A 396,327-nucleotide genomic window follows, 5' to 3' on the forward strand; every position below is an offset into this window, starting at 1 on the left:
GAATTACCGATGACTGATGCTTTTGTACCTGATTTACTATCTCACGATTATGATTATCAAAAAGAAATTTATGCACAAGTAAGAGAGTGGGCATATAAATCCATTGAATTATTAGAAAGAGCAGATGATCACGTGTATGCTGATAAAATTAGTTCTAATGACTTTATATATGAAGGAAATAAAGACAAGTGGATCAAATTTGCATATGCAGTTATTGTTCGTAATTTATCTTCTTTAACCAATAAAACGGATTTTACTAGTACCTATGCTCAAGAATTGATAGATGCAGCAAGCAAATCTTTTCAAAGTCCTGATGATGATGCTACGGTATCCATTGCAGGAGGATCACAATCTGCACCGTTCAGTTCATTTAATAATTTTTGGGGAACTGCCAGAGGTAATTTACTTGACAACTACTTTCAACATGAATATGCAGTACAAGTATTTACAGGTACAGTACCGGATTATGACGAAGCAACAGGAGATAAAACAAACCTTGAATTTGCTAACGAATATTACCCTTACGCACTTGCTGAAAATCAGATTATCACTGACACTTTAGTAAACGAACCAGGACATTTTGACCCAAGGGCTACCGTTAAGTTATCTACAACGAGCAATACGAACTATGAAAACTTAAGTAATGCAGACAGTGTAAAAACGTATCAGTATTTCGGTGGAACGTTTACATCAGCAAGTGGTCCAATTGGTACGGCTCCTTCAGTTTATGGAAGAATTGCAAACTCAGCTTATGAAGGTGCAGAACATGATGGAACTGGTCGTTGGTTATTTAGAGATGACGCACCATACGTTATGACAACCTATGCTGAAATTCAGTTTTGTTTAGCAGAAGCCTATTGGAAAACAAACCAGACAACGCTAGCATTTGATGCTTTTAAAAGAGGTGTTAGTGCTGACATGCAAACATCTGCAAGATATATTAAAACAGGAAGTTCTGGAAGTCCTACTGGAGGAGATAAAATTACTTCAGCTTTATTTAACACATTGGCAGACGAGTATCTAGAAGGTCCATTTGTAGCAGGATTAACAGACTTTTCATTATCTCATATTATGATGCAGAAATGGGTATCTTTATATCCATGGGGAGCAGCAGAAGCTTGGGTAGATATGCGTAAATATCACTTTGACGTAGATTATACAGGTGAATATCCTAGTGAAGGAAATGGATGGACTCAAACCACAGTAGAACAAAAATGGGATACGAACCCATCTAAAGTATATAAAGGTCTCTATTTATCACCGGCTCAAGTTCAAGGACGAAAAGGAACTTACAATATAAACAACGAAGGTTCTCCAAGTTATAGAATAAGACCACGTTTTAATTCTGAATATATGTGGAATCTTAAATCATTAGAGATACTTACACCGATATCTGGAACGGCTCCTAACTATCATACATCAATTCCTTGGTTTGCTTACCCTGGTGAGCTACCTCAATAATGACTTATGGTAACACAAGAAATATACAAAACAAGAAATATACAAATATGAAAAATATAACTAAAATAGGATTATTTCTCCTTTGCACTTTTTTAGTTGCAAGTTGTGAGAAAAATGAGATAGAATATATGGCTGAGGATGTTAGTGTAACTACCGCACAATTCCAAATATTTTATATGATTCCAATAAGCACTGGATCTTCAAATTATATAAATAAAATAGAATTGAATGGTGAGCTATTATCAACTGACGCTTCTCCATTAAAAATAAATAGCTACCTTCCTACAAGTGTAGGTAAATATTATACCACCCAAGCTGGAGCGTCAAAACTGACTTTCTATAAAGGCTCTGATTTAGATCTAGTTTATGATGTAACTGTAGATTTACCGGCAGGAAAATCTACTGTAATCATTCATAGCTTTGATGAAGCTCCACTGATTATAGATGCTGAGGTGCCATATCCTACTTATACCACCGACGGAACTGGTGATTATACAAATATTAGGTTTTATAACCTAATGTATGAGTCTGAAGGAGTTCCTACTGATTTAACTCTCCAATATCAATTTCAATATATAGTTGATAATGAGACAGGTGATAGAAGTGACTGGGCAAATTTAGGAGAACCAGTAGCCTTTGGAGAAGCTACTTCATGGAGTAGAGCAGATGTAAATAAAAGAATAGAAATATCTTCTGGTTATGGTTATATCTATTATCGTCTTAGAGTAATAGGAGATGATGGATCAGATCAAGGTAACCTAATTCTTAAAAATGCTTATGGAAACATGGTTGAATATAGCGATTACTGGACTGGATATATTGGTTATGCAAGACACCATATGTTCAATGGGTATCGTAATGATTCACCATCGTATCGTGCACGTGTAAGACAGATAACTGCATTATAATTAGCAATTAAATCCAAGAGAAAAGCCAACTAATTAATTTTAGTTGGCTTTCTTTTTTATAAATATTTTAAAACTTTGTTTGTTTAGAAAAACTGATTTAAATCAACTAATTCTCAAAATATTGTATCTCCGTAGTAACCTCTGCAAACTGTCTAAACATCTCCATCACACCACAATACCTATCTACTGATAAATTAACAGACTTTTCAATTTTATCTTTTTTAAAATCTGAACCATAGAAATTATAAACTACATGAACTTTCTTAAAAAATTTAGGGTGTTCTTCAGTTAATTCAGCCGTAATATCAATAGTAAATTCATCAACTTCAGCTCTCATTTTCTTTAATAGCGAAACAACATCCAATCCAGAACACCCAGCCAACGCGGAAAGCATTAGTGCCTTTGGTCTATACCCTTCACCTTTTCCACCATCATCAGGACCGGCATCAATCATTAAATTTATTCCACTAGGGTTAGTAGATTCAAATTTCATATCTCCTTTCCAAGTAGTCTTTACTGTATTTGTCATTGTTTTTTATTTAAAATTTGTATTAATCTTTTTAAATCTTCTTCTGTATGATTCGCCGTGATTACAATTCTATTCATCATGTTTTTATAAGTAGGATATTTAAAATTTGTAATAATAATACCCTCAGTAAATAGCTTGTTATAAACACCCTCATCTTCACTGTAAATAACAGGATAATTTTTATTGAATTTTATACCGTCCTTAACCTCTAATTTATCAGCAATAAAATTTAAATTCTTGGCTAATCTCTTCTTTTGAGTCTCATAAATAGTCTCAGCCTTACAATATGCTTCTAAATATGCAGGATTTGCAGCTGAAGAAGACACAAACATTGATTCGTTTCTTAACTTATTGATAAATTCTCTATTCCCAGCAATAACACCACCAGATAAACTTAAGGCTTTTCCTAAAGACGAAACCATAATTTTACTTTCAACATTTGAATGTTTTATCCTGCCAAAAACTCCGCTACCATTCTCACCCAAAACGCCTAAACTATGTGATTCATCAATTACTAATGTAATTTTTTTAGAAGTTGATATGTTATCCAAAAAAGCAAAAGATACAGGGGCTACTTCTAGACCTAATATAGCATCAACCGTAATTACAATTTCTTCATCCGTAGCTTCAAGCAGTCGCGGATGTAACTTGTCATCAATAAACAAAGGCAAGCTACCGTCTGCTAAAATTGCAGGATGTGTTTTCGGGTAATGAAAAAATATAGGATTTGATTTCTTCAAAAAATCAATAACCAATCTACCTGCTAGTGTTCCAGAAGAAACTGTTAATACGTCTTCTGCCCCTATTTGTTGAGCAAAATATTTTTCAAACTGATTATATATTGAAAGTTTAATATTTGAATTACGTGAACTACCATAAAAGGTTCCCCATTTTTTAATAGAGTCCGTAAGTATGCCAACAAACTCAGGGTGTATTGCTAAGCCCAAATATCCAGTTCCGCCGAAATATAGGTATTCATTACCTTCAACAGTAATGGTTCTATCCGGAAAATCATCTACAATCATTAGGCAATTAATTTAACTCCGGTACCATTCAACTCACTATATATAATAACTCCATCAGTAATGGTAATACCATCGGCAATATCATTTGAAAGTAAGATAGCTCCATCCATATCAACAAAATCCAATAAAGGTAATAAATGAGCAATAGCAGATATACCAACAGAAGATTCCGTCATACAACCTACCATCGTTTTCATTCCCAATTTTCTAGCCTTTTCTAACATTCGTTTTCCAGAAGTTAACCCACCACATTTGGTCAATTTTACATTAACACCATGAAAGTGATTGTGGCATTTCATTACATCTTCCTCTACCATACAACTTTCGTCTGCGATTATTGGTAAAACTGATTTTAAGAATAATGTTTTATGTCCACCCCAATCATCTGCTTTTAAAGGCTGCTCTATAAACTCTACTCCTAATTCTTTTAATACAACTGCATTTTTCAGTGTTTCATCAACCGACCAACCACAATTGGCATCTACTCTAAATACAGCATCGGTATGTTTTCTCAATTCTTTTATTATGGCAATATCTTCTTTTGTACCCAACTTAATTTTATACAAAGGCCAAGGTTTTTCCTTTAGTTTAGAAACCATTTTTTCAATGGTATCAATACCAATAGTATAATCAGTGATTGGGTTCTTATTAATATCGAGCCCCCAATATTCATATAGTTTTACTCCCTTTTTTCTTGCATACAAATCATTGTAAGCCAAATCTAATGCACAGAGAGCAAACATATTATCCTTTAATTTAGGATACATTATTTGCCAAAACGATGAAGGTTCCAACGTTGCATTCGCTTTAATTAAGGACTCCAATGCAGTTAAATCAGCAGACATTTTTTCAATAGTAGCTCCGTAATATGGGTTCGCTGTGGCTTCTCCATAACCAGAAAATTCTCCATCTTTTAATTCAACGACAAGGCTTTCTTGAACGTCTCTCGCTTCTCTTGAAATTCGAAATGTATGTTCTAGTTTTAACTCGTAAGGTCTAAGTATTAGTTGCATAAAATTATATTTAATGAAAATTAAAAATAAGGGTATTTATCCAAATAACAATAAAACAATTATTAAAATGAATAGATATTTTTTTTGATATTTAGAACATAATTTCATCAATTAAAACCATCTGTAAATAATAATCAACGAAGCTAAATAGGAATTTTTAAATACTGATATTCTAAAAAAAATTAGTTCCGTTATCGGGTTTACTTTTTCTACTTTGAGATTTAGTTGTAATTTGGTACCTCTAAATTTTAGAGTTTTTAATCTAAAATCTCAAGTCTAACATATCAAATCAAAATTATATGCCTTTAGTTACTCCATTATCATCAGAACACGATATAGAAACCAAGAAATTAGCTGAATTTTTTAATGAGACCTTAGGGTTTTGTCCCAATTCAGTTTTAACGATGCAACGCAGACCTGCAATTAGTAAAGCATTTATCAATTTAAACAAAGCGGTAATGGCAAATGAAGGCAGGGTAACCTCAGCCTTAAAACGAATGATTGCTTGGGTAAGTAGTAATTCTACAGGGTGTCGTTACTGCCAAGCACATGCCATAAGAGCCGCAGAACGTTATGGAGCAGAACAAGAACAATTAGATAATATTTGGGAATACAGAACACATCCTGCATTTAATGAAGCTGAACGTGCTGCACTTGATTTTTCATTGGCAGCAAGTCAAGTACCAAACGATGTAGACGAACAAATTAAAAAAAGGTTATATGAACATTGGGACGAGGGCGAAATTGTAGAAATGTTAGGTGTAATTTCTCTATTTGGATACTTAAACAGATGGAACGACTCCATGGGTACTTCTATAGAAGAAGGTGCCGTTGAAAGTGGTAACCAATATTTAGGGAAACATGGTTGGGAAAAAGGAAAACATATTTAATAAATTTTAAACCTCTTGATTCTTAAAGGTTAGATAATAAAAACTTTTATAAAAAACAATACCTATGCATTGGACATTAAAGCCTTTACCAACTTTAGATAAAGTGAGTAGCTTAGCAAAAAAGTTGTCTATTGACACTAATTTGGCTACGCTTTTAGTGCAACGCAACATTGAAACATACGAGGAAGCAAAATCATTTTTTAGACCGGATTTATCAAAGTTACATGACCCCTTTTTAATGCAAGACATGCAAAAAGCAGTTGAACGCATTGAAAAAGCAATTGCTAATGATGAAAATATTTTGGTCTTTGGTGATTATGACGTTGATGGCACAACGGCAGTCTCTTTAATGTCTTCTTATTTAAAAACCTATTACCCAAATATTGCTACTTACATTCCGGATAGATACCAAGAAGGTTATGGTATTTCTTATAAAGGTATCGACTTTGCTGAAGACAATAACTTTTCATTAATTATTGCATTAGATTGTGGTGTAAAAGCAATTGATAAAGTTGATTATGCCAACAATAAAAATATTGATTTTATTATTTGCGATCACCATAGGCCTGGTAACGAACTTCCTAAAGCAGCAGCCGTTTTAGACCCCAAAAGAGAAGATTGCAATTATCCATTTGATGAATTATGTGGTTGCGGTGTCGGCTTTAAATTAGTGCAAGCGTTGGCGTCTCGAAGAAATCAAACTATTGACGATTTAATGCCGTATTTAGATTTGCTAGCAACTGCTATTGCCGCAGATATTGTACCCATGAATGGTGAAAATAGAATTCTTGCCTATTTTGGATTGGAACGAATTAACACCAACCCTAGAAGTGGAATTAGAGCCATGACACATCAGTTAAAAAAAGAGGTGTTAACCATTACCGATGTTGTTTTTGTGATTGCTCCAAGAATAAATGCAGCAGGTAGAATGAAGCATGGAAATTATGCTGTTGAATTGTTATGTGAAGAAGATTTTCAAACAGCCCAAACCATGGCGGCTGGTATTGAAGTTTTTAATAACGACCGTCGCGATCTTGATAAATTAATTACCATTGAAGCCCTGCAACAAATTGAAGAAAATAATGAAACTGAAGATTTTTCTTCAGTAGTTTACCAAGAAGATTGGCATAAAGGGGTCATTGGTATTGTTGCTTCTCGTTTAATTGAAAAATATTATCGCCCTACCCTAGTCTTTACTAAAAGTGGTGATAAATTAGCGGCTTCCGCCCGTTCTGTAAGTGGATTTGATGTGTACAATGCCCTAGAAGCCTGCTCGGAATATATTGAGCAATTTGGAGGTCATAAATATGCTGCAGGACTTACCTTATCACAAGAAAATTATAAAAATTTTAAAGATAAGTTCGAAGAAGTAGTAAAAAATAGTATTCCTCCAGAACTATTGCAACCAGAAATTAAAATTGATTTAGAGTTAGAATTATCAGCAGTAACTCCAAAATTTTATAGAATTCTACAACAATTTGCTCCCTGTGGCCCTCTAAATATGAGTCCTGTTTTTATGAGTAAAAATGTAAAAGACACAGGTTATTCTAGAAAAGTTGGTGCAGATGAAGATCACTTAAAATTGAGTATTGTTTCGGAAGACGGAACAAAATTTAACGGTATTGGTTTTAATTTAGGTAAAAAACATGCTGAAATCTCAAATGGACAACCTTTTGATATTGTTTATACTATTGATGAAAACACATGGAACGGCAATACTTCATTGCAGTTGATAGTGAAGGATGTGAGGGTTACAGAATAATTAGTTACGTAGCTAACAATTGTCCCATTGACCATTCGTGAGATACAAAATATTTTTTTAACTAAAATGCCAAGTTTAGCTTAAGCTATAAAGGCGATGTAAAAGATACTAAACTTTAGAACATATGATTTCCGTAACAATTGTCCCCTTCAGGATTATTGAAATGAAAATATATTTTCATTGAAGATACCGAGCAAAGCTCATTAGGGGTGCAAACCACAAATATGAGAAACAAAATAATTCCATATAACTCAGAACTAAAAGAACTCGCTCGTCAACTAAGAAAAAATAGTACATTGCCAGAAGTATTATTATGGCAAAAAATAAAGAAAAAATCACTTGGAGTACAGTTTCATAGACAAGTTCCGATGCTAAATTACATCGTTGATTTTTATTGCCATGAAATTGGTTTAGCCATAGAAATTGATGGTAAAAGTCACGATTTTAATTTTGAAAATGATGCTGATAGACAGGCTAAAATTGAAGCCTATGGAGTACAATTTTTGAGATTTTCTAATGATGATATATTAAACAATATGTTTAGTGTGTCATTGATTATTGAAAATAAAGTGAAGGAACTTCTTGAATAAAACACCCCTAAAGTCCCCTCAAGGGGACAATCATTTTCATTTAACACTTTAGGTTAAAAACAAACTAACTAGTCAATTAAAAAAGAATGTGACTTGAGTAATTAAAGCTAAATCCTTTAGTTACACAAGATGTCCCTTTGAGGATTATTGAAATGAAAATATATTTTCATTTAGAATACCGAGCAAAGCTCATTAGGGGTGTAAACCACAAATATGAGAAACAAAATAATTCCATATAACTCAGAACTAAAAGAACTCGCTCGTCAACTAAGAAAAAATAGTACATTGCCAGAAGTATTATTATGGCAAAAAATAAAGAAAAAATCACTTGGAGTACAGTTTCATAGACAAGTTCCGATGCTAAATTACATCGTTGATTTTTATTGCCATGAAATTGGTTTAGCCATAGAAATTGATGGTAAAAGTCACGATTTTAATTTTGAAAATGATGCTGATAGACAGGCTAAAATTGAAGCCTATGGAGTACAATTTTTGAGATTTTCTAATGATGATATATTAAACAATATGTTTAGTGTGTCATTAATTATTGAAAATAAAGTGAAGCAACTTCTTGAATAAAACACCCCTAAGGTCCCCTCAAGGGGACAATCCTTCTATTTAACGCTTAAGGGCTAAAAAAACTTACTAGTCAACTAAGAAAGAAGGCTTCATACGTTATTAATGCAAAGCCCTTTCCGTGAACAAAATGCTCCCTCAAGGGGACAATCATTTCCATTTAACACTAAAGGACTAAAAAAACTTACTAGTCAACTAAGAAAGAACGCTACTTACGTTATTAAAGCTAAATCCTTTCGGTACACAAAATGTCCCCTTGAGGATTATTGAAATGAAAATATGTTTTCATTGAAGATACCGAGCAAAACTCATTAGGAGTGTAAAACAAAATATATTTTATTAAGAAACTAACATGCAAAGCTCATTTAGTAGTGTTCTCTAAAAACTCTTCAACCCAGCAATAGTTTCTGTCGGATTTTCACTTTTAAACACAAAACTACCGGCAACCAATACATCTGCACCAGCGGCTACCAATTTTGGAGCATTTTTATCGTTTACACCACCGTCAATTTCTATCAATGCTTTTGAGCCTGATTTTTCAATTAAATCTTTCAATTGAATTACTTTTTTATAGGTATTTTCTATGAATAATTGTCCACCAAAACCAGGGTTTACACTCATTAACAGTACCAAATCTAAATCAATAATAATATCTTCTAATACTCTAATTGGTGTGTGTGGATTCAGCACAACTCCTGCTTGCATCCCTTCTGCCTTTATAGCTTGAATGGTTCTGTGCAGGTGATTACAAACTTCGTAATGTACCGTTATAATATCTGCTCCTGCCTCTTTAAAATCTTTGATATAACGATCAGGATCTACAATCATTAAATGTACATCCATAGGTTTTTTAGCATGCTTTTTGATCGCTTTTATTACGGGAATACCAAAAGAGATATTGGGTACAAACATACCATCCATAACATCAATATGAAACCAATCGGCCTCACTGTTGTTAATCATTTCTACATCACGTTGTAGGTTGGCAAAATCAGCAGCTAAAATGGAAGGTGCAATTAAATGACTCATGTTTTTCTGTTTTTTACAAAAGTAGTGAAATTGTTACTAGTGGTGAACGCGTAACGGTTAGTTTTTTTTACATCATTAATGACGAATTCTCAGCGTATAAAACAAAAAAAAACGCTTAACTAAATGTTAAGCGTTTCCAAAATATTGTTAGTAAAACGTAAACCTATCCTAAGTAAGTTCTTAAAATCTTACTTCTTGAAGTATGCTTTAATCTTCTAATTGCTTTTTCTTTAATTTGACGAACTCTTTCACGAGTTAAGTCGAAAGTTTCACCAATTTCTTCTAAAGTCATTGGTTGAGCTTCACCTAATCCAAAATACAAAGCAACAACATCTGCTTCTCTTGGAGTTAAGGTTTCTAAAGCACGTTCAATCTCAACTTTTAAAGACTCGTGTAATAAGCTTTTATCAGGATTTGGAGACTCACCAGAACGCAATACATCATATAAATTTGAATCTTCACCTTGAATTAAAGGAGCATCCATAGATACGTGACGACCTGCATTTTTTAACGACTCTTTTACGTCATTAATGGTCATGTCTAACTCTTTTGCAATTTCTTCTGCAGAAGGTGGTCTTTCATTATCTTGTTCTAAACGGGCATAAGTTTTATTAATTTTATTAATAGAACCAATTTTGTTTAAAGGTAAACGTACAATTCTTGATTGCTCAGCTAATGCTTGCAAAATAGATTGTCTAATCCACCATACCGCGTAAGAAATAAACTTAAAACCTCTAGTTTCATCAAAACGTTTAGCAGCTTTTATCAAACCTAAGTTACCTTCATTAATTAAATCTGGTAAGGTTAAGCCTTGATTTTGATACTGCTTGGCAACAGACACTACGAAACGTAAGTTAGCTTTTGTCAAACGCTCTAAAGCCACTTGATCTCCAGCTTTAATACGCTGAGCTAATTCCACTTCCATATCAGCAGTAATTAAATCAACTTTACCTATTTCTTGTAAATATTTGTCTAATGATGCTGTTTCGCGGTTAGTTACCTGTTTTGTTATTTTAAGTTGTCTCATGTAATTTCTGCTGTTTTATTAATATTAAATTTTGTTGTGTACTATATATACGTTACTAGTTACCGAAATGTTACAATTATTTCATTTTAAATTAAAAAAAGATGAATTTGATGTTAACAATCTGCTTAATTAGAACACTTATAGACGTTAAATTCCTATAAATATTATAAATTAGACGATAATAATCTGTTAAAACTATCCATCGGAGAGTCATTTTCAAACAACACTAATGACATTTTTTACAACTATAGTAAGAGTTACACGAGGTATTTACCACAAATAAATCACCAAAAAAAATTTCATCTTTGAAAAGTATTAAATGATGGATAACATATCTGTAAAACAAAAAACCTGTCAATAAAAATATTGACAGGTTTTTAATTTATAAAAATTAGAAGAAATTAATCTCTTCTTGGTTTTCTATCATCACGACGGTTATCACGTCCACGATTGTCTCTTCCTTTATTTTCTCTTGGTGGTCTTTCAACAAAACCTTCTGGTTTTGGTAAAATAGCTTTACGAGAAACTTTTTCCTTACGTGTTCTTGAATCAACACCGAAATATTTTACATCAAAAACGTCTCCCATATTAACGACATCGCTAACATTTTCTGTACGTTCCCAAGCTAATTCACTTACATGTAATAATACTTCGTTACCTGGAGCATCCATATATTCTACAACAGCACCAAAATCTAACATTTTGATAACTTTTACTTCGTATACGCTACCAACCTCAGGTTTGAACAAAATTGCATCAATTTTTGCCATTACAGCATCAATACCTTTTTTACCAACACCTAAAATTTCAACAATTCCTTCTTCAGTTACTGGATCTTCGTTAATAACGATAGTAGTCTCAGTTTCTTTTTGCATTTCTTGAATTACTTTTCCACCAGGACCAATTAAGGCACCGATAAACTCATTAGGAACGCGTCTTGTTACCATTGTAGGAGCATGCTCTTTAACATCAACATTTGGTGTTGCAATAGTATCTGTTAATTTCTCTAAGATATGTAAACGACCATTACGAGCTTGTTTTAGTGCATTTACTAAAATCTCATAAGACAATCCTTTTACTTTTATATCCATTTGACAAGCGGTAATTCCGTCTGCCGTACCTGTTACTTTAAAGTCCATATCACCTAAATGATCTTCATCACCTAAGATATCAGATAAAACTGCATATTTCCCAGATTCTGCATCAGAAATTAATCCCATAGCAATACCAGAAACAGGTTTTGTCATTTGAACACCAGCATCCATAAGAGCCATTGTACCAGAACAAACTGTTGCCATAGAAGAAGAACCGTTAGATTCTAATACTTCTGAAACAATTCTTACAGTATAAGGACAGTCAGCAGGTATCATTCCTTTTAATGCACGTTGAGCTAAATTACCATGTCCTACCTCTCTACGAGATGTTCCACGGATAGGTCTAGCTTCTCCTGTACAAAAAGGAGGAAAATTATAGTGTAAATAGAAATTTTCTTCACCCTCATGAGAAGGCATATCAATTTTATTTGCATCTCTAGAAGTTCCTAAAGTTACGGTTGCTAAAGCTTGCGTTTCACCTCTTGTGAAAATTGCAGAACCATGAACAGATGGTAAATAATCAACTTCACACCAGATAGGTCTGATTTCGTCTGTTTTACGACCATCCAAACGTAAACCTTCATTTAAGGTAAGGTCACGAATAGCAGCCTTTTCAGCAGCACGATAATATTTAGAAACTAAACCACCAAAATCTGCTAATTCTTCTTCAGAAAAAGTTGCTTTTATTTCTTCTTTTATTTCAGAAAAAGCCGCACTTCTTTCATGCTTTGCAGATCCTGCTTTTGCAATGGCATATACTTTATCGTATGCCATGTCATAAACTTTTTTCGCTAAATCTTCGTCTGATCTTTCTTCAGGATATTCACGAACTTCTTTCTTACCGAAAGCTTCAGCTAATCTTAATTGAGCAGCACACTGTACTTTAATTGCTTCATGTGCGAACTTGATAGCTTCAGTCATTTCTTCTTCAGAAATTTCATCCATTTCACCTTCAACCATCATTACAGAATCAGCAGAAGCACCAATCATCATATCGATGTCAGATTCTGCCAACTGAGCTCTAGTTGGGTTAATTACAAACTCACCATTAACACGACCTACTCTGGCTTCAGAGATAGCACATTCAAATGGGAAATCTGATAATTGGATAGCTGCAGATGCTGCTAATCCTGCCATTGCATCTGGCATAACATCATCATCATGAGACATTAACTGAATCATAACTTGAGTTTCAGAGTGATAGTCTTTAGGGAATAACGGACGTAAAACTCTGTCCACTAAACGCATTGTTAATACTTCACCATCACTTGGTCTTGCTTCTCTTTTAAAGAAACCTCCTGGATAACGTCCAGCAGCTGCAAATTTTTCACGATAATCTACCGTTAATGGTAGAAAATCAAGATCTTTTTGTTCGTAGTTAGAAACAACTGTACATAATAACATACATTTTCCTGATTGAACTACAACAGAACCATGAGCCTGTTTGGCTAACTTTCCTGTTTCTATAGAAATGGTTCTTCCATCTCCTAAATCGATAATTTCGGTAAAAACCTTAGGTATCATAAATAAATTTTTTAACCCATCTATTGACAGGTGTAATTAAACAATTGGTTACCGTCAGGCTGGACGGTCAGGTTGTGTGTTGTGTGTTAACCAATGAAAAGAAGTAAGCTTTTTTTATCCTGAAATCCCCGAATTCATCGGGGCAGGATTAATAAAAAAGAGGCATAAAGCCTCTTTTTGTTATTTTCTAATATTTAATTCTTTAATTAATTCACGATATTTTACAATATCCGTTTTAATTAAATAATCAAGTAAATTTCTACGTTTTCCTACTAGTTTCACTAGTGAACGTTCTGTATTATAATCTTTACGATTGTTTTTTAAATGATCTGACAAATGGTTTATTCTGTAAGTAAATAAGGCTATTTGACCTTCAGACGAACCTGTGTCTTTTTCAGATTTTCCGTGTTTTTTGAAAATCTCTGCTTTTTTTTCTGCTGCTAAATACATGCTAACATTAAGTTTTTTTAATTAATAATTTTTATGTATCGAATTATTTCGAGCCGCAAATATAAAACTATTATTTCGATTAGCAATAGTTAGTATTAAGTATTGAACACAATGTCTCAGATTAAAAGGGATGATGTATACCATTATTAGATACAAAAAATTGATTTTTAGCTATCAGATTTCTGAAAGAACTATCATTTTAATCTTCACCATAAATTAGTTTTAAAAAATCTTCTTTTCGAATATCGCCAAAATATTCATTGATATCAATGCTTTTTAATGCCATTGAAATATCTTCTTTTTCATAACGGATTCCTTTTAATAAATTTTCAAGATTTGCAACTGGTTCTTTACCAAAAAAATCTCCATAAATTACAACGTCTTTTATAAGTCCCTTTTCTACAAATATCCGCAGATCAATTTCACCAACCGGAAAACGATTGGTTCGTTGTATGTTAAATTTTGGTGACCGACCATAATTCCAATCCCAATTATCATACTTTTCTGCCTTAAGGTCATGTACTTTTTTCCATTCTTCAGGCGTTAAATAATAACTTTCAAAAGGTTCACTTTCTTCATAAAGTCCTTCCAATAATAATTTTCTAAATTGTTCGATTTTCATCGGGTTATTCAAAAACTCTGAAATATTAGCTACACGACTTCGAACAGATTTGTGACCTTTCGATTCAATTTTGCTCATTTTAACATTTAATGCATGCACCACTTCGGCTAAATCGGTGTCAAAAAGTAAAGTACCATGACTTATCATTCGCTTACCAGTAGAAAATTGAGCAGTACCAGAAATCTTCTTCTCCTCTACTTGAATATCATTTCTACCTTTTAGTTCGGCATTAAGACCTAATTGCTCTAACACTTTTATAACCGGAGCTGTAAACTTCTTGAAATTATTTAAACTTTTATTGTCGTGATTCGTAATAAAACTGAAATTAAGATTTCCAAAATCATGATATACCGCACCACCACCAGAAACTCGGCGAACTACATGAATGTTGTTTTCTGTAACGTATTGCTGGTTTATCTCTTCTAACGTATTTTGGTTCCGGCCAATTATTATAGAAGATTCATTGATGTAGAATAACAAGTAATCTTGGTCACTACTAAAGTTTCTCAACGCATATTCTTCAAGAGCAAGATTTAAGCGTGGGTCAGTAAATCCTTCGTTTTCTATAAAAATCATTTCCTAATTATTTGGGTGCAAATATAACAATGAAAAACCAACATTTTAAACCTTTTGTTCATCCTGTTGTCATAGTACCATAACTTATAAAAATAATTATGATGAAAAAACCAACATTTAAATTAGGATTAATGTCCTTATTATTGTCAGCAATGTTTTTTGTTGCTTGCGATAAAAACGAAACTATGCAAGAAGATTTACCTGCCGTATCCATTGATTTAAAAACAGCAGAAACCGAAACGGTTATGGATGAAGCTTCTGATGAAACAAGTGTAATTATTGAAGAAGCTTATCAAACGGTAGAATCTCCTAATACCAAGAGCAATGCATTAGAGCGATATTTACCCGATTGTGTTACAATTACCAAGGTAATTTCTGAAAACAAAAAATCAGTAACCGTTGATTTTGGTGAGGGCTGCGAATTACGTAATGGGAATTTTGTGAGTGGTGTAATTATTATGGAATATGAAAAGAACACCGAAGTAGCAACAAAAACTATATCTTACTCATTTAGTAATTTTTATTTTAACAGAAAACATATAGAAGGGCAAGGTTCTATTTTAAGAGAACGTTCAAATTCAAATGGAAACTTGCAATCCACTAAAACATTTAATATTACTGCAACTTGGCCAGACAATACTTTTGCTAATAAGGAAGGCACTAAGGTAAGAGAAATGATAGAGGGACATGATACAAAAACTTGGGGTGATAATGTATTTTTAATTTCGGGTAATTGGAAATTTACCAAAAAGAATGGCACTATACTTTCAGCCACGGTTATTAATCCATTAAGAAGGGAACTTGCCTGTAAATTTTTAGTAAGTGGAGTTATTGAATTAATTAAAAATGATAATAACGCTTTGTTAGATTATGGAGACGGTAGCTGTGATGATTTAGCTACAATAAACATAAATGACAATGGTTACAGAGAAATTCACCTGAGTAATTTATAACTTTGTAAACAATACATAAGCAACAAGACCTCACAGGCTTTCTACTTTGCTAAAGCATCAGCAGATTAGTGATACCGTTAGGTCTTATTTTTTAGTTTGTTTTTGAGCCTTTTCCTTAACTGCAGACTCTGTTCTAATCGGCAAATTCTGAATCAAATCAATATATAGATTAATTTGTTTTTTTAAGTCTTTTCGCTCTATTATTTTGTCTAAAAAACCATGTTCTAGTACAAATTCTGAACGTTGAAAACCTTCAGGTAAATCTTTACCTGTAGTATCTTTTACAACACGTGGTCCAGCAAAAGCAACAAGTGCATTTGGCTCAGCAAAATTTACATCACCTAACATGGCATATGATGCCGTTGTGCCTCCTGTTGTTGGGTCTGTACATAATGAAATATATGGAACACCTACCTCAGCTAACTGAGCTAATTTTGCAGATGTTTTCACTAATTGCATTAAAGAATAAGAAGCTTCTTGCATTCTTGCTCCTCCTGATTTCGAAATTATTAATAACGGAATTTTATTTTTAATTGAATAGTCTATTGCTCTAGCTATTTTTTCACCCACAACACTACCCATTGAACCTCCAATAAAAGAAAAATCCATGGCAGCAATGACCAATTCTTTACCAAAAGATTCACCAACTGCGGTTCTAATGGCATCTTTTAATTTTGTTTTTTCCTCTGCTTCTTTTAATCGATCTGTATATTTTTTTGTATCCGTAAAAGTTAAAGGATCTTTAGATGTTATTTTAGCATTAAGCTCCGTAAATTTATTTTCATCAAACAAAATTTCAAAGTACTCATTACTTCCAATTCTCACATGGTAACCATCTTCTGGACTCACATAAAAATTCTCTTTCAACTCCTCAGTATCAACAATTTTACCACTAGGTGTTTTGTACCAAAGTCCTTTTGGTACATCTTTTTTATCTTCAGTAGCAGTTTGAATTCCTTTATCTTTTCTTTTAAACCAAGACGACATATTATATAAATTTATTAAGATGCAAGTTACTAAAAAATAAGAAAGCCCAACAAAAATTAAATTTTATTGGGCTTTTTAGTTAAAAAGGTTTTTTACAATGTGTCAACATTGTTTAAATCTTCAAAGGCTTTTTTAAGTCTAGTCACAAAAGTGTCTTCACCTTTACGCAACCATACCCTTGGATCATAATATTTTTTATTGGGAGATTCAGGACCGTCTGGGCTACCAATTTGAGCTTTCAAATAATCAGCTTTTTCAATCATATAATCACGAATACCTGACATAAATGCATATTGCATATCCGTATCAATATTCATTTTTATAACTCCATAACCAATTGCTTCTCTAATTTCTTCAACAGTAGAACCTGACCCTCCATGAAAAACAAAATCAATATGATTATGCTCAACACCATATTTTTTGGTAACATATTCTTGTGAATTTCTTAGAATTTTTGGAGTTAACTTTACGTTACCTGGTTTATAAACACCATGAACATTACCAAATGCGGCAGCTATAGTAAATTTATCACTTATTTTTGAAAGTTCTTCATATGCATAAGCAACTTCTTCAGGTTGTGTATATAGTTTTGATTCATCAACATCACTATTGTCAACACCATCTTCTTCACCACCTGTAATACCTAATTCAATTTCCAACGTCATTCCCATTTTACTCATACGAGTCAAATAGGTTTTACAAATCTCTATATTTTCCTCAATTGGCTCTTCTGAAAGGTCAATCATATGACTACTATACAAAGGCTTGCCTGTTTCTTTGAAATGTAGTTCACTAGCATCTAATAAACCATCAATCCAAGGTAACAATTTTTTTGCACAATGGTCAGTATGTAAAATTACCGGCACACCATAAGCTTCTGCCAATATATGAATATGCTTAGCTCCTGCAATAGCACCTAAAACAGCTGCTTTCTGATTTTCATTACTAAGTCCTTTTCCTGCATTAAATTGAGCACCTCCATTAGAAAACTGGATAATAACTGGAGCATTTAAATCTCTAGCTGTTTCTAGCACACCATTAATAGTGTCTGATCCAATTACGTTAACCGCTGGTAATGCAAATCCTTTTTCCTTTGCATATTTGAAAATCTCTTGTACTTGGTCGCCTGTAGCAACACCTGGTTTTATATTGTGAGCCATAATTTATTGATTATAATTGAAATGTAAATTTACAAAAATTAAATAGGATGAACACAGGTGTATCTGTAAAAATACGAAAACGTTGTATTTTATATAATTTGTTATTTTACTTCGTAAAAGCACCTGAGACGAACTGAGTTTTCTGTTTTAAAATGGGTAATTAATACCAATATTATATACAGCATTACCAAAGTTGTAATTCTTGAACCATTTATTAGAAGAGCCAAGATAAGGTTCATAGGTTTTAAACCCGGCATCTAAACGAAACACTAAAAAACTAAAATCGTATCTAATACCAAACCCAGAACCTACCGCAATATCTTTTAGAGACGAAAGTCCATTAAACTTGGCTTTACTATCAGTTATGGATGAGTTGGTTATATCCCAAATATTACCAGCATCAATAAAAAGTGCACTATAAATATTGTTTACAACCTGAAAACGATATTCTAAATTTGAGGTAAGTTTTAAACTTCCCACATTAAATTCTAACCCATTGGTTTCTGAACCTGGCCCTAATTTAAAAGTATTCCATGCTCTAATATCATTAGAACCACCCGCTCTATAGCTTCTACTAAATGGTATGGATTCAGAACTACCCATAGGAAAAGCAGCCCCTATAAATGTTCTATGAACTAACGATGCCTTTGAATTAATACCCCAATATTTTTTATATTCAACTTCGGTTTTTATATACTGTGCTACCTCTAAACCAAAAAGTTCTTTTTTATTACTAGTAGAAGATTTATTTACAAACATTGATGTAATATTACCTGATGATACTAACTTAGCAGTGAAACCTGAAAAACTATTATCAGTAAAACCATCCCTATTGCTATAATTATAAGTGTATGACATAACTGGAACCAGTACATCTTCAGTTAAAATACTTCTTCGTTCTTCTACATCTTCTGCATTTTCATATTCGGTAGGGTTTGAAACGGAAAATCCTTCATCAGCATCAAGTATATATTCCAAATAATTTGAAGAGTTTAAATCGCCATCATCATCATATAAATTTTCTCCACCAACAGTTATATAGGTTTCATCAGGAACTATCACTTCTGCAATATTATCTAACTTATAAGCTTCAGACTTATAAATAGTAAAATATTTATCAGTTCTCAAATTTTTAATATACTGCATGTTTAGCAGTTCAAACTTATGGTCAGTAGTTTTAGAACTTTTCCAAGTATAATTTAAACCCCCAGTAATGTTTTGCCTATCTAAACCTATATTTCGTTGAAGAGCAATACTTAATTCAACATTGGTTTTAGGTGTCATTCTTTTTGGAATGATACCTTTAGTATTTATTGGGAATAGTATTCTTGGAAATTTTAAAGTTGCACTTGAACCAATTTCCCATGCATTAAAAAAACGATCACTATCTGCAATTTCAGCTGCTACATTTAAAAAAGAGCCTTGAAATGACACTTCTAATACTTCAGCTCCTCTAAATACATTTCTGTTTGACCAAGATACTTTACCCAATATACCAAATGGCTTAATGTTAGAGGTAATATACTCATTATCAATTCCAAAAGAGAATTTTTTTAGTGGTGTTAAATATATATTTGAAGTAAGTGAACCGTCTTCGTTTTCTTCATATTTAATATCTAATGAAGGTTTAAAATTCTGTAAATCTCTTAAATAGGCTCTAGTTAATTGCTGTTCTGTATCTCTATATATACTATCTTTTTGAATAATAATAGCATTTGCCAAATATTTAGGGTTGTACGCTAATTTATTGGTTGACTTAAAATTATACCCCTTATAAGATACAGAATCTTGAATCGGTTTGTTTTTATCAACAAAAGAAAAATCAGTATAAACATTTACCGTACTTACTTTTCTAATCTTAAAAGGCTCTGTATAAACACTATCATTTTTTTCAATGACCCTGTCATTTATCTCTAAGGTCACACTCGTTCTGTAAGGCGATAAACCCAACGTATCTATCCAATACTCCATGTTGTTTTTTCCAAAATAATAAACACCAGAATTTCTAAATATTTCAATTAGACGGTCTTCCTCATTTTCAAACTTGGTATAATCTATCTGATCTCCAACCTTAACCAAAGACTTGCCTCTATACAGTTTATATAGCGAATCAAGAACGGGTGAGCTAATATCAGTTGCTATACTATCAATAAAATAAGGGTTATTTTTAGTAACCAAATAATCAACAGTAATTTTTTTATTGTCTTTTTTTATTTGTTTAAAACTGGCTTCAGCATCAAAATAGCCCTTACTTTGATAATACTTAGTCAAAGAACTTACCGATTTTCTAATTTTTGTGCTGTCAGAAATTACAGGAGCATTGCCATTTTTCAAAAACCAAGCATTTATTCCATTATAGGCATTTTCCATTGCCTTTACTTGTTTTTGAGAAAAGACATTGACTAATTTTCGTTCTTTATTTGGGTTTTTATCTAACCACTCTTGAAACTTTATTTCATAATTTGGTTTTGCAAAATTATAAATATGCAGAGAAATAGGAATTCCGAGTATCTTTGTATTAGGAGTTTGTCTAAGGTAACTAATAACATCAGGGTTGCCAATTTTTTTATCATCTACCACAATAGTGTTTTTTGATAGCAGATATTTATCCTGAGGAACCCTTTTGGTTGCAGTACAAGAAATAATTACAACAGTTAATATTATAAATACTATTATTTTAGCAAAATAGTTATACAACGCAATTTTCGATTTAAAGGGAATATTTATTAAAACACCAAAAATACTACTATTTAGATGTTAAGCAAAAATGAACATAAATTAATAACGAGTTTACAACAAAAAAAGTACCGAATTCAACATCAATTGTTTGTTGCTGAGGGCGTAAAGGTTGTAAACGAATTTTTAAACTCTAATCTTCAACTCCATAAGTTATTTTGTACTGAGGATTATTCCCATTCCATATCAAAATATGAGCCAGAAATAATTACAGACAAAGAATTATTGAAATTAAGTAAATTATCTACACCAAATAAGGTTATTGCTATATTTAAAATTCCTGTAGCTAATGCCATAAAGACAGAAGGATTAACTGTTGCTTTAGATGCTATTAACGATCCGGGAAATTTAGGAACCATTATCCGCTTGTGCGACTGGTTTGGTGTATCTCAACTAATATGTTCTTCAGACACGGTTGATTGTTACAATAGCAAAGTGGTACAGGCGACCATGGGATCATTAACCAGACTGTCAATTATTTACACTGATTTAAACACATATTTAAAAAATGCCAGTAGCCCCATTTATGGTGCCGTAATGGATGGCAAAAATGTATACAATACTGATTTAGAAAAAAATGGAATTTTAGTAATGGGTAATGAATCGCAAGGAATTTCAACGGAAATTGAACATTTATTGAGTCAAAAAATAACAATTCCAAAGTTTAGTAAAAACAATACTCCTGAAAGTTTAAATGTAGCAACCGCAACTGCTATTTTATTGAATGAGTTTAGAAGATAAAGTAACTATTCAAAAGTTAGGTTTAAGAAAACCCCTCTTGTTCCATAATAGTCTATGGGTAAAGTCCATGGGCTACTTGGATTGTTATCTCGAACTAATTCATTATTCATTGCAAAAATGCCCCTAATAGATGGTGAAAACTTAAAGTGTGGTAAATAGAAATCTACTCCTAAACCAACCTCGTACATAAAGTTATTGGATTTCATTCTAAACTCACCTTCAAAATTATCATCTGAATTTTTCTGATTACTAGAAAAATTATAATCATAAGACACGCCCCCAATTACAAAAGCACGCATATTATCTAAACGATCTGTTCTAAATTGAAGTAATAAAGGAATTCTAAAATAAGTAGCTGGCACTTCTCTCACCCTATCTTTTTCTGTATCTGGAATGGTTGGGTTAGAAAACGTCAACACTTTAGAGTTACTAGACAAACCAGGCTCAAGTCTTATATTTAGGTTATCACTAATATTATAACCTAAAACCAGACCAATATTAAAACCATACTTTTCTTCAACATCTACAAACGAGTTTGCTAGCTCATAACTAACCTTAAAGCCTTTTTTATTGATTCCTAAATAATATCCGTAATGGATTTTTTTCTTATCCTTATTAGGAAGGTTTATTACTTTATCTTTTTGAGCAAATGAATTGCCAATAAAAATTAGTACACTAACTATACATAAAAATGATCTATTCATTCTTTTAATATTTTCATTTTGAAGAATGTGTTATCACACAAACTTCACATTTACAATATATTACAACAAAACGCTGCTTCCAATTTATTTCGTTGCGGTATAAATGGAGGCAGATCCAAAAGTTAGGGGTTTGTTAGTTGCATTATTAAACCCATTTTTCTCTAAAATATTGTTGAACTTTTTGCCATAAGGAAAAACTGCAGCAGATTCTGGCAAATATGTATATGCTCTTTTATCCTTAGACCCTAATTTACCTATGGTTGGGATAATATATTTCGAATAAAAATTAAATAGCTGTTTTACAGGAAATTTTTCAGGTTGTGAAGTTTCTAATACCACAAAAATTCCGTCAGGTTTTAAAACGCGATGAATTTCTTGCAAACCTTTATCTAAATTTTCAAAATTTCGAACGCCAAAACCAACTGTAATAGCATCAAAACTATTATCATCAAAAGGTAAATTTTCAGAATCACCGATAATCATTTCAATTAATCCGTCAAGGTTTTTCTCTTTAACTTTTTTGATACCAACATCTAACATACCTTTTGAAATATCTAAACCGATAATCTTCTCTGGCTTTAATTTTGACAACATTATAGCAAAATCACCAGTTCCGGTAGCAATATCAAGTATGGTTTTTGGATTTTTCTCACCTACAATTTGCACTACTCTTTTACGCCATTTTATATCAATACCAAATGTCATAATTCTGTTTATGAAGTCGTAATTACCAGAAACATTGTCAAACATTTCTGCAACTTGTTCTTTTTTACTTAATTCAGAATCTTTATATGGCGTAACTCTATTAGTCATATTGTAATTTTTGCCCTCCTTTGTTAAACTTTGGAGTATGAAGGTGCAAAGATAATGATTCAAGGCAAACTAACGAACTAATTAATTTTATAAAAACACTTAATAACTCGCTTTAAATAATATAATTAGCTAAACACTTGACAAAGGGTATGCGGATATTGTATATTTGCATTCGTTTTTTTTAACACATTAAAAACCCTCGTATAACATATGAAATTATCACATTTTAAATTTGAACTTCCAGAAGAGTTATTAGCTAGCTATCCTTCAGAGCAAAGAGATGAAGCAAGACTAATGGTCTTAGATAGAAAAACACAAACAATTGAGCATAAATCATTTAAAGACCTTATAAATTATTTTGATGAAGGTGATGTTATGGTTTTCAATAACACAAAGGTTTTTCCGGCAAGATTGTATGGTAACAAAGAAAAAACTGGAGCTAGAATTGAAGTATTTTTATTACGAGAATTAAATGCAGAAAGTAGATTGTGGGATGTTTTAGTTGATCCTGCAAGAAAAATAAGAATAGGAAACAAATTGTTTTTTGGAGACAATGACGATTTAGTGGCTGAGGTTATTGACAATACTACTTCTAGAGGAAGAACATTACGTTTCTTATTTGATGGATCTTATGAAGCGTTTAGAAAAAAACTACAAGAATTAGGAGAAACTCCATTACCAAAATATATTGAAAGAGATGTTGAGCCTTTGGATGATGAGAGATATCAAACAATATATGCGAAACATGAAGGGGCTGTTGCTGCACCAACTGCAGGTCTTCACTTTTCTAGACATCTTTTAAAAAGACTTGAAATTAAAGGTATAGACTTAGCTGAAGTTACATTACATGTTGGTTTAGGTACTTTTAACCCCGTTGAAGTAGAAGATTTATCAAAACATAAAATGGATTCTGAGGAAATTGATATTCCTGAAAATACAGCGAAAATGATTAATAATGCCATTGACACTAAAAAAAGAGTGGTAGCTATTGGCACAACAGTTATGAGAACTTTAGAAAGTTCTGTTTCTGCTGACCATCATTTAAAATCATATAACGGATGGACTAATAAGTTTATTTTCCCTCCTTACGAGTTTAGTATTGCAGATGCAATGGTTACTAATTTTCATACCCCAAAGTCTACTTTAATGATGATGGCAGCAGCTTTTGCTGGACATGATTTTCTAAAAGAAGCCTACGCATTAGCTATTAAAGAAAAATATAATTTTTATTCTTATGGTGATGCCATGTTAATAATATAATTAGATTATTACACATTAAACAGCAAAGCCTTATATTAGAATAATATGAGGCTTTTTTTTATACCTTTACGGAAATTGTTATATATGCAAAAAGTTCTACTTTCACTATTATTATGTATATCAGCACTTGTATCAGCACAGGTTACCAATGAAGGCGAACCTGTTAGCTGGAGTTTGACGAATACAAAAACAGCTTCTAAATCGATAATGCTACCAAAATTAGATCTAAATCAACTTAGAACTGAAGACCTTAAGAGCGATAAAATAAAAACAAAACCATACAGAATCGGCGTTTCTAATGAAGTTAATTATGGATTAAAAAGTGGGGGTATTTGGACAGATTTACCGAACGGAGACCGTATTTGGCAAATTTCATTTGCTTCACCTGAAGCATTGCATTTAAGTGTTAATTTTAATAGTTTTTATTTACCAGAAGGCAGTACTATTTATTTATATAACAAAGAGAGGTCAGACCTAATTGGTGCCATAACTTCTAGTGCAAATAATAATAAAAATGAACTGGGTACTTGGTTTGTAAAAGGAGATCATATATTCGTAGAATATTACGAACCTGAAGAAGTAAAAGGGCAAGGCAAATTAAATATTGGCTCAGTAATACATGGTTATAGGTTGGCTGACGAGGTTCAAACTGGTTATGAAAATAAATCAATCTTAAAAATTAACAGTTCTGGAGACTGTAATCTTGACGTTAATTGTACTATTGGATCAGATTTTGAAGCTTATAAAGACGAATTAAAAAAATCAGTTGCGTTTTTAAATATGGGCGATGGCTATATTTGCTCAGGTAGTTTAATAAACAATGCGGCTTTAGATAAAAAACCTTACTTTTTGTCGGCGGAACATTGTTTAGAAAGAGAGACTGATGAGACCGCAGCAAATCCTGCACTATTTTCAATGCGTTTTAATTGGATAAGCCCTAATCCTGTTTGTGCAGCTATTACCAATAGCACAGAAACTACAGATGAGTTCACTATGATGGGCTCAACATTACGTGCACAATATGCTGATTCTGACATGCTTTTATTAGAATTAAATAATCCTATTCCAACAGATTGGGATGTTACTTTTGCAGGATGGGATAGAACCGACATTAATCCTACTTTTGAAGTTGGCATTCATCATCCTGAAGGTGATATTATGAAAATATCTAGAGATGATACCGGTGCTGTAAAAGCAACTTCTGATGGTAAAGATCTATGGTTAATTGGTGGCTTAAATGATGGGATTGGTTCTGGCGATGGCTGGGAGCTAGGGGTAACCGAAGGTGGCTCGTCGGGTTCTCCACTATTTAATCAAAACGGACATATTATCGGACAATTATATGGCGGTAATGCAGTTTGCACGGGTACTTCCGATAACGATGATTTTGATTTATATGGACGCTTAGCTATTTCATGGAATGGCGGTTCTACGGCAGCAACACGATTAAAAGATTGGCTAGACCCTCAATCAAATAATGCAACTACCCTAAACAGTTTTTCAAATACATTAGCAGTAATAGATGATGATTTTAGTAATAATATTACATTATACCCAAATCCGTCAAGCGGAATTTTCAAAGTAAAGATTCACGAATTAACAGGTAACCTAACTTATGAAGTTTATAATTTATTAGGTCAAACTTTGGTTATGAATACACCTATTACAAATAATACTATAAACTTGAATAACTTTTCTAATAATATCTATTTTATCAGAATAACAGAAACAGAAACCAATAATACCTTAGTTAAAAAGGTTGTTTTAAGTAAATAATGAAGAAAAAACAAGACATAAGAGCCTTAACCAAAGAACAACTTAGAGACTTCTTTGCCGAAAATAACGACAAAGCTTTTCGTGGTAATCAGGTATACGAATGGTTATGGCATAAAGCATCGCACTCTTTTGATGACATGACGAATTTATCAAAAGAAACAAGAACAATGTTACAGGATAATTTTGTTATCAATCATATTGAAGTTGATCAGATGCAACGATCTAACGATGGCACAATAAAAAACGCTATAAAGTTGCATGATAATATGATTGTAGAATCTGTTTTAATTCCTACCGACACCAGAACCACAGCTTGTGTTTCTAGTCAAGTAGGTTGCAGTTTAGATTGTAATTTTTGTGCTACAGCTCGCTTAAAACGTATGCGGAATCTAAATCCTGATGAAATTTACGATCAAGTGGTTGCTATTGATAAACAAAGTAGATTATACCACAAACATAAATTATCAAACATTGTATTTATGGGTATGGGTGAACCCCTTTTAAACTATAAAAATGTATTAGCTTCAATAGAAAAAATAACATCTGATGAAGGCTTAGGCATGTCACCAAAACGCATTACCCTATCCACTGTTGGAATACCAAAAATGATAAAAAAATTGGCAGATGATGAAGTGAAATTTAATTTGGCAGTTTCCTTACATTCTGCTATAGATGAGATTCGCTCTAAAATGATGCCCATTAACGAAAAAAGTAACTTAGCCGAATTATTAGAATCACTTCAATACTGGTATGCTAAAACCAATCAGAAAATTACCTTTGAATATGTAATTTGGAAAGGAATAAATGACACCCAAAACGATGTCAACGCCTTAGTAGATTACTGTAAGAAAGTACCTTCTAAAGTAAATTTAATAGAATATAACGCCATTGACGATGGTGAGTTTCAACAAGCCTCTGTTGCTGCTACCGACATGTATGTTAGAACTTTAGAAGCTAACCGAATTGTGGTTAACGTACGTCGAAGTCGTGGTAAAGATATTGATGCTGCCTGTGGGCAACTCGCCAATAAAAGCTAAAAAAAGCCTTAAATTTTTAAATTTAAGGCTTTTATATACTTATTTATTATCCTAAAATAACAACGATACTCCAACCAAAAAATTGGTAGTTGCTTGGGGATAATAACCTTGAATTTCTTTTGAAGACCCTGGTGTGCTCCAGAAATCTAAATAGGTATATCCATTAGATTCGTACTTTTCATTAAAAACATTATTAACCAATCCAGATAAAACTATAGATTTAAAAATCTTTTTTGGTTTGATTTCATAAGTAATATTAAAATCGTTTACAAAATAACTGTCTAATTTTGAAGCTTCCGTATCCGTATTACTTAGATACTGCTCCCCGACATACTTCGTTAAAAAGATAAAATTTAAATTTTCTATGGGTTCATAATTAAGCATATTACTAACCACTGTATTTGGCGAAAATGAAATATTCGTTGAGCCTATATTATTTACAATACCATCTCTTTCTAGCATAAAATCTTTAATTTTATTCGTACTAAAAGCAACAGTTGGTATCACAGAAAATTTATTGGTTACTTTAATATTAGCATCAATCTCTAGTCCTGCTCTAAAACTATTTGGTACGTTAGCTCTTTTATAATCTCCAACATCATCGATATCTCCTGTAAGAACTAATTGATTTTTATAATCCATATAGTAAGCATTGATATTTATGTTTGCCTTTTCTGAAGCATATCTCCAACCTAATTCAAAGTCACTTAATCTTTCTGATTCCGGTTTAGTCTCCGCTTTAAAATCATCTCTATTCGGTTCTCTATTGGCTACTGCGAAAGATCCATAAATACTACTGTTATCATTTATCAAGTATGTTAAACCCATTTTAGGATTAAAAAATGAAAAATTTTCATCAACAAGTAAAGGAACTTGATCGGATGTAACTCCTGTTGTTTTATAATCTACTAATCTTAGTTGAAGGTCTCCATAAGCTTGTAGCTTTTCACTAATTTTAAAAGTTGCTTTAGAGAAAAAAGACACATCTTCCTTTTTACCATTTCCATCATAATAATGATCTCCAAGGGAAGTTCCTCCAGAATTTTGAGCCCAGATAACTTCACCATAGTGATCAGAATCATAACTACTATAAGAACCTCCAAAAATTAAATTTAACGAGTCATCTTTATAATCAACATTTAAATTAGCAACATAAAAATCTGGTGTTAACCACCTTCTTCGTATTAAATCTGTTGAATTGATAGTTTCACCTCCTAATTCAATTGGTGTGAAATTATAATCTTCAAAATCTTCGCCATCCTTAAACTGCTCAAAATAACCTCTTCCTTTGGTATAATTCAATCCTAAATTTGTTGACCATCGATTAGAATACCTTTGATTCCAATGCAATTGATAATGGTCTTGTTTAAAATTATCTACTTCATTATCATATGTATAATAATTAAAAGTTCTATCGGTTTTTAATGTTTCCGAATCTACACCATACCAAGATTGGTAAGTCACTTCATTACCCCCAAAAGCTAAGGCTTTTATTAGTGTATTATCATCTTTGTAGGCTGCCTGTAAAAAATAAGATTTCAAATTAGACGAGGCTCTATCTACATATCCATCAGAAGTAATTTTTGAGAGTCTACCAGCTATTTCAATATGGTTATTTAACAACCCAGTGCTAAACTTCACACTATTCTTATAGGTATTAAAACTTCCAAGAGAAGATGATATTTGCCCATAAGCATTATCTGCAACAGCGTCAGTCAACAAATTTAAACTAGCACCAAATGCACCAGACCCATTTACTGAGGTACCTACACCACGTTGTAATTGCAAATTTTCTACAGAAGAAGCAATATCTGGCATATTTACCCAAAAAGTTCCCTGAGATTCAGCGTCATTATAAGGAATACCGTTAATGGTTACATTTACTCTAGTACCATCACTACCCCTTACGCGTATACCAGTATATCCAACTCCAGCTCCAGCATCTGATGTAGTAACCACTGAAGGCAAATAGTTCATTAAAATGGGAATGTCTTGCCCTAAATTCCGTTTACTTAACTCTACTTTATCAATGTTGGAATGGGTAATAGGCGAAGTGGCGTTTACACGCACAGCTTTAACAATAACTTCGTCTAGTTTTTCTACTCTGACAGAATCTTTTTGTTTTTCTTGTGAAAATAATTGTGTGGATAGCAGGAGTCCCGCTATAGATAATGGTAATTTAAAATAATGAAATTTCATCCGATATAAAATTATCGAATAAAAAGAGGTAATTATTCTTTGTTTAAAAAATTGAACTTACTGAAGCCATAACTTCATATGAACAATAAAAAGTACAAATGACTTTTAATTGTCAACTTCCCTAAACAGCATTATCTGTTCTAGGTTCAATGGGTATAATCTCAGCCGATATTAGGCACCCCTTTATTGAGACGATGCAAATGTAAAGTAGAATTATCAATTACTAACAATCATTTATATTTATTTTTTAAAATAATTAATATAAATTGCTTAAAATGAAGAAATGTAAGTTCAATAATATTTATATTGAAAATATAATAAATAGATAATGATTATCTTAAAAAATATAACTATCGATAAAAAGAGCATCCATACACCAAACATTTATTAACAACACTTTATAAACAGTTGAAAAGTTAATGTTTTCTTAAAGTTGCAATTGTTTTAAAAACATTATTTTTGCACGGTAAAATTTAAAACTAATTCAATTTACGCACATGAAAAAAATTACTCAATTATGTTTGATGTTATTGTTTTTTGTAATGTCATCAGCAATTTATGCACAAACCATTACAGGTACTGTTCAAGATGAATCAGGGCCTTTACCTGGAGCCAATATTTTGGAAAAAGGAACTACTAATGGTACTACAACAGATTTTGACGGAAAATTTTCGTTAAATGTTAAAGGAGGTTCAGGATCAATTGTACTTTCTTTTGTTGGTTTCTCAAATAAAACAGTAAAATTTATTGTTGCATCAGGTGAAACTAAAGATTTAGGAACAATTACATTAGCTTCAGACAATGCATTAGAAGAAGTAATACTTGTAGGGGTTGCTGATATTGCTAAAGAAAGACAAACGCCTGTTGCGGTTTCTACAATCAGAGCATTGGAGATTCAAGAATCTTTAGGAACCAAAGAATTTCCAGAAATATTAAGTTCAACACCTTCAGTTTATGCTACAAAACAAGGTGGAGGTTATGGAGATTCAAGAATCAACATTCGTGGTTTTGATCAACGAAATACAGCAGTTATGGTTAATGGTATGCCAGTTAACGATATGGAAAATGGTTGGGTATATTGGTCTAACTGGGCTGGTTTATCAGACGTTACTTCTGCAATGCAAGTTCAACGAGGTTTAGGTTCATCAAAATTGGCTATTTCGTCAGTTGGTGGTACAATAAACATTTTAACAAGAGCTTCAGACAAATCAGCAGGAGGTTCTGTAACGGGATCATTTGGTCATGACAACTCAATAAACACCATGGTATCTTACAACACTGGAAGATTAGATAGTGGATTGTCTGTTTCGGCTTTAGTAGGAAGAAAAACAGGTGATGGTTATGTTGATGGAACTGAATATGAAGGATACAATTACTATTTAGCATTAGGTTACAAACCTAATGAGAATAATGACTTTCAGTTAACTATTACTGGAGCTCCTCAACAGCACTTTCAAAGAAGTTATGCAGAACCATTAAGTGTTTATCAAAAATACGGAAAATATGGTGAGCCAAATATAAAATACAATAGTGGATGGGGTTACAGAAACGGAGAAACTGAAACTTTCGCAGGTAATTTCTATCATAAACCTGTAGTTTCTTTAAACTGGGATTTAAAATTATCAGAAGCTTCTAAAATTTCTACTGTATTATATGCTAGTTTAGCACGTGGTGGTTCTATTGGGGCTATAGGTAGAATAAACGGAAATGCCTCTTACGCAGACAGAATAGATGATGCAAATGGTCAAATTAGATTTGATGATATTATTGCTTGGAACTCTGGTCAAGATGTACCTGATTTTGCAAATGCAGCTTATGGAGACCCAATTAGTCGTACTCCTATTGATGGTGCATTTACAAACACTGGAGATAACGGACACCCTTCTAGTGTAGGAGGTGAAGGAAAATATGGAAGTGATAATGGTATCTCTCAAAGATCATCAATGAACTCTCATAACTGGTTCGGAGTTATATCTAATTACAATACTAAATTAAATGAAAATTTAACATTGGATTTTGGTGTTGATCTTAGAACATATAAAGGAATTCATTACAGAAGATTAGTAGATAATTTAGGGTCAGCTGGTTATGTAGATTATGATAACGCAAATTTCCCTAATGGTGTAGCAATTACTGAAACATATGCTCCAACAATTGCCAATTTATGGAATGTTTTCGCAAATCCAGAAGATGAACAACAAATAGATTACTATAATGATGGTAAAGTAAATTGGGGAGGTGTATTTAGTCAATTAGAATATACCAATGGTACTATTTCTGCATTTGTTCAGGCTGCTGTTTCAAGTCAATCATTTAAAAGAATTGATTATTTTACATATACAGATGACGATCCTGCACAAGAATCTGACTGGGAAACAATCTTAGGTGGAAATATAAAAGGTGGTATCAACTGGAATATTAATGAGCAACATAATATCTTTGCTAATGCGGGCTATTATTCGAAACAACCGAACTTTGATGCTATTTTTCCTGATTATAATAATGATGTAAACGAAGATTACGAAAATGAACAAGTTATTGGTCTTGAAGTTGGATACGGTTTCCGTTCAGAAAATTATTCTTTAAATCTAAATTTATACAGAACATCATGGGCTGATAGATTTGAATCAACTTCTGAAAATTTTGATGTAAACAATACCCCAAATGATGATAGAGATGATGTAAGAGGTAATGCAAATATCAATGGTGTTGAACAAGTACACATGGGTATTGAATTAGAAGCTAAAGCTAGATTTGGTAAATTAGATATTCAAGTAATGACTTCAATAGGTGACTGGCAGTATAATGGTACAGCTTCAGGTAAAGCTTATGATGAGGATCAAAATTACTTAGGTGACGTTGATTTGTATTTAGATGGTGTTAAAGTTGGAGATGCTGCTCAATTTACTGCTAGATTAGGCTTAAGATATGAAATCATAGAGGGTTTAAAATTTGATATATCTCAATCATATAACGATAAATTATATGCAGATTTTAGTGCTACCGATTTTGCTAGTGAAGGAAACAGTGCTTTGAAATTACCAAGCTATTCTTTAGTTGATGCTGGTATGTCTTACAACTGGAAATTCAATAATGATAAAAATTCATTGAATTTCAGAGTAAATGTAAACAACTTAGGAGATAGAGTTTATATTTCTGAGTCTGACACCAATTATCAAGTACGTTCTGGAGATCCTACTTGGAAAGGTATTAGTACTGGAAACAGAGTTTATTTTGGATGGGGAAGAACTTGGAATGCTTCTGTAAGGTTCAATTTCTAATTCGACCTTCTTCAAAAATCATAAAATTGAAAAACCCTGCATTTTGCAGGGTTTTTTATGCTTAATATTTATTACTTTTGTTTAAAATCAAATACCAAACGACATGATGAAAATGACACATTCCTATTGGGCTTATTTAGTACTAGCCTTATTAATAATAGCAACCATAAATGCTATCATAGGTTTCACCCAAAACAAGGAGTTTAAAGACAAAGATTTACGTATTTCTTTGTTTACTTTAATAGTTACACATATTCAATTACTAATTGGCTTAGGATGGTATTTTATGTCTCCATCTTACAAAGCTATAAAAGAAGTTGGCATGAGTGAAGCAATGGGCAACCCTGGATTACGTTTATTAAGTGTAGAGCATCCTTTAATGATGATAATAGGTATTGTCTTTATCACAATAGGCTGGTCTAAACATAAAAAACAAGCTTCTGATAAAGGTAAGTTTAAAACAATCGCTATTTTTTACGGATTGGGATTACTATTTATATTGAGTAGAATTCCTTGGGGTCAGTGGTTCTCGCAGATATAAGGTTTGAGAGAAAAATTATTTATTTTTTAATCAATTCTAAACGCATCCCTATCTTCTAAAAACTTGAATTTATCTCTAGTTCTAACGAGTTCTTTTTTTGAAAGTGTAATTACTTCTATGGTGTTTTCATAGGGTTGTATTTTAGAAATTTGCACTCCTAATGCGTCAAAAGCAATGGAGTTACCTGTGTACTCATAGTTGTTATTATCAGTTCCAATTCTATTAACACCAACACAATAACTCATGTTTTCTATAGCTCGTGCTTTCAGCAAAGTATGCCATGCTTCAATTCTAGGTTTTGGCCAATTGGCAACATAAAACAACAAGTCATAATTTTCTGTATTTCTAGACCAAACAGGAAAGCGAAGATCGTAACACACCATCGGACAAATCTTCCATCCTTTATAGTCTACTATTAATTTTTCAGAACCTGCAGTGTATAGTTTGTTCTCACCTGCCAACGTAAACGTATGCCTTTTGTCATATGTTTTTAGTTCTCCATTAGGATAAACAAATAACAACCGATTATAATATTTTTGGTTTTCTTCAATAACAATACTCCCTGAAATTGCGGCATTCTTTTTTTTAGCTAACTCTGTTAGCCATTCTATCGTTTTACCAGTCATGGTTTCCGATACCTTTTTTGGCTGCATTGTAAAGCCTGAAGTAAACATTTCTGGCAGAATAATTAAATCTACCTCTTCAGAAATATTTCGAATTTGTCTCGTTAAATCTAGCCTGTTTTGCTCTCGGTTTTCCCAAGCCAAATCTGTTTGAACAATGGTAATCTTAAGCTCGTTAGTCATAAGTTAAAAAATACACTGCGTAAAATTCACATGAAAATTACGCAGTAATTTATTTATAATTTAAGAGATTTACATCTTTCTTAATTTCTTCTCCGCTTTTTCAAGATTCTCTTTTTGTTTATCTAATTTTTTAAGCCATTTCTCTTCATCTTGTGGTGATAATTTACCCTCCGTTTTTAGCTTCTCATATTTGGCAGTATCTTTTTTCAGCTTTTTTTGACTTTTTTCTAAATTACTCTGTGCTTTTTCTCTTTTTTGAACTGCTTTTTCAGCTTTCTTTTTCTTCTTTTCAGCCTTTTTCTTGTCTTTTTCTGCTTCTTTTTGCTTTTTCTCCGCTTTTTCCTTCTCTTTTTCAGCTTTTTCCAATTCAACCTTATGCTTTAATGCATCTTTAATGGCTGTTTGTTCAGATACCGTTAAATTAGGTGTTACATCAACACCGTCTAAAAAGATTAAATCTTTCTTAATTTTATATTCTTTTCCTTGATATTCAACTTTTTGAGCAGATACTAGGGTAATCATTAATAATAATGAAAATGTAATCAGAAGTTTAATATGTTTCATAATTGTATGTTTTTAAATTTTTTGTTTACACAAAGTTACTCAAAATAGTGAAGTGCTATATTTATATTTTAGTTAAAATATATGTCGCTTTTTTTAATGTTTCATTCTTTTTTGCAAAGCAAAATCGAATCATTTTTTGATCCATATTATCTGAATTAAAAACAGAAACAGGTATTGCAGCTATTTTATATTCTATAGCCAATCTTTTTACAAAATCGACATCGCCTTCATCACTTATAGCACTATAATCTAACAGTTGGAAATAGGTACCTTTAGAGGGGGTAAATTTAAACCTAGAATCTTTGATCTTATTTAAAAACAGATCGCGTTTGTCTTGATAAAACTGACTTAGATTTTTAAAATGACTTTCCACCTTCAAATATTCTGCAAAAGCTATTTGCATGGGATGATTCGCACAAAAAACATTGAACTGATGTACTTTTCTAAACTCGTTCATCAAATTAGCAGGAGCCGCACAATAACCCATTTTCCAACCCGTATTATGAAATGTTTTACCAAACGATCCTACTACAAAAGTTCGTTCTTTTAAATACGAATATTTACAAGCACTATGATGTTTCAAATTGTCAAAAATAATATGCTCGTAAACCTCATCACTTAAAACAATAATATTGGTGTCTTTTACTAACTTTTCAAGTGCCAACATATCCATATTACTCCATAGAAATCCACTTGGATTATGCGGAGTGTTAATAATTATCATTTTGGTCTTCGAAGTAATTTTTTCCTTTACCTCTTGCCAATTAATTTTATAAGTTGGAGCTTTTAATTGCACATAAATGGGTTTACCATTATGTAACTCAATTGCCGGTTCGTAACAATCATAGGCTGGTTTAAAGATGATAACTTCGTCATCTTTACGAATAAAGGATGCTATAATTGTAAAAATAGCTTGTGTAGCACCTACAGTTACCGTAATTTCAGTGTCTGGATGGTATTTTACTCCGTATAACCCATCAATTTTGTTAGCAATTTGCTCTCTAAGTGTTAAAACACCAGCCATTGGTGCATATTGATTGTAACCCGAGTGCATTGCTTTGGTAACTAAATCTATTAGTTTTGAATCTGTATCAAAATCAGGAAAACCCTGTGAAAGATTTATAGCATTATGTTCTTTTGCCAAGGTATTCATTATCGTAAATATGGTCGTTTTTACACTTGGCAGCTTAGAGTTAATTTGCATATTACATTTTAAGGCATAATATAGTAAATTCATTAATTAATGAACTGACTTTTTTTTATCTTTGATTGAATTTAAAACAATGGCAATGAAATTTTTTAAAATACTAGTATTTTTAATATCAGTACAACTTTCTGCTCAACAAGGTGGTATGTGGATTCCTTCTTTACTTGAAGGTATGAATGAACAGGAAATGCAAGCACTTGGTAGTAAACTATCAGCAAAGGATATTTATGATGTTAATAATTCAAGTTTAAAAGACGCCATTGGTCATTTTAATGGTGGCTGTACGAGTGAAGTTATTTCACCACAAGGATTATTATTAACCAATCACCATTGTGGATTTAGTCAAATACAGTCACATTCTTCCTTAGAAAATGATTATTTAAAGGATGGTTTTTGGGCTATGAACATGTCAGAAGAATTACCTAATAAAGGCCTTTATGTTGAGTTTATTGTTCGTATTGAAGATGTAACCAATGCCATATTAAATGGTGTAACGGATGTTATGTCTGAAAAAGAAAAGCAATCCTTAACAGATAAAAACAGTAACGCCGTCCAAAAAAAGGCAAAAAAGGAAGCTTGGCAAGACACAAAAGTAAAATCGTTTTTTCAAGGAAATCAGTATTTTCTTTTTGTAACGGAACGTTTTGAGGATATAAGATTAGTTGGTGCACCACCAACAAGTATTGGTAAATTTGGTTCAGATACTGACAATTGGGTTTGGCCAAGACATACCGGAGATTTCTCTATATTTAGAATTTATGCAGATAAAAATAATCGTCCAGCTTCCTATTCTAAAGATAATGTTCCTTATAAATCAAAGCACTTTTTGCCTATTTCACTTGATGGTGTTGCCGAAGGTGATTTTACAATGGTTTTTGGTTTCCCTGGAAGTACAGATGAATACTTACCGGCGGTTGCCATTGCACAAACTGTAGAAAAAATAAATCCTAGTAATATTGCCATACGCGAGGCTGCCTTAAAGGTTATTGATGCAGCAATGAAAAGTGACGATAAAATCAGGATTCAATACGCTTCTAAACAAGCAAGAATTGCCAATTCATGGAAAAAATGGATAGGTGAAAATCTAGGTCTTAAAAAAAGTAATGCAGTTGCAAAAAGACAAAATTTTGAATTTGAATTTACCAAAGCAGTAAAAGCAAAAAAACTTGAAAGTAAGTATGGAAATTTATTGTCAAAATTTGAAAAATTATATGCCGAAATTGAACCGTATGCAATTAAACGTTCAAATTTTTCAGAAGCATTTATTCGCAACAATGAATTGATGCAAATGATGTTTAGGTTAACACAGCTTGAAGCCGCTGCAAATCAGAACAAAAAAGGTTTTGAAAAGGTTAGAACTTCAATGATATCTAGAGTAAAAAGTATTCACAAAAATTATAATGTTGATGTTGATAAGGGCGTTTTTGAAGCCATTATGCCTTTATATACTGATGACGTTGATGCTTCCATTTATGATAATACCAATTTTACCAATTTAGATAAAGCACTAGAAGCTTTAGAAGGAAGTGCTGATGAAGTGGTAAAAAAACTGAATACTGATGCAGCTTATCAATATGCAAAGCCTTTTATTGTTGAATTTTACTCGAAAATTGAACCAGAGTATCAACGTATTAATACTGAAATAAACGCTTATCAGAAAGAATATATGCAAGCCCAAATGGAAGTTTTACCAAATGAAAGGTATTTTCCAGATGCAAATAGTACATTGCGAGTTACTTATGGACAAGTAAAAGGATATGAACCTAGAGATGCTGTTTATTACGAACCTGTTACTTATCTAGATGGTGTTATTGAAAAGTATGTTCCTGGTGATTATGAGTTTGATGTTCCTCAAAAATTGCAAGAATTATATAAAAATAAAGATTATGGTCAGTATGCCGATGATAATGGTAAAGTTCCCATTTGCTTTTTAGGTACGAACCACACTACGGGTGGTAATTCCGGTAGCCCAGCGATTGATGCTGAAGGAAACTTAGTAGGCTTAAATTTTGATCGTGTTTGGGAAGGCACTATGAGTGATTATTATTATGACCCTGAAATTTGTAGAAACATTATGGTAGACCTCCGTTACGTCCTTTTTATAGTGGATAAATATGCTGGAGCAAAACATTTAATTAATGAAATGAAGTTAGTACACCCTAAACAAAAATAAATAACCCTGTTACAATTTTAATGTTTATCAAACCCCAAAAGAAACCGCTAACAAAAGCAACTAAGGTACTTGTACTCATATTGTTTTTGGTTATAAGCAATTCTTTTGCTCAAAACACAACGATACCAGATCGCAATTTTGAACAAGCTTTAATAGACTTAGGTTTTGATACAGGTATTATAGATGGGTCTGTACCCACAGACAATATAAAAACTATTACCTCATTAAATGTTTCAAATAAAAATATTTCTGATCTTACAGGTATTCAAGATTTTGTAGCCCTTATTAATCTTTCATGTGCATCTAACAATTTAACAAATTTAGATCTCAGTGAAAATACCAAATTGACAAAGTTAATTTGTTCTAGTAATCAATTAGTAGACATAAACATAAATAAAAATGTACTTCTAAATTGGTTGGATTGTTCTAAGAATAATATATCTCATTTAGATCTAAGACAAAACACAGCGTTAGTAACATTTTATTGCTACCAGAACCAGCTTTTGAATTTAAACATAAGTCAAAATGTGCTTTTGACCAATTTACAGTGTTACAGAAATCAATTGCAGGGTTTAGATATAACTCAAAATACAGCATTAACTTTTCTTTTCTGTGCTTTTAATAACCTTACCAGCTTAGATGTAAGTAAGAATGTTGCTTTGAAAAACCTATACTGTTACAGCAATCAACTCACTGAATTAGATGTTAGCCAAAATAAGGAGCTTATACTTTTAGATTGTTTTGGAAATCAACTTACAAATTTAGATGTAAGTCAAAACACTAATTTGGTGCAATTATACTGTTACAACAATGAAATTAAAAGTTTAGATCTCAGCCAAAATACAGTGTTAAGAATGTTTAATTGTTCAAATAATCAGTTATCAAGTTTAAATATTAAAAGTGGAGCGAATGCAAACATAAACCGCTTCTTTGCTCAGAATAATTCTGATTTAGAATGTATAACTGTAGATGACTCAAGCTATTCTACTTTAAATTGGTTAAATGTTGATACTCAAGTTACGTTTAGTTTAAATTGTAATCCGCTGAGTACAACTGATTTTGACCTCGATAAATTTAGAATATATCCAAACCCTGTTCAAAGTGAACTTAATGTCTCTATTTCTGATTACGCAAATTACACATTAGTTAACTCCAATGGACAAATTATTTTAAAAGGTGTTTTAGCCATTGGAGATAACAAGATAAACGTAACTAATATTACGAGTGGGCTATACTTTCTTATGATTAAAACGATAACAGGAGCTATTACTTCCAAGAAAGTAATAAAGTATTGATTTACTCTAACCTTTCATCCAAATCTTCAAAAACAGAAATTATTACTTGGACAGCCTTTGAATAAAATTCAGGATGAATATTTACAAATTCATCTGTTTCTTTGTGATAATCTTTATGGTCTTCTACTCCAAAATATAAAAACGGAATTTCTTTTTTATGAAACGATCCATGGTCAGATGAATTTGTCCAATTTTGAGCAGTGTCAGAACCATCATGACCAATTAATAATTTAAAACCTTCTGGAAGTTGAGCTTCTGTAATTGCCGGTTTTAGATTTTCATAAAACCGTGTTCCAACTACATAAAGTTCATTTTTAGTACTTCTACTGATCATATCCATATTAAGGTTTACCAATATATTTTCTTTTCCAATTATCGGATGATCAACATAGTATTTTGATCCTTGAAGTCCCATTTCTTCAGCGTCAAAAGCGGCTAAAATAATAGAATGATTGGGTGGGTTTTTCTTAAAACATTCCGCAAAACTAAATAACGCACTGGTTCCCGAAGCATCATCATCAGCTCCATTAAAAACAACACCATCTCTAATTCCTAAATGATCGTAATGTGCAGAAATAACAATGTATTTATCAGGATTTTTAACACCCTTAATTAAACCTAAGACATTTACACCATTATTCCTTATGCTATCTCTTCTACCCATAAAAGAAAATGATTGATTGTAGGTTTTTGACAAAGGCAATACACCTAGTTGCTTAAATTTGGAAGTAATATAATTTCTTGCCTTTAAAGAGCCTTCTGAACCAGTTTTGCGACCTTCATAAGCATCCGAGGACAATACTTCAATATGATGCAACAAGGAATCTTTAGAAAATCCAATTGATGATACTGAATTATCTACAGCACTATCAGATGTATTAGATTGTGATTTGCAACCTAACCATATGAATGAAAACACTAATACATAAAAAAAGCTTCGTAAGTTCATAAGATTGAATTTTTTAAGTTCTTAGCTCAAAAATAAGGAATATTTATCTCTATACTACAATATGATTGCGATGGCTCTCTGTTTTAAACTTAAAAATATAAACTCAATTGATGCTGGCACTATTTTCTAAAGATAATTCTTTAAGACATTCAACTTTGCAAGTGCAATTTTTTTATTTATTCTACCTAAATAGATTAAAATTATTTACTTCAGAACCATAGTTTCTTTAGAAAATTGTTTAAGGCTAAAGAATACTGCCATTACTGCCAAGAGTATTAGTGAACCAACTACTACCAAATACTGAGATAATTGAATAGTGCCTGCTATAATTTCCTTAGTGGCTAAAGCAATGTTTAAAATAGGTATCCATGCGGTTTGCCAAGTGAGTTCTACTCCAGGCATTAAAGCAATCATAGCGGGTATAATAATGACAAAGGTCAAAGGTGTAACGTAACTTTGTGCTTCTTTAAAACTACTTGCTCTAACCACAATAGCAGACAATAAGCCTGCAAAAAAGATACTTAAAGGAATCAACATTGCAAATAGCATCAAAATAAATTTAAGACCTAAAAGGTCATTAATCACATTTAAAAAATCTTGCGGTATATCATCAATAAATTTTAAACTTAAAAACATACCAGCAATAGCCATAATAGCGGCAGCAATGCCGACCAAAGCAATGGTAATGGTTTTCCCTATAAGTATTTTAAACCGTGAAGCAGGTACCGTTAATAAGGTTTCCAACGTACCACGTTCTTTTTCACCCGTAATTAAATCTAAGGCAGGATACATACAACCTGTAAAACAAAGGATAATAAAAATATAGGGGATAAAACCTCCTATCATTTTTCCAATTTGCTCTTTTGATGAAGCAATATCAATTTTTACAACAGAGAGTGGTTCTAATGTTTCAGATGAAATGTTTAATTGTTTAATTCTATCATTCATAACGACAGCCTTATAATTATCAAGTTTTTCCCTAATTCTTTTTTCCACCAATAAATTGGTTGACTTATAATATAGTTTTAAACCACCTGAGCTTAATGTTGAAATTTTCTCGTTAAAATCAGTATCAAATTCTAATAAGGCATCAATACTTCCATTTTCAATTGAATCGTTAACTCCAGCCAAAACAACATTATCTACCACTAAAAATGTACTATCATTAAATTGTGAAACTATATTCTCTGGTGCACCTATCAAAGCTACTTTGAGTTGTTTGCTTTGCTCTTTATCCATTAAATTTTTTTGCAATTTTGTAACTCCTAATATAATCAAGGGCATTGCTAATGCGGGCAATAGAATGGCAGAAATTAATGTTTTTCTATCTCTTAATGTATCTGTAAGCTCTTTTTTTATAACCGTAAATATAGTTTTCATAGGTTTAGTTGTTTTGGTTTACAATGTTTATAAAAGCTTCAGTTAATGATTTACCTTCAGATTGTTTTCTATAAGCATCCATTGTATCATTATAAATTAGATTTCCTTTAGCAATAATGGCAAGGTCATCACATAGGAGATCTACTTCACTCATGATATGAGAAGAGAAAATAACCGTTTTTCCATCTTTTTTACATTGTCTGATGAGTTCAATAATACTATTGGCAGTAATTACATCTAATCCAGAGGTAGGTTCATCAAAAATAACTACACTAGGGTCATGAATCATACTTCTTGCTATAGAAACTTTTTGTTTCATACCCGTGGAGAGTTGACCAATACGTTTTTTAGAAAATTCATTAATGTTTAATTGTTCAAATAGATTTTCTTTACGTTCATTAAATAAAGAACGTTCCATACCGTGTAAATCTGCAAAATATTTTACAATTTCACCTGGTGTCAATCGATCATAAAGGTTTGTAGAACCTGTTAAAAAACCTATTTTTCTTCTAACTTCTTGTGGATTGTCAATAACACTGACGCCATCTACCTTAATATCACCAGACGATGGTTTTAAAATAGTAGAAACCATTCTTAACAAACTTGTTTTACCAGCACCATTTGGACCTAGCAATGAAAATACACGGCCTGGTTTACAAATAAAACTCACATTATTGACGGCAGCAACTGAAGTGCTATTGGTTTGTAATTCTTTGCGTTGCTTTTTACTTAAAGCATATTGCTTTGTAATATTCTCGACGTTAATCATGAGGTTATTTGTTAATTTAGTTACTTAGTTAGTAGTAAAAATTTAGTATTTGTTACAAAATAGTAAGATTTGTAATTTACCTTATTTCGGTAAAAAGAAAATCCCAAAAACCTTGATTGGAATTTGGGATTTATTCATTTATTTTTAAATTTAAAATATTAACCTTTCATACTAGCAGATAAATATTCTCTATTCATTCTTGCAATATTTTCTAATGAAATTCCTTTGGGGCATTCAACTTCGCATGCTCCTGTGTTTGTACAATTTCCGAAGCCTTCTTCATCCATTTGTTTTACCATGTTTAGTACACGCTCTGTAGCTTCTACTTTACCTTGTGGTAATAATGCAAACTGAGATACTTTTGCACCAACAAATAACATCGCACTAGAATTTTTACAACTAGCTACACATGCTCCGCAACCAATACAAGCTGCAGCATCCATTGCTTTATCAGCGTCATGTTTAGAAATCGGTATTCCATTTGCATCTTGAGTGTTTCCAGAAGTATTAACTGAAATATAACCACCAGCTTGCTGAATACGTTCAAAAGCTGTTCTATCTACTACTAAATCTTTTATAACAGGAAAAGCTTTTGCCCTCCATGGCTCAATTGTTATTGTTTCACCATCATGAAACATACGCATATGCAACTGACAAGTAGTAATTCCTCTATCTGGCCCATGAGCCTCTCCATTTATGTGTAAAGAACACATACCGCAAATACCCTCTCTACAATCGTGGTCAAAAGCTACTGGCTCCTCGTTTTTAGCAACCAGTTGCTCATTTAACACATCCATCATTTCTAAAAACGACATATGTTCTGAGATGTCAGTTACTTTATATTCGACCATTTGACCCTTGGTTTTTGAGTCTTTTTGTCTCCAGATTTTTAACGTTAAATTCATAATGTATCTTATTTGTATGACCTCGTCTTCAGTTCAATATCTTTAAACTCTAATTCTTCTTTATGTAAAATTGCTTCACTTGGCTTACCTGTATATTCCCAAGCAGCTACATAAGCATAGTTTTTATCATCACGTAAAGCTTCACCATCTTCAGTAACATATTCTTCACGGAAATGTCCACCACAGGATTCATTTCTATTCAAAGCATCCTTAGCAAATAACTCTCCTAATTCTAAGAAATCAGCTACTCTTCCTGCTTTTTCTAATTCTTGATTAAATTCTTCATTCTTACCTGTAACTTTTACATTTTTCCAGAAATCTTCTCTAATATCTTGAATTTCTTTGATGGCTTCTTTTAAATGTTTTTCATTACGTGCCATTCCCACTTTGTTCCACATTACCAATCCTAATTTTTTGTGGTAATAATCAACGGAATGTGTTCCTTCATTATTAATAAAGAATTCTATTTTATCTTTTACTTCTTTTTCAGCAGCTTCAAATTCTGGAGATTCTGTAGAAATTTCTCCAGTACGAATATCATCAGATAAGTAATCTCCAATTGTATATGGCAATACAAAATATCCATCAGCCAACCCTTGCATTAAAGCAGAGGCTCCCAATCTATTTGCACCATGGTCAGAGAAATTTGCCTCACCAATACAGTACAATCCTGGTACAGTAGTCATTAAATTATAATCAACCCATACACCACCCATTGTATAGTGTGTTGCTGGATAAATCATCATTGGTGTTTCATACGGATTTTCAGCGATGATTTTTTCATACATCTGGAATAAATTTCCGTACTTTTCTTCAATAATGCCCTGTCCTAATTTTATAATTTCTTCTTTCGAAGGATTTTTAATTCCATGAATTTTAGCTTGTTCTTTTCCATAACGTTGAAAAGCAGCGGCAAAATCTAAATACACAGCTTCACCTGTTGCATTTACACCATAACCAGCATCGCAACGCTCTTTAGCAGCTCTAGAAGCCACATCACGCGGTACTAAGTTACCAAACGCCGGATATCTTCTTTCTAAATAATAATCTCTATTTTCTTCTGCAATCTCAGTAGGTTTTAATTTACCTTGTTGAATTGCTTTTGCATCTTCTAATCTTGCAGGAACCCAAATTCTACCATCATTACGTAATGATTCTGACATCAACGTTAATTTAGATTGATAATCTCCAGAACGTGGAATACATGTTGGGTGAATTTGTGTAAAACAAGGATTTGCAAAATAGGCCCCTTTTTTATGTATTTTCCAAGCTGCAGTAGCATTAGAACCCATTGCATTGGTAGATAAGAAATAAACGTTTCCGTAACCACCTGTTGCAATAACAACAGCATGAGCAGAATGACGCTCTATTTCACCAGTAATTAAATCGCGAGCAATAATACCTCTTGCTTTACCATCTACTTTTACAACGTCTAACATTTCGTGACGATTGAACATTTCAATCTTACCACGAGCAATTTGACGATTCATTGCAGAATAACAACCTAACAAAAGTTGTTGTCCTGTTTGTCCTTTCGCATAAAAAGTTCTTGAAACTAATACACCACCAAATGAACGGTTGTCTAACAACCCACCATAATCACGAGCAAAAGGAACCCCTTGTGCTACACATTGATCAATAATATTTCCAGAAACCTCAGCCAAACGATAAACGTTAGCTTCACGAGAACGGTAATCTCCACCTTTTACGGTGTCATAAAAAAGACGATAATCAGAATCACCATCGCCCATATAATTTTTTGATGCATTGATACCACCTTGAGCTGCAATTGAGTGAGCTCTACGAGGTGAATCTTGATAGCAAAATGCTTTTACATTATAACCTAATTCAGCCAAAGATGCAGCGGCAGAGCCACCAGCAAGACCTGTACCTACTACAATAATATCTATATTTCTTTTGTTTGCAGGATTTACTAAATCAATATGGTTTTTATACTCTGTCCATTTATCTTTTATTGGACCTTTTGGTACTTTTGAATTGAAAGTCGTCATAATATAGTATAAGATTAATGGTTAAAGTGATGATATAAGGTTACAAAAATAAATCCGGCGGGTATAATAATAGAATACCATTTACCCAACGCTTTTACAAAACTGGAGTATTTATTATTAAAACCCATTGATTGAAAGGCCGATTGAAATCCGTGTAACAAATGCAAGGCTAGTAGCACAAATGCCACAGAATAGGCAGCAACACGCCAAATTGGCACAAACTTATGTTGTAATTCTTCGTAATACCTTGTTGCGTCTGCTGGCAAACCCTCAATGTATTTATAATTCATTTCTGGCAGCCAAAAATCGATAAAATGTATTACTAAAAATGCTAAGATTGCAAGTCCACTATAGATCATATTTCTACTCATCCAAGTAGAGTTTGCAGCACCTTTAAAATTGACATACTTAACGTCTCTTGCACCTTTATTTCTAATCTCTAAAACAAAGCCCATTACAAAATGAAAAATCACCCCGATAATTAAAACGGGTTGCAATCCAAATTGTATTAACGGATTTGTACCCATAAAATGGGACAACTGATTAAATACATCCTCACTAAAAACGGAGGTTAAATTTACAGTTAAATGAATAATTAGGAAAATAATTAGAAAGAGTGCAGATAATGCCATTGCAAACTTTCGTGCTATTGAAGAAGATAAAAATCCACTCATATTGGTTTGGTTTTTTAATAAGTAACAAAGATAATATTTACATTTTGTCTGTAACATTAGTTACTGTCTTTTTTTCTTATTTAGAATGATTATAAAAACATTACATTTATAAGTTTAAAATCAATACTTCAAAACAACTTTAAATATATGTATACCAAAAACATACAATTCACAAACAAACAAGGCTTAATACTCGATGGAAATATCGATTTCCCTATTGATAAGAAACCTTTAAGTTATGCTCTATTCGCTCACTTTTTCACAGGGAGTCAGAATTTTACAGCGGTACGAAATATTTCTAGAGCTTTGACACATAATAGAATTGCAGTAATGCGATTTGACTTTTCGGGATTGGGTAAAAGCGAGGGTAAATTTGAAGATTCTAATTTTTCAACCAACATTGATGATCTTATTTCAGCAGCTACTTATTTAAAAGAAAATTATGATTCACCGAAGATAATTGTGGGCCATTCTTTAGGAGGAGCAGCAGCGATTTTTGCTGCCGATAAAATAGAATCAATTCAAGCTATAGTCACTATTGGAGCTCCTTCAAACCCATCGCATGTAGAACATTTATTTGAAGATCATCTAGAAAACATTCATTTGGATGGTGAAGCAACTTTTGAAATTTCAGGAAGACCTTTTACAATAAAAAAGCACTTTTTAGAAGACTTGAATTCTAAAAATATGACCAAGTTGTTAAACAACTCCAGAAAACCCATATTGGTGTTACATTCACCACAAGATAAAATTGTTGAAATTTCCAATGCTAAAGAAATATACAAAGCCGCACATCATCCCAAAAGCTTTATTTCTCTAGATGGTGCCAATCATTTATTAACGAATAAGGCAGATTCCTTTTATGTCGCTGAGGTATTATCAAGTTGGGCCAAGCGTTATGTATTGACGACTAAAGAGCCCGAACTAAGTACAGACAAACAAACAGTTGTTAGAATAGGTAAAACCAAATATAGTACAGAAATTGTAGCAAGAAATCATTCTATATTAGCTGATGAACCTAAGAAATTTGGAGGTAAAGACTCAGGCTTAACGCCTTATGAATTATTACTAGCAAGTTTAGGTTCTTGCACCGCAATCACCTTAAGAATGTATGCCGATAGAAAAAAAATGGAATTAGATGAAGTTTTAGTCCATTTAGAACATTTTAAACAGCACGCAGAAGATTGTATTTCTTGTGACGAAGAACCAGCAAAAATTGATAAATTTGTACGAACTATAGAATTAATCGGCGATCTTACTTTCGATGAACGCAAGCGATTAATTCAAATTGCCAATAGATGTCCTGTACATCGTACCTTAGAAAATAAAATTGAAATTGAAACCATTTTACGTTAAACCCAATTCATGAACATTTTTATCCTTTCTGTTGGTGAAAACATTTATTCCACACAAAGATTAGTGCAGGAAGCTAAAAAATTGAAGCATAACGTTAGGGTAATTAATCATGCTGAATGCTCCGTAAAATTAGGTATAGGGAAGCCGCAAATAATTTTTGAAGGTAAAAATATTCTGGATATACCTGATGTAATCATCCCCAGAATAGGAGCAACAGTAAGCAGACACGGAGCGGCAATTGTTAAAGAATTTGAAATGAATGGCGTATTTAGCACGGCTCGCTCATTAGGGATTTTAAGAGCACAAAATAAGGTCCGCACATTACAAATTATGAATCGAAAAAACATTCCCATTCCACAAACAGTTTTTTCCATAAATCATAAAAACATAAATGAGCAAATTGAATTATTAGGCGGCCCTCCGGTAATTATTAAGTTACAAGAAGGTACTCAAGGTATGGGTGTTATTATTGCTGAATCTAAGAAATCAGCAAAATCAATAATGGACACTTTTTACACTATGAATGCCAGTTTTTTATTGCAAGAATATATAGAGGAATCTAACGGAGAAGATATTAGAATAATTGTTGTAGGCAATAAAATTGTAGCCTCAATGAAAAGAAAAGGTGCCATTGGTGAGTTCAGGTCTAATATACACAGAGGAGGCACTGGTGAAATTGCCAATTTAACAGAAATAGAAAAAAATATAGCCTTACGAGCTACTAAATATTTAAGTTTACCTGTAGCAGGTGTAGACATTATTAGATCAAAAAAAGGCCCATTATTATTAGAAGTAAATGCATCACCGGGGCTACAAGGCGTAGAAGCATACACCCAAATAAACGTAGCATACCACATAATAAAATTTTCAGAAGATTATGTTCGAGAAAAAATTCAAAAACGAAACCATAGAAATTAGAGGTAAAAAAGTTGGATTAGGAGAAAGTGTATTGATCAAATTCTCTATTGACAGATTGCCTACCGGTACACTAATTGAAATTCCTGTATATGTGTTTAACGGAAAAAAAGAAGGCCCAACCATTTTACTTCAAGGCGGTTTACACGGAGATGAGACCAACAGTATTGAGATCATTAGAAGAATGCTTGAAAATAAGTACTTTAATTTAGAAAGAGGTTGTGTTATTGTAGTCCCTTTACTTAGTGTTTTTGGATTTTTACATTTCTCTAGGGATGTACATGGTAAAGATGTTAATAGAAGTTTTCCGGGAACGAAAACAGGTTCATTAGCTAGTAGAATTGCCTATTTCCATTTAAGGGAAATTGCCAATAATGTAGATTATGCCATAGATTTTCATACAGGAGGAGCCCAACGAAGCAATTATCCTCAAATTAGATATACAGAATCATCAGAAGAGAGCAAAAAATTAGCAGAAATATTTAGTCCCCCATTTCTTTTTCCATCGGCAATGATAAATAAATCATTTAGAAAAGAAGCTCTAAAACTAGGCATACCTATTATTGTTTATGAAGGTGGCGAGTCGTTAAGATTCGACGAAAATTCCATAAAAGAAGGTATGGCTGGCACATTAAGGATTTTAAAACATTTAAAGATGATTAAAACGAATCCAATGGCAAGTCGCAAAGCTAAAATGAGCATCCCTATAACTAAAAGACGATGGGTTAGAGCAAGAATAGCGGGTTTATTCAACGCTTTTGTCCATAATGGGGATAAAGTTGAGAAGGGTCAAATAATTGGAGACATTACAGATACTTATGGAGAAACTTCTGTAAAAATAAAAGCTCCATTAACTGGTTATATTATAGCTATAAATTATTTTCCTATTATTAACCGAGGAGATGCCATTTTTCATATTGGACGCGAATAATCCGTATATTTACCTTTTTTAAATTAATGTCAGACGAAAACAAACATAGCTTAGAGCCAAATAACTGGGTAAAGGAATATTCGGACTACTTATACAATTACACGATAACCCGAATAGACAATCACGAACAAGCGAAAGATATTGTTCAAGAAACCTTTTTTTCAGCCTTAAAAGCAGCCAAAAACTATAGAGGTCAAGCTTCAGAACGCACATGGTTAATTGCAATATTAAAACGTAAAATAATAGACCATTACCGTAAAATAAACTCACGAAAAGGCAAAGCTGAAATAAAAGTTAATTTTCATGAAGATGGAGATAAAAAAGGAAGTTGGTTAGAAGAACGTGTTCCACAATTATGGGATAATGAAGCTGAAAAACAAATTGAAAACACAGAACTTAAAAGCGTGTTAGATAATTGTATTAATAACCTACCTGATAAATACAGATTGGTTTTTAATTTAAAAAATGTTGAGCATTATGAAACTGAAGAAATTTGTAATGAGTTAGATATTACCGCGTCTAATCTTTGGGTTATCATACATAGAGCTAGACATCAACTAAGAAAGTGTATGGAAGATAACTGGTTTGCAAAATAGTATTTTATGAGTAAGAAAATTTTTATTAGCTGTGATGAGGCTACCACAATTTGTAATAAAAGCCAATATAAGGAAGCTTCTTTTTTGGAGATAGTAAAATTAAAAATACATCTCTTTAGTTGTAAAATATGTGGAGCATATTCTAAACAAAACGCCACTTTAACCAAAGTTTGTAGTAAGCATTTACACAAAACCGAGGGTGAACGTAAACTTTGTAAAGAAGAAAAGGAAGCTCTTCAAAATGAAGTAGTAAAAAAAATAAATTCGAATACATAATATTCCAACACTAGCTTTTGATAGTTTTATTTAATATTTTAGTAAAAGATGGATATTATACCACAAAAAATAGACGACTACGTAGTAGAACATTCAGAAAATGAGCCTCAATTATTAAAACAACTTAATAGAGAAACTTGGCAAACCGTTTTGAACCCAAGAATGTTAAGTGGGGCATTTCAAGGTCGCGTATTGTCAATGTTATCAAAACTGACACAACCCAAGTCAATTTTAGAAATCGGTACATATACAGGTTATTCAGCGTTATGCTTGGCAGAAGGCCTTTCACAAGATGGTATTTTACATACCATAGATCATAATGAAGAACTGGCTTCTCTACAAGAAAAATATTTTAATAAGTCTTTATATAAACATCAAATAAAACAATACATTGGAAATGCAATAGATATCATTCCAACAATTAATGAGAAATTTGATTTGGTATTTATTGATGCTGATAAAAGCAACTACATCAATTATTATAACTTAGTAATTGACAAAATGAATAAAGGTGGCATAATTTTGTCAGATAATGTCTTATGGAGTGGTAAGGTGGTTGAGAAATTAAACCCTAAAGACCAAGATACAAAAGCATTGCTTACCTATAACAAACTACTTAAAGAAGATCTTAGAATTGAGACCGTTTTATTACCTATTAGAGATGGCCTAACTATAAGTAGAATAAAATAACAATTCTTTAACTAAAGATTGACACTTTATTAACTTGTAATCTGGTCAAGTATGTATAACTTTAGAGTACTTCTAATTACTCTAACTATGAACACACAAGCACTACCTTCAAAAAAAGCCAGTTTTCAACAATGGCACAAAGAAACCATTAGATGGGTGAAAGAATTTGATTTATATATTTATGAATTAAATGAATTAAAAAAACGCGTGGATTCTAAAAAAGTTAAAGACCACATCGATGTTCAAGTACAAAAAAATATAGTTTTAATCACTAAAACTACTCAAGACAGGTTATTGAAAGATGTACTAGATGGATTGCAAAAACACAAAGCACATTTTACTAATTTATTGCAGTCTGAAAATCAAATGGAGATTCAAAATTATAAAGAAGCACATCTTTCTTTAACCAAAAGAATTAGACAACTTCGAGGAAAATTAGGATCTTTAAAAACGCGTATCTCTGATTTTTTAAATTCAGAATCTAGAATTCAACGACATGGATACAGCTACTAAAGTACCAATATTAATAAGCTTATACTTTTTTTAAAAAGTATAAGCTTATTTTGTAAAACAAGAGCCCAATAGTAATACCTAATAACATACCCATAAAGATATCAATGGGAAAATGAACACCAATGTATATTCTACTGTACGCAAATAACAGTGGCCAAACTAGCAGTAAAAAGGGATATTTATAGTACTTTCTTAACGTTATTATCATAAAAGTAGTTACCGCAAAAGATGTTGTTGAGTGACCTGAGACGAAACTATAACCTCTCGGTTTCTTTAAAATTCTAATAAGCTCATTAACTGTGGGGTCATTATTAGGTCGTAACCTAGCTACATTATTTTTTATAAGATTTACAAACTGATCAGAAAATGTCACTAATGCTGCTACGACTAAGACAAGTATAAGTCCCTTTTTCCAGCCATAGGCTTTAAAAATAAAATAGAACAGTAGTAAAAATAAAGGAATCCAACTGAATTGGTTGGTAATAAACATCCAAAAAGAATCCCAGGGCTCAGAACCCCAATTGTTTAGATATACAATTAATTCTTTATCGTATTCAAGAATTTGGTCTAATAAATCCAAATTATAAGTTGCGTTTTATAGGTCCAGTTACGTCGTCTATATTATCCTTAATATTATCCTTAATAGATTTCATATCATTCTTAAGACCCTTAGCTAAATTGGTATCTATACCTTGTTTTTCAGCCGTTTCAGTAATCTCTCTTTTAATATCATTGGTAGCGTCTTTTAACTGACGCATGCCTTTCCCTAATCCTTGGGCAATACCCGGAATTTTATCGGCACCAAAAAGCATCAATACAATAACGACCACTACAAAAATTTCGCCCCCACTTATAAATAAAAAATACATAATTTTAATTTATTAATACAAAGATAATAGAAATTAGCAGAATAGTTAATCTAATTCTCTTTTAGCTGTACGAATTTTAATTACGTCTATTAATCGTTTCAATTTTTCCAGTTCTTCAACACTATTAAATCCTGAAATTTCAAGCACACCATGCGGTATGGCTCCATGAACTATCGGAGTCATATACAAAACATTATTAATTATTATGGCCAATGGTTTACCAATATTATTTTCAGTTAAAATTAAAAACTGGTCTTTACCAGTTCCATCAAGCTCAATAGTTAACGATGGCCTTCCGCTAATATCAAAAGAATTCTTTACTTTTTTAAACCTATGAATTCCTACAAAACCACTGGTATCAACTTTAAACGTTTTTGTACTATCACTTTTTAAAATAAACTCTTTTCCAAGAGTTGAAGTTTGGTAAATACCATTAAACCTTACAACTTTAGAACCATTGTTATTTTCTTGAGCATAAGAGTTAAAACACAAAAGGAAGAAAATGACATTCAATATGATTATTTTAAGTCTCATAAAATTATATTAGCAAGTTCAAAGATAGCGGAATTTCCAACGCCCAAATTATAATATTTATATTAGCATACTTATCCAAAATCAAGTAAATATGAATTTCAGAAAAGCAACGAAAAATGACGTTCCATTCATTGTAAAGATGATTGCTAGTGATACCCTTGGAAAGTTAAGAGAGGATTATAAAGAACCTCTTCCTGAGAAATATTTCAACGCTTTTAAAGCTATTAATGAAGATCCAAATCAGGAATTAATTGTTGTTGAAACTAATACTACTGAAATTATTGGCACTTTACAAATGAGTTTTATTCAGTACTTAACCTATCAAGGTGGCGTTAGAGCACAAATTGAAGCTGTACGAATAAGAGAAGATTTTAGAGGTAAGGGTGTTGGAAAACTTGTATTTGATTGGGCAATTGAAAGAGCCAAGCAACGGAATGCTCATTTACTGCAACTTACAACAGATAAAAAACGACCAGATGCTATAAAATTTTATAAAAAGCTAGGGTTTGTAAATAGCCATGAGGGCATGAAATTCCATTTGTAATCCACATATTAAGAAAAGTAGTTGCGTAAAGCTAATTTCATTCAGCACCGTTCTTATTTGAATCTAGCCTGTATTTATCTAATTCGTTATGTATTTTATCTTTCCATTTGTTCAGTACTTGTGCCTTGAAAAATATTTCTGATTCTGATAAAATCTCAGAACCAATTATAAGAACAGTTTCAAATAGCATCTGGTTAACAAGAATTTTTGCTTTTAAACTAACTGTATTACTTAAATCTTTTATTTCTTGAATTGACATTGAAGCATTAATTTGTTCCAGTAAATGGCAACGATAGAGCTCATAAATATCAAAAGCTAAGTTGATACGATCTATATCAGGTGCATATCTAGTCGCTAAGAAAAATGAAGATTCTCTATCAAATAAAGTTTTAAGGGTGTATATGAATTTATCATCACTATTTTCAAAGAAATTTAAAGCATAAGAAAAATTTAAATTAACTCCAGGTCCATTTGCTAAATCACCAAATGTAAGTTTTCTTTCATTACTCCACAATAAGGATGATCTTGTTATGTAGACTGCTGCCTTTAATGGTATTTCACTTTCAATATAACTATGTAAATAATTTCTTTCTTTAAAGAAATCTACAATTTCAATATTTTCCTCACTCTTAGGATAAGGATAGTTTTCATTCCATATTTTATTAGAAATTGGTAAAGCTAAAAGCTTTTCATAATCATTTGTGAATTTAATTGTATTGGTGAAATAAGGCTTAGTAAACTGATCATCATAATCATATAAATAAAGTATAGCCGTAGTTTTTATATTTTTCTTAGTCTTTCCAGAATGATATCCAGAATAATAATTAAGATCAAACTCAATATTAAAATATTGAATTCTATTAAAATCAATAGGATTAAATATTACATTAAGATTTAATTTATTGATAGAAGATGAGTCGTTTTTAACGATTGGCATTAATTTAAACCGATTTGGATGCTCAATGAAAATTTCAATTTTTTTAAGAATTAATTCCTCTTTTTGAAAAAGTAATTCGCCAGAAAAAACTTCTTTATTTTCATCTTTAGGTAAAAATGAAATTGCTACATCATGATCATTGCCCTTTGTTATAAGCTTTAAATTATAATATTTTTTTATTTCAGAAAGTGACATATTCCCAGGGTATTGAGGTAACATATGGTTTATATTTCCAAATAAACTAAAATTTCGAAGTAGGTAAACATAATTCAAACTGTAAAAAGGAAATAATTTATTTTGTCCGAACCTACCTGTTTTTAAATCTAATCGAGAAATACCCTTAGATAATTGTTGGCTACTATTGTATAACCCATCGAAATGTTCTAATGGAACATCTCCCGTTTTAGAGCTTAAATTAAAATAAGCCTTATTATTAATTACATCATTTTTACGACGATACTTTTTGATTAATTTATAAAGTAATTTATAAAGATCCTCTTTGCTTGCATTGAGTACAACTTCCTTTAGATTTGTTGAAGATTCTTCTAGGTAAAGTATACTATTTAAACTAAAAAAGTCTTTAGAAACCTTTTTTGATTGGTAACCAAGATATCTAATTTCAAGTAATTCAATATCTCTATTTGTACTTATTTGAAATTTCCCATCCTCATTACATGTTGCATATACCCCTGTATTCGTAAATATTACTACTGCATATGGCAACGGAGTCTTAGTCACTTTGTCAAAAACATAGCCTTCTATAGTAGTGGTAGTAGTTTGACCTGAACAAAATATAGAAGAAATTGTTAAAATAAGAACCAACAAAGACTTAGTTATTATAGAAATTTTCATTCGAAAATATAATTTTTAAAAACGTAATAATGTCCTATTTTTTAATCAACATTCGCTTAATCTCATTCAATTTCATTAAGGCTTCAATCGGTGTTAACGTATCAATATTTGTAGCTAATATCTCTTCTTTTATATCTTCCAACAGAGGATCGTCTAACTGAAAAAAGCTAAGTTGTACATCTTCTTCGGTTGCTTGTTTGAGCTTGTCTTTAATTTCATCTGAAGAGTGACTCGCTTCCAACTTTTTCAGCATTTTATTGGCTCTGTGAATTACCGAAGCTGGCATACCTGCTAATTTAGCTACATGTATTCCGAAACTATGTTCACTACCACCTGGCACCAATTTTCTAAGAAAAATAACATTGTCTTTCAATTCTTTTATAGAAACATTGAAGTTTTTGACCCGATCAAAAGTTTCGGTCATGTCATTTAATTCATGATAATGTGTGGCAAATAATGTTTTAGCCTTTGAAGGATGTTCATGTAAATATTCAGCAATTGCCCAGGCAATTGAAATTCCGTCATACGTACTTGTTCCACGACCAATTTCATCTAATAATACCAAACTACGTTCAGATATATTATTTAAAATATTAGCAGTTTCGTTCATTTCTACCATAAAAGTAGATTCTCCCATAGATATATTATCACTTGCCCCTACTCTAGTAAATATTTTATCAACCACACCAATTCTGGCTTGTTGTGCAGGCACATAACTACCCATCTGTGCCAACAAAACAATTAAAGCGGTTTGACGTAAAATAGCTGACTTACCACTCATATTAGGACCCGTAATCATAATAATTTGCTGCTGACCTCTATTCAGTACTACATCATTAGCAATATATTCTTCGCCAATAGGTAATTGTTTTTCTATTACAGGATGGCGGCCATTTTTGATCTCTAAATCAGTACTTTCATCCAATTGCGGACGCACATAATTATGGTCTTTTGCCGTTTGCGTAAATGAGCATAAGCAATCTAATTTAGCCACCCGTTGAGCATTTTCTTGAACTTGCAAAATATGCACCGTCATAAACTTTAATAAATCAGCAAAAATTTGCTGCTCTAACACTGCAATTTTTTCTTCAGCTCCTAAAATTTTGGTTTCGTATTCTTTTAGCTCTTCAGTAATATAACGTTCGGCATTTACTAACGTTTGCTTTCTAACCCACTCTTCAGGAACCTTGTCTCTATGAGAGTTTCTGACCTCGATATAATATCCAAATACATTATTAAAAGAAATTTTTAAACTAGGTATTTTGGTGCGTTCAGATTCTCGTGCTAGCATAGCATCCAAATAATCTTTAGCATTTGTAGAAATACCTCTTAAATCATCTAATTCTTTGGAGACATTATTCGCAATTGTGTTTCCTTTATTGATATTTACCGGAGCATTCTCATTTATAGTTATTGCTATTTTCTCAATTAAATCAGTACAATTATGTAGTTGTTTCCCTAATTGTTGCAATGACTTATTATCACTTTTTTCAGCATTTATTTTTATAGGTAAAATAGCTTTTAAAGAGTCTTTTAACAACACTACTTCTCGTGGATTTATCTTCCCCGTAGCTACTTTAGAAATCAGTCTTTCAATATCACTAATTTGCTTTATTTGATACGTAATTCCATTATAAAAATCATCATTATCAATCAGATATTTCACAATTTCGTGCCGTTGCTGAATTTGTTTCAAATTCTTTAGAGGCAATGCCAACCAGCGTTTTAGCAGTCTTCCACCCATTGGTGAAATAGTTCTGTCGATAACATCTAATAGTGTTACTGCTTCTGGTTGATTGGAATAATACAATTCTAAATTACGAACCGTAAAGCGATCCATCCAAACATAATGATCTTCTTCCACACGATGAATGGTAGAAATATGTTCTAATTTTTTATGTTGCGTTTCTGACAGGTAATATAAAATTGCACCCGCAGAAACAATACCGTGTTGTAAATCGTCAATACCAAAACCTTTAAGTGATTTTATCTTAAAATGTTCTGTGAGTTGTTCATTGGCATAATCTTCTTGAAAAATCCAATCATCTAAATAGAACGTATAATAACGCTCTCCAAAAGCTTCTTTAAACTTGTTTTTGAACTGCTTTTGGACTAAAACCTCACTTGGACCAAAATTCTGAAGCAGTTTATCAATATATTCTTCATTACCCTCTGCCACTAAAAATTCGCCTGTAGAAATATCTAAAAATGATATCCCCAACTTTCTTTTACCAAAATGAATGGCTGCTAAAAAGTTATTGGTTTTAGATTGTAATACCTCATCATTTAAAGCAACCCCAGGCGTTACTAATTCCGTTACCCCACGTTTTACAATGGTTTTAGTCATTTTAGGATCTTCCAACTGATCGCAAATAGCAACTCGCATTCCCGCTTTTACCAATTTGGGCAAATACGTATTTAAGGAATGATGTGGAAACCCTGCCAAGGCAGTTTCGCTTTCGCTACCTGCACCCCGTTTGGTTAAAACGATTCCTAATACACCAGCTGCTTTAACAGCATCTTCACCGAAAGTTTCGTAAAAATCGCCCACTCTAAATAATAACATCGCATCAGGATATTTTACCTTGATGGCATTATATTGCTTCATTAATGGGGTGACTTTTTTTGTTTTAGCCAAGATTCTGGAGATTAAATGATAAGACGCGAAGTTACATTTTTTTAGAGTGAGTTTAAAATGAAGCTGTATCAATTATTCACAATCGTCATATTTATTATTTACTTTTGGACAATTAATACGGGCAACTGAAAACAATAAACTGAAAATTGAACCATGAGGAAATTAAAAAACAGCGAGCTAGATCGATTAAACACCAACGAATTCAAAGAGGCCTCTAAGACACCATTAATTGTTATACTTGATAACATCAGGAGTTTAAATAATATTGGCTCGGTGTTTAGAACGTCTGATGCCTTTCTTGTTGAAAAAATTTACCTCTGCGGTATTACCGCACAACCACCACATAAAGATATTCATAAAACGGCTTTGGGAGCGACAGATACTGTTGATTGGGAGCATGCAGAAGATACGTTGACGCTTATTGAAAAATTAAAAAGCGAAAACGTTGAAATTGCATCTATTGAACAAGCCGAAAACAGTATTGAACTTCAAAATTTTACACCTGTAAAAGGAAAGAAATTAGCTGTAATTTTAGGTAACGAAGTTAAAGGCGTACAACAAACTGTTGTCTCCGCATCAGACTACTGTCTTGAAATTCCACAATATGGCACCAAACATTCCTTAAATATTTCGGTAACTTGTGGAGTCGTTTTATGGGATTTATTCAATAAAATAGAAAAGAGATCATAGTCATTATATATTTTCTTAAACCTCTTTTCTAAAATCTGTTACTATTTTATTTCCATTCAAAATCCCCGTTTTCAATAGACCAATCGTTTCCGAAAAAACCTGCACATTTTACAGCATCAATACCCTCATTGAGCACTTGACTATCAAAAAGTAGAACATCAGGAAAGGTTGTTCCATTCACCATATAATGATTGGCGTAAGTCGCTTTCATACCTTCATCTCCTGTGGCAGTAACTACACCAACACTTGCAGAATTACTATCTTTTCTTGCTGTAGTAAAGTACATTCCCCATTGGTTTCCTATCAGTTTTTTTCCTCCAAAATCAACTTCATTATTTTTAACTTGAATCGGACTGTCTTTTAACAGTAATTTCCACGCTACATTAGTGTCTTTATTCCCATAAATGATAACATTTCTATCAGCATATTTTTTTAAAGAAAAATCAGTGTCTTTTATCATTTCTACATTTCCGTTTGCACGATAATAAAAAGTTTCAGCATCAAAAAGAGCTTTGTGGTAATTCCATTCATTTTCAGAAGCATCTCCTTTTGTACCGTATACGAAAACCACATTATTTCTAAAAGCATCTTTAAACCCTCCATTTCTATGTGGTCCTTTTTCGCTTAAAGAAGGTACCATAGTTGTTTTCCAATTACCGTTCTCTTTTTTAAAGTAATTCTTATTTTTAGCAGTAATTTCTAATGCTTCACCATCAAGCGTTAGTGTATTTATTGTGTCAGATAATGTTGACAAATCAACTTCCAAAAGGGCAACATTATTAGTATTGATATTAAAATCCTTTTCCTTTGACATATCAAAAGAACTAACTTCAAATGGTTTTTCTTGTTGATAGATTGTTATAAAATTAGCCGTTGCAGAAACTCCTGGTGATCCTGTATAAAATTCTAACTTTTTCACATCTTCATCCTTTTTAATAGTCCGTTGTTTGAAAAAATCAAAAATTGGAGCCCAATCTACACTGTGATTTCCATACCAATGGGTACCATCAGGATATTCATAATACGTAAAATCATTATGAAATTTACCCAAACGCTCTCGCATTTGTCTTGCAATAATTGTTGGCACTACATTATCCTTTTCGCCATGTAATATGTAAACACCACTTTGTAAATAATTACGTTCCAATTTTAGAGTTCTACTTGGAGTACCCGCTCTTTCTATAATATTTTCTAAAGGCGTATTTATAGATTGTAACTTCATACGCTCTACAGTTTTTGGTGATAGTCCAACACGCTCCAATTGTTCAGGTGTCATTTCTAACATTCGTTTTGTAAAACCATCACGATAGGCCAATAAATCAGGATAACCTGCACATGGAGCAATAGCAGCAAATTTATCAGGATAGGTCGCTCCTAAATACCAAGTACCATGTCCACCCATTGAATGACCCGTTAAATAAATTTTACTGTCATCTGGATTATAAATAGTTGTTGCATCTGCTAAAACTTCCAAAGCATCTAATCTCCCCCAATCTTCCCAGGCAAAGCCAAATGGACGACGATTAGTAGGGGCTACTAAATTTCCCCAATCTTTTTGTTGATACGCGTTCGCCTGATTTACGGCTTCCACAGACGCACCATGTACCGATAAAAATAACGCCTGTGAAGCGTCTCTAGTTGTGGATGGAGCCACACTATAATATTGCACACTACCATCTATTTTACTGATAAAGGTCTTTTTATGATGTTTGTATTTTGATTTTATTTGAAGTTTAACTGCTTGTTGATCAAGGGCAAGACCTTTACTATTTTTCAACTGCAATTGCATTTCAATGCCTTCTTTGGAAACCTCAAGTGGTGACGAAGCAAAAGTAAAGGGCACTTTCTGCACTGATAATGGCGGAATAGTAGTAATACTAGTTTCTAAGTTCTTTTGACCCAATTTGGCATCAATGGTTGCTTTTTTTATCCAATTTTCAGTAGCATTTATAACCCTAATAGCTCCTTTATATTCCATATCCTCTTCAGACTGAACATCAGGTAACGTCATATCTCTTGTCGTAAATTGCACCCCGGTACTAGGAGTTATTAACCTTGCCCTTATTCTTGGAAAACGCCCCACTTTCAACACAAAAACATTCTCTCCTTTTTTTAATTTTATAGGGATAAGGCTATAACCAAAATCATAATGGTCACCTTCATGCGGAAAACCATTAACTAAAGCCAATGAATGACCAGAAGCTTCAAAAAGTACTATTTTTTCAGCATTCGATCTATAAGATAAATACACATAAGACGATCGTAAACTACGATCAGAAAAACTACTTGAACTATCAACTTTAATTGCTTTCCACTGTAACTGTTCGCCTAGATAATCAATATCAAAAGCAGCCTCTTTTTTAGCTCTATACTCGGTATTACTTAGAAACCGTTCAAAAACAGGATCATTAGGAAAAGAGGAAGATTCGAACCCAAAACGTGGCATTTGTAGTGCCAATCCTGTTTTAAAAACATGTAACACCTTGCCTTCGCTAACTTCATTGACTTTTTCTTTACCAAAGTACTCCACTATGTTACCCGTTTTTTGGGCGTTAGAAATACTTAATGTAAAAGCTAAAACTAATGTAACAACCAATTTTATTTGTGTAAATATTTTCATTTATTCTAGAATTAAATTTAACACCTCGAAATTATTAATAATTATAATTTTGCCGTAATTTTTTAGACCAAGAGCAAGTTCTCTATGTCGAAAGAATATTTTACTATATCTACTCTAAATAATCTCAGAAATTCTTTAAACCCAATAGTAAATCATTAAATTTGCACTTCAATTTTTTTACAATGTATAGAAGTCATAATTGTGGTGAATTAACATCATCAAATATTAATAATGAAGTTACCCTTTCTGGATGGGTTCAAAAAGTACGTGATAAAGGATTTATGATTTGGGTAGATTTACGTGATAGATATGGAATTACCCAACTTATTTTTGATGAAGAACGTACTTCAAAAGCAATTTTAGATCAAGCTCAAAAATTAGGGCGAGAATTTGTAATCCAAGTAAAAGGGAACGTAATTGAACGAGCTTCTAAAAATCCAAATATTCCAACAGGTGAAATTGAAATACTAGTTTCTGAATTAACGGTGCTAAATGAAGCATTATTACCTCCATTTACTATTGAAGACAAAACGGATGGTGGTGAAGAATTGAGAATGAAATATCGCTACTTAGATATTCGAAGAAATCCTGTAAAAGAAAAATTAATTTTTCGTGCTAAAGTGGCTCATGAAGTTAGAAATTACTTATCAAAACAAGATTTTATTGAGGTAGAAACTCCCTATTTAATAAAATCGACACCAGAAGGTGCACGTGATTTTGTTGTGCCTTCTAGAATGAATGAAGGTCAATTTTATGCTTTACCTCAAAGTCCACAAACCTTTAAGCAATTATTAATGGTAGGTGGCTTAGATAAGTATTTCCAGATTGTAAAATGCTTTCGCGATGAAGATTTACGTGCAGATAGACAGCCTGAATTTACACAGATTGACTGTGAAATGGCTTTTGTTGAACAAGAAGACATTTTAAACGCTTTTGAAGGACTAACTCGTCATTTATTAAAAGAAATTAATAATGTTGATGTAGAAAAATTTCCTAGAATGACGTTTGATGATGCCATGAAAAAATATGGTAACGACAAACCTGATATCCGTTTTGGAATGGAGTTTGGTGAACTGAATGAAGTGGCTCAACATAAAGAATTTAACGTTTTTAATCAAGCAGAATTAGTAGTTGCCATTGCAGTACCTGGAGGAAATAGTTACACGAGAAAAGAAATTGATAAACTAACAGACTGGGTTAAACGCCCACAAGTTGGTGCATTAGGAATGGTATATGTACGCTGTAATGAAGATGGCACTTTTAAATCATCTGTTGACAAATTTTACGACCAAGATGATTTGGCCAAATGGGCGGAAGTTACTGGAGCGAAAGCTGGCGATTTAATTTGTGTACTATCAGGACAAACAAACAAGGTAAGAGCACAACTGAGTGCTTTACGAATGGAATTGGCTGAGCGTTTAGGCTTGCGTAACCCAAAACAATTTGCACCATTATGGGTAGTTGATTTTCCTTTATTAGAATGGGATGAAGAAACAAAACGTTTCCATGCTATGCACCACCCGTTTACATCACCAAAACCTGAAGATATTAAATTGTTAGATTCTGATCCTGCAAAAGTTAGAGCTAATGCTTACGATTTGGTTTTAAATGGTAATGAAATTGGAGGTGGATCTATAAGAATACATGATAAAACAACACAATCTTTAATGTTTGACCATTTAGGGTTTACCAAAGAGGAAGCAAAAGCTCAGTTTGGTTTCTTAATGAATGCTTTTGAATATGGTGCACCACCACATGGTGGTATTGCCTTTGGCTTAGACAGACTGGTTGCTATTTTAGGCGGACAAGAAACCATTCGTGATTTTATTGCGTTCCCTAAAAATAACTCAGGTAGAGATGTAATGATTGATGCTCCGGCACCAATTGATGAATCTCAATTAAAAGAGCTTAATTTGAAATTAAGATAGCTCTATCATAAACTAAAAAATGTCAAGCCCATTAAAAATAGTATTACGTAAATTCTTAATTTGGAGATACAAACACATCCCCGAAAAACAGTTTATATATATACTAAGTGCAGTCATTGGTTTATTGGCAGGTCTCGTTGCCGTAACCATTAAGAATTTAGTACATTTAATTCAGAATTTACTAGAAGGACAGTTTATAAAAGATTTACATCAGGCCTTTTATTTTATATTTCCATTAATTGGCTTACTACTTGTTCTAATTATAAAAAGAAAGCTAATTAAAAAAAAGATAGGGCATGGAATTCCATCCACCCTATTTGCAATTTCAAAACAAAAAGGGTTGATGCCAAGCCATCAAATGTGGGCCTCTTTAATTTTGGCTCCATTAACGGTTGGTTTTGGTGGTTCTGTGGGTTTAGAAGGCCCAACAGTAGCAACTTCTGCCGCTATAGGCTCTAATACAGCAAGATTATTTCATTTAAATCAAACAACAAGAACATTGTTAATTGGAGCTGCTGCTGCTGGAGCTATGGCTTCAATATTTAAAGCTCCTATTACCGCCATTGTATTTGCTGTAGAAATATTTAGTTTAGAATTAACTATGGCATCTATGATACCGCTCTTGATAGCTTCAATTTGTGCGGTATTAACTTCTTATTTCTTTTTTGGAAATGATGTATTGTTACATTTTACTTTACAAGAATCTTTTAGTTTTAAGGATGTATTATTCTATATATTATTAGGTGTAATCTCTGCATCGGTTTCTGTTTATTTTAGTAAAATTTATTTCAGACTGAATACTTTTTTTAGATCGATAACCAATTTGTATAAGAGATTAATAGTTGGTGGAGTTTTATTAGGAGTTATCATTTATTTTGTACCTCCACTTTTTGGTGAAGGCTATGAAACCATCAACAACATTCTAAGAGGAGACATAGATCCTGTTTTAGTTAATAATATATTTCATACAGCCACAGATAGTACGTGGATTATCATAACACTGCTAATTGGTTTGGTTATTTTTAAGGTGGTTGCCACTTCTTTCACTTTTGGAGCTGGTGGAGTGGGCGGTATTTTTGGTCCAACACTTTTTACAGGTAGCGTTACGGGTTATGTATTTGCCCTTATAATCAATCATACTAATTTGTTTGTACACCAGTTATCATTAACTAATTTTGCTATGGTCGGTATGGCTGGATTAATGGCTGGTATTTTGCACGCCCCATTGACAGCGATTTTCTTAATTGCAGAAATCACTGGTGGATACGAATTATTTGTACCATTAATGATTGTTTCGTCTATATCTTATATTATTGCTAAAAAATATGTTCCACATAATATTTACCATAAACAATTGGCAGAAAGAGGTCAATTAATTACGCACGATAAAGATAAAAATGTTTTAATGATGTTAGATTTGGATAAAATTATTGAAACAAATTTTATTCTTCTTTATCCTCAAATGACGTTAAGAGAAGTAGTAACTAAAGCCGTTGCGAAGTCATCGAGAAATCACTTTCCTGTTGTAGATGAAGACAATCAGTTCTTAGGAATTTTAACCTTAAACGATATTAGAAGTATCATGTTTGATAGTAAACTATATGACACCGTTACCGTTGAGAGTTTAATGCGTAGTGCTCCAGATATTATCTATTATGAAAAGCATACTACAGAAGATATTTTAAATAAATTTAAATCTTCAGGTGCTTGGAATTTAGTGGTTATCAAAGAAGGTAAATACTTTGGCTTTATTTCTAAATCAAGATTATTGACTGCTTATAGACAGACTTTAATAAATGTAACTTCAATATAAAAAATAATCCCTTTGAGTAAATGATCTACTTAAAGGGATTTAATTATTATAATAAAAAGGAATTAAATTAATTCTTTACCAAAGGTTTTTCAGTCCTAATTTTTAGATCGGCAGCTATATTTAAAGCTTCTTCTATATAAATATCTTTACTTAAGTTCTTGTGCCAAACCTCACGTTTCTTAGCCAAAAGAGAATCTTGTTTAAACAACTCTAATTCATAGGGCAGTGAAGTAAAACTCAGGTTATTTTTATATTCATAAAGACTTTTAAATCGATTACCTTCCTCTTCTCTATTTTTTAAATCTTCATTATATTTTTTATAACTCAAATAAACTTTAGTATCGTCTTGACCTTCTTTTAACCATTTTGCATTACTATCAATCAATTTAAACTGTTCATTTTCAGCAACACGTTTTTTACTATTATTTATTACATCATCAAAATTTGAATAGCCATTCCATACTTTATAGTCGGCACTTGCAATTTTATCCCATTTCAATGAGGTTGCTTCATCTCTTTCTCCAATTTTTAAATATGCATATCTATCTGGTAAAGCAACATCAGAAACCACACCTTTAAGCTGTGTAGAGCCTCCATTTATTCTATAAAATTTTTGAATAGTCAATTTTAAAGCTCCTAAATCTTTAGGATAATCAAAGTATCTGTTAAGTGCCATATAATTTTGTACAGTACCTTTTCCATAACTTTGCTTACTACCAATAATTACTGCTCTATTATAATCTTGCATTGCAGCTGCAAAAATTTCTGAAGCAGATGCTGATAATTCATTTACAATAATTACCAATGGTTTATTCCATTGAATTTTATAATCTTCATCCGAACGAATTTTTGGTTCGCCGTCTTTATATTTTACTTGAACAATAGGTCCTTCTTCAATAAATAACCCTGCAATATCAATTGCTGTATCTAAAGAGCCACCGCCATTATTCCGTAAATCAATTACTAAAGCTTCAACATTCTCTTTATTTAATCTTTCTACCTCAAGTGCCATATCTGTAGCTGAGTTTCTAAAATTTCTTTCGCTAAAATCTATATAGAATTTTGGCAAATCAATAACTCCAAGTTTTCTATTGCCCATTTCTACAACACTCGTTTTGGCAAAAGTTTCTTCAAGTTCAATAACATCTCTTATTATAGGGATAATCTTAACGGAACCATCCAGCTTTTTAACAGTAAGCCTCACTTCAGTACCTTTTTTACCCTTAATAAATTCTATTGCATCATCTAAACGCATTCCAACAATATCTAATGGCTCGCCATCAGCTTGTGCTACTTTAGTAATTATATCACCAACTTCTAAATTTCCATCTCTCCAAGCGGGTCCTCCAGAAACAAGTTCATCGACACGGGTATACTCACCTTTTCGTTGCAATCTAGCACCAATCCCTTCAATTTTACCTGACATTTCACTATCAAATTTCTTTTTGGTTCTAGGAGCAAAATAGGTTGTATGCGGGTCAAATTCTGTAGAAATACTATTAATAAAAATAGAATACCAATCTTCATCATCCTCTTCATCTTTATATTCAAAAAACTCTTCCATGCTTTTCAACGTAGCTTCTCTAGCCTCAACTTCTAGCTCCTCAAAAGTTTTTACTTCAGTTTTAGGATCTTCTTTTTGCTTATCTTCTTGTGCTTCAATTTTACTGTGTAAACGAGATAACGTTGTTAACTTAAATTGCTTTTGCCAATTGATAATTAATTCTACCTCATTTTTTGGAAAAGCTTTATTTTCATAATCAACATCAAAAACTTCATCCTTGTTAAAGTCAAACGGATGTTTTAAAATTTCCTTATAAAACCCTTTTGCTTCTTGAACGCGTTGTAAATATTTTGAAGTTACAATCCGATAAAAGGATAGGTCTTCTTTTTTTATTTGATCATCTAACTGAAGTTTATATTTTTCAAATATTTTAAGGTCTTCTTGCGTAAAAAATCGCTTTGCAGGATCTAACCCTTCAATAAAGTTATTATAAACAGCAGTTGAAAATTCATCATTTATTTCATGTGGCTGATAATGACCTTGCGTTAATGCCGATCTTATCAGTCCCAACAATATTTTTTCTTTTTCAGGATCTGGGTTTTGCTTCATATTAAAGCTTAACAATACGCCAGCCAATAAAATTATTGGGAGTATAATTTTATAATTCGATTTCATAAAGTTTATTATTTTTTTCATTCAGTATATTCAACTAATCTACTAAAATAGTGCCAATAATTTAATTTTTAAAGGATTTAACAGATTTTTTGCATTTGATCTTTCTCGATTTAGAGTCAAACTACTTCAAAACGTTTAAATTTAAATTCTGTTATAAAATAAATGTTAAACAATTCGTAAAGCTATTAATCAACCGATTAAATGCTATTTATTGATTAAAAATTGCTGATTTTTCATCGCTTTTTAACAATTTTAGGAACCTAATTGTACTGTGCAACTCATAATAGTAATCAATTGAGCGAAAAATGAATAACTTTTACTTTAATGCAAAATATTTAACCCCGTCCATAATAAAAAAATGGTAGTTTTGTAAAAAAGAGAATAATACATATTTATGAGTGAAAGACCTTTAATTTTAATTTGTAATGATGACGGTATTACAGCACCAGGTATAAGAACCTTAATTTCTGTAATGAACGAAATTGGCGATGTAGTTGTTGTGGCACCTAATAACCCACAAAGTGGTATGGGGCATGCTATCACAGTAAACACTACCTTAAGATGTAACCCTATTACTATTGATGACGGACCACAATTAGAGTACAGTTGTTCTGGTACACCTGCCGACTGTGTTAAAATGGCAGTCAATGAAATATTGAATAAAAAGCCTGACATCTGTGTTTCTGGAATTAACCACGGCTCTAACGCTTCTTTAAATGTAATTTACTCTGGTACCATGAGTGCTGCAGTAGAAGCGGGTATAGAAGGTATTCCGGCTGTTGGGTTCTCTTTAATGGATTATAATTGGGATGCTGATTTTGACGCATGTAGAACCTATGTCAAAACAATTGTAAAAAATATCTTGAAAAATGGTTTACCAGAAGGTGTTGTGCTTAATGTAAACATACCTGATTTAAAAAAAGATGAAATTAAAGGAATCAAAGTATGCAGACAAGCACACGGAAATTGGGAAGAAGTTTTCGATAAGCGTGTTAGCCCTCAAGGGGAAGATTACTATTGGTTAGCCGGAAAATTTGTAAACCTAGATAAAGGAGAAGATACTGATATGTGGGCATTAGAAAATGGTTATGTTTCTATGGTGCCTGTTCAGTTTGACATGACAGCACATCATTATATCAAAAATTTGAACACATGGGATCTGTAAAAAAAGAAATATTTATTGGAATCTTAATTGGTTTGGCCGCTACAGCTGGAGGCTTTTATTTATATGTAGAATATGCCCTAGAAGGCACATTTGAAGAATCACTTGCTGTATTAAAAGAAAATAGTCTTTATGGACAAGTACTGAGTATTGCAGCTATACCAAATCTTATTGCCTTTTTTATATTTATAAAAAAACGGCAAGATTATAGAGCTAGAGGTGTATTAATTGCAACGTTAATGGTAGCATTACTAATATTGGCAGCTCAGTTTGTTTAGTTCTCGATACACCACGCAAAAAGCGTGGCACTCGAACTGACAAAGTTTTACTATGCTTTTGTCTTCTATTCATTACAATTTTCGCAATAGGTTTTTCTCAAATATTCATCTTCTAAAAGTTGAAATGTTACTCCACCATCATTAATAGAATTAAATATTTTACAAAATCTTTTTTGATTCATATTTATGGCGTTTAACATGATAGTTCGATAATTAGATGATGCTGTTAGTTCTGGTTTTATCAACGTTAAGTTTAAATAATAAAATAACAAATCTTCATCAACGGTAACACTTCTCACTTTTTCATCTAACAAATCAACCGCTTTATCATGATTTGAATAATAAGTTAAAAACTGGGCAAGACTCAAGTAATCATAATTTGAAAGTGGAAACTTCTTATAATTTTTCTCAATATAGGCAACTGATTTATCTTTATTCGTATAATCTCTTTTTTGCATGAATTGCTCACTTTTAATGATATGAAAATTGACCATCATTCTGTCAATTAAAATTTGTTTAATACCATAGCTTTTTAGTTGGTAAATTTCTTTTTTAAATTTTTCTTCATCAACAGGTTGGGCGTTATAACGGAACATAACCATTTTCAACGCTGCAAGATTATATTTGACTTCCTTATCTTTTGGAACCAACTTTTCAAGTTTTAACAATTCGTTATAGGCAATTAAGACATAACTTTGATTTAACAAAAACTTGTTCACACTATTTTTATTTATAAAGCGGACATATTTTTTTTGCTGAGGCACATTCATTTTATTAAGAATATCAGGCGAAGATTGACTTTCCTTTAATTTCTCAAATATTGAATTTTGAATGTCATTGGCTATTTCAACATCATTAGCTGCTAAAACTTTATTAAACAAGGATATTAGCTCTTCTGTTGACTTATCTTTATATAAGTCTTTCTTTTCCAACTCCAATGTTATAACTGCTTTCCTGTGATTTTTTAAATACGGCTCTAATTCCTGAGCAAGATTGCCCACCAATTTACTTTTTATAGCAACCTTACTTAAGGTTTTTAAATTCGCATGTTTTGTATCAGAAATATCATTTAAAAAATCTACCCAATTTTCAGACGAGTTAACCTCAGTTGTTATGGTAGGTTCTTGAAAAGTTTGTAAGGCATCTGCAATACTTTTAGCCCGTTGTTCTTGTAATTCTATATTCCTTTCTAAACTTCCTTCTACTGATGAGTACGCTCTTATATTTATTGTTTTAATATTAAATTCTGTCAATCGCAAAGAATCATACATAGGTTTTATATCTTCTTTTGAATAGGTAGCTTTATTTTTTTCAAAAGGAATTTCAAACTTGAAGCTCTTATATTTTACTACAAATTTTTCTTCGTTAGTAGGTTTTATTCTTTTAGTTTGATAGGTTAACGAATCTAAATACATGCCCATGTCCAATAAATCCCAAGGGTATCGTTCAATTTCATAAACACGTTGGTATCTACATAAATTTTTATTGTTTAAAAAAAGGATATTAAACTCTAATTCTTCAGATACCAGAGCCTCCGGCAAGGTACCCACCAATACTCTAAATGTTCCTTTTCCAAACGGTTTTAATCCCTGTTTTAGTTTTTGCATATAGACAGGCTTCAATAGCATCCCTTTAATTTGAGTATCTACCGTAGTTGCTTCAGTACAATCATAAAGGCTTTTGGGTACTACATCTATGGCAATACCATCGCCCACTTTTTTAAAAAGTTGAAGAAAAAACTTTTTGTCGTTAATTTGAAAATAGAGGTTGTTTTTTTCTTGTTGTACTGAAAAACCAACTTCTTTAGGCTTTTGATTAAAAAGCTGATTATAATATTGGCATTTTTGGTCTCTGTCAGCTTGTGGAAAAACAATGTCGTATGTGTTTTGACTAAAAACTGTTGTACAGAAAAGAGATAAAAGGGTTAGGTTTAAGAAATGTTTTTTCATGGATTGTTTAGCGTTTTACTGAGTAGGTAATTGTAAAGTTAAGAAAAAAACCAAACTATTCAGAATAGTTTGGTTTTTAATTAAATTCCAACTTATTTAAATTTAAGAAAGTGAAATCCCAATACTTTTGAATATTACCCACTTCCCATTAATCTTTTTAAATAAAATCAAACTTTCAGTTGAGTTTAATTCATTACGAGTATCTCTAAAAAATAAGATTGCTTTATTTTTTTCTCTATTAAATAAAACCTTACTAAACTGTAAAATACCTCCCGAATCAAATTGGTTTTTCTGTTTTTCAAAAGTTTTGTCCAAATCCTTGAATGATATAAGTTCATATTCTTTGTTTGAATAAGTATTTACATCGTACGGCAAATAATCTACAATTTCACTCATAGAGTCGGAATTAAATTTAAAATCTTCTGGTAGTCTATTCTCAAACTCAGAAAAATCAATATTTATATGGTCTTTTTGAACATATAACTTTAAAGGACTCAACGTGTCAGGACGCTTAATTGGAAACTGGATTTTAATGCCTTTTTGAGATTCTTCAAAAGTTGGAGGTTTCATATATCTAAAATCAACTATTGAACCTGTTAAAATTTCCATATAGGTATCCTTAAATAAAGAATTTTGTTCTTTTCCATTTGAACAGCTCATAGAAGATAAAATAAGAACAAAAATTATTATTCTCTTAGTCACAAGGGTTTGTATGTGTATCATTTTTAACTATTTTAGATAAATTAGCGAACCTTAAATCTTCTTCTGGAGTAAAATAATCCATCAACACACCGTAATCGTGTAGTCCAGTCCATGCCCAATATTTATAATTGTCTAACGGATGTGTGTTTTCGTCAAATTCTCTTAGTCCAGAAGCAATTGGATTTACATAGAATTTTGCCATAAGATGATGTTCGGCAGAAGTTGCTGTTCTACCAATATCAATAGGGGTTTTTTCGAAAAGATCCCACAGTTGAAGCAGCCAAGTGTAACGTTCTTTAGGTAATGGGTTTGGCCCGGCATTATTCGTAAGTTTGATTCTATGCAATTCTGCATGTATAGTTTCATGTAGAATAAAACTAGCTAAATAAAGTGATGTATCATTAATTTCTGCCAAATTAAATACAATGTCAATTATCCCGTCTGGCCCAGGGAATCCTGTTCTTGCAGGTGCATTATCTTTTGGAATGTTTTTAGCAGTAAATCTTATTCTGTACTCACTTTTATTCTCAGTAAATGCTTCAGAAGTTTTCTTAAACAAATTATTTCCAGAACTTATAAGGGCTTTTAAAACACAATCAGCAGGTGTTCCAATAAAAGATTTATCCTTAATTATTTCATTTTCAAAATCAACTTCTCCTTCATTCATTAAAGCATCAATAGCAGCATTGGCAAAATTTTTAGCTTCCTCACTCACTATATAATTACTCGCATTTGCACTCAAATAATCTAACATACTTTGAGAAATTGATTGTTTTGAATGTAGCCAATTTATTTGAGCCGTGGTTAACCCAGTTAATATGTTTTCAACTGCATCTGCTGCTGTGTCATCTTCAGAGACAGTTGGAGCTGTTATAACAACTTCATCATCGCCTACAGTTACACCACCGCTATTACTATTTCCATCAGGCACAAAGCCGGTGTCGTTTCCACCAACACTAGTTTCAGTGCATTCCATGTCGCTGCTTTTAATATATATTCTACCATCACCTGGTATATGACAAGCAGGACCTGCCACATGATCATCGAGATGATTACACCATACCTCCTGATAATTAAAAGTGCAATCAACAACGTTAAGCTGCTTTAAGTTAATAATAGAAGAAACATCGTACTTAATTTCTTTTATATAACGTTTACCTTCAAAGGAGATAGAATTATGATCTTTAAATATATTTACCTCAACATCAGGCACATATTTAATAATATAAGTTTTAATACTGTCGGTTGTCTTTTTTGTTATTACTAGATTTTCGAAATAGTCAGGCGTAGGGTAGTCTCTTTTTATGGGTATTGTATAGGTAGTATATTTGCCATATTTTATTTCTCTAATTTTTGATGAACTTACGGAAAAATCATATTTTACTTCCATTTTAGATTTGGTTGTCACACCTGATGATGATTTTTTATTATCTATTTTAAAAACCTTTTTAAAAATCACCGACTCATTTAACTCATCAAATTTATAATCTTCAATTTTAATTTTTTCTAAATCATTTAACTTTGGAATTGAGACTTCTTCTTTCTCACAATTCGTCAAAAAAACAAATAATGTTAAAAACGTAAATAATTTTATGGCTTTTTTTATATTCGGTAAGGTTTAAAGTTAGTAAAAAACGGAAAGAAAATAGCACTGAATACAAAAGAAACTCCTACTCCTTCCATTTTAGCTGTCCTAAACTAAAAATAATATTTTACTTTTTACTTACGGAAAACCGCAAAATTTCATAAAAAAAACCGCAAAATTTTACGGTTTAGACCGCAATAAATTGTGGCTCTTTTATGTTTTAAGATTATTTAACTCCCCTAAGTCCCCTCAAGAGGACATTCCTTGCCAAAACACTTACAGCTCCAAATCAGGCTTCTGTCTATTTGTTTTCTTTTGAGAAAGTTTCTTTTTAGATTTTAAACGTTTTCTAATAGCCGATTTTGAGGGTTTTGTTGCTTTTCTGGGTTTTACCTTTTTAAGTCCGTTTTTAATGACTTCTAAAAATCGCTTAATAGCAATTTCCTTATTTTTATGTTGACTGCGGCTTTCATCACAAAAAAGAATTAGTACATTCTCTTTGGTAAGCCTATTGGCTATTTTATTTAAAAGGAGTTGCTTTTGTTCATCAGTAAGCTCGCTAGAATTTTCTAAGTCAAATGTCAATTCAATTTTTGATGACACTTTATTGACATGTTGGCCACCAGCACCACCACTTCTGATAGCTTTAAAGGAAAGTTCTTTTATTAAATTTTCGGTATTCATGCTTTTTTATTATCTGATTGAAGACCTCTAATAAAATTAAAAACGACTAGGTCTGTCTTATTAACAAATTAACTAAGGTGTCACTTCGAGTGAATTTTCGAGGTACGAGTCCCGAAGCCTCAGGATGTATCGAGAAGTTTTCATTTCCCCAATGATCTCGATACACTTTTTTCTTTCGTTACACTTCAGAAAAAAGCACTCGAACTGACAATAGTTTAAAAATCATAATTATTACCCATATCAGTGTTCTGATGCAAAAAGTGCATATCTATATCTTCTAGATTTTTTGAAAAACTATCTAGATTGGTTCGTTCTGCTAGAATTTTATCTATGGCTTGCGTAGCTAATTTCAAACGCGTTTTTTTATCTCCTTTTAGCAAAATATAGGGTCTGTTGTATTTTTTCAATGCACTCTCAAAAGCATCAAACATTTCTTTTCGCAATTCTGGTTTATCACGTAAATCATCTGCTTCCCATGGCGTGTCAATATAAGTTAACAAGTATAAATCATACGTATTTTCAACTGCAGCTTCATCTAATAACGGATTTACAAAGCCACCATAATATTCTTCTGAATATACTTTTGTTTCGAGCAGATCGGTATCGCAAATCAAAACATTATCTGCTTTTTTAGCCAATTTATTTTCAAGCTTCATCTGCCCCTCTGCAATGGGTATTAAATCAGAATTTTCACAAGTTTTTCGGTAATTATTCCATTTGTCTTGTAGGTATTCACGTGCATATTCAGCAACCCAAACGGTGTTATAATGGCGTGCCAATTGCTCTGAAAGTGTTGTTTTACCTGTAGATTCTGGACCAAACAAAACTACTTTTACAACATTTGCATCTTTTGATTGTCTAAGCTTTTCTTCCATTGTTTATATCCTAAATAAGCAATTACTAATAATATTATAAATTGAATTCCGGTAAACCCAAGTCCTTTAACAAAATACAGCGGAATGGCAACGATATTACCCATAATCCACAATATCCAATGTTCTATTTTTTTTAGAGCCATTAACCACATGGCCGCAAAAAATATCCCAGTTGTAAAGGTATCTAAAAAAGGTGTTATTTTTCTAAAATCATCTAAACTACCAGAAGTCATATTGGTAAAAGCATAATTAACACTATCTGTAAATCCTAAATTATTGGGCATTACATTATAATAACGATAGACTAAGATTACAAATAGTGAGGTAAAAATAAAAATACCAAAAGCCTTTAATTTATCTGATGTATTCGTTCGTGTTATCGGAATATGATTTTCCTTTTCATCAATTACTTTACTCCACATGTACCATCCAAAAACACTCATGATAGTGTAGTAAATATTAATGATAAAATCGCCATAAAGCACATACTTATAACAAATATATACGTAAATACAGGTACTTATAATCCCTAAGGGGTAGACTAAAATATTTTCCATTTTTCCATACCACACACCTACAACTCCAAATAACATTGCTGTAAATTCAAGAACAATATCTAATGTTGTTGCCGTACGATAAGGCTCTAAGAAAAAATCAATAATTTGATTCATAAGTACTTCTATCTGTTTTAACTATTTTCATATACATCAATCCAATTTCAATTGAATTGAATGCTTTTTTAATCTCGTCTTGAAGAATATTAAAAACCTGATCATAATCACCATACACTTGAGTGCTTAATGGATTTTCCAACACTGTAAGTCCACTATTTCTTAAAGCTTTTATAAATTCTATGATAGCGGCCTCATAATTGTCTTGTAATGGACTAAAAGTTAATTCAACTGATATTTTCATTGTTTATTTTGTTAAGAAAATGAATGTCTTGTTCAAAAGCAGTACCAATAACGACGAGGTCAGCTCCGGCATCATAGGCCTTTTTTAATTGCTCTTCGGTTCTAATTCCGCCACCAACAATTAGTGGAATATCTAATGCTGTCTTTACTTTTTTAATGATATCGTGATTTACAACTATTTTTGCTCCAGAACCGGCTTCCAAATAAATTAAACGTTTACCAGCATATTCTCCGGCTAACGCTGTGTTTACGATGAGTTCAACGTCTTTTTGCGGTATTGGTTTTGTATTACTCACCTTTTGAACAGAAGTTTCAACACCTCCATCAATTAAAATATACCCTGTGGATATAACCTCCAATGATGAATTTTTAAGTTTCGGAATAGATTTAATTTGTTGATGAATTAAATACTCAGGATTATCACCTGACAGCAGCGACAAAAACAAAATGGCATCTGCTAGGTTACTAATTTGTGTAAAATCTCCAGGGAAAAGGATAATTGGTAATTGTGTGGTTTTTTTTAAAATTTTTACTAATTTTTCAGTTGCCCCTTGATTTACAGTACTTCCTCCTACAAATATAAAATCAGCTTTTTTGTTAATTTTCTCTGTTATTGAAGTAATATATTGTGTCTCTAATATTATTTTATCAGGGTCTAATAAAATAGCCAACAGCTTTTTGCCTTGTTGTACGGAATCAGTTATATGTTGGTATATGTTCAAGAGATTTTATAAAAATTCAAATATACGGATAGAAATTTAGCTATAACCTTCGTTTAATTGATTACTTCGTCAAGTGCATAGGTGCACATGAAACCTTCAAACTCTAAAAAATGTATTTGGTAAGTGCTTTTCTTGTTTTTATAGGTAATTGTTGCTGTTGTTTCTGTGTCTTCAAAAGAAAAATCATCCACATAAATATGTTGTAAAAAGCTGAGCCCTTCTTGCTCATAAATTTTATAAAGAGCTTCCTTTGCTCCCCATACAATGGTAAGTTTTCTTACTAATTCATATTCGTTTGGTATGTGGTAATAATCCTCTGGAGTTGTAAATTTATGAGAAATACGCAAAATTTTATCACGTTGTTTTTCAATATCAATACCAACATGTTTAGTTGTACTCAGAATAATTCCTGTAAAAATAAATGAATGTGTAATTGAAATAAAGTTACCGTCTTTTAGATGTGGTTTTCCAAATTCATCGTAATACAAATCGGCATCAACATAACCAACTTCTGCTAATAAATGTCGAATACTCATAAAACCTCTTTTATGCAATTCAGATTTCATTCTGTCAACACGATTTTGACATTTTTCTGTGAGGGTAATATCCTTATTTAAAGTCTCAATTGACTCTTCAATTTTCCAAATTAATACTTTGGTGGTTTGATTAACTTTTAGAGTTTTATAAAGGGGCATAGATTTATCAAGTTATTTTGTAACTTTGCAGTCCGAAATTTTAATAATAAAAAATCACATTAATATGAGTTCTGAGACAGCAACATACACACCCTACAAAGTTAAGGATATTTCTTTAGCTGAATGGGGAAGAAAAGAAATTGAATTGGCAGAAGCAGAAATGCCGGGATTAATGAGTCTTCGTGAAGAGTACAAAGACGAACAACCCTTAAAAGGTGCACGAATTGCAGGTTGTTTACATATGACTATTCAAACTGCTGTACTTATTGAAACCTTAATTGCCTTAGGTGCAGAAGTTACATGGAGTTCTTGTAATATATTTTCTACTCAAGATCAAGCTGCGGCTGCAATTGCTGCAACTGGTGTACAAGTTTATGCTTGGAAAGGCTTAAGTGAAGAAGAATTTAACTGGTGTATTGAGCAAACCTTGTTTTTTGGTGAAGATAAAAAACCATTAAATATGATTTTAGATGATGGAGGTGATTTAACCAATATGGTATTAGATGACCATCCAGAACTAGTTGCTGGAATTAAAGGATTATCTGAAGAAACTACAACAGGAGTACACAGATTATATGACAGAATGAAAGAAGGTACACTTACAATGCCTGCTATAAATGTAAATGATTCTGTTACTAAATCTAAATTTGATAATAAATACGGTTGTAGAGAAAGTGCTGTTGATGCAGTTAGAAGAGCTACGGACATTATGCTTGCAGGTAAGCGAGTTGTGGTTTGTGGTTATGGTGATGTTGGTAAAGGTTCAGCTGCTTCATTTAAAGGTGCAGGATCGATTGTGACAGTAACTGAAATTGATCCAATTTGTGCTTTGCAAGCTGCAATGGACGGTTTTGAAGTTAAAAAATTAGAAAATGTTATCGGTAAAGCTGATATTATCATTACCACTACTGGTAATAAAGATATTGTAACTGGTAAGCATTTCGAACAAATGAAAGATAAAACGATCGTTTGTAATATCGGACATTTTGATAATGAAATAGCTGTTGAATGGTTAAATACTAATCATGGTGATACAAAAGTTGAAATCAAGCCACAAGTTGATAAGTATACCATTGATGGTAAAGATATTATTTTGTTAGCTGAAGGTCGTTTAGTTAATTTAGGTTGTGCTACTGGTCACCCAAGTTTTGTAATGAGTAATTCATTTACAAACCAAACATTGGCTCAAATAGAATTGTGGAAAAACCATGAAAACTATGAGAACAAAGTGTACATGCTACCTAAATACTTAGATGAAAAAGTTGCTCGTTTACATTTAGAAAAAATTGGTGTTGAATTAGAAACGTTAAGAGAAGATCAAGCAAAATACATTGGTGTAAAAGTAGAAGGTCCTTATAAACCAGACTATTACAGATATTAATGTAATTATAATAATTTCTATTCCTTTTACGTTTCAGGATATTCTTTTAATTATCTTTACAAAAACACAGAGAGTATGAATACTTTATTAGTTCCCGTTGGCTCGCCTAAAAAGGCATTAAATACATTGCAGTATGCTATAGACCTTGTTGAAGGTACGCAGGCAAAAATTTATATAGTAAAGGCCTACGGTGTTACTAAAGTTGCAGGTAGTTTAAAAAACATGGATGCTTTTATGGAAGCTGAAGCTGATCGTGATTTGGAGAACGTTATTGCCCATGTGGATAAAAAAGGAATAGAAATTATATCAAAATCTATTGGCGGTAGTGCAAAAGATATTATTAAACGTGTAGCCAAACAATTAAAAATTGATTTAATAGTAGCAGGATCTAACAGTGATAGCAAAATTTTTATCGGAAAAATACCAGGTTATTTAATAAAAAACACAGATTTACCTGTTTTGTTTGTGCCTAGAAATTATCCATTTAAAAAAATTAATACCATTTTAATGGCTATTAAATCAGGAGTAATATCTCGTGAAGATTTATTATTACCTTTACAAAAAATCATGAACTTACATAAAAGTAAGTTAGAATTGTTAAGGGTAATAACTCCAAATAGTACTGATGAAGATGACAATTTAGATGAAGGGTTAAATAAATTACAAACAAATTATTCAACCTCTATAAATGAAACCATTTACGGAGGTCTTAAAGAAAATATAAACAAAATTTCTCCTGATTTAATTTGTGTTATAAGACGTAAACGAGGTTTTTTTAAGAGACTTTGGGCAAACGACAAAGTGTATAAAAAAGACTTTGAAACTGAATTTCCTTTATTAGTTTTAAAAGGATCAGAATAATTGATTTTTGGGGCATTAGCTCAGTTGGCTAGAGCACTACGCTGGCAGCGTAGGGGTCATCGGTTCGAATCCGATATGCTCCACATCAAGCAGAAAAACCACACGAAAGTGTGGTTTTTTATTTTATGAGAAATTAAGAAAGCTTGCTTTTTTTAATTTTGAATAAAATAAAAAAGTCAACACCCGTTAGGGTGGTGTATTTTTGTATTTGCAGTAGCGGAACTTATTCGGATCAACCAAGTTAATCCTTAAAATTTACAAATAAATTCATTTTATGATTTTAAGAGCTGGAAGAAGTACTTAAAAACCTCACTTTTTTAATTTTGAATAAAATAAAAAAGTCAACACCCGTTAGGGTGGTGTATTTTTGTATTTGCAGTAGCGGAACTTATTCGGATCAACCAAGTTAATCCTTAAAATTTACAAATAAATTCATTTTATGATTTTAAGAGCTGGAAGAAGTACTTAAAAACCTCGCTTTTTTAATTTTGAATAAAATAAAAAAGTCAACACCCGCTAGGGTGATGTGTTTTTGTATTTGCAGTGGCGGANACTTATTCGGATCAACCAAGTTAATCCTTAAAATTTACAAATAAATTCATTTTATGATTTTAAGAGCTGGAAGAAGTACTTAAAAACCTCGCTTTTTTAATTTTGAATAAAATAAAAAAGTCAACACCCGCTAGGGTGATGTGTTTTTTATTTGCAGTGGCGGAACTTATTCGGATCAACAAAGTTAATCCTTAGTCTCTATCAAAAGAAAACAATATTTTCATGATCCATGGCTTACCTTCTAAAAAAACCTATGAATAAGAATAACTAGACTTAAATCAATAACTAAAATTAAATAGCAATCGATATAACAATTTTTTAAGATCATTTGTTATGCCTGTTTATTTTCCTCTATTATCTTTGTTTACTATAATACTAAAAAATAAACAAATGAACAATCTAAAAAACAAAGTCGTTTATATTACAGGAGGCACGAAGGGTATCGGATTTGGTGTTGCAAAATGCTTAATTGAGGCTGGAATGCAAGTGGCTATTAGCGGTAGAAATTTAGAAACTGCCGAAAATACAGTTGCTGAACTAGGTAATAAAGACCAAGTTTTAGCAATAGAATCTGATGTTTCTATTTTAAAGAACGAAAATGAAGCTATTGAAAAAATAATTGCAAAATGGGGACAACTAGATGTTGTGTTAGCAAATGCAGGTGTTGGTAAATTTGCACCTGTAGATCAACTTTCAGAATCAGATTGGAACGCTATGATAGACACGAACCTTACAGGAGCATTTTTCTCTTTAAAAGCCTCTGTAGAAGCGTTAAAAAAAACAGAAGGGTATTATATTACCCTCGCTAGTTTAGCAGGTACAAATTTCTTTGCTCAAGGTGCAGGATATAATGCTTCTAAATTCGGTTTAGTTGGGTTTACGCAAGCCGCAATGCTAGACTTACGCCAATACGGAATTAAAGTTTCTACAATAATGCCTGGTTCTGTAGCTACTTATTTTAATGACCATGTTCCTAATGAAAAAGACGCATGGAAAATACAACCAGAAGATATTGGTAAACTAGTATTAGACTTATTAACCATGAATCCACGTACGTTACCAAGTAAAATTGAAGTAAGACCTACTAGACCAGATTTAAAATAAATTGCAAAGAAAAAGAGGGCTAATAATAAGCCCTCTTCTTTTACTAAAATAACAGAAAATTCTAAACGTGATCACCTAATTTATGGTGCTCATCGATTAACGGTCCACCTTCCATAATTTGTTCAGAAGCTTGATTTGCAAACTTTTCGAAATTTAAATGGAATGAATGTGCTAAGTTTATAGCTTTTCCAATATATGCACCTTTTTGTAACCAAGTATTCATTGGATCTAAAATTTCAATTGGCACATTTGGACAATATTTAGGCATAAACAATCCGAAGATTGGGTGTTGATGAAATTCTACATTGTCTAATTCACCTTTTAAAATAGCAGAAATCATTGCTCTTGTGTATTTCAATTTAATACGAGAACCAACTCCGTAAGGTCCACCAGACCATCCTGTATTGATTAACCAAACATTAACACCAGCATCTTCCATTTTTTTACTTAACATTTCAGCATAAACAGTAGGGTGTAATGGCATAAATGGTGCTCCAAAACAAGCTGAGAATGAAGGTACTGGCTCAGTTACACCTGCTTCTGTACCTGCTACTTTAGCAGTATATCCAGAAATAAAGTGATAAGCAGCTTGACCTGGAGTTAACTTAGAAACTGGAGGCAACACACCAAAAGCATCTGCTGTTAAAAAGAAAATATTTTTAGGATTATGAGCAACTGAAGGTACTTGAATGTTATCAATATTATAAATAGGGTAACTTACACGAGTATTTTGTGTAATTGAACCATCTAAAAAATCAACTTCTTTAGTGTCTTTTTTAAATACTACATTTTCTAATAAAGCACCTGGCTTGATAGCTCTAAAAATGTCTGGCTCTTTTTCTTCTGATAAGTCGATTACTTTTGCATAACAACCACCTTCAAAGTTAAAGATACTGTTATCTTCAGCCCAACCATGTTCATCATCACCAATTAATTTACGTTCAGGGTCTGCAGACAAAGTAGTCTTACCTGTACCTGATAAACCAAAGTAAATTGCTGTATCACCTTCCTCACCAACATTTGCAGAACAATGCATTGGTAATACATTTTTATCTGTAGGTAAAATCATGTTTAATGCAGAAAAAATACCTTTTTTAATTTCTCCTGTATAAGCAGAACCACCAACTAAAGCAACTTTTTTTGTAAAGTTTAAGATTGAAAAGTTCGCTTGACGGATACCAAATGCTTTAGGATCTGGACATTCATAACCAGGAGCACAAAGTACTAACCATTCTTCATCAAAATTTTCTAATTCTTCAGCGTTCAGACGTAGAAACATGTTAAAAACAAACATATTAGACCATGCATATTCTGTAACAGTTCTAACATTCATTTTATATTTAGGATCAGCACAAACAGCTGCATCTCTTACATAAATTTCTTTACCAGAAAGGTATTTTACAATTTCCGTTTCTAGTTTGTCAAAATTTTCAGGAGAAACTGGTTTGTTTACTTTACCCCACCAAACTCTATCTTTAGTATAATCGTCTTCTACTAAAAATCTATCTTGAGGAGATCTACCTGTAAATTTACCTGTATTTATGGCTAAGGTTCCATTTTCAGTTTCTACACCACCTTCTTTTTCAACAGCAATTTTTTGCAGTTCTTCAGTTGGTAAATTCCAATGGGCAGTCACATCGTTTAACCCGTACTTTTCTAAGTTTAAATCTTTTTTCATTGTTCTTGAATTTTCTATATTATTCTAATTTAAAGTATTCTATTATTTTTAATAAGATAAAAAAATTATTACTATCTAAATGTATAATGATTAACTTTTTAAATCTAGAACAAATTTAAGGTAACAAATGTTTCATAAGCATGACATTTGTCATATGAATTTAGCTATTTTCGCCTTAAATTCTTACGAAAACGTTTGATTTTTATGTAATTATATAATATATAGTTAATTTATAAATAATATTGATTTTTGAACAATTTCCAAGAGATCGGCCGGTAATGACTTTTCCTCCCAGGGGTGTTTTCCTCCAAAAGAATGATTGGCATTTTCTATAATAAAAAGCTCATTATTTCTATTCCATGAATGTAAATTTTTTGCTTCATTTAATGGAACTGTTTCATCATCAGTTCCATGAATAATCAACGTCGGAATTCTTAAATTTTGAGCGGCTGATTTTATATACAACCTTTCTTTATTAGCGATAAAATTTTCATAAAATTGATAGTAATGAGGCATTTTCTGTTTGGTTCTAGAATTCTCTATATATGATACCCCATGCTCCTTCCAAAGTTCTAAAATATCACCTTTCGGAAACCTAGACTCATAATCAGATACACCGGCCCAAGTTATTAATTTGCTAACCCGATTATCTTCACTGGCTTTTATGGTTACTATACCTCCTGCTCTTGAATGACCAATCAATACAATTTTTGACAGATCAACTTCATTTTTATACGTTTCCTCTTCTGAAATCCAATCTATAACTGACTTTAAGTCGTCTAATTCTTTGATAAAATTATTTTGTCCAAATGCTTCTAAGTCTGGAAAATCAATAGTTTGATCAACCGTTCCTCCATTATGTGAAAAATTAAATTTAATAAAAAATATTCCATTTTGGGCCAATTTTTCTGCAACCAAATCCCAACATCCCCAATCTTTAAATCCTTTATAGCCATGGGCAAATATTACAACTGGTTTTGGTCTACCATCTTCTAAGTAAAAAAGATCAGTTAAAATGGGTTTGTTGTGTTTACCTACCAATTGTAGATTTCTAATAATTCTCATATGTAATTTTCAATTTGTAAATGGTGATTCTTTTTCTAAAATAGAAATATTGACATCAAATATTTCTAAAAGCAAGAGTTTTAATTCATTTTCGAAAAGCTCAATATCTTTTTGAGTTACTAAAGATTTATTTACTTTTAAAAAGCCTGCCTTTAAATTTTTGAAAGATATAATACCGCTTTCCAGTGGATGTTTATCAATATCTAAATTTTCAGATTTTGAATACAATAAGGCATAAAAAAGTACCTGAAAACTTTTACTATGCTTTTTGTAATCTTTTGTAATTTGATTCCAATCCTTAATATTTAAATCATTCTGCAGCACTTTACCAGTTTTATAATCAACTATTCTTAATGTTCCGTTAAGTTCATCAATTCTATCTGCTTCACCAACCAGTTTTATAGGAAAATGGATTCCGTCAATTTCTATTTCCATTGCTAATTTTTTCTCTAGAGCTAAAATCTTAAGACTATTCCCCTGTTTAACAAGGTTTAATTCCTGTTTTAAAAAATTACTTACAAATTGTTTTGCCACATTATATACCAACAAATTCTTACCTGTAGAAATATTTCCATTACTATACACCTGATTAAACCATTTTTGAACCTCTGAAGACACTTTAGATTTCATTTGAACTAAATGCTCCTCTGTTAATATTTCATTAATGTAAGGCTCGTAAAACGCTTCTAATGTTTTATGGATAATTGTTCCTAAGGTATTTGCTGCAATTGTTTCTTCTACCTCTTCAATTTCTCTAATTCTTAATATTTTTTGATTATAAAACTCTAGTGGGTTTAGTATATAATTTGTAAGTGTTGATGCTGAAAAGCCTTTATTTGCTAAAGTTTTTAATTCGTCATTAACAAATTCATCCTTTTTAATTTCTTTAAATTCAAAATTAGTTTTAACCACGTCAGGTGCTACAACTAATTTTTCAACTTCATCTTTTTTAAATATTTCTAATTGTGTTAAAAAACGGCTTTGCTCACCAGAACCATAACTATCCGCTTCCGTATTATAAATAGCATATATGTTTTCTGCTCTTTGAATTAATCTAAAAAAGTGATACGCAAAAATGGCATCTTTTTCTTTATAGGTTGGCAACCCCACTTCTTGTTTTATATCAAATGGGATAAATGAATTATCTGACTTCCCTCCTGGCAATACGCCTTCATTTACTGAGGTTATAATTATATTTTTAAAATCAAGCACACGTGTTTCTAATACACCCATAACTTGTAAACCTGACAAAGGTTCTCCTTGAAAGGATAACTTTTCAGTTTTAAGCATTTGATTGTAAAATACATTAAGCGTTTTAATATCAGTAATATGCCCAAATTTCTCATTGAGGTTTAACAATTGCTGAAAAATAGTATAAAATCGGAACAAATATTCTCTTTCCAGTGTATTTAGGCTTTCATTTTTCTTAGCCAGCTCAATAAACCTAATACAATTATCGACCGCGACATTGGCATCATTTTTCCAATTCTCGAATAGAAATGACAGTTCTTTATACTCAGGATTGTTGTCTGCTAATTTTAATAGGCTAGATATAGAAAGATAAGTAAAATTATTTGCTGCTATATTATAAAGTAAACGATCAATGATTTCGGGTGTTTTAAATAAAGATTTTACCTGTGGATGATTTAAAACGGATATTACCTCTTTATAATAGAATCCTCCATTTTTATGATGAATTTGAAGTTTAAATAAATAATCAAATAGATTACCAAGTGGTATATTTTTGAGCTCATAACCCATTGTAATATTAACACTCTTTACCTCATTTGGTAATGAATTTAATGAAGCACCAAGCATAGATTCTTCCGCTAGAACCAAAGCCGTATCTGAAAAATTATTACTTGTATTTGCAATTTCCTTTAAAATTTCACCTGCATACTTTATTTGTGAAATGTCCTTTGGAGTTCCTATTATTTTTATATTTTTTTTATTTGAAAACTCATTGCAAGTCCATTGAAAATCATTTTTCTCAAAATAGTTCCAATCGCTTTTATATCTATTAATAAATGTAGCAACTTGTGGGTTATTTTTAATAAAAAACGCATCTATATCCCAATAAATACTGGCTATATCGCTATCTAGCAGACCCTTAAATATTTTTTCTTCCGCCTTATTCAAAGCATTAAAGCCAACAAGCACAAGTTTATCAGAAGAATTATTTATGTACCATTCAATATTCTCAGCGGCTTCTCTATATTGTAAACCTTGATATCCAATTTTACTTTCAACTAGGTACGAATAAAGTCTATCATAATAACTTTCAAATTTTTCATAGAACTTAACCTGATTTAAAATTAAATCCGTTTTTTGTTCACCTTTTAACAAGGTTTCTATTCTTTTAATATCAGTGAGATACGCAAATAAATACTTTGCATCTACAAGGTGTCTGTCTATTTCATTAAAATCTTGTAATAGTAATGGAGCCCATTTGGTAAAATTTTCAAAACTTTCAACCTTTTCTGCTTCTGTTGATACTTTATATATGGAGTAGAACTCAAATAATAATGTAGTACTATCTATTGCGTTAATTCCAGATAACTCTTCAATAAATTCTTCTATACTTATTATTTTAGGAAGTATTGTTGCTTTCTTTAATTTAGACTTCAGTATATTTTTTAAAAATATTCCTGCTCTCTTACTTGGTAATACAAAAGTAAGATCTGTACTATTTTCAGTTTTTGAAAGTATATCAATTACAACTCTATCTAGAAAACTTTGCATTAGCGGAATATTTTAAACAAATTTACGAAATGAGTTCCATAAAAAAAGCCATCCCTAATTGGGATGGCTTTTAAATTTAATATTTTTTAGCTTAGTTAGCTAAGTTGATTTCAACTCTTCTATTTTGAGCTCTACCTTTTCTAGTTTTATTACTAGCAATTGGATTTGCTTTACCAAAACCTTTAGAAGCTAATCTATCAGTTGGAATACCTTTTCCTACTATATAGTTTAATACAGCTTTTGATCTTTCTTCAGACAATCTTTGGTTTGTTTTATCAGAACCTGAACTATCCGTATAACCGTCTATGCTGAAATTAGAATCTTTAAATTCTTTCATGATATCAGCAATTAAATCTAATTTTTCAGCAACACCTGGTCTGAAAGTAGATCTACCTGAATTAAAGTAGATTGCTTTTGCAAACTCATCTAATTTGGCTTTAGCTTCAACAGTAATTACTTTTTCAGGACATCCTTGGTTAGAAGCAGGACCAGCTTCATTCACACAGTTATCATCTTTATCAAATACACCGTCATTATCAGCATCTGGCCAAGGACAACCTTTATTTTCTTTAGGACCAGCAACATCAGCACACTCATCATCTTTGTCATATACACCGTCACCATCAGCATCAGGACAACCGTTATTTGCAGCAGTACCAGCATCATTTGGACATTGATCATCTTTATCAGCAACACCGTCACCATCAGCATCAGGACAACCGTTTAAAGCAGCTAAACCAGCAACTTCAGGACAAGCATCATCAGAATCTTTTATACCATCACCGTCAGTATCAGGACAACCGTTGAAAGCTTCTAAACCAAATACTTCTGGACACTCATCATCTTTATCATAAACACCATCACTATCAGAATCTTTTCCACCAAACTTGATTGTTATACCAGCAGCATGTTGGAAATGAGGTAGTACGTTATCTTCATCAAAAGAATGTTTATAACCAGTTTGTACATTAATACCAATAAAATCGTTAAACCAAAAGTTAACACCAGCACCACCATTAGCTGTACCAGCACTATTGTCACCAACAAATTGGTAACCACCACCTACATGTAAATAAGGATCAAACCATTTTTTACCTGCCCAAAGATTATTTAATGCATATCTAATATCTAAATCTATACCAATATAAGATAAATCACTTGCAGATACATCTCCTATGTTTTCAATTTTATTTAACGAACCCGCTAAACCTAAAGAAAAACCGTTATCTAAATATCTACCTACTCTAAGTCTTGAGATAGAAGGAATAATATTATAATGGTCATCGATGTTTACAAACTCATCAAACCATCCAGCAGTTCCAGCTGCTCCAGAATTTGTAGGATAAAAATCTACTGCGTTAGCTCCAAAGTCAATAGACCATGGATTGTTTTCGTCTTGTGCATTCATGCTGAAACCAGCAATAAGAGCAACAACGAATAAAACTTTTCTTAAGTGTTTCATTTTAATTAATTTAAATTATAGTTTCTGTTTTTCAAATTTGGTGCAAATATACGAATTATACTATATCTGCAATTTTTTATTAATATTTTTTTAACATTTAGAATACGTAACGTTAATTGTAAAAGGTTATTATAATCTCTAATAGAAAGTTGCTCTATTGTCCTCTATATCAGCAAATTTCTTTAAGATGCTGTACACTTTAGCACCTTTAGCTTTATTTACATTTTTAACAGCTGTAACTGAACCCGCATAATTTTCTAAAGCTTTAGGGCTATCCTTTTTAAGGATTTTAGCAGCAAAAACACCATTTTTAGTATCTATACCTGAGTATAATTTATTCTCATTTAAAAAGACAAGAACTGAAACTACCTCTTCCGCTCTACCTATACCTGGCAAAATAGGACTCCCTAAAGACACTGCCTTTGAAGATTGAACATTAGTACTAAATGATTTTGAAATATCCAGTAAATTATCTCCTTTCATCTGCTCCTTAATTAAATTACTCTTTTTTTCATTAAGTAATTTTGTTCTAAGTGCTGCTTTTGCCGTACCTATACTAAGTCCTTTGTCATGCTTTCCTGTTAATTTAGCTACCACATAACCATCTTCCGTATCAAAACGCTTAATATCATTAACATTACTATCAGTACTAAAAGCCCAAGTAATCATTTGTCTTTGATTACTCAAGTTTGATACTCTTTCATCCATGGCTTTTAAACCAACAGCCGGCTGAACAGTTAAACCTTCTTCTTTAGCTAACTCTTCAATATCTTTACCGTCAGTTAATGCTGAAGCAAATGTTTCTGCTTTTTGATATGCAACACTTTCAGTTTCATCAGAAGCGACAATCTCTCTTGCAAAAGTTGCTAACTTCACATTTTTTTGCATATTCTTTTGGTCTTGAATATCTATAATATGAAATCCAAATTGTGATTTTATTACACCTATGTCCCCTACTTTATTTTCAAAAGTAAAATCTCTAAATTCAGGCACCATTGCTTGATATACAAACCAATCTAAATCACCCCCCTTAGCTCCGCTTCCTGTATCAGAAGATAGTATTTTGGCTAATTCAGCAAACTTTGATTTATCATTCTTAACAATAGTTAATAAACTATCAGCAGTTACTTTTGCTTGAGCCTCCGTTTGAGTAATAGATGGGTCATTTGTAGTTCCTAAAAAAGGAATTAAAATATGACGAGCTTTAACTGAATCTGGCATTTGTTTTACAGCTGCCAATTTTGTTACTTTAAAATAGTTACCTTCTTTATAAGGACCATAAACGTCACCTACATTTAATTTAAAAATAGTATCCGCTAAAATTGGACTTACTCTAGATTTTGAATAAAAGTTATTATCTAAAGGAATATCAGATGCATTATTTCTGAAAAAGTCTTCAACATTATCTGTATTAGACAAACCTGTAACATTTACATTTCCCTTTGCTGCTGAACTATACTCTTCTCTATTATTAATAATTTTTTCAACTTCTGTTCTAATAGCTGCTTGATCTTCTGCAGAAGCTTTGATATCAAATTTCACAAAACTAATATCGCGAGAAGCTTCCGCTTTGTAATCATTTGGATGACTTCTTACATATTGTTCAATTTCACTATCTGTTACCGCAACGGCACTATCTGCAATATAAGTATAAGGTACATAAACATACTCCAAATCAAGTTTAGTATTATTTGCCATATAATAACGCTCCCCTTCTTTAAAGGTAGCACCTAAACCAGCTGAAACAAGATTATTATAAGTTCTTAACTCTAAATTGTTTTTTATATTTCTTTCGTAATCTAACCAACTTAACCAAGCTTGTCTGCTATTTGCATCATCATCTTTAGCATCATTTAACGTAGCAATATGCTCTTTAAACATATCCTCATCAAAAAGGCCAGCTGCATTTTTAAATTGAGCACCATCTTTAACCCATGACTGTTTCAAAATTTCATCCCAAACATCTTTTTCACCAACAGTAACTCCAGATTTCTCTAATTGAGCTTTGTAAATTTTCTGACGCACTAAATTTTCCCAAGCTCCATTCACATTTTGCATTTGAGTACTTCTACCACCAGACATCGTTTTTTGCTGCTCTACCATTTGAGCAAATTCTTCTCGACTTACGTTTTCACCGTTAATTTCACCTACAGAAGTATTAATTCTAGAACCGGTTCCGTCAAACACTCCCGATAATACAAATGCGAATAAGGCAAGCCCTATTATAATGATTAAAAAAAATGTACGCTCTCTAATTTTTGCTAAAATTGCCATTTTAATTTATGAATAAATTTAATTATAATTTTTAAAACTTAAAGTTCTGAATTTAAAAGGAAAAACCTTAGTATAAATTCAGTCCGCGAAAATACAAAAAATTTAAAAGATTGAAGAAGTAATAAGTCAATTAATTTAATATAGGTTAGTGGTTTATTCTTCTTTATACAATACTTTCAGATAAACTTGCTCTATTTTAGATGAAGAAACTTCAAGAATTGTAAATTGAAAGCTATCAACTTCTATTATTTCGTCTTTTTGAGGAATGTTTTCTGTGGCATCAACAATTAAACCACCAAGTGTTTCGTAAGCATCATTTTCAGGTAAGGTCAAATTATAGGTTTCATTAATATAATCAACCTCTAAACGGGCTGAGAACTCAAACTCTCTATCATTTATCTTATTTTCTAAAAATTCAACTGTATCATGCTCATCTTCAATATCACCAAACAATTCTTCAATAATATCTTCAATAGTAATTAAACCAGAAGTACCACCATATTCATCGATAACAACTGCTACACTTTTTTGTTTTTTAGTTAGGTCATTTAAAATATCATTAATCATCATTGTTTCTGGAATAGTTTCTATAGGAAGCAACAATGAGCGTATAGTTTTAGGGTTTTTAAACAATTCAAACGCATGTATATAACCAATTACATCATCCAAAGATTCTTTATAAACAATAATTTTTGACAATCCGGTTTCAACAAAAAGATTCTTTAGGTTTTTAATTGTATCGGTAACATCAATGGCAACAATATCAGTTCTAGGTATCATAGCATCTCTTGCCCTAACATTATGAAAATCTAAAGCGTTCTGAAAAATTTGTATTTCAGAATCTACTTCTTCATCAGAAATTTCTAACTGCTCATTAATATAATCACCTAATTCTGCCTTAGTAAATGCCAATTGCACATCGTCTTCTTTCGTATTAAAAACTACCCGAAGTACAAAATCAGAAATCACCATTATAAAACTAGAAATAAAATAAAAAAGCAAAAAGAAGATATAAGCGGGTATGGCAAATATTTTTAGCGTTTCATTGGAATAAATTCTAAAAATTGCTTTAGGTAAAAATTCCGCCGACACTAATATAATTAAAGTAGAAATAATAGTTTGGACCAATAAAACAAGAAAATCGTTATACAAATAAGGTTCGAGGTAAGGCATTAACAATTCACCCATAAAATAACCATAAACCACCAAAGCTATATTATTACCTACTAACATTGTGGTAATGAACTTCGAAGGGTTTCCTGTTAACTTGGTCAAAACGCTTGACAGAAAAGTGTCTTTTTTCTTTTCAAGTTCAATATGCATTTTATTGGCGGAAATAAAAGCAATTTCCATCCCTGAAAAGAAAGCAGATAATAAAATTGAAATGATAATTATGATAATTTGTACTTCCAATTTTTTAATTATTTAGTTTGGTCATTTCCCTTTTGATATTGACCAGCTTCAATCTTTTTTCTAAAATGTTTTTTAAAAAAATACATAAAGATGGCTAGTACAGCAAATATCAATAAAAAATAGGAGTTACTTCGTTCTCCAGGTTTATTAAACCTATAAATACCATCTACAAATAAAATAATACCAATAACTAAATATCCGTATTCAAAAAAGCGTCTTAAGTTTTTCATTATTCTCTATATAATAAACATAAAATCAGTTAACTCGTTCTTTAAGGATGTCTACTTCTAATTGAAACATCTCTAGCTCCCTCTTATAAGTGGAACCAATTACTATTATTTAATATTCTCATCTGCTACTTCGTTACTTTCGTTTACATATACAACTCCGCTTGGGTTGCTCGTAATTACTTTAGATAAATCCTCATTTGATTCAAAACCAGAACCTTTTATTGAGTCTAATTTTCTGTAAAGTTTAAAAGCCTTTTCCGTATAAATATAGTGTGTTTTCTGATCCCAAAAAAGTTGATCTGTATACAATTTACTATTGTCTTTATGATTTATCACCACCACATTTCCTTTTACTTCAGAAATTAAGGTCTTACTATAGGTTTTAGCATAATCGCCAATTAATGTAATAGAATCGCCCAACTCATCGTAAGTAGTTACCTCTATGCCTTCTGGAAATTCTTGATAAGGATGCTCTTCTCTATTGGCAAAATCATTCATTAAAGGAGTAAGGAGTTTTGTTTGTACTCTACCAGAATCTGTATGAATTAAATATACATCATGAGCCACGCCAATAGGTAAATTCTTCTCTGCCAAAAAATCTTGAACTTCTTTTAAATTATTACCACACGAAAAAAGTAGTGCCGCTAAAAGGATAGCAGCAAAAAATTTAAAAGATAAATTTATAACCTTATTCATTTGGTAAAATTACGGAATAATAACGTTCAGAAATCAAGGAAATTAAAAGACTTAAACATTTAATCTTTATAGGGGTCAAAAGTAACCTTTTCGCCTATCCAACATTTAATTTCATATATAGATTGGTTTTTATTATCTTCAGAAGGAAAGCAATTCGTTCTTTTACCAGGTGCATTTTTCATATAAGCCTTTATGACTCTATCTGCTTTTGCTGTAACACTTGGATCAACCTGTTTGGCTTTTTTTGCTTTATCAGCGGCAGCAACATAAACTAATCTTTTACTGAACTCATCAGTACCACAACTATTTGCACTGCTTGCATATAAACTTGCAATTAGCAAATAAGCATCACCATAACTTGGCCTAACCTCTAAAGCTTTATAAGCGTAAGCTCTAGAAGTAGATTTGTTTTTAGACCTATAATGATATGCTATTTTTAATAGATATTCAGCTTTTTCGTATGAATCTTTTATTTCACTAATACTTTTATTTAATGCATTTATACGGCGTGGAGGTATAATATCACGATAATGGATATAGGCTTCAATAGAATTTTCTGCAACCACCCAAGCTTCCACCATTTTAGGATAAAGCTCATTATCTTTACAATCATTTACAAACAATCTAGATACCGCTCTTTTTAACCATTTTGAATCTGTTTTATTCTTCTTAAAAGACTTTTTATATAATTGTATTAACCTCTCACAATCAGCTACCGGACCATAAGTTTGATCTAATATTGGCTCAATTTGGCTTAAACCTCTTAGGTTAATCTTATTATTTTTTAGTTTTAATTTCTCTTTTGAAGATAGTGATATACCATCTGATTCTTTATCATTTAATGCATCTAACTCAACAGATAACAAATCCATTTTATTATGTACCGCTTCCATTACATCATCATATGTATCAAATACCAGTTGTAAGTTAGTATCTCTATTTCTTTCGGTTACTTCTTTAAAATAAAGTGTCAAATTTTTAATACTCATTTCTGTTGGATTGGCTTTAAAAGCCGCGTCCAATTTTTTAAAAACGGCATCATTTGACACTCCTCTTTCCCTTAAAGAAATGGCCCAATCACTATAAATTTTACCTAAGTTTTTTGGAAAATATTGAATTCTTTGAATGAAGATACTATCTATTAGCTCACTTTCAACTTCTTTGTCTTGGTCATAATTATTTTCAAACCTGCTTTCAACAATCTTTAATCCGTAAATATAAATTTGAACTGAATAATTTGGGCAGCTTTTAAAGGTCCTTAGCCAAGGTATATAGGCATTTTCATAATCTTTACCTTTGGCATACTTAACAAATTCAAGAAAGCTACTCTTACAATCGAAGTTTGAATTTGTTTTAATGGTATCCTTTTGCGAAAAAACACCTTCAATTATTAATAAACTTAAGAGTATTAATAATTGAAGGTGCTTCGTCAAAATGTTGTCTTTAGATTTCTATAAATCTAAGGAATTCTTACCGTTGTACCAATCCAACAACCTATTTTATATGAATCTCCCGATTTTTTACCTTCGTTAAAAATCAATTTTGTATTAGGAGCATGATTTAAATAGGCTCTTATTGATTTATTTGCTTTAGTTGCAATTCCTGGATCTACTGCTTTTGCCTTAGCTGCCATATTTGCTGCCGCTACATATACCATTCTTTTCTCGAATTCAGAAGTTCCACAACTATTTGCACTACTACTATATAAACTAGCTATTAACAAATAAGCATCACCATAACTTGGTCTTTCTTTTAACGCTTTATAAGCATAACTTCTAGAAGTTGACTTATTCTTATATCTATATTGACTAGCGATACCTAACAATAATTTTGCTTTTTTAAATGGATCTGTTTCTAGATCTATCGCCTTATTTTTATATTCTAATGCTTTTTTAGACTCTCCTCGTTCTTCTAAAATACCCGCATAGAAAATATATGCATTTGCTGAAGGTTCAACTGTTACCCAAGCTTCTACTAGTTTGGGGTATAATGCATCTTCCGTACATTCTTTAGAGTACATTCTTTGCACCGCCCTTTTTAACCATTTTGGATCCGTTTTGTTTGCGTCAAAACTCTTATTATATAGAGGTATTAGCCTATCACAAGTGGCAACTTCACCTAACGTTTGATCTAAAATTGGTTCTACTTGACCTAACCCTCTAAGGTTAATGGCGTTATTTTTTATCTTTAATTTTTCTTTGGAAGTTAATGTTTTTCCTAAAGAATCTTTTAACGTTAATTTATCTAACTCTTCAGACAACATATCCATTTTTCCATTCACTCCATCTAAAACATCATCGTAAGTATCAAACACCTTTTGTGGGTCAGTATCTTTATTTCTTTCTGTAACTTCTTTAAAATAAAGAGCTAAGTTTTTAATACTCATATCTGTTGGGTCCTCTTTAAAGGCAGCTTCCAATTTTTTGAAAACGGCATCATTAGATGCTCCTCTTTCTTGTAAAGAAATAGCCCAATCACTATATACTTTAGCGGAATTTTTTGGAAAATGAACTAATCTTTTAGCATAAATTTCATCAATTAATTTACTTGCAGCAGCTTTATCTGTACCTTTTTCATACATGTTCTCAGCTATTTTCAAACCATCAACATATATATACAAAGACGCTTTTGGGCAATTATCATAGCTCCATTTCCACATATCATAAGCTCCATCAAAATTACCAGCTTTTACACTTTCGTGAAAAAGAGATAAGTTTTGTTTACATTTTTCGGGTTCAGCCCCATACTTATCATCTTGTGCATAAACATTGCTTAAACCAGTTACCAGCAATAAGCCTAAAACCAAATTTGTAATTTTTCTTTCCATCTTTAAAGGTATTAATTAATCTTTCTACTTATAGGTCCTTGTTATTGTATCTTTCGTTTAACAAACCATCTATCATTGAGCGTTAAACCGAGGCGAAAGTTAAAATAATTTTCTTTAATAAGCGAATTATTTATTTCTCCTCTTTTACCAAACTCAAAACCAAGGTTTAAATTTGATAATTGTTTGCCTATAGGTAATCCTACTCCAAAAGACATGCCAAGATCGTTAACTTTATCATTATTAATTGCAATTCCAGTTTGCCTCATATTAAAACCTGCCCTGTAAGTTATTCGTTGCCAGTAACTTGATATCGAATTTATTTTAGGAATATAAAACCCTCCAACAGAAACTCTACTCATTTTATCATGGCTCAATCTAGTATTATCTGCTAAAACCCCATTTGTAAAATCAATGGCATTATGAAAGCTATATTCTAAACCAGCATACCATTTATTCTCTTGCCCCAAACCAACACTTAAAATAGTATTCAACGGTTTTTTAATATCATTATCAAAAGAGTTATTTACTAAAGTATCTCTAGGGCTAACGGTTCCGTCATTAGTATTAACCAATGAAAACAATAGTTCATCACCTTCATTTGACAAGTTATTCTTGAAGTGAAAAACGGCACCAGTTTTTAATGTCAGCTTGTCGGAAACTTTAGCACTGTACTGCAACCCTGCTTTTGCAGTAAACCCCTTTAAATCAGAGTTGGTTGTATGCATAGTAGCTAATTGTACACCATTTCTTCTGTTCAAAAGTGAATTCTCAATAGTACCAAATACATAAGAAGCTTCTAAACCGATGCTAACATTTTTATGTAATTTATAACCAAAACCTAAAAACACTCGATTGGTACCACCACTACCTTCAAAAAAATTAATTTCTGTTAAATCACCATCAGCATCTTCAAACTCTTCAGTTAAAGAATAACCAACAGTTGTATTTGGCTGTAAACCAAAAGATACCCCCCCCTTATTCCCAATTGGAATACCTAATGCAAAATAAGACAAAGAAGCTGTTGAGGCCGATCCTTTATTTGTACCGTCGTTTATCGAAATTGATTTGTTTTCACCAGCAATTGTATAGGTTGTATATTGTAAATAAGCCAATGCTGCTGGGTTCGTAAAAGTCAATTGGTATGAACTATTAAAAGCACCACCTATCTCCCCCATACTCATTTCCTCTACTGTTTTTTGGGGAGTTTCTTCACCAATACCAAAAAAAGAATAAGGTGAGTTATTATTTTTTTGAGCAAAGCCTTTAATAGATAAAAGGATAAGTGATAATACTATAAGTTTCTTAATCATTCGTTTAGATTGTATATCAATATGCTGTTAAGTCCCTCCAATAAAAAATTTGGATTGGCAAATATGCTACTTTTTAACTTTTTAGCCAAGAAATTTGTGTCTCCTCCTGTTAAAACTACTGTTAAATTTGAAAATTCACTGTTATATTGCTTTATAATTCCATTTATTTCTTCAATAAACCCATTTAAAACTCCCGAATGAATTGAGCTTTTGGTGTCCGTACCTAACAATTTATAACTGGCTTGTTCTAATAATGGTAAATTAGCCGTAAACTGATTAAGTGACTTGTACCTTAAATTAATCCCCGGCGAAATTGCTCCACCTAAATATTCATTTTTTGAATTTATAAAATCATACGTAATGCAAGTACCCGAATCAATTACCAATACATTCTGCTTGGGATATTGATTGGCCGCCGCACTAGCCAATGCAATTCTATCTACACCTAAAGTGAATGGGGTATCGTATTTATTTTGAAAAGGAACGCTCGTTTTATGATCAAGTTTTACGAATTTTTCGAACTTTTTAAGCTCCACATCAGTTAAAATATTGGTAACTGACGACATAATACAATTTTTAAGGCTATATTCTTCTTGTAATTTATCAATATTTTTATTGATATCGTCATGATCAGAAATCAAACTAAAAACTAACTTATCCTGCTTAAAGACAGCTAGTTTAGCTCTAGTATTTCCAATATCAATTATTAAATTCATGATGTGTTTTAAAGAATTGTAAAGATACGAATAGATTTTTTACGATTTTGTTTTGATTAGTATTAAATTAAAATTTATATTTGCAACCGCTTTTAAAGCAATGGTGCCTTAGCTCAGTTGGTAGAGCAATGGACTGAAAATCCATGTGTCCCTGGTTCGAACCCTGGAGGCACCACAAAAACCCCAAACTTAGTTTGGGGTTTTTTGTTTTTAATAGATACTCTCTTTTTTCTTCATATCTATTGACGTGTTTTCCTTTTACTTTACCGAAAATCATTATTTGTTGTAAAAAAAATCAGACTGATTAGTTGTAAAAAAATGTAACTTGCACAACAATAAATTTTGTCAAAAACATGAATTGGGAACAACTACTTTCTTTAAAAAAATATGGCGATACTAAGCCAAGAGAACGCAACAAGCAGAATGAGACAAGAATAGGTTTTGAGGTAGATTACGATCGTATCATATTCTCTGACTCCTTTAGAAGTTTACAAGATAAAACACAGGTAATTCCTCTTTCAAATACAGATTTCGTTCATACGAGGTTAACCCATAGTTTAGAAGTTTCTGTTGTTGGCCGTTCATTAGGAAGAATAGTTGGTAAGGCCCTACTAGAAAAGTATCCAAAGTTAAAAGATCTTGGCTATCAAATTAACGATTTTGGAGCCATAGTGGCTAGTGCTTGTTTAGCCCATGATATTGGTAATCCGCCTTTTGGACATAGTGGTGAAAAAGCAATTGGAGAATATTTTAAATCAGGCAACGGAATAAAATATAAGAATGAACTATCTAACAAACAATGGCAAGATTTAATTGATTTTGAAGGAAATGCAAATGGTTTCAAAATTTTAACCGAATCTAGAACAGGCGTTGAAGGTGGTTTACGCTTATCTTATGCCACTTTAGGTGCTTTTATGAAATATCCAAAAGAGTCTTTGCCTAAAAAACCAACAGCTAATATTGTAGATAAAAAATATGGTTTTTTCCAATCGGATACTGAAACTTTTTTAGATGTTGCAAAGAGCTTACAATTAGAACAAAATAGAAATGAAGATGTTTCTTATTTAAGACATCCTCTAGCATTTTTAGTCGAAGCAGCAGATGATATTTGTTATACCATAATTGATTTTGAAGATGGTATTAATTTAGGTTGGATTGAAGAAGAGTTTGCCTTAGAATATTTAATAAAACTGGTAAAAGACACTATAAATACTGAAAAATACTACCAATTAACTACAAAACAAGACCGAATAAGCTATTTACGTGCACTCGCTATTGGAAATTTAATTAATGAAGCTGCAGCCGTTTTTTTAGAAAATGAAGCAAAAATATTGGCGGGAAAATATCAAATTTCTTTATTAGAAAAATGTAAATATGAAGCTCAAATTAATGACATTATTAAAATTAGTATCAATAAAATTTACAGAAGTAAAGAGGTAATTGAAAAGGAAATTTCGGGTTATAAAGTTTTAGCGGACTTATTAGATGTTTTTATTAACGCTGTAAACAATACTTTTGAACAAAAGCCAAGTAGTTATGATAACTTAATAATGAACCTGTTACCTGTAAAATATCAAAACCTAGATACAAATATATATGATAGAATTCTATCCGTCTGTAGCTTTATAGCAAGTATGTCAGATGGTGCAGCTATTTTATTACATAAAAAGATAAAAGGAGTGGTAATTTAAATTTTTACTTATTATAAATATCTTATACATTTTAAAATCTGTACATAACACCAATACCTAGTATTTGTTTAAACTGCACTCTGGCACCAAGCGTTTCTAAAGTTCCGTCGTTATTAGTATCCTCCTTATACTTTACATCATCATCATAAATTAAATGCCCACCAATACTTGCGTTCATAAATTTATTAATTTTAAAAGCAAAATTCAATTCCCAATCGGCATCAACATTTCCAAATTTATTTATATAATCAGAATAAAGGCTTAGCTTATTACTCATTAACACGTTTTTAGCAATCTGTTTATTCCATGTACTTTCTACTAAAAAACCAAATTCATTTCTCGACTTTTCTCCAGGAGTTACACCAAATGCTCCACTATTTGATAAACTTTCATCAAAAACAAGAGTTGATTTTAAGGTTATTGGAGAAAGGTATAAAGAAAATTTTTGCTGTTTTATTTCATAATGCGTACCTGCACCTAAAAATATATATGCAGGAGCAAACATTCTTGATATCGGATCACTAGTATTTGGGTATTTATATCCGTTTGTAAATTGAGTTTTAAAATTAAATTGCATTGAATAAAACCAATTTGAAACAGTATCTCGTCGATAACCAAAAACGGATTTATACTCGAACCTATCCTCAGATTTTCTTAACTCTCTATCTTCTTGAGAATTCAAACCATATCGAACATACAACTCATTATTCCACAATAAATGTAACTTTTTATAGAGCCTAACTAAATCGACCTTAAACAAACCTGAAACGGAATTATTACCACCGGCACTCCAATTGATAAATGCGGCTTCATTTACATCCAATCCAATGCTATTCTTTTTTTGCCACCAAACAGGATCATCTGCATATTTTCTAGTTCTAATTTTGGCAACTTTTATAGGATTAGTAACCTTCAGGGTATCAATGGTTAAGTTTTTTATAGGTGCTATATAACTTTTCTCTTTGGGTAATGGAATATAGATTGTATCGTTATTTAATTTATTTACCGTTAACCTATAACGTTCTGTAAAAACATAGTCATTCCTTAAGGAGTCATATGCTATGTCATAATAAGGTTTTAACAAAGTATTCATCTTAATTTTTAAAGAATCTAACTTAGTCAATCTTCTTACAGAATCAATTTTCATATAATTACCAACAGAATCCAATTGAATAACCACATCTATTGAGTCATTTAATTGAAATCTTTTTACAGTATCTCTAGGTTTAACAGGACTGATTGTATCAGATAAAAACATATCTAATACTTTTTTTACAGATCCAGAACTCCGCATTGAATCAGTATTACTAATGGTATTTAGTATATTGACCTTGGTACTATCAACTTGGGCGAAAACACTTAATGAAAAAAGAAGTGTAATTACAATGTAGGTGTGCTTATTTTTCAAACTTATTAATTTCAAAATATTAAAATTACTGGGTTTAGTAGTTGCATGAAAATTAAGTCCACAAAGATAGTATTTTTTTCATATTATGGACAGATAAGCCAATACTGTTAAATAATTCTTCGGTTTTACCATGTTCTATAAACGTATCGGGAATACCTAAAATTTCAATATTCTTGTCCTTATACCCATGCTGTTGAGCAAACGCTAGCACGGCAGAGCCAAACCCGCCTACAATTGTTCCATCTTCAATAGTTATAATATTTTTAAATTTCTTAAAAATTTTATGAAGTAAATCCTCATCTAAAGGTTTCACAAATCGCATATTGTAATGAGCAATTACGTCATTATTGGCATTATCGGTATATACCTCCTTAATCTTGTTGCCTATTGTACCAATACTTAAAATTGCAACTTTTGAACCCTCTTTAATTGTTTCACCTTTTCCAATTTCTATGGTTGAAAAAGGTTGTTGCCAGTTTTGCATGGTACCCATTCCTCGTGGATATCTAATAGCAATTGGTCCTTTTAAACCTAATTGTGCTGTATACATTATATTTCTTAGCTCCAATTCATTAAGTGGAGCAAAAATAATTAAATTAGGAATACATCGTAAATAGGCCAAATCAAAAACACCATGGTGGGTAGCACCGTCTTCACCTACTAAACCTGCTCTATCCAAACAGAAAACAACAGGAAGATTTTGTAATGCAACATCATGAATTACCTGATCGTAAGCACGTTGTAAAAAAGTAGAATAAATATTACAAAAAGGTATTAACCCTTGGGTAGCCATTCCAGCTGCTAAGGTAACGGCATGTTGCTCTGCAATACCTACATCAAATGCCCTTTCAGGAATTTGATCAAGCATAAATTTAAGAGAACTTCCGGTGGGCATGGCTGGAGTAATACCAACTATTTTCTCATTCTTTTTAGCTAATTCTACCATGGTTAACCCAAATACATCTTGATATTTTGGAGGTTGCTGGTTCAAATCATATTTGGCAATTAGTTCACCAGTTTTTGCGTTAAATTTTCCTGGAGCATGGTATTTTACCTGATCTTCCTCTGCTTTTTGCAATCCTTTACCTTTTGTCGTAATAACATGTAAAAATTTAGGACCATTTACCGTCTTTAATCGTTCAAGTTCTGATAACAAAGCAGGTAAATTATGCCCATCAATTGGCCCAGAATAGTCAATATTAAAAGCTTCAATAATATTATGCTTTCGCACTCTTTTATTATTTTTAATATTAGTTAAATAATTCTTTAAAGCCCCAACACTAGGGTCAATTCCCATAGCATTATCATTTAATATGATTAAAATATTTGCCTTGCTTACTCCTACATGGTTCAATGCTTCAAATGCCATACCACTAGCAATACTTGCATCACCAATAACCGCTATATGTTGTTTATTAACTTCTCCTTTTAGTCGTGAGGCAATGGCCATGCCTAGTGTAGCAGAAATTGATGTAGAAGAATGCCCTACTCCAAAGGCATCATATTCACTTTCACTACGTTTTGGAAAACCTGAAATACCACCCAATTGCCTATTCGTTTCAAAAACGTCCTTTCTTCCTGTTAAAATTTTATGCCCATAAGCCTGATGCCCTACATCCCAAACTAATAAATCATTTGGAGTATCAAAAATGTAATGTAGAGCAATAGTTAGCTCTACCACGCCTAGACTTGCTCCTAAATGTCCTTCTTTAACAGCTACAATATTTATAATAAACTCACGCAACTCTTTTGCCAATTCAGTCAATTGCTCTTTTGGCAGTTTGCGTAAATCTTTTGGGTTGGTGATATGTTTTAACAATTTACTTATCATAGATACAAATGTACGAGTTGCATTTGATATGTTTAAAATTAGCAGATGAAATTGTATTTTTACAAAAATATTTAACCATGATCGACCCTTTTGAGGATACTTATTTTATGAAACGAGCTTTTCAAGAAGCGGAGGCTGCATTTGAAAAAAATGAAGTCCCAATTGGAGCGGTCATTGTCATAAAAAATCAAATTATTGCTAGAGCACATAACTTAACAGAAACCTTAAACGACGTTACGGCACATGCCGAAATGCAAGCCTTCACTGCTGCTGCCGATTATTTAGGTGGAAAGTATTTAAAAGACTGTACGCTTTATGTTACTCTAGAACCTTGCCAAATGTGTGCGGGTGCAAGTTATTGGACTCAAATTGGTAAAATTGTTTATGGTGCTAAAGATGAGCAACGCGGTTTTAAACATTATAAAACGCAACTACATCCCAAAACTAAAGTTATTGGAGGTATACTCGAAGCAGAGTGTAGTGAACTGGTTAAACGTTTTTTCATTGAAAAAAGAAATTTGAATTGACGTTTACATCACCTGAAAGGTTTTTAAATCTAATTAATCTTTTAAATTTTCTTCATCTATTTTAAAAGGGTTCTTACTGTTAGGATCTAGAACATACTTTTTATACTTGCCATTTCTAAAACGATAAAATATGAATAATGGCATTAAAATAAAAGATAAAAATAAAATAGACAAACCAATTATTACATCACCTTTTGGGTGTTTTTGATTTAATAAATAAGTACCTGTAATTATCGCTATTATAAAAATAACAAATAAAATTTTCAATAGAAGTTTCATTAAACAGTGTTTATTAGATTTACTTTTAAAGACAAGAACAAAGGTAAATTAAAAATATGGTTTATTGTATTGATGATGGCTTAGTTAATTCTATTCAAATTATCATCAACATCTTTATTTTTGAATACCGATTTCTTTAATTTTCCGAAAGCGTATTTTATTGAAAAAGATAATTCACTCATATCTGTATAAAAAATTGTGTTTGCTATAATATTATTCACATTATACGACTCCTTATATCGAATAGTTTTAAATATATCGTTAACACTGATAGTTGCGTCTATATTTTTTAAAAATTTCTTATTTATAGATGCATTTACAACAAAAACACCATTTCTCTTATACACTCCCTCTTTGTGTTTTGTATAACCCCAGCTGGTTAATGATGTAGATAGCGTATTGTCAATTTTAAATTGATGAGATGTATATAAATAAACATATGGACTTGCCTTGAAACCAATGGCATTACCATCACTTACTTTATTAGTAGCGAAATTTAAAACGGTTGTCGAGTTCCAAAACTTATATTTTAATGGGACAACGAACTCCAAACTAAAACCCACTTCTTTTTCAAAATTAGTTGGAGACATGATACTAATTTCAGAAACCCCATCATATGCTAGGTTATAAAACACAGGACCTTCTTTTAAAAAATAACTTGCACTAATTGCATACTTTTTAAAATCAAATCTAAAAGAGATCTCATTGATTATGGTTGGATTTAATTCAATATTTCTGTTAAACTCCAAATAAGGATTGATATAAGTTGAAACTGAGCTAATATTTGTAAAATTGGGCCTTATAATACTTTTAGCATAATTTAATGTCAAAGTTTGCGAGCTATCAATTTCAAAATTAACGATCGCTTTAGGAAAAAATTTTACAATATTCCTATCAATCAATAAGGTGTCTCGATCAACAAAACCTCCTTTACTCTCTGTAAATTCAGCTCTTACACCCGTTGTAAAAGAAAATTTACCTGTTTTACCTGATAACTGAGTATAACCAGCGTAATTATTTTCTTTATAGCTATAATTTGAAAGTGTATTTGAAATAGGATCTATTGTTGAAAGGTCAGCATCCGTTTTTGCATCAGTAATTGCCATTGCTGTTCCAATTTCCAACTTCAATTTATTAACAAACTCTTTTTCAAAATCGACTTTGAAGGAAAATACATTTACCTTAAAGTCTTGAAGTCTTTTTTGATCTGAAATAAGACCAGCATCATTCAAACTATTAGCAATGTCACTACCCAATTCTTTATTATAGAAAGAATATTGTCCGCCAATAAATAGATTCCCCTTATTTTTCAATGATTTATTATAATTCAGATTAGTACTTGAATAAAACCTAAAATCATCATTATCACTTAAAGTAAAAATATAATCTTCTATATTATTTTCCGTATTAGTAGTGTTTGTTTTGATAAGAAACTCATCTTTTTGGCTTCTTAATGTTGAACTTAAGGAGAAATAATCATCGCTATTTATTTGATAATAAATTCCTCCTCCAAAAATAAATTGAGGTCTTTTCGTATCATCTACTTCCACTAAATAACTTGATTCAATATTCTTATTTACAATAGCATAATCCGATCCATTGCTCTCCCATGGATGCAAATCATTAAATGCAGCGTTAAACTTAAATTCAAATTTGTTTTGTTTAAAGTTAATATTACCACCCAAATAGTTGTTATAATTTTTTCGAAATGAGGCCGTTTCTGAAACAGTTCCTTTAATTCCATTCTTATTTAAAAATTTAGAATGAACCAAAATTACACTTCTACCTTCTGCCTCATATTTAGAAGAAGGATTATTGATAATTTCAATAGACTGAATATCATTTATTGTTAAATTTTCCAATTCTTGTAATGAAATTTTTTGATTTCCTAAATAGATCAATGCAGTACCTTTTCCAATTATATTGATTGATTCTCTATCATTAGAGATTTGTATTTTAGGAAGTTTAGATAATAAATCGATTGGGTTTGATTCAGACGAAAAAATGGTGTTGGCAACATTAATAATGATGTTTCCATTACTATTTTCAATTGGTCTTTTAGATGCTGTAATTTCGACCTCATCCAATTCAGTGGTGCTTTCTGTTAATTCTATGTTTAAGTCTGTATTCTTGTCAAGTGTAATAGCTTTTTTAAACTCTTTAAAACCTAAACAAGAAACTTTTAAGACATAAGCACCTTTTTTCAGATCTGTAAAATTAAAACTACCCTTTTCAATTTCTATATATTCAATTAATTTTTCTTCATTTACAGATAACAATAGTACATCTCCAATATTTACCAGTTGATGTTGAAAAGAAACAAGACCCTTTAAATTATAGCTATCTTGGGCTGATAGCGTATTGCAAATAGTTATTAATAAAATTGTGATTCCTTTTTTGAGCATTACATTCTTTTAGAGTGACAAATAACAATAAAGAATATTAAAAATGCTATAAAACAAGGGTATGAATTAGGTACTAGTACTCGTACCGTTTTTAAATCTCAGGCTTAATTCATCCCGATTTGAAACATTAAGTTTATGATATATATGCGAAATATGTGATTTCACTGTACTCAAACTAATAAACAACTCTTGGGCAATTTCCTTATTAGATTTCCCTTTTAGAATTAAGTTTTTAACGGTAGTTTCTTGTTTACTTAATGATAATACAGTTGTTTCTTTACGATTAGTTTTGTAGGCAAAAATTAAAAACCCGATTAACGAAATTCCTAAAATGATATTTAACCATTTACTGTAGGCATATTTAGTCTCTACTTCTGTAATGGTAATTTTTGAAAGTATATTTTCTAAAAAAAGATATTCATTTGGACTGATTTCACTTTCTTTCAAATCTGCCAAAATAGTAATATAAAACGCTCTATTTTGATGAATATCTTTAATAAGTAATTTTTTATTACTTAGCTCTTTAATACTGATCAATTTAACTGCTAAAATTTGTAAAGAATCTTTTGTAAACGAATGTATTTCAGATAGATACTTTTTCTTATCTACTATTTTTGAAGTTCTAATTTTAAAAGCATTGAACTTCTGTAATTCATATTGTGTAGAGTTGTAGACTTTATTTTTATTGGATAGAGGCGAATTTTTGTTAAAAGTAATGGTATCAATTCTGCTTTGAGAAACAACAAAGATTGTACAAAATAAAAACAACAAGCCAAACGCCTTTCTCATTAGTTCTTTTTTTTCTTAAAACAAACCATGTAATTGTGCATCTATTTTATCAATTACAACTCCTAAATCTTCTGGTTTATCAACGATATTTAAATTATCAATATCTACAATTAGTAATTTCCCTTTGGTATATGTCGATATCCAAGCCTCGTAACGTTCATTAAGACGACTTAAATAATCAATACTTATAGAGTTTTCATATTCTCTCCCACGCTTATGAATCTGACCAACTAAAGTCTGGATACTTCCTCGTAAATAAATTAATAAATCTGGTGGTGAAACCAATTTTTCCATCAATTCAAATAACGAAGAGTAATTATTAAAATCTCTGTTAGTCATTAAACCCATTGCATGTAAATTGGGTGCAAAAATATGAGCATCTTCATAAATAGTTCTGTCTTGAATAATATTTTTACCACTTTCGTGAATTTCTAATATTTGACGAAATCTACTATTCAAAAAGTAAATTTGAAGGTTAAATGACCATCTTTCCATTTCCGAATAAAAATCATCTAAATACGGATTTTCTTCAACGGATTCGAAATGAGGTGTCCATTTATAGTGTTTTGCTAATAGTTTTGTTAGGGTAGTTTTTCCTGCTCCAATATTTCCGGCAATGGCAACGTGCATGCTGTTGGTTTTAGTTTAATAAAAGTGCTTAAAGATACTTAAATTTTAACTGTTTTAAATACAAATATCTTTTCGCCATCAAATATATAGATTTCATTGTTTAAAACATAAAATGATTCAATTGTAATTGATTTTTTTAATAGAATTTCGAACACTCCATCTTTTAAATTACTATAATATAAGACACCTTGTTTTACCCAATAATAACAATTATTAAACCTATTTAAAAATTGCATTTCATCTAAGACAAGGCGTTGTTTAAAATTTGAATATTCATCATATTCTAAAACAGTATTTTCATTAATCAACCAACAATTTTTATAACTGGCAACCATTCTATTGGGTGTAAAGTTATCTTCATTAAAATTTACGGGTGCTGAGCTTGAAATAAGCTTGTTAGTTTTATAATTGTATACATACAATTTATTATCATCTTGGCTATAGATCCAAAAATTATTATTGGAAGAACTTGATACTAAAGAAATATTTTTAGAGAACAATACTTCATTAAAGTCAATCTGACCTGACAAATCATTTAGTTTATTATCTAGAAGAACTACTATGTTAAAATCTTTATAAAAAAGTAAAATCTTTAAAGGATTTTTAATATCAACAGCCGTTATTTTTCCCAATTGAGTGTTGGTATAAGATAACTCTTCTTTTTTATTTTTTTTATAAAACGTGTTGTCTTTTAAATAAAACAAATTCTCAAATTCATCAACTCCTATAAATTCATCTGCTTTAAGGTTTGTGGTTTTTATTAATATAGACTCCACAATTGTATCCATATTCTTTTGTTGACCTTGAACCAAAAAACATTCTAAAAACAGAAAAAATGTGAGTATTACTTTCATCAATTACAAAAATACAACAAAATTATCTCGAAACGGGTTATCCAATGTAGTCAGGATAATTGAAGTATTTTGTCCACTCCTTTCTGAATGTTGAAGTCAAAACATAAATTTTATATTTTATCTAAACAAAAAAATAAGTAAAGTGGTAACTTTTATAAATTGGCTCTAAAAATAATTTTTTATAAAAACGAATAGACCGTTAAAATGACTATTTAGATGTTTTTTTCAGATCCATATGACTCAATAAATCAAGTGCAAATGTTAGCATATTTTGCACCTCATCGGTACGAGCAATATGCAAATATTTAAATATCATCAAAGCTTCTCCATTACTCTCAATATGATGAATTTCATTTTTATCTAAAAAACGAATAAGATCATCGGTAAAAAAAGCTCGAATAGCATCTTCATTCTCTCCAGTTAATAGAAACTTCTTAGAAAAGTCAGCATATTTCTCAAAATTTATATCACCTTTTGAACCAGAAAGTACTTTTACTCTATTAAAAACTTTGTCAAAAATTGCTTCTTTATCAATCACAAATCTAGGAATAGAAGTGGGTAGTTTTACTATTTGCACCGTAGTTTCATATACTTCTAAAGCTAACAAAGCTCCTTCGTCAAAAACAATATCGGCAATTTCCCAATGTGCATTATTTTCTTTATCTAATCCTTGAAGCGAATTATTCTTCATTTCAATTGGTCTTGAATCAAAGAAATCAAAATTACGCAGATATGAAGTATTCCAATCTACTTCACGTTCAAAAGACCAGCCATTTGCAATCGCCAATTTTTGCAAGCGAATTTGACGTTTGGTAATACGTTTTTTAACACGACCTGTAACAATTTTTAAAGCTCGATTATGGCTTGTAGACGCTACGTGATTTTCCAGTCCAATTAATTTCACATCACCACCGTCATTATCATGTATGCGTTTAAATTCAATCAAGTTTTCCATAATGGTTAAATCAACTAAACGAGTTTGTGACATATCAATTCGTATAGTAGACCCTTTAGGAATGTCGTTCAATAATTTATCTAGTCGTAATGCATATAAAAAATTTGCAATTCCTTTTAATTTGACATCATACGTTCCATTTTCCAAACTATACACCTTAGAACCAGACTTATAAATCTTTTTAAAAAACTTAACGACTCCAACTTTAGCTAATAACATATGTAAGATTAGTGTAAATAGAATTCCACCAATTATACCATAAAGTAGATCTGTAAAAAGTGTAATAAAAAGTGTTGCCGAAAGAAATAGCAACTGTTCTACACCTTGATCATAAGCATGTTTAAATACTTTTGGAGATGCTAATTTAAACCCTGTATGAACTAAAATTGCAGCTAAAGCTGCCAAGGGTACACTTCTTAAAACAGGAGCCAAAATAAGCACAAAAAGAATTAGAAAAATACCGTGAAATAAATTAGACCATTTTGTTTTAGCATTACTATTTACATTTACAGTACTCCGAACAATTACTGTGGTAATGGGTAGGCCTCCTAACGCTCCAGAAACCATGGTGCTCAATCCTACACCTACTAAGTCTTTGTCTAAATTAGTGGTACGCCTATAAGGATCTAACTTATCAACGGCTCGTGCACTTGCCAACGTAACTACAGAAGCTATTGTTGTAATTGATAAAACAGTAAGCCAAAATGCAGATGTTCCAATCATAGCAAAATCAGGATGCATTATACTATCGAGAGGATTGTCAGGAATATCAATCAATAATTGAGGACCAACAACGTAATTCTTTCCGAACAATGAAATACTATGCTCATTAAAAAAATCAAATCCAAATACAATAGGTAATGCCAAAAGTAAAACCCACATGGGAGCAGGGATTACACGTATGAATTTCTGATTAATCTTTTTATAAAAAAAGAGGACTAGTATACCTACTAAAGCTATCAAAAACACAAAAGGATTTATTTCTGGAAGTTTATGGAAAACATCAGATAGAATTCCAATAATTGTATCGGCATCTGAACTCGTTCCAAGAGCATAGTGTATTTGCTTTGCAAAAATGATGATTCCAATTGCTGCCAAAATTCCATGTAATACTGAAGAAGGTAATAACTTGGCAAAGCGGCCCATTTTAAGAAAACCCAATATAGTTTGAATACCACCTGACACAACAATAGCCGCTAAAACGTAATTAATATTACCATCTAATACAACTAGGCCTCCTAAAATAGCAGCAATTAAACCTGCCGCAGGACCATTGATAGATAAATTTCCTCCTCGAAAAAATGTTGTAACAACACCACCAATAATTGCAGAAAGCACACCAGCCATAGGAGACACTCCAGAGGCTACTGCAATTCCCAAAGCCAAAGGCAACGCGACTAGTGATACACTTAAAGCAGCCGAAACATCATTACGCCAATTTTCTTTCAGTCCTTTAAGTCCCTTCGAGGGGATTGGGTTGTTAGAATTCATAGTTATAATTAGATCAATTTTTGATTTTCGTAAGATAGTATTTTTAAAAGGGAAACAATTTATAATGACTACTAATAAATAATTGCTAAAATCATTTTATTTAGTATTTTCACAGCAAAATTAACCAATGATTGAATTAGCGGGAATTATTATCTTAGGTATTTTGGCTCAATGGGTTGCTTGGAAGTTAAAAATTCCAGCAATCTTACCATTAATTTTAATAGGACTACTCGTTGGACCAATTGCTGCGGAATTTCTATCCGAAGATGGTACAAAATGGATAGAACCTATTTGGAATGGTAAAGAAGGTTTATTTCCTGGAGAAAGTTTGTTTTATTTTGTTTCCTTAGCTATTAGTATCATCTTATTTGAAGGAGGGTTAACATTAAAATTGAATGAAATTAAAAATGTTGGGCCAGTTATTACAAAGTTAATTACGATAGGTTCTGTTGTTACCTTTTTTGGTGCAGCAATGGCTGCCTATTATATATTTAATCTAAGTTGGCAGATATCATTCTTATTTTCAGCCTTAATTATAGTAACTGGACCTACCGTTATTACTCCAATTCTAAGAAATATTCCATTAAAAAAAGATGTGTCTGCAGTACTTAAATGGGAAGGGATCTTAATTGACCCCATTGGAGCTTTAGTAGCCGTTTTGGTTTTTGAATTTATTAGTGTAGAAGGTGGTGGAGAATTCACAAAAACAGCATTAGTTGAATTTGCTAAGATTGTATTATTTGGTTTTACTTTTGGTTTTACTTTTGCACATGCTTTAAACTTTATAATTAATAAAAAATGGGTGCCTCATTATTTGTTAAATGTTTTAGCATTGGCTTCAGTTCTTGGCGTTTTTGTACTTTCAGATACTTTTGCACATGAATCTGGTTTATTAGCTGTTGTTGTAATGGGCATGGTGTTAGGAAATTCTAATTCACCATACTTAAAAGAGTTATTATATTTTAAAGAATCATTAAGTGTCCTCTTAATTTCGATATTATTTATATTATTATCAGCCAATATAAACTTTGAAGATCTATTATTAATTTACAATTGGAAAACTGCATTATTATTTGCGATCGTTGTTTTTATAATTAGACCTATCGGCGTATTTTTAAGCACCTACAATTCAAGTTTAAAATTGAATGAAAAAATATTTATTAGTTGGGTTGGCCCTCGTGGTATAGTAGCAGCAGGAATCGCCTCATTATTTGGTTTAAAGTTAGCCAAAAATGGTGTATCTGGTGCTGAATACATTACCCCACTTGTCTTTATGATTGTATTGGGAACCGTTTTATTAAATGCAACCACTGCAAGAATATTTGCCAAATTAATTGGTGTATTTCTAACGAAATCTGAAGGGATTTTAATTGTTGGTGCATCAAAAATTTCTCGCTTAATTGGTCATTATTTGGAAAGTAACGGAAGGCATGTAGTCTTAATTGACAGTAACCAAAATAATATAAACAAGGCAAGAGAACTTGGTCTGGAGGCCATAAATAGCGATGTTTATTCAGATAAATTAGCAGATAATATTGAATTAAACGATGTTGGTTATTTAATGGCTTTAACAGCGAATTCAGAAATAAACAATTACGTAATCGATAAATTTAAAAATCAATTTGGTGAAAATGGTACATTTAGATTGGTAAGTACAACTGAAATGAAAGACGAGCAAAGCAATCCTAAAGAAGGCTTATTCTCGCATACTAACGATTATAATTCTTTAAATAAAGTTGCCAACAATTATCCCAGTATTAATGAAATTAAGTTAGAATCAAAAGAACATTTTGAGCGTTTAATTGAACGTACTGAAAACGATGAAGAAATTGTACCCCTATTTATTAAAAATAAAATGGGTGTATTAGAAATTATTCCTTCAAATAATAAAAATGTTAAAATTGCGGAAGGTGCTTCACTTATCTATTTAGGTAAACTAATTAAAGTCTAGTCCTTATTTATTCGCTTATTTCAGATTCAGGTGCTAATTCTACAATTAACCCATCAAGTTTTTCTTTTAAATAAATTTGACAGCCTAAACGGCTATTATCTTTTACATAAAAAGCTCATTATAATTGAGAGAAACTTTCAATTAATAGTTCTACCTTAAAATCCAATCTTAAAATACCAGCTCAAAATTAGTAATAAGTATCTTTTAAACTAAATAAAGGTTACCTATAAACCTGACAAAAATCATATAATTACCTAAACGGATGTATTAATTTTGTAGGGCAATTGTTAGATATATGGGTTCTCAACTAGATAGTAAAAGTACATTTGTACACTCAGGGATAATTTCAAATATAAAGGGCAACGCTATTATAGTAACTTTAGAGCAAAATATACATTGTGAATCTTGTCGTGCAAAAGCAGCCTGCGGAATTTCAGAATCCAATACAAAAGAAATTGAAATAATAAACTCTAGAGATACATTCAAGTTAAATGAGAACGTTAATGTTGTTTTAAAAAAAGCACTGGGTTTAAAGGCTGTGTTTTGGGCATACGTATTTCCCTTCCTAGTAATGTTCTCTTCATTAATAATAGCTTCAACTTTTTTAATAGAATGGCAGGCTGGCTTGATTTCAATTCTCGTTTTAATACCTTATTACTTCATTCTTTATGTTTTAAAAAACACATTTAAAAAAGCTCTAGAAATTTCAATATTAAAAATATAATTAAGAATGACAAATTCAATTTTATATAGTGTTCTTTTATTAGCTTCTTTAGGAATATTTGCAGCAATAATACTGTATGTAGTTTCTAAAAAATTCTATGTGTATGAAGACCCTTTAATAGCTGATGTAGATGACGTTCTACCCGCTGCCAATTGTGGTGGCTGTGGTTCTCCTGGTTGTAAGGCTTTTGCTCAGAAACTTGTAAACTCTGATGACATTTCGGAATTATTTTGCCCTGTAGGTGGAAACGACGTGATGAAGCTGGTTTCTGAAATTCTAGGAAAAGAAGTTGCCGAGAAAGATCCGACAGTAGCAGTATTACTTTGTCAAGGTGGATGTGACGTACGTCCAAAAACCACCATATATCAAGGACCAAGAACTTGTTCCATATCAGCCATGGTTTATGGTGGAGAAACAGATTGTCAATACGGCTGTTTAGGTGATGGCGATTGTGTTGCGGTATGTGATTTTGATGCCATGTACATGGATGAAAGCACAGGCTTACCTGTAATCATATCTGATAAGTGTACATCATGTGGTGCATGTGTAAAAGCTTGTCCGAGAGATATTATTGAAATGCGTCCTAAAAATAAAAGGGATCTTAAAATATTTGTCGGTTGTTTAAATGAGGACAAAGGTGGAATCGCTAAGAAAGCCTGTGATGTTGCTTGTATTGGCTGTTCTAAATGTGAGGATATTTGTCCTAAAGATGCTGTTATAATGACCGGTAATTTAGCATATATAGACCCCGTTTTATGCACCCTTTGCAGAAAATGTGTAGAGGTTTGTCCTACTCACTCTATTATAGAAACTAATTTTCCTCCAAAAAAGGTAAAAAAACCTAAAGTAGAAAAACCTAAAGTAGAAAAAGTAGCCGTTGTTAAAGAAAGTGTCGAATCTGTAATTCCTAAAACTGATGCTTAAAACATTTCCAAAAGGTGGTATTCATCCTGCTGAAAACAAGATAACCTCTTCAAAAGAGATCAAAAGGATGCCTATACCAAAGGTTGTTTATGTGCCTATTGCACAACATATTGGTATTCCTTCAGAAATAATTGTAGATAGAAAAGATAAAGTTGAAATTGGTCAGGTTGTAGCAAAATCTAGCGGATTCGTATCCTCAAACATACATTCTCCTGTTGCTGGAACTGTTACCAAGCTCGATATGATTGTTGATACAAGTGGTTATAAAAAACAATGTATTGTTATTAGAACCGATCAAAAAAACGAATCGAATTTTGAAGAACCAAATTTTCCTCTAAAAAAGGAAATATCTATGGATCAAAAGGATATTCTGAAACATATTACAGATTCTGGAATTGTTGGTTTAGGTGGAGCGACTTTTCCATCTCATGTTAAGTTAGATCTTAAAAATGATAATCATGTAGATTGTCTAATTATTAATGGTGTTGAATGTGAACCCTATTTAACAGCAGACCATAGATTAATGCTTGAAAAAGCAGATGAAATTATTGTTGGAATCCAAATTTTAATGCACGCCTTACACATTCAAGAGGCAGTCATTGGTATAGAAAATAATAAAAAAGATGCAATTAAAGCATTAAAAAAAGCGGCACAATCTGATAAAAGAATTAAAGTAGCAGCACTTCAGGTTAAATATCCTCAAGGAAGTGAAAAGCAACTTATAAAAGCCATAATAAAACGTGAAGTTCCTAAAGGCGGATTACCAATGGATGTTGGTATTATCGTGCATAATGTTGGAACTATTTTCGCAATTTATCAAGCAGTACAATACGACCGACCATTAATTGAGAGAGTTGTAACTGTTACGGGTAAAAAAATTGAGAATGCTTCCAATTTTTGGGTAAAAATAGGTACGCCTATTAAAGATTTAGTAAATGAAGTTGGTGGTATACCAGAAGGCACTCGCAAAATTGTGAATGGTGGTCCAATGATGGGAAAAGCCATCAAAAACACGGATGTACCAGTAACAAAAGGAACTTCAGGAATACTGGTTATATCTGAAGATGAAGCTAGCAGAGGTGAACCAAAAAATTGTATCCGTTGTGGAGAATGTGTAGATGTTTGCCCTATGGGACTAGAGCCACATCTATTGATGAATTTAACTGAAAAAGGGATTTATGAAACAGCTGCCAATGAAGATATTATGACATGTATTGAGTGTGGTTCTTGCAGTTATGTTTGTCCATCACACCGTCCTTTGTTAGATTATATACGCTTTGGAAAAAGTATTGTTAAAAAATTAAACACTGCAAAAAATTAATATGGCAGACCCAATTATTATTTCAGCCTCACCGCACATACATTCAGCGAGAACTTCGAAAAAAGTTATGTATGATGTTGTTATAGCATTGATTCCGGCATTTTTGGTATCATTATATGTATTTGGCTATAGTGCCATGATTCTTACATCAATTGCTGTAATTTCTTGCCTGCTATTCGAGTTCTTAATCCAAAAATATATATTAAAAACAAAAGTAACTATTAGTGATGGTTCCGCATTAATAACAGGAATATTATTAGCCTTTAACTTACCAGCCGGACTACCTATATGGATGATAATTGTGGGTAGTTTGGTAGCGATTGGAGTTGCTAAACTTTCATTTGGAGGTCTTGGGTTTAATATTTTCAACCCTGCTTTAGTAGGTCGTGTGTTTTTATTGGTTTCCTTCCCGGTACAAATGACCATGTGGCCAACAGCGGTCGAAAATAATACTGTAATTGCTGATGCAGTTACCGGTGCAACTCCATTAGGTATTATTAAAGAAGGCTTACAATTTGGAGAAACCATGACTAGTCTTAGTGCTAAAATTCCTTCAAATATGGATATGTTATTGGGTATAACGGGTGGTTCTTTAGGCGAAATGTCTGCTATTGCATTACTTATTGGGGGATTATATTTAATCATAAGAAAAGTAATTTCTTGGCATATTCCAGTAATTCTGTTAGCAACCATAGCGATAATGACAAGCATCTTTTGGCTGGTAAATTCTGAGCAATTTGCAAACCCAATAATTCATATACTATCGGGTGGTGCTATTCTAGGAACCTTTTATATGGCTACTGATTTAGTGACAAGCCCAATGACTAAAAAAGGAATGGTAATTTTTGCTATTGGCATTGGAATAATCACAGTTGTAATAAGGCTTTTTGGGGCATATCCGGAAGGTATTTCTTTTGCAATTTTAATAATGAATGCCTTTGTGCCATTAATCAATAAATATTTTAAACCGCGAAGATTTGGTTCTAAAATAAAAGCTAAAATTGTGTAATTATGGGTAAGAAAGAATCAACATTTATAAATATGGTCGTGTCTCTTTTATTAATAACACTCGTTTCAGGACTCTCATTAGGCTTTATCAATGATTTAACCATTGAGCCAATAGCAAAGGCAAAATTAGATAGAAAAATAAATGCTATAAAATTAGTGTTACCAGAGTTTAATAATAATCCGGTAGAAGACTTAGTAGTAGTTAAGTCTGAGTTTGCTAAAGATAGTGTAGAAATATACCCAGCTTTTAAAAATGAAGAATTTGTTGGAGCGGCCGTTATTGGTTCTTCTGAAAAGGGATTTAGTGGCTTGGTAAAAATTATGGTAGGCTTTACACCAGATGGCACCATTCAGAATATCGTTGTATTGGAGCAAAAGGAAACACCAGGCTTAGGGACAAAAATGAAAGATGAGAAGTTTTTAAAACAGTTTAGAGGTATTAACCCTTCGAAATTCAATTTAAAAGTAACGAAGGATGGTGGTGAAGTAGATGCTTTAACTGGAGCAACAATTACCTCTAGGGCATTTGGTGAATCTGTTAAAATGGCCTATGATGAGTTCTTAAAAAACCTTGATTCCAATAATACATCTAAACATTAGGATTATGGCTGAAACAATCAATCAAAAGCAAAATTTTTTAAAGGGAATTGTAAAAGAAAACCCTGTTTTTGTAATGCTGTTAGGTATGTGCCCAACGTTGGGTGTAACATCATCAGCGTTTAATGGCTTAGGTATGGGGGTAGCTACTTTGTTTGTATTGTTAATGTCGAATATTGTAGTCTCGTTGTTTAAATCGCATATTCCAAGTAAGGTAAGAATACCAGCTTTCATAATTATCATAGCATCTTTTGTGACCATAGTAGAAATGGTATTAGAGGCATTTATCCCTTTTTTATATGAACAATTAGGCATTTTTATACCATTAATTGTAGTAAACTGTTTGATATTGGGGAGGGCCGAAGCATTTGCATCAAAAAACAATCTAATGTCTTCAATACTAGACGGTTTAGGAATGGGAATCGGATTTGTAATTGCACTTACTGCGTTGGGAGTAACACGTGAAATATTAGGAAGCGGAAGTATCTTTGATTTTAAATTTGTTTCAGAAGATGCAAACACGTTTATATTATTTATACTACCCCCGGGAGCCTTTATTGCATTAGCTTACTTAAGCGTTTTATTTAACAAAATTTCAACAAAAACTACTTAAAATGGATTATATTATAATACTTATTGCCGCTGTTTTTGTAAACAATATTGTACTCTCACAATTTTTAGGTATTTGCCCTTTTTTAGGTGTTTCCAACAAAGTTTCAACTTCTGTAGGAATGTCTGGGGCTGTTTTATTTGTAATGACCATTGCAACTACGGTTACTTATTTACTGCATCAATATGTTTTAATTCCTGTGGGATTAGATTATTTAAGAACCATCACTTTTATATTGGTAATTGCGGCTTTGGTACAGATGGTAGAAATTATCCTAAAGAAAGTAAGTCCACCGTTATATCAAGCATTAGGTGTGTTTTTACCTTTAATTACTACGAATTGTGCTGTTTTAGGTGTAGCAATATTAGCCTTAGGATTAGAAGGAGGCAGTTTATTAAAAGCTGTATTTTTTGCCATTGCTAATTCTATTGGCTTTGCATTGGCATTGATACTTTTCGCAAGCATTAGAGAACAATTGGAGCTGGCAGATATACCAGAAGGTATGAAGGGTGTACCAATTAATTTATTAGTGGCAGGCTTATTGTCTTTGGCTTTTTTAGGATTTACTGGGCTGGTATAATTATAGTTTTCTAAACATAGCTGTTTTGTGTTGTAACGTATTTACAAACAAATACTATTTTACCTCATAAGTTTCTCCAGAAAAGAACAAATCATTAGTTTTTTTGAATTTTGAATTGAATTTTACAGCTGCTGTTAAATCATCTTCTCGTTCTCCTAAAGTAATATCATCAAAACTCCTAATAATTCCTGTAATCAACGGATAATCTAATCTTACAAGCATTTGGTGAAGAGTTGGGTCAGAGTCTTTTGCGTCGTGAACTAATATATCTTCTTGTGTAACTCCATTTTCTCCTATAGTTACTACTTCTAATTTCAATTTATTTAATACCAAACCTTTGTCTCGTTCTTTTCCAAAAATCATTGGTTTACCATGTTCAACATATAATTGCTTATCCTCCCTTACTGCTTTGTCTGTATATTGTGTAAAACAACCATCGTTAAAAATAACACAGTTTTGTAATATTTCGACTAAGGCCGTGCCTTTAAATTTTTCTGATTCAATAAATATAGTAGTCATTTCTTTTGGAGTGTTACCCCCAACCCTGGCAAAGAATCTTGCCCCAGCACCTAAAGCCAATTCTCCTGGAGAAAAAGGAGGCTGTGTATTACCATAGGGTGATGATTTTGTTTTTTGTCCCACCAACGAAGTTGGTGAAAATTGCCCTTTGGTCAATCCATAAATTTCATTATTGAAAAGAATTATATTTAAATCAATATTTCTCCGCAACACATGAATAAAGTGATTTCCTCCAATAGCTAAGCTATCTCCATCACCAGTTATTACCCAAACACTTAGATTCGGATTGGCCAATTTTACACCAGTGGCAATAGCTGGAGCTCTACCATGAATTCCATGCATACCGTAAGTATCCATATAATATGGAAAACGAGACGAACATCCAATGCCTGAAATAAAAACGACATCTTCTTTTTTTACTCCCATTTCTGGAAGAGCTTTTTGCATAGAACGTAATATAACGTAGTCATCACAACCTGGACACCATCTTACTTCCTGATCGCTCGCAAAATCTTTAAATGTATATTGTTTTATAGCTGTTGTTTCCATAATTATTCTTTTAGGTGAAAAGTTATTATTACTAGTTTATTCATTTAGACTTGTTCTTTTGCAAGTCTTATTCACTAACACTCACCAATTGTTTAAATTTTTCTGTCAATTCACTATTTGAGAAAGGTAGTCCTTGAATTTTATTATGTTGTAAGAATTCAAAACCGTTAAAATGAATTCTCAATACATTAACAAACTGACCATTGTTTAATTCGCAAACAATAATTTTCTTAAATTTTTTAAAAAGATCTTCAGTATTTTTTGGTAATGGATTTATATAATTGAAATGGGCGTAACCAATATTAGTAAAACCATCATCATTAAGTTGTTTTACAGCCGTATATAAACTACCATAAGTTCCACCCCAACCTACAACTAGTAAATCACCTTTCTGAGCAAATTCAGATGCTATTTCGGGAATGTAATTTTGTACTCGTTTTATTTTTTCCGCCCTTATCTTCGTCATATATTCATGATTTTCTGGAACATAAGAAACATTCCCCGTAACTTTATCTTTTTCTAAACCACCAACTCTATGCTCTAATCCAGGTGTACCTGGTATTGCCCAATTACGGGCTAAGGATTTTTGGTCTCGATCATAAGGGTGAAAGTTTTCCTTAATCTCTGACACTTTATTATTTCTGATTTCAGGCATTTCATCTACTGTTTTGATTTTCCAAGGAGCGGAGCCATTTGCAATATAACCATCAGTTAATAATATAACAGGTGTCATGTGTTCTAAGGCTAATTTTGAAGCTTCGTACGCAAAATTAAAACAGTTAGATGGAGTACTGGCAGCAATTACAATGACAGGACTTTCGCCATTTCTTCCATACATGGCTTGCAAAAGGTCAGATTGCTCAGTTTTCGTCGGTAAACCTGTTGAAGGACCACCTCTTTGTACATTAACTACAACTAATGGTAACTCTATCATCATTGCCAATCCTAATGCTTCGCCTTTTAATGCCAAACCAGGCCCAGATGTAGTAGTAATCGCCAAATCACCAGCAAAGGCAGCTCCAATGGCGGAAGAAATCCCTGCTATTTCATCTTCAGCCTGAAAAGCCTTTACGCCAAAATGTTTATGCTTTACCAATTCATGTAATATATCGGTTGCAGGAGTTATTGGGTAGGAACCTAAAAATAATTCAAGCCCAGATTTTTCTGCTGCTGCCAAGAACCCCCAAGCTGTGGCAGCATTACCCATGATAATTCTATAAGTACCTGGTGCCATTTTTGCAGGTACAATAGTATAAGCATTGGGTATTAACTCTAATGTTTCGGCAAAATAGTATCCTGCATTTAAAACCTTGGTATTGGCCTCAATTATTTCAGGTTTTGATTTGAACTTTTTATTAATGAAATCTATCGTATGCTCTCGAGCACGGTGGTACATCCAATAGACCATACCCAATGCAAACATATTTTTACTTCGGGTAATACTTTTATTATCAAGACCATCCACATTTTTTAAAGCCTCTTTGGTTAAGGTAGTCATTCCAACTTCAATAATGCGATAATTTGCAAGACTTCCATCTTCCAATGGATTGGTTTTATATTGTGCCTTTTCCAAATTCTTTTTTGTAAAAGAGTCTGTATCAACAATAATGGTATGACCAGGTTTTACAGCATATAGATTTGTTTTTAACCCAGCTGGGTTCATAGCTACCAGCAGGTCAACATCATCTCCAGGTGTATTTATTTCCATACTGCCAATATGAACTTGAAAGCCAGATACACCATACAAACTTCCTTGTGGTGCTCTTATTTCTGCGGGATAATTGGGGAATGTAGCTACGTCGTTGCCAAACATGGCCGAAGTATCTGAAAATTGTGTACCTGTTAACTGCATACCATCACCTGAATCTCCCACAAAACGAATAACTACAGCTTCCAAAACTTCAATTTGACCCTTTGTATTTTTTGCAATTTTATTTTCTACATTCATGGTACGAGATTATTAGTTAACAAATAAGTAAAAATAATTATAGATTATTTCGCAAAACATGATTTTTGTCAGTAAAAGAGGCTTAAAATTACTTTAAATTTGGTCATTATTATCATAAAAATCGGATAATTATGGCTATTATTATAACAGATGAATGTATAAACTGCGATGCTTGTATAGTAGAGTGTCCTAATAATGCAATTTACGAACCAGATCAAGAATGGGCGTTTTCAGACGAAACTGAATTAAGTGGAATGGTTACTACGCTCGATGGAAGACAAGTGGATGCCGATGCGTCAAACGAACCAATCTCTGATGAATTTTACTTCATAGCATCTGACAAGTGTACTGAGTGTAAAGGTTTCCATGACGAACCTCAATGTGCAGCAGTCTGCCCAGTTGATTGTTGTATTCCAGATGAAAACCATGTGGAAACAGAAGAATATTTATTACAGAAAAAAGCTTGGCTTCACGCTGAATAAACGTATTACCTCCATATTTTAAATATGGTCTTTATTATTAATAATATACAAGATTTCAAGTTTGGAAATGCTTGTAGAAATGTACGTTTTAAAATGAGAATTTCACAAAAGTTGAAATTCTCATTTTTTGCTTAACGCCCATTAATAGTTACTTAACATGATATTTATCATGGTTTTTAGACCAAAGTCTTATTATTTTTATACAATATTTAGTTGAATAACATGGTTAAATTTGATTAACCTGTTTTACGCGTACGAAATTAAAAATTTGCAAAAACTGTATCCTTTTATTTTGCGAGTTTCATTTTTATTAATATGACAATATTATTATGAAAAAAAATTTTCCAAAATTAATTTGTGATGCCAATGAAGCGGTTGCTAAAGTTGCTCATAAAACAAATGAGGTGTGTGCCATTTATCCTATTACACCAGCCTCACCAATGGGCGAACATGTAGATGTTTATAGCTCAAAAAAACAGATGAATATTTGGGGTAATATTCCAAGAATTGTAGAATTGCAAAGTGAAGGTGGAGCAGCTGGTGCTGTACATGGGGCTTTACAAGCAGGTGCTTTAACAACTACGTTTACAGCATCTCAAGGATTGTTGTTAATGATTCCTAACATGTATAAAATGGCAGGTGAGTTATTACCAACTGTTATTCATGTAGCAGCAAGAACAATTGCAACGCATGCCTTATCTATTTTTGGTGATCATTCTGATGTAATGGCCGCAAGACAAACGGGATTCTCTATGCTATTTAGCGGATCTGTGCAAGAAGCTCAAGACATGGCTTTGATATCACAAGTTGCAACTTTAAAATCAAGAATACCATTCATGAATATCTTTGACGGGTTTAGAACCTCTCATGAGATCTCTAAAATCGATGGTATTACTGATGATATTATTAAGGATATGATGCCAGAGAATGAAATAATGGCTCATAAAAATAGATCGTTAGATCCAGACAATCCTGTTATCAGGGGAACTTCGCAAAATCCAGATGTTTTCTTCCAAGCTAGGGAGGCGGCTAACCTGTACTATGATAAAGTTCCTGGAATTGTAGAAAATACAATGGATGAATTTTTCAAGCACACAGGGCGTAAGTATAGCTTATTTTATTATGTGGGTCATCCTGAAGCAGAAAAAGTAGTGATAATTATGGGTTCTGGTCAAGGTCCTGTAATGGAGGCTGTAGAAACAATGGTGAAAAATGGTGAAAAAGTAGGTGCTATTATAGTACGTTTGTTCAGACCGTTCTCAATTAGTCATTTTGTGGATGCTTTACCAGAAACGGTTAAAAAAGTAGCTGTTTTAGACAGAACTAAAGAACCAGGTAGTATTGGTGAACCTCTTTATCAAGATGTTGTAACAGCTTTTGTGGAAAGCAAAAGGGCAATGCCAAATATAATTGGTGGACGTTACGGGTTATCTTCTAAAGAATTTGATCCGGCAATGGTGAAAGCAGTTTATGATGAGTTGGATAAGGAACAGCCATTAAATCACTTTACAGTTGGTATTAATGATGATGTATCATTCAGAAGTTTAGAATTAGGAAGTAGATTAAATACGGTTAAAAATACATTTAACTGCATGTTCTATGGTTTAGGGTCTGATGGTACAGTAGGTGCCAATAAAAACTCTATTAAAATAATCGGAGAAACCACGGATAACTATGTACAAGGTTATTTTGTATATGATTCGAAAAAAGCAGGTGCCCAAACCGTTTCACATTTACGTTTTGGACCAGAACCAATATATTCTACCTATTTAATTCATAAAGCAAACTTTATAGCATGTCATCAATTTAACTTTATTGAAAAATATGACATATTAAAGAACATCAAAAAAGGTGGAACTTTCTTATTGAACTCTCCTTTCTCTAAAGATGATGTTTGGGATATTCTTCCTAAAAAAATGCAGGAAGAGATTGTTGAAAATGAATTGGAATTCTATGTAATTGATGCAACCAAAGTGGCACATGAAGCTAATTTAGGTAAACGTACCAATACCGTTTTACAAACATGTTTCTTTGCTATTTCTGGTGTGTTGCCAAAAGACGAAGCTATTCAGAAAATTAAAGAAGCTATTGTTAAATCTTATTCTAAAAAAGGTGATGCTGTTGTTCAAAAGAACTTTAATGCAGTAGATAAATCTTTAGAAAACCTTGAAAAAGTAGATTATCCAAAACAAATTACTAGTGATACAGAGCTTAAACCAATGATGACTGGTACAGAAGATCCATTTGTAAAAGAAGTATTGGGAAAAATATTAGCAGGTATGGGTGATGAGCTTCCAGTAAGTGCATTCCCGGTTGACGGTACATTCCCAACAGGTACTACGCAATTTGAAAAGCGTGGTATTGCGGACACGGTTCCGGTTTGGGATGGAGAAGATCTTTGTACACAATGTAATAAGTGTGTAGCCATTTGTCCACATGCTGCCATTAGGGCAAAAGTTGTTTCTAACGGCGAATTGGTAAATGCACCATCAACATTAAAATCGGTTCCGGCGAAAGGCAGACCTTTTAATAAAGCAGAAGAATCTTATGTACTACAAGTATCTGCACAAGATTGTACAGGTTGCGATCTTTGTGTAGCTGTTTGTCCTGCTGTAAGTAAGGAAGACCCAGATTTTAAAGCAATTAATATGCACAGTAAACTTAAAGTTGAAGATGAAGAAGATTCTAACTGGGATTACTTTATTAATCTTCCAGATTACGACAGAACTGAATTAAATATTACAAATGTAAAAGGATCTCAATTCCTTGAGCCATTGTTTGAATTCTCCGGTGCATGTTCCGGTTGTGGTGAAACACCATATATTAAAATGTTAACTCAATTATATGGAGATAGTATTTTAATAGCTAATGCCACTGGTTGTTCCTCTATTTATGGAGGTAACTTACCAACTACTCCTTATAAAACGAATGCTGCGGGTAGAGGTCCAGCTTGGGCCAATTCACTTTTTGAAGATAATGCAGAGTTTGGGTTAGGTATGAAATTAGCCTTAACTAAAAAAGAGGAAATTGCTGTTAATCTTCTAAAATCTTTAGAATTATTAGTAGGTAGTGAAATAGTTGAAGCAATCTTAAATAATTCTGAAGAAAATGAAACTCAGAAGGAACAAAAATTTGCTGATATTGAAAAACTGAAAGCAACGTTAGCTTTAATTGACAATAATGATGATGCTATAAAACTAAATCAATTAACTCAATACTTAAGAAAGAAAGGAGTTTGGATTTTAGGTGGTGATGGCTGGGCTTATGATATCGGTTATGGCGGTGTTGATCACGTATTGGCATCTGGTGAAAACATTAATATTATGGTGTTGGATACAGAGATTTATTCTAATACTGGTGGACAAATGTCTAAAGCGACGCCCTTGGGGGCAAGTGCGAAATTCGCGGTTTCCGGTAAGCGTACTGGTAAGAAAAGTTTGGCTTTACAAGCGGTTTCTTACGGAAGTGTTTATGTAGCACAAGTTGCAATGGGAGCAAAAGATTTGCAAACTCTTAAAGCAATTGAAGAGGCAGAAGCCTTTGACGGGCCATCGTTGATTGTTGCGTACTCACATTGTGGTGATCATGGTTATGATTTAAAAGACGGTGCTTTACAACAAGTAAAAGCAGTTGCAACTGGATATTGGCCATTATTTAGATTTGATCCTTCTAAACCAAAAGGCAAGAAGTTCAGATTGGATTCTAAAGCTCCTTCAGCTCCTCTTGAAGACTTCATGTATAACGAAACACGTTTTACAAGAGTTGTTAAAGAAAATGCAGAACTAGGTAAAGCATTGCTTGATCAAGCTCAGGAAGAAGTACACACGAAATGGGAAAGATTAGAGCTTTATAGAGATATGTAAAGTAAATATTACCTGTCATTCTGATTAGAGTGAAGAATTTTTTAAATATCAGCTCAAATTTAAAAGATTCCTCCCCCGATAGTTATTGGAATCGGAATGACAGGTTAATATATAAAATATTAAAAATTATTATTATGAAAACAAGAGCCGAAGCCTTTTTTAAACAAGCAAATGTCAAATTAAAACAAGCGAATGAGCAACTATTAAAACCTGAAGAAGATGTCATTAAATATGTAGTCTGCAAAAATGCACAAGTTGCTATAGAAAATTATTTAAAAGGATATTTATTGCATAATAAAGTTGACCCTAGCGGTTACGACACAATTGACAGTCTGTTACAACAATGCAAAAAAATCAATAATAAGTTTGAAAAAATCGACTTTTCTGAAGTTAACTGTTCATCAAAAGCTATAGATTCAGCCCATTACTGCAGTGAGTTATCAAAAGTGAGCAATTGTTTTAACATAGCCGATAGTTTAGATACCCTTTTAAGACATGAGAAAATCATATAGGTTTTCCACAAACCAAAAATAACCCCCGATTAACTCGGGGGTTATTTTTTTTGTAACAATTGATAATTAAAGTTTTTGTTTATCAGATTCTTTAGCTATATTTTAAAAATAACAAAGACTGATCTTCATTGTTTCGTAACTCTAACACTTTTTTCACCTTAACTTCCAACCCGCTTATTTCTTTATACCAAGCACTTATTTATCTTCACTAAAAATATGTAGCTCAGTAAAATCTTTATCTATTATTAAAGTATTATCTCCGTTTACTTTTACCTTTTTAAAATCAATTTCTACGTTATCAATCTGTATTTTATCTATTTCAAATGGCAAACCATGAAATTTAATTTTAAACAATTTATAATCTGCATCATATCTACCTGATTTATGCTGCTGAATGATCAGTTGCTTTTCTTTACCAAGAAGTTTAAAAGTTCTATAACTATATTTTCCTTTGGTATAGTCGTACCCATCATGAGCATCATCAAATAAGAAAGATTTTTCAGTTCCTATTTTAAAGTAAACATCTAAAGTAACCTCTTCAATGTTTTTTTCACCTACATATTGTTGTACTGGATATTTTGGTATAACTGAACCCGATTTTATAAAAATAGGCATTGTTTCAATATCACTACTCACCCACATTTCTTTACCTCCTTCTACAACTTCATCATTCCACATATTAAACCAGTCACCTTTAGGAACATACATTCTTCTTCCTTTTGAATTTGGTTCAAGAATAGGACACACTAAAATTTTATCTCCAAACACAAACTCATCAGTTCTGTAATGTGTTTGAATATCTTCTTGATCATACATTACCATTGATTTCAAAATTGGAACACCATCATTAAAATAATGCCAAAAAGCAGTATATAGATAAGGTAACAACTGATAGCGTAGTTCTATAAACTTTCTAACAATATCAGTTATTTCATCTCCAAATGCCCAAGGTTCTTGTGCTCCATGATCACCTGAAGAATGTACTCTGCAAAAAGGATGAAAAATACCCAATTGAATCCATCTTGCAAATAATTCACCTTCTGGTTGCTCTGCAAATCCACCAATATCACTTCCTGCAAAAGAATAACCTGACATTGACATACGTTGAGCTTGTACATTAGCAATCCATAAATGCTCCCAAGAGGCCACATTATCACCAGTCCAAGAACTCGTATAACGTTGTGTACCTGAATATGCAGCTCTAGTAATTACAAATGGTCTTTTTGGAAAAGCAAATTTCTTTAAACCTTGATAGGTTGCTCTCGCCATTTGCATTCCATAAATATTATGAGCTTTTCTATGACTACATGGGTTTCCATCATAATCATGACGAACATCATTAGGAAACGTCTTGTTTGGCACTTCCATAACAGCAGGCTCATTCATATCATTCCACACGCCTTTTACGCCTATATCTTCTATTAATTCTTTAAATAATCCAGACCACCACTCTCTAACTTCAGGATTGGTGAAATCGGGAAAGTAACATTGACCAGGCCATACTTTTCCTTTCATATAAGGACCGTCAGCTCTTTTACAAAAATAATCTTTTTCTAGACCTTCTCTAAAAATGTTATAATCTGCATCAATTTTGATTCCCGGATCAATAATAGCAACGGTTTTAAAACCGTCATCCAATAGTTCTTTTACCATTCTTTTAGGATCAGGAAAATATTCTTTATTCCAAGTAAAACACCTGAAACCTTCCATATAATCAATATCCAAATAAATGGCATCACATGGTATTTGTAATTCTCTGAACTTTGAAGTAACCTCTTTCACATTACTTTCAGGATAATAACTCCATTTACATTGATGAAAACCCAAAGACCATAAAGGAGGCATTTGATGTGGCTTTCCAGTCAAATCTGTATAATTAGCAACTACCTTATCCATTTCTGGGCCATACATAAAGTAGTAATTCATTTCACCACCTTGAGCCCAAAAGCTCATCACATCTTTACGTTCATGAGCAAAATCAAAATAAGATCTGAATGTATTGTCAAAGAAAATACCATACGATTTTCCAGCATGTAGTCCTGTAAAAAAGGGAATGGCTTTATATAGTGGATCAGTATCTTTACCATAAGCATAAGAGTCAGTTACCCAATTCTGAAAACGCTTACCTTTTAAGTTTAAATGTGTAGGCTTGTCTCCAAGTCCGTAATAGCTTTCTCCTTTACGAGATTTCTTACTCATTTTAACCACATTACCTCCATGCTCATAACTCTCTTCCCAATGAAAACCAATTTCATCATCAATAATTAAGGTCTTGTCTTTTGCATCAAACAATGAAATTCTAGCATTCACTTTTTTAATACGACATATTAATTTTTCTGTGGTAATTTCATATTGGTCATCATTTTCTTCAATTTCAAGTATATCATAACCGCTATTAGCATATTTGGTAATAGCATAAGAAAAGTCATTTTCAAAAATACCTGTGGTGCTATATCTAAAGCGAATAACACTGTCTCTTAAAATAGTTACTTTTAATGTAACACCATTCTCAGTAAAAAAATTAAAGGTGTCAATATGTTTTTCGTATGATACTATTTTTGAAGGAAATTGATTCCCTATTATTTCTAGTTCTGTATTTGTAATCATAAATTGTTATTGTAAATCGGTTCGCAAAACTACTGAATTTTAGAACGATACTTAGTCCGTTTTATTTAAAAAAGGGGGTAAAACATTGCAAATAACATAAATAACAATATCTTAAATTAATAAAATATTGTTATTTAGTACCAGAAATACTGATTTTTTTAAGAAATGTATTTAAAAATAACAACACCTAAAGGTGGTATACCTATTGTTGCAGAATAAGGTTTATTATGTTCTTTTTTCTTCTTTAAAGTGATTTGTTTTGTATTAGAAAATCCGCTTCCACCATATTTTTCTGAATCGCTATTAAATATTTCTTTTATTTTTCCTTTTCTAGGCAATCCAATATTGTACTTTTCAATAGTTTTAGGTGTGAAATTACATACTACAATGGTATCATTTTCTTTATCGTGCCCTTTCCTGATATAAGAAAGTACGCAATTTTTATTATCGTCTAAACTTATCCATTCAAAACCATCAGCACTAAATGCTTTTTCATATAATGCGGGTGTATTTTTATAAAATTGGTTTAAATCTTTAAAAAATGCTTGTGTATTTTTATGTGGTTCAAACTCTAATAAATTCCAATCTAAACTTTTCTGAAAATCCCACTCGTTATATTGACCAAATTCACCTCCCATAAACACTAAATTAGTACCAGGATGTGTAAACATATAGCCATAAAGCAATCTTAAATTAGCAAAACGTTGCCATTCATCACCAGGCATTCGCCCTAAAATAGAATTTTTACCATAAACAACTTCATCATGCGATAACGGTAACATAAAGTTCTCAGAAAATGCATAAGCTAAACTAAATGTAATATCATTTTGATGATACTGCCTATAGATAGGGTCTTTGGCAAAATAATCTAATGTATCATGCATCCAACCCATCATCCATTTCATTCCAAAACCTAGACCATCATGTTTTACAGCTCTTGTTACTCCAGGAAAAGCAGTTGACTCTTCTGCAATGGTTATTACACCATCAAAATTATCTTCTACGGCTTGGTTAAATTCTTTTAGCAAAGAAACCGCTGCTAAGTTTTCTCTTTCACCATAAATATTTGGCTCCCATTCACCATCTTCACGCGAATAATCTAAATATAACATGGATGCTACAGCATCAACACGCAAGCAATCAATATTATATTTTTCTAACCAAAATAAAGCATTGCTAATCAGAAAAGAACGCACTTCGTTACGTTCATAATTAAATATTAGACTTTTCCAATCTTGATGGTATCCTTTTCTTTTATCAGGGTGCTCATATAAATGTGATCCGTCAAAAAAGCCTAAACCATGATCGTCAGATGGAAAATGCGATGGTACCCAATCTAAAATTACACCAATATCATTTTGATGAAATTGATCTACCAAATACATAAAATCTTGTGGTGTACCAAAACGAGAAGTAGGTGCAAAATATCCTGTTAATTGATAGCCCCATGAAGGGTCATAAGGATATTCCATAATTGGCATTAGCTCAATATGCGTAAAGTTCATTTCCTTAACATATGGGACTAATTTTTTAGCTAATTCCTTATAGGTTAAACGCTCATTATCTTTAGATTTCATCCAAGAATCTAAATGCACTTCATAAACAGAATAAGGTCTATCTAAACCATTCTTATCCTTACGATAAGACATCCATTTTTTATCTTTCCATTTATAATTATCAATACCCCAAACAATAGAAGCTGTTTTAGGTGGATGTTCACAACGCTTCGCATAAGGATCAGCTTTTTCTGTTATAACACCGTTATGATTACTGTGTATTTTGTATTTATATAAGCTACCTTCACCAACATCAGGTATAAAACCCTCCCAAATACCAGAGGCATCCCAACGTACATTTAACGGATGCTCTTCTCCTGACCAAAAATTAAAATCTCCAATAACAGAAACTTGTTTAGCTGATGGAGCCCAAACTGCAAAATACGTTCCCTTTACACCATCTACAGTTACAATATGAGAGCCTAGTTTTTCGTATAATTTAAAATGTTTACCTGATTTAAACAGGGCGATGTCAAAATCAGTAAATTGGCTATACGTTGATACTTTGGTCATAGTTTTGTTTGATCTATTATTTAGAGTGAAAACACTCTTAACCTCAATAAGAGGTAAATTATTGCATTTATTTTAATATACTAGATTAAAAAAGGCATCATTAAATTGAATATCCTTTTGGTAATACCGCATGTTTTTTAATAACAACGATACCGTCTTTAATAACATATTGATCTGTTTCTTTATCCTTTAAATGCGGACCTCCATTAATTCTAACATCATCTCCAATTCTACAGTTTTTATCGATTATGGTGTTTTTAATAAAGCACCTTTCACCAATACCCATAAGAATTGGGGTTTTATTTCTGTTTATTTCTTCTAGAGATTCGTAATAATCGCAACCCATCATATAGGTATTAATAACGGTTGATTCTTTACCTATTCTTGATCTTATACCTATTACCGAAGTTTCAATTTTAGCAGCTTGAATAATACAACCTTCTGCAATTACAGCTTTATCTAATACCGTACCTGATATTTTTGAAGTAGGCAATATTCTTGCATTTGTATAAACCCTTTGATCGGTGTCATATAAATTGAATTTTGGAATATTATCTGTCAATCCTAAATTGGCTTCAAAAAATGAATCTATATTACCAATATCTGTCCAATATCCTTCAAATTGATAACTTAACGTTTTGTGATCGTGTATGGCACTTGGAATAATCTCTTTACCAAAATCGTTGGTATCCGGATTACTCATTAAATCTACCAATAACTGTCTATTAAATATATAGATACCCATTGAAGCCAAGTAATTTCTATTTTCACCTTTCATTTCATCACTTACTTCTGAAGTCCAATCTGGAAGTAATTCAGCATCTGGTTTTTCAATAAAAGAAGTGATTACGTTATCATTATCGGCTTTAAGAATACCAAATGAGGTAGCATCTTTTGCGTTTACTGGAATAGTGGCAATTGAAATTTCAGCACCCTTTTTAATGTGTTCTTCAAGCATTAATCTATAATCCATTTGATACAGTTGATCTCCAGATAGAATTAAAGCATATTCAAAATCATGACGTAAAAAATGATGCATACTTTGTCTCACGGCATCTGCAGTTCCTTGAAACCATGATTGACTTTGCATCGTTTGTTCGGCAGCTAACACATCTACAAATGCTGAACTGAAAAAACTAAAATGATAGGTATTTTTAATATGTCTATTCAATGAGGCTGAATTGAATTGCGTTAACACGTACATACGCTTTATTTCACTATTGATACAATTACTAATAGGGATATCAACCAACCTATATTTACCCGCAATTGGTACTGCAGGTTTAGATCTTGATTCTGTCAAGGGGTAAAGCCTTGACCCTTGGCCTCCTCCTAAAATAATTGATAATACCTTTTTGCTGTTCATATTTACTTTTTTAATGATTTATATAAATTGATATATGCTTTTGCAGAAGAATCCCAAGAGTGATCTATTTGCATAATTAAATTACGGATTTTATTAAACTCCTTTTGATCGTCGTACAAAAGAGTTGCTCTTTCAATTGTTTTAACTACTGTTTCAGTGTTGAGTTGATGGTGTACGAATCCGAAACCGCCTCCTTCTACATCAATAACGGTATCTTTTAACCCACCTACACTATTTACTATAGGTATAGTTCCATATCGTAAGGCATACATTTGATTTAACCCACAAGGCTCAACACGTGATGGCATTAAAAGAAAATCAGCACCAGCATAAATGATATGGGCTAGCCTTTCGTCGTAACCGATATAAGTGCTATAATCTCCTTTATATTTATAAGTAAGCATCTCTAAAGCACCTTCAATATCTTTTTGACCAGAACCTAATAATAAAATAGAAATGTCTAAATGTTGTAAAGCCGCATCGAATATTTGTGGAAACAAATCTGCTCCTTTTTCCCCAACTAATCGCCCTATAAATGAGAACAATGGTTTTTGAGGATTGAGACCAAACTCTTTACACAACCATTCTTTATTAGCTTTTCTACCAGCATCTAAGGTTTTTTGAGTGTAATTTTTTATAATATAGTTATCTGTCTCTGTATTCCAGACCTGAGTATCAATTCCATTTAAAATACCCACGCATTTAGCACTCTCATGACTCAATAAACTCTCCAATCCATTGGCGTTACTTTTCAACTCTTCCATGTAACTTGGTGATACTGTGGTTACTTTCCAAGCACATTTAATTGCAGCTGCTAGTGGATTTATTTGATGATTCCAGTCGATTAAACCAACTTGTGTAAAATCAAATTCAGGGATCATATATACTTTGTCATGCGAAAACCATCCTTGATACTGAGCATTATGTATGGTAGTAATGGTTGCCACATTTTTTAGTTCGCTGTATTTATAACACTGATCCATCATAAAAGGAATTAATCCTGTATGATGATCATGACAATGTACCACTTTTGGTCTTTTCTCTTTCTGCAGTACCCAATCTAACACGGCAATTTGAAAAGCTAAAAAACGTTCCGTATCATTAGAAGAATAAACATAATCTTTAAACAATAATGTTGGTATATCAACCAAAAATAAGTCAAACCCCAAGTCATTATTTTCTAACATTAAGATATTAACATCTAAATCAAATACACCTAGTCTAACTTTAGAACTTGAAATGGTTTTAAATTTATTTGATTTTGTAAACGCGTTATCATAAAAGGGCATAACAACCTCACTGGTTACCCCTAATTTATTTTGATATTTAGGTAAAGAGCCTACAACATCAGCCAAACCTCCGACTTTTGCAATAGGATAACATTCAGCACTAACATGTAATATATTCATAGGTAAGGTTTGATAATCCTTAAAATTACAAAACATTTTTTAAAATACTCTTTAAAATATGTATGTTTTTTATGATTTTTTATAATTATTCATTTTAGCCCTGAATATGAAATCTTTAAAACATTTGCCTAACTTTACACATATAAAACAATTGCTGAATTCAATGAATTTTAAAAAAAGTATCCCTATTTGTTTACTATTGATTTTACTCTTTAAGGTAAGCTGGAGTCAAACTAATATTCCGCCGTCAATACAAGCAATTGGCAATACAGCCTACTGCCCGTTATCTGAAGTTAATGTGGTAAGTAGTTTTGATATTATAGATCCAGACGACACTTCTATTCAGGCATTTTACATACAAATCTCTGAAGGTTATGTTAATGGGGAAGATCTGTTAAAGCTCAACAATAGTGCTACACATTCTAAAATAACTACACAATGGAGTGCCCTTGAAGGTAAATTAACATTGCAAAGTGCAATTACTCCTGAAATGAATTATACAGATTTAATTGCCGCCGTTAAAGATATTGTATTTAGCAGCAGTTCTGTTACGATTTCAGGTAATAGGTCATTTTCTTTTACCATCGGTTCAGCAAACTATTTACCATCTACTGACCATTACTACGAATACATCTCAAATATTGGTATTACCTGGTCCGATGCCAAAGTCGCTGCTGAAAACAGAACCTATTTTGGTTTAGAGGGTTATTTAGCAACGATAACCTCACCTGACGAGGCTAAATTGGCTGGTGAGCAAGCGAGTGGTGCTGGATGGATTGGCGGTAGCGATGCTGAATCAGAAGGCAATTGGAAATGGGTAACTGGACCAGAAAAAGGCACTTTCTTTTGGTATGGTTTAGCGGTAGGAAATTCACCTACTTTTGCCTTTTGGAACACGAACGAACCCAACAATTTGGGTGATGAAGATTATGCTCATATCACGGCTCCCGGAGTTGGTATTTTAGGTTCTTGGAACGATTTAAGCAATACTGGTTCCACTTCAGGCGACTTTCAACCTAAAGGATATATTGTAGAATATGGCGGAATGCCAGATGATCCTGAAGTTAATATTTCTACAAGTACCAACATTTATATTCCTGCAATAACCTCAACAGTTCCATCAACAAGATGTGGTCCAGGAGAACTAACGCTAATTGCAAAATCAGATGTTGGCAGTGTGGTATGGCACGATACTCCAACAGGTGGAACCACTTTATTTACCGGCGAAAATTTTAAGCCAACCATTATAAATACAACTACATATTACGCTTCTGTTGTTGGGGCTGGATGTGGAGAAAGCCCTAGAATTCCTATTATAGCTACAGCTAACGAATTACCAGATATTAAATCTGTTCTAAATTTTAAAAATTGCGATATAGATAATGTCAACGATGGTTTCACTAATTTTAATTTAAATGAGGCTACCGAAATTATAACCAAAGGAGATAATGAATTAAGAGTATCATATCACCTTACCATAGCAGATGCAGAAGCAGAAATTAATGCGGTTAATGCATATCCTTTTAATAATCAAACAGCGACTACTGTTTACGCACGTGTTGAAAAGCCAAATGCATGTTTTTTAATATCCACTATAAACTTAGAGGTTTCCACTACCGCTTTTCCAGAGGGCTATGTTTATAATTTAGTAGGTTGCGATAATTTAGATGCTAATGATGGTATTACAACATTTAACCTTACAAGTGCTTCTAATCAACTAATTGGTCAATTTCCTTCAGGTCAAAATTTAAGAGTCTCTTACTTTAAAAATCTCATTGATGCACAATCCGAAGAGAATGAAATTACAGATCAAACAAATTATATGAATACACTTTCTTATAACGAAACTCTTTTTGTAAGGGTAGAAAGTGCTGACAACGGTGCCTGTTATGGAATTGGTCCAAATCTGTTGTTAACCGTAAATCCTAGTCCAGAATTTGAAGTAAATCCTGAAGAGGCCTTATGCTTAAATTTAGGTCCACTCGTTATTGAAACATTTAATGCCGATGGTGACTATTCGTATGAATGGCTTAATGACAAAAATGAAGTCATTAGCACTGAACCTACTGCAACAGTAAATTCTAAAGGAGTTTACACTGTAACGGCAACCTCAGATGCAAACTGCACCTCTGCTCCAAAAACAATTTCGGTGAAAGAATCTGATTTATCCAGTATCACCTTAAATGATATTCTAATCAAAGATGATTCTGATAATAATACAATTACGATAAACACAGATAATTTAGGTATTGGCGATTATGAATTTGCACTAGATGATGAAGATGACTCCTATCAAACTGAACCTATCTTTGAAAATGTTGCCGCTGGAATTCACACCTTATATATAAGAGAACAAAATAATTGTGGAACGATCAGCATTGACGTTTCGGTTATTGGCTTTCCTAAATTTTTTACGCCCAATAATGACGGATTCAATGATACTTGGAGTATAAAAGGTATACGTGAAGATACTTTTGAAATGTCTAGTATCTATATCTATGATCGATTTGGAAAAATGCTGGCTAAAACTGATGTAAATGATTTCGGTTGGGATGGTAATTACAAAGGCAAACCAATGCCAGCTAGTGATTATTGGTTTAAAGTTCAACTGACGGATAAAAATGGAGCTGTAAGAAACAGAAAAGGGCATTTCAGTTTAGTGAGGAGGTAGTATGTCACAACAACAGTAGGAATAAGTCTTAAAAACATCCCTAACCCCTCTCCAGAGAGGAAGTGGAACTAAGTATACCTTCTATTCTTTCCTTTAAAACAGGCAATACATCTTCATCAAACCAAGGATTTTTAGTCAACCAAAAACGATTTCTAGGCGATGGGTGAGGTAGCACAAAATAGTTGGGCAAATACTCCTGATAGTTTTTTACTGTTTCAGTCAGCGTCTTTTTAGCGTCTTTTTTCAAATAATATTTTTGAGCATACATTCCAATAAGTATAATCAGCTCTACATTAGGCATTTTATCCAAAAGTTGTTGATGCCATAAAGGTGCACATTCAGGTCTAGGAGGTAAATCGCCTGATTTTCCTTTACCGGGATAACAAAACCCCATGGGTACAATTGCTATTTCCTTTTCATTATAAAATGTTTCATCCGTAATGTCTAACCATTTACGTAATTGCTTTCCACTCGGGTCATCCCATGGTATTCCTGTTTTATGAACCTTGGTTCCTGGAGCTTGACCAATAATTACAATCTTAGATTCACAACTCGCTGCCAAAACCGGTCTAGGGCCTAATGGCAAATGCGAGATGCATACTTCGCATTTTCGAATATTTTTTAATACTTCTTTCATGCCTAATTACCAGTCCTTTAATATGGACAATTATATAATTTAAAGGTACATTATTTATTGTAAAATGAAGTTTTCAAAATCGCTTCTTTAGAACAAAATCAAATTTTCTAAAAAGTCATTAAAAACAATAACTAATTACAAGAATATACCTATATTGGTTAACCATATTTTTTTTAACTAAAACCAACCTAAATGCAAGAATTTTTTGACGGAATGTCAACTTTTGAACAAACCTATTGGATCATTGCTCTAATCGGTTCTGCAATCTTTATTGTTATTCTTATCATGACCTTTTTAGGTGGTGACATGGATAGTGATATGGTAGCAGACGGTACTGATTTTGAAGCTGATGATGGTGGTGTTGGATTTCAATTTTTTACATTCAAAAACTTAATCGCCTTTTTTACTATTTTTGGTTGGACAGGTGTAGTTTGCACGGGCTATGATCTATCAGACGGCGTAATCTTAACCATTTCGGTAATCGCTGGTCTCTTAATGATGGTGGCCACTTCTTCCCTTTTCTATTTTATGAATCGCCTTACGGAAGATGGTACTTTAAAAATTAAAAATGCTATTGGAACTGTTGGTGAAGTTTATTTACCCATTGGTGCCAACCGCTCCAAAACTGGTAAGATTCAAGTAAGTGTTCAAGGTTCATTGCGAGAACTAGAGGCCCTTACCGACGAAAATATTGACTTAGCGACGGGTACGGTTGTAAAAGTAATTGAAATAGTTAGTGCCGAATTATTATTAGTTGAAACCCTATCAAAAAACAAATAACAAGTGAAACGAACATGTTAACAGCATTATCATTTAGGGGAATGATTATTTGCGAACAGTATGTGACTTTTAAAAATCAAAAAAATTAAACCTATGAATCTATTATTTGCCCAAGCTGAAGCATTCAGCGGAATTTATTTAATTGCTGCCGTCATATTAATATTATTTATTTTCTTATTTTCTATGATGCGAAGGTACAAACGCTGTCCTTCTGATAGAATTTTAGTTGTTTACGGTAAAACAGGTGGCGGACAATCTGCCAAATGTATCCATGGTGGTGCGGCATTTATATGGCCAATTATTCAAGATTATGAATTTTTAGACCTAACCCCAATGTCCATTGAGGTCAATTTAACCAATGCCTTAAGTAAGCAAAACATTCGTGTAAACGTACCTTCACGTTTTACCATTGGTATCTCTACCGAGCCTAGTGTAATGCAAAATGCTGCAGAAAGATTATTGGGACTAACGTTGGAAGCTGTTAAAGAATTAGCTCAAGAAATTATTTTTGGTCAACTACGTATGGTGGTTGCATCTATGGATATTGAAGAAATTAATTCTGACCGTGATTCATTTTTATCACATATTACTCATGGTGTTGAAGCGGAATTGAAAAAAGTAGGTTTAAAATTAATAAACGTTAATATTACAGATATTCACGATGAGTCTGGATATATTGAAGCTTTAGGTAAGGAAGCCGCTGCAAAAGCAATTAACGATGCTAAAATATCGGTATCTCAAAAAGTTAGAGATGGTTCTATTGGTGAGGCTCAAGCAGTACAAGATCAACGTATTCAGGTAGCGGCAGCCAATGCCCATGCAGTAGAAGGTGAAAATACTGCCAAAATTCAGATAGCAAATTCAGATGCTGCTAGAAGATCTAGAGAAGCTGAAGCAGAAAGAATTGCCAATGCCTCTGAAAAAGTACAAGCGGCAAAAGCATTAGAAGAAGCATATGCTGCTGAAAAAATTGCTGAAGAAGCTAGGGCAACACGTAAGGAAGCTGAACAAGGTGCAGATATTATTGTCCCTGCTAGAATTGACAAACAAAAAATTGAAATTGATGCCGAAGCACAAGCGGAACAAATTAGAAGAATTGCAAAAGGTGAAGCAGATGCTATCTTTATGAAAAAAGAAGCAGAAGCAAAAGGACTCTATGAAATTTTAACAAAACAGGCTGCTGGTTTAGATCAAATTGTAAAAGCTGCTGGTAACAATTCGAAAGATGCGGTATTACTTTTAGTAGCTGATAAATTACCAGAGTTGGTGAAAACACAAGCTGAAGCAATTAAAAATATTAAAATCGATAAAATTACAGTTTGGGAAAATGGTGGAGGTAAAGATGGCAAAACATCAACTTCTAACTTTATTTCGGGTATGTACAAATCAGTTCCACCTTTACAAGAAATGTTTAACATGGCAGGTATGCAATTGCCAAACTATTTAAAAGGTGAAGGTATTGAAGATGCCGTTGAGGACAAGCCTACTAAAAAAAGCAATTCTAAAACGAAAGATGTAAAACCAAAAGACGATACTACAGAATAATAAACTGTATAAATTTATAGTTAAAAACCTCGTCAATTGGCGAGGTTTTTTTGTTTTCCTCAATGTTTACAAGGGTTATATTCTGTTTTATAGTATGTCATAAAATAAATTTGAAGTCATGATATTTTTGTCTAATAAATTAAATCATTTAATTAATATGGGATTACTAGATAAAATTTTTTGGCTCATTGTTTCAATTTTGAGTGTTTTAAGATTGGGAAAAATTTTAGAAATATGTATTTTAAAGAAACCATTTCCAAACGCAAATATAAAACAAATTGAAAATTTCATAAAAAACACAAAAAGCAAGGATTTAACAAATTTGTTAAAAAAAAGAAATCAAAAAGTGAATAGTCATTGAATCATTCTTATAGATTTAACAAATTCCTCGCACCTCGGAATGACAACAAACGAATAGAATCTGTATTGATATTTACAAAATCATTGTACTGGATACAGCTACTGTTAACTGAAAACTACTTTCTCCCATCAACAACCAGCACAAACTCCCCTTTCGGTGGTTTATTCTCAAAGTGAGTTAACACTTCCTTTATCGTTCCTCTAACTGTTTCTTCATACAATTTAGTCAACTCACGGGAAACTGAAATTTTTCTATCGGAACCAAAATGTTCCGCAAACTGTGTTAAGGTTTTTATCAATTTATGAGGAGACTCATAAAAAATGATAGTCCTTGGTTCTTCTGCCAAAAGCTCCATTCTTGTTTGTCTTCCTTTTTTAATGGGTAAAAAACCTTCAAATACGAATTTATCATTAGGCAAGCCACTATTTACCAAAGCTGGCACAAAGGCTGTTGCTCCTGGCAAACACTCCACTTCAATATCATTTTCAATACAAGCTCGCGTTAATAGAAATCCCGGATCTGAAATTGCCGGTGTTCCTGCATCAGAAATTAAAGCAATGGATTCGCCAGATTTTAATCGCTCCACTAGACGTGTTACCATTTTATGCTCATTGTGCATATGATGACTTTGCATTTGCGTACCAATTTCAAAATGCTTTAATAATTTACCCGAAGTACGGGTATCTTCTGCCAAAATAGTATCTACTTCTTTCAACACTCTAACAGCTCTGAAAGTCATATCTTCTAAATTACCTATTGGAGTAGGAACAATATATAGTTTTGAAATCACCTTAAATATTTTAGCTGCAATTTAACAAAGTTTATGCAAATGACAGACTTATTATATTTATTGGAATTTGTATTTTTACCACATGGAAGATTTTACTCTTTATTTAAAATTAGGTTTATACCATGTTTTAGATTGGCAAGCTTACGACCATATATTATTTTTAGTAGCCTTAGCAGTTATTTACAATTTCACCAATTGGAAAAAAGTGCTTTGGTTAATTACACTTTTTACAATTGGCCACACCATAACCTTAACACTTGCCTCTTATAATATTATAAATATAAATATTGAAATAGTTGAATTTTTAATACCCGTTACTATATTTATTACTGCTTTGGTAAATATAGTAACTCTAAAAAAGAGCAAGCAAAAAAGTTCAAATATCAATTTAATATTCGCCTTTTTCTTTGGTTTAATCCATGGCTTAGGGTTTTCAAATTATTTTAGAATGCTAATGGACGATACCGAATCTAAAATATTACCCTTGTTAGAATTTGCAATTGGTATTGAAATTGCTCAAGTAATTATAGTGTTAGGTATTTTAATTTTAGGTTATATTGCTCAGAACTTTTTTAGAGTTTCAAAGAGAGATTGGGTGTTAGTACTCTCTTCAATAGTAATTGGTGTTGTTATCCCAATGCTAGCGGAACGCATATTTTGGTAAAAATTTAACAAAAAACCCATAATTTTATCGGTACTTTGCCGACTAAAATTTCGTTGAACCTAGTATGACAATAGAAAAACAACTCAAATATGATGTTGCCTATTTAAAAATGGCAAAAGAATGGGCAAAGTTATCCTATTGTAAACGTCGTCAAGTAGGAGCCTTAATTGTAAAAGGTAAAATGATTATCTCTGACGGTTATAATGGGACTCCAACTGGTTTTGAAAATATCTGTGAAGATGATGAAAATTATACCAAATGGTACGTACTTCATGCGGAAGCTAATGCAATTTTAAAAGTTGCCTCCTCAACACAAAGTTGTAAGGGAGCTACACTTTACATTACCATGTCACCATGTAAAGAATGTAGCAAACTCATTCATCAATCAGGAATTAAAAGAGTTGTTTACGCTCAAGCTTATAAAGACAATTCTGGATTAAAATTTTTAGAAAAAGCGGGTATTGAACTCGTATATTTGAACGAATAAAAGACCATAATATAGTACTCGTTACATTCTCAAATGTAAATGACTAAACTAAAAAGACTTGAAACTATTTTAAAGTATGAAAAATAGCAAAATATATTATCCTTTATTTTTAGCCTTGGCGGTAGCCTTAGGTATTTTTATTGGCAGTATGTTAAATTACCCTCAAAATAACTCAGGTTTTCTATTCAATTCTAGTTCTCAAGAAGCAAAAATTAAAAGGTTAATAAACTACATTCAATATGACTATGTTGATAAAGTAGATACCGATAGTCTTTTAGATGGAACCATTAGAAACATCTTAGATAAATTAGATCCGCATTCTGTATATATCCCAGCGAGTGAACATGATGCTATTGCCGAAACCATGAACGGTGAATTTGTAGGTGTTGGCATTCGTTTTTTTATGAGAAATGATTCTTTAACCGTAAGTAATGTTGTAAAAGATGGGCCAAGTGATAGAGCCGGAATTGAAGCTGGTGATAGAATTTTAATCGCTGACAATGACACTTTATACGGTAAGCTTTTAGAAAGTGATTACATTATAAAAAAATTGAAAGGCGAAGCAAATACAAAAGTTAAAATTAAAGTATACAGAAAGTACAAAGACACTTTATTAAATTTTACATTGAAAAGAGGTACTATTCCTTTAGAGAGCATCCCTAGTTATTATATGCTAACTGATACATTAGGCTATATTAAAATTGACAAATTTGCAAATACTACTTATGATGAATTTAAAACTGCTATGAATACGTTGCAGAAAAAAAACATGAAAAGGTTGGTATTAGATCTAAGAGGAAATCCTGGTGGCTATTTGACAATTGCAACACAAATTATTGATGAATTTTTAGGAAAAGATAAGCTCATTGTTTTTACAAAAAATAAAGGAGGTCAAATCGATAAAAGTTTTGCTACTGCAAAAGGTGATTTTGAAAAAGGTCAAGTGTATGTTCTCATTGATGAATCTTCTGCATCTGCAAGTGAAATAGTTGCTGGAGCCTTGCAGGATAATGATAAAGGCGTAATTGTTGGTCGTCGTTCTTTTGGTAAAGGATTAGTACAACAAGAAATGGAATTAGGTGATGGCTCTGCGGTTAGATTAACGGTTTCACGTTATTATACACCAACAGGCCGATCTATTCAAAAACCCTATAATAGTGAAAGTGGTGCTAGTTATTATAATGACCGATTAGAAAGATACAATAATGGCGAATTGACTAATGGTGATAGTATTAAGGTTATCGATTCTTTAAAATTTGTTACCCCAAAAGGTAAAAATGTTTATGGCGGTGGTGGTATTGTGCCTGACGTTTTTGTGAGTATAGATACTACAGCCTATTTTGGAAGATTTCATTTTAGAGCCATTCAAGATTTTGTTTTTGAATATTTAGATAATCATCGTGAAACTACCAAAGATTGGGAGGTAACCAATTTTAAACAAAATTTTGATAGTGATAGCGAAATTTTAAAAGAATACCTTTCCTTATTTGATGATCAAAGTAAATTAGCTGCTGAAAGTATTCCTTATATTAAATTGTATTTAAAAGCTCTTTTTGCTCGCAACCTCTACGATGAAAATGTATTTTATCAGGTAATGAATGAAAATGATGAAATGCTAAAAAAAGTAAAGGAATTGGAAATGAAAATCGATTATATTAAGCCATAGTAGCATTATAATTAAATCTTATCATGCACTTTGGTATGTTCACCACCATTCCATTGCGTTAAAATATCAGTTACAACTGAGGCTCCACTGCCACAGGCAATAGCAAATTGGCTTCGCCATCCCGCCAAAGTACCAGCAACATAAATACCATCAACAACTAGGTGATCATCATTTTTAAGCTGAATGCGATTTTTTTCAGGTTTGGCTTTTTTATGAGGCTCTACAAATTGTTCTAATCCTTTTATAAAAAAAGTATTCGTATAACCTACAGCAATAACAATTTCTTTAGTATGAAATACAGACTTATTGGTAACCACTTCAAAACCATTCGGTAACCGCTGTACCTCTATTACTTTTTCATTATCAATTTGTCTAATATTTGGATATAATTCAGAAAGTTGATTTTTACCAGTTTCTAGAATGCTTTCACCTGTTGTACCGGGATCTAATCCCAATACATTATTAAACAAGGCATCTTGTAAATGAGATGCCTTTTGATGCAATATAATTCCTACTTTTTTACCCTTTGCAAAGCCCTTGTCTTTTGCTGAACCTAAAATCAATGCACAAGACATACCTGCCGCACCACCTCCAACTATAAGCACGTCAAATGTTTTCATTCTGTTATTAGTTAAGTTAATTTTTCAAGCCACAAAATTACATCATAAACCCTTACTTGTAGTATTAGGTTGAAGTTCGCATTTTATTGAATAAATAACCCCTGAATATTGGCTGCAAATAACTTCACGGCAATTGCCAATAAAATTACGCCAAAAACTTTTCTAATTACATCTATTCCACCTTTACCTAATAATCGTTCAATTCTTTTAGATAGCTTTAAAACAATATAAACAAAAATAGTATTGATTACAATTGCTATTACAATACTAATGGTTTGATATTCTGAACTCAAAGAAAGTATAGTTGTCATTGTACCAGCACCTGCAATTAAAGGAAAAGCCAATGGCACAACACTCGCCGTTTCAGGTGCGTCATGTTTATACAATTCAATACCTAATACCATCTCCAGAGCTAAAAAGAAAATAACAAATGCTCCTGCCACCGCAAATGAATTTACGTCAACACCAATTAACTTTAAAATTTCTTCTCCAACAAATAGAAAAGCTATCATTATAACTACCGCTACAAGCGATGCTTTTTCAGACTGTATATGACCTACTTTTTGACGTAAATCTATAATAATTGGGATACTACCAATAATATCTATAACAGCAAATAACACCATAGTTGCTGTTAATATTTCTTTATAATCTAACTGCATATTCTTTATTCTTAAATTTTCGGCAAAAGTATATATATAAACGGATTAAACTAGTAAAATAGAAATAATTATTTTATGCATAATTATATGTATTTTTGCTCCTATAATTTTAAAAAAAGCCGATGTTTCAATTAGGAAAAACTATAGTTTCAGAAGAAATTATTGAAAACGATTTTGTCTGTAACCTTTCCGCATGTAAAGGAACTTGTTGTGTTGATGGTGAAGCAGGAGCACCATTGGAAGAAGAGGAGTTAAAAATACTGATGGATATTTATCCAAAAGTTAAACCATATTTAACTAAAGAAGGTATTGAAGCTATTGAAGACCAAGGGTTATTTATTACTTCAGAGGGCGAATATGAAACACCTTTAATTCCTAGTAACGACAGCTGTGTATATATAAATTATGATGAAAAAGGCATAGCACAATGTGGTATAGAAGAGGCGTATAACCAAGGAGACATTGCATGGAAAAAACCAATTTCTTGCCACTTATACCCCGTTAGAGTCAAAGATTATTCAGAATTTGCTGCGGTAAATTATCATAAATGGGAAATTTGCGATGACGCTTGTACCTTAGGTAAAGAATTACAAGTGCCTGTTTATAAATTTGTTAAACAAGCATTAATCCGAAAATTTGGTGAAGATTGGTATGACGAGTTAGAGAAAGTTGCAGAGAAAATGAAAAGGTAATTAATGTAGTGGTAGTTTAATTTCAACTATTGTCCCTTTTGGTTTCTTTTTTTCATCAATTAAATCGTAAAAGGTTATTGAATAATCATTTTTATATTCTTTTGCAAAATTACTGAGTCGTTCCTCTGTAAGTTTTATACCAACCGAGGTTGTTTTGTGTATTTTTCGGCTATTTATTTCTGCTGATTTTTTACGTCCTATTCCGTTGTCCGTTATCGTTATACTTAAATGAAAATCATCGTCTTTATTAACTTTTATTTTCAAAATTTTCTTTTCTTTAATAGATGCTAAACCATGCCAAATTGCGTTTTCTAAAAAAGGTTGTAAAATAAGTGAAGGTATTTTTATAGTGTCTAGATTTAAGGATTGATCAATGACAACCTCAAACTCAATCTCATTATTAAACCTGATATTTTCAATGTTTATATATAATTGCATGGTTTCAATTTCATCAGCGAGTGAAATTTCTTTTTGTTGAGAGGCATTTAATATTTTTCTGATGAGTTTAGAAAATTTATTAAGATAATAAACTGCATTCTCCTTTTCATTATTAATAATATAGAGTTTGATAGAATTTAAAGAGTTAAAGATAAAATGTGGATTCATTTGACTTCGCAAAGAAGTTATTTTTAATTCGGCGAGCTCTTTGTCATATTTTTCTTTTAACTTTTGTATTTTTTCAGTTTTTGCTTGTAGACTTAAAGATGCCAAATTTTCTTCTAATTGTAAATGTATCGTGTCTTTTAGCTTTTCATTTTCCTGAAGTTGACTTATCAATGTTGCCTGAGATTTATTTTTATCTTCTAATATTAATTTTTGTTTATGCCCCAATCCTAGAGAAAATAATATATTTTCCAAAATAACTCCAAAATAAAAAATAGTAAAGCTTAGCTCATTACTTCCTGGTATCAAATCAAACATATCAATTAGTGTTGCTCCCATTGACGAAAGAAATAAAAATAGCGAACCAACTATAATGTAGTACCTAAAAGGATTATCCATCTTAAAAAGCAGCATATAAGCTCTTATGGAAAGGATATTCATGTAAATGAGAAAAAATATATTTCCTTTCGTGATGAATTCGACATTACCTGTTATACGATATAAAATTTCGAATCCAATGGTTATAAAAAAAATGATGTAAATTCCTCGAAATATAATGCGATACCATTTTAAGGAAAATGCTTTTAAATCTAAAAAAGTAAAAGCAAAAATAAAATATAACATGTTATAGGTCCAAACCAAATTAACATCAAGGGCATTTAAAATACCAACAAAAGGCTTGATTAAAATAGAAACAAACCCATCAGTTGATTCATTTAAGTGACTTAAAAAAATTAAGAAAGTGTACCCACAATAATATAAATAGGACTTGTCTTTGTGTTGAAAATATAATAAGAAATGATAAATGGAGAGCATAAATAAAATGCCCAGCACAAAATAGAGTATACCATTTTCATTAGGATACTCAAATATATATTTTATTGATTCTTTATCCACTTAATAAGACTAAATGGTTAAAACTTTAAGTAATGCATTTTTTTTAGAACGAGAAATTGGAATAGACACCCCGTTTTCTAAAACTAAATATTGTCCATCACTTTTTATAAATTCTTTAATGAAGTTTATATTTACCAAATAGGAATTATGAACTCTAAAAAAAACGTCATGATTAATTAAAGCCTCTACTTCTTTAATTTTTTTTGACAGAATTTCTTTTTTACCATCTTTGAAATAAATTTCACAATAATTACCATCAGATTTACAATAAATAATATCATCAATACCCACAAAAATGGTTTTACCTGCCAATGGTATTTGAATTTTATTGAAACTACTTTTCTGATTAATATTGGCTAATACTTTTTTCAATTCTGTACCTAATAAGTTCCTTTCTTTATTATGCTTAATTTTTGCTACGGAATTTAAGAGATCATCAGTATCAATTGGTTTTAACAAATAATCTATAGCACTTTCTTTAAAAGCACGGATTGCATAATTATCAAAAGCAGTGGTTATTAACAAATCAAACCCTCTATACTTAAGATTGTTAAGCAATTGAAAACCATCCATTTCAGGCATTTCAATATCCAAAAAAACACAATCAGGTTTAAGGTAATTTATGGCAGAAATAGCCTCTATTGGATCAGTAAATGTTTCGCAAACTTCTATGCCTTTACAAAAATTTTCAATCTCCCATTGTAGGCTTTTAATAGCACTAAGTTCATCATCTACAATTATAGCTTTTATCATTTGAGGTTGATTTTATGCTTAAATATAATCGACTTTCATTAGTATTTATTTTCAATATACATATTTGGTTCCTTTCAAAGTATAATTGGTACAAAAACCTTCATCAATGGTAAATACCATCATAATTGGCTTGGATTCCGAAATTTACAAAATTATACTCCAATTGCACAAAATTAACTACCCACTGTACAATTTCACTCAATTTTGATTCTGTCAGTGCATACTTTTGAGTTAACAAACAAAAATCATTAAAATGAAAACAATAAGCCTATTCCTACTCCTTTTTTTAGTTTGTCCCAATATAGAAGCACAATTTCTTAAAAAACTTTCAAAGAAGGTAGAGCAAAAAGTAGAAAACACGGTAATAGATAAAACAGCAAATAAAGCAGCTGATAAGGCTTCCAAATCTATGGATAAAGTCTTTGAAATCAATCCATTTGAAGGCGGTAAAGAAAAATCAGATCCGAATTTGGTTGCCAATTCTTATGATTTCACTTGGAAATATTCAATGAAAATGTCAACAGAAAAAGGCGATATGACCTTTGACTATTACCTCAAACCCGATGCAACTTATTTTGGATTTACCTCTGCTACTATGCAAAACATGTTTACGGTTATGGATAACAGTAATAATGTAACCGTAATGTTTATGAAATCTAAAGACAATAACATTGGTATGGTAAATTCTTTGAATGTTAATCTAGATTTAGAAGAAGCTAACGAGGAATCTGCAAAATACACTTTTGAACAACTACCAGATAAAACAATCAATGGATACCATTGCAAAGGGGTAAAAGCTTACAATGATGAGCATGAAATGATCATGTACCTCACAAACGACACAGAAGTGAGCTTTGACAACATATTTAAAACCGGTAAAACTAAAGTGCCTGTGCAACTTAAGGATTATTTCAAACCCGATGATAAAATTCTCATGATCCGAATGGATATGAAAAACTTAAAAAACAAAAAGAAAAATGCAACAATGGAATGTATTGGCCTAGAAAAAGTTTCTAAAACAATTAAAAAATCAGATTATAAATTTATGTAAACCACAAATCATTCCTTTCTCTTGTGCAATTGGTTTTAGTATTCATTTCCTGTGCGAATTTTCCAAAAAGAAAAACCAAAAACAAAAGAGGATTATTTATAAAAATTGAATCGTAACTAAAAATTAATAACTATGAAAAATTTAAAAAAAAGCACACATCAAGCAAAGGGCAATTACTATTTCTTCAATAGAATACTACTTTTAACAATTGCCTTTTTTACAACAATTTTAGTATTTACGGCCTGCAGTAAAGATGACATCTTAAATCCAAATGGAAATTGTGGTAATTCTTCTTGGGCACAACAAGTCGAAAAAGAAATAACAGCTTGGAACAATGCTGCTACTGCATACAGCCAAGACCCAACAACTACAAATTGTAATAATTACAAAAGTGCTGGAAAAAATTATTTGGACGCCCTAGAAGGTATTAAAAACTGTGTTCCTGGTGCAAGTACCAACGATTTTAAAAAAGCTATCGAAGATGCTAAAAATGAATTAGACGCAATGAATTGTCAATAAAAAACAAAAACTAATAAACAGAACACCATGGACTCTATTGAAAACAAACCAGTAGTTGTGAACGAAGGCAAGAACATAGCAATTATTGCCTATATCACTATTATCGGACTAATAATCGCCTTTGTCATGAATGGTGATAAGAAAAATGCTTTTGCAACCTACCACATTAAGCAATCATTGGGTTTGGCCTTAACGGGCTTTGCATTGGGAATGATTGGAATGATTCCCATTTTAGGATGGATCGTCTCCTTTTTTGGCATTTTTGTTATTATGTTCATGTGGATAATGGGATTAATGAATGCCATTAATGGCAATGAAAAGCCAGTACCTCTTTTAGGGGAAAAATATTTAGAATGGCTTAAAAATTTAAAATAATATACTGATATCTATCTTGAAAAAAATATTTATGAAAAACATAAAACATCCTTTAAAGCATATTAAGCATGTATTAACAGTAGGTACTTTTGCACTACTATTTATAAGTACTGTTGCTTGCGATAAGGACAACGACCCCAATATCAATAAGACGGCTTTTCAACCTCATTCAGATCAAGGCAATAATTTAGTGTTGACCTATCCTGATGGAACTAAAGAATATATAAATGGAGATTCTGTACTTGGTTGGGGTAGTGGTCACTTATTAGGGGGTAATTATTTTAAACAAGTAATGGGTGGTGGATCAGAAAAAGGCTTTGTAATAAGGATTAATATTCCTCCAAATACCAAAAAAGAAGAAATTATTGGTGCTGAACTAAAGTTAGATGGAGCTAGATTATACCTTCAAAACTCCTCAGACATACCGTTACGCCCAGAATTATGGATAAGAGGAGATGGTTTTGATGTTTACGAAAATGCTACAGGTAAGATTAAGATTATTGAAACCGATAGTTATGATATTATAGGAGAAGTTAATGCCGAAGTTACAGACATTAACTTCAAATCTGTAAAAATAAGTGGCTTTTTTTGGAAGAAAAAAGCAGATCCATATAGCAATTAGAAACGATTTAAAATCATATTAAAATGAGGAATATTCTAATACTTAGGCTCACTGTATTTCTTTTGATTTCTTGTAAAGAATTCGAAAATGGAGTGAAATGAAATCTTAACCTCTGGCACTGAACAAGATAAAGATTCTCAAACAGATTCTCAAGCCGCACTTCGATTTCTTTACGACAATAGATTTATGTAACCATATAAGGCAAAAGAATGGATGTTGATGCTCTTTGGAATGCCTATGGAATTGAAAATTTGAAACGTTTTAAAGAGTATAATAAATAATCTATACAATGGAATTCTTGGCATCACTTAGTCGATCACAAATAGCGGGCATAATCTTACAATTGGCAATAGTACCTTTTTTATTTATGGCATTGCGGCTTTGGTGGTGGACAAAACAATCTGTTCAATGGCCCAAGGTTAAAGGTGAAGTCGCAAAAAGCCTTGATTTTTCACTTTCAAAGATAATCGATTTTTTATATACGTATGAAATCAAAGGTATTGCCTACCAAGGAACGAAACCTTTTTTTGCAAATTCTTTTAAAAATTTTAAAAGCAAGAAGACTTCAGAATTAATGGAAAAGTATACCAAAGGAACACAAGTTGTTGTTTATTATAATCCTTCAAATCATAATATATCAACCTTGGAACCTGGTAGAAAAGATGGTGTAGTTGGTACTTTGGCTATATTGATTTCACTGTTTTTGTTAGGGTTTTTAGCGTACAGCTACCCTAATTTAATAACAGAAATCATTGATTACTTTCAACCTTTATTTACTAAATCTTAAATTCAAATAGCATGAAAAAAGCATTACTTCTACTCACGATTTTATGTACCTCGTTAATAACGTATTCGCAAACTACTTATACAGTGAATACTATAGATGATTTCCTAGATGTAAATTTAAACGATGCTATTTGTGCTGATAAAAACGGGAATTGCACTTTTAGAGCGGCTCTTCAAAATGCAAATAAAACAAGTAATAAGGATATTGTTAACTTTAATATTTCAGGCTCTGCACCTTTTACAATTGCAATAACCGAAGATATTCTGCCAGACATATTACAACCTGTAATAATAGATGGCCGTACGCAACCACAATATACCATCAATCATACACCTGTTATAGAAATATCTAATACTTTTCTGCAATACTCAAATGGCATTAAGCTCATTGGAAACTCTTCAGGGAGTGAATTATATGGCCTTTGTGTCGTTAATTTTGCAAGAATGACGCAATACCCATACAGTTTTGGTTATGGAATAATTAGCAGTACAGCAAATCATATTATACAATCTAATTATATAGGTTTAAGGGCAGATGGCAAAACCGTTGGTGGCAATACAGGAGGAGGATTGTCTTTAGGGTATCTTGGCGGACATCTGGTAGGAGGAACACAACCCTTTCAAGGAAATGTTATTTCGGGCAATCCTTCCTTTGGGCTAAATATTTCAGGCTCATCATTAAATTCATTTCAATCATCCAATAACATAATTCAGGGGAATTTAATCGGTACAGATGCTACCGGCACTTTGAACAGAGGTAATAAATTCAACGTTCAGATAGTTGATTCGTATAATAATACTTTAGGTGGTCACACTCCACAAGCTCGAAATGTTATTTCTGGAGCAAATGCAACTGACGACGCCACAGTTGGAACTGGCATAGCGATTAGCGGAACACAGTCTTATAACAATGCAATTATAGGGAATTATATTGGTACAGATATCACAGGAACAAAATCCATACCTAATGCCAGAGGAGGTGTTTTAATTTTATTTGGAGCTAATACTAATCGAATTGGAACAGATGGTTCCGGAGAAGGAAATATAATATCTGGAAATGGACAATATGGGGTCTATCTTCAAGGAGGTACAACAGATCCTGTAATTTCAAACCTTATCAGAGGAAATTATATAGGTGTTGATGCTACTGGAAATGTAGCATTGCCAAACTCAATAGGTATCATGATGCTTACGGGAGAAAATAATAATAATATTATTGGTGGAACAACTGCTAATTCAAAAAATGTTATTTCAGGAAACGCAAGTGATGGAATTACTATTCTTAGCGGCAAGAACAACCAAATTATTGGAAATTATATTGGCACAAATGCTCTAGGCACACTTGCCATACCTAATTATACAGGTATTTATTTAGAAGACAGTAATAATAGTATTGGAGGACAAGCAGCAGGTAATAGAAATATTATATCTGGAAATTCTATAGGAATTGAAATTTCAGAAAGTACATCGAGTGGATCTTCGATAATAGGCAATTATATTGGTTTGAATGCTTCTGGCAATAGAGCATTGCCAAACGCAACAGGAATATCATTACATTCTTCATCAACAAATAGTACCATTGGAGGTGCAAATCCTTTAGATAAAAACATAATTTCAGGGAACAGTAACATTGGGATATTTGTTTCGGGTACATCGCACAACATTCAAAATAATTATATAGGATTGAATTCTGATGGCAATGGAATTATTAAGAATGGAAATGAAGGATTAAGACTTAATGGAACTTTAACCAATACTAAAGTTTCAGAAAACACAATATCAGGGAATGGTACAACATCAAACACCTCTAAAAACGTCTATTTTAATTCCGCAAATGAAGTTCATTTTTTCAGAAATAAAGTAGGTACGTTACCTGATGGCAATTCATTACTCACAAATATCGGTGTTGGTTTAACAATGAACAATTCAAACAATAATAGTATTGGAGGTACTACAGTTGCCGAAGGAAATATTATAGGAAATCATAATCTGAATGGTATATTATTGATTTCTAATTCCAACAATAATACTTTTAGTAATAACAATATTGGTGTGGGTTCAGATGGTTCAACTAATATTGGAAATTCAATAAATGGAATTGTTATCACAGGAAATAATACCAAGAACAAAGTTAGCAATAATACAATTACCAATAATCAAAATGGTGTTATTATAAGTACAACTTCTGGCGTACCGACCCAAGTTACTATTTCTAAAAATAGCATTTATAATAATTCAGTTTTAGGAATCGATTTGGAAGGTACCGCTTCAAATGACGTTAACGATGCTGATACTGGTGCAAATATACTTCAAAATTCTCCCGAAATAAGTGCAATAAATTATTTAGGCAACGTGAGTGTTGAAGTCACTTACAATGTGCCAAGTGCGGTAACCAATTCCGCTTATCCGATTACTGTTGAGTTTTTCGGTGCAGATAATGGTCAAGGTAAGAAATATATTAGTACAGATATTTATACACTACCTGGAGCCAAAACTGTAACCTTGAGCCTTCCCAATGGTTTTGAACAGAACGATTACAACAATATTGTTGGTACTGCAACCGATGAAAACGGAAATACTTCAGAGTTTGGAACCTCAGTCAACTATTCATTGGGGATTTCAAAGTTTGAAAATAATACTGCTAAAATATTCCCAAACCCAACGCGAGATCTCTTAACTATTCAATCTAATTTCAATGAAACACTTACAATTGAAGTATTTGACGTTTATGGGAAAAATGTAATGAATCAAAAAATGATAAATACAATGAATGTTTCTTCTTTAGCCTCAGGTGTTTATTTATTAAAAATAAAAGATGAAAATGGAGGCATTAAATCAGCAAAAATGATAAAACAATAAATCCTAATATCATGTACAAAATACTATTTATTCTAATGTTATTATCAATTCAAGTAATTTATGGTCAAACACCCGAAGAGCAAAAATTGATCGATAAGTCTCTAAAATCACTCGACAGTATTATGAACACCCCAGAAATGAAAGCCATGGAGAAGCTTACGGAAGCCAGAGAAAAAAAACAGAAATCAAATACTGAACCAGAGAAAAAAAACACCCCTAAAGTTAAACCCAAATTTGATAAATACTGGGTAAATACACTTTCCAGCAATAATGATATGAAACTTAAAGGCTGGAACAATGGAGTAGCCGATCTTGGTTTTAACTATAATTATGATTCAAGAAAAGATAAAGTGGAATATGTTAAAGTTGGGAATATTAAAGCAGACGGAACAATTATATTGAATCCAAAACATGAAATTCCTGTTTTGAAACCCTTAAACAACTTTAAAAACAGCAATGTTTTTTATGATATTCACAATCCAGATTCTTATCAATACACAAATGAAAATACCGGTTTTAAACTGAATTCTTATGTATTAGTATATCAAAACGAACAAAAAATTGGTGTTTTAACGGTTGGAAATTCTGCAAAAGTTACCCGAAATCTATTAACACCAGGAGATTTGTATTTTGGTGATGAAGGGTATATGCTATCATGGGTTTATGTTGAAGAGGCTTGTGCAATAAGGGCTAATGAAAATTGGAAAGGAGATTTGGGTAATACAGGTACTCCATTAATTGTTGAAACCAATGTTGTTTATAATCTAAGTTTTAAGCCAGGCTGGAATTTGATTAAAACCGAGATTATCGGGGCATATCAATTTCCAAATGCTCCAGAAGAAGATAGGTCTCGTTATAAAAAACATGAACATACTATAATTACTAAAATACCTAATGATGCGACCTATTTCTTTAGGTCAGCGGAACACTACTAAAATTTTTAAATAGACATAAAATGAAAGTTACAAGAATCAATTTATTAATCGTATGGATTGCATTACTCACATTAAGTTGCAACAAAAAAGAAAATAAAAGTGAAGAATCTACACGTTTGAATTCAGAAAAAGTTGTTGCAATAAATTCACCTTACGAGCTCATTTCAAGGGAAGATGTTAAAAATATTTTTAATGTAGTGGAATTTCCAATTGACGTACAGGATAAGGTTTTGACGCAACCTACCTGCATCTATAAATGGGAAGACAGTAAAGTTTTTAGAATGAAAAAAATTGTTAATCAAGAAGTAAAGTTCGCAATGCCTAGTGAAGTGCTTATTGTAATGGTAAAAAAGTGTACAGAAAGTATGTTTAAAAGATCTACTTCGGTCTATAAACAACCACATTTAATTGAAAACTTAGGTGATATGGCTGTTTGGGATGTGAGGATGTCTCAAATGACTTTTCTTTCAAATCACTTTATATTTCATGTCCATGTTAAAGTTTCTAACGAAAATCAAATCAATCTGAAAAAGGCCACGGAAGTTTCTAATTTAATAATTGAAAAACTTAGTGCCTTTTGAACGACTATAATTCTCTGAAATTCAGTAAATAAAAAAGTAAAACATTTGCTAATAATAAATTAAATATAATGTCAAATCGTAAGAGCTAAATCATAAAAGATCAGAAGAATTGAAAACCTAAAATAAAGTGTAACAAAACATTATTTAATACAAAAGTACTAGTAACACTAGTCTCAGCTTAAAGAAAGTTCAAGGTTAATGATTGAAAAAATTTTGAAAATTTTAAGATTGTTACTTTGGTAAATTTATATATTTGCAGTACAAAACAGAAAAATTCTAAACTATGAAAATTATTAAAAAGTTAGTTCTTACAATAGCCTTAATTGGCGGTATTAGTTCAATGAATGCACAAGTATCCGCTGGTGGTGGTGTTGCTTATAATGAAGGTATAGATGCCCCAGGTCTCTTCGCAAAAGTTGAATTTGAGATTATGGAAAATATTGCCATTTCTCCGAGTGTATCTTATTTTTCAGGAAGTCAAGCAAAAATAGTAGGTAATTCTTACAAAAATAATCTGTTTGCTGTTGATGTTAACGGACATTATAAAATTGAGGTAATGATGGACGAGTTAGATGTATATCCTTTGGCTGGTTTAAACTATTCTAGTTATAAAAATGGGATCGAAACTTTAAACGAAGGCTACGGTCAAAACAGTGGTAATGCATTAGGTTTGAACATCGGTGGTGGTGGTAGATGGAAATTCGCAGATCAACTCAGTGTATTTGCAGAATTGAAATATACGGTAAGTAGTTTAAGCCAAGTAGTTTTAGGTGCTGGAGTTTTATATGAATTTTAAAAATATTTCATTTCATATTATATAAAAAAAGAGCCAATTTAAATTGGCTCTTTTTTTATTTTAGAAAGTACCGTTTAAGCAGAATTTTAGAAAACCTAGTAAACTTCAAGGCTCACAGTATTTATATTATTTTAAACAACTGTATATCAGTATTTTATATGTTAAATAAATGTTAAGCAATTAGCATTTACACTCCTCTTTGTTAAAAACTTCTCGAGTTTTGTTTATAATTTTGACTTTGTTTCTTCACCAAAAAAAACAATCTTTGTAAGATACCGTTTGTGCCAACAGTTTCCAATAGCGTACTACCAACACTATAATATTCAAAAAATATTTAACAATGCAACAAGAAGAACCTATTTTACAGCCTAATGATAACAGATTTGTAATTTTTCCAATTCAACATCCAGATTTATGGGAATGGTATAAATTACAACAAGCAAGTATATGGACAGCTGAAGAAATTGATTTAGAAAAAGATGTGCATGACTGGAATAATAAGCTTACTGAAGACGAGAGATATTTTATAAAACACGTTTTGGCATTCTTTGCTGCTTCTGATGGAATCGTTAACGAAAACTTAGCAGAAAACTTTGTGTCTGAAGTACAATACACGGAAGCTAAATTCTTTTATGGCTTTCAGATAATGATGGAAAACATCCATTCTGAGGTGTATTCATTACTTATAGATACCTATGTAAAAGATGAAAAAGAAAAAGATCAATTATTTAGAGCCATTGAGGTTTTTCCAGCCATTAGAGACAAAGCACAATGGGCGTTAAAATGGATTGATAGTCCAAGTTTTGCTGAACGCCTTATCGCTTTTGCCGCTGTTGAGGGAATCTTCTTTTCTGGAAGTTTTTGCTCTATATTTTGGATGAAAAAAAGAGGACTTTTACCTGGTCTTACCTTCTCTAACGAATTAATTTCAAGAGATGAAGGTATGCATTGTGATTTTGCTGTGCACTTGCATAACAATCATATGGTAAATAAAGTGCCAAAAGAAAGAATTACAGAAATACTTTGTGATGCTCTTGATATTGAAAGAAGCTTTATTACCGAATCTCTTCCTGCTAGTCTTATCGGAATGAATTCAAAATTAATGACGGAATACTTAGAGTTTGTTACGGACAGACTTTTAGTAGAATTTGGATGTGAAAAAGTATACAATTCGGCAAATCCATTTGATTTTATGGAAATGATTTCTCTAGAAGGTAAAACCAATTTCTTTGAGAAAAAAGTATCTGAATACCAAAAAGCTGGTGTAAAATCTGGAGGAACTGGAAGTATCAGTTTTGATGCCGATTTTTAACCAAATAAACTTTTTACCAATTAATAACTAAATACCCAAAAATAACTATGTATGTACTAAAAAGAGACGGAAAGAAAGAGCCTGTTATGTTTGACAAAATTACCGCAAGGGTAAAAAAAATGTGTTACGGATTAAACAAATTGGTTGATCCTGTAAAAGTTGCCATGCGTGTTATTGAAGGTCTTTACGACGGAGTTTCTACTTCTGAGTTAGACAATTTAGCAGCTGAAATTGCAGCTACAATGACCATTCAACATCCTGACTATGCTAAATTAGCTGCTAGGATAGCCGTTTCTAACTTACATAAAAATACCAAAAAGTCATTTTCTGAAACAATGACAGACTTATACCTTTACGTCAATCCACGTACCGGTAAAAAAGGACCAATGGTTGCTGATGATGTCTATAAAGTCATACAAGACAATGCTGAAAAGTTAGATTCTACTATAATCTATAATCGCGATTTTAACTACGACTTTTTTGGGTTTAAGACGTTAGAAAGATCTTACTTATTAAAAGTTAATGGAAAAATAATTGAACGTCCTCAACATATGTTAATGCGAGTATCTGTTGGTATCCACTTAGATGATATTGATGCCGCAATTGAAACGTATGAGCTAATGAGTAAAAAATATTTTACGCATGCTACTCCAACGTTATTTAATGCAGGTACACCAAAACCTCAAATGTCGTCTTGTTTTTTACTTCAAATTCAAGAAGATAGTATTGATGGTATTTATGATACACTAAAACAAACGGCTAGTATCTCTCAATCTGCAGGTGGTATTGGTTTGTCTTTACATAATGTTAGAGCCACAGGTTCATATATTAGAGGTACAAATGGTACTTCTAATGGCATTGTACCCATGCTTCGTGTTTTTAATGATACTGCAAGATATGTAGATCAAGGTGGAGGGAAAAGAAAAGGATCTTTTGCCATGTATTTAGAACCTTGGCATGCCGATATTTTTGATTTTTTAGATTTAAAAAAGAACCACGGTAAAGAAGAAATGCGTGCTCGCGATTTATTCTATGCGATGTGGATTCCAGATTTGTTCATGAAACGTGTGGAAGAAGATGGTGAATGGACTTTAATGTGCCCTAATGAATGTCCCCATTTATTTGATACTTATGGTGATGAATTTGAGAAGCTTTATGAAGGTTATGAAAAAGTAGGTAAAGGAAGAAAAACAATACAGGCTCGCGATTTATGGGAGAAAATATTAGAATCTCAAATTGAGACTGGTACGCCATATATGTTATATAAAGATGCGGTTAATAGAAAATCAAATCAAAAAAATTTAGGAGTTATCCGCTCTTCGAACTTATGTACTGAGATCATGGAATACACAGCAAAAGATGAAGTTGCTGTATGTAATTTGGCTTCTATTGCCATGCCAATGTTTATTAGTGAAAATGCAGAAGGGCAGAAATATTTTAACCATAAAAAGTTATTTGACGTTACCAAAAAAGCAGCTAAAAATCTGGACACTGTTATTGATAGAAATTATTATCCTGTAAAAGAAGCGGAGAATTCAAATTTTCGTCATAGACCTATTGGATTGGGTATTCAAGGATTAGCAGATGCTTTTATTATGTTAAGGATGCCGTTTACATCTGATGAAGCAAAACAACTAAATCAAGATATCTTTGAAACACTGTATTTTGCTGCAGTAACTTCATCTATGGAAATTGCTAAAGCGAAAGGACCCTATTCCACATTTAAAGGCTCTCCAATGTCAGAAGGTGAATTCCAATTTAACATGTGGAATATTTCTGAAGATGATCTTAGTGGTAATTGGGACTGGAAAAAATTACGTAAAAACGTTGTAAAACACGGTGTACGTAACTCACTATTAGTTGCTCCAATGCCAACAGCATCTACTTCTCAAATATTAGGAAACAACGAAGCTTTTGAACCTTATACTTCTAATATTTATACACGTAGAGTACTTTCTGGTGAATTTATTGTTGTGAACAAACACTTACTGGAAGATTTGGTTGAACTTAATCTTTGGGACAATGAAATGAAAGAAAGTATTATGAGAGCGAATGGTTCCGTACAACATATTGAAGCAATTCCTCAAGAGTTGAAAGATTTATATAAAACCGTGTGGGAGTTAAGTATGAAAGATATTATAGATATGGCTCGTCAAAGAGGTTATTTTATAGACCAATCACAATCGTTAAATCTTTTCTTAAAAGATCCAGATTATGGTAAATTGACTTCAATGCATTATTACGCTTGGAAGTCTGGTTTAAAAACAGGTATGTATTACCTTAGAACCAAATCTGCCGTGAATGCTACTCAGTTTACATTGAGTAATAGTAAAAAAGAGGAAATTAAAAAAACGCAAATTGCAGCTGTTGAAGCACCCGTAAATGTTGAAAAAGAGCCATCTCCTTTAATAACAGATGACACTTCAATGACAGCTGAAGAATATAAAGCAATGATTGCTTTGGCTAAAGAAAATGAAGGTGATGATTGTTTAATGTGTGGGTCTTAATAACAATTGACCACATATGAACTAATTAGAAATAGTAACTATAACTTTTATAAAATCTCGAAACGTTGCCTGTTTCGAGATTTTTTATTTTTACGAAATAAGAGACTTAATGATGCGTTAAAACAATAACTGATTTTTAGTTCAACAGAAATGGAGGTATTAAACTACAAAAAATTTAGAGTAACTGACGAGATGTTTGCCAGTAAAGGCAAAAGATTTCTTAATTATTTAATTGATCTAGCCTTCTTTTATGCATTATTTATGCTGTTAGGTGTTCTTTTATACATAATAGCTGAGATAACTGCCAGTGAAGGGCTTATTGACTTCCTTATTGAATTAGAAAACGTTAACCCGATTATTGACCGTTTACTAACTGCAGTTCTATTAGTTATATATTATACTATTTTAGAAAGCCTATCTCAGAAAACTATTGGTAAATTAATTACGAGAACCAAGGTTGTTCTTGAAAATGGAGAACGACCACCTTTCGAAGTATTTGTTAAACGTTCTTTATGTAGGATTATACCTTTTGATCCCTTTTCTTTTTTAGGTAAAAAGGGCTGGCATGATTCCATTTCTAATACCTACGTTGTAGATGATAAGGTATTTCATGAGCAAAAAACACAACATAAAAATTACCTAGAACTAGGAACGGTACATGAGTAAACTTGCTTTTTAAAATATTCCCGTTTTTTTTTATTGTTTTTTTCTTTAAATTTAGCTACTACTATTAATAGTCCTAATCAATAATAGACGATTTAATTATATGTATAAAAAATCACTTCTTTTCGTTTTATTATTAGCCTTAGCAGTTACTTTATATTTTAGTCCCAATTTTGAAACCATAGCCGCAGGTGTTGCTATTTTATTATTTGGTATGATAATGTTAGAAGAGGGCTTTAAAGTTTTCACAAAAGGCCCGCTTCAACAAATTCTAAAAAAAACTACTGACAAACTTTATAAAAGTATAACAACAGGTGCAGTACTAACCACGCTTATTCAATCGAGTTCTTTAGTTTCAGTCATAACCATTTCTTTTATTAGTGCTGGTTTAATAAGTTTATCATCTGGTATTGGTCTAATATTTGGAGCAAATATAGGAAGCACAACAACCGCTTGGTTGGTGGCAGGTTTCGGTCTTAAAATTAAAATTTCTGCATTGGCAATGCCCATGCTTATCTTTGGTTTAATCTTTTCTTTACAGAAAATAAATACACTTAAAGGAATAGGTAACGTACTTATTGGTTTAGGTTTTTTCTTTTTAGGAATTTTTTTTATGAAAGAAGGTTTTGATGTTTTTAGTAACGACATTGATTTAACAAAGTATGCTGTTTCTGGTTTTTTAGGTCTGATTTTGTACACAGGTATCGGAATAATTATAACAGTTCTTTTGCAGTCGAGTGCTGCATCTTTGGTCTTAGTTTTAACTGCATTAGCTGCAGGGCAAATAGAATATGAAAATGCTCTTGCACTAGCTATTGGTGCCAATGTAGGCACTACGATTACAGCTATTCTCGGATCAATAAGCTCAAACATTGCTGGTAAAAGATTGGCTATAGCACATTTAATATTTAATGTTATAACGGCAACTTTAGCTTTAGCATTTATATATCCTTTAGGAAATTTAGTAAATTATTTGGCAAATTCATTTGGCATATCAGCAACAGACTATACCCTTAAACTTGCCTTATTTCACACCATATTCAATGTGATTGGTGTGCTTATAATGATACCATTTATAAAGAAGCTAGAGCTGTTTTTAGTAAAATATTTTCAAGAAAAACCTAATAGTGATGCAGCAAAACCTCAATATTTGAATGAAGCCGTTTTAGCATTTCCAGGGTCAGTTATCAAAGCATTAACGGACGAATCTAAGGACTTATATAAGAATGCCATTTTTGAAATTGTAGCACATGGAATCAATATTCATAGAGAAGATATAAAGTCTCATGAGAAACCTAAAAATATAATTAAAAAATCAACCAAAGACTTAGATATAGCCATTGATGAAGTATACCATGCCAAAGTTAAATATATATACGGAGAGATAATACGTTATGCGGCAACCGCTCAAAGTAAATTAAAGCTAACAGAATCTCAAAATACCACTATTTCAGAAATAAAAATTGCCAACAGAAAAATGGTAGAAATAATAAAAGATGTTAGAGAATTGAACAGAAATGTAAACATGTCTACAACATTAAATAATGAATATTTGATTAAAGAATATAATCTTTATCGAAAAAAGGTATTAAAAGTTCTTAGGGTTATTTATAGATTTAGAAAAGGAGATGACACTAAAAACTATAGTAAAAAAATGAATAAGCTAAAAGCTGCTGCAAAAGAGAATAAAGCAAAAGGTAACCATTCAATAGACAGTTTAATAAGAAAAGGATTGATTACTCCTGAAATGGCATCATCACTATTTAATGATTACTCATACGTAAATGATATTATTAAAAAGCTAATTGAAGTGGCTGAGCTATTATATAGCAACAAAGATTCTTTATTAGAAAACAATCCAGAATAAAAAATGGTCTGAGAAATTAAAATTCTCAGACCATTTTTTATTTACTGTTAATTAAAGCTTTTAACTTTCTGTATTCATCAATTTAATATTGCGATCGTGCTCACTGTAATAGAGCTCCAATATGTTTATACCCGCCTTAATTAAATCTTTCGTTTCTAATAAAATACTAAAATACAACGTAGTGTTTTTCGGACTCGATTCTATCGTTCTTGTACGTTCTACTTGTTGATGAATAGCATTTTCGACATGGTCTAATAAAGCTTGTTTGTCATTTATTAAGTCTGGTACAATTTTATCAAAAGAACGAGAATCAAATACCTCTCTTGTTTTATCAAATAAAGAAACGAGTTGGTCGTTAATCTCAATCAATTCATCCGCTTGTTTTTTCTTTAATGGTCTATGATTATTATTGATATGTTTATGACTGACTTTAGAAATAAAACTAGCCGATTGTGCCATATCTTGTAAATTACCAATAACATCAATATAAAATTTACTAGCCCCTAAATAAGAGTCATCTAAATTTTTAATAAAGTAAAACATATTATTCTGTAAGCCCTCAATTTCATTTTCCAACTTAATTACAGTACTTTTTGCTTTCTTAAGACTCGACAAATCTTCATTTATCAATCCGTCAATAGTACTTTTATTTATTTTACTTATTCTTTTTAATGCTTTTGAAATATTGTCTGCACTCTCTTCAATAACACCATGAATGGAGTTACTTTCAGCTTTACTCAAACTGTCTTCCGCTTTAATTTCTCTTCCTTTTTTAATATGTTTAATATAATTTCTGGCCAACAATAAAACGGCAACTAATAAAAGTATTGCTATCATAGTTACACCTCCCAAATGGATTAAATAAGCTATGGTACCAGCAGCAATAAAAGCACTTATTGCAGTACCAAACCAACCTCCAATTACATTTAGAACACCAGCAACTCTATAAACAGCACTTTCGCTTCCCCAAGCTCTATCTGCCAAAGAAGTACCCATAGCAACCATAAAAGTAACATAGGTAGTTGACAATGGTAATTTCATTGAAGTAGCTAATGATATTAAAATACTTGCTACCATTAAATTAACTGCAGCACGCACCATATCAAATGCAGGCAACTCATGCTCTTTACCTTTAACTAGTTTAATAACAGGCTTTTCAAATTGTTTTTCTACATGATTTTGAATAGGTGCTGGTATCACTGAATTCGTATATTTTGAAACAAGAATAGAGGCTCTTACTAAGCTTCTAGATATAAAATTAGGGTTAAAACGTTCTTGGGTTTCTCCTTGACTCGATAAATCTAAAGATGTTTTAACGACACTCTTGGCTTTGCTAGAAAACCAAAGTGTTAAAACCATAATAAGGCCCGCACCTAACAACAAAAATGTTGGAGTTTGCACTTTTTCAGCCAATGATGACATCGGGAAATCTATCGCAGCAATACCTGAAGCCGCCCATGTTTCATAAGATTGCCAAGCGGCAATAGGTACTCCAATAAAATTAACTAAATCATTACCAGCAAATGCTAATGCTAAAGCAAAAGTACCCACTAAAATAATCAGTTTATAAATATTTTGCTTAAAGACTTTTACAAAAATATAAGATAACAACGTCCATAAAGCAAAACTCCCTAACAATATAAATATGGTTTTACCTTCAATAAGGTGTTCTATTTCTTTATAATAGTCTGTTCCTTTTAGACCTTTAATAAATATAAAATAAGTAATTGCAGCCAAGGCAAAACCTCCAAAAATAGCACCTACCCATTTGGCTTTACGTTCAAAGTTAAAAGACAACAAGACTCTGGAAACATATTGGACCAGGGCTCCAATAGAAAATGCAATTACCACTGAGAGCAGAATACCTATGATAATTTCAGTAGCTTTATCAGTGTTTATATATTTACCCAATTCTGAAATAGAATCGCCATTAGCCGCTATTTTAATAAGTGCCATTGCTACTGCAGCACCTAATAATTCAAACACAATAGATACGGTAGTTGATGTTGGCATCCCTAACGTGTTAAAAAAATCGAGCAATAATATATCAGTAATCATTACTGCCATAAAAATGATCATGATTTCATTGAAATAAAACTCGCTTGGAACAAATATTCCTTTTCGAGCAACCTCCATCATACCACTAGAAAAAACAGCTCCAAATGCGACACCTAAGCTAGCAACTATCATAATCGTTCTGAAGGATATGGCTTTAGAACCAATAGCCGAATTCAAAAAGTTAACAGCATCATTACTGACACCCACTACTAAGTCTGCAATTGCCAAAATAGCAAGTGCAACAATCATCATAATGTAAGGATTTTCCATATCTAATATTTAGTGTGCAAAAGTGTATATTTTTATTTACGTGTATATTAACTAATAGTTATATTTTATTTTAAAAATCAATCTGAAATCTTGCCTGAAAAACGTTTACATTACCTGCGTTTTTTATATCCGCATTTACATAGTTAAACATTATTCTAGTTGCTGGATTTAAGTACCAATTTAAGCCCAATGTGATACTCGCTTGTTCACCGCCATAAATATCTTTACTATTCAAATCAGAATTTGAATATCGTAAGGCAACTTCCCAAGCACCCAAACCACCTTCTTTACCGGTAAAATTATTCTTTGGCTTAACTCTATCAAAACCTTTATACGAACTTTTATAAACTTTCTGTTCACCAGTTAAAAAGTAACTTACTAGGCCATAATAACTAGAAAAGTTATAATTGGTATCACCTTTTAATGCTGTTCTTAAATACTCTGTTTGAAAAGATAATGGACCTGTTGCAAATACACCTTCAAAATTAACCATATTTAGGTTCTTTACATTTTCAATTAATTCAGTGTCAATATACTTCTTATTACTTAAATGTGCTTCTGGTCTTGCAGAAATTCTATATTGATTTAAACCAGGCTTTCTAAAACTATACCCTAAACCTACATGTAATAATTGGTTGTCTGTTTTTATTGGAAGTCCTGTTAATCTGCCTGTAAAAACATATCCGTCATTAGCCATTAAATCATTTCCATTTCCTCCTGCATTTCGAAAAAGACCGGCTTGTACACTAAGTCTATCTTTCAAAAAATCATTCAATAAAAGGATTCCATTGTTACGCGTAGGAGAAAAATCATTAAGTACAGCACGTTCCATAAACGTAATATATTTACTGCCTGTAAGCGATTCAAATCGTAATGGTTCTTTTAAATTTCCTACTCTTATGGTACCTACTACTGGTATATCTCTGATACCTAAATAAACATCTTTAAATGCTACTTCTCCACTTTCAAATCCTAAATCTAGAATAAATTCAATATTTTTATAAAGTAGACCGGATAAAAAGATTCTAGTACGTCTAAATTCTGTTGCACTTGTAGTTAATAATTGTCCGTAAACATCATCTAAAGTTTCATTTTGAGATAAAAAAGCATGATCAACCATTATTCTACCTCCAAATTTTAATTGAAAATTATCATCAGCACTTTTCAATTTAAATCCATTGTCCCATTTAAAACTAAAAGGATTAGATTCTTTTTCTTGTGCAAAAGCAGTTAAGGAAACTAAACAAATAAGGGATAATAATAGATTCTTTGATTTCATCTATCGGATAGATTCGTAGTGGTTAATTGTTCGCAAGTTATTTTAATTAATGTAAAAAATAAAATTTTACTGCTTTTATTTACATTGCTAATAATCAGAGCATTACATTTTCAATGTTAATTTAAAGTTAACAAAATGTTGTGTAATTGTAAAACAATTTATACTTTAATACCGTTAATGTTAAGTAAATACTAAAATTATGAAAAAAATAGCTGTTCTATTAATTGTCTTTTGTGTGAGTTTTTCTTTTGCTCAACAAAAAGATAATAAAGTGAAATTAGAAAAAAAGGGAGATGTAACAGAAGCTACTTTTTACTATGACAATGGGGAAATTGATCAACAAGGCTTTTTTAAAGAAGGTAAACTACATGGAACATGGACTAGCTATAATTTAACTGGTGAAAAAATTGCCATAGGTAATTATGAGTCAGGTAAAAAAGTAGGAAAATGGATATTTAAAACGAATGATGTTTTAAAAGAAGTTGATTATTCAAACGATCAAATAGAAAAAGTCAATTCTTGGTCTCGTGATACGGAAATAGCATCAAAAAACGAGTAAAATAATTTACAAAATAAATGAAAAAAGGAGCCCTAGAGCTCCTTTTTTCATTTTAGAATTTAAAATTTTATACTATATCCTAATGAAATAGAAGTACCAGGGTTTCTGCTAGAAAATAGTTGATCTGCTGCATTATAGGACTCATAAATACTTTCTTTTTTAGAGCCTAATAGATTTGTAATCTTAAAGCTTAGATTCGACTTTCTGTCTTTACCTATTGATTTGTTAAATGTAAAATTTAAACTATTAAAAGGCTTTGTAAACACATCTGGATTTGCACCTCCAACAACTTCTAACGTCTTTCCTTGTACATTATAAAAGATTCCTGTTTGCAAACCTATTTTATCATTATCATAATCTAAACCAGCATTAATTAAATATGGTGATTGACCTTGAAGCTCTCTAGTATCGTCAACCTCTTCTCCTGGTCTTGCGGTATTTGTACGCAAAGCAAACTCGTCAGTACCCATTTTTAATTTTGATTGTATAACTGAGGCATTTAAGTTAAACCTAAAATTTTCCAGGCTCGAAGATAAAAAACTTAAGTTTTTTCTATATTCTATTTCTGCTCCTATCACATCAGCTTCACCTAAATTTTGCGGTGTAAAATTATCTAACGCGGATTGGAAGTAAGTTAACTCAATTGGATCTTTAAACGATTTGTAAAATCCACTAACGGCAAACAATTCAGAATTCTCTCCATAAACTTCATAACGTAAATCAATATTATTAATATAAGTCGGTTTCAAATCTATGTTTCCTATATAAGTGATATCAGAAAGAGCGTCAAAAATTTCCGCATTTGATGCTTCTTTAAACGAAGGACGAGCTGTAGTTCTTGCATAAGATAATCGTATGTTTTTATTATCTTTTAAGGCATAGATAAAGTTAACCGATGGAAATAAATCAAATTTATTAATAATAGATGCATTATTTAATACAGTACCACAACTGTTTTCACCTGTATAGTTTATCATAAAATTTTCTACTCTTACACCAACTATCGTTTTTAGCTTATCACCTAAATTAAATTCATTAGAAATATAACCAGCCATATTTATTTGATTAGATTCAAAAATATTAACAGGATCTACAACTGAAGTATTTCTTATAAAAGAGCCTTCTTGATCACTGGTTGTCCATAAATTTTCATCTGCTAAGATAGCATCAGCATCACCATTAAAACCAGTTGGACCAGTAATACCAATTCTGAAAGTATAAATGTTATAAGTTCTTTGTTTATAAGAACCGTATGCACCCACTTTTAGTTTAGCATCTTTTTGTAATAAACTATATTTTCTAGTTATATCTAACTTACCTACATGATTTTCTTCTTCTAAGTTTCTCCAAATTCTTCTTGGTTCACTATTTTGTGGAATACTAAAACTACCATCTTCTTCAATTCTAAATGAAGTTGCACGTACATCCTTATCGTAAATTGTAGATAATGTTGAAGCCAACTTCCATTCGGTTTTCCATGAGGCATCATTATTTGTATGCGTACCCGACAGCAAACCGTTGGTAATTGATCTTTCTGTATACACTAAGCTATTCTTTATTGCCAAAGCAAAATCTCCTTCATTTAGTTCTTGGTCAAATAAACCTGCACTTGATTCACCATTTTGAATACGCATTACATTAATTTTATACTTAGAACGATCTGTTTTATATGACAAACCCACCAAACCACTAAGTACTACATTTTGTTCCCCTAAATTACCTTTTTGACCTTTACTTAAAGGCATTTCTATATTGGATGTATTTGGGTCCTTTCTATAAAAATTATTCTGAGCATTCTCATAAAAATTTGTTTCATTTTTATAAGATACAGAAGCAATATAACCCAATCTATGATCCTTCTTTCCAATAGTGTATTGATTACCTGCTGTTAACCCAATACTATAGTCCATTGTGCTATTTGATTCAAGAGCCGCTAAATTTGGATTAAACCTTTTTGTGATTTCTGTTAATACGGCACTATTATCAAAAGTATTTGGTATTGGCTGATAAGGACTTATTGGTAAGGCCCTTGTACCATCATCATAACCTAGGAAATCAGTATTACCACCATCATAATTTAAAAAATTACTTTTAAAGTGCATATCAGGATTATATGAACCACTTAATGATAGGCTAAACTCTTTTTTAGAAGGAAATTCTTTGGTAACAATATCAACAATACCACCTGTAAAATCTGCAGGCAGATCTGCTGTTGCTGATTTTACTACGATTATGTTGTCGATAATATTTGTTGGAAAAATATCCATTTGTATCGTATTTCTATCAGGGTCTAATCCCGGAACATCCACACCATTTAAAATAGTTTTGGTGTACCTATCACCTAAACCACGAACATAAACGTATTTACCTCCCTGAATAGACACCCCCGGAACACTTTTAACGGCATTTGCCAAGTCACTGGCACCTAATTTTTTAAAATTTTGAGATGAAATACCATCTAGTAAATTAACCGACCTCCTTTGAATATTTAATACTGAAGATTCTGTATTACGAGCCGTTTCTGCAGTAATAATTACCTCATCAAGAGTCCCTGAAGCTTCGTTCAAAGTTATATCTAAAACAGTAACATCATCTGGCTTTACAACCACTTCAGTAACTTCGGTAGTTTCAAATCCTAAAAATTTAAAAACAACGAGATATGTTCCTGCTTCTAATTCCATTGAATACATTCCTTCAAAATCTGATGTTGTTCCTTTATCAGAATCTTTAATTAGAACTGTTGCAAAGGGTAAAACATCGTTTATTTCACCATCTTTAATTGTACCTGATAACGTACCCTTCTGGGCATTTAACAAATTAATAATTAAAGTAAAAGTTATGAATAGTATAAATTTAATTTTCATGTTATTTTATATTATAAAGCATTTGAAGATGTTCTCTTTCTTGTAAACACTTTAAATATCAATTGCTCATACCATAGTATGAGCAATTGAATAATTCAAATTATTAATTTTAGTTTATTCTAAAGCATTTTTAATGTCTGCCATTGTCCAAGTAAATCCAGACATATCAGCACCAGTAGATTTTGAACTTGATGTAACATCTGAAGAGAAAGTAGCTGCATCTGCTCCAAAAGTTGAACCCACATCTGATTTATCAGCAAAAATTGATGCTGATGCACTAACACCTTCTGGTAAAACAATTTGCCAGTTAGTAAAAGATAATTTACCATCCGTATAATTTGCCGCAACACCATCATTATCTAATTCAACATCTGAATCCCCCTTAAAACCATAAGCAAAAACATTTTTTGTAGTTCCCATTGCACTACTTCTGTAATCAGCATACTCACCTCTCTCTGTAGTCTCATTACCTATTAAAGTAAGACCATCAATAGTAAATTGACCTTCTAAGCTACCTTCTGGACCATCAATTTCCAATGCGTGATCAGAAGCGGTTCCTAAAATAACTATTGAGTTCGTGATTGTTCCAGAATAAGCTTGGTCAATATCTAAACCATCATCACCTGCAGCCCAAACTACCAAGTTAGAAGCATTAACTGAACCTCCAAAAAATTCAATACCATCATCCACATTTGCGACAACTTCAATATTGTCAATAACGGTTCCACTACCAACTGCACCTAATGTTAAACCATTGATTTCATTATCAGGACTCAATTCTGCACCACCATGACGGATAGAAATATATTTTAAAATTCCTGAATTATCAGCAGCATCATTGCCTCCAAAAAGACCATTTGTATCTGTTGCAGGAACACCTTCAATTTGTACTTCAGTAACATCTCCTTTAAAAGAACCTGGAGCATATCCTAATATGATAAGTCCACCCCAAAGACCTCTATCATTTTCAGATAAATTTGTCCCAGTTGTTTGTCCAAATGTTATATTATCTGCTGATGAAGTAAAAATAATTGGTGCAGAAGCCGTTCCTTGAGCATCAATTTTAGCTCCTCTAGCAATAATCAACGCAGAAGCTTGTGTACCTGTACCAGCATAAGCTTTAATAATTGTTCCAGGCTCAATGGTTAATTTCGCTCCATTAGCAACGATAACTCTACCACTAATTTCCCAAATTTTGTCTTGAGTTAAAGTTTTGTCAGTTGATATAGTACCTTCTAGTACTGTATCAACAGGTACTTCAATAATAACCTCTGGATCATCATTTCCAGTACATGATGCTAATAAAACCACGATACTTAATGAGTAAAATACTTTCTTCATTTTTTTCTTAATTTTTAGTTTACTTTTTTTGTTTAAATTTTACGTTGCAAATAAATAACACCAATGTAAAGTTTAGGTTAACTGAAAATTAAAGATTTGTTATGTTTAGTTTACCTTAATGTTATGCCATACTTGTTTTTTAAAATAAATGAAGAGAAACAAAGGCAACTTAAAAGATTTGAAAAGGGAAAAAGGCAGGTAATAAAATGAGATAGATTACAAACAACATAGAAATAGCAACGTTTTTAAGATTATATATTCTTAAAAACGTTGCTATTGATTATCTAAATAACTAGTTGAAATTTTATGCCAAAAACTTTTTAGCTAATTCTTTTCCTAGTTCAACACCAAATTGATCAAAACTAAAGATGTTCCAAATATAGCCTTGTACAAAAGTTTTGTGCTCATAGGTTGCTATAAGCTTACCTAAATTTTTTGGAGTGAGTTTATCCATTAAAAAGGAATTTGACGGTTTATTGCCCTCAAACACTTTAAATGGTAATAACTTCGAAATTTTTTCTTGTTGTCCAGCAGTTTTTAGCTCTAAATGCACCTCTTCTTTAGCTTTACCTAAATACAAAGCTTCCGCTTGAGCATAAAAATTTGACATCAATTTATTATGATGATCTTCATTTCCGTATAACGATTCCCTAAAACCGATAAAATCGACTGGAATTAGCTTTGTTCCTTGATGTACCAATTGCATAAAAGCATGTTGTACATTGGTACCTGTATTTCCCCAAATGATATTTCCTGTTTGATAATCAACTGGATTGCCATCACGATCAACCGATTTACCATTACTTTCCATTGATCCTTGTTGTAAATAAGGTACAAATTGCGTTAAATATTGAGAGTAAGGAATAACAACTTCAGATTCTGTTTCAAAAAAGTTATTATACCAAATACTTACTAAAGCTAACGTTACTGGAATATTCTGATCAAATGACGTTGTTTTAAAATGTTCGTCCATTTCATAAGCACCTGTTAATAGTTGATCAAAATTATCAAATCCTAATGCTAAACTAATAGATAAACCAACGGCACTCCACAAAGAATAACGACCACCAACCCAGTCCCACATGGTAAATATATTATTCTCAGCAATTCCAAAAGCGGCAACTTTAGATAAGTTAGTTGAAACCGCTACAAAATTATGTTGAATATCATTTTGAGTTGCACCTTTTGATAAAAACCATTTTTTTACCGTTTCTGCATTGGTCAAGGTTTCTTGCGTAGTAAATGTTTTAGAAACAATAACAAACAATGTCGTTTCTGGGTCTAATTCTTTAATAGTTTCCATAACATGGTCACCATCAATATTAGATATAAAGTGTGTTTTTAAATGATTTTTATAATATTGTAGTGCATCTACAACCATTCTTGGACCCAAATCAGAACCTCCAATACCAATATTTACTACATCAGTAATCGCTTTGCCTGAATATCCTTTATGGTTTCCTGAAATTACTTTTTCAGAAAATATTTTCATTTTTTGAAGTGTATCATTTACCTCATCCATCACATTTTCACCTTCAAACATTACAGCATTACCTGATTTATTACGAAGGGCAGTATGTAAAACAGCTCTGTTTTCCGTTTCATTTATTATGTCACCTGCAAACATTTTATCAATACCATCTTGTAAATCAACTTCATTTGCCAACGCAACTAAAGATTTTAAAACTTCATCATTAATTCTATTTTTAGAAAAATTTAAACTTAAATCATCTTGTTTTAAGCTATATTTTTCTAATCTTTCTGAATCTTGCATAAAGAGTTTTTTCATATCAGTATTTTTAATTCCTTGATATAATTCTTGTAAACTCTTCCAAGCGATAGTTTCCGTAGGGTTTTGATTTTTTAATGCCATTTTTATTCTAGATTTTAGTATTACAAATTTAATGAAATATCAAATGTGTTAAGGCACAATTCCTATTAATTATAGAATTGGACTAATCTAATAGCAATAATGAAGTGTATGAAGCTTTAATCAATGGTTAAACCATCAAGTTGTTGCCTATATGGTTTAATAAAAGTTAAATAACCTGCTTTAAGACTATCTTTAATTGGCTCTGCAGAGGGTAATTTTTCCTTTAATGGATCTACCTGTACTCCATTTTTCCAAAAACGGTAACATACATGAGGGCCAGAAGTATTACCAGTCATACCAACATACCCTATAACATCTCCTTGTTTAACAAAGTCGCCTCTTTTTACAGCACGTTTACTCATATGTAAGTATTGAGTAGTATATACTGAATTATGCTTAACCTTAACATAATTTCCGTTACCACCTCTTCTAGCAGATTCTATAACCGTACCATTTGCAGTACTCATAATTGGCGTACCAACTCCTGCAGCAAAATCAGTACCTCTATGTGGCTTTATTTTACCATAATATCTAATAAACCGCTTTAAGTTATATCGAGATGATATTCTACTGAAACTTAAAGGAGCCTTAAGAAACTGTCTTCTTAACGAGTTAGCTGTATCGTCATAATAATCAGATATATTTTTAGTAGAATCTGTGACAAAATTAAAAGCATAAAAAGGTTGGTTTTTATGTTCAAAGTATGCTGCTTTTATTTCTCCTAAACCAGCATATATAGTATCGTCAATAAATTTTTCTTCGTATATAACTTTAAAATTATCGCCTTTTTGAAGGTGGAAAAAATCGACCGTCCAAGCATAAACATCAGACAATTCATTAACCAAAGCATAATCTAACCCTTTGTCTTGCATTACCAACGAAAGAGCATATAAACTATCAGAAATAGCTCCAGAAGCTTCTTTTACTACTGTTTTAATTTTCTTTTCATGAAATTCATAAAAGATAGAATCTGTAAAATCAATAATCACATATTCAGTTATTCTGGGTTGGTATACAAATACCTGAGCTTTTTCAGTAGTATCTTTATTGGCTAATATAACATAAGGTTTACCTACAATTAATTTAGCTACATTAAATGTATCTTTAACTGACTCCACAATATTGTAAACTTCACTATAATCTACATGATGATTATTTAGAATTTCACCAAAGCTATCACCGTTTCTAATGGTATCTTCAATTACTTTATAGTCATCTAAAGTATAACCAAATTTTTGAATCAGTTCGGGAATTTCAATTTTAGTTGAGATAACTTCTTCTTCAATTTTATCACTTTTACATGAAAAAAAGAATACAATTAAGAGGAGAAAAATTAGGTTTTTCACTGTATTTTATTGGCTTTTTTTTAAGAATGCCACAAATCTACTATTTTACCTACTATGAATAAAGTTAAAGTAACAAAAATTTGTATCTGGGATTTTGAAACTACAGGTTTTAATCAAAAATCATTGGAAAGGAATTTGCCAAACCCTTATAAAGATCTAAGTCTGCTCTTAATGATCCGACAGCTAAATCTGCCTTAATTCGAAGTGGTATTTTATTTTTATCATTGCTAACCCAAACGGTTATACTTTCCTTAGCTTTAAAAACACGACCTGCCTGTACCAGTGGTCTAAACTTTGCACTGGCTACTTTACCAAATTTCGTTTTTATAGTTTCAGTACCTAAATAACGTAACCTAAAAGGATAATTCTTTTCATCAAAAAACATGGTTAATTTAACTTCATCACCAGGTTTCATTTTTGAAATGTCTTGATTTCTTAAATAATACAACGTAGAAAGCATATCATGTACACCTTGATCTGTACTAAACATTTCTTCTGTCTTTTTTTCATGATCTTTTACAGTAGCTTTATTACTATTTTGATGGAAATGTATTTCTTTATCTTTAGTATAGCCACCTTCATCTATCTTTCTAATGAATTTATATGGAAGTAAATTATTCTTATAAAAATAGGTTTGATAATCGTCATTAACTTTAAAAAACCACCCCGTAACTCCAGTAGTTTTTCCTTTCCCTTTGATATGAAAAGAAGGTTTTCCATTATTAGTACTTTCCTTAATTTCTAAGGTTGCACTACCTGCATTAAACCAATTACTATAACTGATTCTATATTTTAATAATTCTCCCTTTTTAAACGCAGGTTTCACATTCTGTGCTTGTAGAACAAAAGAAAAGATAAGTAAAAGAAAAAGTGTCTTTTTATACATGTTTAATCTATTTGTATGATAAAATACAATTATTGTTCCAAAAAAGAAAACCCTTAAAAATAATACATTTTAAGAGTTTAACTAATTTCATTGTCAATTTTATTATAGTAGCTTGTTAATTACTTTCAAAATCTCATCATCACCTATAATTTCTAAAGGTCGCTTTGTTCTTTTTTATTAAATGTAATTTATTGTCGCTCAAAAACACCGCTACTTTCAGTTTCTTCTCCGCTATTTGAAACCATAATTAATATATCACCGTCAAATTTAGGAGTTACCACATCACCATCAATATTATATAGGCTATTGCCAAAGTTTACCCAAGTACCTTCATCAATTTTACCCATTGAAATACACGCATTATCAACGTTCGAACCAAAATGTTCTACATCAAAGAGTCCATCCGTCTTAAAATCAAGTAAAACTGCGTCTTCACAATCTATTGTATTCACAATTCCATGAGCCCTAATCTCAATCAACTTCCATTTTCCAAGTAATTCATCTTGATTGGTAGCTTCTTCATTATTGTCACAAGCCATAAAAGTTATGGCAACAGTAAGTAATAAAATAAAGGTTTTCATTAGTACTTAATCATTAGGTTGACTACCTTAACGAGAAAACTAAGTCAATATTTTATAAGCTTCTAAATTTGTTACTCCCCAATTCTCAAATTCTTCTTTACTCCATAAATCAGGAAAAAATATTCTTTTTTGATATTTTGGGTGCATGTATTTACGCCAATCACTACCTCCTGTAGCCTCATCTTGGGTACCTATGTATTTACCTGCAGCCTCATAATGTGACATTACCCATTTAATATTAATACAATAATCTAAATGACGCATCGCATTAATTAAATCAATATTTTCTTTATCTTTTTCAGGTAACGATTTAAACTTTGACCATAAATTAATCGTATTATATTCCTTCATGATACTCAGGAATTCCGTTTTATACTTTTTTTCAAATTGTTCTAATAAAAACGATTTTTTACCTGTTTTATAATCTTTACCAGCCGCTTGCCAATACAAATGTTCAAAAGCATTTTCAAAAGCAGTATTGCGATCAATTTTTGATCTAAACCTATAATCAATCAAATTGATTAATTCAGTACTACAAAATTCAATCAATCGATATTGGGCACTTTGAAACCCACTAGCAGGTGTTAATGTATCTCTAAATTTTGCATATTGCTCACGTTCCATACCATCTCCCATAATAGTAAAAGAGGCCGTTAGCATGTCAAAGTAACGACTTATTCGCATTAACCTTTCTGTAAAAAATTTAGTAGTCAAATTTTCATGATGAGCTACCTGTTCAATTTCCCAACGTATCATTTTAAAGATAAGTTCGTTAATTTGATGGTACATTATAAAGACCATTTCATCTTTAAAACCGGTTCGCTGTACTTGTAAATTTAACAAGGCATCAGTTTGAATATAATCCCAATAAGTAATGGGTTTACTATACAACAATCCATCCAATTGTGTTTCTAAATCTTGATCAATGACGTCGTATTTTTCTTTTAATAGTTTTATCCTCTGTTCAATGTTCTTGTCCATTCCGTATAATTTGATACACAAAGATAGTTTAAATCAATTCTAACTTTAAAATAGTTTTTGTGCTGTCAGTTACTTTAAATCTTTCATCTAACCTAGCATCAATAACCCAAACAATTTTATCATCTGAAATTAATACCCAAGTATTTTCTTTGTCAAACAAAGAGTATTTCTGGTCTTTAAAAAATTTACTTAATTTCTTTTTACCCTGCATCCCAAAAGGGTAAAAATAATCACCATTTTGCCATTTCCTTAGGGTTATTGGCCATATAAGTTGATCAGCATCTACAAATATTGTATTTGATTCTTTTACAGGGTAAAAGTTATCAGATGTGGTGATTTTAAGTTGAAACAATTCTGTTTGAATACTACTTGGAAAGCTCTTTAAGGTATAAATTTCATTTCCCGGTTCAGCTAATTTTGGCGATACAATTAAAAAATCTCTATCCTTAAGAATACGATGTGAGTTACTCAGAACAAATTTACCAGCTTGTGCCTCCAACAAATTATAAATATCATTCCAGGCAGTAAAATTGTAGCCCTTTAAAAGCTCATAAAGGAGGGCTTTACTACTTGCTAATTTTTTAAGCTCATTAATATCCAGAGTTAGAATACCATTAGTATCAGAATGCACAACTTTGTGCTTTATGTTTTCTACAGATGCTGCAACTATTTGTTGTGTATCTTGTAGATGATGAATAGTGGTTGAAAAAGTATCTAAAAACCTTGGATTGATTGATTTTAATGCAGGAATCACATCGTGTCTTAATTTATTTCTTAGATATTTAGTTTCTGCATTTGAAGTGTCTTCTCTCCATTTTAAATTTTGTTTTCGAGCATATTGCTCAATTTGATTTCTACTAAAAGGCAACAAAGGCCTTACAATAGCTCCATTTTTTTCTGGAATACCTGTCAACCCATCTAAACCTGTACCTCTACTTAAATTGATTAAAAAAGTTTCCAAATTATCGTCGGCATGATGTCCTGTTAGGATATAATCTAGATCGTTATCAATTAATAAGTTTTTAAACCAATCATATCTTAATTCTCTAGCTGCCAATTGAATGGATAGCTTTTCTGCTTTTGCAATAGCTTTGGTTTCAAATTTCTTTGTAAACACCGGAATTTGAATTCTATTTGCTATTGCATTTACAAAAACCTCATCCTGATTAGCATCAGCCCCTCTTAATTGAAAATTACAATGGGCTAATGAAATGTCAAAGTCCAATTCATTTAACAGTTCAGCAAGTACAACGCTATCTACACCACCTGAAATGGCAATTAGTAGCTTCTTATCTCTTAGATAAGAAAAATTAGTGGCGATATGTTCAGAAAACTGGTCTAACAAAACAAGGTAAAGATAATGGTTCTAAAGCAAAAAAACCGTCTCTTCCGAAGTATCGGGATGAGGCGGTTTTTTTATATTTATTTAATCTATTATTTAGTCTTCGTAATGATTGGCAACTAATAAATCAACATCGTCACCTTCTACAGTTTCAACAGTAACGTCTTTTACGCCATCTACTTCTGTAGTAGTAATAACAGTAGCATTTTTTTCACCGTTTTCCTTTTTAACCAAAACTTTCATTTCTTTATTTACATCATCAGCAACTGAAATTACAGTCTCTTGATGAGCTGGTGTACCTTCGTTTGTATATGCTGTAACTGTTTCAGCAGAAATTGCAATACTAGGAGCAATAACTAAAGCCACCACTGACATTAATTTTAATAAAATATTTAATGAAGGTCCTGAAGTATCTTTAAAAGGATCACCAACGGTATCACCTACAACTGCAGCTTTATGAGCATCAGTTCCTTTTTCACCTTGTTCTTCTATTGTTTTCTTCGCATTATCCCAAGCACCACCAGCATTTGATTGGAAAATTGCCATCAACACACCACAAGTAGTTACACCTGCCAACAAACCACCAAGCATTTCAGCACCACCTATAAAACCAACAGCTACAGGAACAACTATTGCTAAGAGTCCTGGTAATACCATTTCTCTAATTGAAGCTTTTGTTGAAATATCAATACATTTTCCATAATCTGCTACACCATCAGCAGCATCAAAAATTGCTCTATCTTCTTTAGAAGCTTTAGTCATATCAGAATCATACTTACGCATAATTCCTAATGCAGCTTTTAATTCTGGTATGTCTCTAAACTGACGTCTAACTTCTTCAATCATCGCCATAGCTGCACGACCAACAGCATTCATTGACAAGGCTGAGAATACAAATGGCAACATACCACCTACTAAAAGACCTGCCATAATTTTAGGCTGAGATACATCAATTGCTATAACACCTGCTGTCTTCATAAAAGCTGCGAATAAAGCTAAGGCAGTTAATGCTGCTGAAGCGATAGCAAAACCTTTACCAACAGCCGCAGTTGTATTACCCACTGCATCTAATTTATCTGTACGTTGACGAACTTCACTTGGCAATTCTGCCATTTCAGCGATACCACCTGCATTATCACAAATAGGACCGTAAGCATCTACTGCTAATTGAATCCCCGTATTTGCCAACATACCAACCGCAGCAATAGCGATTCCATATAACCCCGCAAAATGATGTGATACCATAATAGCTGCAGCAATTAAAAGAATAGGAATCATTGTTGACATCATACCCACGCCTAAACCAGCAATAATATTTGTAGCTGCTCCTGTTTCAGATTGTTTCACAATGGACATTACAGGTTTTTTACCCGTAGCTGTGTAATACTCCGTTATTTTACCAACACCCAAACCAGCAACTAAACCAGCAATTGTTGCCCAGAATACACCCATTGCTCCGAATGGCAATTCTGCATGAGATTCAGGAATTAATGCATTTATAATAAAATAAGATGCCACCACCATTAATCCTGCCGAACCAAATTCGCCAATATTTAATGCTGTTTGTGGGTTTCCACCATCTTTTACTTTTACAAAAAATGTTCCTAATATTGACATTATGATACCTACAGCTCCAAGTACTAAAGGCAAGTAAACAGCTCCCAAGCCATCAAAATTAGGTGTTAGAATATAAGCTCCTAATACCATTGTTCCTATAATTGAACCGACATAAGATTCGAATAAATCAGCTCCCATACCAGCAACGTCTCCAACATTATCACCAACATTATCGGCAATAGTTGCAGGATTTAACGGATGATCTTCTGGAATACCAGCTTCCACTTTACCAACTAAATCTGCACCAACATCGGCTGCTTTTGTATAAATACCTCCACCTACACGAGCAAACAATGCAATTGAAGATGCTCCTAATGAAAATCCTGAAAGTACATTTAATACCATCGATAGATTTTCAGCTTTTAAGTCGACTGATAAACCTGTTGATGGCCACATAAATTGATATGCCATAAATAAACCACTTAATCCCAAAATACCTAAACCTACAACGCCTAATCCCATTACAGCACCACCAGCAAAGGCTACTTCTAAGGCTCGCCCTAATGATGTCCTTGCAGCTTCAGTAGTTCTAACATTTGCTTTGGTTGCTACTTTCATTCCTATAAATCCTGCTAAGGCAGAACATATAGCTCCAATAATGAATGATACTGCTACCATGCCATTAGACCCTACTTCATTTGTTCCTTTAAAGAACAGTAAGACAGCAACTGCAGCAACAAAAATTGCTAAAACCTTGTATTCGGCTTTTAAAAATGCCATGGCACCATCAGCAATATTCTTAGCGATACGTGACATTTTTTCATTACCAACTTCTTGCTTTGAAACCCATCCGCTTTTTAGAAAAACGAAAATTAAAGCTACAACACCAAATAGTGGTAAAAATTTTATTATTAATTCCATAGAGTATAAATTAGGTTAGTTTAAATTTCAGACGCTTTTGAGTTTCAAACGTCCATAAAAACAAAAGTAGTAAAACTGTATATATAAAAAAAACTACGCCATAAAATAACGTAGTTTAAACAATTTATAAATAACTATTTAGAAATTAAATAGTAAAAGTTCTATTTTTTTTATGTTCGCTATCATTATATCTTTGAACACATTCATTATAAATGTTCACCGCTTCTTCAGCATTTCCCCAACCACCTGTATCAACTTTCTTCTTTTCTAAATCTTTATATACTTGAAAGAAGTGTTCAATTTCTTTTAATCTATGTGGATTTAAATCGCTAACGTCACTATTATTACTCCAAATAGGATCTGAAACCGGTACGCAAATGATTTTTTCATCAGGTCCTTTTTCATCTGTCATGTGAAAAACTCCGATTGGTCTTACTTCCATAACAACCATTGGATAGGTTGGCTCGTGTCCTAAAACTAGCACATCTAAAGGATCACTATCTAAAGCCAACGTTTCTGGAATAAACCCATAATCACCTGGATACATCATCGACGAGAAGAGCATACGATCAAATCGTATCTTATTTAAGGCAAAATCGTATTCATATTTATTTCTACTACCCTTTGGTATTTCAATCAATACATCAAATGTAACGTCTTTCTTTTTTGAACTCATTTCTCTTTATTTAATTTTAGGCAAAAGTAATAAAAAGAATAGAATTTTTTGCATCATGACAATATAGATATGACGTAAAATAAAGAGCTACTTTAACGCGTGAAATAAAGTACTTTGCACTTTAAAAATAATTATAACAATTTAATGTCTAGGGAATCAAAATATTTTTTACTTTTGCACCCTCATATCCAACATGATATGTTAATGTTTGTTTACAATGCCTTGGTGGTGGAACTGGTAGACACGCTGGATTCAAAATCCAGTTCTTTCGGGAGTGTGGGTTCGATTCCCACCCAAGGTACTAAAAGAGTTATGAATTGTGAGTTCTGAATACGAGTGTCTAAATCTCATAAATAAAGTCTAACATAGAGTTCCCTATGAAACAAAAAATACCTAAACCTAAACTTTTCGCTTGTTCGCAGTCTGTTGAATTAGCTACAGAAATTGCTGCAGCCTATGGTTGTAAATTAGGTAAATCTAAAAAAAGCGTCTTTAGTGATGGTGAATTTCAGGTTTCTTTTGAAGAGTCTATAAGAGGGCGTCGTATTTTTATTATTGGTTCTACATTTCCTAATTCTGATAATTTAATGGAAATGTTATTAATGATTGATGCAGCTAAACGGGCATCAGCTAGACATATAACTGCAGTTATACCATATTTTGGATGGGCTAGACAAGATCGTAAAGACAAACCAAGAGTACCAATTGCAGCTAAATTAGTTGCTAAATTATTAGAATCTGCTGGTGCAACTCGAATTATCACAATGGACTTGCATGCAGATCAAATTCAAGGTTTCTTTGAAAAACCAGTTGATCATCTTTTTGCTTCAACCATCTTTTTACCCGCAATTAAAGCTCTTAATTTAGATAACATTACCGTTGCATCTCCAGACATGGGAGGTTCAAAAAGAGCGTACGCTTATTCTAAATTTTTGAAAAGCGAAGTAGTAATTTGTTACAAGGAACGTAAAAAAGCCAATGTAATTTCTCATATGGAGCTTATTGGAAATGTAGAAGGTAAAAATGTAATTCTAGTTGATGATATGATTGATACTGCCGGAACTTTAACTAAGGCTGCGGATTTAATGATGGAAAAAGGAGCTAAAAGTGTACGTGCAATTTGTACTCACCCAGTATTATCAGGTCAAGCATATGAACGAATTGAAAACTCTAAACTAGAGGAACTTATAATTACAAACACAATACCATTAAAAAGACACATTGATAAGATTAAAGTAGTATCTTGTGCCCCTTTATTTGCTGATATTATGCACAAAGTGCAAAATAACAATTCTATCAGTGGACAATTTTTAATGTAATATAAATCAGAAACAATTAAATAAATAAATAAATGAAATCGATTACAATCAAAGGATCCAAAAGAGAAATCGTAGGCAAGGTAGCAACCAAAGCTTTACGTAATGCTGGAAAGGTGCCTTGCGTATTATACGGAGGAGAAAAACCTGTTCACTTTTCAGCAGATGAATTAGAGTTCAGACATTTAGTTTATACTCCAAATGTATATACTGCATCGATTGAACTAGAAGGCGGAGAAAAATTTAACGCCATTGTTCAAGATATTCAATTTCACCCAGTTACGGATAAAATTATTCATATTGACTTTTATCAATTATTTGATGACAAAGCAGTATCATTAAACATTCCTGTAAAATTAGAAGGTAGTGCCCCTGGTGTTATCAATGGTGGTGTATTGCGTTTTCCAAATCGTAGATTAAGAGTAAAAGCAATTCCTGCTAATTTACCTGATTTTATAAATATTGACATTTCTAAACTTAAAATTGGAGATAAAGTGTTTGTAGAATCTCTTATGAGTGAAGAATTTGAAATTTTACACCCAGAAGACATGGTTGTTGTGCAAGTAAGAACTGCACGTGCAGCTATTGTAGTTGATGAAGAAGAAGAAGGTGAAGAAGGCGAAGAAGGAGCAACTGCTGAAGGTGGTGATGCACCAGCTGCAGAAGGAGAAGCTTAAAAAGCAACTTTTTATAAATAGTTAAAAAAAGCCTCGCTATCGCGAGGCTTTTTTTATTTTTGTCATTTAAATACAACTAAAATGGGATTGTTATCCTTTATAAAATCATTTTTTAGTACAAAAAATAATATCTCACCCGATATGAAAAAATTCTTAATAGTAGGACTAGGTAATATTGGTTCAGAATACGAAAATACTCGTCATAACATTGGATTTAAAATTTTAGATAGATTAGCTTCTAAAGAAAGTATTACGTTTGAAAATAAGAAACTAGGAGCCATTAGTCAATTCAGGTTTAAAGGAAGGACCTTTATCTTATTAAAACCTTCTACTTATATGAATTTGAGCGGAAAAGCTGTAAAATACTGGATGACGAAAGAAAACATTGCTCTCGAAAATGTACTGATCATATGTGATGATTTAAACATTTCCTTTGGAACAATTAGAGTAAAAGGTAAAGGTAGTGCTGGCGGACATAATGGACTAAAAGATATTAATGTACAACTAAACACGCAAAACTACCCGCGGTTTAGATTTGGTGTTGGTGATGAATTTAGCAAAGGCAGACAAATTGATTATGTATTAGGTAAATGGACTCCAGAAGAAGAAACCAAACTGATAGAAAGATTAGATAAATCATGTGAACTGATCAAATCTTATGGTACTGCAGGTTTAAATAATACAATGAGTGATTTTAATGGAAAATAAAAAAACTCCAAAAAGACATATGTTCTTTTGGAGTTTTTTTCTAATTATCTTTCCTGTTTACTCAACAGTAACCGATTTTGCAAGGTTTCTAGGCTGATCAACATTACAGTTACGCATTACCGCAATATGATACGATAAAAGTTGTAATGGAATAGTAGTCAACAATGGCGAAAATGCTTCTTCAGTATCAGGAATTTCAATGATATGATCTGCAATTCCTTTAACTGTGGTATCTCCTTCAGTTACCACCGCAATAATTTTACCACTACGAGATTTTATTTCTTGAATGTTACTTACAGTCTTTTCGTAATGCCCTCTGTTTATAGCAATTACAATTACAGGCATTCTATCGTCAATTAGGGCAATAGGTCCATGTTTCATTTCGGCAGCAGGATAACCTTCTGCGTGTATATAAGAAATTTCTTTTAATTTCAAGGCACCTTCTAAGGCTACAGGAAAGTTATAACCTCTACCTAAGTACAAACAGTTAGTAGACAGTAAATATTCTTTAGCAATTTCTTTTACATGATCATTTACCTTTAATGCTTGTTCTACTTTTCCAGGAATTAATTCTAACTCTTGTAAATGTAATCTATAATCAGAACTAGACATTGTTCCTTTTGCTCTCGCTAAACGTAAAGCAATTAATGATAGAACCGTTATTTGGGTAGTAAATGCTTTGGTTGATGCTACACCAATTTCTGGTCCTGCATGCGTATACGCACCAGCATGAGATTCTCTTGCAATAGATGATCCTACGACATTACAAACTCCAAAAACAAACGCTCCTTTTTCTTTTGCTAACTTGATAGCAGCCAAGGTATCTGCAGTCTCACCAGATTGTGAAATTGCAATGACAACATCTTTATCAGTTATTATTGGGTTTCTATATCTGAATTCAGAGGCATATTCAACTTCAACAGGTATTCTAGAAAATTCTTCAAAAATATATTCAGCAACTAAACCTGCATGCCATGAAGTACCACATGCTACAATGATAATACGATCTGCGTTTAAGAACTTTTTCATATTATCTTCAACACCGGCCATTTTAATAATACCTTCGTCTCGTAATAATCGTCCTCTATAGGTATCTTTTATAGCTCTAGGTTGTTCATAAATTTCCTTCAGCATAAAATGCTCATAGCCACCTTTCTCTATTTGTTCAAGGTTCATTTGTAACTCTTGAATATCTGCATCAACTAATGAATCATCTTTTATTTTTCTAATTTTGACATCTTTACCAACTCTAATGATTGCCATCTCCTCATCATCCAAATAAATAGCATCTTTGGTATATTCTATAAAAGGTGAGGCATCTGAAGCTATAAAGAACTCCTTTTTATCTTTACCCACACCAATAGCAATAGGACTTCCTAAACGTGCAACAACGATTTCATCTGGATTTCTTCTATCAAACACTGCAATGGCATATGCACCAACCACTTCATTTAAGGCTATTTGAACCGCTTTACCAAGTTTTACTTTATTGTTCTTCTGAACTTCTTCTATCAGATTTATCAAAACTTCAGTATCAGTATCACTATGAAAAGTATAGCCTCTGTTTATTAATTCTTTTTTAATAGTATCATAATTTTCAATGATACCATTATGCACAATTACTAAATTTCCTGATTGTGACGTATGTGGATGTGAATTTATATCATTTGGTACACCGTGCGTCGCCCATCGTGTATGACCGATTCCTAAATGACCTTCTTTATTAGTAACTTTTTCAATAAGGTCACTTACCTTACCCTTTGTTTTTGCTAAATTTATTTGTTTACCGTCATATAGGACAAGACCTGCACTATCATAACCCCTATATTCTAATCGTTGTAAACCATTAATAATAATAGGATAAGCATCTCTATACCCTATATAACCTGTAATTCCACACATCGTAATTATTCTTTTTAATTATTATTCGTTAATAATTGTGTAAAATATTTCAAGTTTTAATCTTTGTTCGTCAGTATCAATAAGGTTATTGCCTTTTAGAACTACTCCTTTCGGGTTCCAACTATAATCTTTAATAATAGTATCAATAGCACTTGTTGGAAAATCGCTTGAGTGAGCCACTTTTATTGCTAGCTTATTTAGTTCTAAAGGCTCATCTGATTTTAAAACTTCTGAAATATAATCCGTTATAGTAAACTCATATTTTAACGGTTTATTGTCATCATCTCTTTGCAAAACACCATCAAATTGTCTTATCGAAGCTTCTGACATGGCATCAAGAATTTGGCTTTTGTAATCATAATTGTACAAATACAATTGTTGTGGTATTATAGTATCGCCTTGATTTTTAATATATAATGAAAGGGTTGCTCCATTAATTAACCAGTTTTTATTCCTAATTTCGTCTAATTCGGTATCATCAAGTCCTTTAAACAATTCAACAACTGCCTCAGAACCAGCAGCACCCTGAATATATAAGCTTTCCTCGCCATTACTAGTATCAGGGCTCATCAATTTAGTATCGATGTCAGAAATAGCTTGTGAATAATCTCGATTATAAATTTCAGTTATAATACCACTTAGTGGGAAAATTGCTGTTTGCTTCGTTTTTACTGGAACATCTTCATCATCTGTATCTCCATCACCATTTAAATCGCCCGTTGTTGTAGTTTCATCTGTTAACACAATATTACTATAATAAAAAGTCATCGAGGCATTTGACATAGCTAGCGTCATTAAAGATCCATCTGTACCATCCGCTTCAATAATTAATCCTCTAAAATAATTTAAAAAATTATCACTTGAATCAAATGCACCTGAATTTTGCTGATCAATAAATCTTGTTCTAAAAAAAGTAGTATCTAAAGGTATTTTTATTGATGGTGATATGGTTGCCGATTTTATGGTATCTGTATCATCAACCGTATTTACATCTCCATCTAAGAAATTTCTTTTAACATATAAAACCGTATCATTTGCATTCGGCTTAAAAAGACCTGAATAAAGTAGGTCTTTTTTTGTGTAGGAGGCATTAGAATAGTATTTTTTATTTTCCGTTGGGTCTAATGGATCTAAATTGTTCAGATAAGTTCCATTTTCATAAACCGAAAGCATAAATTCTTCATCCTCTTTTCCAAAAATTGAATCCAATTCAAAAACAGGTCTACCATTATCACCATCCTCTAATTGCGTAGAATAATAAGGAATATTTAAAATTACAGCATCGATTGACATATTATCAGTAAATGAAACAGAACCAAGACCAACTTGACTAATAACAGATGCTTTTAAAAGTCCAAAATTATCATCTTTAATTACACCTAAAAGATGAGGATTAACACTGCTAATTTGAGATCTAGTAACATTTTGATTATAAGCCACAACTTCAAAAGTTTCACTTTCCGTTGTAAACAAATCATTATCTACCAAACCAACACCAACATTTTGAAAGTCTTTTTCACAAGAAATTACACCCAATAATACAATAGAAAATATAGCTATATATTTAATGCTGTTCACAATTTTTTTAGTCATAAACAATAAATTATTTTTAAAATTATTTTATAAAACTTCGGTAAGGTAAAAGTTGGAATATATATCTGAAGGTTCTTCTCCAGCTTGGTGCCCAAGTAGAGGAATTTCTTTTTGATTAATAAACTCTGCTATTTCTTCAGGAATAGTCTCGCTTCCCTTGATAACAGCATCAGAGTTTTCAATTGCTATTTTCATCAGATTATTATAACTTGTTGTAGAAATGGACTGTAGTTTTTCGTCATTTATACCATCAAATCTAATTTTATCTTTAAGTTTATCACCGATGGTTCCTTTAAAGCCACTATCGTAAACAGAAGTAACTATTTTACTATTGATATATAAAGGGTCATTTTTATAGTATTCTCTCAAATACAAAGGTAATAATGAAGCCATCCACCCATGTACATGAATAATATCAGGAGTCCAATTTAATTTTTTGACAGTCTCTATAACACCTTTTGCAAAAAATATAGCACGTTCATCATTATCTTCAAATAATTTTCCATCCTCATCTGAATATACAGCCTTACGCTTAAAATACTCATCATTATCAATAAAATAAACTTGCATTCTTTCTTTTGGTATAGAAGCAACTTTAATTATCAACGGCATATCCATATCGTTGATAATCAAATTCATACCCGACAATCGAATAACTTCATGCAATTGGTGTCTTCTTTCATTGATAACACCAAATCTTGGCATAAAAATTCTAATTTGAGCACCTTTACTGTGCATTAGTCTTGCCAACTCAAAGGAAGTGCTTGCTGTATCTGTTTCTGGTAAATAAGGAATTACCTCCGATGATACATACAATATTCTCTTATCTTTCATAAAATCCGTCTGTATTTAAGAATAAGCAAAATTACGAATTTTTGCTTAGATTTAGGCTTAAAATCTTAAGTTTACGCCCTTTTAACACTAATTAACATTAAAATAGATGGATGTTTTTTATAAAAATAAAACTATCGAAGCGTTTTTAAACTCGCTTGATACTAATATTTCTGTAGGGTTTGTACCTACAATGGGAGCTTTGCACAAAGGTCATATATCACTAATTGAACAGGCAAAATCTGAGAACAACATAGTGGTGGTTAGCATTTTCGTTAACCCAACACAGTTTGACAAAGAAGAGGATTTGATAAAATATCCTAAAGATTTAAAAAAAGATCTGGAGCTATTAAACAGTATAAATTGTGATATAGTTTATGCTCCAGATGCCTTAGAAATTTATAACAATAAAATTAAATCTAAGTCTTTTAATTTTGATGGGTTAGAGCATCAAATGGAAGGTAAACACAGAAAAGGACACTTTGATGGCGTTGGAACTATAGTAAAAAAGTTGTTCGAAATAGTAAAACCAAAAAGGGCTTATTTTGGAGAAAAAGATTTTCAACAATTACAAATTATAAAAAAACTGGTTGAAAAGCATCATTTACCCGTTCAAATTATTCCGTGTGCTATTTATAGGGAAGATGATGGATTAGCTATGAGCTCAAGAAATACTAGACTTACGAGCACACAAAGAGAAGAAGCTCCATTTATATTTCAAACATTAAAAACGGCTAAAGAAAAGTTTAAATTAGAATCTATTTCTACAGTAATAAAATGGGTTGAAAAACAGTTCAACGCTAATAGTATTCTAAAGTTAGAATATTTTGAAATTGCCAATGAAACTACTTTAATATCCGCAAATCGCAAACGAAAGGGTAATAATTACCGAGCATATATTGCTGTATTTGCAGGTGAGATTAGATTAATTGACAATTTAGCGTTATAAAAGACCTTAAAATTAATTATCTTTGCACAAAATTAAAAAAACGCTTGTGGATATTGTCGCATTAAAATCAAAAATACATAGGGTAACCGTAACTGGTGCCGATTTAAATTATATTGGAAGCATAACCATTGATGAAAATTTAATGGATGCCGCAAATATGATTCAAGGAGAAAAAGTACAAATTGTTAACGTTAATAATGGTGAAAGAATTGAAACTTACATTATTAAAGGCGAAAGAGGGAAGGGTGAAATTGTATTGAACGGACCTGCAGCCAGAAGAGTTGCTAAAGGAGATATTGTTATTATTATTGGATATGGTATAATGGATTTTGAAGAAGCAAAAACCTTTGAACCGACTGTAATATTTCCTGATGAAAAAACAAATACGTTATTAAGTTAAACTGACCTTATTGAACAAAAAACTTAGAAAATCATTATTTTTAATACTCCCAATTGCCTTGGGAGTTTTTTTAGTTTGGTATTTTTTATCAAAACTAACACCAGAAGATAAAACTGCTATAATTAACTCATTTAAGGAAGCTAATTATTGGTGGGTATTGCTGTCTTTAGTTTTAGGGGCTTTAAGTCATTTATCAAGAGCATATCGTTGGCAATTCATGTTAAAACCGTTGGGTTATAAGCCAAAATTTGCCAATAGTGTAATGACCGTCCTTGTTGCATATTTAGTGAATCTTGGTATACCACGTGCTGGTGAAATTGCTCGTGCAACGGGGATTTCAAAGTACGAAAACATCCCATTTGAAAAAGCTTTTGGAACTATCGTTGCTGAACGTATTGCAGACGCTATTATGTTAATGGGAATTATAGGGTTAGCCTTTTTTCTACAAGCTGAATTACTATCAGAATATTTATTTAAAGAGGAAGGCAGTGGCATGCAAAAATATATTGTATTTGCCGTAATTGCAGTATTGACAATTAGTTTTTACTTTATCATCAAAAAATCAAAAAACCCATTTTTTATTAAAATAAAGCAATTTATTAACGGGTTAGTAGAAGGTGCTATCAGTATTTTTAAAATGGACAACAAATGGTCTTTCATTTTCCATACCTTATTTATTTGGTTAATGTATGTTTTAATGTTTTATGCAGTGAGTTTTGCCTTACCAGAAACCTCAAACTTACCTTTTGAAGCTATTATCGTTGGTTTTGTGGTTGGCGGAATAAGCATGGCAGTAACTAATGGAGGTTTTGGAACCTACCCAATTGCCGTTGCTAGTGTGCTTATTTTGTATGATATACCTGACAATCCAGCAAGAGCTTTTGCATGGATAATGTGGACAGCCCAAACATTAATGATATTGTTATTTGGTGCTTTATCTTTCTTAATTTTACCTATTTACAATAGAAATAGAACCTAATGAAAACTTATTACAGTAACGGAAAACTACTGCTTACTGGCGAATACCTTGTCCTTGACGGAGCAAAAGCCTTGGCCTTACCTACAAAATTTGGGCAGAACATTACTATCAAAAAAATTAATGAAGACAAACTTATTTGGGAAAGTTATAATGACCAAAATGAGTTATGGCTTCAAGTTGAATTTGATTTACCTAGATTGCGAATTATCTCGGCAACTTTTGAATCTAGTAAAGAGGGTGGTGGCGATTTATTAGCTGAAAAACTTCGAGAAATAATAATAAGTGCTAAATCGCAATCCCGAATACTCGGGACAAACTTTCTCACAGAAAAACAGGGATATTATTTAAAATCAACACTTGATTTTCCAAGAAATTGGGGATTAGGTTCTTCATCTACCTTAATCAATAACATTGCTCAATGGGCAAATGTTGATGCTTTTAAATTGCAATTTTCTAATTTTGGTGGTAGCGGATACGATATTGCTTGTGCCCAAAACGACGAACCAATTTTGTATCAGAAAATAAATAAAAAACCAATAGTTGAAACAATAGCTTATAACCCAACATTTAAAGAACAACTCTATTTTGTGCACCTCAACAAAAAACAAAATAGTAGAGAAGGTATTGCTTCGTACAGAAATTTTAAGGGTAACATAAATGAATTGACCCGTGAAATTTCTGATTTAACCAATGAAATTAGTACTGTTGAATCTTTATCAATTTTTGAAAAAATAATCAGTGAACATGAACGGATTATTTCGACAATAATTCAACAAAAACCTGTTCAAGAACAATTCTTTTCTGATTATTTTGGTCAAACGAAAAGCCTTGGTGCTTGGGGAGGCGATTTTATTTTAGCTACAGGTAATGTTGATACGCCTGAATATTTCAAACAAAAAGGTTTTGGAACAGTAATTTCATATACCGACATGATATTATGCGACAAAAAATAGTAATTATTGGTGGTGGAGCTGCAGGATTTTTTGCTGCAATAACCTGTGCAGAAAACAATCCAGATGCTAAAATTATTATTTTAGAACGCGGTAAGGAGGTACTTCAAAAAGTAAAAATATCTGGCGGTGGAAGATGTAATGTAACACATGCCTGTTTTGATCCAAAAGAACTTTGTGAGTTCTACCCAAGGGGAAATAAAGAGTTACTTGGGCCTTTCCATCAATTTATGACTGGCGACACAATGCAGTGGTTTGAGGACAGAGGGGTGGAATTAAAAATTGAAGCTGATAATCGCGTTTTTCCTGTATCCAATTCTTCACAAAGCATTATGGATGTATTGCTTAAGTCAACTACAAAACTGGGAATAGTTACTAAATTAAATCATAAAGTCGAATCTTTTAAAAAGGCCGGAGATCAATGGAGCATAATAACTAATAAAGGTGATTTTATCGCTGATAAATTATTGATAGCTTCAGGCAGTAACACTAAAATATGGGAAATGTTGGAAAAACTTGGACATACCATTATTCAGCCCGTACCGTCACTATTTACTTTTAAAATAAATGACAAACGTATCAAAGAAATTCCAGGGGTATCTGTAGTAAATGCAACAGTTTCAATAGTAAATTCAGAGTTTCAAACAAATGGACCATTATTAATTACCCATTGGGGAATGAGTGGACCGGCAATTTTAAAACTTTCTGCATTTGGAGCTCGTTTTTTAGCCGAGAAAGACTACCAATATAATGTAGAAGTGAATTGGCTATCAAAACCAACTCAACATGTTCTGGAAAGCTTAAAGAGTATTAGAAAAGATAATCAAAAGAAACAGATAATTCTTAAATCTGCTTTTCAAGAAATACCAAAACGCCTTTGGGAAAACTTAGTGTTGGCTTCTGAAATTGACAGTAATTCTAAATGGGCAGATGTATCGAACAAACAGCTCGAAAACCTCAGCAATCAACTTACACAAGGACTGTTTAATGCTAATGGAAAAAGCACCTTTAAAGAGGAGTTTGTAACCGCTGGAGGAATAAACTTAAAAGAGGTTAATTTTAAACGTTTTGAAAGTAAACTCCACAGTAATTTATTTTTTGCTGGTGAAGTGCTAAATATTGACGCCGTTACAGGCGGATTTAATTTCCAAAATGCTTGGACGGGTGGTCATATTGTTGGGAATACAATGGCAGAAAAATGATACATTTGATAAAATAATTTTCTGAATGAACCTTTTCGATGACCTTATTGATCCTAATTTAAATCTTCTTCCAAAAGAAGGGACCGTAAATTATTATGGACGGTTATTAACTCCTAAAAAAGCAACCCAATACTACGAAAGTCTACTAAAAACCATTCAGTGGAAAAATGATGTGGCTATAATTTTTGGAAAACGTATAGAAACGAAGCGAAAAGTAGCATGGTACGCTGAAAAACCCTTTGAATACACCTATTCTAACAATACGAAATTAGCATTACCCTGGACCAAAGAACTCATTGAACTGAAACAGTTAATTGAACAAAAAACAGGAGAAATTTTTAATTCTTGTTTATTGAATTTATACCATAACGGATCAGAAGGTATGGCTTGGCACAGTGATGGCGAAAAAGATTTAAAGAAAAATGGTGCGATTGGTTCATTAAGTTTTGGTGCTGAACGTAAGTTTGCTTTTAAACATAAAGAAACAAAAGAAGTAGTCTCTTTGGTGTTAGAACATGGTAGCTTGTTAGTAATGAAAGATGAAACACAAACGCATTGGTTACATAGATTACCACCAACAAAGAAATTTTTTAAACCAAGGGTAAACTTGACGTTTAGAACAATTGAGAAATAAACGTTTAACTTGCTACTTCTCCTCTATGTGGCTTTAACGCATCACGGTAGGTAAGCATATCTTTTTCATCCACAACAATAAAGGCAATGGCAAAGTAGTCTGAATGTTCAGTAACATCAACTTCATGATATGACAGCTTTTCCTTGACCGCAAATTCCTTTAAATGAATGGCATGGTGCTTTGCCGTTGGTAAAGCTTCGGGACCTCTAAAATCCCAAATAAGTTTTATTTTTCTGTTCAATGTAACTATTTTAAGAAGCAAAAATAACCATTATTCTTTTTGCAGCTTGTGCACTTTACCTCCAAAATTAAGAACCATAGCCTTTTCATCTAAATTAAAACTAAATTTAATTCCCATGGAGTCATAAGTAAAACTATCTTTTTCGCTCGCAATTAATTTAAAAATGGGTTGCCCTGTGGCTTGAGCAAATAATGTATTTCCTTTTTTAGTAAAAGTTACTTTTGCAGGAAACGTTTCTCCACTATAAACACCCAAATACACCTCTAAATCCTCAGACTTTAATGCAATTTTAGATTTACTTTCAAGGCTAGGGTCATCACCAAAATAGGTTTCTAAAATAGAGATCAAAATTGGTGTTATTGAAGTGTTTGCCGCATTAAAAGAAAAGGCAATCGAAACATTTTTACTCGGTATATAAGCAGTCATGGATCGAAAACCATCAATTCCTCCATCATGACCATATACCTCTAAACCTTTAAAAACAAGTTTAGACAATCCCATACCCATATTTTCTTTTACAGATTTCATTTGTTCTAGAGCGTCTTTTGAAACTAAATTTCCTGAAAATAAGTTATCATAAAAAACATTTAGTTCTCTTGGTGTTGACACAATTGACCCAGCCCCCATTGGCCCAGTTAAATCAGTTTCTAAGGTGATTGGCTTCCATTCTGAATCTTCTTGATAATAGGAAACCGCTTCATTCTCACTCGGCTTAATAACTTTTCCATAAATTGTTCTATCCAATTTAATTGGATTAGAAATTCTATCGCTTAAAATTTCTGAGAAGGTTTTTTTATCAATATCCTCAGCTATATAAGAAAGTAAAATATAGTTTGTATTTGAATATGCTGTTTTTTCATTGGGTTCAAAATTTACACCGTTTTTAATGAACTTTTCAAGCATTTCTTTACGCGTTCTCGGTTCACTTATCCACTTTATAAAGCCATCTTCATTGGTTACATTATGTAAACCACTTCTATGATACAAAAGATGTTCTATTGTTATTATCTCGGCATTTTCAATTTCACGAAAATAAGTACTTAAATTCGAATTAAGATTTAGTTTCTTTTCATCAATCAATTGCATTATTATTGTAGCTGTAAATGTTTTGGTAATAGAACCTATTCTATATTTAGTTAACGCATCAGCTTTTGTTTTTGAATCGAGATTAGAAAAACCTATAGATTTATGGTAAACTTCCGTTCCATCCTTAAAGATAGAAACCGAACCCATTGCCTTATTACTTTCTTCAATACCATTGAATAAGCTGTCTAGTTTAGTTGATTGAGATTGTAAACAAAGACTTATAAAAAAAACGATTAAAATTGTAATATACCTTATCATAATTTATTTTTTTATCCAAGTTAAAGCGATAATTCCCAGCCTACCTATTAAAAAAACAACCATACCAAAAACAGGAGGTAACAAACTTACTTTTAAACCTCCGGCCAAAACACCAGGTGAAATCTGATTTGCAATTTGAATAGAATCAAATCCACCAATCATACCGATAAGTTGACCTAAAAACCCCCAAACTAAAGCAAATAATGTTATGGAACTTATTAACTTAATGGTCTTATCAGAAGATTCCTTTTTGAGGAAACCTTGAATAATTAAAACAATAACCAAAAATAAAATTAGAAGTAAAGGATACATAAAAGTTGGCCCTCCTTCATTCAGTCTATCAAATAACATAATTTTTTAAATTTTAAGATTAATAATAGTAAATGTAACTATTGTTTTCATTACGTTTATGAATTAGCGATAGAACAACAAATAAGGGTGATTATTAACCATATTAACCTTCTTTGGTTCTTTTTTGTGTAAAAAACAAGGTTAAATTGGTAATTCACCTATGAAATTATACTTATTCAAATTAATTAAGCAACTTGCAATGGTGAATTTACATTTTTTTCATAAAAGCAAATTTGTGCCCATACATTTCATTATATGGATTATTGTATGGTTTTTCTTTGTTTATTTCTTTAGCTACAATTCTGATAATACAAGCTATGTTACTTGGTTTTCAAGTTTTTTGTTACCCATAACTATGGCTACTACGTATTTTATGGTGTATTATTTAATTCCCAAATATTTATTAACTAAAAAATATGTTCTCTTCAGTCTTTATAGTTTATACACCGCTATTTTTTCCACGTACCTGATTGTGCTGGCTATTTTCGGGAGCTTTATTTTCTTATCAAATATGGAAATAAAAAAAATGCCACCAATGAGCAGAAACTTTGTGTTTGTTTTAATTCTAGTGTATTTAGTGGTTGCCATTTTTAGTTTTATAAGCTTGCTAAACCATAACCTTAAAACCATTTCTAAAAACAAAGCCTTAGAAAACAAAATTTTGGAAACCCAATTGCAGATTAAAAATCAAGAATTGCAATATTTAAAAAAGCAAATTCACCCACATTTTCTATTTAATACACTGAATACCATTTACGGGTTTGCCTTAAAACAATCTGAAGATACACCTGGTATTATATTAAAATTATCAAATTTATTAGATTATATTTTATACCAAGTAAACAAACCTAAAGTTAGTTTAAAAGAAGAGATTGCCCATATTGAAGAATATATAGAACTCGAAAAAATACGTTTTCAAGACACATTAAAAGTGAGTTTCAGTTCTAATGAAATTCCTGAAACCATTCAAATTGCTCCGATGCTTCTAATTCCATTCGTAGAAAATGCATTTAAACATGGTCATTTAATAAATGGGTTTATAAACATAGAAATTGTAATACGGTTTTCAAATGACAACCTTGATTTTACAATAAAAAATACCACTATTCAAAAGGAAGCCATAAAAGAAAATGAAGGTATTGGACTTAAAAACATAAAGAAAAGATTGGATATTTTGTATATTGATAATTATACATTAGATATTTCTGAATTTGAGGGTTGGTATAATGTTAACCTCAACGTTTTAAACTTAAAAACAAACTAAATTGGTGAAACAGATTAACTGCATAATTGTTGATGACGAACCTATAGCCCGTGAAATTTTAGCTACGCATTTGCAAAAAATTGATATTATAAAGGTTTCCAAATTATGTAAAAATGCTGTGGAAGCTTTTAATGCTATTAGTTCAGATAAAATTGATTTGATCTTTTTAGATATTAATATGCCCGAAATATCGGGATTAGCTTTTGCGAAATCGATCAATAAAAATATAAAGGTAATTTTCACAACCGCCTATCGCGAATATGCCATTGATGGGTTTGACTTACAGGCTGTTGATTATTTATTAAAACCCATATCTTTTGAACGTTTATTGAAAGCTATCAATAAATTTACCAATGAAAATATTGAAATTATAGGGAAGCCAATTGTTGAAACACATGAAAAAAATGATTTTATCTTTGTGCGTGCTGATAGAAAAATGGTAAAAATTAATTTTTCTGAAATACTATATATTGAAAGTTTAAGCGATTATATTCAAATTCATTTAACTGATAAAACCATTACTACCCGAGAAACCATTAGCAATATTGAAGCGAAACTTCCGCAACATCAATTTTTAAGAACACATCGCTCATTTATAATCTCAATAAATAAAATAGCTTTGTTTACCAATGAATTTGTAGAACTTGGCAACAAAGCCATCCCTATAAGCAGAACCTACAAAAACGATGTGCTTAAAAAATTAGAAAGTCTCTAAAACAACACTGAGCATCGTAATTCTAAGTAATTAATAACATTCAGAAAATTGCATTACAATACATTTGCTCATGCTATTTTCAAAAATCAAAAACTCTGCTGTACTTATTGCCATTGTTGGAATTGTTTTATTTTCCGCAAAAGCCATTATGGTTAAATTGGCCTATCAATACAATGTAAGTTCATTACATTTACTATTGTTTAGGATGCTTTTTTCACTTCCTTTCTATTTGATAATTCTATACTTTGATAAACCAAAATCAACACAAAATATTAAGAAACAAGATTATCTGTGGCTGCTCTTTTTTGGATTTATCGGCTATTATTTGGCCAGCTATTTCGATTTTTTAGGCTTACAATACATCAAGGCTGGTTTGGAAAGAATTATCTTGTTTGTTTACCCAACTTTAGTGCTTTTAATCTCAAGAATTTTCCTAAAAGAAAGAATTTCACCAAAACAGATTATCGCCATATTAATCACCTATTTTGGCGTAATTATAACATTTAGTGGAGAATTGCAATATAACGGTGACCATATTCTCCTTGGCGGATTTTTAATCTTTTTAAGTGCTCTAACCTATGCCTCGTATCTCGTTGGTAGCGGTTGGTTAATACCAAAATTTGGTGTATTACGTTTTACATCATACGCCATGATAATATCATCAGTTTGTGTCATTATTCATTATCTAATATTCGACAGAACTAGTGTTTTTCAATACTCATATCAAGTATATCTACTTGGTTTTATGATGGCTATTTTATCAACATTAATTCCATCGTTTTTAGTCTCATTAGCCATTAAAAAAATAGGAGCTTCTAATTTTTCAATCATTGGCAGTATTGGTCCAGTATCTACGATAATTTTAGCTTACATTTTTCTTGATGAACGATTAACCTTAATGCAATTATTAGGAGCAGTTATCGTAATTATCGGTATTACCTTGGTTTCTTTTAATAAGTCAAAAAAAACTAAAAAACTTGTTGGCTAACATTTATATTTGCATAAAATCACAATTTTGGAACAGAACGATTTAATTTACAAACCAACTCACAGCAAAATATTAGAAGATGGCTCTTTCACTTGGAAAGCTCCCAGTAATATTGCCTTAATAAAATATTGGGGAAAAAGAGAGCCGCAACTTCCTGAAAATGCTTCGATTAGTTTTACCTTAGATGCTTGTTCAACATTAACTACTATTAATTTTAGCAAGGGTTTACCTAATGAAAATATTGATTTCGACATCTATTTTGAAGATGAAAAAAAAGATGATTTTAAACCAAAAATAGAAAAGTTCTTTGAGCGTATAAAACAATATGTCCCTTATATTTCAGACTATAATTTTGTAATAAAAACGCGTAATACATTTCCTCACAGTAGTGGTATTGCCTCTTCGGCCAGCGGAATGGCGGCATTAACTTTATGTATTTTGAGCATGGAAAAAGCTCTAAATCCAGATATTTCTGACGAACTTTTTTATAAAAAAGCCTCTTTTTTAGCACGTTTAGGTTCCGGTAGTGCAGCAAGAAGTATTGAAGGCCCCTTAGTAGTTTGGGGTGAACACCATAAAATTGAAAATAGTTCTGACTTATTTGGTATAAAATTTTCAGGAACTGTTCATGAAAATTTCAAGAACTACCACGATACTATTTTGTTAGTAGATAAAGGAGAAAAACAAGTGTCAAGTACCGTTGGTCATAACTTAATGAACAATCATTCTTTTGCTCAACAACGATTTGTTCAAGCGAATGAAAACATGATTAAAATCTCAGAAACTTTAAAAACGGGCGACTTAAAATCGTTTATAAGTATTGTTGAAAGTGAAGCACTTACGCTCCATTCTATGATGATGACCAGTCATCCTTATTTTATTTTAATGAAGCCAAACACGTTAGAAATAATAAATAAGATTTGGGCATTCAGAGAAAAGACAAACTCAAACATTTGCTTTACATTAGATGCTGGTGCCAATGTTCACATCTTATTTCCTGAAAAAGAGAAGGAAAGTGTTAACGATTTTATTATCAGTGAATTAATTCAATTTTGTCAAAATAATCATTATATTTGTGACAGGGTCGGATTTGGAGCGAGGCAAATTCAATAGATTTCCTATCCTTTTATAATTTGTTCTTTTGATTTTTTGACCGATACAACGTTATAATAAATTCAAACTGAAATAGCAAAACTATATACAAATAGAGCTTAATCATGCAAAAGCTAAGTATATCGTTTTGGATTTTATTAACTTAAAATTTCGGTCATGAAAAACTTAACTACATTATTTTGCCTACTTACATTCCTTTTTTCTACATTTTTATTTGCTCAAAAAGACACCCTATGGTACGATTCCAATTGGGGAGAAACAGCACGAGCCCAAGCCTCATATTACAGACCCGCACCTGATAAAAAAGATAATGGCTATTGGTGGAAAGACTATTATATCGATGGTACTAAACAAATGGAAGCCTTATCATTAAAAGAAAATGAAGAAGTCCTTCACGGAAAAGTAATTTGGTACCACCCTAATGGAAAAATAATGCAAACCGTTCATTATAAAAACAACGTACCGCATGGTTTACGCAAAAATTATTATAAAAGTGGACCGTTAAAAAGTGAATATTCTTATGTTAATGGTAAAATTGATGGTGCTTATGTAGCATATCATGAAAACGCTCAACTTTCAGAATCTGGCAACTATAAACTCGGAGAAAGAATTGGTGATTGGAAAGAACATTATAAAAGTGGAAAGTTAAAAGCCGAAGGTAAATATGCCAATGGAAAAAAATCAGAAACATGGCAAGTATATTATTATGATGGCACAATAGAAGATTAAACAATGACGTTTGTTTTGATAATAAACGTTATATAACAGCGTTTAAGAACCATAGAAGCATTCTTATTAGTGAGATTATATTATATTTGCAACCAAATACTATGTTAATATTCATAAATTGATGAAAGGACCTTTATTTTATGCTAAAATTTTACTCTTTGGTGAGTACGGAATTATAAAAGATTCCAAAGGTTTGGCGATACCATATAATTTTTTTAAAGGTGCCTTAAAAACATCAAATAATTTATCGGATACTGCTAAAAAATCCAATGAAAATTTATTGAAATATTATAACTATTTATCGGATACTGATAACAATATTGTACATTTTAGATTGGATGAATTAAAACGAGATATACAAAATGGTATGTATTTCGATTCTAGTATACCTCAAGGTTATGGTGTTGGAAGTTCAGGTGCGTTAGTAGCTGCTATCTACGACAAATATGCCGATGACAAAATTACCGTATTAGAAAATTTAACCAGAGATAAATTATTGAAATTAAAAGGAATTTTTGGAATGATGGAATCTTTCTTTCATGGTAAAAGTTCTGGATTAGATCCTTTAAACAGCTATTTAAGTTTACCTATTCTTATCAACTCTAAAGATAATTTAGAACCAACCGGAATACCATCACAAAAAGAAGGTAAAGGTGCTGTGTTTTTATTAGATTCTGAACAAATTGGTGAAACTGAACCTATGGTTAGCCTTTTTATGAATAAAATGAAAAATGAAGGCTTTAGAAAAATGATCAATGAAGATTTTGCAAAATATACTGATGCTTGTATTGATGATTTTTTACATGGAAATGCAAAATCACTTTTTGGAAATGTAAAACAACTCTCTAAAGTGGTGTTGGCTAATTTTAAACCAATGATTCCCAAAGCATTCCATAAACTTTGGCAACATGGTATTGATAGCAATGCCTATTATTTAAAATTATGTGGTTCAGGTGGAGGTGGCTATATTTTAGGTTTTACACCTGACTATGCAAAAGCTCAAGAAATTCTAAAAAATTATAAATTAGAATTAGTTTACAGATTTTAATTATGGGTTATGGACTTACTTAAAGCCGCGGAAGAGAACACACCCAAAAAACCAAAAAAATACCCTTTTTATTATAAATTTTTCAGTTTACTATCTGTAGTAAGAGGTTATAATATTGTAATTATCGTAATTGCTCAATATTTAGCGTCTATATTTATTTTTGCTCCTGAAAAATCTTTACGTGGTGTCATACTTAATTTAGATTTGTATCTAATAGTTTTAGCGACTATATGTGTAATTGCAGCGGGTTATATAATCAATAACTTTTACGATGTAGATAAAGATAAAATAAATAAACCTCAAAAAACAAAGCTAGATAGCATTGTTAATCAACAAACCAAATTATATATTTACTTTACACTTAACTTTTTAGGTTTTGCTTTTGCTTTTTTTGTATCATGGAAAGCAGCTATATTTTTTGCAGTTTATATTTTTGCAATCTGGTTTTATTCTCACAAACTACGTCATTATCCATTAATAAAATTATTTTCTGCCGCCATTTTAGCCCTACTACCCTTTTTTGTGATTTTTGTTTATTATAGGAACTTTTCTACTATCATTTTCACCCATGCTTGTTTCCTGTTTTTTATATTACTAATCAGAGAACTTATCAAAGATTTAGAAACCATGCAGGGTGATATTGTTTCAAACTATATGACATTACCCATAAAATATGGCGAACGGTTTACAAAAACACTTATTACACTCATTGTATTTTTAACCATACCTCCTATTTCATTCTTATTAAAATATCCTGAAATAGGTTTAATGAAGTATTATTTTTATTTCTCGGCATTAGTCTTATTAGTCTTTCTAATCTTATTATGGCGATCAAATACCAAAAAAAATTACATGCTCTTGCATACCATTCTTAAATTATTAATTATTGCTGGTGTGTTTAGTTTAGCATTTATAGATACTTCTGTAATAATAAAAAGATTATTATGAAATGCCTAACTAAAATTTGGATAACACCAATATCATAGTCTTGGCATTCCATCTGACCACTAAAAAATAATAACAGATGAATTCACATTTACTAAAAGTTGCTTTGGCTCAAATTTCACCTGTTTGGTTAGATAAAGACAAAACTCTTGAAAAAATAGCTTCAAATATTAAAACGGCTGCGAATCAAAATTGTGAATTAGTTGTTTTTGGAGAGGCTCTATTGCCAGGTTATCCTTTTTGGCTGGCACTAACAGGCGGTGCAGAGTGGAATACTAAAACAAATAAAGAACTCCATGCACATTATGCAAATAATTCCATTCAAATTGAAGCTGGAGAGCTAGACAGTATTTGCAAATTGGCACAAGAAAATGCCATAGCCATATATTTAGGTATAATTGAAAGAGCCAAAAATAGGGGAGGTCATAGTTTATATTGCTCGCTTGTTTATATCAATCAGAAAGGAGAAATACAGTCGGTACATAGAAAACTTCAACCAACCTATGATGAGCGTTTAACTTGGGCTCCTGGAGATGGAAACGGATTACGAGTACATCCACTTAAAAAATTTACCGTGGGTGGTTTAAATTGTTGGGAGAATTGGATGCCATTACCAAGAACTGCTTTGTATGGTATGGGAGAAGATCTACATATTGCAGTTTGGCCTGGCAGTGACCATAACACCAAAGACATAACTCGATTTATAGCAAGAGAATCACGTTCGTTTGTAATCTCTGTATCTAGCTTAATGGCTAAAAGTGATTTTCCTAAAAACACACCACATTTAGAAAAAATACTTAAAAATGCTCCAGAAGTTTTAGCCAATGGAGGTTCGTGTATTGCTGGTCCGGATGGTGAATGGTTGTTAGAACCTGTTTTACATAAAGAAGGGCTACTTATTGAAACATTAGATTTTAATCGTGTATTAGAAGAACGTCAGAATTTCGATCCTGTTGGGCATTATTCACGGCCAGATGTTACTAAACTTATGGTAAACAGAGAGCGACAACAAATAATTGAGATTAAAGAGTAGATAAATACCAATTTAATTTTATAATGTCGCATTGAAATTGTTTAATTTTCGCAATATTTTCGTTAAAATAATTAACTAGAACAAAAGCTATACTAAAATATCTTGCCTCAATCTTGCAAAAATTAATTCAATTCAATTATACGACATTATAAAATTAAATTGGTATAACTTCCCTAAATGTATTAATTTTGCCGTTCAAACTTCTAACTATAAGAAGTTCTAAAAAATATATAAAATGGCAAAACAAAACTCGTCGAGAGGACGACAAGCCAAAACGTCTTCTCCGAATTCAGATTCAAAAAAGAAATCAACTACAGTAAGAAAGTCTTTTAATAAAGGTAAAACTTTTACAAAAGGTAAAGCAAATCCATATAGAAAGGACATCAGAAAAGACAGCCCAAAACAACGTCTTGAAGAGCCTACCGAAATCAGATTGAATAAATACATTTCCAATTCTGGAATTTGTTCTCGTAGAGAGGCTGACACCTACATTAAAGCTGGAAGTGCTACTGTTAACGGTAAAGTAATTACCGAAATGGGCTATAAAGTAAAACCGACAGATGATGTTCGTTTTGATGACGTATCAATTAATCCGGAACCAAAACGCTATGTTTTACTTAATAAACCAAAGAATTACATTACCACTATGGATGATGAACGTGGTAGACATACTGTAATGGAATTGGTTGGTAAAGCTACAAAAGAACGCATTTACCCAGTAGGAAGATTGGATAGAAATACTACGGGTTTATTACTTTTCACTAACGATGGTGAAATGGCTAAAAAGCTAACACACCCAAAGCATAATATTAAAAAATTATATCATGCATCACTGGATAAAAAATTAGCCTTAACCGATTTACAAAAAATTTCTGAGAACTTTGTACTAGAAGGTAAAATGGTTTTTGTAGATGCCATTTCTTATATAGAAAATGAATCAAAAACAGAAATCGGTATTGAAATTCACTCTGGAAGAAACCGAATTGTTAGAAAAATATTTGAACATTTTGGATATAAAGTGACTAAATTAGACCGTGTTATTTTTGCTGGTATGACCAAGAAAAACTTACCAAGAGGACATTGGAAGCACTTAACACAGCAAGAAGTTAATAATTTGAAGATGATATAGCGTAAGTTATCATGTTCTAAGTTCTTAATAAAAATGTCTCCCGACGATTCGGGATGAGTGAATTTTGAGGATGAAATCTGCAAAATTTGTATCTAAAATCACTCGTACAAACAGTACATTAGAATAAAATATATAAAGTGAAATATTACATCATTGTTGGAGAAGCCTCAGGAGATTTACATGCTTCAAACCTAATGAAAGCATTGCAGAAAAAAGATGTAAATGCTGAGTTTAGGTTCTGGGGAGGAGACTTGATGGAATCCGTTGGTGGTACTTTAGTTAAGCATTATAAAGACCGGGCTTTTATGGGTTTTTCTGAAGTTATTTTCAATCTTCGTAAAATTTTAGGGCTCATTTCTTTCTGCAAAAAAGATATTGCACAATACCAACCAAATCATATTATTTTTGTTGATAATTCTGGTTTCAATTTGCGTATCGCAAAATGGGCAAAAAAAGAAGGTTTTAAAACCAACTATTATATTTCACCTCAAGTTTGGGCATCAAGAGCAAGTCGCGTAAAAGACATTAAGCGTGATATAGATAACCTGTTTGTCATCTTACCTTTTGAAGAGGCTTTTTACGAAAAATATAATTATACAGTAAATTTTGTAGGCCATCCTTTGATTGATGCTATTTCAGATAGAACACAAGTAAGTGAAAAAGCATTTCGGAAAGAATACAACCTAAACGAAAAACCTATTATAGCCCTATTACCTGGAAGTCGCAAGCAAGAAATAACCAAAATGCTTTCAGTTATGCTTAAAATGGTTGATAAATTTAAGGACTATCAATTTGTAATTGCAGGTGCACCAAGTCAAGATTTTGAATTTTATAAACCTTTTATAAAGGAATCTGACGTTAAGTTTATTTCAAACAAAACGTATGATTTGTTATCCGTTTCATACGCTGCGTTAGTTACATCTGGTACTGCCACATTAGAAACCGCTTTGTTTAAAATACCACAAGTGGTGTGCTATAAAGCGAGTAATATATCCTATCAAATAGCTAAACGAATTATCACGTTAAAATTCATATCACTGGTCAATCTAATCATGGATCGTGAAGTAGTTACTGAACTTATTCAGCACGACTTTAACCCGAAAAGATTAGAGAAAGAACTCACTAAAATATTGGACAATAAATACAGGGAAAAGCTCTTTTTAGACTATTTTGAATTAGAAAAAAAATTAGGTGGTAAAGGTGCAAGTGATAAAGCTGCAGGGTTGATTTATAACTCTAAATAGTAGTATTGTCCAAATACTTCTTCCTAAAAACAATCACCAATATAATTGTTCTTAAAAACATCCAAACGGTAAAGGCTATCCATATTGCATATAGTTTTAATCCGTAATGATCTCCAATTAATAACACCGGTATAAACCCTATGAATGTCGCGATTAATAGTGTATTTCTTAACGTTACTGCCTCTGCCAAGCCTTTAAACAATCCGTCAAAAACAAAGGCAATGGCATTTAAGGGTTGCATTAATAAAACAATCCAAAATATAGCATAAAAGGAATCTAAAACTTCAACATCTTTAGAAAAAGCTTTTCCAATGGGAACATAAAATATAAAACAAATTGTGGATAATATAAATGCAATAACAATGGCATATTTACTCAAATCGACACTTAATTTCCATAAACTTCTATAATCCTTTTCTCCTAACAATCTACCCGAAACGATGTTACCAACACTTGCATACCCATCAATAAAAAAGGAGAAAAAAAGCCATATTTGAAATGCGATAGTTTGTGCTGCTATATAATTATTACCATAAGCAGTGGCGTAAGAATTAGCAAAATAAATGGCAATATTTAAAGATAATGCTCTTATAAATAAGTTTAAACTCAACAATAGCAATCGTTTGATTTCCTTATTAAATGGCCATTGAAATTTTAGTTTGAAAGGAGTTTTTTTAATGAACAAATACAAAGCCATTACCGCCATAACAACTTGAGAAATAAGACTGGCATAAGCGGCACCTTCAATATGCATTGCTGGAATAAAACCCTCAATACCAAATACCAAAACAAAGTCTAAACCAACATTCAAAAGCAAGCCAGTAATACTAATTATCATAGGCCAAAACGTGTTTTGCAAACCTCTAAAAACACCAAAAATTGAAAACACTAATAACGTTAATGGTAGCCCAACCGCTCTAATCTTATAATAAGAAACTGTATAATTCAAAATAAGTCCCTCTGCATTATAGAGTTTAAAAATAAATTCAACAAAAGCAATGGATACGAAATACAGAATAGCACTTAATGCTAAATTAATAACAATAATTTGGGTTGGTAAAGATTGTATTTCATCTAATCTATTAGCTCCAAAATAACGGGAAATTATGGCAGATATAGCCGAACGTGTTTGAGCTAAAATCCAGATTAAAGCAGACAAAAAGGAACCTGCAATACCTACCGCAGCCAATGCCTCTGTAGCATTCACATCAATATTACCTACTATTGCAGTATCTGTTAAAGAAAGCAATGGTTCTGCAATACCTGCTATTAGTGCCGGTATTGCTAATTTATTAATATATGTAAAGGTAACTTTTGGTTTCGATTGCATTCTGCTAAATCAGCCGGTTTTAAAATGCAAAGTTCGGTAATTAATTATCAAAAAAGAAGGAATAAAAAAAGAGAAAAATAGTTGGCTTTAAAAATGGGAAAAGCCCCAAATGACATGAGATGCAGATGAGGCTTTTAATTAAATAACTCTAAATTTAATTTCTTTAAATAGTACGTTGACTATTCACAATGTTTTTAAGTATTTGGGTTGATACTTACCTCAAAGATAGGTCAGAAAAGGATTAATTTAAAGTAAATTAAACGTAAGTATTGTTTTTCTTAACAAATGGTATAGATTTAACAATAAATGGTAAATTGAGACTTATTTAATACTGTACATATTTGAACATACTAAAATACATACCTGCACAACTTGTCTTTTTTTTAATTATTGGTATTGTGTTAGGGTTCTATATTGAATTAAGTATTTTCTTGGTTAGTGCTCTCTTAGTTTTTTCCATTCTATTACTATTAGTAACATACTTGCTTTCAAAGAAAAAAGAAAATCTGTATCATTATTTTACTTTCTGTACTTACACCATTTTTATGCTGATAGGTTTTGCTTCAATTACCTTTAAAAACCCTAATGTAAATAAAAAAAATTATCTCAACCATTTGTCAGATAATTCAAATGAAACGGAGTTAATAATTGTAGACATTTTAAAGCCAAATCGTTATTACGATAGCTATATTGCTAAAGTGGTCAACATTAACGGTGCTCGGTCGGTAGGAAAAATAAAGATTAATATCTTAAAAGATTCCACAAAGAATGATTTTTCCATAGATGATAAAATCATGGTTTTTGAAGATTTCAAGGAAATTAATAAACCTTTAAATCCATTTCAATTTAATTACAAAAATTACTTGATCAAACAACAGGTTCATCATTATATGACAATTTATAATGGAGCCATAATACCCTTAAATAATAATAAAACATCTTTAAAAGGACTAGCACATTCCCTTAGAAAAAAAATAAATAGTTCATTACATGAAAATGGATTTAAAGGTGACGAGTTAGCCATAATAAATGCATTACTGTTAGGACAGCGTCAAGAAATATCAAAAGAAATAATAGAGAATTACCAAAATGCCGGAGCCATACACATTTTGGCTGTTTCAGGATTGCATGTAGGAATAATTTTATTACTGCTCAACTTTTTGTTTAAACCTTTAGAAAGACTAAAACATGGTAAGATTATAAAATTAAGCGTTGTTGTACTCTTTTTATGGGCATTTGCCTTTATTGCGGGATTATCAGCGTCAGTTATTAGAGCAGTAACAATGTTTACTGCCGTTGCCATAGCACTAGCAACCAAAAAAGAGATTAACACATACAAAACCTTATTAATATCTATTTTCTTTCTGTTATTATTTAATCCTTTTTATCTTTTTGAAGTAGGTTTTCAACTCAGTTATTTAGCTGTGTTTTTTATCGTATGGGTACAGCCAAAATTATATAATCTATGGAAACCCAAATATAAAGTAATTGATTACACTTGGCAATTATTTACGGTTTCTATAGCCGCTCAATTAGGTGTTTTGCCTCTAAGTTTGTATTATTTTCACCAATTTCCAGGGCTGTTTTTTGTCGCCAATCTTATAATTATTCCCTTTTTAGGGATAATTTTAGGATTAGGGATAATAGTAATTCTCCTCGCTCTATTTGGCATATTACCGACTTTCATTGCCAATGTCTATGAAGAAGTAATCTCTATTCTAAATGCAACTGTGGGTTGGATAGGAAAACAAGAGTCTTTCTTATTTCAGAACATTTCTTTTACCATAGTTTCTACCATTTTAAGCTATTTGCTTATAATCACATTTTTTAATTGGTTTGAAACTAAAAACAAAACTGCCATAAAATATATTTTAATAGCTGTTATTTTATTTCAATCGAATTTAATTCTAGAAAAATACAATACCGAGCATGGTTCTGAATTTGTAATTTTTAATAAACCGAGGTATTCTATTCTTTTAAATAGAAATGGTAATAACACCAGTATTGAACATAGTTTTGACAGTATAACCAATAAAGGGTTTATTAAGGACTATTTAATTGGCACAAATTCAAAGCTTGAATCCGATGAAGATTTAATAAAAGATACATATCAATTTGGGGCTAAAAGAATAGTTGTAATTGACAGTTTTGGCATTTACAAAAATCTAAATATCAATCCAGAAATAATTTGGTTGCGAAACTCACCAAAGATAAATTTAGACCGATTAATAGATCAAATGAAACCAAAAACAATAATCGCTGATGCATCAAACTACAAAAACCTTGTAGAACAATGGCAAAAAACGAGTAAAACCAACAATATTCACTTCCATTACACCGTTAAAGATGGAGCATTTATGGAAAAATACTAAACCAGTTCAAATAACTATATTTGCTTTCTTTAAAAACAAAGTTACTTATGAAGATTATTGTCCCTATGGCAGGTATAGGTTCTCGCCTAAGACCTCACACTTTAACAATTCCTAAACCTTTAACATTAATAGCCGGAAAACCTATCGTACAACGACTGGTTGAAGATATTGCCGCTGTTTTAAAACAAGATGTTGAAGAAATTGCTTTTATTATAGGTCCTACTTTTCCTAAAGATACTGAAAGTAAATTATTAGCTATTGCAAAAGATTTAGGTGCAAAAGGTGTGGTAACAGTTCAAGAAACAGCTTTAGGTACAGCTCATGCTATACAATGTGCAAAGGAATCTTTAAATGGTCCTTGCGTTGTAGCTTTTGCCGACACGCTTTTTAAAGCTGATTTTACACTTGATGAAAATGCAGATGGTGCTATTTGGGTAAAACAAGTTGAAAACCCTAGTGCTTATGGTGTTATAAAAATGCAAGATGGTATTATTACTGATTTCGTTGAGAAACCAGAAACATTTATTTCAGATTTAGCCATTATAGGTATCTATTACTTTAAAAAAGGAGAAATTTTACGAGACGAAATTCAGTATTTGTTAGATAACGACATCAAAGATAAAGGCGAATATCAATTAACTGATGCATTAGAAAACATGAAGAAAAAAGGTATGAAGTTTGTACCTGGTCAAGTTGACGAATGGATGGATTGTGGTAATAAAGCAATCACCGTTGAAACAAATGGTAGAGTGTTGCAATTTGCAAAGCAAGCCGGACAAAACTTGGTATCAACATCTGTAATTTTGGAAAATTCAGAAATTATAGAACCATGCTATATCGGCGATAATGTAAAGTTAATTAATGCTAAAATTGGCCCGAATGTATCACTTGGCACAAATAGTGTAGTAGAAAACTCAACAATTAGTAATTCATTAATTCAAACGAATACTACTATTAAAAATGCAACTTTAGATAATGCAATGATTGGTAACAATGTTGAATACAATGGTGATTTCACCTCAATAAGCATAGGCGATTATTCTAATTTGGTTTAAGTTTAATGACAAAGTGGATTAAGCATATCATAGTTTTAATTATGATGAGTTTTTCTTTTATAGGATTTACTCAGAATGATTCATTGGCTCAAATATTTTTAGAAACAAAAGATGTCGAAGAGCTTAAAAAAGAACAAAGCAATCTCGATTTTGAAAAGTATTTCTTTGAAGCCTTGCAGCAAAAAGCTATCGGAAATTTTGACCAAGCTATCGTAGCTTTAGAAAAATGTCAAGATATAAGAAGCGATGACAAGGCATTAAATTTTGAGTTTGGTAAAAATTACTTTGAATTAGCAAAATACACTGAAGCTGAAGCCTTCGTACAAATTGCTTTAAAAAAAGATGTAAATAATTTGTTTATGCAAATTTTACTTAGAGATATTTATAACCGTCAAAACAACTTTAAAGCAGCTTTAGAAGTTCAGAAAAAAATTGCTGAGAAAAATGCCAATTCCGAATTAGATTTAGTTATTCTGTATATTAAAAATAATCAAATTGAAGACGCTAAAAAAATTCTATTAGATTTAGAAAAAAAGGGAACATTAGACGAAAATTTACTACCCTTTAAAGAATCCATTTTAAGCGGTAGCGTTTCAACTCCAGTAAATGAAACTACTGACAAAAATATAGAAGAACAGTCTTTAACGGAACTAAAAACTACCTATCAATCTGAAAAATCATTTAGAGTATTAAAGCAGTTATTAATTAGGTTAAATGAAAAAGAGAAATATTTAGAGCTGGAAAAAGAAAGTGCAACAGGAACAGAACTTTTTCCTGCCCAACCTTTCGTTTATTTAATGAATGCTAAAGCTCTTAATTATACCAAAAAATATGATCAAGCACTTCTTAAATTAGAAGTAGGATTAGATTATATAGTTGATGATGCTGTCCTTGAAGCTGATTTTTATGATCAAATGGGGTTGAGCTATAAAGGACTAAAAAATAATGTTGAAGCTTCTAAGAATTATAATAAAGCAACAGCAATAAGACAAAAAAAATCATAAAATGTTAAAAAATATTGCTTTTATAGTTATTGTTATGTTGTCATTTTCGGCGTGTAAATCAAAAAAAGTAACAAACACATCAGAGAATACGACTTTGTCATCTAAAAGAGTAATCAAGAATCATTATATCAATTCCTTTGATAAAAAGACCATCAATGCCAAGTTGAAAATTAAATATAAAGGAAAAAGTAATTTACCAAGTGTAACGGGTTCATTAAGACTTCAAAAAGATCAAACAATCTGGATTAGCCTAACAAAATTAGGTTTTTCTGTAGGTAAAGTATTAATAACACCTAATAGAGTTAGCTTTTACGAAAAAATAAACAGAACCTATTTTGATGGTGATTTTACCTTATTGAGTAATTTTTTAGGTACCGAATTAGATTTTCAAAAAGTACAAGATCTTTTATTGGGGCAGAGTTTACTAGACCTTAAAAAAGAGTCTTTTGACATCTCTTTTTCTGAAAAAAATTATCAGTTAAAACCAAAAGTTAGTCACCCTTTATTTGATATTCTCTTTTTGATAAACCCTATTAACTTTAAAATTAATAGTCAACAACTGAATCAAAAAGACGAAAACAATACGTTGGTTATTAATTATGCCAACTATGAAACTATAGAAAATGAATTTTTCCCAAGAGAAATTTACATTATTGCATCAGACAAAAAAAACACTTCTACCATAGATGTTGATTATAAGTCCGTTGAATTCAATAAATCACTTAGTTTCCCTTTTGAAATACCAAAAAATTACGAAAAAATAGAGCTGAAATAATAAAATATTTTAGTCCAAATAAATTGGCATAACTTTGTTGAAATATTTTTAAAATCTGAAATGCTATTTATCTAAAAAAGGATAGTTTTGTAATATGAACTTTAGAGTTGTCTTATTTATTATTATCTCCATATTCTTCACGATTTCTTCGTTGGGGCAATCAAAATCTCAATTAGAAAAAAAGAGAAAACAACTACAAGAAGAAATAAAAGAAACGCAAAATCTTTTATTTAAATCGAAAAAAGAAGCCGAGACCTTATTGTCTGAACTTGATGATTTAACTAAAATAATAAGCGTTCGTTCTCGATTAATTAGAACCATTGACGAGGAGGCAGAAGTGCTTTCAGAAGCCATTGCAAAAAATGAAAAGGAAATTAATTCCTTAGAGAAAAATCTATCTGTTTTAAAAAAGGATTACGCCAACATGGTGGTGAGTTCATATAAAAGTAAAAATAAACAAAGTCGCTTGCTATTTTTACTATCCTCAGAAAGTTTTACGCAAGCCTATAAACGTTTACAGTATATAAAACAGTACGCTACTTATAGAAAACAACAAGGAGAACAAATAAAGATTTCCGCAAATAAATTAAGTGTCTTAACCGATTCTTTACGAAATAAAGAAGACGAAAAACGATTGCTCATTGCTCTTCACACACAACAAAAAGATAGCATTGGCCGTGAAAAAAACACACAAGTAAGATTGGTCGGTAAAGTAAAAGCAAAAGAAAGAAAATATATTTCTCAAATAAAAAGTAAACAAGCTGAAGAGCGTAAAATAGACCGACAAGTAGACAAAATTATTGCAGCTGCCATTGCCAAGTCAAATAAAGGAACTGGGAAAAAAGCATCTTCGGGCTTTCATTTAACACCTGAAAATAAAAAATTGGCTAATAATCTAGTTGCAAATAAAGGTAAATTACCATGGCCGGTCAAAAAAGGTCTTATTATCAGAAAATTCGGAACTCAAAAACACCCTACAATGCCAGGTATCACCATTAATTCAAGTGGTATACATATTGCAACAGAAAAAGGAGCAAAAGCTAGAGCTATTTTTAAGGGAAAAGTGTTGTCTATCCAATTACAATCTGGTAGAAAAAAAATGGTATTGATTCAACATGGTAATTACATTACTGCATATAAAAACCTTGATGATGTATTGGTTAAATTAGGCGATAATGTTGATACTGGTGTTGAAATAGGCACAATTCATACGGATGCGATTAATGGTAAAACCGTTCTTATATTCAGTTTTATGAAAGAGATACAGCCTCAAAATCCTGAATCTTGGATTGGTAAACTTCTTTAAAGACTTAACCAAAAAGAGCCTTTAACTCATCAGCTTCTTCAGGTTTCATTTTACCAGACAAAATTAAACTTAATTGCTTTCTGCGTAGAGCTCCTTCAAAACGCTCTTTTTCTAATTCTGTTTCTGGTTTAATAACAGGTACTTTTACAGGAGAGCCCGTTAAATCAACCGCAACAAAAGTATAAATACCTTCGTTCACCTTTGATTTTTCACCACTCTCACGATCTTCTGTCCATACATCAGCATAAACTTCCATAGACGAGTTAAAAGCTCTAGAAACCTTCGATTCTATAATTAACACACTACCTACAGGTACGGCTTTATTAAAAGCTACGTGATTTACAGACGCCGTTACTACAATTCTATTTGAGTGCCTTTGTGCGGCAATACTACAAGCTCTATCCATTCTTGCTAAAAGCTCACCACCAAAAAGGTTATGTAAAGAATTCGTTTCTCCAGGCAGTACCATATCAGTTAATATCGTTAAAGATTCTTTTGGAGTTTTTATTTTCATTTTAAAAAAGTTAATCGTTATTTAAGTAGGCAAAGATAGAACGGTAACTCTAAATAAATAGTATTATGAAAAAAATATTAATTGTAGTAAGTACTTCGCTTATGGAAGGGTGTAGAATGGTAATGGTCTTTACAAATCTTGAGTCAATAACCAGGCAGCATCATTAGCTTCCGTTTCTCTAATTCTGTATAGGCTATTGATAGCGTCATTTATTTCGCTATAACTTTCATAAGAAACTTGAGTTAATCCCCATTTGTTAACACCTAAAATTCTTGCCTTATAACCACTAGTCGTTAATTGATTAACCAAACGCTGTGCGTTTTCTGGATAACGAAAAGCACCCGCTATAATATGATAAGGTTTTTTATCTAACGTTACCTCTACACTTAATGAAGGTAAAGCTTCAGAAACAATAAAAGTTGCTTTTTCAATTTTAGTTTGAGTTTCGCGTTCCTGTTCTTGATTGGCAATAATTTGCTGCTCTGAAAGGTTTTTTTGATAAATAGAATTAGCACCTAATCCTAATAAAGAAAGCCCTATTACAAATATAGCTGCATATTTTAAAAAGGCATTAGATTCTTTTTTCCTTTTTGCCTCTAACTGAACTGGTCTTGCAACAATTGGTGGAGTTTCCTTAAGTAACGTTTCTCTTTTTACTTCTGGTAGAACAAAAGAAGACATTCCAAATGATTCCGTTAAATAATTAATCTCTGTTTGAGTTTCAAAGATTATAGTATCATTATTATCTAAAGAAAATTTACCTATAGATTCTAATGTTAAATCTGATTGCTTAATAATATCATACCATTGGCCAACTTCAAATTTTATAAAATTTAAAGCATGCTCATAAGGTACTTGATCTAATGCTGCAATATAATTTGCTAATAAACCATCATTATTTTTTAAATGACTATTAAAAGTAATGAGCTTATGAGGAGGATAAAACGTTTTGGAATACGGGCTGATAATTGCCGATTTTGTATTCGTTACAAAACCACCAAACCCCGGAACAATTACACATTCGTAACGATATAATAAATCACTTATGTAATTACAAAGTCTCAGTTGAGTAAAATTTTAGGGGTTAAAGTCTAGTGTAACAAATGTAAAAAAAACTTTAGTTTAATTTAGCAATGGTTCACTTTTTTATTAACAAAGTTTGTATCTTAAATTTTTTAAAACCAAAAATTTGAAAAACGAAGAACTACTTCATTTATTAGCTTTAATTAATGCCAATGGTGTTGGTGATGTAATGGCTAAAAAATTAATAGCTCATTGTGGTAGTGCAACAGCTATATTTTCCGAAAAAACACAAAGTTTAGCCAAAATTCAAGGTGTTGGAACTTCAATAACATATGCCTTAAAGGACAAAACTATATTTGAAAGAGCTGCAGAAGAAATTGAGTTTATAGAAAAAAACAATATTCAATACTCCTATTTTCAGGATGATGATTATCCAAATTACCTAAAGCATTGTTTTGACGCCCCAATGTTCTTTTTTAAAAAAGGAAACATTGACATTAACAATTATAAAACCATTAGTATTGTGGGTACAAGACAGATGACTAGCTATGGTAAATCTGTATTAGAGGAACTCATTATAAATTTAAAAGAATACAATCCTGTTATAATTAGCGGCTTGGCCTATGGTGTAGATATTCATGCACATAAACTAGCCTTAGAACACAAGTTGCAAACCGTTGGAGTATTGGCCCATGGTTTAGATAGAATTTATCCTACCCTACATAAAAAACAAGCTGATCAAATGCTTAAAAATGGAGGTTTAATTACTGATTTTTGGTCAAAAACAAATCCTGATAGAGAGAATTTTGTTAAAAGAAATAGAATTGTAGCAGGGCTATCGCAGGCCACAATTGTCATCGAATCTGCTGAAAAAGGAGGTTCACTAATTACAGCTGATATTGCTAATTCTTACAACAGAGATGTATTTGCCATACCCGGAAGAATTACAGATGCTTATAGTAGAGGTTGCAACCAGTTGATAAAAACCAACAAAGCGGCTTCCTTAACTTCTGCTAAAGATATAGCCTACATCTTGGGGTGGGAAAAGGATGATGAAAAGAAAAAAGCTATTCAGCAACAATTGTTCATTGAACTGAATGACACTGAAAAACAAGTTTATAATTATCTATTAAAAGAGGGTAAACAACAACTAGACATTATTGCATTACACTGTAACTTGCCAATTTTTAAAATTGCTACTTTACTATTAACATTAGAGTTGAAAGGGGTTATTAAACCGCTCCCAGGTAAAATTTTTGAGGCTATTTAGCTAAATTAATCGTTTCACGTTTTGACCATAAACTACCATCATTAGACAGGCCTTCAATATAAAGATTTATAGTTTCAGAAGAATAATTTGGTATTTTAAAAATGAGTTCTCCTGTTTCATTAGGGGTTAGATTAGGTATCCAATGTATGGCCCCTAGTTTTAAAAATTCTTCTGAATTTGTATTTCTATAATTTGGTGTATAATATTCTTTAGGCACGGAAAACCCAAACAAATCGTCAATGGTCTGATATACATTTTTAGGGGTGCTTAATCTTTCATCTCTTCTTGTAAAAATTTTAATACTACCTGCTGGTGATTCACCTACATTAGGCGTTGTGCTTATATAAATATCCTCAACTTCAGAAACCTTGAGGCTAATTAAAGATTTAAAATCACCAAGCAATGGTACATTGTCAATAAAAACGGATGGTACTTTAGTACCACCAGGTATACTACGTCTACTAGTAATATTTACCTTATCAATAGAAACACTACCATCACCATTATGTAGAATTGTAGCAGTGGCAACATCAAAACCATTATTTCTAATTACGGAGGTTATAGGCTCTTGCTGAAATACTGATTCTTTTAAATTAATGTATTTTGCACCATACATTCTAATAAGTGGTGTCTTATTTTTAGGATCCTTTCGTTTGGTATTTGCTTTTAAAACTACGGGATCTAATAGCGTTCTGCCATTTAGATTAAGTTTATGTGTATTGTCATCAATCTTTTGGTCATAAGATTTATCATTGTTGGATACTTTTAAATTCACCAATGTATCTTTACTACTATTGGGATAAATCTTATAAGATACCAAAGGTTTTGTTAGTTTTCCTTTTATATTTTTTAAACTAAAATTAATACTTGTACTATCCGCTATGAATAGGTTTTCAAAACTAAAAGTTTTGTTCTCGATTACTACAGATTCATAAATTAAATTTTCGGGTGAAGATAACACCATTAAATCACCTGTTTTTTGTTTATATTTATTGAGACTTCCTTTAATTTGAAATCCAGCTTCAAACGCATAATTAGCTTTTGGAGGGTCTTTAAAAATAGCGTCCCAACTATACTTACTCCACCCTTGATTTAACAATAATAAATCTAAATCATATAATTTTTTACTATTAATGTCGCTAAAATAATAATAGGGGTTCTCTATATGGCCCTTTAGATAAGGAGCTAATAAAAATGTTGCAATTATGGTAGATTGATACTGGTAGGCTTCGTTTGATGCAGGTAAAACTGAAATGCTAAAATTCCCTTTAATTTCTGATGTTGTATTAGATTTAAGCGTAATAATACTTGAATCCCCTTTCGAAACTATATTAGTGGCTTCAATTTCTTTAATGGGCGTTTTTAATGCATTAAACACCAATCTTTCAGCAATAGGTTTATTATTTTCATTAGCTAAAGTAAAAATATTAATACCAGGTAACAATCCAGATTTTTTTACACTTATTAAATATTTTAATTTATCTGATTCAAAGTCTATTTTTACCTTTATTAACTGACCGTCTCGGTGTATTAAGAGATGATATTGCTTACCTAATAAATCTTGTAAGGTGTGGCTATTCGTTTCTAGAGCAATCAAAACATTATCACCATTTACAGCCTCCGTTTTTAAAGTTATTCCTTTTTTTTCTGCTAGTTCGATGGGTTTTATAATTTGTTTTCCATTTGCTAAAGTTAAATTTACAGTATATCTAACATTGTTTTTTGTGTCAAGTGTAAACTTTCCTAAGCCAAATTGATTGCTCTTAAAAGTGGTTATTATAATATTGTTCTCATCCGTAACAGTCCCTTCTTCAATAATAACACCATTACCAGAATCATTTATCAATTTTAGGCCAATAGTATTACTTACGTCTTGAACAATATGACCTCCTTCTGGCAACAACTGAAGATCATATTTAAATTCTTTTAAAACCTCTTTAGGTTCTTCTTCCTCATTACCTACAATTTCAAACATTTGAACATGAGACAAATCTTCCTTAAAATTTTTCATCCAGTTTGTTGTCGTCTTTATAAAATAAATGCCTGGGGTAAATTTTTGGTCAACTAAAAAATTTCCATTTGTAAATCCCTCAATTGCATAAAAGATTTTCGAGCATATAAAGCTACCTGATTCATCATAGATACTGACATAAATATTAGTACTACGCTCATAGGGTGTTTGATATCTATCATTATATATATAGCTCTTAAACCAAATTTCTTCACCAATAAAGTAGCTCGTTTTATTTAAATGTGTATAAAGTGTTTCTCGCTCTAATTCGAAATAATCGTTATACTTTTTGACGAGTTCGTCTGTAGAATTAATTTGTGAAAAAACTGTAACTGATAAATTAAGTACTACCAGAAATAAGAGAAATGATTTTTTCATAATGAATAGTTGTGACAAGACAGAAACACATATAAGATCAAAATGCCAATTGCATAAATGTAAATTTAGCTCCAGTAAAATAGGAGAAACAACGGGTGAATATTATTACATTACAATATTCTAATTATGTAAAGCTATTTAGCTAAATTAATCGTTTCACGCTTTGACCATAGACTTCCATCTATAGACATCCCTTCAATATAGATATTTATTGCATCTAAAGGATAATTTAGCATATTAAAAGTAAGTTCTCCTTTATCATTTGGTATTAGACTAGATATCCAAAGTAGGGTTCCGTATTTTGAAAAGGTATCAGAACTTGTATTGAGATAATTTGGCGAATAATACTCTTTTGGCATTGAAAATCCAAACAGGTTTTCATTAGTCTGGTACCCATCTCTTGGAATACTTAGGCCTTTTCCATTTCTTGTGAAAATTTTAATGGTTCCAGCAGGAGAATCTCCAGGATTTGGCGATTTACTAACATACATATCCTCAACCTGTGAAATTCTAAGTTGCGACAAGGCTTTAAAATCACCAAACAGTCGCATATTGTCAATATAAATAGTCGGTACATTTGTACCTCCAGGTACATTACGCCTTGCCACAATCTTTACATTATCCACAGTGGTAACAACGTCAAATCCGTTATTTCTAATTACGGAGGTTATAGGCTCTTGTTGAAAATTAGATTTAGTTAAATCAATATGTCTAGCACCATACATCTTTACAAGTGGCTTTTTTGTTGTTTCTTTTATTTTAGTTTTAGCTTTTAAAACCACAGCGTCTAATAATGTAGTACCATTAGCATTTAGATTCTCGGTTTGCTCAACTGTAGGTTGCGTATAAAATTTACTTTTTGGATAAGTGCTTACATTTTGTAAGTTGTCTTTACTCTTTTTAGGGGAAATGTTAACAGAAACCGTTGGTTTTTTTAATTTTCCATTTTTGTTTTTTAAACCAAAACTAATACTTGTGCTATCTGCTATGAATAGGTTTTCAAAATTAAAAGTTCCTTTTTCAATGACAGCAGCTTCGTGAATCTGATTTTCTGGTGAGGAGAGTACTAACAAATCTCCCGGTTTTTGTTTATAATTATTAAGACTTCCTTTGATTTGAAATCCGGTTTCAAACGCATAATTAGCTTTTGGTGGATTCTTGAAAATAGCATCCCAACTATACTTACTCCAACCCTGATTCAACAATAATAAGTCCAAATCATATTGAGTTCTGCGGTCTGTTGCTTGAAAATAATAATAGGGATCTTCTATATTACCTTTTATATAAGGAGCTAATAAAAAGGTTGATATTATTGTAGATTGGTCATTATTTGCTTCTGTTAATGAAGGTAAAACGGAAATACTAAAACTACCATTTATTTTAGCATTCATTTTCGTTTTTAGTGTTACAATACTAGAATCGCCTTTCGAAACTATTTTTGCAGCTTCAATTTCTTTAATGGGTGTTTTTAAAGTATTAAACACCAATCTTTCAGCAATAGGCTCATTATTTTCATTAACTAATGTAAGAATATTAATACCAGATAATAATTCCGATTTTTTTAAACTTATTAAATATTTCAACTTATCAGCCGTAAAGTCGACTTTTACTTTTATTAACTGACCATCTCGGTGAATTAATAGATCATATTGTTTACCTATTAAATCTGGTAAGGTAAGCCTATTCGTTTCTAGAGCAATCAATACATTGTCACCATTTGTTGCATTAACTTTAAGAGATATTCCTTTTCCTTTAGCAGGTTCAATTGGTTTTGTTATTTGTTTTTCATTTGCCAGAACTACATGTATACTATATTTAGTATCCTTTTTAGCATGAAGTGTAAACCTTCCTAATCCAAATTGATTACTTTTAAAAGTGGTTATTTCATTCTCTTTTTCATCTAATACAATGCCTTTTTTTATAATAACACCGTTTCCTTGCTCATTTATCAATTTAAAACCTATTGTGTTACTTACATTTTCTACAATATGTCCGCCTTCTGGTAATAGTTGTAAGTCATATTTATTTTCATCTGACAGCTTTTTGGTTACTTCTTGCTCATTACCAACAATTTCAAACATTTGAACATGAGACAAATCTTCCTTAAAATTTTTCATCCAGTTGGTTGTCGTCTTTATGTAATAAATTCCTGGAGTAAATTTCTGGTCAACAAAAAAGTTTCCATTTGCAACGCCCTCAGATGCATATATAATCTTTGAGCTTATTAAACGACCTAATTCATTATAAATGCTAACATAAATATTTGTGCTACTCGCGTAAGGTGTTTGATACCTGCCATTATAGATATAGCTCTTAAACCAAATCTCTTCACCGATAAAGTAGCTCGTTTTATTTAAATGTGTATAAAGTGTTTCTCGCTCTAATTCAAAATAATCATTGTACTTTTTTACTAATTCTTCAGAAGATTTTATTTGTGAAAAAACTGTAAATGACAAGTTTAGTAATACCAAAAGTAAGAGAAATGATTTTTTCATATTGTTTTGTTGCGACAGGAAGAAATCAAATATATGACAAAATATAAATTATAAAGGTATTGTTAATAAAATATTTTTTTATTTATATCACTCCTTTCTCAACAAAATACTGTACCACGGCCTCTTTCATTAAAACAGATTGTTCGCCTGCTTTTAAAAAAGGCAATTCTTCTTTAATTTTGAAATGTGGCCAGCCATCATCGTCGAAAAAATCAAATTCGTAATAACCGAGCGGTTCTAATAATCTGCAAATAGCAATATGCATTAAGTCTACTTTATCGTCTTTTTTAAACTTACGATACCCTTGCCCTAATTCTTGAACACCAATTAGATATATAATAGCATCCAAATCAACTGCTTCTCCATCGGCAAATTGCATTGAAATTCTAGTCTTCAACACTTCCCATTTTTCTTTTAATTCTATATCTCTAGACATTCTTCTTTCTTATAAAAACCTTGCAAATTTAATCTAAATGATAGATCTCCATTATATGTTCTAAGATATTTTCAAAATCAATTTTCAAATCGATCAGTTTACCTGTATGAATATCGAAAACCCAACCATGAACTTTTAAATCTCTCTCTCTATATGCTTTTTGTACTGCTGCTGTTTTAATTAAATTAACACATTGTTCTTGAACGTTTAATTCAACTAACCTATCATATTTTTTTTCTTCATCTTTTATTCCATCTAATTCCGCCTTATGAATACGATATACATCTCTAATATTTCTTAACCACGGATTTAATATACCTAAATCTGCCGATTGCATAGCAGCTTTTACACCACCACAAGCATAATGCCCACAAACAACAACATGATTTACTTTTAAATGATCAACGGCGTAATTAACAACTGACATTACATTCAAATCAATGCTTATAACCATATTGGCGATGTTTCTGTGTACAAAAACATCGCCAGGTTCTAAGCCCATTAAATCTTCAGCTGCTACCCTACTATCTGAGCATCCTATATACAATAACTCCGGGTTTTGACCACTTCCTAATTTAGTAAAGTAGTCATTATCTACAGCTAACTTATTATGAATCCACTTTTTATTATTATCAAAAATACTATCTAGATTCATTTATTATTTTTAGTACTATTATCACTAACGTTGGCTTTTATCCAAACTAAGCATTCTTTAAAAGTAGTAAAAATATTCTCTTTTGGGATTAAATCAGGAATTATATCAATACGTTCCATTAAATAATAAGGTTGCTCTAAAACATCAACCAGTAAAACATCTTTTCCTTGTTGTTTTAAATCCACAAAAACATCTTCCAAAGCATACAATCCTGATTGATCTAAATATTGCATTCTATCCATTCTGAAAACAACAGCAGTTGCAGTTTCAGGTATTTGTTTTGCTAAACTCTGAAATTCGCTAGTGGAACCAAAAAATAATGGACCTTTAACATGTTTTATAAACACCTCTTCTTTTAATATCTCTGGCATTTCCATTTCATCATCCCAATATTTCTCTTTTGACAAAGACTTAACGTCTGAACGTTTCGCCGTTAAATCGCCAATTTTTTTCATAAACATTAACGAAGCAATTACAAGCCCAATCCCTACAGCGTAAACCAAATTCCAAAAAGTAGAAAGCAACAAAACGACAATCATTATTATTACTTCAGAACTCACTTTTATTCCGGCTATCTTTGCATCTCTTGGTAAACTAGGAATTGCTCTTAGGCCTTTATAATCCATTACTCCAATACCTACAGTTATTAAAATACCAGCCAATACTGCTGCTGGAATTTGTGATGCTACAGGACTCAAAACTAATAGAATTATAAGTAACATAACACCGGCAATCATTCCTGAAAGTCTTGTTTTACCTCCTGCATTAATATTTACAACTGTTCTAATAGTTGCTCCCGCTCCTGGTAAACCTCCAAAAAGTGCCCCAATAGTATTTCCTATACCTTGTCCTACTAGTTCTTTATTCGGTTTATGCTTCGTTTTGGTCATATTGTCAGCAACAACACTCGTTAATAAAGAATCTATTGCACCAAGTAAAGCTAGGGTAAGAGCTGTAAATATATAGGGTGTAAGTGCACTCAAGCTAAATTCTGTAAAAATTTCTAACTTAGGAATTGGTAACCCCGTTGGTATTTGTTCAATAGGTCTATAGTCTAAATCAAAACCAACAGCAACTCCAGACACAACCACAAGGGCCACTAATGCACTCGGAATTTTCGTAGTAATTCTTTTAAATCCATAGATAATAATTATTGTCGCTAATGCTAACATTAATTCTAAAAACTCAATATTTTGCAAAGCTCTACCAATTACTTTAAAAGTACCTAGAACACCTGAAGCCTCTTTACCTGCTAATGTTTTAGATTCTTTATCAATATCTGCTTGAGTAATTAATTCAGCTCTTACAATAGTCTCTTTAAAATTTTCCAAGACCAATATTCCTTCACCTGCTTCTTCTTTTAAAATATTATCTAATATAATCTCCTCTGCTTGTGGTTTAAATTGATTTACATATTCTGCATCTTCTTTCGGGTAATAACCAACCGCGGGTAATATTTGGGTCACTAAAATAATAACACCAATGGCTGTCATAAACCCTGAAACTACTGGGTAAGGTATGTATTTTATATATTTACCAAACCCAAGAACACCAAGCCCTATCTGCATTAAGCCCGCCAATAAGAAAACTGCTAAAATTACAGGTAATGCTTTGTTAACATCTCCATCATAGGCAGCTACTAAACCTGCAATTATAACCATACTAACTGCTGTCATTGGTGCCGTTGGACCCGATATTTGAGTACTCGTACCACCAAAAAGTGCAGCAAAAAAACTGATAAAAATAGCTCCGTATAGACCCGCACTTGGACCTAAGCCTGAAGATACCCCAAAAGCTAAAGCTAATGGTAAGGCTACAATTCCGGCAGTAATTCCACCAAATGCATCTCCTCTAAAATTTGAAAATAATTTTTTCATAATTTGTTTTTTAGTTTATTAATTATTCATCAAACTTTACTTCGCCTGTATTTACATCATACATGGCTCCAATAATTTTAATTTCACCATTTTTTTCCATTTCAGTAAGTATTGGGCTTTCTGCATGAATTCTATCAATCATTAATTGTACATTCACATGAGATACTTCGTCTACAAATTCTAAATTTTTAGAACTTCTTAAGCTTTCATCTTTTGGCTCTGTAACAGCATTAACTGCTGGTGCTATTTTTTGAACTAATTTAGTTAAATTGCCCATTTCTGCATGGTCGCATGCTCCTTTTACCGCACCACAACTTGTATGTCCTAAAACTACAATTAGCTCTGTTCCTGCTAACTTACAAGCAAATTCCATACTACCCAAAATGTCTTCATTTACAATATTACCTGCTATACGTACACTAAAAATATCGCCTAACCCTTGGTCAAAAACTAATTCGGCTGAAACTCTAGAATCTATACAGCTTAATATAGTAGCAAATGGAAATTGTCCATCGCTTGTATCATTTACTTGTTCTAAAAGGTTTCGGTTAGCCTTCAGGTTGTTTTGAAATCTTTGGTTTCCTTCTTTTAAATATTGCAATGACTTATCTGGAGTCATTGTTGCCTGTGTTTCTTTTGTATGTGCTTTCATTCTTAATTTTTTTATGTTTAATATTTATTACAATAGATTTAACTTAAACCGATTATAAAATGGTTTATATGTTAAATGATAAAAAATAAATCTTCAATAAGATTTATACCTATAAAATTAAGAAAATTCAGGCGGTGGTAAGTGAAGTTTTGGAAAGAAATTTGAAGATAATTCACCGTAGCTTCCTATCGGTAATATCACAAATTCTATAATAGAATCGTTATTGTCTTCATTCTGAAATATTTTTGTTTTAATATCTTTCTCTACTTCGCTTTCCTTTTTTTCCTCTTCATTTAAACTAAACACTGAAGAAATATCATTAGAACTATCTAATAAAGAAATAATAGTAGGTGTTAAAATAAAATTAACAAATACTACTAATAAAATAATAGAAAGACTTTTTTTCAACATTAATATTCCAGATTTATGGAAGGCAAATATAATATTTTTAAATGAACGAGTAACGTGTTTTTTAGACCTTTTTCCAAAAGAATACTTAGAATTCTATTACATTTGTACTTTTACATTAATACTCAATTATGTACAGCAATATCAAACAATACTTACAAAACGAATTACAAGAAATTAAAGAAGCAGGTTTATATAAATCTGAACGAATTATTACTTCAGCTCAAGATGCCGTTATAAAAATATCTACCGGTCAAGAGGTGATTAATTTTTGTGCAAATAATTACTTAGGACTCTCTAACCATCCTGAAGTTATTCAAGCTGCAAAAGACACTATGGACACACATGGTTACGGAATGTCTTCCGTACGTTTTATTTGTGGCACACAAGACATCCATAAAGAATTAGAAAAACGCATAGCTAGTTTTTATGGTTTTGAAGACACTATTTTATATGCCGCGGCTTTTGATGCTAATGGCGGAATTTTTGAACCCCTTTTAGGAAAAGAAGATGCTATTATTTCCGATTCTTTAAATCATGCATCAATTATTGATGGTGTTCGTTTGTGTAAAGCGGCACGTTATCGTTATGAAAATAACAATATGGAAGAATTGGAAGCTCGATTAAAAGAAGCTAATGAAGCAGGAGCTCGATTTAAACTAATTGTTACAGATGGCGTATTTTCAATGGATGGAATTGTTGCTAGCTTGGATAAAATATGTGATTTAGCTGAAAAATATGACGCCATGGTTATGGTAGATGAATGTCACGCTACAGGATTTATTGGTAAAACAGGAAAAGGCACATTAGAATTAAAAAATGTACTAAACCGTGTTGATATTGTCACTGGAACATTAGGAAAAGCCTTGGGTGGAGCCATGGGTGGATACACAACTGCTAAGAAGGAAATTATTGAACTATTAAGACAACGTTCTAGACCATATTTATTTTCAAATTCATTAGCACCAGCTATTGTTGGAGCCTCTTTAAAAGTATTTGACTTGCTAGAAAATGACACTTCCTTACGAGATAAATTAGAGTGGAACACTAATTATTTCCGTAACGGGATGGAAAAAGCAGGGTTTGATCTTGTTGGTGCAGATGCGGCAATTGTACCCGTTATGCTATACGATGCAAAATTATCTCAAGACATGGCAAATGCTTTGTTAGATGAAGGAATTTATGTTATTGGATTCTTTTTTCCTGTAGTACCAAAAGGAAAAGCACGAATTAGAGTACAGTTATCGGCAGCACACAGTCAAGAACATTTAGATAAGGCAATCGCTGCTTTTACTAAAGTAGGAAAACAACTTAATGTCATTCAATAATCTTGAGCTATGAGCATCATACGAATTACTAAACATTTCGATTTTGAAACGGCACATGCACTATATGGTTACGATGGTAAGTGTAAAAACATTCACGGGCATAGTTATCAATTGTATGTTACCATAATCGGTACCCCAATTAACGATGCCAATCATGTAAAAAACGGAATGGTACTCGATTTTGGAGATTTAAAAAAAATTGTAAAATCTGAGGTTGTAGATATTTTTGACCATGCCACTGTATTAAATGCGAATTCACCACATAAAGAATTGGCTGCTAAAATTGAAAGTCATTCGTCAAGAGTTATTTTGGTCAATTATCAGCCAACAAGTGAAAACATGCTGGTCGATTTTGCAGATAAAATCAGTAAGAAATTACCAGAATCGGTAAACCTACATTCTTTAAAATTATGCGAAACCAATAATTCGCATGCAGAATGGTTTGCTAAAGATCAGTAAGTGATTTTCAATAAACAGTTATTGTAAAAACCGAAATTCAAATCATAACTAAAAATTTCTAGAGATCTTAAAAGGCTCCATTTTAGAGAGAGGTCAAAGGCGTGTTATCGTTTTGTAAAAGTAATTACTTCTAAATGTTGCGAGTTTTCGCTATTTTTGAAGTCAAATTAGATTAATGAACATCACCATTCCTAGCAACAAAAAAATATATTTCGCATCTGATCAACACTTGGGGTTACCCAATCATAAAGATAGCTTAGTACGCGAAAAGATTTTTATAAAATGGTTAGATACTGTCAAACAAGATGCAGAAGCCATTTTTTTATTAGGCGATCTCTTCGATTTTTGGTTTGAGTATAAAAAGGTTGTACCGAAAGGATTTATTCGTGTATTAGGCAAACTAGCCGAAATTAGAGACAGTGGCATACCCATTTACTTTTTTGTAGGTAATCATGATTTATGGATGGATGATTATTTTGAAAAAGAATTGAATATTCCAGTATATCACAAACCTAAAGAGTATACCATCAATAATAAAACATTCTTAATTGGTCATGGAGATGGTTTAGGCCCAGGAGACAAAGGCTATAAAAGAATGAAAAAAGTATTTACCAATCCTGTTTCAAAATGGTTATACCGTTGGTTGCATCCTGATATTGGTATGCGATTAGGAGTGTATTTATCGACCAAAAACAAAATGATTTCTGGAGATGAAGATGCCAAATTTTTAGGCGAAGAAAATGAATGGTTGGCACAATATTGCAAACGAAAATTAGAAACAAAACATTACGATTATTTTATCTTCGGACACCGCCATTTACCTATGGAAATTGAAGTTGGAGACAACAGTAAATACATCAACCTAGGAGATTGGATTAATCATTTAACCTATGGTGTTTTTGATGGAGATACTATAGAGTTAAAAAAACATATTACTGAATAATGGCCAAAACCAAAACAACATTTTTTTGTCAAAATTGTGGTACGCAACACGCTCAATGGGCGGGTAAATGTAATGTATGTAACGAATGGAATACCATTGTTGAAGAAGTAATTCAAAAAGAAGAAAAACGTGCTTGGAAACAATCTTCACCTTCCAAAAAAGTGGCAAAACCCTTAAAAATTAATGATATTGCCATTAATGAAGAAGATAGAATTGACACCCAAAACAATGAGCTAAATAGAGTATTAGGTGGTGGATTGGTAAAAGGTTCAATGACGCTTTTAGGAGGCGAACCTGGAATTGGAAAATCGACCTTAATTTTGCAAGTAGCCTTAACCATAGATAAAAAAGTGCTATATGTTTCGGGCGAGGAAAGTCAATCGCAAATTAAAATGCGAGCAGAAAGGCTTAAAAACACCAATACAGAATGTTTGATTCTTACAGAAACTAAAACCCAAAACATCTTTAAAAGTATAGAAGAAACCCAACCAGATGTGGTTGTTATTGACTCTATTCAAACTTTACAAACCGATACTATTGAAGCGTCACCCGGTAGTATTTCTCAAATACGAGAAACTACTGCAGAACTCATAAAATTTGCTAAAGAAACGGCAACACCAGTTATTTTAATTGGCCATATCACCAAAGAAGGAACTATTGCAGGACCTAAAATTTTAGAACACATGGTAGATGTAGTTTTACAGTTTGAAGGCGACAGAAACCATACCTATCGTATTTTAAGAGCACAAAAAAATCGTTTCGGTTCCACTGCAGAACTTGGTATTTACGAAATGCAAGGTTCAGGATTACGAGAAGTTGAAAACCCATCTGAAATACTAATTTCAGAAAAAGACGAGTCCTTAAGCGGTACTGCTATTGGAGCAACATTGGAAGGCATGCGGCCCCTAATGATAGAAGTTCAAGCTTTAGTGAGCACAGCTGTTTACGGTACACCTCAACGATCAACAACAGGTTATAATACAAAAAGGCTCAATATGATTTTAGCCGTATTAGAAAAACGAGCGGGATTCCGTTTGGGTGCAAAAGATGTCTTTTTAAATATTGCAGGGGGAATTTCAGTAGACGACCCAGCGATTGATTTAGCAGTTGTAGCTTCTATACTTTCTTCAAATGAAGATGAAGCTATTCCACAAGATTATTGCTTTGCTGCTGAAGTTGGTTTGGCGGGTGAAATTAGACCCGTTAATCGTGTTGAACAACGAATTTTAGAAGCTGAAAAATTAGGATTCCAAAAGATTATGGTTTCAAAATACAACAAAATTCCATCTAAAAAGTATAACATTAAAATAGTACTCGTTTCTAAAATTGAAGATGTATATCAGCAGTTATTTTAGACTTAATTTTAACGAATTATCAATAATTTTTAGAAATTTTACGCTAAGAAAAAAGACTACTTAGTATTTAATCTAACTCTAAAAAATGTTAAATTACTGACTGTCAAGAACCTGTAATATTCTCTTCATTAATAAATAATTCTGAAAACAAACCAATTGGTGTCAATTGGTTTTATCTTAAATAAATGCGTAACTACTTAACTTTCTTTAGCTGTACAACAAGATTTGGTGAATTTGTAGCTACAAAATTATCCTTTTTAAAATTTCCATAGAAGTTACAAGTGAATCCAATTTCAGTTGCTATTTTTTCAAAACCACTTTTTGAATGAGGGTATAACTTTGTTATTATCTGGCTAACTTGTTTCTTTTTCTTGTCATTTTTTTCTATGATAAAGTCAATATCGTTTGTATTGATATTGTACTTTCTAAGTATAGAAACCTCATCATTTTCATATACATTAAGTATATGAATGCCACTTTCGGGCAGCTTCGCATAATTTACAATTTGGAAAAGTACTTCACCACCAAAATTTAAAATACCGTAGAGTTTTGACATTAAACCACTAACTTCTTGCATATTGATATTGGCAATGGTGTTGCCTAAAGAAACAATAAAATCATATCTCTTGTCTTTTATCGAAAATGCTGTTAATCCAGATTCTATAAAATTAATATTAGCATCAAATTTTTCTGCATTTTTTAAGGCTTGCTGCAACATTCCTTTAGAGTGATCAATGGCATCTACCTGTAGTCCTAATTTAGACAATGCAATGGAATCTGCTGCTGTACCGCATCCTAAGTCAAGAGCCGTCTTATAATTTGTTAACAGAAAGTTTTTAAAAAAAGAGGTTTTATTCTTAAGTGCATTTTCAAAATTGATCATTACATCATAATCATCGGAAAGCTCATCAAAAAATTGGCTATTTGAGGTCATTTATTTTATTTTTAAGCACCTAGTATCATTAACTATTATAAGTTCACTCAATTGCCCAACCATCGTAATAACCAATATTAGTTAAGGCAAATGATTTTAATGCTTTGGTCAATTCCGCTAAAAACGAGGGGTACAACGCATCTTCTCGGTGTATTTGCAACTCATAAGGAAAGTCATTGTTTTCATCAAATTTTAAAGAATCAACTTTGAAATCAATCGTTTTAATTTTTTCTAAAAACCGCTCTCTATTTTTATCCCTTTTAAAATAAAAATAATGATTTATTTTACGTTTTTGAGTAAGGTCTACACCTTCTAAAAACAATTGACTTAATAGATCTTGACTCATAAAAAAGCTATCAGATACATCTTTAGGGTAAAGTACTTCCTTATAATACTGCCATTTTTTATCTCGGTTAATAACCAAATAATTTTTAGAATCAGTGAATTTGTTTTTATATAACGAATCAATTTTATTTCTAAGGTTGATCGTATCTTTTACATAATACACATCAAAACCTGTACATTGATAAGTCAATATACCTACCAACCTATTTTTTTTAGATGATTTATTAATTTCATTAGCTACAGCATCTGAATAGTCATAAATTTCTTCTAGACCTTCGGCATTTGGCATACCGTTTTTAAAACATTTACTTGTTCTTTTTCCAACCAATACAAGATTTTTATAATTGGGCTTACCCAACATATATTTGTAATTGACGGTTACTGACATTATACCCTTTTCCTTTTCAATAACATAGTTGCCCCAATCATCTTGAGCATAACTTGATAAAAAAACGCATAGCAATAGAAAAATACTTGTGGATATTTTTTTTCTCATATAAATGGTTTGATTTCCTCCCTTAATCAATCATCAAAAATGATGCCTTTTTAAAATAAAAATCCTGCAAAGTATCAAAATACTTTGCAGGATAAATATAAACATTGTTTTTTATTTAAACGAACCTATTGTAATAAGTAATAAGGCTTTTATAATCACGACCTATACTTTCAGCTTCACGATCAGTAATTTTACCATCCCTCTTACATTTTCTAACCTCTCCTAAATATTCTTCAATTTCTTCATAGAAATTTTTATAATTACTGGTTTTACTATGCTCTTCTAATAATTCAGGTGTTAAATCTTTATGCTTAGTATAATTCGCTTCTAATTCGTCATATTTAGCGTTTAAAGCATCAACATCAATTTCTTCAGCGTAAACTATATCAACTATTTCTTCAGCAATACCTATATCTGTTTTTGAAGCAATAATACTTTCTTTTAATGGATGGTCTTTTAATAGTTCAATTTCTGCTTGATTAGAAATTGGTCTTAAGATTTTATAGGCTTCTGTACGTTTATTATAAAAAGCTTCAATATTAGTCTTAATAAGATCTACGTATTCTTTTCCTTTAGCCCAATCATCATCTTTAAAATCTTCGTTACTATAATAGTCCTTAAACTTTTTATAAGCTTCATGTGTGTTTTCAAATGCCTCTGCTGTAGCTTTTACACTATTTGTCAATTCTTCTTTAACTTCAGAAGGTAGGTTGTTACCAGGCTTTAATAAAAAAATACCGTCTCTTTCTCTATTAATATCAGGAACCGAACCAATAAAAGCATGAGCTAAAAATAATGTTGGCTTTTTCTTTTGAGTTACCATGTTACTCATTTTTTCATAATCATCACCCGCTTTAGTAATTTTGTCACCAGCATCATTCATATAGTCTACCATCGCATTATTATAAGCAATAACACTATTGGCACCACCAGACCCCATATCACTTACGGCATCTAATGCACTACTGGCTTTATCTCCTAATTTTCCACAACTTACTACTATTAGTGCTGCTAATACAAATACAATTTTGAATTTCATGAATTACTGTTTTTAAAGATTAATTAATAATGTCCTATATATATTTTCTTAATAGACCATTTATGCAAAAATATGTAAAAAATTAACGCATTTACTAAAGATAAATTGTCTTTTTAGGAGAACTTATTAAAATTTCGTAACTTTTAAATCTCTTATAATAGGATATGAGTAGATTTTCGCTAACACTTGCTCTTTATTTATTTACCTATACTTGTGTCTTTTCCCAAGAAACAGGCTCAGTAAAAGGGGTATTAATAAACTATGAAAATCAAAATCCTATTGAAAACGTTTCAGTCACCATTAAAGGAATAAAAATCTCTAATGTTTCTGATCTAAATGGAAAATTTATACTACCAAACATACCTGTTGGAGATTATCTTATTGAGATAGTTAGTGAGCATTATGAAAACCAAAACTACCCTATTACCATTACTAAGGGTGAAATACTTGATTTAAGTGTAATTTATTTATATCCAACAGATTTTATTTTTGACAATTCTGATCAAATCTTTTGGAATGATGATAACCACTATGAAAATAACCTAACCTATTATTCAAACTCAAAAGATGTTTTTCTAAAACGGGTTGGTTTCGATTTTAGTCCTACATTTTTCAACTTTCGCGGATATAACGCCAGTCAATCTATAATAATATTAAATGGTGTAGATATAACCAACTTATACAATAATAGGCCACTATGGAATACTTTTAGTGGTTTAAATGATATTTCAAGAAATAGAGCATCCATTTTAGGCCTCTCTTATTCCAAACAAAATTTTGGCGGAATTTCTGGCGTAACATCAATTGATACAGATGCATCTAAAATGCGACCAGGGCTTCGTATTTCGAGTTCATTTTCAAATAAAAATTACGTTGGCAGTACCATGGCAACCTATAATTCTGGGGTGCAAAAAAATGGATTAGCATATAGTCTTTCTGCATCAAGAAGATGGGGAAACGAAGGGTATATTAATGCCACTTTATATGATGCTTTTAGTCTTTTTGGCACAGTATCATATAATATAAATGAAGCACACAGTATAAGTGCTACTGCGATCTATGCTCCTAGTAGAAAAGGACAAACCACAGCTATTACCCAACGTACTTTTAATGAATTTGGTAATAGTTATAATCCTTATTGGGGATGGCAGGAAGGAGAAAAACGAAATTCAAGTATTTCAAAATTTGATGCACCCCTCTTTATACTTGGTTATCGTTTTAAAAATGATAATTGGGCATTTTCTACTACGCTCTCTTATCAATCAATAGACCAAAAAAATAGCCGATTAGATTATACAGATGCCCCAAATCCCTATCCCAATTATTGGAAATATTTACCTGAAATTAAAGACAATCCACAAATTGATTGGTTAAACCTATATGAAACCAATTTAAACATAACCAATATTTCAGACGGTGGTTCTGCCCGATATTTAATCTATGATAACATAAAAAAGGATAATGTTTTTAGTGTAAACTCAAGATTAAATAAGAAATTAAATGACCATCTAAATTTGGATATCGGACTCTCATTTAAAAATAGTAATTCAACTAATTATGCCTCTCCAAAAGATTTATTAGGTGCTCAATTTTATGTTGATGCAAATCCGTTTACAATTGTTAATGGTAATTCTTCAAAAAATGACCTTTTAGGCAAAGAAAACAAAGGTTTAAATGAGAAAATTAAGTACGATTTTTATTTACGAGCATCTCAAGCTGCTGCATTTACCCAATTACAATATAAAACTGAGCATACTGAATTTTTTATAGCCGCCAACTATACTAGAAAAGATTTTCAACGTGAAGGTAAATTTTTAAACCAGGCTTACGAAGATAATTCTTTAGGCAAAAGTGAAAAATTAAACTTTGATGATTATGCTTTCAAAGCTGGGATTACATATCAATTTACTCCAAATCATTATTTTCAACTTAATACCGCTTATGTAACTAAAGCACCTACAATTCAAAATGCATTTATAAATAGTAGAGAAAATAACGCCATTGTGCCTAATCTAATTTCAGAGAAAATTACATCAGCAGATGCGTCTTATCTCATCAATACTCCAAAATTACAATCTCGATTAACTGGCTATTTTACTGATTTTAAAGATGGGATTACAGTCAACTCTTTTTTTGCTGAAATAGGAACAGGAGCCGATTTTTTTCAAGAGGTAATTACAGGTATTGACAAACGACATTTGGGTTTAGAATTAGGATTAGAGTATCAAATCAACTCTAATTTTAGTAGTTCTTTGGTGGCAGCATTAGGTCAACATACCTATACAAATAATGCTAATGTAGCCGTAAACTATGATACCGCCGGACTCAGCGAAGATATTATTAACAATACGAGTTTTATAGATCTAGGAGAAACCTATCTAAAAAATTACAAAGTAGCTAATGGTCCACAACAAGCCTTTTCTGTAGGTTTATTTTATAAAAATTCTAAAAATTGGTGGCTCAATGGGTCAGCAAATTATTTTTCGAATGGATATTTAGATATTTCAGCAATAACAAGAACGGATGCCTTTTTTAATAACCCTAATGACTACGGTCAGCCTTATCAGAATATTGATTTTGATTTAGCAAGAACGTTATTACAACAAAAAAAATTTAGTAGTTATTCAATTATCAATCTGTCTGGTGGAAAATTATGGCAATACAAAAATATCAATCTAAAACTGGTAGCTAGCATTCACAATTTATTTGACGTAAACTATATTTCTGGAGGCTATGAACAATCACGAACCGCAAATTATGCTTCTTTGGTAGCAGATACAGCTAATGGTTCAGCCCAACGTAATTTCGGACCAAAATACTGGTATGGTTTCGGACGCACCTATTTTATAAACTTGGCCATCAGCTTTAAAAAAACGAAAAATGAACATTTTCTAAAAAAAGATTAATAACACTGTAGTTAAAACTTTTAAAAATGAAGACAATCTATAAATCTGTATTCTTTATCTTCCTTGCCCTAGTTTCATGTGTACAAGATGATGATTATAATATTCCAACTATTAATGATTGTGATGAATCTGATTTAACTCCAACAAAAACAATTGAAGAAATATATAATTTAACAACAAGTATTACCTCACAATATACAGATGCTGATGTTATTGAAGCTTATATAACTTCTAACGACCAATCAGGTAATTTTTATAATGAATTACACTTTCAAACACTAGATGGAAGTCGTGGATTCAGTATTCCTGTTGATGTAGTCGATTTGTACACCATTTTTAATCCCGGCAGAAAAGTTTCCATAAACCTTAAAAACACCTATACACAATTAAATTTTGAGAGCTTAGAAATTGGTAATTTATATGTTGATGAACGCACCAAAGAAGAATCTATCGGTAAAATTACGGCTGCAAACTTTCAAAATTTATTGATAAAAACTTGTGATATAATTGATGAAGAACAACTCGTTAATAAAATAACACTTAGTGAAATTACGGATGCCCATCTAAATACGTTAATAGAGCTGAAGGATGTTCAATTTGAAGACGCAGCCCTTGGTAAAACTTTATATGATATAAATACTGATGTTGGTGGTGGCACCAATTATATAATCGAAGACATTTCAAATTCGTCAATTTCATTTAGAACAAGTGCCTTTGCAAATTTTGGATCAACGCAAGTTCCAAACGGTAATGGATCTATAAGAGGTGTTTTAACTAAGTTTAGTAATACCTATCAAATCTTGATAAGAGATATTGACGATGTGCAACTTAATAATGAAAGAAAACGCATAGGTTTTGCTGAAAGTATTGGTGGAATTAAAACAAATATAATTGATGTTCGAGATTTATTCACAGGTACCGATTCTAAAATTACCGATGACATTTATATTGAAGGTATAATTACCATGTCTGGAATTGATGAAAATAATATGTCAGATCGCAATGCTTTTATTCAAGATGAGTCTGGAGCCATTGCGTTACGAATGTCATCAGCAAGCTCATTACGCAGTGGTTATCAGGTCAAAATTAACTTAAAAGATGCTGTTCTTGGCAGTTTAAGAGGATTGTTACAAGCGAATACTGTTCAATATAAACAGGTTTTATTTGTTGCTGATAATGTAGCTCTACCAGATCCAAATATCATTACAATAGAAGAGCTTAATACGGGGAATTACGAAGCTCAACTGGTGAGTCTTGATAATGTACAATTTGAAGAGGAAGAGGGAACGTATAAAGGTAGTATACCGTTAACCGATTGTAAAAAAACAGTAGATGTTTTAACCATTTCTACAGCGTCATTTGCCAATGAAGAATATCCAAATGGTAATGAAACAATTGTTGGAATAGCCTCAACATATACAGATCCTATACTATTGCTTAAAAATTTAGAGGGCACCGTAAATATGACGGGGTCTAGATGTGTACCTACAGGAGATATCACCAATAAAGTTTTTATTTCAGAAATAGCAGATCCAGATAATAATGTGAATGCTCGTTTTATAGAAATTTATAATGCAGATTCCAAATCCATCGACCTAACCGCATGGACGCTCAATAGATATACCAATGAAAGCAATACTGTTTCATCATCTATGGACCTTACTGGAATAACCCTTGAAGTAGGACAAGCCTTTGTAATAGCAGTAAATGATGTTGAATTTGAAGCTGTTTATGGTTTTGCCCCAGATATGGATGGCATAAGCACTGGGCCAGCAGGTTCTAATGGAGATGACAACATTACTCTTGTTGATCCTAACGGAACTATTATTGATATTTTTGGAAGAATAGGTGAAGATGGCTCGAGTACCAACCATGAATTTGAAGACGGTAGGGCATTTCGTAATGCTTCCATAACACAAGGAAATCCAGTATATACATTCAGCGAATGGCAACTATGGAATGATACGGGTGCAGAAGGCACAACTAAATCGCCACAAAATGCACCAGGAGATTTTACCCCGGGTATTCGGTAAATAATTTAAGTATGAACAGCCCTATTAAAGGTCTTAATCTTCTTATATAATGAACACAGACCGAATAGAATTTCGAAGCTTCGGGACCAAAAAAATTAAAATAATGACTTTTATATGTTTTGTTAGGTACTAATTTAATTCATAAATCCACCTTTTTTTTAAAGTTAAAGAATCAGAACCAATTACCTTTACTCTTCCTAATGAATGCTTTAAATCCCAAATATATGGTCCAGTACTCACTTTATACCTGTCAATAGCCTTGTTATAAAATAAAGTATCAATACGGTTTAATTTTAGAAAGTTCGAAAAATCAGATGTAATAATAATTCTTACAGATTCAGAAGGCACAATTTCGTCGCAACCATAAAAAGAGTCTTTTGTAATAATTCCACTACTGTCAACTTTTAAAAGATTGAAAACTTTTGGGACTATCCTTACAGAATCGCCATTTAAAACTCTAAGGCGAAATTCAACATTTTTTGCAGTATTCTCACCAATGTTTTTAATTTTAAACTGAGAAAAAATATTATCATAATTTTCTAATTTAGTAAGTCCTAACTCATGAACTTGAATTTCAACTTTATCATAATATTTTAAAACCAATGGCATTGTGAATAATAATTGTACGAAACTTATTACCAATGCCAATATTGATAAAATTAGTGAAAAATTTGTTCTTTTACTCTTACTACTAATTCTCTGATCTTCGTTATTTACACTTTTTTGGTTTTTCTGAAATTTCTTTTTTTCTTTCTTTCGATTTTTCTTCTTGTTCATATATAATTGAGCATAATATATGTATTAGTCCATTGTTATTATATCTGCAAGTTATTATTATTTTTAACAAATAGCGTAATAATTTATACTAGATTTTAACATTTTCTTTTGGTGTAAAAATCATATTTTTACTCAAAACTTATACTTTACATTATGCAGCAACCAAAAATTATAAACATACAAGACAGAAAGCTTATTGGTCTATCACTACAAACTTTCTTAGCAGAAAATAAAGCCTTTGAATTATGGAAAGCCTTTAAACCCCGTGTAAAAGAAATAAATAATAGAGTACATACAGGTTATTATTCAATACAGGTTTATAATGACGATTTTGATATACGGCAATTTACTCCCAATATCATTTTTGAAAAATGGGCCGCCACAGAGGTATCCGATTTTGATGATATCCCAGAAAGTTTAAAAGATTTTACCTTACCTGGAGGAGACTATGCTGTTTTTATTCATAAAGGTACACCCCAAGAATTCCCAAAAACAGCAGGTTATATTTATGGAGAATGGTTGCCAAATTCAAACTATGAATTGGATAACCGACCACACTTTGAATACATCCCCGAAAACAATAAACCCAATGACCCTAATGCCGAAGAAGAAGTTTGGATACCTATTAAATTGAAAGCCTAAAATTAATTTTAACAAATATTTAGCCTAAAAACCCTCGATTTTACCTTTAATCTACTAAATTTGTAGGATACTAAAATAAAAACAAAAATTATGGCAACTTTACGATTAGGAGATACTGCTCCAAATTTTACAGCTCAGAGCTCAATAGGTGAATTGAATTTACACGAATATTTGGGAGATAGTTGGGGAATATTATTTTCTCACCCTGCAGATTTTACTCCAGTTTGTACTACAGAATTAGGTACCACAGCTAAATACAAACCTGAATTTGACAAACGCAATGTAAAAATGATTGCATTGAGCGTAGACAGTGTTGAATCGCATAAAGAATGGATAAAAGACATTAATGAAACACAGCAAACGGTAGTTAATTTTCCTATAATTGCAGATGAAGACAGAAATGTCTCTACTTTATATGACATGATTCACCCAAAGGCTGATAACAGCTTAACAGTACGTTCTGTGTTTATTATTGCACCCGATAAAACCATTAAATTGATTTTAACTTATCCTGCATCAACAGGTAGAAATTTTAAAGAATTATTGCGTGTAATTGATTCTTTACAACTTACAGCCTATCATAAAGTAGCCACTCCTGCAAACTGGGAACAAGGTGATGATGTAGTTGTAAGTCCGGCAATTGCAACTGAAGATGCAAAAAAAATATTTACAAAAGGTGTTACCGAAATAAAACCGTATTTGAGAATGACACCTCAACCAAATTTATAAGTAAAACTTTTTACAAAAAAACCTCCTATAAACTAGGAGGTTTTTTTTTGAAAGTAACAAAGACCGGAAAATGATCGCTATACCCTCCTTGAAACCAAGGACCAATATAGGTTCTAAAGGGTCTTCCTTTATGTTTCCCCTTCCATTCTTTTAAAAATTCTTCATCAAAAACATGAGCTTCTTTAAAAGTTAATTCAGAGGCATTCATTAAATTTTTACTCAAAATTATTTGATCAAAAAGATGCCATTGCCTTCTATAGGTTAATGTGCCAAACCCCTTATCAAATATAGATTCGTAAGGATTGTAAAAATCTTCTGTTACTAAATGTTGTTTAATACTCGTATTTGTGGGGTCATCGTTAAAATCGCCCATAATAATAATATTTGGGTTTGGTGTTTCCACCTTAATTTTTTCAATAGATTGGTGAATCAATTCTGCTGCTTTTATTCTTTTATATTGTGTATCTCCATCCTCTCTCCGAGAAGGCCAATGGTTTATAAAAAAGTAAATGAGTTTACCTTCCAGTTTGCCCTTCACTAATAAAACGTCTCTGGTTTGGTCTAAAACACCGTCCAAATTATCAACCACAAGTGTAATTGGCTCAGCATGTATAAAATCAAAAACATGAGGTCTGTATAAAAAAGCCACATCAACACCCCGCTCATCAGGCGAATTAAAATGTATTATTTCATATCCTTTATGTTGCAAGGCCTCAGTACCTAATAAATCTATAATTACCTGCTTATTTTCTACTTCTGCTATTCCAATAACAGCAGGTGAAAATCCCGTTTCTTTCTCTCCAATTTGGGCAATTACCGTGCTTAATTGTTTTAATTTTCTGAGGTACCGTTTCTTATTCCATTTATTTCTACCTGTAGGTGTATAATCTCTATCCAATACGTTATCCGTATTCGAAATATCAAATAAGTTTTCAAGATTGTAAAATGCAATAGAATATAAATTGTCCTTCTCTTTGTCTTCCGTCAAAATGTAAAATTAGTATTCATCGAAAGTACAAAAAATATTGAACTGGTTTTTACTTTTCACATTTAAGCGAGAATTATTGATTTTTTGCCCAATTGAAGGCTTTTTAAAGTTGCATAGCACAGCTATGAAAGGAAAAAAAGGAAAAAAATAGGTGAAAAAGAATAATTTTATAGCGAATGGAAAAAGATAAAACCAGTTCATCATTAAGTTCGGTATTCTTCATACCTTTGTAACATGATAGAAGAAAAGAGTTTAGAGCTTGAAAAAGTTGTACTTATTGGTATAATGAATCAGGAACAAGATGCTGAAAAGTCTCAAGAATACTTAGATGAACTAGAATTTTTGACTTTTACAGCTGGAGGTGAAGTCGTAAAACGATTTACACAAAAAGTTGACACACCTAATCCCAAAACCTTTATTGGTTCTGGAAAAATGGAAGAAGTAAAGCAATTCGTTGAGGCAAATGACATTGGTGCGGTTATTTTTGATGATGAATTATCACCGGGACAACAAAGAAATATAGAGAAGATGCTGAAATGTAAAATATTAGACAGAACAGGTCTAATATTAGATATTTTCGCTCAGCGTGCCCAAACAAGTTATGCTCGTACTCAAGTTGAATTAGCTCAATACGAATACTTATTACCGCGTTTAACAGGGCTATGGACTCACCTTGAAAGACAACAAGGTGGGATTGGAATGCGTGGTCCTGGTGAAACAGAAATTGAAACAGATAGACGTATTGTAAGAGACAGAATTACTTTATTAAAGAAGAAATTAATTACCATTGATAAACAAATGGCCGTACAACGTGGCAATCGTGGAAAAATGGTACGTGTGGCCTTAGTGGGTTACACAAACGTGGGTAAATCTACTTTAATGAATGTTATCAGTAAAAGTGAAGTCTTTGCAGAAAACAAATTGTTTGCTACGTTAGATACCACAGTTAGAAAGGTAGTTATTAAAAATATTCCTTTTTTGCTGACTGACACGGTTGGGTTTATTAGAAAATTACCAACACAATTGGTAGAATCATTCAAATCGACTTTGGATGAGGTACGTGAAGCAGATTTGTTATTGCATGTAGTTGATATTTCTCATCCTAATTTTGAAGAACATATTGCTTCTGTAAATAAAATTTTAGATGAAATTAAAAGTGCGGATAAACCAAGTTTAATGATCTTTAATAAGATTGACAACTATACGTATGACACTATTGATGATGATGATTTAGTTACTGAAAAAACAACAGCACACTATAGTTTAGACGACTGGAAAAAAACCTGGATGTCTAAATTAGATGAAAATTGCATCTTTATTTCTGCTTTAAACAAAGAAAATATTGATGATTTTAAAGATAAAGTTTTTGATGCTGTAAAGAAAATACACATTGCTCGCTTTCCGTATAATGATTTTTTATATCATGAATATACTGAAGAAGAAGAGTAAATAAAAAAGCATCCTAGTCTATAGGATGCTTTTTTTTTAATGTAAAAGGTTTATTTTCCTTTTCTCATTTTTACCATTTTCTGAATCATATCATACATTTCCCGCAATTCTTTTTCACTCATATTTTGCATTTCTTCGTCTTCTTTATCGGCCAAAGCCATTTTTTTCCATTCATTAAAAGAGAGTTTACTTAGTTTATCCATGTCTTCGTCTATACTTTCCATATCCATATCTTCATCAAAAGCTTCGTTGCTAAAAAAATTAGCAGTTTCTTTTATTGGAAAATCAGGCAATTTAAAATGAGCATCAGGCACATTAATGTCAAATTGAATACTAGTTGCCTTTTTAGCTGTTGTAATTCCCATTACAGTACTTTCAATTTTTAGTGTAAAATGTTTATAAACCCATTGTTTTACACCCATAGCTTCCCAAATTTCGCATTTATAACCCATATAATCTTCTTCACCAATCATTTTACCATTTAGGTCTTTTATCATATCTCTGCCCACATCGCCGGCATCAGCGTTTGGATGAAACGCAGCAATCATATCCATAGGTAATGATCTTTGAGCTATAATTTCTTTATTATCAAAATCAACTGTAAACCATTCTCCATTATCTAATTTGTTGACAATATGCGTTTGTTTAATTTCCTCTTTTTTCTGACTAAATATTTTAGTTTTAGTGGTTTGCGTTGACTTTTCGTCTTTTAGCTCAATGGCTCCCCAATCTTTAAAGGATATCGTTTCAGTACCTGAACCAGACATAGTGCTTCCTAAAACTTTACCATTAATTGTAGATTCGTATTTTACAATACCCGATTTTATTTGATAACGTTTCAATTCTTTTTGACTGTTTCCAGTGCAACTTACCAACGTTGCACATAAGAAAATTACTAGACTTGACTTTTTCATTTTTTAAGTTTAAAGATTATAAAGGATTTGCCGTAACTTCTAATTCTGCTGTGACTTCAATATTAAAACTTGTGTCATTTTCATCTGAAGTAGTTTGCCCTGAAATACCAACAATTATACTTTTGTTGTTTTTTAATAAATCGGCCATACTGTTTAGCTTACGGACATCTGTAACTTCGAAAATAGTAGATGCATCATAAGCAGATTTTACATTAAACCCTTCTGTTTTTAAAATAATAGTGCTAGCATAAAAATCTACATCAACATAAGCTTCAGTATTTCCAGAAAAACTTATGATTTTGTAGGTTAATTTTTTAATTTTTACGTCCTTAATTTTGTTCAAATAATCATGTGTGTCATTATTGTCCATACTTAAGTCAACACTTTCGTTTATGGTTTCTTGACCTTGGTTAACGTGAGCAACAATGGTTGATTTTATTGTAGTATCAAAATCTACATCTAAGATATCGTCATCACAAGATGTAAATACGAAACAAATAAGTAAAGCGGATAAAATTTTTACAGTTGTTTTCATGATGTTTATATTTATTGTCTGCCATACAAGCAGACGGATTTTTAATGGTCTTAACTTTAAAATTAGTTAGGCTCTAAACCCTAACAGGCCCTATAGACAGTTGTTAATCAAAATAACACTGACAATTTGGAAATAATGCTTTAATTTTCTCTCTAGTTTTTATGTCAAATTTATTACCAGAAGCCTCTAGACTATATAAATTTGTAAGTTTCCCTATAGATTCTGGAAATGTAGATAGCTCATTATTTTCAATATAAAGGCTATTTAAGTTTGTGAGGTTACTAAATGAATCAGGAAGATTTACAATTTTATTGTCTGACACATAAAGAGTACCCAAACTGGTAAAGTTGCCTATAGAGCTCGGTACACTTATTAGTTGATTCTCACTTAATTTTAGTAACGTCAACTTAGAAAGATCTCCTATAGATTCAGGAAGGCTAATTAATTGATTTTTATCAAGATAAAGCTGTTCTAACTCTATCAAACCATCTATAGTTTCAGGTAATTTTTTTAATTTATTTGACGTAAGATAGAGTTCTTGTAAAGAACTTAATTTGCCTATTGATTCAGGTAATGCAGCTAATTGATTGTCCCATAAATAAAGTACATATAAATTAGTGAATTTTTCAAAGACATCAGGGAGACTTATGATTTGATTACCACCTAGATTTAGTTCATTTAATTCCGTAAGGTTACCTATGAGTTCAGGTAATTCTACTAACTTATTATTACTTAAATCAAGTGTTGTCAAATTAATTAATTTATCAATAGATTCTGGTATTACAGTAAGTTGATTCTGAGCCAAAGAAAGCTTAGCTAAATTTGTTAGGTTACCTATAGATTCTGGAATTACAGTCAATTGATTACTTATTAGAAATAAAACCTTCAGGTTTGTTAAACTTCCTATAGAAGTTGGCAATGCTACTATTTTATTACCGCCTAAAGAAAGCTCTGTTAAATTGATTAGGTTTCCAATAGATTCCGGAATTTTTGTGAGCTTACTAGAAGATATATTGATCCTTTTTAAATTAGTCAAATCACCAATAGATTCTGGAAGATTTGATAAATCACTTATAGTTACCGTGATTTCTTCTAAACTATCTAGTTGACTAAAAGTTTTTGGAAGACTTGTTATTTTACTATTGGTAATAGTAATGCTTTTGAGGTTTTTAAATTTACTTATAGATTCTGGTAAACTGGTAATTTGCTCACCTCTTAAATTCAAACTAAAAACCAGGTTCGGGGTTTTTAACGCCTCTTCAATACTGTTATAAGTCTTATCTCCTTGTCCATTAATTAATCCATTACTCATTAAAAAAAGGGCTACTATAATTAGCTTTTTCATCAATACTATTTTTATGATATTATTAAAATTTTACAAATTCAACTCTACGGTTATTTGCTTTACCTTCTGATGAGCTATTGTTATCAATTGGTTTGCTTTCACCAAAACCGTCAGATGTAAGTCTGTTTGGAGTAATTCCCATTTCAATTAATTTATTCATAACTGTTTTCCCCCTAGCTTTTGAAAGTGTCATGTTTGTTTCATCGTTACCATCAGCATCTGTATGTCCTTCAACACTAAAATTAAGTTCAGGTTGTTTCTGCATTAAATCATAAATTTTGTTAATTGGCCCCATACTTTCAGGTTTTAACGTAGCTTTGTTTACATCGAATTTGATACCGTTTACAATAATTTTACCTTCAGAAAGTACACGGTCGTAGTATTTTACGCCACCTTTGGCAATACGGATGTTTTTGATGTACATATTGTCATTACCTGCTTCAATAGTAATTCCAGAAGGATTAATTTCTAAATGGGGTACATTTATTAAACGTGTATCGTTAAAATAGGCTTTGTATTTCCCTTTGGTATAAGCCATAGAAATGTGTTTCCATGATCCTTCAATCTCTTTTGACCATCCAATCTTTTCAGTTCCTGGATAAGACTTATCTGAATCCATAAACGATAAAGCGTGAGGCATTACAACCAATCGTTCTGTCTTTTGCTTATTGTTTTTTTGGTCACATAAATAAATCCATAATCTGTTTGATGTTGTGTATCCTTTTGCAAACCATACATCTAATTCTACAGTAAAAACATCGGGCAAATAATCTTCATTAGAATTTTTAAGGTAGGGTATAATGTAAGATTGGTGACTAAGAAACATAATCACATTTTCGCCATCAACATTCCCAATTTCAGCATTACCTTTATATAAATCCCAACGGCTTGGAAACTCTCCATTTTCTTCGTCGGTACTTGGTCCATCTTCAAAAATTACGGTATCTCCAGGAACAAAATCAAACTTATTCCAAACTACATTTGGTTTTTTAGACTCTTGAATTTCATTTGGGTCTGTATTACCATTAGTTTTTTTTGCCACCTTGTCATTGGGCTTTTCTTTGTCTGTTTCCTCGCCCTTTTTCTTTTTACCATCGATGGTGTCTTCAGCTTCATCAAAGGTTTTGTCAATCTTTTTATTTATTCTTTTTTCAGTTCTTTTTTCCGCTTCATTTTCAACTTTTTTTTCGGTCTTTTTTAGTATTCTTTTTAAAATTTGTGCCTCCGTTTGTTGAGGTGCAAAAACATATAACATAGCTACAAGTACTAATTTAATAGCCATACTAAATCGGTAATGATGGATTGAATTTTTCATGAGTTTGAATTTAATGTTAGCAATTTTCTCGTTGCTAAATTAATTTCTAATCACAGAAATTACTTCATTAAAAAGTATGATATTAATCCCCCAAATGGGTGATATTTAATATTAAAACCTAAGTTTTAGTAGTATGTGTAGTAGAATAGGTATTTAATTTTTTAATTGCTTGAATTCTATTGTTTACATCTAATTTTGAATAAATATTTTTGATGTGTGTTTTTATAGTGTTTTTTGAAACAAACATTTTTTTAGCAATTTCATCATTATTTAAGCCTTGAGATATATTCGTAAAAACTTCAATTTCTCGTTTCGTTAAATCATAATCATTTAAATTTTCTATAAAGTTTTGATGTCGTAGTTCATCCTTATCGTTTACCTTGTTTTTCAACTCCTTAATCTGAAAAATATAATTCTGTAATTGATTGTTTTTATGCTCAATTTCTAAATCAGAATTTTTACGATATAAATAAAACAGTACAAATAAAACAACCAGTGCACTAGTGCCTAAAAATATTGAAATCAGCAACCTATTATAATTGGTTTTTGCATCTTCTTGTATTACATTATTTTCAATTGCTAATTGTTTTATTTCATTATCCTTCTTCAATGTTTCATAAGCAATTTGAGTACTTATTATACTTTTTTGCGTGGTTTCGTTTACAATACTATCCTTAAAAGTAGTTGCCATTTTATAAGCATCAAGTGCTTTATCATACTCTTTTGTAAGTGAATAATAATCTACCAAAGCAATATATCCTAAAGCAATATTCTCTTTAGATTTTACAATTTTAGCATTATTTAAACCACTAATAATGTTAACTTTTGCATTGTCATAATACCCTAAATTCAGCTCATTACGTCCAATATTAATAAGTGTATTACTCAAATACCTAATGTTATTCGTTTTTGCAAACATTGGAATTGCTTCCTTATAATATTCGGTTGAATTCTTATAATCTCCTTTCTTTTGAAAAAGCAATCCTAAGAGATTATATCTAATAGCCTCACTTTCCTTGTTATTGAATTTTTTAGTAGACGTTAACGCTTTATTAATATAAAAATAAGCAGTATCATATGATTTTTTATACAAGTAAGATTCACCAATATTTGATAAACTATATTGCTGACCTTCGATATTTTTGTTCTTTACATCAAACGCGTAGACTTTTCTAAAATAATGAATAGCCTTGTCGTAATCTTTTATGTCAAGAAAAACATTACCAATTCCGTTTAACGCAATACTGATACTTTTTTCATGATTTATTTTCTCAGATAATTCTAAGGCCTGAAAATAGTATTCAAAGGCTTCTTTCTCTAAATTTAATTTTCTAAAACTAACACCTAAATTATTTAAGCATTTAATTTTTAATAAAGTATCTGTTGTTTTGTCAAGATAACTCAGAGCTCTTTTATGATCGTTAACCGAACTTTCATAATCATAGTTATATCTAGCCACCAACCCTCTTCTATTATAACTTTCACCAAGACCCTTGAGATAAAATAATTCTTCTGAAACGACAATGGCTTCATCTATAATTACTTCACTTTTTATGTTAGACCTATTTGCCTGTTTATAAAGTGAAATTAGGTTGTCTACTTTAGTGGTTGTATTTGGCTTAATTTGCAATTCATTAAACAAGCTATCTACCTGATATTCAGTTAGTTTTTGACCGTAAAAAGAAGTAGGCAATACTATTAAAAAGAGAAGGGCAATTATGTATTTCTTAGCCTTAACCATTGTAAAGGGGTCTAAGTAAAATGGGTGTCTTACAAAGATACAAAACGGCTAAAAATACGGTTCACTTTAAGAATATAATTATTGAACTTAGAATGAAAATAAATAAGGTCTATTCTCTATGGTCATAAGATTGGTTTATGAGCTACAATTGACAATTTATAGTTCACTATTATCATCAATAATCCCCATTCGTTTCGCACGTTTTTCCCAATTCTTTCTGGCAAGATGTTGCATGTCAGAATCTACATCACTTTCGTCCATAATTTCTAACCCTAGCAAGGTTTCAATAACATCTTCCATGGAAACAAGTCCGCTAACGGAACCATATTCATCTACCACTAAAGCGATATGGTTTTTACTTTCAATTAATTGATTGAATAATAGCGGAATAGGCATATTTCGGTCTATTACAATGATATTTCTTTTTAATTCAGATAGTTTTTTAGAACCATGTTCTAAGGCCATTTCTTTATACACCTCATCTTTTAGAACTAAGCCCGTAATATTATCAGTTTTACCACTATAAACAGGAATTCTAGAAAAACGAAGGTTCGGGTGCTCAGAAAATAACTGTGCAACAGTTTTTTCTTCATTATAAGAAATCATAACTGTTCTAGGAGTCATAATATCTTTAGCTAAGACGTCTTTAAACGTTAACATATTCTTTATTACGGTGCTTTCGGCTTCTTCAAAAACACCTTCTTCGTGGGCTATATCAGCCATTGCATGAAAATCTTCACGACTTAAAATACTTCCATGATGTCCTTTGCCGCCAACCATTTTTGTAAATAACTGTAGTACCCATAAAATACCTGTGTATTTTAGAATAGCCACCATAATTTTTAAGGTTTTAGCTGTAAAATTGGCCAATTGCTTCCAATACGTTGCTCCAATTGTTTTTGGAATAATTTCAGAAAGAACCAAGATTAAAAAGGTCATTATTGCAGAGACAATACCTACCAAATTGGTTCCAGAACCAAATGCTTTTTCTGCTTGTACACCCACTAAAATTGCTCCAACCGTATGGGCAACAGTATTTAAGGTAAGTATGGCAATTAAAGGTTTATCAACATCCTTCTTTAAAACTTCTAAAGTATCAGCAAAAGGCTTCCCTTCCTTCTTTTTAAGGTTGATAAATGTGGATGAAATACTCAACAAAACAGCTTCTAATATTGAACATAAAAAAGAAAAAAAGATAGAAACTACAGCGTATATTATCAGTAAGGTCATTTAAGATATAATTTAATGCAAAAATAAGGTAAAATAAATTGGAAATAAAAAAGCACTCATCTAGAAGAAACTAGAGAGTGCTTTAAAATATCTTTTATTGTTTAATTAGAAAGCGTAGCTTAAACCTAACATCCAATATGATTGTAATTTGTTATCTACAGTGTCAAAAGTAGCAGCAGGATCGTAACCTGAAATATTATCTCTGGTAGTAATCGCATTTAATGCTTCTTGTTTGTTTTTTCTTAAACCTAAGTCAAAACCTACACCAATTCTCTTCCAAAGTGTATAACCGAAAGAGTTAGTCCAAGTCCAGTTAGAATAGTCAGAACTTTCATAACTTTGAAATGCTGAAAGATTTGTTTTAAAGCTAATAGCACCTAATTTTTTGGTGTAATCAACAACAATTTTTGCACCTAAAGAAGATTCAAATACACTCTCGCCTTTACTAAATACGAAGTTATAGTTTAAAGGATGTACTACCACAACCATGTCGGTAATTGGTGTCCAAGTTGCACCAACCCCAAGGTCTAAATAACCTGGGTCATTAAAATTACTAAGTATTGTAGTTCTATACTCTCCTAAAGCAGAAATTGCAAACTTAGGACTTAATTTATAACCATATAAAGAGGTTATACTAAATATATCATTAGCTTCTTCGAATTTCTTACTATCTGTGGCAACATCTTTATCATCCAATTTTACCCAAGAAAGATTAACGTTTCCTGAATTTCTCCAGAAAAATTTTGGCTTGTCTAAATTAGCAAAAGCATTAACGGTAAATCCAATATTTCCGTTTGCTGAATTCGCTGAGGCTTTAGAATACCAGTTACTGAAGTCTGAAAAGCTACCTCCAATAGTACCAAATGCTCCTTTTTTCCAACCTGGAAAAGCATCAATTTGACCCTGTAAAGCGTCAACTCTTCCTTGAATAGCCGCAACTGAATCTTTTTTAACAGCTTGTTCTGCCTTTAACTCCTCACGTGTTTGTGCATAAGTGCTTGTTATTGCAAACATTACAACAAATGCTAATACAATTTTTCTCATGTTTTTAATTTTAAGTTTTTGTTTTGAGCGTGCAAAATTAAGCATTTTAATTTATATGCTATAAAAAGCTTCACTAATTGTAAAGTTTACCTTGCCTTTTTAAACAATGGTACTGTAGAACAAGCCTCGCCAAACATAATGGTTTTAGCCACTGGCACTAATTTTTCCACAAGCATTACCGAAGCAGTTTCTGGAATTGGTTTACTAGAACAACCTTTAATAATAACAGGTTTGTCTTTATAGACTGTAAAATCAAAATTATTTATAATACCTTGAAAAATAGACGTTTCTAGCAATTCTAAATTACCAACTACAACTTTTTTCGCATAAGGACTTAAATAGGTAGTAATAAGCAAATATGCCCATGATGGAATAATAGCATCTGTTTTACAAGTTAGTGCTAAATATGCATTTTTATATTGCGTCCAATCATGATGTTGAAGGCTTTCTCTAAAATCATTTTCTTTTAAAATAATTCCTTCATATAACCAATCAGAAATATCGAAAAGAATTCTTTCTCCGTCTGGATAAAACTCTTCTAAGTCAATAGTAAGTAGTTTACTATTAGCAACTCTATTTACAATTTCATTATCCATTTATAAGAAACCTAATTCCAATCTCGCTTCTTCACTCATCATATCTTGCGTCCATGTAGGATCAAACGTAATTTCTACCTCTGCATCTTTAACTTCTTCAAGTGTTTTTACTTTTTCTTCAACCTCTACAGGCAACGTTTCAGCAACCGGGCAATTAGGTGAAGTTAATGTCATTAATATTTTAACTTCCCTATTATCATTTACAAAAACATCATAAATTAAGCCTAACTCATAAATATCAACTGGTATCTCTGGGTCATAAATTGTTTTTAAAACGGTAACTACTTTATCTCCTATATCTTGAACTTCTATATCTGTCATAATTCATAATTTTATTGGTACAAAGATACTACTTATTGACTCAATTTAGATTGATATGCAATTGCGTACAATTTCAATTGCTTAATCATTGAAACCAAACCATTGGCTCTCGTTGGTGATAGGTGTTCCTTTAGTCCAATTTCATCAATAAAATCAGTATCTGAATCTAAAATCTCTTTAGGTGTATGGTTTGAAAACACACGTAATAATAAGGCAATTATCCCTTTTGTTAAAATGGCATCGCTATCTGCAGTAAAAAAAATTTTATCCTCTTTTACATCTGCATTTAACCAAACTTTAGATTGGCAGCCTTTTATCGTATTATCATCCGTTTTATATTGATCTTCAATAAGGGGAATTGATTTACCTAATTCTATAATATATTCATAACGTTCCATCCAGTCATCAAACATAGAAAATTCGTCAATAATTTCTTCTTGTATTTCTTTTATAGTCATTTTTAAAAGTTATTTTTGCAAAGATAGGGAAAAGGCGGAAGACCCATGTTGGGAGTCTACAGAAGATAGAAAATTACCCCTTTAAAATTTTAATATATTATGAGTAAACTTTTGATTGTAGGTACAGTAGCTTTTGACAAAATTGAAACGCCGTTTGGCAAAACAGATAAAATTTTAGGTGGTGCTGCCACATTTATTGGTCTATCAGCATCTCAATTTGATGTAGAATCAGGTATTGTTTCTGTTGTTGGTGATGACTTTCCTCAAGGATATTTAGACATGCTGAAAAGCAAAAATATTGATACTACGGGTGTTGAAATTGTAAAAGGTGGTAAAACATTTTTTTGGAGTGGTAAGTATCATAATGATATGAATACTCGTGATACGTTAGTAACAGAATTAAATACGTTAGCAGATTTTAATCCTATTGTACCTGAAGGTTTTAAAGATACAGAATTTTTAATGTTAGGTAATTTACATCCAGCAGTACAAATGTCTGTAATTAAACAGATTCCAAACCGACCAAAGCTAGTAGTATTAGATACTATGAATTTTTGGATGGATAACGCCTGGGATGATTTACTAGAGGTAATTAAAAAAGTAGATGTAATTACCATTAATGATGAAGAAGCAAGACAATTGAGTGGTGAATATTCTTTAGTTAAAGCAGCACAAAAAATTTCTAAAATGGGCCCCAAATATGTGGTAATTAAAAAAGGCGAACATGGTGCATTGTTATTTAATAACGAAAATATCTTTTTTGCCCCAGCCCTTCCATTAGAAGAAGTTTTTGATCCAACTGGAGCTGGTGATACTTTTGCAGGTGGTTTTATAGGTTATATAGCTCAAACAAAAGATATTTCTTTTGAAAATATGAAAAATGCAGTTATTTATGGATCTAACATGGCATCGTTTTCTGTTGAAAAATTTGGAACGCGACGAATGGAAGAACTTACCAAAGATGAAATTAAAAAACGCCTTGGTCAATTTAAAGAACTGACACAGTTTGAAATAGAATTAAGTTAAATATATTCCGCATTTTTATGCGGATTTTTTATTAAATACCAAATAAGAATGAGTGACGCCATTAAACACGAATGTGGAATAGCACTAGTAAGATTATTAAAGCCATTATCTTTCTACAAAGAAAAATATGGCACTTCATTTTACGCCATTAATAAAATGTACTTATTAATGGAAAAGCAGCACAACCGTGGTCAAGACGGTGCTGGTTTTGCAAGTGTAAAATTTGATGTTAAACCTGGCACTCGTTTTATGAGCCGTGTTCGTTCAAATCAGTCGGCACCAATTCAAGATATTTTTGCTCAAATTAACGATCGTTTAAACAAGGAATTAGAAAAACATCCTACAAAAAAAGATGATGTACAATGGCAATTAGAGAACATACCTTATGTAGGTAATGTATTTTTGGGTCACGTACGTTACGGTACTTTTGGTAGAAATAGTATTGAGAGTGTACATCCTTTTTTACGTCAAAATAACTGGAAACACCAAAATTTAATTGTTGCGGGTAACTTTAATATGACTAATTCTAGCGAATTGTTAGAAGAACTAATTGAGCTTGGTCAACACCCAAAAGAAAATACGGACACCGTTACCGTAATGGAAAAAATTGGTCATTTTTTAGATGATGAAGTTGAGAAAATTTATAATGAGTGTAAAGAAAAAAATATAAGTAAAAGAGATGCCTCTGCAGTAATTGAAAAAGAATTAGATATTCAACGTATTCTGCAAAGAGCCGCAAAAAGCTGGGATGGTGGTTACGCAATGGCTGGTTTAATTGGTCATGGTGATGCCTTTGTATTAAGAGACCCTTCAGGGATTAGACCTGCATATTATTATAAAGACGATGAAGTTGTTGTCGTTGCTTCTGAAAGACCCGTTATTCAAACTGCTTTTAATGTTCCTTTTGATGAGGTTAAAGAATTAGATCGTGGTCATGCCCTTATTATTAAAAAAAGTGGTGACATTTCTGTAGACCCTATTTTAGAACAACGTGAACAAAAGTCATGTTCTTTTGAACGTATCTATTTTTCTAGAGGAAGTGATGCTGAAATTTATAATGAGCGTAAAAACTTAGGAAAACTTATCTTTCCTACAATTCTTGAACATATTGATAATGATATAAATAATACCGTATTCTCATACATTCCTAATACAGCAGAAACGTCATTTTTTGGTATTTCTGAAGCTGCGGAAGACTATTTAAACAAATATAAATTAAAACGAATACTAGAAGGACAGCGAAATTTATCATTAAGAAAAGTAACTGAAATTTTATCTGAAAGACCACGAATTGAAAAAATAGCCATAAAAGATGCAAAATTAAGAACTTTTATTGCAGATGATAATAGTCGCGACGATTTAGTAGCTCACGTATATGATGTTACTTACGGTGTCGTAAAACCTACTGATAATCTCGTAATCATCGATGATAGTATTGTACGGGGAACAACGTTAAAAAAGAGTATCATCAAAATTTTAGACAGACTAAACCCAAAGAAAATTGTAATCGTTTCTTCTGCACCTCAAATAAGGTATCCTGATTGTTACGGTATAGATATGGCAAAATTAGAAGAGTTTATCGCTTTTAAAGCCACAATTGAATTACTAAAAGAAACCAATCAATACGACGAAATAATTGAGAGGGTTTATAATAAATGTCTTAAACAAGACGAGCTACCAGTGGATGAAGTTGAAAACTATGTGAAAGAGATTTATAATCCTTTTACAGTTGAACAAATTTCAGACAAGGTTGCTCAAATGTTAAAAACTAAAACGATTAATGCTGAGATAAGAGTTATTTTTCAACCTATAAAAAATCTGCATAAAGCGTGTCCTAAAAACGCTGGTGATTGGTATTTTAGTGGAGATTATCCAACTACTGGAGGTACAAAGGTGGTGAATAGAGCATTTATTAACTTTTATGAAGGAAATAATAAGAGAGCATATTAATTTACTAGTTGTTTTATAATAGAAGGAAATAGCAAAAACACATAGTGTATTTATTACGTTTACTGTCGTCCAATTATTTCTGGCATCTAAATTGCAATTATTTCTGAAAAAGTACCTTATGAAAACGCCAATAACATTTCTAATTTGTAGTTTAATGCTCACCTTATTTTCTAATTGTGCTACTAGTCAATTTGATAAAAACCCCTCTTTTACTATTACAGAAGCAAAATATCAGGACTGGATTGGTGGCAAACCAGGATCTAAAGGAACGCTGGTTACCATAACATTTGCCGAGCCTATTGAAGATAATATTCAGTTTGATTCAATCTTCTTTAATGATAGATCTGCCAAATTAAGTCTTGATTCTTTTAATGAAAAAAAGATGATCAAAGGTAATTTTAGCACATCAAATTCTTATGATAAAATTATTATAATGGATAAAGATCCAAAAAAAGAATTTGGTAATGAAGTGCCAAAACTCACAAAGAAATCACCTTTCCAATTATCTAAAAATGAATGTGTTATTAGCTATAACATTAAAAATAAAAAACATTATTTTAAGTTGAATACACTTAAAAAAGGAAAGACCATAATTTATCCTTAGACAAAAAAACAAACTTTTAATACTCTATTAAGCTGATAATTCTATCGGCTTTTTTTATTTAACATTTCTTTAACTTCGCTTAGTTCGGTTTGTTCAGAACCAATTATATATTTGCACTCGATTTACTGTAAAATACATTTTGTTTCCCTTACAGTATAAAAAATTAAGACAAATGAGTAATTCACTATGTAACGAAAAAATGTCCTTAGTAGAAAAACTAGGAGTGCATTTAGAGAAAAGAGAACAGCTAGCACCCGTTGCCGCACGTATACTATCATATATTATACTTACCGGAAAAACAGGAACCACGTTTGAAGACATGGTAAAAGTATTATGTGCTAGTAAAAGTACCATCTCTAATCATCTCAATCATTTACAAGATTTAAATAAAATTCACTATTTCACCAAAACTGGTGACCGTAAAAAATACTTTGTCATTAATACCGACATCATAATGCAACATATAGATAAAATGATGCATGATTGGAATGAAATACGCGAATTACATACAGAAATTAAAGCCTATAAAGAAACCATAAATAATGAAAAACTTGAAATTGATGAAGAAAAATTTGATTTAAACTTTCATAGCGACTATATCAAATTTATAGATGGGGCAACCTCATCTATGGAAGAATTAAGAACAAAAATTACAAATAACCCGTATACACATTAAATTAAAATGAATAAGTTATACTCCATATTATCAATAAGTGTTCTCATACTTACATTTAGTTGTGGCAACAAGAATCAAAACAATACAGCGGGCCAACAGGCTCCTCCACCTTCTTTTCCTGTTACTCAAATACAACAAAAAACAGTTACAGGATATACCGAATATCCTACAACTATTGAAGGAATAGTAAATAGTGATGTAAGAGCTAAAACATCAGGGTATATTGAGAAAGTATTTGTAGACGAAGGACAAAAAGTAAGAAAAGGACAAGTATTATTTAAATTAGAAACACAATCTTTAAGTCAAGATGCAGGAGCAGCTCAAGCACGAGTTAACGTAGCACAAGTAGAAGTTGATAAACTAATTCCACTAGTAGCTAAAAACATTATTAGTGCGGTACAACTAGAAACTGCAAAAGCTAATTTAGCTCAAGCAAAAGCTAATTATAGTGGTGTTACTGCCAATATTGGTTATGCAACTATTAAAAGCCCAATAGATGGTTACGTAAGTTCTATCAATTTTAGAGAAGGAGCTTTAATTAGTCCAAGTGATGTAACACCTTTAACTACTGTAAGTGAAATTGATCAAGTATATGCCTTTTTCAGTTTTAACGAAGCACAATACATAGATCTCTTACAAAGATCTGAGGGGAAAACGAAAGCAGAACGTATTAAAAATTCGCCAGATTTAAGTTTGATTTTAGCTAATGATAAAATGTATTCTGAAAAAGGACGTATTCAAACCAGTACAGGTCAAATAAATCAAAGTACTGGAACCATACAAATTAGAGCTGCCTTTAAAAATCCAAACGAGATTTTAACCAATGGAAATAGTGGTAAAATAAGATTTCCTATAGAATATAAAGATGCTATAATTGTGCCTCAAGCAGCAACTTTTGAACAACAAGGAAATATTATGATATTCAAACTTGGTGAAGAAAATAAGGTAGAAACTTCCATTATAAAAGTAATAGGGACAGTAGATAATTTATATGTTGTAGAATCAGGTTTAGATACAAAAGATAAAATTATAGTTTCTGGCGTTGGAAAATTAAGGAACGGAATGGCAATCTCACCTCAAGAGACTTCTTTTGAAGATGCTTTTAAACAAGTACCAACATTATTTAAAAACTAGTTAACTAACAAACAACATATTAGTCATGTTAAAAACATTTATTGAAAGACCTGTGCTTTCAACAGTAATCTCTATTATTATAGTTATGCTTGGTGTTATTAGTATATCAAGCTTACCAATAGAGGAGTATCCAGATATTGCACCACCAACAATTAAGGTGACCGCATCTTATCCCGGAGCCAATGCAGAAACAGTCTTAGAAAGTGTAATCATTCCAATCGAAGAACAAATTAATGGTGTAGAGGGCATGAATTATATTACTTCTACAGCATCTAACACAGGAACAGCAGAGATTACCGTTTATTTTAATCAGGAAATAGATGCAGATATTGCTGCCGTTAATGTTCAAAACCGTGTAGCAAGAGCAAATCCATTATTGCCACAAGAGGTTATACAAACGGGTGTAACAACTCAAAAGCAAGAAACGAGTGCGTTGATGTTTATATCAATGTATTCTGAAAGTGAAGATTATGACGCTACATTTATTCAGAATTACTTAAAAATAAACGTTATTCCAGCTATGCAACGTATTAGTGGTGTTGGAGATGTTAGTGTGTTTTCTCAACAAGATTATGCGATGCGAATCTGGTTAAAACCAGAAAAATTAGCCGCATACAGTTTAATACCTTCTGATATTACCGCTGCTTTAGCAGAGCAAAATTTAGAGGCTGCAGCAGGTTCTTTAGGTCAAAATAATGGCGAAGCATTTTCTTATACACTAACCTATAGTGGACGTTTTAAAGACCAAAAGCAATATGGAGATATTATTATAAAAGCTTTGGGTAATGGAGAGTTTCTTCGTTTAAACGATATAGCAACTATAGAGTTAGACGCACAATCATATTCTTCTAATGCAATGAGTTTAGGGCATCCTGCTGTTTTTATGGGGATTTTTCAAACCAAAGGTTCTAATGCACAAGAGATTATTGAAAATATTAAAATAACGTTAGAATCGGTAGAAAAAGACCTTCCAGATGGATTAAATATTTTTGTGCCTTATGACACAAGTTTATTTTTAAATGCATCGATAGAAAAAGTAGTCAGTACTTTATTAGAAGCCTTTTTACTGGTGTTTTTAGTGGTATTTATTTTCTTGCAAGATTTCCGTTCTACATTAATTCCGGCAATTGCCGTTCCGGTTTCGATAATAGGAACGTTTTTCTTCTTAAGTGTTTTTGGTTACTCTATTAACTTATTGACGCTATTTGCATTAGTCCTCGCCATTGGTATTGTGGTAGATGATGCTATTGTTGTTGTTGAAGCTGTTCATGCCAAAATGGATTATGGTGAAAAGAACCCAAAAAAGGCAACATTAACGGCAATGAATGAAATCTCTGGAGCTATTATCTCGATTACTTTGGTAATGGCAGCCGTATTTATTCCGGTTACTTTTGTAACAGGACCAACAGGTGTATTTTATGAGCAGTTCGGTGTAACCTTAATTATTGCAATTCTTATTTCTGCTGTAAATGCATTAACCTTAAGTCCTGCATTATGTGCATTACTATTAAAAACGCATAAAGATGATGAAGAGTTAAAAGGTAAAGGTCCATTAAAACGTTTTTATACACTTTTTAACCGTGGATTTAATGCTATTACAGAAAGATACGGAAAATCACTTCAGTTTTTATACAAAAGAAAATGGATACCGGTATTACTATTGCTTTTAGCTATAGCTGGTATTTTCTGGGCAGCAAAAACAACACCTACTGGATTTGTACCTAATGAAGATCGAGGAATTATTTTTGCAAATATAGAATTACCAGCAGGTGCATCCTTGGATAGAACAAATGCTGTTGCAAAAGATTTGTATAGCAAAATAAATGGTATCGATGGTATTGTTGGGGTCAACTTTATTAAAGGTAGAAGTTTAATTAGTGGAGCTGGTAGTAATTATGGTTTCGGTATTATAAAATTAGCTGATTGGGGAGAGCGTAAAGATCCATCAACATCTGTGCAAGCTATTACAGGTAAGTTATTTGGTGTTGTAGCAGGTATTCCGGAAGCAAATATTATTTTCTTCTCGCCACCAAGTATTCGTGGTTTTGGTAACTCGTCAGGTTTTGAGATAAATTTATTAGATAAGTTTGGTGGTGAGTTTACTGATTTAGATAAAACAAATAAAGAATTTGCAATGGCTTTAATGAGTCATCCAGAAGTTAAATACGCACAATCTTCTTTCAGTACAAATTACCCACAATACGAAATGGAAATTAATGTGCCGTTAGCAAAAGAAAAAGGCGTGCCCATTAATAGTATTTTCTCAACGTTACAAGGATATATTGGAGGTGTTTATGCATCTGACTTTTCAAAATTCGGAAAACAATTTAGAGTATACGTTCAATCTTTACCCGAAGACAGAGCTGACGTTAATGCTTTAAATAGTATGTATGTAAGAACAGATTCTGGTGAAATGACTCCAATTACACAATTTATTAACTTAACGCGAGTATATGGTCCTCAATCAGTAACACGATTCAACTTATTTAATTCTACAACCATAACAGGAGCTACAAACGCAGGGTTTAGTACAGGAGATGCCATTAGAGTTATTGAAGAAGAGGTTGCAAAATTACCAAGTAATTATACGGTTGCTTATTCTGGTTTAACACGAGAAGAAGTAAGTGCTGGTAACCAAACCACTTTCATTTTTGTATTAAGTATTCTATTTGTATACTTCTTGTTAAGTGCACAATACGAAAGTTATTTATTACCATTTGCTGTGGTCCTTTCTATTCCGTTTGGTGTATTTGGAGCCTATATTAGTACAAATTTATTTGGACTTGAAAATAACATTTATTTCCAAATTGCATTAATCATGCTTATTGGGTTGCTTGCCAAGAATGCCATATTAATTGTAGAGTTTGCAGTTCAAAGGCGTAAAAACGGAGAGAGTATTGTAGATGCTGCAATTCATGGAGCAAAAGCCCGATTAAGACCAATTTTAATGACCTCATTTGCCTTTATTTTAGGATTGATGCCATTAGTGTTAGCACAAGGTGTAGGAGCAGAAGGAAATAAATCTATTGGTACAGGTGCGGCCGGTGGAATGCTTATAGGAACCCTTTTAGGTGTCTTTGTAATTCCTATCCTATTTATATTATTTCAGTGGTTACAAGAAAAAGTATCGAGTAAACCAGCAGTACAAACTATTGAAGAATAAAAACTATGAAATCTATTTTAAAATATAAAAATTTAGGTAAAACAATTCTATTAGGACTCGTTTTACTAACACTACAAAGTTGTTTTGTAGCAAAAGAGTATACCAGATCAGAATTGCCAGAAACTGAGGCACTTTATCGAACAGAAAATTTGCCAACTGATAGTTTGTCAATAGCAGATGTATCATGGGAGACCTTATTTACAGACAGCTATTTGAAAGAATATATAAAAGAAGGTCTACAAAATAATATGGATGTTAGAATTGCCATTCAACAAATGGCTATGGCTCAAGCTTATGCAAAACAAGGTAAGGCAGGTTATTTACCATCAGTTGACATTGGTGCAAATGTAACGCATCAAGAACTTTCTAAAAACAGTCAGTTTGGTGCATTCTTAACTAATACTTCTTCTGATCAATTTGATCTTACTGCTAATCTTTCCTGGGAAGCAGATATTTGGGGGAAAATAAGAAGTAATAAAAGAGCAACGCAAGCGGCTTATTTACAAAGCGTTTCAGGGCATCAAGTGGTCAAAACACAGTTGATTTCTAGTATTGCAAATACCTATTACAACTTATTAGCTCTTGATGCTCAATTGCAGGTTACTAAAGAAACCATTGCAACTAGGGATAGTAGTGTTACCACAATCAAAGCTCTAAAAGAAGCTGGACAGGTAACACAAGTTGCTGTAGACCAAAACATTGCACAATATAATAGTGCCAGAGCATTACAAGTAGATATTGAAACGGCTATTTTTAAAACGGAGAATACACTTAGTATTTTATTGGGTAAAGCACCTCAACATTTTGAAAGAAATGCTTTAGCCATTCAAAAAATAGACCAAGACATTCAACTTGGTGTGCCAGCAACGTTACTTAGTAATAGGCCTGATGTTATGGCAGCAGAGTATGGTTTAATTCAATCTTTTGAGTTAACTAATGTTGCAAGAAGTAACTTTTATCCTTCTTTAACATTAACAGCTTCGGGTGGATTTCAAAGTTTAGAATTAGACCAACTACTAAATGCAAATTCATTATTTGCCAATATAGTTGGTGGTTTAACACAACCTCTTTTTAATCAGCGAAGGCTTAAAACACAAAAGGAAGTTGCCATTGCTCAACAAGAACAAGCATTACTTCAATTTAAAAAATCATTATTAATTGCAGGTAGTGAAGTTTCTAATGCATTATTTTCCTATGAATCAGAAACTAAAAAATACGAGTTTAGAAAGAATGAAGTGGAGGCCTTACGTGCTGCAGAATCAAACTCAGAAGAGTTACTTAAAAACGGTTATGCAAACTATTTAGATTTATTAACAGCAAGACAAAGTGCCTTAAGTGCAGAGCTTAATATAATAGATAGTCAGTTACAACAATTGGTGTCTATTGTTGACTTGTACGAAGCTCTCGGTGGTGGATGGAAATAATATTTGATTATAAAATAAACTTAATATCATGGACTCAATTTTAGTTGCAACACATTTTTCTAAAACATCTAATAATGCTGTATTATATTCGGCGTCATTAGCTCAACTATTTAATTCAAAACTGATACTTTTTAATGCTTTTAAGTTACCTGTTCACGCCTCAAATACATGGATATCAGCGTCTTCTATGGATGAACTGATTGAAAAAAATAAAGAAAAATTAAAGAAGAAAGCTTTAATGTTATCCGAAAAATTTAATATTGAAGTTGAATATAAATGTAGTTATGTGAATTTAGAAGATGAAATTGATTCTTTAATGAAATTAAATAACTCAAAATTTTTAGTTATAGGAATGTCGGATAAATCTATGGAACAGAATTTACTGGGAAATCCGACTACAACCTTAATTAGTATGAAAAAATTTCCTGTATTGGCCATTCCAGTATGTGCTAAATTTTCAGGAATACATAAAATTATTTTTGCCTGTGATGTAATGCAAGACCTACCCTTAAGAGTATTAGCAAAATTAAGACAAATAGCAATTGATCTTGAGTCTGAAGTTACTGTGTTTTATGTGGAGAATAAAATAAACGAACTTATATTAGAGAACAAAGCTCATGAAAATATTGAAAAAGGACTAGAAAATGTAACGTATTTCTATAAGAAAGTAAATTCCGATGCAGTAATAAAAGAAATAGAAAAAGAGATTGTGAAATCAAATTTTGATTTGTTAGTGATGATTCCAAAAAAGTATGGTTTTTGGGAATCTATAGTTCATAAAAGTAAAACAAGAGTTATGGCTTCGGGGTTAAACATTCCGCTATTCTCAATTCCGTTAGAATAATCTTTTTCTAACTAGAAATATATTTTTACGGAATTAAAACGTAAGTAAAATGATTACAAAAGAAGAGTTGTTAACGTGTTCTATAAAAAAGTTTACACAATTTGGTAGTAAACATGTATCCTTAGATGAAATTGCAAGTACACTTGGTATTTCTAAAAAAACAATTTACACCTTCTTTAATAATAAAGAGGACTTAGTTACTAGTAGTTTAGAGCAGTTATTAAATGAATTCTCTGAAGAAATTGATAAGATAATTTCTGATAATAGAGAAGACCCAATAATAAGCGTTATTTTAATTTATAAAAGAGGGTTTGAGTATTTAAAATACTTTAAACCCTCTTTTATTTTTGGTTTAAAAAAATACTATCCCAAGGCAAGTAATTTTTTTGAAAAATTTAATGAAGAATTAGCGAATAACAGGATTTATAATTTACTAAAACAAGCACAAGAAGCTGGTAATATTAAACAAGAGGTTAACTTAGAATTAGTTGTGAAGATTTATTTTTTAAGAATTGATACGGTTTTGTTTAATAACGATAATTTGTTTAAGTTACACCAAAAAGAAGAGCTTTTTAAGCACATGGTAGTTTATAATTTAAGAGGAATAATTACAAGTAACTATTCTAATCCTATTTTTGAATAGATTCGTATTTTTACCACATGAAAAAAGATATTGATATCCCAAAAGTTGAAGGTGTATATATTGCAGTAGTAAACGAATACAATGACATTTATAAAACACAAGATTGGAACGCTTATATAATTAATGACAAAAATGTTGATTTAGAAATGGTTATTGCAGTAATAACAGGATATTCTGAAAACAAAATAACTTCCACAATTAGAAAAAAAATAGACACGCTTCCTAAAAAAAGTTATGCGAAACTAGAGTTAATGCAAGAAGATTTGTTTTCATTAAACAACAGCTTTAAAGTATCTTTTTTTGAAGGTAATAAAATGTTTGATAAAACCTATATCTTTAAGAAAAACACAATTAACATAAAAGCATTGCAACCTCTTCCTTTAATGGATGTAAAAGGTGTTTTAGTAAAATAATACATTTTTAATGAGCTTTTAAAAAGTATGTTTTAATCCCAATTTAAAAGAATTGGAATATGCTTGAGATTGCGTGGAAAGCTCCACCGTCGCAGAAATCTTTGTAAAGTTTCCAATTTTAAGGGATCCTTGACCTGTAAATCGGTTAAAATCGCCCAAATCATTATCAATAAATGTAGATCCTTCCACCCGAATATTTAATTTGCTTTTTTCAGTACCATATTTTAGACCAACTCCTCCTCCAGCAAAAAAACGTTTATCAACTAAGTAATATGGATAGTCTTTAGTTTCTTCTTTATTACTCTTAGAATATGATGCCTCTACTTGTGGTAAAACTTTAAACATCTTATCTTTATTGTTATCAAGTACTACTCTAGTTGTAATTGAACCTTCTAAATCACTGTTAGAATAATGATTTCCTTCAGCATAAACAATAGTTTTTAATACATTTTTAACATTGTTTTCTTGATAAATTGCCAATCTAGATTGGTATATTTTCTTTTGATATCCTGGACCTGTTTTTACAGGGTAAATATTTGCACTTAAAGAAGTAAAACTTTTTTCTTTGGGTAATGAAGCTCCAACACCTGCTTGATAATATATATTATCTTGTTTATCTTTTTCAACTCTACCTCTAACCCAATAATTAATTTTTCCTGTTGGCTTGTTACTGAATTTATATTCTAATCCGGTTACATTTTTATTTACATTATCAATATCAGAAAAACTAGTTTTTTCAACATCATAAAGATCATTGTTAGTAACAGATATGCTATGAGAATTTAATTTCTCAGTTTTAATAGTGTATGTTATCTTCTTTTCAAATGAAGTACTACTGTTATTATCTCCTATAATTTCTGTTTCTGCTTCTATTGAATTATTCTCAGATAAACGAATATCTTTCTCAATTTGCTTTTTAACATTTACCTCAAAAAGGTTTGCATATCTATTTATTAAATCTTTTTGTGTAATCTTATTTAGGTAAATTACCTGTTCATTGAGAGCACGTTTTAAAGTATCTTTTTGTATAGTTTCAGGTAATGCCGATACGATACCCCAAGACTCTATTTGTTGATTATTCGTCAATAAAATTTTACTTATTTCACCTTTGGTCTTTAAATCGTTTGGATTATTGGCTATAAAATGTATGTATTCTTTTCTAATTGTTTTAAAATCTTTTATCTCAGAAAGCCAATACAATTTATTAACTACAGTAATCTTTTGAGTGTATTTAGACCAATCATATGCTTTTTTATATCTTTTGTTATTTGCATATAACCAACTTATTTCTTCAGACATATTCCATAAGCTAGAACTTTCACTTGGTATATATTTATTAAGTTCCGCAATTGCTTGTTTTGGTTCATATACAATTAAATGTTTTAAGTAAAATTTTTCATTTTCCAAACTAGGGTCAACTTCTCTCAACTTTATTAATACTTCCGTAACTTCTTTCTTATTTTCTGGAGTATTAAATGTTCTATAATATTCCCTTAAAATTTCTTTATCATTGAAACTTTTAATTTGCTTTTCCAAAAACTGTTTTCTAATTATTTCATTTGGATAACCATTTTTTAAACCTAAACTTCTAGAGTATTTAATATTTTCTGTCAATGGATACTCTTCAATATGGTTTTGTAAAGTTAACCAAGCTTCTTTTGATTTATTTTGCCATGCCATATATTTATAATACTCATTAAAAGCACTTGTATCTAGGCGTTTTTCAGTATCAATTTTTTCTTTTAGTAACAAGCTCGCTTTATCTAAATTTTCTGTTGCCACATAATGCTTAGTCCATTCTTGTACAGACGCATTTTCACTTGGCTCAGACTTAACATATGTACTTAATAAATTTGTTATTTTATAATTATGGTCTTTATAGAGTCTATAATCATCTATAACTTTTCTTGCAACCGTATTTGTAAGCATCGTATTTAAGCTTCCGCTGTTAATACTTAAAGAGGGGTGAGTTGTTTTTATTGAATATAGAAATCCATCTAAAAATGGTGTTTTTTCAAATTTTTCTGTTTTTTGAAGTAATTCTGCCTCTATTTTTTTAACGTTTTTATGACTTGAATATAAGAACCAATAATACTCACCTTTTTTATCATTGTCTATCCGCTCTACAAAATACTCACTTTCATTTTTTGAAAAAGAATATTGAGATTTTCTCCAATCTTTAGTAATCTTTGCCCCTTCTTCAGCTGATACATATCTCGATAACGGGAATATATCTTCCATTTCATGTAAATAATTTGCAAATACACCTAACAATCCTGGTTTACCATCTTTTGATTTATGCCACCCTAAACTATGTTTATTTCTCAAGGAAAAATGTCCAGCTGAACTTTCATCACCACCAGGTATTTGATATACATCATCAGGATGAACAAAATGGGTCCATATTCCTGAATAAATATAAAGAGATTGTTGTACAAATTTATGTTCTTCATTTAAATCATAGCCACTGCTAATTCTAGGGTAATCAAAAAAGTTGGGATTCCATTTTTCTTCATCAAATTCTCTATTTCCACCTTCATTATAATCACCCAAATAAAGGCTACACATATATTTTATTGATGGAAATGCTTTACCCAATTCTGACATACCAATACTGTCTATATAATTTGAAGGTGGAACATATGAAACTGGAAAATCACCTATGCCGCTAATTGTCCACTTTTTCTTGGCTGAAGCTAAGGCGATTCTCATATAGTCCGGTTCTTTCCATGTCTCAACTTGAAGAGATGTATGATTATAACCATGTAAGCCTAAATCATGCCCATGTTTTATAATATCTTTAGCTATCCAATCAGTAACTGATATTTTTCGCTCATTTTCAATTATTAAGTGATTATCCCATTGATCAAATAAGAAAGGTGGTTTAATACTATTACGATAGTCAAAAGCAGTTAACGCAGTATATTTTATATTAAAAGTATCTGATAATTTTTTCATATCTGGCCACCAAACATTTTTAACAAAATCTAGCACTGTTAAATCCATTTCTGATTTGATTGGCTCTTCCTTTGTATTGTACAATGGTGAAGGAAAATCATCTAAAAATATGGTACTAACATTAGCAATTGGATACGGTATATTCTCTAAACCCTTTAACAATGCAGAATGTAAAAGCCCCCTATCTTGTTTTCTAAGAACTTCATAGGTATTAAACAAAATTACTTTTCCTATACCAATATTATTCTCTATTATGGCAGGATAGTTCCTATCATTTTTTGCTGATGCTAAAATGGTAACGTCATCTTTGAAACTGAATTTATCTAAACCTCCATGGTAAATGTGTTCACCATAACTAGTTCCTTTAACATTGGGTAAAAAGTTAGTGTCAAAATAATATCCTACGGGCATATCTACTTTTTGTCTAGTACCGTTTTTAACTAATCCATAAAAGTATGCCATTCGTTCATCTTCAATAAAATTAGGCACAAAAAGTACACCACCTTGCGAAACAAATGTTAATAGTTTTTCTAAAGTATTACCTTTAAGTTTTAAGGTATTTTGAACCACAATAACCTTAGTAGTTTCTCCTATTGTATAGGATGGCGAATTCCATTCATTTATATCTATTTCCTTTACGGGAAACTTACTATAATCACCAATTTTTTTTAAATGTCGTCCAAAATCTATACTAATAGAATCATTAGAATCAGTTACTAATTCAATCAGGATAATATTTTTAAGGTCTGCATTACTTATAATTGAGGATGTACTATCAGGGTTCTGATTGTATTTATTAATAAACTTGTTTCCAACTACTATCATTATTATAAATAATAAGAGTAAAGTCAAATAAAGTCTAATATTTATATTTAATTTATTTCTCAAAATAAAAGATCATTTATTTTTCTACTATTCGGTTTTTTAACGATCTCTAATACTATTTGTAATTTATTTTGAAAAACAACCTCTTCTTTTCTTGCACGTAATTTCGGAGTATCAAAATATTTTGCTATTTCACTCATTTCATTTTCATCATAAAAAGGTAATCTAGATTTTTTATAGTTACCTAATTTATGCACAAAAACTAACATACTTTTTGACAATATATATTCTGGGTTTTGTTTCAAAAAATGTTTATTATTAATGATTTTGAATGCGAGTTTAAAAATAACAAAAACTACGTTAGACCTTAACGAAGTTCAAGCACCTATTATTGTAGGGATAAACAAAGCAAAAAATAGATTGCTTTTATATTTTTAAAATCACATTTTAAAATCAAAACCTTATGCATCCATTATTGTATTCTTAAGACCTCTAATTTGAATTCTATTATTCTTCTCACCATTTTTTCAGTAGTCAACTTCTCATTATAAACACCTTTAGATAAATTTAAGGTGTTGCAAAGGAAACTTGATTTTAAAAATAATTGAAACTATTTGTACAGTCTATTCTCGCTTCTATTATCTAGGTGAATACCTAACATAATAATTCTATTTATAAAACATAATATAACAGTGAAAAAAAATAAAAAGCAATTATTTTGTTCATTTTATAAAATATTTTTTTTTAACAGAAAAAATTCATTGAATTAACTAATATTGTTTTGGGTAATCAATCCAAATCATAAATAATACCATCTTTGGCACAACTTTTGGAATAGCCCTAATATATTTAAAACATTGAATTATGAAAGTCTTAAAATTACTCAGCATATTTTTTCTAAGTACAGTATTATTTACTTCATGTGTAATTAATGATGATCCTTATGATGATTCAATTACATTAGAGCAATTGGTAACCTCTTATGATTTATGGTATGTAGATTATAACAGGACTACAGGAAACGTAGATGTGCCGTTTTTATCAAAAGCATTTACGGTTTCATTTCAGAATGGCATTTTATTAGCAAATAATAATATGGTAGGTTTAGGAGCTGTTGGTAACGGATATGGCGATCAAATTGGTTATTACGAAACTATTAATGGTGTGTTAGAAATAGATCATGATGAAGATGGTTTTATTGATTTGGAAGTAATACAATTAGCAGGTAATGAAATTAAAGTAAGAGATAGTTATACAAATGCTACTTATTATTTAGAAGGATACCAAAAAAATAATTTTGATTATGATTTTGTTTTTTATGACAACATAGAATACTTTTTACAAGAGTATGTTGCTTGGGAAAAAACAAATACAAGCGTGCAAGGTGCTATAAATGAGTTTGACAACGAGAATTTCCTAAAATTTACACCAGAACAAAATACTACTTTTAGGTCTTCTCAAGATCCGTTTGGCACGGATGTTGATTATATATATTGGGATTATGTTGGTGCCTATGAAGTGTTTGATGTAGAAGGATATGACGATCTAAAGATTTTAACATTAGATTATGATTCGTCAGGCAATGAAGAGTTTGAATTGAGCGTTATAAATGATGGTGAAGTAGATTTGTATCATGTAGCATCAGGAACTACATATACTTTTAATGGACGAAGCAATATTGTTTATAAAAACGCAAAAGCAAAAGGACAAATTCCTAAAACAAGAAAACGATTTAAAACAAATCGTAAAACTAAAAAAAGAAATACAAAAGTATAAAGATAAGGTTTGGTTAGTTGATTTTGGTTGATTAAGTTCAACCATACCCGCCCCGATTATTCGGGGCGGTTTTTTTTTGAATAAATTTTAGGTTATTAAACTTAGTATTATTTTTTTATCTTTCATGTTTCATATAAGTAACACCTCTCAATGTGTAATACTAAAAGTCTAAAATCTTATAGCTCACATCTAAAAAATGCTTAACAAACGTCTCTTAATTAAAAACTTACTCGCTTATAATGATGAGAATACTTTTTATGACAAAAAGATTCAGTTAAACTTAGATTCAAAAGAAGGTAAAGCCAAGTTTTTAAAGCATGTCTGTGCTTTGGCAAATTCAAACCCATTAAATAATTCATATATCGTTATCGGTGTTGAAGATGAAAGTAATAAAATTGTAGGCGTCGATTTTTATGATGACAGTAAAATACAAAACTTAATTAATGCTTATTTCAATAATCCTCCAAAAATACAATATGAAAACATTGCTTTTCCGAGATTACCACGCTATAAAGTAATTGGATTGGTTACTATCAATCCCACAGAAAAGATAACATCCCTTAAAAAAGGACTCTGGAAATATGCTAAAGACAGTATTTTTCTTCGTCAAGGTAGTAATTCAATTCCTGTAGATGAGGTAATTTTAAAAAATACGAATAAGGCAATTGTTGAGTCTATAGAAAAAAATGCAGCTAATAATATCAAACTCACTTTAGATGGTGTTTTTGATTTTATCAATGACCACCAACAAGAATTAAACCCAAGTTATATTGTATTTAAAGATCATTTTGTATTGTGCTGGGCAGGTATTAAAAAAGAAACCAAAGGTAAAATATTGTATTCTAGGGTTGATATTGAGTTGGTAAATGAACAAATTAGATTATTCTATTCTGCTTTCGATGAAGTAGAAATTGACTACAATCAACAATCATTTATAATTACAGAATATATACACTTATCAAACAATGAAAAGCCTACATCAAAAGACCTTGGAGGTCTATATCCGTTGGAAAAAACAATTATTAATTTTAAAGAAAATGGTACCTATGATATTGCTACTCAACTTCTTTTCAATCCCCCGACGTTTGATCCTATAGTACTAAGGCATATTTACAATAACAACAATGCTATTCTAGATAAATTACAAAAAGGAATAACCCTTTCTAAAAATAACAGATTAGATTTAGATCGCTTACCTACTACCTATTTAATTTGCTCATTAAACGGATTTAAAGATGCGAAAAAGAAATTAGAGCAAGCCAAGCCCTTTCTAAGTGAGCTTTTAGACAAGTCAGCCTATATAAAAATAAAAGAGGCATTACGTGTATTGCGGAAAATAAGATACTACAAATAGCTTAAAGACTATTTTAAGGTTCTTACATAATTAACTACATCCCATCGTTGATCTTCAGTTAGAATTGGTCCCCATTTTATCATGTCGTTTCTTCCATTGGTAACTTTCCAAAAAAGTTCACCATCAACTTGTGTTTGAACCATGCTAGAAGTCAAATTTTGAGGTTTCGGAGTCAAAGCTTTTCCACCAATTCCGTCTCCTTTTCCAGCGGTACCATGACAAATCATACACCTTGTTTTAAAAATCTTGGCTCCACGCTTAGCAGATTCCGCCTTGTCAGCTGAACTAATAGGGTTTTTAAGTGCTTTCGCACCTTCTGGAGCTTTCCATCTGTCTTCTTGTAATGTAAAGCTCATAAAGCCCACTAAAACAGTTAAGCCGAATATATATAGTAGTTTTTTTTGCATAATTTGTATATTAACTAGTTGATTTTTATAATTTTATCATACTACATAAGGCAAATTCTATACCAAAATGAATGTTAAATGTATAAAACCCCTTCCAAACAAGAACGAATTTTGACAATAATTATTCTAAAATTGTACTTAAATGGTTAATTTTAAAGCATGAAGAAAACAGCATTTATTACGGGAGCTACTAGTGGAATAGGCCTTGCAACCGCAAAAGAACTAGCCAAACACAATATAAAATTGATACTTTGCGGAAGACGGAAAGAGCGTTTAGAAACTATAAAAAGGGAATTAGATCAAAAAACGGAGGTTTATACCTTGAATTTTGATGTTGCTGACAAAATAGCAGTTTCAGAAGCTATCAATTCACTTCCTGAAGAATTTAAACAAATTGATATCCTGATAAATAATGCAGGAAACGCTCATGGTTTAGACCCAATTCAAACTGGTAGTTTAGATGATTGGGATGCTATGATGGATATTAATGTAAAAGGATTACTCTATGTTAGTAAAGCGATTATTCCGCAAATGACCGAGCGAAAAAGTGGACATATCATTAATATTGGCTCATCTGCTGGTAAAGAAGTCTACCCCAAAGGAAATGTATATTGTGGAAGTAAACATGCCGTATTAGCAATAACTGAAGGTATGCTAATTGACCTTAACCCTTTCGGGATTAAAGTTGGAGCAGTAAATCCAGGTTTAGTAGAAACAGAATTTTCCCAAGTTCGCTTTAAGGGAGATACAATTGCAGATAACGTCTATAAAGGGTTTAAAGCCTTACAAGCTGAAGATATTGCCGAGATTATTTATTTTGCTATTTCAAGACCACCACATGTTAATATAGCCGATGTCTTGGTTTTTTGTACAGCACAAGCAAGTAGTACTATTGTTAATAAAGACTGAAAACAGGAAAAACACCCTTTAAATTCTAGGGTTTTTCCCCTTGACTAGTCATTCGAAATTAACGATGTTTGTATCCTACTTTAAATCAATTTGAGAAAAACCTTGTTTCTACCCATAAAATTTATGGTGCTGAAACAAGGTTTTATTTTTTTTACAAATCAAACTTAATACCTTGTGCCAATGGCAAACTTTCGGTATAATTAATTGTATTTGTTTGGCGTCTCATATATACTTTCCAGGCATCAGAACCAGATTCACGTCCACCCCCAGTTTCTTTTTCACCTCCAAAAGCACCACCTATTTCTGCACCCGAAGTACCGATATTTACATTGGCAATACCACAATCAGAACCGGCTTGAGATAAGAACTTTTCCGCTTCACGCAAATTATTAGTCATAATAGCAGAAGACAACCCTTGAGCTACTTCATTTTGAATAGCAATTCCGTTTTCAACGCCACCTGAATATTTTAATAAATACAATACAGGTGCAAAAGTTTCGTGTTGTACAATTTCAAATTGTGGCTCTCCTTCAGCAATAGCTGGTTTTACATAGCATCCACTTTCATAACCAACTCCCGAAAGTACACCACCCTCAACAACAATTTTACCACCTTCTTCTACTACTTTTTTAAGAGCGTGTTGATACATTTTTACAGCATCTTTATCGATTAAAGGACCAACATGATTATTTTCATCTAATGGATTTCCTATTCTTAACTGCCCATAAGCATCTGCAACAGCATTTACAACTTTATCATAAACAGATTCGTGAATAATCAGCCTTCTGGTAGAAGTACAACGTTGTCCACAGGTACCAACGGCACCAAACACCGCTCCAATAACCGTCATTTTAATATCAGCATCTGGCGTAATAATAATAGCATTATTACCACCTAATTCTAATAAAGACCTTCCTAAACGTCCTGCTACTTCTTGAGCAACTATTTTACCCATTCTAGTAGAACCTGTTGCAGAAATTAGAGGAATGCGTTTATCTTTTGTCATCATTTCACCCACTTTATAATCACCATTGATAAGGTTGCAAATTCCTTCTGGTAAATCATTAGCTTTAAAAACCTCAGCGGCAATATTCTGACATGCAATTCCACATAAAGGTGCTTTTTCAGAAGGTTTCCAAACACAAACATCACCACAAATCCAAGCTAATGCCGTATTCCAAGCCCAAACCGCTACAGGAAAATTAAAAGCAGAAATTATACCTACAACACCTAAAGGATGGTATTGTTCGTACATTCTATGTCCCGGACGCTCACTATGCATGGTAAAACCATGTAACTGACGTGATAATCCAACTGCAAAATCACAGATATCAATCATTTCTTGAACTTCGCCCAAGCCTTCTTGATAGCTTTTACCCATTTCATACGAAACCAGTTTACCTAAAGCCTCTTTTTTCTCTCTTAATTTATCTCCAAATTGTCTCACAACCTCTCCACGTAATGGAGCAGGTTTTGTACGCCAAGTTTTAAATGCAGCAGTTGCCGTTTCCATTACTTTTTCAAAATCTGCCGCTGTTGTTGTTTTAACTTTTCCAATCAACTGGCCATCAACTGGTGAATAGGATTCAATAAAATCTCCATTTGAAAAACTATCGCTTCCCGTAGAAGTACCATTATTTATGTCTTTAACTCCTAATTGTTCTAAAGCTTCTTTTATACCAAAATCTGTTGCTAATGCCATTATTATAGTTTTATTATTTGACAGCTAATTTACGAAATAAAAATTATGAAAAATTGATTTACATCCCTTTAATATTAGTAATAAACATTACAAATTAGAGTTTATAAAACAAAAAAGCCACGCATAAAGCGTGGCTTTCTAGCTATATTTGGCAACCAACCAAATATAATTAACCAACTAAAACCTAAAGTTTAACCCTCCGTAAACACCAAAGAAATATGGTTTAAATCCTCCTGAATCCTCAGAAAAAGTATTCAATTGATATTTTAACATCGGGGATGCGTTTAAAAATAAATTAGGACTAAGATTGTAATTCAAATCGAGCCCAACATTACCACTAAAATTCATGTTGTTAAGGTTAGAAGCTTCACCCAAGGAAGTCTTTTTACCAAAAGAGGTTATTGAAACGTCGTTATCGTACAAAAAATAAGTACTTACTCCACCCACAAGATTTACCCCTAACTTTTTCTGTACAAGAGCGTATTTAGCCTCTATTGGTACTTCAACATAACTGTAAGATTGATCTAAACTTCCATTACTATCGAATGGAGATCTTTGACTATAAGTTTCTGAACGTTGAGATGCTGTTGATGACACCTCTACAATTGCACCAATATCTGAATTAATGTTGGTTTTAGAATTATCTAACAATGCTGAAGATGTTATAACAGATACATTTTCAGTAGAATACCCTAAATCAACATTCTGAATACCTGATTGCAAACTAAACTTATCTGTAATCTTATAATTAACTTTTAATCCATAAGAAATAGAGTTAGTACTCGTTTTAGTATTATTTGCTAAAGAAGGATCAATTGGAGAACCTTTACTTGAAGAATTCAAATAAACGGGACCAATAGTAGAACCAATAGACCACTTTTTATCATTTACAACTACGATATTTTCTAATGCATTCTGTTTTTCTACTTCTTCTAACAAATCTTCATTATTACTCTTTACTTCTTCATCTAATTTTTCTAATAAGGCAACCTTGGTATCTAATCCATCTTGCGACTGTTCACTATTTTTAAATTGGTTTACAACTTTATCTTCTTGTTGAACAACAGAAATTACTTCAGATACTAGAGTATTAACATTTTTAATATTGTTTTCTGTGGATTGGTTTTTCTGATTAGTAACAACGTTTTTAGTAGCTCTATTTTTTTGGCTTGACACTTCTTCAGTCGTTGTTATTAAACTTTCTTCAACCTGAGTATTTATAAGATTCTTATCTCCACTATTTTTTTCAGAACTGAACCCATCTTCAGAAGATTGATTTTCTTTAAATTCATTATCATCTGTATTTGTATTAGTGATAACATTAGTATCTGGAACAGCTGGTTTTATGTTCTGATTATTATAAAACCTGTATCCCGCAGGAATTAAAAATAACAGAATTGCCGCTGCACCTGTTAAACGCAACCACAGCGGTATAATTCTTCTCTTCTTCTTTTTCACGAGTTCTTTTTCAATGCCTTTCCAAACATTGGGCTCAGGAAAAACTTCATAGTCTTTGAATTTTTCCTGAAACAATCTGTCTATATTTTTATGATCACTCATTTATTAAAGTGCTTCGTTCTTCATTAGTTGATTCGCTTCTATTTTATCTCTTAATATTACTCTTGATCTTGATAGATTTGATTTAGAGGTTCCTTCAGAAATATTTAACATTTTGGCAATTTCTTTGTGCGGATAACCGTCTAAAACATACAAATTGAAGACCATTTGATACCTTTCTGGTAACTCTCGAATTAAATTAAGTAAAAAATCTAATTCAATATCTTCTTCATCTATTTCTACCTCAACCTCTACGTCAGGTATTTCTTCATTAACTAGGCTTAAAACATTTTTTTTACGATACGTTTGTAAAGACGTATTAATAATGATTCTTTTTATCCACCCCTCAAATGAACCTTTATGCTCATATTGTTCAATTTTTTCAAAAATGGTAATAAAACCATTATGTAAATTGTCTTGTGCTTCTTCGTAATTTTTTGAATATTTTAGACATAGCCCAAACAATTTACCAGCATATAGCTGGTAAATTTGAGATTGGGCTTTTATATCTTTTTGCTTACAGCTATTTATGAGCTTTTTTAAACTCATACTTTATATTATGTGTTAATTGTTAAACTCATTAACTTATTTCACTGCCTTTTTCCTTTATACCGCTTTAAAAATATTGACCGTAACACAGGCTATGCTCACAAATCTTGCCAGGTATACATAAAAAATAGCAAAATATTAGTCAACAAAGATATTAATTAACAAACTAGCTAATTAATTAAAGGAACAACCACATCTTCAAAAGTATCATTACCATCGCTATCTTCTCCTTTCCAAAATCTAAAGGTATAATCTTCCGATTGTTCAACATTTACTACAAATTCATATTCCATTGTTACAGGAACATCTGTGCATTGATCATTTTCATCAACAATAGATACAATTGCAATTTCTCTAGTTGTATCCACTTGTTTATAATATAAATCATAAAAAGAATGACATGCATCAGGCAAATCATATTCAACTTTAATTGTATATGACATCCCTAATTCAAATTCATCTGGAACAACATACGATTTAATCGGCAATGTTTTAAGCACCAAATTTGTGTCATTATCATCATTTAAACTACATGAAACCAATGTAACAGCAACCAAAAAGGTTAATAAAACTTTTTTAATCATAATTCTAATTTTTTTTTAATTGTATAATAAAGATGTATCGATTGCAATAAGGTTGCGTAAATTTTATTTTATTCCACTACAGGCATACCAATTTTTCCTATAAAGCAGATGGCATTGGTTTTCTTTTCCGTAATTAAGAACAGAAAAGGCTTATTTAAAGTTATTCTAGTGCTTGAGCCTGTAGAGGTTGTTTCAATTCCTATAGTTGTTACAGCAGCTGATTCTGTTCCTTTTTCATTTACTTCTATAAATGTTTTTTGCTTTACAAAAGCTATTTTCGTCGCTATATCGCTAATTCCGCTAAAATCAGCATTGTCGGTAAAAGCATTACCTAATCCTAAATTATCAAGTGCTTCATTAAACATTTTTTCATAAGCGAAAGTAAATTTTGGCATACTTAAAGAAATCCCAGTTTCATTGTATTGATCAAGCCAATTATTCCAACTTTCTTCATTCATTTCTGCAATAATATCCGTAACGTTTTTATCTTCATTTGGTAAAAATAACATCATACTATATTTATCATTTTTGTACGGCAATATAACCGATGAAAATAGGCTGTTTGATAGAAAAGATAAATCTTGTTCCATATTCATCATGGCAACATTTTTAACACTTCCTTCTTTTGGATAAAAAGACTGATCGTTTGTGTTTTCTATTTTAAACTTGTATTTCCAGTCGCTTTTAAAATACAACGCATTGATTGCAAACAAAATCATACTTGGAGAAATATTATCAATAACAGTTGGTATTTTCTGTTGCGTCTTATCAGCAACCCAATTATTGATAATGTCTACAGAATTTGGGTCTTTAAAATCCAAATTTTGGACCTTAGCATCATAAAATTCTTTATTCAAATCAATAAATGCATTCTTCAAAGGAAAAGAGTTTTTAATCCATAATGAATTGGCAATATTAAATATAGCTCCAGAATGATTATCTGACAACTGAGCTATAAGGTTTTGGTTGACTAAATTAACTTCTTCTAATGATGTGTTTCCATAATTAAAAACACTATTAAAGGCCTCTTTAGTTTGGTTTTCAGCTCCATTGTAAACCATACCTAACGCCAATGAGGCACTAACGGGTGAAATCATAAAGTTTTGTGACGATTCTTCTTTTGCTATTTCTTTAAAAAGTGAAAAAGAAAATTCATTATTTGACTTTACAATCTCGCCACTTTTGGCGATGGATTCAAATTCGGGCAAAGGTTCATTAGTTCCTGACTCACAAGATATTAGTATAATCGCTAGAAAAAGAATCGGTAGTAAATAGAATTTCTTCATCATTAATAGTTTGAATTTTATACTTAGATGATTAATATAAAGAAAGGTTGCTTAATTTTACCGTTTTATTATGAACCTAAATACTATTTTCGAAATACAATCCGAAGAGGATTTTACCAAACTGGCTTTGACTATTTTTAAGTATCAATTTAAGAATAATAAAGTGTATCGTTCTTTTTGTACGCTATTAAATGTTTATCCCAGTGACATAAAAAGTATTGAAGAAATACCATTTTTACCTATTCAGTTTTTTAAATCGCATCATGTAGTATCGTCTACAGATACAGTTCAACAAATTTTCACCAGTTCTGGAACGACAGGAACCGCAACCAGTAAACATTATGTAACTGATCTTTCTACCTATGAGCAAAGTTACCTCAACGCCTTTAAGTATTTTTATGGAAATATAGAAGAATATATCGTTTTAGCACTGCTACCCTCCTATTTAGAAAGAGAAGGATCTTCATTGATATATATGGTTAATGATTTGATAAAAAAATCTAGAAAGCCAGAGAGTGGATTTTATTTAGACAATTTATCTACACTAAAAGACACCCTTGTTAAATTAGATGAGAAAGGGGAAAAAGTGTTACTTATTGGAGTTTCTTTTGCTTTATTAGATCTAGTTGAAAACTATACTTTCAATCTCAAAAACACCATTATTATGGAAACAGGAGGTATGAAAGGAAGACGTAAGGAGTTAATTAGAAATGAACTGCACAACCTATTAATGGACGGTTTCGGTGTTGATAAAATTCACTCAGAATATGGAATGACAGAATTATTAAGTCAAGGCTATTCTAAGGGTCATGGTATTTTTAATACACCGCCTTGGATGAAAATTTTGATACGTGACACAGAAGATCCTTTACAACTTTTATCTAATGAAAAAACAGGTGGACTTAATGTTATTGACTTGGCAAATATTAATTCGTGTTCGTTTATTGCTACGCAAGATTTAGGTAAAAACCATGTAAATGGTAGTTTCGAAATCTTAGGTCGTTTTGACCATTCAGATGTAAGGGGCTGTAATTTGCTCATTTGAGAAATACTGAAATTTAAGTTTCTAAAACAGTATTGTTTTTAAATTGAAAGGAGTCAAAACCTTTTTTGAAAATTCTTAACTCCCTTTAATTTGACTAAATTTTCTATATAAAATACATTTCTTTTTATACTGTTAACTTACCAACTGATAACGCCTTGCACCACTGTCTTGTTCAGAAATCTTTAATGTATCTAAGTAGTTTTTAAACTGCTCTATATAATTATAAAAAATACTTTTATCATTTGTAATTCTTTTCATAGTTCTTACGCCTTCCAAAGAATTTATAATGAATTCTGCTGCAGGTTCTGTATTAATATGCCTATCTAAATAGCCATCATCAATTCCTCGATATAAAAAATTTATCAAAGCAACTTTCCATTCGTTCATTATATCCTTCAATTGAAGTTGTAATTTATAATCATTTTCTTCATGACTTAAATCTATAATAAAGTTGACTAATGGACTCCCTAAATTTTGATTTAAAGATTTATCATTTATTAATTTATCTTGTAGTAAATCAGAAAGTATAAATATAGGATTACCACGTTCAGATAAAGGCTCAATAAAATCACTATGAATTTCCTTACTTACTCGTTCCTGAATTATAGCCTCAACAAAATGATGTTTATTTTCAAAATGATAATAAAATGCACCTTTGGTCAAGCTAACATCTTTTATAATAGTATCTATACTTACAGCATGATACCCATACATTTTAATTAATTCATAGCCTTTGTCAATTAATTTCTGCCTAGTCAATCTTCGTTTTATTTCTTGAGTCATTTTTTCCACTTATTTAAAATACTGATACTCCCGAAGTATCGAGACAGTACGATGTTATTACATTGATGAAACAATTATAAGTTAAAAATTCCTACTTTTTTATTCAATTATTTATTGAAAGGTTAAATACTAAGCAGTTTGTGATAAATAGGATTGTTAGAACAAAAACCACTAAAAACATACGCTAGCAATCTTTTTAATACTATATAGTTTGTTTATTTAGCGAAAATAAATCGCTAGTTGTGTTATTAAGTATGGTAATCAATAGTACTTTTTGTTATTTTCATCCTCTAATATTATCCAAGCACATTATCCATCTTCAATCAACCTTTGTTCCCTGTTCTTATAATAAGATGAATGCTATATTCATTAATTCTTAGCGGTAATTGTTTCTAATAAATGAAAATACTTATACAACAAGGTACAATCTAAGTAATGGTATTTAATGTTGAGCTTTCAACATTTTAGATTCTTTAAAAGCTCTTCTTTTTAATGAAATGGAAGCCAACACAAAATAAATTAGGCTTAATATCCATAAATGATTCCATTCATTTATAACTTCAAAGAAACTGGCCTTCATTTGTGTTAATCGTACAAAACCATTGATACCAGGAGTTGAAGGGACTAATTTTGCCAAGCCTTTATAAAATTCAGAAAACCCTTCAACAGGAAATGATAATCCACTCAACATTAGCGATGGAACCGAAATAAGTACCAAAAAGACAATAGCTTCTTCACGTCTTTTAAAAAAGGAACTGATTGAGATACCCAAAAATACGGTAGAAAACACATAAGGCACTAAAAATAGGTAAATCGTGAGTAACGAAGACCTAACTGGAATTGAAAATAGTGTATAAACGATGCCAACTTGAATGGGAATAACCACCATAAAAATAGCTGTATATAAACATGCTTTTGCCAACAAAATAGGAATGGTTCCACCTGGATGTAATAATCTAGGAAAATTTGTATGTGTTGATATATATTCTTGTCTAGAACCACTTAAAATACCAATTCCCATGAGCAACACTAATTGCACAAGTAATGCAGTTAGCATTGGAATTAAATAATTTGCATAACCTGCGGAAGAATTAAATAAACTCGTAGAAATTGCTTTTATGGGTGTGTAATTTTGTTGTGCTTCATCAATTGTTTTACCCAAGGCCATTTGTTTTTTAATAACAATACCCGCTGAAAAGTAACCGTTAATTGTAGTGACATCTCCCAAAACTTTTTTGTAGAATATCATATTAGCAGCATCTGAAAAAGTAGTAATGGCAGTTTGTTTTCCGCTACGAATGTTTTTTTCAAAGTTTTTAGGAATAATAACAATTCCCATGATATCTTTTGAATAGTAAGCCACTTTAGCTGCTTGTACATCAGTGTAATTTGAAATTGTTTTTAAGCCCTCTGTAGCATCCAACATATTTATGTAATCTCTACTCATTTTAGACGCATCTTGATTGATGACAGCAACAGGAACATCTTTGACTATTTGATTAGAATATATATATGTGTAAGCAATCAAAATAACAACAGTCATTAATATAAAAGTACTTATAACTGCTTTATCTGATTTAATAGCACTCCATTCAGTGGTAATGGTATTCCAAAAGGAGGTTTTCGCTTTATAATATGTTTTAAAAGATACCTTCATTTTAAATATGATGCTTAAATTCTCCTTTAATAAATAGCGTTTTTAATTTAAACCAACCTAGTGTAAGAGGTACAATACATAACACAATCAGTATGATTATAGATTTTAACGAATAAAATATTGGATAACCTCGTTGAGATTGGTCTAATAACAATTCGAAAAAATGAGTAAATGGAAAAATTTGGCTTAACCATTGCATAAATTTTGGCATTCCAAAAATTGGAAATGTAATTCCTGAAAAGGATAAACTAACCGCTGCAAAACCAGATGCTATTGTTAATGCTTCCCTAAAACTATTGGTTAACGCAATAATTAATAATGCAAAAGATTGATTGGCAATAATTAATAAAAGAAGACCAACCAACACACCTATTTTACTTCCATGAAAAGGGAAATCTTGCCATACGTACATGCTCATTAGCATAATGACGCCAACCAACATAAACCACAATGTATAGGGTAAAACTTTACCTACAATAATTGACCATAGGTTTCCATTTGCAATGCTTAATAATTTGTTGCCTTTATTATATTTTATATCAGTTCCAAAACAGTAGGTAGTGGTAAGAATGACAAACAATTGGAAAAACATAGCCAAAAACCCGGTATTAAGATAATAAGAATAATTGGTGAATGGATTCGATAACACATGATTGTTCGTTGTTAACGGTTGAAAATTAATAATGGCCTGTTGGGTAGAAATTCCTTGTTTCCGTTGCTTTTCAATGTTAATTCCAGCTGAAATAGTTCCTATTACTTTTCTAAAAGCTTTGTATTCCAACCCTCCAGCTAATATTAAATCACTATTGTATTGGTTTATGATATTTACCTGCTTTCCTTTTTTTAAGTTTACTTCAAAATCTTGTGGAATGGTTATAAGTCCATATACTTTTCCTAGCCTAATGAGTTCTTCACCTTTTTGCTCATTTAAAGGGAAATAGCTTACTTCCAATTCTGGAGACGATTCTAATTGAGAAATTACATTTCTTGAAATTGATGAATGGTCTAAATCTATAATTGCAATAGGTAAATCTCGTGCAACACCATCACTTAAAAGTGTATTAAAGAATAAAATAGAGACAAAAGGAAGTATTACAGCAAAAATGAATGTAGTTTTTGAACTAAATAATTGTGCTATTTCTCGCTTCGCTATTTGTACTGATGGTTTCATTTTATCCTTTAAATTGAGAATAATCGATTAAAAGGCTCATTCCAGGGCGTAGTTCTATCTCTTCAGAAACCGGAGATGCTTTTATTTCAAAGGTTCTAACATCAAAATCACCAGTAGCCTTAGTTGCATTCCATGTTGCATAATCGCCTAAAGGAGCCACATAGTAAATTTTAAATTTTACTTTTTTGTTGTTTAACGCTGGAATAGTAGCTTCAAACTCTGATTCTTTTTTAAAGTTCATCAAGCTTGTTTCTTTAACATTTACAATGGCATAACTGTTAGTTAAATCAACTAAATGAACTACAGGATAACCAGCTCCAATCAGCTCTCCTTCTTCTGGTAAAAAATTGAGGACTTCAGCATCTATAGGAGCGATGATATTGCGTTCGTTTTTATAGCTTTCTAATTCTACCAAAGCTCCGTCGGCCTGTTTTACCAATGCAGAAGCGGCTTCAATATCTTCATTTCTAGCACCTTTTAAAGCCATTTGATAACCACTTAAAGCAGTTTCTTGATCTTTTAAAGCGGCTTCTTTTTTAGCAAAAATTTCATCGCGTTGTTGTTCAGAAATAACACCATCTTTAAACAGGCTTTCCATTCTTTCAAATGTTTTTTCCATCACATTAGCTGCTGCAGTTGCTTTTCCGTATATGCTTTTTGCGGCTTGTATTTCTTCTTTTCGAGCACCATTTGTAGCTTTATTTTTTTGAGCATTTGCTGCGTCTTTTAATGCTAAAGCTTGTTGCTCTTTTGCCATAATTTCAGGACTTTTAAGAGTTGCCAGTAACTGTCCCTTTTTAACACTTGCCCCTTCTTTTACCTCAAAAGTGTTAACCCTTGTAGGTATTTTAGCAGATAGATAAATTTCTTTCGCTTCAATTCTACCTTGTAATACAATCGATTTAGGTTTATTTAAAAACCAAATACCGATTAACACTAAAATGGCAATAAATACAATGCTAAAAAGTGATTTTATAAATTTTGCATTTTTCATTTTCATCTATTTTTCATTTAAGAACGATTCAGTTTCGCCAATACGCACCATAAGCTCACCATAAGCTACATTGTACAGGTATAAAGCTTTTATTTTATGTAGTTTTATTTCAGTTAATTTTAATGTTGCATCTACAACTTCCAATGAAGTTCCTGTACCTTCTTCAAAAGCACGTGTTCGCATAAATTTTAATTTTTTAGCAAAGGTTTCATCAGTTTTAAGACTTTTAAATTGTTCCAATTGCTTTTCAATTTCATTGTATAATTTTTCAGTGTAGGTCGTTAAATTCAATCGAGCTTGTTTGTTTAAAGCTTCTATTTGAGATACTTTGTATTTAGAAGCTTTTATTTTATGTTCACGTTGAAAGCCATTAAACAATTCCCATTCTACACCAACACCTACAACCCATTTTGTATCTACTAAAGGTAAGTTGTCTTTCCAAAGTAAATATTTTCCAAAAACACCAACTTTTGGAAAATAATCACTGTTCTCTACCTTGACACCAACTTTAGCAAGTTCATAATTTCTTTCGATTGTTTTAAGTTGTTTGTTTTCTTTCAACATCTCACTTTGAAATTCATTTAACGGCTTCAAAATAGATGGATCTGTAAATTCAGTAGAAATTGTCTCAAGGTCATCAATACCAATTAAATTCTTTAGTGCTGTTGTTGCCAATGCAACATCTTTTTTCGCAGCTAACAATTCCCTTTTAGCATTAGATAATGCCACTTTTGCATTCAAAGTTTCTACTTCTGGAATCATTCCATTTTCAAAAAATTTATCGGCATGGTTACTATGCAATAATACCGTTTCACAGACTTCTTTTCTTAAAACCTCAGCTTCTTTAGCCAGTTTTAATTTATAGAAATAAGTTATTAAATTAACTGTTAATTCATCTTCCTTCAACCTGTGATTATTTTCCGAAAGATCTAATTTAATTTCAGAGGCTTTATTAGCAGCATTAATTTTTCCACCAGCATAAAGCGGCATAGAAATGTCTGCAGATGCAAAACCTATGTTTCTATCTAATAATGAAAAATTCCAATCGCCTAAAACAGCTACGGGGTCAGAAATACTTAGCAAACCACCTACCATGTCTCGTTCTGCGTTTAAATTGGTCGAAATATCTTTATCTAAATTCAAATAGGTACCTGAAAGACTAACTGTAGGAAGTCGTAATCCCTTAGTTGCTTTTTGTTCTTCTTCCATTGATTTAACTTCAAAACTGGAGGCTTTTATTTCTCCATTTTTTTCTAACATTAACTCACGGGCTTTTTTCAAAGTGAGTTCTTGTGCATTTGACACAGTACCAATTAAAAATAACATACACGTTGCTATTTTTAGGATTGGCACTATTTTTATTTTATTAAACTCCATTTACTTTCATTTACATTTTTAAAAACTTTAAAATATTGGTTGTTAAATAGTTTAGGTCATCATTATCTTTTGATTGTTCTAAACCAAAGGCTTTATTTCTTTTAAAATTGATATAATCAACCGGATAAATTAAGATGTGGTAGTGCAATTGAAACAAGCTAATAGTATCAGAAACTTCACCTGAAGTTATTCCTATACGTTTTATGTTTTCCATTAAACCAAAATGTTTCACTTTAAGTTCTTCCGATAAATTAAAATTTTCATTGTGTAATAATTGATAGTAGAATTTAGAAGCAATCGTTTCGTTTTTAGAATACACTATTCTATTGCTAATAAAAGTATTGATAATAGGTTCAATTGTTGAGGGATTTAGTGTTAATAAAAACTCTAATTCATTAACCAATGACATGACTTTTTTCGAGTATAAATCATTAATTAAATCTTGTTTTCCACTATATATACGGTATAAATAACCTCCACTAACATTTGCATTTTTGGCTATCATGGCTATCGTAGTTGCTTCAATACCATGTGTAACAATAGTTTCCATTGTAGCTTCTTTAATACGATTTATTTTATCTTCGTCAATTTTACGTGCCATATTAAATAGGTTAATTATTCACAGTACAAAATTATGAATAAATGTTCATTCATTTATTATAAATCGTAATTTTTTATAATATATTGTGCGAACCCATTAGTTTTACTAGTGATAATCAATGGAAGGACAGTTTATTAATGATAATCAATATTTTATAAGGTTTATAAAATTTGATTTTTGGGGAGGAAAATTATCTTTAATTACAGATTAAATAGTTATCTTATTATCGATAATTCTTGTGGCATTTGAAGAAAACATAAATTAAGTTAAATGGAAGATAAAATTTACATACCAGATGTACTCGGAAAAAATTTTAAAAAATTAACCTTACCCCTTTCCGATGATTATGAAGGAAAAACAGTTGCAACCCTGATATGTCATAAAACGGACAAATCTTCACTTAAAGCAATTTTATACATCCATGGTTTTAACGATTATTTTTTTCAAACAGACTTGGCTAAAAGCTTTAATCAACATGGTTATAACTTCTATGCATTAGATTTGAGAAAGTACGGACGTTCTTATTTGCCACACCAAAAATTGAACAATGTACGTTCGCTTTCTGAATATGATGAAGAAATAGAAATTGCTTTACAAATTATCCATTCAGAAAACAATAATCAGGTACTTTTAATGGGACATTCTACTGGCGGACTCATTATTACAGACTATGCCAAAAGGCATCCAAAAAGCGACTTATTTCATGGAATAATATGCAATAGTCCGTTCTACGATTTTAATTTAAGCACTATTGAGCGAAAAATAGGAGTTCCTATATTGTCAATTATCGCCAACTATTTCCCCGATAAACCAATAAAAAGTGGTTTGTCAAAGCTATATGGCTTAAGTCTACACAAAGACCACCATGGCGAATGGAACTACTCACTGGCTTGGAAACCTCTAATTATACCGACAGTAAATCTGAGTTTTATAAGAGCCATACATAAGGCTCAAAAAAGAATAAAGAATAATTTTGTTATTGATGTTCCCATACTTGTAATGCACAGTGATAAATCAGTTTTTGAACATCTTTGGTCTGATAATTTCAAACACGGTGATGCCGTTTTAAATGTAAATCACATCTCGAAAGTTGCACATAAAATCAAAGGAAATGTTACTGTATGTGAAGTTAAAAATGCCATGCATGATCTATTTCTTTCTGAAAAAGCGGTTAGAGAAGATGCTTATGTGAAGATGTTTGAATGGATTGGCAATAACTTTTAGACAGAAAGATGTTGAAGAGTTTTTGAGCCAAAGTTTAGGTTTTTGCCAATAAATGGAAATATAAATAAAATTCTCTTCATGTTCAAAATTTTCAATTTAGATGAAAATTGACAAGCCATAATCAAAAAATGAAAGACATTTCGCGAACTATTAATTTTAGTTTTAATTTTCAAGATTTAGATTTTAGGAGGGTTGAAAAGTAAAATTTCAGATAATAGTGTAATTTGATTATTAATGCTATTTCTGTTAGCTTCGCTTATCATTAGATAAATAAACATATAATCGTTTTTAATCATTACGTTAGCACGCGGTATGAAAAAATATAGTTTTATATTATTAATCTTTGTTTCAATTCAATGTTTAGGTCAAATCTCTGGCAGAATATTGGATAAAAAAACAGGACTTCCAATTTCATACGTTAATATATGGATAGAAAAATCTTGGCAAGGGACAACTTCTGACCAAAATGGTGTTTTTCATATTGACAAGGGTCAAGTTGGAGATACATTATTAATATCACATTTGGGTTATCAACAATTACAAATTAAAACAAAAAACAAAAATGAAATTCTACTTAATCCAAGTGAAATTGAATTAGAAGAAGTTGTTGTTTTCCCAATAAAAAATAACAAACACATAAACATTAAATCATTTAAAAGTTATAAAAAAATAAAAGAATTTAACTTTTTTGAACACCAAGCGGCTGCAAGATTTTTTGAATATAGCGAAGATTATGCTGAGACTCCTTTTATCAAAAAAATATCACTTGCTGTTATTACACCTCTAAATAGAAAACAAATATTTAGAGTATACTTAATGAAAACTGATAAAGAAGGTAAACCATCAAATCAGCTTTTTAGTGAATACAAAACCATAGAAATTTATGGAGATGGAGAAATCAATGTAGACTTTACAAATGAAAAACTAATATTTCCTGAAGAAGGTTTTTTTGTTGTGTTTGATATTCTGAATTTAAAAGAGAATATAGCCACTAACAAATTTGGACATGAGGTTTTATGTCCTGCTATAGGAATGGATTATAAAAAACAGAAAAAAAATACCTGGCTGAATTATCATGGAAAATGGATTAACCCAATTGAACGAAAGAAAAAAAGTAACGAAGATAGAAATGTAGCTATAAATATTGAACTATCTAATTAAATACCATGTGCTAACACGGTGTAAAAAGAATTGCTCGGTTTTTACTTACTTGGAAAACCCTGCGAATTTTCCTCTGGCTCGTTCCATTTTTAGTAAGTTAGTTGCTTGCACAAGCAACTATCCTTAAACATAAACGATAAGCGAAGTCCTAAAAATTAATTTCAAAAACCTAAATAACCTTCAATAAAAAGTAATTCTTTTTGCCTCGTTGTAACAACACAAACTTATCTGCAATTAAATCCTCAACAGAAAGCGTATAATCATCTTTAACCTTTTCTTTGTTGATTGATATGGAGTTTTCTTTTAAAGCTCTTCTCGCCTCTCCATTTGATTTTAAAAATCCTGATTTTTCATTCAAGGCAGCAATAATATCAATTCCATTTTCAAGATCAGCTTTTGAAATTTCTGCTTGTGGAACACCTTCAAAGACATCTAAAAAAGTTTTTTCATCTAAGCCTTTCAAATCTCCAGATGTAGATTTACCAAATAAAATATTTGATGCTTTTATGGCATTTTCCAACGCTTCTTCAGAATGCACCATTCTGGTTACTTCATTAGCAATGGTTTTTTGTAACAAACGCAAATGAGGTTGTTCTTTATGCTCTTCTATTAACTTTTCTATCGTTTCTTTATCTAAAAAAGTAAAGATTTTGATATATTTTTCTGAATCGTCATCAGAAGCATTCAACCAATATTGGTAAAATTTATAGGGTGAAGTCCTCTCTGGGTCTAACCAAACATTTCCACCTTCTGATTTACCGAATTTGGTACCGTCAGCTTTCGTTATTAATGTACAGGTAATTGCAAATGCTTTTCCTTGTACTTTACGACGAATTAATTCTGTACCCGTAGTAATATTACCCCATTGATCAGAACCTCCCATTTGAAGTAGACAATTCTTTTCTTTGTATAAATGTAAAAAATCGTAACCTTGAATTAATTGGTACGTAAATTCTGTAAAGCTCATTCCTTCATTAGATTCAGCATTCAATCTGTTTTTAACAGAATCTTTTGCCATCATGTAGTTTACAGTAATATGTTTACCAATATCTCTGGCAAAATCTAAAAAGGACAATTCTTTCATCCAATCGTAATTATTAACCAATTCTGCTGCATTATCCGCACCCGAAGAAAAGTCTAAAAATTTTGATAACTGACCTTTAATTCCATTAACGTTTTTAGTTAAAGCAGCTTCATCTAATAAGTTTCGCTCGTTCGATTTTCCTGAAGGATCACCTATCATACCCGTTGCTCCACCTACTAAAGCAATAGGTTTATGTCCAAATTGTTGAAAGTGCTTTAATAAAATAATAGGTACCAATCCGCCAATATGTAAAGAGTCTGCAGTAGGGTCAAATCCGATATAGGCTGAAGTTACTTCTTTATTCAATTGTTCTTCAGTGCCTGGCATTGCATCATGCAATAGACCTCTCCAACGTAATTCTTCAACAAAATTATTAGTCATAGTAGTAAAATTTTGACAAAGATATACTTAATCGTAAAAATGGTAAAGTAAATAATGGAATTTAAGTTGTATATGAATCAAAACACCCCTATGGTCAACTCATGGGACCAATCCCCTCATTAATATTTTCACATAAATGAAGTAAATACAATTTCTCAAATATATTTAGTATACTAAGGATTATTAGTTATTTTAGAGGCATGATTTTAGTCACCGGTGGTACAGGTTTAGTAGGTTCTCATTTGTTGTTTCAATTGGCACAACAAGGTGAAAAAATTGTAGCAATTCATAGAAAAAATAGTGATTTAGAAGCTGTTAAAAATGTATTTTCATATTTCTCATCCAATTATGAGTCACTTTTTAAATCCATAACTTGGGTTGAAGCAGATCTTAGCGACGTTCCTGCTTTAGATTTTGCTTTTAAAGGCGTTACAAAAGTATACCACAGTGCGGCTATGATTTCTTTTAGTGCCTCTGATTATCGAAAAATGCGAAAAGTTAACATTGATGGTACAGCCAATATCGTTAATCTGTCTGTTGCCAATCAAGTTGAAAAATTGTGTTTTGTAAGCTCTGTAGCCGCTGTAGGAAAACCCTTAACCGGTAAAAATATTGACGAAGAAAACGAATGGAATGTTGCCGATAATAACTACGGCTATGCCATTACAAAATATGGCTCTGAAATAGAAGTTTGGAGGGCTGGTCAAGAAGGAGTAGACGTTGTTATAGTAAACCCTGGCGTAATTTTAGGCTCTGGATTCTGGAAAGCAGGTTCTGGAAAATTATTTGATAAAAGTTATAACGGATTTCCTTTTTATACGGAAGGTATTACTGGTTTTGTTGATGTCCAAGATGTTACCAATATCATGATTAAATTGATGAATAGTACTATAAAAAATCAACGCTTTATTTTAGTTAGTGAAAGTATGTCTTTCAAAACGTTATTCTTCTCAATAGCGGATGCTTTTAACAAAAAAAGACCCACAATTAAAGTGACCAAACTTATAAGCGGTATTGGTTGGCGTGTAAATTGGTTGTTAAGTAAATTCTCAGGTAAAGCACCTATGATAACCAAGCAATCAGCAAATTCATCTCATAATAGTTATTACTATTCCAATAAAAAGATAAAAGAAGCTATTGATTATCAGTTTATTCCCTTAGAAGAAACCATTAAAAATGTATGTAAAAATTATATAAAGGATCAGAATTGATAATACTAATGACTTATTCTTACTTTACAAGTTCTCTAGTTTCATTAATAATTGAATCCATTTCAGTTTCTGGCTGATAAATTTCCTTTTTTTCCTTAAGCCTTCTATTAACCTCCTCAAACATTTTTTGATAGTCATCTATCTTAGAAGTATAAAACAAATTACTTTCGCTGAATTGTGAACTGTCTATCTTATACTTTTCAAAAACTAATGGTAAGTAATTAATATTATTTTTTTTATCTATTGTTTGTACTGACCTTGCTCCTCTAGCAATATAAATATCTGTCCAAATCTTAATCATTTGATCTTTTTCTATCAAATTATCAGGTTTCTTATAGATCGTCTTGCTGGTACAAGAAACTATAAAAAGGAAAGCCAAAAATGGATATACTAATTTTTTCACTTGATTTATATATATTAATTTACAATTATTTATATGAACAGCATTCCTAATGCATTGAGAAAATAATGTAGGATTTACTATTATTATTTTTCAAAAAACCCTTTAAGAGGGTCTTGTGAAAGTTAATTGCATTCCTCGCTTATCATCATCAAATTTACCGTGATTATAAACTAAATTTCCATTGACAAACGTATGTGTAATTTCCGAATTAAATGTTGTTCCTTCAAATGGTGACCAACCACATTTATATAAAAGACCTTCTTTTGTTATGGTTTGAGGCGACTCTAAATCTACCAAAACTAAATCAGCATAATAACCTTTCCTTATATACCCCCTCTTTTCTATTTGAAATAATATTGCTGGATTGTGACACATTTTTTCTACCAATTTTTCTAATGATAAAATACCATGATGTGTAGCTTCTAACATTGCCAATAATCCATGTTGCACTAATGGTCCACCACTTGGAGCTTTCGTATAAATTTGTGATTTTTCTTCTAACGTATGTGGTGCATGATCAGTTGCAATCACATCAATTTTATCAGTTAAAAGAGCTTTCCATAGTCCTTTTTTATCTTCTTTGGTTTTAATAGCAGGATTCCATTTTATAAAAGTACCTTTTTCTTTATAAAAAGAATCGTCAAACCAAAGATGATGCACACAAACTTCAGCAGTAATTTTCTTTTCTTCCAGAGGAATATCATTTCTAAATAAAACTGTTTCTCTCGCTGTTGATAAGTGAAAAACATGTAATCTAGCTCCTGTTTTTTGAGCTAATGCAACTGCTTTTGAAGAAGAAATATAACACGCTTCTTCACTTCTTATTTTTGGATGGAAATCCATAGGAATATTATCTCCATACATTGTTTTAGCACTGGCCAAATTATCGCGAATGGTAGTTTCATCCTCACAATGCACAGCAATTAACATTTTAGTAGATGAAAATATCTTTTCAAGTACTTTTTCATCGTCCACTAACATATTACCTGTAGAAGAGCCTAAAAACAATTTTATAGCGGCCACTTTATGCGGATCTGTTTTTAAAAGTTCCTCCAAATTATCATTGGTACCACCAAACATAAAAGAATAATTGGCATAAGAAGTATTTGCTGCAATATCAAATTTATCTTGTAATAAAGCTTGAGTTGTAGCTTGTGGCACCGTATTGGGCATTTCAATAAACGAAGTAATTCCTCCTGCAACAGCAGCCTTACTTTCTGTACCAATATTAGCTTTATGAGTTAAACCAGGTTCACGAAAATGAACTTGATCATCAATAACACCAGGCATAACATATTTACCGAGCCCATCAATAATTTGTGTGTTGGTTGGTACATTATCAATGGTTCCTACTTCAGCAATCAACTGATCTTCAATCAAAATATCTCCAGAGATAATTTCACCTTCATTTATTATTTTAACGTTTTTTATAAGTGTTCTGTTCATAGTATTGTTAAAATTCAAGTCTTTGATTTTTACTAATCAAAAGCCGATTATAGTGGTTTTTCCAAATTCCCATGAAATGGTTTTATTTTGGAAGTCCTTTTAATTTCATTTTAATTACTCCTAAAATGGCTTCACCAATTATAGAACTATCCATTTTAGATTTACCTAAAGCTCTATCGGTAAAGATAACGGAAACTTCTTTGATGTTAAATCCATGTTTCCATGCTTTAAATTTCATTTCGATCTGAAAAGCATACCCCACAAATTTAATCTTATCAAGTTTAATAGTTTCCAATACTTTTCTTTTATAACAAACAAAACCTGCGGTAGTATCATGTATAGGTATCCTAGTAATAAACTGCACATATTTGCTCGCAAAATAGGACATTAAAACTCTATTCATAGGCCAATTAACCACATTCACACCTTTAGAATAACGAGAACCAATAGACACGTCTGCTCCATAATCGTGACAAGCTTGGTATAATCTTATTAAATCTTTTGGATCATGAGAAAAATCAGCATCCATTTCAATGATATAATCATATTTTTTTTCCAAAGCCCATTTAAAACCATGAATATATGCTGTACCGAGTCCTGTTTTTCCTTCTCTTTTTTCTAAAAATAAACGAGAAGGAAACTGAGCTTGTAAACGTTCAACAATTTCTCCTGTTCCATCCGGAGAATTATCATCTACAACCAATACATCAAATGCCTTTTGTAGTGAAAATACGGTCTTAACCATGTTTTCAATATTTTCTTTTTCGTTATATGTGGGTATAATGACTAAAGTGTCTGACATTGTAATTATTTAATCTACAAATTTAAAGCAAAGGTAAAATAAAATATTACTAATTTTGTGTTAATAATTTCAAACCATGTTAGAAGCTAGTGAACGTATTGTTGTATCAAAAGATTGGATTACAATAGTACTTCTAATTGCTGTTACTTTACTGATTTTAAATCGATTAAAATCGAATGATAGGTATTATAAACTAAAAAATTTATTATTTAATAATACGTATATAAATAGTTTTTCAAAAGCCAACCCATTACTTTTTAATTCATTTAGTATAATTTTTCTAGCCGTTTATGTAATTATTATTTCTTTCTTGCTATTTATCACAGTCCATTTAGTAGAACCTGAAATGGCTTCATATGACTTTTTATTTTATCTTAAAATTGCTTTTATTGTATGCGTTTTTTTTGCCATTAGAATTATTGCAGGTTTACTTTTGGGTGTATTAATTGAAAAAGAAAGGATACAGAAGCACTTTACATTCTTGAAAGCAAGCTATTTAAGCAATTATAGTCTCATTATGCTCCCATTAATTGCTATTCATTTTTATGTAAATTCTACTATTTATTCCTATTTTCTGTTGGTTACCGCAGCCGCATTATTTCTTTATTATTATGTTTTATTGGTCAAAACAAATCAATCTTTAGTTTTTGGAAAATCGTTTTATTTTATTTTGTATCTTTGCACGCTCGAAATAGCTCCTTTTATAATAATGATCAAATATTTTATTCTATAAGGGCATTTAAGAGAAAAGTGTTTATTTAACGCCTTAACCTAATTTCAGTTAAGCTGAGAATTAAAAATTAAGGCATGCCTCCCGACTATTCGGGATGATCAATAAAAACTATATAATACAGATGAAAGTAAAAACTATTTTAGTTTCTCAACCCGCCCCAAGTACGAAGCAATCTCCATACTTCGATTTATCAGACAAGCAAAAGGTAAAAATTGATTTCAGATCTTTTATTCATGTTGAATCGGTTGACGCAAGAGAAGTAAGAAATCAAAAAATTGACTTATCTAATTTTACAGCTGTAATTTTTACCAGTAGAAATGCAATTAATAACTATTTTAGAATAGCAGAAGAAATGCGTTTTACAGTGCCTGATGATATGAAGTACTTCTGTCAATCTGAGGCTGTAGCTTACTATTTACAAAAATATGTAGTCTATAGAAAACGTAAAATTTATGTAGGTGAACGTACTTTTCAAGATTTATTAAAACAAATCAAAAAACATAAAACAGAATCCTTTTTATTGCCATCTTCAGATAAATTAAAACCCTTAGTTCCTGAGTTATTAAATGAACTTGATATAAAATGGGAAAAAGCTATACTTTATAAAACAGTAACAAGCGATTTATCTGATTTAAAGAATGTATTATATGATGTTTTAGTATTTTTTAGTCCTTCTGGTATAGAGTCATTATTTCTTAATTTCCCCGATTTTAAGCAAAATGATACAAGGATTGCAGTATTTGGAAACACTACTATTAAAGCCGCAGAAGAAGCTGGATTACGTATAGATATTACTGCTCCAAGTAAAGAAACACCATCTATGACAATGGCATTAGAACATTATATTAAAAATGTAAATAAATAAACATTTGCCTAAAATCATAAAAAAAAGCGGACATTTAATGTCCGCTTTTTTTATGATTAATATATTCTATTTTTCTTTATTGATCTCAACAAGAATTTTACCTTCTAATTCTTCAGCTAAATCAGGATTATCTTTAATTAAAGATTTAACAGCATCTCTACCTTGTCCTAATTTAGTCTCACCATAACTAAACCAAGAACCACTTTTCTTAATGATTCCTAATTCTACGCCAATATCTAGTATTTCACCAACTTTAGAAATACCTTCACCATACATAATATCAAACTCAGCCATTCGGAAAGGCGGTGCTACTTTGTTTTTAACCACTTTTACCTTAGTACTATTACCTATAACTCTATCACCATCTTTAATTTGTGTTCTACGTCTAATATCTAAACGAACAGATGCATAAAATTTTAAGGCATTACCACCAGTAGTAGTTTCCGGGTTACCGAACATTACACCAATTTTTTCACGTAATTGGTTAATAAATATTACAGTACATTTTGTTTTACTTATAGTTCCAGTAAGTTTACGCAAAGCCTGAGACATTAAACGAGCATGTAAACCCATTTTAGAATCACCCATTTCACCTTCAATTTCACTTTTTGGAGTAAGTGCAGCAACTGAATCAATTACCACAATATCAATGGCTCCTGATCTGATTAAATTATCAGCAATTTCCAAAGCTTGTTCTCCATGATCTGGTTGCGAGATGATTAAATTATCAATATCAATTCCTAAATTCTGTGCGTAATATCTATCAAAAGCGTGTTCTGCATCAATAAATGCCGCAATTCCACCAGCTTTCTGAGCTTCTGCAATTGCATGTAATGTTAATGTCGTTTTACCTGAAGATTCTGGTCCATAAATTTCTATTACTCTACCTCTTGGATAACCACCAACACCTAAAGCTATATCTAATCCTAAAGAACCAGATGGAATTGCTTCAATATCTTCCGCAACATCGTCTCCTAAACGCATTACTGAACCTTTTCCGTATGTTTTATCTAATTTATCTAAAGTTAATTGTAACGCCTTTAGTTTTGCCGCTTTTTCTTTGTCTTCTGCCATAATTCTGCTTAAAAGTATATTTAAAATAATAGTCGCTAAAATACGAAAAAGAACTTTAAATTTTATACCATAAAAAAGTAATGTTTATAATTACTATTAATAGTAAACTTTTTAATATAATTAAATATCAAAAATAATTTTAATTTCGTTTTGTTACTCTTTAGTAATTATTCCTTTGAGTAATCACTTACAAAAAACTAATAACAAAGGTCTTTAAATAATATTTATTGATGTTATTGATATGAAGAATTATTGAATTATTAATCCTTATAGTATTCACAGTCCAAATAAAAACTTTCAACTTGTTAATTTTTAAGTAGGTATAGAAACCTACTTTGCTATTTTAAATAAACCTATGAACTGAGCTTAAACTATTTTTAATCTAGCAATTTTTCAATTGCAGCATGTTGAAGTAAAATCACCGTTTTTGCATCATTTATTTCACCAGTTTTAATCATTTCTAAGGCATTTTTAAAAGGCATTTCTAATACTTCAATTTCTTCAGTTTCTGATGCTAATCCTCCGCCGTCATTTACTTTCATATCCTCATTATATTCTCCTACAAAGTAATATATCTTTTCAGTAACTGCACCAGGGGTTGAATATATAACAAATACTTTTTTAACTTTATCTAAGAGATAACCCGTTTCTTCTTCGGCCTCTTTTTTTATACAAGTAATAGGATCATCTTCGTCTAATAATCCTGCACAAACCTCTATTGACATACCATCATCATTACCATTTAAGTAACTAGGCATTCTAAATTGTTTGGTTAATATAACGGTACCTTTTTTATTATTAAATAATAAAATACAAGCTCCATCACCTCGATCATAACTCTCTCTATTTTGGTTTTGCCATGTACCATCTTTTAACTGATAATCAAAATTTACTTTATCTAAGGTGTACCAATCATTTGATAAATTAGTAATCTTTTTTATTTTTACTTTAGGATTGTTCATTGTCTAATATCATATATATATGTGGAATACCATCTTCTAAATACCCTTCTCCTTTTTGTTGAAAACCAAAAGATTCATAAAATTTTTTAAGGTAAACTTGACCTCCTATTTTTATAGGAGTTTTTCCATATAGTTTATAGGTTTCATTTATTGTTTGCTCAATAAGCTTCTTACCTAGTTCTTGTTTTCTAAAATTTTCATGCACTACTACTCTACCAAATGCAGCTTGTACATAATAATCACCAGGTTTAAAAATTCTGGTATATGCTATAACTTCATTATTATTTATACAAAAAAAGTGATGAGCTAATTGATCTTTATTATCTAATTCTGGATAAGGGCAATTTTGTTCTACAACAAAAATATCTATTCGAAGTTTTAAAATAGAATAAAATTCATTTAAAGATAATTGATGAAATGTTTTTAAAAACCATTGCATTTTATGAACACGTTATTTTATCAACTCTAGTTTGATGACGTCCACCTTCAAAATCCATATTTAAAAATATATCAACAAAATTAATTGCTTGATGTACTGAGACAAATCGAGCAGGTATACTTAAAATATTTGCATCATTATGTTGTCTTGCTAAAGCAACCAATTCATTATTCCAACATAAAGCTGCTCTAATTCCCTGATGTTTATTGGCAGCAATTTGTGCACCATTACCACTTCCACAAATGGTAATACCAAAATCAACCTCCTTATTTTCTACAGCATTAGCTACTGGGTGAACAAAATCTGGATAATCAACGCTATCATCAGTATCAGTTCCAAAATTTATAACCGTATTTCCGTTTTCCTCTAAATGCTTTACTATAGCCTTTTTATAATCGGTACCTGCGTGGTCATTACCTATTGCAATTTTCATTTTTATATATTTTAGTTTAAAATTCAAATTTAGCACTATTTAACTTTATGAACATTAAAATTTTAAATTGTTAATAGCTTTTTGCAATAATTTAAGAATTAGACCTTTAAACAATCCTACAATTGTTAATCAAATATCAACTAAATCTTATAATAATAATTTGTATTCTTAATTAAAAGGTTAAGAGAAAATTTACTAATACAAACCTAATATAGTTATCATAATTTAAGATGAATTTATTAACATATAAAATCAAGGTTTTCAACCAAATTATTAATTATTCTTTACACTAAACTAGTTAACAACAGTTATTAACAAGCTGTGTTTAGAAATGATTATTTATTTGATTTATAGTTAGTTTAACTAAAAAATAATAGCTGATAAAATGTTAAACAATATTTAACAACTTAAAATCAAAATAAATATTAGATTATTTATTGTAACTATTAACAACATATAATAACAATCATTTCTTTTCTAAAATTTTAAAACTAAAAAAATATTATATAATATATGTTGATAAGTAAAAGGTAAAGTTTTGTAAATTCAAGTTGGTAAACTTATGCTATAATTTAATACCTTATTATAAATACTACTAAGTAGTTTTTTTACTTTTTTTTACTTTTTATCTAAAATATTGTAAATTAGCGACCTTAACTATGAATTAAGAGAACTTAAACACCCCTATGTTATGAAAAAAAATTACATTATTTTATTATTTTTATGCCTTGTGTATACTGCACAAAGCCAAACAATTACTACCGTAGCAGGTACTGGATCTTCAGGATTCTCTGGAGATGGTGGTTTAGCTACTACAGCTAAATTAAATTTACCATTTAATTTAACTTTTGACAAGTCTGACAATATTTATATTGCAGATACTTACAATAATAGTATAAGAAGAATTGATAAGGAATCAGGTATCATTACAACAGTGGTTGGTACGGCTGATAAAAAACAAGTAAGCGAATTAAAAACACCAACGGGATTAACTTTTGATAATTACAATAACTTATATGTTGCTGATTTAGCTAATTTACGTATTAGAAAAGTAAATTTAGATACAGGTAGTTCTATAACGTTAGTTGGAGAAAAATCAGAAACAGAATTTCCTAATATTAATGAATATTTAGGAGGTCCTTTTAATGTTGTTTTTGACAAACACGGAAATCTTTATGTTTCTGTAAATGGTGATAGTAATGTTAAAAAAGTCGATTTTAAAACTGGTAAGGTAATTGTTATAGCAGGTACTGGTGAAGTAGGTTTTTCAGGAGATGGAGGACAAGCGTCTGCTGCTCAATTGGCAAATCCAACAGGTTTAGCTCTAGATGGTAAAGGAAATATTTTTATTTCTGATAGTGGAAACGAACGTATTAGAAAAATAAATTTATCTACGGGTATTATTTCTACAATAGCCGGAACAGGAGAAACAGGATTTGTAGGAGAAGATGTTGATGCAACTAAAGCTCAATTAGCAAATCCATTAGGTTTAGCTATTAATAATAATGGAGATTTATTTGTTGTTGATAGAGGTAATAATATGGTAAGAAAAATAGCTCTTTCTACTGGTAAAATTACAACTGTAGCTGGTAACGGTGAATCTGGATTTTCAGGAGATGGTGAATTAGCAACAGATGCAAAACTATCTAATCCTACTGGTTTAGCTTTTAATAAAACAGGTGAATTATTTGTTGTAGATAGAGGTAATAATAGAATTAGAAAAATATCAGGTTTAGCTGCTGCAGATACTGAGGAAGTTTCATTAGAAGCAAGTATAAAAGTATATCCTAATCCAAGTACAGATAAAATAACTATCGATTTAAAAGATAACGTTGAATTAAAATATGTTTTAATGTTTGATTCTAATGGTAGTCAGGTTAAAGTGCAATTGAAAGATAATTCTTTAAATGTAGCAAAATTACCAAGAGGTATTTATGTACTTAGAATTGCAACATCTGAAGGTTCAACAGAACAAAAGGTTGTATTAGAATAAAAAATAACAATTATTTAATTAAAAGCCTCGATGACTATCGAGGCTTTTTTGTTATATTTCGGCTAGAATAAATAAAGTATGTCAAAAAAGAGATTTCAATATAAAAAGAAAGGTAATGTAGTTAAAGATTTATCTACAAAAATTTTAAAAACATTAAATCAAAATTCAAAACAGTCGTTTAATTATAAACAAATAGCAGCGAATTTAGATATTACAGATGCTAATGGCAGGCAACAAATTATACAAAATTTGGAAGCCTTAAAGCTAAAGGAAAGAATCGAAGAAACTGAAAAGGGTAAATATAAAATTATACAAAACGAACATTACCATGTTGGTATTTTAGATGTTACTTCTAATAAAAATGCCTATTTCATTTCAGATACTTTAGAGCATGACGCTTTTATACCAACAATAAATTTAAATCGTGGATTAGACGGTGATACAGTAAAAGTTTATGTGTATAGAAGGCGAAATAATGATAAGTACGAAGGTGAGGTAACTGAAATTATAGAACGTGCTAAAACTGAATTTGTTGGTGTTTTGCAAATGAGTAAAAATTTCGGATTTGTAGTACCTGACAATAATAAGATGTATGCAGATATTTTTATATCTAAAAATAATATTGATGGAGCAGAACATGGAGATAAAGTATTGGCTGAATTAACGGATTGGCCAGATAATTCTAAGAATCCTTTTGGTAAAATTATTACAGTTTTAGGTAAACCTGGAGAACACGATACTGAAATACATTCTATTTTATTAGAATATGGACTTCCATATCAATTCCCAGAAAAAGTTGAAGATGATGCTGCTAAGTTAGTTACTGAAGTTAATTCTAAAGATATTTCAGAGCGTAGAGATATGCGTAAAACATTAACTTTTACAATAGATCCTAAAGATGCCAAAGATTTTGATGATGCACTGTCTTTTAAAGAGTTGGAAAATGGAAATTTTGAAATAGGAATTCATATTGCAGATGTATCGCATTATGTGCAACCAGATACAATTTTAGATAAAGAAGCTTATGAAAGAGCAACTTCAGTGTATTTAGTAGATAGAGTAGTACCAATGTTACCAGAAGTATTATCTAATGGGGTTTGTTCTTTAAGACCTAATGAAGAAAAATTAACATTTTCGGCCGTTTTTGAAATGGATAAAAAAGGACATGTTATTAACGAATGGTTTGGTAGAACTGTTACATATTCAGACCAACGTTTTGCATATGAAGAAGCTCAACATATTATAGAAACTTTTGAAAATACAATTCCTGAGGATATTTCAATAACAGGAAAAAGTTATAAAGTAACTGATGAAATTGTAAAAGCAACTTTAAAGCTAGACGAACTGGCAAAAAAACTTAGAAAAAGACGCTTACAACAAGGAGCAATTACTTTTGATAGGGTAGAAGTGAAGTTTAATTTAAATGAAGATGCTGAACCAACTGGAGTTTATTTTAAAGAATCTAAAGATGCGAATAAGCTAATAGAAGAATTTATGCTTTTAGCCAATAAAAAAGTGGCTGAATTTGTAGGAAAAAAGAAGAATGGTACACCTACAAAAAATACCTTTATTTATAGAATACATGATGAACCCAATCCTGATAAATTGGCAGGATTACAGGAAATTATAAGTAAGTTTGGATACAAAATTAATACTCAAACAAAAGAAACAACTTCTAATTCATTAAACAAGTTGTTAAGTGATGTAAATGGTAAGCCAGAAGAGAATATGATAGAAACATTAACTATCCGTTCTATGAGCAAAGCAATTTATACCACGGATAATATTGGACATTATGGATTAGCATTTGACTATTATAGCCATTTTACGTCACCTATTAGACGATATCCTGATGTGATGACACATAGATTGCTTCAATATTATTTAGATGGAGGAAAATCACCCGATGCGGCACCTTACGAGAAAAAATGTGAACACTCTTCAGAAAGAGAGATGTTAGCTTCAAAAGCAGAACGTGATTCTATTAAATACATGCAGGTTAAATACATGCAAAATCATCAAGATGAAGAGTTTGTAGGTGTGATATCTGGGGTTACTGAATGGGGTATTTATATAGAAATTATAGAAAATAAGTGTGAAGGAATGGTGCGTACGCGAGATATTAAGGACGATTATTATATCTATGATGAAAAGCAATACGCTTTAGTTGGACAGTCAACAAAGAATTTATATCAGTTAGGAGATGAAGTTACTGTAAAAGTAAAAAAGACAGATTTAGAACGTAAACATTTAGATTTTTACTTAATTAATGGAAATGGCGATTAAAAATACGCTTTAAGCAAAAAATAACTATTCTGAATTGGCGGTTAGTACATAGAACATACTAACCGCTTTGTAAAAAAAGGATTTATACAATTTTTTATTGATGTTAAAATCAAAGATCAAAACGGAAATCAGTTATCCGCAACATGTTCCATATATACTTCGATAGCCTCAAGTTCTAAAACGGATAATTTTGCTACAAAGGTATCAATATTCATCTGCATTATAGCTATTTGGTCTTCGTCTGTATCTACGATATGTTTAACTTTTCCTTGTAAAAAGTCCGCAATACTTTTTTCTTGCTCATTATACGTTTCTACGATTGTTTTTATTGTAGGACCAACCTCTGAAGGCTGTTTGAAATGACAAGCATCACAAATGTTTTCGTTAAAAAGTTTTTCACCTAGCTCTATTTGTATTCTGAGATTGTTGTCTTGGGCTGCATTAAGTTCATTATTTTCTGGTTTTGTTTTTTTGTCTTGGCAACTTACCAAAGTAACTATAATCATAACGGCAATTGGAAGGAGATTTTTCATAAATCGTAATTTAGATTTACTCAAAGTTAAAGAATGGTAGTTGGTGTTAAAATGATAAATATCATTTTTAAAAAAACATGCTGATTTTATAGTAAAAAACAATATTTTATTGAGTCATGTTGTAAACAGTTTATATTAACTAGTTAATAAAGCTATGGCTAAAGTAAAAAACGCTGATTTAGAATTGAAACACCATTATTTTTAGTTACTAAATAGTAATAACAATTAAATTTGCCTTTTAACAAATAATTATGCAGAATTCACGTTTAATTACTACCTTTGTTTTATAAATTATTAAAAAATGATATCAGCAACAATATTTTTAGGATGGTTAGGCGGTCAAGAAGTTATTATTATTGGGATAATAGTTCTACTACTTTTTGGAGGAAGAAAAATACCTGAATTAATGAAGGGTCTTGGTGGTGGAATTAAAGAATTTAAAAAAGCCACAAAGGATGAGGATGAGGATAAAAAGAAAGAAAAAATTACAGATTAATTGATAATCTAAATAAAAAAAAGTCGCAATTTGCGACTTTTTTTATGCAATATAGTGAGGTTTTATTCCTCAATATTTTTACCATTATTCTTTTTTAACTCTGCTTTTTTCATGGCTTCACCAATTTGGTTACTCGCTGTAAAGGAAGCTACCATATTGTTTAGCATATCACTACCTGCCTGTGGTGAATTAGGTAACAATATCAGGTTAGAGTTTGTATGTTCACCAATAGATTGTAATGTATCATAATGTTGAGTTACTACAATTAAAGCCGAAGCTTCTTGCGAGTTAATCCCTACTTTATTTAATACTTCAACAGATTCTTCTAAACCTCGAGCAATTTCTCTACGTTGGTCCGCAATACCTTGCCCCTGTAAACGCTTACTTTCTGCTTCTGCTTTCGCTCTTTCAACAATTAATATTCTAGCAGCATCACCTTCATATTGTGCAGCAGTTTTTTCACGATCAGCTGCATTAATTCTGTTCATGGCAACTTTTACTTGTGCATCTGGATCAATATCAGTAACTAACGTTTTAATAATATCAAAACCATAAGTCAACATTGCATCTTTTAATTCATTTTTTACGGCAATGGCGATATCATCTTTTTTAACAAATACATCATCCAATTTCATTTTTGGAACTTCGGCACGTACTACGTCAAAAACATAACTCGTAATTTGATCGTGAGGATATTCTAGTTTGTAGAAAGCTTCATAAACCTTTTCTCTAATAATTACATATTGTACTGAAACTTTAAGTTTTACAAATACATCATCTAAGGTTTTTGTTTCAACAATTACATCCAATTGCTGAATTTTTAAACTAACTTTTCCTGCAATTTTATCAACAAATGGAATTTTTAATTGAAATCCTGAGTGTCTAATACTTAAAAATCTACCAAATCGTTCAATAATGGCAACAGTTTGTTGTTTTACGATAAAAATTGAGGCGAAAAAAATTAATAATCCGATAAAAATATAAGGAATGTATCCAATATATGCTTCCATAGTTTTTTTGTTTTTAGTTAAAGAAATATAAGATGTTAAAGTTAGTGATAATTCTGTATTTTTGGGGGATAAAGTAAAAATAATGAAAAAAGTTGTAGGGATTATTGTTGCTATAGCGGCGGTTTTATTAATTGGTTATTTTCTATTTGTTTATTATGCCTCATACAGTGACGGTTTTAGATCAGGAGAATTGATAAAAATTACGCATAAAGGAGTATTTTTTAAAACTTGGGAAGGTGAAATAAGCCAAGGTGTATCTGAATCACAACATTTTAGTTTTTCTGTAGAAAGCTCTGAAGAGGAAGTTATTCAACAACTAAAAGATATGCAAGGACAACAAGTAAAATTAACTTATAAGGAACGTTTTGCCACATTTCCATGGTTGGGTGACACTAAATATTTTGTTACTGAAGTAGAAAAAACGATTAGGGAGTAGCTAATTTGAAAAAGATAATATGACGTCAAAATTTAAAACATCAACTGATTCTGAAATTATTTTAACGGAATTAATGCAACCAAATTATTCCAATTTCAGTGGTAAAATTCATGGAGGTTTTATTCTTTCGTTAATGGATAAAGCAGCTTTTGCTTGTGCATCTAAATACTCTGGCCAATATTGTGTAACGGCGTCTGTGAATAGGGTCGATTTTTTGAACCCTATTGAAGTGGGTGAGTTGGTAACAATGAAAGCTCAAATTAACTATGTAGGTAATACTTCTATGGTTGTTGGCATACGTGTGGAATCTCAAAATATACAAACAGGTGAGATAAAACACTGTAATTCTTCTTACTTTTCTATGGTTGCTAAAGACGAAAAAGGGAAAAACGTAAAGGTCCCTGGGTTAATTATTAGAAATAATAACGAAATGAGAAGGTTTTTGAGGTCTATAAAAAGATTAAAATCGAGCAATGAAAGAGATCAAGAATTTAAACTAGAAAATTTTAATCCTGATCTTTATAAACACCACCTAGATTCTTACAATATTAAATTTCAATTTTGATTTTTAATCAAAAGCAAAGAGCCTAACAAGGTTCAAAAAAAACCAGAATAAAATCCCCTAACATTAATTAATTTGATGTTAGAGACGCTCTATAGCACTTTCAATACGTTCTATAGTGTCTTCCTTACCAATCAAGTCCATTATATCAAAAATATGAGGACCTTGCATAGCTCCAACCAAACTCAATCGTAACGGTTGCATAACTTTACCAAATCCAATTTCTTTGTTTGTAATCCACTCTTTTACAATGGTCTCAATATTATTTGAAGTAAAATCTTGTATTGGGTTAAGCACTGAAATTAATTCATTCATTAATTCAGGAGTACCTTCTTTCCATTGTTTTTTTGCTTTATCATCATAAGATGATGGGGCAATAAAAAAGAAATTACCTAAGCTCAATAGGTCAGAAACAAAAGTGGCTCTTTCTTTTATCGAAGAAACTACTTTTTTAATATAATTTTTATCCTCTAAATGTTTTGCTGTTTTGTTGATGGATTCCATTAACAGTGGATTGGAATTCATTGCTAAAATATGAAGAGAGAACAAATCAGCTAATTCATCATCAGTTTTTAATTGCAAGTATTGTTGGTTAAACCATTTCGTTTTGTCCGGATTAAATTTTGCTCCGGCCTTACTTACATGTTTTAGACTGAAAGCGTTGATAAGTTCTTCTAATGAATAAATTTCTTTTTCAGAACCGCTACCTTCGTTCCATCCTAATAAAGCTAACATATTAACAACAGCTTCTGGAAAATAACCATCTTCTTTGTATCCACGTGAAACATCTCCGTTATTTCGCCATTCTAATGGAAAAACAGGAAAACCTAATTTATCACCATCGCGTTTACTTAATTTACCTTTACCTTCTGGTTTTAAAATAAGAGGTAAGTGAGCAAATTCTGGAGCATCCCAAGCAAAGGCTCTATATAATAAAATGTGTAATGCCATTGATGGTAACCATTCTTCACCACGTATAACATGACTAATTTCCATTAAATGATCATCTACAATATTTGCTAAATGGTAGGTTGGCATTCCGTCCGATTTGAACAATATTTTATCATCCAACACTTTTGTATCAATTGTTATTTCTCCTCTAATAATATCATTGAGTATTAAAGACTCATTTTCGGGTGATTTAAAACGAATGACGTACTTTTCACCAGAATCAATTCTTTTTTGAACTGCATCAGCGTCAAGCGATAATGAATTATCTAATTTTAACCGATTATGCCAGTTATAAATAAAAGTTTTACCCTTTGCTTCATGGTCTTTTCTATGAAAATCTAATTTTTCAGAAGTATCAAAAGCATAATACGCATTACCATTTGCAATTAACGTATCAATATGCTCTTTATAAATTTCTTTACGTTCAGATTGTCTGTATGGACCGTGATTTCCACCAATTTCAGGTCCTTCATCAAAAGGAAAATTAAGCCAATTAAGAGAATCTACTATATATTTTTCAGCACCTTCTACATAACGGTTTTGGTCAGTATCCTCAATTCGTAGAATAAAAGTACCACCATTATTTTTAGCAAATAAATAATTGAATAATGCGGTTCTAACACCACCAATATGTAATGGTCCTGTTGGACTAGGAGCAAATCTTACCCGTACGTTGTTAATCATTTCGTTAAAATTAGAGTGCAAAGATAGTATTTGACAATGAAAATGCTATTTTTGAGTTTAAATATCTTTTACTTAAAATTCCAATCTGTTAATGTAGTGGCACTAAGGTTTACTATTAAATTGATAAATGATTAAAAAAACGCTAATAACTTTTATTTTACTCTTGTTTGCTTTTCATGGCTTTTCACAAAATGAAAAACTTGATGATGAGAAGTTGAGTATGAGGAAACAGCGGCCCAATTATATTGGAGTTACCTTGGGTTTTGGTGCTGGAAACTTTAGAGATTTTGCTACTTCACCACTTATATATAACGGAAATCCTTTTTATTTATCATTGTCAACAATGAAAATGGACAATAAAAGAGAGACGGAATCTGTGTTTTCCTTTGCTTTTGGCAACTATAGTAGTATTTATAACAATCATTCAGCGAGTAGTAATGTTTATATTTTTTCACTTTTCCATTCGGAGTTGTTTCAACTAAATAAGTTGAGTTCTGAAAAATGGAATGTAAAAATTGGAGGGTTATTAAATGCTACAGCTAACCTGAGATTTAATCCGTCACTTTTAAATAATGATTTTGGTTATGAAATAATCCCAACTTTATTTGGTTCTATGAAAGTTACAAGAGATATAAGTAGCGAAAGAGTAAAGAACAAAAAGTTCTTATTTATAAAATACAAACTAAAACCAACATCGAGAAATTTAGCATTTAAACTGAATGTTGGATTGATAAATAGTGTTTATCGCAATGGTTATGTATATACAGGCCAATCTTCTATTTTAAATGAACTTAAAGCATTTGATGATTATCAATTTAAACTTTTTTCAGGGTTTCGGATGAATACGGTTTTAGATTATACGGTTGCTTTGAAAAATAAGAATAAAATTCAATTTTCTTATGTATGGGATGCTTATAAAACCGGTGGTGATATTAATAAATTAGAAATGGCACAGCATACATTTAAGATTACGTTATTATTTAATACCAATAATAAATAAACTGATATTAGGTAATTACTGCTTTTCGCTGAAATTTTTGAAGGAAGCAAAATAGAAGTGAAGTATATTAAATATTAAAGTAATAGAAAATAAGAAGGTTGGATTAATTTTATTTACATGAAAAAATTAATAATATGTATTGCATTATGTTCACTCTTTTCTTGTGAAAAGGCATTTTTTGAAAAGGATATGGCATCGACTGATCCTAAAGTTAATTTTGAATACTTGTGGAAGGAATGCAATGAAAAATATTCATATTTTGAATTGAAAAACATTGATTGGGATGCGATAAAATCAAAATATGAAGTGAAAATATTTGATGGAATGTCTCAAGATTCTTTATTTAATGTTTTGGGAGCCATGTTATCTGAATTAAAAGATGATCATACGAATCTAATTTCGAATTTTAATGTTTCTAAGTTTGGTGTAAAATATTTGGGTCAGGATAATTTTGATTGGAGAATTATTGAAGATCATTATTTAAATCAAGATTATTATACTTCTGGACCATTTAAACATAATTTTATAGACAATGGTGCTATTGGGTATGTGCGTTTTGCATCTTTTCCGGGTACCATTGATGGAGCTAATTTTGGGTTTGTTTTAAACAGATATAAAAACACGAAAGGGCTTATTTTAGATTTAAGAGAAAATGGAGGAGGAGCGGTTAGTGATGTATTTAATTTATTAAATAGATTTGTTGAAAGTAAGACCTTAATTAATTATTCAAGAATTAAGTCGGGTCCTGAACATAACGATTTTTCTGAAGACAAACCGGTTTATATTTCACCTTACAATGGAATAAGATATAAAAACAAAGTTGCGGTTTTAACTGATAGAGGGACCTATAGTGCAGGCTCATTTACCGCTCTTGCAACCAAGGCACTTCCTAATTTGATGCTTATTGGAGATACTACTGGAGGAGGTTTAGGTTTACCAAATGGAGGACAGTTACCCAATGGTTGGTTTTATAGATTTTCTGTAACGCAGGCGTTAACATTAGATAAAAATCCGGATTATGAAAATGGGGTTCCACCTGATATAAAAGCACTTTTTAATTGGGGTGATTTAACAAAAGATGAAATTATTGAACGCAGCATCTTAGAATTACAATAAATTTGTGTTTCTTAAGGTAAATGAATAATAAGAAGAAAGAAATTTGAATAACTTCAATAACATACAACAAAAATTACAAAAGTTCATTAAAAAGTACTATACCAATGAATTGATTAAAGGTCTCATATTATTTGTGTCTTTTGGTTTATTGTATTTTTTAATTACTGTATTTATTGAGTACTTTTTATGGTTGCCACCATTAGCAAGGAGTGTGTTATTCTTTGTTTTTATAGCGGTAGAACTTGGTTTATTCGTAAAATTTATTGCCATCCCCTTAGCAAAGTTATTTGGTTTACAAAAAGGAATTTCCTTATCAGAGGCTTCTTTTATAATAGGTAAACATTTTTCTGAGGTTGATGATAAACTGTTAAATGTATTGCAACTAAATAAGGATAAGAATCAATCAGAATTATTATTAGCCAGTATTGAGCAGAAATCCAAAAATTTAGAGCCAATACCGTTTATAAATGCAATCAGTTTTAAAGGAAATATTAAATATCTAAAATATTTATCAATTTCAATTTTAATATGGGCGTTTATGTTTCTTACGGGTAACAATACTATATTCAATGAAAGTTTTGATAGGGTAGTTAATTATAAAACTGCTTATGAACCACCTGCTCCTTTTGCTTTTGTAGTATTAAATGATAAGTTGCAAAATGTAGAAGGACAACCTTTTAATTTGATTGTTGCAACTGAAGGAAATGTGGTTCCAGAAAATGTAACTATACATTTCAACAATGAGAGTTATATGTTAAAAGATTTGAATGGTAATTTTACGCATCAATTCAATAACCTAAAGGAACCGACAGAATTTTATTTAGAGGCTAATGATGTTCGATCTAGGCCATATCAATTGGAAGTATTAAGAACGCCTAATGTTACTGGGTTTGAAATGTATATGAATTATCCTGCTTATACAGGAAAAAAGGATGAACTTATTAAAAACACAGGTAATGCTGTTATTCCTGAAGGATCAACAGTAACGTGGAATATAACTACAAAAGCGACGGATTCAATGAAATTTGTATCCGATAAAAGGAATGCATTTACGCTGAAGTCCAATAATATCTTTTCTATTTCAAAACGCGTAAGTAATAATTTGAATTATCAAATAACAACTTCTAATCGTGGTTTAAAAGATTATGAAAAACTTGATTATACACTACAAGTAATTAAGGATGAACACCCAAAAATTGAAGTAAAATCGGATATTGATTCGGTAAGTAGAGGTCCTGTACAATTTGTAGGACAATTGAGTGATGATTATGGACTTAAAAAGCTTCAATTGGTGTATTATGATGTGAAAAATAAAAAGGCATTGCAAATAGCACCGATTAATGTTAATAAATCGACCTTTGAAGAGTTTTACTATATTTTCTCACCAGAGATATTAAAAATTGATTTAGGTAAGGCCTATGAAATGTATTTTGAGGTTTATGATAATGATGGGGCAAATGGAAGTAAAGTAACGAAAAGTCAAACTTTTAATTATTATAATAAAACACAACAAGAAATTACGGATGATTTATTAAAAGAACAAAAACAGAATTTAGAAGAGCTTAATAAGATAAATAAAGATAGTGATAAACTAAATAAGGAGTTAGATGAGTTCTCTAATAAGTTGAGAAAGAAGTCCGACTTGAATTGGAATGATAAAAAGGAATTTGATCAATTTTTAAAGCGGCAAGAACAGTATAAGCAAATGCAAGAAAAACATACTGAAAACTTGAAAGAGAATTTAGATGAACAAGAGCGAAATGACGAAAATACTGAAATTAAAGACAAAAAGGAAGAGTTAAAAAAACGAATTGAAGAAGCACAAGAACTTCAAGAGAAAAACAATTTGTTAGATCAATTAAAAAAAATGTCTGAAAAGCTTGAGAAAGAAGAGATGTTGAATAAATTGGATAAACTAACAGAACAGAACAAACAAGAAAAAAAGACGTTGGAAAGATTGTTAGAGCTATCTAAACGGTTTTTTGTTGAGAAAAAGGCAGCACAAATCACTCAGAAATTAGATTCTCTGTCTACCAAGCAAGAAGATGAATCTAAAAAACAAGAAAGTAAAATTCAAGATCAAAAAGAACTTAATAAGGAATTTGAATCCATAAAGAAGGATTTTGAGGAATTGAGGAAACAAAATCAAAATTTAGCTCAACCAATGAAATTTCCTGATACAAAACAGGAAGAAAAGACAATTGAAGAGTTGATGGAAAGAGCTAAGGAAAATTTAGAAAATAAAAAGGCTGAAGAAAATAATTCAAATAAACCAGATCAAAAAGATCAAAATAAAAAGGATGCTAAGACCAATCAAAAGGCAGCTGCAAAAAAACAAAAAGAATTAAGTAAAAAGATGGGTGGTGCAATGATGGAAATGCAAGGGGAAATGCTTCAAGAAAACATAGATGATCTTAAAGCAATTTTGGAGAATTTATTAACGTTTTCATTTGATCAAGAAAAATTATTGGATGCTTTTGATGGTATAGACGCAAGCCATGCAGAATTTCCTAAATTGCTTAGGAAGCAACAGATAATCAAAGAAAACTTTGAGCATATTGATGATAGTTTGTATACACTTTCATTACGTGTACCACAATTAACAACAAAGATTCAAGAGGATTTGGCTGATGCTCATTATAATTTAAATAAGTCTTTAGATAATATTGCGGAAAATTATATCGTACCAGGTAGATCAAACCAACAATACACAATGACGGCTGCAAATAATTTGGCAGATATGTTAAGTGATATGTTAAACAGCTTACAGAACCCTAGTATGGGTCAAGGGAAGGGTAAAGGTGGAAAACCTGAATTTAGTCTACCAGATATTATTAAGAAGCAGGGAGAGTTGCAGAAAAAAATGAAGGAAGGTATGAAGAAGGGAGAAGGCGAAAAGAAAAAAGGTAAAGATGGTGAAAAAGGAAAAGAAGGTGAACCAAAAGATGGTGAAGGTGGAAGTGAACAAATGAGTGGGGAACAATATCAAATTTATCAAGAACAGAATGCTTTGAAGGAGGCTTTAAAAGAAATGATGGGAAAAGATGGAAAAAATGGGGCAAAAGGGCAAAAGGCAATAAAACAAATGGAACAATTGGAGAAACAATTATTAGACAAAGGTTTTAGCAATGATGTTTTACAACAGATGCAGCAGTTGGAACACGAGCTTCTTAAGTTGGAAGATGCTCAATTAGAGCAAGGAAAGGATAGTAAAAGAAAGTCGGAAATAAATAAAAATAGCTTTGAACAAAGAACGATTCCTGAAATTAAGGGTGATAAACTCTTCTTTAGTAAGGATGAAATTTTAAATAGAGAACCCTTGCCTTTACGTAATAATTATAAAAACAAAGTGCAACAGTATTTTAAAGAAACAGTAAAAGAATGATTGAATTTAATTATCAAAAGGAGTTTGAAATTATCAATTCAAACGATATAAGTAGCTGGTTATCAGATGCTATTAGAGATGAAAGTTACAAAGAAGATGCTATTAATTATATCTTTTGTGATGATGAATATTTATTAGAATTGAATGTTAAACATTTAGAACACAATACGTTAACCGATATTATTACGTTTGATTATAACCTTGGAAAATTGATAAGTTCAGATATTTTTATAAGTATTGATCGAGTGTTAGAAAACTCGGTGAAGTTTGCGGTAAATTTCGATGATGAATTAAATCGTGTTATGATACATGGTATACTTCATTTGTGTGGTTATAAAGACAAGACAAAGGAGGAGAAGTTATTGATGCGAGAGAAAGAGGATTATTACTTATCTTTGCGGACTTTTAAATAATGTAACTTGGTATATGTGCCATCTAATAAATAATATTCTATTTATAAAGTTTGAGCATATTGATATTATAAATAGTAACAATAAAAGTCTCCTAAGGGAAAACGGAACAGATTGTTCCACGTGAAACATCCATCATCTGCTTTATTTAAAGCTACGTTAGATTTATGGATGTTCTATGTGACGTTTAAAAAATAATAACTAGTATCACATAAAACAATGAGTATTTTTCAAGACATATATGATGTAATTGTAGTTGGTGGAGGTCATGCAGGTAGTGAAGCAGCAGCGGCTAGTGCTAATATGGGCTCTAAGACCTTGTTAATAACCATGAGCTTGCAAAATATCGCTCAGATGAGTTGTAACCCTGCTATGGGTGGTATTGCTAAAGGACAAATTGTGAGAGAGATTGATGCCTTGGGTGGTTATAGTGGAATTGTTTCTGATAAATCTGCTATTCAATTTAAAATGCTGAATAAATCTAAAGGTCCGGCAATGTGGAGTCCAAGGGTTCAGAGTGATAGAATGCGATTTGCTGAAGAGTGGAGAAATATGTTGGAACAAACTGAGAATTTAGATTTCTTCCAGGATATGGTCAATGGTTTGATTGTTGAAAAGGGAAAGATTATTGGTGTAAAAACAGGTTTGGGATTGACGATAAAGTGTAAGTCGGTTATCTTAACAGCAGGTACTTTTTTAAATGGATTAATACATATTGGCGATAAAAACTTTGGTGGAGGTAGAGCAGGTGAAAAAGCTTCAACTGGTATAACTGAAGATTTAGTTAAGTTAGGTTTTGAATCGGGTAGAATGAAAACTGGAACACCACCTAGAGTAGATGGTAGGTCTTTAGATTATTCTAAAATGACAGAACAACCTGGAGATGTTAAACCAGAAAAATTCTCATATACAAACTTAACAAAACCATTAGTGCATCAAAAGTCTTGTCATATGACTTATACGAGTCTTGAAGTGCATGACTTGTTACGGACAGGTTTTGATAGGTCTCCAATGTTTAATGGTAGAATACAAAGTATTGGTCCGAGATATTGTCCTTCTATAGAGGATAAGATAGATAGATTTGCTACCAAAGATAGGCATCAAATGTTTATTGAACCTGAAGGATGGAATACAGTTGAGGTCTATGTAAATGGTTTTTCAACTTCTTTACCTGAAGATGTTCAAGCAAAAGCATTACGTAAAGTTGTAGGATTTGAAAATGTAAAGTTTTTTAGATTTGGTTATGCAATAGAGTATGATTATTTTCCTCCAACACAATTAAAGCATACGCTAGAAACTAAACTGGTGGAGAATTTATATTTTGCTGGTCAGATTAATGGAACCACAGGTTATGAAGAAGCGGGTTCGCAAGGTTTAATGGCAGGTATTAATGCTGCTTTAAAAATACAAGAGCGTGAGCCATTTATATTAAAACGTAGTGAAGCGTATATAGGCGTTTTAATAGATGATTTAATCACTAAAGGTACAGAAGAGCCTTACAGGATGTTTACATCAAGAGCGGAGTATAGAACTTTGTTGAGACAAGATAATGCTGATTTACGATTAACACCAATGTCTTATAAGATAGGATTAGCGTCAAAAGAACAATTAGATCGTGTTCATGAAAAGCAAGAAAAAACAGATTTGTTTGTTGCTTTTCTTAAAGAGACAAGTATAAAACCGGAAGATGTAAATCCAATATTGATAAACAAAAAAACGGCTGAGGTTGATCAGTCTATGAAGATGATAAAATTGGCTTCTCGACCACAATTAGATTTTGACGATGTAAGACAGTTTCCAGGTGTTAATGATTTTATTATTGATAATGTTATAGACAATGAAATTGTTGAGCAAACAGAAATTCATGTAAAATATGCTGGTTATATAGAAAAGGAAAAGAACAATGCTGATAAACTAAATAGGCTAGAAAACATTTCTATTCCTTCTGATTTTGATTATCATAAATTGAAATCATTGTCTTTTGAGGCTCGCGAAAAACTATCAAAAATTCAACCAACTAGTATATCACAGGCAAGTAGAATTTCTGGAGTTAAACCAAGTGATGTTTCTGTATTATTGGTTTATATGGGTAGGTAAAGGTGCCTCTTCTAATCTCTTCCAAAGATGTACTTTGTATTGTGAATAATGGAGTTGTCATTCCGAAGCAGGAGGAATCTCATTAAATAAAACTCTACTCTAATATATTTTTCTAGCCTATGAATGGTAGTTTAGTAATATTAAATCATGGTTCCACGTGAAACAAAATTCTAAAACCAATTTAAATTTTAATACTTTAAAAAATGAAGTTGTTTTAAAACAGAGCTTATCGATGTTAAGTTTGGTTTTTGTTCTCTTACCATTTCTGTTTTTTGTTATGATGTTGAGCGTTTTCAATAGTTATTTTTTATTGTTTAGTTTGTTATGCATTGCGGTTTTAGGTTGAAACTGCAAGTATGTAATTAAAAATAATTTTGAAAATAAATTAGTAATTAGAATGTATCGTTTTCCGCTCTTTTCTCGAAAGAAAACGTTGTTGTATCCAAATTATATTTCTATAGTTCATCAGGGTTATAGGGAAGCCGGAGGTTGGATGTGGTACCCTACAGTTTTTGGTGAAGTTCGTTACAAACTATATGTTATAAAGTTCTTTCATGGAAACAAACAAGATACAGTCTTTAAAACTTCTAACAAAGAAGAAGCTATTCGAAAGGCTAACGAGCTTTCAAAATTATTATATGTAAAAATTCATAACACATTAAAATCATAGTTCCACGTGAAACAAATATTAAAATCCCCAATCAAAAACAATACATTAGAACCTTATATTTCTTGCAAAGACTATACTGTTTCACATGAAACATTTTCTATTAGTATAGATAAGGAATCTGAATTGTTGGTAACAACGCCACAACCAAAAGAAGAAGATCTAGGAAAATATTATGAAAGTGAAGACTACATTTCGCATTCGGATACAAAAAAATCTGTCGTAGATAAATTATATCATTCGGTTAGAAATTATACCATAAAGAAAAAGGTAAAACTTATTAATTCTTTCAATGCTGACGAAAAAGCAATTTTAGATATTGGTGCTGGAACGGGTGACTTTTTAGCCGCCTGTAAAAATGATGGATGGAAAGTTACAGGAGTTGAGCCAAACGAAAAAGCGGTAGAAATATTGAATTCCAAATTAGGAGGCTCTAGAGTTCAAATTTTTTCTGATATCAATGAATTGAATTCTGAATCTTATGATGTCATAACCATGTGGCATGTGTTAGAACATGTTCCAAATCTGAAAGAATATATTGCCAAATTAAAATTGCTTTTAAAACCAAATGGAACTTTAATTGTAGCCGTTCCAAATTTTAAAAGTTTTGATGCAAATCATTATAAAGAATTTTGGGCAGCCTATGATGTGCCGAGACACCTTTGGCATTTTTCTAGAAAATCTATCTCAGATCTATTTGGGCAAGAAAACATGAAAGTAGAAAAAGTACTGCCAATGAAGTTTGACTCCTTTTATGTTAGTTTACTTTCGGAAAAATACAAAACTGGAAAGTCAAACTTAGTAAAGGCATTCTGGGTAGGATTAAAGTCAAATAGTAAGGCCAGATCCTCTAAAGAGTATTCATCTTTGATTTATGTGATAAAAAACGCTTAATATTTATTTTAAGAGTTTTTAAGCTCTTTTGTAGCTGTTAATGGTGTTACATTATAAACCTCGACAGAAGCTCTTTAAAAAGACAGTATTTTAAGGTCGTTTTCTATAAATAGTACCTATAAGTATCTAAAGTCTTATAAATTATACTTATAACATTAATTTTAGATATAGAGCGAGGTTATTTTTATATATTTGCCAAAATTTAAAATAAACGTAAAGAATGAAAAAATTAGTAATTGTAGTTATCGTTGCACTTGGATTATTCTCTTGTCAACAATCTGTAAAAATCGCTTATGTGGATGTTGAAGAAATAATGAAAGAATATAAGGGCACCAAAGAAACTGAAGCCACTATGAAAGTAAAGTCAGATAAGTTGAAGGCTGAACTAGATAGTTTAATTTCTAATTGGCAAAACAAAGCTAAAGTTTATCAAGATAATATTCAGAAAATGTCTGCAAACTCCAGAGCTGAAAGAGAGCAGGTTTTAATGCAAGAACAACAACAAATAAATCAACGTCAACAAGTTATACAACAACAAGTACAAGCTGAAGGTCAAGAAAGTTTAGAGGCTTTGTCAAAAGAAATTAATGATTTCGTAAAGACATATGCTCAAGGTAAAGGCTACAATTTTGTATTAGGTACTACAGGAAGTAACGGAACTGTAATGTATGGTGAAGAAAAAGCAGACATAACTGACGATGTTTTGGTGCAATTAAACAAATCTTACAAAAATAAAGAGTAATTTAAAACTACTTATAATCAACACTTTAGGCCTGATAATTTATTTTATCAGGCTTTTTTTTGTTAATAAGTTGTTGATAACAAATACTTAATTATAAAATCTGTCGTTATGAATAAGCTAACAGAACTTAGATTTAATAATGAAGAAATTTATATTATTTACAACGCTATTGTATTTTTCGTTTTCAGTTTTTTCACAAACTGCTGAGAATAAATATTTAATAAAATATTTAGAAACCAATACTACACAACCAGATTATGGTGTAACTTTTTTAAGTGACAATCAGTTTATATACAAATCGCCAAACACTGAAAAAATAAATACGAATAGTTTGAAGCTATCTGAATCAAATTTATTTTTGGCAACTTTAGGTGAAGAAGGAGACATTGTTGAGAAAAAACAAATTCAGGGACTGCCAACAAATAAGGTTACAAAAACTGGAGCGTCTTACAGTACAGATTTAAGAACGGTTTACTATTCTGCTAAGAAATATAGAAAGACGCCCAAGAGAAAAGATAAAGAGCAATTATTTAAAGCTGAAGTTGATTCAGAAGGGAACTGGATTAACGTTGAGAAATTGCCATTTTCAAATAATCGTTATTCTTTTGGAGAACCTTCATTAAGTAAAAGTGGTGAAGAGTTATATTTTACATCTGACATGCCTTCTTCATTGGGTGGGTTAGATATTTTTATGGTAGCCATAAATGATGATGGTAGTTTTGGAGAGCCTATTAATTTGGGTAATAAAATTAATACTTCTGGAAACGAAGTGACACCATATATTACTGAAGATTTAACATTATACTTTTCGTCAGACAATCATAAAGATGGATTAGGGAATTTAGATATCTATACTATTGACTTAAAAAACCCAACAGCAATTGCCGAGCATTTAGATGCACCTATTAATAGTTTAAATGACGATTTTGCATTTATTATTAATGGTAGTGATAGTAAGGGTTACTTTTCTTCAAACAGATTACAAGGTCAAAACAATTATGATATTTATTCTTTTTTAGTTGAAAAAACAAAAGAAGACGGTCCTTGTGTTCAAGAAATTACGGGTATCGTAAAAGACAATGGTACACAAGAAATTATTGAGGATGCAATTATTACATTATATGATGGAGAAAATACAGAAATTGAAGAGTTTAGAACAGATGCTGATGGTATGTATTCTATAACCCTAGACTGTAACAAAACATATACAATTAAAGCAGGAGCTAAAAATTACAATACGGAAGATCATATTGTGAATACAGCTAATTATTTAGAAGCACCAACGTTGGAAGCCAACAAGTTCTTAATTAAGAAATCAGCTGAAGAAATTGAAAATGATAATACACTAATAGGTGCAATTGAAGATGAAGAAACAGTTATCGCTGTAGCTGATGATATCAAGGAAGTTAAAAATGGTATTGAAGAAGCAGTAGAAGAGGAGGCTTATGAAGAGGAGGTAGAAACGATTGCTAATGTCATTGAGACTACTACTTCAGCAGAAGAAGATGAAGCAACTGTTGAAGCTGTTTATTTCGGATTTGACAAATCAATTATTACACCTAAGGCTGCTAGAGAATTAGATAAATTAGGTGATATATTAAGGAATAATAAGAGTATTCATGTTGAGTTATCATCTTATACAGATTCAAGAGGAAATAGTGATTACAACTTAAAGCTATCAGAACGCAGAGCAAGAGCATCAGCTGATTATTTAGTTTCTCAAGGTATTGATAGAAGCAGAATAAAAGCGAAAGGATATGGAGAAAGTAAAATGGTTAATAAATGTATAGATGGAATTGAATGTAGTGAAGCTGCACATGAAAAGAATAGAAGAACTGAAATTGCATTTATAAACCCTCAAGCTTCAGTAGAAAATTTTGATAATAATTCAGTAAGTGATAAAACCGAAATTCTCGAAGAGAAAGCTAAAGAGCCAATTCAAAAAGTTGTAGAAACATCTAGTTATATTGAGACGAAAAAAATAGAACCCTCAATAGAAGAAAGTGATGAAATAGAAGAAGTAATTGAACCAGAAAATGAAATTGTAACTTCTACTCTAGTTAATAGTTTAGCCGAAAATGATAAACCAATTATAACTGAAAAAGTAAAAGAAAATTTTGTCGCTAAAGCATCTACTATTGAATACAAAAAAAAAGAGGAAGTATTAGTTTCTGAATCATTAACTAATAATGTAACTACAACTGAAGAAAAAGAAAATAAAACAATTACTTTAAATGAATCTAAACCTGAAGAGGAAACTTTAAGTGAAGAAGCAAAATGGTTAAATAAGGAAATTGAAAAAAGCAACGAAGACTATGGCAAAATTGAAGCTGAAAAAACGGAGAAAGAAAAACCTCAATTAATAGAGCCAATAACTAAAGTAAATCAGAAAACCTCAGTTAAAAAGGAACCTATAGATGAGGAGATTAACAAATTAGTTGCCACCGCTAAGGCTGAAGAAAAAGTAGCAGAAAAGTTTAATTTTGAACGTGAAGATGCCCAAACGAAAAGTACAATTAGTACAACTGATCCAAACCAATTATTGGCCGATTTAAAAGCTAAACGAGAATCTAAGGAAAATGACATTGATGAATCAGAAGTAAAGCAAATAGAAAAAAAAGTAACAGCAGTAATTGAGCCAACAATTAAAAAAGAGGTAGTACTTAATGCTAGCGAGGTGAGTGTAAAAGCCATGCAAAGTAAAAGAGGTAAATATGTTGAAACGTATAATGCAAAAAAGATAAATGCATTACGTGTTATTTTTAGAATTCAACCCAACACAAATGCCATAAAAGGATACAAAGATGCTTATGTAGTGATAAAATCTCCTCAAGGAAAAGTTGTTAATGAAAAAGGTGTTTTTACTTTAAAAGGAGGTGATGATCAACCTTATACAGACCTAACAACAATTTACTATAATAAACAAAGTATTAAAGCCGTAATGTTTATTGATAAAATAGTGCATAAATTCACTAAAGGAACTTATACTGTTAACATTTTTATTGATGGGGTAGATGTAGGAGAAAACGTTTTAACACTATCTTAAAATATAAACACCAAATACAGTTACCATAAAGTAAACTACAATAGTCATAGCTCCAGCATAATCCTTTGCAACACGTTGACCGAACAACAACATTAATAATATTTTTGAGGCTATTACAGCGGCTAAAAAGCCTATTGTAGTACTTTCAGAAATATATACTTGTATTATTCCTACAATACTTAAAAAGCCTACAATTACTTCACTTACTAGAATAATAATAAGTAACAAAGGCACACTATTTCTTAGAAATGTTTTTGCAAAATGATCTTTTAAAAAAGACACATTTCCTTGCCAATCCGTTATTTTGTCTATACCAGATTGTAAAAAAGTAATGGTAATAAAAACTAAGATTAAAAGTTGAGGGGCAAATTTTATACCTGTGTTATATAGGTTTTCCATGGTTATTGATTTTAATCAAAGATAAGGAAAAAACCCCCATTTTTCAGGGATGCAATAAACCCCCTATTCATGTATCAAATTGTACAATAATCAATTAATTTTGTGGTTATATAGTAATATTGTTGTGTATACGCAGTATTGTAACTTAACCCTTTTATAATGAAGTTCTTAAAACGTATTTTTAGCCTATTTTTATTATTGATAATTGTAATATCATGTAAAAAAGAAAACCCTCAAGAAGATACTGATAACCTTTTTAAATTTAAAGATTATATTTATTACACTACTTCAGGTGTTGTCTCTGTTACCGAATCTTTACAAATAGGTTTGGCAAAAGAAGTGGAAGGTTGGGAGCCTGATAAAGAAATTTCAGAAGACCTTATTACGATATCACCAGCTGTAAAAGGAAAATTAAAGGCATTAAACTCTAGAACATTTGTTTTTAATCCTGAAGAAAATTTAAAACCTGATACTGAATACACCATCAATGTAAACCTTTCAAAAATGTACTTAAACTTGCCATCAGAGTTTAAGGAATATACTTTTAAGTTTAAAACGATTAAACCAAATTTTGCTTTAAATACAAATAACTTACAATCATATAGTAAAGAATGGCAATACATTGAAGGTGTTTTACGCTCCGCTGATGTAATTCCATTAGAAATGGTAGAAAAATTAGTTAGTGTTACGCAAAATGGGAAACCATTATCGATAAAATGGTTGCCTGTGTCACAGAATTCTTCGGTATATCAATTTAAAATTGATAGTATACAACGATTAAAAGACGACTCAGAAATAGATATAAAATGGTCAGGTAAAGATGTTGGAATTGATAATGTAGGTGAAGCAAAAAGAGTTATTCCTGGTATTAGCAATTTTTCTATCGTGAATGCAGATGTAATTCAATCACCTGAACAGCATTTAGCATTAAATTTTTCAGATCCAATTAAAAAGCAACAGAATTTTAAAGGTCTGGTTGCAATAGCAGGAGCTCAAAATTTAAAATATGTAGTTGATGGAAATGTATTAAAAGTTTATCCTGGAACACGATTGAAGGGTAATGTACAAGTAGATGTTTTTTCTGGTATAACCAATGTATACGGTTTTAAATTCAAGAAAAAATTCTCGGAACAAATCGCTTTTGAAGAGTTAAAACCAGCTGTTAAATTAATGAGCAATGGTGTAATTCTACCAGATTCAAAAAATTTACAACTCAATTTTGAAGCCGTTAATTTAAAAGCGGTAGACATTAGAGTTATCAAAATTTTTGAGAATAACATTTTACAATTCTTACAAGAAGAAAATCTTAATGGTATTAATAGTTACAGTATAAGACGTGTTGGTCGTCGTGTAGCTAAACAAACCATGACGTTGATAAAATCTGATATAGAAAATGATGGTAAATGGAAAACGTATGCCGTTGACCTTTCTAAGATGATTAAAACAGATCCTGGGGCTATTTATAGAATTGAATTAAGTTTTACCCAAGAGTATGCTTTAAATAATTGCGACGGAAGTCAATTGGTCACTAACGTTGAAACTGAAGATTACGATGCGTATTTTGAAGATGATGATTATGATGACACTAACCTTGCTGAAGATGAACTAGAAGAACGCGAAGAACAATATTGGGATAACTTGATTTACAATTATAAAAACCACAGATATTACAATTGGGAGGATAGAGAAAACCCTTGTAAAGAGGCGTATTATTTTAACGAAAATAATATTGCTACGGCTAATGTAATGGCAACCAACTTAGGTGTTATTGCCAAAAAAGGAGTTGATAAATCGTATCATTTTGCGGTTACAGATATTTTAACAACCACTCCTATTTCTGGAGCAAAAATAGAATTATTTAATTTCCAACAACAAGAAATAGGCACTGTAAATACGGATAGTCAAGGCTTTGCATTATACAAGGCAGAAAAAAATGCCCATTTTGCGGTGGTCTCTCATGCCGGACAAAAAACCTATCTTAAACTTAATGATGGTTATTCACTATCGTTAAGTAAGTTCGACGTTTCGGGTAAACAATTACAAAAAGGCTTAAAAGGTTATATTTATGGTGAGCGTGGTGTTTGGAGACCTGGAGATAGTATTCATTTAACTTTTATGTTAAATGATGTTGCAAATCCGCTACCTAAAAACCATCCTGTTAAGTTAGAAATTACAGATCCTCATGGTAAATTAACGCATAAATTAATAGATACTGATGGAAAAAATGGCTTCCATAAGTTTACCGTTGTAACGGATGAAACGGCTGCTACAGGTAATTGGAATGCTAAAATAAGTGTTGGTGGAGCAAATTTCTATAAAGCTTTAAAAGTAGAAACGGTTAAGCCAAATCGTTTAAAAATTGCCATTGATTTTGAAGATGAAATTTTAACCGCCAATACACCTATTGACGGAAAATTATCCGTTAAATGGCTTCATGGTGCAGATGCTAAAAATTTGAAAGCTGATGTAAAAGTCAAATTTACGAGTACCTCAACAGCTTTTGATAAGTATCCAAATTATGTTTTCTCTGACCCTACCAGAAAATTTACTCCAGAAGAAGTAACCGTATTTGATGGTAAATTAGATGCTGAAGGAAATGCAAATTTGACTAAAAAACTGAGTTTTAATAGTAAAGCTCCAGGCATGCTTAGAGCTTCATTTTTAACGAGAGCATTTGAAAATGGTGGTGACTTCTCTATTGATGTTATTTCAAAGAATTTTGCACCTTATGATGCATTTGTTGGCTTACAATCTCCAGAAGCTAAGGCTTATGGTTCTTATTTTACTGATGAAGATGTTGAGTTTGATTTGGTGACAGTTAATAATCAAGGGAATCCAATTGCTAAAAAAGGAGTTCAAGTAAAAGTATATAAAGTAGAATGGCGTTGGTGGTGGAACTCGTCTTATGACGATTTAGCTTCGTATGTAGGTAGCCAATATCACAAACCAATTTTAACTAAAGTGATTAATACTTCTGCTAATGGTAAAGGCACTTTTAAAATTAATGTGCCCGATGAAGAAGGTGGAAGATACCTAATACGTGTATATGATCCCGAAAGTGGTCACGCAACAGGTAGAACAGCTTATTTTTATAAAGATTGGTGGAAAAGGCCTGCTGGTAGTGATGCTTCTGGTGCTACAATGTTGGTGTTTTCTTCAGATAAAACCGATTATAATGTAGGTGAAAAAGCAAAGATTACCTTCCCATCAGGAACAGTAGGTAGGGCTTTAATTAGTATAGAAAATGGAACGGAAGTAATTGATCAAAGATGGATTAAAACCCAAAAAGGAGAAACGACAACTGAAATTGATATCACTAAAGAAATGGCTCCAAATGTGTTTGTAAACATATCATTGTTGCAGCCACATGCTTCAACGGCAAATGACTTGCCAATTCGTATGTATGGTGTAATTCCGTTGATGGTTAAGGACCCTAATACAATTTTAGAACCTCAAATTTCAATGCCGAAAGTATTGAAACCTGAAGAAAAATTTACAGTTAAAGTGAGTGAAAAACAAGGTAAACCAATGACATATACCTTGGCAGTGGTAGATGATGGTTTATTAGATTTAACACGATTTAACACGCCAAATGCTTGGGATGAATTTTATAGTAAAGAAGCACTAGGTGTAAAAACTTGGGATATTTTTGATTATGTAATTGGAGCTTATGGCGGAACAATTGCACAAATTTTCGCCATTGGTGGAGATGAAGATGCAGGGCCTAAAAAACCTAAAAAAGCGAATAGATTTAAGCCTGTGGTTACGTATTTAGGACCTTTTACATTGGATAAAGGAAAAACAGCATCACACGAAATACAGATGCCTAAATACATTGGTTCAGTTAGAACAATGGTTATTGCTGGTGACAATTCTAAGGAAGCTTATGGAAGTGCTAGTGAAACAACTCCTGTTCGTAAACCACTAATGGTATTATCTTCCTTACCTAGGAAGTTAAGTCCTGGTGAAAAAGTGACATTACCTGTTACCATTTTTGCAATGGAAGATAAGGTAAAAAGAGCGAATATAAGTTTGAAATTGAGTGATGGAATTACTATTGTTGGTGAACAAACCCAATCGGTAACTTTTGATAAACCAGATGAGAAAATGGTTTATTTTGAGTTAGACGTTAGTAAAGCACAAGGAATTGGTACCATTGAAGTATTGGCATCTGGTAATGGAGAGAAATCATCTTACAAAGTAGAAATTGATGTTGTTAATCCCAACCCGATAAGTTCACGTTCAACACAAGTCGTTTTAGAACCGAATGCATCTCAAAATATTGATTTTACCAGTTTTGGAGTGCCAGGAACAAGCTTTGCTCAAGTAGAGTTTTCTACATTGCCTCCGATGGATTTTACAAGAAGGTTACAGTATTTAATTCGTTACCCACATGGTTGTGTAGAACAAACTACGTCAAGCGGTTTCCCTCAATTGTATTTGACGGATATTTTGGACTTGACTTTTGATAAAAAACAAGAAATTGATAATAACATTAAAAAGACAGTAGAACGTTTGGGAAGATATCAAACTCCAAGTGGCGGATTGAGTTATTGGATGGGGCAAAACAATGCGAATGATTGGGGAACAAGTTATGCGGGCCATTTTATGCTGGAAGCACAGAAAAAAGGGTATGTAATGCCTTTAACCTTTATGAACAATTGGTTAAAATATCAACAAGAAGCTGCTAGAAATTGGAGAGCTAACGCTAGACGTTACAATACGGATTTAGCACAAGCTTATCGTTTATATACTTTAGCTTTAGCGGGTCATGCTGATTTAGGTTCAATGAACAGATTGCGTGAATATAACCAACTTTCTAACGATGCAAAATGGAGATTGGCAGCGGCGTATGCCTTGGCAGGACAAAAAGAAGTGGCTAAGAAAATAGCTCAAACAGCAAATATCCATTTTGAATCTAACACGTATGATTATTATACGTACGGTTCAACGAACAGAAATAGAGCTATGGCAATGGAAACAATGTTATTGACTGACAATCCAAAATCGAGAGAAATGTCCGAATATTTAGCAAAGGAGTTGTCAGCTGATAGATGGATGAGTACGCAAACAACAGCTTACAGTTTATTGGCTATGTCTAAAATGGTAGAAATTGGTGGCGGTAAAGATTTGAATGTAGAGTTCAGTAATAATGGAACTAAAAGTGATGCTGTTAGTACCAAAAAATCTATTGCCCAACGAAAATTGAAGATTGTAGATGGTGCTAATAGTTTAAAAGTAACCAATAAAAAAGCAAATACGGTTTATGTTACCGTCTTGAATTCTGGAATTTTGCCTTTAGGCGAAGAAATGGTAGAAAAACGAAATTTAAGTGTGCAAGTAGTGTATAAAGATACTGGCGGAAGACGTATAGATATTACAAAATTAGCTCAAGGAACCGATTTTACAGCTACAGTAACCGTGAGCAATTTAAAATACGAATATGTAGCTAATATCGCGTTAACAGAAATTTTCCCTTCTGGATGGGAAATTATAAATACTCGCTTTACTGATTATGGTAATTCAACCACAAGTCAGGCTAATTTTACAGATATTAGAGATGATAGAGTCAATTTCTATTTTGATTTAGAAAGACAAAAAACGAAAACGTTTACTGTACAATTGAACGCTTCTTATTTAGGTAAATATTACTTGCCAGGTATTCAAGCGGAAGCAATGTACGACAACGATTATTTTGTGCGAGACAAAGGACAGTGGATTCAGGTAATTAAATAATTGCCTTACTTTTACCTAATAATATAACCTACAAGGTCTTTTGGCTTTGTAGGTTTTGTTTCTGCAATTGAAAATGCACAATGAACAAAATAATTTCCTTAATTAAAACCCATAAAATCAAGAGTGTTATTATTGTAATACTTTTAATTTGGTATTATTTTTCATTACCAAAACAATTATTTTCTGAGCCTACATCTACTGTTATTGAGAGTAGTGATGGGCAATTATTAGGAGCTCAAATTGCTACAGATGGACAATGGCGTTTTCCAAATTCAGATAGTATTCCCACAAAATTTTCAGCTTCTATTGTTGCTTTTGAAGATGCTTATTTTTATAAACATCCTGGTTTTAATCCTGTTTCTATTGCAAAAGCTTTTTGGCAAAATATAAAATCAGGAAGTGTAAAACGTGGCGGTAGTACTTTGACACAACAAGTAATTCGATTATCACGAAAGGGTCAAAGTAGAACCTATTTTGAAAAGTTAATTGAGATCATTCTCGCAACGCGATTGGAGTTTCGTCATAATAAAGATGATATTCTAGAATTGTATGCAGCAAATGCTCCTTTTGGAGGAAATGTGGTGGGTTTAGATGTTGCTGCTTGGCGATATTTTGGTAGAAACCCAAATGATTTATCTTGGGCGGAAAGTGCAACACTAGCTGTGTTGCCAAATGCACCAAGTTTAATTTATCCAGGTAAAAATCAACAACGATTATTAGAAAAGCGGAATAGGTTATTAAAAAAATTATTTGATGATGGCACTATCGATGAATTGACATATGAATTGGCTATTCAAGAAAGGCTGCCTCAAAAACCGTTTCCTTTACCACAAATTGCTCCACATTTGTTGCAAGCTGTACATAGTGAGCATAACGGTAAACGAGTTAAATCATCCGTAGATAAAGCCTTACAGCAACGTGTAAATACTATTGTTAAGAACAATTACAATACGCTACAACAAAATCAAATTTATAATATAGGTGTATTAGTATTAAATGTTAAAACGAGACAAGTAATGGCTTATGTGGGTAATGCTCCCACAGATAATGAACATCAAAAAGATGTAGATGTTGTTGATAAACCAAGAAGTACAGGTAGTATTTTAAAGCCATTTTTATACGCTGCAATGCTTGATGCTGGAGAAATTTTGCCAAACACCTTGGTGGCAGATGTTCCCACTCAAATAGCGAGCTATAACCCCAAAAATTTTAATTTAGAATACGATGGTGCCGTACCTGCAAGTAGAGCCTTGTCAAGGTCTTTAAATGTACCTGCAGTTAGAATGTTACAGCAGTTCGGCTTGGACAGGTTTCATCATTACGTAAAAGAATTAGGCTTAACAGATATTAAATACAATGCTAATCATTATGGACTTTCACTAATTTTGGGTGGTGCTGAAAGCAATTTATGGGATTTATGTAAAAGTTATGCTGGCATGTCATCAACCATCAATCATTACGAAGAAACCAGTGGTAAATATTACACAAATGAGTTTGTAAACCCTACTTTTCTATCAGATACAGAAGTCGATTTTGGAAAATTATCTACCGAAAAAACAATATTTGATGCAGGGTCTATTTACATGACTTATGAATCATTAAAGGAAGTAAACAGGCCTCAAGGAGAAGAAAACTGGGAATTTTTTGATTCCTCAAAAGAAATTGCTTGGAAAACAGGCACTAGTTTCGGATTTAGAGATGCATGGGCTATTGGCTCAACCAAAGATTATGTTGTTGGCGTTTGGGTGGGTAATGCTGATGGTGAAGGGAGACCAGGATTAGTTGGCGTTTCAACTGCGGCTCCAATTTTGTTTGACGTTTTTGATGTCTTACCTAGAAGTAAATGGTTTACCAAGCCATTTGATGAGTTAGAAAAAATTCCTGTGTGTGCTAAAAGTGGGTATAGGGCTTCTGAAATTTGTGTGCAAAAAGATTCTGTTTTTGTACAGCGAGCTGGATTAAAAACCAAGGCTTGTCCCTATCATGTATGGGTACATTTAGACGAAAGCGAACAACATCAAGTAAACTCCTCTTGTTACCCTATCAATAAAATGAAACATACTTCTTGGTTTGTTTTACCTCCTTTAGAGGCGTTTTACTATCAGCGTAAAAATCCTTCTTATAAGAACCTGCCTTTATTTTTACCGGGCTGTTTATCAAGCAATAAGGCAGTAATGGACTTTATTTACCCTAAGGAATCGGTTAAAGTATTTTTACCAAAAGATTTTGACGAAAATACCAATCAGTTGGTTTTTAGGCTAGCACATAATATAGCAGATATAAAAGTTTTCTGGTATTTAGACGAGAATTATATGGGCACAACCCAAACTTTTCATGAATTGGCATTGCGTCCAAAACCAGGGAAACATATCGTTACTGTTGTTGATGAATTGGGCAATGAAATTAAGCGAGTTATTGAAATTACAGATTAACTTTTATGTAAAATACTGAAAATGTAGTATCTTGCAATTAAATAACTCTAATTGCAACCCCTAACCCATGTTAAAGACAGTAATTGTTGATGACGAAATCAATGCACTCGAAGCTTTAGAATGGAAATTAAATCGTTATATTGATGATATAGAAATTATCAAATGTAATGACCCTAAAGAAGCCATAAATACAATTGATAGAGAGAAACCAGATTTGGTTTTTTTAGATATTGAAATGCCAGAAATGGATGGATTTACATTATTACAACAATTATCCTACACTAATTTTGATCTCATATTTACAACCGCACATGACGAGTTTGCTTTAAAAGCAATAAAAGTCTCTGCTATTGATTATTTGCTAAAGCCTGTAGATAAAGATGAATTAATTACCTCAGTTCAAAAAGTTAGAGTGTCTAGAAAAGAAAATGTAATTGAAGACAAATTACAATCTCTATTTTCAAATTTGAAAAGGAAAAATGATAAGATTAGTATTGCAGCTGATGGTAAAATTTCTTTGTTTGACAGAGATGACATTGTAATGTTAAAAGCTGACAAAAGCTATACTACTGTTCATTTAAGCGATAAAAGGACATTATTGGTCACTAAAACGCTGAAAGAAGTTGAAAAGAAATTTAATTATCCTGAGTTTTTTCGAGTTCACGCCTCCTATTTGGTTAATATGAATCATGTTAAAGAATTTTCTAAAAAAGATGGAGATGTCTTAACGTTGATTAATAATTTAGAAGCTTCTGTTAGTAGAAACAAAAAAAATGAATTGTTAGAAAGGTTTTTCTAATCATTTAATTTTCCATTAGATTTATAAAAACGCCCCTTATGCTATTTGAATTAAGTTCTGAATTATATGCATGGATAAGAGGTGGTTTGTTGTTTGCTGCATTATATAGCTTTATATTCTTCATTCTAAATAAAAGAAAACAATACCTTTATTACAGTTTATTTTTACTTTTTTTTTTCCTATACTATCTTAAAAATAGTAGCAACGGTAGGTTCGATTTAATTTATGATTATATAAATTACCCCTTATTACTTTTAGGATTGGCTTCTTATATTGCCTTTGGTAGAGATGTTTTAGAAACAAAAAAGAAAATCCCAGAATGGGATCGGATGATTGTTTTGGCCATGCGTTTTACTTTTATAATAGCATTCGTTTTTATTGGAATTCAATTCTTTTTTGGACATAGCTATCAAGAAAGGGCATTTATCTTTTTAATGCCCATAATTGCTGTATTCTCTGTACTTACCTATTTTGTGTTAACTAAAATAGAAGGAAAGCATGTTACTTATTTTATTATTGGATCCGTATCTTATTTAACGTTAGCAATTGCGGCATATTTATTAAAAATGGCATTTGATAATGAACATTTTATGGGTATGCAGCCAAAATTATTAATGTATTTAGGTGCTTTAATAGAAATGTTAATGACTGCCTTATTAATTGGGAATAAGTTAAGAACATATGAAAAAAATAAAATAAAAATCGAAAATGAACTGATCATAAAAACAAAAGAAATGAATGATCTAAAAATGACCATTTTGCAAACTCAAATGGATCCTCATTTTTTGTACAATTCATTAAATTCTATTAATAACTTTGTATTACAACATGATAAAGAAAAAGCATCAGATTATATTACAAAATTTTCTAGATTAATACGAGAAGTACTTAAAAATTCTACAAGTTTAACAATACCATTAGAAGATGATTTAGGCATTTTAGGTTTATATATAAAGCTAGAGCAAATGCGGACGATTGGTGGCTTTGACTATGTTGTAACTATAGATGAAGGTATAAATTTAAGAGATATTCAAGTACCACCATTATTTATGCAACCATATATAGAAAATGCTATTTGGCATGGGTTTAATACAAAAAAGGATTATAAAAGAATTAGCCTTTCCATATACGATGAGGAAGACAATATACGATGTGAAATAATAGACAATGGTGTAGGTATAAAAGAATCACAAGCTAAACGTGCAAAATATAAATCGGATAGAAAACCCTTTGGTTTAAAAGCTTCAGAAGATAGAATAAAGCTCTTACATGAAAATCAAAAGGTATATGTAATTATTGAAGATATTTCTGATCATAATAATACGGGTACAAAAGTTACTATCAAATTTCCTAAAAAGATACTTTAACAGGCTTTAATCAATTCAAACTAACGTTTTTAGGTATATTTTTATCCTTATTTTGCAATCTTTATTTACCATTTACTGCTAAAATCTTACCGTTTATTAATCTTTTCAGTTCATTCATTGAATTTAATTCATGCAAACAAAAACATAGCGTAAATTTGAGTTATAAATATAATTACTTGGAAACCCAATGTCTATAACATCATTCTCTAAACCATCAGATGCTGACGTATTAAGCAATGTAGACACTAAAGGAAAAGTATTAGGTTTTGTAGATGAAGGTATGGTATTGCAAAATGCAGATGAGACGCGATATGTTAGGACGGTTAAAATAAAATTGGACGAAGAAGAAGTAATACAAAACATTGTGTATATAAAAACGGGGACTGATTGGGTTTTTAAAAAAACAGAAACCATTGCTGTAATTTCACATCCATAAAAAACAAAGAGACTGATTCGTATAAGGGAAAATTACTATGAAAAGGAATGATTTAAAGTTATTCCAAAAAAACCTCAAAATGCTATTAATTTGAGGTTTTTTTATGCCTTTTTTAGAAAATTGTAAGAATTCAAAATTGTTTTTGTTCTAGTTATTATTGAATATCTTTGGCAGAAATCTATTCGTAATGATAAAGAGATTAATTTTCTTATTTGTGTTGATGTCTAACTTGCCCAGTTGGTCACAAACTGATTTTAGTTCAAATTGGGAAGATTTTTACTCGTATAACAATGTAAAAGATTTTATTAAGGTAGAATCAAAAATATATGCAGTAACTGATAATGCTGTATTTATTTATGATACAGTAACCCAGGAAATTGAAAAATTATCTTCCGTTCAAGGGTTGTCCGGAGAAACTACATCTAGCATTTATTATAGTGATATTCATAAAAAACTAGTTATAGGCTATCAAAATGGCTTATTAGAAATAGTTGATGACAAGGGTAAAATTACCTTGGCTACAGATATTCAACGTCTAAGTATTACAGGAGAGAAAGGGATAAATCAGATCACAGAATATAATGATAAGCTCTATTTTTCTACACCATTTGCAATTGTCGTTTATGATATTGATAAATTAGAATATCAAGATACTTATTTCATAGGCAATAATTCTTCAACAGAGAACATAAATCAAATTGCCGTTTATAACAATGTGATTTATGCGGCCACTGAAAGTGGAATTTATACGGCAGATGTTAATAGTAATAGTTTGATTGATTTTAATAACTGGCAGCAACCACAAGGTGACTTTTTAGGCGATTTTAAAACAATAACGGTTTTTAATAATGAATTATTTACATCAAAACTTAGTGGATTTTATAAAATTATTGGAATGGGTTTACAGTTGATTAATTTTTTACCTGATACTATTTTACAAATAAAAGCTTCTGAGAATTATATTACAGTGACAACTCAAAAATCTGCTTATGTTTATAATTCAGCATTGTCACAAGAAGTAGTTGCAAATACTACAGTAGAATATGATTATATTTTACAAGCTGCTTTTGCAGAAAATAATTCCATTTATCTAGGCACAACGGAATTTGGAATTTTAAACCGGAGCTTTTCAAATGGTATCGAACACAATGAAATCCATCCGCAGGGTCCAATTTCAAACGATATATTTTCGATTACTTCAGAAAATGATCACATCTGGGTCGTTTATGGTGGGTATAACGATGCCTTTACGCCACAACAGAGTGAACGTCCAATTAGTCATTTTAATGGCTCAGACTGGGTTAATATACCCTACAGCAGTATAGCTCCTGTGAGAGATTTAGTACACGTAACGGTAGATCCTGATAATATAGAAAAAGCGTATGTCAGTTCATTCGGACAAACATCTGCAGGTCAACTCGGTGCCACGGGTGGAATTTTAGTCGTAGAAAATGATGAAATAACAACTTTTTGGAATCAAACCAACAGTGGGTTAGAAGATTTAGCTCCAGATAATCTTAATTACAGTAGTGTTCGAATTAATGGTACTGCATTTGATAATCGTGGAAATTTTTGGGTAAGCAATTCTTGGGTAAACAACAGATTAAAAAAAAGAAGCCCTAGTGGTGCTTGGGGCGAATTTGATTTAAGTTCAATTATTACCAATGGTGCTTTTGGGTTAACCGAGCTAATTGTTGATAGAACTGGTAGTATTTGGATGGGCTCTAGACGTAATGGTGTGCTAGTTTATAATGAATCAGGTGATAGAAAAAGAGCGTTAGTTACAGAAACTAATAAAGGCTCTTTACCTGATCCAAATGTTAGAACGCTGGCTGTTGATCGTAACAACAGAATTTGGATTGGTACAAAAAAAGGTCTGGTCGTTTATTTTAATGCAGGTAGTGTTTTTGACGATGCTATTTACGATGCTTCTTCAATAGTTGTTGATGACGATGGTATTGCTAAAAAATTATTAGGAGATCAATCTGTAAGTTCTATTGCTATTGATGGGGCTGATAACAAATGGTTTGGTACTGATACGGGTGGAGTGCTTGGTACAAATTCATCAGGGCAAGAGACTTTATTCAATTTTAATAAGAATAATTCACCTATACCGTCTAATAAAATTATTAAAATTAAAGTGGATAATAGTAACGGTAAAGTGTTTATTGCAACAGATAAAGGCTTGGTGGCTTTCAATAATAATGTAGCTCCATTTGGAGAGAGTTTGGGCGAAGTATACGCTTATCCAAATCCTGTTAAAAAAGAACATTCTTTTGTTACTATTGATGGTAGAAATGGTACGCATTTACCTAGAGGAACTAATGTAAAAATTTTAGATGCCTCTGGGCGATTGGTTCATGAGACCAACGTAATTGAAGGTCAAGAATTAAAAGGAGGTAAAGTAATTTGGAACAAAACTAATTTGGCTGGCAGAAAAGTTGCTTCGGGTATTTATATAGTGCTTCTAACAATTCCAGACAAGTCAGAAACTTCAATTACTAAAATAGCTATAATTAATTAAAATGCTAATTACAAGCAAAGCAATTGTACTTAACGCCATTAAATATGGCGACTACGATCTTATTGTAAAATGCTATACAGAGCAAGGATTAAGGTCTTATATGGTTAAACGAATTTTTAAAGCAACAAAAGGTAAGTTAGCTCCTGCATTTTTTCAACCCCTAACGCAATTAGAAATAACGGCTAATTATAATAGTAACAGAACATTACATTTTATAAAAGAGGCTAAAATTAGTACACCATATACCACAATTCACAATAACGTTATTAAACAAACCATGATGGTTTTTTTATCTGAAGTACTCTCTCATGCGTTAAAGGAAGAAGAAGAAAATCAGTCGTTATTTAGTTATTTAGAAACCGCCTTTCAATGGTTAGATAACCATTCAGAAACACCCAATTTTCATTTGGTGTTTTTGATGAATCTCACTAAATATTTAGGGTTCTATCCTGAAAAAGGTAACCAATTTTTGTATTTCGATTTGAATGAAGGTAAATTCACAAATCACATTATATCAAACCTATACATTTCTGGTAAAAATTTAGATTATTTTAAAGCACTACTCGGCACAAATTTTGATATAGAGAATGAGCTAAAACTTAATAAAACGAATAGACACGAATTACTAGAAATTCTAATCCAATATTTTGAATTACATTTACCAGGATTTAGAAAACCGAGATCTTTAGAAGTTTTAAAAGCTGTGTTTAACTAGGCCTTTAATAGGCCTTTAATAAAATTATAATCAATCTATATTAACAAATTAAAACAAATAGGTTGGTAAAATTAATAGAGATGAAGCGTTTTTTATTACTTATTTTAATCTTTTCTTATTTTACTTCAAATGCACAAACAATTACTGTTTTAGATGAAGAAAGCAGGTTCCCAATTTCTAATGTGGCCATTTTTAATGAAAATAAAACAAAACATGTAGTTTCAGATAAAGATGGAAAGGCAGATCTTTCTATTTTTAAATTTAATGACATTTTATCTTTTACTCATTTTTCATATATAGAATATGAAGTTTTAAAACGGCAAATTACAACTGATAAAATTATTTTAAAAAGTACTGAACACACTTTAGATGAGGTTTTCTTATCTACATCAAAAAGTAAAGAATCACGTAATCGAATTGCGGAACAAATAGATGTTTTTTCAATAAAAGATATTCAAAAAATTTCTCCACAGACTTCGGCAGATTTGTTAGCTGAAATGCCTGGTATAAAAGTACAAAAATCACAGTTTGGTGGTGGAAGTCCTGTATTACGAGGTATGGAATCAAATAGAGTGTTATTGGTGGTTGATGGTGTTCGTATGAACAATGCCATTTACAGAAAAGGACATTTACAAAATTCTATTACGGTATCGCCAACAATGTTAGAGAGAACTGAAGTAATATTTGGTCCTTCGTCCGTTATTTATGGGTCTGATGCTTTAGGAGGGGTAATTCATTATTATACCAGAAAACCAACTTTAAGCAATAAGCCTAATGTAAATGGTGCTGGTTTAATGAGGTATAGTACGGTAAACAATGAATTTACTGTACAAGCGGGAGTAGAACTCTCTTTGAAAAAAATAGCGAGTTACACGAGTATTTCTCACAGTAAGTTTGGTGATTTAATGATGGGAAAAAGTCGAAATCATGGTTTTGATGATTGGGGTAAAGTAACTGAATTTTCCAATAATTCAGATAATTATTATAGTGAAACACCAATAGCTAATTCTAATCCCAATTTGCAAAAGAATACAGGATTTGATCAAACTGATTTTTTACAAAAATTACTTATTCCGCTTACTGATAAATCAAGTTTGAGTATAAATTTACAATACAGTACTACTTCTGATATTCCGCGTTTTGATAGGTTAACAGAAAGGAGAGATGGCGAGTTGCGATATGCAGAGTGGTATTATGGGCCACAAAGTAGATTTATGGTATCCACTCAATTGGAGCTCAACCCAGAAAAAAAATGGATGAACCATGGTTTAATTACATTGGCTTATCAAGATATAGAAGAATCTCGTATCGACAGAAAATTTAACAGTCTAGATAGGTCTTATAAAACAGAAAATGTAGATATTTTTAGCTTAAATGCAGACTTTTCTGTGCCCTTAACAAAAACAAAAGATCGTATTTTATCTTATGGAGGTGAACTTACGCATAATGATGTGGGCTCTAACCCTGAAGGAAAAACGTTGGCTGTTAGTGGGAATACAATTACAGGTTATTCAGGTACTTTTGCTGTACAATCTAGGTATGCGGATGGTGGAAGTACGTATTCTACAGCTGCTACCTATGTAAATTATCGTCAAGATATTAGTAAGACTTCCACGTTAAATTCAGGAATTCGTTTTACGTATACAAATTTAGCGGCTACTTGGATAGATGATACTTTTTTTACGTTGCCAGATAATGATATCACTATTGATAATTCAGCAGTAACAGCAACATTTGGGTACATCTTTAAACCGGTTACTAATTGGCAATTTAATGGTGTTTTATCCTCTGGGTTTCGTTCACCAAACTTAGATGATACCGGTAAAGTACGCGAAAAATCAGGAGATGTTACGGTACCGAACATTAATCTAAAACCTGAATATGCCTACAATGCGGAATTGGGGATTTTAAAATATTTTAACAAGAAAAAATTCTATGTTAGCGGAACGGTTTATTATACATTGTTAGACAATTATATTACTCGTGAAGGTTTTATGTTAAACGGTAATACAACGATGATATATGAAGGAGAAGAGGCTAATATCGTTGCTAATGTAAATAAAGATCAAGCCTATATTTATGGAGGAACATTTGATGTAAAAGGTACAATTTCTGACCATTTAAGTACACGAGCTTCGGTAACGTATACCAAAGGTAAGGCGTATGATACTGAAGAGCCGTTATCGTCTATTCCCCCGTTATTTGGCATGGTAGAATTAAGTCACGAAAAAGGTAGATTTAATAGTAGTATCGATTTTAAATTTAATGGTAGAAAAAGACCAGAGGACTATAATATTACGGAAGATATTGACCGTTATGATGAAACACCTTATTTAGCGGAAACAGATTCTTATTATGGTACACCAGCTTGGACAACCTTAAATATTAACTCAAAATACAAGCTTTCGAAAAACTTAGATTTTATGGTTGCTATTGACAATATTTTTGACAACCATTATAAAGAGTTTGCCTCTGGTATTAGTGCTCCTGGGCGTAATTTTTCTTTTACGTTGTTGGGGAATTTTTAAGTTATTATAAATTCAAAGACTTGTTTTCTTCTAAAGAATTAATGACTATATTTGTAAGTGTCGCTTAACATATTTAACAATACCTATCACTTATATTCTTTTTTAGCTCTGTTAAGTAGGCTTTTTATATCTCTATGAAAAATAATCTAACAGATAAATCTCTTGAAAATTGCAATAATATATTAATAGTTGAAGACAATCAATTGTTATCAGATGCAATTGAAATGATGATAAAATTATTGCCTGTAAAAGATTCATTACCAACGTTTCAAATTCAAAAAGCTTTTGATTATGAAAAAGCAGTGGTTAAAATTTTAGAAATCTCAAATCAAGGACATTTAAATACTGTTATTTTAGACATTAATCTCGGTAAGTCAAAAAAAGGTGAACGAAAGTCAGGTCGAGAATTGGGTGTTTTAATAAGAAAGCATGCTCCAAAAACCAAAATCATTGTTTTTACATCTCATAGTGATGAACTTGAAATAAATTCAATTTTAAAAAATATTAATCCTGAAGGATTTTTAATCAAAGATGGTCGTACTGATCATAATTTGTTCCAAGAAGTAATATTAAAAGTGATTAATGGAGAAACTTATTATTGTGATACAGTTTTAAATGTAATGAGCAATATAAAAATCCGAAATAAGTAATTTATTTCAACTTGTTGGAGAATTAAAATAGAGTAATAATGTATAGATTTTTAACCCTTTTAGGATGTTTTTGTGTGTTATTTTCATGTAAAATGAGTAAAACTAACGTAAATGATATTTCAATTGAATTAACTAAAACTGATAATGACTCTATAGCTTTTGATAATTTTTATTCAATAAAAATGGTATCTTCATTATATAATTTTAATCCAAAATTTTACCAATCTCAATTTGAATATAAAAATATACCTAATGTAGATTCACTATTGATTTCAACATTAGTTCAAGACTATAATAAATTTAAGTATGACTTATATAAGTTAGGTTTCCTTGATAGCTTGTCTCCCAGAATAGATAGCTTAATTGAAAAGAAGAAACCAGCTTTGAACGTTCAAGCTATTGTAACCTATTTTTCTAACGGTAAACAGACTGTTATTTTTGATGAAAATAATAATAAAGATTTTTCAGATGACCAGGTTTTAACTTTTAATGAAAATTATTATTTAGAGTATAAAGATCAGAGAATCGATACTAATTTACCTGTTCAAAATCTTAATCTAAGATTAGAAATAAACGACAGTATTATTTTTCAAAAGCGAAAAGTTATTATTTACCCTAGTGCATATTCTTACTATACGGGTTCTTTAAGCAATGATGAGGTAATAAATAAATCTAGAATTCATTTTAAATTTAAAGATTATTGGAAAGGTAAGTTTAGTTACCAAGACAAAAAATACGATTTAGCCATACAAGGTTTTCATCCTCGTTATTTAACGTTTCTTATAAAACCAGATTCATTTTCTTTTAGCAAAACGTCTTCAGAGTATAATGCGAATTTCACTTACAAATTAAAAGATACTATACAGCTGAATAATGATTACTTTGTTTTAGATACTATAAAACAAGATATGTTCGCTTTAAAATTAAAAAAACTTGATTCTTTAAAGGAATTTTTCAGTGATAAAATGGGTTATAAACTCAAAGACTATCAGTTGTTAGATTTGAATAATGTTCCATTTTCAGTTGATAGTGCTTTAAAAGAAAAAGATTATGTTCTATTAGATTTCTGGGGAACATGGTGTTTGCCTTGTATAGCGTTAACTCCGCAATTGAAACGCCTTTTTGATACGTTTGAAAATTTAAATATAGTAGGCATTGCTACGGATAGAGATATAGCCTCTGTTAAGGATTATGTAAAGAAAAACGATATTAGCTGGAAGAATACATTCAACGATGCCTCACCTAAGGGAATTAAAAGAGATTTAAGAATCTCAGCATATCCAACGTTTATATTAATTGATAATAACCGCAATATAGTATATCGGGGTGTTGGTAAGTTAGCCTTAAATGAAATAGAAGAGATAATTAACAAAAAAACCCGAAACAAGTAGCATTCAGCAAAATGGTATTCAAAAAGATTTTGAGAATTAATTACAAATTATAGGTTAAACTCAACACTAAATAACGTGGCTGTATAAAATATTGGCTACTGGAAGTGTAAAATTCATTTGTTCTATCCTGATTAATTGATTTTGTATTAAAAATATTTGTAGCACTAATTTTATATTCCCATTGACTATCCTTCTTTTGGTAAGCTAAGTTCGCGTTTAAAAAACTATACGAATTTAAATGTTGAGTTTGATTTTTGTAGTTATAATATGAATAATCTAGTTTAAAAATAAAAGCTTTTAAAAAATTAGCATCGAAGTTCATGAAAAGTCGATCTGTATTAAATTTAGAATTACTATCACCTTGATTGTACTCATTTATAATGAGATTATATCCTATCTCAATGTTTGGTTTATTCTTGTTATGACTAGTGCTTAATGCAAAATTATAAGATTGAGTAATGGCTTCATTAAGCGTAACTACCTCTTCAAAAACCTGATTATATTTACTATATGAAATTGAACTACCTATTTCAGCCTTCAATTCCCAAAAATATCTAGCCATTTGTAAGTTAACACTTAAATTTTCATCTGAAAAATTTGAATTAAAAGGAGAGGACAACTGCAACACACCATCTGGATTAATCTTATTGCGAAATGCATTTATGGCTTTATTATAATTAATTGAAGTGAAAAGTGACATATATTGACCTGATTTGAATAAATTTCGATCAACATAATAACTTAAGTTTAAATCGTGTGATAAGGAATTTTCCAAATCACGATTTCCTCTAAATAATGAATTGTAATTATTTAAAACTAACCCTTCCGCTAATTTGTTTACATCAGTAAACCTTGTTTGAATTTTATAATTGAAGTAAATTGATTCCGAGTTGTTGAACTTTACAATAGTATTAAAATTGGGTAAAAATTGAAAAAAATTATGTCTTGAGGAGTTTTCAAATTGCGTATTTTTAGAAACATAATTGTGTAACGTAAAACCTGGACTTATTGTGAAAATCCCTGTTTTTAATCGATAACGTAGTCCTAAATAGATATCATTAAAACGATAAGAAACATCATTTTTTATTGGTGCTTCTGCATCGGTTAAATTATTAACAGTACCGTTATCTAGAATTTGAAATATTTCTGAATTAAATTGCTGCTTACTTAACAAGGTACCCAATGTGAAATTTAGATTGCTTCTTTTAGTTAAAACATACCAATAATCAAGTTTAGCATCAAATTTGTTTGTTTTTACAAGATGCTTCTGATTCACATTATAGTTGGATTGAGCTTGATCTAAGCCAAGGTTGTCAGCAAACGGAAATAGACTTGTTTGAGCTAATATGGCATTGTAAAAAGGGTCTTCTTTTTGTATTAAATACTGCGATTCAAAAGCGAGAATATTTTTGTCGTTTAGCGTATAATAGTAATCTAAACCTTGTGTAATTTTATAAGGATTTTGCTTATTGGTCTCATCAATATCTTTGAGTACTGATGAGTAAAAATCTTTATAAGTGCTTTTTTTAGAAAAACTGGCAAAAGCGTTGTAATTTAATTGTTCCTTACTATCGGGTTTATAAACTGAACTTAATTTAAACAAGCCTAACTTACTTTTTTGACGTTTATCATTCGTTGTAGTTTCATCTTCTATTTGGTTTGCATTAGTTTCTGTTTGTGTAAACTGTCTTAAACTTTTTTCAATGGTTTGGGTTATATTACTAGAAAAAATAGCAAAACCAGATAAATCCCAATTTTGGGAAGGAGAATAATTGAGGTCTGTTGCAATAAATTTACTATCAATAGACTTTGCCTGATTATTACGTAATGCTAATGAACCATAATCCGTTGATTCAACGTTAAAAAGAGTCCCGCTTTTTTGATGTACATCATTAAATCTTCCAGAAAATCGAGAAAGGTCATTTGAAGATAAAGGGGCGTCACCAATATTATTAAAATCAGTAATGATGTTGACACTTTTTTTAGGACTATAATAAAATAGTTTAGGATGAATTATATACCTTTCACTAGGGCCTCCTCCAATCATTACATCGCCAAACCAAAAATTCTTCTTGCCTTCTTTAAGCTTAATATTAATGGCTACATTTTCGCTATTGTCACGTAATTGACTTAATTGAGCGACATTGTCATGATTTTTTAGTATCTCTATCTTGTCAAGTACATTGGCTGGAATGTTTTTTGTAGCTAATTTTGTGTTACCGTCAAAAAAACGTTTCCCTTCAACCATTATAGTATTAACTACTTTTCCTTGTACTTTTATTTCTCCATCTTTGGTTACTTCAACACCTGGTAAACGTTTTAATACATCTTCAAGCTTTTTGTCACTTTCGTTTTTAAATGAATCCGCATTATAGATTAGGGTATCTCCTTTAATTTTAATGGGTATTTTATAGGTCAGTTCGACTTCATCTAAATCAGTTGAATCCTCTAAAAGATGAAAATTTCTAATTATATCAGTTGCATTCGTACTAATTTCTATTTGAATATTCTTCTTACCTATATAGCTTACGGTTATTTGGTAAGTTGTGTTTTCGGCTAAGTTAAGGCTATATTCACCCTTCGGATTGGTAATTTTAAAAGATTCAATGGTTTTTGTTTTTTGATTTACAGCAATAACATTAGCCATCTGCAATGGGCTGCCAATACTGTCGTTTACAACGCCATTTAACTTAACTTGAGAAAATAACACGTTTGATAGGCAAAAAAGGCCAAAGAAAAGATAATACTTGATTAGATGTAGTAGCATAACATCTTATAAATAGAAATTAATTTTCAAATGGAAAACCCATTTTTTCCTCAAACCCCTTTGGAGAAACTATTTTGCCTCTTAGTGGTTCTATTTTAGCAAGTTTTTCTGGATTTAGCACAATTTCAGTCGCAACAATTGTCTGGTAACCAGCCTCGTCAACTTCTAAAATTAATCCTGGCAATCCCCCATATCTATCTGGTCCATTACTAATTGGAATTTCCATAGTGTACCAAGCAATAAAATTTAAATCTTTTAGTTCTAAAACATTTTCAAAACTACCATCTTCATTCTTCACCTGTTCATTACGCTCTACACTTTGAACAAAAGAGGCTTTATAGCAAGTATATTTTCCAATTTTCTTTGTTTCGTCTATTAGTTTCCAATTATATACTTTCATAGTATCCTTTACAACTAATTGTGCACCGAAACCATCAAACTTCCACATGTAATAATTTTCTTTAAAATTTTTATAATAATCTGTAAATGGAAATTGATCAACATCTGAAGGTTTAAGGTTTAATTCTTCGATAGGTTTATAAATAGATTCCAAATTATTAAATTCTAAAATGAATGTTCTTTCAAGAAATTTTTTAGATATATCTATTCCGTCTTCAATTTTTTTACGCTCAGTAATATCTAGGTCTGGATCTTCTAATTGTTTTCTTTCTTTGGTATCATTATATATACGTTCATAAGTAATTTTTCCTTGAAAATTTTGTGCAGAAAGAATTAGCGTAGAGAATATGTATACTATTAGTGATAATCTAAGTGAGAGATTGCTAGCGTTTTTCATGGTAAGAATTTTACAAATCTAAAACTAACATTTTTTTTTCATATATAGATTAAGTTTAGTACATGTTCTTAAAATTAGTGAAGAAGATAAATGAGTTTTTACTGAAGAAGCAATAAAAAAACCCAAAATAAATAGCATTTAGCAAAAGGGAGTAAGCTAAACGGTACTCATTAAGGGTTCATTAGTATCTTCTGTTAAGTTCTTTTAAAAATCAAACTTATAGGTCAATCCACCAAAAACTTGTAAACCTTGCACATAGTAGTTAGTATATTTTTGATAATCGCTACTTAATAAATTATTTACCTTAGCAAACGCCGTAAGTTTTTCATTAAATTTATAACCTCCATTAAGGTTTAAATCTACATAATCACCTACGGTAACTCTAGTTGCTGGGTTAATTGGTGTTGAGATTTCATCTTTGCGACTACCAACATAAAATATGTTAGCACCAGCAAACCAATTATCATTATTATAATCAGCAAAGGCACTTACTTTTAACGCAGGTAAGTTCCATGCTTTATCTTCGGTTTTAGTGTCGTATTGATTGAATTCTGCATTACCACCTAATTTTAACTGTTTTGATACATCTATAGAGACTTCTGCAAAACCACTAATAGTTTTAATAGTATCATATACCACACCAAAAGAATTTCCGGCTTTATAACCATAATCAACTAAATCAGTTCCTTGGGTTTTAGAAGCATTTAACTTGTATAAAGGCTTGTCACGCTCGTTGCTATATGATGCTTTAAAGTTATATCCAATATTCGAGGCTAATTTTCCTTTTAAACCAAAGAACCCGTTATATTGCTCATCTGTACGTCTCATGGTTAAGGTAGGCGAAATAAAAGGATTCTCATCTGCAAAGCCTTTAAAGGAGTTTTGATGTAAATCTCCAGTTACACCTCCATAAAGTGTCAAAACCTCGTCTATAAGCTTGTAAGAGGCTGTAACGTTCGGATAATAATAGCCTTTACTTTCATTACCACTACCTGTACCTGAACTGTATAATAATTTTACACCAAGGTTCACGGTAAGGTCATTACGTAAAATTTCTAAACTAGGGTTAAAACCAATATTAAAAAAGGTATATTTTAAATCGTCTGTATCTTCGTAATTTCTTTCAAATTTACCTCTTAAAAATTCTAAGCGTACATCAGCATTGATATACTCTGATGCAATAGGAAATTCTATTTTTGGTTTTGCTAAAAAGTGAATTTCTGCACTCCCTTGGTCATCTGTAAAACGATTAGATTCAACAGTGCCGCCTTGAAAAAAGGAATCTTTATAATCCACTTTACCGCCTACATAAATTTCTGTATATTTTTGCTGTTCATCAATACTTTCAATAGCATTTTCACTAAAAGAAATTAGTTCAGGTAAACCATACCAGTTATATTTTTGCATTCTTGCACCCGCATTTACCTGCCAGTCAAAGTCGCGTTCTTCTTGTTTATAAAAAAGATCTAACCGTGTATCAAAATAATTATCATCTAATTCAATATTATTAATACCTCCTTTGGATGAAATAAAATTAAAAAAGGCTCCAAAGTCATTATAACGATTGCTATTTCCATGAACAAATAACTCTACACCTGGGGTAGAAAAATTACCAAATCCTGCAGAAACATAATTGTCATACACTTGTGGACTCGGATTTACCTTTAGTACTTTTGCTTTTCCTTTATTGGGAGTAAATGTAGAAGCTACAGGAATGGAAAAAATGCTATAACTAATAGGTTTTTTTATATCAATATCGTTGGTGTCAATTTGAGGTGATGATTTTATTTTAAAAGCATCAGAAACCGTTGGGGTATATGATTTTACCACATTGATAACTTCCGTGCCAATAGTATCTTTACTCCTTTCCTGAGCAAACGTTAATGATGTTACCAACAATATAATCAATGTTGAAATGTATTTTTTCATGTGTTTATTTCTATTGTTTTTTAATGGTCACATGCAGTTCGCAATTAATCAATCTTTTGTATGATAAAATATTGAACATGCTCGTGTCATGTTGTAATTAAATTTGAAATTTATATTCAAGATTTAAAATTGTTTTTGTACTTAATTTATTGATCCTATTCTAATTCTCTGGATTGACAGATTCATTAGTCTCAGCTTCTTTCTTCTTAATTTTAACAAGCTCTGATTTGGCTTCATCGGTCACATCTTTATAATCGGAAAAGTTTTTAATCACACTTTCTAAAATATAAGTAGCTTGATAAGCATCTTGTAATTCGTAAAAGTTTTTGGCCATTACAATTAGTCCTTTGGCTCCAAAATATTTATAAGCGGAATAATCTGCCACTAAAGTCTGAACTGTGGTATTTGACACTTTGTAATTACCTTCTTGGTGTTTAAAATAAGCATCATAATAAATCGCTTCCGCTTTTAATTCGCCTGTAGCAATTTTACCGACTTCGGTGTACGCTTCTTCAGCCTTACGTTCATCACCTGTTTTAAATGCAGAACGAGCAATAATTACTTTAGCATCAGATTTTACTCTATTTTCTAATTTTGGTCTCAATAATACTTTTTCAGCATACGCTACGGCTGCATCGTAATTTTCTTGTTCGTAATATCCTTTCATCAAATTACTTTGAGCAAAAGTGATGTTTTGAGGAAAATCAGCTTGCTCTTCCAAACGTTTTAAAATCGGCATTGCCTTCGTCCAATTATTAGCTTCTAAATAAGCTTGAGATAACCTTGATAAAGCTTGTTCAGTAAACTCATTACGTTCTTGATCTGTTACATAATTATAATAGGGTATAGAGGTTGTTTGTTGTTTTTCATTAAATAGAGCCTCTGCTAGATAGAAATTAGCGTTTAAAGCGTGTCCACCACTTGGAAATTCTTTTAGATAGCTTTTAAATGCTGAAATTGCTTTTTTACGATTGTTTAAGAGGTATTGTTTTTCAGCCGATTCGTACATGTCATTATCCAAATCAGAATCTGTTACGGTTACAAAATCTAGATCTTTAACCCAAGAAGCATATTCATCAACACGGCCTAGATCTACATAGATTTGTCTTGCATTGGCAACCGCTTGTTTGGCTTCTCCAGTACTAGGAAATTCCTTAACCACACGTCTATATTTATCTAAGGCTTCATTATCTCTTTCTATATTATAATAGATTAATCCTTGTTTTAATAAGGCTTTAGGTACGTAAGAGCTTCTTTTATATTCATTGAGTAAATTGTTGTACGCAGTTAAGGCAGATTCATTATCATCAGCAACAATATATGAATTACCTAATTCATAATAGGCGTCATCACGTAGGGTAGATTTAGGATACGCTTTTAAAAAGGCCTTAAAATCGTCAATTTTAGCATTGTTTTTACGGATAAACCCATAACTCATCGCTCTTTGAAAATGAGCATAATCCCTGTCAATACCTTTTTTGTTTATAACGTTGTTGTAAGCCGTTATGGCTTTATTGTAATTACTAGAAACATAAAACGCATCACCTAAACGTAAATAGGCATCGTTAAGTTTGTTTTCGTCATCAGGATTTGTATCAATAAAAGACTGAAATTCATCACCAGCACGGTTATAATCTTTTAATTTAAAGTAAGAATACGCAATATTATAATCAATAAATTCATTTTCTGGAAGGCCAGAAGCGTCCATTTTTTGAAATTTTTGAAAACCAGCTAATGCGTCTTTATAATTATTTGACAAATAATTAGTTTCTGCTTTCCAGAAAATGGCTTTTGCCGTCGTTGAAGTATTTCTAGGACTATCAATAGCAAGGTCAAAATAAGTCAATGCATCATCATAATCTCCATCATTAAATAATTGAATTCCTCTATATAAGGCTACTTTTTGATATAAATCTTTATGATGTGCTTCGTTTTTACCTTTTAAAGCAACTAATGCACCAGCATAATCTTTAGAAGAAATGTAAGCACTAATAAGTAATTCGCCAATTTCGTCTTTCGCGGTAGATTTTGGATACAGGTCTAAATATTCTTGCAACACATCAGGTACACTTTTATAAGGATTACCAATTTCATAACTCAGTTTAGCATAATTTAACCAAGCATCTTTTTTAATATCCTCATTAAATTCCATTTGCGAGGCATTTCTAAAGGCATTTAGAGCTTCCGTTTTAAGATCTGTTTTCAAATAACACTCTGCTAAATGGTAATATGCATTTTGAGATACCGAATTTTCGCCACCAATAATTTTATTAAAATTCGCTATAGCATTTTCATAATCGTTTTGTTTGTAATAGGCATAACCTAATAAATAATAATCTGTATTGTTCCATTTACGACGTTTCCCTTTGTAATTTTTTAGATGCGGTATGGCTTCAGCATATTTATTAAGGTTAAAATAACTTTCACCAATAATTTTTGAAATTTCTGATCGCTCGTTTACATCCGCTTTTTTAAGAAATGGTTCTGCAACATCAATAGCTTCTTGAAACTGTCCTGTTTTAAATTTGATATTTGCCATGTAGTATGGTACATCATCACCTAATTCTTTGTCATTAGCAACTTCGCCTAAATAACGATCAGCGTTGTCATAATCATCATCTTGATAAGCGATAAATCCGTAGTAATATTTCGCTTGAGAGCCATATTCTTGAGAAGTCAATAATTTTTGAAAAATACCTTTTGCTTGTTCATAGCTTTTCACTGCAAATAGACCATAAGCATATTTAAAATTAAAATCTTCTTCTTGCTTTATAGACAGGTTACGCGTTTCTACACGTTTGTACCATTTTAGGGCATAAGGATAGTTGGCATTTTTAAAATAATAATCGCCAACCTCTAAAAATGCCGTATTTTGTTTAGTACTTGTAGGAAAACGCTCTACAAATTTTAGCATCATTTTGTCGCCATCGCGTTCGCCAATTTGAATGGCACTGAATGCTTCATAATAAGCACAATTGGCTTTATATTCAGAAATATCGTCAAAATCAGATTTTAAAGAATTAAATTGGTGCTTGGCAGCAACAAAATCTCTGTTATTATATAAGTCAACAGCATGATTGTAGGCCGTTAAATTGTGCGTATAAATTTCTGTTTTTTGAGCAAAGCTAGAAGCTGAGCAAATAAAAACTATGGTGGCGAGAAGCCAATTTTGGCAATGCTTCATTGTGGTGAATTGTTTAAAAAATAATTCGTAATAAATATCAAAAATAACACACTCTAAGTTAAACAACGTGCAAATTATTCTAAATTGTATAATTGTTAATTAATATAACATTTTGTTAACTAAATGTGTTAAAATTCATTATCAAATGGCAAAAATTGAGCCAAAATGATCTTAGTTAAATCATAAATATATTTTCTAATCGTTATTTTAGGGACTTTGGTAAAATCACTTCACACCTTAAACATTCAATTTTATTCCCTAAATTTGTCAGGCAAAATAATTACAAATCCATGTCCGAGCAAAAACCGGTATTACATTTAAAGAATGCCTTTATTTTTCAACAAGAAAATTTAATATTATCTGATATTAGTTTAGATATTTATAGAGGTGATTTTATGTATTTAATTGGAAAAACGGGGAGTGGTAAAAGTAGTTTGATGAAAACCTTATATGGCGACTTACCCTTAACACAAGGTGAGGGAGATATTGTAGATTTTGATTTGATAAAATTAAAAGAAAAGGAGATACCTTTCCTTAGAAGAAAATTGGGTGTTGTATTTCAAGATTTTAGGCTACTTAATGATAGAAATGTACATGATAATTTACTTTTTGTATTGAAAGCTACGGGTTGGAAAGATTCTTCTAAATGCAAATCTAAAATTGATGAGGTTTTAGAAAAAGTAGGGATGAGAACCAAAGGTTTTAAAATGCCTTTTCAACTTTCTGGTGGTGAGCAACAACGTGTGGCAATTGCTAGAGCGTTATTAAATGATCCTGAATTGATTTTAGCTGATGAGCCAACGGGTAATTTAGATCCGAAAACCTCTTTGGAGGTAATGAGCGTTCTGGAGGAAATTAATAAAGAAGGCAAAACCATATTGATGGCAACTCACGATTATGCCCTTATTTTAAAATATCCTCATAAAACCATTAAATGTGATGGTGAAAAGGTTTTTGAAGTGGTTTAGGAAATTAAATCAATTATTTTTTGAGCATTTTCCTTGGTGTTAAATCCTTTTAAATGATTTGATTTCTTACGTTTTTCGAACTCTTTTATTGAAAAACGCTCACCCATCAATTGATTCGTTTTTTCTATAAATTGTTGCTTTGTATTGGCAATTTCACATAAGTCTTGAAGTCCTGTACCTTCTACCATATCACTATTTACTAAACAAAATCTACCATTATAAAGTGCGTTGATTAATTTTAGTTTAATACCTGTTTTTTGAAAGGTTGGTAGTACATTAATATGAGCCTTTTCTAATAAGAGATCGAGGTGGCCTCCATCTTTAATAACAACAAATTTCATGTTGCTATGTAAGTCAATTTTTTTAGAAATATCCTTGTTGATAAAACTACTTGCAAAGATTATAGGATAATTAATTTCTTTAAAAGCCGCTATTAAAAAAAGTGCAGATTTTATGTTATCGGCTATTCTTAAGTCACCATAATACAATATGTAATCACCTTTCTCTGATAAATGTTTTATATTATTATTCTTATGAAATGCAGGAATATAGACAGCTTTGTCAACATATTTTTTGTGAAAATATTCATGTTCTAAAGGAGAAATCGTTAAAATTGAATTTGTTTTATTTGCTATTTTTTCAAAGTATAAAAATTTTATAGCTTCAAGTTTAAAGAAAATCTTTTTAAATATGTTTTTCTCACTTTTTGCTAATCCATTTAAATACTCATGCTCTATATTATGGGCTCTTACAAGTGTTATTCTATTAGCAAAAGTATTTTTCAGTAATGGAACAGTAGTATGTAAACCTTCAAATAATATTGGGGCATTACTATTTTTCAAATTTTCAAGCAGTACATTATTATATCTAGATTTCGCTCTGAATGGGATTGTTGAAAAAACGCTACTTATAACAGTATTACGTTTATAATAATAGATATGTTTACAATACTTTTTTAAATTTTCAGGCCTACCTCTGCCAAACTCAAATACGTGTAAATAAATATCAACATTTAATTCGCTTAATGCCTTTATTTTGTAGAAAACATCTATTACGCCACCGTAATTTGGTGGGAAAGGAACATCAAAGGAAACTATATGTAAGGATTGCTTCATTAACATGTATTCATAAAAGTAAATAACCTTACGAAGGTATTGTTTTTAATATATTTTCAATACCTTTAAATTATAATTAATTTATGCTTTTTGTGGAATATAGAAGAGAGACAATCGCAACACTATTATTAAAAAGACTTACAGAACAAAAAGTAGATTTAAAAAGGCAGTTTATTGATTCTAAGCCATTAATTGGTCATTTTGTACTCGATAACCTTTTACCTAATGACCTCACAAAAGAGGTTTATGAAAAATTTCCATCTACAAAAGAGGTAATACAAAAAAAGAATATAAGAGAATCTAAATATATAGCGTATCAAATGAACGCCTACGATTCGTTGTTGGAAGAAACTATTTATGCTTTTCAAGACAAAAGAGTAGTAAATATAATTAAAGAGATATGTGATTTAGATTCTATTTTACCAGACGAGAATCTATATGCAGGTGGGCTTTCAATGATGGGTAAAGAGAATTTTTTAAACCCTCACTTGGACAATTCTCATGATGCGGATTTAAAAAATTGGAGAGTATTAAATTTATTATTTTATGTTACTCCAGATTGGAAAAAATCATCAGGAGGTAGTTTAGAATTATGGCCAAAGGGAGTAAAAGCACCTTCAATTGAGATAACGAGTAAATTTAATAGACTTGTGGTTATGTCTACACATAAAAACTCATGGCATTCTGTAAATAAGGTTACGACAGAGGGAGTTAGGTGTTGTGTTTCAAATTATTATTTTTCTGAGAATCCAATTCATAATTCTGATAAGTTTCATATAACTACATTCAGAGGGAGGTCAAATCAGAAATTGATTGATATTTTATTAAGATTAGACAATCAATTAAGAAAAGGGGTTCGTAAACTTTTTAAAAAAGGAATTAGGGAGAACCCTCATAAATATAAAAAGTAACTTCTATTTCAAGTTTTTAAAAACTTCAACTAACTTTGATTGTTCACTTTCCCAGGTGTATTTTTCAGATGCTTTTTTTAAGTTTTGCTTATAGGTTGCATACTCCTTAGTATTCGCAGCTATCTGTTTTATTTTTTCTGCTAATTTTTTGGGCTCAACATCATCAATTACCCAACCAATATTGTTTTCTCTAACTAAATCGGCCACTTCTTTTCTATTAGAAACTAATAGAGGTGTTTCTGCTTGTATATAATCAAATACTTTATTAGGAAGGCTGAATTCGTAGTTGAGGTTGGTAGCTTTGTCTAATGATAGACCTAAATCAGCTATTTTGGTATATTCCATCAATTCGAGATAAGGTAATTTACCTTTGATGACTACCTTTTCTTGTAATTGTAAGGATTTAGTTAATCTTTTTAAATCTTCAAAAACATCTCCACTACCAATTATATAAAGAATAGTATTTTCTAAATACGTCATCATTTTTACAGCTTCTTCAGCACCTCTATCGATATTGATACCAGATCCCTGTAAAATGAGCATTTTTTTATCTCCCTTTATTTTATTTGCTAATGAAAAATCGACAGATTTATGTTGCAATTTAGGGGCAATATTTCTGATAATATTTACATCAACATCGTATTTATTGGAATAAATATCAGCAATACTTTGATTTACAGTATATACATTTTTAAGTTTAGGAAAAATGAACTTTTCAATGATTAGCCATGCTTTTTGAATACGTGGCCTATCAATTAATTCGCCTATTTCTGTAAAAAGTTCGTGGCTATCATATACTAGTTTTTTACCAAGTAGTTTGCTAATTAAAAAGTTGGGGAGTAAAGTGTCTAAATCATTAGAAAGAAGAACATCTTTTTTTAGAAACAGGAGTTTAAAAAATAAACGCATGTTATATTCTCCATAAAACCACACCTTCTTTTTAAAAATCAGGTTCATTCTAATGGTTCGGTAATTCCTAGTGAGAGGTAAGCTATTAGGTAATTTTCTTCCGATAAGAATAACATCATACTTCATCTGAACCAAGGTTGAACAAACTTTATGTACACGTTGGTCTGTAACCAAATCATTGGTAACTGAAACAATAATTCTTTGCAACTGGACTGTTTTAAAGCGAAGGTAAATAAAAATCCCGTTCTTAACTTCTTAAAAACGGGAAATTGCTATGAAAAGTAGTGACAAGTCACTGTTAACTATGTCGTTGTATTTTAATAAACCTTACAAAAATTATTGTGCCGGTTTAAATTTGTAGCTGTCTTGGTTAATACCAGTCCCGCTAACATATTCGTTATTGATGTATTTTCCACCAATATTTACACTTTCTTTATTGTAAAAATTAGCGATACCATGTTTTAAGTTGTTTTGCCAAGTACCTTCATATAAAGTGCCGTTAGTATAGTAGTATAATCCATAACCACTTCGAATACCAAAACTATAGTTTCCTTTATATTTAGAGCCGTCGTGCCAAACATAAACGCCTAATCCGTGTCTTTTGTCTTGCATCCATTGGCCTTCATAAACATCTCCATTGGTCCAAGTATATTTACCTTCACCTTCACGAAGTCCAGATTTCCAATATCCTTCATAAACACCAGTTTGATACTGCATGGTGCCCTTTCCGTTTTTACAATTTCCAGAAATACATTCTTCAATTATAACTTTACTTTCTTGCTTTTCTTCAGTGCCTTTAGCATCATCTGCTTGAGCTAATATGTATAAAGGTGATAATAAGAATAGGAATATTAACTTTTTCATAAAATAATAGATTAAAAATATGTACTATAACGTTAAGTATTAAAATATAGTATAATAAGTAAATATAGTCTGTTTAAAAATAGGAGATTATTACTTTTTTAACCAACAATTGAAACAACAATACCTCTTTCTTCTAAATTTTTAACTAGGGATGTCGATATACCTCTATCAGTAATAATTTGATCTACTTGTTCAATTCCGCAGATTTTAGCAAAACTTTTTTTACCAAATTTAGAAGAGTCTGCTAGTACAATCGTCTTTTGTGCAGAGATCAACATTTTTTTATTAAGCTGTGCTTCTTCTAAACTTGTGGTTGATAGACCATAATCTAAATCAATGCCGTCAACACCTAAAAACAACTTACTACAAGATACATTCTCTAATATTTGTGCAGCATAACTACCAATTACTGACGCTGAGCTGTGTCTAACATAGCCCCCTAATTGTAATATTTCTATATTTTTATGTTTGATTAAATGAAGTACAACATGCAATGAAGAGGTTATTGCCGTTAATTTATTTTTTGGAGTAATGAATTTTGCCAACGCCTGAACCGTGGTTCCTGAAGCAATCATTATAGAATCATTTTCATCAATTAATTTTGCCGCAGCTTGTGCAATTCCATTTTTTTCTTCAACCGAAATTTTTTCTTTTTCATTCACTTCTTTTTCGTTGATATAAGGGTTTTCTAAAGATGCACCACCATGTGTTCTAAATAAAAGCCCTTTTGCCTCTAAAAGTGTCAAGTCTTTTCGAATGGTTACAGCCGATACATTTAATTGTTTACACAGATCTAACACTTCTATATATTTTACTTTGTTTAGAATGTCTAAAATAATTTGATGTCTATTCATATTTAAATCTCTTATTGATATACCAACCTTAATATATCTGCAAATGTAACTAAAATGAAAGAAAACGAAAAGTATAGAAGAGACTATTTGATGAATATGAAGAATAATATGAAAATATTTATTTCGTTTTGTTTCGTTTTGTTGCAAAAATTGTATATTTGGAATTCAAAACGAAAAATTTAAAAGAATATAGCGGTGAGTTTATATCAAAGAGAAACATTAATTAAGCAATTACAAACAAACAAAAAATGGGATGTAATTATTATTGGAGGAGGAGCAACAGGTTTAGGAATTGCCTTAGACAGTGTCACTCGGGGTTATAAAACGCTTTTGTTAGAGCAAATTGATTTTGCAAAAGGCACATCGAGTCGGAGTACGAAACTGGTTCATGGAGGTGTGCGTTATTTGGCTCAAGGAAATATAGATCTAGTTAGAGAGGCTTTATATGAAAGAGGTCTTATGCTAAAAAATGCTTCACATTTGGTCAGTAACCAATCTTTTATAATTCCAAATTATAATTTATGGGATAGATTAAAGTATACGGTAGGTTTAAAATTATATGATTTTTTAGCAGGTAAATTAAGTTTTGGTAAATCTGTTGGCATTAGTAAAAAGAAAACGACATTAAGGTTAACCACGATAAAACCGGACAAATTAAAAGGTGGAGTTGTTTATCACGATGGGCAATTTGATGATTCTAGATTAGCTATTAATATTGCTCAAACTAGTATTGAAAAAGGAGCCACAATACTAAATTATTGTAAGGTAACTGGTTTGTTGAAAGATGATGAAGGTATTGTAAATGGAGTTATTGCACATGATATTGAAACGGATAAATCCTACAAATTAAATGGAAGAGTTGTTATAAATGCAACTGGAGTTTTTACGGATGAAGTTTTACAAATGGATGATAACAAGGCAAAAAATATTGTCCGCCCTAGTCAGGGAATCCACTTGGTTTTAGAGAAGTCTTTTTTACCAGGAAATGATGCTATTATGATTCCGAAAACAGATGATGGTAGAGTCTTATTTTTGGTGCCTTGGCATGATAAAGTTGTAGTAGGCACAACAGACACATTGTTAGATAGCCATAGTCTAGAACCAAAACCACTGGAGAAAGAAGTAGATTTTATTATAGATACCGCAAATAGGTATTTGAATAAAAAAGTAAGTAAAAAAGATGTATTGAGCATTTTTGCAGGGTTAAGACCTTTAGCGGCTCCAAAAGATAATTCCGAAAAGACCAAAGAAATATCTAGAAGTCATAAGATTATAGTTTCAAGTTCAGAATTAATAACCATTACTGGAGGCAAGTGGACTACCTATAGAAGAATGGCACAAGACACGGTAAACAAAGCCATTAGTCTTGGTAAATTACCCAATGAAACTTGTAAAACAAAGGATCAACTTATACATGGAGCTTTAGAAAATGTGGACAGATCTAATCACTTATACATTTATGGTACAGATCAGGTTCATATTGAGCAACTAATTAAAAACGAACCTGAATTAGGTGAAAAATTGCATCCAAAACTAAGCTTTACTAAAGCAGAAGTGGTTTGGGCTGTAAGAAATGAAATGGCAAGAACTATAGAAGATGTGCTGGCTAGACGTGTACGAATGTTGTTTTTAGATGCTAGGGCTGCAATTAGTTCGGCACCATTGGTTGCAGAAATATTAGCAAAAGAATTAGGAAAAGATAAGGTTTGGGAGCGTCAACAAATAGATGATTTTACAACCACTGCGAAACAATACGTATTATAACTCAAAATAATTTTTAACATACAAACTACACTAACTAATTAAATTCACTAATTATGGGAAAATACATACTGGCCTTAGATCAAGGGACAACAAGCTCCAGAGCTATTGTTTTTGATAAGAAAGGAAATATAATCTCAATTGCTCAAAAAGAATTTACACAATATTTTCCAAAACCTGGATGGGTAGAACATGATCCAACTGAAATATGGTCAACCCAGGCGGGCGTTGCTACCGAAGCCATTGCTAAAAAAGGATTAAATATAGAAAACATTGCTGCTATTGGGATCACTAACCAGCGTGAAACGGTTGTGGTTTGGGATAAGAATACAGGTCAACCCGTTTATAATGCAATTGTTTGGCAAGATAAACGTACTTCAGATTATTGTGATGAATTAAAGCTTCAGGGTAAATCTGAAATGATACGAGAAAAAACAGGATTGGTTATTGATTCTTATTTTTCGGGTACGAAAGTAAAATGGATTTTAGATAATGTTGATGGAGCAAGAAAAAAGGCCGAAGATGGTGATTTGATTATGGGTACCATAGACACCTGGTTAATTTGGAATTTTACCAAAGGTAATCAGCATGTTACAGATGTGACCAATGCGTCAAGAACATTGTTGTTTAATATAAATACGATGGATTGGGATGATGAGTTACTAGAATTGTTGAGCATACCTAAAAGCATGCTACCTGAGGTAAAACAGTCGAGTGAGGTTTATGGACACACACAATCTACTTTTTATAACTCAAAAATTCCAATTGCAGGAATTGCTGGAGATCAACAAGCGGCTTTGTTTGGTCAAATGTGTACGAAGCCAGGCATGGTTAAGAATACGTATGGCACAGGATGTTTCATGTTAATGAATATTGGTGAAAAACCTATTGTTTCCAAAAATAATTTACTTACAACAGTTGCGTGGAAAATCAATGGAAAAACAACATATGCATTTGAAGGAAGTGTTTTTATTGCTGGTGCTGTTGTACAATGGTTACGAGATGGTTTAAAGATAATTCGTATGTCTGCTGATGTAGAAAATTTGGCAAGCTCTGTTGAGAGTTCAGAAGGGGTTTATTTTGTTCCTGCATTTGCTGGGCTAGGAGCTCCGCATTGGAATCAGCATGCTCAGGGTACAATTTTCGGATTAACAAGAGGAAGTACAGATGCTCATGTTGCACGAGCCGCATTAGAATCTATAGCCTATCAAACCATGGACATTTTAAAAGCGATGGAAGCCGATTCGGGTATTACGATTCAGGAATTGCGTGTAGATGGTGGAGCAACAGTGAACAATATGTTAATGCAATTTCAAGCTGACGTTCTAAATACAATAACCGTTCGTCCAAAAGTGGTGGAAACAACAGCGATGGGAGCTGCTTTCTTGGCAGGCTTGGCAGTTGGGTATTGGGAAAGTCCTGATGAAATTCAAGAAATTTGGCAAACAGATATGCATTTTAAACCTACTGAAGATAGAAAACAAATTAAGGAAGAAATAAAAGGTTGGTATAGGGCTATTGATGCATTAGAGTATTGGACAAGAAATAATTCAGAAACAAAAAATAATTAACATGACGCCATTTGTAGCAGAAATTATCGGAACTTTTTTCCTTATTCTTTTAGGAGGAGGGGTAGTAGCTAATGTTGTTTTAGAAAAAACCAAATCAAATGACCAAGGTTGGATGGTGATTACAACCGCCTGGGGTTTGGCTGTTTTTGTAGGTGTTGTAGTGGCAGGTCCATACAGTGGGGCTCATTTGAATCCGGCGGTAAGTATTGGATTGGCTGTTGCAGGAAAATTTGAATGGAATTTGATTCCACTTTACGCTTTAGGTCAGTTTATCGGTGCTATGTTAGGTGCTGTAGGTGTTTGGTTAATTTATAAAGATCATTTTGACGTTACGGAAGATGGAGAGGCTAAGCGAGCTATTTTTTGTACGGCTCCAGCGATTAGGAATCCTAAATCAAATATTATTTCGGAAATCATAGGCACTTTTGTATTGGTATTCGTAGTACTTTATTTTACCAATGCATCATTAACAGAAACAGAAACTCCAATCGGTCTAGGTTCTCTTGGAGCATTACCTGTTGCCTTTTTAGTTTGGGTTATTGGTTTGTCACTTGGTGGCACTACAGGTTATGCAATAAACCCAGCACGTGATTTGGGGCCTAGAATTATACACGCTATTTTACCAATTAAAAATAAGGCTTCTAATGATTGGGGTTATGCATGGATTCCTGTTGTCGGACCTATAATTGGTGCCTCATTAGCAGGTTTACTGATGTTGGTGTTATCATCAAGCTTATAGTTGTTAGTGGGTTTCTCTACTGTTTAGAATAAATGCTAATCTTCTGTTTAAGGATATCGGACTTTCTTTTTTATCTTTACACAAAATGTCTAAAAAGAAACGACAGTTCAAACACTAAACATGAAAGTCATACAACTACTTTTATTGTTATTATTACCATTGACATTTTTTGGTCAAGAAACGCCTCCTATATTAAAATTTTCATCAAACACATACCAAGCAGAAAATCAAAATTGGGCAGTTACGCAAAATGCTGAAAATTTTATTTTTGTTGCTAATAACGAAGGTTTATTAGAGTACAATGGTGCAAAATGGATGCTTTATCCATCACCAAATAATACTATAATGCGGTCAATATTAGCTGTAAAAGAAAAAATATTTACAGGGGCTTATATGGAGTTCGGGTTTTGGAAAAGAAATGACGAAGGATTATTAATTTACACTTCATTGTCCGACAAAATAAAGTCTGAATTAATAGAGGATGAAAATATCTGGAATATTAAGGCTTTTGATAATTGGGTAATTTTTCAATCTTATGACCGATTGTATTTTTACAATGTAGAGAATAATGAACTCAATTACTTTACAGATAAGGGTAATTTCTATCGCATTTTTGAAATAAATAACACTATTTATATTTTTAAAAATAATGGAAATTTATACAAACTCGAAATAGGTAAGGAGGTATTGATTGCACATATTCCAGATAGCTATAAGGTCAAATTTGTTTTAAATATTTTTGAAAGTGATAATGAAGATCTCATTTTAGTAACCCGAAATAAGGGTTTTTTTAAAATTGATAAAGAAGTTGTTACCAAATGGTCTATTTCGGGTGATCATATTTTTGATGAATTTCAAATTTACAGTGGAGTTCAACTCTTGGATAAAACCTATATGTTAGGAACAATTTCTGCTGGAATTATTCATTTATCTCAAGATGGTGAATTAATTAACACTATTAATCAGTCTAATGGTCTTAGTAACAATACAATTTTAAACTTGTTTGAAGATGCTTCAGGTAACGTGTGGTCTGCCTTAGATAACGGAATAGATTGTTTAAATATGCAATCTTATATTCGAGAATATAATGATAATGGGGGTACGGTTGGTACAACCTACAGTTCAATTATACATAATGGGAAATTGTATGTAGGTACCAATCAAGGCTTATTTTATAAGTCAACTTTGGTTAATGAACCCTTAAAACTAGTAGAAGGAACAAAAGGACAGGTTTGGTCGCTTTTTGTGTATGAAAATGAGTTGCTTTGTGGTCATACATCAGGCACTTTTCTTATTAAAAACAATACGTCGCAACAAATATCTGATATTCCTGGTACTTGGAATTTTAGGGAGTTTCCAAATCATCCAGAACTATTATTACAAGGCCATTATTCGGGTATGAGTATACTCGAAAGAAAGAATAATAAATGGGTCTTAAAGAATAAGATTAAGGGATTTGAAAACTCAGCTCGTTTTTTCGAAATTTTGGGTAATTCAGAAATATGGATTAATCATGAATACAAAGGAGTTTATAAATTATGGTTAAACAATAATTACACTGCTTTTGAAAAAGTAATTCTTTTTTCTGATGTGCCGAAGGGCAAAGGCTCAAGTATTTTAAAATATGATGACGACTTGTTGTATAGCTATCAAGAAGGTGTTTTTAAGTTAACTGGTTCGGGAGAAAATTTTGTAAAAGATACGGCACTGAGTAAGTTAATAGTTAAAGACGAGTATATTTCTGGTAAACTGGTTAAGGATAGTAAACAGCGGTTGTGGTCGTTTAATAAATCGAGTATTAATTATGCTGAAAAGGGGCCAATTCCTGGTAAAATTGAAATAAAATCAATTCCCATTCAGAACTATTGGAGAAATACTACGGTTAGCTTTGAAAACATTACGCACTTAAAAGATAATTTATATATTATTGGAAAAACAAATGGGTATATTTTAGTTGATTTGGATAAATATAATAAAACACCTCATAAAATATTTCTAAATGATATTATTGTTAAGGCGAAGGATAGTGTTTTTAATGTTTTAGTGAATGAAAATGGTCATTTTAACTATAATGAAAATGTTTTACAATTCAATTTTAGTACACCAAGATATAATAAATATGAATTTGTAAATTATCAATACAAATTAGATAATTACCAAGCGGACTGGAGTAATTGGACAGCATCACCAAACGTAATCTTTGATAAATTACCATTTGGTAGTTATACCTTCACGGTTAGATCCAAAGTAGGTAATCAAGTTTCAGATAATACTGTTAATTATACTTTTGAAATAGCAAGACCCACATATTTATCAAATTTTGCAATTGGAGGGTATCTTTTATTGATACTGATTTCTGGATTTATAACGCACCGCTTGTATAAAAGACATTATAAAAAACAGCACTTAGAACTTATCGAACAAAATCAACGTCAGATAGAAGTTAATAGAATAAGTAATGAACAAGAGGTAATAAAGCTGAGAAATGAAAAATTAAATCAAGAAATAGAGAGTAAAAACAGAGAATTAGCCATTTCAACAATGAGTATTGTTAAAAGAAATGAAGTATTACGAAAGGTAAAGAAAGAGTTGAAAAGTAACATTGGCTTGTCTAAGGATGATGATGTATTTAAATTGATTGATAAAAACTTAGAAAACACCAAAGATTGGAATTTATTTAAGGATGCTTTTAATAGTGCTGATAAAGATTTTCTTAAAAGAGCAAAAAGCTTGTACCTTGATTTAACACACAATGATTTAAAATTTTGTGCTTATTTAAGATTAAATTTATCTTCAAAAGAGATTGCTCCTTTGCTAAATATTTCAGTAAAAAGTGTTGAGGTTAGGCGATATCGATTGCGAAAGAAAATGAAACTAAAACATGAAATTAACCTCACAGATCATATTTTGGATATTTAGGGTCTTTTAAAAGACCTATTTTAACCATACTTTGCCACTACATTTCTATTTTAATTGTCTTTTTTAAATTTTACGCAAAATATTCATTATTCGTTATTTGATAGTGGTATAAGTGATTATTTGATAAAATTTGATATCATTTTTTGAGTATTTCTATTGTATGTTTTTTGTATGGGTAATTTTTGGGTAAACTTTAATACTTAACTTATATTTAACAAACACTTAATATTAGGTTCATTTCGGTTCATTGGTATGTTCATAATATTGAAAACTTAAATAAAATAAACTCAAATTACTTATGATGTTAAAATTAATTAGAAAAAGGACAAACCTAGCCTTGCTCATGTTAGCTTTTGTAATAAGCGGCTTTACTGCATTGCAGGCTCAAAAAACAGTAATAGGTACTGTGCTAGACGAAACAGGAACTCCGTTGCCAGGTGCTTCGGTGATTGTAAAAGGAACAAGTAACGGTACATCTACCGATTTTGACGGAAAATTTTCGTTAAATGTGGCTGATGATGCTCAAACATTGCTTATTTCCTTTATTGGTTATCTAACCAAAGAGGTGGCTGTAACTGACGAAACACTTTCTGTATCGTTACAGTCTGATGTAAACGCCTTAGATGAGGTAGTGGTTACAGCATTAGGTATAAAAAGGGAAGAAAAAGCCCTTGGGTACGCTGTTCAAACAATTGATGGTGAAGATTTGCAAAAAGTCTCTGGAGTTGACGTGGCGACTTCCCTTACTGGTAAAGTAGCAGGGTTATTAGTTAATAACTCCACAGATTTTAATGTAGCTCCTGAGCTTCTCATTAGAGGTGAAGAACCTTTATTGGTAATTGACGGAATTGCCTATGAAAATAAAACCCTTAGCGATATTTCTTCTGAAGATGTGGAATCAATGAGTGTCTTAAAAGGTGCTACGGCTTCTGCTCTATATGGTTTTCGTGGTGCGAATGGTGCTATTTTAATTACAACGAAAAGTGGTAGTTCCGGTGATGAAGGATTTACGGTTGATTTGACCACAAACACCATGTTTGCTGCAGGCTATTTGGCAATTCCAGAAAAACAAGGTGTCTATGGTCGTGGTACTAACAATACCTATAATTTAAACGCGGATCAATCTTGGGGTACCGCAATGGACGGATCCATTCAAAATCAATGGGATCCTATTGCAAAAGAATTTAGGGATTTTGAATATCTCCCAATAGGAACAAACAATTTTGAAAACTTTTTAGAACAAGGTTATATTACCAACAATAATATCAGTTTGGCATATAAAAAAGAGAATGTTTCTTTGAGAAGTTCGGTCAATTGGATAGAACAAAAAGGGCAATACCCTAATGCTAAATTAGATAAATATACCTATAGTTTTGGTGGGGATATTAATTTGGATAAATTTCAATTGAATTCAAACTTATCGTATTCAAAAAGTGAGTCACCAAATAAAGGTTCTAACGGTTATACTTCTTATGACCCTATGTACTCTTTATTAATATGGAGTCCTTCAGATTGGGATGTACTCGACTATAAAGATAATTATTGGCTTGAACCAGGCGTGCAGCAAAATAATCATTATGGATATGATTATGATGCGGACAGATATAGAGGAAAAAATCAAAACAACCCATATTTTGACAGGTATGAAAAAACAAATGAAGTATCACGAGATATTTTTAATGCAGACCTTTCTATGAGTTATGAAATTACCGATTGGTTAAAGGCTACAGTTCGTTCTGGATTGGATTTTTATGTTGACCGAGGACAGTTAAGAGTTTCTCAGGGTTCATATACCTCTACGGGTAATACTGCCATTCCTGGCAACCTTTATACATGGAATGGTACCAGAACAGGAGCTTATGTAACAGGCAAAACACAAGGCTTTAGTATCAATAACGATTTATTGTTAACAGGTAATAAAAAATTTGTAAATGATAAATTTGAGGTAGATTATCTTGTAGGTGGTACCATATTTTACAAACGGAATGACAACTTAAATGCTCAAACAATAGGTGGTATTTCCATTCCCGGATTTTTCTCACTAAATGCTTCGGTAGAACCTGCAGCTGTTGGAGAAAGTACACAAACCCAACAAGTAAATTCAGCATTCGGACGTTTGGCTTTATCATGGAACAAATTAATTTATGTAGAAGCCACAGGACGTAATGACTGGAATACTGCATTAGCAGGTCCAGATGTGCCGGATTCAAAAAGGTCTTATTTCTACCCTTCATTTTCTGGTAGTTTTGTTGTATCTGAATTGTTGCCTGAATCAACTAAAGATTGGTTAGATTTATTTAAAATAAGGAGTTCATGGACGCAATCAAAAACACCAGCAGGTATTTATGATATTAATAGCGTTTTCTCTATTACTCCAGGCACATGGAATGATTTAAATGGGGCAAGTGCTGCTAGCAGTTTGTATGATTTACAAACTATCCGCCCACAAAGTGCTGATACCTATGAATTTGGATTTCAAGCCATGTTCTTAAAAAAACGTTTGACCGTAGATCTAACTTACTACAATAAACATCAGTACGATTATTTAAAATATGCCAATATATCTGATGCATCTGGTTATGCCACAAAGTATATTAATACTGATGAAGAAATAGACCGCAAAGGTTGGGAAGTAGCACTTACTGCCAACCCAATAAGGACAGAAGATTTAGAATGGGATCTAGGGTTTAACTGGTCAACGTATAAGCGTGTATATGCAAAGCTTGACGAAACGTATTCTACAGTACAGCCTTGGGTGAAGGTAGGAGAACGAGTAGATCATTATGTAGGTAGGGAGTTTATGACAGATCCTGCCACAGGGCAATATGTATATAGTAATGGTAGAATCCAAAAAGATCCCTTTAGTTCGGTATTCGGATATTCTGATCCTGATTGGATATGGGGTGTGAATTCTACTTTACGTTATAAAGATTTTAGTTTATTTGTATCTTTTGATGGTGTAGTAGGTGGTTTGGCAAGTACTAGAACTGAAAGTTATATGTGGCAGTCTGGTGGACATCCTGATTCTGTTACCCCAGAAAGAGCAGCAGACGTGGCTAATCCTGGTTCTACAAACTATATTGGTGATGGTGTTATGGTTGTATCTGGTGAGGTTAGTTATGATACTGATAATAATATTATATCAGACACACGTGTTTTTGCAACAAATGATGTAGCAACTACCTATGTACGAGCTGTAAAAGATTTACATGGAAGTAGTGCATGGGGAGGTACTGGAACATCTGCTGACGCTTTCGCAAGAACATACTTTAAATTACGTGAAATATCTTTAACGTATAACGTACCTACTAAATTTTTAAGTAGTTGGGGACCTATTAAAAGGGCATCCATAAGTTTTGTAGGACAAAATGTACTGTTATCAGCTAAAGATTTTAAATATTCTGACCCCGATAACCGTAATGAAGACTTTGCTGATCCATCTGTTAGGTATCTTGGAGGTAATATTAGATTCACATTTTAATTAAAAAGAACGATGAAAAATTTAAAATATATTTTTATAGCAATCATTTCTTCAATCATTGTGTTTTCTTGTAGCAATTTTGAAGATCTAAATACTGATCCTGATAGTTCAACTACTGTTTCATCAGAAATGTTGGCTACGCAGGTATTGAAAGATACATACAGGTTCTGGAATCCAAATCCAAATGATTTTATTTCTGGAAACCTATTTAACAAACACATCGCTGTACTTGAAACGGATGCAAATGCAAACCAATATTATTATTCGTTTTATCCATTTGGAAGTTTTGGGGCCTATACAAGATTAACAGACCTTCAAAGAATGGTAGAATTTGCTGAGGGAAGTCCAACTCAATCGTCTTATAGAGGATTAGCTAAGTTTATGAAAGCAATTTATGGGCTTTCTTCAACCTTAGATATGGGAGATGTTCCTTATTCTGAAGCAGGTATGGCCGAAGAAGGAAATGTTACCCCAATATATGACAAGCAAGCTGATGTTTTTGTATCAATCTTAAATGACCTTCAAGAAGCGGAAGCTTATTTTGCGGAAGGAAATAATTTTGATGGTGATTTTATGTTTGATGGTGATGCTTCGAAATGGCAAAAATTATGTAATGCTATGCAGTTAAAAGTACTGCAAACCATAAGTAAACAGATTACTGATGCACAAAAAGCACGTTTTGCAGCTATTGTAAATACCGGTAATTTAATGGAAGGCAACGGTGACAACCTTAAATTGGTTTATAGTGAAAATCCGAACGCTACGCATCCATTTTTTAATGGAGAAAATAGAAGGATTACAACTGCTATTTCAAAATTGGCTGTTGATGCATTAAAAACAATGAAAGACAGAAGGTTGTTCTATTTTGCAAATCCAGCACAAGCTTTGATAGATGATGGTCTATCCGAATCTGATTTTGAAGCCTATGAAGGTGCTTTGACCTCAGAAGCTTCAGAAGTATTGGCCCTTAACAATGATAATGGCGAGTACTCGTTACTAAACGATCGGTATGTTATTTATATGGATGGAGAGCCAATGTTAAGATTCACTTATGCAGAACAATGTTTTATTATTGCTGAGGCAATTGAAGAAGGTTGGGTAACAGGAGATGCACAAGAATACTATGAAAATGGTGTCAAAGCAATGCTCAAATATTACATGGATTTACCATACACGGCTGACCATGTTCATGGAATGGCTATTGATCAAAATTATATTGATAATTATTTTACGGATGACGCTTCTTATGCAGTTGGTGGAACAAAAGAAGATCGTTTAAAACAAATATTGACCCAAAGATGGTTGATAGATTTCTTTCAAGGTAATGGAGGTAATTATGCTCAATTCTTACGTACAGGCTTACCAGAATATCCTTTGGACCCTTCTACCAGTTTAAATCCTGATGATACTTCTGTTTATCCTAAACGTTGGAAATATCCAGAATCAGAACAAACCACGAATCCTGAAAATTATCAAAAAGCTATTGATGAACAATACGCAGGTTTTGATGGAATTAATCAAGTTCCTTGGTACTTACAGTAACATAAAATGTTTTAAGTTTCATATTATATTATTTGAGTTAGTTAGTTTATTGAATCTAGGGGCAGCTAGTCTGCCCTTAGATTTTTTCTTAATTTTTAGTGTGAATAAAGTACATTACAAATCAATATAAAAAGTATAAAAAATGCGTTTTTTATTTATTACCTTAGTAGCTGCAAGCTTACTTGCTTGTAGCAATAACATGAAAGAAAACATTTATTTTGCAGACAATATAGTAGTTGCTCATCGTGGAGCATGGAAAGCAGAACAGCTTCCAGAAAACTCGATTGCTTCGCTAAAACATGCTATAGAATTAAAATGTACAGGCTCAGAGTTTGATGTACATATGACCGCTGATAGTGTTTTAGTTATCTATCATGATGCTCATTTTAATGACTTACTAATTAAAGATACTACTTACGAAGAATTGGCAAAATTTAAACTTTCCAACGGAGAGGTTTTACCAACGTTAAGAGACTACATTCTTGCAGGAATGGAAAATAATACAACCACTGGATTAGTATGTGAGATTAAACCTAATAAAGACAAGGAATATAATCTTAAAATGACGGATAAAGTTCTTGCTTTAGTCAAAGAATTAAAAGCGGAATCATATATCCATTCTTATATTAGTTTTGGGTATGATATCCTTCTTAGGATTCTTGAACTTGATCCAAAGGCCCAAACGCAATATTTAAATGGGACCAAAACGCCGCAACAATTGAAAGATGATGGTATTTCTGGATTAGATTATCATTTAAAAGTATTTAAAAAAAATGCGGAGTGGATACAAAGTGCCAAAGAACTGGGGCTAACATTGAATGCTTGGACGGTAAATTCTCAAGAAGATTTAGATTGGTTAATAGCAAATGAATTTGATTATATTACTACTAACGAACCTGAGTTGTTATTTGATAGAATTAAGGTGAGTCCTGTCAGCAATGGTTATTCATTGGTTTGGAGTGATGAGTTCAATTATAAAGGGAAACCTGATAGCTTAAAATGGACTTATGATTACGGTTTTATTGCAAATCAGGAAAAACAATATTATACGGACAGCCTTAAAAATGCAAGAGTTGAAGAAGGTCATTTAATCATAGAAGCCCACAAGGAAGATATTTCGAATAAAGATTTTAAAAATAAGAAATTGGACAACACTTGGGCTGCGTATAAATCTAAAATTAAAACAGCATCATACACCTCAGCAAGGATAAAAACCGAGGATCTTGCAAAATGGAAATACGGCCGTATTGAGGCGAGGGCAAAATTGCCAAAAGGACGTGGCATGTGGCCGGCAATTTGGATGTTGAGCGAATCAAGAAAAGAACTAGGTTGGCCAGAAAGTGGAGAAATTGACATTATGGAACATGTGGGGTATGATAATGATTCCATTCACGGAACAATACATACCAAGGCGTATAATCATACAATAGGTACTGAAAAAGGTAAAACTATTTTTATAGAAAACCCGAATGATGAATTTCATGTTTTCGCTATTGAGTGGACACCTGAAAAAATAGATTTTATGTTAGATGACGTCGTTTATAATCACATAGAAAATGAGCATAAAACTACTGCAGAATGGCCTTTTGATCAAAAATTTTACCTAATTTTGAACGTTGCTGTCGGTGGCGGTTGGGGTGGTCAAAAAGGAATAGATGATAGTATTTTCCCGCAACAAATGGTGGTGGATTATGTGAGGGTTTATCAAGAGAAAAAGTAATGAAGACCTCAGAATACGATTTACTAAGTCTGGTAAATTAGCTGTTTAATTATAGTAAATAAAAGATATTGTTTAAATATCACATTTAGACTTATGAAGAAAGCATCAAAATATTTAATTATACTTTCCATATTTACAATTTATGCGTGTAATTCATCTGATAGTAAAGATGATAAAGAAATTGAAAAAGAATATCAATTGGTTTGGGAAGATGAATTTAATGAAGAAGGAAATCCTGATGCTACAAAATGGAATTATGAAAATGGTTATGTTAGAAATAATGAAAAACAATTCTATACGGAAAATTTAAAAAATGCCAGAGTTGAAAACGGTTATTTAGTATTAGAAGCCGTTAAAGAAGAAATTGAAGGTTATAATTATTCGAGTGGCAGTATTACTACTAGTAATTTGGTGGCATGGCAATATGGAAAAATCGAAATAAAAGCAAAATTACCCAAAGGAGTTGGCATATGGCCTGCAATTTGGATGTTGGGCGAAAATTGGAAACAAGTTAGCTGGCCTAAATGCGGAGAAATTGACATTATGGAGCATGTTGGCTTCACCAAAGATTCTATCTACGGAACCGTGCATACCGAAGCCTATAATCATAATATAGGAACTGCAGTTGGTAAAGCTGTTTTTATTAATAATCCTTATGATCAGTATCATATTTATGCCGTTGAATGGACTTCAAAAAAAATAGATTTTCTGTTGGATAATGATGTTTATCATTCCTTTAAAAATGAAAACAAAACGGATGCTGAATGGCCTTTTGACCAAAAATTTCACTTAAAATTAAATATTGCTGTTGGTGGTGGTTGGGGTGGTACACAAGGTATTGATGATAGTATTTTTCCACAACAAATGCTAGTAGATTATGTTCGTGTTTATCAAAAAACAAATTAAAAAAATGAAAAAAATTCTGCTTATTATTATTCTAGTAATGTCATATTCAATGACAAATGGTCAAAGTTTAAAAATAATGACTTACAACATTCGATTAGATGTAGCTTCTGATGGAGAAAATGCTTGGGAGCATCGCAAGGAGTTTTTAACCAATCAGATAAAATTTTACAGTCCTGATGTCATGGGTACACAAGAAGGTCGCCCTAATCAGATAAAGTATATGAAAGAAACCTTAACTGAATACAAAATGATTGGCCACGGTAGAGATGGCGGTGATAATGGTGAGTATTCGGCTATTTTTTACAATACAAATAAAGTAAAAGTAGAACAAGATAGCACGTTTTGGTTATCTAAAACTCCTGAAAAGCGATCAAAAGATTGGGATGCTGCTATTGAAAGAATATGTACTTATGGTTTATTTACGGATTTAGAATCTCTTGAAAAAGTATGGATAGTGAATACGCATTTAGATCATATTGGTCAAGAATCGAGAGTTAATAGTATGAAAATTATCGAAGCACATATTAATACGATAAACACAGACAATTATCCTGTAATTTTAATGGGTGATTTTAACGTGGAGCCTGATAATGAATTGATAACCAATTTAAAACAAAACTTTTATGATACTAGAGATCAAAGCAAACTAAAATTTGGTCCTGTAGGTACTTTTAATGCCTTTAAATTCAACGAACCTGTAACAAGACGAATCGATTATATTTTTGTGTCTAAAACTCCCAATGTTAAAGTTGAAAAATATGCTATTTTAAGTAATTCAAAAGATTTAAAGTATCCTTCTGATCATTTACCAGTTTATGTAAAGTTAGAACTAGAGTAAAACCACTAAGCCAAACATCCAAGTAATTTTAAAACCATGAAAAAAATTTATTTATTATTTCTTATCCTTCCCTCTATATTAATATTTCAGAGTTGTAATAACACTAGTAGTAATGCCAAAGCAACTAAAAATGATTTAAATCAAGATGCGAATATTGAACGGAAAGTTGATTCTGTTTTAGCCTTAATGAATTTGAATGAGAAAATTGGGCAAATGGTTCAGTATGCAGCTAGTTGGGATGTAACAGGTCCAGCTTCATCAGAAGGAAATAAATTCAAAGAAGAAAAATTAAAAAAAGGTGAAGTTGGTTCAATGCTTAATGTTACGTCTGTAAAAGCAGTTCGTGAAGCACAAAAATTAGTAATGGATAATTCGCGATTAAAAATCCCTCTTATTTTTGGTTATGATGTAATTCATGGTTACGAAACTATATTCCCTATTCCTTTGGGAGAAAGTGCTAGTTGGGATTTAGAGATAATTCGTAAATCAGCTGAAGTTGCAGCAATTGAAACTTCTGCTGCAGGTGTACAATGGACCTTTGCTCCGATGGTAGATGTTTCTAGAGATGCTCGTTGGGGTCGCATAATGGAAGGTGCAGGTGAAGATCCGTATTTAAGTTCAAAAATAGGTGTGGCTAGAATCAATGGTTTTCAAGGAGACGATTTGTCAAAAAATAATACCATAGCCGCCTGTGCGAAACATTTCGCAGGTTACGGATTTGGAGAAGCGGGTAGAGATTATAATACTGTAAATATTGGAGAACACGAATTGCATAACGCTGTTTTACCTCCATTTAAAGCTGCTGCTGAGGCAGGTGTTGCCACTTTCATGAATTCTTTTAATGAAATAGATGGTATTCCGGCAACAGCTAGCAAAAAATTACAAAGAGACCTATTAAAAGGCGAGTGGGCTTGGAATGGGTTTGTGGTTTCTGACTGGGGTTCAATTGCAGAAATGATTGCTCATGGCTATGCAAAAGATAAGAAACATGCCGCTGAACTTGCTTTAAATGCAGGTAGTGATATGGATATGGAGTCTTATGCTTACGAAGCTGAGTTAGAGAAACTTTTAGAAGAAAATAAAGTAAAGTTAAGTGATATTGATGATGCCGTAAAGCGAATTTTACGCGTAAAATTTCAATTAGGTTTATTTGATGATCCTTATAAATATTGTGATGAAGAACGAGAAAAAAATGAAATTTATACTAAAGAACATTTAGAAATAGCTCGTGATGTAGCTAAAAAATCAATCGTTTTATTAAAGAACGATACTGTTAAAACTAAAAAATCGGCATTGCTACCTTTATCTAAATCTGTAAAGAGCATTGCTGTTATCGGTCCTTTGGCTGATGATAAAGACACACCATTAGGAAACTGGCGAGGAAAAGGCAAATATAATTCTGCAGTTTCTTTATTAGAAGGTGTAAAAGCTGCCGCCGGTGACGATACTAAAATTTATTACGAAAAAGGTATCGAATTGACATCAAAAACGGTTGCACCCGGAGAAAATCAATTCTTACACCTTATGGAATTTAATACAACAGATAGATCAGGAATTTCAGCTGCTGTTAATGCTGCAAAAAAGGCAGACATTGTTTTATTGGCCATTGGTGAAAATGCCTTTCAAACAGGAGAAGGAAGAAGCCAGACAAAAATTGGTTTTGCAGGCTTGCAACAAGAGTTACTTGAAGCGGTTTATGCCGTTAATAAAAATGTAGTTATTGTGCTTATGAATGGTCGCCCAATGGATATTACTTGGGCTGCAGAAAATGTGCCTACAATTTTAGAATGTTGGCATTTAGGATCGCAGTCGGGTTTTGCTATAGCAGATGTTTTATTTGGTGATTATAATCCGTCAGGAAAATTACCTGTTTCTTTTCCATACAATGTGGGTCAAGAGCCTTTGTATTACAATCAAAAAAGCACAGGAAGACCTATGAGTACCCAAGTAACCTATTCTGGCTATAACGATGCTCCTAAAGTAGCTTTATATCCATTTGGACACGGCTTAAGTTATACTAACTTTTCTTATGGCAATGTGAGCTTAGATAAAGCAGAAATGGCTAAGGATGGTGAAATACAAGTATCAGTTAATGTAACCAATAATGGTACTAGAGATGGTGAAGAGGTTGTTCAACTTTATATTAGAGATTTAGTAGGAAGCCTTACACGTCCAATAAAAGAACTAAAAGGATTTGAAAAAATAATGCTTAAAGCAGGTGAAAGCAAAGTAATAAACTTTACAATAGATACCGAAACACTCCAATTTTATACTGCAAATAACAAATGGGAGGTAGAGCCTGGTGATTTTAATGTTTGGATTGGTGGTAGTTCTACAACTAAGAATATGGCTGAGTTTGTAGTTAACTAAGTTTTATCTAATGAACATAAAATGCCCGCTACATAGCGGGCATTTTTTATTTTAAATACACTTACTGTGCACTCCAGCCGCCATCTAAGGCAAAAGTAGTACCTGTTATTGTCGCTGATGCTTCTCCTGCTAATAAAAGAGCCGTTTCTGCAATTACTGATATGGGTACAAACTCTTTAACCGCTTGTTTTTTTAGCATTACTTTTTGTACCACTTCATCTTCTGTCATTTGATGAGCTATTGCTTGGTCTTTTATCTGACCTTCCACCAACGGTGTTTTAACATAGCCTGGACAGATAGCATTGGCATTTATATTAAAAGGAGCTCCTTCTAAAGCTAATACTTTAGTCATGCCTATTACTCCATGTTTGGCAGTAACATAAGCCACCTTAAATTCAGAGGCTCTTAATCCATGAACCGAGGCTATATTAATAATTCTACCAAATTTTTGAGCTTTCATTTGTTTCCAAGCTGCTTTAGACGCATAAAAAGCGGAGTTCATATTAATGGCAATAATATTTTCATACTTTTCTGATGAAAACGCTTCTATGGGAGAAACATGTTGGATACCCGCATTATTTATCAATACTTCTAAAGAACCAAAAGTTTTAATGGTTTCCTTAACCAAGTCTTCAATTTGGTTTTTATCTAATAAGTTAGCATTAGAAAACGAAGTTTTAACACGATACTTTGCAGCAATATTTTTAGCAATTACAGCACCATTGGCTTCTAAACCATTAAACATTACATTGTATCCTTTTTCTGCAAATTGCGTAGCAATACCCAAACCGATACCACTTGTACTTCCGGTAATTAAAACGGTCTTATTCATGACTTAAAAATGTAAATAATGCCTTATTAAATGCATCAGGTTGGTCGAGTACAACTCCATGTCTCGAGTTCTTGATTACTTTAAGAGAAGCATTTTGTAATTTTTTTACATATTCCTCTTTAAATGCTACTGGAGTATAATCCATATCAGAAGCAATTACAAGTGTTTCCGCCTCTATATCTTTTATTTTGTTACCCATGCCCCAATCCATTAGTGTTACGAAAGATTGATAATAATTATCAAAATCATTTTTTTTGCAACGGGCTTCAAACTCGGTCCTTAAATTCAGTTGATGAGATTCAGGAAACATATTAAAAGCAATTTCTTTTGCTAATGGACCCAAACCATTTGTCTTTAGGAATTCAGTTCTATTTTTGAGCAAATTTTCTCCAATTTTTCCCATATCATTAAAATCAGGTCCACTATTGACGATAACCATTTTGTCAATTTTTTCCGGATAAGAATAGGCAAATTGAAAAGCTATTGCTCCGCCCATAGAAAAACCTATAAAAGTGACTTTATCAATTTTTAGAGCGTCTAAAAATTCTTTAATATCATTGACCATGTAGTCAACACCAAAATTATTGTCTTTCATTACCGAGTCTCCGTGACCTCTTAGATCGACTGTGATCACACGAAAGTTTTTAGAAAAGAAAGGAACTTGAAAGTCCCAATCTTTTATAGATGATCCGAGCCCGTGAAGGAAAAGTAAGACCTTGCCCTTTCCTTTATCCTCGTAGTTCAGTGTTATATTGCTGAGGTTTATTTTTGGCATTGAATATTATTTTTTCTTAAAGAAATCTACTGTATATTTTAACTCAACAGAATATAAAGTACCAATTATTGGCGAAGCTACAAACTCTCGGTTTTTAGCATTAAACAAGTTTGTAATACTAGCACCTACTGTAAATTTATCCGTAATATAATAACCAGCATTGGCATCAATAGTTAAGCCCCCTAATTGACCGTAGTTCCATGTTCTTCCGTTCTTGGCATTTGCAAAAACATCGTTGGTGCCATCTCCATCTAAATCTTGTGTTTTTGCTGCAATGTTTATCCCAGAAAAGAAGTCATATTTTTCTACCCAACGACCATAAAGTGTTCCATAGAACTTATTTTTATTATAGTGTAATCCAATACTTAATTTGTTGGTTGGTGTATTTATTGGTAATTCCGTGTCTAATACTACACCATCTAAATTACCGTCATTATCCATATCGCTTTTGTCTAAATCACGACCAAAATAAGAATAGTTTAGAGAAGTTCTAAAGGCATCAGTATGGTAATAATTCAATCCGATATCAATACCATAAGTATCTACTTTACCGAAGTTTAAATAAGTCAGTAAGAAAGCAGACGGCCCAGTGGCTCCTGGAACTGCATCTTCAAATTTTTCATCTCCAACGTGAGTTACATAATTACCATTTGCGGCATCAGCAATATTGCGTAACGGGCTAATAAAGTTTTTAGATTTATTATAATAAGCATTAGCATCAATAAACAATTTATCAGTTAATTGCCCTTTATAACCGACTTCATAAGAGTCTATAGTTTCAACATCTAATTTTTGGATTTTAGTACCGTCGGTTAAAGTAAATCCTTCACCATTACCGATTAGCAATCCACCAAAAAGATTTCCTTTTAAATTTAAAATAGACGGTACAGCAATACCTTTACCGTAAGTTGCTCTAAAAGTACCTTTATCCATTACCTTGCTGATTGCAAATTTTGGAATAAAGTTTGAGCCATATAATTCATGATTGTCAACTCTTGCTCCAAATAGAAAGTTCCATCCAGATTCGGCTAATTTATATTCCAATTGTGTATAAACTCCTTTTTGATCGATGTCGATACCATTTTGATCTAAGAGATAAGTACCATTAGAATCTGCCATATCTAATTGATATTGAGCTCCTAATGTCAAATAAAACTCACCCCAATTATTATTGTATTGGCCTTCTGCATTAAACCTTTTTGATGCATCTTCAAAAACGGCACCTCGAGGTAAGGCGATGCCAAAAGCTTGATTCCATTGTTCGGTATAAGACCTTCTCAAAGCTTCTTCTTCACTAAAACCATTATCCTTAAATGATACATAATTTTGTGTTCTTTGGTTCATGGCATAGGTATCTTCCGTTTTACTCCAAGTATAATAAGTATTAAAGAAAAAGTTAGTCGATACAAATTTTAATTGGGCAATATCTATGCTCCAATCTTTAATTTTATTACGCCCAGCATTGGTTACCCCAATATTACTATTATTACTATGGCCATAATAACCAATAATTTCAGATGCTTTACCAGGTTTAAAATGCAAGGACGCACCGTATTTTTCACTGTCAAAATCATTGTCTTTTCCTAATTCTTTATATCCTTTATCACCAACATAAACGCTATCTGTATAATCAAACTCTTCACCAGTAGATTTTTCAAAATGCAGTTTATAGGCAAATTTGTCACTAATGGCTTGTGCGTGTCTTAATCTGGCAGTAAATACTTTTTGGTTACCAACACCAACAGCAAAAGTTGTTCCTTCAGATGTAAAAGGGTTTTTCGTAATAGTGCTTACCAATCCGTTATGGGCATTAGGACCATATAGTGTACCGTTAGGACCTAAAAGAATTTCAACACGTTCTACGTCATCTTTTGTAACGGTAGAAAAAGTACCAAAAGGTAAGCCGGTAGCTACCAATGTAGAAACTCTATCATCAGTAATTTGAAGATTTTTAGAATTAAATGCAGAGTTAAAACCTCTAATGTTAATTCCAGTACCTAAAACTCCACTTCGAACAAAATCCACACCTTTTTGTCTTGCGGCCAATTCGCCAATATTAAAACTAGCAAATTCTTGAATGTCTTGTGCTCTAATTACGTTGACAGTAGCCGGAACATCCGTAATTTTTTGAGGTTTTTTACCTGCAGTTACAACCACTTCATTTAAAATGTTGTCCGATGAATTTAGAGAAATATCTACTTTAGTAATTTTGCCAGCTTCAACTGAAACACGCTGTGTAATTGATTGTAATCCCAAAAATGAGAAAGTTACATTATAACTGCCTACAGGAATATTTTCTAAAAGATAATTTCCATCAAAATCAGTAACAACGCCTTTGCTAATACTGTTAATGCTAACAGAAGCAGATGGCAAAGGTTGTCCGGCATCATCGGTAATAATACCTTGAATACTTCCGGTATCTTGAGCATGCAAAATTGCAAAAGAAAATATAGTTAAAAGAAGAAACAGTTTTTTCATAATATAGTGTCGTTTGAGTTAAATTAGGTGTGCAATCTATTATGAAAAAATAATTATCATCAAGTTTATTCTAGTCAAACTAAGTGCGACTATTACTAGTTAGTGTTAAATTAAATTGTATATATTATTGATAATGAGGTCATTTAAACGATAAGTTAAAGGTAGGACTTTAATTGTAAAAATGCTTCAGGAAGATTTTTTGAAAGTTTATCTATAACTTTAATCATGTGTTGTTTTTGATTTAAGGTGTGTTGCTTATCGCTTATAGGCTCTTTAATTTCTTCCAATAATTTAGTGGCATTAATTTTACCTTCCATATATCTAGATAGCGATATACTCCAGGATATATTGGGTACATAATTCCCTTTTTTCTTTCGTTCCTTTTCTTTGGCTATGAGATTAAATTTACTTGTAATTTTTAAAACTTCATCATATTTTTCTTCAATAACCAGCACGTTTATATATGATGTAAAGAAATGATGCCAACGGTGTTCAATGATTTTAGATTTGTATTTTTTAATTATTTTTTTGGCGTAGTTATCTGCTTCAGCTAACTTATTAAGTTCGGTTAGAATTCGAATTTGATTAGAAGCATAACCTAGTTTTTGATGATAGTTATGGGTTTCATTGAAAAGATTAATGTATTCTGCCATTAGTACATTCGCTTTTTTTGGTTTACTGTTTTTAAGCAGAATAGATACCAGATTATTAAGGTACATTAAGGTGTCATTATTTTCTTGACGTATAGAGAGAAATGCGTAATACTCCGCTTTTTTCAATTCATCTTTTCTAGAGTGCATTAAAACACGACTGGCGTAATAATTAGATAATATCCTTCTCGAATACATTTGCCCCATCCCAAAAAACACATCTATTTGATCAAATATTTTTTTTAGTTTTTCACTCTCATTATAATTGGTATACATAAATGCTAATAAAACAAAAGCTTGATATCTATTTTTACCATCAATTTCTGTGGTTTGAAAAATTTTTAACAACCATTTTTCCCAAAATTTTGGTTCATTGTTATTGAGGCTATATTGGTTGGTAATATCGGTGGTGGCGTTGTATAATTTTGAATCAATTCTTGTGGATGTAGTATAATGGTGCTCGTAATTTTTAAGAAAATCGGCCACAATTTGATGATCATTATACCGCATTCTAACGAGTAAATAGGGTTTATAATCCTTTACCAACTCATATAAATTCTGAAAATTATAATCCACTTTCTTATATTGAATTATGTATTGTAAAAAATATTTTTCTTCCGTTGCAGTAATAGCATCGGTCAATACTTTATTTTTTAAAAGCATAATCCAATTTATAATAATATCAACATCGATGGAGGTGAGTTTGTTGTTAATCCACTTCTTGATATAAGAGTATTTTCGCTTATCAATACTTTGATTAAACGCTAATGGATTATTTTCCGACAAGGCATTGGTAATTACCAATGCTATTATTTGTGTTTTTTCAGGGTCTTTAAATTGATGAAAGGCTGATAAATAAGTCGCTTCATGCGGAAGAATGTGCTGACTAAAATCGGTAAATTTTTTTAGTTTAGTTTTCAAACGTTTTATTCTTTTGATTCAACAAACTGTTTTATCAATAAATTTACTTGATTTGGTTTTTCAAACTGAACGAAATGACCACTTTCAGGGATGTACTCCACTTGAACATTTTTAATTTGTTCTTTGGCAATATTTCCCACCTTTTCAGTGCTTAACGTCGGATTAAAATAACGGTTGGGTATCAATTTATCTTCCTTACCAAAAATAACTAGGGTATTTTGTTTTATATCCTTTAATTGATTAAAAACAGGTTCGTCTAACATACCTGCAATGCTTTTAATAATAGCTTCACAATGGGCATCAAAATTAGATGCATTTTTAATATGTTTACGGTCATCAATCATTTTTTGAGCATCTTCGGGCAATTTGAAAAAATTTAATGCATAATTATTTACAATTTGTTCGTCAGAAGTGTTTTTTACGGTAGCTGCCGTGTAAGCCGTTTTCATAAAGTTGGCTTGTTCTTTTTTAAAAGTTTCTAACCCTGCAGGGGCAATAAGTATTAATTTTTGAATGTCTTTGGGATAGGTGGTTGCTAACTTAATAGATGCTTGTCCACCCATTGAGTGTCCAATAAGCACAACATTTTTTAACTCTAATTTTTTAATTAGTTGATGTGTAATTGAAGCAAAATAGGAAGGTGTATAATCAACGTTAAGCATTGAAGACTTTCCGTAACCTGGTAAATCTAAGGCTAAACAGGTATAGTTGTTTTTTAGCATTTCAATATTTTTCGACCAAGCATCAGCATTGCTACTCAAGCCGTGTAAAAACAACAATGTGGTTGCACCTTTACCTTCCATTATATAGCTAATTTCTATACTATCAATGGTTATTGATTTTGCCGGATATGTATATTCAGAAACGATATTTTTCATAAGTTTTGGTGTGTTTTGTGCAAATAATATCGCGTTAATGCAGAACAAAAATATAAGAGCTATTTTTTTTATCATTTTTTTGATTTTAACGAATTAAAGTAAATCATTAATCTTTTTCTAGAAACTTTTCCTAAACCAGTAATGGGTATTTTATCCATTAAAAATATATATTTAGGATGTTTAAAACCAACTAAGTTTTTGTCTAAAAAAGTACGAATGTCTTTAATTACAATGCTTTTGTCATTAGTAGTAACAAAGGCAATGCCGCAACGGCCCCACTTTTCATCTTTTGTACTTAATACAATCGCCTTATCAATACCATTAAACTGTTCAATTACTGTTTGAATTTCTTGAGGATAGATATTTTCGCCACCAGAGATATACATATCATCTTTGCGGCCTTTTAAAAATAAGTATCCTTCTTGGTCTTTATATGCCATGTCACCAGTATGTAACCAGCCATTTTTAATTTTATTTTTGGTTTTTACCGAGTTGTTCCAATAACCAGGACTCACAACTTCACCTTTTATACATAGTTCGCCAATTTCATTGGTTTTTACAGTTTTCCCTAAGTGATTAATGATTTTTATATTGAGGTAAAAATTTGATTTCCCAATGGAATTAGGTTTTAATTTTGCCATTTCATGGTGCAAAGAAGTGATACTTGGACCAGCTTCAGTCAATCCATAACCTGGTCTTATGTATACTTTTTTTTCTTCATACCAATAGTTAATTATCTCTTGTGAAACCTCCTCACCGCCAGAAATAATATATCGTAAATTACTTAAGTCAACTTCTTTAAACACTTTGGTTTGTTGCATCATTAGAAGCATGGTTGGTAATGCCATAAATAAAGAGGTTTCATTTAAGGCTAATAAACATAATGCTTTTTCAGCATCAAACTTATCAAGCATACCAATATGTGCTCCTTTATGTAATAAGGGTGTTATAAAAATATTCCATCCTGAAGTGTGGTAAGGTGGTAGAATATTTAATGTTGAATCTTTAAACGTAATTCCCAATTGCATTGACGTGTTCAGGCTATTCCAGAACATCATTTTGTTGGTGTAAATAACACCTTGTGGACTACCAGTAGTACCTGAGGTGTAAAATATAAAAAGAGGGTTATCTTCCTTTATTATATATTTTTTATTCGAAATAGGGATTGGATTTTTATAGTGATACTTTACTAATTCAGGTGTTAAAGTCTTGATATTATGAACTGCTTCGGGATCTATTTTTTCTTTATAATCTGGATGATAGATTAATAATTTCGGAATACAATCGACAATTAATTTTGTTATTTCTTTTTGTGAGAGACGATAGTTAAGAGGTACTAAGATTACTCCCATTCGCTGACAAGCAGCAAATAGAACAATATATTCTAAAGAGTGTTGGGCTAAAACTGCAATTCTATCTCCTTCTTCCAGTCCTAATGTGATAAACTTATCCGTTAACCTGTTAGCGAAGGTATCTAATGAGGCATAGCTATAATTCTCGTTACTATCATAAGAGGTTAACGCTGTCTTATCTGGCGTATAATCTGCCCATTTTGCTATCCAATCAAAAGTATCCAAATTATTATGACGTTTTTAGTTTTGAATTGTTTGTGAATTTGTACAATACCAATCCTACAAGTAAAGATGTTACAATTGCAATAGCGGCCGAAACTCCTGGGTTATTTACAGGCTCTTGCATATATGGTGTTATTCTGCCGTAATAAATTCCAAAATGGACTACTAAAGCGGTAATACTAGCTATAAAAACTACTTTTATGGAAACATCTTTTAAAAAGATACCAAATAACACAGGTACAAATGCTGCCGCAAAATAGGCATAAACCCCATTTTGAGCAAAAATTGCAACACTTACATTGGGATATTTAATTTGGTGCCAACTTAATAAGAAACTTACTATTGCTAATATAACGATCACTATTTTGTTTATGACAAAGGTGTTTTTACTTACTTTATTTTTAAAAATGGGTTGTAATATATCAGAAGTTATCGTTATTGATAAGGATTGTATAAGGCTTTCTAATGTTGATAATCCTGCAGAAATTAATCCGACTACAATTATCAACCCCGTTACAACTGAAAATTTTGTAACTACATAAGCAGGAATAATTTCATCCATTTTTAGTTTTTCGCCATTTACGGTGAAATCAGGAAAACTGATGCGTGCATATAAACCAACGACCACAACCAAAAAGAAAACAATCATAAATGAGATACCACTAAACAAATAGGTGTTTACTTTTTTAGGATCTTTTAATAATAACGATTTTGTAATGATATGGGGTTGGCAAACAACAGCGACGCCTATTACAATTTGAGCTGCAATAATTTCAAAATAATCACGGAATAGAAAGCTGGTTTCGTTGGTAGGCTTTGTTAAATTGGGGTCTATGTCGTTTAGTTTATCCAAAAAACCAGAAATGCCGCCGTCCATAAATTCGTAACCAGATCCAATTAAAATTAATGCTACAATAAACATGATAATAGCTTGTATGGTATTGGTATATACCATGGAGTTGGCCCCACCAAACATCATATAACCAAATACAAATACCGTAATGCCCATGAGTACATAAAAAGGTTCTAGGTTTAAAGATTTTGCGATGACCTGCGTTAGTCCTACATTAATTAAGACAATAAACGTAATTAATAAAAGTGCAATTACACCAAAGAAAAAAGCATAATTCTTATTTTGATAGCGTTGCCCCATCCATTGAGCCATGGTGGTAGCTTTAACGGTGCTACCATATTTTGCAAAGCCTTTTGTAAGTACAATTAGTGAAATAAAAGCAGCTATGGGTAAAATAATACCAAAGGAAAGTACACCTGAAAGTCCGTAGAGAGCTATAAATCCAGGGTTAATAATAAAAGTTGCTGCACTTGTCATAGAAGCGGCTAATGATAAACCAACCACCCATGATGGAAACCCAATCGTTCCCACGGCATAGTCGGCAATATTTGTAGTTTTTCTAGCTCCTCTAATAACAAAATATAAAATTACACAGGCGTAAACGGCTAATAAAAGCCACATATAAGTTACCCAATTATCTGATGCAAACATTAAAATTGATTTTGAAACAAATAAAATGCTTATTGTTTAATAATATGGAGTTTTATCGATATATTTTAGTGTGACTATACAGTGTATTTGTTTTATAATTTCTTAAGGAACTAATTTACAGATATATAAAGAAGTGAGACTTAAGTTAATTGCAAAATGGGAACTAAATTAGAAGACACAGTTCGTTATTTATCAAGTGCAGTAATTGCACTTGCAACTACCTGCCTTTGCAAGTCAGATGTCTTAAAACAACAAAACCTGCTTAATTTAAAAATGGAAAATTTTTCCAGTAATAGCTATTTATACTAAAAAAGTAAAGAATAAGTATTTAGAAAATACTTTTGATTCATTATTGTCAGGTAAAGAAATTAAAATAACAAAAACCAAAGCTATTGGTGTTCTATAAAATCATGGTGTATATATGCTGCCATAAATAGTATCCTTTTTATTTATGACAGCATTTTTTATGCATTAGAAAGTAAAACTTCATCAAAATTAATACCTTCTATTGGTTTAATTACTTGATTAGAAGAATCCCAATCAATTCTTCTTCCTAACTTATAGGAAAGCCCGGTCATGTGAGCGGAAATTGCCTCTTCAAATCCTTCTTTTATTCCACAGCTCAATTCCCCTCCATTTTTAATACCACTTAACCATTCACGTAAATGTAAAAAAGTCGAATCTACTCTGGATCCATTAATATAGGTCCACATTAATCCTTTATCAGCAAAATATTGAGAAGTCGCAGAGGAAATTGCATCAGGAATATTTGCTCCCGGATCGTATTGAAAAATCGGATTAGAAGGTCTCATTTTATTCGATTTAAGCATAGTCTCGTATTTAGTTGAACGACTATCGGGCCAAATAGTCAATTTATTACCAAGTTCCATGGTAGCGTCATGTCCCATAAGTAATGTTGGACGGCTAAATCCGTTACCCAGTGTAGCACTGTAAATAAAGGTCATTCCTTTTTCTTTTCCTTTTTCCTGACTACTACCAGTACTAAAATTCGGAAACTCCATATTCACTTGTAAAACATCAGGCACATTACGTCCATCAATATGTGTATAAATACCTCCAGAAGCTGTAATAGAATCTGGGATACCCATGTTCATAACACAGTTAAGCCGATCATAGTCATGTGTAAGTAAATCACCCGACAAACCAGAACCGTAAGCCCACCATTTTCTCCATCTAAAAAAATGATTTTTATTAAATGGAACTTTTGGAGCAGAACCTAAAAAAAGGTCCCAATCTATAGTTTGTTCGTTTGCTTCTTCATGAATACTATAGTTCCAAGCTCCATTATCATCATTTCTATTCGTATTTGTTTGAATCATAGACACATGCCCTAATGTGCCTTTTTTAACAATGTCTTGTGCTGTTTTAAAACTTAATGTTTGTCTGTGTTGATGGCCAACCATTAGTAGAGCACTTGACTTTTCGGCAGCTTCTCTGAGTCTATAAGTTTCTTCTATTGTGTGTGTCATTGGTTTTTCAACATATACATGAACACCATTTTCTAATGCATCAATTGCCATTGGTGCGTGCCAATGGTCTGGTGTAGCAATAATAATAGCATCTACATTACCACTACGAATCATTTCTTGATGTGTTTTATAACGTTTTACAGTATTTTCTTTTGTAGAAAAAGAGGCAATAACATTCTCTGCCCTAACATCAAAAGCATCACAAACAGCTACCAAATTTATATTTAATTTATCCTGAGCTTGAAAATCTTTTAATGCAGTGTGCTTAGGGTTTTTTTCTACGGCCTTTTCCATATTTTGAAGCCATTCTTTGGTTGCAAAACCTAATGATTTACAAAGTTGTTCTCCACGGATACCAAAACCGACAATACCAACTCTAATCGGTTTGCCACCAATTGAAGGTAATGCTGAAGACAAAGAGGGTTTTATATTTAATTGTTCCAATATTTCTGAACGTTCTTTATTGGTCATAAGACCCTTTGAAGCTCCTGCCCACCAAATTCCACCAACAATTGGTAAACCTGCTAAGCCTTTTATCATGTCTCGTCTAGTCCATTTCATAAATTTTCTATTTTAATTTCTTCTTTATTTTTATTAAAAACACGTCTCAATCCAAAGTAGTTGCCAGTTGGTAATTGATAAATTATAATACAGGCAACAAGCTCAATTAAGTTTTTGTTTATAAACCAATAGCTTCCTTCAACGTTTACTTGCATTAACCAAGGAAAAGGAGGATGTGCCAAATAATATAGTGCCAATAGACCAATACCAACAATTGCTCCTAGTTTCTCAAAAATACCGAGCGTCAAAGTGAGACCTACCACTATAAGGGCAGCCATATTTAAGCCATCAACCCAACCGACGACTCCTTCGCTAGTAAGAGCGGTAAACACTGATTTTAAAGGCCCTTGTGCAGAGGCTAGATAACCGAAAGATGTCCAATCAGGATTATATAGTTTTATAATCCCTTCATATAAAAAGTGCCAGCCAATAAATATTCTCATCAGGGCTACGCTGTCTTTTAGTCCCCACATTTTTTTAGTTTTAGCCATTTGATTTATATTAAATAGTGTACTAAGTTAGGTCTATAAAGGAATGTTTTTTATGATTTTTATCAGGTATTAAAAATCAAGAAATAGCTATGATTCTATATAAAGAGCATATCAATTATACAGGTTTTCTCAAAATATTTCAAGTTTATCCAAAGTCTTTTGAGTTGATTTAGAAAATACCGAAGATACTTTGTGATCTGGCAACAACAATAGAAGTTACCAAAACCAGGGCTGTTGGATGTTTTATAAAAATTTAGTTTAGAAGTTTTAAATGATACTTAAAAAGCAGACGATCGTCTGCTTTTTTGTTGAAACAGTGTGATTTTTAAAATAATAATTTACCAATATAAAAAGAAGGTCATTTCCAAGTTTATTACTCTCGGAATTACTTACTTTTATTTATCTCACAATACTATATAATTAACCAATTTACTTATTGCAAATATGTTTATCAATCATATACTGAGTTATTGGATCAAGGGTTTTACCAGTTGTTGGATGTAAGCCATGATAAGTAAAAAATTCTAATTCTCCTTTTATTGATTTACCATACCATAAATTTTCACTTCCATCTGGTTTAAAAAAATGGTAATTACAATCAGGTTCAACTCTTTTAAAATTATCAAAGATTACTTTATTATATTGAATAGATTTGATTTCACTTTCATATTCACATTTAATTCTCTCAAAATGATTGTTTTCTATCCAAACCATGCAATCTTTTTTTGTAAGCTCATATCCAAAATAACTAATTAGTAAGACAATAATTATTGATCCTATTGTAGTTTTATTTTTATTAATATTTGAAATAAAATTGTTGTGGTATTTCTTTTCAGGTGAGTTTTCTTTTAAAAAATGATGATAGTCTTTATATCCCAAATATTTACATAATCCAAGAATAACTTTTTGTTGCATAATACTAACATCATTACCCCCCTTTTTTATAGCTAAATTATAGTAATCTCGAAATCTTCTTTCTCCAAATTGGAATTGCTCTTTTTCCTCAATGAAGTTTGATAATAATTTGGCAATACTTGTATTTGATGGTGTTTTACCATCTCTTTTTTTTTCGTTTTCTTCAGCTTTTTTAAAAGCTTTAAGGATTAGATCTCTATGCATTAATGGGTTAATTAATAGAACGTTAAAATTACAAATTACTTTGGAAATTTTTTGGAAAAAGGTTTCCAAATAGTTTCCATTCACTTTCCAAACTTTCCAGACTATTATTTTTTCATTTGCTCTTGAATTGATTAAATGCCTTACTCGTAATAAGGCTTGCGAATTAAATCAATTTAAAAAATGGGAGCCATGAGGCAGCGTAATATAATCATTGGGAAGTAATTATACTTCTCTGTTTCTAGACTCCATACTTCCCAAAAAGAGAGAGCTCTCTTCAGTATTTAACGTGTTGTTGGGTAACAATAAACTCTGAGTAAAAACTCGGACAGCAACACTTTTGTTCAATTTAAAATTAACACAAAATGAAAAAAATAGTTTTAATTATGGTTATGGTTTTCCTCAATATATTTTTATTCTCATGTTCATCAGATGATGTTTTATCGGATACTGACCCTGAAAATTTGGAGATTGCCGAAGAGTGTTGTGACGAAGAAGGTGACATTCCACCACCTCCACCACCACCTCCACCAACAACCCCTATCGAAAATTAATGGTTAACTAAAAATTAGTTAGTATTTTAGAGGAATGAAAAAAATGAAAACTTCATTCCTCTTTTTTTATTTATGTATTACTACCTTTTCCTGCATTGAAGATGTTCCTGCTCAACAATCTATTGATAGTTCATATTATTACTATTCTTTAATTTTTAATCCTAAAAAAAATACTGATTTAACTTCAGCTTTTGTTTTTTATAATAACCAAAAAAATCAAAGTCTAATAGAAAAAGATACTTTAAAGGCAATAAATGATTTAAGGTTAATTGCTATTATTCAAAACAAAATAGGATTTTTAAATGAAAGTGAAAACTCATCTGTTGAAGCACTGAAATTGTTAGACCAAGTAAAAGCTAGTGATTCAATAATTGTAGAAGCAAAAGTAGGGCTATTTAATCATTTAGGTAAAATTTACCGAAACCTTGAACTATATGATAAAGCAATAGAATTCTATAATAATGTATTAGATATTGCCCAAACACAAAGTCAAATTACAACTATTTTGAATAATAGAGCATTTGCCTATTATGAACAAAAAAAGTATGATTTGGCCATCATTGAATTCAATAAAATTTATAAACAAAGTTTATTGAATAATAATAAAAAATCAATAGCAAGAGCTTTGGATAATTTGGGTTTGGTACAATCAAAATTAAACTATCCAGTTGCCTTATCAAATATTAAAGAAGGTTTAAAGATAAGAGAAGATCTTGGCTACGTAACAGGTGTTTTTACTAGCTACCTACATTTAACAGAATATTATAAAGACAGGAATCAGAAAAACAATGCCTTATTTTATGCTAAAAAGGCATTAGATATTGCCAATACTAGTAAAAGTTTAACAAAGAAAGAAAGTGCATTGTCTTTTTTGATGGATTTAAATGATAACCCTGAAATTATTGAATTTAAAAGAATAACTGATAGTATTTCAAAAGTGAGGCTGACTCAGAAGAATGGATATGCGTCAATAATATATGATTTAGGAAACGAAACGAAAAGAGCAAATGAAAATAAACTAAAAGAAGAAAAAGAAAAACGATTGAAATTATGGTATCAAGCAATTGGGATTTTTATCTTTTTGGGAGCTATTTTTTTATATTTTATCTTAAGGTCAAAATATAAAAAGAATAAAATTGAACAGATATATAAAACGGAAACCCGTATTTCAAAAAAGGTACATGATGAAGTTGCTAATGAAATATACCACGCAATGATCAAGTTACAAGATGATTCGAATACAAAAGAAGAGATTTTAGATGATTTAGAAGACATTTACAGCAAAACAAGAGAAATATCTAAAGAGAATAGTACTATTGATTTTACAGAGAATTTTGAATCATTATTAAATGATTTGTTATTAAGTTATGAGGATACAAAAGTAAATGTCATAACAAGAAATATGAACAAAATAAATTGGGGCAGTGTTTCTGATTTAAAGAAAACAGCCATATATAGAGTGTTGCAAGAATTGATGACCAACATGAAGAAGCATAGTAAGGCTTCTAATGCTGTATTGCATTTTAGTAAACTAAGAAACAGAATTATTATTGAGTATAAAGATGATGGGGTAGGCTGTATTGTAAAAAAGAAAGGTGGTTTGCAAAATGCGGAAAACCGTATTAAACAAGTAAACGGAACTATTACTTTTGAATCACAAATTAATAATGGATTTACTGCAAAAATTATAGTTTAATTATGTTTAAAAAGGTATTGGTTGTAGAAGATATGGATGACATCAATAGAGGTGTTAAAATTGCATTGTTGGAATTAAATATTTCAGAAATTGACCAAGTACAATACTGCGATGATGCATATCTTAGAATTAAAAAAGCGATAAAAGACCAAAAACCTTATGACTTATTGATTTCTGATTTATCATTCAAAGTAGATCATCGCGAGCAAAAATATCCTTCAGGTGAAACCTTAATTAGAGCCTTACAAGAAGTACAACCTGATTTAAAGGTTATTATGTATTCAGTAGAAGATCGGCTTCAAAAAGTGAGAACCTTAATAAATACATGCAATATTAAATCATATGTATGTAAAGGCAGACACGGCTTAAAAGAATTATCAAAAGCCATTCATACTGTTTATAATAATGTGCAATATCTTTCTCCCCAAGTAGCAAAAGCCTTAAGTGATCGCTCTAATTTGGAAATTGATGATTACGACTTAGAACTCGTAAAACAATTATCTTTTGGCTTATCACAAGATGAAATAAGCAGCTATTTTAAAGAAGAAAACATTTCCCCCAATAGTTTGAGTTCTATAGAAAAACATTTAAACAAACTAAAAATACAATTTAAAGCCAATAATGCTACACACTTAGTAGCTACTGTAAAAGACTTAGGGCTTATTTAACAACTTCCTTTTTATAATTTTTTTGCCCGTTACGGATTGCCGTAATGTATTGACTTATAATGACTTTAAATTTGAAGTGTTAAACTTTAAAAAATAATTATGTCAAAAAAACCAATAGGTACAACAGTAAAAACAGGGCATAAATGTCCGGAATCTGGTATTTGGAAAGTAGTTGGAACTCCTTCAACCACTGCTCCAATTGCAGAGGGTAATACAATGCCTCCATATGGAGGTAAGGCAGTTACTTGGAAGCTTATACAGTACGCTTAATACTTTGTGTATTGTTAATTTGAAATTTTAAACCTTACGGGATTCCGTAAGGTTTTGTTTTTTAAGGGGCTTAATTTTGAATTGTTAAACTTAAAAATATAAAATTATGTCAAAATACTATGTGAATAAAAATGCTCAAGAAAATGGAGACCATGAAGTCCATACTACAGGATGTTCTTGGTTACCCGAAGTACACAATAGAATATATTTAGGTGATTATAATAGCTGTAATGCTGCTGTTAAAAAAGCAAAAGAACACTATTCACAAGTAAATGGTTGTTACTATTGTTCAAAAGATTGTCATACTTCATAAATAAGTAGATATGAAAATTGATTTATTAGTAAAGGTTAGTGTAATAAATGAGATAGATGAGAAAGACAAATTAATTGGTGTTTCAAATTTATTAGTTGATGATGAATTGGTAGAGTTGGCCTTTAAGCATACAAGAGATAAAGTTTGGTTTACTGATAAAAGGCTAATTGCAATGGACGTCCAAGGTTTTACAGGGAGTAAAAAAGAATTTCGATCATTTCCATATTCAAAAATATCATCTTTTTCAGTGGAAACTGCTGGAACTTTTGACGGCGATAGTGATTTTAAAATTTGGATTAGCGGGATCGGTGTATTTGAAATTAAGTTTCATCGTCGATTGGATATTAAGAAAATTGGGAAGTATCTAAGTAATAAAATATTATGAAAAAATTAATTATAGTATTAGGCTGTATACTTTTTGCATCAAATGTATTTTCACAATCGTTTGTAAGTCCAATAAATTTTGTCGAGAATGAAATAAATAAGCACAAGGTGATTTCCTTTATAAATAAACAAGTAAAGGATGATTATTCTGCTATTGGAATGGATGACCCATCAACATTAAGAATGATGGAAAAAGAGAACTTAAAAGCATTTAAAAAGCTCACCGAAGCTACCAATTCTTCTTTATTGAAAACAGTAATAAAAACTTATTGTGAAATAGGGATGTGCAATTACTCAACTATTTTAATGATGTATAACGAACAGAACAAAGCAAGTAAGAAAACTCTAAAATGGTAAATATTATGAAAAAATTAATTATGATATTGTTGTGCTCACTTTTTATAAATGGGGCATTTAGTCAAGAAATAAAAGAACAAAAAGAAGAAAACTCTAAAATGCTCGATTTTGTGTCAAAAACAGGAGTATTAATCAAATTCGAAGATTATAATCTTCCCAATATTAAGGCAATGTTATATAGTGTTGTACAGTCTAGAATAAGAAAAATAACTAGTGGAAATGAAGAACAATTTTTTCTTCAGATTTCAAAGAAAGGTAAATATGACACAAAAACGGCCTCAATTGCGTATGATGATTTATTAGAAGTTCAAAAAGCATTGATAAAATTAAAAAGCCAGTCAGAATTGGATTTAAATGCTACGTCAGATTATCTCGAAAATAAATTTGTCTCGGACGATGGTTTTCGAATAGGTTATTATATTAATAAAAATAAGCTGACTTGGACTATGAGATTAGAAAAATATGGAAGCGATAATACTGTTTTCATAAAAGATTTTGAAACTCTTTTAGAAACGTTTCAATCAGGAAAAGAAAAAATAGAAGAACTTAAATAAGATTAAATAATAAGTTTTTTTAGTATGAAAAATAAACATCTAAAAAACACAAGTATTATTATAGTCATTCTTCTAATATTTTTTTTGGGAAGGGAATCTAAACAGGTGAAATCTGTTTATGAAAGTCAACCAACATATTTGAAAGATTCGTTTGAAGATGATTCAAAGCATGAAGTAGATGGAATTTTTAACACGATACAAGAGGAAAGTAATTCAGATATAGTATATCGTTGTGGGCAAAGTAAGATATATCATCCTACTACATCGCATGCCTCTTTTAAACGATGTAAATCTAAAGTGTATGAATTGACGGTTGAAAGAGCAAAGGAATTAGGAATGCGGCATTGTAAGTGTCGCCACTAAAGAAAAGTATTAATTACAATTGAGGGGTATAATTACTATTAACTAAACCCAATATGTTAGCAACGAGATAAATCAAACCGAATGGCAATAGACTACGAAAAGCGATTACAGAATCTAAGTATAAGAAGATTTGATAACGAATTGAATGAATCATTTTTGACAAAATCTTTCAGTTCAACCAGTATTCCAAAGAATATAAAATACCTTATGGAATCAATGGTTAGAATTGATAAAAAATATAACGATAAGACTATTGAAGCTGCGAATAGAGTTCAAAAACATTTAGAAAATGGTTATGACTTACATTTTTCAAGAGCGTATAGAACTCAAGGCTCAGTAACTACATCAACAAATATAAAAGTTCATAGTGATTTTGATTTACTCACAATTATAGATAGATATCAATTCACTGGTATAGGAGTTCCGAACGATAACCCCTACACTGATTCAAAGCCAAATTCAGATATTAAAAGTTTAAGAAGTCAATCTGAAAAAATAATGGAGGCTATTTATGATGAAGTTGATAAAACAGGAAAAAAGAACATTTCTATTTTTAATAAATCACTAAATAGAAAAGTTGACATTGTTTTTTGTTTTTGGTACAACACAAAAAAATACTTGGAAACATCTAGTGAATATTATAAAGGAATATACTTATTCGATTTCACAAAAGATGAGAAAATTATGGACTACCCTTTTGCACATATTAGTCAAGTTAACACAAAAGGAGATAACACAAATGATGGTTCTAGAAAAGGAATTCGGCTTTTAAAAACATTAAAAGCTGATGCAGATATAGATATTAGCAGTTTTCATTTAACAACAATAGTTCATTCAATTGGTGATAACGATTTATATTATCACATAGGTAAAGAAATAAACATAGCTAAAGCAATAAGTAACCAACTTCAAAAATTAATTCACAACAGTGAATACCGCAGAAGTGTCGAGAGCCCTAATGGAACCGAAAAACCTTTAAAAGAAGACACAGTTGACTCAATGAAAAGGATAAAGGCGGATTTAGACGAATTGATTGCAGATGTTCACAATGAACTTTATTTAGGCTATTTTGAAAAAGGAGAATTAATATATTCATAATGAGAAAAAAAAGAATTTTTATTGGCTCTTCATCCGAAGAACTTGGTCTTGCAAATGCTGCTAAAGTAATACTTGAAAGAGATTTTGAGGTAACAATTTGGAATGATAATGTTTGGGATACTTCTGTATTCAAGATAAATAATAATTTTTTAAATGATTTACTAAGAGCATCACTGCAATTCGACTTTGGCTTGTTAATTGGGACAACTGATGATGAAGTAAAGTATCGAGGAGATTCAGTAATGCAACCTAGAGATAATGTTTTGTTTGAGTTAGGTCTTTTTATAGGTCGCTTAGGTTTATCTAAATGTGCTTTCGTAATAGATAAGGAATTAAAAGTTTTATCAGATATCACAGGTATTTCACTTGCTCGATTTGAAAAATTAGATACGCCCAGCTTTGTTTCGGCTATTAGTCAGGTAAGTGAACTTTTTAAAAATCAAATTGACTCAGATATTAATTTTTTTCCATCCTCAACATTGGCTTCTGGCTACTTTGAAAATTTACTGTTACCAACATGTAAATTTTTGATAGAAAATGACGGATTTGAAGTAGAAGATGTAAAATATAAAGATTGTAAAATTCAAGTTATAATACCCAATAAACTAAACCCTGACGTGAATCTTCAATTTGAACAGCTAAAAAGAGGATTTAACTCAAAAAATGTATCATTTCAATATGCCGGTCGCCCTAGATTTATAAGTATGGAAACAGAAATTAAAGATGACAAATTAGTTTTCATTGATTTTCCAACAACATTGTCTGGAATAAACTATGCAATCTCTAACCTTTTACCAAATGATTTTAATTCAATGAGTGCTGATTACGAAGCTATAATTGGTAGAGAAATAGAACGATTTATATACACAATTAAACAACTAGCTTTAAGGAATAGCTTTGACACTCTAATCGAAATAAAACGAGAACAATAAATCCAGATGTTAAATATATATATAAGATAGACGAAACAATAGTTAAATCAAGTGTTTTGGCTCGTGTAAACTTTGTACTTAAGGAAAGTTTAACACTTAGAAATCGCCACTTTACATATAGTAAACGTTAACTCTCATTAGTAAAAAGAATAATATGGAAACAAAAAATTGTCCTTACTGCTCAGAAGAAATTTTAAAACAAGCAAAAAAATGTAAATTTTGTGGAGAATATATTGATGAGGAACTCAGGAAAGAACGGAAACAGGAAACAGTTAATGAAAAACCAAAGGAAATAGTAGTTACGCAAAAAAGTAGTGGATTAATGACCTTCTTAATAATTTTAGTGATTATCATCTTAATTGGAATAATTACAGGATTATGAAATTATTTGTAATCTCTTCAGTTATTTTCCTAATAAATCAAATATTTCAATATTTTAACATTGGTATAGTCTTTTCGACATCATATCTTGATGACTTGTTATTTTTCCCAATAACTCTTTCAATTATCAAATTATATGAAAATAGAAGAAGTGCTAATTATAAAATCCCTGTAAAACATACAATAATTGGACTTTTAATTATTTCAGTATTATTTGAAATAATTATTCCAAAAATTGATTTAAGATTTACAGGAGACTATATTGACGTTATTTTCTACTCATTAGGAGCGATTGTTTATCATTTGACAAATCTGAATAAAAAAAGAGAGTTAACCTACTCAAGAAATCTTTAAAAGTTGTCGGAATTCATTGCACGCTTTGCAATGGGTCCTCCTAACCAGTGCCACAATTACAACTACCTATCTTTACAAGCCAGGTGTCTTAAAGCAATAAATCCTAATCAATTTAAAAAGCCATTTTTTTTCATTAATAGCAATTGATACTAAAAATATAAAAGTTAAGTATTAAGAAAATGCTATTGATTCTTTATTGGCAGGGAAAGATGTAGAAGTAACCAAAATGAGGTCTATTGGGTGTTAGATAAAGAGTTAATCGTAGTAAATATATATAAAAAACTATTTATTGTATTCTATCATTTTCTTCAAGGTTGTAATCTCTTCATCTTCATTAGCTTTAGAACTTACTGGACGAACTTGACAAGTATATTTTCTATGAGAATTGAAATAGTTAGAATTGTCATTAATTTTAATAAACTTAGCTTGAAGAAAACGAGCTCCTGAAATTATTTGAATTGCGGTATTTCCTGAATTGACAACTTCAACAGAAGCACAACCTATATAACCCGGCTGTAAAAAAGATGAAATAATAAGCCCTAATCTACTGTATGAACTTCTCAAGGTTAAATTAGCATAAACATTATTGGGTAGTTTTAAATACTCTAGAGTTGAAAATAATATTGTTTGTGTAGGATGTAACAAGAAAGTTTCTCCAATCCTTCTTCTTGATTCTGTAAAATTGCTTTTTATTGATCTACTAGTGATATCATTATTAGTGGTGTCTATAAAGGCTTTTCTTCCTTGTTGCATAGCAAGAAAATCTGTGCCAATCCTTAAATCAACACTAATTTCTCCAATCTGATTCTCTTCTAACATTGGAGTAATAATCAACTCTTTTTTTCGAATCAATTCGAGTATTTTGGGTTTTGCTAATATTCCTGGAGAATTATCTCCAATAATTTTTTTTAAGAGAGTTTTGCCCATTTTTGTGTAACTGTAAAATTAGAAATCGATTTTTCAATTAAGTTATTAATGATATTATACTTCTGTCGAGGCCTAAAATCTTTTAAAAAATTAGTACCAGAGTCATCCCAAAAATCCCAACCTAGTTTGAAGATATAATGCAATTCTTCATTACAAGAAACTTCTTGAGGAATTAATAATAATAAATCAGATTTAACTAATTCAATTTTAGTATGTCTTATAGATATAAATGATCTTATAGATATGGCTAATACTCTATTAAACTCATTTAATTCATCACAATTTACACCATTTATGAACTTATCGACAACTTCTATTCTTCTTTTAGTTGCCGGATGAGTTGAAGAGTCTCCTTGCTCTGAGGCAATATAATTTAGATAGGAACTAGAAGCATTGTTAATATACTGGGCAGCAAAAAGATCTGCAAAATATTCCATTGTATGGCGATAATATTTCATTTCACTTTCAAGATAAGTAGTCTTATACCCAAATTTAGCGTAAGTAAGATTTGAACTTATATTAAGTTCATTATCAATAAAATGACCTAATTCATGATAAAGTACAACAATGGATAAATAATCTCTTGAAAGGACTTTGGGTAAACAAATCCTTATTAACCTATGTTTAATAATAATACTGTAATGTGATTGAATATAATCATTGAGTTTATTAAAGTAATCCTCATTGTAACTTGATTCAAAATAGAAATCTGTAATTTTATTTGACAAGGATGTTACAATTATGAAATTATCGCTTGTTATCCAATCTGCCAAAGCAAATTCTAGACAAGAAACTATTTCATAAGGGATAACGTTGAGAGTACTATTGTCCAAATACTCTAGCCCAGTAAAAATATAGTTTAAAACTTGTATGTGAGTAACCAGATCGTTTTTACCAAAAGACTTGTAATTACTATTCTTTATTTCAATGAATAAACAATGTAATTCATTGAAATGTTCTTCTTTATTATTATCGGAATATGAATTACTCCTACTTTTAGAAAACGCAGTTTCTAATTGAAGAAGTAATAGTTCAATTGATTTAAATGTCATAAAGCATAATGACTATTTTAACAAATTCAATATTTCGCGATAAGTATCATGATTTATCCCAATTTTAGTCAAGTCATTAAGTCGATCTCTGTAGGAAGTCAATAACATTACTACAAAGAAATGATGATTGTTGTTAATTGAGAATATTTCTTTTTCTCCTTTTGCAACTTGTCTGGCTTCAATTATTGCAGAATCAATTTCTATCTTTTCTTTAGAATTAACATCACTAATGATGTTTTCCAAAATATTAATATAAAAAGGAGCTTGGGCATGCATAGTACTTGAGGAACGTGCTAGATACATAATGAGGATTTAGGATTATGTTTGATAAACTATGGTATTAGTATTAATGCCAAAACGACATTTAAGCGACTATTGTTGTTTGGCAATATATAAAAAAATTAAATTAAATACTTATTTCTTTTAATAAATTGTAATAACTTCAGATTTTTAATCGTGGAGACGGAGGGAGTGGCTATCGCCCGTCCCTAGTGTTTCCAGTCCTGTAAATGTAAAAGCTGTCCTTTCAGGCCAGACACTTATAAATAACAAAGCTCAATCAAGTGAACTTGTTGAGCTTTTTATATTCATAATTGTAAGCTTTTACGCTTAATCGTGGAGACGGAGGGACTATCCATAAATTTATAATTATCTGATAATCATATATATATGAACTATATAAATTTGGTACTCACCGAATAGCTCACTTTTTATTTGAATAATAATATTTGATATTATATCTATTCAAATAGAGATAAATATCTGTTTTACAATTAACTTAGTAAGTTATACTTTAGTTTTGTTGTTTTTATTTGTTTAACTTGTATAATTTTGAAAAGCAATTATTTTTTCTTTCATCAGTAAATAATTCAGAATAACTTATCGAGCAGTAATTAGGTCGTGGGAGGCTTATTTCAAAATATATAACACCCTGTATATCAAATTTTTAAAACACTATTAATCGTATATGCACACCTAATTGTACAATAAAGTTAAAAAGAACTATTTAAAAACAAATTTTATTCGTCTTTACAAATATAAAGATACAATTTATATTAAATAGCCATTAATTTAATTAGGATTAATGAAATTTTACTTGTTTTTTACCACAGTTCTTTGTTGTGCCGTCGTACTTTATCTAATCATTATTTGTCACTATACTTTTACCAGTCTTTTTATTACCATAAATATCAATGTTCTCTGACTTTGAATATTTTTTCCATTCCCTTAATAGCTTATTAAATTCATCGTTTTCGCACACCTTAAATCTTTTAAGTGCATAATACATTCCTGTTATTGAAACATCAGAAAATCTTGAGCGATGTCTTTTCTGGCAATTCGGACACCAGATCATTGGTGGCTGAATATTTAAATCCGTACGAATTTGTTTTAATTTTTCGTTCAAATCATTTACTATAATAAAATGTTGTTCTATTGACAGTTTTGAATTCCAACTAATTTTAAGAATGTCCTTTAGTTCAGGAAACCAAGTTGTATGTGCTTGTCCTGCTGGCATGGTTATTCAATTTCGGTTTTACTTTTTATATCTTTCATTTCTTTGTGTGTCACTCCATATGGAAGTCCGCCGCTTGTATATCCAATAATCATTGCAAAAAACTCATCACTTTCATAACCGCATAAAGTGTTTAATTCATCCTCTTGTTTTTTCTTTGCTGAAAGTCTTTGCTGTTTATTTGATTCCACCGACTTTTGAAATTGATGTTCATACTCTTCCGAAATTTCAATTCCAAGCACTCTTAACTCCTTAATAGCACATAATTTGTCAACGGAATATTTTTTTGAATATCCCTTAACAACATTGTTTCCTGAATAAGTTTTTATCCAATTCTTTGCTGAACGAAGCCTGCATTCTTTTTTAAGAGTCTTTTTCATTTAATCTTATCAAAAGGTTCCTTGGGCAAAGCTATTAAATTATTAATATATCGTTCATTGTCATATGGTTTCCCAAATTTCATAACATCAAATAATTCAACAGCTAAACATTGCCCAATCATTTGTCTGGTTTGAAAATCATCAAATCCTTGTTTTCGCAATCTATCAAATGTTATTTTAGTTTCAGGAGGGTCACTGTTTGTGAGTTGATTCTTTATTATTTCAAAAATCTGTTCTCTCAATTTATCATTTGTTTCCATAGATGCAGGAGGTTTCTTCTATTATAGCTAACGTTGTTGTGTATCTTAAGTTAGCATTTGTTTTACTTAAATTCAATTGTTTTAAATTTCAGTTATAAATACAACCAATGTTTTTATTAACATATAAAAAGTATATAACTCTTTTTAGTAAATAGTAAAATATCCTGTTTTTAGCAATAAGTCTCCTGTCCATACTTCAACAGTATATCTGCCTATAGTCCAATTTTCACCGGTTTCAGCATATCCCCAACCACCCGTTATCATAATTGTTGGATAGGCTTTGGGTATTATATTTTCTATATTTGGAGAATTAATTAGGGTGCCGTCTTGGTAGTAATAATACATTTTTAAATCTGCTGAAAAATCTGCTAAATTATGATTAGGGTTTATGAATTCAATAGAAGCGTAAACGATTCTACTACTTTTTGAAAATTTATTCGTATACGCTTTGTTTTGGGAATGGTCAAAATCAGATCTAGCTTCAAAAAATTGAAGCTTGATAATTTCTCTTTGTAACTTTACATTACTCCCTCTTTTTCCAATTATCTTTTCACCACTTTTTATCCATTTTTTTAAAAGCTCATTTGTTTTTGAATTTTTTAAGCCAAAATCACTGTCGTTTAGCAGTTTATGTAAAGGTTTTTTATTCCTTTTTTTAGTTGAAACATCTTCAAATTCATAGCTGTAAATTTTTTCTTCTAAACTTCCAAGTAAAAACCTCAAATGTTTATCATCCCTTATATATATTCTATCGTTCTGCATATCCGAACGCGTAATATTTTTATAGTTCCTGGCATATACAAGTCTATTCGTTAAACTCTCTTTTAATTCTGTACTAGAATTTAAAAAATATTTTACTAACTTTTCATCTTGTTCACTATTTCCATAGTTATTGGATAAATAAAATGCCAATTCATGGTAAGTGTCTAAAAGATTATTTGTTTTGTTTAGTTCTAAAATCCTTCGTGTTCTTTCTCTTCTTTCTTCATCAATAAATTCCCTCCAATACACAAACCAACTGTAATTAGTCATACTTGTTGGGTTTGATTTCGAATTAAAAAAACCCTTATCATCTACTAAATCTCCTCCAAGATCTTTTAATTCTTCTAAATAAACGTTAGAACAATAATTTACTAGATTCATGTTTTTGTAATTGTTGGGGTTTTTTAAAATTTCCTCTGTATCATATTGCAATATCTGTTTTAGCCTAATTATTTGATTTGAAAAAACTTCTTTTTTTAATTTTCTGTATCTAGAATCTCCCTCTTTATCAATAAGCCAGTTTAAATGATCAATTATATAATTTTCGTATTTTCTAAGTTCTTTCTCTTTTATTAAAAAAGCTTGATAATTATTATTGATATATAAGTCCGAACACTCTTTGTCTAGAATTATAACCTTATTAAGGTATTGGCTTATATATTTATTTTTTTCAGCTACATTTCTAATCCTCGCCTGTTGAATATCATTGACTATGCTTGCACCTACATTTACTAATTGCGTAGCTGCTATTTCCAAATTTTGGTTATAAACTTGTTGCCTTGCTAATGCATTTTGATAATGCAAATCTGCAGTACTCGCATTACTTTGTGTATTAGAACTAGATTGAGAAGTTTCATTACTATTGGAATCTGATGTTGGCGTGGAGCTGTTAGTGTTTGTAGTAGAGCTACTAGTATTACCAAAGCCTACACTAAGTTCCTCTTTGGACTCATTCTTTTCAATATCTGCTATTCTCAATTCAGCAGCTGAAATATCGCTCTCTACTTCGTTAATTTTTGAATTTAATAGCTCCACACGATTTGGTTGCGCACCTCGAGATGTTACCTTTGCTAATTCATTCAGCTGATTGTTTAAGCTACTTACTTTAGCGTTATTCTTAATATTTTTTTTATAATTTTTAGCTTCACTTATAAAAACTCCCAGTCTTTCTTTAGAAAAGGTACCACCAACTTTACTATATCCTTGGTTTTTCATCTCCCTATAGATTTTCATAAAATGCTTCATTAACTCATCAAACTCCTTGTCTAGTTCTCTATATTTCTGATCATTTTCTTTGTATTCACTATTTGCTCCGACTGGATCTTCGACAGTAACTCTATTATTATTCCCATTCTGGGCATAAATTGATGCACCAAAAAATAAAAATAATAAGGCAAAAAAAGTAATTTTTAATCTCATGTTTTGTTTTTTTTTAATGAAGGCTAACGTCAGTCTGTCTAATAACCTGCCGTATTTTTTGTTTAATCTTACCAAATTACAGGTTTTGTTTTAAACAACGAGT

The 396,327-nt window shown here is 31.5% G+C and carries 332 protein-coding genes, 3 tRNA genes and 2 pseudogenes (1 of these 337 only partly in view); 170 read left to right on the forward strand and 167 right to left on the reverse strand.

Annotated features, from left to right (window positions below; genetic code table 11):
• Together D3P13_RS03565 and D3P13_RS03570 are read left to right on the forward strand one after the other, a co-directional pair.
• Positions 1-1,461: the 3' portion of a SusD/RagB family nutrient-binding outer membrane lipoprotein gene (locus tag D3P13_RS03565; RefSeq protein ID WP_117879904.1), read on the forward strand. The gene continues 402 nt to the left of window position 1, outside the view; the window shows 1,461 of its 1,863 coding nt (coding positions 403-1,863); its start codon lies beyond the left edge, outside the window; it ends in the stop codon at positions 1,459-1,461.
• 47 nt (positions 1,462-1,508) lie between these two features.
• On the forward strand, positions 1,509-2,369 hold the full coding sequence (locus D3P13_RS03570; RefSeq protein WP_157972822.1) for a hypothetical protein: 861 nt from the start codon (positions 1,509-1,511) through the stop codon (positions 2,367-2,369).
• Positions 2,370-2,475: 106 nt separating this feature from the next.
• Here D3P13_RS03570 and D3P13_RS03575 read toward each other — a convergent pair whose 3' ends face one another.
• From D3P13_RS03575 to D3P13_RS03585, 3 genes are read right to left on the reverse strand one after another with little or no spacing between them, the layout of a single operon-like run.
• Positions 2,476-2,898 (reverse strand): OsmC family protein, encoded by a 423-nt coding sequence (locus D3P13_RS03575; protein ID WP_117879906.1) that lies wholly within the window; start codon positions 2,896-2,898, stop codon positions 2,476-2,478.
• Entirely contained in the window at positions 2,895-3,923 is a 1,029-nt protein-coding gene (locus D3P13_RS03580) for an aminotransferase class I/II-fold pyridoxal phosphate-dependent enzyme (RefSeq protein WP_117879907.1), read from the reverse strand. The genes D3P13_RS03575 and D3P13_RS03580 overlap by 4 nt, the downstream gene beginning before the upstream one ends.
• A complete protein-coding gene (locus D3P13_RS03585; protein WP_117879908.1) occupies positions 3,923-4,936 on the reverse strand; it encodes a dipeptide epimerase in 1,014 nt (337 codons plus the stop codon). The genes D3P13_RS03580 and D3P13_RS03585 overlap by 1 nt, the downstream gene beginning before the upstream one ends.
• A 299-nt stretch (positions 4,937-5,235) precedes the next feature.
• Between D3P13_RS03585 and D3P13_RS03590 the strand changes: the two genes are divergently transcribed.
• The 4 genes from D3P13_RS03590 (at position 5,236) to D3P13_RS03605 (ending at position 8,757) form a co-directional block, all read left to right on the forward strand.
• Positions 5,236-5,826: a carboxymuconolactone decarboxylase family protein gene (locus tag D3P13_RS03590; RefSeq protein WP_117879909.1), complete on the forward strand. Its 591-nt coding sequence runs from the start codon at positions 5,236-5,238 to the stop codon at positions 5,824-5,826.
• A 64-nt stretch (positions 5,827-5,890) separates the two neighbouring features.
• Positions 5,891-7,588 carry a single-stranded-DNA-specific exonuclease RecJ gene (gene recJ / locus D3P13_RS03595; protein WP_117879910.1) on the forward strand — a complete coding sequence of 566 codons (1,698 nt, stop codon included), beginning with the start codon at positions 5,891-5,893 and terminating at the stop codon, positions 7,586-7,588.
• A 224-nt stretch (positions 7,589-7,812) separates the two neighbouring features.
• Positions 7,813-8,178: an endonuclease domain-containing protein gene (locus D3P13_RS03600; RefSeq protein WP_117879911.1), complete on the forward strand. Its 366-nt coding sequence runs from the start codon at positions 7,813-7,815 to the stop codon at positions 8,176-8,178.
• Positions 8,179-8,391: 213 nt separating this feature from the next.
• Entirely contained in the window at positions 8,392-8,757 is a 366-nt protein-coding gene (locus D3P13_RS03605; RefSeq protein WP_117879912.1) for an endonuclease domain-containing protein, read from the forward strand.
• Positions 8,758-9,132: 375 nt separating this feature from the next.
• Here D3P13_RS03605 and rpe read toward each other — a convergent pair whose 3' ends face one another.
• From rpe to D3P13_RS03630, 5 genes are all read right to left on the reverse strand, one after another.
• Positions 9,133-9,783: a ribulose-phosphate 3-epimerase gene (gene rpe / locus D3P13_RS03610; RefSeq protein WP_117879913.1), complete on the reverse strand. Its 651-nt coding sequence runs from the start codon at positions 9,781-9,783 to the stop codon at positions 9,133-9,135.
• Positions 9,784-9,946: 163 nt separating this feature from the next.
• Positions 9,947-10,810 carry a sigma-70 family RNA polymerase sigma factor gene (locus D3P13_RS03615; protein WP_117879914.1) on the reverse strand — a complete coding sequence of 288 codons (864 nt, stop codon included), beginning with the start codon at positions 10,808-10,810 and terminating at the stop codon, positions 9,947-9,949.
• A 401-nt stretch (positions 10,811-11,211) separates the two neighbouring features.
• Complete coding sequence (locus tag D3P13_RS03620; RefSeq protein ID WP_117879915.1) at positions 11,212-13,428, reverse strand: polyribonucleotide nucleotidyltransferase; 2,217 nt, start codon at positions 13,426-13,428, stop codon at positions 11,212-11,214.
• Positions 13,429-13,608: 180 nt separating this feature from the next.
• Positions 13,609-13,878: a 30S ribosomal protein S15 gene (rpsO, locus tag D3P13_RS03625; protein WP_117879916.1), complete on the reverse strand. Its 270-nt coding sequence runs from the start codon at positions 13,876-13,878 to the stop codon at positions 13,609-13,611.
• Positions 13,879-14,077: 199 nt separating this feature from the next.
• Positions 14,078-15,076 carry a lipoate--protein ligase gene (locus D3P13_RS03630; RefSeq protein ID WP_117879917.1) on the reverse strand — a complete coding sequence of 333 codons (999 nt, stop codon included), beginning with the start codon at positions 15,074-15,076 and terminating at the stop codon, positions 14,078-14,080.
• Between the two features lie 98 nt (positions 15,077-15,174).
• On the opposite strand from D3P13_RS03630, the gene D3P13_RS03635 reads away from it, so the two are divergent.
• Positions 15,175-16,029 (forward strand): hypothetical protein, encoded by an 855-nt coding sequence (locus D3P13_RS03635; protein ID WP_117879918.1) that lies wholly within the window; start codon positions 15,175-15,177, stop codon positions 16,027-16,029.
• 84 nt (positions 16,030-16,113) lie between these two features.
• Here D3P13_RS03635 and accD read toward each other — a convergent pair whose 3' ends face one another.
• The 3 genes from accD to tamL all read right to left on the reverse strand — a co-directional run bounded on the left by accD (position 16,114) and on the right by tamL (position 20,873).
• The gene (gene accD, locus D3P13_RS03640; protein WP_117879919.1) at positions 16,114-17,016 is read right to left on the reverse strand and encodes an acetyl-CoA carboxylase, carboxyltransferase subunit beta; all 903 of its coding nucleotides are present in this window, start codon (positions 17,014-17,016) and stop codon (positions 16,114-16,116) included.
• A gap of 92 nt (positions 17,017-17,108) precedes the next feature.
• A complete protein-coding gene (gene fbaA, locus D3P13_RS03645; protein ID WP_117879920.1) occupies positions 17,109-18,176 on the reverse strand; it encodes a class II fructose-bisphosphate aldolase in 1,068 nt (355 codons plus the stop codon).
• Positions 18,177-18,323: 147 nt separating this feature from the next.
• Entirely contained in the window at positions 18,324-20,873 is a 2,550-nt protein-coding gene (gene tamL / locus D3P13_RS03650) for a translocation and assembly module lipoprotein TamL (protein WP_117879921.1), read from the reverse strand.
• 57 nt (positions 20,874-20,930) lie between these two features.
• On the opposite strand from tamL, the gene D3P13_RS03655 reads away from it, so the two are divergent.
• Positions 20,931-21,653 (forward strand): TrmH family RNA methyltransferase, encoded by a 723-nt coding sequence (locus tag D3P13_RS03655; RefSeq protein WP_117879922.1) that lies wholly within the window; start codon positions 20,931-20,933, stop codon positions 21,651-21,653.
• A 5-nt stretch (positions 21,654-21,658) separates the two neighbouring features.
• On the opposite strand, the gene porT is transcribed toward D3P13_RS03655, so the two are convergent.
• On the reverse strand, positions 21,659-22,357 hold the full coding sequence (porT, locus tag D3P13_RS03660; RefSeq protein WP_117879923.1) for a type IX secretion/gliding motility protein PorT/SprT: 699 nt from the start codon (positions 22,355-22,357) through the stop codon (positions 21,659-21,661).
• 84 nt (positions 22,358-22,441) lie between these two features.
• Positions 22,442-23,170 (reverse strand): bifunctional demethylmenaquinone methyltransferase/2-methoxy-6-polyprenyl-1,4-benzoquinol methylase UbiE, encoded by a 729-nt coding sequence (gene ubiE / locus D3P13_RS03665; protein ID WP_117879924.1) that lies wholly within the window; start codon positions 23,168-23,170, stop codon positions 22,442-22,444.
• Between the two features lie 210 nt (positions 23,171-23,380).
• Here ubiE and queA point away from each other — a divergent pair, with 210 nt between their 5' ends.
• The 3 genes from queA (at position 23,381) to rlmN (ending at position 27,243) form a co-directional block, all read left to right on the forward strand.
• The gene (gene queA / locus D3P13_RS03670) at positions 23,381-24,430 is read left to right on the forward strand and encodes a tRNA preQ1(34) S-adenosylmethionine ribosyltransferase-isomerase QueA (protein WP_117879925.1); all 1,050 of its coding nucleotides are present in this window, start codon (positions 23,381-23,383) and stop codon (positions 24,428-24,430) included.
• An 84-nt stretch (positions 24,431-24,514) separates the two neighbouring features.
• On the forward strand, positions 24,515-26,206 hold the full coding sequence (locus tag D3P13_RS03675) for a T9SS type A sorting domain-containing protein (protein WP_157972823.1): 1,692 nt from the start codon (positions 24,515-24,517) through the stop codon (positions 26,204-26,206).
• Positions 26,206-27,243 (forward strand): 23S rRNA (adenine(2503)-C(2))-methyltransferase RlmN, encoded by a 1,038-nt coding sequence (gene rlmN / locus D3P13_RS03680; protein WP_198679949.1) that lies wholly within the window; start codon positions 26,206-26,208, stop codon positions 27,241-27,243. The genes D3P13_RS03675 and rlmN overlap by 1 nt, the downstream gene beginning before the upstream one ends.
• 51 nt (positions 27,244-27,294) lie before the next feature.
• Here the strand turns inward: rlmN and D3P13_RS03685 are convergent, their stop codons facing one another.
• A complete protein-coding gene (locus tag D3P13_RS03685; RefSeq protein WP_117879928.1) occupies positions 27,295-29,442 on the reverse strand; it encodes a TonB-dependent receptor in 2,148 nt (715 codons plus the stop codon).
• A 497-nt stretch (positions 29,443-29,939) separates the two neighbouring features.
• Here D3P13_RS03685 and D3P13_RS03690 point away from each other — a divergent pair, with 497 nt between their 5' ends.
• Together D3P13_RS03690 and D3P13_RS03695 are read left to right on the forward strand one after the other, a co-directional pair.
• The gene (locus D3P13_RS03690; protein WP_117879929.1) at positions 29,940-32,723 is read left to right on the forward strand and encodes a TonB-dependent receptor; all 2,784 of its coding nucleotides are present in this window, start codon (positions 29,940-29,942) and stop codon (positions 32,721-32,723) included.
• Positions 32,724-32,829: 106 nt separating this feature from the next.
• On the forward strand, positions 32,830-33,264 hold the full coding sequence (locus tag D3P13_RS03695; protein WP_117879930.1) for a hypothetical protein: 435 nt from the start codon (positions 32,830-32,832) through the stop codon (positions 33,262-33,264).
• Positions 33,265-33,290: 26 nt separating this feature from the next.
• Here D3P13_RS03695 and D3P13_RS03700 read toward each other — a convergent pair whose 3' ends face one another.
• From D3P13_RS03700 to D3P13_RS03710, 3 genes are all read right to left on the reverse strand, one after another.
• Positions 33,291-34,070 (reverse strand): amidohydrolase, encoded by a 780-nt coding sequence (locus tag D3P13_RS03700; RefSeq protein ID WP_117879931.1) that lies wholly within the window; start codon positions 34,068-34,070, stop codon positions 33,291-33,293.
• Positions 34,071-34,139: 69 nt separating this feature from the next.
• Positions 34,140-34,634: a hypothetical protein gene (locus D3P13_RS03705; protein ID WP_117879932.1), complete on the reverse strand. Its 495-nt coding sequence runs from the start codon at positions 34,632-34,634 to the stop codon at positions 34,140-34,142.
• A 61-nt stretch (positions 34,635-34,695) separates the two neighbouring features.
• Entirely contained in the window at positions 34,696-35,838 is a 1,143-nt protein-coding gene (locus D3P13_RS03710) for a methionine aminotransferase (protein WP_117879933.1), read from the reverse strand.
• Between the two features lie 85 nt (positions 35,839-35,923).
• Here D3P13_RS03710 and D3P13_RS03715 point away from each other — a divergent pair, with 85 nt between their 5' ends.
• Both D3P13_RS03715 and D3P13_RS03720 read left to right on the forward strand, forming a co-directional pair.
• The gene (locus D3P13_RS03715; RefSeq protein ID WP_117880254.1) at positions 35,924-38,014 is read left to right on the forward strand and encodes a S46 family peptidase; all 2,091 of its coding nucleotides are present in this window, start codon (positions 35,924-35,926) and stop codon (positions 38,012-38,014) included.
• Positions 38,015-38,034: 20 nt separating this feature from the next.
• Entirely contained in the window at positions 38,035-39,309 is a 1,275-nt protein-coding gene (locus D3P13_RS03720) for a leucine-rich repeat domain-containing protein (protein WP_117879934.1), read from the forward strand.
• Position 39,310: 1 nt separating this feature from the next.
• Here the strand turns inward: D3P13_RS03720 and D3P13_RS03725 are convergent, their stop codons facing one another.
• The 6 genes from D3P13_RS03725 to D3P13_RS03750 form a co-directional block, all read right to left on the reverse strand.
• On the reverse strand, positions 39,311-40,258 hold the full coding sequence (locus tag D3P13_RS03725; protein ID WP_117879935.1) for a M28 family peptidase: 948 nt from the start codon (positions 40,256-40,258) through the stop codon (positions 39,311-39,313).
• A gap of 204 nt (positions 40,259-40,462) precedes the next feature.
• A complete protein-coding gene (locus tag D3P13_RS03730) occupies positions 40,463-41,638 on the reverse strand; it encodes an ABC transporter permease (RefSeq protein WP_117879936.1) in 1,176 nt (391 codons plus the stop codon).
• 4 nt (positions 41,639-41,642) lie between these two features.
• The gene (locus D3P13_RS03735; protein WP_117879937.1) at positions 41,643-42,407 is read right to left on the reverse strand and encodes an ABC transporter ATP-binding protein; all 765 of its coding nucleotides are present in this window, start codon (positions 42,405-42,407) and stop codon (positions 41,643-41,645) included.
• 158 nt (positions 42,408-42,565) lie between these two features.
• Entirely contained in the window at positions 42,566-43,312 is a 747-nt protein-coding gene (locus D3P13_RS03740; RefSeq protein ID WP_117879938.1) for a succinate dehydrogenase/fumarate reductase iron-sulfur subunit, read from the reverse strand.
• Positions 43,313-43,320: 8 nt separating this feature from the next.
• Positions 43,321-45,324 carry a fumarate reductase/succinate dehydrogenase flavoprotein subunit gene (locus tag D3P13_RS03745; protein ID WP_117879939.1) on the reverse strand — a complete coding sequence of 668 codons (2,004 nt, stop codon included), beginning with the start codon at positions 45,322-45,324 and terminating at the stop codon, positions 43,321-43,323.
• Positions 45,325-45,338: 14 nt separating this feature from the next.
• On the reverse strand, positions 45,339-45,998 hold the full coding sequence (locus D3P13_RS03750; RefSeq protein ID WP_117879940.1) for a succinate dehydrogenase cytochrome b subunit: 660 nt from the start codon (positions 45,996-45,998) through the stop codon (positions 45,339-45,341).
• A gap of 147 nt (positions 45,999-46,145) precedes the next feature.
• Here D3P13_RS03750 and D3P13_RS03755 point away from each other — a divergent pair, with 147 nt between their 5' ends.
• The 7 genes from D3P13_RS03755 to D3P13_RS03785 all read left to right on the forward strand — a co-directional run bounded on the left by D3P13_RS03755 (position 46,146) and on the right by D3P13_RS03785 (position 51,275).
• Complete coding sequence (locus tag D3P13_RS03755; protein ID WP_117879941.1) at positions 46,146-47,354, forward strand: bifunctional alpha/beta hydrolase/OsmC family protein; 1,209 nt, start codon at positions 46,146-46,148, stop codon at positions 47,352-47,354.
• Positions 47,355-47,363: 9 nt separating this feature from the next.
• Positions 47,364-48,272 (forward strand): RimK family alpha-L-glutamate ligase, encoded by a 909-nt coding sequence (locus D3P13_RS03760; RefSeq protein ID WP_117879942.1) that lies wholly within the window; start codon positions 47,364-47,366, stop codon positions 48,270-48,272.
• Entirely contained in the window at positions 48,232-49,200 is a 969-nt protein-coding gene (locus D3P13_RS03765) for a succinylglutamate desuccinylase/aspartoacylase family protein (RefSeq protein WP_117879943.1), read from the forward strand. The genes D3P13_RS03760 and D3P13_RS03765 overlap by 41 nt, the downstream gene beginning before the upstream one ends.
• Positions 49,201-49,226: 26 nt before the next feature.
• Positions 49,227-49,796 carry a sigma-70 family RNA polymerase sigma factor gene (locus tag D3P13_RS03770; protein WP_117879944.1) on the forward strand — a complete coding sequence of 190 codons (570 nt, stop codon included), beginning with the start codon at positions 49,227-49,229 and terminating at the stop codon, positions 49,794-49,796.
• Positions 49,797-49,802: 6 nt separating this feature from the next.
• Positions 49,803-50,072, forward strand: a complete 270-nt coding sequence (locus tag D3P13_RS03775) for a hypothetical protein (protein WP_117879945.1) — start codon at positions 49,803-49,805, stop codon at positions 50,070-50,072.
• A gap of 48 nt (positions 50,073-50,120) precedes the next feature.
• The gene (locus D3P13_RS03780) at positions 50,121-50,762 is read left to right on the forward strand and encodes an O-methyltransferase (protein WP_117879946.1); all 642 of its coding nucleotides are present in this window, start codon (positions 50,121-50,123) and stop codon (positions 50,760-50,762) included.
• Positions 50,763-50,849: 87 nt separating this feature from the next.
• On the forward strand, positions 50,850-51,275 hold the full coding sequence (locus tag D3P13_RS03785; protein WP_117879947.1) for a hypothetical protein: 426 nt from the start codon (positions 50,850-50,852) through the stop codon (positions 51,273-51,275).
• A 19-nt stretch (positions 51,276-51,294) separates the two neighbouring features.
• Here the strand turns inward: D3P13_RS03785 and D3P13_RS03790 are convergent, their stop codons facing one another.
• Genes D3P13_RS03790 through D3P13_RS03800 form a run of 3 tightly spaced genes read right to left on the reverse strand, consistent with a single transcriptional unit; the run spans position 51,295 to position 52,678 of the window.
• A complete protein-coding gene (locus tag D3P13_RS03790) occupies positions 51,295-51,855 on the reverse strand; it encodes a phosphatase PAP2 family protein (protein ID WP_232829124.1) in 561 nt (186 codons plus the stop codon).
• Between the two features lies 1 nt (position 51,856).
• Positions 51,857-52,144 (reverse strand): Sec-independent protein translocase subunit TatA/TatB, encoded by a 288-nt coding sequence (locus D3P13_RS03795; RefSeq protein ID WP_117879948.1) that lies wholly within the window; start codon positions 52,142-52,144, stop codon positions 51,857-51,859.
• 45 nt (positions 52,145-52,189) lie between these two features.
• Positions 52,190-52,678: a SecDF P1 head subdomain-containing protein gene (locus D3P13_RS03800; RefSeq protein ID WP_117879949.1), complete on the reverse strand. Its 489-nt coding sequence runs from the start codon at positions 52,676-52,678 to the stop codon at positions 52,190-52,192.
• Between the two features lie 91 nt (positions 52,679-52,769).
• Here D3P13_RS03800 and D3P13_RS03805 point away from each other — a divergent pair, with 91 nt between their 5' ends.
• Positions 52,770-53,222, forward strand: a complete 453-nt coding sequence (locus D3P13_RS03805; RefSeq protein ID WP_117879950.1) for a GNAT family N-acetyltransferase — start codon at positions 52,770-52,772, stop codon at positions 53,220-53,222.
• A gap of 37 nt (positions 53,223-53,259) precedes the next feature.
• Here D3P13_RS03805 and D3P13_RS03810 read toward each other — a convergent pair whose 3' ends face one another.
• Together D3P13_RS03810 and mutS are read right to left on the reverse strand one after the other, a co-directional pair.
• Positions 53,260-55,011, reverse strand: coding sequence for a carboxypeptidase-like regulatory domain-containing protein (locus tag D3P13_RS03810; RefSeq protein ID WP_117879951.1), 1,752 nt, complete (start codon positions 55,009-55,011; stop codon positions 53,260-53,262).
• Between the two features lie 34 nt (positions 55,012-55,045).
• Positions 55,046-57,619 carry a DNA mismatch repair protein MutS gene (gene mutS / locus D3P13_RS03815; RefSeq protein WP_198679950.1) on the reverse strand — a complete coding sequence of 858 codons (2,574 nt, stop codon included), beginning with the start codon at positions 57,617-57,619 and terminating at the stop codon, positions 55,046-55,048.
• 183 nt (positions 57,620-57,802) lie between these two features.
• Between mutS and D3P13_RS03820 the strand changes: the two genes are divergently transcribed.
• Positions 57,803-58,339, forward strand: coding sequence for an RNA methyltransferase (locus tag D3P13_RS03820; RefSeq protein WP_117879953.1), 537 nt, complete (start codon positions 57,803-57,805; stop codon positions 58,337-58,339).
• Positions 58,340-58,385: 46 nt separating this feature from the next.
• On the opposite strand, the gene D3P13_RS03825 is transcribed toward D3P13_RS03820, so the two are convergent.
• Positions 58,386-60,959, reverse strand: a complete 2,574-nt coding sequence (locus D3P13_RS03825; protein WP_117879954.1) for a carboxylesterase family protein — start codon at positions 60,957-60,959, stop codon at positions 58,386-58,388.
• Between the two features lie 182 nt (positions 60,960-61,141).
• Here D3P13_RS03825 and aspS point away from each other — a divergent pair, with 182 nt between their 5' ends.
• Together aspS and D3P13_RS03835 are read left to right on the forward strand one after the other, a co-directional pair.
• Positions 61,142-62,887 carry an aspartate--tRNA ligase gene (gene aspS / locus D3P13_RS03830; protein WP_117879955.1) on the forward strand — a complete coding sequence of 582 codons (1,746 nt, stop codon included), beginning with the start codon at positions 61,142-61,144 and terminating at the stop codon, positions 62,885-62,887.
• A 19-nt stretch (positions 62,888-62,906) separates the two neighbouring features.
• Complete coding sequence (locus tag D3P13_RS03835; protein ID WP_117879956.1) at positions 62,907-64,700, forward strand: chloride channel protein; 1,794 nt, start codon at positions 62,907-62,909, stop codon at positions 64,698-64,700.
• Between the two features lie 67 nt (positions 64,701-64,767).
• Here D3P13_RS03835 and D3P13_RS03840 read toward each other — a convergent pair whose 3' ends face one another.
• Positions 64,768-66,900 carry a carboxy terminal-processing peptidase gene (locus D3P13_RS03840; RefSeq protein WP_232829125.1) on the reverse strand — a complete coding sequence of 711 codons (2,133 nt, stop codon included), beginning with the start codon at positions 66,898-66,900 and terminating at the stop codon, positions 64,768-64,770.
• A gap of 373 nt (positions 66,901-67,273) precedes the next feature.
• On the opposite strand from D3P13_RS03840, the gene surE reads away from it, so the two are divergent.
• Together surE and D3P13_RS03850 are read left to right on the forward strand one after the other, a co-directional pair.
• The gene (gene surE, locus D3P13_RS03845) at positions 67,274-68,044 is read left to right on the forward strand and encodes a 5'/3'-nucleotidase SurE (protein ID WP_117879957.1); all 771 of its coding nucleotides are present in this window, start codon (positions 67,274-67,276) and stop codon (positions 68,042-68,044) included.
• Entirely contained in the window at positions 68,032-68,319 is a 288-nt protein-coding gene (locus D3P13_RS03850; protein WP_117879958.1) for a hypothetical protein, read from the forward strand. The genes surE and D3P13_RS03850 overlap by 13 nt, the downstream gene beginning before the upstream one ends.
• Positions 68,320-68,384: 65 nt before the next feature.
• Here D3P13_RS03850 and D3P13_RS03855 read toward each other — a convergent pair whose 3' ends face one another.
• The 9 genes from D3P13_RS03855 to D3P13_RS03895 all read right to left on the reverse strand — a co-directional run bounded on the left by D3P13_RS03855 (position 68,385) and on the right by D3P13_RS03895 (position 76,445).
• Positions 68,385-70,268, reverse strand: coding sequence for an OmpA family protein (locus tag D3P13_RS03855; RefSeq protein ID WP_117879959.1), 1,884 nt, complete (start codon positions 70,266-70,268; stop codon positions 68,385-68,387).
• Positions 70,269-70,370: 102 nt separating this feature from the next.
• Positions 70,371-70,991, reverse strand: a complete 621-nt coding sequence (locus D3P13_RS03860; protein WP_157972824.1) for a hypothetical protein — start codon at positions 70,989-70,991, stop codon at positions 70,371-70,373.
• Entirely contained in the window at positions 70,963-72,528 is a 1,566-nt protein-coding gene (locus D3P13_RS03865; protein WP_117879961.1) for a hypothetical protein, read from the reverse strand. Before D3P13_RS03865 ends, D3P13_RS03860 begins: the two co-directional genes overlap by 29 nt.
• 303 nt (positions 72,529-72,831) lie before the next feature.
• Complete coding sequence (arfB, locus tag D3P13_RS03870) at positions 72,832-73,239, reverse strand: alternative ribosome rescue aminoacyl-tRNA hydrolase ArfB (RefSeq protein WP_117879962.1); 408 nt, start codon at positions 73,237-73,239, stop codon at positions 72,832-72,834.
• 215 nt (positions 73,240-73,454) lie between these two features.
• Positions 73,455-74,114 carry an AAA family ATPase gene (locus D3P13_RS03875; RefSeq protein WP_117879963.1) on the reverse strand — a complete coding sequence of 220 codons (660 nt, stop codon included), beginning with the start codon at positions 74,112-74,114 and terminating at the stop codon, positions 73,455-73,457.
• Positions 74,072-74,785 (reverse strand): nicotinamide riboside transporter PnuC, encoded by a 714-nt coding sequence (gene pnuC / locus D3P13_RS03880; protein ID WP_117879964.1) that lies wholly within the window; start codon positions 74,783-74,785, stop codon positions 74,072-74,074. Before pnuC ends, D3P13_RS03875 begins: the two co-directional genes overlap by 43 nt.
• A complete protein-coding gene (locus D3P13_RS03885) occupies positions 74,769-75,029 on the reverse strand; it encodes a YkoF family thiamine/hydroxymethylpyrimidine-binding protein (RefSeq protein ID WP_117879965.1) in 261 nt (86 codons plus the stop codon). Before D3P13_RS03885 ends, pnuC begins: the two co-directional genes overlap by 17 nt.
• The gene (locus D3P13_RS03890; RefSeq protein ID WP_117879966.1) at positions 75,013-75,750 is read right to left on the reverse strand and encodes a geranylgeranylglyceryl/heptaprenylglyceryl phosphate synthase; all 738 of its coding nucleotides are present in this window, start codon (positions 75,748-75,750) and stop codon (positions 75,013-75,015) included. Before D3P13_RS03890 ends, D3P13_RS03885 begins: the two co-directional genes overlap by 17 nt.
• Before the next feature lie 53 nt (positions 75,751-75,803).
• Entirely contained in the window at positions 75,804-76,445 is a 642-nt protein-coding gene (locus tag D3P13_RS03895) for a 4'-phosphopantetheinyl transferase family protein (RefSeq protein WP_117879967.1), read from the reverse strand.
• A gap of 64 nt (positions 76,446-76,509) precedes the next feature.
• Between D3P13_RS03895 and ahcY the strand changes: the two genes are divergently transcribed.
• The 4 genes from ahcY (at position 76,510) to D3P13_RS03915 (ending at position 80,343) form a co-directional block, all read left to right on the forward strand.
• The gene (ahcY, locus tag D3P13_RS03900) at positions 76,510-77,826 is read left to right on the forward strand and encodes an adenosylhomocysteinase (RefSeq protein ID WP_117879968.1); all 1,317 of its coding nucleotides are present in this window, start codon (positions 76,510-76,512) and stop codon (positions 77,824-77,826) included.
• A 75-nt stretch (positions 77,827-77,901) separates the two neighbouring features.
• Positions 77,902-78,687, forward strand: a complete 786-nt coding sequence (locus D3P13_RS03905; RefSeq protein WP_117879969.1) for a universal stress protein — start codon at positions 77,902-77,904, stop codon at positions 78,685-78,687.
• Positions 78,688-78,696: 9 nt separating this feature from the next.
• A tRNA-Ala gene (locus D3P13_RS03910) sits at positions 78,697-78,770 on the forward strand.
• 859 nt (positions 78,771-79,629) lie between these two features.
• Positions 79,630-80,343, forward strand: a complete 714-nt coding sequence (locus D3P13_RS03915; protein ID WP_117879970.1) for an SDR family oxidoreductase — start codon at positions 79,630-79,632, stop codon at positions 80,341-80,343.
• Between the two features lie 61 nt (positions 80,344-80,404).
• On the opposite strand, the gene pckA is transcribed toward D3P13_RS03915, so the two are convergent.
• From pckA to D3P13_RS03975, 12 genes are all read right to left on the reverse strand, one after another.
• Positions 80,405-82,021: a phosphoenolpyruvate carboxykinase (ATP) gene (gene pckA, locus D3P13_RS03920; protein ID WP_117879971.1), complete on the reverse strand. Its 1,617-nt coding sequence runs from the start codon at positions 82,019-82,021 to the stop codon at positions 80,405-80,407.
• A gap of 225 nt (positions 82,022-82,246) precedes the next feature.
• Complete coding sequence (locus D3P13_RS03925) at positions 82,247-83,086, reverse strand: alpha/beta hydrolase family protein (protein ID WP_117879972.1); 840 nt, start codon at positions 83,084-83,086, stop codon at positions 82,247-82,249.
• Positions 83,087-83,095: 9 nt separating this feature from the next.
• A complete protein-coding gene (locus tag D3P13_RS03930) occupies positions 83,096-85,828 on the reverse strand; it encodes a PD-(D/E)XK nuclease family protein (protein ID WP_117879973.1) in 2,733 nt (910 codons plus the stop codon).
• A gap of 91 nt (positions 85,829-85,919) precedes the next feature.
• On the reverse strand, positions 85,920-87,290 hold the full coding sequence (locus D3P13_RS03935) for an OmpA family protein (protein WP_117879974.1): 1,371 nt from the start codon (positions 87,288-87,290) through the stop codon (positions 85,920-85,922).
• A 138-nt stretch (positions 87,291-87,428) separates the two neighbouring features.
• Entirely contained in the window at positions 87,429-89,564 is a 2,136-nt protein-coding gene (locus D3P13_RS03940) for a peptidylprolyl isomerase (RefSeq protein WP_117879975.1), read from the reverse strand.
• Between the two features lie 153 nt (positions 89,565-89,717).
• Positions 89,718-90,977, reverse strand: a complete 1,260-nt coding sequence (locus D3P13_RS03945; RefSeq protein ID WP_117879976.1) for a hemolysin family protein — start codon at positions 90,975-90,977, stop codon at positions 89,718-89,720.
• A gap of 8 nt (positions 90,978-90,985) precedes the next feature.
• A complete protein-coding gene (locus D3P13_RS03950) occupies positions 90,986-91,207 on the reverse strand; it encodes a hypothetical protein (protein WP_117879977.1) in 222 nt (73 codons plus the stop codon).
• A gap of 105 nt (positions 91,208-91,312) precedes the next feature.
• Positions 91,313-91,903 carry an LPS export ABC transporter periplasmic protein LptC gene (gene lptC / locus D3P13_RS03955; RefSeq protein ID WP_117879978.1) on the reverse strand — a complete coding sequence of 197 codons (591 nt, stop codon included), beginning with the start codon at positions 91,901-91,903 and terminating at the stop codon, positions 91,313-91,315.
• A gap of 59 nt (positions 91,904-91,962) precedes the next feature.
• Positions 91,963-93,336: a hypothetical protein gene (locus D3P13_RS03960; protein WP_117879979.1), complete on the reverse strand. Its 1,374-nt coding sequence runs from the start codon at positions 93,334-93,336 to the stop codon at positions 91,963-91,965.
• 26 nt (positions 93,337-93,362) lie between these two features.
• On the reverse strand, positions 93,363-94,730 hold the full coding sequence (locus D3P13_RS03965; protein ID WP_117879980.1) for a tetratricopeptide repeat protein: 1,368 nt from the start codon (positions 94,728-94,730) through the stop codon (positions 93,363-93,365).
• 41 nt (positions 94,731-94,771) lie between these two features.
• Complete coding sequence (locus D3P13_RS03970) at positions 94,772-96,040, reverse strand: hypothetical protein (RefSeq protein ID WP_117879981.1); 1,269 nt, start codon at positions 96,038-96,040, stop codon at positions 94,772-94,774.
• Positions 96,037-96,756 (reverse strand): type III pantothenate kinase, encoded by a 720-nt coding sequence (locus D3P13_RS03975; protein WP_117879982.1) that lies wholly within the window; start codon positions 96,754-96,756, stop codon positions 96,037-96,039. The genes D3P13_RS03970 and D3P13_RS03975 overlap by 4 nt, the downstream gene beginning before the upstream one ends.
• Positions 96,757-96,858: 102 nt before the next feature.
• Here D3P13_RS03975 and D3P13_RS03980 point away from each other — a divergent pair.
• Both D3P13_RS03980 and D3P13_RS03985 read left to right on the forward strand, forming a co-directional pair.
• Positions 96,859-96,931: transfer RNA gene (locus D3P13_RS03980), tRNA-Phe, on the forward strand.
• Between the two features lie 178 nt (positions 96,932-97,109).
• A complete protein-coding gene (locus D3P13_RS03985; protein ID WP_117879983.1) occupies positions 97,110-98,447 on the forward strand; it encodes a deoxyguanosinetriphosphate triphosphohydrolase in 1,338 nt (445 codons plus the stop codon).
• Between the two features lie 31 nt (positions 98,448-98,478).
• On the opposite strand, the gene D3P13_RS03990 is transcribed toward D3P13_RS03985, so the two are convergent.
• Together D3P13_RS03990 and D3P13_RS03995 are read right to left on the reverse strand one after the other, a co-directional pair.
• Positions 98,479-99,855: a DUF3078 domain-containing protein gene (locus D3P13_RS03990; protein ID WP_117879984.1), complete on the reverse strand. Its 1,377-nt coding sequence runs from the start codon at positions 99,853-99,855 to the stop codon at positions 98,479-98,481.
• Positions 99,856-99,907: 52 nt separating this feature from the next.
• Positions 99,908-101,686, reverse strand: coding sequence for a 1-deoxy-D-xylulose-5-phosphate synthase (locus tag D3P13_RS03995; protein ID WP_198679951.1), 1,779 nt, complete (start codon positions 101,684-101,686; stop codon positions 99,908-99,910).
• 77 nt (positions 101,687-101,763) lie between these two features.
• Between D3P13_RS03995 and D3P13_RS04000 the strand changes: the two genes are divergently transcribed.
• Entirely contained in the window at positions 101,764-102,213 is a 450-nt protein-coding gene (locus D3P13_RS04000; RefSeq protein WP_117880258.1) for a nucleoside deaminase, read from the forward strand.
• A 33-nt stretch (positions 102,214-102,246) separates the two neighbouring features.
• On the opposite strand, the gene D3P13_RS04005 is transcribed toward D3P13_RS04000, so the two are convergent.
• The 6 genes from D3P13_RS04005 to D3P13_RS04030 all read right to left on the reverse strand — a co-directional run bounded on the left by D3P13_RS04005 (position 102,247) and on the right by D3P13_RS04030 (position 109,616).
• Complete coding sequence (locus D3P13_RS04005; RefSeq protein WP_117879985.1) at positions 102,247-102,492, reverse strand: hypothetical protein; 246 nt, start codon at positions 102,490-102,492, stop codon at positions 102,247-102,249.
• Between the two features lie 80 nt (positions 102,493-102,572).
• The gene (locus D3P13_RS04010; protein WP_117879986.1) at positions 102,573-104,897 is read right to left on the reverse strand and encodes an outer membrane beta-barrel family protein; all 2,325 of its coding nucleotides are present in this window, start codon (positions 104,895-104,897) and stop codon (positions 102,573-102,575) included.
• Positions 104,898-104,963: 66 nt separating this feature from the next.
• Complete coding sequence (locus tag D3P13_RS04015) at positions 104,964-105,686, reverse strand: response regulator transcription factor (protein WP_117879987.1); 723 nt, start codon at positions 105,684-105,686, stop codon at positions 104,964-104,966.
• 15 nt (positions 105,687-105,701) lie between these two features.
• The gene (locus D3P13_RS04020; RefSeq protein WP_117879988.1) at positions 105,702-106,316 is read right to left on the reverse strand and encodes a deoxynucleoside kinase; all 615 of its coding nucleotides are present in this window, start codon (positions 106,314-106,316) and stop codon (positions 105,702-105,704) included.
• Between the two features lie 38 nt (positions 106,317-106,354).
• Positions 106,355-107,170 carry an EF-hand domain-containing protein gene (locus D3P13_RS04025; protein ID WP_117879989.1) on the reverse strand — a complete coding sequence of 272 codons (816 nt, stop codon included), beginning with the start codon at positions 107,168-107,170 and terminating at the stop codon, positions 106,355-106,357.
• A 208-nt stretch (positions 107,171-107,378) separates the two neighbouring features.
• Positions 107,379-109,616 (reverse strand): SulP family inorganic anion transporter, encoded by a 2,238-nt coding sequence (locus D3P13_RS04030; protein ID WP_117879990.1) that lies wholly within the window; start codon positions 109,614-109,616, stop codon positions 107,379-107,381.
• Positions 109,617-109,743: 127 nt separating this feature from the next.
• On the opposite strand from D3P13_RS04030, the gene D3P13_RS04035 reads away from it, so the two are divergent.
• Positions 109,744-111,567 (forward strand): cation:proton antiporter, encoded by a 1,824-nt coding sequence (locus D3P13_RS04035; protein WP_117879991.1) that lies wholly within the window; start codon positions 109,744-109,746, stop codon positions 111,565-111,567.
• Positions 111,568-111,574: 7 nt separating this feature from the next.
• Here the strand turns inward: D3P13_RS04035 and D3P13_RS22145 are convergent.
• A pseudogene (locus tag D3P13_RS22145) lies at positions 111,575-111,682 on the reverse strand (ferredoxin); the annotation flags it as partial.
• Positions 111,683-111,862: 180 nt separating this feature from the next.
• On the opposite strand from D3P13_RS22145, the gene D3P13_RS04045 reads away from it, so the two are divergent.
• From D3P13_RS04045 to D3P13_RS04075, 7 genes are read left to right on the forward strand one after another with little or no spacing between them, the layout of a single operon-like run.
• Positions 111,863-112,291 carry a SoxR reducing system RseC family protein gene (locus tag D3P13_RS04045; protein ID WP_117879992.1) on the forward strand — a complete coding sequence of 143 codons (429 nt, stop codon included), beginning with the start codon at positions 111,863-111,865 and terminating at the stop codon, positions 112,289-112,291.
• A 6-nt stretch (positions 112,292-112,297) separates the two neighbouring features.
• Positions 112,298-113,215, forward strand: a complete 918-nt coding sequence (locus D3P13_RS04050; RefSeq protein WP_117879993.1) for a Fe-S cluster domain-containing protein — start codon at positions 112,298-112,300, stop codon at positions 113,213-113,215.
• Positions 113,208-114,536, forward strand: a complete 1,329-nt coding sequence (gene rsxC, locus D3P13_RS04055; RefSeq protein ID WP_117879994.1) for an electron transport complex subunit RsxC — start codon at positions 113,208-113,210, stop codon at positions 114,534-114,536. Before D3P13_RS04050 ends, rsxC begins: the two co-directional genes overlap by 8 nt.
• Position 114,537: 1 nt before the next feature.
• Positions 114,538-115,545, forward strand: coding sequence for an RnfABCDGE type electron transport complex subunit D (locus D3P13_RS04060; protein WP_117879995.1), 1,008 nt, complete (start codon positions 114,538-114,540; stop codon positions 115,543-115,545).
• A 2-nt stretch (positions 115,546-115,547) separates the two neighbouring features.
• Positions 115,548-116,144: an RnfABCDGE type electron transport complex subunit G gene (locus tag D3P13_RS04065; protein WP_117879996.1), complete on the forward strand. Its 597-nt coding sequence runs from the start codon at positions 115,548-115,550 to the stop codon at positions 116,142-116,144.
• Positions 116,145-116,148: 4 nt separating this feature from the next.
• Entirely contained in the window at positions 116,149-116,754 is a 606-nt protein-coding gene (locus D3P13_RS04070) for an RnfABCDGE type electron transport complex subunit E (protein ID WP_198679952.1), read from the forward strand.
• Position 116,755: 1 nt separating this feature from the next.
• Positions 116,756-117,331 carry an electron transport complex protein RnfA gene (locus D3P13_RS04075; RefSeq protein ID WP_117879997.1) on the forward strand — a complete coding sequence of 192 codons (576 nt, stop codon included), beginning with the start codon at positions 116,756-116,758 and terminating at the stop codon, positions 117,329-117,331.
• 54 nt (positions 117,332-117,385) lie between these two features.
• Here D3P13_RS04075 and D3P13_RS04080 read toward each other — a convergent pair whose 3' ends face one another.
• Together D3P13_RS04080 and D3P13_RS04085 are read right to left on the reverse strand one after the other, a co-directional pair.
• Positions 117,386-118,399 (reverse strand): 2-oxoacid:ferredoxin oxidoreductase subunit beta, encoded by a 1,014-nt coding sequence (locus tag D3P13_RS04080; RefSeq protein ID WP_117879998.1) that lies wholly within the window; start codon positions 118,397-118,399, stop codon positions 117,386-117,388.
• A 67-nt stretch (positions 118,400-118,466) separates the two neighbouring features.
• Positions 118,467-120,347 (reverse strand): 2-oxoacid:acceptor oxidoreductase subunit alpha, encoded by a 1,881-nt coding sequence (locus D3P13_RS04085; RefSeq protein WP_198679953.1) that lies wholly within the window; start codon positions 120,345-120,347, stop codon positions 118,467-118,469.
• A gap of 131 nt (positions 120,348-120,478) precedes the next feature.
• On the opposite strand from D3P13_RS04085, the gene D3P13_RS04090 reads away from it, so the two are divergent.
• From D3P13_RS04090 to D3P13_RS04100, 3 genes are all read left to right on the forward strand, one after another.
• On the forward strand, positions 120,479-120,829 hold the full coding sequence (locus D3P13_RS04090) for a 4Fe-4S dicluster domain-containing protein (RefSeq protein WP_117879999.1): 351 nt from the start codon (positions 120,479-120,481) through the stop codon (positions 120,827-120,829).
• 329 nt (positions 120,830-121,158) lie between these two features.
• Positions 121,159-124,692, forward strand: coding sequence for a pyruvate:ferredoxin (flavodoxin) oxidoreductase (gene nifJ, locus D3P13_RS04095; protein WP_117880000.1), 3,534 nt, complete (start codon positions 121,159-121,161; stop codon positions 124,690-124,692).
• A 134-nt stretch (positions 124,693-124,826) separates the two neighbouring features.
• Positions 124,827-125,204: a HEPN domain-containing protein gene (locus tag D3P13_RS04100; protein WP_117880001.1), complete on the forward strand. Its 378-nt coding sequence runs from the start codon at positions 124,827-124,829 to the stop codon at positions 125,202-125,204.
• A 195-nt stretch (positions 125,205-125,399) separates the two neighbouring features.
• On the opposite strand, the gene D3P13_RS04105 is transcribed toward D3P13_RS04100, so the two are convergent.
• From D3P13_RS04105 to D3P13_RS04120, 4 genes are all read right to left on the reverse strand, one after another.
• Positions 125,400-127,811 carry a glycoside hydrolase family 31 protein gene (locus D3P13_RS04105; RefSeq protein ID WP_117880002.1) on the reverse strand — a complete coding sequence of 804 codons (2,412 nt, stop codon included), beginning with the start codon at positions 127,809-127,811 and terminating at the stop codon, positions 125,400-125,402.
• 158 nt (positions 127,812-127,969) lie between these two features.
• On the reverse strand, positions 127,970-129,880 hold the full coding sequence (gene glgB, locus D3P13_RS04110; RefSeq protein ID WP_117880003.1) for a 1,4-alpha-glucan branching protein GlgB: 1,911 nt from the start codon (positions 129,878-129,880) through the stop codon (positions 127,970-127,972).
• 100 nt (positions 129,881-129,980) lie between these two features.
• Positions 129,981-131,246, reverse strand: a complete 1,266-nt coding sequence (locus D3P13_RS04115; RefSeq protein ID WP_117880004.1) for a glucose-1-phosphate adenylyltransferase — start codon at positions 131,244-131,246, stop codon at positions 129,981-129,983.
• Between the two features lie 2 nt (positions 131,247-131,248).
• Positions 131,249-132,655, reverse strand: coding sequence for a glycogen synthase (locus tag D3P13_RS04120; RefSeq protein WP_117880005.1), 1,407 nt, complete (start codon positions 132,653-132,655; stop codon positions 131,249-131,251).
• A gap of 163 nt (positions 132,656-132,818) precedes the next feature.
• On the opposite strand from D3P13_RS04120, the gene D3P13_RS04125 reads away from it, so the two are divergent.
• Entirely contained in the window at positions 132,819-135,326 is a 2,508-nt protein-coding gene (locus tag D3P13_RS04125; protein ID WP_198679954.1) for a T9SS type B sorting domain-containing protein, read from the forward strand.
• 40 nt (positions 135,327-135,366) lie between these two features.
• Here D3P13_RS04125 and D3P13_RS04130 read toward each other — a convergent pair whose 3' ends face one another.
• Complete coding sequence (locus D3P13_RS04130) at positions 135,367-135,963, reverse strand: uracil-DNA glycosylase family protein (RefSeq protein WP_117880007.1); 597 nt, start codon at positions 135,961-135,963, stop codon at positions 135,367-135,369.
• A 192-nt stretch (positions 135,964-136,155) separates the two neighbouring features.
• Between D3P13_RS04130 and D3P13_RS04135 the strand changes: the two genes are divergently transcribed.
• Complete coding sequence (locus tag D3P13_RS04135) at positions 136,156-136,743, forward strand: hypothetical protein (RefSeq protein ID WP_117880008.1); 588 nt, start codon at positions 136,156-136,158, stop codon at positions 136,741-136,743.
• Positions 136,744-136,836: 93 nt separating this feature from the next.
• The gene (locus tag D3P13_RS04140; protein ID WP_117880009.1) at positions 136,837-138,288 is read left to right on the forward strand and encodes a flotillin family protein; all 1,452 of its coding nucleotides are present in this window, start codon (positions 136,837-136,839) and stop codon (positions 138,286-138,288) included.
• A gap of 476 nt (positions 138,289-138,764) precedes the next feature.
• On the opposite strand, the gene rsmI is transcribed toward D3P13_RS04140, so the two are convergent.
• Complete coding sequence (rsmI, locus tag D3P13_RS04150; RefSeq protein ID WP_117880261.1) at positions 138,765-139,436, reverse strand: 16S rRNA (cytidine(1402)-2'-O)-methyltransferase; 672 nt, start codon at positions 139,434-139,436, stop codon at positions 138,765-138,767.
• Between the two features lie 85 nt (positions 139,437-139,521).
• Here rsmI and D3P13_RS04155 point away from each other — a divergent pair, with 85 nt between their 5' ends.
• The 3 genes from D3P13_RS04155 to D3P13_RS04165 all read left to right on the forward strand — a co-directional run bounded on the left by D3P13_RS04155 (position 139,522) and on the right by D3P13_RS04165 (position 142,256).
• Positions 139,522-140,103, forward strand: coding sequence for a HupE/UreJ family protein (locus tag D3P13_RS04155; RefSeq protein ID WP_117880011.1), 582 nt, complete (start codon positions 139,522-139,524; stop codon positions 140,101-140,103).
• Positions 140,104-140,167: 64 nt separating this feature from the next.
• Entirely contained in the window at positions 140,168-140,590 is a 423-nt protein-coding gene (locus D3P13_RS04160) for a deoxycytidylate deaminase (protein WP_117880012.1), read from the forward strand.
• A 76-nt stretch (positions 140,591-140,666) separates the two neighbouring features.
• Entirely contained in the window at positions 140,667-142,256 is a 1,590-nt protein-coding gene (locus tag D3P13_RS04165) for a S41 family peptidase (RefSeq protein WP_117880013.1), read from the forward strand.
• Between the two features lie 11 nt (positions 142,257-142,267).
• On the opposite strand, the gene D3P13_RS04170 is transcribed toward D3P13_RS04165, so the two are convergent.
• Together D3P13_RS04170 and D3P13_RS04175 are read right to left on the reverse strand one after the other, a co-directional pair.
• Positions 142,268-142,876 carry an FAD-dependent oxidoreductase gene (locus D3P13_RS04170; protein WP_117880014.1) on the reverse strand — a complete coding sequence of 203 codons (609 nt, stop codon included), beginning with the start codon at positions 142,874-142,876 and terminating at the stop codon, positions 142,268-142,270.
• Positions 142,877-142,959: 83 nt separating this feature from the next.
• Complete coding sequence (locus D3P13_RS04175; protein WP_117880015.1) at positions 142,960-143,538, reverse strand: MarC family protein; 579 nt, start codon at positions 143,536-143,538, stop codon at positions 142,960-142,962.
• A gap of 122 nt (positions 143,539-143,660) precedes the next feature.
• Between D3P13_RS04175 and D3P13_RS04180 the strand changes: the two genes are divergently transcribed.
• The gene (locus tag D3P13_RS04180; RefSeq protein WP_117880016.1) at positions 143,661-144,230 is read left to right on the forward strand and encodes a DUF3109 family protein; all 570 of its coding nucleotides are present in this window, start codon (positions 143,661-143,663) and stop codon (positions 144,228-144,230) included.
• On the opposite strand, the gene D3P13_RS22150 is transcribed toward D3P13_RS04180, so the two are convergent.
• Together D3P13_RS22150 and D3P13_RS04190 are read right to left on the reverse strand one after the other, a co-directional pair.
• Positions 144,231-145,730 carry a sensor histidine kinase gene (locus D3P13_RS22150; RefSeq protein WP_232829126.1) on the reverse strand — a complete coding sequence of 500 codons (1,500 nt, stop codon included), beginning with the start codon at positions 145,728-145,730 and terminating at the stop codon, positions 144,231-144,233.
• Between the two features lie 9 nt (positions 145,731-145,739).
• Entirely contained in the window at positions 145,740-146,483 is a 744-nt protein-coding gene (locus D3P13_RS04190) for a LytR/AlgR family response regulator transcription factor (RefSeq protein ID WP_117880017.1), read from the reverse strand.
• Positions 146,484-146,736: 253 nt separating this feature from the next.
• Here D3P13_RS04190 and D3P13_RS04195 point away from each other — a divergent pair, with 253 nt between their 5' ends.
• From D3P13_RS04195 to D3P13_RS04255, 13 genes are all read left to right on the forward strand, one after another.
• Complete coding sequence (locus tag D3P13_RS04195) at positions 146,737-147,534, forward strand: DUF4412 domain-containing protein (RefSeq protein WP_232829127.1); 798 nt, start codon at positions 146,737-146,739, stop codon at positions 147,532-147,534.
• A gap of 132 nt (positions 147,535-147,666) precedes the next feature.
• On the forward strand, positions 147,667-148,053 hold the full coding sequence (locus D3P13_RS04200; RefSeq protein WP_117880019.1) for a hypothetical protein: 387 nt from the start codon (positions 147,667-147,669) through the stop codon (positions 148,051-148,053).
• 27 nt (positions 148,054-148,080) lie between these two features.
• The gene (locus D3P13_RS04205; protein ID WP_117880020.1) at positions 148,081-148,428 is read left to right on the forward strand and encodes a DUF4870 domain-containing protein; all 348 of its coding nucleotides are present in this window, start codon (positions 148,081-148,083) and stop codon (positions 148,426-148,428) included.
• Between the two features lie 31 nt (positions 148,429-148,459).
• The gene (locus D3P13_RS04210) at positions 148,460-149,050 is read left to right on the forward strand and encodes a hypothetical protein (RefSeq protein WP_117880021.1); all 591 of its coding nucleotides are present in this window, start codon (positions 148,460-148,462) and stop codon (positions 149,048-149,050) included.
• Positions 149,051-149,339: 289 nt separating this feature from the next.
• The gene (locus tag D3P13_RS04215) at positions 149,340-149,837 is read left to right on the forward strand and encodes a DUF3592 domain-containing protein (protein ID WP_117880022.1); all 498 of its coding nucleotides are present in this window, start codon (positions 149,340-149,342) and stop codon (positions 149,835-149,837) included.
• A gap of 11 nt (positions 149,838-149,848) precedes the next feature.
• The gene (locus tag D3P13_RS04220; RefSeq protein ID WP_117880023.1) at positions 149,849-152,695 is read left to right on the forward strand and encodes a T9SS type A sorting domain-containing protein; all 2,847 of its coding nucleotides are present in this window, start codon (positions 149,849-149,851) and stop codon (positions 152,693-152,695) included.
• An 11-nt stretch (positions 152,696-152,706) separates the two neighbouring features.
• The gene (locus tag D3P13_RS04225) at positions 152,707-153,630 is read left to right on the forward strand and encodes a hypothetical protein (RefSeq protein WP_157972826.1); all 924 of its coding nucleotides are present in this window, start codon (positions 152,707-152,709) and stop codon (positions 153,628-153,630) included.
• Positions 153,631-153,650: 20 nt separating this feature from the next.
• Entirely contained in the window at positions 153,651-154,211 is a 561-nt protein-coding gene (locus D3P13_RS04230; RefSeq protein ID WP_117880025.1) for a hypothetical protein, read from the forward strand.
• Positions 154,212-154,494: 283 nt separating this feature from the next.
• Positions 154,495-155,007: an outer membrane protein gene (locus D3P13_RS04235; RefSeq protein ID WP_117880026.1), complete on the forward strand. Its 513-nt coding sequence runs from the start codon at positions 154,495-154,497 to the stop codon at positions 155,005-155,007.
• A gap of 340 nt (positions 155,008-155,347) precedes the next feature.
• Positions 155,348-156,319 carry a ribonucleotide-diphosphate reductase subunit beta gene (locus D3P13_RS04240; RefSeq protein WP_117880027.1) on the forward strand — a complete coding sequence of 324 codons (972 nt, stop codon included), beginning with the start codon at positions 155,348-155,350 and terminating at the stop codon, positions 156,317-156,319.
• A gap of 47 nt (positions 156,320-156,366) precedes the next feature.
• Positions 156,367-158,826, forward strand: coding sequence for a ribonucleoside-diphosphate reductase subunit alpha (locus D3P13_RS04245; RefSeq protein ID WP_117880028.1), 2,460 nt, complete (start codon positions 156,367-156,369; stop codon positions 158,824-158,826).
• A 150-nt stretch (positions 158,827-158,976) separates the two neighbouring features.
• Entirely contained in the window at positions 158,977-159,492 is a 516-nt protein-coding gene (locus tag D3P13_RS04250; RefSeq protein ID WP_117880029.1) for an RDD family protein, read from the forward strand.
• Positions 159,493-159,592: 100 nt separating this feature from the next.
• Complete coding sequence (locus D3P13_RS04255) at positions 159,593-161,356, forward strand: Na/Pi cotransporter family protein (RefSeq protein ID WP_117880030.1); 1,764 nt, start codon at positions 159,593-159,595, stop codon at positions 161,354-161,356.
• Between the two features lie 60 nt (positions 161,357-161,416).
• Here the strand turns inward: D3P13_RS04255 and D3P13_RS04260 are convergent, their stop codons facing one another.
• Positions 161,417-163,684, reverse strand: a complete 2,268-nt coding sequence (locus D3P13_RS04260) for an inorganic phosphate transporter (protein ID WP_117880031.1) — start codon at positions 163,682-163,684, stop codon at positions 161,417-161,419.
• Between the two features lie 70 nt (positions 163,685-163,754).
• Positions 163,755-164,963, reverse strand: coding sequence for an OprO/OprP family phosphate-selective porin (locus D3P13_RS04265; RefSeq protein ID WP_117880032.1), 1,209 nt, complete (start codon positions 164,961-164,963; stop codon positions 163,755-163,757).
• A gap of 199 nt (positions 164,964-165,162) precedes the next feature.
• Here D3P13_RS04265 and D3P13_RS04270 point away from each other — a divergent pair, with 199 nt between their 5' ends.
• Positions 165,163-165,522, forward strand: a complete 360-nt coding sequence (locus tag D3P13_RS04270) for a toxin-antitoxin system YwqK family antitoxin (RefSeq protein WP_117880033.1) — start codon at positions 165,163-165,165, stop codon at positions 165,520-165,522.
• 59 nt (positions 165,523-165,581) lie between these two features.
• Here D3P13_RS04270 and D3P13_RS04275 read toward each other — a convergent pair whose 3' ends face one another.
• The 10 genes from D3P13_RS04275 to D3P13_RS04320 all read right to left on the reverse strand — a co-directional run bounded on the left by D3P13_RS04275 (position 165,582) and on the right by D3P13_RS04320 (position 179,890).
• Positions 165,582-168,386, reverse strand: a complete 2,805-nt coding sequence (locus tag D3P13_RS04275) for a TonB-dependent receptor domain-containing protein (protein ID WP_117880034.1) — start codon at positions 168,384-168,386, stop codon at positions 165,582-165,584.
• 114 nt (positions 168,387-168,500) lie between these two features.
• On the reverse strand, positions 168,501-169,727 hold the full coding sequence (locus D3P13_RS04280) for a hypothetical protein (protein ID WP_117880035.1): 1,227 nt from the start codon (positions 169,725-169,727) through the stop codon (positions 168,501-168,503).
• 304 nt (positions 169,728-170,031) lie between these two features.
• Entirely contained in the window at positions 170,032-171,600 is a 1,569-nt protein-coding gene (gene pgi / locus D3P13_RS04285; RefSeq protein ID WP_117880036.1) for a glucose-6-phosphate isomerase, read from the reverse strand.
• Positions 171,601-171,716: 116 nt separating this feature from the next.
• On the reverse strand, positions 171,717-172,946 hold the full coding sequence (locus D3P13_RS04290; protein WP_117880037.1) for a M23 family metallopeptidase: 1,230 nt from the start codon (positions 172,944-172,946) through the stop codon (positions 171,717-171,719).
• 109 nt (positions 172,947-173,055) lie between these two features.
• Entirely contained in the window at positions 173,056-173,832 is a 777-nt protein-coding gene (locus D3P13_RS04295) for a DUF3108 domain-containing protein (RefSeq protein ID WP_117880038.1), read from the reverse strand.
• A 188-nt stretch (positions 173,833-174,020) separates the two neighbouring features.
• Positions 174,021-174,413, reverse strand: coding sequence for a hypothetical protein (locus D3P13_RS04300; protein ID WP_117880039.1), 393 nt, complete (start codon positions 174,411-174,413; stop codon positions 174,021-174,023).
• Positions 174,414-174,452: 39 nt separating this feature from the next.
• Positions 174,453-175,394: a tryptophan 2,3-dioxygenase family protein gene (locus D3P13_RS04305; RefSeq protein ID WP_117880040.1), complete on the reverse strand. Its 942-nt coding sequence runs from the start codon at positions 175,392-175,394 to the stop codon at positions 174,453-174,455.
• A gap of 28 nt (positions 175,395-175,422) precedes the next feature.
• Entirely contained in the window at positions 175,423-176,739 is a 1,317-nt protein-coding gene (gene tilS / locus D3P13_RS04310) for a tRNA lysidine(34) synthetase TilS (protein WP_117880041.1), read from the reverse strand.
• A gap of 93 nt (positions 176,740-176,832) precedes the next feature.
• On the reverse strand, positions 176,833-179,214 hold the full coding sequence (locus D3P13_RS04315; protein WP_117880042.1) for a sodium-translocating pyrophosphatase: 2,382 nt from the start codon (positions 179,212-179,214) through the stop codon (positions 176,833-176,835).
• Positions 179,215-179,359: 145 nt separating this feature from the next.
• Positions 179,360-179,890 (reverse strand): inorganic diphosphatase, encoded by a 531-nt coding sequence (locus tag D3P13_RS04320; protein WP_117880043.1) that lies wholly within the window; start codon positions 179,888-179,890, stop codon positions 179,360-179,362.
• A 219-nt stretch (positions 179,891-180,109) separates the two neighbouring features.
• On the opposite strand from D3P13_RS04320, the gene D3P13_RS04325 reads away from it, so the two are divergent.
• The 4 genes from D3P13_RS04325 to pth all read left to right on the forward strand — a co-directional run bounded on the left by D3P13_RS04325 (position 180,110) and on the right by pth (position 182,591).
• Positions 180,110-180,191 (forward strand) — tRNA-Leu (locus D3P13_RS04325).
• A 76-nt stretch (positions 180,192-180,267) separates the two neighbouring features.
• Positions 180,268-181,209, forward strand: a complete 942-nt coding sequence (locus tag D3P13_RS04330) for a ribose-phosphate pyrophosphokinase (protein ID WP_117880044.1) — start codon at positions 180,268-180,270, stop codon at positions 181,207-181,209.
• A 32-nt stretch (positions 181,210-181,241) separates the two neighbouring features.
• Positions 181,242-181,883 carry a 50S ribosomal protein L25/general stress protein Ctc gene (locus tag D3P13_RS04335; RefSeq protein ID WP_117880045.1) on the forward strand — a complete coding sequence of 214 codons (642 nt, stop codon included), beginning with the start codon at positions 181,242-181,244 and terminating at the stop codon, positions 181,881-181,883.
• Positions 181,884-181,964: 81 nt separating this feature from the next.
• On the forward strand, positions 181,965-182,591 hold the full coding sequence (gene pth, locus D3P13_RS04340) for an aminoacyl-tRNA hydrolase (RefSeq protein ID WP_394336447.1): 627 nt from the start codon (positions 181,965-181,967) through the stop codon (positions 182,589-182,591).
• Between the two features lie 57 nt (positions 182,592-182,648).
• Here the strand turns inward: pth and glmS are convergent, their stop codons facing one another.
• The 3 genes from glmS to D3P13_RS04355 are packed head-to-tail and all read right to left on the reverse strand — an operon-like array spanning position 182,649 to position 186,920.
• Entirely contained in the window at positions 182,649-184,493 is a 1,845-nt protein-coding gene (gene glmS / locus D3P13_RS04345) for a glutamine--fructose-6-phosphate transaminase (isomerizing) (protein ID WP_117880046.1), read from the reverse strand.
• A gap of 21 nt (positions 184,494-184,514) precedes the next feature.
• Entirely contained in the window at positions 184,515-186,086 is a 1,572-nt protein-coding gene (locus D3P13_RS04350) for a DUF4270 domain-containing protein (protein WP_117880047.1), read from the reverse strand.
• Between the two features lie 27 nt (positions 186,087-186,113).
• Positions 186,114-186,920 carry a glycogen/starch synthase gene (locus D3P13_RS04355; RefSeq protein ID WP_117880048.1) on the reverse strand — a complete coding sequence of 269 codons (807 nt, stop codon included), beginning with the start codon at positions 186,918-186,920 and terminating at the stop codon, positions 186,114-186,116.
• Between the two features lie 106 nt (positions 186,921-187,026).
• On the opposite strand from D3P13_RS04355, the gene panC reads away from it, so the two are divergent.
• The 6 genes from panC to D3P13_RS04385 are packed head-to-tail and all read left to right on the forward strand — an operon-like array spanning position 187,027 to position 192,031.
• Positions 187,027-187,866, forward strand: a complete 840-nt coding sequence (panC, locus tag D3P13_RS04360; RefSeq protein ID WP_117880049.1) for a pantoate--beta-alanine ligase — start codon at positions 187,027-187,029, stop codon at positions 187,864-187,866.
• Between the two features lie 46 nt (positions 187,867-187,912).
• Positions 187,913-188,266 (forward strand): aspartate 1-decarboxylase, encoded by a 354-nt coding sequence (panD, locus tag D3P13_RS04365; RefSeq protein ID WP_117880050.1) that lies wholly within the window; start codon positions 187,913-187,915, stop codon positions 188,264-188,266.
• Positions 188,267-188,276: 10 nt separating this feature from the next.
• Positions 188,277-189,245 (forward strand): lysylphosphatidylglycerol synthase transmembrane domain-containing protein, encoded by a 969-nt coding sequence (locus D3P13_RS04370; protein ID WP_117880051.1) that lies wholly within the window; start codon positions 188,277-188,279, stop codon positions 189,243-189,245.
• Entirely contained in the window at positions 189,245-190,198 is a 954-nt protein-coding gene (locus D3P13_RS04375; protein ID WP_117880052.1) for a GYDIA family GHMP kinase, read from the forward strand. Before D3P13_RS04370 ends, D3P13_RS04375 begins: the two co-directional genes overlap by 1 nt.
• On the forward strand, positions 190,183-191,397 hold the full coding sequence (locus tag D3P13_RS04380; protein ID WP_117880053.1) for a BaiN/RdsA family NAD(P)/FAD-dependent oxidoreductase: 1,215 nt from the start codon (positions 190,183-190,185) through the stop codon (positions 191,395-191,397). Before D3P13_RS04375 ends, D3P13_RS04380 begins: the two co-directional genes overlap by 16 nt.
• Before the next feature lie 25 nt (positions 191,398-191,422).
• Positions 191,423-192,031, forward strand: a complete 609-nt coding sequence (locus D3P13_RS04385) for an alpha-ketoglutarate-dependent dioxygenase AlkB family protein (RefSeq protein ID WP_117880054.1) — start codon at positions 191,423-191,425, stop codon at positions 192,029-192,031.
• Positions 192,032-192,035: 4 nt separating this feature from the next.
• On the opposite strand, the gene D3P13_RS04390 is transcribed toward D3P13_RS04385, so the two are convergent.
• Genes D3P13_RS04390 through D3P13_RS04400 form a run of 3 tightly spaced genes read right to left on the reverse strand, consistent with a single transcriptional unit; the run spans position 192,036 to position 193,967 of the window.
• The gene (locus D3P13_RS04390) at positions 192,036-192,272 is read right to left on the reverse strand and encodes a hypothetical protein (protein ID WP_117880055.1); all 237 of its coding nucleotides are present in this window, start codon (positions 192,270-192,272) and stop codon (positions 192,036-192,038) included.
• Between the two features lie 30 nt (positions 192,273-192,302).
• On the reverse strand, positions 192,303-193,616 hold the full coding sequence (locus D3P13_RS04395) for a serine hydrolase domain-containing protein (protein ID WP_117880056.1): 1,314 nt from the start codon (positions 193,614-193,616) through the stop codon (positions 192,303-192,305).
• Between the two features lie 3 nt (positions 193,617-193,619).
• A complete protein-coding gene (locus D3P13_RS04400; protein ID WP_117880057.1) occupies positions 193,620-193,967 on the reverse strand; it encodes a MotA/TolQ/ExbB proton channel family protein in 348 nt (115 codons plus the stop codon).
• 511 nt (positions 193,968-194,478) lie between these two features.
• On the opposite strand from D3P13_RS04400, the gene D3P13_RS04405 reads away from it, so the two are divergent.
• The 10 genes from D3P13_RS04405 to lpxB all read left to right on the forward strand — a co-directional run bounded on the left by D3P13_RS04405 (position 194,479) and on the right by lpxB (position 204,175).
• Positions 194,479-195,231, forward strand: coding sequence for a sensor histidine kinase (locus D3P13_RS04405; RefSeq protein ID WP_232829128.1), 753 nt, complete (start codon positions 194,479-194,481; stop codon positions 195,229-195,231).
• A 4-nt stretch (positions 195,232-195,235) separates the two neighbouring features.
• The gene (locus D3P13_RS04410) at positions 195,236-195,946 is read left to right on the forward strand and encodes a LytR/AlgR family response regulator transcription factor (protein ID WP_449374873.1); all 711 of its coding nucleotides are present in this window, start codon (positions 195,236-195,238) and stop codon (positions 195,944-195,946) included.
• 70 nt (positions 195,947-196,016) lie between these two features.
• Positions 196,017-196,934, forward strand: coding sequence for a DMT family transporter (locus D3P13_RS04415; RefSeq protein WP_117880060.1), 918 nt, complete (start codon positions 196,017-196,019; stop codon positions 196,932-196,934).
• Positions 196,935-196,961: 27 nt separating this feature from the next.
• Entirely contained in the window at positions 196,962-198,047 is a 1,086-nt protein-coding gene (locus D3P13_RS04420; protein ID WP_394336448.1) for a diphosphomevalonate/mevalonate 3,5-bisphosphate decarboxylase family protein, read from the forward strand.
• Between the two features lie 156 nt (positions 198,048-198,203).
• A complete protein-coding gene (locus D3P13_RS04425) occupies positions 198,204-198,776 on the forward strand; it encodes a toxin-antitoxin system YwqK family antitoxin (RefSeq protein ID WP_117880061.1) in 573 nt (190 codons plus the stop codon).
• Between the two features lie 121 nt (positions 198,777-198,897).
• Positions 198,898-199,824 carry a mevalonate kinase family protein gene (locus tag D3P13_RS04430; RefSeq protein ID WP_117880062.1) on the forward strand — a complete coding sequence of 309 codons (927 nt, stop codon included), beginning with the start codon at positions 198,898-198,900 and terminating at the stop codon, positions 199,822-199,824.
• A 9-nt stretch (positions 199,825-199,833) separates the two neighbouring features.
• Positions 199,834-200,772 (forward strand): geranylgeranylglycerol-phosphate geranylgeranyltransferase, encoded by a 939-nt coding sequence (locus D3P13_RS04435; protein WP_117880063.1) that lies wholly within the window; start codon positions 199,834-199,836, stop codon positions 200,770-200,772.
• A 76-nt stretch (positions 200,773-200,848) separates the two neighbouring features.
• Positions 200,849-201,802 carry a carbon-nitrogen hydrolase family protein gene (locus D3P13_RS04440; protein ID WP_117880064.1) on the forward strand — a complete coding sequence of 318 codons (954 nt, stop codon included), beginning with the start codon at positions 200,849-200,851 and terminating at the stop codon, positions 201,800-201,802.
• A gap of 235 nt (positions 201,803-202,037) precedes the next feature.
• The gene (locus tag D3P13_RS04445; protein WP_117880065.1) at positions 202,038-202,931 is read left to right on the forward strand and encodes a pseudouridine synthase; all 894 of its coding nucleotides are present in this window, start codon (positions 202,038-202,040) and stop codon (positions 202,929-202,931) included.
• A 137-nt stretch (positions 202,932-203,068) separates the two neighbouring features.
• On the forward strand, positions 203,069-204,175 hold the full coding sequence (gene lpxB / locus D3P13_RS04450) for a lipid-A-disaccharide synthase (protein WP_117880066.1): 1,107 nt from the start codon (positions 203,069-203,071) through the stop codon (positions 204,173-204,175).
• Here lpxB and D3P13_RS04455 read toward each other — a convergent pair.
• On the reverse strand, positions 204,168-205,505 hold the full coding sequence (locus D3P13_RS04455) for an MATE family efflux transporter (RefSeq protein ID WP_117880067.1): 1,338 nt from the start codon (positions 205,503-205,505) through the stop codon (positions 204,168-204,170). The two genes, lpxB and D3P13_RS04455, sit on opposite strands and share 8 nt — an antisense overlap.
• 398 nt (positions 205,506-205,903) lie before the next feature.
• Between D3P13_RS04455 and D3P13_RS04460 the strand changes: the two genes are divergently transcribed.
• The 5 genes from D3P13_RS04460 to D3P13_RS04480 all read left to right on the forward strand — a co-directional run bounded on the left by D3P13_RS04460 (position 205,904) and on the right by D3P13_RS04480 (position 212,017).
• Positions 205,904-207,877 (forward strand): ComEC/Rec2 family competence protein, encoded by a 1,974-nt coding sequence (locus D3P13_RS04460; RefSeq protein ID WP_232829134.1) that lies wholly within the window; start codon positions 205,904-205,906, stop codon positions 207,875-207,877.
• A gap of 47 nt (positions 207,878-207,924) precedes the next feature.
• Complete coding sequence (locus D3P13_RS04465) at positions 207,925-208,932, forward strand: sugar phosphate nucleotidyltransferase (protein ID WP_117880069.1); 1,008 nt, start codon at positions 207,925-207,927, stop codon at positions 208,930-208,932.
• Between the two features lie 5 nt (positions 208,933-208,937).
• On the forward strand, positions 208,938-209,936 hold the full coding sequence (locus D3P13_RS04470) for a tetratricopeptide repeat protein (protein WP_157972827.1): 999 nt from the start codon (positions 208,938-208,940) through the stop codon (positions 209,934-209,936).
• A 1-nt stretch (position 209,937) separates the two neighbouring features.
• On the forward strand, positions 209,938-210,711 hold the full coding sequence (locus tag D3P13_RS04475) for a DUF4292 domain-containing protein (RefSeq protein ID WP_117880071.1): 774 nt from the start codon (positions 209,938-209,940) through the stop codon (positions 210,709-210,711).
• A 94-nt stretch (positions 210,712-210,805) separates the two neighbouring features.
• Positions 210,806-212,017, forward strand: coding sequence for a murein hydrolase activator EnvC family protein (locus D3P13_RS04480; protein WP_117880072.1), 1,212 nt, complete (start codon positions 210,806-210,808; stop codon positions 212,015-212,017).
• 4 nt (positions 212,018-212,021) lie between these two features.
• On the opposite strand, the gene D3P13_RS04485 is transcribed toward D3P13_RS04480, so the two are convergent.
• The 3 genes and pseudogenes from D3P13_RS04485 to D3P13_RS22415 all read right to left on the reverse strand — a co-directional run.
• Entirely contained in the window at positions 212,022-212,531 is a 510-nt protein-coding gene (locus D3P13_RS04485; RefSeq protein ID WP_117880073.1) for an acyl-CoA thioesterase, read from the reverse strand.
• Positions 212,532-212,660: 129 nt separating this feature from the next.
• Positions 212,661-213,212 carry an SPOR domain-containing protein gene (locus tag D3P13_RS04490; protein ID WP_117880074.1) on the reverse strand — a complete coding sequence of 184 codons (552 nt, stop codon included), beginning with the start codon at positions 213,210-213,212 and terminating at the stop codon, positions 212,661-212,663.
• Between the two features lie 15 nt (positions 213,213-213,227).
• A pseudogene (locus tag D3P13_RS22415) lies at positions 213,228-213,596 on the reverse strand (HU domain-containing protein); the annotation flags it as partial.
• Between the two features lie 124 nt (positions 213,597-213,720).
• Between D3P13_RS22415 and dprA the strand changes: the two are divergent.
• Complete coding sequence (dprA, locus tag D3P13_RS04495) at positions 213,721-214,824, forward strand: DNA-processing protein DprA (RefSeq protein ID WP_117880265.1); 1,104 nt, start codon at positions 213,721-213,723, stop codon at positions 214,822-214,824.
• Here the strand turns inward: dprA and D3P13_RS04500 are convergent.
• The 7 genes from D3P13_RS04500 to D3P13_RS04530 all read right to left on the reverse strand — a co-directional run bounded on the left by D3P13_RS04500 (position 214,817) and on the right by D3P13_RS04530 (position 223,739).
• Positions 214,817-217,213, reverse strand: a complete 2,397-nt coding sequence (locus D3P13_RS04500; protein ID WP_117880075.1) for a hypothetical protein — start codon at positions 217,211-217,213, stop codon at positions 214,817-214,819. The genes dprA and D3P13_RS04500 overlap by 8 nt on opposite strands.
• 134 nt (positions 217,214-217,347) lie before the next feature.
• Complete coding sequence (locus tag D3P13_RS04505) at positions 217,348-219,708, reverse strand: hypothetical protein (protein ID WP_117880076.1); 2,361 nt, start codon at positions 219,706-219,708, stop codon at positions 217,348-217,350.
• Positions 219,709-219,790: 82 nt separating this feature from the next.
• Positions 219,791-220,144: a hypothetical protein gene (locus tag D3P13_RS04510; protein ID WP_117880077.1), complete on the reverse strand. Its 354-nt coding sequence runs from the start codon at positions 220,142-220,144 to the stop codon at positions 219,791-219,793.
• A 28-nt stretch (positions 220,145-220,172) separates the two neighbouring features.
• Positions 220,173-220,799 carry a carbonic anhydrase gene (locus D3P13_RS04515; protein WP_117880078.1) on the reverse strand — a complete coding sequence of 209 codons (627 nt, stop codon included), beginning with the start codon at positions 220,797-220,799 and terminating at the stop codon, positions 220,173-220,175.
• Positions 220,796-222,676 (reverse strand): SulP family inorganic anion transporter, encoded by a 1,881-nt coding sequence (locus D3P13_RS04520; RefSeq protein WP_117880079.1) that lies wholly within the window; start codon positions 222,674-222,676, stop codon positions 220,796-220,798. The genes D3P13_RS04515 and D3P13_RS04520 overlap by 4 nt, the downstream gene beginning before the upstream one ends.
• Positions 222,677-222,698: 22 nt before the next feature.
• On the reverse strand, positions 222,699-223,328 hold the full coding sequence (locus D3P13_RS04525) for a carbonic anhydrase family protein (protein WP_117880080.1): 630 nt from the start codon (positions 223,326-223,328) through the stop codon (positions 222,699-222,701).
• A gap of 117 nt (positions 223,329-223,445) precedes the next feature.
• Complete coding sequence (locus D3P13_RS04530; protein WP_117880081.1) at positions 223,446-223,739, reverse strand: hypothetical protein; 294 nt, start codon at positions 223,737-223,739, stop codon at positions 223,446-223,448.
• A 128-nt stretch (positions 223,740-223,867) separates the two neighbouring features.
• Between D3P13_RS04530 and kbl the strand changes: the two genes are divergently transcribed.
• From kbl to radA, 4 genes are all read left to right on the forward strand, one after another.
• Positions 223,868-225,064 carry a glycine C-acetyltransferase gene (gene kbl, locus D3P13_RS04535; protein WP_117880082.1) on the forward strand — a complete coding sequence of 399 codons (1,197 nt, stop codon included), beginning with the start codon at positions 223,868-223,870 and terminating at the stop codon, positions 225,062-225,064.
• Between the two features lie 9 nt (positions 225,065-225,073).
• A complete protein-coding gene (locus D3P13_RS04540) occupies positions 225,074-225,523 on the forward strand; it encodes a 6-pyruvoyl trahydropterin synthase family protein (protein WP_117880083.1) in 450 nt (149 codons plus the stop codon).
• Between the two features lie 175 nt (positions 225,524-225,698).
• Complete coding sequence (locus D3P13_RS04545) at positions 225,699-226,466, forward strand: UDP-2,3-diacylglucosamine diphosphatase (protein WP_198679955.1); 768 nt, start codon at positions 225,699-225,701, stop codon at positions 226,464-226,466.
• Positions 226,466-227,821 (forward strand): DNA repair protein RadA, encoded by a 1,356-nt coding sequence (gene radA, locus D3P13_RS04550; protein ID WP_117880084.1) that lies wholly within the window; start codon positions 226,466-226,468, stop codon positions 227,819-227,821. The genes D3P13_RS04545 and radA overlap by 1 nt, the downstream gene beginning before the upstream one ends.
• Positions 227,822-228,014: 193 nt before the next feature.
• On the opposite strand, the gene D3P13_RS04555 is transcribed toward radA, so the two are convergent.
• From D3P13_RS04555 to D3P13_RS04565, 3 genes are all read right to left on the reverse strand, one after another.
• A complete protein-coding gene (locus D3P13_RS04555; protein WP_117880085.1) occupies positions 228,015-228,755 on the reverse strand; it encodes a class I SAM-dependent methyltransferase in 741 nt (246 codons plus the stop codon).
• Positions 228,756-228,798: 43 nt separating this feature from the next.
• On the reverse strand, positions 228,799-229,596 hold the full coding sequence (locus D3P13_RS04560) for a DUF695 domain-containing protein (protein WP_157972828.1): 798 nt from the start codon (positions 229,594-229,596) through the stop codon (positions 228,799-228,801).
• A gap of 115 nt (positions 229,597-229,711) precedes the next feature.
• Positions 229,712-230,635 (reverse strand): DUF6845 domain-containing protein, encoded by a 924-nt coding sequence (locus tag D3P13_RS04565; RefSeq protein ID WP_117880087.1) that lies wholly within the window; start codon positions 230,633-230,635, stop codon positions 229,712-229,714.
• Positions 230,636-230,799: 164 nt separating this feature from the next.
• Here D3P13_RS04565 and D3P13_RS04570 point away from each other — a divergent pair, with 164 nt between their 5' ends.
• Both D3P13_RS04570 and D3P13_RS04575 read left to right on the forward strand, forming a co-directional pair.
• Complete coding sequence (locus D3P13_RS04570; RefSeq protein ID WP_117880088.1) at positions 230,800-233,541, forward strand: TonB-dependent receptor domain-containing protein; 2,742 nt, start codon at positions 230,800-230,802, stop codon at positions 233,539-233,541.
• A 26-nt stretch (positions 233,542-233,567) separates the two neighbouring features.
• The gene (locus D3P13_RS04575; RefSeq protein WP_117880089.1) at positions 233,568-235,574 is read left to right on the forward strand and encodes a DUF5689 domain-containing protein; all 2,007 of its coding nucleotides are present in this window, start codon (positions 233,568-233,570) and stop codon (positions 235,572-235,574) included.
• Between the two features lie 129 nt (positions 235,575-235,703).
• Here the strand turns inward: D3P13_RS04575 and D3P13_RS04580 are convergent, their stop codons facing one another.
• Positions 235,704-236,351 carry a hypothetical protein gene (locus D3P13_RS04580; protein WP_117880090.1) on the reverse strand — a complete coding sequence of 216 codons (648 nt, stop codon included), beginning with the start codon at positions 236,349-236,351 and terminating at the stop codon, positions 235,704-235,706.
• A 153-nt stretch (positions 236,352-236,504) separates the two neighbouring features.
• Here D3P13_RS04580 and D3P13_RS04585 point away from each other — a divergent pair, with 153 nt between their 5' ends.
• Both D3P13_RS04585 and D3P13_RS04590 read left to right on the forward strand, forming a co-directional pair.
• Positions 236,505-236,993 (forward strand): GyrI-like domain-containing protein, encoded by a 489-nt coding sequence (locus tag D3P13_RS04585; RefSeq protein ID WP_117880091.1) that lies wholly within the window; start codon positions 236,505-236,507, stop codon positions 236,991-236,993.
• 90 nt (positions 236,994-237,083) lie between these two features.
• Positions 237,084-237,722, forward strand: coding sequence for a peroxiredoxin (locus D3P13_RS04590; RefSeq protein ID WP_117880092.1), 639 nt, complete (start codon positions 237,084-237,086; stop codon positions 237,720-237,722).
• 25 nt (positions 237,723-237,747) lie between these two features.
• Here D3P13_RS04590 and D3P13_RS04595 read toward each other — a convergent pair whose 3' ends face one another.
• Positions 237,748-238,710 carry an endonuclease/exonuclease/phosphatase family protein gene (locus tag D3P13_RS04595; RefSeq protein ID WP_117880093.1) on the reverse strand — a complete coding sequence of 321 codons (963 nt, stop codon included), beginning with the start codon at positions 238,708-238,710 and terminating at the stop codon, positions 237,748-237,750.
• Between the two features lie 234 nt (positions 238,711-238,944).
• Here D3P13_RS04595 and hflX point away from each other — a divergent pair, with 234 nt between their 5' ends.
• Positions 238,945-240,159 (forward strand): GTPase HflX, encoded by a 1,215-nt coding sequence (hflX, locus tag D3P13_RS04600; RefSeq protein WP_117880094.1) that lies wholly within the window; start codon positions 238,945-238,947, stop codon positions 240,157-240,159.
• 50 nt (positions 240,160-240,209) lie between these two features.
• Here the strand turns inward: hflX and D3P13_RS04605 are convergent, their stop codons facing one another.
• From D3P13_RS04605 to D3P13_RS04650, 10 genes are all read right to left on the reverse strand, one after another.
• Positions 240,210-241,073: a hypothetical protein gene (locus D3P13_RS04605; protein ID WP_117880095.1), complete on the reverse strand. Its 864-nt coding sequence runs from the start codon at positions 241,071-241,073 to the stop codon at positions 240,210-240,212.
• A gap of 16 nt (positions 241,074-241,089) precedes the next feature.
• On the reverse strand, positions 241,090-241,608 hold the full coding sequence (locus D3P13_RS04610; protein ID WP_117880096.1) for a hypothetical protein: 519 nt from the start codon (positions 241,606-241,608) through the stop codon (positions 241,090-241,092).
• A gap of 103 nt (positions 241,609-241,711) precedes the next feature.
• The gene (locus D3P13_RS04615) at positions 241,712-242,953 is read right to left on the reverse strand and encodes a leucine-rich repeat domain-containing protein (RefSeq protein WP_117880097.1); all 1,242 of its coding nucleotides are present in this window, start codon (positions 242,951-242,953) and stop codon (positions 241,712-241,714) included.
• 22 nt (positions 242,954-242,975) lie between these two features.
• Positions 242,976-244,268 (reverse strand): OmpA family protein, encoded by a 1,293-nt coding sequence (locus tag D3P13_RS04620; RefSeq protein ID WP_117880098.1) that lies wholly within the window; start codon positions 244,266-244,268, stop codon positions 242,976-242,978.
• A 118-nt stretch (positions 244,269-244,386) separates the two neighbouring features.
• Positions 244,387-246,009: a LuxR C-terminal-related transcriptional regulator gene (locus tag D3P13_RS04625; RefSeq protein ID WP_117880099.1), complete on the reverse strand. Its 1,623-nt coding sequence runs from the start codon at positions 246,007-246,009 to the stop codon at positions 244,387-244,389.
• Positions 246,010-246,165: 156 nt separating this feature from the next.
• The gene (locus D3P13_RS04630) at positions 246,166-247,239 is read right to left on the reverse strand and encodes a CNNM domain-containing protein (protein ID WP_117880100.1); all 1,074 of its coding nucleotides are present in this window, start codon (positions 247,237-247,239) and stop codon (positions 246,166-246,168) included.
• A gap of 105 nt (positions 247,240-247,344) precedes the next feature.
• The gene (locus D3P13_RS04635) at positions 247,345-248,283 is read right to left on the reverse strand and encodes a DUF3078 domain-containing protein (protein WP_117880267.1); all 939 of its coding nucleotides are present in this window, start codon (positions 248,281-248,283) and stop codon (positions 247,345-247,347) included.
• An 86-nt stretch (positions 248,284-248,369) separates the two neighbouring features.
• Positions 248,370-248,879 (reverse strand): DUF2480 family protein, encoded by a 510-nt coding sequence (locus D3P13_RS04640; protein WP_117880101.1) that lies wholly within the window; start codon positions 248,877-248,879, stop codon positions 248,370-248,372.
• Entirely contained in the window at positions 248,880-249,200 is a 321-nt protein-coding gene (locus tag D3P13_RS04645; protein ID WP_117880102.1) for an SUF system Fe-S cluster assembly protein, read from the reverse strand.
• Between the two features lie 32 nt (positions 249,201-249,232).
• Positions 249,233-249,658: a SufE family protein gene (locus D3P13_RS04650; protein WP_117880103.1), complete on the reverse strand. Its 426-nt coding sequence runs from the start codon at positions 249,656-249,658 to the stop codon at positions 249,233-249,235.
• 99 nt (positions 249,659-249,757) lie between these two features.
• Between D3P13_RS04650 and D3P13_RS04655 the strand changes: the two genes are divergently transcribed.
• The 10 genes from D3P13_RS04655 to D3P13_RS04700 all read left to right on the forward strand — a co-directional run bounded on the left by D3P13_RS04655 (position 249,758) and on the right by D3P13_RS04700 (position 261,535).
• Positions 249,758-250,684: a PfkB family carbohydrate kinase gene (locus tag D3P13_RS04655; RefSeq protein ID WP_117880104.1), complete on the forward strand. Its 927-nt coding sequence runs from the start codon at positions 249,758-249,760 to the stop codon at positions 250,682-250,684.
• 48 nt (positions 250,685-250,732) lie between these two features.
• Positions 250,733-252,634, forward strand: coding sequence for an amidophosphoribosyltransferase (locus D3P13_RS04660; protein ID WP_117880105.1), 1,902 nt, complete (start codon positions 250,733-250,735; stop codon positions 252,632-252,634).
• Positions 252,635-252,752: 118 nt separating this feature from the next.
• Positions 252,753-253,238, forward strand: coding sequence for a hypothetical protein (locus D3P13_RS04665; protein WP_157972829.1), 486 nt, complete (start codon positions 252,753-252,755; stop codon positions 253,236-253,238).
• A gap of 172 nt (positions 253,239-253,410) precedes the next feature.
• Positions 253,411-253,914 carry a GbsR/MarR family transcriptional regulator gene (locus tag D3P13_RS04670; protein WP_117880268.1) on the forward strand — a complete coding sequence of 168 codons (504 nt, stop codon included), beginning with the start codon at positions 253,411-253,413 and terminating at the stop codon, positions 253,912-253,914.
• Positions 253,915-253,920: 6 nt separating this feature from the next.
• Positions 253,921-255,048 (forward strand): efflux RND transporter periplasmic adaptor subunit, encoded by a 1,128-nt coding sequence (locus tag D3P13_RS04675; protein WP_394336449.1) that lies wholly within the window; start codon positions 253,921-253,923, stop codon positions 255,046-255,048.
• Positions 255,049-255,073: 25 nt separating this feature from the next.
• On the forward strand, positions 255,074-258,211 hold the full coding sequence (locus D3P13_RS04680) for an efflux RND transporter permease subunit (protein ID WP_117880108.1): 3,138 nt from the start codon (positions 255,074-255,076) through the stop codon (positions 258,209-258,211).
• 5 nt (positions 258,212-258,216) lie between these two features.
• A complete protein-coding gene (locus D3P13_RS04685; RefSeq protein WP_117880109.1) occupies positions 258,217-259,635 on the forward strand; it encodes an efflux transporter outer membrane subunit in 1,419 nt (472 codons plus the stop codon).
• A gap of 28 nt (positions 259,636-259,663) precedes the next feature.
• Entirely contained in the window at positions 259,664-260,479 is an 816-nt protein-coding gene (locus D3P13_RS04690; protein ID WP_117880110.1) for a universal stress protein, read from the forward strand.
• A 49-nt stretch (positions 260,480-260,528) separates the two neighbouring features.
• The gene (locus D3P13_RS04695) at positions 260,529-261,122 is read left to right on the forward strand and encodes a TetR/AcrR family transcriptional regulator (protein WP_117880111.1); all 594 of its coding nucleotides are present in this window, start codon (positions 260,529-260,531) and stop codon (positions 261,120-261,122) included.
• A gap of 17 nt (positions 261,123-261,139) precedes the next feature.
• On the forward strand, positions 261,140-261,535 hold the full coding sequence (locus tag D3P13_RS04700) for a hypothetical protein (protein ID WP_117880112.1): 396 nt from the start codon (positions 261,140-261,142) through the stop codon (positions 261,533-261,535).
• A gap of 18 nt (positions 261,536-261,553) precedes the next feature.
• Here the strand turns inward: D3P13_RS04700 and D3P13_RS04705 are convergent, their stop codons facing one another.
• Together D3P13_RS04705 and D3P13_RS04710 are read right to left on the reverse strand one after the other, a co-directional pair.
• The gene (locus D3P13_RS04705; protein ID WP_117880113.1) at positions 261,554-265,318 is read right to left on the reverse strand and encodes a DUF2194 domain-containing protein; all 3,765 of its coding nucleotides are present in this window, start codon (positions 265,316-265,318) and stop codon (positions 261,554-261,556) included.
• A gap of 59 nt (positions 265,319-265,377) precedes the next feature.
• Positions 265,378-265,623: a hypothetical protein gene (locus D3P13_RS04710; protein ID WP_157972830.1), complete on the reverse strand. Its 246-nt coding sequence runs from the start codon at positions 265,621-265,623 to the stop codon at positions 265,378-265,380.
• A 559-nt stretch (positions 265,624-266,182) separates the two neighbouring features.
• Between D3P13_RS04710 and D3P13_RS04715 the strand changes: the two genes are divergently transcribed.
• Together D3P13_RS04715 and D3P13_RS04720 are read left to right on the forward strand one after the other, a co-directional pair.
• Positions 266,183-267,094, forward strand: coding sequence for a hypothetical protein (locus D3P13_RS04715; RefSeq protein WP_117880115.1), 912 nt, complete (start codon positions 266,183-266,185; stop codon positions 267,092-267,094).
• 196 nt (positions 267,095-267,290) lie between these two features.
• Positions 267,291-268,448 (forward strand): ATP-binding protein, encoded by a 1,158-nt coding sequence (locus tag D3P13_RS04720; RefSeq protein WP_117880116.1) that lies wholly within the window; start codon positions 267,291-267,293, stop codon positions 268,446-268,448.
• 8 nt (positions 268,449-268,456) lie between these two features.
• Here D3P13_RS04720 and D3P13_RS04725 read toward each other — a convergent pair whose 3' ends face one another.
• Entirely contained in the window at positions 268,457-268,855 is a 399-nt protein-coding gene (locus D3P13_RS04725; protein WP_117880117.1) for a c-type cytochrome, read from the reverse strand.
• Between the two features lie 159 nt (positions 268,856-269,014).
• Here D3P13_RS04725 and D3P13_RS04730 point away from each other — a divergent pair, with 159 nt between their 5' ends.
• Positions 269,015-269,764 (forward strand): SDR family NAD(P)-dependent oxidoreductase, encoded by a 750-nt coding sequence (locus D3P13_RS04730; RefSeq protein WP_117880118.1) that lies wholly within the window; start codon positions 269,015-269,017, stop codon positions 269,762-269,764.
• Positions 269,765-269,915: 151 nt separating this feature from the next.
• Here D3P13_RS04730 and amaB read toward each other — a convergent pair whose 3' ends face one another.
• The 5 genes from amaB to D3P13_RS04755 all read right to left on the reverse strand — a co-directional run bounded on the left by amaB (position 269,916) and on the right by D3P13_RS04755 (position 275,445).
• Positions 269,916-271,466 (reverse strand): L-piperidine-6-carboxylate dehydrogenase, encoded by a 1,551-nt coding sequence (gene amaB / locus D3P13_RS04735; RefSeq protein ID WP_394336450.1) that lies wholly within the window; start codon positions 271,464-271,466, stop codon positions 269,916-269,918.
• Positions 271,467-271,643: 177 nt separating this feature from the next.
• The gene (locus D3P13_RS04740; RefSeq protein ID WP_117880120.1) at positions 271,644-273,026 is read right to left on the reverse strand and encodes an outer membrane beta-barrel protein; all 1,383 of its coding nucleotides are present in this window, start codon (positions 273,024-273,026) and stop codon (positions 271,644-271,646) included.
• Positions 273,027-273,029: 3 nt separating this feature from the next.
• The gene (locus D3P13_RS04745; RefSeq protein WP_117880121.1) at positions 273,030-273,572 is read right to left on the reverse strand and encodes an RNA polymerase sigma factor; all 543 of its coding nucleotides are present in this window, start codon (positions 273,570-273,572) and stop codon (positions 273,030-273,032) included.
• A gap of 170 nt (positions 273,573-273,742) precedes the next feature.
• Positions 273,743-274,156 carry a hypothetical protein gene (locus D3P13_RS04750; RefSeq protein WP_117880122.1) on the reverse strand — a complete coding sequence of 138 codons (414 nt, stop codon included), beginning with the start codon at positions 274,154-274,156 and terminating at the stop codon, positions 273,743-273,745.
• A gap of 68 nt (positions 274,157-274,224) precedes the next feature.
• Positions 274,225-275,445 carry a serpin family protein gene (locus tag D3P13_RS04755; protein WP_117880123.1) on the reverse strand — a complete coding sequence of 407 codons (1,221 nt, stop codon included), beginning with the start codon at positions 275,443-275,445 and terminating at the stop codon, positions 274,225-274,227.
• A 67-nt stretch (positions 275,446-275,512) separates the two neighbouring features.
• On the opposite strand from D3P13_RS04755, the gene D3P13_RS04760 reads away from it, so the two are divergent.
• Complete coding sequence (locus D3P13_RS04760) at positions 275,513-276,487, forward strand: LuxE/PaaK family acyltransferase (RefSeq protein ID WP_117880124.1); 975 nt, start codon at positions 275,513-275,515, stop codon at positions 276,485-276,487.
• A gap of 132 nt (positions 276,488-276,619) precedes the next feature.
• Here the strand turns inward: D3P13_RS04760 and D3P13_RS04765 are convergent, their stop codons facing one another.
• The 6 genes from D3P13_RS04765 to D3P13_RS04790 form a co-directional block, all read right to left on the reverse strand.
• On the reverse strand, positions 276,620-277,270 hold the full coding sequence (locus tag D3P13_RS04765; protein WP_117880125.1) for a TetR/AcrR family transcriptional regulator: 651 nt from the start codon (positions 277,268-277,270) through the stop codon (positions 276,620-276,622).
• A gap of 442 nt (positions 277,271-277,712) precedes the next feature.
• Positions 277,713-278,927, reverse strand: coding sequence for an ABC transporter permease (locus D3P13_RS04770; RefSeq protein ID WP_117880126.1), 1,215 nt, complete (start codon positions 278,925-278,927; stop codon positions 277,713-277,715).
• Position 278,928: 1 nt separating this feature from the next.
• Positions 278,929-280,098, reverse strand: a complete 1,170-nt coding sequence (locus tag D3P13_RS04775) for an ABC transporter permease (protein ID WP_117880127.1) — start codon at positions 280,096-280,098, stop codon at positions 278,929-278,931.
• 1 nt (position 280,099) lies between these two features.
• Positions 280,100-281,092 carry an HlyD family secretion protein gene (locus D3P13_RS04780; RefSeq protein ID WP_157972831.1) on the reverse strand — a complete coding sequence of 331 codons (993 nt, stop codon included), beginning with the start codon at positions 281,090-281,092 and terminating at the stop codon, positions 280,100-280,102.
• A gap of 6 nt (positions 281,093-281,098) precedes the next feature.
• Entirely contained in the window at positions 281,099-282,469 is a 1,371-nt protein-coding gene (locus D3P13_RS04785; RefSeq protein ID WP_117880129.1) for a TolC family protein, read from the reverse strand.
• Between the two features lie 10 nt (positions 282,470-282,479).
• Positions 282,480-283,070: a TetR/AcrR family transcriptional regulator gene (locus D3P13_RS04790; RefSeq protein WP_117880130.1), complete on the reverse strand. Its 591-nt coding sequence runs from the start codon at positions 283,068-283,070 to the stop codon at positions 282,480-282,482.
• 270 nt (positions 283,071-283,340) lie between these two features.
• Between D3P13_RS04790 and D3P13_RS04795 the strand changes: the two genes are divergently transcribed.
• Entirely contained in the window at positions 283,341-284,294 is a 954-nt protein-coding gene (locus D3P13_RS04795) for an alpha/beta hydrolase (protein ID WP_117880131.1), read from the forward strand.
• Between the two features lie 312 nt (positions 284,295-284,606).
• Positions 284,607-285,455 carry a carboxypeptidase-like regulatory domain-containing protein gene (locus D3P13_RS04800; RefSeq protein WP_117880132.1) on the forward strand — a complete coding sequence of 283 codons (849 nt, stop codon included), beginning with the start codon at positions 284,607-284,609 and terminating at the stop codon, positions 285,453-285,455.
• 169 nt (positions 285,456-285,624) lie between these two features.
• On the opposite strand, the gene tyrS is transcribed toward D3P13_RS04800, so the two are convergent.
• Complete coding sequence (gene tyrS / locus D3P13_RS04805) at positions 285,625-286,920, reverse strand: tyrosine--tRNA ligase (RefSeq protein WP_117880133.1); 1,296 nt, start codon at positions 286,918-286,920, stop codon at positions 285,625-285,627.
• A 200-nt stretch (positions 286,921-287,120) separates the two neighbouring features.
• On the opposite strand from tyrS, the gene D3P13_RS04810 reads away from it, so the two are divergent.
• Positions 287,121-288,131, forward strand: a complete 1,011-nt coding sequence (locus D3P13_RS04810) for an NAD-dependent epimerase/dehydratase family protein (RefSeq protein ID WP_117880134.1) — start codon at positions 287,121-287,123, stop codon at positions 288,129-288,131.
• A 19-nt stretch (positions 288,132-288,150) separates the two neighbouring features.
• Here the strand turns inward: D3P13_RS04810 and D3P13_RS04815 are convergent, their stop codons facing one another.
• The 3 genes from D3P13_RS04815 to D3P13_RS04825 all read right to left on the reverse strand — a co-directional run bounded on the left by D3P13_RS04815 (position 288,151) and on the right by D3P13_RS04825 (position 290,782).
• Positions 288,151-288,534, reverse strand: coding sequence for a DUF4296 domain-containing protein (locus D3P13_RS04815; RefSeq protein ID WP_117880135.1), 384 nt, complete (start codon positions 288,532-288,534; stop codon positions 288,151-288,153).
• 102 nt (positions 288,535-288,636) lie between these two features.
• Positions 288,637-289,980 carry a dihydroorotase gene (locus tag D3P13_RS04820; RefSeq protein WP_117880136.1) on the reverse strand — a complete coding sequence of 448 codons (1,344 nt, stop codon included), beginning with the start codon at positions 289,978-289,980 and terminating at the stop codon, positions 288,637-288,639.
• A gap of 82 nt (positions 289,981-290,062) precedes the next feature.
• Positions 290,063-290,782, reverse strand: a complete 720-nt coding sequence (locus D3P13_RS04825) for a polyprenol monophosphomannose synthase (RefSeq protein ID WP_117880137.1) — start codon at positions 290,780-290,782, stop codon at positions 290,063-290,065.
• 76 nt (positions 290,783-290,858) lie between these two features.
• On the opposite strand from D3P13_RS04825, the gene D3P13_RS04830 reads away from it, so the two are divergent.
• Both D3P13_RS04830 and D3P13_RS04835 read left to right on the forward strand, forming a co-directional pair.
• On the forward strand, positions 290,859-291,515 hold the full coding sequence (locus D3P13_RS04830; RefSeq protein WP_117880138.1) for a DUF4271 domain-containing protein: 657 nt from the start codon (positions 290,859-290,861) through the stop codon (positions 291,513-291,515).
• Positions 291,516-291,636: 121 nt separating this feature from the next.
• The gene (locus D3P13_RS04835) at positions 291,637-292,380 is read left to right on the forward strand and encodes a uroporphyrinogen-III synthase (RefSeq protein ID WP_117880139.1); all 744 of its coding nucleotides are present in this window, start codon (positions 291,637-291,639) and stop codon (positions 292,378-292,380) included.
• Positions 292,381-292,446: 66 nt separating this feature from the next.
• Here D3P13_RS04835 and recA read toward each other — a convergent pair whose 3' ends face one another.
• The 4 genes from recA to rpiB all read right to left on the reverse strand — a co-directional run bounded on the left by recA (position 292,447) and on the right by rpiB (position 295,288).
• Entirely contained in the window at positions 292,447-293,454 is a 1,008-nt protein-coding gene (recA, locus tag D3P13_RS04840) for a recombinase RecA (protein WP_117880140.1), read from the reverse strand.
• 377 nt (positions 293,455-293,831) lie between these two features.
• Complete coding sequence (locus tag D3P13_RS04845) at positions 293,832-294,416, reverse strand: NUDIX domain-containing protein (protein WP_117880141.1); 585 nt, start codon at positions 294,414-294,416, stop codon at positions 293,832-293,834.
• Entirely contained in the window at positions 294,403-294,855 is a 453-nt protein-coding gene (locus tag D3P13_RS04850; protein ID WP_117880142.1) for a GNAT family N-acetyltransferase, read from the reverse strand. Before D3P13_RS04850 ends, D3P13_RS04845 begins: the two co-directional genes overlap by 14 nt.
• A 1-nt stretch (position 294,856) precedes the next feature.
• Positions 294,857-295,288 carry a ribose 5-phosphate isomerase B gene (gene rpiB / locus D3P13_RS04855; RefSeq protein WP_117880143.1) on the reverse strand — a complete coding sequence of 144 codons (432 nt, stop codon included), beginning with the start codon at positions 295,286-295,288 and terminating at the stop codon, positions 294,857-294,859.
• Between the two features lie 691 nt (positions 295,289-295,979).
• On the opposite strand from rpiB, the gene D3P13_RS04860 reads away from it, so the two are divergent.
• Positions 295,980-297,281, forward strand: a complete 1,302-nt coding sequence (locus D3P13_RS04860; protein ID WP_117880144.1) for an NHL domain-containing protein — start codon at positions 295,980-295,982, stop codon at positions 297,279-297,281.
• A gap of 78 nt (positions 297,282-297,359) precedes the next feature.
• Positions 297,360-299,567, forward strand: coding sequence for a ribonuclease R (gene rnr / locus D3P13_RS04865; protein WP_117880145.1), 2,208 nt, complete (start codon positions 297,360-297,362; stop codon positions 299,565-299,567).
• A gap of 128 nt (positions 299,568-299,695) precedes the next feature.
• Here the strand turns inward: rnr and D3P13_RS04870 are convergent, their stop codons facing one another.
• Positions 299,696-300,100, reverse strand: coding sequence for a c-type cytochrome (locus tag D3P13_RS04870; protein WP_117880146.1), 405 nt, complete (start codon positions 300,098-300,100; stop codon positions 299,696-299,698).
• A gap of 301 nt (positions 300,101-300,401) precedes the next feature.
• Here D3P13_RS04870 and tatA point away from each other — a divergent pair, with 301 nt between their 5' ends.
• Positions 300,402-300,596, forward strand: a complete 195-nt coding sequence (gene tatA, locus D3P13_RS04875; protein WP_117880147.1) for a twin-arginine translocase TatA/TatE family subunit — start codon at positions 300,402-300,404, stop codon at positions 300,594-300,596.
• Positions 300,597-300,658: 62 nt separating this feature from the next.
• Here tatA and D3P13_RS04880 read toward each other — a convergent pair whose 3' ends face one another.
• Positions 300,659-301,606 (reverse strand): SPFH domain-containing protein, encoded by a 948-nt coding sequence (locus D3P13_RS04880; RefSeq protein ID WP_117880148.1) that lies wholly within the window; start codon positions 301,604-301,606, stop codon positions 300,659-300,661.
• 82 nt (positions 301,607-301,688) lie between these two features.
• Between D3P13_RS04880 and D3P13_RS04885 the strand changes: the two genes are divergently transcribed.
• Together D3P13_RS04885 and D3P13_RS04890 are read left to right on the forward strand one after the other, a co-directional pair.
• Positions 301,689-302,042, forward strand: a complete 354-nt coding sequence (locus D3P13_RS04885; RefSeq protein ID WP_117880149.1) for a 6-phosphogluconate dehydrogenase — start codon at positions 301,689-301,691, stop codon at positions 302,040-302,042.
• 19 nt (positions 302,043-302,061) lie between these two features.
• Positions 302,062-302,607, forward strand: a complete 546-nt coding sequence (locus tag D3P13_RS04890) for an acyl-CoA thioesterase (protein WP_117880150.1) — start codon at positions 302,062-302,064, stop codon at positions 302,605-302,607.
• 78 nt (positions 302,608-302,685) lie between these two features.
• Here the strand turns inward: D3P13_RS04890 and gltX are convergent, their stop codons facing one another.
• Positions 302,686-304,239 carry a glutamate--tRNA ligase gene (gltX, locus tag D3P13_RS04895; RefSeq protein WP_117880151.1) on the reverse strand — a complete coding sequence of 518 codons (1,554 nt, stop codon included), beginning with the start codon at positions 304,237-304,239 and terminating at the stop codon, positions 302,686-302,688.
• Between the two features lie 127 nt (positions 304,240-304,366).
• Between gltX and D3P13_RS04900 the strand changes: the two genes are divergently transcribed.
• The 9 genes from D3P13_RS04900 (at position 304,367) to D3P13_RS04940 (ending at position 317,596) form a co-directional block, all read left to right on the forward strand.
• A complete protein-coding gene (locus D3P13_RS04900; RefSeq protein ID WP_117880152.1) occupies positions 304,367-305,239 on the forward strand; it encodes a hypothetical protein in 873 nt (290 codons plus the stop codon).
• A 117-nt stretch (positions 305,240-305,356) separates the two neighbouring features.
• Positions 305,357-306,355, forward strand: coding sequence for a S41 family peptidase (locus D3P13_RS04905; protein WP_117880153.1), 999 nt, complete (start codon positions 305,357-305,359; stop codon positions 306,353-306,355).
• A 43-nt stretch (positions 306,356-306,398) separates the two neighbouring features.
• Positions 306,399-309,740, forward strand: coding sequence for a DUF4175 family protein (locus D3P13_RS04910; protein WP_117880154.1), 3,342 nt, complete (start codon positions 306,399-306,401; stop codon positions 309,738-309,740).
• Positions 309,737-310,153 carry an rRNA maturation RNase YbeY gene (gene ybeY, locus D3P13_RS04915; protein ID WP_117880155.1) on the forward strand — a complete coding sequence of 139 codons (417 nt, stop codon included), beginning with the start codon at positions 309,737-309,739 and terminating at the stop codon, positions 310,151-310,153. Before D3P13_RS04910 ends, ybeY begins: the two co-directional genes overlap by 4 nt.
• Positions 310,154-310,375: 222 nt before the next feature.
• Positions 310,376-312,247: a tRNA uridine-5-carboxymethylaminomethyl(34) synthesis enzyme MnmG gene (gene mnmG / locus D3P13_RS04920; protein WP_117880269.1), complete on the forward strand. Its 1,872-nt coding sequence runs from the start codon at positions 310,376-310,378 to the stop codon at positions 312,245-312,247.
• A 397-nt stretch (positions 312,248-312,644) separates the two neighbouring features.
• Positions 312,645-312,917: a hypothetical protein gene (locus tag D3P13_RS04925; RefSeq protein WP_117880156.1), complete on the forward strand. Its 273-nt coding sequence runs from the start codon at positions 312,645-312,647 to the stop codon at positions 312,915-312,917.
• A 6-nt stretch (positions 312,918-312,923) separates the two neighbouring features.
• On the forward strand, positions 312,924-313,808 hold the full coding sequence (locus D3P13_RS04930) for a class I SAM-dependent methyltransferase (protein WP_232829129.1): 885 nt from the start codon (positions 312,924-312,926) through the stop codon (positions 313,806-313,808).
• A gap of 220 nt (positions 313,809-314,028) precedes the next feature.
• A complete protein-coding gene (locus D3P13_RS04935) occupies positions 314,029-314,550 on the forward strand; it encodes an OmpH family outer membrane protein (protein ID WP_117880157.1) in 522 nt (173 codons plus the stop codon).
• Positions 314,551-314,689: 139 nt separating this feature from the next.
• Positions 314,690-317,596 carry an OmpA family protein gene (locus D3P13_RS04940; protein ID WP_117880158.1) on the forward strand — a complete coding sequence of 969 codons (2,907 nt, stop codon included), beginning with the start codon at positions 314,690-314,692 and terminating at the stop codon, positions 317,594-317,596.
• Here the strand turns inward: D3P13_RS04940 and D3P13_RS04945 are convergent.
• A complete protein-coding gene (locus D3P13_RS04945; RefSeq protein ID WP_117880159.1) occupies positions 317,588-317,995 on the reverse strand; it encodes a DoxX family protein in 408 nt (135 codons plus the stop codon). The two genes, D3P13_RS04940 and D3P13_RS04945, sit on opposite strands and share 9 nt — an antisense overlap.
• A 159-nt stretch (positions 317,996-318,154) precedes the next feature.
• On the opposite strand from D3P13_RS04945, the gene D3P13_RS04950 reads away from it, so the two are divergent.
• The 10 genes from D3P13_RS04950 to D3P13_RS04995 all read left to right on the forward strand — a co-directional run bounded on the left by D3P13_RS04950 (position 318,155) and on the right by D3P13_RS04995 (position 336,573).
• On the forward strand, positions 318,155-323,731 hold the full coding sequence (locus tag D3P13_RS04950; RefSeq protein WP_117880160.1) for an alpha-2-macroglobulin family protein: 5,577 nt from the start codon (positions 318,155-318,157) through the stop codon (positions 323,729-323,731).
• An 80-nt stretch (positions 323,732-323,811) separates the two neighbouring features.
• Positions 323,812-326,163 (forward strand): penicillin-binding protein 1C, encoded by a 2,352-nt coding sequence (gene pbpC, locus D3P13_RS04955; RefSeq protein ID WP_117880161.1) that lies wholly within the window; start codon positions 323,812-323,814, stop codon positions 326,161-326,163.
• A gap of 67 nt (positions 326,164-326,230) precedes the next feature.
• Entirely contained in the window at positions 326,231-326,962 is a 732-nt protein-coding gene (locus D3P13_RS04960; protein WP_117880162.1) for a LytR/AlgR family response regulator transcription factor, read from the forward strand.
• Positions 326,963-327,000: 38 nt separating this feature from the next.
• Positions 327,001-328,329, forward strand: coding sequence for a sensor histidine kinase (locus D3P13_RS04965; RefSeq protein ID WP_117880163.1), 1,329 nt, complete (start codon positions 327,001-327,003; stop codon positions 328,327-328,329).
• A gap of 187 nt (positions 328,330-328,516) precedes the next feature.
• Positions 328,517-328,765 (forward strand): hypothetical protein, encoded by a 249-nt coding sequence (locus D3P13_RS04970; RefSeq protein ID WP_117880164.1) that lies wholly within the window; start codon positions 328,517-328,519, stop codon positions 328,763-328,765.
• Between the two features lie 187 nt (positions 328,766-328,952).
• On the forward strand, positions 328,953-331,289 hold the full coding sequence (gene porZ / locus D3P13_RS04975) for a type IX secretion system anionic LPS delivery protein PorZ (RefSeq protein WP_232829130.1): 2,337 nt from the start codon (positions 328,953-328,955) through the stop codon (positions 331,287-331,289).
• 1 nt (position 331,290) lies between these two features.
• A complete protein-coding gene (recO, locus tag D3P13_RS04980) occupies positions 331,291-332,004 on the forward strand; it encodes a DNA repair protein RecO (protein ID WP_117880165.1) in 714 nt (237 codons plus the stop codon).
• Between the two features lie 80 nt (positions 332,005-332,084).
• Complete coding sequence (locus D3P13_RS04985; protein WP_117880166.1) at positions 332,085-334,532, forward strand: TonB-dependent receptor; 2,448 nt, start codon at positions 332,085-332,087, stop codon at positions 334,530-334,532.
• A gap of 134 nt (positions 334,533-334,666) precedes the next feature.
• Positions 334,667-335,182 (forward strand): response regulator, encoded by a 516-nt coding sequence (locus D3P13_RS04990; protein ID WP_117880167.1) that lies wholly within the window; start codon positions 334,667-334,669, stop codon positions 335,180-335,182.
• 92 nt (positions 335,183-335,274) lie between these two features.
• Positions 335,275-336,573 carry a TlpA family protein disulfide reductase gene (locus D3P13_RS04995; RefSeq protein ID WP_157972832.1) on the forward strand — a complete coding sequence of 433 codons (1,299 nt, stop codon included), beginning with the start codon at positions 335,275-335,277 and terminating at the stop codon, positions 336,571-336,573.
• A 40-nt stretch (positions 336,574-336,613) separates the two neighbouring features.
• On the opposite strand, the gene D3P13_RS05000 is transcribed toward D3P13_RS04995, so the two are convergent.
• The 4 genes from D3P13_RS05000 to D3P13_RS05015 form a co-directional block, all read right to left on the reverse strand.
• The gene (locus tag D3P13_RS05000; protein WP_232829131.1) at positions 336,614-339,283 is read right to left on the reverse strand and encodes a TonB-dependent receptor; all 2,670 of its coding nucleotides are present in this window, start codon (positions 339,281-339,283) and stop codon (positions 336,614-336,616) included.
• A gap of 76 nt (positions 339,284-339,359) precedes the next feature.
• Entirely contained in the window at positions 339,360-340,136 is a 777-nt protein-coding gene (locus tag D3P13_RS05005) for a GLPGLI family protein (protein ID WP_117880170.1), read from the reverse strand.
• A 204-nt stretch (positions 340,137-340,340) separates the two neighbouring features.
• Positions 340,341-342,065 carry a porin family protein gene (locus D3P13_RS05010; protein WP_117880171.1) on the reverse strand — a complete coding sequence of 575 codons (1,725 nt, stop codon included), beginning with the start codon at positions 342,063-342,065 and terminating at the stop codon, positions 340,341-340,343.
• Between the two features lie 160 nt (positions 342,066-342,225).
• On the reverse strand, positions 342,226-345,249 hold the full coding sequence (locus D3P13_RS05015) for a tetratricopeptide repeat protein (RefSeq protein ID WP_117880272.1): 3,024 nt from the start codon (positions 345,247-345,249) through the stop codon (positions 342,226-342,228).
• 290 nt (positions 345,250-345,539) lie between these two features.
• Here D3P13_RS05015 and D3P13_RS05020 point away from each other — a divergent pair, with 290 nt between their 5' ends.
• Positions 345,540-346,217, forward strand: coding sequence for a cell division ATP-binding protein FtsE (locus D3P13_RS05020; protein ID WP_117880172.1), 678 nt, complete (start codon positions 345,540-345,542; stop codon positions 346,215-346,217).
• On the opposite strand, the gene D3P13_RS05025 is transcribed toward D3P13_RS05020, so the two are convergent.
• Positions 346,214-347,332, reverse strand: coding sequence for a hypothetical protein (locus D3P13_RS05025; RefSeq protein WP_117880173.1), 1,119 nt, complete (start codon positions 347,330-347,332; stop codon positions 346,214-346,216). The two genes, D3P13_RS05020 and D3P13_RS05025, sit on opposite strands and share 4 nt — an antisense overlap.
• 92 nt (positions 347,333-347,424) lie before the next feature.
• Here D3P13_RS05025 and D3P13_RS05030 point away from each other — a divergent pair, with 92 nt between their 5' ends.
• The gene (locus D3P13_RS05030; protein ID WP_232829132.1) at positions 347,425-348,243 is read left to right on the forward strand and encodes a 2OG-Fe(II) oxygenase; all 819 of its coding nucleotides are present in this window, start codon (positions 347,425-347,427) and stop codon (positions 348,241-348,243) included.
• Positions 348,244-348,246: 3 nt separating this feature from the next.
• On the opposite strand, the gene D3P13_RS05035 is transcribed toward D3P13_RS05030, so the two are convergent.
• From D3P13_RS05035 to D3P13_RS05045, 3 genes are all read right to left on the reverse strand, one after another.
• A complete protein-coding gene (locus tag D3P13_RS05035) occupies positions 348,247-349,359 on the reverse strand; it encodes a glycosyltransferase (RefSeq protein WP_117880175.1) in 1,113 nt (370 codons plus the stop codon).
• A gap of 129 nt (positions 349,360-349,488) precedes the next feature.
• Positions 349,489-350,016 carry a hypothetical protein gene (locus D3P13_RS05040; RefSeq protein WP_117880176.1) on the reverse strand — a complete coding sequence of 176 codons (528 nt, stop codon included), beginning with the start codon at positions 350,014-350,016 and terminating at the stop codon, positions 349,489-349,491.
• A gap of 98 nt (positions 350,017-350,114) precedes the next feature.
• Positions 350,115-350,870: a DeoR/GlpR family DNA-binding transcription regulator gene (locus D3P13_RS05045; protein WP_117880177.1), complete on the reverse strand. Its 756-nt coding sequence runs from the start codon at positions 350,868-350,870 to the stop codon at positions 350,115-350,117.
• A gap of 189 nt (positions 350,871-351,059) precedes the next feature.
• Between D3P13_RS05045 and D3P13_RS05050 the strand changes: the two genes are divergently transcribed.
• The 10 genes from D3P13_RS05050 to bglX all read left to right on the forward strand — a co-directional run bounded on the left by D3P13_RS05050 (position 351,060) and on the right by bglX (position 368,717).
• Positions 351,060-352,634: a glycerol-3-phosphate dehydrogenase/oxidase gene (locus D3P13_RS05050; RefSeq protein WP_117880178.1), complete on the forward strand. Its 1,575-nt coding sequence runs from the start codon at positions 351,060-351,062 to the stop codon at positions 352,632-352,634.
• Positions 352,635-352,687: 53 nt separating this feature from the next.
• Positions 352,688-354,202 (forward strand): glycerol kinase GlpK, encoded by a 1,515-nt coding sequence (gene glpK, locus D3P13_RS05055; RefSeq protein WP_117880179.1) that lies wholly within the window; start codon positions 352,688-352,690, stop codon positions 354,200-354,202.
• A gap of 1 nt (position 354,203) precedes the next feature.
• Positions 354,204-354,941 (forward strand): MIP/aquaporin family protein, encoded by a 738-nt coding sequence (locus D3P13_RS05060; protein ID WP_117880180.1) that lies wholly within the window; start codon positions 354,204-354,206, stop codon positions 354,939-354,941.
• A gap of 120 nt (positions 354,942-355,061) precedes the next feature.
• Positions 355,062-357,860 (forward strand): ligand-binding sensor domain-containing protein, encoded by a 2,799-nt coding sequence (locus tag D3P13_RS05065; RefSeq protein WP_117880181.1) that lies wholly within the window; start codon positions 355,062-355,064, stop codon positions 357,858-357,860.
• Positions 357,861-358,158: 298 nt separating this feature from the next.
• The gene (locus D3P13_RS05070; protein ID WP_117880182.1) at positions 358,159-361,341 is read left to right on the forward strand and encodes a SusC/RagA family TonB-linked outer membrane protein; all 3,183 of its coding nucleotides are present in this window, start codon (positions 358,159-358,161) and stop codon (positions 361,339-361,341) included.
• Between the two features lie 12 nt (positions 361,342-361,353).
• Positions 361,354-362,883 carry a SusD/RagB family nutrient-binding outer membrane lipoprotein gene (locus D3P13_RS05075; RefSeq protein WP_117880183.1) on the forward strand — a complete coding sequence of 510 codons (1,530 nt, stop codon included), beginning with the start codon at positions 361,354-361,356 and terminating at the stop codon, positions 362,881-362,883.
• Positions 362,884-363,025: 142 nt separating this feature from the next.
• A complete protein-coding gene (locus D3P13_RS05080) occupies positions 363,026-364,603 on the forward strand; it encodes a family 16 glycosylhydrolase (protein ID WP_117880184.1) in 1,578 nt (525 codons plus the stop codon).
• A 93-nt stretch (positions 364,604-364,696) separates the two neighbouring features.
• The gene (locus D3P13_RS05085; protein WP_117880185.1) at positions 364,697-365,509 is read left to right on the forward strand and encodes a glycoside hydrolase family 16 protein; all 813 of its coding nucleotides are present in this window, start codon (positions 364,697-364,699) and stop codon (positions 365,507-365,509) included.
• A gap of 4 nt (positions 365,510-365,513) precedes the next feature.
• Complete coding sequence (locus D3P13_RS05090) at positions 365,514-366,347, forward strand: endonuclease/exonuclease/phosphatase family protein (RefSeq protein ID WP_198679958.1); 834 nt, start codon at positions 365,514-365,516, stop codon at positions 366,345-366,347.
• Between the two features lie 36 nt (positions 366,348-366,383).
• Entirely contained in the window at positions 366,384-368,717 is a 2,334-nt protein-coding gene (bglX, locus tag D3P13_RS05095) for a beta-glucosidase BglX (RefSeq protein WP_117880186.1), read from the forward strand.
• Between the two features lie 61 nt (positions 368,718-368,778).
• Here the strand turns inward: bglX and D3P13_RS05100 are convergent, their stop codons facing one another.
• The 10 genes from D3P13_RS05100 to D3P13_RS05145 form a co-directional block, all read right to left on the reverse strand.
• On the reverse strand, positions 368,779-369,549 hold the full coding sequence (locus tag D3P13_RS05100; RefSeq protein WP_117880187.1) for a 3-hydroxybutyrate dehydrogenase: 771 nt from the start codon (positions 369,547-369,549) through the stop codon (positions 368,779-368,781).
• Positions 369,542-370,324 (reverse strand): alpha/beta fold hydrolase, encoded by a 783-nt coding sequence (locus D3P13_RS05105; RefSeq protein WP_117880188.1) that lies wholly within the window; start codon positions 370,322-370,324, stop codon positions 369,542-369,544. Before D3P13_RS05105 ends, D3P13_RS05100 begins: the two co-directional genes overlap by 8 nt.
• 6 nt (positions 370,325-370,330) lie before the next feature.
• Positions 370,331-372,802: a TonB-dependent receptor gene (locus D3P13_RS05110; RefSeq protein WP_117880189.1), complete on the reverse strand. Its 2,472-nt coding sequence runs from the start codon at positions 372,800-372,802 to the stop codon at positions 370,331-370,333.
• A gap of 155 nt (positions 372,803-372,957) precedes the next feature.
• Entirely contained in the window at positions 372,958-374,373 is a 1,416-nt protein-coding gene (locus tag D3P13_RS05115) for a hypothetical protein (RefSeq protein WP_117880190.1), read from the reverse strand.
• Between the two features lie 5 nt (positions 374,374-374,378).
• Entirely contained in the window at positions 374,379-375,326 is a 948-nt protein-coding gene (locus D3P13_RS05120) for an alpha/beta fold hydrolase (RefSeq protein ID WP_117880191.1), read from the reverse strand.
• A complete protein-coding gene (locus D3P13_RS05125) occupies positions 375,323-376,828 on the reverse strand; it encodes a class I adenylate-forming enzyme family protein (protein ID WP_117880192.1) in 1,506 nt (501 codons plus the stop codon). The genes D3P13_RS05120 and D3P13_RS05125 overlap by 4 nt, the downstream gene beginning before the upstream one ends.
• A gap of 4 nt (positions 376,829-376,832) precedes the next feature.
• The gene (locus tag D3P13_RS05130) at positions 376,833-378,329 is read right to left on the reverse strand and encodes a sodium/pantothenate symporter (RefSeq protein WP_117880193.1); all 1,497 of its coding nucleotides are present in this window, start codon (positions 378,327-378,329) and stop codon (positions 376,833-376,835) included.
• A 464-nt stretch (positions 378,330-378,793) separates the two neighbouring features.
• Positions 378,794-380,380 carry a Gfo/Idh/MocA family protein gene (locus D3P13_RS05135; RefSeq protein WP_117880194.1) on the reverse strand — a complete coding sequence of 529 codons (1,587 nt, stop codon included), beginning with the start codon at positions 380,378-380,380 and terminating at the stop codon, positions 378,794-378,796.
• Positions 380,377-380,871, reverse strand: a complete 495-nt coding sequence (locus D3P13_RS05140; protein ID WP_117880195.1) for a DoxX family membrane protein — start codon at positions 380,869-380,871, stop codon at positions 380,377-380,379. Before D3P13_RS05140 ends, D3P13_RS05135 begins: the two co-directional genes overlap by 4 nt.
• A gap of 429 nt (positions 380,872-381,300) precedes the next feature.
• Entirely contained in the window at positions 381,301-381,990 is a 690-nt protein-coding gene (locus tag D3P13_RS05145) for a hypothetical protein (protein ID WP_117880196.1), read from the reverse strand.
• Positions 381,991-382,352: 362 nt separating this feature from the next.
• Between D3P13_RS05145 and D3P13_RS05150 the strand changes: the two genes are divergently transcribed.
• The 13 genes from D3P13_RS05150 (at position 382,353) to D3P13_RS05205 (ending at position 389,911) form a co-directional block, all read left to right on the forward strand.
• Positions 382,353-382,541, forward strand: coding sequence for a hypothetical protein (locus tag D3P13_RS05150; RefSeq protein ID WP_117880197.1), 189 nt, complete (start codon positions 382,353-382,355; stop codon positions 382,539-382,541).
• Positions 382,542-382,584: 43 nt separating this feature from the next.
• The gene (locus D3P13_RS05155; protein WP_198679959.1) at positions 382,585-384,237 is read left to right on the forward strand and encodes a tetratricopeptide repeat-containing sensor histidine kinase; all 1,653 of its coding nucleotides are present in this window, start codon (positions 382,585-382,587) and stop codon (positions 384,235-384,237) included.
• 2 nt (positions 384,238-384,239) lie between these two features.
• Entirely contained in the window at positions 384,240-384,905 is a 666-nt protein-coding gene (locus tag D3P13_RS05160) for a DNA-binding response regulator (RefSeq protein WP_117880199.1), read from the forward strand.
• A gap of 99 nt (positions 384,906-385,004) precedes the next feature.
• Positions 385,005-385,175: a hypothetical protein gene (locus D3P13_RS22055; RefSeq protein ID WP_198679960.1), complete on the forward strand. Its 171-nt coding sequence runs from the start codon at positions 385,005-385,007 to the stop codon at positions 385,173-385,175.
• A 106-nt stretch (positions 385,176-385,281) separates the two neighbouring features.
• Positions 385,282-385,488, forward strand: a complete 207-nt coding sequence (locus D3P13_RS05165) for a hypothetical protein (protein WP_117880200.1) — start codon at positions 385,282-385,284, stop codon at positions 385,486-385,488.
• Positions 385,489-385,498: 10 nt separating this feature from the next.
• Positions 385,499-385,873: a PH domain-containing protein gene (locus D3P13_RS05170; protein WP_117880201.1), complete on the forward strand. Its 375-nt coding sequence runs from the start codon at positions 385,499-385,501 to the stop codon at positions 385,871-385,873.
• On the forward strand, positions 385,870-386,229 hold the full coding sequence (locus D3P13_RS05175) for a hypothetical protein (RefSeq protein WP_117880202.1): 360 nt from the start codon (positions 385,870-385,872) through the stop codon (positions 386,227-386,229). Before D3P13_RS05170 ends, D3P13_RS05175 begins: the two co-directional genes overlap by 4 nt.
• Before the next feature lie 5 nt (positions 386,230-386,234).
• Positions 386,235-386,783 carry a hypothetical protein gene (locus D3P13_RS05180; protein WP_117880274.1) on the forward strand — a complete coding sequence of 183 codons (549 nt, stop codon included), beginning with the start codon at positions 386,235-386,237 and terminating at the stop codon, positions 386,781-386,783.
• A gap of 24 nt (positions 386,784-386,807) precedes the next feature.
• Complete coding sequence (locus D3P13_RS05185; RefSeq protein ID WP_117880203.1) at positions 386,808-387,146, forward strand: hypothetical protein; 339 nt, start codon at positions 386,808-386,810, stop codon at positions 387,144-387,146.
• A gap of 81 nt (positions 387,147-387,227) precedes the next feature.
• Complete coding sequence (locus D3P13_RS05190; RefSeq protein WP_117880204.1) at positions 387,228-388,244, forward strand: hypothetical protein; 1,017 nt, start codon at positions 387,228-387,230, stop codon at positions 388,242-388,244.
• Positions 388,244-389,176, forward strand: coding sequence for a CBASS system CD-NTase-associated NAD(+) hydrolase Cap12 (gene cap12 / locus D3P13_RS05195; RefSeq protein ID WP_117880205.1), 933 nt, complete (start codon positions 388,244-388,246; stop codon positions 389,174-389,176). Before D3P13_RS05190 ends, cap12 begins: the two co-directional genes overlap by 1 nt.
• 154 nt (positions 389,177-389,330) lie before the next feature.
• On the forward strand, positions 389,331-389,558 hold the full coding sequence (locus D3P13_RS05200) for a hypothetical protein (RefSeq protein ID WP_117880206.1): 228 nt from the start codon (positions 389,331-389,333) through the stop codon (positions 389,556-389,558).
• Positions 389,555-389,911, forward strand: coding sequence for a hypothetical protein (locus tag D3P13_RS05205; RefSeq protein ID WP_117880207.1), 357 nt, complete (start codon positions 389,555-389,557; stop codon positions 389,909-389,911). Before D3P13_RS05200 ends, D3P13_RS05205 begins: the two co-directional genes overlap by 4 nt.
• Before the next feature lie 282 nt (positions 389,912-390,193).
• On the opposite strand, the gene dcd is transcribed toward D3P13_RS05205, so the two are convergent.
• The 7 genes from dcd to D3P13_RS05240 form a co-directional block, all read right to left on the reverse strand.
• The gene (gene dcd, locus D3P13_RS05210; RefSeq protein ID WP_117880208.1) at positions 390,194-390,838 is read right to left on the reverse strand and encodes a dCTP deaminase; all 645 of its coding nucleotides are present in this window, start codon (positions 390,836-390,838) and stop codon (positions 390,194-390,196) included.
• A complete protein-coding gene (locus D3P13_RS05215) occupies positions 390,820-391,890 on the reverse strand; it encodes a M48 family metalloprotease (RefSeq protein ID WP_117880209.1) in 1,071 nt (356 codons plus the stop codon). Before D3P13_RS05215 ends, dcd begins: the two co-directional genes overlap by 19 nt.
• 12 nt (positions 391,891-391,902) lie before the next feature.
• The gene (locus D3P13_RS05220) at positions 391,903-392,193 is read right to left on the reverse strand and encodes a hypothetical protein (protein WP_117880210.1); all 291 of its coding nucleotides are present in this window, start codon (positions 392,191-392,193) and stop codon (positions 391,903-391,905) included.
• An 835-nt stretch (positions 392,194-393,028) separates the two neighbouring features.
• Positions 393,029-393,406 (reverse strand): hypothetical protein, encoded by a 378-nt coding sequence (locus tag D3P13_RS05225; protein ID WP_117880211.1) that lies wholly within the window; start codon positions 393,404-393,406, stop codon positions 393,029-393,031.
• Positions 393,407-393,408: 2 nt separating this feature from the next.
• Positions 393,409-393,783: a hypothetical protein gene (locus D3P13_RS05230; RefSeq protein ID WP_117880212.1), complete on the reverse strand. Its 375-nt coding sequence runs from the start codon at positions 393,781-393,783 to the stop codon at positions 393,409-393,411.
• A complete protein-coding gene (locus tag D3P13_RS05235; protein ID WP_117880213.1) occupies positions 393,780-394,043 on the reverse strand; it encodes a hypothetical protein in 264 nt (87 codons plus the stop codon). Before D3P13_RS05235 ends, D3P13_RS05230 begins: the two co-directional genes overlap by 4 nt.
• A 144-nt stretch (positions 394,044-394,187) precedes the next feature.
• Entirely contained in the window at positions 394,188-396,224 is a 2,037-nt protein-coding gene (locus tag D3P13_RS05240) for a hypothetical protein (RefSeq protein ID WP_117880214.1), read from the reverse strand.
• Positions 396,225-396,327: the final 103 nt, after the last annotated feature.

Source organism: Aureibaculum luteum (assembly GCF_003449015.1).
GTDB classification, from domain to species: Bacteria; Bacteroidota; Bacteroidia; order Flavobacteriales; family Flavobacteriaceae; genus Aureibaculum; species Aureibaculum luteum.

Bases quoted from the DNA above. Each gene is read 5' to 3' on its own strand.
- D3P13_RS03570 (WP_157972822.1), top strand. From the start codon at position 1,509: ATGAAAAATATAACTAAAATAGGATTATTTCTCCTTTGCACTTTTTTA.
- D3P13_RS03575 (WP_117879906.1), bottom strand. From the start codon at position 2,898: ATGACAAATACAGTAAAGACTACTTGGAAAGGAGATATGAAATTTGAA.
- D3P13_RS03580 (WP_117879907.1), bottom strand. From the start codon at position 3,923: ATGATTGTAGATGATTTTCCGGATAGAACCATTACTGTTGAAGGTAAT.
- D3P13_RS03585 (WP_117879908.1), bottom strand. From the start codon at position 4,936: ATGCAACTAATACTTAGACCTTACGAGTTAAAACTAGAACATACATTT.
- D3P13_RS03590 (WP_117879909.1), top strand. From the start codon at position 5,236: ATGCCTTTAGTTACTCCATTATCATCAGAACACGATATAGAAACCAAG.
- recJ (WP_117879910.1), top strand. From the start codon at position 5,891: ATGCATTGGACATTAAAGCCTTTACCAACTTTAGATAAAGTGAGTAGC.
- D3P13_RS03600 (WP_117879911.1), top strand. From the start codon at position 7,813: ATGAGAAACAAAATAATTCCATATAACTCAGAACTAAAAGAACTCGCT.
- D3P13_RS03605 (WP_117879912.1), top strand. From the start codon at position 8,392: ATGAGAAACAAAATAATTCCATATAACTCAGAACTAAAAGAACTCGCT.
- rpe (WP_117879913.1), bottom strand. From the start codon at position 9,783: ATGAGTCATTTAATTGCACCTTCCATTTTAGCTGCTGATTTTGCCAAC.
- D3P13_RS03615 (WP_117879914.1), bottom strand. From the start codon at position 10,810: ATGAGACAACTTAAAATAACAAAACAGGTAACTAACCGCGAAACAGCA.
- D3P13_RS03620 (WP_117879915.1), bottom strand. From the start codon at position 13,428: ATGATACCTAAGGTTTTTACCGAAATTATCGATTTAGGAGATGGAAGA.
- rpsO (WP_117879916.1), bottom strand. From the start codon at position 13,878: ATGTATTTAGCAGCAGAAAAAAAAGCAGAGATTTTCAAAAAACACGGA.
- D3P13_RS03630 (WP_117879917.1), bottom strand. From the start codon at position 15,076: ATGATTTTTATAGAAAACGAAGGATTTACTGACCCACGCTTAAATCTT.
- D3P13_RS03635 (WP_117879918.1), top strand. From the start codon at position 15,175: ATGATGAAAAAACCAACATTTAAATTAGGATTAATGTCCTTATTATTG.
- accD (WP_117879919.1), bottom strand. From the start codon at position 17,016: ATGTCGTCTTGGTTTAAAAGAAAAGATAAAGGAATTCAAACTGCTACT.
- fbaA (WP_117879920.1), bottom strand. From the start codon at position 18,176: ATGGCTCACAATATAAAACCAGGTGTTGCTACAGGCGACCAAGTACAA.
- D3P13_RS03655 (WP_117879922.1), top strand. From the start codon at position 20,931: ATGTTAAGCAAAAATGAACATAAATTAATAACGAGTTTACAACAAAAA.
- porT (WP_117879923.1), bottom strand. From the start codon at position 22,357: ATGAATAGATCATTTTTATGTATAGTTAGTGTACTAATTTTTATTGGC.
- ubiE (WP_117879924.1), bottom strand. From the start codon at position 23,170: ATGACTAATAGAGTTACGCCATATAAAGATTCTGAATTAAGTAAAAAA.
- queA (WP_117879925.1), top strand. From the start codon at position 23,381: ATGAAATTATCACATTTTAAATTTGAACTTCCAGAAGAGTTATTAGCT.
- D3P13_RS03675 (WP_157972823.1), top strand. From the start codon at position 24,515: ATGCAAAAAGTTCTACTTTCACTATTATTATGTATATCAGCACTTGTA.
- rlmN (WP_198679949.1), top strand. From the start codon at position 26,206: ATGAAGAAAAAACAAGACATAAGAGCCTTAACCAAAGAACAACTTAGA.
- D3P13_RS03685 (WP_117879928.1), bottom strand. From the start codon at position 29,442: ATGAAATTTCATTATTTTAAATTACCATTATCTATAGCGGGACTCCTG.
- D3P13_RS03690 (WP_117879929.1), top strand. From the start codon at position 29,940: ATGAAAAAAATTACTCAATTATGTTTGATGTTATTGTTTTTTGTAATG.
- D3P13_RS03695 (WP_117879930.1), top strand. From the start codon at position 32,830: ATGAAAATGACACATTCCTATTGGGCTTATTTAGTACTAGCCTTATTA.
- D3P13_RS03700 (WP_117879931.1), bottom strand. From the start codon at position 34,070: ATGACTAACGAGCTTAAGATTACCATTGTTCAAACAGATTTGGCTTGG.
- D3P13_RS03705 (WP_117879932.1), bottom strand. From the start codon at position 34,634: ATGAAACATATTAAACTTCTGATTACATTTTCATTATTATTAATGATT.
- D3P13_RS03710 (WP_117879933.1), bottom strand. From the start codon at position 35,838: ATGCAAATTAACTCTAAGCTGCCAAGTGTAAAAACGACCATATTTACG.
- D3P13_RS03715 (WP_117880254.1), top strand. From the start codon at position 35,924: ATGAAATTTTTTAAAATACTAGTATTTTTAATATCAGTACAACTTTCT.
- D3P13_RS03720 (WP_117879934.1), top strand. From the start codon at position 38,035: ATGTTTATCAAACCCCAAAAGAAACCGCTAACAAAAGCAACTAAGGTA.
- D3P13_RS03725 (WP_117879935.1), bottom strand. From the start codon at position 40,258: ATGAACTTACGAAGCTTTTTTTATGTATTAGTGTTTTCATTCATATGG.
- D3P13_RS03730 (WP_117879936.1), bottom strand. From the start codon at position 41,638: ATGAAAACTATATTTACGGTTATAAAAAAAGAGCTTACAGATACATTA.
- D3P13_RS03735 (WP_117879937.1), bottom strand. From the start codon at position 42,407: ATGATTAACGTCGAGAATATTACAAAGCAATATGCTTTAAGTAAAAAG.
- D3P13_RS03740 (WP_117879938.1), bottom strand. From the start codon at position 43,312: ATGAATTTAACGTTAAAAATCTGGAGACAAAAAGACTCAAAAACCAAG.
- D3P13_RS03745 (WP_117879939.1), bottom strand. From the start codon at position 45,324: ATGACGACTTTCAATTCAAAAGTACCAAAAGGTCCAATAAAAGATAAA.
- D3P13_RS03750 (WP_117879940.1), bottom strand. From the start codon at position 45,998: ATGAGTGGATTTTTATCTTCTTCAATAGCACGAAAGTTTGCAATGGCA.
- D3P13_RS03755 (WP_117879941.1), top strand. From the start codon at position 46,146: ATGTATACCAAAAACATACAATTCACAAACAAACAAGGCTTAATACTC.
- D3P13_RS03760 (WP_117879942.1), top strand. From the start codon at position 47,364: ATGAACATTTTTATCCTTTCTGTTGGTGAAAACATTTATTCCACACAA.
- D3P13_RS03765 (WP_117879943.1), top strand. From the start codon at position 48,232: ATGTTCGAGAAAAAATTCAAAAACGAAACCATAGAAATTAGAGGTAAA.
- D3P13_RS03770 (WP_117879944.1), top strand. From the start codon at position 49,227: ATGTCAGACGAAAACAAACATAGCTTAGAGCCAAATAACTGGGTAAAG.
- D3P13_RS03775 (WP_117879945.1), top strand. From the start codon at position 49,803: ATGAGTAAGAAAATTTTTATTAGCTGTGATGAGGCTACCACAATTTGT.
- D3P13_RS03780 (WP_117879946.1), top strand. From the start codon at position 50,121: ATGGATATTATACCACAAAAAATAGACGACTACGTAGTAGAACATTCA.
- D3P13_RS03785 (WP_117879947.1), top strand. From the start codon at position 50,850: ATGAACACACAAGCACTACCTTCAAAAAAAGCCAGTTTTCAACAATGG.
- D3P13_RS03795 (WP_117879948.1), bottom strand. From the start codon at position 52,144: ATGTATTTTTTATTTATAAGTGGGGGCGAAATTTTTGTAGTGGTCGTT.
- D3P13_RS03800 (WP_117879949.1), bottom strand. From the start codon at position 52,678: ATGAGACTTAAAATAATCATATTGAATGTCATTTTCTTCCTTTTGTGT.
- D3P13_RS03805 (WP_117879950.1), top strand. From the start codon at position 52,770: ATGAATTTCAGAAAAGCAACGAAAAATGACGTTCCATTCATTGTAAAG.
- D3P13_RS03810 (WP_117879951.1), bottom strand. From the start codon at position 55,011: ATGAAAATTTCTATAATAACTAAGTCTTTGTTGGTTCTTATTTTAACA.
- mutS (WP_198679950.1), bottom strand. From the start codon at position 57,619: ATGAAGCAATATAATGCCATCAAGGTAAAATATCCTGATGCGATGTTA.
- D3P13_RS03820 (WP_117879953.1), top strand. From the start codon at position 57,803: ATGAGGAAATTAAAAAACAGCGAGCTAGATCGATTAAACACCAACGAA.
- D3P13_RS03825 (WP_117879954.1), bottom strand. From the start codon at position 60,959: ATGAAAATATTTACACAAATAAAATTGGTTGTTACATTAGTTTTAGCT.
- aspS (WP_117879955.1), top strand. From the start codon at position 61,142: ATGTATAGAAGTCATAATTGTGGTGAATTAACATCATCAAATATTAAT.
- D3P13_RS03835 (WP_117879956.1), top strand. From the start codon at position 62,907: ATGTCAAGCCCATTAAAAATAGTATTACGTAAATTCTTAATTTGGAGA.
- D3P13_RS03840 (WP_232829125.1), bottom strand. From the start codon at position 66,900: ATGAAAAAAATAATAAACTTTATGAAATCGAATTATAAAATTATACTC.
- surE (WP_117879957.1), top strand. From the start codon at position 67,274: ATGAGTGAAAGACCTTTAATTTTAATTTGTAATGATGACGGTATTACA.
- D3P13_RS03850 (WP_117879958.1), top strand. From the start codon at position 68,032: ATGGGATCTGTAAAAAAAGAAATATTTATTGGAATCTTAATTGGTTTG.
- D3P13_RS03855 (WP_117879959.1), bottom strand. From the start codon at position 70,268: ATGAAAAAACATTTCTTAAACCTAACCCTTTTATCTCTTTTCTGTACA.
- D3P13_RS03860 (WP_157972824.1), bottom strand. From the start codon at position 70,991: ATGATACACATACAAACCCTTGTGACTAAGAGAATAATAATTTTTGTT.
- arfB (WP_117879962.1), bottom strand. From the start codon at position 73,239: ATGAATACCGAAAATTTAATAAAAGAACTTTCCTTTAAAGCTATCAGA.
- D3P13_RS03875 (WP_117879963.1), bottom strand. From the start codon at position 74,114: ATGGAAGAAAAGCTTAGACAATCAAAAGATGCAAATGTTGTAAAAGTA.
- pnuC (WP_117879964.1), bottom strand. From the start codon at position 74,785: ATGAATCAAATTATTGATTTTTTCTTAGAGCCTTATCGTACGGCAACA.
- D3P13_RS03885 (WP_117879965.1), bottom strand. From the start codon at position 75,029: ATGAAAATATCAGTTGAATTAACTTTTAGTCCATTACAAGACAATTAT.
- D3P13_RS03895 (WP_117879967.1), bottom strand. From the start codon at position 76,445: ATGCCCCTTTATAAAACTCTAAAAGTTAATCAAACCACCAAAGTATTA.
- ahcY (WP_117879968.1), top strand. From the start codon at position 76,510: ATGAGTTCTGAGACAGCAACATACACACCCTACAAAGTTAAGGATATT.
- D3P13_RS03905 (WP_117879969.1), top strand. From the start codon at position 77,902: ATGAATACTTTATTAGTTCCCGTTGGCTCGCCTAAAAAGGCATTAAAT.
- D3P13_RS03915 (WP_117879970.1), top strand. From the start codon at position 79,630: ATGAACAATCTAAAAAACAAAGTCGTTTATATTACAGGAGGCACGAAG.
- pckA (WP_117879971.1), bottom strand. From the start codon at position 82,021: ATGAAAAAAGATTTAAACTTAGAAAAGTACGGGTTAAACGATGTGACT.
- D3P13_RS03925 (WP_117879972.1), bottom strand. From the start codon at position 83,086: ATGAGAATTATTAGAAATCTACAATTGGTAGGTAAACACAACAAACCC.
- D3P13_RS03930 (WP_117879973.1), bottom strand. From the start codon at position 85,828: ATGCAAAGTTTTCTAGATAGAGTTGTAATTGATATACTTTCAAAAACT.
- D3P13_RS03935 (WP_117879974.1), bottom strand. From the start codon at position 87,290: ATGAAACACTTAAGAAAAGTTTTATTCGTTGTTGCTCTTATTGCTGGT.
- D3P13_RS03940 (WP_117879975.1), bottom strand. From the start codon at position 89,564: ATGGCAATTTTAGCAAAAATTAGAGAGCGTACATTTTTTTTAATCATT.
- D3P13_RS03950 (WP_117879977.1), bottom strand. From the start codon at position 91,207: ATGAAAAACTTAAGACGCTTTTTTGAATACGGATATTTAGTTATTGGT.
- lptC (WP_117879978.1), bottom strand. From the start codon at position 91,903: ATGAATAAGGTTATAAATTTATCTTTTAAATTTTTTGCTGCTATCCTT.
- D3P13_RS03965 (WP_117879980.1), bottom strand. From the start codon at position 94,730: ATGGAAAGAAAAATTACAAATTTGGTTTTAGGCTTATTGCTGGTAACT.
- D3P13_RS03970 (WP_117879981.1), bottom strand. From the start codon at position 96,040: ATGATTAAGAAACTTATAGTATTATCACTTATCCTTTTATCTATTAAA.
- D3P13_RS03975 (WP_117879982.1), bottom strand. From the start codon at position 96,756: ATGAATTTAATAATTGATATTGGAAATACTAGAGCTAAACTAGCTGTC.
- D3P13_RS03985 (WP_117879983.1), top strand. From the start codon at position 97,110: ATGAATTGGGAACAACTACTTTCTTTAAAAAAATATGGCGATACTAAG.
- D3P13_RS03995 (WP_198679951.1), bottom strand. From the start codon at position 101,686: ATGATAAGTAAATTGTTAAAACATATCACCAACCCAAAAGATTTACGC.
- D3P13_RS04000 (WP_117880258.1), top strand. From the start codon at position 101,764: ATGATCGACCCTTTTGAGGATACTTATTTTATGAAACGAGCTTTTCAA.
- D3P13_RS04005 (WP_117879985.1), bottom strand. From the start codon at position 102,492: ATGAAACTTCTATTGAAAATTTTATTTGTTATTTTTATAATAGCGATA.
- D3P13_RS04010 (WP_117879986.1), bottom strand. From the start codon at position 104,897: ATGCTCAAAAAAGGAATCACAATTTTATTAATAACTATTTGCAATACG.
- D3P13_RS04015 (WP_117879987.1), bottom strand. From the start codon at position 105,686: ATGAGAAAGGCGTTTGGCTTGTTGTTTTTATTTTGTACAATCTTTGTT.
- D3P13_RS04020 (WP_117879988.1), bottom strand. From the start codon at position 106,316: ATGCACGTTGCCATTGCCGGAAATATTGGAGCAGGAAAAACTACCCTA.
- D3P13_RS04025 (WP_117879989.1), bottom strand. From the start codon at position 107,170: ATGAAAGTAATACTCACATTTTTTCTGTTTTTAGAATGTTTTTTGGTT.
- D3P13_RS04030 (WP_117879990.1), bottom strand. From the start codon at position 109,616: ATGAATTCTAACAACCCAATCCCCTCGAAGGGACTTAAAGGACTGAAA.
- D3P13_RS04035 (WP_117879991.1), top strand. From the start codon at position 109,744: ATGATTGAATTAGCGGGAATTATTATCTTAGGTATTTTGGCTCAATGG.
- D3P13_RS04045 (WP_117879992.1), top strand. From the start codon at position 111,863: ATGGGTTCTCAACTAGATAGTAAAAGTACATTTGTACACTCAGGGATA.
- D3P13_RS04050 (WP_117879993.1), top strand. From the start codon at position 112,298: ATGACAAATTCAATTTTATATAGTGTTCTTTTATTAGCTTCTTTAGGA.
- rsxC (WP_117879994.1), top strand. From the start codon at position 113,208: ATGCTTAAAACATTTCCAAAAGGTGGTATTCATCCTGCTGAAAACAAG.
- D3P13_RS04060 (WP_117879995.1), top strand. From the start codon at position 114,538: ATGGCAGACCCAATTATTATTTCAGCCTCACCGCACATACATTCAGCG.
- D3P13_RS04065 (WP_117879996.1), top strand. From the start codon at position 115,548: ATGGGTAAGAAAGAATCAACATTTATAAATATGGTCGTGTCTCTTTTA.
- D3P13_RS04070 (WP_198679952.1), top strand. From the start codon at position 116,149: ATGGCTGAAACAATCAATCAAAAGCAAAATTTTTTAAAGGGAATTGTA.
- D3P13_RS04075 (WP_117879997.1), top strand. From the start codon at position 116,756: ATGGATTATATTATAATACTTATTGCCGCTGTTTTTGTAAACAATATT.
- D3P13_RS04080 (WP_117879998.1), bottom strand. From the start codon at position 118,399: ATGGAAACAACAGCTATAAAACAATATACATTTAAAGATTTTGCGAGC.
- D3P13_RS04085 (WP_198679953.1), bottom strand. From the start codon at position 120,347: ATGAATGTAGAAAATAAAATTGCAAAAAATACAAAGGGTCAAATTGAA.
- D3P13_RS04090 (WP_117879999.1), top strand. From the start codon at position 120,479: ATGGCTATTATTATAACAGATGAATGTATAAACTGCGATGCTTGTATA.
- nifJ (WP_117880000.1), top strand. From the start codon at position 121,159: ATGAAAAAAAATTTTCCAAAATTAATTTGTGATGCCAATGAAGCGGTT.
- D3P13_RS04100 (WP_117880001.1), top strand. From the start codon at position 124,827: ATGAAAACAAGAGCCGAAGCCTTTTTTAAACAAGCAAATGTCAAATTA.
- D3P13_RS04105 (WP_117880002.1), bottom strand. From the start codon at position 127,811: ATGATTACAAATACAGAACTAGAAATAATAGGGAATCAATTTCCTTCA.
- glgB (WP_117880003.1), bottom strand. From the start codon at position 129,880: ATGACCAAAGTATCAACGTATAGCCAATTTACTGATTTTGACATCGCC.
- D3P13_RS04115 (WP_117880004.1), bottom strand. From the start codon at position 131,246: ATGAACAGCAAAAAGGTATTATCAATTATTTTAGGAGGAGGCCAAGGG.
- D3P13_RS04120 (WP_117880005.1), bottom strand. From the start codon at position 132,655: ATGAATATATTACATGTTAGTGCTGAATGTTATCCTATTGCAAAAGTC.
- D3P13_RS04125 (WP_198679954.1), top strand. From the start codon at position 132,819: ATGAATTTTAAAAAAAGTATCCCTATTTGTTTACTATTGATTTTACTC.
- D3P13_RS04130 (WP_117880007.1), bottom strand. From the start codon at position 135,963: ATGAAAGAAGTATTAAAAAATATTCGAAAATGCGAAGTATGCATCTCG.
- D3P13_RS04135 (WP_117880008.1), top strand. From the start codon at position 136,156: ATGCAAGAATTTTTTGACGGAATGTCAACTTTTGAACAAACCTATTGG.
- D3P13_RS04140 (WP_117880009.1), top strand. From the start codon at position 136,837: ATGAATCTATTATTTGCCCAAGCTGAAGCATTCAGCGGAATTTATTTA.
- D3P13_RS04155 (WP_117880011.1), top strand. From the start codon at position 139,522: ATGGAAGATTTTACTCTTTATTTAAAATTAGGTTTATACCATGTTTTA.
- D3P13_RS04160 (WP_117880012.1), top strand. From the start codon at position 140,168: ATGACAATAGAAAAACAACTCAAATATGATGTTGCCTATTTAAAAATG.
- D3P13_RS04165 (WP_117880013.1), top strand. From the start codon at position 140,667: ATGAAAAATAGCAAAATATATTATCCTTTATTTTTAGCCTTGGCGGTA.
- D3P13_RS04170 (WP_117880014.1), bottom strand. From the start codon at position 142,876: ATGAAAACATTTGACGTGCTTATAGTTGGAGGTGGTGCGGCAGGTATG.
- D3P13_RS04175 (WP_117880015.1), bottom strand. From the start codon at position 143,538: ATGCAGTTAGATTATAAAGAAATATTAACAGCAACTATGGTGTTATTT.
- D3P13_RS04180 (WP_117880016.1), top strand. From the start codon at position 143,661: ATGTTTCAATTAGGAAAAACTATAGTTTCAGAAGAAATTATTGAAAAC.
- D3P13_RS04190 (WP_117880017.1), bottom strand. From the start codon at position 146,483: ATGATAAAAGCTATAATTGTAGATGATGAACTTAGTGCTATTAAAAGC.
- D3P13_RS04195 (WP_232829127.1), top strand. From the start codon at position 146,737: ATGAAAACAATAAGCCTATTCCTACTCCTTTTTTTAGTTTGTCCCAAT.
- D3P13_RS04200 (WP_117880019.1), top strand. From the start codon at position 147,667: ATGAAAAATTTAAAAAAAAGCACACATCAAGCAAAGGGCAATTACTAT.
- D3P13_RS04205 (WP_117880020.1), top strand. From the start codon at position 148,081: ATGGACTCTATTGAAAACAAACCAGTAGTTGTGAACGAAGGCAAGAAC.
- D3P13_RS04210 (WP_117880021.1), top strand. From the start codon at position 148,460: ATGAAAAACATAAAACATCCTTTAAAGCATATTAAGCATGTATTAACA.
- D3P13_RS04215 (WP_117880022.1), top strand. From the start codon at position 149,340: ATGGAATTCTTGGCATCACTTAGTCGATCACAAATAGCGGGCATAATC.
- D3P13_RS04220 (WP_117880023.1), top strand. From the start codon at position 149,849: ATGAAAAAAGCATTACTTCTACTCACGATTTTATGTACCTCGTTAATA.
- D3P13_RS04225 (WP_157972826.1), top strand. From the start codon at position 152,707: ATGTACAAAATACTATTTATTCTAATGTTATTATCAATTCAAGTAATT.
- D3P13_RS04230 (WP_117880025.1), top strand. From the start codon at position 153,651: ATGAAAGTTACAAGAATCAATTTATTAATCGTATGGATTGCATTACTC.
- D3P13_RS04235 (WP_117880026.1), top strand. From the start codon at position 154,495: ATGAAAATTATTAAAAAGTTAGTTCTTACAATAGCCTTAATTGGCGGT.
- D3P13_RS04240 (WP_117880027.1), top strand. From the start codon at position 155,348: ATGCAACAAGAAGAACCTATTTTACAGCCTAATGATAACAGATTTGTA.
- D3P13_RS04245 (WP_117880028.1), top strand. From the start codon at position 156,367: ATGTATGTACTAAAAAGAGACGGAAAGAAAGAGCCTGTTATGTTTGAC.
- D3P13_RS04250 (WP_117880029.1), top strand. From the start codon at position 158,977: ATGGAGGTATTAAACTACAAAAAATTTAGAGTAACTGACGAGATGTTT.
- D3P13_RS04255 (WP_117880030.1), top strand. From the start codon at position 159,593: ATGTATAAAAAATCACTTCTTTTCGTTTTATTATTAGCCTTAGCAGTT.
- D3P13_RS04260 (WP_117880031.1), bottom strand. From the start codon at position 163,684: ATGGAAAATCCTTACATTATGATGATTGTTGCACTTGCTATTTTGGCA.
- D3P13_RS04265 (WP_117880032.1), bottom strand. From the start codon at position 164,963: ATGAAATCAAAGAATCTATTATTATCCCTTATTTGTTTAGTTTCCTTA.
- D3P13_RS04270 (WP_117880033.1), top strand. From the start codon at position 165,163: ATGAAAAAAATAGCTGTTCTATTAATTGTCTTTTGTGTGAGTTTTTCT.
- D3P13_RS04275 (WP_117880034.1), bottom strand. From the start codon at position 168,386: ATGAAAATTAAATTTATACTATTCATAACTTTTACTTTAATTATTAAT.
- D3P13_RS04280 (WP_117880035.1), bottom strand. From the start codon at position 169,727: ATGAAGAAAGTATTTTACTCATTAAGTATCGTGGTTTTATTAGCATCA.
- pgi (WP_117880036.1), bottom strand. From the start codon at position 171,600: ATGGCATTAAAAAATCAAAACCCTACGGAAACTATCGCTTGGAAGAGT.
- D3P13_RS04295 (WP_117880038.1), bottom strand. From the start codon at position 173,832: ATGTATAAAAAGACACTTTTTCTTTTACTTATCTTTTCTTTTGTTCTA.
- D3P13_RS04300 (WP_117880039.1), bottom strand. From the start codon at position 174,413: ATGAAAACCTTTATTTTATTACTTACTGTTGCCATAACTTTTATGGCT.
- D3P13_RS04305 (WP_117880040.1), bottom strand. From the start codon at position 175,394: ATGGACAAGAACATTGAACAGAGGATAAAACTATTAAAAGAAAAATAC.
- D3P13_RS04315 (WP_117880042.1), bottom strand. From the start codon at position 179,214: ATGGAATTAATAATAAAATTTTTACCACTATTTGGTGTTGTAGCTTTA.
- D3P13_RS04320 (WP_117880043.1), bottom strand. From the start codon at position 179,890: ATGAGTTCAAAAAAGAAAGACGTTACATTTGATGTATTGATTGAAATA.
- D3P13_RS04330 (WP_117880044.1), top strand. From the start codon at position 180,268: ATGAAACAAAAAATACCTAAACCTAAACTTTTCGCTTGTTCGCAGTCT.
- D3P13_RS04335 (WP_117880045.1), top strand. From the start codon at position 181,242: ATGAAATCGATTACAATCAAAGGATCCAAAAGAGAAATCGTAGGCAAG.
- pth (WP_394336447.1), top strand. From the start codon at position 181,965: ATGGGATTGTTATCCTTTATAAAATCATTTTTTAGTACAAAAAATAAT.
- glmS (WP_117880046.1), bottom strand. From the start codon at position 184,493: ATGTGTGGAATTACAGGTTATATAGGGTATAGAGATGCTTATCCTATT.
- D3P13_RS04350 (WP_117880047.1), bottom strand. From the start codon at position 186,086: ATGACTAAAAAAATTGTGAACAGCATTAAATATATAGCTATATTTTCT.
- D3P13_RS04355 (WP_117880048.1), bottom strand. From the start codon at position 186,920: ATGAAAGATAAGAGAATATTGTATGTATCATCGGAGGTAATTCCTTAT.
- panC (WP_117880049.1), top strand. From the start codon at position 187,027: ATGGATGTTTTTTATAAAAATAAAACTATCGAAGCGTTTTTAAACTCG.
- D3P13_RS04375 (WP_117880052.1), top strand. From the start codon at position 189,245: ATGAAAACTTATTACAGTAACGGAAAACTACTGCTTACTGGCGAATAC.
- D3P13_RS04380 (WP_117880053.1), top strand. From the start codon at position 190,183: ATGCGACAAAAAATAGTAATTATTGGTGGTGGAGCTGCAGGATTTTTT.
- D3P13_RS04385 (WP_117880054.1), top strand. From the start codon at position 191,423: ATGAACCTTTTCGATGACCTTATTGATCCTAATTTAAATCTTCTTCCA.
- D3P13_RS04395 (WP_117880056.1), bottom strand. From the start codon at position 193,616: ATGATAAGGTATATTACAATTTTAATCGTTTTTTTTATAAGTCTTTGT.
- D3P13_RS04400 (WP_117880057.1), bottom strand. From the start codon at position 193,967: ATGTTATTTGATAGACTGAATGAAGGAGGGCCAACTTTTATGTATCCT.
- D3P13_RS04405 (WP_232829128.1), top strand. From the start codon at position 194,479: ATGGAAATAAAAAAAATGCCACCAATGAGCAGAAACTTTGTGTTTGTT.
- D3P13_RS04415 (WP_117880060.1), top strand. From the start codon at position 196,017: ATGCTATTTTCAAAAATCAAAAACTCTGCTGTACTTATTGCCATTGTT.
- D3P13_RS04425 (WP_117880061.1), top strand. From the start codon at position 198,204: ATGAAAAACTTAACTACATTATTTTGCCTACTTACATTCCTTTTTTCT.
- D3P13_RS04430 (WP_117880062.1), top strand. From the start codon at position 198,898: ATGAAAGGACCTTTATTTTATGCTAAAATTTTACTCTTTGGTGAGTAC.
- D3P13_RS04435 (WP_117880063.1), top strand. From the start codon at position 199,834: ATGGACTTACTTAAAGCCGCGGAAGAGAACACACCCAAAAAACCAAAA.
- D3P13_RS04440 (WP_117880064.1), top strand. From the start codon at position 200,849: ATGAATTCACATTTACTAAAAGTTGCTTTGGCTCAAATTTCACCTGTT.
- D3P13_RS04445 (WP_117880065.1), top strand. From the start codon at position 202,038: ATGGCAAAACAAAACTCGTCGAGAGGACGACAAGCCAAAACGTCTTCT.
- D3P13_RS04455 (WP_117880067.1), bottom strand. From the start codon at position 205,505: ATGCAATCGAAACCAAAAGTTACCTTTACATATATTAATAAATTAGCA.
- D3P13_RS04465 (WP_117880069.1), top strand. From the start codon at position 207,925: ATGAAGATTATTGTCCCTATGGCAGGTATAGGTTCTCGCCTAAGACCT.
- D3P13_RS04470 (WP_157972827.1), top strand. From the start codon at position 208,938: ATGACAAAGTGGATTAAGCATATCATAGTTTTAATTATGATGAGTTTT.
- D3P13_RS04475 (WP_117880071.1), top strand. From the start codon at position 209,938: ATGTTAAAAAATATTGCTTTTATAGTTATTGTTATGTTGTCATTTTCG.
- D3P13_RS04480 (WP_117880072.1), top strand. From the start codon at position 210,806: ATGAACTTTAGAGTTGTCTTATTTATTATTATCTCCATATTCTTCACG.
- D3P13_RS04485 (WP_117880073.1), bottom strand. From the start codon at position 212,531: ATGAAAATAAAAACTCCAAAAGAATCTTTAACGATATTAACTGATATG.
- D3P13_RS04490 (WP_117880074.1), bottom strand. From the start codon at position 213,212: ATGTCTTCTTTTGTTCTACCAGAAGTAAAAAGAGAAACGTTACTTAAG.
- D3P13_RS04500 (WP_117880075.1), bottom strand. From the start codon at position 217,213: ATGAAAAAATCATTTCTCTTATTTCTGGTAGTACTTAATTTATCAGTT.
- D3P13_RS04505 (WP_117880076.1), bottom strand. From the start codon at position 219,708: ATGAAAAAATCATTTCTCTTACTTTTGGTATTACTAAACTTGTCATTT.
- D3P13_RS04510 (WP_117880077.1), bottom strand. From the start codon at position 220,144: ATGTCTAGAGATATAGAATTAAAAGAAAAATGGGAAGTGTTGAAGACT.
- D3P13_RS04515 (WP_117880078.1), bottom strand. From the start codon at position 220,799: ATGAATCTAGATAGTATTTTTGATAATAATAAAAAGTGGATTCATAAT.
- D3P13_RS04520 (WP_117880079.1), bottom strand. From the start codon at position 222,676: ATGAAAAAATTATTTTCAAATTTTAGAGGAGATGCATTTGGTGGAATT.
- D3P13_RS04525 (WP_117880080.1), bottom strand. From the start codon at position 223,328: ATGAAAGCACATACAAAAGAAACACAGGCAACAATGACTCCAGATAAG.
- D3P13_RS04530 (WP_117880081.1), bottom strand. From the start codon at position 223,739: ATGTTGAAAAAAAGTCTTTCTATTATTTTATTAGTAGTATTTGTTAAT.
- kbl (WP_117880082.1), top strand. From the start codon at position 223,868: ATGTACAGCAATATCAAACAATACTTACAAAACGAATTACAAGAAATT.
- D3P13_RS04540 (WP_117880083.1), top strand. From the start codon at position 225,074: ATGAGCATCATACGAATTACTAAACATTTCGATTTTGAAACGGCACAT.
- D3P13_RS04545 (WP_198679955.1), top strand. From the start codon at position 225,699: ATGAACATCACCATTCCTAGCAACAAAAAAATATATTTCGCATCTGAT.
- radA (WP_117880084.1), top strand. From the start codon at position 226,466: ATGGCCAAAACCAAAACAACATTTTTTTGTCAAAATTGTGGTACGCAA.
- D3P13_RS04555 (WP_117880085.1), bottom strand. From the start codon at position 228,755: ATGACCTCAAATAGCCAATTTTTTGATGAGCTTTCCGATGATTATGAT.
- D3P13_RS04560 (WP_157972828.1), bottom strand. From the start codon at position 229,596: ATGAGAAAAAAAATATCCACAAGTATTTTTCTATTGCTATGCGTTTTT.
- D3P13_RS04565 (WP_117880087.1), bottom strand. From the start codon at position 230,635: ATGAAATTCAAAATTGTATTTGTATTAGCAGCACTAATAGTAGTAAGT.
- D3P13_RS04570 (WP_117880088.1), top strand. From the start codon at position 230,800: ATGAGTAGATTTTCGCTAACACTTGCTCTTTATTTATTTACCTATACT.
- D3P13_RS04575 (WP_117880089.1), top strand. From the start codon at position 233,568: ATGAAGACAATCTATAAATCTGTATTCTTTATCTTCCTTGCCCTAGTT.
- D3P13_RS04580 (WP_117880090.1), bottom strand. From the start codon at position 236,351: ATGAACAAGAAGAAAAATCGAAAGAAAGAAAAAAAGAAATTTCAGAAA.
- D3P13_RS04585 (WP_117880091.1), top strand. From the start codon at position 236,505: ATGCAGCAACCAAAAATTATAAACATACAAGACAGAAAGCTTATTGGT.
- D3P13_RS04590 (WP_117880092.1), top strand. From the start codon at position 237,084: ATGGCAACTTTACGATTAGGAGATACTGCTCCAAATTTTACAGCTCAG.
- hflX (WP_117880094.1), top strand. From the start codon at position 238,945: ATGATAGAAGAAAAGAGTTTAGAGCTTGAAAAAGTTGTACTTATTGGT.
- D3P13_RS04605 (WP_117880095.1), bottom strand. From the start codon at position 241,073: ATGAAAAAGTCAAGTCTAGTAATTTTCTTATGTGCAACGTTGGTAAGT.
- D3P13_RS04610 (WP_117880096.1), bottom strand. From the start codon at position 241,608: ATGAAAACAACTGTAAAAATTTTATCCGCTTTACTTATTTGTTTCGTA.
- D3P13_RS04615 (WP_117880097.1), bottom strand. From the start codon at position 242,953: ATGAAAAAGCTAATTATAGTAGCCCTTTTTTTAATGAGTAATGGATTA.
- D3P13_RS04620 (WP_117880098.1), bottom strand. From the start codon at position 244,268: ATGAAAAATTCAATCCATCATTACCGATTTAGTATGGCTATTAAATTA.
- D3P13_RS04625 (WP_117880099.1), bottom strand. From the start codon at position 246,009: ATGGTTAAGGCTAAGAAATACATAATTGCCCTTCTCTTTTTAATAGTA.
- D3P13_RS04630 (WP_117880100.1), bottom strand. From the start codon at position 247,239: ATGACCTTACTGATAATATACGCTGTAGTTTCTATCTTTTTTTCTTTT.
- D3P13_RS04635 (WP_117880267.1), bottom strand. From the start codon at position 248,283: ATGAGAAAAATTGTATTAGCATTTGTTGTAATGTTTGCAATAACAAGC.
- D3P13_RS04640 (WP_117880101.1), bottom strand. From the start codon at position 248,879: ATGGATAATGAAATTGTAAATAGAGTTGCTAATAGTAAACTACTTACT.
- D3P13_RS04645 (WP_117880102.1), bottom strand. From the start codon at position 249,200: ATGACAGATATAGAAGTTCAAGATATAGGAGATAAAGTAGTTACCGTT.
- D3P13_RS04650 (WP_117880103.1), bottom strand. From the start codon at position 249,658: ATGACTATAAAAGAAATACAAGAAGAAATTATTGACGAATTTTCTATG.
- D3P13_RS04655 (WP_117880104.1), top strand. From the start codon at position 249,758: ATGAGTAAACTTTTGATTGTAGGTACAGTAGCTTTTGACAAAATTGAA.
- D3P13_RS04660 (WP_117880105.1), top strand. From the start codon at position 250,733: ATGAGTGACGCCATTAAACACGAATGTGGAATAGCACTAGTAAGATTA.
- D3P13_RS04665 (WP_157972829.1), top strand. From the start codon at position 252,753: ATGAAAACGCCAATAACATTTCTAATTTGTAGTTTAATGCTCACCTTA.
- D3P13_RS04670 (WP_117880268.1), top strand. From the start codon at position 253,411: ATGAGTAATTCACTATGTAACGAAAAAATGTCCTTAGTAGAAAAACTA.
- D3P13_RS04675 (WP_394336449.1), top strand. From the start codon at position 253,921: ATGAATAAGTTATACTCCATATTATCAATAAGTGTTCTCATACTTACA.
- D3P13_RS04680 (WP_117880108.1), top strand. From the start codon at position 255,074: ATGTTAAAAACATTTATTGAAAGACCTGTGCTTTCAACAGTAATCTCT.
- D3P13_RS04685 (WP_117880109.1), top strand. From the start codon at position 258,217: ATGAAATCTATTTTAAAATATAAAAATTTAGGTAAAACAATTCTATTA.
- D3P13_RS04690 (WP_117880110.1), top strand. From the start codon at position 259,664: ATGGACTCAATTTTAGTTGCAACACATTTTTCTAAAACATCTAATAAT.
- D3P13_RS04695 (WP_117880111.1), top strand. From the start codon at position 260,529: ATGATTACAAAAGAAGAGTTGTTAACGTGTTCTATAAAAAAGTTTACA.
- D3P13_RS04700 (WP_117880112.1), top strand. From the start codon at position 261,140: ATGAAAAAAGATATTGATATCCCAAAAGTTGAAGGTGTATATATTGCA.
- D3P13_RS04705 (WP_117880113.1), bottom strand. From the start codon at position 265,318: ATGATAGTAGTTGGAAACAAGTTTATTAATAAATACAATCAGAACCCT.
- D3P13_RS04715 (WP_117880115.1), top strand. From the start codon at position 266,183: ATGAAAGTCTTAAAATTACTCAGCATATTTTTTCTAAGTACAGTATTA.
- D3P13_RS04720 (WP_117880116.1), top strand. From the start codon at position 267,291: ATGCTTAACAAACGTCTCTTAATTAAAAACTTACTCGCTTATAATGAT.
- D3P13_RS04725 (WP_117880117.1), bottom strand. From the start codon at position 268,855: ATGCAAAAAAAACTACTATATATATTCGGCTTAACTGTTTTAGTGGGC.
- D3P13_RS04730 (WP_117880118.1), top strand. From the start codon at position 269,015: ATGAAGAAAACAGCATTTATTACGGGAGCTACTAGTGGAATAGGCCTT.
- amaB (WP_394336450.1), bottom strand. From the start codon at position 271,466: ATGGCATTAGCAACAGATTTTGGTATAAAAGAAGCTTTAGAACAATTA.
- D3P13_RS04740 (WP_117880120.1), bottom strand. From the start codon at position 273,026: ATGAGTGATCATAAAAATATAGACAGATTGTTTCAGGAAAAATTCAAA.
- D3P13_RS04745 (WP_117880121.1), bottom strand. From the start codon at position 273,572: ATGAGTTTAAAAAAGCTCATAAATAGCTGTAAGCAAAAAGATATAAAA.
- D3P13_RS04750 (WP_117880122.1), bottom strand. From the start codon at position 274,156: ATGATTAAAAAAGTTTTATTAACCTTTTTGGTTGCTGTTACATTGGTT.
- D3P13_RS04755 (WP_117880123.1), bottom strand. From the start codon at position 275,445: ATGATGAAGAAATTCTATTTACTACCGATTCTTTTTCTAGCGATTATA.
- D3P13_RS04760 (WP_117880124.1), top strand. From the start codon at position 275,513: ATGAACCTAAATACTATTTTCGAAATACAATCCGAAGAGGATTTTACC.
- D3P13_RS04765 (WP_117880125.1), bottom strand. From the start codon at position 277,270: ATGACTCAAGAAATAAAACGAAGATTGACTAGGCAGAAATTAATTGAC.
- D3P13_RS04770 (WP_117880126.1), bottom strand. From the start codon at position 278,927: ATGAAGGTATCTTTTAAAACATATTATAAAGCGAAAACCTCCTTTTGG.
- D3P13_RS04775 (WP_117880127.1), bottom strand. From the start codon at position 280,098: ATGAAACCATCAGTACAAATAGCGAAGCGAGAAATAGCACAATTATTT.
- D3P13_RS04780 (WP_157972831.1), bottom strand. From the start codon at position 281,092: ATGAAAAATGCAAAATTTATAAAATCACTTTTTAGCATTGTATTTATT.
- D3P13_RS04785 (WP_117880129.1), bottom strand. From the start codon at position 282,469: ATGGAGTTTAATAAAATAAAAATAGTGCCAATCCTAAAAATAGCAACG.
- D3P13_RS04790 (WP_117880130.1), bottom strand. From the start codon at position 283,070: ATGGCACGTAAAATTGACGAAGATAAAATAAATCGTATTAAAGAAGCT.
- D3P13_RS04795 (WP_117880131.1), top strand. From the start codon at position 283,341: ATGGAAGATAAAATTTACATACCAGATGTACTCGGAAAAAATTTTAAA.
- D3P13_RS04800 (WP_117880132.1), top strand. From the start codon at position 284,607: ATGAAAAAATATAGTTTTATATTATTAATCTTTGTTTCAATTCAATGT.
- tyrS (WP_117880133.1), bottom strand. From the start codon at position 286,920: ATGACTAATAATTTTGTTGAAGAATTACGTTGGAGAGGTCTATTGCAT.
- D3P13_RS04810 (WP_117880134.1), top strand. From the start codon at position 287,121: ATGATTTTAGTCACCGGTGGTACAGGTTTAGTAGGTTCTCATTTGTTG.
- D3P13_RS04820 (WP_117880136.1), bottom strand. From the start codon at position 289,980: ATGAACAGAACACTTATAAAAAACGTTAAAATAATAAATGAAGGTGAA.
- D3P13_RS04825 (WP_117880137.1), bottom strand. From the start codon at position 290,782: ATGTCAGACACTTTAGTCATTATACCCACATATAACGAAAAAGAAAAT.
- D3P13_RS04830 (WP_117880138.1), top strand. From the start codon at position 290,859: ATGTTAGAAGCTAGTGAACGTATTGTTGTATCAAAAGATTGGATTACA.
- D3P13_RS04835 (WP_117880139.1), top strand. From the start codon at position 291,637: ATGAAAGTAAAAACTATTTTAGTTTCTCAACCCGCCCCAAGTACGAAG.
- recA (WP_117880140.1), bottom strand. From the start codon at position 293,454: ATGGCAGAAGACAAAGAAAAAGCGGCAAAACTAAAGGCGTTACAATTA.
- D3P13_RS04845 (WP_117880141.1), bottom strand. From the start codon at position 294,416: ATGAACAATCCTAAAGTAAAAATAAAAAAGATTACTAATTTATCAAAT.
- D3P13_RS04850 (WP_117880142.1), bottom strand. From the start codon at position 294,855: ATGCAATGGTTTTTAAAAACATTTCATCAATTATCTTTAAATGAATTT.
- rpiB (WP_117880143.1), bottom strand. From the start codon at position 295,288: ATGAAAATTGCAATAGGTAATGACCACGCAGGTACCGATTATAAAAAG.
- D3P13_RS04860 (WP_117880144.1), top strand. From the start codon at position 295,980: ATGAAAAAAAATTACATTATTTTATTATTTTTATGCCTTGTGTATACT.
- rnr (WP_117880145.1), top strand. From the start codon at position 297,360: ATGTCAAAAAAGAGATTTCAATATAAAAAGAAAGGTAATGTAGTTAAA.
- D3P13_RS04870 (WP_117880146.1), bottom strand. From the start codon at position 300,100: ATGAAAAATCTCCTTCCAATTGCCGTTATGATTATAGTTACTTTGGTA.
- tatA (WP_117880147.1), top strand. From the start codon at position 300,402: ATGATATCAGCAACAATATTTTTAGGATGGTTAGGCGGTCAAGAAGTT.
- D3P13_RS04880 (WP_117880148.1), bottom strand. From the start codon at position 301,606: ATGGAAGCATATATTGGATACATTCCTTATATTTTTATCGGATTATTA.
- D3P13_RS04885 (WP_117880149.1), top strand. From the start codon at position 301,689: ATGAAAAAAGTTGTAGGGATTATTGTTGCTATAGCGGCGGTTTTATTA.
- D3P13_RS04890 (WP_117880150.1), top strand. From the start codon at position 302,062: ATGACGTCAAAATTTAAAACATCAACTGATTCTGAAATTATTTTAACG.
- gltX (WP_117880151.1), bottom strand. From the start codon at position 304,239: ATGATTAACAACGTACGGGTAAGATTTGCTCCTAGTCCAACAGGACCA.
- D3P13_RS04900 (WP_117880152.1), top strand. From the start codon at position 304,367: ATGATTAAAAAAACGCTAATAACTTTTATTTTACTCTTGTTTGCTTTT.
- D3P13_RS04905 (WP_117880153.1), top strand. From the start codon at position 305,357: ATGAAAAAATTAATAATATGTATTGCATTATGTTCACTCTTTTCTTGT.
- ybeY (WP_117880155.1), top strand. From the start codon at position 309,737: ATGATTGAATTTAATTATCAAAAGGAGTTTGAAATTATCAATTCAAAC.
- D3P13_RS04925 (WP_117880156.1), top strand. From the start codon at position 312,645: ATGTATCGTTTTCCGCTCTTTTCTCGAAAGAAAACGTTGTTGTATCCA.
- D3P13_RS04935 (WP_117880157.1), top strand. From the start codon at position 314,029: ATGAAAAAATTAGTAATTGTAGTTATCGTTGCACTTGGATTATTCTCT.
- D3P13_RS04940 (WP_117880158.1), top strand. From the start codon at position 314,690: ATGAAGAAATTTATATTATTTACAACGCTATTGTATTTTTCGTTTTCA.
- D3P13_RS04945 (WP_117880159.1), bottom strand. From the start codon at position 317,995: ATGGAAAACCTATATAACACAGGTATAAAATTTGCCCCTCAACTTTTA.
- D3P13_RS04950 (WP_117880160.1), top strand. From the start codon at position 318,155: ATGAAGTTCTTAAAACGTATTTTTAGCCTATTTTTATTATTGATAATT.
- pbpC (WP_117880161.1), top strand. From the start codon at position 323,812: ATGAACAAAATAATTTCCTTAATTAAAACCCATAAAATCAAGAGTGTT.
- D3P13_RS04960 (WP_117880162.1), top strand. From the start codon at position 326,231: ATGTTAAAGACAGTAATTGTTGATGACGAAATCAATGCACTCGAAGCT.
- D3P13_RS04965 (WP_117880163.1), top strand. From the start codon at position 327,001: ATGCTATTTGAATTAAGTTCTGAATTATATGCATGGATAAGAGGTGGT.
- D3P13_RS04970 (WP_117880164.1), top strand. From the start codon at position 328,517: ATGTCTATAACATCATTCTCTAAACCATCAGATGCTGACGTATTAAGC.
- porZ (WP_232829130.1), top strand. From the start codon at position 328,953: ATGATAAAGAGATTAATTTTCTTATTTGTGTTGATGTCTAACTTGCCC.
- recO (WP_117880165.1), top strand. From the start codon at position 331,291: ATGCTAATTACAAGCAAAGCAATTGTACTTAACGCCATTAAATATGGC.
- D3P13_RS04985 (WP_117880166.1), top strand. From the start codon at position 332,085: ATGAAGCGTTTTTTATTACTTATTTTAATCTTTTCTTATTTTACTTCA.
- D3P13_RS04990 (WP_117880167.1), top strand. From the start codon at position 334,667: ATGAAAAATAATCTAACAGATAAATCTCTTGAAAATTGCAATAATATA.
- D3P13_RS04995 (WP_157972832.1), top strand. From the start codon at position 335,275: ATGAGTAAAACTAACGTAAATGATATTTCAATTGAATTAACTAAAACT.
- D3P13_RS05005 (WP_117880170.1), bottom strand. From the start codon at position 340,136: ATGAAAAACGCTAGCAATCTCTCACTTAGATTATCACTAATAGTATAC.
- D3P13_RS05010 (WP_117880171.1), bottom strand. From the start codon at position 342,065: ATGAAAAAATACATTTCAACATTGATTATATTGTTGGTAACATCATTA.
- D3P13_RS05015 (WP_117880272.1), bottom strand. From the start codon at position 345,249: ATGAAGCATTGCCAAAATTGGCTTCTCGCCACCATAGTTTTTATTTGC.
- D3P13_RS05020 (WP_117880172.1), top strand. From the start codon at position 345,540: ATGTCCGAGCAAAAACCGGTATTACATTTAAAGAATGCCTTTATTTTT.
- D3P13_RS05025 (WP_117880173.1), bottom strand. From the start codon at position 347,332: ATGAAGCAATCCTTACATATAGTTTCCTTTGATGTTCCTTTCCCACCA.
- D3P13_RS05040 (WP_117880176.1), bottom strand. From the start codon at position 350,016: ATGAAAAAGTTAATATTCCTATTCTTATTATCACCTTTATACATATTA.
- D3P13_RS05045 (WP_117880177.1), bottom strand. From the start codon at position 350,870: ATGAATAGACATCAAATTATTTTAGACATTCTAAACAAAGTAAAATAT.
- glpK (WP_117880179.1), top strand. From the start codon at position 352,688: ATGGGAAAATACATACTGGCCTTAGATCAAGGGACAACAAGCTCCAGA.
- D3P13_RS05060 (WP_117880180.1), top strand. From the start codon at position 354,204: ATGACGCCATTTGTAGCAGAAATTATCGGAACTTTTTTCCTTATTCTT.
- D3P13_RS05065 (WP_117880181.1), top strand. From the start codon at position 355,062: ATGAAAGTCATACAACTACTTTTATTGTTATTATTACCATTGACATTT.
- D3P13_RS05070 (WP_117880182.1), top strand. From the start codon at position 358,159: ATGATGTTAAAATTAATTAGAAAAAGGACAAACCTAGCCTTGCTCATG.
- D3P13_RS05075 (WP_117880183.1), top strand. From the start codon at position 361,354: ATGAAAAATTTAAAATATATTTTTATAGCAATCATTTCTTCAATCATT.
- D3P13_RS05080 (WP_117880184.1), top strand. From the start codon at position 363,026: ATGCGTTTTTTATTTATTACCTTAGTAGCTGCAAGCTTACTTGCTTGT.
- D3P13_RS05085 (WP_117880185.1), top strand. From the start codon at position 364,697: ATGAAGAAAGCATCAAAATATTTAATTATACTTTCCATATTTACAATT.
- D3P13_RS05090 (WP_198679958.1), top strand. From the start codon at position 365,514: ATGAAAAAAATTCTGCTTATTATTATTCTAGTAATGTCATATTCAATG.
- bglX (WP_117880186.1), top strand. From the start codon at position 366,384: ATGAAAAAAATTTATTTATTATTTCTTATCCTTCCCTCTATATTAATA.
- D3P13_RS05100 (WP_117880187.1), bottom strand. From the start codon at position 369,549: ATGAATAAGACCGTTTTAATTACCGGAAGTACAAGTGGTATCGGTTTG.
- D3P13_RS05105 (WP_117880188.1), bottom strand. From the start codon at position 370,324: ATGCCAAAAATAAACCTCAGCAATATAACACTGAACTACGAGGATAAA.
- D3P13_RS05110 (WP_117880189.1), bottom strand. From the start codon at position 372,802: ATGAAAAAACTGTTTCTTCTTTTAACTATATTTTCTTTTGCAATTTTG.
- D3P13_RS05120 (WP_117880191.1), bottom strand. From the start codon at position 375,326: ATGATAAAAAAAATAGCTCTTATATTTTTGTTCTGCATTAACGCGATA.
- D3P13_RS05130 (WP_117880193.1), bottom strand. From the start codon at position 378,329: ATGTTTGCATCAGATAATTGGGTAACTTATATGTGGCTTTTATTAGCC.
- D3P13_RS05135 (WP_117880194.1), bottom strand. From the start codon at position 380,380: ATGAAATGGACTAGACGAGACATGATAAAAGGCTTAGCAGGTTTACCA.
- D3P13_RS05140 (WP_117880195.1), bottom strand. From the start codon at position 380,871: ATGGCTAAAACTAAAAAAATGTGGGGACTAAAAGACAGCGTAGCCCTG.
- D3P13_RS05145 (WP_117880196.1), bottom strand. From the start codon at position 381,990: ATGCATAGAGATCTAATCCTTAAAGCTTTTAAAAAAGCTGAAGAAAAC.
- D3P13_RS05150 (WP_117880197.1), top strand. From the start codon at position 382,353: ATGAAAAAAATAGTTTTAATTATGGTTATGGTTTTCCTCAATATATTT.
- D3P13_RS05155 (WP_198679959.1), top strand. From the start codon at position 382,585: ATGAAAACTTCATTCCTCTTTTTTTATTTATGTATTACTACCTTTTCC.
- D3P13_RS05160 (WP_117880199.1), top strand. From the start codon at position 384,240: ATGTTTAAAAAGGTATTGGTTGTAGAAGATATGGATGACATCAATAGA.
- D3P13_RS22055 (WP_198679960.1), top strand. From the start codon at position 385,005: ATGTCAAAAAAACCAATAGGTACAACAGTAAAAACAGGGCATAAATGT.
- D3P13_RS05165 (WP_117880200.1), top strand. From the start codon at position 385,282: ATGTCAAAATACTATGTGAATAAAAATGCTCAAGAAAATGGAGACCAT.
- D3P13_RS05170 (WP_117880201.1), top strand. From the start codon at position 385,499: ATGAAAATTGATTTATTAGTAAAGGTTAGTGTAATAAATGAGATAGAT.
- D3P13_RS05175 (WP_117880202.1), top strand. From the start codon at position 385,870: ATGAAAAAATTAATTATAGTATTAGGCTGTATACTTTTTGCATCAAAT.
- D3P13_RS05180 (WP_117880274.1), top strand. From the start codon at position 386,235: ATGAAAAAATTAATTATGATATTGTTGTGCTCACTTTTTATAAATGGG.
- D3P13_RS05185 (WP_117880203.1), top strand. From the start codon at position 386,808: ATGAAAAATAAACATCTAAAAAACACAAGTATTATTATAGTCATTCTT.
- D3P13_RS05190 (WP_117880204.1), top strand. From the start codon at position 387,228: ATGGCAATAGACTACGAAAAGCGATTACAGAATCTAAGTATAAGAAGA.
- cap12 (WP_117880205.1), top strand. From the start codon at position 388,244: ATGAGAAAAAAAAGAATTTTTATTGGCTCTTCATCCGAAGAACTTGGT.
- D3P13_RS05200 (WP_117880206.1), top strand. From the start codon at position 389,331: ATGGAAACAAAAAATTGTCCTTACTGCTCAGAAGAAATTTTAAAACAA.
- D3P13_RS05205 (WP_117880207.1), top strand. From the start codon at position 389,555: ATGAAATTATTTGTAATCTCTTCAGTTATTTTCCTAATAAATCAAATA.
- dcd (WP_117880208.1), bottom strand. From the start codon at position 390,838: ATGGGCAAAACTCTCTTAAAAAAAATTATTGGAGATAATTCTCCAGGA.
- D3P13_RS05215 (WP_117880209.1), bottom strand. From the start codon at position 391,890: ATGACATTTAAATCAATTGAACTATTACTTCTTCAATTAGAAACTGCG.
- D3P13_RS05220 (WP_117880210.1), bottom strand. From the start codon at position 392,193: ATGTATCTAGCACGTTCCTCAAGTACTATGCATGCCCAAGCTCCTTTT.
- D3P13_RS05225 (WP_117880211.1), bottom strand. From the start codon at position 393,406: ATGCCAGCAGGACAAGCACATACAACTTGGTTTCCTGAACTAAAGGAC.
- D3P13_RS05230 (WP_117880212.1), bottom strand. From the start codon at position 393,783: ATGAAAAAGACTCTTAAAAAAGAATGCAGGCTTCGTTCAGCAAAGAAT.
- D3P13_RS05235 (WP_117880213.1), bottom strand. From the start codon at position 394,043: ATGGAAACAAATGATAAATTGAGAGAACAGATTTTTGAAATAATAAAG.
- D3P13_RS05240 (WP_117880214.1), bottom strand. From the start codon at position 396,224: ATGAGATTAAAAATTACTTTTTTTGCCTTATTATTTTTATTTTTTGGT.